Source organism: Bacillus sp. EKM420B, from assembly GCF_011065565.1.
Classification (GTDB): Bacteria; Bacillota; Bacilli; order Bacillales; family Bacillaceae; genus Bacillus; species Bacillus velezensis.
In genome coordinates this window covers 56780-511538 of sequence record NZ_JAAMNX010000001.1, presented here as the reverse complement: position 1 = coordinate 511538, position 454759 = coordinate 56780, and the positions used below count along the sequence as shown (strand labels likewise).

485 protein-coding genes, 1 tRNA gene, 7 pseudogenes, 10 riboswitches and 2 other annotated features (2 of these 505 cut by a window edge) are annotated in these 454759 nt (G+C 46.7%); of the genes and pseudogenes, 180 read left to right on the top strand and 313 right to left on the bottom strand.

Annotated features, from left to right (window positions below; genetic code table 11):
- The 10 genes from G9F48_RS02795 to G9F48_RS02750 form a co-directional block, all read right to left on the bottom strand.
- A protein-coding gene (locus G9F48_RS02795) for an ABC transporter permease (protein WP_071391893.1) crosses the window boundary here: on the bottom strand, nt 1-702 show its 5' portion. 492 nt of this gene lie to the left of the window's left edge; the window shows 702 of its 1194 coding nt (coding positions 1-702); its start codon is at nt 700-702; its stop codon lies off the left edge, out of view.
- Complete coding sequence (locus G9F48_RS02790; protein ID WP_077722148.1) at nt 699-1391, bottom strand: ABC transporter ATP-binding protein; 693 nt, start codon at nt 1389-1391, stop codon at nt 699-701. The genes G9F48_RS02795 and G9F48_RS02790 overlap by 4 nt, the downstream gene beginning before the upstream one ends.
- Nucleotides 1392-2528, bottom strand: a complete 1137-nt coding sequence (locus tag G9F48_RS02785) for an efflux RND transporter periplasmic adaptor subunit (RefSeq protein WP_043867055.1) — start codon at nt 2526-2528, stop codon at nt 1392-1394.
- A gap of 1 nt (nt 2529) precedes the next feature.
- Nucleotides 2530-3228 (bottom strand): Yip1 family protein, encoded by a 699-nt coding sequence (locus G9F48_RS02780; protein ID WP_015388300.1) that lies wholly within the window; start codon nt 3226-3228, stop codon nt 2530-2532.
- Nucleotides 3229-3553: 325 nt separating this feature from the next.
- Entirely contained in the window at nt 3554-3787 is a 234-nt protein-coding gene (gene moaD, locus G9F48_RS02775) for a molybdopterin converting factor subunit 1 (protein WP_007409633.1), read from the bottom strand.
- The gene (locus G9F48_RS02770) at nt 3784-4254 is read right to left on the bottom strand and encodes a molybdenum cofactor biosynthesis protein MoaE (RefSeq protein ID WP_003154579.1); all 471 of its coding nucleotides are present in this window, start codon (nt 4252-4254) and stop codon (nt 3784-3786) included. The genes moaD and G9F48_RS02770 overlap by 4 nt, the downstream gene beginning before the upstream one ends.
- The gene (gene mobB / locus G9F48_RS02765) at nt 4255-4776 is read right to left on the bottom strand and encodes a molybdopterin-guanine dinucleotide biosynthesis protein B (RefSeq protein ID WP_063174790.1); all 522 of its coding nucleotides are present in this window, start codon (nt 4774-4776) and stop codon (nt 4255-4257) included. It lies immediately after the preceding gene.
- Nucleotides 4737-6029, bottom strand: coding sequence for a molybdopterin molybdotransferase MoeA (locus G9F48_RS02760; protein WP_165408993.1), 1293 nt, complete (start codon nt 6027-6029; stop codon nt 4737-4739). The genes mobB and G9F48_RS02760 overlap by 40 nt, the downstream gene beginning before the upstream one ends.
- A 17-nt stretch (nt 6030-6046) precedes the next feature.
- The gene (locus G9F48_RS02755; protein ID WP_146276675.1) at nt 6047-7066 is read right to left on the bottom strand and encodes a molybdopterin-synthase adenylyltransferase MoeB; all 1020 of its coding nucleotides are present in this window, start codon (nt 7064-7066) and stop codon (nt 6047-6049) included.
- 30 nt (nt 7067-7096) lie between these two features.
- Nucleotides 7097-7720, bottom strand: coding sequence for a molybdenum cofactor guanylyltransferase (locus tag G9F48_RS02750; protein ID WP_165408992.1), 624 nt, complete (start codon nt 7718-7720; stop codon nt 7097-7099).
- 145 nt (nt 7721-7865) lie between these two features.
- Between G9F48_RS02750 and G9F48_RS02745 the strand changes: the two genes are divergently transcribed.
- Nucleotides 7866-8858 carry a sporulation protein gene (locus G9F48_RS02745; RefSeq protein WP_165408991.1) on the top strand — a complete coding sequence of 331 codons (993 nt, stop codon included), beginning with the start codon at nt 7866-7868 and terminating at the stop codon, nt 8856-8858.
- 19 nt (nt 8859-8877) lie between these two features.
- On the opposite strand, the gene rok is transcribed toward G9F48_RS02745, so the two are convergent.
- Both rok and G9F48_RS02735 read right to left on the bottom strand, forming a co-directional pair.
- A complete protein-coding gene (rok, locus tag G9F48_RS02740) occupies nt 8878-9474 on the bottom strand; it encodes a transcriptional regulator Rok (RefSeq protein ID WP_069473385.1) in 597 nt (198 codons plus the stop codon).
- Nucleotides 9475-9925: 451 nt separating this feature from the next.
- Nucleotides 9926-10384, bottom strand: a complete 459-nt coding sequence (locus G9F48_RS02735; RefSeq protein WP_165408990.1) for a redoxin domain-containing protein — start codon at nt 10382-10384, stop codon at nt 9926-9928.
- Nucleotides 10385-10671: 287 nt separating this feature from the next.
- Here G9F48_RS02735 and G9F48_RS02730 point away from each other — a divergent pair, with 287 nt between their 5' ends.
- On the top strand, nt 10672-11478 hold the full coding sequence (locus G9F48_RS02730) for a mechanosensitive ion channel family protein (RefSeq protein ID WP_060386912.1): 807 nt from the start codon (nt 10672-10674) through the stop codon (nt 11476-11478).
- A 33-nt stretch (nt 11479-11511) separates the two neighbouring features.
- On the opposite strand, the gene G9F48_RS02725 is transcribed toward G9F48_RS02730, so the two are convergent.
- The 14 genes from G9F48_RS02725 to fadH all read right to left on the bottom strand — a co-directional run bounded on the left by G9F48_RS02725 (nt 11512) and on the right by fadH (nt 21807).
- Entirely contained in the window at nt 11512-11757 is a 246-nt protein-coding gene (locus tag G9F48_RS02725; protein ID WP_003154596.1) for a YkuS family protein, read from the bottom strand.
- A gap of 60 nt (nt 11758-11817) precedes the next feature.
- Nucleotides 11818-12942 carry an N-acetyldiaminopimelate deacetylase gene (locus G9F48_RS02720; protein WP_165408989.1) on the bottom strand — a complete coding sequence of 375 codons (1125 nt, stop codon included), beginning with the start codon at nt 12940-12942 and terminating at the stop codon, nt 11818-11820.
- 70 nt (nt 12943-13012) lie between these two features.
- On the bottom strand, nt 13013-13723 hold the full coding sequence (dapD, locus tag G9F48_RS02715) for a 2,3,4,5-tetrahydropyridine-2,6-dicarboxylate N-acetyltransferase (RefSeq protein WP_007409623.1): 711 nt from the start codon (nt 13721-13723) through the stop codon (nt 13013-13015).
- Nucleotides 13724-13804: 81 nt separating this feature from the next.
- Nucleotides 13805-14260, bottom strand: a complete 456-nt coding sequence (locus G9F48_RS02710; protein ID WP_077722141.1) for a flavodoxin — start codon at nt 14258-14260, stop codon at nt 13805-13807.
- A 26-nt stretch (nt 14261-14286) separates the two neighbouring features.
- Nucleotides 14287-15180, bottom strand: coding sequence for a WD40/YVTN/BNR-like repeat-containing protein (locus G9F48_RS02705; protein ID WP_165408988.1), 894 nt, complete (start codon nt 15178-15180; stop codon nt 14287-14289).
- A complete protein-coding gene (locus G9F48_RS02700) occupies nt 15170-15643 on the bottom strand; it encodes a flavodoxin (protein ID WP_071391905.1) in 474 nt (157 codons plus the stop codon). Before G9F48_RS02700 ends, G9F48_RS02705 begins: the two co-directional genes overlap by 11 nt.
- Before the next feature lie 111 nt (nt 15644-15754).
- Entirely contained in the window at nt 15755-16636 is an 882-nt protein-coding gene (gene ccpC / locus G9F48_RS02695; RefSeq protein ID WP_007611101.1) for a transcriptional regulator CcpC, read from the bottom strand.
- A gap of 140 nt (nt 16637-16776) precedes the next feature.
- Nucleotides 16777-17220: a cyclic-di-AMP-binding protein CbpB gene (cbpB, locus tag G9F48_RS02690; protein WP_003154608.1), complete on the bottom strand. Its 444-nt coding sequence runs from the start codon at nt 17218-17220 to the stop codon at nt 16777-16779.
- Between the two features lie 143 nt (nt 17221-17363).
- Entirely contained in the window at nt 17364-17555 is a 192-nt protein-coding gene (gene abbA, locus G9F48_RS02685; protein WP_003154609.1) for an antirepressor AbbA, read from the bottom strand.
- A 140-nt stretch (nt 17556-17695) separates the two neighbouring features.
- The gene (locus G9F48_RS02680; protein ID WP_020955744.1) at nt 17696-18214 is read right to left on the bottom strand and encodes a ribonuclease H-like YkuK family protein; all 519 of its coding nucleotides are present in this window, start codon (nt 18212-18214) and stop codon (nt 17696-17698) included.
- Nucleotides 18215-18336: 122 nt separating this feature from the next.
- Nucleotides 18337-18576, bottom strand: a complete 240-nt coding sequence (locus tag G9F48_RS02675) for a YkuJ family protein (RefSeq protein ID WP_003154613.1) — start codon at nt 18574-18576, stop codon at nt 18337-18339.
- A 444-nt stretch (nt 18577-19020) separates the two neighbouring features.
- Complete coding sequence (locus G9F48_RS02670; protein WP_165408987.1) at nt 19021-20241, bottom strand: EAL domain-containing protein; 1221 nt, start codon at nt 20239-20241, stop codon at nt 19021-19023.
- Nucleotides 20242-20383: 142 nt separating this feature from the next.
- Nucleotides 20384-20932, bottom strand: a complete 549-nt coding sequence (locus G9F48_RS02665; protein WP_165408986.1) for a hypothetical protein — start codon at nt 20930-20932, stop codon at nt 20384-20386.
- Nucleotides 20933-21042: 110 nt separating this feature from the next.
- The gene (gene fadH, locus G9F48_RS02660; RefSeq protein WP_003154618.1) at nt 21043-21807 is read right to left on the bottom strand and encodes a 2,4-dienoyl-CoA reductase; all 765 of its coding nucleotides are present in this window, start codon (nt 21805-21807) and stop codon (nt 21043-21045) included.
- Between the two features lie 143 nt (nt 21808-21950).
- Between fadH and G9F48_RS02655 the strand changes: the two genes are divergently transcribed.
- The 4 genes from G9F48_RS02655 (at nt 21951) to G9F48_RS02640 (ending at nt 25338) form a co-directional block, all read left to right on the top strand.
- Entirely contained in the window at nt 21951-22814 is an 864-nt protein-coding gene (locus G9F48_RS02655) for a metallophosphoesterase (RefSeq protein WP_165408985.1), read from the top strand.
- Nucleotides 22815-22888: 74 nt separating this feature from the next.
- Nucleotides 22889-23383: a L,D-transpeptidase family protein gene (locus tag G9F48_RS02650; RefSeq protein ID WP_088037173.1), complete on the top strand. Its 495-nt coding sequence runs from the start codon at nt 22889-22891 to the stop codon at nt 23381-23383.
- Between the two features lie 75 nt (nt 23384-23458).
- Nucleotides 23459-24751 (top strand): MFS transporter, encoded by a 1293-nt coding sequence (locus G9F48_RS02645; protein WP_156735109.1) that lies wholly within the window; start codon nt 23459-23461, stop codon nt 24749-24751.
- Between the two features lie 122 nt (nt 24752-24873).
- Entirely contained in the window at nt 24874-25338 is a 465-nt protein-coding gene (locus G9F48_RS02640; protein ID WP_003154622.1) for a YkyB family protein, read from the top strand.
- A 42-nt stretch (nt 25339-25380) separates the two neighbouring features.
- Here G9F48_RS02640 and cheV read toward each other — a convergent pair whose 3' ends face one another.
- Nucleotides 25381-26292 carry a chemotaxis protein CheV gene (cheV, locus tag G9F48_RS02635; RefSeq protein ID WP_003154623.1) on the bottom strand — a complete coding sequence of 304 codons (912 nt, stop codon included), beginning with the start codon at nt 26290-26292 and terminating at the stop codon, nt 25381-25383.
- Nucleotides 26293-26480: 188 nt separating this feature from the next.
- Here cheV and G9F48_RS02630 point away from each other — a divergent pair, with 188 nt between their 5' ends.
- Complete coding sequence (locus G9F48_RS02630) at nt 26481-26642, top strand: hypothetical protein (RefSeq protein WP_165408984.1); 162 nt, start codon at nt 26481-26483, stop codon at nt 26640-26642.
- 200 nt (nt 26643-26842) lie between these two features.
- Nucleotides 26843-28056, top strand: a pseudogene (locus tag G9F48_RS02625) (aminotransferase A).
- Here the strand turns inward: G9F48_RS02625 and G9F48_RS02620 are convergent.
- Nucleotides 28037-29857 (bottom strand): PAS domain-containing protein, encoded by a 1821-nt coding sequence (locus tag G9F48_RS02620; protein WP_025284656.1) that lies wholly within the window; start codon nt 29855-29857, stop codon nt 28037-28039. The pseudogene G9F48_RS02625 and the gene G9F48_RS02620 overlap by 20 nt on opposite strands.
- 177 nt (nt 29858-30034) lie before the next feature.
- Nucleotides 30035-32167 carry a peptidoglycan D,D-transpeptidase FtsI family protein gene (locus tag G9F48_RS02615; protein WP_060561759.1) on the bottom strand — a complete coding sequence of 711 codons (2133 nt, stop codon included), beginning with the start codon at nt 32165-32167 and terminating at the stop codon, nt 30035-30037.
- Between the two features lie 336 nt (nt 32168-32503).
- Between G9F48_RS02615 and G9F48_RS02610 the strand changes: the two genes are divergently transcribed.
- Nucleotides 32504-33280 (top strand): CAP domain-containing protein, encoded by a 777-nt coding sequence (locus G9F48_RS02610; RefSeq protein WP_017417671.1) that lies wholly within the window; start codon nt 32504-32506, stop codon nt 33278-33280.
- 37 nt (nt 33281-33317) lie between these two features.
- On the opposite strand, the gene G9F48_RS02605 is transcribed toward G9F48_RS02610, so the two are convergent.
- The 9 genes from G9F48_RS02605 to G9F48_RS02565 all read right to left on the bottom strand — a co-directional run bounded on the left by G9F48_RS02605 (nt 33318) and on the right by G9F48_RS02565 (nt 44089).
- Nucleotides 33318-34184 carry an NAD(P)-dependent oxidoreductase gene (locus G9F48_RS02605; RefSeq protein WP_165408983.1) on the bottom strand — a complete coding sequence of 289 codons (867 nt, stop codon included), beginning with the start codon at nt 34182-34184 and terminating at the stop codon, nt 33318-33320.
- Nucleotides 34185-34264: 80 nt separating this feature from the next.
- A complete protein-coding gene (locus tag G9F48_RS02600) occupies nt 34265-36232 on the bottom strand; it encodes a methyl-accepting chemotaxis protein (protein ID WP_044053153.1) in 1968 nt (655 codons plus the stop codon).
- Between the two features lie 127 nt (nt 36233-36359).
- On the bottom strand, nt 36360-37388 hold the full coding sequence (gene splB / locus G9F48_RS02595; RefSeq protein WP_003154644.1) for a spore photoproduct lyase: 1029 nt from the start codon (nt 37386-37388) through the stop codon (nt 36360-36362).
- 86 nt (nt 37389-37474) lie between these two features.
- Nucleotides 37475-37714, bottom strand: coding sequence for a transcriptional regulator SplA domain-containing protein (locus G9F48_RS02590; RefSeq protein ID WP_003154646.1), 240 nt, complete (start codon nt 37712-37714; stop codon nt 37475-37477).
- A gap of 87 nt (nt 37715-37801) precedes the next feature.
- Complete coding sequence (gene ptsP, locus G9F48_RS02585) at nt 37802-39517, bottom strand: phosphoenolpyruvate--protein phosphotransferase (RefSeq protein WP_007409600.1); 1716 nt, start codon at nt 39515-39517, stop codon at nt 37802-37804.
- Nucleotides 39517-39783, bottom strand: coding sequence for a phosphocarrier protein HPr (locus G9F48_RS02580; RefSeq protein ID WP_003154654.1), 267 nt, complete (start codon nt 39781-39783; stop codon nt 39517-39519). The genes ptsP and G9F48_RS02580 overlap by 1 nt, the downstream gene beginning before the upstream one ends.
- A gap of 96 nt (nt 39784-39879) precedes the next feature.
- The gene (gene ptsG, locus G9F48_RS02575; RefSeq protein WP_165408982.1) at nt 39880-41976 is read right to left on the bottom strand and encodes a glucose-specific PTS transporter subunit IIBC; all 2097 of its coding nucleotides are present in this window, start codon (nt 41974-41976) and stop codon (nt 39880-39882) included.
- A gap of 230 nt (nt 41977-42206) precedes the next feature.
- Nucleotides 42207-43073, bottom strand: a complete 867-nt coding sequence (gene glcT / locus G9F48_RS02570) for a glucose PTS transporter transcription antiterminator GlcT (protein WP_012117426.1) — start codon at nt 43071-43073, stop codon at nt 42207-42209.
- Nucleotides 43074-43123: 50 nt separating this feature from the next.
- Nucleotides 43124-44089 (bottom strand): LacI family DNA-binding transcriptional regulator, encoded by a 966-nt coding sequence (locus tag G9F48_RS02565; protein WP_165408981.1) that lies wholly within the window; start codon nt 44087-44089, stop codon nt 43124-43126.
- 99 nt (nt 44090-44188) lie between these two features.
- Here G9F48_RS02565 and G9F48_RS19900 point away from each other — a divergent pair, with 99 nt between their 5' ends.
- Nucleotides 44189-44314, top strand: a complete 126-nt coding sequence (locus tag G9F48_RS19900) for a hypothetical protein (RefSeq protein WP_003154659.1) — start codon at nt 44189-44191, stop codon at nt 44312-44314.
- 57 nt (nt 44315-44371) lie between these two features.
- On the opposite strand, the gene G9F48_RS02560 is transcribed toward G9F48_RS19900, so the two are convergent.
- The 6 genes from G9F48_RS02560 to G9F48_RS02535 form a co-directional block, all read right to left on the bottom strand.
- Complete coding sequence (locus G9F48_RS02560; RefSeq protein ID WP_007611047.1) at nt 44372-45466, bottom strand: M24 family metallopeptidase; 1095 nt, start codon at nt 45464-45466, stop codon at nt 44372-44374.
- A 112-nt stretch (nt 45467-45578) separates the two neighbouring features.
- Entirely contained in the window at nt 45579-47492 is a 1914-nt protein-coding gene (locus tag G9F48_RS02555; RefSeq protein WP_102421853.1) for a heavy metal translocating P-type ATPase, read from the bottom strand.
- A 243-nt stretch (nt 47493-47735) separates the two neighbouring features.
- Complete coding sequence (gene stoA / locus G9F48_RS02550) at nt 47736-48230, bottom strand: endospore biogenesis thiol-disulfide oxidoreductase StoA (RefSeq protein ID WP_165408980.1); 495 nt, start codon at nt 48228-48230, stop codon at nt 47736-47738.
- A gap of 62 nt (nt 48231-48292) precedes the next feature.
- Nucleotides 48293-49633: a polysaccharide biosynthesis protein gene (locus G9F48_RS02545; protein WP_039251635.1), complete on the bottom strand. Its 1341-nt coding sequence runs from the start codon at nt 49631-49633 to the stop codon at nt 48293-48295.
- A 115-nt stretch (nt 49634-49748) separates the two neighbouring features.
- Nucleotides 49749-50372, bottom strand: a complete 624-nt coding sequence (locus tag G9F48_RS02540; RefSeq protein WP_070081729.1) for a cell wall hydrolase — start codon at nt 50370-50372, stop codon at nt 49749-49751.
- A 273-nt stretch (nt 50373-50645) separates the two neighbouring features.
- Nucleotides 50646-50840, bottom strand: coding sequence for a hypothetical protein (locus G9F48_RS02535; protein ID WP_012117423.1), 195 nt, complete (start codon nt 50838-50840; stop codon nt 50646-50648).
- A 163-nt stretch (nt 50841-51003) separates the two neighbouring features.
- Between G9F48_RS02535 and G9F48_RS02530 the strand changes: the two genes are divergently transcribed.
- Nucleotides 51004-51189 (top strand): YkvS family protein, encoded by a 186-nt coding sequence (locus tag G9F48_RS02530; RefSeq protein WP_003154669.1) that lies wholly within the window; start codon nt 51004-51006, stop codon nt 51187-51189.
- Nucleotides 51190-51261: 72 nt separating this feature from the next.
- On the opposite strand, the gene G9F48_RS02525 is transcribed toward G9F48_RS02530, so the two are convergent.
- The 3 genes from G9F48_RS02525 to G9F48_RS02515 form a co-directional block, all read right to left on the bottom strand.
- Nucleotides 51262-51537: a DUF3219 family protein gene (locus tag G9F48_RS02525; protein WP_014304904.1), complete on the bottom strand. Its 276-nt coding sequence runs from the start codon at nt 51535-51537 to the stop codon at nt 51262-51264.
- Nucleotides 51538-52240: 703 nt separating this feature from the next.
- A complete protein-coding gene (locus G9F48_RS02520; RefSeq protein WP_016936335.1) occupies nt 52241-52546 on the bottom strand; it encodes a hypothetical protein in 306 nt (101 codons plus the stop codon).
- Between the two features lie 13 nt (nt 52547-52559).
- Nucleotides 52560-53975 carry a hypothetical protein gene (locus tag G9F48_RS02515; protein WP_043867627.1) on the bottom strand — a complete coding sequence of 472 codons (1416 nt, stop codon included), beginning with the start codon at nt 53973-53975 and terminating at the stop codon, nt 52560-52562.
- A 49-nt stretch (nt 53976-54024) separates the two neighbouring features.
- On the opposite strand from G9F48_RS02515, the gene G9F48_RS02510 reads away from it, so the two are divergent.
- Nucleotides 54025-54390 (top strand): DUF1433 domain-containing protein, encoded by a 366-nt coding sequence (locus tag G9F48_RS02510; protein ID WP_043867042.1) that lies wholly within the window; start codon nt 54025-54027, stop codon nt 54388-54390.
- A gap of 187 nt (nt 54391-54577) precedes the next feature.
- Complete coding sequence (locus G9F48_RS02505) at nt 54578-55591, top strand: DUF4917 family protein (protein ID WP_165409129.1); 1014 nt, start codon at nt 54578-54580, stop codon at nt 55589-55591.
- Between the two features lie 48 nt (nt 55592-55639).
- Here the strand turns inward: G9F48_RS02505 and G9F48_RS02500 are convergent, their stop codons facing one another.
- Nucleotides 55640-56326 (bottom strand): hypothetical protein, encoded by a 687-nt coding sequence (locus tag G9F48_RS02500; protein WP_231931995.1) that lies wholly within the window; start codon nt 56324-56326, stop codon nt 55640-55642.
- 162 nt (nt 56327-56488) lie between these two features.
- On the opposite strand from G9F48_RS02500, the pseudogene G9F48_RS02495 reads away from it, so the two are divergent.
- Nucleotides 56489-57108, top strand: a pseudogene (locus G9F48_RS02495) (IS3 family transposase).
- A 157-nt stretch (nt 57109-57265) separates the two neighbouring features.
- Here the strand turns inward: G9F48_RS02495 and queF are convergent.
- From queF to G9F48_RS02465, 6 genes are all read right to left on the bottom strand, one after another.
- Nucleotides 57266-57760 (bottom strand): preQ(1) synthase, encoded by a 495-nt coding sequence (gene queF / locus G9F48_RS02490; RefSeq protein ID WP_003154673.1) that lies wholly within the window; start codon nt 57758-57760, stop codon nt 57266-57268.
- A gap of 17 nt (nt 57761-57777) precedes the next feature.
- Nucleotides 57778-58509, bottom strand: coding sequence for a 7-carboxy-7-deazaguanine synthase QueE (gene queE / locus G9F48_RS02485; RefSeq protein WP_003154676.1), 732 nt, complete (start codon nt 58507-58509; stop codon nt 57778-57780).
- Nucleotides 58502-58942, bottom strand: a complete 441-nt coding sequence (gene queD, locus G9F48_RS02480) for a 6-carboxytetrahydropterin synthase QueD (protein ID WP_003154678.1) — start codon at nt 58940-58942, stop codon at nt 58502-58504. The genes queE and queD overlap by 8 nt, the downstream gene beginning before the upstream one ends.
- Nucleotides 58943-59602 (bottom strand): 7-cyano-7-deazaguanine synthase QueC, encoded by a 660-nt coding sequence (gene queC, locus G9F48_RS02475; RefSeq protein ID WP_003154679.1) that lies wholly within the window; start codon nt 59600-59602, stop codon nt 58943-58945. It lies immediately after the preceding gene.
- A 96-nt stretch (nt 59603-59698) separates the two neighbouring features.
- Nucleotides 59699-59743: riboswitch (PreQ1 riboswitch) on the bottom strand.
- 108 nt (nt 59744-59851) lie between these two features.
- A complete protein-coding gene (locus G9F48_RS02470) occupies nt 59852-60973 on the bottom strand; it encodes a hypothetical protein (protein WP_165408979.1) in 1122 nt (373 codons plus the stop codon).
- Between the two features lie 97 nt (nt 60974-61070).
- A complete protein-coding gene (locus tag G9F48_RS02465; protein WP_165408978.1) occupies nt 61071-62108 on the bottom strand; it encodes a YkvI family membrane protein in 1038 nt (345 codons plus the stop codon).
- A gap of 401 nt (nt 62109-62509) precedes the next feature.
- Here G9F48_RS02465 and clpE point away from each other — a divergent pair, with 401 nt between their 5' ends.
- The 3 genes from clpE (at nt 62510) to motB (ending at nt 66347) form a co-directional block, all read left to right on the top strand.
- Complete coding sequence (gene clpE / locus G9F48_RS02460) at nt 62510-64606, top strand: ATP-dependent protease ATP-binding subunit ClpE (protein ID WP_165408977.1); 2097 nt, start codon at nt 62510-62512, stop codon at nt 64604-64606.
- Nucleotides 64607-64774: 168 nt separating this feature from the next.
- Nucleotides 64775-65590, top strand: coding sequence for a flagellar motor stator protein MotA (gene motA / locus G9F48_RS02455; protein ID WP_003154684.1), 816 nt, complete (start codon nt 64775-64777; stop codon nt 65588-65590).
- A complete protein-coding gene (gene motB, locus G9F48_RS02450) occupies nt 65562-66347 on the top strand; it encodes a flagellar motor protein MotB (protein WP_077722131.1) in 786 nt (261 codons plus the stop codon). Before motA ends, motB begins: the two co-directional genes overlap by 29 nt.
- A 35-nt stretch (nt 66348-66382) precedes the next feature.
- On the opposite strand, the gene G9F48_RS02445 is transcribed toward motB, so the two are convergent.
- Nucleotides 66383-66829, bottom strand: coding sequence for a MarR family winged helix-turn-helix transcriptional regulator (locus G9F48_RS02445; RefSeq protein ID WP_003154686.1), 447 nt, complete (start codon nt 66827-66829; stop codon nt 66383-66385).
- 198 nt (nt 66830-67027) lie between these two features.
- Between G9F48_RS02445 and G9F48_RS02440 the strand changes: the two genes are divergently transcribed.
- Entirely contained in the window at nt 67028-68545 is a 1518-nt protein-coding gene (locus tag G9F48_RS02440) for an ATP-binding protein (RefSeq protein ID WP_046559543.1), read from the top strand.
- A gap of 210 nt (nt 68546-68755) precedes the next feature.
- On the opposite strand, the gene G9F48_RS02435 is transcribed toward G9F48_RS02440, so the two are convergent.
- From G9F48_RS02435 to G9F48_RS02410, 6 genes are all read right to left on the bottom strand, one after another.
- On the bottom strand, nt 68756-69016 hold the full coding sequence (locus G9F48_RS02435) for an aspartyl-phosphate phosphatase Spo0E family protein (RefSeq protein ID WP_003154690.1): 261 nt from the start codon (nt 69014-69016) through the stop codon (nt 68756-68758).
- A 280-nt stretch (nt 69017-69296) separates the two neighbouring features.
- Nucleotides 69297-69833: a 1,2-dihydroxy-3-keto-5-methylthiopentene dioxygenase gene (locus G9F48_RS02430; RefSeq protein WP_069473373.1), complete on the bottom strand. Its 537-nt coding sequence runs from the start codon at nt 69831-69833 to the stop codon at nt 69297-69299.
- Between the two features lie 15 nt (nt 69834-69848).
- Complete coding sequence (locus tag G9F48_RS02425; protein ID WP_156735119.1) at nt 69849-70478, bottom strand: methylthioribulose 1-phosphate dehydratase; 630 nt, start codon at nt 70476-70478, stop codon at nt 69849-69851.
- Nucleotides 70436-71140 (bottom strand): 2-hydroxy-3-keto-5-methylthiopentenyl-1-phosphate phosphatase, encoded by a 705-nt coding sequence (mtnX, locus tag G9F48_RS02420; RefSeq protein WP_070081721.1) that lies wholly within the window; start codon nt 71138-71140, stop codon nt 70436-70438. Before mtnX ends, G9F48_RS02425 begins: the two co-directional genes overlap by 43 nt.
- Nucleotides 71137-72351 carry a 2,3-diketo-5-methylthiopentyl-1-phosphate enolase gene (gene mtnW, locus G9F48_RS02415; RefSeq protein WP_165408976.1) on the bottom strand — a complete coding sequence of 405 codons (1215 nt, stop codon included), beginning with the start codon at nt 72349-72351 and terminating at the stop codon, nt 71137-71139. The genes mtnX and mtnW overlap by 4 nt, the downstream gene beginning before the upstream one ends.
- Nucleotides 72352-72432: 81 nt before the next feature.
- Nucleotides 72433-72532, bottom strand: a riboswitch (SAM riboswitch).
- A gap of 60 nt (nt 72533-72592) precedes the next feature.
- Nucleotides 72593-73765 (bottom strand): pyridoxal phosphate-dependent aminotransferase, encoded by a 1173-nt coding sequence (locus G9F48_RS02410; RefSeq protein ID WP_165408975.1) that lies wholly within the window; start codon nt 73763-73765, stop codon nt 72593-72595.
- A 92-nt stretch (nt 73766-73857) separates the two neighbouring features.
- Here G9F48_RS02410 and G9F48_RS02405 point away from each other — a divergent pair, with 92 nt between their 5' ends.
- The 3 genes from G9F48_RS02405 to mtnA all read left to right on the top strand — a co-directional run bounded on the left by G9F48_RS02405 (nt 73858) and on the right by mtnA (nt 77247).
- Nucleotides 73858-74637 carry a carbon-nitrogen family hydrolase gene (locus tag G9F48_RS02405; protein WP_165408974.1) on the top strand — a complete coding sequence of 260 codons (780 nt, stop codon included), beginning with the start codon at nt 73858-73860 and terminating at the stop codon, nt 74635-74637.
- 91 nt (nt 74638-74728) lie between these two features.
- Nucleotides 74729-74884, top strand: a riboswitch (SAM riboswitch).
- Between the two features lie 110 nt (nt 74885-74994).
- Nucleotides 74995-76179 carry an S-methyl-5-thioribose kinase gene (gene mtnK / locus G9F48_RS02400; RefSeq protein ID WP_165408973.1) on the top strand — a complete coding sequence of 395 codons (1185 nt, stop codon included), beginning with the start codon at nt 74995-74997 and terminating at the stop codon, nt 76177-76179.
- 6 nt (nt 76180-76185) lie between these two features.
- Entirely contained in the window at nt 76186-77247 is a 1062-nt protein-coding gene (mtnA, locus tag G9F48_RS02395) for an S-methyl-5-thioribose-1-phosphate isomerase (RefSeq protein ID WP_003154704.1), read from the top strand.
- A 241-nt stretch (nt 77248-77488) separates the two neighbouring features.
- Here mtnA and G9F48_RS02390 read toward each other — a convergent pair whose 3' ends face one another.
- Nucleotides 77489-77986, bottom strand: a complete 498-nt coding sequence (locus G9F48_RS02390) for a methylated-DNA--[protein]-cysteine S-methyltransferase (RefSeq protein ID WP_146276632.1) — start codon at nt 77984-77986, stop codon at nt 77489-77491.
- A complete protein-coding gene (locus tag G9F48_RS02385) occupies nt 77983-80202 on the bottom strand; it encodes a PAS domain-containing sensor histidine kinase (protein ID WP_165408972.1) in 2220 nt (739 codons plus the stop codon). The genes G9F48_RS02390 and G9F48_RS02385 overlap by 4 nt, the downstream gene beginning before the upstream one ends.
- Before the next feature lie 255 nt (nt 80203-80457).
- Between G9F48_RS02385 and G9F48_RS02380 the strand changes: the two genes are divergently transcribed.
- The gene (locus G9F48_RS02380) at nt 80458-81480 is read left to right on the top strand and encodes an acyltransferase family protein (RefSeq protein ID WP_077722125.1); all 1023 of its coding nucleotides are present in this window, start codon (nt 80458-80460) and stop codon (nt 81478-81480) included.
- 41 nt (nt 81481-81521) lie between these two features.
- On the opposite strand, the gene G9F48_RS02375 is transcribed toward G9F48_RS02380, so the two are convergent.
- The 4 genes from G9F48_RS02375 to htpX all read right to left on the bottom strand — a co-directional run bounded on the left by G9F48_RS02375 (nt 81522) and on the right by htpX (nt 84868).
- Nucleotides 81522-81692 carry a hypothetical protein gene (locus tag G9F48_RS02375; RefSeq protein ID WP_003154711.1) on the bottom strand — a complete coding sequence of 57 codons (171 nt, stop codon included), beginning with the start codon at nt 81690-81692 and terminating at the stop codon, nt 81522-81524.
- A 1-nt stretch (nt 81693) separates the two neighbouring features.
- On the bottom strand, nt 81694-82368 hold the full coding sequence (locus G9F48_RS02370; RefSeq protein WP_165408971.1) for a DUF421 domain-containing protein: 675 nt from the start codon (nt 82366-82368) through the stop codon (nt 81694-81696).
- A 95-nt stretch (nt 82369-82463) separates the two neighbouring features.
- Complete coding sequence (locus tag G9F48_RS02365; protein ID WP_014304894.1) at nt 82464-83816, bottom strand: TrkH family potassium uptake protein; 1353 nt, start codon at nt 83814-83816, stop codon at nt 82464-82466.
- Between the two features lie 158 nt (nt 83817-83974).
- Nucleotides 83975-84868, bottom strand: a complete 894-nt coding sequence (gene htpX, locus G9F48_RS02360) for a protease HtpX (RefSeq protein ID WP_003154715.1) — start codon at nt 84866-84868, stop codon at nt 83975-83977.
- 148 nt (nt 84869-85016) lie between these two features.
- Here htpX and G9F48_RS02355 point away from each other — a divergent pair, with 148 nt between their 5' ends.
- Both G9F48_RS02355 and G9F48_RS02350 read left to right on the top strand, forming a co-directional pair.
- On the top strand, nt 85017-85718 hold the full coding sequence (locus G9F48_RS02355) for a DUF1836 domain-containing protein (RefSeq protein ID WP_025851714.1): 702 nt from the start codon (nt 85017-85019) through the stop codon (nt 85716-85718).
- 135 nt (nt 85719-85853) lie between these two features.
- Nucleotides 85854-86048: an alpha/beta-type small acid-soluble spore protein gene (locus G9F48_RS02350; RefSeq protein WP_003154717.1), complete on the top strand. Its 195-nt coding sequence runs from the start codon at nt 85854-85856 to the stop codon at nt 86046-86048.
- A gap of 6 nt (nt 86049-86054) precedes the next feature.
- On the opposite strand, the gene G9F48_RS02345 is transcribed toward G9F48_RS02350, so the two are convergent.
- The 4 genes from G9F48_RS02345 to G9F48_RS02330 all read right to left on the bottom strand — a co-directional run bounded on the left by G9F48_RS02345 (nt 86055) and on the right by G9F48_RS02330 (nt 89859).
- A complete protein-coding gene (locus tag G9F48_RS02345; RefSeq protein ID WP_165408970.1) occupies nt 86055-87233 on the bottom strand; it encodes an anti-sigma-I factor RsgI family protein in 1179 nt (392 codons plus the stop codon).
- On the bottom strand, nt 87230-87985 hold the full coding sequence (sigI, locus tag G9F48_RS02340; RefSeq protein ID WP_003154719.1) for an RNA polymerase sigma factor SigI: 756 nt from the start codon (nt 87983-87985) through the stop codon (nt 87230-87232). Before sigI ends, G9F48_RS02345 begins: the two co-directional genes overlap by 4 nt.
- Before the next feature lie 276 nt (nt 87986-88261).
- Nucleotides 88262-89044, bottom strand: a complete 783-nt coding sequence (locus G9F48_RS02335) for a TerC family protein (RefSeq protein ID WP_025851720.1) — start codon at nt 89042-89044, stop codon at nt 88262-88264.
- Between the two features lie 245 nt (nt 89045-89289).
- Nucleotides 89290-89859 (bottom strand): DedA family protein, encoded by a 570-nt coding sequence (locus tag G9F48_RS02330; protein WP_165408969.1) that lies wholly within the window; start codon nt 89857-89859, stop codon nt 89290-89292.
- 609 nt (nt 89860-90468) lie between these two features.
- Between G9F48_RS02330 and ku the strand changes: the two genes are divergently transcribed.
- Complete coding sequence (gene ku, locus G9F48_RS02325; protein ID WP_160216828.1) at nt 90469-91350, top strand: non-homologous end joining protein Ku; 882 nt, start codon at nt 90469-90471, stop codon at nt 91348-91350.
- A 2-nt stretch (nt 91351-91352) separates the two neighbouring features.
- Entirely contained in the window at nt 91353-93188 is a 1836-nt protein-coding gene (locus tag G9F48_RS02320) for a DNA ligase D (RefSeq protein ID WP_165408968.1), read from the top strand.
- A gap of 9 nt (nt 93189-93197) precedes the next feature.
- Here the strand turns inward: G9F48_RS02320 and G9F48_RS02315 are convergent, their stop codons facing one another.
- The 4 genes from G9F48_RS02315 to G9F48_RS02300 all read right to left on the bottom strand — a co-directional run bounded on the left by G9F48_RS02315 (nt 93198) and on the right by G9F48_RS02300 (nt 94964).
- On the bottom strand, nt 93198-93752 hold the full coding sequence (locus G9F48_RS02315; RefSeq protein ID WP_077722120.1) for a YkoP family protein: 555 nt from the start codon (nt 93750-93752) through the stop codon (nt 93198-93200).
- Nucleotides 93753-93930: 178 nt separating this feature from the next.
- On the bottom strand, nt 93931-94395 hold the full coding sequence (locus G9F48_RS02310) for a MarR family winged helix-turn-helix transcriptional regulator (RefSeq protein WP_007610911.1): 465 nt from the start codon (nt 94393-94395) through the stop codon (nt 93931-93933).
- 142 nt (nt 94396-94537) lie between these two features.
- Nucleotides 94538-94720, bottom strand: a complete 183-nt coding sequence (locus G9F48_RS02305) for a Fur-regulated basic protein FbpA (protein ID WP_003154731.1) — start codon at nt 94718-94720, stop codon at nt 94538-94540.
- Nucleotides 94721-94808: 88 nt separating this feature from the next.
- Complete coding sequence (locus G9F48_RS02300) at nt 94809-94964, bottom strand: hypothetical protein (RefSeq protein ID WP_003154733.1); 156 nt, start codon at nt 94962-94964, stop codon at nt 94809-94811.
- A 194-nt stretch (nt 94965-95158) separates the two neighbouring features.
- On the opposite strand from G9F48_RS02300, the gene tnrA reads away from it, so the two are divergent.
- Nucleotides 95159-95491, top strand: a complete 333-nt coding sequence (gene tnrA / locus G9F48_RS02295) for a MerR family transcriptional regulator TnrA (RefSeq protein ID WP_003154734.1) — start codon at nt 95159-95161, stop codon at nt 95489-95491.
- A gap of 35 nt (nt 95492-95526) precedes the next feature.
- Here the strand turns inward: tnrA and mgtE are convergent, their stop codons facing one another.
- The 3 genes from mgtE to G9F48_RS02275 form a co-directional block, all read right to left on the bottom strand.
- Nucleotides 95527-96882: a magnesium transporter gene (gene mgtE / locus G9F48_RS02290; RefSeq protein WP_014304888.1), complete on the bottom strand. Its 1356-nt coding sequence runs from the start codon at nt 96880-96882 to the stop codon at nt 95527-95529.
- A gap of 234 nt (nt 96883-97116) precedes the next feature.
- A riboswitch (M-box (ykoK) riboswitch) is annotated at nt 97117-97282 on the bottom strand.
- Between the two features lie 106 nt (nt 97283-97388).
- Nucleotides 97389-97526: a transcriptional regulator SplA domain-containing protein gene (locus tag G9F48_RS02280; protein ID WP_165408967.1), complete on the bottom strand. Its 138-nt coding sequence runs from the start codon at nt 97524-97526 to the stop codon at nt 97389-97391.
- 90 nt (nt 97527-97616) lie between these two features.
- A complete protein-coding gene (locus tag G9F48_RS02275; RefSeq protein WP_165408966.1) occupies nt 97617-98879 on the bottom strand; it encodes a glycosyl hydrolase family 18 protein in 1263 nt (420 codons plus the stop codon).
- Between the two features lie 148 nt (nt 98880-99027).
- Nucleotides 99028-99141: riboswitch (TPP riboswitch) on the top strand.
- 182 nt (nt 99142-99323) lie between these two features.
- Here G9F48_RS02275 and G9F48_RS02270 point away from each other — a divergent pair.
- From G9F48_RS02270 to G9F48_RS02260, 3 genes are read left to right on the top strand one after another with little or no spacing between them, the layout of a single operon-like run.
- Nucleotides 99324-99923, top strand: coding sequence for an ECF transporter S component (locus tag G9F48_RS02270; protein WP_003154744.1), 600 nt, complete (start codon nt 99324-99326; stop codon nt 99921-99923).
- Nucleotides 99910-101547 carry an ABC transporter ATP-binding protein gene (locus G9F48_RS02265; RefSeq protein WP_165408965.1) on the top strand — a complete coding sequence of 546 codons (1638 nt, stop codon included), beginning with the start codon at nt 99910-99912 and terminating at the stop codon, nt 101545-101547. The genes G9F48_RS02270 and G9F48_RS02265 overlap by 14 nt, the downstream gene beginning before the upstream one ends.
- Complete coding sequence (locus tag G9F48_RS02260) at nt 101522-102283, top strand: energy-coupling factor transporter transmembrane component T family protein (protein WP_165408964.1); 762 nt, start codon at nt 101522-101524, stop codon at nt 102281-102283. Before G9F48_RS02265 ends, G9F48_RS02260 begins: the two co-directional genes overlap by 26 nt.
- A 45-nt stretch (nt 102284-102328) precedes the next feature.
- Here the strand turns inward: G9F48_RS02260 and G9F48_RS02255 are convergent, their stop codons facing one another.
- Nucleotides 102329-103162 carry an STAS domain-containing protein gene (locus tag G9F48_RS02255; RefSeq protein ID WP_156735129.1) on the bottom strand — a complete coding sequence of 278 codons (834 nt, stop codon included), beginning with the start codon at nt 103160-103162 and terminating at the stop codon, nt 102329-102331.
- A gap of 219 nt (nt 103163-103381) precedes the next feature.
- On the opposite strand from G9F48_RS02255, the gene G9F48_RS02250 reads away from it, so the two are divergent.
- Both G9F48_RS02250 and metE read left to right on the top strand, forming a co-directional pair.
- Nucleotides 103382-104341, top strand: a complete 960-nt coding sequence (locus G9F48_RS02250) for a S8 family peptidase (RefSeq protein WP_165408963.1) — start codon at nt 103382-103384, stop codon at nt 104339-104341.
- 139 nt (nt 104342-104480) lie between these two features.
- Nucleotides 104481-104635: riboswitch (SAM riboswitch) on the top strand.
- A gap of 83 nt (nt 104636-104718) precedes the next feature.
- Nucleotides 104719-107007 (top strand): 5-methyltetrahydropteroyltriglutamate--homocysteine S-methyltransferase, encoded by a 2289-nt coding sequence (gene metE, locus G9F48_RS02245; protein WP_165408962.1) that lies wholly within the window; start codon nt 104719-104721, stop codon nt 107005-107007.
- Nucleotides 107008-107055: 48 nt separating this feature from the next.
- On the opposite strand, the gene yeiL is transcribed toward metE, so the two are convergent.
- Nucleotides 107056-107727: a transcriptional regulator YeiL gene (yeiL, locus tag G9F48_RS02240; protein ID WP_165408961.1), complete on the bottom strand. Its 672-nt coding sequence runs from the start codon at nt 107725-107727 to the stop codon at nt 107056-107058.
- Nucleotides 107728-107808: 81 nt separating this feature from the next.
- Between yeiL and G9F48_RS02235 the strand changes: the two genes are divergently transcribed.
- Together G9F48_RS02235 and G9F48_RS02230 are read left to right on the top strand one after the other, a co-directional pair.
- Nucleotides 107809-108993: an MFS transporter gene (locus tag G9F48_RS02235; protein WP_165408960.1), complete on the top strand. Its 1185-nt coding sequence runs from the start codon at nt 107809-107811 to the stop codon at nt 108991-108993.
- A 297-nt stretch (nt 108994-109290) separates the two neighbouring features.
- Complete coding sequence (locus G9F48_RS02230) at nt 109291-110388, top strand: BclA C-terminal domain-containing protein (protein ID WP_165408959.1); 1098 nt, start codon at nt 109291-109293, stop codon at nt 110386-110388.
- 20 nt (nt 110389-110408) lie between these two features.
- Here G9F48_RS02230 and G9F48_RS02225 read toward each other — a convergent pair whose 3' ends face one another.
- From G9F48_RS02225 to G9F48_RS02210, 4 genes are all read right to left on the bottom strand, one after another.
- Nucleotides 110409-111536 carry a glycosyltransferase gene (locus tag G9F48_RS02225; protein WP_024085212.1) on the bottom strand — a complete coding sequence of 376 codons (1128 nt, stop codon included), beginning with the start codon at nt 111534-111536 and terminating at the stop codon, nt 110409-110411.
- Nucleotides 111537-111540: 4 nt separating this feature from the next.
- Nucleotides 111541-112005, bottom strand: coding sequence for a hypothetical protein (locus G9F48_RS02220; RefSeq protein ID WP_015388336.1), 465 nt, complete (start codon nt 112003-112005; stop codon nt 111541-111543).
- 21 nt (nt 112006-112026) lie between these two features.
- Complete coding sequence (locus G9F48_RS19670; RefSeq protein ID WP_003154757.1) at nt 112027-112611, bottom strand: hypothetical protein; 585 nt, start codon at nt 112609-112611, stop codon at nt 112027-112029.
- 140 nt (nt 112612-112751) lie between these two features.
- Entirely contained in the window at nt 112752-113162 is a 411-nt protein-coding gene (locus tag G9F48_RS02210) for an organic hydroperoxide resistance protein (protein WP_003154758.1), read from the bottom strand.
- Nucleotides 113163-113299: 137 nt separating this feature from the next.
- Here G9F48_RS02210 and G9F48_RS02205 point away from each other — a divergent pair, with 137 nt between their 5' ends.
- The gene (locus G9F48_RS02205; RefSeq protein ID WP_146283596.1) at nt 113300-113746 is read left to right on the top strand and encodes a MarR family winged helix-turn-helix transcriptional regulator; all 447 of its coding nucleotides are present in this window, start codon (nt 113300-113302) and stop codon (nt 113744-113746) included.
- Nucleotides 113747-113773: 27 nt separating this feature from the next.
- On the opposite strand, the gene G9F48_RS02200 is transcribed toward G9F48_RS02205, so the two are convergent.
- The 8 genes from G9F48_RS02200 to G9F48_RS02165 form a co-directional block, all read right to left on the bottom strand.
- Nucleotides 113774-114199 carry an organic hydroperoxide resistance protein gene (locus tag G9F48_RS02200; RefSeq protein WP_156735137.1) on the bottom strand — a complete coding sequence of 142 codons (426 nt, stop codon included), beginning with the start codon at nt 114197-114199 and terminating at the stop codon, nt 113774-113776.
- 113 nt (nt 114200-114312) lie between these two features.
- Nucleotides 114313-115560 (bottom strand): glutamate-5-semialdehyde dehydrogenase, encoded by a 1248-nt coding sequence (proA, locus tag G9F48_RS02195; protein ID WP_165408958.1) that lies wholly within the window; start codon nt 115558-115560, stop codon nt 114313-114315.
- Nucleotides 115557-116669, bottom strand: coding sequence for a glutamate 5-kinase (gene proB / locus G9F48_RS02190; RefSeq protein WP_165408957.1), 1113 nt, complete (start codon nt 116667-116669; stop codon nt 115557-115559). The genes proA and proB overlap by 4 nt, the downstream gene beginning before the upstream one ends.
- A 69-nt stretch (nt 116670-116738) precedes the next feature.
- Nucleotides 116739-116951 (bottom strand) — a binding site (T-box leader).
- 86 nt (nt 116952-117037) lie between these two features.
- Nucleotides 117038-117940 (bottom strand): formyltetrahydrofolate deformylase, encoded by a 903-nt coding sequence (purU, locus tag G9F48_RS02185; RefSeq protein ID WP_017417625.1) that lies wholly within the window; start codon nt 117938-117940, stop codon nt 117038-117040.
- Between the two features lie 73 nt (nt 117941-118013).
- Complete coding sequence (locus tag G9F48_RS02180; protein ID WP_003154765.1) at nt 118014-118328, bottom strand: DMT family transporter; 315 nt, start codon at nt 118326-118328, stop codon at nt 118014-118016.
- Nucleotides 118328-118666: a DMT family transporter gene (locus G9F48_RS02175; protein WP_071391946.1), complete on the bottom strand. Its 339-nt coding sequence runs from the start codon at nt 118664-118666 to the stop codon at nt 118328-118330. Before G9F48_RS02175 ends, G9F48_RS02180 begins: the two co-directional genes overlap by 1 nt.
- Nucleotides 118667-118732: 66 nt before the next feature.
- Nucleotides 118733-118841: riboswitch (guanidine-I (ykkC/yxkD leader) on the bottom strand.
- Between the two features lie 12 nt (nt 118842-118853).
- Nucleotides 118854-119399 (bottom strand): GNAT family N-acetyltransferase, encoded by a 546-nt coding sequence (locus tag G9F48_RS02170; RefSeq protein WP_165408956.1) that lies wholly within the window; start codon nt 119397-119399, stop codon nt 118854-118856.
- A 99-nt stretch (nt 119400-119498) separates the two neighbouring features.
- The gene (locus G9F48_RS02165; protein WP_017417623.1) at nt 119499-120017 is read right to left on the bottom strand and encodes an acyl-CoA thioesterase; all 519 of its coding nucleotides are present in this window, start codon (nt 120015-120017) and stop codon (nt 119499-119501) included.
- A 188-nt stretch (nt 120018-120205) separates the two neighbouring features.
- On the opposite strand from G9F48_RS02165, the gene G9F48_RS02160 reads away from it, so the two are divergent.
- Together G9F48_RS02160 and G9F48_RS02155 are read left to right on the top strand one after the other, a co-directional pair.
- Entirely contained in the window at nt 120206-121066 is an 861-nt protein-coding gene (locus tag G9F48_RS02160; protein WP_156735140.1) for a dimethylarginine dimethylaminohydrolase family protein, read from the top strand.
- 70 nt (nt 121067-121136) lie between these two features.
- Nucleotides 121137-122186, top strand: a complete 1050-nt coding sequence (locus tag G9F48_RS02155) for a lactonase family protein (protein ID WP_024085204.1) — start codon at nt 121137-121139, stop codon at nt 122184-122186.
- 25 nt (nt 122187-122211) lie between these two features.
- Here the strand turns inward: G9F48_RS02155 and G9F48_RS02150 are convergent, their stop codons facing one another.
- The 10 genes from G9F48_RS02150 to G9F48_RS02105 all read right to left on the bottom strand — a co-directional run bounded on the left by G9F48_RS02150 (nt 122212) and on the right by G9F48_RS02105 (nt 133294).
- Nucleotides 122212-123183: an ABC transporter ATP-binding protein gene (locus G9F48_RS02150; protein WP_071391950.1), complete on the bottom strand. Its 972-nt coding sequence runs from the start codon at nt 123181-123183 to the stop codon at nt 122212-122214.
- Nucleotides 123161-124087 carry a C40 family peptidase gene (locus G9F48_RS02145; protein WP_165408955.1) on the bottom strand — a complete coding sequence of 309 codons (927 nt, stop codon included), beginning with the start codon at nt 124085-124087 and terminating at the stop codon, nt 123161-123163. Before G9F48_RS02145 ends, G9F48_RS02150 begins: the two co-directional genes overlap by 23 nt.
- Entirely contained in the window at nt 124084-125181 is a 1098-nt protein-coding gene (locus tag G9F48_RS02140) for a mandelate racemase/muconate lactonizing enzyme family protein (RefSeq protein WP_165408954.1), read from the bottom strand. Before G9F48_RS02140 ends, G9F48_RS02145 begins: the two co-directional genes overlap by 4 nt.
- A gap of 6 nt (nt 125182-125187) precedes the next feature.
- Nucleotides 125188-126123 carry a S66 peptidase family protein gene (locus G9F48_RS02135; RefSeq protein ID WP_446697965.1) on the bottom strand — a complete coding sequence of 312 codons (936 nt, stop codon included), beginning with the start codon at nt 126121-126123 and terminating at the stop codon, nt 125188-125190.
- Between the two features lie 87 nt (nt 126124-126210).
- Nucleotides 126211-127830 (bottom strand): peptide ABC transporter substrate-binding protein, encoded by a 1620-nt coding sequence (locus G9F48_RS02130; RefSeq protein WP_165408953.1) that lies wholly within the window; start codon nt 127828-127830, stop codon nt 126211-126213.
- Nucleotides 127827-128855, bottom strand: a complete 1029-nt coding sequence (locus G9F48_RS02125) for an ABC transporter ATP-binding protein (protein WP_165408952.1) — start codon at nt 128853-128855, stop codon at nt 127827-127829. Before G9F48_RS02125 ends, G9F48_RS02130 begins: the two co-directional genes overlap by 4 nt.
- Before the next feature lie 5 nt (nt 128856-128860).
- On the bottom strand, nt 128861-129808 hold the full coding sequence (locus G9F48_RS02120) for an ABC transporter permease (RefSeq protein ID WP_077722106.1): 948 nt from the start codon (nt 129806-129808) through the stop codon (nt 128861-128863).
- Between the two features lie 5 nt (nt 129809-129813).
- Nucleotides 129814-130740 carry an ABC transporter permease gene (locus G9F48_RS02115; RefSeq protein ID WP_044053133.1) on the bottom strand — a complete coding sequence of 309 codons (927 nt, stop codon included), beginning with the start codon at nt 130738-130740 and terminating at the stop codon, nt 129814-129816.
- A gap of 14 nt (nt 130741-130754) precedes the next feature.
- Nucleotides 130755-131579, bottom strand: coding sequence for a M55 family metallopeptidase (locus tag G9F48_RS02110; RefSeq protein ID WP_007407248.1), 825 nt, complete (start codon nt 131577-131579; stop codon nt 130755-130757).
- 155 nt (nt 131580-131734) lie between these two features.
- Nucleotides 131735-133294, bottom strand: coding sequence for an MFS transporter (locus G9F48_RS02105; protein ID WP_165408951.1), 1560 nt, complete (start codon nt 133292-133294; stop codon nt 131735-131737).
- Nucleotides 133295-133582: 288 nt separating this feature from the next.
- Between G9F48_RS02105 and htrA the strand changes: the two genes are divergently transcribed.
- Together htrA and G9F48_RS02095 are read left to right on the top strand one after the other, a co-directional pair.
- Nucleotides 133583-134932, top strand: a complete 1350-nt coding sequence (htrA, locus tag G9F48_RS02100) for a serine protease HtrA (RefSeq protein ID WP_165408950.1) — start codon at nt 133583-133585, stop codon at nt 134930-134932.
- 100 nt (nt 134933-135032) lie between these two features.
- Complete coding sequence (locus tag G9F48_RS02095; RefSeq protein WP_165408949.1) at nt 135033-135209, top strand: hypothetical protein; 177 nt, start codon at nt 135033-135035, stop codon at nt 135207-135209.
- 90 nt (nt 135210-135299) lie between these two features.
- On the opposite strand, the gene G9F48_RS02090 is transcribed toward G9F48_RS02095, so the two are convergent.
- The 3 genes from G9F48_RS02090 to G9F48_RS02080 all read right to left on the bottom strand — a co-directional run bounded on the left by G9F48_RS02090 (nt 135300) and on the right by G9F48_RS02080 (nt 139558).
- Nucleotides 135300-136271: a glycosyltransferase family 2 protein gene (locus tag G9F48_RS02090; protein ID WP_003154790.1), complete on the bottom strand. Its 972-nt coding sequence runs from the start codon at nt 136269-136271 to the stop codon at nt 135300-135302.
- 23 nt (nt 136272-136294) lie between these two features.
- The gene (locus G9F48_RS02085; protein ID WP_165408948.1) at nt 136295-138424 is read right to left on the bottom strand and encodes a glycosyltransferase family 39 protein; all 2130 of its coding nucleotides are present in this window, start codon (nt 138422-138424) and stop codon (nt 136295-136297) included.
- Nucleotides 138425-138607: 183 nt separating this feature from the next.
- Complete coding sequence (locus tag G9F48_RS02080; RefSeq protein WP_077722102.1) at nt 138608-139558, bottom strand: ring-cleaving dioxygenase; 951 nt, start codon at nt 139556-139558, stop codon at nt 138608-138610.
- Between the two features lie 321 nt (nt 139559-139879).
- Here G9F48_RS02080 and G9F48_RS02075 point away from each other — a divergent pair, with 321 nt between their 5' ends.
- From G9F48_RS02075 to G9F48_RS19665, 6 genes are all read left to right on the top strand, one after another.
- Nucleotides 139880-141196 (top strand): APC family permease, encoded by a 1317-nt coding sequence (locus G9F48_RS02075; RefSeq protein WP_165408947.1) that lies wholly within the window; start codon nt 139880-139882, stop codon nt 141194-141196.
- A gap of 285 nt (nt 141197-141481) precedes the next feature.
- Nucleotides 141482-142099, top strand: a complete 618-nt coding sequence (locus tag G9F48_RS02070; protein WP_003154804.1) for a DUF47 domain-containing protein — start codon at nt 141482-141484, stop codon at nt 142097-142099.
- A 12-nt stretch (nt 142100-142111) separates the two neighbouring features.
- On the top strand, nt 142112-143110 hold the full coding sequence (locus G9F48_RS02065) for an inorganic phosphate transporter (RefSeq protein ID WP_003154805.1): 999 nt from the start codon (nt 142112-142114) through the stop codon (nt 143108-143110).
- A 104-nt stretch (nt 143111-143214) separates the two neighbouring features.
- Entirely contained in the window at nt 143215-143961 is a 747-nt protein-coding gene (locus tag G9F48_RS02060) for a type II toxin-antitoxin system SpoIISA family toxin (RefSeq protein WP_003154806.1), read from the top strand.
- Nucleotides 143962-144132 (top strand): type II toxin-antitoxin system SpoIISB family antitoxin, encoded by a 171-nt coding sequence (locus G9F48_RS02055; protein ID WP_003154807.1) that lies wholly within the window; start codon nt 143962-143964, stop codon nt 144130-144132. It abuts the gene before it with no gap.
- A gap of 96 nt (nt 144133-144228) precedes the next feature.
- Nucleotides 144229-144354, top strand: a complete 126-nt coding sequence (locus G9F48_RS19665; protein ID WP_003154809.1) for a hypothetical protein — start codon at nt 144229-144231, stop codon at nt 144352-144354.
- A gap of 34 nt (nt 144355-144388) precedes the next feature.
- Here G9F48_RS19665 and G9F48_RS02050 read toward each other — a convergent pair whose 3' ends face one another.
- The 36 genes from G9F48_RS02050 to G9F48_RS01875 all read right to left on the bottom strand — a co-directional run bounded on the left by G9F48_RS02050 (nt 144389) and on the right by G9F48_RS01875 (nt 171293).
- Entirely contained in the window at nt 144389-145267 is an 879-nt protein-coding gene (locus G9F48_RS02050) for an N-acetylmuramoyl-L-alanine amidase (RefSeq protein WP_156735147.1), read from the bottom strand.
- Nucleotides 145268-145280: 13 nt separating this feature from the next.
- The gene (locus G9F48_RS02045) at nt 145281-145544 is read right to left on the bottom strand and encodes a phage holin (RefSeq protein ID WP_156735148.1); all 264 of its coding nucleotides are present in this window, start codon (nt 145542-145544) and stop codon (nt 145281-145283) included.
- A gap of 13 nt (nt 145545-145557) precedes the next feature.
- A complete protein-coding gene (locus tag G9F48_RS02040; RefSeq protein WP_003154815.1) occupies nt 145558-145821 on the bottom strand; it encodes a hemolysin XhlA family protein in 264 nt (87 codons plus the stop codon).
- A gap of 51 nt (nt 145822-145872) precedes the next feature.
- Complete coding sequence (locus G9F48_RS02035; RefSeq protein WP_109566883.1) at nt 145873-146634, bottom strand: phage portal protein; 762 nt, start codon at nt 146632-146634, stop codon at nt 145873-145875.
- A 56-nt stretch (nt 146635-146690) separates the two neighbouring features.
- Nucleotides 146691-146888: an XkdX family protein gene (locus tag G9F48_RS02030; RefSeq protein WP_003154819.1), complete on the bottom strand. Its 198-nt coding sequence runs from the start codon at nt 146886-146888 to the stop codon at nt 146691-146693.
- A 4-nt stretch (nt 146889-146892) separates the two neighbouring features.
- Entirely contained in the window at nt 146893-147264 is a 372-nt protein-coding gene (locus G9F48_RS02025; RefSeq protein WP_165408946.1) for an XkdW family protein, read from the bottom strand.
- Nucleotides 147265-147276: 12 nt separating this feature from the next.
- Nucleotides 147277-148899 (bottom strand): pyocin knob domain-containing protein, encoded by a 1623-nt coding sequence (locus G9F48_RS02020; protein ID WP_165408945.1) that lies wholly within the window; start codon nt 148897-148899, stop codon nt 147277-147279.
- Nucleotides 148900-148901: 2 nt separating this feature from the next.
- Nucleotides 148902-149174 (bottom strand): hypothetical protein, encoded by a 273-nt coding sequence (locus G9F48_RS02015; RefSeq protein ID WP_003154822.1) that lies wholly within the window; start codon nt 149172-149174, stop codon nt 148902-148904.
- Nucleotides 149171-149749 (bottom strand): YmfQ family protein, encoded by a 579-nt coding sequence (locus G9F48_RS02010; RefSeq protein WP_165408944.1) that lies wholly within the window; start codon nt 149747-149749, stop codon nt 149171-149173. The genes G9F48_RS02015 and G9F48_RS02010 overlap by 4 nt, the downstream gene beginning before the upstream one ends.
- On the bottom strand, nt 149733-150779 hold the full coding sequence (locus tag G9F48_RS02005) for a baseplate J/gp47 family protein (protein ID WP_165409127.1): 1047 nt from the start codon (nt 150777-150779) through the stop codon (nt 149733-149735). Before G9F48_RS02005 ends, G9F48_RS02010 begins: the two co-directional genes overlap by 17 nt.
- Entirely contained in the window at nt 150772-151197 is a 426-nt protein-coding gene (locus G9F48_RS02000) for a DUF2634 domain-containing protein (RefSeq protein WP_165408943.1), read from the bottom strand. Before G9F48_RS02000 ends, G9F48_RS02005 begins: the two co-directional genes overlap by 8 nt.
- Before the next feature lie 103 nt (nt 151198-151300).
- Nucleotides 151301-151567 carry a DUF2577 family protein gene (locus tag G9F48_RS01995; RefSeq protein WP_003154827.1) on the bottom strand — a complete coding sequence of 89 codons (267 nt, stop codon included), beginning with the start codon at nt 151565-151567 and terminating at the stop codon, nt 151301-151303.
- Nucleotides 151567-152544, bottom strand: coding sequence for an XkdQ/YqbQ family protein (locus G9F48_RS01990; RefSeq protein ID WP_165408942.1), 978 nt, complete (start codon nt 152542-152544; stop codon nt 151567-151569). Before G9F48_RS01990 ends, G9F48_RS01995 begins: the two co-directional genes overlap by 1 nt.
- Before the next feature lie 13 nt (nt 152545-152557).
- Nucleotides 152558-153217, bottom strand: a complete 660-nt coding sequence (locus G9F48_RS01985; RefSeq protein WP_146283603.1) for a LysM peptidoglycan-binding domain-containing protein — start codon at nt 153215-153217, stop codon at nt 152558-152560.
- Complete coding sequence (locus G9F48_RS01980) at nt 153210-158252, bottom strand: transglycosylase SLT domain-containing protein (protein WP_165408941.1); 5043 nt, start codon at nt 158250-158252, stop codon at nt 153210-153212. The genes G9F48_RS01985 and G9F48_RS01980 overlap by 8 nt, the downstream gene beginning before the upstream one ends.
- Nucleotides 158240-158392 carry a hypothetical protein gene (locus G9F48_RS01975; protein ID WP_015239684.1) on the bottom strand — a complete coding sequence of 51 codons (153 nt, stop codon included), beginning with the start codon at nt 158390-158392 and terminating at the stop codon, nt 158240-158242. Before G9F48_RS01975 ends, G9F48_RS01980 begins: the two co-directional genes overlap by 13 nt.
- 41 nt (nt 158393-158433) lie before the next feature.
- The gene (locus tag G9F48_RS01970) at nt 158434-158880 is read right to left on the bottom strand and encodes a phage tail assembly chaperone (RefSeq protein WP_003154836.1); all 447 of its coding nucleotides are present in this window, start codon (nt 158878-158880) and stop codon (nt 158434-158436) included.
- 75 nt (nt 158881-158955) lie between these two features.
- Nucleotides 158956-159399 (bottom strand): phage tail tube protein, encoded by a 444-nt coding sequence (locus G9F48_RS01965; RefSeq protein ID WP_003154837.1) that lies wholly within the window; start codon nt 159397-159399, stop codon nt 158956-158958.
- 1 nt (nt 159400) lies between these two features.
- Nucleotides 159401-160798: a phage tail sheath family protein gene (locus G9F48_RS01960; protein WP_165408940.1), complete on the bottom strand. Its 1398-nt coding sequence runs from the start codon at nt 160796-160798 to the stop codon at nt 159401-159403.
- Nucleotides 160798-161007 (bottom strand): hypothetical protein, encoded by a 210-nt coding sequence (locus tag G9F48_RS01955; RefSeq protein ID WP_003154839.1) that lies wholly within the window; start codon nt 161005-161007, stop codon nt 160798-160800. Before G9F48_RS01955 ends, G9F48_RS01960 begins: the two co-directional genes overlap by 1 nt.
- A complete protein-coding gene (locus tag G9F48_RS01950) occupies nt 161004-161450 on the bottom strand; it encodes a hypothetical protein (RefSeq protein ID WP_039251775.1) in 447 nt (148 codons plus the stop codon). The genes G9F48_RS01955 and G9F48_RS01950 overlap by 4 nt, the downstream gene beginning before the upstream one ends.
- Entirely contained in the window at nt 161447-161950 is a 504-nt protein-coding gene (locus G9F48_RS01945; protein ID WP_156735156.1) for an HK97 gp10 family phage protein, read from the bottom strand. The genes G9F48_RS01950 and G9F48_RS01945 overlap by 4 nt, the downstream gene beginning before the upstream one ends.
- A complete protein-coding gene (locus G9F48_RS01940) occupies nt 161947-162303 on the bottom strand; it encodes a DUF3599 family protein (protein ID WP_007610806.1) in 357 nt (118 codons plus the stop codon). Before G9F48_RS01940 ends, G9F48_RS01945 begins: the two co-directional genes overlap by 4 nt.
- Nucleotides 162300-162683 (bottom strand): protein YqbG, encoded by a 384-nt coding sequence (gene yqbG / locus G9F48_RS01935; RefSeq protein ID WP_003154846.1) that lies wholly within the window; start codon nt 162681-162683, stop codon nt 162300-162302. Before yqbG ends, G9F48_RS01940 begins: the two co-directional genes overlap by 4 nt.
- Before the next feature lie 16 nt (nt 162684-162699).
- Complete coding sequence (locus G9F48_RS01930; protein ID WP_007407274.1) at nt 162700-163635, bottom strand: phage major capsid protein; 936 nt, start codon at nt 163633-163635, stop codon at nt 162700-162702.
- A gap of 26 nt (nt 163636-163661) precedes the next feature.
- Complete coding sequence (locus tag G9F48_RS01925) at nt 163662-164507, bottom strand: XkdF-like putative serine protease domain-containing protein (protein ID WP_015417286.1); 846 nt, start codon at nt 164505-164507, stop codon at nt 163662-163664.
- 19 nt (nt 164508-164526) lie between these two features.
- Complete coding sequence (locus tag G9F48_RS01920; RefSeq protein ID WP_088005490.1) at nt 164527-165918, bottom strand: phage portal protein; 1392 nt, start codon at nt 165916-165918, stop codon at nt 164527-164529.
- A gap of 48 nt (nt 165919-165966) precedes the next feature.
- Complete coding sequence (locus G9F48_RS01915; protein WP_052585744.1) at nt 165967-167265, bottom strand: PBSX family phage terminase large subunit; 1299 nt, start codon at nt 167263-167265, stop codon at nt 165967-165969.
- The gene (locus G9F48_RS01910; RefSeq protein WP_165408939.1) at nt 167262-168059 is read right to left on the bottom strand and encodes a terminase small subunit; all 798 of its coding nucleotides are present in this window, start codon (nt 168057-168059) and stop codon (nt 167262-167264) included. The genes G9F48_RS01915 and G9F48_RS01910 overlap by 4 nt, the downstream gene beginning before the upstream one ends.
- A 112-nt stretch (nt 168060-168171) precedes the next feature.
- Nucleotides 168172-168684, bottom strand: a complete 513-nt coding sequence (locus G9F48_RS01905; RefSeq protein ID WP_025851821.1) for a sigma-70 family RNA polymerase sigma factor — start codon at nt 168682-168684, stop codon at nt 168172-168174.
- Nucleotides 168685-168797: 113 nt separating this feature from the next.
- On the bottom strand, nt 168798-169001 hold the full coding sequence (locus G9F48_RS01900) for an XtrA/YqaO family protein (RefSeq protein WP_003154859.1): 204 nt from the start codon (nt 168999-169001) through the stop codon (nt 168798-168800).
- Nucleotides 168991-169332: a hypothetical protein gene (locus G9F48_RS01895; RefSeq protein WP_015239676.1), complete on the bottom strand. Its 342-nt coding sequence runs from the start codon at nt 169330-169332 to the stop codon at nt 168991-168993. The genes G9F48_RS01900 and G9F48_RS01895 overlap by 11 nt, the downstream gene beginning before the upstream one ends.
- 97 nt (nt 169333-169429) lie before the next feature.
- Nucleotides 169430-169597 (bottom strand): hypothetical protein, encoded by a 168-nt coding sequence (locus G9F48_RS01890; RefSeq protein ID WP_003154863.1) that lies wholly within the window; start codon nt 169595-169597, stop codon nt 169430-169432.
- Nucleotides 169597-170397, bottom strand: a complete 801-nt coding sequence (locus G9F48_RS01885; protein ID WP_032861409.1) for an ATP-binding protein — start codon at nt 170395-170397, stop codon at nt 169597-169599. The genes G9F48_RS01890 and G9F48_RS01885 overlap by 1 nt, the downstream gene beginning before the upstream one ends.
- Nucleotides 170297-171124, bottom strand: a complete 828-nt coding sequence (locus G9F48_RS01880; protein ID WP_165408938.1) for a phage portal protein — start codon at nt 171122-171124, stop codon at nt 170297-170299. The genes G9F48_RS01885 and G9F48_RS01880 overlap by 101 nt, the downstream gene beginning before the upstream one ends.
- Nucleotides 171114-171293, bottom strand: coding sequence for a hypothetical protein (locus G9F48_RS01875; protein WP_033574556.1), 180 nt, complete (start codon nt 171291-171293; stop codon nt 171114-171116). Before G9F48_RS01875 ends, G9F48_RS01880 begins: the two co-directional genes overlap by 11 nt.
- A 191-nt stretch (nt 171294-171484) precedes the next feature.
- On the opposite strand from G9F48_RS01875, the gene xre reads away from it, so the two are divergent.
- A complete protein-coding gene (xre, locus tag G9F48_RS01870) occupies nt 171485-171823 on the top strand; it encodes an HTH-type transcriptional regulator Xre (RefSeq protein WP_003154871.1) in 339 nt (112 codons plus the stop codon).
- 148 nt (nt 171824-171971) lie between these two features.
- On the top strand, nt 171972-172562 hold the full coding sequence (locus tag G9F48_RS01865; protein ID WP_003154873.1) for an ImmA/IrrE family metallo-endopeptidase: 591 nt from the start codon (nt 171972-171974) through the stop codon (nt 172560-172562).
- 153 nt (nt 172563-172715) lie between these two features.
- On the opposite strand, the gene G9F48_RS01860 is transcribed toward G9F48_RS01865, so the two are convergent.
- A complete protein-coding gene (locus G9F48_RS01860) occupies nt 172716-173321 on the bottom strand; it encodes a poly-gamma-glutamate hydrolase family protein (protein WP_032858666.1) in 606 nt (201 codons plus the stop codon).
- 108 nt (nt 173322-173429) lie between these two features.
- Here G9F48_RS01860 and G9F48_RS01855 point away from each other — a divergent pair, with 108 nt between their 5' ends.
- Nucleotides 173430-173807, top strand: a complete 378-nt coding sequence (locus G9F48_RS01855) for a PH domain-containing protein (RefSeq protein WP_003154878.1) — start codon at nt 173430-173432, stop codon at nt 173805-173807.
- A 38-nt stretch (nt 173808-173845) separates the two neighbouring features.
- On the opposite strand, the gene G9F48_RS01850 is transcribed toward G9F48_RS01855, so the two are convergent.
- The 3 genes from G9F48_RS01850 to G9F48_RS01840 all read right to left on the bottom strand — a co-directional run bounded on the left by G9F48_RS01850 (nt 173846) and on the right by G9F48_RS01840 (nt 176201).
- Nucleotides 173846-174799 (bottom strand): N-acetylmuramoyl-L-alanine amidase, encoded by a 954-nt coding sequence (locus G9F48_RS01850; RefSeq protein WP_165408937.1) that lies wholly within the window; start codon nt 174797-174799, stop codon nt 173846-173848.
- Nucleotides 174800-174940: 141 nt separating this feature from the next.
- On the bottom strand, nt 174941-175075 hold the full coding sequence (locus tag G9F48_RS01845) for a PhrA family phosphatase inhibitor (protein WP_003154881.1): 135 nt from the start codon (nt 175073-175075) through the stop codon (nt 174941-174943).
- Entirely contained in the window at nt 175065-176201 is a 1137-nt protein-coding gene (locus G9F48_RS01840; protein ID WP_087920760.1) for a Rap family tetratricopeptide repeat protein, read from the bottom strand. The genes G9F48_RS01845 and G9F48_RS01840 overlap by 11 nt, the downstream gene beginning before the upstream one ends.
- Nucleotides 176202-176405: 204 nt before the next feature.
- On the opposite strand from G9F48_RS01840, the gene G9F48_RS01835 reads away from it, so the two are divergent.
- Together G9F48_RS01835 and G9F48_RS01830 are read left to right on the top strand one after the other, a co-directional pair.
- On the top strand, nt 176406-176873 hold the full coding sequence (locus G9F48_RS01835; protein ID WP_017417598.1) for a DinB family protein: 468 nt from the start codon (nt 176406-176408) through the stop codon (nt 176871-176873).
- Nucleotides 176874-177021: 148 nt separating this feature from the next.
- Nucleotides 177022-177786: a sulfite exporter TauE/SafE family protein gene (locus G9F48_RS01830; RefSeq protein WP_003154887.1), complete on the top strand. Its 765-nt coding sequence runs from the start codon at nt 177022-177024 to the stop codon at nt 177784-177786.
- A gap of 33 nt (nt 177787-177819) precedes the next feature.
- Here G9F48_RS01830 and G9F48_RS01825 read toward each other — a convergent pair whose 3' ends face one another.
- The 8 genes and pseudogenes from G9F48_RS01825 to G9F48_RS01790 all read right to left on the bottom strand — a co-directional run bounded on the left by G9F48_RS01825 (nt 177820) and on the right by G9F48_RS01790 (nt 187422).
- Nucleotides 177820-179313 carry a UxaA family hydrolase gene (locus tag G9F48_RS01825; RefSeq protein WP_165408936.1) on the bottom strand — a complete coding sequence of 498 codons (1494 nt, stop codon included), beginning with the start codon at nt 179311-179313 and terminating at the stop codon, nt 177820-177822.
- A gap of 12 nt (nt 179314-179325) precedes the next feature.
- Nucleotides 179326-180759, bottom strand: coding sequence for a tagaturonate reductase (locus tag G9F48_RS01820; protein ID WP_165408935.1), 1434 nt, complete (start codon nt 180757-180759; stop codon nt 179326-179328).
- A gap of 75 nt (nt 180760-180834) precedes the next feature.
- Nucleotides 180835-181833 (bottom strand): LacI family DNA-binding transcriptional regulator, encoded by a 999-nt coding sequence (locus tag G9F48_RS01815; RefSeq protein ID WP_003154904.1) that lies wholly within the window; start codon nt 181831-181833, stop codon nt 180835-180837.
- 70 nt (nt 181834-181903) lie between these two features.
- On the bottom strand, nt 181904-183295 hold the full coding sequence (locus G9F48_RS01810; protein WP_049589350.1) for an MFS transporter: 1392 nt from the start codon (nt 183293-183295) through the stop codon (nt 181904-181906).
- Nucleotides 183296-183319: 24 nt separating this feature from the next.
- A complete protein-coding gene (gene uxaC / locus G9F48_RS01805) occupies nt 183320-184717 on the bottom strand; it encodes a glucuronate isomerase (RefSeq protein ID WP_165408934.1) in 1398 nt (465 codons plus the stop codon).
- A gap of 187 nt (nt 184718-184904) precedes the next feature.
- Nucleotides 184905-186083, bottom strand: a complete 1179-nt coding sequence (locus tag G9F48_RS01800; RefSeq protein WP_003154907.1) for an NAD(P)/FAD-dependent oxidoreductase — start codon at nt 186081-186083, stop codon at nt 184905-184907.
- Between the two features lie 39 nt (nt 186084-186122).
- Complete coding sequence (locus G9F48_RS01795; RefSeq protein ID WP_003154908.1) at nt 186123-186539, bottom strand: DUF1641 domain-containing protein; 417 nt, start codon at nt 186537-186539, stop codon at nt 186123-186125.
- A 386-nt stretch (nt 186540-186925) separates the two neighbouring features.
- Nucleotides 186926-187422 (bottom strand): annotated as a pseudogene (locus tag G9F48_RS01790) (cupin domain-containing protein).
- Nucleotides 187423-187551: 129 nt separating this feature from the next.
- Between G9F48_RS01790 and G9F48_RS01785 the strand changes: the two are divergent.
- From G9F48_RS01785 to G9F48_RS01775, 3 genes are read left to right on the top strand one after another with little or no spacing between them, the layout of a single operon-like run.
- A complete protein-coding gene (locus G9F48_RS01785; RefSeq protein ID WP_165408933.1) occupies nt 187552-188535 on the top strand; it encodes a DMT family transporter in 984 nt (327 codons plus the stop codon).
- A 25-nt stretch (nt 188536-188560) separates the two neighbouring features.
- A complete protein-coding gene (locus G9F48_RS01780) occupies nt 188561-189298 on the top strand; it encodes an ABC transporter ATP-binding protein (protein ID WP_003154913.1) in 738 nt (245 codons plus the stop codon).
- Between the two features lies 1 nt (nt 189299).
- Nucleotides 189300-190061 carry an ABC transporter permease gene (locus G9F48_RS01775; RefSeq protein ID WP_094247033.1) on the top strand — a complete coding sequence of 254 codons (762 nt, stop codon included), beginning with the start codon at nt 189300-189302 and terminating at the stop codon, nt 190059-190061.
- Nucleotides 190062-190086: 25 nt separating this feature from the next.
- Here G9F48_RS01775 and G9F48_RS01770 read toward each other — a convergent pair whose 3' ends face one another.
- Nucleotides 190087-190905, bottom strand: coding sequence for a uroporphyrinogen-III synthase (locus tag G9F48_RS01770; RefSeq protein ID WP_094247034.1), 819 nt, complete (start codon nt 190903-190905; stop codon nt 190087-190089).
- A gap of 175 nt (nt 190906-191080) precedes the next feature.
- Between G9F48_RS01770 and G9F48_RS01765 the strand changes: the two genes are divergently transcribed.
- Nucleotides 191081-191266 (top strand): hypothetical protein, encoded by a 186-nt coding sequence (locus tag G9F48_RS01765; RefSeq protein ID WP_003154919.1) that lies wholly within the window; start codon nt 191081-191083, stop codon nt 191264-191266.
- Between the two features lie 42 nt (nt 191267-191308).
- Here the strand turns inward: G9F48_RS01765 and G9F48_RS01760 are convergent, their stop codons facing one another.
- From G9F48_RS01760 to fdhF, 4 genes are all read right to left on the bottom strand, one after another.
- Nucleotides 191309-192493 carry a macrolide family glycosyltransferase gene (locus G9F48_RS01760; RefSeq protein ID WP_165408932.1) on the bottom strand — a complete coding sequence of 395 codons (1185 nt, stop codon included), beginning with the start codon at nt 192491-192493 and terminating at the stop codon, nt 191309-191311.
- Entirely contained in the window at nt 192490-193710 is a 1221-nt protein-coding gene (locus G9F48_RS01755) for a cytochrome P450 (protein WP_165408931.1), read from the bottom strand. Before G9F48_RS01755 ends, G9F48_RS01760 begins: the two co-directional genes overlap by 4 nt.
- 207 nt (nt 193711-193917) lie before the next feature.
- On the bottom strand, nt 193918-194460 hold the full coding sequence (locus tag G9F48_RS01750) for a DUF1641 domain-containing protein (protein ID WP_165408930.1): 543 nt from the start codon (nt 194458-194460) through the stop codon (nt 193918-193920).
- The gene (gene fdhF, locus G9F48_RS01745) at nt 194453-197410 is read right to left on the bottom strand and encodes a formate dehydrogenase subunit alpha (protein WP_165408929.1); all 2958 of its coding nucleotides are present in this window, start codon (nt 197408-197410) and stop codon (nt 194453-194455) included. Before fdhF ends, G9F48_RS01750 begins: the two co-directional genes overlap by 8 nt.
- Nucleotides 197411-197532: 122 nt before the next feature.
- Between fdhF and G9F48_RS01740 the strand changes: the two genes are divergently transcribed.
- The 4 genes from G9F48_RS01740 (at nt 197533) to G9F48_RS20025 (ending at nt 199116) form a co-directional block, all read left to right on the top strand.
- The gene (locus G9F48_RS01740) at nt 197533-198102 is read left to right on the top strand and encodes a YjgB family protein (RefSeq protein ID WP_071391972.1); all 570 of its coding nucleotides are present in this window, start codon (nt 197533-197535) and stop codon (nt 198100-198102) included.
- 99 nt (nt 198103-198201) lie between these two features.
- On the top strand, nt 198202-198603 hold the full coding sequence (locus tag G9F48_RS01735) for a ribosomal maturation YjgA family protein (protein WP_165408928.1): 402 nt from the start codon (nt 198202-198204) through the stop codon (nt 198601-198603).
- Between the two features lie 43 nt (nt 198604-198646).
- Nucleotides 198647-198820 carry a YjfB family protein gene (locus G9F48_RS01730; protein WP_012117340.1) on the top strand — a complete coding sequence of 58 codons (174 nt, stop codon included), beginning with the start codon at nt 198647-198649 and terminating at the stop codon, nt 198818-198820.
- A 113-nt stretch (nt 198821-198933) separates the two neighbouring features.
- Entirely contained in the window at nt 198934-199116 is a 183-nt protein-coding gene (locus G9F48_RS20025; protein WP_071543315.1) for a hypothetical protein, read from the top strand.
- A gap of 283 nt (nt 199117-199399) precedes the next feature.
- Here the strand turns inward: G9F48_RS20025 and G9F48_RS20020 are convergent.
- Nucleotides 199400-199796 (bottom strand): annotated as a pseudogene (locus tag G9F48_RS20020) (MgtC/SapB family protein); the annotation flags it as partial.
- Between the two features lie 360 nt (nt 199797-200156).
- On the opposite strand from G9F48_RS20020, the gene G9F48_RS01715 reads away from it, so the two are divergent.
- Entirely contained in the window at nt 200157-200582 is a 426-nt protein-coding gene (locus tag G9F48_RS01715) for a MarR family winged helix-turn-helix transcriptional regulator (protein ID WP_060386880.1), read from the top strand.
- A complete protein-coding gene (locus tag G9F48_RS01710; RefSeq protein WP_015388376.1) occupies nt 200566-200913 on the top strand; it encodes a DUF3147 family protein in 348 nt (115 codons plus the stop codon). Before G9F48_RS01715 ends, G9F48_RS01710 begins: the two co-directional genes overlap by 17 nt.
- Nucleotides 200914-201102: 189 nt before the next feature.
- Here the strand turns inward: G9F48_RS01710 and G9F48_RS01705 are convergent, their stop codons facing one another.
- Nucleotides 201103-201786 carry an HAD family hydrolase gene (locus G9F48_RS01705; protein ID WP_156735175.1) on the bottom strand — a complete coding sequence of 228 codons (684 nt, stop codon included), beginning with the start codon at nt 201784-201786 and terminating at the stop codon, nt 201103-201105.
- Between the two features lie 17 nt (nt 201787-201803).
- The gene (locus tag G9F48_RS01700) at nt 201804-202565 is read right to left on the bottom strand and encodes a DeoR/GlpR family DNA-binding transcription regulator (protein ID WP_003154937.1); all 762 of its coding nucleotides are present in this window, start codon (nt 202563-202565) and stop codon (nt 201804-201806) included.
- A 252-nt stretch (nt 202566-202817) separates the two neighbouring features.
- On the opposite strand from G9F48_RS01700, the gene lacG reads away from it, so the two are divergent.
- The 9 genes from lacG to G9F48_RS01655 all read left to right on the top strand — a co-directional run bounded on the left by lacG (nt 202818) and on the right by G9F48_RS01655 (nt 213461).
- Nucleotides 202818-204218 (top strand): 6-phospho-beta-galactosidase, encoded by a 1401-nt coding sequence (lacG, locus tag G9F48_RS01695; protein WP_165408927.1) that lies wholly within the window; start codon nt 202818-202820, stop codon nt 204216-204218.
- A 62-nt stretch (nt 204219-204280) separates the two neighbouring features.
- Nucleotides 204281-204595: a PTS lactose/cellobiose transporter subunit IIA gene (locus G9F48_RS01690; RefSeq protein WP_063636834.1), complete on the top strand. Its 315-nt coding sequence runs from the start codon at nt 204281-204283 to the stop codon at nt 204593-204595.
- A gap of 11 nt (nt 204596-204606) precedes the next feature.
- The gene (locus G9F48_RS01685) at nt 204607-206313 is read left to right on the top strand and encodes a PTS lactose transporter subunit IIBC (protein ID WP_165408926.1); all 1707 of its coding nucleotides are present in this window, start codon (nt 204607-204609) and stop codon (nt 206311-206313) included.
- A 15-nt stretch (nt 206314-206328) separates the two neighbouring features.
- Entirely contained in the window at nt 206329-207498 is a 1170-nt protein-coding gene (locus tag G9F48_RS01680) for a galactokinase (RefSeq protein WP_165408925.1), read from the top strand.
- A gap of 3 nt (nt 207499-207501) precedes the next feature.
- Nucleotides 207502-208494 carry a UDP-glucose 4-epimerase GalE gene (gene galE, locus G9F48_RS01675; RefSeq protein WP_165408924.1) on the top strand — a complete coding sequence of 331 codons (993 nt, stop codon included), beginning with the start codon at nt 207502-207504 and terminating at the stop codon, nt 208492-208494.
- A 1-nt stretch (nt 208495) separates the two neighbouring features.
- Nucleotides 208496-209995: a UDP-glucose--hexose-1-phosphate uridylyltransferase gene (gene galT / locus G9F48_RS01670; RefSeq protein WP_165408923.1), complete on the top strand. Its 1500-nt coding sequence runs from the start codon at nt 208496-208498 to the stop codon at nt 209993-209995.
- Between the two features lie 51 nt (nt 209996-210046).
- Nucleotides 210047-211159: a glycoside hydrolase family 53 protein gene (locus tag G9F48_RS01665; protein ID WP_165408922.1), complete on the top strand. Its 1113-nt coding sequence runs from the start codon at nt 210047-210049 to the stop codon at nt 211157-211159.
- A gap of 273 nt (nt 211160-211432) precedes the next feature.
- Complete coding sequence (locus G9F48_RS01660) at nt 211433-211906, top strand: MarR family transcriptional regulator (RefSeq protein ID WP_070081651.1); 474 nt, start codon at nt 211433-211435, stop codon at nt 211904-211906.
- 142 nt (nt 211907-212048) lie between these two features.
- Nucleotides 212049-213461, top strand: a complete 1413-nt coding sequence (locus tag G9F48_RS01655) for an MDR family MFS transporter (RefSeq protein ID WP_165408921.1) — start codon at nt 212049-212051, stop codon at nt 213459-213461.
- A 99-nt stretch (nt 213462-213560) separates the two neighbouring features.
- On the opposite strand, the gene G9F48_RS01650 is transcribed toward G9F48_RS01655, so the two are convergent.
- From G9F48_RS01650 to G9F48_RS01640, 3 genes are all read right to left on the bottom strand, one after another.
- On the bottom strand, nt 213561-213842 hold the full coding sequence (locus tag G9F48_RS01650) for a putative quinol monooxygenase (protein WP_077722075.1): 282 nt from the start codon (nt 213840-213842) through the stop codon (nt 213561-213563).
- A gap of 110 nt (nt 213843-213952) precedes the next feature.
- Nucleotides 213953-214873: a class A beta-lactamase gene (gene bla, locus G9F48_RS01645; protein WP_101562909.1), complete on the bottom strand. Its 921-nt coding sequence runs from the start codon at nt 214871-214873 to the stop codon at nt 213953-213955.
- 344 nt (nt 214874-215217) lie between these two features.
- Nucleotides 215218-215580, bottom strand: coding sequence for a hypothetical protein (locus G9F48_RS01640; RefSeq protein ID WP_165408920.1), 363 nt, complete (start codon nt 215578-215580; stop codon nt 215218-215220).
- A 945-nt stretch (nt 215581-216525) separates the two neighbouring features.
- Here G9F48_RS01640 and G9F48_RS01635 point away from each other — a divergent pair.
- Complete coding sequence (locus tag G9F48_RS01635) at nt 216526-216744, top strand: hypothetical protein (protein ID WP_160183194.1); 219 nt, start codon at nt 216526-216528, stop codon at nt 216742-216744.
- A 13-nt stretch (nt 216745-216757) separates the two neighbouring features.
- On the opposite strand, the pseudogene G9F48_RS01630 reads toward G9F48_RS01635, so the two are convergent.
- The 7 genes and pseudogenes from G9F48_RS01630 to G9F48_RS01595 all read right to left on the bottom strand — a co-directional run bounded on the left by G9F48_RS01630 (nt 216758) and on the right by G9F48_RS01595 (nt 221750).
- Nucleotides 216758-217125 (bottom strand): annotated as a pseudogene (locus G9F48_RS01630) (UPF0715 family protein).
- Nucleotides 217126-217183: 58 nt separating this feature from the next.
- Complete coding sequence (locus tag G9F48_RS01625) at nt 217184-217405, bottom strand: hypothetical protein (RefSeq protein WP_165408919.1); 222 nt, start codon at nt 217403-217405, stop codon at nt 217184-217186.
- Between the two features lie 41 nt (nt 217406-217446).
- Nucleotides 217447-218688: a hypothetical protein gene (locus tag G9F48_RS01620; protein ID WP_165408918.1), complete on the bottom strand. Its 1242-nt coding sequence runs from the start codon at nt 218686-218688 to the stop codon at nt 217447-217449.
- Between the two features lie 135 nt (nt 218689-218823).
- Complete coding sequence (locus G9F48_RS01615; protein WP_095272808.1) at nt 218824-219027, bottom strand: helix-turn-helix domain-containing protein; 204 nt, start codon at nt 219025-219027, stop codon at nt 218824-218826.
- A 94-nt stretch (nt 219028-219121) separates the two neighbouring features.
- Nucleotides 219122-219265, bottom strand: coding sequence for a hypothetical protein (locus G9F48_RS01610; RefSeq protein WP_160182578.1), 144 nt, complete (start codon nt 219263-219265; stop codon nt 219122-219124).
- 1021 nt (nt 219266-220286) lie between these two features.
- Nucleotides 220287-221114, bottom strand: a complete 828-nt coding sequence (locus G9F48_RS01600; protein WP_160182577.1) for a DUF3895 domain-containing protein — start codon at nt 221112-221114, stop codon at nt 220287-220289.
- 429 nt (nt 221115-221543) lie between these two features.
- Nucleotides 221544-221750 carry a hypothetical protein gene (locus G9F48_RS01595; protein WP_160182575.1) on the bottom strand — a complete coding sequence of 69 codons (207 nt, stop codon included), beginning with the start codon at nt 221748-221750 and terminating at the stop codon, nt 221544-221546.
- 148 nt (nt 221751-221898) lie between these two features.
- On the opposite strand from G9F48_RS01595, the gene G9F48_RS01590 reads away from it, so the two are divergent.
- The 4 genes from G9F48_RS01590 (at nt 221899) to G9F48_RS01575 (ending at nt 223715) form a co-directional block, all read left to right on the top strand.
- The gene (locus G9F48_RS01590; RefSeq protein ID WP_160182574.1) at nt 221899-222066 is read left to right on the top strand and encodes a phage holin; all 168 of its coding nucleotides are present in this window, start codon (nt 221899-221901) and stop codon (nt 222064-222066) included.
- Nucleotides 222067-222394: 328 nt separating this feature from the next.
- A complete protein-coding gene (locus G9F48_RS01585) occupies nt 222395-222595 on the top strand; it encodes a hypothetical protein (RefSeq protein ID WP_238785795.1) in 201 nt (66 codons plus the stop codon).
- 225 nt (nt 222596-222820) lie between these two features.
- Entirely contained in the window at nt 222821-223408 is a 588-nt protein-coding gene (locus G9F48_RS01580; protein ID WP_160182573.1) for a hypothetical protein, read from the top strand.
- A gap of 40 nt (nt 223409-223448) precedes the next feature.
- Nucleotides 223449-223715, top strand: a complete 267-nt coding sequence (locus G9F48_RS01575) for a YgiT-type zinc finger protein (RefSeq protein ID WP_160182572.1) — start codon at nt 223449-223451, stop codon at nt 223713-223715.
- 76 nt (nt 223716-223791) lie between these two features.
- Here the strand turns inward: G9F48_RS01575 and G9F48_RS01570 are convergent.
- Nucleotides 223792-224076: pseudogene (locus G9F48_RS01570) on the bottom strand (DinB/UmuC family translesion DNA polymerase); the annotation flags it as partial.
- Here G9F48_RS01570 and G9F48_RS01565 point away from each other — a divergent pair.
- Nucleotides 224069-224314, top strand: a complete 246-nt coding sequence (locus G9F48_RS01565) for a tyrosine-type recombinase/integrase (protein ID WP_238785794.1) — start codon at nt 224069-224071, stop codon at nt 224312-224314. The pseudogene G9F48_RS01570 and the gene G9F48_RS01565 sit on opposite strands and share 8 nt — an antisense overlap.
- A gap of 61 nt (nt 224315-224375) precedes the next feature.
- On the opposite strand, the gene G9F48_RS01560 is transcribed toward G9F48_RS01565, so the two are convergent.
- The 3 genes from G9F48_RS01560 to G9F48_RS01550 all read right to left on the bottom strand — a co-directional run bounded on the left by G9F48_RS01560 (nt 224376) and on the right by G9F48_RS01550 (nt 226877).
- Nucleotides 224376-224448, bottom strand: a tRNA-Val gene (locus G9F48_RS01560).
- A gap of 139 nt (nt 224449-224587) precedes the next feature.
- Nucleotides 224588-225763 carry a cystathionine beta-lyase gene (gene metC, locus G9F48_RS01555; protein WP_165408917.1) on the bottom strand — a complete coding sequence of 392 codons (1176 nt, stop codon included), beginning with the start codon at nt 225761-225763 and terminating at the stop codon, nt 224588-224590.
- The gene (locus G9F48_RS01550) at nt 225756-226877 is read right to left on the bottom strand and encodes a methionine biosynthesis PLP-dependent protein (protein ID WP_052585709.1); all 1122 of its coding nucleotides are present in this window, start codon (nt 226875-226877) and stop codon (nt 225756-225758) included. The genes metC and G9F48_RS01550 overlap by 8 nt, the downstream gene beginning before the upstream one ends.
- A gap of 69 nt (nt 226878-226946) precedes the next feature.
- Nucleotides 226947-227072: riboswitch (SAM riboswitch) on the bottom strand.
- 174 nt (nt 227073-227246) lie between these two features.
- Here G9F48_RS01550 and G9F48_RS01545 point away from each other — a divergent pair.
- The 6 genes from G9F48_RS01545 to G9F48_RS01520 all read left to right on the top strand — a co-directional run bounded on the left by G9F48_RS01545 (nt 227247) and on the right by G9F48_RS01520 (nt 230793).
- Complete coding sequence (locus tag G9F48_RS01545; protein WP_003154967.1) at nt 227247-227969, top strand: esterase family protein; 723 nt, start codon at nt 227247-227249, stop codon at nt 227967-227969.
- 25 nt (nt 227970-227994) lie between these two features.
- Nucleotides 227995-228510 (top strand): YjcG family protein, encoded by a 516-nt coding sequence (locus G9F48_RS01540; protein WP_003154969.1) that lies wholly within the window; start codon nt 227995-227997, stop codon nt 228508-228510.
- A gap of 4 nt (nt 228511-228514) precedes the next feature.
- Nucleotides 228515-228937 carry a GNAT family N-acetyltransferase gene (locus G9F48_RS01535; protein WP_165408916.1) on the top strand — a complete coding sequence of 141 codons (423 nt, stop codon included), beginning with the start codon at nt 228515-228517 and terminating at the stop codon, nt 228935-228937.
- A gap of 169 nt (nt 228938-229106) precedes the next feature.
- Nucleotides 229107-229340, top strand: a complete 234-nt coding sequence (locus G9F48_RS01530) for an AbrB/MazE/SpoVT family DNA-binding domain-containing protein (protein ID WP_003154973.1) — start codon at nt 229107-229109, stop codon at nt 229338-229340.
- The gene (locus G9F48_RS01525; RefSeq protein ID WP_165408915.1) at nt 229341-230078 is read left to right on the top strand and encodes an ABC transporter ATP-binding protein; all 738 of its coding nucleotides are present in this window, start codon (nt 229341-229343) and stop codon (nt 230076-230078) included.
- Complete coding sequence (locus G9F48_RS01520; RefSeq protein WP_165408914.1) at nt 230071-230793, top strand: ABC transporter permease; 723 nt, start codon at nt 230071-230073, stop codon at nt 230791-230793. Before G9F48_RS01525 ends, G9F48_RS01520 begins: the two co-directional genes overlap by 8 nt.
- 41 nt (nt 230794-230834) lie before the next feature.
- Here the strand turns inward: G9F48_RS01520 and bla (G9F48_RS01515) are convergent, their stop codons facing one another.
- Both bla (G9F48_RS01515) and G9F48_RS01510 read right to left on the bottom strand, forming a co-directional pair.
- Nucleotides 230835-231584 (bottom strand): subclass B1 metallo-beta-lactamase, encoded by a 750-nt coding sequence (gene bla, locus G9F48_RS01515; protein WP_165408913.1) that lies wholly within the window; start codon nt 231582-231584, stop codon nt 230835-230837.
- A 68-nt stretch (nt 231585-231652) separates the two neighbouring features.
- The gene (locus G9F48_RS01510) at nt 231653-231907 is read right to left on the bottom strand and encodes a hypothetical protein (protein ID WP_070081642.1); all 255 of its coding nucleotides are present in this window, start codon (nt 231905-231907) and stop codon (nt 231653-231655) included.
- A gap of 120 nt (nt 231908-232027) precedes the next feature.
- Here G9F48_RS01510 and G9F48_RS01505 point away from each other — a divergent pair, with 120 nt between their 5' ends.
- Nucleotides 232028-234313: an ATP-dependent helicase gene (locus G9F48_RS01505; RefSeq protein ID WP_165408912.1), complete on the top strand. Its 2286-nt coding sequence runs from the start codon at nt 232028-232030 to the stop codon at nt 234311-234313.
- A gap of 68 nt (nt 234314-234381) precedes the next feature.
- Here the strand turns inward: G9F48_RS01505 and G9F48_RS01500 are convergent, their stop codons facing one another.
- The 4 genes from G9F48_RS01500 to G9F48_RS01485 form a co-directional block, all read right to left on the bottom strand.
- The gene (locus G9F48_RS01500; RefSeq protein WP_003154986.1) at nt 234382-234636 is read right to left on the bottom strand and encodes a stage VI sporulation protein F; all 255 of its coding nucleotides are present in this window, start codon (nt 234634-234636) and stop codon (nt 234382-234384) included.
- Nucleotides 234637-234802: 166 nt separating this feature from the next.
- On the bottom strand, nt 234803-234964 hold the full coding sequence (locus G9F48_RS01495; protein WP_007610678.1) for a YjcZ family sporulation protein: 162 nt from the start codon (nt 234962-234964) through the stop codon (nt 234803-234805).
- Between the two features lie 91 nt (nt 234965-235055).
- A complete protein-coding gene (locus G9F48_RS01490) occupies nt 235056-235253 on the bottom strand; it encodes a hypothetical protein (RefSeq protein ID WP_012117306.1) in 198 nt (65 codons plus the stop codon).
- Nucleotides 235254-235539: 286 nt separating this feature from the next.
- Nucleotides 235540-235896, bottom strand: coding sequence for a DUF1360 domain-containing protein (locus G9F48_RS01485; RefSeq protein ID WP_165408911.1), 357 nt, complete (start codon nt 235894-235896; stop codon nt 235540-235542).
- Nucleotides 235897-236066: 170 nt separating this feature from the next.
- Between G9F48_RS01485 and G9F48_RS01480 the strand changes: the two genes are divergently transcribed.
- The 5 genes from G9F48_RS01480 (at nt 236067) to cotZ (ending at nt 238620) form a co-directional block, all read left to right on the top strand.
- Nucleotides 236067-236453, top strand: coding sequence for a spore coat protein (locus G9F48_RS01480; RefSeq protein ID WP_022553545.1), 387 nt, complete (start codon nt 236067-236069; stop codon nt 236451-236453).
- A gap of 37 nt (nt 236454-236490) precedes the next feature.
- Nucleotides 236491-236805, top strand: coding sequence for a spore coat protein (locus tag G9F48_RS01475; RefSeq protein WP_156735191.1), 315 nt, complete (start codon nt 236491-236493; stop codon nt 236803-236805).
- A 92-nt stretch (nt 236806-236897) separates the two neighbouring features.
- Entirely contained in the window at nt 236898-237398 is a 501-nt protein-coding gene (cotX, locus tag G9F48_RS01470; RefSeq protein WP_014417434.1) for a spore coat protein CotX, read from the top strand.
- 150 nt (nt 237399-237548) lie between these two features.
- Complete coding sequence (locus tag G9F48_RS01465) at nt 237549-238031, top strand: CotY/CotZ family spore coat protein (RefSeq protein ID WP_003154995.1); 483 nt, start codon at nt 237549-237551, stop codon at nt 238029-238031.
- A 145-nt stretch (nt 238032-238176) separates the two neighbouring features.
- A complete protein-coding gene (cotZ, locus tag G9F48_RS01460; protein ID WP_003154997.1) occupies nt 238177-238620 on the top strand; it encodes a spore coat protein CotZ in 444 nt (147 codons plus the stop codon).
- A 58-nt stretch (nt 238621-238678) separates the two neighbouring features.
- Here cotZ and G9F48_RS01455 read toward each other — a convergent pair whose 3' ends face one another.
- From G9F48_RS01455 to G9F48_RS01410, 10 genes are all read right to left on the bottom strand, one after another.
- The gene (locus G9F48_RS01455; protein ID WP_070081637.1) at nt 238679-239287 is read right to left on the bottom strand and encodes a CotO family spore coat protein; all 609 of its coding nucleotides are present in this window, start codon (nt 239285-239287) and stop codon (nt 238679-238681) included.
- Nucleotides 239288-239384: 97 nt separating this feature from the next.
- Complete coding sequence (gene fabI, locus G9F48_RS01450; RefSeq protein WP_003155001.1) at nt 239385-240161, bottom strand: enoyl-ACP reductase FabI; 777 nt, start codon at nt 240159-240161, stop codon at nt 239385-239387.
- Between the two features lie 130 nt (nt 240162-240291).
- Nucleotides 240292-241104, bottom strand: coding sequence for a bifunctional hydroxymethylpyrimidine kinase/phosphomethylpyrimidine kinase (gene thiD / locus G9F48_RS01445; protein WP_070081636.1), 813 nt, complete (start codon nt 241102-241104; stop codon nt 240292-240294).
- 22 nt (nt 241105-241126) lie between these two features.
- Complete coding sequence (gene thiF / locus G9F48_RS01440) at nt 241127-242137, bottom strand: thiazole biosynthesis adenylyltransferase ThiF (RefSeq protein WP_165408910.1); 1011 nt, start codon at nt 242135-242137, stop codon at nt 241127-241129.
- Nucleotides 242134-242904 carry a thiazole synthase gene (gene thiG, locus G9F48_RS01435; RefSeq protein ID WP_165408909.1) on the bottom strand — a complete coding sequence of 257 codons (771 nt, stop codon included), beginning with the start codon at nt 242902-242904 and terminating at the stop codon, nt 242134-242136. Before thiG ends, thiF begins: the two co-directional genes overlap by 4 nt.
- Nucleotides 242901-243104 carry a sulfur carrier protein ThiS gene (thiS, locus tag G9F48_RS01430; RefSeq protein ID WP_003155008.1) on the bottom strand — a complete coding sequence of 68 codons (204 nt, stop codon included), beginning with the start codon at nt 243102-243104 and terminating at the stop codon, nt 242901-242903. The genes thiG and thiS overlap by 4 nt, the downstream gene beginning before the upstream one ends.
- Nucleotides 243101-244210 carry a glycine oxidase ThiO gene (gene thiO, locus G9F48_RS01425; protein WP_165408908.1) on the bottom strand — a complete coding sequence of 370 codons (1110 nt, stop codon included), beginning with the start codon at nt 244208-244210 and terminating at the stop codon, nt 243101-243103. Before thiO ends, thiS begins: the two co-directional genes overlap by 4 nt.
- The gene (gene tenI / locus G9F48_RS01420) at nt 244194-244811 is read right to left on the bottom strand and encodes a thiazole tautomerase TenI (protein ID WP_061890947.1); all 618 of its coding nucleotides are present in this window, start codon (nt 244809-244811) and stop codon (nt 244194-244196) included. Before tenI ends, thiO begins: the two co-directional genes overlap by 17 nt.
- The gene (gene tenA / locus G9F48_RS01415) at nt 244789-245496 is read right to left on the bottom strand and encodes a thiaminase II (RefSeq protein WP_003155011.1); all 708 of its coding nucleotides are present in this window, start codon (nt 245494-245496) and stop codon (nt 244789-244791) included. The genes tenI and tenA overlap by 23 nt, the downstream gene beginning before the upstream one ends.
- A gap of 88 nt (nt 245497-245584) precedes the next feature.
- Nucleotides 245585-245693: riboswitch (TPP riboswitch) on the bottom strand.
- Between the two features lie 53 nt (nt 245694-245746).
- On the bottom strand, nt 245747-247591 hold the full coding sequence (locus G9F48_RS01410) for a monovalent cation:proton antiporter family protein (protein WP_102421730.1): 1845 nt from the start codon (nt 247589-247591) through the stop codon (nt 245747-245749).
- Nucleotides 247592-247818: 227 nt separating this feature from the next.
- On the opposite strand from G9F48_RS01410, the gene prpE reads away from it, so the two are divergent.
- Entirely contained in the window at nt 247819-248568 is a 750-nt protein-coding gene (gene prpE, locus G9F48_RS01405) for a bis(5'-nucleosyl)-tetraphosphatase PrpE (protein WP_146276515.1), read from the top strand.
- Nucleotides 248569-248600: 32 nt separating this feature from the next.
- On the opposite strand, the gene G9F48_RS01400 is transcribed toward prpE, so the two are convergent.
- From G9F48_RS01400 to G9F48_RS01385, 4 genes are read right to left on the bottom strand one after another with little or no spacing between them, the layout of a single operon-like run.
- Nucleotides 248601-249494, bottom strand: a complete 894-nt coding sequence (locus G9F48_RS01400; protein WP_165408907.1) for an RluA family pseudouridine synthase — start codon at nt 249492-249494, stop codon at nt 248601-248603.
- 14 nt (nt 249495-249508) lie between these two features.
- On the bottom strand, nt 249509-250309 hold the full coding sequence (locus G9F48_RS01395) for an NAD kinase (protein ID WP_003155018.1): 801 nt from the start codon (nt 250307-250309) through the stop codon (nt 249509-249511).
- 17 nt (nt 250310-250326) lie between these two features.
- Nucleotides 250327-250962, bottom strand: a complete 636-nt coding sequence (gene yjbM / locus G9F48_RS01390) for a GTP diphosphokinase (RefSeq protein ID WP_003155019.1) — start codon at nt 250960-250962, stop codon at nt 250327-250329.
- 27 nt (nt 250963-250989) lie between these two features.
- Nucleotides 250990-251355, bottom strand: a complete 366-nt coding sequence (locus G9F48_RS01385; RefSeq protein WP_070081630.1) for a UPF0738 family protein — start codon at nt 251353-251355, stop codon at nt 250990-250992.
- Between the two features lie 124 nt (nt 251356-251479).
- Between G9F48_RS01385 and G9F48_RS01380 the strand changes: the two genes are divergently transcribed.
- The 5 genes from G9F48_RS01380 to G9F48_RS01360 all read left to right on the top strand — a co-directional run bounded on the left by G9F48_RS01380 (nt 251480) and on the right by G9F48_RS01360 (nt 254725).
- The gene (locus G9F48_RS01380; protein WP_165408906.1) at nt 251480-252055 is read left to right on the top strand and encodes a CYTH domain-containing protein; all 576 of its coding nucleotides are present in this window, start codon (nt 251480-251482) and stop codon (nt 252053-252055) included.
- A gap of 4 nt (nt 252056-252059) precedes the next feature.
- Complete coding sequence (locus G9F48_RS01375; RefSeq protein ID WP_070081628.1) at nt 252060-252746, top strand: lytic transglycosylase domain-containing protein; 687 nt, start codon at nt 252060-252062, stop codon at nt 252744-252746.
- A gap of 228 nt (nt 252747-252974) precedes the next feature.
- Nucleotides 252975-253373 carry a globin domain-containing protein gene (locus G9F48_RS01370; protein ID WP_003155023.1) on the top strand — a complete coding sequence of 133 codons (399 nt, stop codon included), beginning with the start codon at nt 252975-252977 and terminating at the stop codon, nt 253371-253373.
- The gene (spxH, locus tag G9F48_RS01365; RefSeq protein WP_003155024.1) at nt 253370-254272 is read left to right on the top strand and encodes a protease adaptor protein SpxH; all 903 of its coding nucleotides are present in this window, start codon (nt 253370-253372) and stop codon (nt 254270-254272) included. The genes G9F48_RS01370 and spxH overlap by 4 nt, the downstream gene beginning before the upstream one ends.
- A 285-nt stretch (nt 254273-254557) precedes the next feature.
- On the top strand, nt 254558-254725 hold the full coding sequence (locus G9F48_RS01360) for a hypothetical protein (RefSeq protein WP_165408905.1): 168 nt from the start codon (nt 254558-254560) through the stop codon (nt 254723-254725).
- A gap of 37 nt (nt 254726-254762) precedes the next feature.
- Here G9F48_RS01360 and pepF read toward each other — a convergent pair whose 3' ends face one another.
- The 3 genes from pepF to mecA all read right to left on the bottom strand — a co-directional run bounded on the left by pepF (nt 254763) and on the right by mecA (nt 258787).
- On the bottom strand, nt 254763-256592 hold the full coding sequence (gene pepF / locus G9F48_RS01355) for an oligoendopeptidase F (RefSeq protein WP_003155028.1): 1830 nt from the start codon (nt 256590-256592) through the stop codon (nt 254763-254765).
- A 227-nt stretch (nt 256593-256819) separates the two neighbouring features.
- A complete protein-coding gene (locus G9F48_RS01350; protein WP_165408904.1) occupies nt 256820-257980 on the bottom strand; it encodes a competence protein CoiA family protein in 1161 nt (386 codons plus the stop codon).
- A 150-nt stretch (nt 257981-258130) separates the two neighbouring features.
- Nucleotides 258131-258787 (bottom strand): adaptor protein MecA, encoded by a 657-nt coding sequence (gene mecA, locus G9F48_RS01345; protein ID WP_003155032.1) that lies wholly within the window; start codon nt 258785-258787, stop codon nt 258131-258133.
- A gap of 275 nt (nt 258788-259062) precedes the next feature.
- Between mecA and G9F48_RS01340 the strand changes: the two genes are divergently transcribed.
- Nucleotides 259063-259719, top strand: a complete 657-nt coding sequence (locus G9F48_RS01340) for a TerC family protein (RefSeq protein WP_003155033.1) — start codon at nt 259063-259065, stop codon at nt 259717-259719.
- A gap of 57 nt (nt 259720-259776) precedes the next feature.
- On the opposite strand, the gene spx is transcribed toward G9F48_RS01340, so the two are convergent.
- The 8 genes from spx to G9F48_RS01300 all read right to left on the bottom strand — a co-directional run bounded on the left by spx (nt 259777) and on the right by G9F48_RS01300 (nt 267937).
- Nucleotides 259777-260172 (bottom strand): transcriptional regulator Spx, encoded by a 396-nt coding sequence (gene spx / locus G9F48_RS01335; protein ID WP_003155034.1) that lies wholly within the window; start codon nt 260170-260172, stop codon nt 259777-259779.
- 178 nt (nt 260173-260350) lie between these two features.
- Nucleotides 260351-260929 (bottom strand): GNAT family N-acetyltransferase, encoded by a 579-nt coding sequence (locus tag G9F48_RS01330; protein WP_003155035.1) that lies wholly within the window; start codon nt 260927-260929, stop codon nt 260351-260353.
- 117 nt (nt 260930-261046) lie between these two features.
- A complete protein-coding gene (locus G9F48_RS01325; RefSeq protein WP_165408903.1) occupies nt 261047-262234 on the bottom strand; it encodes a putative glycoside hydrolase in 1188 nt (395 codons plus the stop codon).
- A gap of 106 nt (nt 262235-262340) precedes the next feature.
- Nucleotides 262341-263258, bottom strand: a complete 918-nt coding sequence (oppF, locus tag G9F48_RS01320; RefSeq protein ID WP_003155037.1) for an oligopeptide ABC transporter ATP-binding protein OppF — start codon at nt 263256-263258, stop codon at nt 262341-262343.
- A complete protein-coding gene (locus G9F48_RS01315) occupies nt 263251-264327 on the bottom strand; it encodes an ABC transporter ATP-binding protein (RefSeq protein ID WP_061890535.1) in 1077 nt (358 codons plus the stop codon). Before G9F48_RS01315 ends, oppF begins: the two co-directional genes overlap by 8 nt.
- A 12-nt stretch (nt 264328-264339) precedes the next feature.
- The gene (gene oppC, locus G9F48_RS01310; protein WP_003155041.1) at nt 264340-265257 is read right to left on the bottom strand and encodes an oligopeptide ABC transporter permease OppC; all 918 of its coding nucleotides are present in this window, start codon (nt 265255-265257) and stop codon (nt 264340-264342) included.
- A 3-nt stretch (nt 265258-265260) separates the two neighbouring features.
- Nucleotides 265261-266196, bottom strand: coding sequence for an ABC transporter permease (locus G9F48_RS01305; RefSeq protein ID WP_003155043.1), 936 nt, complete (start codon nt 266194-266196; stop codon nt 265261-265263).
- A 106-nt stretch (nt 266197-266302) separates the two neighbouring features.
- Entirely contained in the window at nt 266303-267937 is a 1635-nt protein-coding gene (locus G9F48_RS01300) for a peptide ABC transporter substrate-binding protein (RefSeq protein ID WP_069013066.1), read from the bottom strand.
- A 476-nt stretch (nt 267938-268413) separates the two neighbouring features.
- Nucleotides 268414-268625: a binding site (T-box leader), on the top strand.
- Nucleotides 268626-268680: 55 nt separating this feature from the next.
- On the opposite strand from G9F48_RS01300, the gene trpS reads away from it, so the two are divergent.
- Complete coding sequence (gene trpS / locus G9F48_RS01295) at nt 268681-269673, top strand: tryptophan--tRNA ligase (protein ID WP_014304785.1); 993 nt, start codon at nt 268681-268683, stop codon at nt 269671-269673.
- A 33-nt stretch (nt 269674-269706) separates the two neighbouring features.
- Here the strand turns inward: trpS and G9F48_RS01290 are convergent, their stop codons facing one another.
- The 9 genes from G9F48_RS01290 to G9F48_RS01250 form a co-directional block, all read right to left on the bottom strand.
- Entirely contained in the window at nt 269707-270459 is a 753-nt protein-coding gene (locus tag G9F48_RS01290) for a YjbA family protein (RefSeq protein WP_014304784.1), read from the bottom strand.
- Nucleotides 270460-270606: 147 nt separating this feature from the next.
- Complete coding sequence (opp4C, locus tag G9F48_RS01285; protein ID WP_070081623.1) at nt 270607-271521, bottom strand: oligopeptide ABC transporter permease; 915 nt, start codon at nt 271519-271521, stop codon at nt 270607-270609.
- A gap of 21 nt (nt 271522-271542) precedes the next feature.
- Nucleotides 271543-272493 carry an ABC transporter permease gene (locus G9F48_RS01280; protein ID WP_003155051.1) on the bottom strand — a complete coding sequence of 317 codons (951 nt, stop codon included), beginning with the start codon at nt 272491-272493 and terminating at the stop codon, nt 271543-271545.
- A gap of 66 nt (nt 272494-272559) precedes the next feature.
- Entirely contained in the window at nt 272560-274188 is a 1629-nt protein-coding gene (locus G9F48_RS01275; protein ID WP_003155052.1) for a peptide-binding protein, read from the bottom strand.
- A 77-nt stretch (nt 274189-274265) separates the two neighbouring features.
- Nucleotides 274266-275255, bottom strand: a complete 990-nt coding sequence (locus G9F48_RS01270) for an ABC transporter ATP-binding protein (protein ID WP_165408902.1) — start codon at nt 275253-275255, stop codon at nt 274266-274268.
- Nucleotides 275252-276238, bottom strand: a complete 987-nt coding sequence (locus G9F48_RS01265; RefSeq protein WP_029325950.1) for an ABC transporter ATP-binding protein — start codon at nt 276236-276238, stop codon at nt 275252-275254. The genes G9F48_RS01270 and G9F48_RS01265 overlap by 4 nt, the downstream gene beginning before the upstream one ends.
- A gap of 173 nt (nt 276239-276411) precedes the next feature.
- Nucleotides 276412-277197 (bottom strand): DUF2268 domain-containing protein, encoded by a 786-nt coding sequence (locus tag G9F48_RS01260; RefSeq protein WP_121984160.1) that lies wholly within the window; start codon nt 277195-277197, stop codon nt 276412-276414.
- Between the two features lie 83 nt (nt 277198-277280).
- Nucleotides 277281-278519: a beta-ketoacyl-ACP synthase II gene (gene fabF / locus G9F48_RS01255; RefSeq protein WP_003155056.1), complete on the bottom strand. Its 1239-nt coding sequence runs from the start codon at nt 278517-278519 to the stop codon at nt 277281-277283.
- 22 nt (nt 278520-278541) lie between these two features.
- Complete coding sequence (locus G9F48_RS01250; RefSeq protein WP_007409122.1) at nt 278542-279480, bottom strand: beta-ketoacyl-ACP synthase III; 939 nt, start codon at nt 279478-279480, stop codon at nt 278542-278544.
- A gap of 166 nt (nt 279481-279646) precedes the next feature.
- Here G9F48_RS01250 and G9F48_RS01245 point away from each other — a divergent pair, with 166 nt between their 5' ends.
- On the top strand, nt 279647-279865 hold the full coding sequence (locus tag G9F48_RS01245) for a hypothetical protein (protein ID WP_003155059.1): 219 nt from the start codon (nt 279647-279649) through the stop codon (nt 279863-279865).
- A gap of 29 nt (nt 279866-279894) precedes the next feature.
- On the opposite strand, the gene G9F48_RS01240 is transcribed toward G9F48_RS01245, so the two are convergent.
- From G9F48_RS01240 to G9F48_RS01225, 4 genes are all read right to left on the bottom strand, one after another.
- Nucleotides 279895-280086, bottom strand: coding sequence for a ComZ family protein (locus G9F48_RS01240; protein ID WP_003155061.1), 192 nt, complete (start codon nt 280084-280086; stop codon nt 279895-279897).
- Between the two features lie 12 nt (nt 280087-280098).
- A complete protein-coding gene (locus G9F48_RS01235) occupies nt 280099-281052 on the bottom strand; it encodes a BMP family ABC transporter substrate-binding protein (protein WP_070081621.1) in 954 nt (317 codons plus the stop codon).
- A gap of 89 nt (nt 281053-281141) precedes the next feature.
- The gene (locus G9F48_RS01230) at nt 281142-281708 is read right to left on the bottom strand and encodes a hypothetical protein (protein ID WP_070081620.1); all 567 of its coding nucleotides are present in this window, start codon (nt 281706-281708) and stop codon (nt 281142-281144) included.
- Between the two features lie 82 nt (nt 281709-281790).
- On the bottom strand, nt 281791-282525 hold the full coding sequence (locus tag G9F48_RS01225) for a hypothetical protein (protein WP_070081619.1): 735 nt from the start codon (nt 282523-282525) through the stop codon (nt 281791-281793).
- 260 nt (nt 282526-282785) lie between these two features.
- Here G9F48_RS01225 and G9F48_RS01220 point away from each other — a divergent pair, with 260 nt between their 5' ends.
- The gene (locus tag G9F48_RS01220) at nt 282786-282971 is read left to right on the top strand and encodes a YjzD family protein (protein ID WP_032874447.1); all 186 of its coding nucleotides are present in this window, start codon (nt 282786-282788) and stop codon (nt 282969-282971) included.
- Nucleotides 282972-283007: 36 nt separating this feature from the next.
- On the opposite strand, the gene G9F48_RS01215 is transcribed toward G9F48_RS01220, so the two are convergent.
- The 10 genes from G9F48_RS01215 to G9F48_RS01170 all read right to left on the bottom strand — a co-directional run bounded on the left by G9F48_RS01215 (nt 283008) and on the right by G9F48_RS01170 (nt 294801).
- Complete coding sequence (locus G9F48_RS01215) at nt 283008-283187, bottom strand: YjzC family protein (protein WP_003155070.1); 180 nt, start codon at nt 283185-283187, stop codon at nt 283008-283010.
- 75 nt (nt 283188-283262) lie between these two features.
- Complete coding sequence (gene argF / locus G9F48_RS01210) at nt 283263-284234, bottom strand: ornithine carbamoyltransferase (RefSeq protein ID WP_165408901.1); 972 nt, start codon at nt 284232-284234, stop codon at nt 283263-283265.
- Nucleotides 284222-287317, bottom strand: a complete 3096-nt coding sequence (locus tag G9F48_RS01205) for a carbamoyl phosphate synthase large subunit (RefSeq protein WP_165408900.1) — start codon at nt 287315-287317, stop codon at nt 284222-284224. The genes argF and G9F48_RS01205 overlap by 13 nt, the downstream gene beginning before the upstream one ends.
- On the bottom strand, nt 287310-288368 hold the full coding sequence (locus G9F48_RS01200; RefSeq protein ID WP_165408899.1) for a carbamoyl phosphate synthase small subunit: 1059 nt from the start codon (nt 288366-288368) through the stop codon (nt 287310-287312). Before G9F48_RS01200 ends, G9F48_RS01205 begins: the two co-directional genes overlap by 8 nt.
- A gap of 68 nt (nt 288369-288436) precedes the next feature.
- On the bottom strand, nt 288437-289594 hold the full coding sequence (locus G9F48_RS01195) for an acetylornithine transaminase (RefSeq protein WP_029973152.1): 1158 nt from the start codon (nt 289592-289594) through the stop codon (nt 288437-288439).
- Nucleotides 289591-290367: an acetylglutamate kinase gene (argB, locus tag G9F48_RS01190; protein ID WP_015388454.1), complete on the bottom strand. Its 777-nt coding sequence runs from the start codon at nt 290365-290367 to the stop codon at nt 289591-289593. Before argB ends, G9F48_RS01195 begins: the two co-directional genes overlap by 4 nt.
- Nucleotides 290368-290381: 14 nt before the next feature.
- Entirely contained in the window at nt 290382-291599 is a 1218-nt protein-coding gene (gene argJ, locus G9F48_RS01185) for a bifunctional ornithine acetyltransferase/N-acetylglutamate synthase (RefSeq protein ID WP_165408898.1), read from the bottom strand.
- A gap of 22 nt (nt 291600-291621) precedes the next feature.
- Nucleotides 291622-292659, bottom strand: coding sequence for an N-acetyl-gamma-glutamyl-phosphate reductase (argC, locus tag G9F48_RS01180; protein ID WP_165408897.1), 1038 nt, complete (start codon nt 292657-292659; stop codon nt 291622-291624).
- Nucleotides 292660-292825: 166 nt separating this feature from the next.
- Nucleotides 292826-293368, bottom strand: a complete 543-nt coding sequence (locus G9F48_RS01175) for an MFS transporter (protein WP_003155082.1) — start codon at nt 293366-293368, stop codon at nt 292826-292828.
- The gene (locus G9F48_RS01170) at nt 293365-294801 is read right to left on the bottom strand and encodes an FAD-binding oxidoreductase (RefSeq protein ID WP_165408896.1); all 1437 of its coding nucleotides are present in this window, start codon (nt 294799-294801) and stop codon (nt 293365-293367) included. Before G9F48_RS01170 ends, G9F48_RS01175 begins: the two co-directional genes overlap by 4 nt.
- Before the next feature lie 342 nt (nt 294802-295143).
- On the opposite strand from G9F48_RS01170, the gene fosM reads away from it, so the two are divergent.
- Nucleotides 295144-295566, top strand: a complete 423-nt coding sequence (gene fosM, locus G9F48_RS01165; protein WP_156735296.1) for a FosM family fosfomycin resistance protein — start codon at nt 295144-295146, stop codon at nt 295564-295566.
- A gap of 108 nt (nt 295567-295674) precedes the next feature.
- Here fosM and G9F48_RS01160 read toward each other — a convergent pair whose 3' ends face one another.
- Nucleotides 295675-295983 carry a metal-sulfur cluster assembly factor gene (locus tag G9F48_RS01160; protein ID WP_094247082.1) on the bottom strand — a complete coding sequence of 103 codons (309 nt, stop codon included), beginning with the start codon at nt 295981-295983 and terminating at the stop codon, nt 295675-295677.
- A gap of 62 nt (nt 295984-296045) precedes the next feature.
- Entirely contained in the window at nt 296046-296813 is a 768-nt protein-coding gene (locus G9F48_RS01155; RefSeq protein ID WP_094247083.1) for a prolyl oligopeptidase family serine peptidase, read from the bottom strand.
- 120 nt (nt 296814-296933) lie between these two features.
- Between G9F48_RS01155 and G9F48_RS01150 the strand changes: the two genes are divergently transcribed.
- From G9F48_RS01150 to G9F48_RS01140, 3 genes are all read left to right on the top strand, one after another.
- Entirely contained in the window at nt 296934-297746 is an 813-nt protein-coding gene (locus G9F48_RS01150; RefSeq protein WP_165408895.1) for a Cof-type HAD-IIB family hydrolase, read from the top strand.
- An 85-nt stretch (nt 297747-297831) separates the two neighbouring features.
- Nucleotides 297832-297981, top strand: a complete 150-nt coding sequence (locus tag G9F48_RS01145) for a hypothetical protein (protein WP_003155094.1) — start codon at nt 297832-297834, stop codon at nt 297979-297981.
- Entirely contained in the window at nt 297981-298178 is a 198-nt protein-coding gene (locus tag G9F48_RS01140) for a DUF3813 domain-containing protein (protein ID WP_003155097.1), read from the top strand. The genes G9F48_RS01145 and G9F48_RS01140 overlap by 1 nt, the downstream gene beginning before the upstream one ends.
- Nucleotides 298179-298215: 37 nt before the next feature.
- On the opposite strand, the gene G9F48_RS01135 is transcribed toward G9F48_RS01140, so the two are convergent.
- Together G9F48_RS01135 and G9F48_RS01130 are read right to left on the bottom strand one after the other, a co-directional pair.
- Nucleotides 298216-298677, bottom strand: coding sequence for a BsuPI-related putative proteinase inhibitor (locus tag G9F48_RS01135; protein ID WP_165408894.1), 462 nt, complete (start codon nt 298675-298677; stop codon nt 298216-298218).
- A gap of 14 nt (nt 298678-298691) precedes the next feature.
- Nucleotides 298692-299534: a YitT family protein gene (locus G9F48_RS01130; RefSeq protein ID WP_003155101.1), complete on the bottom strand. Its 843-nt coding sequence runs from the start codon at nt 299532-299534 to the stop codon at nt 298692-298694.
- A 124-nt stretch (nt 299535-299658) separates the two neighbouring features.
- Between G9F48_RS01130 and G9F48_RS01125 the strand changes: the two genes are divergently transcribed.
- Nucleotides 299659-300510, top strand: coding sequence for a DegV family protein (locus G9F48_RS01125; RefSeq protein WP_014304769.1), 852 nt, complete (start codon nt 299659-299661; stop codon nt 300508-300510).
- Nucleotides 300511-300558: 48 nt separating this feature from the next.
- Entirely contained in the window at nt 300559-300681 is a 123-nt protein-coding gene (locus G9F48_RS01120) for a hypothetical protein (protein WP_003155105.1), read from the top strand.
- A 60-nt stretch (nt 300682-300741) separates the two neighbouring features.
- On the opposite strand, the gene G9F48_RS20015 is transcribed toward G9F48_RS01120, so the two are convergent.
- The 4 genes from G9F48_RS20015 to G9F48_RS01105 form a co-directional block, all read right to left on the bottom strand.
- Nucleotides 300742-301794 carry a methyl-accepting chemotaxis protein gene (locus tag G9F48_RS20015; protein ID WP_437340527.1) on the bottom strand — a complete coding sequence of 351 codons (1053 nt, stop codon included), beginning with the start codon at nt 301792-301794 and terminating at the stop codon, nt 300742-300744.
- A 289-nt stretch (nt 301795-302083) separates the two neighbouring features.
- The gene (locus tag G9F48_RS20010) at nt 302084-302392 is read right to left on the bottom strand and encodes a hypothetical protein (protein ID WP_446697964.1); all 309 of its coding nucleotides are present in this window, start codon (nt 302390-302392) and stop codon (nt 302084-302086) included.
- Nucleotides 302389-303366: a BMP family lipoprotein gene (locus G9F48_RS01110; protein ID WP_165408893.1), complete on the bottom strand. Its 978-nt coding sequence runs from the start codon at nt 303364-303366 to the stop codon at nt 302389-302391. The genes G9F48_RS20010 and G9F48_RS01110 overlap by 4 nt, the downstream gene beginning before the upstream one ends.
- A gap of 171 nt (nt 303367-303537) precedes the next feature.
- A complete protein-coding gene (locus G9F48_RS01105) occupies nt 303538-304434 on the bottom strand; it encodes a CvfB family protein (RefSeq protein WP_169539338.1) in 897 nt (298 codons plus the stop codon).
- A gap of 99 nt (nt 304435-304533) precedes the next feature.
- Here G9F48_RS01105 and G9F48_RS01100 point away from each other — a divergent pair, with 99 nt between their 5' ends.
- The 5 genes from G9F48_RS01100 to G9F48_RS01080 all read left to right on the top strand — a co-directional run bounded on the left by G9F48_RS01100 (nt 304534) and on the right by G9F48_RS01080 (nt 309193).
- Entirely contained in the window at nt 304534-305025 is a 492-nt protein-coding gene (locus G9F48_RS01100; protein WP_012117263.1) for a YajQ family cyclic di-GMP-binding protein, read from the top strand.
- A gap of 100 nt (nt 305026-305125) precedes the next feature.
- Nucleotides 305126-305248: riboswitch (SAM riboswitch) on the top strand.
- A gap of 89 nt (nt 305249-305337) precedes the next feature.
- A complete protein-coding gene (locus G9F48_RS01095; RefSeq protein ID WP_165408892.1) occupies nt 305338-307179 on the top strand; it encodes a bifunctional homocysteine S-methyltransferase/methylenetetrahydrofolate reductase in 1842 nt (613 codons plus the stop codon).
- Nucleotides 307180-307260: 81 nt separating this feature from the next.
- The gene (locus G9F48_RS01090) at nt 307261-307701 is read left to right on the top strand and encodes a GNAT family N-acetyltransferase (RefSeq protein ID WP_007409151.1); all 441 of its coding nucleotides are present in this window, start codon (nt 307261-307263) and stop codon (nt 307699-307701) included.
- 198 nt (nt 307702-307899) lie between these two features.
- A complete protein-coding gene (locus tag G9F48_RS01085; RefSeq protein WP_128974051.1) occupies nt 307900-308526 on the top strand; it encodes a pentapeptide repeat-containing protein in 627 nt (208 codons plus the stop codon).
- Nucleotides 308527-308698: 172 nt separating this feature from the next.
- A complete protein-coding gene (locus G9F48_RS01080; RefSeq protein WP_165408891.1) occupies nt 308699-309193 on the top strand; it encodes a DinB family protein in 495 nt (164 codons plus the stop codon).
- A gap of 45 nt (nt 309194-309238) precedes the next feature.
- On the opposite strand, the gene iolG is transcribed toward G9F48_RS01080, so the two are convergent.
- The 3 genes from iolG to G9F48_RS01065 all read right to left on the bottom strand — a co-directional run bounded on the left by iolG (nt 309239) and on the right by G9F48_RS01065 (nt 312420).
- Nucleotides 309239-310270 (bottom strand): inositol 2-dehydrogenase, encoded by a 1032-nt coding sequence (gene iolG, locus G9F48_RS01075; RefSeq protein ID WP_156735216.1) that lies wholly within the window; start codon nt 310268-310270, stop codon nt 309239-309241.
- A 225-nt stretch (nt 310271-310495) separates the two neighbouring features.
- Entirely contained in the window at nt 310496-311521 is a 1026-nt protein-coding gene (locus G9F48_RS01070; RefSeq protein ID WP_165408890.1) for a LacI family DNA-binding transcriptional regulator, read from the bottom strand.
- Between the two features lie 35 nt (nt 311522-311556).
- Nucleotides 311557-312420: an AraC family transcriptional regulator gene (locus G9F48_RS01065; RefSeq protein ID WP_165408889.1), complete on the bottom strand. Its 864-nt coding sequence runs from the start codon at nt 312418-312420 to the stop codon at nt 311557-311559.
- A 122-nt stretch (nt 312421-312542) separates the two neighbouring features.
- Between G9F48_RS01065 and G9F48_RS01060 the strand changes: the two genes are divergently transcribed.
- Nucleotides 312543-313910: an MATE family efflux transporter gene (locus tag G9F48_RS01060; protein WP_165408888.1), complete on the top strand. Its 1368-nt coding sequence runs from the start codon at nt 312543-312545 to the stop codon at nt 313908-313910.
- 35 nt (nt 313911-313945) lie between these two features.
- On the opposite strand, the gene G9F48_RS01055 is transcribed toward G9F48_RS01060, so the two are convergent.
- Together G9F48_RS01055 and asnB are read right to left on the bottom strand one after the other, a co-directional pair.
- Nucleotides 313946-314686, bottom strand: a complete 741-nt coding sequence (locus G9F48_RS01055) for a squalene/phytoene synthase family protein (protein WP_165408887.1) — start codon at nt 314684-314686, stop codon at nt 313946-313948.
- Nucleotides 314687-314771: 85 nt separating this feature from the next.
- Nucleotides 314772-316613: an asparagine synthase (glutamine-hydrolyzing) gene (gene asnB / locus G9F48_RS01050; RefSeq protein ID WP_165408886.1), complete on the bottom strand. Its 1842-nt coding sequence runs from the start codon at nt 316611-316613 to the stop codon at nt 314772-314774.
- A gap of 175 nt (nt 316614-316788) precedes the next feature.
- On the opposite strand from asnB, the gene G9F48_RS01045 reads away from it, so the two are divergent.
- Nucleotides 316789-317331, top strand: a complete 543-nt coding sequence (locus G9F48_RS01045) for a DUF2777 family protein (RefSeq protein WP_165408885.1) — start codon at nt 316789-316791, stop codon at nt 317329-317331.
- A gap of 242 nt (nt 317332-317573) precedes the next feature.
- On the opposite strand, the gene G9F48_RS01040 is transcribed toward G9F48_RS01045, so the two are convergent.
- Together G9F48_RS01040 and G9F48_RS01035 are read right to left on the bottom strand one after the other, a co-directional pair.
- The gene (locus tag G9F48_RS01040; protein ID WP_003155128.1) at nt 317574-317930 is read right to left on the bottom strand and encodes a YisL family protein; all 357 of its coding nucleotides are present in this window, start codon (nt 317928-317930) and stop codon (nt 317574-317576) included.
- 93 nt (nt 317931-318023) lie between these two features.
- Nucleotides 318024-318929, bottom strand: a complete 906-nt coding sequence (locus G9F48_RS01035; RefSeq protein WP_014417375.1) for a fumarylacetoacetate hydrolase family protein — start codon at nt 318927-318929, stop codon at nt 318024-318026.
- Nucleotides 318930-319144: 215 nt separating this feature from the next.
- Here G9F48_RS01035 and G9F48_RS01030 point away from each other — a divergent pair, with 215 nt between their 5' ends.
- From G9F48_RS01030 to G9F48_RS01000, 7 genes are all read left to right on the top strand, one after another.
- Nucleotides 319145-319354, top strand: coding sequence for an aspartyl-phosphate phosphatase Spo0E family protein (locus G9F48_RS01030; protein WP_165408884.1), 210 nt, complete (start codon nt 319145-319147; stop codon nt 319352-319354).
- Between the two features lie 190 nt (nt 319355-319544).
- The gene (locus G9F48_RS01025) at nt 319545-319766 is read left to right on the top strand and encodes a spore germination protein (protein WP_003155135.1); all 222 of its coding nucleotides are present in this window, start codon (nt 319545-319547) and stop codon (nt 319764-319766) included.
- Between the two features lie 12 nt (nt 319767-319778).
- Nucleotides 319779-320015: a spore germination protein GerPB gene (locus G9F48_RS01020; protein ID WP_003155138.1), complete on the top strand. Its 237-nt coding sequence runs from the start codon at nt 319779-319781 to the stop codon at nt 320013-320015.
- A gap of 35 nt (nt 320016-320050) precedes the next feature.
- Nucleotides 320051-320668, top strand: coding sequence for a spore germination protein GerPC (gene gerPC / locus G9F48_RS01015; protein ID WP_003155139.1), 618 nt, complete (start codon nt 320051-320053; stop codon nt 320666-320668).
- Entirely contained in the window at nt 320665-320841 is a 177-nt protein-coding gene (locus G9F48_RS01010) for a hypothetical protein (RefSeq protein WP_003155141.1), read from the top strand. Before gerPC ends, G9F48_RS01010 begins: the two co-directional genes overlap by 4 nt.
- On the top strand, nt 320841-321236 hold the full coding sequence (locus G9F48_RS01005) for a spore germination protein GerPE (RefSeq protein WP_003155142.1): 396 nt from the start codon (nt 320841-320843) through the stop codon (nt 321234-321236). The genes G9F48_RS01010 and G9F48_RS01005 overlap by 1 nt, the downstream gene beginning before the upstream one ends.
- 39 nt (nt 321237-321275) lie before the next feature.
- A complete protein-coding gene (locus tag G9F48_RS01000) occupies nt 321276-321494 on the top strand; it encodes a spore germination protein (RefSeq protein WP_003155143.1) in 219 nt (72 codons plus the stop codon).
- Between the two features lie 43 nt (nt 321495-321537).
- Here the strand turns inward: G9F48_RS01000 and G9F48_RS00995 are convergent, their stop codons facing one another.
- The 5 genes from G9F48_RS00995 to addB all read right to left on the bottom strand — a co-directional run bounded on the left by G9F48_RS00995 (nt 321538) and on the right by addB (nt 333664).
- On the bottom strand, nt 321538-321831 hold the full coding sequence (locus G9F48_RS00995; protein WP_003155144.1) for a hypothetical protein: 294 nt from the start codon (nt 321829-321831) through the stop codon (nt 321538-321540).
- 15 nt (nt 321832-321846) lie between these two features.
- Nucleotides 321847-325239 (bottom strand): exonuclease subunit SbcC, encoded by a 3393-nt coding sequence (gene sbcC / locus G9F48_RS00990; RefSeq protein ID WP_165408883.1) that lies wholly within the window; start codon nt 325237-325239, stop codon nt 321847-321849.
- The gene (sbcD, locus tag G9F48_RS00985; protein WP_003155146.1) at nt 325236-326408 is read right to left on the bottom strand and encodes an exonuclease subunit SbcD; all 1173 of its coding nucleotides are present in this window, start codon (nt 326406-326408) and stop codon (nt 325236-325238) included. The genes sbcC and sbcD overlap by 4 nt, the downstream gene beginning before the upstream one ends.
- Nucleotides 326409-326472: 64 nt before the next feature.
- A complete protein-coding gene (addA, locus tag G9F48_RS00980; protein ID WP_165409126.1) occupies nt 326473-330177 on the bottom strand; it encodes a helicase-exonuclease AddAB subunit AddA in 3705 nt (1234 codons plus the stop codon).
- On the bottom strand, nt 330164-333664 hold the full coding sequence (gene addB, locus G9F48_RS00975; protein WP_165408882.1) for a helicase-exonuclease AddAB subunit AddB: 3501 nt from the start codon (nt 333662-333664) through the stop codon (nt 330164-330166). The genes addA and addB overlap by 14 nt, the downstream gene beginning before the upstream one ends.
- A 141-nt stretch (nt 333665-333805) precedes the next feature.
- Here addB and G9F48_RS00970 point away from each other — a divergent pair, with 141 nt between their 5' ends.
- The 5 genes from G9F48_RS00970 (at nt 333806) to G9F48_RS00950 (ending at nt 338515) form a co-directional block, all read left to right on the top strand.
- Entirely contained in the window at nt 333806-334519 is a 714-nt protein-coding gene (locus G9F48_RS00970) for a DUF421 domain-containing protein (RefSeq protein ID WP_146283655.1), read from the top strand.
- 68 nt (nt 334520-334587) lie between these two features.
- Nucleotides 334588-335106 (top strand): ferritin-like domain-containing protein, encoded by a 519-nt coding sequence (locus tag G9F48_RS00965; protein WP_070081598.1) that lies wholly within the window; start codon nt 334588-334590, stop codon nt 335104-335106.
- A 251-nt stretch (nt 335107-335357) separates the two neighbouring features.
- The gene (locus G9F48_RS00960) at nt 335358-335978 is read left to right on the top strand and encodes a TetR/AcrR family transcriptional regulator (protein WP_014304751.1); all 621 of its coding nucleotides are present in this window, start codon (nt 335358-335360) and stop codon (nt 335976-335978) included.
- 15 nt (nt 335979-335993) lie between these two features.
- On the top strand, nt 335994-337190 hold the full coding sequence (locus tag G9F48_RS00955; RefSeq protein WP_165408881.1) for an MFS transporter: 1197 nt from the start codon (nt 335994-335996) through the stop codon (nt 337188-337190).
- 167 nt (nt 337191-337357) lie between these two features.
- Entirely contained in the window at nt 337358-338515 is a 1158-nt protein-coding gene (locus tag G9F48_RS00950; protein WP_014304750.1) for an AbrB family transcriptional regulator, read from the top strand.
- A gap of 36 nt (nt 338516-338551) precedes the next feature.
- On the opposite strand, the gene G9F48_RS00945 is transcribed toward G9F48_RS00950, so the two are convergent.
- From G9F48_RS00945 to G9F48_RS00930, 4 genes are all read right to left on the bottom strand, one after another.
- Complete coding sequence (locus tag G9F48_RS00945) at nt 338552-339073, bottom strand: MarR family transcriptional regulator (RefSeq protein ID WP_003155156.1); 522 nt, start codon at nt 339071-339073, stop codon at nt 338552-338554.
- Between the two features lie 89 nt (nt 339074-339162).
- Nucleotides 339163-340731 carry a monooxygenase gene (locus G9F48_RS00940; RefSeq protein ID WP_342212266.1) on the bottom strand — a complete coding sequence of 523 codons (1569 nt, stop codon included), beginning with the start codon at nt 340729-340731 and terminating at the stop codon, nt 339163-339165.
- A 58-nt stretch (nt 340732-340789) separates the two neighbouring features.
- Complete coding sequence (gene lepB, locus G9F48_RS00935; RefSeq protein ID WP_003155158.1) at nt 340790-341305, bottom strand: signal peptidase I; 516 nt, start codon at nt 341303-341305, stop codon at nt 340790-340792.
- The gene (locus G9F48_RS00930; RefSeq protein ID WP_165408879.1) at nt 341302-341928 is read right to left on the bottom strand and encodes a TVP38/TMEM64 family protein; all 627 of its coding nucleotides are present in this window, start codon (nt 341926-341928) and stop codon (nt 341302-341304) included. Before G9F48_RS00930 ends, lepB begins: the two co-directional genes overlap by 4 nt.
- Nucleotides 341929-342081: 153 nt before the next feature.
- Here G9F48_RS00930 and G9F48_RS00925 point away from each other — a divergent pair, with 153 nt between their 5' ends.
- The 4 genes from G9F48_RS00925 (at nt 342082) to G9F48_RS00910 (ending at nt 344586) form a co-directional block, all read left to right on the top strand.
- Nucleotides 342082-342441, top strand: a complete 360-nt coding sequence (locus G9F48_RS00925) for a hypothetical protein (protein ID WP_012117241.1) — start codon at nt 342082-342084, stop codon at nt 342439-342441.
- A 120-nt stretch (nt 342442-342561) separates the two neighbouring features.
- On the top strand, nt 342562-342762 hold the full coding sequence (locus tag G9F48_RS00920; RefSeq protein WP_007409181.1) for a DUF3311 domain-containing protein: 201 nt from the start codon (nt 342562-342564) through the stop codon (nt 342760-342762).
- Nucleotides 342759-344228: a sodium:solute symporter family protein gene (locus G9F48_RS00915; protein ID WP_015388467.1), complete on the top strand. Its 1470-nt coding sequence runs from the start codon at nt 342759-342761 to the stop codon at nt 344226-344228. Before G9F48_RS00920 ends, G9F48_RS00915 begins: the two co-directional genes overlap by 4 nt.
- Nucleotides 344229-344268: 40 nt before the next feature.
- On the top strand, nt 344269-344586 hold the full coding sequence (locus G9F48_RS00910) for a YbjQ family protein (RefSeq protein ID WP_003155166.1): 318 nt from the start codon (nt 344269-344271) through the stop codon (nt 344584-344586).
- Between the two features lie 32 nt (nt 344587-344618).
- On the opposite strand, the gene G9F48_RS00905 is transcribed toward G9F48_RS00910, so the two are convergent.
- Nucleotides 344619-344888, bottom strand: a complete 270-nt coding sequence (locus G9F48_RS00905) for an excalibur calcium-binding domain-containing protein (protein ID WP_003155168.1) — start codon at nt 344886-344888, stop codon at nt 344619-344621.
- A 195-nt stretch (nt 344889-345083) separates the two neighbouring features.
- On the opposite strand from G9F48_RS00905, the gene G9F48_RS00900 reads away from it, so the two are divergent.
- A complete protein-coding gene (locus G9F48_RS00900) occupies nt 345084-345794 on the top strand; it encodes a YrpD family protein (RefSeq protein WP_003155170.1) in 711 nt (236 codons plus the stop codon).
- Between the two features lie 133 nt (nt 345795-345927).
- Here G9F48_RS00900 and G9F48_RS00895 read toward each other — a convergent pair whose 3' ends face one another.
- The 3 genes from G9F48_RS00895 to G9F48_RS00885 all read right to left on the bottom strand — a co-directional run bounded on the left by G9F48_RS00895 (nt 345928) and on the right by G9F48_RS00885 (nt 347418).
- Entirely contained in the window at nt 345928-346299 is a 372-nt protein-coding gene (locus G9F48_RS00895) for an iron chaperone (RefSeq protein ID WP_032874386.1), read from the bottom strand.
- Between the two features lie 26 nt (nt 346300-346325).
- Complete coding sequence (locus G9F48_RS00890; RefSeq protein ID WP_032874384.1) at nt 346326-346694, bottom strand: iron chaperone; 369 nt, start codon at nt 346692-346694, stop codon at nt 346326-346328.
- Between the two features lie 145 nt (nt 346695-346839).
- On the bottom strand, nt 346840-347418 hold the full coding sequence (locus G9F48_RS00885; protein ID WP_003155179.1) for a competence protein ComK: 579 nt from the start codon (nt 347416-347418) through the stop codon (nt 346840-346842).
- 315 nt (nt 347419-347733) lie between these two features.
- Here G9F48_RS00885 and G9F48_RS00880 point away from each other — a divergent pair, with 315 nt between their 5' ends.
- The gene (locus tag G9F48_RS00880) at nt 347734-347967 is read left to right on the top strand and encodes an IDEAL domain-containing protein (protein WP_102421699.1); all 234 of its coding nucleotides are present in this window, start codon (nt 347734-347736) and stop codon (nt 347965-347967) included.
- A 30-nt stretch (nt 347968-347997) separates the two neighbouring features.
- Here the strand turns inward: G9F48_RS00880 and G9F48_RS00875 are convergent, their stop codons facing one another.
- A complete protein-coding gene (locus G9F48_RS00875) occupies nt 347998-348855 on the bottom strand; it encodes an SDR family oxidoreductase (protein WP_007610477.1) in 858 nt (285 codons plus the stop codon).
- A gap of 124 nt (nt 348856-348979) precedes the next feature.
- Here G9F48_RS00875 and G9F48_RS00870 point away from each other — a divergent pair, with 124 nt between their 5' ends.
- The 7 genes and pseudogenes from G9F48_RS00870 (at nt 348980) to G9F48_RS00845 (ending at nt 355759) form a co-directional block, all read left to right on the top strand.
- Nucleotides 348980-350503: an FAD-dependent oxidoreductase gene (locus G9F48_RS00870; RefSeq protein ID WP_165408878.1), complete on the top strand. Its 1524-nt coding sequence runs from the start codon at nt 348980-348982 to the stop codon at nt 350501-350503.
- Nucleotides 350419-351159 (top strand): annotated as a pseudogene (locus G9F48_RS20005) (protoglobin domain-containing protein); the annotation flags it as partial. The gene G9F48_RS00870 and the pseudogene G9F48_RS20005, both read left to right, overlap by 85 nt.
- A 243-nt stretch (nt 351160-351402) precedes the next feature.
- Nucleotides 351403-351918, top strand: coding sequence for a methyl-accepting chemotaxis protein (locus G9F48_RS20000; protein ID WP_369719112.1), 516 nt, complete (start codon nt 351403-351405; stop codon nt 351916-351918).
- A gap of 130 nt (nt 351919-352048) precedes the next feature.
- Nucleotides 352049-352606, top strand: coding sequence for a biotin transporter BioY (locus tag G9F48_RS00860; RefSeq protein WP_102421696.1), 558 nt, complete (start codon nt 352049-352051; stop codon nt 352604-352606).
- Nucleotides 352607-352617: 11 nt separating this feature from the next.
- Nucleotides 352618-354054: an acyl-CoA synthetase gene (locus G9F48_RS00855; RefSeq protein ID WP_165408876.1), complete on the top strand. Its 1437-nt coding sequence runs from the start codon at nt 352618-352620 to the stop codon at nt 354052-354054.
- Nucleotides 354042-355133: an acetyl-CoA C-acyltransferase gene (locus tag G9F48_RS00850; RefSeq protein ID WP_165408875.1), complete on the top strand. Its 1092-nt coding sequence runs from the start codon at nt 354042-354044 to the stop codon at nt 355131-355133. Before G9F48_RS00855 ends, G9F48_RS00850 begins: the two co-directional genes overlap by 13 nt.
- A 50-nt stretch (nt 355134-355183) precedes the next feature.
- The gene (locus tag G9F48_RS00845; RefSeq protein ID WP_007610462.1) at nt 355184-355759 is read left to right on the top strand and encodes a histidine phosphatase family protein; all 576 of its coding nucleotides are present in this window, start codon (nt 355184-355186) and stop codon (nt 355757-355759) included.
- A gap of 15 nt (nt 355760-355774) precedes the next feature.
- Here the strand turns inward: G9F48_RS00845 and G9F48_RS00840 are convergent, their stop codons facing one another.
- Nucleotides 355775-356653, bottom strand: a complete 879-nt coding sequence (locus G9F48_RS00840) for an ABC transporter substrate-binding protein (RefSeq protein ID WP_165408874.1) — start codon at nt 356651-356653, stop codon at nt 355775-355777.
- Nucleotides 356654-357140: 487 nt separating this feature from the next.
- Between G9F48_RS00840 and G9F48_RS00830 the strand changes: the two genes are divergently transcribed.
- Nucleotides 357141-358289, top strand: a complete 1149-nt coding sequence (locus G9F48_RS00830) for a S8 family peptidase (protein ID WP_077722018.1) — start codon at nt 357141-357143, stop codon at nt 358287-358289.
- A gap of 43 nt (nt 358290-358332) precedes the next feature.
- Here the strand turns inward: G9F48_RS00830 and G9F48_RS00825 are convergent, their stop codons facing one another.
- On the bottom strand, nt 358333-359583 hold the full coding sequence (locus tag G9F48_RS00825) for a M48 family metallopeptidase (RefSeq protein WP_003155197.1): 1251 nt from the start codon (nt 359581-359583) through the stop codon (nt 358333-358335).
- 154 nt (nt 359584-359737) lie between these two features.
- Here G9F48_RS00825 and G9F48_RS00820 point away from each other — a divergent pair, with 154 nt between their 5' ends.
- Nucleotides 359738-360133: a hypothetical protein gene (locus G9F48_RS00820; RefSeq protein ID WP_063174170.1), complete on the top strand. Its 396-nt coding sequence runs from the start codon at nt 359738-359740 to the stop codon at nt 360131-360133.
- Between the two features lie 47 nt (nt 360134-360180).
- On the opposite strand, the gene G9F48_RS00815 is transcribed toward G9F48_RS00820, so the two are convergent.
- The 4 genes from G9F48_RS00815 to G9F48_RS00800 form a co-directional block, all read right to left on the bottom strand.
- Nucleotides 360181-361722, bottom strand: coding sequence for a fatty acid--CoA ligase family protein (locus tag G9F48_RS00815; RefSeq protein WP_007409202.1), 1542 nt, complete (start codon nt 361720-361722; stop codon nt 360181-360183).
- A gap of 131 nt (nt 361723-361853) precedes the next feature.
- The gene (locus G9F48_RS00810) at nt 361854-362498 is read right to left on the bottom strand and encodes an SDR family oxidoreductase (RefSeq protein WP_165408873.1); all 645 of its coding nucleotides are present in this window, start codon (nt 362496-362498) and stop codon (nt 361854-361856) included.
- Between the two features lie 80 nt (nt 362499-362578).
- Nucleotides 362579-363574, bottom strand: a complete 996-nt coding sequence (lplJ, locus tag G9F48_RS00805; protein WP_003155205.1) for a lipoate--protein ligase LplJ — start codon at nt 363572-363574, stop codon at nt 362579-362581.
- Nucleotides 363575-363586: 12 nt separating this feature from the next.
- Nucleotides 363587-364321, bottom strand: coding sequence for an MBL fold metallo-hydrolase (locus tag G9F48_RS00800; protein ID WP_060562107.1), 735 nt, complete (start codon nt 364319-364321; stop codon nt 363587-363589).
- A 151-nt stretch (nt 364322-364472) separates the two neighbouring features.
- Between G9F48_RS00800 and yhfH the strand changes: the two genes are divergently transcribed.
- Both yhfH and G9F48_RS00790 read left to right on the top strand, forming a co-directional pair.
- Nucleotides 364473-364613, top strand: a complete 141-nt coding sequence (gene yhfH, locus G9F48_RS00795; protein ID WP_012117221.1) for a protein YhfH — start codon at nt 364473-364475, stop codon at nt 364611-364613.
- A 234-nt stretch (nt 364614-364847) separates the two neighbouring features.
- Nucleotides 364848-366137: a cation:dicarboxylate symporter family transporter gene (locus G9F48_RS00790; RefSeq protein WP_003155211.1), complete on the top strand. Its 1290-nt coding sequence runs from the start codon at nt 364848-364850 to the stop codon at nt 366135-366137.
- Nucleotides 366138-366178: 41 nt separating this feature from the next.
- On the opposite strand, the gene G9F48_RS00785 is transcribed toward G9F48_RS00790, so the two are convergent.
- The gene (locus G9F48_RS00785; RefSeq protein WP_241264882.1) at nt 366179-367210 is read right to left on the bottom strand and encodes a M42 family metallopeptidase; all 1032 of its coding nucleotides are present in this window, start codon (nt 367208-367210) and stop codon (nt 366179-366181) included.
- Nucleotides 367211-367341: 131 nt separating this feature from the next.
- On the opposite strand from G9F48_RS00785, the gene G9F48_RS00780 reads away from it, so the two are divergent.
- Together G9F48_RS00780 and fabHB are read left to right on the top strand one after the other, a co-directional pair.
- Nucleotides 367342-367560, top strand: coding sequence for a hypothetical protein (locus G9F48_RS00780; protein ID WP_017417388.1), 219 nt, complete (start codon nt 367342-367344; stop codon nt 367558-367560).
- A gap of 137 nt (nt 367561-367697) precedes the next feature.
- A complete protein-coding gene (gene fabHB, locus G9F48_RS00775; protein ID WP_014417343.1) occupies nt 367698-368675 on the top strand; it encodes a beta-ketoacyl-ACP synthase III FabHB in 978 nt (325 codons plus the stop codon).
- Between the two features lie 49 nt (nt 368676-368724).
- On the opposite strand, the gene G9F48_RS00770 is transcribed toward fabHB, so the two are convergent.
- The 6 genes from G9F48_RS00770 to G9F48_RS00745 form a co-directional block, all read right to left on the bottom strand.
- Nucleotides 368725-371058 carry a YhgE/Pip domain-containing protein gene (locus tag G9F48_RS00770; protein ID WP_014304734.1) on the bottom strand — a complete coding sequence of 778 codons (2334 nt, stop codon included), beginning with the start codon at nt 371056-371058 and terminating at the stop codon, nt 368725-368727.
- A 74-nt stretch (nt 371059-371132) separates the two neighbouring features.
- Complete coding sequence (locus G9F48_RS00765) at nt 371133-371705, bottom strand: TetR/AcrR family transcriptional regulator (RefSeq protein WP_032874350.1); 573 nt, start codon at nt 371703-371705, stop codon at nt 371133-371135.
- A 148-nt stretch (nt 371706-371853) separates the two neighbouring features.
- A complete protein-coding gene (hemY, locus tag G9F48_RS00760; protein WP_003155220.1) occupies nt 371854-373287 on the bottom strand; it encodes a protoporphyrinogen oxidase in 1434 nt (477 codons plus the stop codon).
- Nucleotides 373288-373314: 27 nt separating this feature from the next.
- A complete protein-coding gene (gene hemH, locus G9F48_RS00755; protein WP_165408872.1) occupies nt 373315-374250 on the bottom strand; it encodes a ferrochelatase in 936 nt (311 codons plus the stop codon).
- A gap of 75 nt (nt 374251-374325) precedes the next feature.
- Nucleotides 374326-375387, bottom strand: a complete 1062-nt coding sequence (gene hemE, locus G9F48_RS00750) for a uroporphyrinogen decarboxylase (protein WP_032875175.1) — start codon at nt 375385-375387, stop codon at nt 374326-374328.
- A 123-nt stretch (nt 375388-375510) separates the two neighbouring features.
- On the bottom strand, nt 375511-377652 hold the full coding sequence (locus G9F48_RS00745) for a transglycosylase domain-containing protein (RefSeq protein WP_165408871.1): 2142 nt from the start codon (nt 377650-377652) through the stop codon (nt 375511-375513).
- 122 nt (nt 377653-377774) lie between these two features.
- Here G9F48_RS00745 and hmoB point away from each other — a divergent pair, with 122 nt between their 5' ends.
- The 3 genes from hmoB (at nt 377775) to G9F48_RS00730 (ending at nt 381035) form a co-directional block, all read left to right on the top strand.
- The gene (hmoB, locus tag G9F48_RS00740) at nt 377775-378275 is read left to right on the top strand and encodes a heme-degrading oxygenase HmoB (protein ID WP_003155224.1); all 501 of its coding nucleotides are present in this window, start codon (nt 377775-377777) and stop codon (nt 378273-378275) included.
- A 118-nt stretch (nt 378276-378393) separates the two neighbouring features.
- Nucleotides 378394-379779, top strand: coding sequence for a hypothetical protein (locus tag G9F48_RS00735; RefSeq protein WP_165408870.1), 1386 nt, complete (start codon nt 378394-378396; stop codon nt 379777-379779).
- A gap of 68 nt (nt 379780-379847) precedes the next feature.
- A complete protein-coding gene (locus G9F48_RS00730) occupies nt 379848-381035 on the top strand; it encodes a M20 family metallopeptidase (protein ID WP_165408869.1) in 1188 nt (395 codons plus the stop codon).
- Between the two features lie 20 nt (nt 381036-381055).
- Here the strand turns inward: G9F48_RS00730 and G9F48_RS00725 are convergent, their stop codons facing one another.
- From G9F48_RS00725 to ecsA, 3 genes are read right to left on the bottom strand one after another with little or no spacing between them, the layout of a single operon-like run.
- Nucleotides 381056-381760, bottom strand: coding sequence for an EcsC family protein (locus tag G9F48_RS00725; protein ID WP_077722013.1), 705 nt, complete (start codon nt 381758-381760; stop codon nt 381056-381058).
- Between the two features lie 42 nt (nt 381761-381802).
- A complete protein-coding gene (locus G9F48_RS00720) occupies nt 381803-383029 on the bottom strand; it encodes an ABC transporter permease (protein WP_156735236.1) in 1227 nt (408 codons plus the stop codon).
- On the bottom strand, nt 383022-383765 hold the full coding sequence (ecsA, locus tag G9F48_RS00715) for an ABC transporter ATP-binding protein EcsA (protein ID WP_003155231.1): 744 nt from the start codon (nt 383763-383765) through the stop codon (nt 383022-383024). Before ecsA ends, G9F48_RS00720 begins: the two co-directional genes overlap by 8 nt.
- Nucleotides 383766-384255: 490 nt before the next feature.
- On the opposite strand from ecsA, the gene G9F48_RS00710 reads away from it, so the two are divergent.
- The 3 genes from G9F48_RS00710 (at nt 384256) to G9F48_RS00700 (ending at nt 386548) form a co-directional block, all read left to right on the top strand.
- Nucleotides 384256-384693 carry an HIT family protein gene (locus tag G9F48_RS00710; RefSeq protein WP_057080120.1) on the top strand — a complete coding sequence of 146 codons (438 nt, stop codon included), beginning with the start codon at nt 384256-384258 and terminating at the stop codon, nt 384691-384693.
- Nucleotides 384694-384829: 136 nt separating this feature from the next.
- Entirely contained in the window at nt 384830-385909 is a 1080-nt protein-coding gene (serC, locus tag G9F48_RS00705) for a 3-phosphoserine/phosphohydroxythreonine transaminase (protein WP_060386843.1), read from the top strand.
- 120 nt (nt 385910-386029) lie between these two features.
- Nucleotides 386030-386548: a tryptophan transporter gene (locus G9F48_RS00700; protein ID WP_003155234.1), complete on the top strand. Its 519-nt coding sequence runs from the start codon at nt 386030-386032 to the stop codon at nt 386546-386548.
- 57 nt (nt 386549-386605) lie between these two features.
- On the opposite strand, the gene G9F48_RS00695 is transcribed toward G9F48_RS00700, so the two are convergent.
- Nucleotides 386606-386797 carry a hypothetical protein gene (locus tag G9F48_RS00695; RefSeq protein WP_007409223.1) on the bottom strand — a complete coding sequence of 64 codons (192 nt, stop codon included), beginning with the start codon at nt 386795-386797 and terminating at the stop codon, nt 386606-386608.
- Between the two features lie 117 nt (nt 386798-386914).
- On the opposite strand from G9F48_RS00695, the gene G9F48_RS00690 reads away from it, so the two are divergent.
- Together G9F48_RS00690 and G9F48_RS00685 are read left to right on the top strand one after the other, a co-directional pair.
- Nucleotides 386915-387271: a YtxH domain-containing protein gene (locus G9F48_RS00690; RefSeq protein WP_007409224.1), complete on the top strand. Its 357-nt coding sequence runs from the start codon at nt 386915-386917 to the stop codon at nt 387269-387271.
- Between the two features lie 179 nt (nt 387272-387450).
- Nucleotides 387451-388062 (top strand): HTH-type transcriptional regulator Hpr, encoded by a 612-nt coding sequence (locus G9F48_RS00685; RefSeq protein WP_003155240.1) that lies wholly within the window; start codon nt 387451-387453, stop codon nt 388060-388062.
- Here the strand turns inward: G9F48_RS00685 and G9F48_RS00680 are convergent.
- Nucleotides 388059-388400 carry a YhaI family protein gene (locus G9F48_RS00680; protein WP_015388481.1) on the bottom strand — a complete coding sequence of 114 codons (342 nt, stop codon included), beginning with the start codon at nt 388398-388400 and terminating at the stop codon, nt 388059-388061. The genes G9F48_RS00685 and G9F48_RS00680 overlap by 4 nt on opposite strands.
- Nucleotides 388401-388611: 211 nt before the next feature.
- Here G9F48_RS00680 and G9F48_RS00675 point away from each other — a divergent pair, with 211 nt between their 5' ends.
- Complete coding sequence (locus G9F48_RS00675) at nt 388612-389142, top strand: DUF3267 domain-containing protein (protein WP_007409225.1); 531 nt, start codon at nt 388612-388614, stop codon at nt 389140-389142.
- A 60-nt stretch (nt 389143-389202) separates the two neighbouring features.
- Nucleotides 389203-389421 (top strand): hypothetical protein, encoded by a 219-nt coding sequence (locus G9F48_RS00670; RefSeq protein WP_003155245.1) that lies wholly within the window; start codon nt 389203-389205, stop codon nt 389419-389421.
- 56 nt (nt 389422-389477) lie between these two features.
- Here the strand turns inward: G9F48_RS00670 and yhzE2 are convergent, their stop codons facing one another.
- Together yhzE2 and yhzE1 are read right to left on the bottom strand one after the other, a co-directional pair.
- Nucleotides 389478-389564: a sporulation protein YhzE2 gene (yhzE2, locus tag G9F48_RS00665; protein ID WP_003155248.1), complete on the bottom strand. Its 87-nt coding sequence runs from the start codon at nt 389562-389564 to the stop codon at nt 389478-389480.
- Between the two features lie 124 nt (nt 389565-389688).
- A complete protein-coding gene (gene yhzE1, locus G9F48_RS00660; protein WP_017417375.1) occupies nt 389689-389775 on the bottom strand; it encodes a sporulation protein YhzE1 in 87 nt (28 codons plus the stop codon).
- Nucleotides 389776-389933: 158 nt separating this feature from the next.
- Between yhzE1 and G9F48_RS00655 the strand changes: the two genes are divergently transcribed.
- Complete coding sequence (locus G9F48_RS00655) at nt 389934-390785, top strand: peptidylprolyl isomerase (RefSeq protein ID WP_165408868.1); 852 nt, start codon at nt 389934-389936, stop codon at nt 390783-390785.
- A gap of 38 nt (nt 390786-390823) precedes the next feature.
- On the opposite strand, the gene G9F48_RS00650 is transcribed toward G9F48_RS00655, so the two are convergent.
- The 6 genes from G9F48_RS00650 to G9F48_RS00625 form a co-directional block, all read right to left on the bottom strand.
- Nucleotides 390824-391051, bottom strand: a complete 228-nt coding sequence (locus tag G9F48_RS00650) for a sporulation YhaL family protein (protein ID WP_007409227.1) — start codon at nt 391049-391051, stop codon at nt 390824-390826.
- A 114-nt stretch (nt 391052-391165) separates the two neighbouring features.
- Nucleotides 391166-392110, bottom strand: coding sequence for a 3'-5' exoribonuclease YhaM (gene yhaM / locus G9F48_RS00645; RefSeq protein ID WP_003155251.1), 945 nt, complete (start codon nt 392108-392110; stop codon nt 391166-391168).
- 73 nt (nt 392111-392183) lie between these two features.
- Entirely contained in the window at nt 392184-395066 is a 2883-nt protein-coding gene (locus G9F48_RS00640) for an ATP-binding protein (protein ID WP_165408867.1), read from the bottom strand.
- The gene (locus G9F48_RS00635) at nt 395063-396286 is read right to left on the bottom strand and encodes a metallophosphoesterase family protein (RefSeq protein WP_165408866.1); all 1224 of its coding nucleotides are present in this window, start codon (nt 396284-396286) and stop codon (nt 395063-395065) included. Before G9F48_RS00635 ends, G9F48_RS00640 begins: the two co-directional genes overlap by 4 nt.
- Before the next feature lie 110 nt (nt 396287-396396).
- On the bottom strand, nt 396397-397656 hold the full coding sequence (locus tag G9F48_RS00630) for an ABC transporter permease (RefSeq protein WP_165408865.1): 1260 nt from the start codon (nt 397654-397656) through the stop codon (nt 396397-396399).
- Nucleotides 397649-398545 carry an ABC transporter ATP-binding protein gene (locus G9F48_RS00625; RefSeq protein ID WP_007409231.1) on the bottom strand — a complete coding sequence of 299 codons (897 nt, stop codon included), beginning with the start codon at nt 398543-398545 and terminating at the stop codon, nt 397649-397651. The genes G9F48_RS00630 and G9F48_RS00625 overlap by 8 nt, the downstream gene beginning before the upstream one ends.
- 105 nt (nt 398546-398650) lie before the next feature.
- Between G9F48_RS00625 and G9F48_RS00620 the strand changes: the two genes are divergently transcribed.
- Complete coding sequence (locus G9F48_RS00620; protein ID WP_071392043.1) at nt 398651-398836, top strand: YhzD family protein; 186 nt, start codon at nt 398651-398653, stop codon at nt 398834-398836.
- A gap of 24 nt (nt 398837-398860) precedes the next feature.
- Here the strand turns inward: G9F48_RS00620 and G9F48_RS00615 are convergent, their stop codons facing one another.
- On the bottom strand, nt 398861-399628 hold the full coding sequence (locus G9F48_RS00615; protein WP_165408864.1) for an enoyl-CoA hydratase: 768 nt from the start codon (nt 399626-399628) through the stop codon (nt 398861-398863).
- A gap of 184 nt (nt 399629-399812) precedes the next feature.
- On the opposite strand from G9F48_RS00615, the gene G9F48_RS00610 reads away from it, so the two are divergent.
- From G9F48_RS00610 to G9F48_RS00600, 3 genes are read left to right on the top strand one after another with little or no spacing between them, the layout of a single operon-like run.
- Nucleotides 399813-400166: a hypothetical protein gene (locus tag G9F48_RS00610; RefSeq protein ID WP_007610381.1), complete on the top strand. Its 354-nt coding sequence runs from the start codon at nt 399813-399815 to the stop codon at nt 400164-400166.
- 27 nt (nt 400167-400193) lie between these two features.
- Complete coding sequence (locus tag G9F48_RS00605; RefSeq protein WP_003155265.1) at nt 400194-400691, top strand: cation:proton antiporter regulatory subunit; 498 nt, start codon at nt 400194-400196, stop codon at nt 400689-400691.
- Nucleotides 400692-400698: 7 nt separating this feature from the next.
- On the top strand, nt 400699-401913 hold the full coding sequence (locus tag G9F48_RS00600; RefSeq protein ID WP_003155266.1) for a cation:proton antiporter: 1215 nt from the start codon (nt 400699-400701) through the stop codon (nt 401911-401913).
- Between the two features lie 26 nt (nt 401914-401939).
- Here G9F48_RS00600 and G9F48_RS00595 read toward each other — a convergent pair whose 3' ends face one another.
- The 3 genes from G9F48_RS00595 to G9F48_RS00585 form a co-directional block, all read right to left on the bottom strand.
- Nucleotides 401940-403229 carry a lysine N(6)-hydroxylase/L-ornithine N(5)-oxygenase family protein gene (locus G9F48_RS00595; RefSeq protein WP_165408863.1) on the bottom strand — a complete coding sequence of 430 codons (1290 nt, stop codon included), beginning with the start codon at nt 403227-403229 and terminating at the stop codon, nt 401940-401942.
- Nucleotides 403230-403331: 102 nt separating this feature from the next.
- Nucleotides 403332-404834, bottom strand: a complete 1503-nt coding sequence (locus tag G9F48_RS00590) for a coproporphyrinogen III oxidase (protein WP_165408862.1) — start codon at nt 404832-404834, stop codon at nt 403332-403334.
- A 112-nt stretch (nt 404835-404946) separates the two neighbouring features.
- Nucleotides 404947-405813 carry a Cof-type HAD-IIB family hydrolase gene (locus tag G9F48_RS00585; RefSeq protein ID WP_031378450.1) on the bottom strand — a complete coding sequence of 289 codons (867 nt, stop codon included), beginning with the start codon at nt 405811-405813 and terminating at the stop codon, nt 404947-404949.
- A gap of 383 nt (nt 405814-406196) precedes the next feature.
- On the opposite strand from G9F48_RS00585, the gene G9F48_RS00580 reads away from it, so the two are divergent.
- Nucleotides 406197-407336, top strand: coding sequence for a DNA alkylation repair protein (locus G9F48_RS00580; RefSeq protein ID WP_165408861.1), 1140 nt, complete (start codon nt 406197-406199; stop codon nt 407334-407336).
- 38 nt (nt 407337-407374) lie between these two features.
- Here the strand turns inward: G9F48_RS00580 and G9F48_RS00575 are convergent, their stop codons facing one another.
- Both G9F48_RS00575 and G9F48_RS00570 read right to left on the bottom strand, forming a co-directional pair.
- Nucleotides 407375-407725: a YlbF family regulator gene (locus tag G9F48_RS00575; RefSeq protein ID WP_007409239.1), complete on the bottom strand. Its 351-nt coding sequence runs from the start codon at nt 407723-407725 to the stop codon at nt 407375-407377.
- 85 nt (nt 407726-407810) lie between these two features.
- Complete coding sequence (locus G9F48_RS00570; protein ID WP_070081575.1) at nt 407811-408944, bottom strand: DUF445 domain-containing protein; 1134 nt, start codon at nt 408942-408944, stop codon at nt 407811-407813.
- A gap of 237 nt (nt 408945-409181) precedes the next feature.
- Here G9F48_RS00570 and G9F48_RS00565 point away from each other — a divergent pair, with 237 nt between their 5' ends.
- From G9F48_RS00565 to G9F48_RS00545, 6 genes are all read left to right on the top strand, one after another.
- Nucleotides 409182-410273: a YheC/YheD family endospore coat-associated protein gene (locus G9F48_RS00565; protein WP_070081574.1), complete on the top strand. Its 1092-nt coding sequence runs from the start codon at nt 409182-409184 to the stop codon at nt 410271-410273.
- On the top strand, nt 410263-411621 hold the full coding sequence (locus tag G9F48_RS00560) for a YheC/YheD family endospore coat-associated protein (RefSeq protein WP_053573527.1): 1359 nt from the start codon (nt 410263-410265) through the stop codon (nt 411619-411621). Before G9F48_RS00565 ends, G9F48_RS00560 begins: the two co-directional genes overlap by 11 nt.
- An 82-nt stretch (nt 411622-411703) precedes the next feature.
- The gene (locus G9F48_RS00555; RefSeq protein WP_012117190.1) at nt 411704-411919 is read left to right on the top strand and encodes a YheE family protein; all 216 of its coding nucleotides are present in this window, start codon (nt 411704-411706) and stop codon (nt 411917-411919) included.
- A gap of 224 nt (nt 411920-412143) precedes the next feature.
- A complete protein-coding gene (locus G9F48_RS00550; protein WP_003155280.1) occupies nt 412144-412350 on the top strand; it encodes an alpha/beta-type small acid-soluble spore protein in 207 nt (68 codons plus the stop codon).
- A 101-nt stretch (nt 412351-412451) separates the two neighbouring features.
- Nucleotides 412452-412577 carry a hypothetical protein gene (locus G9F48_RS19655; protein ID WP_003155283.1) on the top strand — a complete coding sequence of 42 codons (126 nt, stop codon included), beginning with the start codon at nt 412452-412454 and terminating at the stop codon, nt 412575-412577.
- Between the two features lie 28 nt (nt 412578-412605).
- Nucleotides 412606-413226: an NAD(P)-dependent oxidoreductase gene (locus G9F48_RS00545; protein ID WP_003155285.1), complete on the top strand. Its 621-nt coding sequence runs from the start codon at nt 412606-412608 to the stop codon at nt 413224-413226.
- Between the two features lie 39 nt (nt 413227-413265).
- Here G9F48_RS00545 and G9F48_RS00540 read toward each other — a convergent pair whose 3' ends face one another.
- Together G9F48_RS00540 and G9F48_RS00535 are read right to left on the bottom strand one after the other, a co-directional pair.
- A complete protein-coding gene (locus G9F48_RS00540) occupies nt 413266-415287 on the bottom strand; it encodes an ABC transporter ATP-binding protein (protein ID WP_165408860.1) in 2022 nt (673 codons plus the stop codon).
- Nucleotides 415284-417041 (bottom strand): ABC transporter ATP-binding protein, encoded by a 1758-nt coding sequence (locus tag G9F48_RS00535; RefSeq protein WP_017417363.1) that lies wholly within the window; start codon nt 417039-417041, stop codon nt 415284-415286. Before G9F48_RS00535 ends, G9F48_RS00540 begins: the two co-directional genes overlap by 4 nt.
- 421 nt (nt 417042-417462) lie before the next feature.
- On the opposite strand from G9F48_RS00535, the gene G9F48_RS00530 reads away from it, so the two are divergent.
- The gene (locus G9F48_RS00530) at nt 417463-417963 is read left to right on the top strand and encodes a universal stress protein (RefSeq protein WP_003155289.1); all 501 of its coding nucleotides are present in this window, start codon (nt 417463-417465) and stop codon (nt 417961-417963) included.
- A gap of 38 nt (nt 417964-418001) precedes the next feature.
- Here the strand turns inward: G9F48_RS00530 and G9F48_RS00525 are convergent, their stop codons facing one another.
- Nucleotides 418002-418553 (bottom strand): hypothetical protein, encoded by a 552-nt coding sequence (locus G9F48_RS00525; RefSeq protein ID WP_060657740.1) that lies wholly within the window; start codon nt 418551-418553, stop codon nt 418002-418004.
- A gap of 108 nt (nt 418554-418661) precedes the next feature.
- On the opposite strand from G9F48_RS00525, the gene G9F48_RS00520 reads away from it, so the two are divergent.
- Nucleotides 418662-419246, top strand: coding sequence for a TetR/AcrR family transcriptional regulator (locus tag G9F48_RS00520; RefSeq protein WP_015388489.1), 585 nt, complete (start codon nt 418662-418664; stop codon nt 419244-419246).
- A 42-nt stretch (nt 419247-419288) separates the two neighbouring features.
- Here the strand turns inward: G9F48_RS00520 and dat are convergent, their stop codons facing one another.
- Complete coding sequence (dat, locus tag G9F48_RS00515; protein WP_102422413.1) at nt 419289-420140, bottom strand: D-amino-acid transaminase; 852 nt, start codon at nt 420138-420140, stop codon at nt 419289-419291.
- A 256-nt stretch (nt 420141-420396) separates the two neighbouring features.
- Here dat and G9F48_RS00510 point away from each other — a divergent pair, with 256 nt between their 5' ends.
- Nucleotides 420397-421245 carry a polysaccharide deacetylase family protein gene (locus G9F48_RS00510; protein WP_031378441.1) on the top strand — a complete coding sequence of 283 codons (849 nt, stop codon included), beginning with the start codon at nt 420397-420399 and terminating at the stop codon, nt 421243-421245.
- A 32-nt stretch (nt 421246-421277) separates the two neighbouring features.
- On the opposite strand, the gene G9F48_RS00505 is transcribed toward G9F48_RS00510, so the two are convergent.
- The 3 genes from G9F48_RS00505 to G9F48_RS00495 form a co-directional block, all read right to left on the bottom strand.
- Nucleotides 421278-422048 carry an NAD-dependent protein deacylase gene (locus tag G9F48_RS00505; protein ID WP_411859589.1) on the bottom strand — a complete coding sequence of 257 codons (771 nt, stop codon included), beginning with the start codon at nt 422046-422048 and terminating at the stop codon, nt 421278-421280.
- A gap of 24 nt (nt 422049-422072) precedes the next feature.
- Nucleotides 422073-423188: a mechanosensitive ion channel family protein gene (locus tag G9F48_RS00500; protein ID WP_003155296.1), complete on the bottom strand. Its 1116-nt coding sequence runs from the start codon at nt 423186-423188 to the stop codon at nt 422073-422075.
- Between the two features lie 163 nt (nt 423189-423351).
- Entirely contained in the window at nt 423352-423456 is a 105-nt protein-coding gene (locus G9F48_RS00495; RefSeq protein WP_003155299.1) for a YhdX family protein, read from the bottom strand.
- Nucleotides 423457-423625: 169 nt separating this feature from the next.
- On the opposite strand from G9F48_RS00495, the gene G9F48_RS00490 reads away from it, so the two are divergent.
- Genes G9F48_RS00490 through crcB form a run of 3 tightly spaced genes read left to right on the top strand, consistent with a single transcriptional unit; the run spans nt 423626 to nt 425095 of the window.
- Nucleotides 423626-424342, top strand: coding sequence for a glycerophosphodiester phosphodiesterase (locus tag G9F48_RS00490; RefSeq protein ID WP_109566821.1), 717 nt, complete (start codon nt 423626-423628; stop codon nt 424340-424342).
- A gap of 1 nt (nt 424343) precedes the next feature.
- Nucleotides 424344-424739, top strand: coding sequence for a fluoride efflux transporter FluC (locus tag G9F48_RS00485; protein ID WP_070081569.1), 396 nt, complete (start codon nt 424344-424346; stop codon nt 424737-424739).
- Nucleotides 424736-425095: a fluoride efflux transporter CrcB gene (crcB, locus tag G9F48_RS00480; protein ID WP_077721998.1), complete on the top strand. Its 360-nt coding sequence runs from the start codon at nt 424736-424738 to the stop codon at nt 425093-425095. Before G9F48_RS00485 ends, crcB begins: the two co-directional genes overlap by 4 nt.
- Nucleotides 425096-425108: 13 nt before the next feature.
- On the opposite strand, the gene G9F48_RS00475 is transcribed toward crcB, so the two are convergent.
- From G9F48_RS00475 to G9F48_RS00465, 3 genes are all read right to left on the bottom strand, one after another.
- A complete protein-coding gene (locus G9F48_RS00475; RefSeq protein ID WP_165408858.1) occupies nt 425109-426497 on the bottom strand; it encodes a hemolysin family protein in 1389 nt (462 codons plus the stop codon).
- A gap of 229 nt (nt 426498-426726) precedes the next feature.
- Entirely contained in the window at nt 426727-427971 is a 1245-nt protein-coding gene (locus G9F48_RS00470; protein ID WP_165408857.1) for a beta-ketoacyl synthase N-terminal-like domain-containing protein, read from the bottom strand.
- A gap of 32 nt (nt 427972-428003) precedes the next feature.
- Nucleotides 428004-429188: a pyridoxal phosphate-dependent aminotransferase gene (locus tag G9F48_RS00465; RefSeq protein ID WP_146276424.1), complete on the bottom strand. Its 1185-nt coding sequence runs from the start codon at nt 429186-429188 to the stop codon at nt 428004-428006.
- Between the two features lie 179 nt (nt 429189-429367).
- Here G9F48_RS00465 and G9F48_RS00460 point away from each other — a divergent pair, with 179 nt between their 5' ends.
- Entirely contained in the window at nt 429368-429793 is a 426-nt protein-coding gene (locus tag G9F48_RS00460) for a MerR family transcriptional regulator (RefSeq protein ID WP_014304704.1), read from the top strand.
- 61 nt (nt 429794-429854) lie between these two features.
- Nucleotides 429855-431189: a hemolysin family protein gene (locus tag G9F48_RS00455; RefSeq protein ID WP_003155308.1), complete on the top strand. Its 1335-nt coding sequence runs from the start codon at nt 429855-429857 to the stop codon at nt 431187-431189.
- Nucleotides 431190-431234: 45 nt separating this feature from the next.
- Here the strand turns inward: G9F48_RS00455 and G9F48_RS00450 are convergent, their stop codons facing one another.
- Complete coding sequence (locus G9F48_RS00450; protein WP_003155309.1) at nt 431235-431834, bottom strand: lysophospholipid acyltransferase family protein; 600 nt, start codon at nt 431832-431834, stop codon at nt 431235-431237.
- Nucleotides 431835-432072: 238 nt separating this feature from the next.
- On the opposite strand from G9F48_RS00450, the gene sigM reads away from it, so the two are divergent.
- The 3 genes from sigM to G9F48_RS00435 are packed head-to-tail and all read left to right on the top strand — an operon-like array spanning nt 432073 to nt 433908.
- Entirely contained in the window at nt 432073-432564 is a 492-nt protein-coding gene (gene sigM, locus G9F48_RS00445) for an RNA polymerase sigma factor SigM (RefSeq protein ID WP_003155312.1), read from the top strand.
- Nucleotides 432554-433630, top strand: coding sequence for an anti-sigma factor (locus tag G9F48_RS00440; RefSeq protein ID WP_109955173.1), 1077 nt, complete (start codon nt 432554-432556; stop codon nt 433628-433630). The genes sigM and G9F48_RS00440 overlap by 11 nt, the downstream gene beginning before the upstream one ends.
- Nucleotides 433618-433908, top strand: a complete 291-nt coding sequence (locus G9F48_RS00435) for an anti-sigma-M factor (RefSeq protein ID WP_003155315.1) — start codon at nt 433618-433620, stop codon at nt 433906-433908. Before G9F48_RS00440 ends, G9F48_RS00435 begins: the two co-directional genes overlap by 13 nt.
- A 36-nt stretch (nt 433909-433944) precedes the next feature.
- On the opposite strand, the gene G9F48_RS00430 is transcribed toward G9F48_RS00435, so the two are convergent.
- From G9F48_RS00430 to G9F48_RS00415, 4 genes are all read right to left on the bottom strand, one after another.
- Nucleotides 433945-435300 (bottom strand): sodium-dependent transporter, encoded by a 1356-nt coding sequence (locus G9F48_RS00430; protein ID WP_032874290.1) that lies wholly within the window; start codon nt 435298-435300, stop codon nt 433945-433947.
- Nucleotides 435301-435414: 114 nt separating this feature from the next.
- Nucleotides 435415-436818, bottom strand: a complete 1404-nt coding sequence (locus tag G9F48_RS00425; protein WP_014304702.1) for an amino acid permease — start codon at nt 436816-436818, stop codon at nt 435415-435417.
- Nucleotides 436819-437148: 330 nt separating this feature from the next.
- The gene (locus G9F48_RS00420; RefSeq protein WP_165408856.1) at nt 437149-438018 is read right to left on the bottom strand and encodes an SDR family oxidoreductase; all 870 of its coding nucleotides are present in this window, start codon (nt 438016-438018) and stop codon (nt 437149-437151) included.
- Between the two features lie 79 nt (nt 438019-438097).
- A complete protein-coding gene (locus G9F48_RS00415) occupies nt 438098-439201 on the bottom strand; it encodes a citrate synthase/methylcitrate synthase (RefSeq protein ID WP_165408855.1) in 1104 nt (367 codons plus the stop codon).
- A gap of 109 nt (nt 439202-439310) precedes the next feature.
- Here G9F48_RS00415 and G9F48_RS00410 point away from each other — a divergent pair, with 109 nt between their 5' ends.
- Entirely contained in the window at nt 439311-440186 is an 876-nt protein-coding gene (locus tag G9F48_RS00410; protein ID WP_015239479.1) for a LysR family transcriptional regulator, read from the top strand.
- 68 nt (nt 440187-440254) lie between these two features.
- Here G9F48_RS00410 and G9F48_RS00405 read toward each other — a convergent pair whose 3' ends face one another.
- Complete coding sequence (locus tag G9F48_RS00405; protein ID WP_024085067.1) at nt 440255-441079, bottom strand: C40 family peptidase; 825 nt, start codon at nt 441077-441079, stop codon at nt 440255-440257.
- 458 nt (nt 441080-441537) lie between these two features.
- On the opposite strand from G9F48_RS00405, the gene G9F48_RS00400 reads away from it, so the two are divergent.
- Nucleotides 441538-442917: an alkaline phosphatase gene (locus G9F48_RS00400; RefSeq protein ID WP_165408854.1), complete on the top strand. Its 1380-nt coding sequence runs from the start codon at nt 441538-441540 to the stop codon at nt 442915-442917.
- 37 nt (nt 442918-442954) lie between these two features.
- Here G9F48_RS00400 and G9F48_RS00395 read toward each other — a convergent pair whose 3' ends face one another.
- Complete coding sequence (locus G9F48_RS00395; protein ID WP_165408853.1) at nt 442955-444361, bottom strand: SpoVR family protein; 1407 nt, start codon at nt 444359-444361, stop codon at nt 442955-442957.
- A gap of 169 nt (nt 444362-444530) precedes the next feature.
- Between G9F48_RS00395 and G9F48_RS00390 the strand changes: the two genes are divergently transcribed.
- The 3 genes from G9F48_RS00390 to G9F48_RS00380 all read left to right on the top strand — a co-directional run bounded on the left by G9F48_RS00390 (nt 444531) and on the right by G9F48_RS00380 (nt 448246).
- Nucleotides 444531-446045: a mechanosensitive ion channel gene (locus tag G9F48_RS00390; protein WP_031378438.1), complete on the top strand. Its 1515-nt coding sequence runs from the start codon at nt 444531-444533 to the stop codon at nt 446043-446045.
- A 133-nt stretch (nt 446046-446178) separates the two neighbouring features.
- The gene (gene nsrR / locus G9F48_RS00385; RefSeq protein WP_007610306.1) at nt 446179-446613 is read left to right on the top strand and encodes a nitric oxide-sensing transcriptional repressor NsrR; all 435 of its coding nucleotides are present in this window, start codon (nt 446179-446181) and stop codon (nt 446611-446613) included.
- A 178-nt stretch (nt 446614-446791) separates the two neighbouring features.
- Entirely contained in the window at nt 446792-448246 is a 1455-nt protein-coding gene (locus G9F48_RS00380) for a C40 family peptidase (protein ID WP_165408852.1), read from the top strand.
- A 42-nt stretch (nt 448247-448288) separates the two neighbouring features.
- Here G9F48_RS00380 and G9F48_RS00375 read toward each other — a convergent pair whose 3' ends face one another.
- Complete coding sequence (locus G9F48_RS00375; protein ID WP_003155332.1) at nt 448289-448612, bottom strand: DUF3889 domain-containing protein; 324 nt, start codon at nt 448610-448612, stop codon at nt 448289-448291.
- A gap of 191 nt (nt 448613-448803) precedes the next feature.
- Between G9F48_RS00375 and G9F48_RS00370 the strand changes: the two genes are divergently transcribed.
- Nucleotides 448804-449046, top strand: coding sequence for a YhdB family protein (locus G9F48_RS00370; RefSeq protein ID WP_003155335.1), 243 nt, complete (start codon nt 448804-448806; stop codon nt 449044-449046).
- A gap of 13 nt (nt 449047-449059) precedes the next feature.
- Here G9F48_RS00370 and G9F48_RS00365 read toward each other — a convergent pair whose 3' ends face one another.
- The 5 genes from G9F48_RS00365 to glpD all read right to left on the bottom strand — a co-directional run.
- Nucleotides 449060-449584, bottom strand: coding sequence for an NADPH-dependent FMN reductase (locus tag G9F48_RS00365; protein WP_165408851.1), 525 nt, complete (start codon nt 449582-449584; stop codon nt 449060-449062).
- Nucleotides 449572-450228, bottom strand: a complete 657-nt coding sequence (locus tag G9F48_RS00360) for a response regulator (RefSeq protein ID WP_165408850.1) — start codon at nt 450226-450228, stop codon at nt 449572-449574. The genes G9F48_RS00365 and G9F48_RS00360 overlap by 13 nt, the downstream gene beginning before the upstream one ends.
- A complete protein-coding gene (locus G9F48_RS00355; RefSeq protein ID WP_077721991.1) occupies nt 450228-451364 on the bottom strand; it encodes a GAF domain-containing sensor histidine kinase in 1137 nt (378 codons plus the stop codon). Before G9F48_RS00355 ends, G9F48_RS00360 begins: the two co-directional genes overlap by 1 nt.
- Before the next feature lie 145 nt (nt 451365-451509).
- Nucleotides 451510-453252: a phospho-sugar mutase gene (locus G9F48_RS00350; protein WP_165408849.1), complete on the bottom strand. Its 1743-nt coding sequence runs from the start codon at nt 453250-453252 to the stop codon at nt 451510-451512.
- Nucleotides 453253-453391: 139 nt separating this feature from the next.
- Nucleotides 453392-454759 carry the 3' portion of a glycerol-3-phosphate dehydrogenase gene (gene glpD / locus G9F48_RS00345; protein WP_165408848.1) on the bottom strand. It continues 300 nt past the right edge of the window, so only the last 1368 of its 1668 coding nucleotides appear in the window; its start codon lies beyond the right edge, outside the window; it ends in the stop codon at nt 453392-453394.

Sequence of the window (454759 nt, the reverse complement as noted above, 5' to 3'; positions counted from 1 at the left end):
TGTTGTTTTGATTTGATCAGCGGACTCCGTCTGAACGGAAACGTTGCTGTAGTCGTTAGTACCGAAAGACGTTTTCAGCATATTGAACGGCACATACATTTCACTGAGTCCTAACGATAAAAAGCCGCTCTCTTCTTTCAGTACGCCGATTACTTCTACGGGCTGTCCGCCGGCCCAGACGATTTTTCCGAGCGGAGACGTTTTCCCGAACAGCTTTTCAGCCATTTTTTTCGAGATGATTCCCGCTCTTTTCCCGGAAAGAAAATCATTGTCCGTAAATGTCCGTCCATCTTGAACGTCCAGCTTTTTTACGTCCAAGTAGCCGCTGTTAATGCCGTTCAGCGTAATATCCGTGTCTTCTTCATGGTAACGGGCCGTCATGGATTTTACCGCGGAAGCGACAACCTGCTTTACGCCGTCCACTCCTTTTAATCCATTAATATCTTCTTCTGTAAAACTCGCTTGCTGTAAGGCGTTCGGATTGGCTGTTAATTCTTCATCACTCGGCAGGTAAAACAATTCAATCGTATTGCCCGGCCCGCTGATGGATTGCTTCAGCATTTGCTCTCCGCCCTGGCCGACAGCCACAACAACGATTACTGAACCGACGCCGATAATGATTCCGAGCATTGTCAGAATCGATCTCAGCTTGTGAGCTCTTACGGAACTGAGGGCCATCCGGAGATTTTCTGACAGGCTCATTCCCCCACTCTCCTCTGCTCAGAATCGCGGGAAACGATCATGCCGTCACGGACGAAAATCACTCTGTTTGTACAGTCCGCCACTTCAGGCTCATGAGTGACAAGCACCACGGTCACGCCCTCTGCATTAAGCTCTGTGAACTGCTCCATAATGGAAATGCTTGTTTTCGTATCCAGCGCGCCGGTCGGTTCATCAGCTAAAATGAGCTTCGGTTCGTTCACGATGGCTCTTGCAATCGCGACACGCTGCTTCTGGCCGCCGGACAGCTCATTCGGCATGTGACGCATCCGATCCGCCAAACCGACTTTTTCCAGCGCGTGCTCAGCCCGTTCCTCACGCTCTTTTTTGCCGATACCGGCATAGATCATGGGGAGTTCGACATTTTTTCTTGCATTCAATCGCGGCAGCAGCTGAAACTGCTGAAAGACAAATCCGATTGATTTGTTCCGGACCGCCGCAAGCTCTTTTTCGGTGCATGAAGAAACATCTTCGCCCGCAAGCCTGTAACTGCCGGACGTCGGTCTGTCCAGACAGCCGATGATATTCATAATCGTAGATTTTCCCGATCCCGACGGTCCCATAATTGACGCATATTCTCCTTCTTCAATCGTCAGGTCGATTGAACGGAGAACATCAAACGTCTCCTTGCCGATCTGATAGCTTTTTTTCACCTTTGAAAGCTGAATCATCTATGCTTTCACATCCGTTCCGTCAGTCAAACCGTCAGCCGGATTCAGAATGACTTTATCATCCTTTGAAAGCCCCTCTTTTATCTCCGTAAGCTGATTTGCGGTATCGCCGACTTTAACTTTCACGCGTTTGGCCTTCCCGTCTTTTACCGTAAAGACCCAGTGCTCATCTCCGTCTTTTTTGACTGCGGAGGACGGCAGCGTGTCAGCTTTCCGTTTGTCGGTTTCAATGTTCATAATTAATTTAAATCCCGGCTTGCCTTCCGGAAGGTTTCCGATCAGCTTAACCTGAAACGGATACTGGACGGCTTGTTCCGTGCTTTCCCCCGAAGCAGCGCTTGACTTTTGATCCGGAACGAGGCCGACAGCCGCCACTCTCCCTTTCCACGTTTTGCCGGGGATGGCGTCTGAGGTGATTGTAACGCTTTGGCCCTTTTTCACTTTCAGCGTGTCGTATTCGGACAAATTGCCGGCAACGACCAGGTGTTCCGGGTCTCCTATATGTATAACCGGTTCTTGAATATCCGATTTTTTAGAAGCCGCTTCTTGATTTACCGAGATAACCGTCCCGTCCATCTCACTCTTAACATTGAGATTCGACACTTGATTTTCAAGAGACTGCTTTTGCAAATCAGATTGCTTTAATTCGATTTCCGCCGTTTTTTGCTGAAGCTGCAGATCAGTCCGTTCGGATTCAATTTGTTTTTTGGCTTCCGCTTCTCCCACTTGTTTTGCCAGATCTTGTTCCTTGCTGTTTAATGCTCTGAGTTTTTCTTCAACTTGTTCGATTTGCATCCGTTTTGATTGTTCTGTCAACTCATTTTGTTCTTTATCAAGGTTGAGCTGCTCATTTGTATACGTGACTAACGACGACCCTTTTTTTACTTTGTCGCCTTCTTTTACTTTCACTTTATCAAGAGTTCCTTTATCCGCTTCATAAAACACATACTGTTCTTTAGAGAATTTAAGTGTTCCCGGAACCATAACCGTAGATGAGATTTCTCTGTTTTCCATGGTTCCGGTTTCGATTTTTTTTCCGGCGCTGCCGCCCGCGGGAGCGGCAGACTTATAAATATTGATACCGATGAATACTGCAACAATTACGGCGATGCCGATTCCGATCCAAATTTTTTTCATGTTATACACCTGCTGTCACTGAACTTAACAGTCCTCCGACTGCCGAAACCAAAAGCATAATAACAAACAGGACAATCGCGGAAGTCCAGGCCGCTTTTTTGGAAATACCGCCTGTATAGCGAAGTCCCAAAGCGAGCAGAATATAGCTCCAGATGCTGAAAATGTCGAACGCGCTTAAAAAGACCGCGACGCCGTCTCCGGCCGGTATGACACTCGCCAAAGATGTAACGGCGTACAATGAGCCCGCACCGGTAAAATAAGTGACAAGACCGTTAATAACTAAGCCGATATTGGTAATGAATGCCGTAAACAGGCTGAGTGAGAGCATTTTTTTGTAAGTTGTCACGCCGCCTGAAATTTTGACGCACAGCCAGTAAATGAGCGGAACGATAAACAGAGCGATAATGCCCCCGAAGATTCCTCCGAACATCGTACCGAATTTAGCGAAGGTTTTGGTCATTTCAATCTGATCATCCGTCAAACCGTCAAGAGATGAGCTGTTCAGCACTTCTTCATAATTCATCCCCAGTCCGCGCAAAATACTGCCGGCCGCGATGAGAATGATGACAATCAGGAGAGGAATGCCGATGACCGGCTTTTCTTTTAATCTTTTAAACTGCACAACAGGACTTGTAATGACGCCGAAAATTGACGGCTTTTCCGTTACTGCCGCATTGCTTTTTTCCAGGTTTGGTTCCATATTGCTGATGCCTCCTATGTATTATTCTGTTTATACGTACGCTTTAGGCTGAGAGAAGTTTCAATTTTTTTGCCGTTTGCGTATTTATGCTAAATTGTAACACAAATTCTCAGCTTTACGTTCCATAATTATGTAAAAAAAAAGCATCTTCAGATCGGTATGACGGGTGGCTCAAAACCTCGTAAAGGCACTGTTATCAGCCTATTCATGCAGTGAAAACCGCCTCAATTAAAAAAACCTTTTAATCCCATTTAGATATTCTCTGAAATTCAGCGCCTATATACAAAAAAAGCCGGATGGCAATGATGCACACCCGGCTCTTTTTTCACCCTCCGCTTACAGGAGGGATAAAGGCAATGGTATCACCTTCTGTTACGATACTGTTGTCTTTTACATATGTTTCATTGATTGCGATCATGGCATTGTCAATCGTCTGAAGGCCGTACCGTTCCTTTAACAGCGTTTTTACAGCAGACGCCGCCGTCTCTTTTTCGTCAAGTTCAATGACCGGTGTTCCCGCCTGCTCCGCAAGCCCGGCAAATAATAATACTTTAATCATCGCGATTCCCCTTTATCCAAATCCGGTTTTCCGTTCGGATAGGGCGTCGTTTCCAGCTGATCGCCTATCCATTCTTCCCCGTCTTCCCAGATTTCTTTTTTCCATATCGGCACAATCTGTTTTATCCGTTCAATTGCATATTCATTCGCCTCATATGCCGCCTTTCTGTGCGGAGAAGACACAGCGATTACGACCGCTGCTTCACCGATATCAAGGACGCCGACACGGTGAGTGATTGCAGCTTCGGCTCCTTCCCATTTCGCGCTGATTTCACTGCCGATTTGAGAAAGCATTTGAACAGCCATCGGTTCATACGCTTCATATTCGAGACGCACCGTCCGCCGTCCTGCAGTCCACTCTCTGACCGTGCCGATAAACGTTGTGATGGCGCCGGCTTCACGCTTTTCAACTTTTTTTACGATATTTTCCGCAATGATAGGTTCCCTTGTAATTTGAAAACGTTCCATTTAAGCAGTTTCCCCTTTCAGCTGCGAAAGCACAAACATAATGGCAGCCGGATCGTCCGCATGGAATACGGGCTTGCCTGCATCTGCCGGCATATGCTCCGTATTTCTGCTGACAACCGCGATCACGCGCTCCAAATGCTTCAGCTTTTGCCAATCTTCGCTGTTTTTGATCATAATGATTTTCGGATGCGGCGCATGTTTAAATCCCTCTATGAGAAGACCGTCAATTCCCAGACATTCATACAGACTGATCAAACCCGCCAGATCCCATTTTTTTCGCGCCGTAAGCTGCAGGACGCCGTCCCCTTCTACTGCCGTAACCGCGGCTCCGGCTTTTGAAAAACGCTCCGAGTCTTTTCCGTCAGAAAAAGGTTCCGGTTCTCCGCCATGTCCGTGATGTTTTAAACATCCAATATCGCACTCTTTCGGCGCAGCTTTCAGCACACGTTCAATAAACGTTGTTTTACCGCTGTTTTGAAAACCTACGATCTGGACGATCGGGAAAGAATTGACCACGGCCATTCACTTCCATTCTCATCACGGATAAGGAGCGTGTGAACCGTCCGGCCCGCTTCATACCCCCTCGTTCCTCCCGGCAGAAGGATAAACGCGTTTGCTTCGGCAAGAGATGTGACTGAGCTTGATTTGTCGAGACCGACCGGTGAAGCCATCATTTTTCCGTCCTTATGATAAACAAATGCCCTCACAAATCTCGTAAACGGATTCGGCTTCGGAAAGTCGTTTGTTAACACGGCTTCCGCCCATCCGGAATGAGGTTTTTCATTCAGAAGCCACGTCTTAATCATCGGTTTGACAAACAGGGTGAATCCGACATAACATGCGGACGGATTGCCTGAAAGGCCGAACAGCAGCATGTCATCGGCCCGGGCGACAGTTGTCACGCTCCCCGGGCGCATTGCCACTTTGTTAAAAAGAACTTCCGCTCCGAGCTTATTATAAATGTCCGGAAGAAAATCAAAATCGCCGACTGACACGCCGCCGGTCGTGATCAGAAAATCAACTTTTTTCATAGCTTCCTTCACCGCAGAATAGCTGTCATCAAAATCATCGGAAATTTTCCCTAAGTTCAGCGGTACCGCACCCGCTTCAATGACCTGGGCATACACCATGGCAGCGTTGCTGTTGCGGATTTTCCCCGGCTCAAGCGGATCGCTGACATGAAGAAGCTCGGTTCCCGTTGCGATAATGCCGACAACCGGCTTTCTGACCACGGGAACGGAAGCATAGCCGAAGGTTGCTAAAAGAGCGGTTACGCCCGGCGTGATTTTCGTCCCTTTTTTTAATAGCGAGCTGCCTTTTTTCGCATCTTCTCCTTGATATGAAATATTATCGCCCGCATCAAAAGGGCGTTTCACTGACATGTAATTCGTGCCGTTTTCAGAAAACGTTTTTGTCAGCTCAAGCATCACTACGGCATCCGCGCCTTTGGGAATCTGCGCCCCCGTCATAATGCGGACCGCTTCATAAGGCCCGAGTTCTTTTTCTGACACGGCGCCGGCTCCGATATGGTCAATGACTTCAAAGGTGATGGCATTGTCACGGGAAGCCGTTTTTGAATCGCTCGCCCTGATGGCAAACCCGTCATACGGGGAACGGTTAAAGGCCGGCACATCATGATCCGCCTTAACATCCTCCGCCAAATAGCGGTGGAGACTGTCCTCAAGCGCCACCCATTCGGTATCCCCCTGTTTTTTATACCGGCTCACCCGGCGGACTGCTTCGTCCACCTGAATCGGCGTTCTTTTTTCAAGCATAGCAATACATCCCCTTCCTACAGTCCGATCACTCTGGCCAGAACTGAATTTGCTTCTTTTATATCGTTTGTACCGTGAATCAGAGCCCGTCCGTCCTGAAAAATAACGATTCTGAAGCGCTCGTACGCCATGTGCAGCAAAAATTCATTTGCTTCCACTTTACCGATCTGCTTCAGACGTTTGACAAGCTCTTCTTTATCCAGCCTCTTTAAGGCTTCCGATCTGATTTGAACGGTGTCTCTTCCGCACAGCACGCTTGCTTTCGGCCTGTTTTCAGGCTGCAGATACGGATATACGGGCTCCGCGCCGCAGGAAGGGCAATGATCCCGTTTGATCTGATCCACATTTATGCTCATATTGGTGTTATTCCACACGTCAAACGTGAAAAAGCGCCGATTTACCGCCGCATGATTTCCTGTCAGCAATTTCAGCGCCTCCGCTTGCTGATAAGCGGAGACGATATGAACCGCCGGAGGTATGATGCCTGCTGTATCACATGTCGCTCCGCCCACGGGCATTTGCTCAAACAGGCAGGATAAACACGGCGTAACCCCCGGAATAATCGTCATGCACATTCCCTGACTGCTGACACAGGCACCGTAAATCCAAGGTGTTTTCGTTTTCTGCGCCAGATCATTGATGACCATTCTCGTTTCAAAATTATCTGTCGCATCCACGATGCAATCCGCTTGTTCGATCAGCGGTTCGAGCGTTTCCGCCGTACCTTCCGCCGCGTAAGCATCGATATGTATATCACTGTTTACCGCTAAAAGACGCGCCTTGGCCGCCATTGCTTTCGGCAGGCGCTGTCTCGCGTCTTCTTCTGTATACAGCTGCTGTCTTTGTAAATTGCTCCATTCCACATAATCTCGGTCAATAATCGCCATACGGCCCGCTCCGGCTCTTGCCAGGCCCTCTGCCGCGGCTGTTCCGAGGGCTCCGGCTCCGACAATCAGGACACTGCTGTCAGCCAGCGCCTGCTGCCCTTTTTCCCCTATCGGCTTAAATCTTGTCTGCCGCGAATAGCGCTCTTCCATCTGTGTTGTCCCCTTGCATTTTTATTTCCATCATACCATGTTTCTTCCCGACCAGTCCTGATTTGAAGACTCGACATGCGCCAAAAGTCTGGTGTAATCATCCCGTGTGTTGACATTAGCGAACTCCTCCGGCCCGGCGCCGATGTCTTCAGCCTGCACATAACAGACAGACAGCCGTTTCAGCGTGTCTGTCATTTTCAGTTTGTTTTGTGTCAGCTGATCAAAAAGCACATCCTGCACCCGTTTATGGTAAACCGCCAAGAGGGGCTGCTCTCTGTTTTCACAAACCGGTATGACAGCATCCAGGTTTCCGGTCAGCTTCTTTTCAAGCGCAGCCATCGTCTTTCTTGTCACGAGCGGCGTGTCACAGGATATGACCGTATATGTTTCGCCTTCCGTTTGTTCCATTGCCGTATATATGCCGGCAAGCGGGCCCATTCCCCGAAACCGCGGCTCATCGGCAAAAACATGCCGCTCCCTGTTTGATAAGAACTTTTTTATATGCTCAGGGCGGCTGATAATTACCGTTTCTCCGCCGCCGAAGGCTTTTTTCACCTGTTCATAAAACATGCCGCCCTTCCACTTTGCAAAAGCTTTCGGTTCTCCGAATCTTCGGGAAGCTCCCCCCGCTAATATTACATTCACCCGTTTCATGTCATCTCTCTCCCATTCTATATAAAAGCATAGCAAACGCCTCAGCCGAAATACAATATTACGGTGCTTGTCTGTTTAATTAAGAGGAATAGCCGTTGTTCCTTTCCCATATTGTAGTGTTAACATCATGAGGGAGATGGTTCTTATGAAAATATCAGGTCCGTTTTTCCACGACACTTCTCAAGAGAACCTTTACTTGAAATCCGAACTTTCCAGATGCAGAAAAATAATTTCAGAATTTGAAGCAAGCTACTTCCATCAAAAAAATAATAAGCTTCAGGAGGAAAACGCCAATATTAAAGAGCGGCTTCACAAGCTTTCTGACGAATTGGAAGCCATGGCTCAAAAACACAAACAGACAAGTGACACGGAGCGTTCTTTGCATGAAATCAGAGCCGGGCTGCTCGATAAAATCGTCATTCTGCAAGAACTGCTTCAGCAGGAAACGTTTCGTCGGAAAAATGAGATGGAAGAAAAGCATCGTCTGCATCTTACAAATATAAAATTTGAAGAAGAAAATAAAAACTTACATACCCGCATCCGCTCACTTGAGACCGCCATTCAAACCGAACGGACTTCTCACGAAGATATGAAACAGCGTTATCATGCCGCTGCAGACGAAAATACCCGGCTCCAAACACAAATGATAGAAAAAGAATACCAGCTCAAACATATTAAAATAGAAATTAATCATATGAGAGATCGAATACTAGAAACAAAAGAACGGCTTGTAGAAATAGAAAAAACGAAAGAAAAGTTATTTCAAGAAACCATTCTTTCGTATAAACGGCAGCTGGACGAAAGTGATGCTTGGATTGCCGGCCATTTTGCTGATATTGACAGCCGCACGGCGGAACCGGCGGAACAAACTCTGGAAATTCCTTCCGTTTCCAAAGAGACTGTTCAGGCAGAAGACTTGCTTACAGCCGTTACCGAACAAGTCATCTCCCTGCAAAAACAATTTGTACAATCAGAGTCCCGCGATCAGTCGTTTGATGAAAAACTGGATGCGTTGAAAGAACGCGCTGACGGCGAAAAGCCTTTCCAAAAATATGTTGTCAAGCTTGAAAAAAAGCCTGAAAAAGATGCGTCACTTCCGCAGAATAAGCGGGAAAGCGCAAAAAAACTGCTTGAGTAACGCAAGCAGTTTTACTGTTTTATTCAGCAGCCGTATCATTTGCCGTTTCTGCTGTTTCCTGAGAAATTTCTCCCTCAAGAATATATTGGCCGCGGTATGGTTTTTTCACTTCCGGATACATTTTAATTAAGCTTTGCATAAATGTTGTCATATTAGGAATTTCAAGGCCGCTTTCCTTTTCAATTTCCTTTTGCAGTTCGGAACTTTTGATCGCTGCATTGTGGCGTTTCAATGTTTTAATCGCTGCTTCGCGCAGTTTTGCCGCTTTCGATCCCGGTCTCGCCGTCCCTCTTCTTCTTCTTGTAGAACCGTCTGGAATGCCTGCGGGAAGAGACGTAATAGACTGCATCTGCTGCTGGGAGGATTGAGGCTGTGTCTGCGGCTTTTGATAGCTTCTCATTTCCTGTGCTGCAAGCTCTGCAAGTACCGGGAGGGAGTCACTTTTTTTCTCCGGACGAAACTCTTTTTTTGTATCGGACAGGCTGCCCGTATTGTCTAATTCTCTCAGTTTTGCATATATTTTATCACGTTCTATTTGATATTCACGAATGACTTTTACCTCTGCTTCGTTCAATTGTTCTAAACGTAAGCGCAGCGCTTCTCTTTCATTAAACATGTGTAAAACCCCCTGTCAAAAATTTAAACGCTTTTATTAAGATATTAGATTACAAAAGTAATTTTATCAACTATTATTTTATCATTTTACTATTTTATTTACTCTATGAAAAATTGCTTATTTTCTGAAAATGGTACTTTATATACAAAAATCCCTTATCATATAGGGGATTCTGGACAAAGTTCCAATTTATTCAACCATTTCAAAATATAACTTGAAATTACTTGTTTAATGAAAATTAGCGTGATATCTACAATTTTCGACTATAATATGTAAAAGATAATGATATGGATAAAACAAGTGGTACAGCGTGTTTACGGCTGTTTCTCTTATTTTTTAAGCCACACATGTCACATTGGAATTTTTTATCCAATAGACACAAAAAAACCCTGTTACCTAACGGCAAAGGGTTTGCAGAACCGAGACAATAGTCCGACGGAGATTGTCCCGATTACTCAGAAGCCTGCTCCGTTTCTAAAAGTACCCGGCTGATGCGTTTTTCAAGCATTTTCATCCCGCTCTCTCCCGCTTGAAAATGGCGGAGCTGTCCGTTTTTATCAAAAACGTAATAAGCCGGCACATATTCATTTTCAAATACGTCAGTCAGCGTATGATCGCTGTCGACGCAAATCGGCTGAGAGATATCGTGCTCAGCCGCTGTTTTCTTGATTTTCTCAAGATCAAGATCGTCTTCGGAACGGGGCGTGTGGACGGCCAACACATTCAGCTGATCTTTATATTTATCACGAAACCCGTTCACCTCAGGCATCGCTTCTTTACACATGCGGCAGCTGGCGGACCAGAAGTGAACCAGTGCCGGCTTTCCGCCGACCAGCTGTTCCTTCGTGACTTCTCTGTTAATCCATGCTTTAGCGCCGGGCAATTCAGGCATTTGCTGATGTAATTTCATCTCATTTCCCTCCTTATGAAAAAGTTTTTTGCCGGGGCTTTCAGTCCGCCGGGCAACGTCCTCCTGTTTTCTCTCCAAAGGATATGATTTGGCTGAATCACCATGTTAAAATGAGTGTGGAGATTCTTTAGTACATATCTTCACAAAAATGAAGATATTGAAACCGGGGCAATATGAACAAATCATAAATGTAATAACTGGTTTCTATGAAAAGGTTTATCTTATTTAAAAAACGGGTATATCACTTTTAGCTTTTTCTGCAATAGACTTGAAAGGAAGACATCACTATGATTGATTTAAAACACTTTGATTGGGCCGGACTTCTCACATCTGCCGGGATTTTCATCATAAAGCTGGCTCTCATTATTTTAGCGTACTTTATTTTCCGGACGGCAGGAAAAAAGCTGATCAAGCATCTGTTTCAGAAATTCGAGCAACAAAACAACCTCTCCACGGGCCGCGCTTATACTTTGCGAAGCCTCGCGCTCAATGTGTATGGATACATCCTGATATTCGTTTTTATCGTAATGATTTTGGATTTATTTCACTACAATCCGAGCGCTCTCATTGCCGGCGCCGGCGTGGTCGGTCTCGCAGTCGGCTTCGGGGCTCAGGGGCTTGTCAGTGACATCGTCACCGGATTTTTTATCCTTTTGGAAAAACAGATCGACGTCGGTGATTATATTACGGTTGCCGGCTACAGCGGCATTGTCGAGCAGGTCGGTCTCCGTACGACGCAAATCCGGAGCTTTGACGGCACGCTTCACTATCTTCCCAACCGGGGCATCACGAATGTGAGCAACCATTCCCGCGGAACGATGCAGGCGCTTGTCGATATTAAAGTGCCGCTTGAAAAAAATCTTGATGAAACCATTCAAATCCTGCAAACCGCGTGTGACAAAGCAGCCGCTGAGCTCCCGCAGATTAAGGAAGGGCCGGACGTCATCGGGGTTCAAGATTTAAGCACGTCAGAAATGGTGATCAGAATCATTGCCAAAACAGAAAATATGGAGCAATGGCGGGTTGAACGCGTACTGCGGAGAGAAATAAAAATCGCGCTCGACCGTTTTAAAAACGCCGCTTCCGCCGAATAGAAAAACCGAAGCGTAAGCTTCGGTTTTTTCTTTTTAATGAAATTTTTTTTCTACTTCGCTGCAGATTTCGTCGGCGGTCATTCCGGAAGCCGTAATGACGGGAGCCTGAGTTGACGTATCGGCAATTCCTTGAACATTGCTGTCAAGTCCGGTTACGACACAGCAGTCACAATTCTTCGCATCCTCAGGAGTCTTCATCATCACTACGTCATATCCTTTTTGTTTTAACGCCTGTTCTACATCCGATAAAGATTGTTCAATTCCAATTTTTTTCGTCATATTGAACACCTCCGTTATGTAGAATGCTCAATTTTTGTTAGATTATTCTTCTTTTCGGATTTAATTGGCATACTTCGAAAAATATCCGACCATGACATTTACCGCGATTTCCATCGCATCTTCATCCGGGTTCAGCTTGGCGTGATGAAGCCCGTGGGATGAATCGGCCCCCAGCCAGAACATAAAGCCGGGATATTTTTTCAGCATATATCCGAAATCTTCTCCGGTCATCGCTTCTTTCGCCGTTTTCACGTCAGCAAGCTGATGATCGCTGACAAATTGCATAAATTCTTCGGTCAGGCCGCTTGTATTATAAACTTGATGATAAACGGACGGATACGTGACTTTTCCTTTGCATCGGAAGCCGATTTCAATTCCTTTGACAAGCTCTTCAATCCGCTTTTTCACCATACGCATTGATTCCTCGGAAAGCGTCCGGATGGTTCCCTCCAAATGAGCATGCTCTGCGATGATATTTTGCGCCGTGCCCCCGGTAATCGTTCCGACAGTAATTACAGCGCTGTCAAGCGGATCCGTATTTCTGGATATGACTGTTTGGAGCTGCGTGACAAGCGTGCTCGCGGCAACGACCATGTCGTCTGCTGTATGCGGATATGCCGCATGTCCGCCTTTCCCCTCAAGATCGATGACAAGCTCGCTCGTATTGGCAAACAGCAATCCGCTTTTGGTGGAAATGGTGCCGACCGGCAGCTCAGGTGCTATATGGAGGGCGGTGATCAAATCCGGCGTCCATTTTTTCAGCACATCGCTTTCAAGCATCGGTGCCGCTCCGCCCGGTCCTTCTTCAGCCGGCTGGAATAAAAAGAGCAGATCATGTTTGACGGGATGATGGACAAAATGATCAATAATGCCGAGCGCGATGGTCATGTGCATATCGTGGCCGCATGCGTGCATAAAACCGGGGTGCTCAGATGCAAACGGAAGCCCCGTCTGCTCTTCAATCGACAGAGCGTCTATATCCGCTCTGTAGGCGAGCATTTTTTCCGGAGCCGTGCCGTTGACTTTGACAAAGATGCCGGTTCTCCAAGTTTCGATTTCAATTCTTTCTTCCGGATATTGGTTTAATAGATTCAGCAGGTACTGCTGGGTTTTATATTCCTGAAAGCCGATCTCCGGAATGCGGTGCAGATCTCTTCGGATGGCAATGAGCCGCTCTTTTTCCATATGTATTCCTCCTTGAGATAAGAATAAGGCGTGGATTTTATCATCCACGCCCATTCTATCAAACCATTCCTTACAGCTGGCGTAATTCCTGTTTGATTTCTGTTTTTCCTTTTGTTTTTTCATCGATATCTTTGATTTTTTTCGCTGGTGTTCCCGCTACAACGGTATACGGCTCGACGTCATTTACAACGATGGCTCCGGCGGCGACAACCGCGCCTTTACCGATTGTTACGCCTTCAAGCACAACCGCATTTGCGCCGATCACAACGTCGTCTTCTACGACAACAGGCTTAGCGCTAGGCGGCTCAATAACGCCCGCTAATACAGAACCCGCTCCGATGTGGCAGTTTTTTCCGACAGTCGCGCGTCCTCCGAGAACAACGTTCATATCAATCATCGTACCTTCGCCGATGACTGAACCGATATTAATAGATGCACCCATCATGATAACGGCATTGTCGCCGATTTCGACTTGGTCGCGGATAATAGCGCCTGGCTCGATTCTCGCTTTAACATCTTTTAAATCAAGCATCGGGATCGCAGAGTTGCGGCGGTCATTCTCAATGACGTAATCCTCAATTTTGTCTTTGTTTTCTTCGATTGCGCTTTTAATTTCAGCCCACTCGCCAAAAACGACGCCGGATTGGCCGTTCAGGAATGTTTTAGCGGAATCGCCAAAGCTGATTCCTTCGAGATCGCCTTTTACATACACTTTTACAGGCGTTGATTTTGTACTATTTTGAATAAATGAAATAATTTCATTTGCATCCATCATTTTCATATGTATTGTCCTCCTCTGATTTTCTACCTCATTACTGTAACAAAGGAAGGATACAAAGACAAGAAAAAAAGGAACAAGCCTTTATTCTGCCGGCTGGCTGCACAGCGCGGCAAACTGTCTTCCGAATTCCCGGAGCTCTTCTTCCTCACTGCCCTCAGGATTGTTTTCAATTTTGACCGACGGCAGCACCACCCGCCCGCCGCGCGCCGTGATTACTTTTTCCAATTCGTCAACCGCTCCGCAAAAAAACTCATAGGACGTATCTCCGGAACCGAACAAAGCAAATGTTTTTCCCGTAAACTCCAGGTTTTCCATATCTTCTACAATATCGAGCATTTCATCAGGAAGATCCCCGTCTCCCCACGTATATGTGCCTAATAAAATATACTCGTAATCATTAAAAAGTTCGGCATGAATATCCATCGCTTCATATCTGTCTACGGATGCTTGTGCTTCGATCAGCCCTTTTTCAATTAAATCCGCCATCGCCTCGGTGTTTCCTGACATTGTAGCGTAAACAAGCAATACATTCCCCATCTTCGTCTCTCCTTTATGCATAAAAACTAATGTGCGAGCCGAACCGCCTCATACGGTCTGACAAACTTACTTTCGTAAAGGCCCGCGCAAAAAAAGTTTTCTTCCCGGTTGGCCACCCGCCATCCGTGACCGCGGATCGTATCAAACCACTTTAATTCACCGGCGGCAAGATCAGCTTGATAAATACGCGAAAATCCGCTTTCACCCTGTGACGATGTGACATAAATAGTCCCGTTATCCTCAGAAACGTCGAGAAATGACTTTTCCCTTACAGCGTCCCCGGCTGTAATGGCAAACTCCTCTTGCGTCCGCACGTTTCGAACGGCAACCTCCCCCCGTTCTCCCTTTGCCGCGCCCTTTGCTGCAATGAGCCAGTCATTCTGATACATCATCATTGAAGCCGTCATGCGCTGCCTTTCGCGGCTTATACGCCGGATGCGGCCTTCCGTCAGATCATACGCCCAAATGCCGCCATGATTCATATGAATCCGGGTGCCGATATAAATCGTCTGACCGTGTAAACAAAGCGAACGGATGACAGGCGGCTCCTTTAATTGTGAAAAGGGCTTAGCCACATGCCAAGTGACGCCGAAATCATCAGATAAGTAGAGGCAGTATGTGCCGTGCGCACAGACAAATCCGTCATTCCGTCCGGCAACGTCCCATACGGAGGCGCTGGTCGGAAATCGGGAGGCCGTCCAAGTCTTTCCTTGATCGGCCGATCTGAGGACGGCGCCTTTTTCTCCAGCTGCGAATATGTAGGGCCCTATATAAGTCAGCACATGAATCCTGCTTTTCACTCGGAATAGTCTTTTCCAGCCTTCTTCCGCCGAAAAATGAAAAATACCTTCGTCTTTCACAGCGACAAAAAATCCCGAAGATACTGATGCCATGACAGCCGTCGCGCCTTTATGAAACATGGCACCGGTCTCCGTGGTGAGCGGCCCATGCAAGAAAACCGCGGACAAATTCTTTGCAGCATTCTTGATCTTCAGCCGTCTCGGGCGCCAGCTCAATTTTCAGCGTTTCCGGATATAAATTGGCTCCGGCCTGTTCAAACGCATCGCAAAACAGCGTGACCGCTTCACAAAACTTCGGGTAGGCGTGATCGCCTGAACCGAAACAGGCCGTTTTCAGTCCGTTGAGCTGGCTGTGCAGAATATCTTCGTAAAAATCTTCCGCTTCGTAAGGAAGATCACCATCCCCCCATGTGTATGTGCCGACAAAAACATAATCATATGCTTTGAGTGAATCCGCATCTGCTTCGTCCATGTCAAGACTGTCAACCGCTATCTGATGCCCGCTCAGTGTTTCTTTAATAATGCCGGCAATATCCTCTGTATTCCCCGACATGCTTGCGTATATCATTAATGCTTTCTGCATATGATCACCTCGTAATTGATAATGATTTTCATTAACATATATAACACTTTAAATGATAATGATTTTCATTGTCAATAAAAAATAAAAAAAGACAGCATGATTGCTGTCTTTCTAAAATGGGCGTTCCTGTTTCAGCATATCTTTAATGACAGAAACAAAAGCCTGCACCTGTTTTAATTCAAATGCCGGCTCATAACCGAGCAGCCATGTGTCACGGCCGATCGGATGATCCTTTGTATCAAGCAGGGGCATTTTATTTACTTTGTCTTCCTCTTCTAAGGTGACTGACGGCAGAATGGCATAACCGATCCCGTGCAGCGCCATCTGCTTGCACGTTTCAATCTGATCGACAAGGATGGTCTGTTTCGGCGAAGTTTTGAATTTTTGATGCCACCAATGCTGAATTTCCTGAAAATATGTACTGTCACTTTTGAATTGAATAAACGGCCGATCGGTATGGGCAATATCATCAATACAGGAAATTTCCGTATCGACCAAATATAAATGATCGGTCATTAAATAATCTTTCCGGCCTTTCCATTCCGGATTTCCCCGGATAATGCCGATATGTACCTGATCTTCATACAGACTTTTCAGCATTTCGCTGCTCCACCCTGTAATGAGAGAGACCTTTGCATTCGGATATCGTTCCACATATGTTTTTAACACTTTCGGAAGCCAGTGCTGCCCGATAATCGAGGCGACGGCAAGCTTTAATGTGCCGTGAATCTCACCCTCAAGTTCATCAATGTTTTCTCTGATTCTTTCTTGCCGATCCGTGACGTCATTTGCAAATTGTATGATTTTTTCTCCTGCCGGCGTTACCGTAAGTCCTTTTTGAGACCTAAGAAAGATCTTTGTTCCCCAGGCTTTTTCAATGGTCTGCAATCGCTGGGACAGAGCCGGCTGTGACACGAATAACCGTTCGGCAGCCTTCCTCATGTTTAATTCCTCAGCTAAAACTACGAGCATATGAAGCTCTTGAAGCTGCATGTCGTCCTCCTTTTCAATGCCTTGTCATATTTCTTATCTACCATTCTAATCAAATAAAGGCTGCCGAGGCAAGCGCCACTCATATGTATGCGTTTTCTTTTTCTGGCATGCGAAAGAACAAATAGGCTGATCGTGCGAGCCTACTTATTCAATGATCTGATATGACTGCTCAACTGCTTTAATACGACTCTTCTCGTGAAAATGCCTTCAAAGACGCCTTCATCATTTTCAACGCAGACAAAGCCGTTGTTAATGACCATGCTGAACCCTTTGATAATCGGATCATTGATGTGGAGACGGGGAATGTCTTTCAGCATGACTTCCTCAACCGTAATTTGATCCAGCTTCTCAAACTCGATCCGTTCAAGTCCGAAAATGCTGTTCATAATCATATTTGTCCCGATCAAACCGTGCAGACGGTACGAAGCGTCAAGGACGGGAATGGCGGTATAGCCGGTTTTCGTCAGCACTAATAGAGCATGCTCAAGGTTGTTTCCGACTTGAACGTGCGCCACTTTATCCGCCTCGATCATAAATTGTCCGACTGTTGCATCAAGAAGCTGATCTGATTGTAAGCTAATCATGTCACTTCGACCCCTTTACATTTTTCATCAAAGCATGTATTCCCTATATTGCAATAATATAAACATTATCATTTTTTGTCGAAAAGTTTCCGTCAATAAAAAAGATACTCTTTGCAATCGAGTATCAATTTATAGGCCGCTGATTAATTTTCGTTCCGAAAACGGTCATAGAGCGTTACGAGTTTTTTATAAGTGGTTCCATCAACGCTTTTTGACCCTGCTTCTATATCGTTGATTTCGCTGGTCAAAAGCTCAATGGCATATTCTTGATTGATCAGGATATTCAGCAGAAGTTTCTGTTCTTCTTCCGTAAATCGTTCACTGATAAGACTCATACGTAATCAGGCCCCCTATTTTTAACTGAATACCTCTGAAAGCAATGTGAAATTTGCTTTCAGCTCTACCGCTAGAATAAGTAAACAGAAAAAAATCGTCAACCGCATAATTCGACATTTTGCGGATTCTGTATGAAATATTATTTTGTGTAACGATTGGCATAACTGAATGCTGTGCAGGAATCAGGCTTGATTTTCGCTTCAATGCCCATTGAGGTAATGCGGCCGGTCATTTCTTGTATCAATTCTTTTGTCAGCCCTTTTTGACCGATATCCAGATGCACTTCAAATGAAAGATCCGCCCCTTCATCCGCAAAAGGCAAGAGCAAATCTGTCAGTTCCATAAGACGGCCGTCGAGGATATGCGCAGCCATCTCCTGGCTGAACGCGGTTTCCAGCGAGATTTTTTCGCGAAGGCTATGTATCGGTCTTGCAAGGTCGTGATTTTTCAAACAGCCCCAAGCTCCCTTGCCTGTACGGTGCAAGTGTATAGCCGTAATAAACTTTGTGAAGTCGCGGTAAACTTGTGAATCAGTCCCTACAGACAGCACGTATGCTGAACGGGGGTCTTTATTGACAAAGCGTTTCAGCCGCTCCGTCACGTCTTGAAAGGTCATCTGTGCCTCAGAAAGATTATAAAACAGAAAAGAATCAGCCATGTACGGACACTCCTCTTTCCAGAGTCTACAACCAAACGAACAAGCACGTTCCTTTGCATGATTTAATAAAGCTCCGCTTGCGGAAGACCGGAAGCTTGGTCAGCCTGAAAAATCAAATCACATTACTGAAGGAGCTCAAAAATTTCAATAGAAATCATGTCAATGTTATCAAACGGATATGTGTTAGGTTTTTCACCTTTTTGGAAAACCGTCAGTTCAAACGTTTGATTTTTTTCGAAATATTTAACACTGCAAATTTTTTCGCCGTTAACTTCAAAATAACGCTGCATCGGCTCGTTAGCCGCTTCCGCTGTTTCTTGCAGACTTTGCAGCCGCGTGATGATACCCATTAATTGTGACATTCTAAAAAAAGACTCCTTTCAAAAAACAACTTCAAATCAACAAGTATTTATTATAATACAAGTCCTACAGAGCATCATACCATAAAGTAGACCGGGATGGCATTTTCCCGCTGGATTTTCAATAAGAAAATAAACGGGAAAACCGTGTTTTCGAATAGTTTGAAGCTTTTTTCGGAATGTCATACACCTTTCAAAAATAATTTTTCGCTTTTTGAGCCGCCATTGTCAGATGTATGTGAGGAGAAGCCTTTTTATGAGGAGACAGCATAAAAAAACTTGGCGGGGGTAGCGCCAAGCTTTTTCGGATCTTGATCTGATAGAGGGGTTGGGGAACAGAGAGTAACTTCTCTCTATAACTAAATGATAATGATTATCACTATCATTGTCAATCGTTTTTTAAAACTTTTTCACATTTATAAAAAAAAGCGGCATACAGCAGCCGCTTTAAAGTAACCCGTCCTGTTCATATAAATAAGAGTAAGGCAGATCGATAAATAAATACATATTGTTATCCATCGGGTATGAAAAGGTTCTGATCATCTCACCCGTCTCAATATCACTGTACAGGTCACTGAAAAAGCCTTTTCTTGAATTCCGCATCTTCATAATGTTTTCTAAAAAGTACGGACGCCAGCTCCAGTTTTTCTCCACGTATTCAGGCTGATAAAGCCATTCGCCGGACTGCTTGAACACATTTCCCGTCAGCTGATAGCCTTCTTCATCACACATATAAATTCTGAAACAGCAGTCGGTCAGGTTTTCCGCCAGTTTTTTAATAAACTCATCGTCCGCCTGATGGGTTTTCTTCAGCTCGGAAACTGCCTGATTGACCCGCTTATAAAAATTCTCAGAGTGTTCGTATACTGTCTCCAGCTTCTTTTTTTCTCTCGTGATAAATTGCTGAAACTCCGTTTTCAAGCGTGCTTTTAACAGGCTCCGATCTATAAAATCGCCGCTCGGCGCCTGCAGATAATAGCCTTGAAAAAATCGGCCTCCGTTTCTCCATGCGTACTGGAGCTGAAAATCAGCTTCTATATCTTCATACAGCAGCGCGGCGCCGATTTTTCTCGCCAGCAATGAAATGCTGTACAGCACATGCTCATATGATGGTGACGGCTGAGATACCTTCAGCGCCTGCAAATCTATTTTCAGAAGGTCCGGTGAAAGGAGCGCGATTCTGTCCAGGTTGCTGCTCTCCTTACCTATATTGTCCACCGCGATTTTAATGCCGTATGTACGATAGTAGGCAAGCATATGGTACAGCTGTTCAATGTCGCCTTCGAAATTGTGCTCGGTGATCTCAAGCACAATACGATTCAATTCAATGCCCTGCTCTTCGTATTCTTTCAAAAGCTCAAGAAAGCTTTCTCCGTGGTCAAGCATCAATACATTCGCATCCTGATTGATAAAAATCAACAGATCGCGATCAGCTTCTTTAAACCTCTCCAGCGCCTGCCTGATGACTCTGTCATCGACCTCAAGCTTATATTCTTCCGGAATGCCGGAATCTAAGAAAAACGGCCCGAGGCTCTCAATCTCCGCATCTGCCAAAATCCGCCCAAGCACTTCGTAGCCTACGACTCTTTGTTCCTCAGCGTTAAAAATCGCTTGGTAATACGGAATGACATCATCAATATTCGTCAGTATATCAAGTGGGTCCAACATGTTATCACCTGCTTCTCTATCTTTGTCTGATTATACACAATTATATCAGCACCACAAATGTTTAGATTAGGGGAAAAAGGAGGCAGTATGGCAGCAGTTCAAAATAAAAGGGGGACATTTTTAAGATCACTCTTCAGACCGGTTAATTAAGGACGTTATTCATTTGTTTCACAATCACAAATAAAAGGATAAATATAAGAGCATTATAACCGGCGGCTGTCCAAAAATAATGGCTCCAATCAGTACTGTTAAATATCCAATCATCATCATGTTTCAACTGAAAGAAAGTTCCTTTTTTATCTAAAGTGCCAAATGTAAGAGTTGTTAACCCGCCAGCACTCTTGGAAACGTCAACTCCATACATTGAACCGGCATGATCAGTATGATTTATTGGCATATACGTATAATCAGATAAAATTGTTTCCGCCAGCTTGGTTGGCAGAGACACATATAATACAGCCGATGTATCGCCTCCGAGCCCACTCAAATACTCCCTGGCTTTAATAAATTTCGTTTCATCAGGAAAATCTATATGATATAGCTTTTCAAATCTGATTATTTCATCAGATGTAAGATTGGTATTTTGATAATACTCCGGAGTAAAAGCGCAAATGATAAAGTACCAAATATTAAAGATGATAACGCAACTGCTTAAAAATAGTACAACGAACCATTTTAATAATTTCTTCACTTATTCACCTCTTAATCTTTAAAAATTATATCATAATTTTGAATAGAAAAATAAAACAAGCGAACGTTCACCTTTAACGTTCGCTTGCTTCGCAAAATATGTCATGTAAATTAAAACGGGTAAGGATTCAGCCATTGCCCCCCGTCCATTGTGATACAATCCCCGTTTATATAGGATGCTTCATCGGATAGCAAAAACGCTGCCAAAGCGGCGATTTCCTCCGGTGTCCCCAGACGGCCGAGCGGCACACTGTTCATAGTGCGGGACACCGCTTTTTCCGATTCAAACAGCTTCTCCGCACCGCCTGTCCGTTCAATCGGGCCGGGGGCTATCGCGTTTGTGCGGATGCCGTATTTGCTCCCCCATTCAACGGCCAGCGTTCTTGTCAGTGACAATACCCCCGCTTTGGCTGCAGCGGAATGAACGACACCCGCTCCCGCTCCCCATGCGTATGTAGCGGCCATATTTAAGATGACGCCCTTCTGCTCCTGCTCGATCCAATGCCTTGCCGCGGCTTGGCTGCAGAAAAATGTGCCGTTTAAAACAATCTCAATAACAGCTTTCCATCCATTGGGCGTCAGCTTCTCTGCCGGGCAAATAAAATTGCCGGCCGCATTGTTAATCAGCGCATCGAGCCGGCCAAAGACTTTTTTCGCTTCTGTAATCATGTCTGAAGCGGCGGAATCAGAACGGACATCCATTTGAAAACAGGCGACCTGCCCCTCAAAGGTCTCAATTTCTTTTTTTGTTTCCTCAAGTGCTTCATGGTTCCTCCCTGTCACCATGACATGCCATCCTAATTCAGCCTGTTTTTTCGCCATTGCTTTTCCCATGCCGCTTGAACCGCCTGTAATGATTACCGCTTTCTTATCCATAACAAACCCACCCCTTTTATTGAATGAATAATCATTCATAATCTTATCATAGATGTCTTTCCGCGTCATTACATGCTGAGAAGGGATTTTTCAGCCAGGCTGATGATATAATAGAACAACTCTGACAAAGGTTGGTTTTACATATGGAGAAAATGACGAGAAGAACATTTTTAAAAAGAGGATTCGGCATTTTGGGTGCAACTCTCGCAACGGCTTGCGGAGGTTACGGCTATGCCCGGTATATTGAACCGCGCATGATTGAGATCACCCGTCATACAATCACCAACCGCCTGATCCCCAGCGGCTTTGACAATTTTAAAATCGTTCAATTCAGCGATACGCATCTCAGTGATGTGTTTACACCCGGTGACTTGAATAAAGCAGCGGAAAAGATCAATCAGCTGAAACCCGATCTGCTCATCTTTACGGGAGATTTAATTGATAAGCCGCATTTATTTAATGATCATCAGCATGCACTCGCCGTGCTGCAAAATCTGGAAGCTCCCTTCGGCAAACTTTGTGTTTACGGAAACCATGACCACGGAGGCTACGGTACGAACACGTACAAGGCTCTGATGGAAGCGGCTGATTTTCAAGTGCTTCGAAATGGCTGCCGTCAGGTGCAGCTGACAGACGGAAGCCGGATTGAACTCGCGTTTTTGGATGATGTAATGCTCGGAAAACCCGATTATGAAGGCACCCTGTCCCGCCTTTCCGAAGATGCGTTTTCCATTTTAATCGTCCACGAGCCTGATGCCGCTCTCAAGATCGGCGGATATCCCGTAAACCTCCAGCTGTCGGGACACACTCACGGCGGCCAGGTCCAGCTCCCGTTTTTCGGCCCTCTCATTACGCCTCCATACGGAAAAACGTATACCGACGGCATGTATACGCTGCATGACACAACCGTTTACGTTAATCGCGGGCTCGGTACGACAAGACTGCCGTATCGATTTTTAGCCAGACCGGAAATCACGCTGTTCACATTGAAAACCGTACAAAAATAAGACTTTTATCCCGATGCACAGACACCCCCTCCGTAATATGTATATGGAAAAGAGCAAAAAGGAGGGTGATGAAACTGCTGACATATCAAGTGAAACAAGGAGAAACCATCTCAAGCATTGCGCAAGACTTCAGAATAAGCACTGCTGCTCTCCTTCAGGCAAATCCCTCAATCCAATCGGTCATATACGCGGGACAGCATATTATCATACCGAATCTTCCCGACCCATCCACCATCCCTTATTCCATTGTCGTGTATATCGGAGCGAAGAAACTGGAGTTATACCGCCTTGGCAGGCTCATCCGTACGTACCCCATCGCAGTCGGAAAAATATTGACGACCACGCCGACCGGAGAATTTTACATTGTGAACCGCCAGCCTAAGCCCGGCGGCCCGTTCGGCGCTTATTGGCTCAGCCTCTCTAAAATTCATTACGGCATTCACGGAACAAATAATCCTTCCTCCATCGGCAAAGCGGTATCAAAAGGATGCATCCGGATGTATAATCAGGACGTCACTGAACTTGCCGCTACCGTGCCTAATGGAACAAGGGTGACGATTATAAGATAGAAAGATCTTATTTGTTAATGGAACGAGCTGATGATAATATATTACAGTGGGACCTTTAGGGTAAGGAGCGTGTTTATGGATATATTTAAAAATCGCAATTTTGTCCGTCTCTTTTTCGCAGCACTCGCTTCTCAAATGGGAACGACTGTAGGTAATATGGCTTTCGCTTTTTACTTGCTGGACCATTTTTCAAACCAGCCGGCATATACAACTTTGGCTGAGCTGATGTATTCACTGCCGACAGTTTTCGTATTTCTGATTGTCGGTGTCGCAGCTGACCGGCTTGACAGGAAAAAGGTCGCAGAGAATTGTGACTGGATCAGAGCCGGACTGACGATCGTATTATTTGCCGCATTATACACCGGGAGCATCCCTCTCGTGTTCTGTATTTTGTTCATCAGAAGCGCCGTGACCAAGTTCTTTTTCCCGGCGGAAGCCAGCCTTGTACAAGCTATTCTGCCTAAGGAGCATTATGCGAAAGCGGCGGGACTTAACCAGATCCTGTTCAGCATCTTTATGGTATTCGGCGTCGGTATGGGCGCGTTTATGTATAAAACGATCGGTATGCACGGAGCCATTATCCTTGATTTTGTCAGCTTTATTGTATCAGGCTTTCTGATCCGCGCCTGCCGCATTCCGAAAGAAGCCCGTCAGCCGAACGGCCCTTTTAAATGGGGAGATTCGTTTCTGAAAGACTCGGTCGCTGATTTTAAGGAAGGGATCGTATATATTGTTAAAAACAAATTGCTTGCTTCCCTTATTTTCGGCTTTTTTATCTTTGGTTTTGTCAACGGCGGCTTTGCCGTACTGCCGATGTTTACGATGAAATACGGACTTGCGCCTGATCATTACGAATCACATACTTCCATCTTCACCGTCGCACTCGGCTTCGGCCTGCTTGCAGGAAGTGTGATCGGAACGATGATCGCAAAAAAAGTCAAACCGCATCATTTGATGTCGATTCCTATTTTGGCAGCCGGACTGCTCATTTTTGTCCTCGGCTATACGGATAAGCTGTGGATTTATTATGCGGCGGCTTTCATCCTCGGCATGTGCATCGGCCCCGTCAATATCGCCATCGGGGGCTGGATGCCGAAAATCGTTCATCCGAAAATAATGGGCCGGGTCAGCGGCTGGCAGGATCCTTTTATGATGTTTGCCCAATCGATTACACTCGGACTGGTTGCCCTGTTATTTCCGAAATTCGTTGCCAATATTGATTACCTTTATTACGGCATGGGAATTGTGATTTTAGCGGTATTTGTGTTCTATTTTATCGCTCTTCCGAAATACAGCGCCGAGGCAGCAGAGGTCGATGTACAGCAATCATTAAAGGCTGATTCCGAAAAACATGCGAAACCTGTCTAATAAAGGAAAAAAATGCGCCCTTTTCATCAGAAAAAGGCGTATTTTTATAATCAATATTTGCATTTCAACGCTAAAAAAGTATAATCTATATATGAACTTGATCAATGCAAAGGAGAGAAATAATGGACGACCACGCTTATTCGAAAGAGCTGCAGCCAACCATCGAGAATCTTTCAAAAGCTGTTTATACTGTGAACCGCCATGCAAAAACCGCCCCCAACCCTAAATACCTTTATCTGCTGAAAAAACGGGCATTACAAAAGCTTGTGAAAGAAGGCAAAGGGAAAAAAATAGGGCTTCACTTTTCAAATAATCCCAGGTTTAGCCAACAGCAGTCAGACGTACTTATCTCTATCGGAGACTACTATTTTCACATGCCTCCAACAAAAGAAGACTTCCAGCATCTTCCGCATTTAGGTACGTTAAATCAATCGTACCGCAATCCTAAAGCACAAATGTCTTTGACAAAAGCGAAAAACGTATTGCAAAAATATGTGGGCTTAAAGGAAAAACCGCTTGCCGCCAACAGGCAGCAGCCCGCTTATCATAAACCCGTATTTAAAAAACTTGGTGAGAGTTATTTTTAATTCCGCCGCAAAAAAGCCGATGCGTCATGCATCGGCTTTTTTCTATTCAATCACGTACGTATCCACTTTTTTAATGAGCTCGCTGATTTCAGGCTTGCTGATCTGTTCATCCGCTCCGACTACTTCGCCCCGGTGGCGCAGGTCGTCCGTAATGAGGGACGAGAAAATCATAATCGGCACATCAGAGCTTTGCGGGTTATCCTTAAGGAGCTTGGTCAAACGATGCCCGTCCATTTTCGGCATCTCAATGTCACTGATAATCATGTCAATATGATCTGACAGGTTTGCTCCGTTATCCGTCAGTTCCACGACGTAATCATACGCTTCTTTTCCGTTTTCAAACGCAACGATTTCACTGTACCCCGCCTCAGTCAGCTCATCCGTCAAAAGACGCATCAGAAGCGGCGAGTCTTCAACGATAATCAGTTTTTTACCCGCCCGTCTTTCATCAAATCCTTCCTGATGGACATGATAAGTCTCAACACCGGATGCTGATTCAATATCGTAAATGATCTTTTCATAATCAGGCAGAAAGATCATCGTGTCTTCCAGTTTGATGATTCCCGTTAAGTGCCGCTCCATGCCCTGGTTCAGGGAAGTCGGCTTTTCAATCGCCTCCCAGGACACCCTGTGGATTTGTGAAACGGAACCGACGTGAAAGACGATTTTCCGCTTGTTGAATTCCGTTACGATATATTTATCGTCTTTTGCTCCTTCGGCATCAACGCCGAAAAAGGTATACAGACTGATGACGGGAAGAATTTCGCCTCTCAGCTTAATCATCCCTTCTACGTCTTTATGAGACTGAGGCACAGATGTGACATCTACCGGCTGAATGATTTCCCGGACTTTCATCACATTTATGCCAAATGTATTGACGCCTACTTCAAATTTGACGATTTCTAATTCGTTTGTGCCTGAATCCAATAAAATATCGTATTGTTGTAAAGACAATTCAATCCCTCGCTATCCGCATTCAGTATTGTACTGTATATATCGGCTGTAAACGGAAAAAGTGAATGTATTCGGGCCAACTGGCCATGAACTCTTTATAAAAAGATGCTTTTTTCTGATATCCCATTGACTTTTTGACATCGAGTGGTAAAATAGTCAAGGATTTTTCAGGAAGAAGGGTGTAATAAATGGGTACAGTAGTCATATTCGACCAATATCAAATGACGGTGTTAGAAGATATCAGCAAAACGACTTACCTGCAAATGAAAAAAGAGGCGAAAGATCGTCCCGACAAGCCTGCTCCATACATCTTATGGCGGGAAGACGTCAGCTTTGAATACGGGTATTAATGACATTCGCCACATATCACAATAGATAGATCATGATACAATGAAGACAATCATTTCAGCTGGTTGTCTTATTTTTTTCTGAAAGAAGGTATGTTTTCACATATCGGACATATACTCGGGATAGTTCAATAAAAAGATGACAAATGCTCAGCTAGTGGTAAAATAGGATAAACTCAATATATAGTATAAGGTGATGAATTATGGAACATTTGCTTAATCCGAATGTAAAAGAAATTGAAATTTCAGGAATTCGCAAATTCTCAAATCTTGTAGCTCAGCACGATAATGTCATTTCGCTTACGATCGGCCAGCCGGATTTCTTCACGCCGCACCATGTCAAAGCGGCTGCCAAAAAGGCAATCGACGAGAACGCAACGGCGTATACTCCGAATGCGGGCGGCCATGAGCTGAGACAGGCCGTACAGCTTTATATGAAGAAAAAAGCTGATTTGAATTATGAAGCTGAAACTGAAATCATTGTCACAACCGGGGCCAGCCAAGCGATTGACGCGTCTTTGCGGACGATTTTATCTCCAGGCGATGAAGTAATTCTCCCCGGACCGATATATCCGGGCTACGAACCGATCATCCGCATGTCGGGCGCCGTTCCGGTCCATGTGGATACGACGACACACGGATTTAAGCTGACGGCGCGGCTCATTGAAGAATCGCTGACACCAAAAACAAAATGCGTCATTCTTCCTTATCCGTCAAATCCGACCGGAGTGACATTGTCTGAGGAAGAGCTGCAAAACATCGCAGCCGTCCTGAAGGGCAGAAATGTTTTTGTCCTGTCTGATGAGATTTACAGCGAATTAACCTATGACAGACCGCATTATTCGATCGCGTCTTATTTGAGAGACCAGACGATCGTCATCAACGGCCTGTCAAAATCACACAGCATGACGGGCTGGAGAATCGGTTTCATTTTCGCACCGAAAGAAATTGCCAAGCACATCTTAAAAGTTCACCAATACAGTGTGACATGCGCGTCTTCAATCTCTCAGAAAGCGGCTCTTGAAGCGGTGACAAACGGTGTTGATGATGCGCTTATTATGAGAGAACAGTATAAAAAGCGGCTTGACTATGTATATGACCGTCTTGTTTCAATGGGGCTTGACGTCGTAAAGCCGTCAGGCGCATTTTATATCTTCCCTTCCATTAAGTCATTCGGAATGTCATCGTTTGATTTTAGTATGGCTCTTTTAGAGGATGCAGGTGTGGCTCTTGTGCCCGGCAGCTCGTTTTCAAAGTTGGGTGAAGGGTATGTGAGGCTGTCATTCGCATATTCACTGGATACATTGAGAGAAGGCTTGGACCGGCTGGAAGCATTTATTTTAAAAACGAGAGAATCCATGCAGACTATTTAAACAACGGCATAACGCCGTTGTTTTTTATTGTTTCGGGAATGTAATATGAAAGGCCGTGCCTCTGTCCGGTTTGCTGTCTACTTGGATGGCTCCCTGATGGTTTTTAATAAGATTGAATGTGACCATCAGCCCCAGGCCGGTTCCTTTTTCTTTCGTTGTCAAAAACGGTTCGCCTATTCGTTTCAGCACGTTTTCCGGTATCCCGTCACCCTCGTCTTTCACCGTCACATTAACGGAATACTCATCTTCTGTCATAAGAATGTGAACCGTTCCCCCATCCGGCATCGACTCAACGGCATTTTTAATCAGATTGATAAACACCTGTTTCAGCTGATTTTGATCACCGTTAATATACATGCTGTCATGTTCGTAATCCGTTTTGATAAAAATCCCTTTAAGATTCGCCTGCGTCTCTAAAAGAGCGGTCACTTCACTTATAATTTTCTTTAAGTTTACACGCTCTTTCACGGCGTTTTGCTGAGGTTTGGCAAGCATTAAAAGCTCACTTAAAATTAATTCGATTCTGCTCAGTTCAGAAAACACAATTTCAAAGTAATGTTCGTTTTCCTCCATCGTCGGCTTCATGAGCTGTAAAAATCCTTTGATCGCCGTCAGCGGATTGCGGATTTCATGAGCGATCCCCGCCGCCAGCTGCCCTGCGATAGACAGCTTCTCCGACTTCAGCATTAATTCCTCCGTCTGCTTCCGCTCAGAAATGTCACGCAGAATGACCTGCACGGCCGTTTCTCCGAAAAACGTCGTCGGAATGCAGACCATTTCCGTGTAGATCAGCCGGTTTTTAAAGGTAAACCACGACTGCTTAATGATTTCTGACTCGGTCTTTCGGTCGATAATATTTTGGATCCGCTGTTTCACGCCGTCATGATCGCAGGGATGAAGCTGATCATAGACGTTTTTCCCGATTAAATCTTCATATGTTTCAGCCTCAAACAGCGAAATGCCCGATTCATTCATGAATACCCATTTATCATTGTGAATCACGGCGATCGTGTCAATTGAATTCTGAATGAGGAGCTGATAACGTTCTCTGCTTTTTTGCAGAATCGTTTGGAATTTTTTCCGTGAAGAAATATCAATCAGAAGCAGCAATTCCGCCCGCTGATTTTTATATGTCGTCGGTGCCGCCTTCACTTCTAAATGAACGGGCGTGCCGTCGAGCCTTCTCCACGTCTGTTCGATCATTCCGACTTCCATTCCTTTTTGCATCCGCACAATTCGGTTTTTCACAATGTCGTGATACTCTTCTTCAATAAACTCATAAGAGCGCCTGCCGATTACCTCGTCTTTGCTTTCGGCTCCCAGCATGGCAAGCATCGCGTTGTTGGCGTAGGCGATTGTGCCGTTGATGCTGACATATAAAGGATTCGGCAGCATTTCGACAAGACGCTCGAATTCGCCGTTTCCAGCCGCATCTTCAGACTGTTGTTCTGCCTTTTGCTTCTTTTGTTCATACATATAAGGCCGGCGGGGCGTCTTCTCCTCAAGCACCTTGATTTTGAGGATGATTTCCCGATCCGTCCCCTCCATTTGCGGTGTGACAATTTCCACACCCGCTTCAAGCCATACGATGGTATGATCTTTTTTAATAAGACGAAAGGTGCAAGGCATCAAATGATGCTCATTATAGAAGTAACTTTCAACCAAAAATTGATCTTCTTCATGCAGGAACGTTTTGAGAAATGACCCGATCATCTCTTCCTGAGAATAACTGAAATACGATTTGCAGTTTGCAGAAATATACATAATACGCCCGTTAGACGTCAAAACGGCATGAAGATCGGTTTTCGATTGAAACTGTTTGACATGCTGAGTATCCTGTTCCACAGAATCCCTCCTTTGCATTATACTCGCACTGCAGGCTGGACACGGACTGATATAAAAAGAAATTCCACTAGATTGATTCGCTAAAAAATGAGCATTCTCCTTCTATTCTTATTGTGAACGTCAATTTTCCTGAATGAAAGAAAGGGCGCACGATATGTTCGGCCGCCCTTTCATTTGTTATTTTTTATTGTATTTCTTTTCAAGTTCTTTGTAAGCGTCAACTGCTCCTTTGGCAATGTTTTTACTGATATGATCTTTATCATCTCGAACAGACGGAACGACGACGCTGAATGCCACTCGTGGATGTTCTGACGGATAATAGCCGACAAAGGTCAGGTTATACGTCTCTTGCCCCCACCAGTTTTTGTTCGTGCCGTAATAGTGCGTCTGCGCGGTTCCCGTTTTTCCGGAAACATCGGCGCCGGAACCTTGGAATGTTGAATAAGCCGTTCCTTGAGGTGAGCTTGTGACCAACTTCATTCCTTTATGAACTTGGTCAAAATCGCTCGGGCTGTTATTTACTTTGTTCAAAATTTTAATATCGCGCTGTTCAATCGCTTTTCCAATCTTGTTTTTGCTGTCCGGTTCATGAATGCTTGTGACGATCCGCGGCTGGACGCGATACCCGCCGTTTGCGATGGCTGAAATATATTGAGCCATTTGAAGCGGCGTATACGTATCAAACTGTCCGATCGCAAAGTCAAGCAGCAATCCCCCGACCATTTGCGGATTTGACTGCATGCCCGCTGATTCCTGCGGAAGATCAATCCCGGTCTTCACACCCAAACCGAATTGAGCGTAGTAGTTGCGCATTTTTTTAATATCGTCTAATCCGGCCGGCAGCGTGCCGTGCGGAACGTAAGTAATGCCCGCTATATGCATGGCCACATGAAACATATATATGTTTGAACTTCTTTGCAGCGCGGTCAGCTCAGTAATGGTCCCCATTTGTGTCCACGAGCGCTTTTCCGTGCCGTCTTTAAACTTAAGCGGTGCATCGACAAACGTTTTATAATGCGGGAGGCCGCTTTGGTAACCCGCAAGAACAGTCGCTCCTTTGACAGCAGAGCCCATCTCATATTGGGTCGTAAATGCTCCGATCGCAAAATCCTGTGTTTTATTCGTTTCGAGATCGATGCGTTTCCCCGCCATTGAGAGAATATCCCCGTTGTTCGGGTCCATCATGACGGCAAATCCTCTGTCAACCATATAGTTGCCTGCAGCGCGGCTTCTTCTCAGCTCTTTTTCAATGACTTTTTCGACTTTCGACTGTAATTCCATATCGAGCGAGAGCTGCAGATCGTAGCCTCTGCTGCCTTCATCGACGGGCTTTTGGCTGACGACTTCACCTTTGCTGTTTTCCACATACTCTACTTTTTCTTTATGTGCGTTTAAATAGTCTTCATACTGATATTCAATGTAGCTTTTACCCACCCGGTCATTCAGTGAGTAGCCTCTTGTGACATAGTAATCTTTCCGTTCGCCCAACAATCCCTGTTCCGGTGTCGTCACACCGCCGAACAGAGAGTACAGTGTTTTGTCGTACGGATATTTCCGCGTCCAGTCATTGATTACGTCAATGCCGGGGAGCTCTTTCAGGTGCTCGGATACGACAGAAACTTCTTCATATGTCAGGTCGCTTTTCGGTTTCTGTTTGTTGTTTTCATGTTCGTCAAGCAGTGACCCGCTGTTTCCGTTTCCGTTCAGCTTATTCGGGTCCATTGATTTGACGACTTGCGGCTGATAGGCGTTGCCGCTTGAAAAACGCGTATAAATCGCCGCGATTTCCAGCTCTTTTTTATTTTGTTTGATCGCATCAATCTCCTGCTTTGGGACGCGTTCAATCTGGCGTTTGTACACTTCTTGCGGCTTCAGGCTGTTTTCTGAATCCTTCATAAGCTTTTCCGCCTTCTTCGGATGTGCGGCAAGCCAGTAATCAATGATATTTCGATCCTTCATAAATTCAGTATCAATATGAATCAGTGCGGCGAGATTTTTTGCCGTTTTCAATTTGTCCTTTGCCGAGGTTTTTGAGGTGGATACATATACAATTTCAGGCACAGCCTGGTTATCAACCGCCACCCTGTTCCGCTTGTCATACATCTTTCCCCGCGGTGTCGGATAATAGGCGGTTTTTGCATTTGCCTTCTCCGCATCCTGGCGGTGTTTATCCCCTTCGACAATCTGGACGATGCCGAGTTTAAAAATCAGTGCCGTAAAGAGAAGAAAAACAATCAAAAAATAGAGATTCATTCTCAGCGCTCTGTAACGTTTCGTTTTTTTCTTTGGTTCGCGCGCAACTTCAGCCACTTTCTGTTACACCTCTCAAATCATTGAATATATTTACATAAACAGATTTTAATTGTAACATTTTTGTAAAAGTTGTTACAGCGAAAACGGGTAAAAAAAACTGTCAAGATCAAATTATCTTAAAATATATCTAACACTTCAAATAATTTGAAGAGATGTAACGGATTTTAAAAAATAAATACAGATCGTTTTTCCCGGTATAGAGCCATTTTTCTGCGCTCAATTACAATTATGACAAGAGTTTGTTGTCAAAGGAAATGGCTGGCTGCATTATGACAAAAAAGCTGTGATAAGATTTTTCATGTAGAAAAAAACTTCTCTGGGAGGCTATTAACTATGAAAAAAGCATTTCTCTTATCTGCCGCCGCGGCAGTCAGTTTGATTACATTCGGAGGCATTCAGCAGGCATCTGCCAAAGAGCTGTCATGCCAGCACGTCGTTACCGTGAAAAAAGGAAACACTGTACAGCATCTGACTCTTCAAGAGGCTGTTGAAAAACTACATATGAAAACGAGCGTGAAAAAGCTGAACGTTAAAAATGAGAAAGAACTGACTCAGCTGCTGCAAAAACACGCAAAGCATTCTGATATGACAGTTAAAGACGTTCAAAAAGAAACACCGGCAAAAACGGCCCCGACAGCTGCCGAAAAACCGAAAGCCGATCAAAACCAGACGGCTGACAATGCAAAGCAGACAGATAACACAAACAACAGCAGCGAGAAAACTCCTTCATCAGTCAGTGCGTATGAAAAGAAAGTCGTTGAATTGACAAATGCAGAGAGACAAAAGCAAGGCTTAAAACCTCTGCAGATTGATGAAAAATTAAGCAAATCAGCTCACGCAAAATCACAAGATATGAAAGACAAAAACTATTTCGATCACCAAAGTCCTACTTACGGCTCACCTTTCGATATGATGAAGTCTTTCGGAATCACTTATAAAACCGCCGGTGAAAATATCGCCAAAGGACAGCCGACTCCTGAAGCTGTCGTTAAAGCTTGGATGAACAGTGAAGGACACAGAAAGAACATCATGAATCCTGAGTTCACTCAAATCGGTGTCGGTTACGTAGAATCAGGAAACATCTGGACACAGCAATTCATCGGAAAATAAATAATAAAAAAGATTGCCCCTGCGGGCAATCTTTTTTTTATTTCACCCAAAGCTTATAAATACTTTGAGTTCCGCTGTTTTCTTCACCTTGCGCGGAAAGCTTGTCGTACAATGATTTGGCCAGCGCCAATCCGGGCATTTCTTCTCCCATCAGCTCCGCTTCTTCAAGGGCAATGCCCATGTCTTTAATAAAGTGTTTCACGTAAAATCCGGGCGCAAAATCGCCTTTCAGCATACGGGGAGCGAGGTTTGACAATGACCAGCTGCCAGCCGCTCCGGTTGTAATGCTTTTCAGCACTTGTTCCGGGTTCAGACCGGATTTTTCCGCGTAAGCCATCGCTTCAGCCACTCCGACCATCCCCGCTGCAATCGCGATCTGATTGCACATTTTCGTATGCTGGCCGCTGCCGGCCGATCCTTGATACTGAATGTTTTCCCCCATAACGGAGAAAAGCGGCAGGCATGCTTCAAACGCTTCTTTTTCTCCTCCGGCCATAATGGCAAGCGTTCCGTTCCTCGCGCCGATGTCTCCGCCGGAAACGGGTGCATCCAGGGCGTGAATGGATTTTTCTTTGGCTTTCTCCGCTATTTTCTTCGCCAGAGACGGTTTTGATGTCGTCATGTCAATGACAAACGCCCCTTCTTTTGCATGACGGAGAATGCCGCTTTCACCGAGATAGATTTCCTCGACATCACTCGGATAGCCGACCATGGTAATAATGATGTCTGCTTTTTCCGAAAGGTCTTTGACCGTCTCCTGCCAGACCGCTCCCTTATTCAGAATCTCTTCCGCTTTTTGTTTCGTCCGTGTGTAGACTAAAACAGGATAGCCCGCTTCTAAAATGTGCGATGCCATACTGTTTCCCATGACGCCTAAACCGATAAATCCGACCGTTTTGTTCACTGCGCTTTCCTCCCCTGATGCGATTCATATATCACTCTTTCATGTCTATATTACCATATTATAGGCTGATAGAGTCCGCGTTACAAGGTGAATTTAGAAATGGCGCTGATCAGATCTTCGCTTGCGCTCTTTAACATATCAGTCGATTGCTTCACTTTTTCAAGCGTAACGAGCTGTTCATCAGTAGAAGCATTCACTTCTTCCGCGGCTGCCGCTGATTCTTGAGAAATGGCGGAGATGCTTTGAATCGCTTCTTGAATCGCGGCTTGTTCTTCACTCATTTTTTGAATGTCATTGTAAATATGATCTATACCTTGAACGAGAGACTGCATTTCCGTCGTGATCAGATTGAGAACCTCACCCGTTTCATGAATGGCGCTGTTTTGTTCATCATTCATTCTGCTTGCCTCAATCATCGCATGTGACGCTTCTTTTGTCTCAGATTGAATCAGACGGACCGTCTCACTGATATGGCCGGAAGAAAGAGCTGATTGTTCAGCAAGCTTGCGGACTTCTTCAGCGACGACGGCAAAGCCCCGTCCGCTTTCTCCCGCTCTTGCGGCTTCTATGCTCGCATTCAGCGCCAAGAGATTCGTCTGGTCTGAAATAGCGGATATTGCCGTCACGACTTCTTCTATGTTTTTCGTTTGTTCTTCCAGGTCATTCAGCATTGCCTCTACTTTTTTCGTTTCTGAATTGGCTTCGTTTGACTTCATCAGCAGCTGCCCGAGCGCGTCCAGTCCTTTGTAGCTGGCATCCTCTGAAGACTTTGAGAGTTGTTTTATGCTGCCTGCGCGATCTGCGATTCCTTTTATTTTGACTGAGAGATTTTCCGATTTTTCGTTGATCGTCTCAACCTCTGACGCTTGCTCTGTCGCTCCGGCGGCGACTTCCTCTATCGCTTTTGCGATTTGTCCGCTCGTTTCATTTGTCTCCTGTGAGATGACGGTTAGTTGGTCAGATGTATCAGACACATTTTCTGAGGAGGCCTTGACCTGTTCGACCATCTCTTTCATATTTTCAACCATTTGGTTAAAGTCTTTTGTTAACTCGCCTACTTCATCTTTTGATTTCGTCTGAGCGCGGACGGTTAAATCTCCCGCTGAGACTGAATTTGTTTTTGCGATCAGCTGCTGAATCGGCCCGGTTATCGTTTTTGCTAGGAAATAGCTGAGTCCGATCGTAATCACAAGGGCGATCAGTGACATAAAAATGCTCACCGTGTTCATTTTGTCGGCTACTCCCATCAGCTGATCTTTTTCAAACTGCGTTCCGACTTTCCACCCTGTTTCTTTTACCGTTTGGTAGACGACCATGTTCCCCTGCAGCTCTTTGATGCCTTCTTTGTCCGCAGTGATGTCTTTTAACGTCTGATCTTCCGAAATATTTTTTCCCTGTTTTGCCGGATGGGCCAGAAGAGAGCCGTTTTCATCCGCTAAAAAGGCAAATCCTTTATACGGAACCTTTTGCTCGTTGACCATGCTCTGAATAGAGGACAGCTTCAAATCTAAGCTCGCCACTCCGACGACGGTTCCGCTGTTTTGAATGGCTTTTGACGCCGTCACGATCATGTCTCCCGTCACTGCATCTTTATAAGGGTCAGTCCAGACAACCTTATCGGGTTTTTCAGCCGCCATCTTATACCACGTTCGATTTGTCGGATCATAGTCTTTGGCAAAATCGGCCTTTGGATATGTAAACATTTGTTTGTTTGCGGTTCCGACGTACGCAAGCGCGACATATTTGTCATTCTGTCCGATCTGTTTTAACTCATCGTTAAAAAGCCGCGCGGTTTCTTTCTTCCCATCTGATAGAAAAGACCGGGACAATTCACCGTCTGCTAATCTCATTAATACGGTCTCATCATTTTTCAGCTGAAGCTCAATGTTCTGACCGAGTGAATTGGTGACATTCTCTGTCGTACGTTTTGCTTCCTCCGTCATCATCGGCTTTAATGTCAAATATGAAGAAACCGTTAAAAAAACAACCGTTACAATAAGCATTGCCGAGACAAACACAGCAATTTTGATATGCATTTTTTTAAACATAACCATCCCCTCCTGAGAGTTATATCGGTCTTTCGGCCAAGAAAATGAATAAATCTTGAAATAAATATCAAACATTTCCGTCATTTGGCGCAGCAAAAAAAAGAGCCGTCATGCCGACAGCTCCGCCTTACGTAAAATATTCGATTTTCGCTTTCGGAAAATAGGTTTCGATATAAGATTCGAGTGTTTCCCTTAAGGCATGTTCTTCGTCTTTTTGGTATATATATTTGCCGATTCCGTAGCGTCCCCATTTGTACCTGCGCTTTTCTTCATCAAGCTCAAGCTTTGTTTTCGGATAGTTCTTCTCAATCACCCGTTTGGCCGGTTTTGTAAAACGATGCTGGATCAGTTCAAATGTGATGTCATGCCGAACGTCTTCATCAAGGGCCGCATCCAGTTTCTCAAACAGCTCCTTATAGCCTTCCTCCCAGCCATCGTGAATATAAATAGGCGCCACGATGAAACCGAGCGGATAGCCCGCTTTAGCGACTTTGACGGCGGCTTCGATCCGTTTGTCGAGCGGAGAAGTTCCCGGTTCAAAGTTTTTAATGACATAATCCGCATTGATGCTGAATCTGAACCTAGTCTTTCCGTTATGTTTTGCATCGAGCAAATGATCGACGTGGTGAAATTTAGTCACGAATCTGAGCTGTCCCAATTCGCTTTGTCCGAAATGTTCAATGGCTCTTTTTAATGTATGTGTCAGATGATCGATTCCTACGATATCAGACGTACAAGAGGCTTCAAATCTTGTAAATTCCGGCGCCCGTTCTTTCATATACTCATCAGCCTGATCCAGAATCTCTTCCACATTGACATATGTCCGGATGTAAGGCTTTGACCCCATCGTCGTCTGCAGGTAGCAATAGTGGCAATGCCCCATACAGCCCGTCGCAAATGGAATGGCATATTCGGCGGACGGCTTTGAAGAATCGAATTTCAGTGTTTTCCGGACGCCGATTACCAATGTTGATTTCGCGTTCCGGTATTGCTGCAAGTGATTTTTCCCCGGAATATTCCGGACTTGATTATGCGATGTTGTTTCTCTGATCTCAAGCCCCATGTTTTCAAACTTATTCTTCAGCTCTTGTCCTAACGGGTATTCGAGCGCTCTCGGTTCTATATAAACTAGCTGGGGCACAAACGGCTTCAGCATGAACTGACACTCCCTTTTTACATTTTCTCATGTTGTTACTTTCCGTTTAAAAGAGAGTGAATATGCGTTGTAAACATTTCCTTTGATCAATGATACCGGTCTTCTTCAAAAAGCTCGCTGTAAAGCGCTTCCGCTTCCTCATATGTCGAAAAGACCGCGTCATCTTCGGCCAGCGGATGATAGGTTTCGTATAAAAACAGAGACAGTTCTCCCTCATGATACGGGTGATGGACGATCTCCGCCTCTTTAATATGGGCAACATTGGCGGCATGCGGATTGCGGTAAATCACATAGACCGTATCCCCCGCTGCAAATGATTTTGTCATGATAATCCCTCCTGTTGATCGTTATTGTTCCCCCCTTTTTTCGGAATATGAAAAAAACCAGACGGCTTACACCGTCTGGCTGTTGTATTACTTATTGAATGTTTCTTTAACGAATGCGACAACCTCTTCTGTCGTACTCATAGACAAGATTGTTTCTTTGAATGATTCAGCTTCTTTTTTAGAAAGCTTGCTGATCTGCGTTCTTGCCGGAAGGATGGATGTAGCGCTCATTGAGAACTCATCTAAGCCTAAGCCGAGAAGAATCGGAATCGCAATTTCGTCTCCCGCCATTTCTCCGCACATGCCGACCCATTTGCCCTCTTTGTGAGCGGCTTCAATAACAAGGGTGATCAGACGGAGAATCGCCGGATTGTATGGCTGATACAGATAAGCTACGCGCTCGTTCATGCGGTCAGCAGCCATCGTGTATTGGATCAAGTCATTTGTTCCGATACTGAAGAAGTCAACTTCTGTAGCAAACTGATCTGCGATAACGGCTGTAGACGGAATCTCTACCATCATACCGACTTCAATATCGTCAGAAACCGCTACGCCGGCTTCGACGAGTTTTTCTTTTTCTTCGAGAAGAATCGCTTTCGCCTGTTTAAACTCGTTTACTGTCGCAATCATCGGGAACATGATTTTTAAGTTTCCGTATGTACTTGCACGAAGCAGCGCTCGAAGCTGAGTTCTGAAGATTTCTTGCTCTTCAAGGCAAAGGCGGATGGCTCTGTAGCCTAAGAACGGGTTCATTTCTTTAGGGAGCTGCAGGTAAGGAAGCTCTTTGTCGCCGCCGATATCCAATGTCCGCACGACAACTGATTTTCCTTCCATACGCTCAAGAACCGTTTTATAAGCGTCAAACTGCTCGTCTTCTGTCGGAAGCTGGTCGCGTCCCATGTAAAGGAATTCCGTACGGTAAAGCCCTACAGCTTCTCCTCCGTTTTCAAGAACGCCTTTTACATCGTCAGGTGTGCCGATGTTTGCGGCAAGCTCTACATGATGGCCGTCTTTTGAAACAGTCGGTTCATTGACGAGCTTCGCCCACTCAGCTTTTTGCGCCAGGTAAGCACTGTGCTTTTCTTCATATTTCTTTAACGTTTCACTGGAAGGATCGATGATCACATCACCATCGATGCCGTCTACGATTACCGTAACACCGTTTTCAATTGTCCCTGTAGCCGCTTTTGTGCCGACAACAGCCGGAATTTCAAGCGAACGGGCCATGATCGCGGAGTGTGAAGTGCGTCCGCCGATATCAGTTGTAAAACCTTTTACAAACTGGCGGTTTAATTGCGCCGTATCAGACGGTGTCAAATCTTCAGCCACGATAACAACCTCTTCTGAGATCATGCTCGGGTTCGGAATTTCCACGCCCAGCAGGTGCCCCGTCACACGTTTTGTTACGTCACGGATATCCGCAGCACGCTCTTTCATGTATTCGTTATCCATTGATTCAAACATAGTAACGAACATGGAAGCTGTTTCTTTCAAAGCGAATTCAGCATTGACTGAATCTGTGCTGATTTTCTCCTTTACCGGGTTCAACAGCTCAGGATCACTCAGAACTAAAAGGTGCGCGGAGAAAATGTCAGCTTTGTCTTGTCCCAGTTCTTTTAAAGCATGCTCTTTAATTTTTTCAAGCTCTTCTTTAGAACGTACAATCGCTTCATCAAAACGGCTTACTTCAGCCGCAGCATCAGCAATGTTTTTCTTTTCAACCGTTAAGTCCGGCTCTTCAAGCCGGTATGCTTTCGCAATCGCAATTCCGGCTGAAGCGCCTATTCCTTTTAATTCTTGCATTACTCGCCGAGTCCTTCGCTTTTCATTGTTTCTTCTAAAGCGTTAAGAGCATCGTTTTCGTCAGCGCCTGAAGCGGAAATTGTGATTTCAGCGCCTTTAGCGATACCTAGAGACATAACGCCCATGATTGACTTAAGGTTTACTGTTTTGCCGTTATATTCTAAGTTTACGTCAGCATCGTATTTGCTTGCAGTCTGTACAAGAACTGTCGCAGGACGAGCGTGGATTCCGGAATCTGCTGTTACTTTAAATGTTTTTTGTGCCATGATTATCATTCTCCTTTAAATTAAAGCTATTTTACTACACAATATTATATCATACAGCCGTACTTGTCATCTGACAAGCACGGCGTATTTATATGATTATTTTCCGATTTTCACAATATCTTTTTGTTCCCGTTTTACGGTACCTTCGGCCGAAAGGGAAATCGCTTCACCCTCGGCAAGATTTGTAAAGACAATCGGTGTCATTAATGAAGGAACATGAGGTTTAACCGCTTCAAGATCAACTTCAAGCAGCTTTTGCCCCGGTTCAACCCGGTCACCCTCAGAAACAAAAGAAGTGAATCCTTCGCCTTTCAGACTGACTGTGTCGATTCCGAAATGAATCAGGATCTCTCTTCCGCCGTCAGACTGAAGACCGATCGCATGTTTTGTCGGGAAAACATTCAGCACTTTTCCGCGGACAGGCGATACGACGATTCCTTCTTCAGGAAGAATCGCAAAACCGTCACCCATCATTTTTCCTGAGAACACCTGGTCAGGCACATCGGTAATCGGATGGATTTCGCCGGTGATCGGAGAAGCGAACACTTCTTCACCCTGCTCGTTTCGGAGCGGATCTGCGATAACCTCTTCAACCTGATGGCTGACTTCTTCTTGTGCGGATACTTTCGGTTCAGGGCGCGGCGTGCGTCCAGCGATAATATCCTGCATCTGTGTTTTTAAACCGTCAGAACGCGGGCCGAAAATGGCCTGAATATTGTTTCCGACTTCAAGAACGCCTGAGGCGCCAAGCTGTTTCAAACGAGTCTTATCCACTTTCTTCTGGTCGTTGACCGTAACGCGGAGTCTCGTGATACAAGCGTCAAGGTGCTTAATGTTTTCCTGGTCACCCATTGCCTGCAGGATTTCATAAGGAAGGTCGCCGGCTTCGCCTGAGGCGCCCGCACCTTCATCCGCAGCCTCTTCTTCACGGCCCGGCGTTTTCAGATTGAACTTTCTGATCGCAAACCGGAAACCGAAGTAGTAAATGAGTGCTAGTCCTAAGCCGACCGGAATGACAAGCCACCAAGCCGTCCGGTTAGGCAGAATTCCGAACAGGAAGTAGTCAATCAGACCGCCTGAGAACGTCATACCGATTTTTACATGCAGCAGCTGCATAACCATAAAGGAAAGTCCCGCGAATACGCAGTGAATCGCAAACAGGATAGGAGCCACAAATAAGAATGAGAATTCAAGCGGCTCGGTAATTCCCGTTAAGAAACTTGTCAGAGCGGCAGAACCCATGATTCCGGCTACAAGTTTTTTCTTTTCAGGCTTCGCTTCATGATAGATTGCAAGCGCCGCCGCCGGAAGACCGAACATCATAAACGGATATTTCCCCGTCATAAATGTTCCCGCCGTCAGCTGTACGCCGTCTTTGATCTGAGCCATGAAAATCCGCTGATCTCCGCGGATGATGTCTCCTGCGGCATCTTTATAGCTGAAAAATTCATACCAGAACGGCGAGTAGAAAATGTGATGAAGACCGAACGGAATCAATGACCGCTCAATCATCCCGAAAATAAAGGCCGCCAAGGTTGGATTCGCTTCCACAAGACCCGTGGAGAAGGAATTCAGACCGTGCTGGATCGGAGGCCAGATCACTAACATAATAAGTCCGAGAATTAATGCGGAAATTGATGTGATAATCGGGACGAACCGCTTACCCGCAAAGAATCCGAGGTACTGCGGAAGTTCAATTTTATAAAACTTGTTGAACAATAACGCGGCCAGGACCCCGACGATAATACCGCCGAACACGCCAGTCGCCAAAGTGGGTATCCCCAGCATGTTAATATAGGCCGGATGATTTTCCGCAAAAAACTTTGCCCGTTCAATTTTGTCAGACGGAATACTGCCGTTCGCCATAAGCACGGCGCTCATGGATACGTTCATGACCAGGTATCCGATAATGGCCGCGATTCCGGCAACACCGTCTCCGTTGGCAAGACCGATCGCAACCCCTACTGCAAAAAGAAGCGGCAGGTTGTCAAATACGATTTGGCCGGCGCTTTCCATGACGTTCGCCACAAGCTGAACGTTATCATTGCTTAAGAAATGCATGACTTGAATCATATCTTTGTTCTGCATGGCATTCCCTAACGCAAGCAAGATCCCCGCAGCCGGTAAAATCGCAACCGGAAGCATAAGAGCACGGCCGATTTTCTGGAGAACGCCGAATAATGCTTTAAACATAAAAGATGTACCTCCTCTGTTAGCTAGTGTGACCTTACAGCGAAAATTCATGACAACGAATTCACTGGCGCAAGTCTTCAGTTTAACCGTTTACATTTGCCCTTTTACACAACAAAAAAGGCATGAGTAAAAAGGGTGTGCAAAATAACGGGATCGTTCTTCCCGTTTTTTACCCTCAATCACTCATGCCTGATCGAATCAGTGACACGTTTTTAAGGTTTCAACTGAAATTATGAAATTTTATTGGTTAATCGGTACAAATGAAGCGTGAGATAAACCGCTTCCGCCTCATGAACTGGTTTTTTCAGTATTTGCTGCAAGATTTTTATCAGTTTCCAAGCAGTATTGTAGCATAGCGGGTATTCATTTTTCAATAATAACATTAACTTTTCTGGTTCTTTTGTCTGCTCTTCCCGATTAATCCTGTCTATGGTAAATCTGATATGCCGGATCAGCCGCAAATAGTGGACGCTTTCTTTATTCACTTTCATCTGGAAAGATTCCTCAATCACCTGAACGAGGCGGGACATCAGCTGTGAATGCTGATTGACCTCTGAAAGGGGCCGATTCGTCAGGGCGGAATGGATATGCAGAGCGATAAAGCCGATCTCTCCTTCCGGAAGGCAGATTCCCGTCTTTTCATTAATCATGCCGACGACTTCACGGGCAATTTGGAATTCTTCCGGATAAAGCGTTTCGGTTTCCATGAGAAACGGGTTTTTAATGTCAAAACCCTGCTGCAGCCGCTTTACCGCAAAGGCGATATGGTCAGTCAGCGCAATATGGATATGCTCATTTAACGGTTGGCTTGTCCGCTTCTTGATATGATAAATGACGTCATTGGAGATGTCGACAAGTGTCTCGTCCACATAACCGAGGAGCTTTTTAAATTGTTTTTGTTCTTTTTCATCCTTTAAGATGAACATCTTGTCATACCCTTTATCTTCAATGACATCCGCTTGTTTTTTTCCAAAGCCGATCCCTTTTCCGATTAAGACGACCTCACTGTATCTATCATGTGTTGCGATGAGCACATTGTTATTTAATACCTTTTCAACTGTAAAGGACCCCTTCATGATCCTCAGCTCCTTTGTCATTCAATACCTCATATCGTACAAAACGAACGGAAAGCGCGTCAATTCTTTTTTTAGACGGTTGATCGTTCAATAAGGCGGTAATCAAGAACTTTCCTTCCCGGAGGCCCGCCGCTGATCCGGTTCTCAAGCATGTGAAAAGCCTGCTTTCCCATTTCTTTCGTTTGTATATCTATTGTGGAAATACCTAACATCTTGCTGATATCATGATTGTCGATGCTCAAAATCGCAAGCTCTTCCGGGATGCGCGTCCCGTTTGCCTTGGCTTCAAGGTAAAGACCTGCGGATACTTGATCATTCGCCGCAAACAGCGCAGTCGGTTTGTCATCCCAGCTCTTCCATCTATGAAAAAGGGCTTTCCCGTCAAGCAGCGTCAGCACCTTTTCCACAACCAGCTCGTCCCTGTAAGGCTGCCCGATCTTCTTCAGCGCCTCTTTGTATGCGGCGATGCGGACTTGACTGTTTTTTCCCTTTTTTCTGGCCAGGCAGATCGCTATTTTCCGGTGTCCCTTTTCTATCAGATAATCCAGACCGTGCCGAAATGCTTCCCGATGCGGATTACTGATGGAGGAAAGCCCTGCCGCATCAGTGTACTGGCAGAGGATGAGCGGTTCTTTCACGGCAAGCAGATGCTCATCAGGAATTGCTTTGGAGCAGATAATCAGGCCGTCCACTTGGCGCTCCTGTAATTGTGATAAGGCAAAACGTTCTTTTTGCTGCTCATAATCTGTCTGGTATAAACAAAGATGCACGCCTGACGCTTCGGCAGCCTCGGCAATACCTGCAACAAGGCCTGCAAAATACGGAAGGTTCACCGACGGAAGCACAACGCCGATCATATCGGAAAAACCTTTGGATAAATGAACAGCATGAATGTTGCGCGTGTATCCGAGCGATTGCATCGCTTTTTTCACTCTTTCTCTTTTGTCCTTACTTACATAAGGATGATCGTTTAAAACTCTTGATACCGTTGTAACAGAAACCCCGGCAGCGCCGGCAATGTCTCTGATCGTAGCCATGGCGTCCCCCCTTTCTTTTTTTCCCTTGATCTGGAATGCGTTTCATACAGTAAGCTAGAAACAGATACATCCTATTCGTTTGAAAGGAGAAGAACAGCGATGGGGATTCTTTGCTTAATCGGTTTGTGTCTGGCCATACTCGGCGGCAGTTACCTTGCCCTGCGGCCCCTGAATGAAAAGCATGACATCAAACCATTTCAGCATTTTGATGATTTTTTCATTTAAAAGGTGATAAAAAAGGACGCTGCGTTCCAGAACCGTCCTTTTTTATCACAAAGCTTTCTATTTCAGAATCGTTAATTCTTTCGGATACTGCGTTAATGCTTCGGCGCCGTCTTTTGTGACAAACACATCGTCTTCTATGCGCACGCCGCCGACATCCGGCACGTAAATCCCCGGTTCTATCGTGTACACCATGCCTTCTTTGAGGAGTGTGTCGTTCGCGCTGCTCATTGATGGATATTCGTGAACCGAAATCCCGAGTCCGTGGCCGAGGCGGTGCGGGAAATAGTCTCCGTATCCGGCTTTTTCAATAATGCCGCGGGCTTTTAAATCAAGATCGCCGATTCTGACGCCGGGTTTGCTTAATTGAAGCGCCGCCTGTTCAGCTTTAAGCACCGTTTCGTAAATCTCTTCCTGTTTCGGGCTGATTGATTGGTATGCGAATGTTCTCGTAATGTCTGAACAGTAGCCGTCAAGAATAACGCCCAGATCAAACAGAACAAAATCGCCTTTTTTCAACCGGTCTGCACCCGGATTCCCATGGGGCTGGCCTGATTTTTCCCCGAACAGCACCATCGTTGAAAATGACATGCCCTGCACACCTTTTTTCTTCAGCTCAAACTCAATCTGTGCGAGTACTTCGGTTTCACTCACACCCTCTTTAAGCGCCGCGACACCGACTTCAACTCCGTAATCCGCGAGTTTTGCCGCTTCCCTGAGAATGCTGATTTCCTTCTCATCTTTCACGAGACGGAATTGGTTGAGCGTTTCTTCTGCCGAAACAAATGCCGCGCCCCCTGAAGCTTGTTTGAGCTGTTCTGAACGGGAAAGAGAGATCGAATCCTTTTCAACCGCGATGGAATCAAGCCGCACATTTCGTTTTGTGAGCTCGGCTTTGATCAGCTCCCACGGATCTTCGTGATCGCCGTAGCCGATAATACCATGCTCCCACCCGGCGCTGCGGGCTTGTCCGGCTTCCATTCCCGGACAAACGAAAAACGGCTCCTGTTCCTGAAACAGGAACAATCCCATTAACCGCTCATGCGGATCCGTGTAAAAATCAGTTAAATAAAATACGTTTTCCTTTGTATGTATAAATGCCGCATCATGTCCTTCTTTTTTCAGCCAAGATGAAACACGTTCTAATCTGTTCATTTTTTGCTTTTCCTCCTTACCAAAGTGACTCTTTATTCATTCTATCAGTTTTCCGGCGTTTATGCTGTGAACGAACATTAAAAAAACAGCCGCCCGTGTGCGGCTGTCATGTTTATTTTAATAATCTCAGTCCGTTCAGTATGACCAGAATCGTGCTCCCCTCATGCCCGATTACGCCAAACGGCAGTTCCATCACCTGCAGAAAGTTAGCGCAGATCAAAAGGCAGATGACCGAGAGCGAGAAAACAATATTCTGCTTAATAATCCGGTTCATTTTCCTTGAGAGTCTGCACATTTTCACAAGCTTGTGAAGATCATTTTTCATAAGGACTAAGTCAGCCGTTTCAAGAGCCACGTCCGTTCCCCCGCCCATCGCAATACCGACGTCAGCCGTTTTCAGAGCGGGCGCGTCATTAATGCCGTCTCCGACCATGGCGATTGTGCCGTACGTTTCTTTCAGCTTCTTCACTTCTTTTGCCTTTTGGTCCGGCAGACAATCGGCAACAACCGTCGTCATGCCCGCCTCTTTCGCGATGGCAGCCGCAGTTTCAGACTGATCGCCGGTGAGCATGGCTGTTTGAATGCCCAGTGATTCAAGCTCAGCCATCACGGCTTTGGCTTCAGGGCGGATTTGATCCTTTAAGGCGAAGCAGCCTGCAATCCGGTCATCTTTTTTAACAAAGACCAGTGTAAAGCCTTTATCCTTTAATTCTTTTCCCGATGTCTGCAAAAAAGCATCTGCCGCATGTTCACCTGCAAATCCCGCTTTTCCGACCATCCATTTGACGCCTTCTATTTCAGCCTGAACGCCGAATCCCGACGTCTCGTCAATCGATAGATGGCCTGCGGGCGCGGCGCCCCGGCTTTCGGCAAATTCAGCTATCGCTTTTGCAAGCGGGTGGCTTGATTGCTTTTCTATCGCATACACCGCCTGCATGATCTCATCTTCACTCACATGTTCCGCTGCTTGAAATGCCGCGACTGCCGGCTGTCCCTTTGTGACCGTGCCGGTTTTGTCAAATGCGATCATCCGTACGCTTCCCAGCTGTTCTAAAAACACACTTCCTTTAACCAATAATCCGTTGCGGGCCCCATTTGAGATAAGGGAAAGCGCAGCGGGCATAATAGAAGCGACAAGCGCGCACGGGGAGGCGACCACCATAAACACCATCGCCCGGTAAAAGGTTTCACTCCAGCTCCAGCCTAAAGCGAAATGAGGAACGAATAAAAGCACAGCCACGGCTAACAGCACGCCTTTGACATAGACACTTTCGAATCGCTCAATAAATGCCTGAGCCGGTGACACGCTGTTTTGGGCTGATTCCACCAGCCGGATGATTTTTCTGAATAAAGACTGTTCATTTGTTTTCGTCACACGGACCGTTAAGGAGCCGTTTCCGTTTACCGTTCCTGTAAACACAGAATCTCCTGCTGTTTTTTCCGCCGGCATCGCCTCACCCGTCAGCGCCGATTCATCGAGGCTCGTCACGCCAGACTCAATAATCCCGTCTGCCGCTACGCGTTCGCCCGGCTTAATGACGATCATGTCACCGATCTTAAGTTCAGCAGCCGGCACCCGCTTTTCCCGTCCGTCCGCAAGCAGGGTCGCTTCCTCCGGTTCCAGTTTCATCAAGGATGTTAAATCACGGCTGCTTTTATTCATCGTATATGTTTCGAGCGCGCCGCTTAACGAAAAAATAAAGATAAGAACAGCGCCTTCCGCCCAATAACCGATCAGGGCGGAGCCGACAGCCGCAAAAATCATCAGCAGTTCCACATTTAACGCCTTCGTCTCAATGGTATCCTCAATTCCCTCTTTCGCTTTTGCAAATCCCCCGATCAGGAAGGCAAGGATATACAAAGTGACGGACAGGCCTTTTGTTTCGGTAAAAAACCAGGCCGCAAGAATAAGGACGCCGGATACGAGCGCCGCAATGAGTTCTGCATGCTGGAGCCACTTTTTTCCGGCCCGCTCTTCTTGTATCTGCTGTTGTGAATGGGTTTGTGTCATCACTTGTTCATTCATTATGAATTCTCCTCTCTAATTGAGAACGCAAATCATCTTCAATTCCCCGATAAAAGTAAAACAGCCGCCTGACAGGCAGCATTTTCACAGTGTTATCGCAGTGTTTTCTTTATTATAGCATGCCGGCGGAAGATTTCAATTATAATTGTTTTAATTTCTTTTTGATAATAATTATCATTAGCGTTTCTTCAGCTGTTCATTATATGCAAAAAAAGGTGCGGGAGGAATTCCTCCCGCACCTTTTTAATTCTCTGACCATTCTTTTAATTGTGAGGCGGTCATCGGACCGACGATCTTTTTTTCGATTTCTCCTTTTTCATTCAGCAGAAATGACGTGGGAATCGTCATGACATCGTATTCCTTCATAAGCTCGCCTTCCGTGTCAAGAACAATCGGGAATGTGAGATGGTGCTGAGTGACAAAGTTTCGAACGGTATTTTTATTTCGCTCGGCATTCATCAAATTTACCGTTACAAGGCTTACATCATCGGACTGATGCTGTTCAAAATACGTTTGGAATTGCGGAAGTTCTTTTTTGCACGGCGGACACCACGATGTCCAAAAATGTAAAATCGTTTTCTGCCCTTTATTCGGAATCGATATTTCGTCTCCTTCAATCGTCTTCATCAGAAACACGGCGGGAACTGCCTGTTTTTCTGATGAGGCTTTTGCTTCAGGCATCCAGACGGCGGCAGCTATCAAAAGGACTGCACATACAATTAGGCGGGTTTTATGCATATGATCTTCCTTTCACGCGTTTCGGATAGCTTGCCCTTCCTTATTGAAATGTATCAGCCTTTTCAGCTTTCGATCCGGGGCGCTGTTCTTCCGCCGCCCGTCAAAAACACGGAGACACCGAGGTCTTTGCAGATCGTCGCGTAATGTAAACTTGTCAGAAGAATCATGCCGGTATTCATACCGAGTATAATGCCGAGCATTTGCAATTCCGGCATAGAACCGAGCACATACATCATCGAAAGCCCTACAATGCTGCTCCATACGTTATGATAAAACGCCGTTTTCACGTGGCCGATGCCGATCAGACAGGCTTGAAGCGGCATCACAAACAGATGAAAAAGAAAAAACGGCCACAAAAGCTGCAAATAATACTGCGCTTCCGGAGACTGAAAAAACAAATGGGTCAGCGGGCCCGCGAACTGAAACATGACCCAGACTGCCGGAATGCCGTAGCCGAATGTAATAAAAATCGCTTGTCTCAGCCGTTTCAGCACAATATCATATTGGGACAGCGCATACGCTTCTGAAATGCTGGGAATCATGACGACCATCAGCGAATGGGCGATAAATGCGGGAAACGAACCGATTGTCATCGCTACACCGGCAAGCATGCCGTATTGATCAATCGCGGCTGTCCCGGCTGCCCCGGACGCCAGCAGCGCTCCTTTAACCAAGAAGGGTTCAACTGCGTTTGTCACCGCATGAAATATACGAAGTCCCGTTGTCGGGATGGATACGGCCAGGAGGCGTTTCCGCACGTCTTTCCCGCGAAGATGAATGTGCTGATGGCCGGAAAGCGCCCTCCGCGCCAAAATAAACTGCGTATACAAGTAAACGAACACCACAACATCGCTTGCGACCAGCACAAATAACGAAATGAGCACGGCCATATCAATTTCAAAAGAGTACCATTGAAAAAAGATAAACAGACAAAGCACTTGAATGATTTTTTTCAAGACATTCGCAACCGCGATTTTTCCCATTTGCTGCACACCCATAAAATAACCTCTGGCGATGGATGTAAAAGCGACGACTGGAATCAGCCCGATGACAATCCCTTTAATAAAGGGGTGATACGTATCGAATACAGGAATGAACGGCAGCGCGACGCTTGCGGCCGCGGTTGAAAACGCGGTAAAAACGGCGGTCATTCTGAAGGCATGCCGGAGCATGCTTTCATGCAGCTTCTGATTGGATTCCGCGATGAATTTTGAAATAGAGATCGGAAGCTCCAGACTGGCGATCACGATAATTAAAAAGATGGTGGGCAGAATGCTCATGTAAAGCCCCATCCCATGCTCGCCAAGCTCCCGCGCCAGTATCATATTCACGACAAATTCCAGACATTCCGCGAAAAAGGCGGCGATGGATAAAAGAATGATCCCTTTCACAAATCGATTCATGGTGTCTCTCCTTGTCTCACGTTCTTCCATCATCATATGAGACAAGTTCTGAAAATATTTTCGATTTCTCAAAATTGAAAAAAGCATAGCGGGGATATTTTTGATCCCGCTATGCTTACATCGCAAATACGTGTCTGCCGATCCGTTCGATAATTTTTCGGGAACGGATCCAGTGATCAGATGCCGTTTTCGGATTGTAGAAAAACAACGCGTTCGTTTCTCTGCCCGGATGGTCAAGCGCCTCATTTGCGGCGGCGATGGAATCCTTATCCGGCTTTTGATTAATGCTTCCGTTTGCTACCGGTTCAAATGCATTCCTTTGATAGATCACGCCCCGAATGGTATCCGGGAAACCGTTTTTTTCAGTGCGGTTCAGCACTACGCTGGCTACCGCAACCTTCCCTTTATAAGATTCACCTTTCGCTTCTGCGTGAACGAGACGTGACAGGAGTTGTCTGTCAGCGCGGGAATACGTTTTTTTCGGCGGCTGATAAGCCGTCTCTTCCGGTTTTGCTTTCATCTCTTGGTGAGATGAAAGCTTTATCGGTTGGATAGAATGCTTATGATCCGTTTTTGAAAGCTTCGGAACCGGGCTTTTTTTATTTAAATCAGCAACCAAGGTGCTGGGTTCTTGCTTTGGCTTCTTCGCAAAAGTAAACAGAGCTTCTGTATGTTCAATTTTTGATGCAGGCATAAAACATAGAAAAAAGACAGCCAAGGCAGCAAATTTTGTCGTCATACGATTTCCTCCTTAAATACTTCACTACCTTAACAAGAGCTGTGCGCAAATTCACGTTTAAAGATTTCCCAGTGCTCCCAATCAGCTTTTATAATGGAAGAAGTTTGTTAACAGCCTTGTTATTGGCAGGAAAACAGCCGTCATTTTCACAACATTAACCAAATAGCAGTAAAAGTATCCATCGGAGGGATTTTACATTTTGTTTACATCTGTTACAGCCAGATGAAATGAGAAACTGAAACCAAAAAAAGACTCCTCAAGGGCGAGGAGCCGTCAGCTTCTTGGTTGTTCCAAATACTGGAATACAACATCTCCGCCCTGCTGGGCAATACCGCGGAAATGCTTAAAATCTTCCTGCTTCGATAAAACTGCTCGAAATGCAAGAAAATGTTCTTTCTGCACCCTGAATTCTTTGATTTCACCGGTGCGCATTTGGTTGATACGTTCTGAAATTTCCTCAGGCAGCAACGAATACAGCCTCCTTTTCTCGGCTTTTTCCCGAAAAACAATATACCATCTTTCCCCCGCCGGGACAATGATTGAGCGGGCTGATACCCATATCGCTTTACTTCTTAAAGAAAATACTGCAAAATATTTTCAAACAGGATTTATGATAAAGGAGAGGAAGCTCGTGAAAATTGCTAAGGTTGGAAACGTCATTGAATTTAAAAACGGATTAACCGGTATTGTTGAAAAAGTAAATGAAAACTCCGTCATCGTTGATGTAACCATCATGGATAATTATCGTGACCTTGAATTAGATTCCCTCACTGTCGTCAACCATAAGAATTATAAAATCATCAGAGACTCCTATTAAACCCCCCGAACAATCCGAACCATTTACATATCCCGCACAAAAGCTGCCGCCCGGCAGCTTTTTCAAATGAATTCAGATCTCGGTCATTTCTACAAAAAAATCACCGGTCTCATCTTTATTGTAAAGATTTGTGACGGATGTATAGTAGTTGGTTATTTTACCGCGGAATTCAAGCCCACGCTCGGGCGCCTTGATGTCAAATGTTTTTTCATACAAAAGGACGGCAATATCATGATACGTTTCAGAGGTCACCTTCAATACGAATGAAATCATACGGCCGTTTTTGCCCGCACTTTCTTTACAATCATACATTTTCAGCCTTACACCGTTTAACTCTAACGGCTCCATAACGAACACTCCTTCTTTTTACAGGACATGCTACCATGCTGGCCATTCCTTTACAATTGATCCGCTCCGAATAAGAAAAAACAGCTCAGGCCTTTACAAACATACGTTCCCTATTTTATAATGAAACAGACGAGCTGCCATCCAGCACCCGTCACGTATTGAAGCGGCGAGTACACTCCCCCCGGGTTTACTCGTCTTTTTCTTTTCTCCAAATGATCTCTCTTTTCCTTATAGAAGTTCTGTGCGAATATCATGCACCTTTTTGGCTGCGTGGCAGAGACGAAAAATACCCCCGCTTAAAAGGCGGGGTTTAGGTTGTAGAGTTTGTAGAAGAGAATTCGACAAACCGTTAAACAAAACCATTGAAATAGCTTTTATACTGTAAGGAGAGGTGAACGGGATGGAGAAACAAATATTCAAAGGATATTGCTGAAGTTAAACAGGATGTAAAGGAAATCAAGGATACAGTTTCCCATATAGAGGAAAATGAACCTGCAGAAGTTATGTCGATGCTCAAATTGATCAACAAGAACATCGAACTTGATCATAGTTATAACGATAAAAAATTCTCTAGTTTAGAAAGACGTATTCATGAATTAGAAGAGAGATTGAATAACTGAGCATTTTCGCAGACGTCTGCGAATTTTGCTACATCATAAGTTAAAAAGACCCCCTCACATCTAAAGTGAAGAGGTTGTTTTAATTATTTAGTCCTTATACTCCTCAGAAAAGCACTTCTGTTCTCTGTAGCATTTGTCAGCATAGTCGCATTTTCATTAAGCCTTTGGACTAATGCTTCTTTAGCTTTACCTTCAAATGAAGAGAGTAAAGCAACATACACTTCAGCTATAACCTGTTGTGCTGAAGAAAAGTCTGATGCGTTTTTTGTGTCTTCTTTTAGATTCTGGCAATGAGTTTTTAAACTTGAGCCCACAATTTTTTTTAATTCCTCATTCTGTTGTAACCGTCTGTAAAACTCATCTGCATCCATATTAACTCCATATGGCAATTTAAATCCCCCCTTACAACCGTAACCAGCTTGCTAATTCATTATCCTTATCTTTTAAATCCTCAGCCATTTTAACAATAAACTCACTAATATCCTCTAAATCTCTAATCAAATAATGAAGAGAAGCCTCAGTTTGATACTGTTCTTCTGAGTCATAAAATGCTGCCCCATCTTTCACATAAGGTGCGTGAAACAATACAGCTTTATCAACATCGCTTGGATCTAGATCCTTGAATTCTCCTAACCTCTTCCCGCAAATAGATTTTACGTCATAAACCATTTTGCTGTGATCATGAGGGAATCGTTCAATTGCTTGTTTCTTTGTTTTTAAGTCTTCGATAGCTGCCTGTAATCGTTTAGCTAATTCTTTTGCATACTTTGCATCCACTTTAATTGTCTGACCATTCATGCCTGAGAAAGATGAGAATGATTCGATATTCTGGTTATAAACACCTTTGCTGCCATCAACACTCTGGATATTACCATTCTTATCAAATGTAAAGTTCGAATCGTTTAAACTATGAGTATCAGGATTTTTTGCAAATGCTTGGCCATAGAAAGAAGTAATAAGACTCCCTAAAACACCAGGAATACCTAGAGACGGATTAAGCCGGTTTGCACGATCTTGACGTGCGATGCTTGGATCTTTCGTATATATGGTTGTTCCGTTGTGTCTGTCGTATTCTAAAAACCAACCTGAGCCCACCATATCATCAGGATTAATAATTGCTTTATGATACAAATCAAATTCGCCATTTCTGATTTTCTTCTGTGTTTCTTCATTGTGCAGCTTAACAATGGAAGGGTTATTAAAAGCTACACTGTAAACGTTATTGTTTACACCAGCGTATTCTGCATCTGCCCCTCCAAGTGAATGACCTGTTGTCGAAATCACTGTGTTAGTGCCAGCATACTTTTTCACTTCATTGGCAACGAGCTTATCACCTTGATCGAATTGAGATGTCTTAGTGACAATTTTGTATTCTCCGCTCTTAATCATCATTGCTTGTTCCATACTGCCGTTATACTTGGCAACAGCTTTAGAGTTTTCAGATGCATCTTTTTTCATTATGTATTGGACTTTCTTTTTCGGGTCTTTACCCATGACTACGTTGCCGCCATCTGCACTTATAACATCAGCTTTGATTTGTTCCTGGTTTGTTCCTTGAAAACCTATAACGACATTTTCTGGTTCTTTTGGTTTTACCCATTTGCCTTCTTTTTTCTTCGCTTGAACAAATACATAAACATCTAGGCCTGTGTCTGGGTCTTTTTTGATTTTATCTATGAAATATTGTTTACCTGAATTAATCTTCACGGGTATGTTTTTCGAGAAATGTTTTTTTAAATATTCATCTCGATAAGTTAGTTGACTAATACTATAGTAATCTTGGTCAGTTATATTAGGAACCTTAGCCTTCTTGCTCATGTACAATGACACGCTCCTCATGTAAAATAAGCACTGAAAGGATGGTTTTATGAAAAAATACATTATTATCCTGTTATCAGCAATCATCATTATAACACTTGGGGGAATATACATGAAACACCAGTATAATGAAAAGCAAGAAAAAGTTAAGACTGCAGAACTAGAGTTATTTGATAAAGCTAAAAAACGAATGACTGATTACATAAATGCCAACTATGAAGGTATAGATAAAATTGATTTCTCGGACAAATATGAAATAGATCCAATGGGAGGGATTAATGCAGAGGGTTATTTGAACGGCAACAAAGAAAAAGAGTTTTGGGGGATTTATGACAAGTCAAATGACACTATAACTTCATCGTATGTTGATGCTAAAGAAAAGACAGAGTGCGAAGATAAACCATGTGAATATTAAACAAAAATCCCCTTACTTATTGTGAGGGGATGATTTTGTTATTGGATCAGTGTATTTCCTTCAAAATAACACATTAAATTTCCTAAATGCGGTAAAATAAAATCAAAAACCTATTTTTTAACTAAGGAAGAGAAAAAATGACTGAATTGTATGATTTTAAGACACTTGCAATGGAGTACCCCTCTATATTAGACAACTACTTATAGGCAATGGATTTTCAATTGAATTTTTTGATAGCTTTAAGTATGGCGGACTATATGATTATCTAGTAAAAAAGCAATTATTAGCCGGACAAGAACTAGACTTATTCCAAGCGTTTGATACGACTAATTTTGAGTTAGTTTTAAACTCACTTCTCACCGCACAAAAAGTTAATCAAACATTGATGAAAGTCACCGACTATTTAGATGAAAGATATAACACAATTAAAGATCTACTCATTAAAGCAGTTAAAGATATACATCCTTTATACTCGCAATTACACATTAGTAAGTTAGCCTGGAGCCTCAATGTATTCAAAAAGAATATTTTCACCACTAACTATGACTTATTATCATATTGGGCTTTATTAAGATTAAAACGTAAGCCCTTTGAAAGGAATATACAAGACGGCTTTTCCTACAGAAATTCAAGCGATGAGACATTGAGTTTTCAACCTACTACCTTTAAAAATAACCATATAAAACTACTTCATCTGCATGGCGCACTTCATTTTTATGAAGACCAAGGAGAAATCATAAAGATTAACTCTAAAAGTGAAGATTTATTAACAGAGATCAAACAAATGTATGAAGAGAAATTCTTTCCTATTTATGTCTCAGAAGGCGCTTCAGAAAAAAAGCATTCTCAAATCAAAAATAATTATTATCTAAGGTATTGTTTTAACAGTCTTTTCAAAGCTGACGGCGGCATAACAATTTTAGGACAAGGGTTAAATCCAATGTACGATAAGCACTTGATAGATACAATAAAACGTTCAAAAGTGAATTATATAGCTTATGGAGTTCATTCTATTGAAACTGATTCTAGTCGATTTATTATAGAGAGTATTAAAAATCACTTCGGCAAGTTAGAAGGTAAAGAGCTCATTTTTTATGATTCAAGGACTTTTTATGAGTTTACAAGGAGAAAATCTTGGGAGCAGTCCCCCTTCCCAGCACCAAATACAAATGAGTACTTCCCAATATTTAATGAACAATAGTAGCTCTATCCATTTAAGGATAGAGCTTTATTTAATCCTGTATAGTTGTTAGTTCCCCGTCATCGAAATATAACTATCTGTTGCCGCTATATATCCATTGTTCATTAGTTCCATAAGCTGTTGTTGTTTTTTTACATCTAAAGGTTTCCCCCAGTCATCCAATAACACATCTGATTTAGACATTCCAATATAAATTATTTTTTCATTATGGTCAGTCTCACCTTGGCTTAGTTTCACTTCTGTTGTATTAATAAGGGTTGAATCTCTATCATCATTTTGATACCTATAAACATGTAATACATTATCTTCAGGTTTTGCAACTGGATCATATTTTATTGTATAACTGTGTGCCTTATCATTTTTGTTTGGCAACACAAATACTTCATTTATTGAGCATGATTTATTCCTTCCACATTCAATTGAATTTAACCTTGAATTCTCTTGGATTGTATCAGTAGCATTCCCCAACAATATTAACTTTTCCTCATCAGATAAGTCTTTGAAATTGGATTTTGCTGATAACGATATATCATATACATGACCTGGCATTTTTTCCACTTCATTCATCCATACATCATCAAAATACTCACTTACTTTTTTATTATCTTTAGTTTTTTGTGCAATTTCATCTAGCTTTGTGGTGTCTAATTTGTTTATGTGCATAGGGATGACTACGGCTAACCCTAATATAACTATAAGGAGAGACACAAGCCCAATAACCTTCTTTTTTTTCATGCAGACGCCCTCCTATAAAAGACTCCTATTGGAATCCTTAAAATAAAAATCACTTATTTGTATAAGGGGACTGCCCCCATAAGATGAGACAAATAAAAAAACACCTTCAAGTTTGGAAACGGATGGTTGTTAGCCGAAATTAGACTTGGAGGTGTTTTTTCTATGGGGACAAGAGTGAGTTATCCGGTTGAAGTGAAACAGAAGGCTGTAGAAATGAGATTGGCAGGCGTGCCTATGAAAGAGATAATGCAGGAATTGAATATTAAGAATAAGACACAGGTTCAGACATGGGTTAGATGGCATAAGACTGGGGATACACATCGATTCGAACAGCCTTTCGGAAAGCAATATACTTATGGAAAAGGCCCGGAGTAATCTTCCGAATTAGAGAAACTGCAGGCAGAAAATCGTTATCTGAGACAACAGAATGAAGTGTTAAAAAAGTACAACGAATTGGAAAGGAAGTTGATAGGGAAACGACAATCAAACTGGTAGAAGAATTGCGTTCTGTTTATACATCTTATGAGTATGAGAAAGCTGTTAAAACAAAAGGCATTACCATGAGCATATCCCGCAAAGGGGCGCCAGCTGATAATGCCTCCATCGAATCGTTTCATTCCTCACTAAAGTCTGAAACGTTCTATCTTAACAGCATTGATCGAACTACGACGGCCATCGTAGAACGTACTGCCATAGAATACATTCATTATTATAACAATATTCGTATTCAAACGAAACTGAACAGCCAATCACCGATACAATATCGGCAATTGGCTGTATGAAGGTGTTTTGATCCCTGTCTCAAAAACGGGGGTCAGTCCCTATTGGGTCACACTTTTTGACGCAGTTCCCACGAGTAGAGCCATTTTCATGTGTGACTTTTCCCGCTTTTAATGTGACCCCACTTCGTCTCGCACTCCGTATCACACAATGGAATGATTAACGGTTGTCAATCGTCTCCGGATACATATCATGATTCATCATCCGATGTTCGGCCATTTTTTCATATTTTGTTCCCGGTCTGCCGTAGTTTGTATACGGGTCAATGGAGATTCCGCCTCTTGGCGTGAATTTGCCCCATACTTCAATGTAGCGGGGGTCCATTAATTCGATCAAATCATTCATGATGATGTTCATGCAGTCCTCGTGGAAATCTCCGTGGTTGCGGAAGCTGAAAAGATACAGCTTCAGCGATTTGCTTTCCACCATTTTTTCGTCCGGAATATAGCTGATGTAGATGGTTGCAAAATCCGGCTGTCCCGTTTTCGGGCAAAGCGACGTAAATTCCGGGCAGTTGAATTTAACGAAATAATCACGGTTCACGTGTTTATTCGGAAATGATTCCAAAACCTCCGGCGCATATTCAAATAAATAGTTTGTCCCTTGATTCCCCAGGAGCGTAACTCCTTCTAATTCTGATTCTTTTCTTGTCATATAAATCTCCCTTTCTATTAAACTCCCCGTTTATTGCCCCAAAGCAATGTATGCAGCTGAGGCAGGACTCTGACAAGATTCAGATCCGAATCGGCAGAAACCTTATCAACGAGTGTTTCGTATTTTCCGAGCAGATGTGCGATCAATGCCCGGTCGTCCGTCGTATGGACGTTATCGTTTCCGACCTGAAGGTAAAACGGAATATTCGGATACCGCTTGTGCACGGTTTTCGCAAATTGCAGATCTTCATCATTAAAAATGACGACCTTTAAGCTGACCGCGTTAAGCCTTTCTGCCGCATCAAGCGAAGACACAATGTGATCGAGCTTTGCAAAATCGGTTGTCATCCCCGAACTTGGCGGCTTCGGTGAAATCGTCAGGTCGTTAATCATTGTGAACCAATCCTGATAGACCGTTCCCTGCGTTTCTAAAGCGGCGCGCACCCCGTGCTCTTTCAGCAGCAGAATCAGCGCGTCAAGCTGCTTTAACAGCGCCGGGTTTCCTCCTGAGATGGTGACATGGGAAAAGGCGTCTCCGCCGATTTCTCTCAGCTCGCGGTAAATGTCTTCCGCCGTCATCCAGCGGATATCTTTTTTGGCTGAGCCGTCCCATGTAAAAGCGGAGTCGCACCAGCTGCAGGAGTAGTCGCAGCCCGCCGTGCGGACGAACATGGTTTTCTGGCCGATAACCATGCCCTCCCCTTGTATCGTCGGTCCGAAAATTTCTAATACCGGAATTCCTTTAGCCATTCCTATCACCTTTTTTCGGGCGGTATACGCAATAGCTTGTCGGGGTTTCCCTGACAAAAACCTGCACGCAGACCGGCTGATTCTCCAGTGTTTCGAGGTAGGACTGCACCTTATCATAAATCGTTTTGGCCACGACCTCGGTCGTCGGCAGTGAATATCTGTCATCATCAGAAAATTCCTCATGGTCATTCAGCAATGTATGGTCATAAGCGCCGTGCACCAATTTCTTCAGCACGCTGAAATTCACGAGAAAGCCTGAATCGTCCAGTTCATCCCCCGCAACGGTAATATTTACTGTATACGTGTGCCCGTGGACTCTGCTGCACGCTCCGGCGCTTTCGCGGGGAATAAAGTGCGCGGCTGAAATGTGCATGTCCTTATTTAACTCAAACGAATAAGGATGCTGAACCTGCGGGTAAATTTGAGAAAGCAATTAGTTCCGCTCTCCTTTCATTTTCATATATTCATCATATCCTTTATTGCGGAGCAGGCATGCCGGGCATTCGCCGCATCCGTCCGCAATGATGCCGTTATAGCAAGTCAGTGTATTATTCTTTACAAAATCAAGCGCGCCGAGCTCATCCGCAAGTTTCCACGTTTCTGCTTTGTTCAGCCACATAAGCGGCGTATGAATGACGAACGGCTTTTCCATCGCCAAATTGACGGTGACATTGCAGGATTTGACAAACTCGTCACGGCAGTCCGGGTAGCCGCTGAAATCAGTCTCGCAAACACCGGTAATAATGTGGCGCGCACCGATTTGATATGCAAGAATCGATGCAAAGGATAAAAATACAAGGTTGCGTCCCGGTACAAAGGTTGTCGGCAATTCCCCGTCCTTCGCTTCAATTTCGATATCATCTCTTGTCAGCGCATTCGGCGCAAGCTGATTTAAAAGAGACATATCAAGCAAGTGGTTTTTGACACCGAGCTTTTCGGCAATCGATTTTGCCACATCGATTTCTTCTTGGTGACGCTGATTATAATGGAATGTAACAGTTTCCACTTCTTCAAAGTTTTGCAAAGCCCATAATAAACAAGTCGTGCTGTCTTGGCCTCCGCTGAACACCACAACCGCTTTTTCTTTTTTCATGTCTTTCTCTCCCTTATCTATCATTCCATAAAAAAAGCGCCTTTTTCGGAGAAGGCGCCCTAAAAAACATAAAAAAACCGTATCCAAGGATACAGCTCGTCCTTAGTTTTTTATAGAGGGTGTAGCTAGAACCTCTCCCGCATTAATACGGATTTTCTTCTTTTTTCACTTTTGCTATCATACCATAATGTTGTTTCCCGTGACAATAAAAAAACAGCCTGAACCCTGTGTCAGGCTGCAAAAGCGGGTTTAAACCCCGCGTTTCTTCCCCGGAAATACCATCAGCGCAATCCCGATCAGAACAAATAAAGCAGGCCAGAAAACAGAAACCGGAATGATCGGCTGATACGTCATCATAAAGCAAAGTGCTGTCAAGGTCAGCACCGCAACCGGAATGAGCAGCGCCTTCTGTTTCCCGCCGAACAGCCACAGCTCAAATAAACCGAATGCCGTTGCCAACAGGTAAACAGGCCATGTCACATCGGAGTAGGACCAATTGGTTGCCGTTTCAAAGACAAACAAGATCCCCGTCATCAATAAGATGCCGCCCGGTACGAGAAGCCCCGCGTTTTTGACAGGTTTCGGGCCGAAAATCGGAATGTGAAAAGCGGCGCCCAGCAACAGAATGAGAGCGGGCCAGCCGCGTTCGCTGATGACTTCATTTGCATTGGTGAATATGCCGAAAATGCCCGCGGCGCACAGAACCGCCGCAGCAGTCAAAAGCCCTCTTTGCCTTCTGCCGAACAGCCAGGCTTCAAACAGCCCGAATGCAACGGCAAAGAGGTAGACAGGCGATGTCACATTTGCGTATGTCCAATCCGTCAGCGTTTCAAACCATAACAAGCCGCCCGTCACAAGCAAAATGCCGCCCGGAATAAGAAGGCCCGATCTTTTTTTCGGCTGCATAAAGGCAGCGGCGTGAAACAAAAGCCCGGCTGCGATGATCAAAAGCGGCCACAGCCCCGTCATCAGCATTCCGGCAAAGCATAGTGCTCCCGCGGCTGTCAGGATGAAAGCAGGAATCAATACGCCGATCTTTCTCCCGCCGAAATACCACAGCTCAAACAGACCGAGAGCAGGCGCCCATATATAAACAGGCCACGTCACGCCTGAATACGTCCATCCCGTTGCGGTCTCAAAACAAAACAGGCAGCCCAGCACAAGAAACATACCGCCGGGAACGAGCAGTCCCGCCTGTTCAGTCGTTTTTTTCGCAAAAATAAATCCGGCGTGAAATCCTGCGGACATTATAATGAAAAGAAACGGCCACGCCGAACCTGCGGATATATGTATAACTCCCGCCTTCTGTAAAAAAAATACAATTCCGATACAAATAAAAATAAATCCCAATAATACACGTCGATCCTTCATCTCTTACTCCTCCCCATCATTTCCCAATTCATTATACAGAAATGGCAGGAAAAAAGAAGGGGAATTCCCAAAAAATACAGACATTTTCCTTATATCCTTATTTTTCTTTCGGGATTTTTTTGCAAATCAATGCGCCGATGAAAGCGAGGCTCACATACCCAAACACCGGATAAACGGTGGAAATCAGCTGCCCGTAACCGATTTGGCTGATAATGAAAGCAAACGCCAAAATGCCGCCGTAAATATATGTACTTTTTATACGAAGAAAACTGTTTAATTGTTTTTCCAATCCGTATAAATTGCCGATAACCGACGTAAACACTTCCCCGAAAATAATAAACAAATAAATGATATGAAGCGAACGCGAATACGAATAGACGACTTGAGCCATCGGAATGTCAAACTCCAGCACATCCGGCAGCACCGATAATGATAAGAAGCTCGCGGCAAGCACCAGTGTCAACAGAACGCCGCCTAAATAAGCTCCCCTTCTGATCACCTTCTCTGAAGACATTTCGTTCGCAAGCGGCACAAGGACGGCTTGGGCGAGCGATAAATTTAACGCGCCGTAAGAGACGGCGGACAAAAGCCAGTTCCACTTGTCAGGCCATACCCATTCGTCCGCGTTTCTCGTGCTTGTAAATACAAATGAATCAGCTGTCACGATAAAAGAGAAAGAAATTAAAAGCGGCACAACCAATATATTGACGCCGAACACACCTTTAACACCGCTTGTCATGACGGCAAAACTCAGTACGATCGTCAGTAGGATCCCCGCTTGTGCGGGCCAGCCAAGCTGTTCATGAAACAGCGCTCCAGCTCCGGACAGCATGACAGAGGTCACTCCCAGCAATATAAACATCATAAACATGTTCACGGCGCGGCCGATGGACTGGCCGAATAAATATGTGTTCAATTCCTGATAAGATGCTGCATGAATCCGTTTGGAAATAATCATGATTTTGGCGCCTAAATATGTAAACATCAGACCGCTTACCACGATACCGAACAGACCGATCCAGCCGAACTTCAGAAAAAACTCAACGATTTCCCGTCCCGTGGCAAAACCGGCTCCTACAACCGTGCCTACGTATACAAATGCAAGCTGACTTGCAGAACCTTTTGTTTGTCCCATTTCACCCTCCGGCTAAGCGCATATTTGTCCAGGCCTTTATATATGCTTATGAGACAAGTCTCCAGAAAAGACGAACAAATCGTCCTTCCCCGGAGAAAACAGATTCAGCTCTCTCCTCTAAGCAAAAATATTGAAAGAAAAAAAGGGCCGGCGTATACTCTTCATCAAGAAAGGTCAAAGCATTTCATTTCCTTTCTGACTATATTGGTCAAAAATAATCAAACCTCACGAATATCACTTATCATGCTGTAAACATTTATTTTTCGGGGTTTGAAACAAAGTATTTGAAAGTCAAAGAAGGTCAGAGTATACTAATAATCAAAGAAGGTCAAAGTTTCGGCCTTATTTTCTAATCCATTTGGTCAAAGATGATCAAACATTTTTCGAGGAGGTTTTGGCAAATGCGTTGTCAACATTGTCAGAAAAACGAGGCGACGATTCGCCTGAACATGCAAGTCAATTCCATTCAAAAACAATTCGTTTTATGTGAAACATGTTATACAGAATTAACCCGAAAACCGTCTATGAGCATGGGGCCGCAATCATTCGGATTCCCGTTTGAGCAAGGTTTCGCTCCCAATCAAAATAAACAGCAGTCCGGCCCTGAAAAAGGCCTGCTCGACGAGCTCGCTCAAAACGTCACAAACGGCGCAAAAGCAGGTCTGATTGACCCTGTGATCGGCCGCGATAATGAAGTGGCGCGCGTAATTGAAATTTTGAACCGCCGGAATAAAAACAATCCGGTGCTGATCGGTGAACCGGGCGTCGGTAAAACGGCTATTGCAGAAGGCCTCGCGCTTAAAATCGCTGAAGGCGATGTGCCGAACAAATTGAAAAACAAAGAGCTTTACCTGCTTGACGTCGCTTCTCTCGTCGCCAATACAGGGATCAGAGGCCAGTTTGAAGAAAGAATGAAACAATTAATGAACGAATTAAAAGAACGGAAAAACGTCATCTTGTTCATTGATGAGATTCACCTTCTCGTAGGCGCCGGCTCTGCCGAGGGATCAATGGATGCCGGGAACATCCTGAAACCGGCGCTTGCCAGAGGCGAGCTGCAGGTCATCGGGGCGACAACGCTGAAAGAGTACCGCCAGATTGAAAAAGATGCGGCGCTTGAAAGACGCTTCCAGCCTGTCATGGTTCACGAGCCTACAATAGAACAAGCCATCAGCATTCTGGAAGGCATTAAAGATAAATACGAGAAATACCACGGCGTCACATTCAGCAATGAAGCGATAAACGCCTGTGTTACGCTTTCATCCCGTTACATTCAGGACCGCCACCTGCCGGATAAAGCGATCGACTTATTAGATGAAGCCGGCTCTAAGGCGAACCTGGAGCTTGATACCGTAAATGAAGAAGATGCGGCTGAGAGACTCAAAGCAATTGACGCGGAGAAAACAAAAGCGCTTCATGAAGAAAATTATGAGCTTGCCGCGAAACTGCGTGATGAAGAAGCGGCTTTGGAAAAGCAGCTGGCGCATGAAACACCGGCCTCTTCACCTGAAATCGGTGCGGAGCATATTCAAGCCATCATTGAACAGAAAACAGGCATTCCGGTCGGAAAACTCCAGGCTGATGAACAAGTCAAAATGAAGGAACTTGAAGAGCATCTTCATCAGCGTGTCATCGGTCAGGAAAAAGCCGTGAAAAAAGTGGCAAAAGCGGTCAGACGAAGCCGCGCCGGCTTAAAATCCAAAAACAGACCTGTCGGCTCCTTCCTCTTTGTCGGACCGACCGGAGTCGGAAAAACCGAGTTATCAAAGACACTCGCAGATGAACTGTTCGGTACAAAAGATTCCATTATCCGTCTCGATATGAGTGAATACATGGAAAAACACGCCGTATCAAAAATTATCGGTTCACCGCCGGGATATGTCGGACACGATGAAGCCGGTCAATTAACGGAAAAAGTGCGCCGCAATCCGTACAGCATCGTGCTGCTCGACGAGATTGAAAAAGCCCATCCTGATGTCCAGCATATGTTTCTGCAGATTATGGAGGACGGCCGTCTGACAGACAGCCAGGGCAGAACGGTCAGCTTCAAAGATACCGTTTTGATTATGACTAGCAACGCTGGAACCGGCGAAAAACAGGTGAAAGTCGGATTCCAATCTGAAGAGAGCGTCATGGAAGAACAAACGCTGATTGATTCACTGAGCGCGTTCTTCAAACCGGAGTTTTTAAACCGGTTTGACAGCATTATTGAATTCCAATCCCTAAAAAAAGAACATCTCGTGAAAATCGTCAGCCTGCTTCTCACAGAGCTTGAAGACACATTAAAAGAGCGCGGCATCAGCCTGAGCGTCACCGATGATGCGAAAGAAAAAATCGCTGAAATCGGCTACCACCCCGCTTTCGGAGCACGCCCGCTCAGAAGAACCATCCAAGAATTGATCGAGGACGAAATGACAGATCTTCTATTGGATGACAACGAAATCAAAGCCTTCCATGTCGTAATGGAAGAGGACGGCATCAAAGTCCGGGCACAATAACAAAAAAGCGGTTCCCTCCTCGCGGGGAGCCGCTTTTTTGTTATTTCTCCATGCCGGAAGGGAGAAACTGTGAAGAATTCGGGAACAATTTCTCAATCACCCTAAAGTTCCATGCACTGCCACCGATATTAACCATAGAAAGCTAGTATAAAGGATTTGGTGAAAACTATGGATAAAACATCGATTATCGGTATCATCCTCGCCGTGATTGCTTTAAGCGTGGGCATGGTGCTGAAAGGGGTCAGCTTAAGCGCACTCGCTAACCCGGCAGCTATTCTGATTATTTTGTTCGGTACGATTTCTGCGGTGATCATCGCATTCCCCGGAAAAGAAATCAAAAAAGTGCCTGCCCTTTTTAAAGTGCTGTTTAAAGAAAACAAACAGCTGACAATTGCGCAATTAATTCCTATGTTCTCTCAATGGGCGCAAATCGCCAGACGTGAAGGTCTGCTCGCATTAGAAGCAAGCATTGAAGACGTGGATGACGCATTTTTGAAAAACGGCCTGAGCATGGCGGTTGACGGACAAAGCGCAGAATTTATCAGAGATATTATGACTGAGGAAGTTGAAGCGATGGAAGACAGACACCAGGCCGGCGCAGCCATCTTTACACAAGCCGGCACATATGCGCCGACACTCGGCGTTTTGGGTGCGGTCATCGGCCTTATCGCCGCTCTTTCCAACATGAACAATACCGAGGCGCTCGGACATGCCATCAGTGCGGCGTTTGTCGCCACCCTTCTCGGGATTTTCACAGGGTATGTACTTTGGCATCCCTTCGCCAACAAACTGAAACGCAAATCAAAGCAGGAAGTCAAACTGCGTGAAATCATGATCGAAGGCGTTCTGTCAGTGCTTGAAGGACAGGCCCCGAAAGTGATCGAACAAAAACTTCTCATGTATCTTCCTGCGAATGAACGCGCAAAAGTCGCTGAACAAGAAGGAGAGGCAAACAATGGCGAGAAAAAAGAAGAAGAAGCATGATGACGAGCATGTGGATGAGTCTTGGCTGATCCCGTATGCGGATTTGCTCACCCTTCTTTTGGCTCTGTTCATTGTATTGTTCGCCATGAGCTCGGTCGATGCGGCGAAATTCCAAATGCTGTCTAAATCATTTAACGCCGTGTTTACCGGAGGCACGGGTGTTCTTGAATATTCAAGCGTCACCCCTCCTGAAAACGAAAAAGACGGCATTGATCAGTTAAAAAAAGACAAGGAAAAAGATAAAGAACAGAAAAAGAAAGAAAGAGAAGCAGCCGACCGCGAAGAACTTGAAGGCGTGCAAAAGCAAGTCAATCAATTTATAAAAAACAAAAAGCTTGAAACTCAGCTGGAAACAAAGCTGACTAAAGAAGGACTCTTAATTACCATTAAAGACAGTATCTTTTTTGATTCCGGACGGGCGGATATCCGTCAGGAAGATATTCCGCTTGCCAAGGAAATCTCGAATCTCCTTGTGCTGAATCCGCCGAGGAACATTATCATCAGCGGACATACGGACAATGTGCCGATTAAAAACTCACAATATCAATCTAACTGGCATTTAAGCGTCATGCGGGCCGTCAACTTCATGGCTATTCTCACGGAAAACCCGAAACTTGACGCAAAAGTATTCAGCGCCAAAGGTTTCGGAGAGTATAAACCGGCCGTGTCGAATAAAACCGCTGAAGGGCGCAGCAAAAACAGGCGCGTCGAGGTATTGATACAGCCTAGAAACGCCGCGACTGACCAAAATCAGTAATATAAAAAAGGAAGCCTTTCAAACGGCTTCCTTTTTTATTTCTGATGAAAATGTTTAGCGTTTAACCCCACTCTTTTCAGCATTTCCGTACACATTTCTATCTCTTCATCACTCAGCACACTGATCATTTCTTTAATTTCTTCAGCATGATCAGGGAAAATATCGTCCAAAAGACGGATTCCCTTTTCGGAAATTTGTGCGAAAGTCACTCTTCTGTCAGTCGGCGAGGCTTTTCTGATGAGAAGTTCTTTTTTCTCTAATTTGTCAACAACGTATGTAATACTTCCGCTCGCTAATAAAATTTTGTCGCCGATCTGCTGAAGCGGCTGGTTGCCTTTGTGGTACAGCAGCTCAAGCACCGCAAATTCCGTCGGGTTCAGACCGTGCTTATGAATATGTTTATTCATATGGTCGTTAATAGATCGGTACGCACGTGACAGTACAATAAATAATTTCAATGAGTTTTCTGTTTTATCCGTCATACATTCAATCATCCTTTTACAAAAGAAACCGTTACAGAGAAACATTAATAAACAAAATGAAAAATGTCAACAAAAATGTTTCCAAAATTTCTCTTCTTTTTGTCTGGCCTTAATAAAATAATTTGTTTTTCTATCATTTTGGTTATTTTTTCTTATTAAAGAAGTATAAAAATGATATAATACCTCTATTCAAGTGTAATGTTGGAGCGATGCAGAGTGAATACATTTAAAGGTGCCCGGGGAAAGATCAAACTTTATCTCATATTGGTGATCATCCCGGCACTTATTATCAGCTTTTTCATTTATGAAAAAGAAAAGCAGAAAATAGCCGATAAACACATACAGGAAGCCAGTATGATGCTCAACCTTCACCGCAATAAGCTCAATTATTTAATCGGTGAAACAAAAGCCCGGATGACAACACTTGCGATCGCTGTCGATAAGCCTGTCAATGAAGAAAAGATCATTGATATTCTCGATCAGGCTTTTGAGGATGAACCCAGATTCAGCGGTCTGTATATGCTGAATTCCAAAGGTGATGTCATCGCAAGCACGACTGATCTGAAATCAAAGGTGAATTTGGCCGACCGACCGTATTTTACGAAGGCGAAAAAGACGAAAAAAACGGTTATCACAAATGACTACTCCAGCAGAATTACAGGCCAGCGCATCTTCACGATCTGCGTGCCGGTATTAGACGCAAAACGGGAAGTCACGGATTATTTAGTAGCCGCCATCCAAGTCGATTATTTGAGAAATATGATCAATATGCTGAGCCCTGACGTTTATGTCAAGGCAACCAATCAGAATAAAGTGATATTTGCCAGCGGACGGGCTGATCAATCAGAAGGGGTGAAACCGGTCAGCGGCTATCTGGATGATATTAATTGGAATATCAATGTTTATCCGAAACCGGTTGAGCTGAACGAGCTGACCAAAAGCGTGCTGCTGCCGATGTCCAGTATTGCCGTGCTGCTGAATATTCTGTTCATCCTCGTTCAATATTATCTGCTTAAGCGCAAGACCCAGCTGGAGCGCGCTCAAAATGAAGCGCAGAAATTGGAGCTGATCGGAACGCTTGCCGCCAGCACCGCCCATGAAATCCGCAACCCGCTTACAGGGATCAGCGGCTTCATTCAGCTTTTGCAGAAAAAATACAAATCGGAGGAAGATCAGCTGTATTTCTCAATTATTGAGCAGGAGATTAAACGGATCAATCAGATTGTCAGTGAGTTTTTAGTGCTCGGTAAACCCACTGCTGAACGGTTGGAAGTGAACTCGCTGCAGGATATTCTTGATGAGATTATGCCGATTATTTATTCTGAAGGGAATCTGTATAATGTGGAAGTGAATGTGGAGATTCTCGTCAATCGGCCGCTCAAGGTCAACTGCACGAAAGACCATATTAAACAGGTGATTTTAAATGTCGCAAAAAACGCGCTGGAATCCATGCAGGAAGGCGGCCGGCTGTCCATCTATTTAGAAGCCCGCGACCATAAAGCAGTCATTAAGGTGGCCGACAACGGAATGGGCATTTCTGAAGATATGCTTGAACACATTTTTCTTCCGTTTGTCACGTCAAAGGAAAAAGGCACCGGCCTCGGCCTTGTCGTATGTAAACGAATCATGCTGATGTACGGCGGTTCGATTGACATTCAAAGCGAAGTCGATAAGGGGACAGAGGTCACCATTACCCTCCCTGCCGCTTCACGATGAAAAAAACACCCTGGATCGGGGTGTTTTTTATTTAAAGAAGAATATGTGTAAGAGGATATACCAGAGGAACGGCATCATAGCCGGCAGATAGTACGAGGCGCTTCGTGAGCCGTGCCAGCGGAAAAATCTGCTGACTGTACGCGGTCATCTTTCGGATGCGGCGCTTGATCAGGAAGCGCATTCAGTCTTCGTTATCTGTTTTATCATCAATCATTTGTTTGCTTCATATGCAGGCATGACGTCACCGCGGGAGAACAAGCCTATTTTCTTCACAAGGCCCTGTATTCCCTGGTGATGTGTGCGATCACGGTTTACCAGCTGCTGATACGCGTTCATCAGACAGTCCAGTTCCTGGCTGTGCCTGATCGTGTCATATCCTGTAAACCCTTGCCTGTTAGCCGCATCTATCATCATTTTTCTTTTTTTATCAATAGATACAAGCAATTTTTCTTGTTCAGAATAACTGCCCATTCACTTCACCCCTCACCGCTAAAAGAATAGGAAACAAGTTTGATTGGGTTATTGAGCATTATTACAGATTATACTTTATTTGTAAACATTTTTTTACTAAATAACTTATTTTTTCATTTCATATTGGAATCTTTAGCATGAATACGAGAATAATACCCATTCAGGTAATGATATAAACAGAATGCGGCATATTCAAGATTTAAAAAACAGCCACAGCTGACTTTATATTACAATAAAAAACCTCTCATGCCGGCGGGGGCATGAGAGGTTCGGGCGTCTATCAGTTTTGCACACTTTCATTTTCGTAAATCGGCACCCAGCCCTCAGTCGTCACGAAAATTCGGATTGCGACGACCCGGCGGTCTTCCTGAAGCGTAAAGTAGTGGCGGATGTTCTCCGGAACTGAAATCAAATCTCCCGGATTTAAACGGACATCGAAAAATGTGCCGTCTTTGCCTTGAATGACGAAGATGCCGTGTCCGCTGACGATAAAGCGGACTTCATCATCTGTGTGGTGATGTTCTCTTTGGAAATTTTTTAATAATTCATCAAGATTCGGCGTGGTATCTGATAAAGAAATGACATCCTGAGACTGATATCCGCGCCGGGCTGAAATATCCTGAATCTCCTTGTCAAACACTGCGAGAATCCTTTCTTTTTCATCTTCTGTCAGATTGTATTTCTCCGAAAGCTCAGACGGAAGTTTTTCAATGTTCCACTGCTCATAGATCACCTCTTGTTCGTCTAAGAAGCGCGCTACTTCTTCCTGTTTTTCAATGAGCGTATTCTTTTCGTCATGAATTCTGATGGTCGCCATTTTCTATTCCTCCTTTTATTTTACTAGCTGCGGCCGAAGTGACAGAAGCTTGAGGTGACAGCTGAATAAAAATTCATAGGCTTCCAGCACCCTTTTCGCTTCAAATGCGGTCCGCCCCCATGCCGTAATACCGTGATTGCGGATTAACACCGCGCCTGAGCCGGCGTCCGCATGGTGCGCGAAGTTTTCGGCCAATGCCGGGATGTGCGCCGGATTGTCAATAATCGGAACGGTCACGGACGCGTTTTCCTCCCATAATCCGAGCGCCTTAATCATCTCCTGCCCCTGAAACGTGATTTGTTTTTCATCCCCGTAAAGCTCTGAGATGACATTATTATTGACGGTATGGACATGCAGACAGCAGCCGGCGTCTGTCTTTTGGTATAAGTAAGTATGGAGAAGCGTTTCCGCTGAAGGTTTTAAAGTATGGCCGGTCTCAGCGGGCTTCCCGTTCTCATCGATTAAGAGAAAATCTTCGTCTGTTTCTTTTCGTTTGTCTTTTCCGCTCGCCGTAACGAGGAAAGTCAGCGGCGCGTCGGATACTTTGATGGAAAGATTCCCGCTCGTTGCCGGGAACCAGTCTCTTTCGGCCAGCTCGCGCTTTACCTCGGCAAGTTCGCGCCAGCGTTCTTCTTTTGCAGCCATGCCTGCACCTCCCCGATGTTTTCAATGCCTGTTTTCACCTCATGAAAATCTTGAAAAGGCAGATGCCGGAGGCCGAGTTCTTTGCATTCAGTCAAAAGATAATCTCTCGCAAAACACATATCGGATAACTTTGCAGCCTCGACATCCGTGACCGAATCACCGATCATAATGAGAAATTTCTGCTGATCGGACAGCTTCCGGATGACTGACGGTTTGCAGCAGCCGCATTGATTGGTGCAGCCTCCGTCACAGGCGTGCGGCCAGTCTATATGAATATATTCATTGTCAAAGGATGCATGATTGCAGAAAATCCGCTCCTTTTCTACGATCCCTTCCAAAAGCGGATGCACAAAAAAGTCCATTCCTCCGCTTACGATATAAAACGGGAGGCCGTTTGACCGGACAAACGAGACAAAATCCAAAAAGCCGTCCCGTATTTTCGCATCCTTCAGAATAAAGCCGGTCAGTTCTTCTTTTAAGCTGCTCGGCAGCAGTCCGAACATCCGGCCGACCCCTTCTTGGATTGATATGCTTTTAGACAGAACACCGTCTTTTAATTCAAGCCACTCAGGAGGCGCGAATTCTTTCATCATGCTGACAATGTTGTCGTTCATGGTGACCGTGCCGTCGAAATCACAAATAATCAGCGGTGTGCGGGTCATACGGCTTCCACCCTTCCCCATTTGTCTAATGCGAGCTGAAGATCTTTGCACGACGCGGCTTTTTCTTCAATCGGCTGCGCTTCAAGCACCGCATCAATGATGGCGCGGAACGCTTTTCCGCCGCCCTCGGCTCCTTTCGGATGGCCGTGAATGCCACCGCCGGCATTGATGATGTGATCGATGCCGAAATCGCGCATCAACAATGGCACCATACCGGGGTGAATGCCTGCTGACGGGACGGCAAACGACGGATGAAAGACATCGTCTTTTACACATTCATCATGGATTGCAAGCGCGGACTCCTTCGGAAGAGCAACGGATCCGTAAGGTGACGGAAATAAGCTGAAATCAGCGCCGCAATAGCGGTTCAGCTTGCCGAGCAAAAGCGCATGCGACAAGCCGTAAACGGGAGATGATGTGAACGCGCCGCTGACTGCCGGATGCGCCATGATCGGAAGCGGGATTTCCCTGTCTTCGGCAAGGCTCTGCATCACATCTAAACCGTAAGCGAACACATTCAATAAAAGCGCGTCCGCCCCGAGTTCTGCCGCGCGCCTCGCTTTATCCCGCAGTTCAGCGGTCCTTCCCGTAAGGTTTACGGCATACAGCGTTTTATGTCCCGTCTCCTCCCGGGCTTCCTTCAGGACTTGTTTTCCTGCGATAATGCGGGTTTCAAACGGAGTCAGTTCATTTTCAAAGAAAATTTCGTCATCTTTAATCAGATCCACGCCGCCGAGCGCCTGCTGTCTGAGCTGTTCTTTAATGTCGGCGAGATCCCGTCCGATCACGCCTTTAAATATGCTCATCAGAAGCGGTCTTTCAAATTCGCCCAGCAGTTTGCGGATGCCGTATATACCGAATTTCGGCCCGGGAAGGGAGCGTTTAAACCCTTCGGAAAATTCAAGATCAGTCAATTTTATTTTTCCGTCCAGTGACAGCTTTCCGAATACCGTCGTCAGGACGGCCGGAATATCTCTTGAAAAGTTCGCCTCAGGATAGGCGATAGTGATGACAGATTGTGTTTCGTTTTCTGAGGTTCCTTCTTTCTCCTCAACTTTTACGACCCGGCCTTTATGTTTTCTGAGCTGTTCCTGCTTCACCAGGGGCAGGTCAGTCCAGGAGCCTACCGTCAGCCCCGCCGCAATCTGTTCCGCCCGCTTTTCACTGTCCGTTATGTCTGTCAGAAGATATGTTGCCAATACTTCGCTCATGCGTGAACGCCTCTCTTTCTTTCACAAAACATAAAAAAACCTCTTCCGTATGAGCAGAAAGAGGCTTCGTGTTATGTCCGAATCTTATCTCTCAGCTCCTGCTGCAAGAATTAGCACCGTGCTTTATCAGTCGGTTGCCGGGCTTCATCGGGCTCGTCCCTCTGCCTGCTCTTGATAAGAATAATGATTTTATAAAGTATTTTGAATTATCGCATTGTTATCCTGATATGTCAATGCTTTTTCAGGTGAAAAGATTCAGTTTCCCGATCCGTTCCGCAGCTTCTTTAAGTCTTTCTTCACTTGTCAGAAGACCGACTCTTATATAGCCTTCTCCGAATTTTCCGAACCCGTTTCCGGCTGCGACCGCGACATCCGCTTTTTCCAAAAGCAGATCTGAAAACGACTGCGACGTATAACCGTCGGGCACAGGGAGCCATGCAAAAAAGGAGCCCGACGGAGCCGTCACATCCCAGCCGATACCGCGGCAGGCTTCAATCCATGCATTGCGTCTCGATTCATATCTGTCATTTTGCGCTGCGACGCATGCCTGATCCGCTAAAAGAGCGGCTGCGGCCGCCTGCTGCGCCGCGGGAAACAGGCTGACAAACATATGATCCTGATAAAGATTGATCGCTTCGATGACAGAAGCGTTTCCGACGGCAAATCCGACCCGCCAGCCCGCCATATTATACGTTTTGGACAAGGTATAGATTTCGATTCCCGTCTCTTTTGCGCCTTCCGTCTGCAAAAAGCTCAGCGGTTTATGCCCGTCAAAACCGACGGCTCCGTACGCGAAATCATGAACGACACAAATGCCGTTTTGTTCCGCAAAACCGACCGTCTCCTCAAAAAACGCCTCTGTCGCCACAGCACCGGTCGGATTATTCGGATAATTGAGATACAGCATCTTCGCCTCGCTCCGCACCTTTTCAGGAATTACGCTATAATCAGGGAGAAACCCTCTTTCTTCCGTCAGCGGCATCATTTCCATTTTCGCTTTCGCAAGGGCGACGCCCGACCAGTAATCAGGATATCCGGGATCAGGCACCAGAATGGTATCTCCCGGGTTTAAAAGACATTGCGGAAGCTCAACAAGTCCCGCCTTGCCTCCGAACAGCACGGCGACTTCCGTTTCCGGATCAAGCGTGACCCCGTACTCTCTTTCATAAAATGCAGCGGCTGCTTTTTTGAAGCTGTAAGCACCCCGGAATGAGGAGTATTTATGATTTTCCGGCCTTTCGACGGCACGCTTCATTTCTTCAACGATATGCTGAGGCGTCGGCTGATCAGGGTTTCCCTGCCCTAAATTGATGACGTCTCTGCTTTCTTTCAGCTTTTGATTCACTTTTTGCACCAATGATGCGAAAAATTGTTCCGGCAGCTGTTTGAGTACATCTGAGATTTCAAAGTTCATATTTTTCACCTTCTAAAAATGTCTTGAAATGATAGTCCATCATCATATATGGTTAAATAAAAAAAGTAAAGAGAAACTTGAGGTGTTAAAAAATGAAATGGATCGTTTCCTGTTTGCAATTTGATATTTCATACGGAAATCCTTCAGAAAATTTTAAAAAAGCAGAATCTTTGATTGAGCAAGAAAGCCGCCATGCGGATGTAATCGTGCTTCCTGAGTTGTGGACGACCGGCTATGATCTCACACGGCTAGACCAGCTGGCGGATGAAAACGGCAAAGTTTCGGAACAGTGGCTTAAAGAAACGGCAAAAACATACAACGTACACCTCGTTGCCGGATCTTTTGCGGTCAAAGAAGGCGAAGATGTCTATAACACCATGTACATCGCCGATAACAGCGGACAGATCGTGAAGCGGTATCAGAAAGCCCATCTGTTTCAGCTGATGGATGAACACCTTTACTTGTCAGCAGGAAACAGCGACGGTTCCTTTGAGCTTGACGGTGTCAAGTGCGCCGGGCTGATCTGCTATGATATCCGTTTCCCCGAATGGATCAGAAAGCATACGTCCCAGGGCGCGAATGTCCTGTTTATCTCTGCGGAATGGCCTCTGCCCCGCCTTGATCATTGGCGAAGCCTGCTTATCGCCAGAGCAATTGAAAACCAATGTTTTGTCGCAGCCTCTAACTGCACGGGGTCCAATCCCGATAATGAATTTGCCGGCCACAGCCTGATTATTGACCCGTGGGGCCGGATTTTAGCCGAAGGAGACCGGACGGAAAGCTCAGTCCGGGCGGAAATTGATGTGTCAGAAAGCGCGGCCGTCCGCGGAACCATTCCGGTTTTCCAAGACTTGCGGCGTGATTTATATTAATTTTCAAAAAAACGTTGACAAGAATATCCGGCACCTGCTAATATTTTCATCAACTGATTAATCCGAATTGTGATACAAATCAATATATTTTCTCTTATCGAGAGTTGGGCGAGGGAATTGGCCTTTTGACCCCAACAGCAACCGACCGTAATTCCATTGTGAAATGGGGCGCGTACATTTTGCGCCGAGACGATTGTCTCATAAGGCACGGTGCTAATTCCATCAGATGTTATCTGAGAGATAAGAGGCGGACTGCACTGTTTCAGCCTCCTTCTCTTTCAGAGAAGGAGGCTTTTTTTTCGGGCGTATTCTCCGTCACGATCTCTTACTACCACTACATAATTGGAGGGTAAATCCATGTCAGCAACTAAAACAAGTCTTTATGAACAATTAACAGAAAGCTCCGCCGCCGCGTTAGCCGTCAAGCTCGGCTTATTCCAAAGCAAAAGCACTCTGACATGCCGTGAAATCGGCGACGGCAATTTAAATTACGTCTTTCATGTTTACGATAAAGAAAACCAAAAAGGACTGATTATCAAACAGGCGATTCCTTACGCGAAAGTCGTCGGTGAAAGCTGGCCGCTTACAATTGACCGGGCGAGAATCGAAAGCAGCGCCCTCATCCGCCAGGGCGAACACGTGCCGCGCCTCGTTCCGGCCGTTTACTATTCCGATACTGAAATGGCCGTCACGGTAATGGAAGACCTCTCACATTTGCAGATTTCAAGAAAAGGGCTGCTGGAAGGGCAGCATTATCCGAACTTAGCGGTTCATATCGGTGAATTTTTAGGGAAAACGCTTTTTTACTCATCCGATTATGCGCTCGATGCAAAAGTAAAGCAGCAGCTCGCAAAGCAGTTTACAAATCCTGAGCTTTGCAATATTACAGAAAGGCTTGTGTTTACAGAACCGTTTCTCGACCATGAGACAAACGATTTTGAAGAGGAGCTGCGCCCATACGCAGAAAAAGTTTGGAACAATTCCCGGCTGAAAGAAGGCGCTGACGAATTGAAAGCCATCTTTCTGAATTCCGCGGAAACATTGGTTCACGGCGATCTGCACACGGGAAGCATCTTCGCCGATGAACATGAAACAAAGGTGATTGATCCCGAGTTTGCTTTCTTCGGACCGATCGGGTTTGACATCGGCCAATTTATCGCCAATCTGCTGTTAAACGCCCTCAGCCGCGACGGTGACGACAGACAGCCGTTATATGACCATACTGCCGCCGTATGGGATACATTTGTGAAAACATTCAGTGAAGCATGGGAGAAAGACTGCCTGCCTTCCCGCAGACACCTGCTGGAAGACACACTGAAAAACGCGTTTGAAGAAGCGGTCGGTTTTGCGGGATGCGAATTGATCCGGCGCACGATCGGACTCGCCCATGTGGCTGACTTAGATGAAATCACTCCGTTTGACAAACGAATCGAACGGAAGAAGCTGGCGCTTGAGATCGGCGCCTATTATATCGAAAACAGAAAAGAACTGAAGCATATCACCGAGGTTCTGGACCAATTTAAGCTCCGTGTAAAGGAATGATGCAGCATGACCAATGAATTTGCCATCCCCCGTTCTGTGGAATGGAAAGAAACCTACATCCGCATTTTAAATCAGCAAAAGCTTCCCGACGTCACTGAGTATGTGGAACTTGAAACAAAGGAAGATGTATTCGACGCGATTGTCACGCTGAAAGTAAGGGGCGCCCCGGCCATCGGTATAACTGCGGCGTTCGGACTCGCGCTCTCCGCCAAGTCATTTGAAGCCCGCGACCTTTCAGATTTCCGACGTCAGTTCGCGGATGTCAAAGCGTATTTAAACAGTTCGAGGCCCACTGCCGTCAACCTCGCGTGGGCGCTTGACAGACTGACGGATTCCATCAGGGATGCGATTTCAATCAATGAAGCGAAGACAACACTCGTTCATGAAGCCATTCAAATTCAGATTGAGGATGAAGAAACTTGCCGAATGATCGGCCAAAATGCGCTGCACCTTTTTAAAAAAGGCGATCAGATCATGACCATCTGCAATGCGGGCTCGATTGCTACAAGCCGGTACGGTACGGCGCTTGCTCCCTTTTACTTAGCGAAACAAAAAGACCTCGGCCTTCATATCTACGCATGTGAAACAAGACCCGTTCTCCAAGGATCCCGGCTGACGGCGTGGGAGCTGATGCAGGGCGGAATTGATGTCACACTCATTACGGACAGCATGGCCGCCCATACAATGAAGGAAAAACATATTTCAGCAGTCATTGTCGGCGCTGACAGAATTGCTAAAAACGGAGATACGGCCAATAAAATCGGAACGTACGGCCTCGCTATTTTGGCAAACGCCTTTCAGATTCCGTTTTTTGTGGCCGCACCGCTTTCGACCTTTGACTTGCAGATTGAAAACGGCGATCAGATTCCGATTGAAGAAAGAGATCCGGATGAAGTCAGACAGATCTCAGGCATACGCACCGCTCCCGAAGATGTGCCGGTCTTCAATCCGGCCTTTGACATCACACCGGGCAGCCTGATTTCAGGCATTATCACCGAGAAAGGAATTGTGACCGGTTCTTACACGGAAGAAATTGAACAATTATTCGCCGACTGTCAGCTGAGCTGAAAAACCGCTGATGATGTTGCCTCAGGCAATGTCAGCGGTTTTTTTGTCTGCACAATGTAATCACTTCATCTTTTTGGGCGGCTGTAATGAGATGCATTTTAAAAAACAACTCTGCATAACCGGCTATCTTTTGCGGACGGCTCATTTTCATCAGGCTTCGTCCTCCTTTTTCACCAGACCAACTTTTTTCACTTAATAAAATGATATGTCGGACGCGAAAAAACGGAACGTGCCATATGTTTTATTTTTCTTTATAGGATATTTGTTCGATGTTCAGCAGCACCGCTTTTACATCCGTCTTCGTGCCCGCGTATCCCGTTAAGGCGCTGTTTTTGCCGATTACCCGATGGCACGGGACAAAAATCGGCAGCCGGTTTCGTTTATTGGCTTGTCCGATGGCGCGCACCGCTTTCGGTTTTCCGATCGCTTCAGCCATATCGCCGTAGCTTCGGGATTCCCCGTAAGGAATCATCGTCAGCGCGTTCCACACCCTTTCCTGAAAGGGTGTGCCTTTTTGTCTCAGAGGCAGAGAGAATTGCTTTCTTTCTCCTGAAAAATATGATGCCAGCTGCTGTTTCGCCTCCGACAGCAAAGCGGTTTCGCACGGCTTTACGCCGGGCGCGTCTTTTTGCCATTCCTCAAAATCTTCCCCGGTGAGAAACAGGCCGGTAATAAATCCCTCTTCCTCTGTTACGATAACGGTTCCAAATGGCGCTTTTACACTTGTAAAACAGATCATTCCCCGCTCCTTCTTTCTTCCGTATTCTGCCGGATCGGAAGTGTCAAATGAAAAACCGTGCCCTTCCCTTCTTCACTTTCCACATGAATGCGTCCCTGATGCTCTTCGATGATTTTATAGCTGACCATGAGACCGAGGCCCGTTCCCCTGTCTTTTGTCGTGTAAAATGGCTCGCCCAGACGTTTTAATTTGTCTTCGGAAATGCCTGTTCCTTCATCTTGAAAAGAAATCAAAATGTGGTCTTGATCAGAAGGCTGGATGGTCACATAGATATTGCCGCCGCCCGGCATGACTTCAATGGCGTTTTTTAAAATATTGATAAACACCTGTTTTAATTGATTCGGTTCACAGTAAATCGGCGGGATGTTTCCGGTCAGATTCAGATGAATCTGCACATTGACAAGATTGGCCTGGGCATTCAAAAGATCAGCCGTGTCTTTCATAATCTGCGTCACATCTTTTTCTTCATATAATATCGCCTGAGGTTTCGCTAAAATTAAAAATTCAGTGATGATAGACTCGATGCGTTTTAATTCTGAGGTAATGACGTTAAAGTACAGAGAATATTCGCCTTCAATGCTTCCTTGAAGAAGCTGAATGAACCCTTTCAGCGCCGTCATCGGGTTTCTGATTTCGTGTGCGATGCCCGCCGCCAGCTCCCCTACAACATGAAGAGTGTCGGATTTCCGCAGCCTCTCTTCAAGCTCTTTGGCCTCTGTGACATCTTTAAAGATGGCCAGATTCATATTTTGAATGATATTTCTTTTGAAGGAGAATTCCAGTTTGCGGCTGTCACTGCTGCTTAACAGGAAGGGGATTTCATTATCCATTCCTTCTAAATCAATCTTTCTGGCGGGAACACCCGCGTTTTCAATATCAAATAAAGAAAGAATATCCGGAACGGTGTACGCTCTCAGCTCCTCATCCGGCATGCCGAGTATACGGCTTGCGAGAGGATTCGCGTCAATAATACGGAATTGGTTGTCAAATAAGACCTTGCCGTCCATTGAGCCGTTGAATACTTTTCTGAATTTCAGCTCGCTTTCCCGCAATTCTTTTTCCATCCGCTTACGATCGCTGACATTTCTTAAAATGGTTAAATGCTGACCTTCAAGTATGGTTCGTTTTGATGTGAACTCAAGCTCTTTAAATTGGCCGTTTGCCATCTGAAACAGCATCTCTTCACGGATTTCCCCGTATTTTTCATATTTCTTCTTAATCTGCTTGTATTTTTTCTGCGGATCAACGATAAACGTACATAAATTCGTCTCCACCAGCTTATCCATCGGCAGTTCGAAAATGCGGCACGCCGATTCGTTTGCTTTGGCAATCTTTCCGTCATCAGACCAAATGACAATCGCGTCCATGGCGTTTTCAAAAATTTCGCGGAATCGCTCTTCGCTTTTAAAGAGTTTCAATTCCATCAACCGTTTCTCTGTTATGTCTCTCATAATGGACATGTAGAACCCGCTGATTAAGTTGGACGTAATCGTAAATTCAAACAGCTTCTCTTCGCCGGACCGAAGCTTGACGGGCAGTTCTCCTTTGGCGTTTCCTTTTCTGCGGAGGGTTTCCCAGATTTCTTTCAGATGCTTTTTGTTTTCTCCGTCGGTAAAATGGCGGAGCGACAGATGGGACAATTCATTCTGGCCGATCTCAAAGCTTTTGCAAAAAGAGAGGTTCGCATCAATAAACCCGCCGTCCTTATCAAACAGCACGATGCCGTCGACAGCCCTGTCAAACAAATCTTTAAACAGCTGCTCGTTCATGGAAAATTCGCGCTCTAATATTTTTTTAGAGGAGATGTCCCTCATCACCACAAAAAAATAATCCTCCCCAATTCCGTCTCTGGCGAGGAATTCAATGTATTTCGTCGCGCCACTGTCAAGCTTAATCGGCACCTCTTTCCACAGATGGCCTTTTTTTAAAAACCTTTTCACGGCCTTATTCAGTTCTTCCTGAGGCACGGAATATAAAAAGTCCAGGACGGAGCGGTTAATAAGGCTCTCTGCCTCAATCTGCATCATCCGGGCCGCAGCCTCGTTCGCCTGGACGATTTTCATTTCCTTACGGCATATAAAAATGGCATCAAGCGTGTTATTCATAATCACATGATACCGGTTCAATTCACTCTTCAGGCGGTCATTTTCCTCTTTCATCCGCTTCAGCTGCTCTTTCAGCGACTCGTTTGTTTGCAAATCCAGAGTTTCAGCCATTCAGTACACTCCTTCTTCAAAAACCTATCCTTCAATATTTCTACAAAATACCTCATCTTCCTTCATTCGCCCTATACATTTCAGAAAATTTCAATGATATGACAAGTTAAAGTCTTTTTCTACGATCCTTACCTCCCCGTTACATCATCCTAACAATCCCTTTTGTCCTCCTTCAATTTTTTGTTTTTTATTTTAAAATGAACACCAACAGGAAATAATCATGCAGTGGATGATTTTTGAAGAGAAGGTGATGCTATGACAAAATCGCGAGACAGTTACTTTGACAACGCCAAGTTTATCTTGATTTTTCTGGTGGTGTTCGGCCATATCCTCCGGTCATTTATTAACGGAAATGAGTTTATGCTCCATCTCTACAAATTCATTTATACTTTTCATATGCCGGCCTTTATCCTGGTTTCCGGCTATTTCGCAAAAAACTTTAAGCGGAAAGGTTATGTGAAGAAGCTGGCTGTGAAGCTGATTATTCCGTACCTGATTTTTCAGGGCATTTACTCGGTTTTTTACTATTTGATTCAGGATGAAAGCATGGCAAGCGTCAATCCGATTGATCCGCAGTGGTCTCTCTGGTTTTTAGTCAGCTTATTCTTTTGGAATCTGCTGCTTTATCCCTTTACGAAGCTGCCGAAAATGTGGGCGCTTGGGGCAAGCTGCGGGCTTGCCGTCATGATCGGGTATCTCGATTTCATCAGCAGCACGCTGAGTCTTTCACGGACGTTTGTCTTTCTTCCGATGTTCCTCGTCGGGTTTTATTTAAAGAAACGGCACTTTGATTTGCTTCGGGCTAAAAGGGGCAGGCAGATTGCCGCGGGCGTACTGGGGATTGTTTTCCTCTTATGCTGGTGTATTGATTTTGATTACTCGTGGCTGTTCGGATCGGAGCCTTATTCTACATTCGGCACAGTGTCGCTGTTGAGCGGTCTGTCACGGATCGGCTGGTATGTTTTGGCCTTTGCCGCCACTTTCAGCTTTTTGGCGCTCGTTCCGCAAAAGCGTTATTTCTTTACGAAATGGGGTACGAGAACGTTTTACGTGTATCTGCTGCATGGATTCATTATAAAAACGCTGCGGCAGATCGGGCTTGAAGATCACTTGTCTGATTATCAGAATTTAGTCATACTCTTAATGTTAACGGCCGCTCTTACGTCCATTCTCTCCAGCAATGCGGTGAAAACGGCCGCACAGCCGTTTATTGAGCTGCGGATAACAGGCTTGCTTGAAGCGGTGAAAGGAACAAGAAACGGTGCTTATTCGAAATAATGCAAAATACCTCTTAAGCGTTGCCGCCTAAGAGGTATTTTTTATTTTTTGCCGTCTTCTTTTTTCTTCGGCTTCGTCTGTTCAAGCGTTTCAATCCATTTTCCGGCGTTATAATCACCGAGCTCGCTTGAAAACTCTTCTTCAAGCAATTTAGGGTCCATCGGCTTTTTATGGTTTTGCATGTCTTTGCTGTGGCGGTTTTTTTTCGTCATATTACTCGCCTCCTTGTTTGCCGTGTTTTGATTTGCGGTTTGCGCCTCTCAGTCCGGGATCACCGTCGTATTGTGTTTTGTATGCATCTTTGTCCATGCTCTCAGTCGGTGTATTGTTGTTGGTCAAAGCTTCATTCTTTGCTGCTTTGCGTTTCATTTGATTTCCTCCTTCTGTCAGCAAATCTGTTTTGAATTCATTAAGCATTTTTTTTAAGTCGCGCACTGTCACGTTTTTGGCCTCATCAATGAGTTCATAGCCGATCTGTCCGTTCGGCTCAAGCAGCACATATTTAAAATCTTGAATGTCTCCGAGGCCTTCCTGCCTGATCCTCATTGACAGCTGGTCTTCGGTAAAACGCATTTTTTTTAAGTTTTCCGGGATGATTTTTCCGTTTCTGACAACGGCGACGGTTTTTCCTGAAAATAAAAACTCAAAAAAGCTTGATTTGATTTCTAAATATTCCATCAGGATTAACACCACAATAAAAATCGCCGCCGCGAAAATGGTTTCCCATAAATTATGTTCAATAAACGGCTGAATAATAATCGAGCCGATCGAAATCATGATGACTGTTTGGGTCACCGACAGCTGGCTGATTGATTTCCGTCCGGCAATCCGCAATAAAAAGGTACCGACCGCTATCATAACTACCGACTTCCAAAATACGGCAAACAATGACGTCACCTCTTTACAAGTAGAATCTCCAAAGAAACTGTTTCCACTCATCCATTTTACGGCAATAAAAAAACACCGCTTTCTGAAAAGCGGTGTCAGCCGATAATCATCCTTTCCTTCGGATAATGATAATTTGCTTCGATTTCTTTTCGGCCGATCAAATAAAGGAACGTCAAAATGCCGATCCGGCCGATAAACATCACAATCATGATCACACATTTTCCGATATCGCTTAAATGCGGAGTAATCCCGAGCGACAGGCCGGTCGTTCCGAAAGCGGAACACACTTCAAAAAGCAGCCCGAGCAGCGTCTGATTTGTCTCCGTCACGGAAAGAATCAGCGTCGACCCGAACACGAGCAGAATCGCCATCATCGTAACGACCAGCGACTTCATGACATCAGCCTGATGAAGCTCGCGTTTAAAGACCTTGACCGCTTTATTCCCTCTGGCAAAATGAAACAGAGCAAGAAGGTTAAGCGCAAACGTCGTCGTACGGATTCCGCCGCCGACCGAGCTCGGTGATGCGCCGATAAACATGAGGGCACAGATGAAAAATAATGTCGGCGCCGACAGCTGGCTGATATCAATTGTCGCAAGCCCGCCGCTTCGTGTAGCGGTTGATTGAAAGAGACATAAAAATAAAACATCATGCCAGCTTTTCCCCTTCATAACATGGCTTGCTTCAAGCGCGTAAATGCCCACGGCTCCGAACAAAACGAGCATTCCGAACGTAACGGTCGTAATTTTCGTAAACAGCGTGAATGAGTATCTGCGCTGTTTTGAAAACAAAAAGTCCTTTACTTCTACGAGCACCGGAAAACCGATCGCACCGAAAATAATCAGAAGCATCGTAATAAACTGCACGAAATAGTCATGTCTGAACGGGACGAGTGAATTTCCCGTAATATCAAAACCGCCGTTTGTCGTGGCGCTGACGCTCGCAAAGAATCCGTGCAAGTACGCCTGTTCAAACGAATCATAATACGTTAAAAAATATGTTCCTAAGATGATGCCGCCTAAAAACTCGATTAATAAAATCAAAAACAGCACTTGCTTCATCAGGTTGACGATACCTGAAAACTGCGATTGGTTCTGATCCACCATGATGAGCTTCCGTTCCCGCAGACCGATCCGTTTGCCCATAATGAGCCAGACGAATGTTCCGAGCGTCATAATGCCGATTCCGCCGAATTGAAGCACGAAAGCCAAAATGACAATTCCGGCCGTGCTGAATGTATCAGCCGTGTTGACGACCGTTAAACCGGTGACACTGACTGAGCTGACAGCCGTAAACAGCGCGTCTATAAACGACCAGCTGGCCCCTTGTTTGTGGGCGGCCGGCAGACTTAGCAAAATAAATGCCACCGTCACAGCAAGAAAATAATATAATGCAATCAGCTGTGCAGGCGACAAGATCTGTATGAATTTCTTCAGTTTTAATTTCATAAGATAGTTCCTTCTGCCTCTCAAATGTAGTACGTAATTATTCTAATGATATTGGGAGAATTTTTAAAGGTCTTTTTAGAAAGATTTTTCATTACCTTATGTAATTTGACGATCTTTAAACAAAAAACCTCTGAAACGATTGTCAGAGGTTTTGTTTATTATTTTGCTTCCAGCCTGCGGATGCGCTCATCGAGATCAGGGTGTGTGGAGAACAGTGACGAATGCTTTTTGCCGTTAATTTTTAACGTCTGCACCGCCGTCTGGTCTTCTTCATTCACATGTCCTGTATAAGACTTCAGCGTACGCAGGGCGTGAATCATTTTATCCTTGCCGGCAAGGTCTGCACCGCCGCGGTCAGCGTGAAACTCTCTGTGGCGCGAGTAGGCGAAGACGACAAGACTGCCGAGAATGGAAAAGATAATCTGAAACACGATCATCGCGATAAAATGCACGACCGGTGCGAGGTCTTCTTTGACAAAGCGGCTTGCAACCCATGCCGCGATTCGGGAAAGGAATACGACGAACGTATTGACGATTCCCTGCAGCAGCGTCATCGTGACCATATCACCGTTTGTGATGTGTGCGACTTCATGGGCAAGAACCCCTTCCACCGCAGCATCATCCATCTGCTGCAATAAACCTGAAGAAACCGCGACAAGCGAACGGCGCTTAGAAGGTCCGGTCGCAAAAGCATTGACCTCCGGGGACTGATAAATGCCGACTTCAGGCATTTTCGTCATCCCTGCGGCACGGGACAATCTGTGCACACGGTCAACCAATTGCTGTTCTTCATAGCTGAGTGACTGTTTCTTCGGATTTAACACCCGGACGCCCATCATCGTTTTGGCCATCCATCTGGACATTCCGAGAGAAATAAAAGAACCGACAAAACCGACGACAAGACTGAACACGAGCAATGCCATCAGATCAATGCGGCCATTTTGTATATACGAGCCGACACCGGTAACGCTTGTAATAATCGTAAGCACAATTCCGATTGTCGTAATGACCAAAAGGTTCGTTAAAATAAACAGAAATATTCTTTTCGCCATAATTACCTCCGTCTTTTTTAAGATCAAAAGAACTTATTTAATTAAATTATAAATGATCTGTTTGAAAATGCAACAATTTCGACGTATGATGTTAATGTAATTCTCAGTGATATTAGAAAGTGAACACGTAATCAATCAGAGGTGAACCATGAACACGTTTAAACTGACCCGAACTGATATGGTCCGGCTTCTTTACGCGTTAAAAGGCCAAGGAGACGCAACTCCTCTCCAAATCTTATTGCAATCAGCGGATATGACATTGGATGAAGCGGAAAGCCGTCTGCATATCCCTGAATTTCTGACGAGATTCGAACGAAAAAAAGAGAAAAAGGAATACGGGCTTTCAACTAACGAGATTGTCGAGCTGGGAAACCTGTGCGAGCTGACGTCTTTAAAATCAACCGCCGTCCAAAACTGGGTGAAGCGCGATATTAAAGATTTAATCGGCCACCCCTTACTCGGCAAAAAATATACAATTGAACAAGCTGTCATCCTTCTCATTGTACGTGATTTAAAATCAATTTATGACTTCGAACATATACGCGGCATATTAAAAATCGCTTTTAACACGATCACAGACAGATCAGACGACGTCATCAGCCCGATCAGCTACTATGAAAGCTGCGCTCAAGTGATTGATTATCTTCATCATAAGGCAAACCCGCCGATGAAGGAAACGAGCCTGCAGGAGCTCGTTGAAGAGCAGACGGACAAGCTCAAAGGCTGCTTTAAAGAACTCGGAAGCGGACAATGGAACGATATCAGATCCATCATCGCGGTCACGGTGCTCTCCGTTTTGACTTTCCATATTCAAGCCTCAGCCTACAAAATGACCAGCCATTTATTATAATTCATAACGCTTCTTCGCCCCGGTGTCTGCGCCGGGGTTTTTTTGCTGTACAACAATTGCCAGCATAATCAATACCGTTCCGTTTGAAACTAAAATGCGTAAACACATCTTGCCAGAGAAAAGGAGATGAAAAAGATGGCGAGCAGAAATAAACTCTTAGTTCCAGGGGCTGAGCAGGCACTTGACCAATTTAAATACGAAGTGGCTCAAGAATTCGGCGTGAACCTTAGCTCTGATACAGCAGCACGCGCAAACGGCTCTGTAGGCGGGGAAATGACAAAACGTCTTGTACAGCAGGCTCAATCACAATTAAACGGGAAAAATCAATAATGCAGCTTATTCGCCGGGACTTCTCGGCGAATTTTGATATTTATCGGCATTCTCCTTTCCGTGCCGGTAGCCGTTCGGATTCCTGCGGTCTGATGAATCTTCATGATGCCGATAGGAGTCCCAATGTTCATTGCGATCATGATTCCGCTGATTCCAGTAATGATTGTAATACTTTTGCTTAGGCTCTTTGTCATTTCCGTTTTCCTGAGGATTTTGTGTTGGGGGCTGCTCTGTTTCCCCATCTTGTTCCTTCTGTGTGTTTTCTTCTGATCCGGAAGCTGCATTTTTGTCGGTTTGCTGACTGCCGTCCTGACTGTCCGGCTTCGCTTCTTCCGTGCCGGGCGCTGTTTCATTGTTTTCCGGCTTCTCTGCTGCCTTTTCTTCATCAGGAGCTGTCTTTTCATCAGCCGCCGGCTTTTCTGTGTCCGGCTGCTTGCTTTGATCAGCGTCTGTTTCGGTATCTTTTTGATCTGTTTCATTGCCGTCGGTTTGCTTTTCAGACTGTTTTTCTTCTGTTTTCTTTTCGTTTCTTCTTATGTAGCTGCCTGTTGACATCCCTTCCTGTTTTGCTTTTTCTCTTGTTTCCATATCAGATTCAAGCGATTGGACCTGGTAGGTGCCCTTATATTTTTCAGTCATGTCAGCCAGCTGTTTTTTAACGCCTTTTTTATATGTATTGTCATCTGTATTTTCATAAACCGTGGAAATTAAAATCTCTTTTGATTCCTTTACATATCCATGCTTGCTGCAATCGGTAATAATATTACTGATGACTTCCTTAAAATCGCTGCTTTTCCAATCTCCGATGTCACTGATGACCTGTTTGGCGTCATGGTTCAGCGGTGTCAGTTCAATGACTTCATATTTGCTGTTTAAAGCCATTTCAATGCTGGGATTAATGTCAAGCGTCATATACGCGTAAGCTTTGTTATCAGAAAAAACCGGGAGCAAAATTAAAATAAACAAAATAATAGCAGTCATCGTAAACACTCCCAATTTAAAAGGGCGCAGTTTCAGAAAATCAAAAAAGCTGGCCCTTCTTCCCATACGCGTTTCGCCTTCGAACATAATTTCCTCTCCGATTTCACAAGTGCGGTGATCATTTTTTGTTTTTAAAAATTGTCCGTCAGGGGTTAGCAACGTGACGAATTTTTTATTTTTCTCTACTATGATCCCTCTTCTCATGAGTGCAACACCCCTTTAAGATAATCTTTTAAATAAATATAATCACCTGTAATAATAATACTCATGGCGATGATATATTTTCGGTTCCGTTCGATCGTTTTTCTGCTGACCGACACGAGCTGCTCCAGCTGTTTGACAGGAAGCTGTTTTTTCTGGTGCAAAATGGACGCCAGCTCTTCATTTTCAACAAGCGTATAGGCTACCTTAATCGCATTCTGCCTCGCATCTGTATGCTTCGGCGATTGTTCCAGCAGCTCTTTAAAAGACAGGCCGTATTCTTTCAGCTGCTTCTGAAAAAAAAGAATTTCTTCCCGGCGCTGTTCCTGTTCTATCTGTTTGCGGTATTCATCAATGGAAAGCTCCGCTTCGATAAGGCTCTGCGAAGATTCCTGGTCGTCGCCTTCCTGCACATCCATATTGATATGCTGAGCCGTTCTTGCTTCTTTTCTGATATAGTCTATCACTTTTCTTTTTATAATCAGCTCTGCAAATGCAAGCAGCGAATTACCTTTTTCAGCCGAATACTTTTCAATGGCTTCGTTAAACGCGATCAGCCCGATGCTGAATTCGTCGTCTTTTTCATCTATATATCGTTTACAAACGGATGAAACCGTCTTCGCGATAAAAGGCTTATATTGCTGTATTAAATCGTTCTGCAGATCTTTGTCGCCTTTTTGTATTTTTTCAACAGATGTTTCAAGCGTTTGCTTCTTTTTTCCCAATTTAAACAAAAGGCTAAGCACTGGTTTCACCTCAGTTCCTCCCTATAACTACTCATAATCATAGCTAATTTAGTAGGGATTCGCAAAGGAAGAAAAAGAGAAATCGATTTCATTTGTCTCAATTATGACAAGCCAATAAGACGTACTATACATGATTTCGTGCCCCCATGCAGAATTAAGGGGGTTTTCTCTGTGTTTTTTGTAACAATGCTGTTATAAAATTGTTATCATATGTCTTAAATGTAAGCGTTTCAAACAAAAAAGGGAACCTGCTTTTTAAAAAGCCAGACTCCCTTTTTGATCATTTTACGCGTGTTCTCTTTTTTCCGATGCCGCGCCGGACTCTGTTTGTTTTGCTCCTGACATAAACCATCCGCAAACCGCAATGGCAGCCAGAACCGCCCAGAAAATGATTTTCCAGGCCGCCGAATGGATGACATCTGCCGGAATTATACCGAGTTCCTCATGGGCCAACGTATAAAGAGCGAGCTTCACGCCTACCCATCCGACAATCACAAATGCCGCCGTTTCAAGGCCCGGCCTGGTTTTCAGTAAGGATACGAACATTGATGCCGCAAAACGCATAATGATTAAACCGATTACGCCGCCGGCTAAAATAACGAGAAACTGACCGCCGTCCAAGCCGCCGATGGCGGGAAGCCGTGTCCCCGGAAGCGTTACGGCAAGCGCGACCGCCGCTAAAATGGAGTCAACGGCAAAAGCGATGTCTGCGAGCTCCACTTTCAAGACAGTCTGCCAAAACCCGCTTTCTTTCTGCTTTTTCTGACCGGCGTTATCTTTGAATACATACCGCTTCAGCAAATGGCTGACCGCAATGTAAAACAGATATAAAGCGCCGACGGCCTGGACCTGCCAAACATTCACCAGAAAAGAAATAGCGAACAGCGACCCGAAACGCAAAATAAATGCGCCCGCCAATCCGTAAAATAAAGCCTTCTTCCTTTGTTTTTCTGGAAGATGCTTCACCATCACAGCCATCACCAGCGCGTTATCCGCCGCCAAAATCCCTTCCAGCCCGATTAAAACAAGAAGAACCCATCCATACTCCAATAATAATGCAAAGTCCAATCCATTCCCTCCGTTTCTTTTTTCTATCATCCGAGCTTATACCGGCGGTTTTTTACGCAAAAAAGACCTTTGCCGATATAAGGCAAAGGTCTTGCTAGACATGAATGATTGGCATGCCAACAAAGCCGATGGATATGATCCATGAATTGACGACTTTGTTTCCGGAATATCCGGACGCTACTCCCCTTTGGGATTTCAAGAAATATTTGTTTATACGCTCATAATAAAGCCTGTTTCATCATTTGTCAACGCTTAACTTTTTTAACAAATTGAGAAATTTTTTCTGTTTTGATCCGCTGTTTTCTTCTCTTCAAAAACATCCAAAGAACGAGAAGCAACACAATGAATATACCTAGCGGCAGCATATATTGATCGAGAATGGAACCGACGCTTTTCCAATTTTCCCCGAGTTTCATTCCGAGGTATACGTAAGCAAATGTAATCGGCAGCATCGCTGCATATGTATAGAGAGAGAACACCCAGATATTCATCTTTGCAATGCCGCACGGCAAAGAAATCAGCGTCCTGACCCCCGGTATAAAACGGCCGATGAACGCTACCAAACCTCCGTGCTTCTGAAAGAATTCATCTGATTTCTGCAGGGATTCGGGTTTTATCCATATGTACTTTCCATATTTCAGCAAAAACGGCCGACCGCCCAGCCTGCCGATCCCATATAAGACAAGCGGACCTGAAACACCGCCGAGTGAACCGGCAAACACGGCTCCGGCAAGCGTCATATCCCCTTTTGAGACCCAATAGCCCGCAAGCGGAAGAACAATTTCCGCCGGGATGAATTCTATACTGAGCGCCAAAAAAATTCCGGCGTAAGATAAGCTTTTAAACGCTTCAATTATTGATATGATGAAATCTTCGATGATCTATCACTCCCGGCTTACGTCTATATTCTGAAACTTAAGAATGATTTTAACATAAAACCTTGAGGCTGAAATATCTTTTAGACATGCCCGTTATAAATGTGAGTCGTTTCAGATCGGCCCGCCTGTCTCTTGATTGCTCGTCTGGCGGCGATTACATCACTTAAGATCTCCGGAAAGTTACCCTTCGCGGTAAGCGGCGGCTGACCGGGATTCAGTACAGATGGGCAGTGCGTTTTGCCGGGATCTTTGCCATCACCGGATCTGTTTTATGGGAGCGGGAAATTCTCTCAGTCACTACATGGAAACGCGTGGGCATTTCCCGGGGAATGATTCTGTATAATCTTTTTGATCAACCATTGATGATTTTCGGGGACTTCAGCGATTTAAAGAACTTACCGATTCACATGCGATTTCCTTTTCAGCCGGCCATTACCGCATGAGGAAATGGAACAGCCGCTCCATGAAGCGCCGCATCACCCATAAGTTGCTACACATGGAACGGGCCCGTTTATCCACAATAAAGACAAAAAGGAGTTTTTATTCATGCACACGATGTGGAAGGGTTCGATCAGTTTCGGCCTCGTCAATATCCCGGTCAAGCTCTTTGCGGCCACTGAAGATAAAGATATAAAATTCCGCAGTCTTCATAAAGAAGACCATGCGCCGATTAAATACGAAAAAATCTGCACCGGATGTGAAAAGAGTCTGGAGCCTGATGAAATCGTGAAAGGCTATGAGTATGTAAAAGGGAAATACGTCATTATGACAGACGAAGACTTGAAAGACGTAAAACAGGAACATGAAGAAAAAGCGGTTGAGATTGTTGACTTTGTCCAGCTGCAGGAAATCGATCCGATTTATTTTAACCGGTCATATTATGTCGGGCCGGGAGACAACGGTACAAAAGCCTATACACTTCTGCGGGAAGCGCTGAAGACGACGGGTAAAATCGGGATTGCCTCCATTACGATCCGCTCTAAACAGCAGCTTGCGATTCTTCGCGTGTATGACAACTGCATCGTGATGGAATCGATTCATTATCCGGATGAAGTCAGAAATGCCGGACATGTGCCGGGCGTTCCCGAGCAGACAGCCGTTAATGAAAAAGAGCTGCAGACGGCGATTACGTTAATTAATGAGCTGACAACCGAGTTTGACCCAGAACAATATGAAGACACATACCGGAAAGCCCTTCTCGCCAAAATTAACGATAAGCTCGAACATGAAGAAGCGGGCGTGACACCTGCTCCTGCCGGTCCGCGAGAAGACGTCATTGATCTTGTCAGCGCGCTTCAGGCAAGCATTGACCGGACGAAGCGGCCGAATCGCGAACAGGCTGCACCGGCACGGACAAAAGACACAGCGTCAGCAGGCGGCGGAGGCAAAAAGCAGAAGACGACCAGACAAAAAGCCGGAACGTCTTAATCATGGTGCTGACGATGCAGCCGATTTTGACCTCTGTACCGCCTGAAGGCAGCGAGTGGCGCTATGAGGTAAAGTATGACGGATTCCGCTGTCTTCTCCGCATAGACGAAAGCGGTGTTACATTAACCAGCAGAAACGGACAGACGCTGACGAATCAATTTCCGGAAATCACGGCTTTTGCGGCCCGGTGTTTTCAGCACATGAAAGACAGGTTCCCCATTACGCTTGACGGAGAGCTTGTCTATTTAATCAATCCGTACAGAGCGGACTTTGAGCATCTTCAAATCCGCGGACGTTTAAAACGGACGGAAGCAATTGAAAGCACCGCTGATAGACGGCCGTGCCGCTTTCTGGCATTTGATCTCCTCGTTCTGGAAGGCGCCGGCACCGTCTCATTACCGTATGTGAAACGGAAGCGCGCCCTTTCCAAGCTGCTTAAAGTAGCAAATCTTCCCGCCTGCCCTCATCACTTAGCGGAAGAAGCGATTCAATACATTCCGGAGCACACTGACTTTAATGCGCTTTGGGACAAGGTCGTCCGCCATGATGGAGAAGGTATCGTAGCCAAAAGGGCTTCCAGCGGCTGGTCGGAAAATAAACGGTCTCCCGACTGGCAGAAGTATAAACATATGAAAACGGCTCACGTGCTATTAACCGGATTCAATCCGAAGAACGGGTATGTGACGGCCTCTGTTTTAAAAGGCGGCACCGTCGTCCCGATCGCTTCCGTTTCCCACGGAATGCAGGCGGAAGAAAAAAACGCCGTCAGAACCATTATGGAGACCTACGGAAAAAAACAAAAAAGCGGCGAGTATACACTTGAGCCTTCTATCTGCATGACCGTGCAGTATTTAACCATATTGCAGGACACGCTGCGTGAAGTATCTTTTGTTTCTTTTCAGTTTGAAATGGATTGGAAGGAATGCACGTATCAGCAGCTTATCCTTCGCTCTAAAACGCTGCCGCCGAAGCTGCAGTTCACAAGCCTGGATAAGATCGTTTTTAAAAAACGTGAAAAAACGAAAGCAGATTTCCTTAGTTATATGGTGAAAATGAGCGATTTTCTTATGCCCTTTCTTAAAGATCGGGCCGTCACGGTGATCCGTTATCCGCACGGCGCGCCTGGCGAATCTTTTTTTCAAAAAAACAAACCGGACTACACGCCGGACTTTGTCTCAAGCGTGTTTGACGGGAGCCACGAGCACATCGTATGCAGCAGCATACCGTCACTTCTATGGCTGGCTAATCAGCTGGCGCTTGAATTTCACGTTCCGTTTCAGAAAGTGCATTCTGAAAGGCCCGCAGAAATCGTCATTGATCTTGATCCTCCGTCAAGGAATGATTTTCCTATGGCAGTGGAGGCTGCGCATGTGCTGAAACAGCTGTTTGACTCATTCAGCATGACGTCATTCCCGAAGCTCTCCGGAAATAAAGGCATTCAGCTCTACATCCCGCTTTCACCGGAAGCATTCACCTATGAAGAAACCCGTGCCTTCACAATGCTCATCGCCGATTATTGCGTCAGGACGCGCCCGGATCTTTTTACGACAGAGCGGTTTATCAAAAACCGAAACGGCAGGCTCTACCTAGATTATTTGCAGCATGCCGAAGGGAAAACCATTATCGCCCCCTATTCGACCCGGGGCAACGAATTGGGAACGGTTGCGGCTCCCCTTTATTGGAGCGAAGTCAACTCCTCTTTAACACCTGATGATTATACGATCGATACAGTAGTGAACCGCGTCAGGACAGAGGGAGATCCGTTTTATGATTTTTACCGGAATCCGCAGGACGGCCCGCTTTCAATCGTGCTTAAGCAAATCAAGAGAAAGAGCTGACGCTTTTTGTCAGCTCTTTTCAGTCTGATACGTGCACATCAATTTTTCTTTGGAAATAAATAAATAACAGGAGTAAGGAATGTTTTTGAGGGTGAGCTGTTTTGCAGTAAAGTATAAAATCGGAAGATGGGCCGCTTTCTTAAACAGCCTGTAGCAGCCGCTGGACGGTTTTATCACATCAAAACCGAGTCTCGCCGCTCCTTTATGAAGCATTGTAATGCCGACGACTCCCTTAATCTCGTCTTTCCGTTTATGCCGGTTAATATAATCCGCTAAATGAGGCATGGATTGATATACCTTCTGATATAGCATAATCCCCCTTCTGACCGCGCTTTCAATAGGCTGCAGCTCTTTCAGGAGTTTGACATTATGAAGATGAATCTTAACTAACACGTCGTTTTTTTTAATTCTGGTTCCGTCGCTCAGGATGACTTCTTTTCCTTTATATCTAGTCAAACGGACGCGGAATACATTCGATTGCCGTTTATCAATCAGCGTCAGCCGGGTAAAGAAGAAATAAAGCGGATCAAGTAAGTACCATATAGACAGCAGACAGCTTCTCACATGTTCACCTTCTTTATATTCAAAGCACCCTCATATTTTGGCATGAGGCATGACACATTATGATTGGTAAATAATGATGCAGCCCTGTATCAGCTTATGCAAAAACCGCTTCAGGCTCTACTGTCCGAAACAGAAAAAAACACTCTTCATGAAGAAGAGTGTCTGTATCCGCTTTCTTTTAACGGAAAAGCAAATGCTGGCTGTGAATTCCCGCTTTTTTCAGTAAGGCTATCAGCTGTTCCTGTTCCTCAGGCATAAGTCCTGAAAACGCTCTCGCAATTCTCAATGAATGAATCGGATAAATTTTATCCAAGTACTCGTTTCCTTTATCAGTTAAATGGGCGTAAACAGACCGTTTGTCCTTCGGGTCTTGTTCTCTGACCAAAAACCCGTTTCTTTCAAGCTTGTCGATGACATAGGTGACATTCCCGCTGACAAGCAAAAGACGCGACCCGATTTGCTGAAGCTTTTGCGGTCCTCTCGTATAGAGCAGCTCCAAAACGGCAAATTCAGTCGGATTAAAACCGTGTTCTTTACTGTCGCGGATACTGTGTTCAGACACACTCTTGAAAGCCCTTGCAAAAACTTTGTACAAATTCATCGAACGCATCACTTCTTCTTCGTTAAATGATAATCTCATCATATCTACCCCGTATTTAAGATTTTTATAAAAAAATAATGTAAACCCTTACAATTCATAAGAGTCGTTCTTTGTTTTATATTCTATTCGTGCCGTTTTTCAGAATTCCTTCTTTTTTATATAAAAAAATACCCTTATACATCATTTAATTTGTATAAGGGTTCCGTTCTTTATAGGGAATGTTCCGAAAAAAATACGCGTATTCCTTTCTCAGCTCCGTAATTGTCATGGAATTGAGTATTTCTTTCGTATAGACTCCGATCTGCAGAAGCTTTTTGGAATAATGGTTTCTCTCTTTATCCAATGCATTTTGAAGCAAACGACTCATGACGGCCTCCTTTGTTTTCCGTTATTCTATGATCAGAATAACGCTTTTATATCAAAGACGTATAAAGCCATTGTAAAACTTCTGTAGATTATGATGTTTTTCGGTAAAGTCCGTTCTGGACGGCTCTGAGCAGCGGAAAAGCGTGTTCCCCGGCAAGCTGCATGAACGCCTCCAGCATTTCATCGCGTTTCATATCTAATTCAATGATTTCTTTTGCCAGCGAAACCGCTTTTTCTTTCTCCATTCCTATCCTTCCTCCTCATTGTATCTGTACAATAAGCATAAAACGGGGGCACAGAACCATGCATTAACCTTGTCAATTTTTCTGCCGCTTTTTTTCTAAAATTTTCTATTCCGCGTCAGAAAACCTGACAAGCGTCAGGTTTTTTCTCTTTTTTTCTTATATAATATGAGTAAAAGACATCCAGGGGTGGAAAAATGACGACAGACGAACAATCTTACAAAGATAAAAAAGTAATCTCGATCGGCATTGTAAGCGAATTAACCGGATTGTCAGTCAGACAGATCAGATACTATGAAGAACGGAAATTAATCTACCCGCAGCGATCATCACGGGGAACGAGAAAGTATTCCTTCGCGGACGTTGAGCGGCTGATGGATATTGCCAACAAGCGGGAAGACGGCGTGCAGACGGCTGAGATTTTAAAAGACATGCGAAAAAAAGAACAGGCTCTCAAAAACGACCCGCAGCTCCGCAAAAAAATGCTGGAAGGACAGCTTAATGCTCATTTTAAGTATAAAAACCGCTGATCAAAAAAGTCCGCCTCCTGTGAGACGGACTTTTTTTATAAAGCATGAAGAAATGCAGTTGCAATGCCGAAATAAATTAATAAGGACAAAATATCGTTCAGCGTCGTAATCAGCGGTCCTGACGCAATCGCCGGGTCAATGTTCAGCTTATGAAGAATAATAGGGACGATCGTTCCGGCCATCGTACCGATAATCAACGTTGCAAGCAGCGATGAACCGACGACAAAACCGAGCGTTAAGTCTTTCTGCCAGACGGTTGCGACGATCGTAATCGCGATCGCACAGACGATGCCGATGTAGATACCGGTTCTTAATTCACGGAAAATCAGTTTAAAAATGGTTTTTTTATTCATTTCTTCTTTAGCCAGTCCTCTGATGACGACGGCGAGTGACTGTGTGCCTGTATTACCCGTCGTTCCCGCGATCATCGGCATGAAAAACGCGAGGGCGACTACTTTTTGCAATGTATCTTCAAAATAATTCAGAATGCTTCCGGAAATCAATCCGATAAACAAAAGCAGAATGAGCCACGGCAAACGTCGGTACGCCGCCACGTATGCTTTCGTATCAAATGTAATCGCCTTACCGGAGGCTGCGAATTTTTCGTAATCTTCATCGGCTTCTTTAATCACGACGTCAATAATATCATCGACAGTGACAATACCGACAAGCACATTATTTTCTTCCACGATGGGAATGGCTAAAAAGTCATACCGCTGGATCAGCCGGGCGACTTCTTCCTGGTCTTGGAGCACCCCGGCCGAGATGACACGCGTAAACATGAGATCCTGCACTTTATCGTCAGGCTCGCCGAGAATTAAATCTCTGTAAGAGAGCACTCCGACAAGCTGCTTGCTGTCATTAATCACGTACAAATAATTTATTGATTCTGCGATTTCTGCAAAGCTTTTCAGCTTCACGACCGCATCTTTTACTGTATAATGCTGCGGAATCCAGACGAAGCGGTTCGTCATCATCCGGCCCGCCGATTCTTGCGGATAGTTCATCAAAAGCTGTACGGCCTTTGATTCCTCGGCCTCCATGCTGGATAAAAGCTGTTCTTTCAGTTCTTCATCCATCTCTTCCAGCAATGCGGCGAGATCGTCGTTATCCATTTTATTCATTGCGAGAGTGGCTTTCGTTTTACCGACCTTATGCAAAACGGCAAGCTGAAATTCCCGCTCCAGCTCTCCGATCATGTCGGTGATGTCATCAACCGTCATATATGACAGATAGCGGGCCCGGTGCTTTTCCGGCATTTCTTTAAATAAAAATGCCATGTCATAGGGCTGAAGCTCATCTATCATGTTTCGGAATTCTTTTATTTTTCCGTCCCGCAATAAAATGATAATGCGTAATATGAGTTCGTCATAGGTCATGTTTTGGACCATCGGGACTCGTACCTCCTTTACGGAGACGCGCCGTCCGTCAAGGGAAGTGCGGCGGTTTGTCTCCTCATCATGTCGTCACTGGTTATCTGGCTGTATATGGGTACTTCTTCTGACATACTCGAATGGGGAGAATCCATACTCCGCACCTCCTTATCATGCTCAGTCGTGTACGTTTTGAGGCATAAAAAAAACCTTCCGATATGAAGGCGAAAACAAGCACGGCAAATAAACGTGCGGGGCCTCCAATCGTAGAGCTTTAGCACTGTATGGCATAGGACAGCCATCCAGCTGCGTTAAGAATCACCTTATGTCGATGATTCCTGTTGACCCATTGGCGTCTTTGGACATTTTTGGGCAGCAGCGTATCTCCATACAGGAGCCTCACCTAACGAAGTTCTTATTTGAATTGACACACTGAGATTACAGAAAAAAAAGGAATGTGTCAACCTTAAATTTGTGATTTCAGCACATGCCTATAAAATAAACGGAATAAAGGCATAAAACCCTTATTCCGGCAAATCGCTTTCATCCTCTTCTGAAAGGAAATGATAGGATTCATGCAGCAGGAGCGCGTATTCCCCTTCTTTCGTCGGGTGCGGTACATACTCAGCCTCGTTGATATACTGCTCTTCCCTTTTCTTCATATGACAGACCTCCTTTTCAATTTTAGATTGTCCAAAAGAAGCTCCGTTATCATAGGAAAGAAAAAATCACTTGCGGGGCGGGACATGCAGCTATATTTTTCGGATCGTGAAAAAGTTCCTAAGCAGCCACGGGCCCGGTTTGAAACCGAGCGTTAATTGCCACGCGCCGATCGCCTGCAGTCCGAACTCCCGAACGAGAACCATTTTTTCACTCATGCTCCGTACATCCTCAAACCACACTTCATGCGTTCTTCCATTTTCATCAGTATACCGGAAGTAAGGGGAACGCTCCTGCTGGGAATAACGGATCATTGATTGATGCTTCATCGCCGTTTCCATGGCGCGCTGATTGGAGATGGCGGATCCGATCGTTCCCGGACGGTACGGAATCACCCAATCATACCCGTACAGCGGAACACCGAGAATCACTTTTCTTCTCGGCACCCTGCTGATGGCAAAATTGATCGTTTGCCTGACCTCTGTCAAAGGCGCCACGGGTCCCGGCTCACTGCCGGCGTGGTGCCAGTCGTACGCCATAATGAACATATAATCGACGACGGCTCCGATTCCGCCGTAATCATATCCCCTCAGCCACGGCACTGCATCACTTGTTTTCGCCGGAACCGATATCGTTAACGCGAGCTGATGCTCTGAAAGCCGGGTTTTTAACTGCCGGAGAAATCCTGTGAAGAGATCCCTGTCTGCTTCTCTGACCCGTTCAAAATCGATATTTACACCGCCGTATCCCTTTCTTACGGTTAAGGAGACGATATTGTTGACGAGATTCGTTCTTGCCGGCGGATTTTGCAGCACTTGATGGGCTAATTCCGGACTGAATCCCCCTTCTGTCAGATTCGTAATGACGGCAAGCGGGCGAACTCTGTTCTGCCATGTGGTTTCTATTGCGGTTCTGTCGTTTAAATCATTCATGATATCTCCGTTCGGGCCGAAATGATATTCAAACAAAGAAATCGCCGATGAATAGGGCGCAAAATCATTAATGAGCTCTCTATCCGCTTCAGGCGTCCGAATGACATAAAATTGCAGGGTTCCCGCAAGATAGTTAGAGATATCAGGGACCTTCACTTTCATACCCGTCCGCAGCCGGTTCGGCGGAATATCCGGGTTTGCCTGCATCAGCTGCATCTGCGGCACATAAGCCTTACCTGCGATAACGGCATACGTATCATTCGGCTGAACCGTATATTCATTAAGGGGGATTAAAAGCGCCTGTCCCGGCACGATATTCGTTTCCTCAAGCCCGTTGACGCTTCTGATGCTGTCAACAGGATATCCGTACTTTCTGCTGATGGAAAATAACGAGTCGCCAGACTGCACTGTATGAACAAACATAGATGTCCTCCGTTTCCTTTTGATCAAAAGGGCTCTTCTTATCTTTATGAATGATCCTCCGGTCCGATTCCAAACTCTGTTCGGAGAAAGGCTGTTTACAAATCAGACATGATCAACTATGATGATGTCATCATAAAAAACTGTATAGGAAACGCACTAGGGGTGCTGTTATCGGCTGAGATAAAACATGCGGCAAGCGTGTTTTGATCCCTTATAACCCGATCTGGATAATACCAGCGTGGGGAAGTGCAGATTGACCGGAGCGCAGGGTTTTTCCCCATGCGTTTTCGTTCTGCTGCTGCATATTCCCTCGGATATGCAGTTTTTTATTTTTCATTAAAAAACGGGGGAGGACACCGCAATATGAAACTTACGATCAATCGTCTTTCGTAAAATCAACTCTTTCATACAAACAACTATCCGATAAGAAAGCAGGAGATCACAATGAAAAATTGGAAAATGAGAGAAATTGTCGTCATGTCCGTCATCAGTGTTGTATTTGCTGTCATTTATTTAGTATCAACTCATGCAAGCAATATAGCGGCAGGATTTTTCGGCCGGATGAGCTATGAACCGATTTACGGTATCTGGTTTATCGTCTCGGTGATTGCCGCGTACATTATTCAAAAACCGGGAGCGGCTCTCGTTTCTGAAATCATCGCCGCGTTTGTGGAGTGCTTACTCGGAAATCCGTCAGGACCGATGGTGATTCTGATCGGGATCGCACAGGGAATCGGTGCGGAAGCGGTCTTTTTAGCGACACGCTGGCGGGTGTATACCCTGCCCGTGCTTCTTTTATCCGGTATGGGGTCTTCTGTGACAAGCTTCATTTATGACTTGTTCGTTTCCGGATACTCTGTTTTGAATCCGGGTTTATTAGCCGTCATGCTTCTCATCCGGCTGGTCTCAGGTGCGCTTCTTGCCGGCCTTCTCGGCAAAGCAATCAGTGATGCGCTGGCTTACACAGGAGTGCTGAACGGCATGGCGCTCGGAAAACAATTCAAGAAGAAAAAGAAACAGGTGAACCAAGATGCAGGCATCTGAACCCCTTCTATCCGCCGGCTGTCTTACCTTTTCTTATGATCAGGATGAAAAGCCGATTTTTCAAAACGTGTCCTTTCAGCTCCGCAAAGGAGAGCGGGCTTTATTGCTCGGGCCGAGCGGATGCGGCAAAAGCTCGCTCGCTCTCTGTTTAAACGGTCTGTACCCGGAAGCATGCGATGGGGTTCAATCGGGAACCGTTTCTTTATACGGAACACCTCTTTCACATCTGACAGAACCCGCCGCCAGATCCATCGGCGTCGTGTTTCAAGATCCGGACCAGCAGTTTTGCATGCTGACGGTTGAAGATGAAATCGCCTTCGGCCTGGAAAATTTGCAATATACAAAAGAAGATATGGACGCAATCATCGATGACGTTTTAGAAAAATTAGAGATCACTCATCTGAAAACGCGAACGATCGCTTCGCTGTCAGGCGGTTCAAAACAAAAAGTGGCGCTTGCCTGTATCATTGCAATGGAACCGGAACTCATTATTTTGGACGAACCGACGGCACAGCTTGATCCATATTCCGCACGTGAATTAGTGCGGCTGATCAAAGATCTTCAAGCAAAAAAAGGCTTCGGCCTTCTCGTTATCGAACATCAGCTTGATCACTGGGCGCCGTGGATGGACAGGACGATTGTGCTTGACGAAACGGGTCAGAAGGTGATGGACGGAGAGACGGACGTTATCTTTGAAACCAAGATTGAAGAGCTGATGCAGCTCGGCATTCCGATTCCGCGTGTGATCTCATTGCAGGAGCACGTCAGCATTCCTTTTACATTGCGTAAAGAAAATCTGTTTCACGAACCTGTACCATCTCTGCCCGAACCCCGGCCCGCCGCGCTTTCGGCAGAAGACGCGCTGAGCGTTCACGGGCTGTCATTCTCAAGAGGAGCAGACGTCATTTTTCAGGATGTGAGCTTTTCCGTAAAAAAAGGTTCAATCACCGCGATTGCCGGCCCTAACGGAACAGGAAAATCCACGCTCCTTTCTGCCGCGGCCAAGCTCATCCGTCCGCTGGGCGGAGACATCAAAATAGACGGCAGACCGATTGATTCCTATTCTGAAAAAGAGCTGCGGCGACAGATGGGATATGTTTTCCAAAATCCTGAACACCAGTTTGTCACGGATTCCGTCATTCAAGAGCTGATGTTCGGTTTTGAAAGCAACAGAGCCGCAAAGGAGAAAGCTCTTCAGCTGTTAACCCGATTCGGCCTGAGACGCCATGCCTCACAGCATCCGTTTTCTTTAAGCCAAGGACAAAAACGCCGGCTCAGCGTCGCGACGATGCTTATGCACAATGTGAACGTTTTGATGCTTGATGAACCGACTTTCGGACAGGATGCCAAAACGGCGCGGGAGTGTATGCAAATGCTCCGTGAGATTCAAAAGGAAGGAACGGCTGTTTTGATGGTGACACACGATATGGAACTCGTCTCGGATTATGCCGACACGATCCTTGTGCTCTGCGGCACGAAACTGGTATTCCGGGGAACTCCCGACGCTTTGTTTTCTGATAACACCGGGATCGCCGAGCAGGCGCATTTGGCTTTGCCGCTGCGGTATGAATGGATGAAACACGACAGGAGGCGGAGAAATGAACTTGCGGCTGGAGGCTGTTAACCCGTCAATAAAGGCGGCGGCTGTATTGTTATGCGTCATTATGCTGTCGTTTATTTATAATCCGTACACCCCTGCTTTGTTTTATATCATCATTGCGGGAGGCGTCCTCTGGGCGGGGCGTGTGCCGCTGAAAAAATGGCTGCTGTTCACGATTCCGTTTGTCATTCTGGCCTTCGGTTCTTTATGGACAGCCGCCGTATTCGGAAACGTCCCGACAACCGGAAGCAATCTGCTGTTTAAGCTCGGGCCGATTGCCGTCAACAGTGATAATGCGGCGCTCGGGATTTCTATCGCGTTTCGTATTCTATGTTTTTCCGCTTTGTCGATGATGTTTCTTTTTACAACCGATCCGATTCTGTTCATGCTCAGTCTGATTCAGCAGTGTAAGCTGCCGCCCAAGCTTGCATACGGCGTTATCGCGGGATTCCGGTTTCTCCCTCTTCTGAAAGATGAAATCCTGATCATCCGGCAGGCGCACAGAATCAGGGGTGCGGCGTCTGATTCCGGGCTGAAAGGAAAGCTCTCCGCCTTCAGGCGCTTCACCATTCCGCTATTGGCAGGCGCAATCAGAAAGGCGGAACGCACGGCGATCGCGATGGAATCTAAAGGCTTTACGGGGAGCCGAAACCGCACGTTTTACAGAACTGTTACTGTGCGCCGCGCCGACTGGTGCTTTTTCCTGCTCGTGCTTCTGTTATTCGGGGCAAGCTGGCTCATTTCATTGTTGTTTGTATAAAAACAGGCCGCCGGAGTGATTCGGCAGCCTGTTTTGTTATGTATGTTATTGATGATAATTGAGAGCCTGAGCGAGATTGGACTTGACCGTAATCTCTGAGAAATTAATGCCGAGCTGTACGGCGGTTTGAGCGATTTCCGGCCTGATTCCGGATAAAGTGGACGTGACGCCGATCAATTTCAGCGCCTCAATTAATTTAAAAATCTGATGCGCCACCATCGTATCGACAACCACTACACCCGACAGGTCAATTAACAGATGTTCAATCAGCCGTTTTGCACATGTGCTCAGCGTATTTTCAAGAATGAATTTGGCGCGCTCCGTGTCAATATCGCCGACAAGCGGCAGCAGCGCCGTCCGTTTGCTCAGCGTGATAACCGGCGAGCTTAACTCCAAAATCATTTCTCTTTGCGCATTCAGCTGCATTTTTGAGTTATGCTCAGCATGATCGACAAACGTGTAAATCGTAAAATCAAATACTTGCGTAATTAAATTCTCCCATTTCTTCCTTTCTCCCTGAGCAAACGAAGATTCATGTTTATCGGCAAACGCATCATAATAACTGATGTATAGTCTCCGGTTTCTCATGAATTCACGGACCACATACTGGACGGGAGTATCCAGATGCTTCTGGTCTTTCGCAAGCTCAATCACCCACCGCTCGAACTCTTCTAAAAATTCTTTTTCCGGCATGATATACATTTTATTAATATGCCGGTAAAATTCTTTATCCTGCTCCGTCAGTTCTTCTGTGATGACGGGATTTGTCAAAGAATAAATCGAATTCGGATCCGAATCTTCCATCGTTTCGATCCACTCTTTCGCAATTTGATCCACTTGTTCTGAAAAATAGCTGTATAATGCTTCACTTATCTTCATATCTCTTCTCCTTTCCCATTTCCAATTATAGCGTCAGCGGGTCATGAATGAAAATGAAAGCTGTTAAACTATCCATTTATTTGAAATTTTTTAGTACGATAGATTACGCCTTTTTTATGAAAATGCTTCAAATGACTCTTTCCGGCCGGCATGCTCTGCCATAAAATAGTAGCAACACCCTTGTATCCACTCGCAAGCATAAAAAAGGAGGGCTTTTTTATGAATGGTGAAATGCATTTGATTCCTTATGTCACGGATGAACAGATCATGGATGTGAACGAGCTTCCTGAGGGGATTAAAGTGATTAAGGCGCCAGAGTTGTGGGCAAAAGGGTTTAAAGGCAAGGATATTAAAATCGCGGTGCTTGACACAGGCTGCGACATCAATCATCCTGATTTGAAAGACCGGATTGTCGGCGGGAAAAACTTCACCGATGATGACGGAGGCAAAGAAGACGCGATTTCCGATTACAACGGCCACGGGACACATGTTTCCGGAACGATTGCCGCCAATGATTCAAACGGCGGAATTTCGGGTGTCGCGCCGGAAGCAAGCCTTTTAATCGTTAAAGTTCTCGGCGGTCAAAACGGCAGCGGCAAATACGAATGGATCATTAACGGCATCAACTACGCCGTTGAACAAAAGGCGGACATTATTTCCATGTCACTCGGCGGGCCGAACGATGTGCCTGAATTGAAAGAAGCCGTCACAAATGCGGTAAACAGCGGTGTTCTGGTCGTTTGCGCGGCAGGAAACGAAGGCGACGGAGACGAGCGTACAGAGGAACTGTCGTATCCGGCCGCTTACAACGAAGTAATCGCAGTCGGATCAGTCTCAATCGCCCGTAAATCGTCTGAATTTTCAAACGCTAATAAAGAGATTGACCTGGTGGCTCCGGGAGAAAATATTCTCTCCACCCTTCCCAACCATAAATACGGGAAGCTGACGGGCACTTCAATGGCTGCCCCGCATGTGAGCGGAGCGCTTGCCTTAATAAAAGGGCTTGAACAGGACGCGTTTCAGCGGACGCTTTCTGAGGCTGAAGTCTACGCCCAGCTCGTGCGGCGGACCCTTCCTTTGGACATCGCCAAAACATTGGCCGGGAACGGATTTCTGTATTTAGACGCGCCTGAAGTGCTGATGGAAAGAGCCGAACAGGCACAGCTGCTGTCTTTCTGATATTTTTCTCGTATAATGATTGATCAGTTTGTCACATCACCAATTTTTAAATTGTGAGATTTTCTATTGACAGTGATCTGAATAAGCTGATAAGATAACCAACAAATGATGTAACTTTTCAAAAAAATTGAAATACTTTCTCTTATCGAGAGTTGGGCGAGGGATTGGCCTTTTGACCCCAACAGCAACCGACCGTAATTCCATTGTGAAATGGGGCGCGTGATTTTTGCGCCGAGACAATTGTCTCGTAAGGCACGGTGCTAATTCCATCAGACGTGATCTGAGAGATAAGAGAGGCTTGCATTTTGAAGTTAAAGCCTCTTTCTCTCATGAGAAAGAGGCTTTTTTGTTACATCTCACTTAAAGGAGGAGACTTAATGACAACAATCAAAACTTCGAACCTCGGTTTTCCGAGAATCGGCTTGAACAGAGAATGGAAAAAAGCGCTTGAGGCTTATTGGAAAGGAAACACTGATAAAGAAACATTTCTTAAAGAGCTTGACGGCTTATTCTTATCAGCTGTCAAAACCCAGCTTGACCAACATATCGATATCGTGCCGGTCTCTGATTTCACCCATTATGACCATGTGCTTGATACCGCCGTCAGCTTTAACTGGATTCCGGAGAGATTCCGCAGCATCACGGATCCCGTTGATACATACTTTGCGATTGCCCGCGGTGTAAAAGACGCCGTTTCCAGTGAAATGACGAAATGGTTCAATACCAACTACCATTACATCGTTCCTGAATATGACGAAAGCATTGAATTCCGTCTGACGAGAAACAAACAGCTTGACGACTACCGCCGGATCAAAGAAGAATTCGGAGCGGAAACGAAACCTGTCATCGTCGGTCCGTATACATTCGTCACGCTTGCGAAAGGATACGAAGAATCAGAAGCGAAAGCGATTCAAAAACGCCTTGTTCCTCTTTATGTGCAGCTGCTGAAAGAGCTTGAAGCAGAAGGCGTCAAATGGGTTCAGATTGATGAGCCGGCCCTTGTGACAGCTTCTTCTGAAGACGTCCGCGCCGCCAAAGACCTCTATGAAGTGATCACAAAAGAGCTTTCAGGACTGAATGTCCTCCTGCAGACATACTTCGATTCGGTTGATGCATATGAAGAACTTGTTTCTTATCCTGTACAGGGAATCGGACTTGATTTCGTGCATGATAAAGGCAGAAACCTTGAGCAATTGAAAAAGCACGGCTTCCCGAAAGATAAAGTGCTGGCAGCCGGTGTGGTCGACGGCCGGAACATTTGGAAAATCGATGTTGAAGAACGCCTTGATGCAGCTTTGGATATCCTCAGCCACGCTGATGTTGAGGAGTTATGGATTCAGCCTTCAAGCAGTCTTCTGCACGTGCCGGTGGCGAAACACCCTGACGAGCATCTTGAAAAGGATTTGCTGAACGGCCTGTCATACGCTAAAGAAAAACTGGCGGAACTCGGCGTCTTAAAAGAAGGGCTTCTGTCCGGAAAAGCGGCCGTCAGTGAGCAGATCGAAGAATCAAAAGCGGCACTTAAAGCTTTAAAAGCATTCGCAACAGGAGCGAACTCAGCTCAAAAAGAAGAGCTGAATCAGCTGACGGAAAAAGATTTCTCCCGTCCGGCAAGCTTTGAAGAACGATTGGCGCTGCAAAATGAATCACTCGGTCTTCCTCTTCTGCCGACGACGACAATCGGAAGCTTCCCTCAATCTGCCGAGGTGCGGAGCGCACGGCAAAAATGGCGCAAAAAAGATTGGACGGATGAACAGTACCAAGCCTTTATTAATGCGGAAACGAAGCGCTGGGTTGACATTCAGGAAGAAATCGGCTTAGACGTGCTCGTTCACGGAGAATTTGAGCGGACGGACATGGTCGAATACTTTGGTGAAAAACTGGCCGGATTCGCCTTTACGAAATATGCATGGGTGCAGTCTTACGGTTCACGCTGCGTACGTCCGCCTGTCATTTTCGGAGATGTCGAATTTATCGAACCGATGACGGTAAAAGATACGGTCTACGCCCAATCGCTGACGGAAAAACACATGAAAGGCATGCTGACGGGACCTGTCACCATCTTAAACTGGTCATTCCCGCGTGTGGATATTTCAAGAAAAGAAATCGCCTTCCAGATCGGGCTTGCCCTCAGAAAAGAAGTAAAAGCGCTTGAAGATGCCGGTATTCAGATTATCCAAGTGGATGAACCCGCGCTCCGCGAAGGACTGCCGTTAAAAACGCAGGATTGGGATGAATATTTAACTTGGGCCGCAGAAGCATTCCGATTAACGACGTCTTCTGTGCAAAATGAGACGCAGATTCATACGCATATGTGTTACAGCAACTTTGAAGATATCGTAGATACGATCAATGATCTTGATGCGGATGTCATTACAATCGAACACAGCAGAAGCCACGGAGGATTTTTAGAATACTTGAAAGAACATCCTTACGTGAAAGGCCTCGGACTCGGTGTATACGACATTCACAGCCCGCGTGTGCCGGCAACTGAAGAAATCTATCAAATTATTGATGACGCGCTTGAAGTGTGTCCGACTGACCGCTTCTGGGTAAACCCGGACTGCGGACTGAAAACAAGACAGCAGGAAGAAACCGTTGCGGCATTAAAAAATATGGTCGACGCCGCAAAACAGGCACGAAAAAAACAAGCTCAGCTTGTATAATGAAAACAGCCATCCGCAAATCGCGGGTGGCTGTTTTTTTTGGGCGTGCTACTTATTCTTCAGCGCTTCTGCAAGTTCACTTAGTGAATCATACTGCTTAATTTGATAGCCCCGCCCTTCTTTTTGCAAATACCCTTTTTGGCAGAATTGCGTCAGCACATGCAAGAGATGACGGTAAGATACACCCAAATAATCACAGACCGTTACGTGCTTCTCTTTATAAACCCCTTTATAAGCCGTCTGCAAAATAAAATCAGCAAGCCGGTTTTCAAGCGGGAACGCCAGACTTTGTGAATATTTCGAAGCCATAAGCGTTGCCTTAGCACTTAAAAACTTAGCCAGCTCACGCAGGAATTTCGCATCCTGCAGCAATTGCGCGCGGCAGCGGTAAATAGGCAGAGCAAAACAAACAGTTTTCGCTGAGGCTTGAATTCCTTTTGTGTAATACACTTCATGTAATAGTTCCATCTCTCCGATGTAATCATTTTTGTTGATAAAATTAATTAAAGAAACTTTCCCGTTTTGATGGGTTACATATATTTTCGCTTTTCCTTCAATCACGTAAAACAGGAAGTCAGGCCTCCTGCCCTCTTGAATAATCCATTCGTCCCGCTCATATTCGCGCACTTCCATAAACTTTTCAGCGGGGAAAGAGAATAAATGCGCGATTGAGTGTTTTTCTAACTGATACCGCTTTTTCTCGCCTTTATAAATTTCCATCGTCCACCCCAAAAATATGAGATATCTCATATTGTCTTTATGTCTTTACATGATAACATGCCAATGAAAGGAGGAACGGGAATGAAAGCATATCGCTGGATGAGTCTGCATTTTTTTAGTTTTTTTATGACATGGGGTGTTTTTCTGCCCTATTGGACGGGATGGATGGTGCATATAAAAGGGGTTTCCGTATCCGAAGCCAGTTTCATTATGAGTCTGGGCCTGGCGGCAAGAGGGATTTCCACATTATTTTTCTTCCCTTATTTATCAGGAAAATTCAGCAGCAAAGCCTTATTAAACGGCGCCAGAATCGGGACGCTTCTCGCACTTTTATGTTATATTCCGGCTGATTCTTTTCAAAGCCTGCTTCTTGTCACATTAGTGCTGCATGTGTTTTACCCGGCTTTAATGCCTGCTTTAGACAGCGCTTGCGGCGTCCTTGTACAGCATAACGAATTAAAGGCTTATGGGACTAGCCGACAGTGGGGATCCGCGGGTTTTGTTTCAGCCGGCGTCATCCTGTCCGTCTTTACAGGTATATTCGGAGATCAAGCGATTTTATGGGCACTGCTTTTGGGCACCCTGATATTCGCATCCCTAAGCTTTATGCATGCGCCAGCTGTTCTTTCAAAACGGCCGGAAACAGACCGTGCAAGAAAAGAGGGCATGTTTGCCTTATTCCGCATTAAATATTTCGGTCTGGTGCTCGCAATCGTTATCTTACTGCAGGCGGCACATGCATCTTACTACAATTACGGTTATCTCTTTTTGCAGGAAATCGATGCGCCCGCATATGCCATCGGAATCATCATCAACATCGCCGTTATCGCGGAGATTATCTTCTTTGCAATCGCTGACCGATACTTTCATCAATTTACGGCAGGCTCTTTGCTCGCCCTGGCGGCGCTTGGTGCTACCGTACGCTGGTTACTCGTATTTGCCTTTCCGCATGTCATCATTTTCTGTATTGCGCAGACGTTGCATGCCTGTTCATTCGCGATGGGACACTATGCATTTATGAAATACTTAATTAAAAATATTTCACCCGCGCAAATCCCGAAAGCCCAAGGCATATATTCAGCGCTTGCTCTCAGCTGGAGCACTGCGGTATTTACTATTTTCGGAGGTTTTTTATATGAAATTGAACCCCGGTATGCCTTTATCGGAATGATTGTTTGTACGATACCGTCCATGCTTCTCGCCCTTTTATACAGAAAACTTGAAATGAAAAAGAGAGTTTTTGCAGGAAACGCACAAGATATATAGCCATCGCTTTATAGACGATCACATGCCCCGCTGTCATTTTGACCGATTTGCGAATGCTGTGCGATGTATTTTCTCTATATTTAAAGTATTTCCTTCATATATGATGAAATCAAAAACAGTGGTATAACCTGCTCAATTGCAGGTTTATTTTTGTATGCTTAATTGGTTTATTAAGGGAATCCATTCAGAAACTTGGACAGAATCAGTGAATATAATGATACAGTACTGCTTACGCTCATTTGGGGGAACTTTGTTCGTAATAAAATGATTTTCAGCCAACTCATAAGGAGGGACATTGTGTCACAGCCTAATTTGCCCAATATCACCCCTGTCGTTACACTTTCCAGAGACGATACCATTAACCTTCTTCTTTCGTCAATTGCCATGGAAGAGCTGGGAATGGCACATATTCTGAATGCGGAAGGGGAAAAAATCCAATACGCGCTCGGGACGATTCCCGGATTAACAGGACCCCCGTCAAGTCTTGCGGATATTCTTAATCTGAATGAGAGCGTCCGGGATACGCTTGACAGCTTAATGAAACAGGAGCTTCTTCTCGGTTCAAAATTGGACAGTATCTCAAATATCCCTACACTGGCGGGGCCGACGGGAGCAATCGGCCCGGCCGGAGCGACGGGGCCAACCGGACCGATCGGGCCGACAGGGGTCACCGGTGCGGGTCTTCAAGGGATTGTTGCTTTTAATCCGCTGACCGCCCCTACTTACACGACCGGACAGGTTGTCTTGTATAACGGCAGCTCTTATGTCGCAAACGTAAACAGCCCGTCGGGAGCCCCTGAAACCTCAGCTGACTATACACTTTTAGCTGCGGCGGGAAGCACCGGCGCTACTGGCTCCACAGGACCTACCGGAGTTACCGGGGTTACTGGCGGTACTGGATCAACTGGAATTACTGGCGTTACAGGACCGACCGGTGTTACAGGGGCTACCGGCATTACAGGGCCTCCGGGAAGCACCGGAACAAGTCTGACAGCCACTTCCGGCTATGCGAGCAATACGGGCGGCGGTGTTGTCGCGGTTATTAACGGCGGCACGGCCATTTCCTTACCGAATGAACAAAACCTCTCAGCGGATATTACCGCTAATGCCGCAAATACTGTATTCACCGTTGCTCCGGCAGGACGGTACTATATTTCCTACCATATTAATTTAACGGCCGGCCTGCTAGTAAGTTCGCGCATCTTAATCAACGGCACTCCGGCTGCAAGTTCGATTATTGTCCCGGTCGCGTCTTTGGCAAACTTCAATAACTCCTTTATTGTGACTTTGACAGCAGGCAGCACCATTCAGCTCCAGCTGTTCGGATTATTGGGTGCGGCCACATTGCTTGGAGGAAGTGCCGGCGCAGCTTTAAACATTATTCGATTATCTTAATGGAACATGCAAAAAAAGGATCAGGCGTTTGTCCGCTGATCCTTTTTTAATTGAGACAGAAGTTCTTGCGCGGGTTTAAATTGCGGATTGAATTTCACGGATTTTTTGGCGTAAGCGATGGCCGTCATATCATGGTTTAATGCAGCATGGCATTTCGCCATATAATAAAAAGCTCTGAAATCGGCGGCACCTTTTAAAATGAAGTGATCAGCGTTTTCTCCTTCAACCTGCGTTCCGGCTTCAAATGCTTTGATTGCCGCTCTGTACTTTTCCAAATGATATAATACAAGGCCTTTATAATAATGAAGATTGCTGTAATCAGGATAAAGCTTGAGCACTTTTTCAATCCCTTGTTCGGCTTCTTCATATCGCTTGAGCTCAAGCAATATTGTATATTTTAGAAAATACAGAAGAGACGGAGGCATTCGTTTCTCACTTAAAAATTGAAATATCGAGCCGTTGACAAGATGTAATGCTTTTTCATAGTCTTTTATTCTGTAACATTCACTTGCCAAATGATAGACTAGCCACGGATCAGGATTTTCCTCTGAAAGTTCTTCATTTAATATGCTGATATTCCGTTTATGTTTTTGCTTGATTTTTTCTTCCTGCTCCAAGTAGCCGTAGTGATGAATCACACATGGGAGCGTGAAAAAAGCATTGTTTTCTTCCTCATTGGGAGCCGAGATATTCTCGTGAATTCTGCCTTGATACAGAAGGCCTTTATGATTGCGGAACAGTCTCGGCTGCATGCTTTCAAACGCTTCGTTTTCATCGAGCTGCTTCCCCGTATAATTGATGATTTTCAAAAGTCCCCGGCTCGGTAATCCGTCATGAAGCAGCGAAGTTAAAAAACGGCCCGTCTCCTGATCGAGCTCTTCATCCGCGTCAAGCACTAAAATCCAATCCCCTTCGGCATGCTGCAGGGCGTAATTTCTGGCCTTTGCGAAATCATTCTCCCATTCGAAATCAAACACTCTTGCCTGAAAGCTTTTGCATATATCTTTTGTATTATCTTGTGATCCGGTGTCTGCGATGACGATCTCATCAGCGATGTCTTGTACACTTGATAAACAACGGGAGATGTATCTCTCCTCGTTTTTCACAATCATGCAAAGAGTCAGTTTACATTCAGCATTTCCGCTCATTTTCTCACCTTTCCCGATTTTGGAGTTGTTGATTGAACCAAGGCCGTCCAGGAGTGCCGTTCATCGTTATGATGACAGGCCGCACCCATCTGACGGCAGGTTCGGCAGTTGATTCTGCATCCCATTCCTGAAGCTGCCTGACAGCCCGCTTCGTAATGGGATGCGCCCGGAATTCGCGCGGGCTTTCACAAATGAATTTTTTCGTTCGTTCCGTCACTGTCTTCATTTCATGAAAGTGCCGCTCATACATCTGCTTCTGCTCTTCTTCCAAGCTGATCATTAAAAACAGCCGGCCGCCTGTTTCCATCTGCCAGCGGCACAATGCGGAGAACAGCCTGATTTCTTCTTTGTAATTTGAACCCCTTCTTTTATCCACGGTCACAGATAATATATTTAACAGCGCCATCGTGAGACAATGCAAGGCTTCAAAAGATGTCTGTTTCGCTTTTGAGATGCTTGGATACGGCATATGCTTCACCCGTCTCTTTTTTTATGAACGCTCCCCGCCTTTTTTCTTCCAATCGCAGTCCTCACAATCCCCGCACTCACAGCAGCCAATGCGGCCGTAAAACAGGTCGTCACACGGATCTTCCGGATCACTGGGATCGTCCGGATTCCACGGGTCATCAGGATCGCCCGGATCACTCGGATTACTTGGGTCGTCCGGATTCCACGGGTCATCAGGATCACCCGGATCACTCGGATTACTTGGGTCGTCCGGATTCCACGGGTCATCAGGATCGCCTGGATCACTCGGATTACTTGGATCGTCCGGGTCTATACAGGCTTCAGCATCCTGTAAGTAGATAATGTCTTCAAGCTTCGTCTGCAAAAGGAGTTGTGATTTCATGACGGTGCGCAGGAGCCGTTCAGTGCTTCTATTGATTGATGATAATTCCCCTAAGGAGGGATCGCCGGAAGCGCTGAGAAACATTTGAATCCTTTCCGCTTCCGCCTGCAGAATATGGGATAGTCCGATTTCTTCCATAGCCACGGATGAAAGAAGGAGGTTCAGGGTCTCACATCTGGAGAGTGTAATGTCGGGGGTGATGTTCGGTATGTTTGGAAGAGACATCGATTTCTCCCTCTTTTCTCTTGGTGTCATTATGCAAAAGTGCTATATCGTATTCTTATTCCGGGAGAGAAGAGATCATTACTGATGTTTTCGTTAATAAAATATCCCGGATATGAAATCCGGGATATTCGTTCGTTTCTTTATTTCAATTCAAGTTTGACGTCTACATTTCCTCTTGTTGCTTTTGAATACGGACAGAACTCGTGAGCGGCGTGCACCAGCTTCTCAGCCGTTTCTTTATCAAGATCTTTTGTATCAATGACGAGCGTTACACCGATTTTGTAACCTCCGTCACTCTCATCTTTTAAAAGGCTGACCTGTCCTTCAATTTCAGAGGTCATGTCGATTTTTTGTTTTTGGGCGGCGAGCTCAAGCGCTCCCCCGAAGCAGGCGGCATATCCTGCCGCAAAGAGCTGTTCAGGGTTTGTGCCGGTTTCTCCGTCTTTTTTTGCATTCGGCATGATGATGTCAAAATCCAGCACCCCGTCTTCGGATTTAATATGTCCTGCTCGTCCGCCGACTGCGGTCGCTTTTGAAGTAAATAATGCCATTATTATCAGCCTCCTCATTGTACTTACTGTATATATTGCCCCTGCTCATATTTTTAAACATGATTGCAATAGGAAATGGGCCGTTTTTCGGCTACAATAGGGGTAACGTTAACAAAAAAGAGTTGGTGAAAGAAGTAATGGCAGAAAAAGATTTTGAACATATGAAACTGGAGAATCAGCTTTGTTTTTTGCTGTACGCAAGCTCAAGGGAAATGACGAAACGGTACAAACCGCTGCTTGATAAGCTCAACGTAACTTATCCCCAGTATTTGGCGCTGCTTTTATTATGGGAGCACGAAGAACTGAATGTGAAACGGATGGGTGAGCTTTTGCACCTGGATTCCGGAACGCTGACACCGATGCTGAAACGGATGGAGCAGCACGGAATCATCATGAGAAAGCGGTCGGCTGAAGACGAGCGATCCGTGACGATCAGGCTCACAGATGAGGGACGGGCCTTGCAGAATACAGCGGCGGATATCCCCATTGCCATGCTGGAACAGACGGGACTGTCAAAAGAGGAATTAAAGCAGGTAAAGCAGTCGCTTTATGAGGTTTTGAAAACGCTGCACGGCGTAAAATAAGGATGCCCCGAATGGGCATCCTTATTTTTATTCTGCTGCCAGAAGCTTTACTTCTATATTTCCCGCCGTCGCTTTTGAATACGGGCAGACACCGTGCGCTTTTTGGATAAGGGCTTCGAGCTCCGGTTTCTCAATGCCGGATGCTTTAACCTCAAGCGTAACGCCGAGTTTATATCCTTGGTCTCTTTCATCTTTCAGCAGACTGACATGCGCAGTGACCTCTGTTTCAATACTCAGACGCTCTTTTCTTGCTACGAGTTGAAGAGCGCTGTCAAAGCAGGCTGAATATCCTGCGGCAAACAGCTGTTCAGGGTTTGTGGCATGTTCTAGCTTTTTTGCTCTTGGCGTTCCCGGCATGGCAACATCAAGATTCAGCACCCCGTCAGAAGACGTGACTTTCCCTTCACGTCCGCCTGCGGCTGAAACGGTTGCAGTAAATAATGGTTTTGTCATGTAAATTCGCCTCTATTATATTGTGCGCAATTTAATTTTACAAAATATAATAGAAACCGTCAATCTTTCCGCATAAAAAAAGCTTACCCTTTTTGAAGGATAAGCTTAAAAGATTATACCCGGATTTGTCCGTTTCCTTTGATGATGATTTTTGTAGATGTTAACGCCGGAAGTCCCATCGGCCCTCTCGCGTGAAGCTTTTGCGTGCTGATGCCGATCTCGGCTCCGTATCCGAATTCAAAACCGTCCGTAAACCGGGTTGAAGCATTATGATACACGGCGGCGGCGTCAACGGCGGTCTGGAAGTAAGCCGCATGCTCGGCGTTCTCCGTCAGAATGGCTTCTGAATGGTTTGTGCCGTACTGCTGAATGTGGCGGACAGCCTCCTGTACGTCCTGCACCGTTTTCACACTGAGAATCGGCGCCAGGTACTCCGCTCCCCAATCGGCTTCTTCTGCTTGTTTCGCTTGAGGCTCCAGTCCGCAAATCACCTGGTCTCCTCGGAGCTCCACCCCTTTTTCTGTCAGCTGATTCAGCAGCTTTCGCCCGTGTTCTTCGGCCCATTTTTCATGAATCAAAAGAGATTCAATCGCATTGCAGACCGAAGGACGCTGTGTTTTGGCATTGATGACGACCTCGCTTGCCATAAGGGGATCTGCTGACTCATCTATGTACACGTGGCAATTGCCCGCTCCAGTTTCTAAAACGGGTACGGTTGATTCCCTGACCACAAGATCAATTAAATTTTTACCGCCGCGCGGGATCAATACATCCAGCCCATCATTTAATGTAAAGAGCTGTTTGGCGGTTTCTTTGCTTGTATCTTCGATGAGCTGAACGGCATCAATCGGAACCTTTGACAGCCCAAGTGCGCGTTTCATCACACTGACAAGCGCTATGTTGCTGTGGATGGCGGAAGAACTTCCTCTGAGCACAACCGCGTTTCCGGTTTTCAGGCAGAGTGTGGCCGCGTCTACGGTAACATTCGGTCTGGCTTCATAGATCATGCCTACTACTCCGAGAGGCACGCGGATTTTTTCAATGAATAATCCATTCTCTTTTTGAATGGTCTCCAATGATTCACCGACGGGATCTTCAAGACCGATTAACAGTTCCACGGCGTCCGCGATATCGAGCAGGCGTTTTTCATCAAGCGTCAGCCTGTCAATAATGTCAGGTGTCAATCCTCTGTTCCGTCCCGCTTCAATATCTTTCTGATTCTCTGTTAAAATCAGCTGCCGTTCATTTCTGAGTCCGTCTGCAATACATTGGAGCGCTTCGTTTTTTTCAGCCGTCGTTTTCATGACCATTTCGGCAGCCGCTTCTTTTGCCAAAGCTGCTTTTTGCAATACTTCACTCATTTGTTTTCCCCCTCGTCAAATAAATTCACCCAATCATCTCTGTGAATCACTTCCACCTGCTTCGTTCCTGAAAGCTGGTCGCTCCGCTTCCCTTTGGCTTCTAAAATTTCATCGGATGAGTACTGCGTCTGCCCTTTGCCGATAATGCCGCCGGGCCCTCTGACTTCCACTACGGCTCCTTTCGGAAAACTGCCGCAGACATCGGCGACGCCGGCCGGGAGCAGACTTGACCCGTTATGGATCATCGCCTGCTCCGCTCCCCCATCAATGATGATTTCCCCTGATATCGGAGAATGAAACATGATCCATTGCCGTGTATTATTCACTGAGGACAGGTCTTTATCGCCGATATAAGTGCCGTCGCCTTTTCCGTCTAAAATCACCATCAGTTTTTCACGTCCGGAGCCGGTTCCGATAAACACCTTCACCCCGAGCGACAATGCGGTCTGGGCGGCGAGAAGTTTTGACTTCATGCCTCCGGTGCCGACCTTTGAGCCTGCTGACCCGGCATATCCGAGCAATTCAGGTGTGATGTCATTCAGATAGTCAAACCGCTTTGCGTCCGGGTTTTCAATCGGGTTGGCATCGTACAGCCCGTTAATGTCTGTGAGAATCATTAATTGGTCTGCATGAATCAAACCGCTTACAAGCGCCGACAGCATGTCGTTATCACCGAACGTCAGCTCTTCGACTGATGTGGAATCATTCTCATTAATAATCGGCACGACGCCGCGCTCCAACAGTTCCATTACAGTGGCATAGGCATTTCTGTACCGCTCTCTTTTTGAGAAATCATTTCTTGTTAATAAAATTTGTGCCGGCGTCAGACCGTATCTTTTTAAATGGTCCATATATTGCTGCATTAAAAGCGTCTGGCCGACTGCGGCAGCTGCCTGTTTTCCTTTTATCGTAACGGGTCGCGACGGATAGCCGAGAGCGGAAAAACCCGCTGCCACCGCGCCTGAGGTAATGAGGATCACTTCATGCCCGTTTTCTTTTAATAAAGAAATGGCTTCCGTATGTTCCTTGATTTTTGCTTCATCAATACTTCCGTTACTGTTGGTGAGCGAGCTGCTCCCGATTTTCACAACAATTCTTTGTTTTTTCATCGTTTCTCCTCCGTGGCAATCAATCCAAACCGGCTCTCGTCAATAAAAAAAGCCCATTCCGTCCTGAAAAATAAGGACGAAATGGGCTTTCCGTGGTACCACCTTGTTTGAACGCGTTTTTCACGCGTCCCGCTTTCCTGTAACGCCAGGTATCGCGCCTGAGTTTTCCCCTCAGGACTCCAAGGCAGGTTCGGCAGGTTTCATGCGGCAAAATGTTTCAGCGGGCCATTTTGCTCTCTGTCACAGAAAGTTCTGCGTACTGATCCTCTTCAACGCTCAATGATTTTTTTATATTATGCAAAGAAAACAGGTTCTTGTCAAGACATTTTCATCCATAAAAAACAGCCCGCCTCCCCGGCGGACCGTCATTAATTAAATACGATCGTTTTGTTTCCGTGAACGATGACGCGGTCTTCCAGATGCCATTTTACGGCTCTTGCCAACACGCTCCGCTCAATCGTTCTGCCGATATTCTTCAGATCCTCTGCGTGATCTCTGTGATCGACGCGTTCAATATCCTGTTCAATAATCGGCCCTTCGTCAAGATCGTCCGTCACATAGTGAGAGGTCGCGCCGATTAATTTCACTCCGCGCTCATAAGCCCGTTTATACGGATTAGCGCCGATAAAGGCCGGCAGGAATGAATGGTGGATGTTAATAATCCGATTCGGATGGGCAGATACAAAATCAGACGTCAAAATCTGCATGTAGCGGGCCAGAACGATCACATCAATCTTATACCGCTCCAGCAGCTCAAGCTGGCGCCGCTCCACTTCGGCGCGGATGTCTTTGTTAGCTTTCATGTAATGGAACGGAATATTCAGCGGCTCGACCACTTCTTTCGCCTCTTCGTGGTTGCTGATGACGACCGCAATTTCGGCCATCATATTGCCGCTTTGCCATTCCCAAATAAGTTCATGAAGGCAGTGCAGCTCTTTGGATACAAAGATCGCCACTCGCTTCAGCTCACTTGCAAGAGAGAGGCTCCATGTCATGCCGAATGTCTGGGCGATTGAGGCGAACGCCTGCTTTAAATCCTCTTTTTTCTCACGAATGCCCTTGCAGTCGAATTCGATCCTGAGAAAAAAACGTCCGCCTTCAGGGTCAGTCGTATATTGATTTGATTCAATAATATTCGCGCCGTGTTCAAACAAAAACGCGGACACAGCCGATACAATTCCCGGCTGATCGGGGCAGCTGACAAGCAGGCGCCCTTTTTCCTCATTCCCGCGGCGGTATTCTTTCAGCCGCTGTGTCATATATGAATTCATCTGTTTTAATCCCTCGTATCTTCATAATTCGTAACTTATTATAGATTATACTGAAAATTTGATAAAAATCAATTTACGAAAGAATTTTCAGCCCTACGGCTGCGCACAAAATAAGCGCAATGAAAAAGATGCGCTTCGCATCCTTCTGCTCGCCGTAGAAAAGAATGCCGGCTAAAGCGCCGCCCGCCGTGCCGATACCGGTCCAGATCGCATAGGCCGTGCCCATCGCGATCGTCTCCATCGCATAAGAAAGCAGGGAAAAAGAAGCCGCAAATCCGACGATAATGAAAAGAATCCACTTGACTTTCTTTTCTTTTTGAAATTGATTCATTAAAATGACCCCGAGCATTTCACAAAGACCCGCGGCTATCAGGCTGATCCAATGCATTACGCCTTCTCCTCCTTCGTCTCAGGCTTATCCTGTGTGACCAGCTTTAATCCGATGACGCCGATCAGCAAAACGCCGATCAGCACGATTTTCACCGGATCGGCCTGTTCTTTGAAAAGCAGGATTTCACTGAGCACGGTGCCCGCTGTTCCGAGTCCGGTAAAGACCGCATATACCGTTCCTACGGGCAGGCTGTCCGTCGCCTTGATTAATAGATAAAAACTGATGATGATTCCCGTAATCGTACCGCTCCACGTCAGTGCTGAATCAGCATGTTTCAGGCCGGTGACCCATACCACTTCAAATACGGCCGCTATAACCACTAAACCCCATTTCATGTTCTTCATCCTTTCTGTTTCCGGACAATACAAAAAGCCCGGAATAGTCGTCTCACATGAGATTGACTCTCCCGGGCTTTTTTCCCTCCGTGTGCATATGCGGGATATGTCCGCATATGTGTTTTCTCTCGGACCAGGCCATGTATGAACATGCGGAACCCTAGAAAACATGTCTGTTCGTATCATACTACATTTCGTCGAAACGTTCAACGTCAGATGTGATGTCAAATACCGTCAGCCGCCTCCCCCATTTGGTAACGGTCTCACCGGGCACCATGCCGATTTTTTCAGCGACGCGGACGGAGGCAGCGTTTTCCGGATCAATCAGCGCCGCTATGCGTCCGTATTGCTGCGTATGAAAACCGTAGTCCAGACAGGCGTTCGCCGCCTCTGTCGCATAGCCGCAGCCCCAGCGGCGGCGGGCAAACATATAGCCGATTTCCATCAAAGTGTTTCCGCTTATCGTCTGCGGAACGATTCCGCATTGACCGAGAAATGCGCCCGTCTCTTTATCCTCTGCGATCCAAAGACTGACGCCGTATCCTGCGGCCAATCGTTTGTTCCAGGCAATCCATTCCTTCGTTTCCCGTCTGCTTTTAAGAGAAGGATAATATTTCATGACCTCTCTGTCGGTAAACAGCCCGTACAAATTGTCTTCATCGTCATCCCGCATAGTCCGCAGACGGATACGCCCGGTTGTCAGGATGGTGCCGGAAGACTTATGTTTCATCATGCACGCCACGTCTCCTTTCCCTGTAATAGATTATGGATCCGGCAGGAAAAGTCCTTTTTCAGCATAAAAAAACCGCTTTTTAAAAAAGCGGTTTGACGATTACCAAGGCTTATCTGTTCCGAGCGCCTCGGCCAGGGCCTTGCTGTGTTTTAAGCGGTTTTTTCGTTCTCCGGCGCGCTGTACGGCCGTATTGTGAAGCATGATTTCTTCCTCGGTTTCCGGCACGATTCGCGGAACGCGCACCGATTTCCCATTTGAATCGAGCGCGACGAATGTCAGAAACGACGTTGCCGCAAGCTCGCGTTCACCCGTCATCAGGTGTTCTTTAATGACTTTGACAAACACCTCCATAGAGGATGTGCCGACCCATGTGACGTAGGATTCAAGACATACGGAATCCTGTTGGCCGATCGGGCGCAAAAAATCCACAGAATCCATTGAGGCCGTGACTGTTTCACACCGGCAGTGGCGGGCCGCGGAAATTGAAGCGATATCATCAATATAGCTCATCAGCTTTCCGCCAAACAGCGTATTGTGATTATTCGTATCAAGCGGAAAAACCCTGCTTGTCTTGACAACCCTTGTTTCTTTGCAAAATCTTGATTCTGGCAACTTCATATGATTTAAACTCCCCTTTGGTGTCTGGTCGTTTTGACATTTCATCTGTACCCTATTAAACAATACTTTGATCGTTTTGTCTAAAATTTTAAATATTAAGTTGGTTAGATATTCTATCAGGTATGTTTCATTATTCAGCACATCCGGGAATAATAAACGCACATTGAATACCGATAGGAGGATATCACATGGACGTATCCATTCCCAAATCCACGCGGAAACCGGCTTGCCGCAGTGAGTTTGATGCTTTACAGACAGTCATCTTATGCCGGCCGGAACACATGACCATCAAGGATATTATTAACGGAACGCAGAAACATTTCAAACAAGAAAATATTAACATACCCGTTGCCCTCAAACAGCATAGTGAGTTTATTGACATTTTAAGATCTCATCAGATTGAAGTCGTCCTGCTGCCTGCCGATCCCGCTTTGCCTGAGCAGGTATTCACCCGGGATATCGGATTTGTCTTAGGCGAGACGGCGTTTATTTCAAACATGGCGGCTTCAGTCCGGCAGGGAGAAGAAAAAGTGTTTCAAGACCTGCTTGACGATAAGAAAATCCCTTATACGCAACTGAAAAAAGCGAACATTGAAGGCGGCGACATCTTGATCGCAGACGGCACCGTTTACGCCGGGCTGAGCAAGCGCACAGATAAAGCGGCTGTCCGGGAGCTGCGGGAGGCGCTGCCGGAGATGAATGTTGTGCCGATCCCTCTCAAGGAGGATTTCTTACATTTGGACTGTGTATTTAATATGATCTCGGAAACGGAAGCGCTATACTGCAAAAATGGCTTGCGGCAGAAAGAAATTGATCTTCTCGCCGAACGTTTTGAGATGATAGAAGTGCCTGAAGAAGAGCAATTCACGCTCGGCCCGAATATCCTGTCAATCGGCAATCAGACAATTATCAGCCTGCCGCAGCACCGTCATACGAACCGCGAGCTCAGAAAAAGGGGTTATACAGTCATTGAAACCGAGTTTTCCGAAATTATTAAGTCAGGCGGTTCCTTCCGCTGCTGCACCTTGCCGCTTGTCAGAACATCTTAAACATTTACAAGGCAGTTTCCTTCAAGATACGTTAATATAGAGAAGACAAGACTCTAAAGGGGGAAACCGAATGGCTAAGTACATAGGATACGCGGGAACATATACAAAAGGCGGAAGCGAAGGCATTTATTGTTTTGAACTTGATACAGAAGCGAAAAGGCTCAGCCGGCCGAAGCTGGCAGCAAAGCTCGGCAACCCGACATACGTCACTCCGAATTCTGATAACAGCATGCTGTATTCCATTGAAAAAGCAGACGGAAAAGGCGGCGTCGCAGCCTATCAGATTCATCAGAACAGCGGGGAATTAACGTTTGTAAACCACCAGCTGATTGAAGGCCCGTCTCCATGCCACGTCAGCATTGATGATAAACATGAATATGTGTTAACCGCTAATTACCACAGCGGAAAAGTGCACGCCTTTCCCGTCAATGAGGACGGAAGTCTGCAGGAGCCGGCTGCCGAAGCCGCTCATACGGGAACAGGTCCTCATGAAAGACAAGAGAAACCGCATACCCATTTCGCTGGCTATACACCAGAGCATAACTACATTGCAGCCGTCGATTTAGGGACGGATACGCTGTATACGTACCAAATGAAAAACGGTTCGCTCACAGAGGTGAAAACTCATTCTTTCGCACCGGGTTCAGGGCCGCGCCACATCGTTTTCCATCCGGCGGAAAAATACGCCTATGTCATGACGGAAATCAGCAATGAAGTCATCGCGCTTGAATACAACCCGACCTTAGGTGAATTCAGAGAGCTGCAGGTCATTTCCGCTTTGCCTGAAGGCTTTACGGACAAATCGCAAGGCAGCGCGATCCGCATATCTAAAGACGGCAGATTTCTTTATGCCGCCAACCGCGGACATGACAGCATCGCCATCTTTAAGATCAACCAATATTCCGGTGAATTGTCTCTTATTGAATGGGTGCCGACAGAAGGCAACTGGCCGCGTGATTTCGCGTTTGACCCTTCCGAGACATTCCTTGTCGCGTCAAACGAAGAAACGGGAAATCTGGTTTTGTTTGAACGCGATCCGGAAACAGGCAAATTGACTCTGCTTCAATCTGACATTCCGGTTCCGTATCCGGTCTGCGTGTCATTTCTGCATCAGGTTTAACAAAAAGAAAGCTGACTTTATATTGTCAGCTTTCTTTTTTGTATAAATGGCAGGCGACAAAACGCCCCGCTTTCACTTCTTCAAGCTCAGGCGTTATCTTACCGCAGAGCTCCATCGCTTCAGGACACCGCGTCCTGAATACACAGCCGCTCGGCGGGTTAAGGGGGCTCGGCAGCTCCCCTTTCAGAATAATCCGTTCACGCTTGTCCTCAAGAAGCGGATCAGGAATCGGGATTGAGGATAAAAGCGCCTTCGTATAAGGGTGAAGCGGTTCCCGGTAAAGCGCAGCGCTTTCTGTAATTTCCATCATGCGGCCCAAATACATCACGCCGATCCGGTCGCTGATATGCTTGACCATTGATAAATCGTGGGCGATAAATAAAAATGTCAGCCCTTTCTCTTTCTGAAGCCTTTTTAAAAGGTTGACGACCTGAGCCTGTACCGACACATCCAGCGCGGAAATCGGCTCATCCGCCACGATAAATTCGGGATGCAGAGAGAGCGCTCTGGCAATTCCGATTCTCTGCCTCTGTCCGCCGCTGAATTCGTGGGGATACCGGCTGCCGAAATCCGGGTGGAGCCCGACAGCTTCAAGCAGTTCATCCGCCATCATCAGACGGGCTTTTCTTGTATTGTAAAGATTGTGGATTTCCATCGGCTCTAAAATAATTTCCCTTACGGTCAGGCGCGGATTTAACGAGGCGTAAGGGTCTTGGAAAATCATCTGCAGCTTGCGGAAGAAGACCGACCGCTGTTCTGCCGCGGCACGGTGTATATCCGTCCCTTCATATGATACCGAACCGGCCGTCGGGTCATACAGACGGAGAATAACTCTTCCGAGCGTCGATTTACCGCATCCCGATTCTCCGACAAGTCCGAATGTTTCCCCTCTTTTAATGTGAAAACTGACACCGTCGACTGCTTTTACGGCTTTCTTTCTTCCTGCGTCAAAATGCATTTTCAGCCCGCTGACTTCAAGGAGCGGAGATGCCGTCATTTTCTATTCCCCCTTTTCGCTTAATACAGCGGCGTACGGTGCATAATTCTTTTTCATAGATCGTTCCTTTCAAAGACAGCACTTCGATTGTTTTTCCCGTTTTCGGGGAGTGCAGCATTCGGCCGTCTCCCAGCGCCAAACCGACATGGTGAATCGCGCCTTTTCCTTCTTCATAGGCGAAAAACAAAAGGTCAGCCGGCCGGATATCGTTTACCGCCGCGCCGCACCCGGCTTTTGCTTGGTCCTTTGCATCACGGGGAAGGGTATAGCCGTTTGCTTTAAATATCGAATACATAAACCCGGAACAGTCAAACCCGAAACCGCTCAGTCCTCCCCATAAATACGGAAGCCCGAGAAACATCATGCCCGTTTCGATGACATCGGCTGCCCGTCCTTCCGTATGCCGGCACTCGTCTGCGTCAGCTTCATTTACGAACCGTTCTCCGAGAGGCGTCACAACCCGGAAAAAGCCTTTCTCACATCCTGATGCCGGAAGACGCGTTAAGAAACTTACTTCCAAGTCCGGTTCGCCGTTTGTGTGATATAAAATAGCTGTCGGTTTGGTAATCCATACGGCGGGCGAAGATGAATAAAAGCCGTCTTTTGAAAGCTGGCTTTTATTCATCCAGCCCGGATATCCGCGCGCATCCTTGTTTGAAGGCTGGCCGGGAACGGCAACAAAAGCCCATTCCCCTTCCTCTTTGAGAATGATCACCTCTTCCCCGAAAAGCGCTTGCGTTTGGACAAGGTTGTCTGTGCATAATTGCAGCCGCTCTTCATATCCCATAGACGCTAACCATTTTCTGATCTGCGGCGGGTTTTCAAGCATCGGCGCATCATACGAACGGGGAGATGACGGCAGCGTCCATACGTTGGCTGCCGCCGCTGTAACGGCTGCTCTCATCTTTTCGCCTCCTCTTGTATCGACACACCGATAATGCCGAGACCCGGTTCATCGGGAATCGTAATCTGACTGCCGCTGTATGTGATGCCGCCTTTAATCAAATCATCTTTCAGCATAAGCGGCGCATCAAAATCAAACCTTGTCACATTCCGTTTGCCTGCGGCAAAATGAGCCGCGGCGGTGATGCCGAGCTTGGTCTCAATCATGCTGCCGACCATGCATTCCACGCCGCACGTTTCGGCCATCGCATTGATTGTTTCCGCCTGCTTTATGCCGCCCGCTTTCATCAGCTTAATATTGATTAAATCGGCGCTTCTCGTCTGCAGCACGCAAAAGGCCTGACGGGGAGTAAAGACGCTCTCATCCGCCATAATCGGCGTGTCTACGGCATCGGTGACCTGCTTCAGCCCGGCGATATCGTCTTTATGAACAGGCTGCTCGACCAGTTCAATGCCGAGGCCGGCGTCTTCCATCTTTCGGATCGCAGTCAGGGCTTCTTTCGGTGTCCAGCCTTGGTTGGCGTCCAATCTCAGTTTGACGTTTCCGCCGACACGTGATCTGATCGCCTGAATCCGGGCAACATCGTCCGATATGTCACCTATGCCGACTTTTATCTTTAAAATATGAAATCCTTTGTTCACATAACGGTCTGCATCCCCCGCCATCTCCTCAGGAGAATTGACGCTGACGGTAAAATCTGTTTCCAGTGTATTCCGATAGCCGCCGAGAAGCCGGTAAAGCGGCTGTCCGTGCATTTGCGCCCATCCGTCATATACAGCCATATCCACCGCGGCTTTTGCGCTTTGATTTCTTTCCAACAGCCGGCTGATATCATACAAAACAGCTTCCATGCCGGAAAGGCTCCGCCCCAAGAGAGCAGGCTTCAGCACATCGCGGACGGCGCTTTCAATACCGTCCGTGCTGTCGCCTGTAATAACAACCGTCGGCGGCGCCTCGCCCCAGCCGGTCAGACCGTTGTCAAAAGTGAGCTTCACAATGACCGATTCAGCATTGTAAACCGTGCGCAAAGCGGTCTTAAACGGCTTTTTCAGCGGCACGGATATCCGCCCCGTTTGAATATCTGTTATTCTCACGCCTGATCACTCCCTTCCGGAAACCCCCGATTCAATCGTTACCGCTTTGGCCGCCGTATCCATAACTGCGCGGGCTCCGATCGGAACGGCGAAGCTCGGTGAACAATGGCCGATTTTAAAGCCTTTGAGCGCAGGCTTCCCTGATTTGACAATGTAATCGTTCAGCACTTGCTCTAAAGTAAGAGACTTTTCTTTATTCTTCGGTTCGCATTGGTGAAAATCACAGACCAGAATTCCGGCTGCGTCCGACAGTTTTCCGGCCATTTTTAATTGATTCAGCATTTTGTCGATTTGATACGGCTCCTCATCAATATCCTCGATAAACAGCAATTTGTTTTTTGTATCAATTTCAAACGGCGTGCCGAGTGTGGACGTAATGAGCGACAGATTGCCGCCCGCAAGCTCTCCCTCGGCCCTTCCGCCTGTCAGCACCTCCAGCGGAGAAATGTCCTCCGTATAGGTGAATTCCGTTTCTGTAAAAAGCTGATGATACGACGCTTTTGTCAGGGGATCAGCATCTTCAAGCCCGACATCCGTGCTCAGCATCGGGCCGTGAAATGTGACGAGCCCCGTATTTTGATGAATGGCGGTATGTAAAAACGTAATATCGCTGTATCCCCAGAAAATTTTCGGATTGCGGCGGATTAAGCCGAAATCGATGTCGGCGGCAATGCGGCCCGTGCCGAATCCTCCGCACGCGCATATCACCGCTTTGACATTCTGATCACTAAACATGTCATGGAGATCATCGAGGCGCGCCCGGTCTTCTCCCGCCAAATAGCCGTGACGGGTCTTCAGCGCCCGGCCGAGTTTCACTTGAAGGCCAAGCTCATTCTCTAAAAACAGCAGCGCGGTTTGCAGCGTCCCGCTCTCAGGCGGGCTTGCGGGCGCAATCACACCGACAGTGTCGCCTTTTTGCAGTGCTTTCGGTTTATGGTTCATGACTTTTTCAATCTCCTTTCCGGATTGAAAAGTGAAACACGCCGCTCCTTTAACGGCAAAAGAGCGGCATATGTTTCCGCTGTAAGATCAGGACTTTTCCGCCCATTTCAGATCAATGTAACCGACGGGGTGCCGGACAATGCCCTTCACGCCGCTGTTCTGCAGATGCACCTGATTGTAAAAGTAAATCGGAATGATCGGAGCCTCGTTCATGAGCAGCTTTTCCGCTTTATGCATGAGCGCAAAACGTTTTTTGGCATCGGCTTCCTGTTTTGCCTGCTTGATGCAGCCGTCGTATGCCGCGCTTCCCCAGCCGGTGCGGTTCATGGAATTATCCGTTTGGAAAGCCTCAAGAAAACTGATCGGATCTGCGTAATCCGGTAAAAATGAGCTTTGAGAGAACTGGAACTTCAGTCCTTTCTGCTCTTCTAAAAAGACGTTCCATTCCATATTGGCGAGCTTAACGTCTATACCGAGCACACTTTTGAGCTTCTGCTGAATCGCTTCCGCTATTTTCTTATGCTCCGGTTTTGTGCTGTATGTCAATGTAACGGCGGGCAGCTTGTCATAATGCTCTTCTGCCATGCCTTTTTCCAGCAGTTTTTTGGCTTCTGATTCATCCGGAGTTAGTAAACTGCCGCCCGCTTCGCGGAAATCTTTCCCGTCAGGCTGAGTAAATCCCGGGGATACAAAGGCATGTGCCGGCTTTTCACTGTTTTTGGTCACATAATCCGTGATTTCTTTCTGATTAATCGCTGCAGCGAACGCTTTTCTGATCTTTTCATTTTGAAACGGCTCCATTTTAACGTTAAAACGATAGAAATAGAGTCCGGCCTGATCCCACGTGCGGATATTTTTTCCTCCCATCAGCTGCTCGCTCAGCTCTGCCGGCACAAAGGCGGTATCCAAATCCCCCGACTGGAACATCTGATAGTCGGTATTCCGGTCACTGACCATCGCCCATGTGACTTTATCCAGTTTCACCGTCTTTTTATCCCAATACGTCTCGTTTTTGACCATCATCATGTTGTCGTCATGCTTCCATTCCGTCAGTTTGAACGGCCCGTTGCCGACAAAAGTTTTTGCTTCAGTGAACCATTTCGGATCAGCCTTGGCGACCTTCTCATTAATCGGGAAATACGCCGGATTGGACACGACGCTCAAAAAATAATCCTGCGGGGCCGCCAATGTGACGACAAGCGTTTTTTTATCCTTTGCCGTGACTTTCACGTCTTCTCGTTTGCCTTTTCCGCTGTTAAATTCTTCTCCGCCTTTGATCATGTAGCCGAGAAAAGCGGAAGATGCGCCCGTTTTCGGATCGAGCATCCGCTTCCAGGCGTACACGAAGTCTTCCGCCGTGACGGGATCGCCATTTGTCCATTCGGCGTTATCACGGATATTGAAGGTATATGTCAGCTTATCAGCGGACACCTCCCAGCTTTCCGCCATGGCCGGTTCAGGCTTATTATCTTTTCCGAGCCTCGTCAATCCTTCCATGATGTTATTCAGCGGCTGCCAGGAAACATTATTAAATCCGATCGGCGGATCAAGTGAGGTCGGCTCATTTTCGTTATTGAGCCGCAGCACCGTCTCACCCTCCTGTTCTTTTGCTTTGCCGGGTTCTGTCCCCGCCTGTTCATTGGCTGTACAGCCCATCAGAGCAAACGAAACAACAGCAATCACACCGATCGCCCATCTCTTTTTCATTTCAATCCCCCTTTTTCCTCTGCTGCCGTCAGCTGCTGCTTCAGCCGCTCTGCACGGTGATCCTGAAGCCAGCAGTTGACGATATGGCTTTTGGATTTCACGGTTGTTGCCGGGTATACCTTTTCACAGACGATCATCCTGTCCGGGCAGCGGGCGGCAAACGGGCAGCCCGCCGGCGGATCGAATAAATCAGGCGGCGTCCCGTCAATCGGCGAAAGCTCACTATCCTCCATATCCAGCCGCGGCACTGAACGAAGCAGCCCCTTTGTGTATGGATGAACCGGACGGTAAAAAATATCATGCCTCGTGCCGATTTCGGCGATTTTCCCCGCATACATGACGGCGACTCTGTCGGCGGTCTGAGCGACGACGCCGAGATCATGGGTGATCAGAATAATAGACACGCCTGTTTTTCTTTGAATCTTCTTAAATAATTCAAGGATTTGTGCTTGAATCGTCACATCAAGAGCCGTTGTCGGTTCATCGGCGATCATAATTTCCGGCTCGCAGATCAGAGCCATCGCGATCACGATCCGCTGCCGCATGCCCCCGCTTAATTGGTGGGGGTACTGCTTCAGGCGGGATTTCGAGTCCGGGATACCGACCAGATCCAACATGGCGAGAACCTCGGATTCAGCTTGTTTTCTTGTCATGGCGCGGTGTTCCAACAGCGCTTCTGAAAGCTGATTCCCTATGGTCAAAGTCGGATTGAGCGCCGTCATCGGGTCCTGAAAGATCATAGAAATTTCGCGCCCCCGGATTCCCCGCATTTCCCGATCCGACATTTGGCAAAGGTCTTTCTGTTTAAATTGTATGCTTCCGGATTCAATCTTTGCCGAATGTTTCGGAAGTAGACCCATCACGGCTTGTGACGTCACGCTTTTTCCGCATCCCGATTCACCGACGATCGCAAACGTTTCACCTTTATATAAATCGAAGCTGACGCCTCTCACGGCTTTTACAGTGCCTCCGTATGTTGAAAAAGTAACATGCAGATTTTGAACGGAAAGAACTTGCTGCGCCATTTTTCCTACCTCCTCAGTTTCGGGTCTAACGCGTCCTGCAAGCCGTCTCCAAGCACGTTAAACGCGTACATCGTTAAGGAAATGAAAAAAGCGGGAAAAAACAGCCGCCACCAATGGCCTGATAAAATCGCCGGCAGCCCGTCATTTGCCATGACTCCCCAGCTTGCAAACGGCGCCTGAATGCCAAGTCCGAGAAAACTTAAAAATGATTCCGCAAAAATCGCCGCCGGCACCGTCAGCGTCATTTGGACAATAATGGCTCCCATCGTATTCGGCAGCAGATTTTTCTTAATGATCCGAAATGTTTTCGCTCCAAACGTTTTCGATGCCAATACGTGTTCATCATGCTTCATCCTCAGCACCTGCCCTCTCACAATCCGCGCCATGCCGACCCATCCCGTCACGGTCAGAGCGACGATAATGGAACTGAGCCCAGGCCCCATCAGCACCATTAACAAAATGACAACGAGCAGATACGGCAATCCGTAGAGAACCTCGATGATTCTCATCATGACGCTGTCTGTCCGGCCCCCTTTGTAGCCCGCGACGCCTCCGTAGATAACGCCGATCAAAAAGTCGATCAGTGCCGCCATCACACCGACAAATAAAGAGATTCTCGCTCCGTACCACGTTCTTGTAAACACGTCCCGGCCAAGTTCATCGGTTCCGAACCAGTGTGAAAAAGACGGCGGAAGATTCTGCTCGGCGAGCGTCTGCCTTGTCACGCTGTGCGGTGATATCAGCGGGCCGAACACAGCCGATAGAAACAGGCAGCATAATATCACAAGTCCGGCCATCGCCAATTTGTTCTTTTTAAGCCGCCGCCACGCATCCTGACTGTAAGACAGGCTCGGACGCTTGACCGACTCGGTTTCACCCTTTCTTTCCGCGCCCGGCTGAAACCAGTCATCAGGCACTTCTGTGTGTTTTACCGTTTCTTGCGGGAGATTCATCAGGATCACCCTTTCTTATGAAGTTTTATGCGCGGATCTAACAGGCCGTATGCCAAATCAACCAGAAACAGCAGGACGATCAGAATCACACTGTAAAATACGGTCGTTCCCATGATGACCGGGTAATCACGCTGATTGATGCTTTCTACGAAATATTTGCCCATTCCCGGTATGGCAAAAATTTTCTCGATGACGAAACTGCCCGTTAAAATACTTGCGGCAAGCGTCCCGAGCACTGTCACAACAGGCATAAGAGCATTTTTCAATGCGTGTTTGATCACAATTTTGACGGGAGAAAGCCCCTTTGCTTTTGCCGTGCGGATGTAATCCTGAGTCAGCACTTCGGCCATGCTTGATCTTGTCAGCCGCGCGATAATGGCCATGGGACCGACGGCAAGCGCAACAGTCGGCAGAACCATGTGAACGGGACTCGTCCAGGTAGCTGCCGGAAACCATTTCAGATGAACCGCAAATTGCTGAATCAGCAGCGTAGCCATTATAAAATTCGGAATGGAAATCCCGAGCACCGCAAGGCTCATGGCCGCATAATCGAGAAAGCCGCCGCGCCTGAGAGCGGCCGTTATGCCGAGCGCGAGTCCGGAAATCACAGCGATGATGATCGCCGTTATCCCAAGCTCGAAGGAAACCGGAAATCCGCGTTCAAGCATGGCGTTTACACTGTCTGACGGTTTTTTGATTGAAGGACCGAAATCAAAGGTAAGAATGGATTTTAGATAGATGGCGTATTGAGTGATAAGAGGTTCGTTCAGATGGTAGTAGGATTCAAGATTTCGCTGGACCGCTTCGTTTGTGCCCCGCTCTTCGTTAAAAGGCGAGCCGGGTATCACTTTCATCATGACAAATGTCAGAGTGGTGATGACGAGGACGGTCATAATCATGGCGATAAAACGTTTGATAAAATACCGCAGCAATGCCGTTCACCCCTTTAACAGAATGTTGTTCTCATGGCGAGTTCTGTCATGACGAGCATGGCCTGATAGGCTTCCGGCATGTCTTTTGCCTGAAATTGAACGATTGTCGTTCCCGGGATGATTTCTGTGCCCGGCATTAAATGGGCCCATTCAGCCTGTCCGTAATTGGCAAATTCAATGCCTAATACAGGTCTTTCAGGCGGAGTCAGCGGTTTGACCTTATCTTTATTTTTGAGCGCATAGGCTGTTTTTTCCGTCAGGAGCCGTCCGGCTTTTTGAGGGGACAGGCATTTGACCGCAGTTCTTGAAATGGTTTGTTTGACGGCGGCAGTCGTCACATTCGGGATCAGCTCCTCCGCCTCTTTTGCGGCGCAATCATCTCCGGCAGCCATGATGACCGGGACATCGTAAAATCCGGCGAGATAGGCATTTAACCCCAGTTCACCGACCGGCTTATCATTTATGTAAAAGTGGCGGACGCCGAATATCATGCTGTGCGACATGACGCCCGGCATCGACGCTCTCGCATGATAGCCGATAAACATCACACCTGAATACGATTCATCAAGCCCCTGCATCATGGAAAACGGCTTGACATCCCCCGTAATCAGCTCTGCCTCAGGGTGAAGTTTTTCCGCGAGCAGATTATTCATCTTTGAGTGGCTGTCATTCACGGTCACTTCCGTGCATCCGTTATTAAACGCTTCTGCGATGCACCAGTTTGCTTCTTCGGTCATCAGAACCCTGCCGCGCTCATAATTGTGCATGCGGGAATTGACAAATGTTTCATCAGGCAGTCCGGAAATCCCTTCCATATCCACAGATAGATACAGTTTCATGTAATGCCTCCTTTTTTACTTAAAATTTCGATATTAAATTATGAATATTCTAACAAATTATATTAAAAAAGGATGAAACATGCAATATACCATTCTGCCATTATGGGAAAAAACAAACCCTTTTCACCGGGAAAAGGGTTTGCTGATAAAAAAAGTTACATACCGTTTTTGTTTATAGGGTGACCCCGAAACTGTCTGACCGCACTTCTGTATTCGCGATCGGGAATGACCTGATGCCTGATCGGTCCAGGAGCCTGCGGCGAAGGCTCTTCATCCGCCTGCTTACGGACGGCATGCGGTTTATGCGCCAGCTTATGTCCCATGCCGGTCGCATTCATGACAAATGATAAACACACTAAAAGCAAGCTTAAGATGAAAGCAATAAGAAACAAATCGCTGTATGTCCCCATCAGCAGGTCATGCGGCGATTGTGTGCCGCGCGCGCCCCGAAGCGTGCCGGAAGCATCTCTTTTCGTAAAATACCCTATTAAAACAGGTGCGCCCATATAAATGAACAGCCTCAAAAACTGAACTGCCGTCATGCGTTTCACCAGTTCCGGAAGCGGTCCGCCCAACGCGGCTCCCATCAGTCCGGCTGCCACGATAAGCCCTGTCCCGGCCGCCAGCATCACGAAAAGCCCCGCAAATAGAATAAGGGGTATATGATGATCCGCCGTCATCCATTGGAAATTCACGAACACCAGTATAACAGAGCCTGTTATGCCGAGCATGCCCGGACCGACTTTATCATATGCTAATGCACTGATAACAGCGGCGATGGCCACGCCTCCCAAAAGGCTCGCATATAGAAATATCTGTTGAGTTTGTGACATGTGGTATGCGGTCTGAAGCTCCCCGTGAAATGCAGAAAGACTGACCGCTATGGAAATACTGCCCGCAGCGATCATGAAAACACCCAGAATCGGCTTTGGAATCAGCATAAGTTTAATCGAAATCAGCGCATGTTCGTTTCTGTACTGCATGATCAGCAAGATCAGAAGAATGACGATGCTTCCTCCAAATCCCGCCAATGTCTGCCATGATGAAAAGCCCCATTTCGGCAGATGAATAAATGTATAGGCGGTCAGCACGGCTGATACACCCGCTAACAGAAAACCGATGCCGTCAAATGGAGATTTTTCAGTATTTTTATGAGCGTCATCCCGCAGCCACATATAACTGAAAATGAGGCCGAAAAAAGACAGCAGGCCAAAAATGCCGAACAGCCAATGCCAATGGCCGGCGCTTGCCGCCGCCGTGCCTAAAACGGTCCCCAAAATGACGGACCCGTAAAATCCGCCGATTAACACAAATAATGCGTAATTCCGGCGTTCAATCGGAAACGAAAGCACCAGCATCGGAATCATAATCATCAGCATAGTGCCCGCCGCAGCCCCCTGTAAAAAACGGCCCGCGGCGAGCGGATAAATATCATTTGTCACAGCAGCAAGCAGCGCTCCGATGACACCCGCGGCCATCGAAATCATATAGACAGGCCGGGAGCCGAATCTTTTTCTTAAATACGGCCCCGCCGGCACGAATAAGGCAAATGCCATATTACCGATAATAATCGGATGAAAAGAGTCAAAGTTTTCCCCGCCGACCGTCTGCCGGACAAGGCTTTGGACAGCCGAAAGAGCCGTATTCGACATCAGCCCCGGCCCGACCGCCAGCACAGCAAGCAGAGAAATGATCCAATGATGTTTTTCTTTCATTTGACAGCTCCTTTCTTACTATTTGACAAAGTGAAAAAGCTAACAGATTTCCCCCATTAGCTTGACAGAATTTTTTTCATATCTTTTCATGTGAAGGATTGAACATAATATCTCATTATTATTTCAAATCCGATGGAAATTGTCAATATAAAGCGCCGCCGTCCGATTTCATCTTTTTCACAATTTCCCACAATCTTTTCATTATTATCCCACACTTTTTGTTTAAGATGGAGTCAGTAATAATAGGCAAATCATGCTATGATGAAATAGAGAAACGGAGTGAACATGATGGATAACTATCGTGATGAAAATCGGACAGACCAAAAAGAACAGGAAGTCCTTTTAGTAAAAGAAAACCCGCAGCCGGCCGGATATTCCGCGCCGGACGAGGACAAGAAAAAACGAAGCTTCGGCTGGTTCAGACCGCTTCTCGGCGGAGTGATCGGCGGAGGGCTCGCCCTCGGTATCTATACATTTACGCCGCTTGGAGACCATCAGACTCAAGATACTTCCAATCCGGCTCCCGCTCAGGAAACGTCATCGGTAGCCGCTAAGCAGACATCTTCTGAATCCGGCAGCGGCAAATCGGCAAACAGCTCATCGGCAAATTCAAGCAGCATTTCGAATATGGTGGAAGACATTTCACCGGCGATCGTCGGAATCACCAATCTGCAAAAGCAGCAAAGCAGTTCCGATTTATTCGGATTCGGATCAAGCTCAGATTCAAACTCTAATTCATCGGGTGATGATGCGGAAACGGGATCGGGTTCAGGCGTTATTTTTAAGAAAGCAAACGGCAAAGCGTATATCATTACGAATAACCACGTGGTCGAAGGCGCCTCTTCCCTTAAAGTGTCATTATATGACGGCACCGATGTAACAGCTAAACTCGTCGGCAGCGACTCTCTGACAGACTTGGCCGTTTTAGAAATCAGAGATAAACACGTAACAAAAACGGCAAGCTTCGGCAGCTCATCCGCTCTCAGAACGGGTGAATCCGTCATCGCCATAGGTGATCCGCTCGGAAAAGACCTTTCCCGCACCGTCACACAGGGCATCGTGAGCGGCTTAAACAGAACCGTCTCGATCTCCACGTCAGCCGGTGAGTCAAGCATCAACGTCATCCAAACCGATGCCGCCATCAATCCCGGAAACAGCGGCGGACCGCTCTTGAATACAGACGGCAAAATCATCGGCATCAACAGCATGAAAATCAGCGAAAATGATGTAGAAGGCATCGGCTTTGCCATTCCGAGCAACGATGTAAAACCGATCGCCGAAGAGCTTCTCACGAAAGGACAGGTGGAGCGCCCTTATATCGGCGTGAGCATGATCGACTTGGAACAAGTGCCGCAAAACTATCAGGAAGGCACACTCGGCCTCTTCGGCAAACAGCTGAATAAAGGGGTTTACATTCGCGAAGTGGCGCAGGGATCCCCTGCTGCCAAAGCCGGATTAAAAGCAGAAGACATCATTATCAGCTTAAAAGGGAAAGAAACTGACACAGGCAGCGAACTTCGCAATATTCTCTACAAGAATACGAAAGTCGGCAGCACCGTTGACGTGAAGATTATCAGAAACGGCAAGGAAATGACGAAAAAAATGAAACTGACTCAAAAAGAAGAAACATCTTCTTAACAAAAATCCAAGGCAGCCGCCTTGGATTTTTTTATATACAGCTGAAACTTTAGGCCTGGATCAGCCGTATGACTCAGTGTACAAAGGAGGATACATACACATGAAACAAACCGGACTTTTGCTGGTCGTTACCGGCCTGATCTTGCTGCAGCTGAGCATTCAGCTTCCTCAGCAAAACACTGCTTGGGGAATGACGCTTGGTGCAAGCATTTTACTGAACCTTTCGGGAACCGGACTGATCATGCGCTCTCTGCATACGCAGACCGGCCGCAGATGAATGAAAAAAGCCGCGGAACATTCTGTCATCCCGCGGCTTTTATTTCTGACATAAAAGCACCCTGCCCGCTGGCCGGACAGGGTGTTTCGGTTAAGACATATGCTGGTCCCGATAAATCTTTTCGTTTTTCATGCCGTACGCTTTTTGCACGATATAGAGCGGACGGTCTTTTGCTTCGTCATAAATCCTTCCGATATATTCGCCGATCATTCCGAGCATTAATAGAACGATGCCGCTGAATAACAGCTGTATCACAATCAGAGAGGACCAGCCCGTAATGGTGCTGTCTGTAAAAAGCTTCATGTATAAAACGATAAACATATAGAGAAAACCCGCTCCGGACATGAGCATTCCCGCATAGCTTGCCGCCTTGAGCGGTTTATGAGAGAACGTTGTGATCCCGTCCATGGAAAGCTTCAGCATTTTTTTAAGCGGGTATTTCGTTTCCCCCGCAAGCCGCTCATCTCGTTCATATTCTACAGCAGTCTGCTTAAAGCCGACCCAGCTGACGAGTCCTCTGACAAAAGGATTTTTTTCTTTTAATCTTTTCATCTCATCACAGACTTTTCTGTCCAGCAGGCGGAAATCTCCGGTGTCGAGCGGAATATCAATATCAGTCACGCTCCGCAGCAGCCGGTAAAACAGAGAGGCCGTCTGTTTCTTGAAAAAGGTTTCTCCCTTTCGTTTCGTTCTGACGGCGTACACCACATCGTAGCCTTCTTTCCACTGTTCAATCATATCAAGGATTAATTCAGGAGGGTCCTGCAAATCGGCGTCAATGACGGCGATTGCATTCCCCTCTGCATAATCCATGCCCGCTGTGATCGCGATCTGATGTCCGAAGTTTCTGGAAAAATCAATAATTTTCACTCTCGGATCAATCAGACTTTGCTCTCTTAAAATCTCAATACTGCGGTCTTTGCTCCCATCATTGACAAAGATCAATTCATAATGCTCTTTTGTTTGATCCATGACTTCTTTCAGGCGCTGATAGGTTGTCTGAATGACGAGTTCTTCGTTATAAACCGGGACGACTATTGAATATTGAATATGTCTGCTCATGTTTTATCCTCCTATTCATCAGATTACAGTTCGTATAGTGAAGCTGACTGATTCATTCCGCCCGGCCCGCCGCTCATCCGGCTGTTTTTACCCGCGGCCTTGCTGCTTTTTGTATCAGCTGCATCATGATTTTTCGTTTTCTGATCTGTGCTTGATTGCCATTTGTCTGAAGATACTTTCTTTCCGTTTTTCTCAACCCATTCAACAATATCGTTTTTTCCGCCTTTGCCCATTCCGGATGTTAAGAAGTATTTTACTTTCCCTTGTTTTACGAGCTTTTTAAATTGAGTCAGCGTAATGGCCGGGTCAGACCCGCTGAATCCGCCGATCGCCATGACCGCTTTTTTCGTTTTTATAATGTAAGGCGCCGCTGTGTTGGAATCGGTTGTAGCAAATAGATAGTCTGCTCCGGCGTTATGTTTCTCTAAATAGTTGATCAGTTTTGTATTGACAGATGCGTTATCCATTCCCATGCCTTTTCCGCTTGCTGACGCAAGCTGAGGGCCTGTTTCAGGCAATGAGCTGTTGCCTCCGTACAGAAGCGGTGTGCTTGCCCAATAAATCGGCATCACCATCAAGACGAGAAGGGCGGCAAGTGAAACATAGTAACTGAGCGGTTTTTGGCGCTGTTTGAATACGAACAGGGCGATTGCTGCCACTGCGCCGAGAACGCCTGCTCCGATGCTCCAGCCTGCGCCGATTTGATCATTGTAGTTTCTGAGAATAAACAGCTCAAATCCGGTTGTCACAAGAATAGCGGCCGGCAATAGCCAAGTTTTCCATCCCGCCTGCTTGCGGTACAGATGAACGAGGGCGACCCATCCCGCACCGGTAAGAGCAGCAATCGGAGGCGCCAGCATAATGAGATAATAATGGTGGAAAAATTCCGCCACACTGAAGAATCCGGCAATCGGCACAAGCCACGCTGCCCAAAAGATCGTTTCCTTCTGTTCTGCTGATAATCTTCTTCTTTCTCTCGCCCCGGCGATCAATAAACCGGCCAATCCAAAAATCGCAAACGGCAGGAGCCAGCTGATCTGATCTGATAATTCTTGTTGGAAGAGTCTCAGCGGACCGGGTGTTCCCGTACCGAACATTCCTGACCCTGACTGCATTTTCGAGCCGGTGCCTGTACCGCTTTTTCCTCCGCCGCCGGGACCGCCTCCGCCGCCGTCTCCGCCGCTTGGAGGGCCTCCTTGACCGCCGCTTGGCATTTGTCCGTTAGATGGAGGTGCCGTCATACTGCCGGTTTGTGATTTGTCTCCGCTTGCTGACTGGCCGGGCGGTTTTTGCATTTGTGAAGAACCGCCGGAAGAAGACATCTCTTTCGATGCGTTTCCGTCGGGCCCGCCCTGGCCGCCGGAACTTTGCCCCGTCAGCCGCTGAATCCCGTTATATCCGAAAGCCAATTCCAATACGGAGTTTGTCTGGCTGCTTCCGACATATGGCCTTTTTCCGGCAGGAATATTGTCAACAATGAGCGGCCATGACAATGAAACGGCTGCTAATACGGCCAGCGCGCTTACCAGTGAAATGATTTTTTTCTTAATCGTGGTATTTGCCGCCATCATATAGAACAGCAAAAAGGCCGGTAAGATCATATAAGCCTGAAGCATTTTTGTGTTAAAGCCTACTCCGACGACAAAAAATGCCGCCAAAAGCCAGATCAGTTTTCCTTTTCGAATCGCTTTAAAGAGAAGCCATGTGGCGAACAAGAGGAAAAAGACCAGTAAAGCATCGACATTGTTTGTGCGCGCTACGGCTACAGCAATCGGTGTACACGCCATGACAAACGAAGCGATGCGCGCCGCCGTTTTTCCGAACGTCGGCTTTATTAATAAGTACATGAATAGAACTGAACCTACCCCCGCCAATGCCTGAGGCAGGATGACACTCCACCCGTGCATACCGAATATCAGCGCGCTGATCGTTTGAATCTGGTATGTAACAGGCGGTTTATCTACCGTGATAAATCCGGCTGCGTCAAATGAAGCGTAAAAGAAATTATGAAAGCTTTGAAGCATACTCGTTACCGCTGCGGTGTAATAAGGGTTCACCGTATCGTCATTCCAGATGTTGTACATATTCAAGAATGCGGAAGCGAGTAAAATGAGGATGAAGACCGCGTCTATCTCGCGTTTTTTCATTTTCACCTGTGTTTTCACTCCTTTTGTTTAACTTTGAACAAGTGTAACAACCAAATGTGAAAAATTTATTAATAAACAAAGACAATTATTTTGCCGTTTACAAATAGGTAAAAAGAATGACAAAACGGGTAAAAAAGCAAAAAAAAGATGCCCCCGTCAAGCCGGAAGGCATCTTTCATTATTTCTGATTTACTGAATCGGTTTCAGCCGCGCTTCTATTTCAGAACGGCGGTGTTCGAGATAAGGCGGGAGCGCAACCGTTTTGCCTAGCTCTTCAGGTTTTTCATCAACCATAAATCCCGGACCGTCCGTTGACAATTCAAACAGAATTCCGTTCGGTTCCCGGAAGTACAGCGCTTTGAAATAATAACGCTCTACAATGCCTGAGTTGCTGAAACCTTCTTTCGTAATGATGCGGTGCCATAAAGCAAGCTCCTCCTCATTCTGAACACGGAAGGCCACATGGTGCACGCTGCCTTTTCCAGGACGCTCGCGCGGAAGATCGTTTCTTTCAATGAGATGGACTTCTGTACGCGCGCCACCGTTTCCGGATTCGAGCACCGTAACCGTGCCCCGGTCTTCATGTGTTTCTTTCCCGATTTCAGTGAAGCCCAGCACATCGGTTAACACACGCAGCGTCGGTTCTGCGTACGGGACGGTCAATTCAACGGGACCAAGACCGCGGAAAGAATATTCTTCCGGTATGCCGCTTTGCTTCACCGCTTCACCGATGTCTTTTCCTTTTTCGTCAGCTGTCAGCACAAGCCGCTGTCCTTCATGATCCTGAAAAGCGAGTGTGTCCCTGCCCGCTATTTTCACGATCTCACTGTGAGAGACCTGATGCTCTTCAAATCGTTTTTTCCAATATTGAAGCGCTTGTGCATCCGGAACACGCAGGCCGATTGAAGAAATACTGTTTGTCCCCGCATGGAACGGCGCGATCCGCGGAATCTCGAAAAACGTCAATTCCGATCCCGGATTGGCTGATTCATCACCGTAAAATAAGTGATACATCGTCGGTTCATCCTGGTTTACCGATTTTTTCACAAGCTTCAGTCCCAGGATATTTCGATAAAAATCTAAATTTTTCTGCGCATCAGCCGTCAATGCTGATACATGGTGTATTCCATTAACTTTCATTATGTTATCCTCCAGTCAATTATCTCGATTTCGAGATATTTATATATACAATTTATGTTATCCGGATCGTAAAGTCAACCCATCTGCTTCACAGACGGTCTGCAGACTGCCGATCTCAAAATAACGAACTTTTGAAATTAAAAAACCATTAATGTTCGCTTTTAAAACCGAATTTTTTCCTTCTCAAAAGCAGAAACCTCTCTCTTTTAGGCAAAACACCAAAATCAGAAAATTTATTTTATTCGTGTTTCAGCAATTAGGGTTTACAATATGAAAAATAGTTTTTTCAGCATGACGATTTTACATCTGGAGGGAAAGGATATGCAGATTGAAGAGAACGGACTTAAAAAAGAGATCGGCCTTACCATCGCCCTCTCACTTGTTATCGGCACCATCATCGGTTCCGGCGTATTTATGAAACCAGGCGCCGTGCTTGCCTACTCCGGTGATGCGAAAACCGCGCTTATCGCGTGGCTGTTAGGAGGCATTTTGACGCTTGCCGGCGGCTTGACCGTTGCGGAAATCGGCACTCAGATTCCGAAAACGGGCGGACTTTATACATATCTCGAAGAAGTGTACGGCGAATTTTGGGGCTTTTTGTGCGGATGGGTTCAAATTATCATTTACGGCCCCGCCATTATCGGAGCAATCGGCTTGTATTTCGGCTCCTTGATGGCCCATCTGTTCAGCTGGGATTCCGGCTGGTCTAAATTAATCGGGATTTCAGCCGTTTTGTTTTTAAGCATCATTAACATTATCGGAACGAAATATGGCGGCATCGTACAGGGAATTACGACTGTCGGCAAATTGATTCCGATTATCTGCATGATCGTGTTCGGCCTTTGGAAAGGCGATCAGCATATTTTCACAGCCGTCACAAGCAGCATGTCGGAAATGAATTTCGGCGCTGCCATACTGGCCACCTTGTTTGCTTATGACGGATGGATTCTGCTTGCGGCACTCGGCGGCGAAATGAAAAATCCGGAAAAGCTGCTCCCGAGAGCGATGACCGGCGGACTCTTGGTCGTCACCGCCATTTATCTTTTCATTAACTTTGCGCTGCTGCACATTCTTCCTGCGACCGACATCGTCAAACTCGGTGAAAATGCGACCGGCACCGCTGCCGGAATGCTGTTTGGCGACATCGGGGGAAAATTGATCAGCGTCGGAATCATCGTCAGCATCTTCGGCTGTTTAAACGGAAAGATTCTCGCTTTTCCGCGTGTCTCGTTTGCGATGGCGGAACGGAAACAGCTGCCGTTTGCCGGACAGATTTCGCGGGTGCATCCGACGTTCCGCACCCCGTGGATTGCCGTGTCATTTCAGATCGCGCTGGCCATTATTTTCATGATCGCCAGCAATCCCGATAAGCTGTCTGAAATCTCTATTTTCATGATTTATATTTTTTACGTCATGGCTTTTTTCGCCGTGTTTATTCTCAGAAAAAAAAGCGGCGGAAAACCGCGCGCCTACAGCGTGCCTTTGTATCCGATCATTCCTGTTTTGGCCATCGCGGGTTCACTGTTTGTGCTGATCAGCACGATCATTACAGATACACTGAGCTGCGCGCTGTCCCTCTTGATCGGCCTCGCCGGGCTGCCGCTTTATTTTTGGCTGAAAAACGGCAGAAAAAACTGACAAAAACGGTTCCTTTTACGGGAGCCGTTTTTTTTCTGGCAAAATCACGTGCAAAAGTTGACAGCAAATTCACATCTTTTGTTATACTTTTTAAGCAAGATGTCTGAATTCGAAGTATGTTACGTTTTTTTGGCGAAGTGGGTAACATAAGAAAAACAGGATGAGACACGTTTTTACGAAAAAATCAAGAGGCGTTTTTTTCGACTTTATCTGTTTTTTTTCGACAAAAGGCTATATAATAATTTGATGTGTGCATTGTCTCATTCAAACAATGGAGGGTTTTTAATGATAAAAAGAAAAAAAGATAAGTTCTCACTCCTTTTAACAGAAATCGCAAAAAACATAGACGAAACCGCAGAATACTTTGTCAACTTTAAAGTGACGAACCAGACGACTTTAAAGGAATTTGCCGATACGTTAAAAGAGTTTGAAACAAAAGGAGATAATCATGTTCATGTCATGATTAAAGAGCTGAACAAAGCTTTTATCACTCCCATTGAACGTGAAGACATCCTTGAGCTGACAAACAGCCTCGATGACGTGCTTGACGGAATCGAACATTTTTCAGCAATGATGGAGATTTTCTCGATCACTTCTTCAGATGAGCATATCGATAAGTTCAGCGGATACATCAGAGAGTGCGCGAAGGAAATTTTAATCACGATTGAGCTGCTTGCAGAAAACCGATTGAAGGACATTCACCCTCACGCCATTAAAATTAAGGAATACGAGCACAGCTGTGATAACCTGCACCGTAAATCATTAAAAAATCTGTTCGGCACAGAAACCGATCCGATTAAAGTGATTCAGTACCGTGAGATTTACGAAACGCTTGAGGAAATTGCCGACTCTTGCCAAAGCGTTGCCAATAACCTTGAAACCATTATTATGAAAAACGCGTAACGAGGGGTTATAATGGATACTCTATTACTTTTAACGATATTAATTGTCATATGCGCTTTGGTATTTGACTTCATTAACGGATTTCACGATACCGCAAACGCAATCGCCACCTCAGTTTCGACAAAAGCGCTGAAGCCGCGGCACGCAATCGTCATGGCCGCCATCATGAACTTTCTCGGAGCGATGACATTTACCGGTGTGGCGAAAACCATTACGAAGGACATTGTGAATCCTTATACATTAGACAACGGGTCAGTCGTCATTCTGGCGGCTCTACTCGCCGCAATCGCCTGGAACTTGATCACATGGTATTTCGGCATTCCGAGCAGCTCTTCACATGCGATTATCGGAGCGATCGCCGGAGCGGCCATTGCAGCGTCAGGTTTTGCGACGCTTAATTATAAAGGGTTCATTAAGATTATCGAAGCACTTATTTTATCGCCGATTATCGCCTTTGTTCTCGGCTTTATCGTATATTCGATCGTGAAGCTGATTTTTAAAGACAGCAATCTGGCGAAAACAAATAAACGCTTCCGCAGAGTGCAGATTTTGACGGCTGCCATTCAATCCTATACACACGGAACAAACGACGCGCAAAAAGCGATGGGTATCATTACCATGGCGCTTATGACGGCCAATTTACATAAAAGTGATGCCATTCCTTTTTGGGTGCAGCTCTCTTGCGCCCTGGCAATGGGTCTCGGCACATCCATCGGCGGCTGGAAAATCATTAAAACCGTCGGCGGAAAAATTATGAAAATCCGTCCGGTAAACGGCGTATCTGCCGACTTAACCGGCGCAGCCATTATTTTCGGGGCCACGTTTATTCATCTCCCTGTCAGCACGACGCACGTCATTTCGTCTTCCATTCTCGGTGTGGGCGCTTCCCACCGCGTAAAAGGCGTAAACTGGGGAACGGCTAAACGGATGCTTATTACATGGGTCATCACCCTGCCGATTGCAGGTACACTCGGCGCCATCGCCTTTTTCATCTTAGATCTCTTTTTCTGATGACATCCGCTTCTTTACAGAAGCGGTTTTTTTTGTGACAGGAAAATGATGTCAAGACATAGAATGAACATAGCAGACCATTTTTCGAATTGTGAGGGATGCTCATGCTTTTGTTTTTTCAGATCATGGTGTGGACGATGGCGGCCGCACTCATTTTATACGTGTACGCATCCTGGCGGTATGAGGCAAAAGTAAAAGAAAAAATGTTTGCCATCCGTAAAACGTGGTATTTACTATTTGTAGTAGGCGCCATGGTCTATTGGACATATGATCCCGAATCGCTCTTTGCCGCATGGAGACAATATTTGATTGTTGCCGTCTGCTTTGCCCTTATTGATGCGTTTATCTTTTTGAGCGCGTATATCAAAAAGCTCGCCGGCAATGAATTAGAGACGGATACGCGGGAAATTTTAGAAGAAAATAACGAAATGCTTCACTCCTATCTTGAAAAACTGAAAACCTATCAATATCTGTTGAAAAATGAACCGATCCATGTATATTATGGAAGTACAGAAGCTTATGCGGAAGGCATCAGCAGACTGCTGGCCGCTTATGGAGAAAAAATGAATGTCACGGCTTCCTTGTGCGACTATTCCGCACAATCAGATAAGGACCGCTTGACGGAGCATATGCCTGATGCGGCGGACGTTCAGTCCCGTCTTAACCGTAAAGACGTCTACTATGATCAAAAAGGCAGGCTTGTGCTTATTCCGTTTACAGTCCAGGACCGCCATTACGTGATCAAACTCACGTCGGAAAACCTGTTGACGGAATTCGATTATTTGCTTTTCACATCGCTAACGAGCATTTATGATTTAATGCTGCCAATAGAAGAGGAAGGTGACGGTTAAATGGAGCAGGCATTTCAAAACGGGCAGCCGGAACAAAGAGCGAAACCGTTCAAAATGTTTAAAAAACGTTCAATGACAAGTATCGCCAGTTACCAGGTCAGCCCTCATACCGCCAGAATTTTCAAAGAAAACGAGCGGCTGATTGACAAGTATAAACAAAAAAAAGCTTGATTACACTAAGGACAGGAGACACGGCTCTTGTCCTTATTCCTTTTTTCCTTATCTTTCATATAATAAAACCAACAAAGAGATGCGACAGGTGATGATGTGAAGAAAATTGTCAGGCGTGTAAAGTTTGTGGATTACGGACGCTTCGGGCTTTCCGCTTATTCGCTGAGGATGCGGGCGAGGAATCTCGGGCTATTGAACCGGTTAAAAAAGAAAAAAGGCTGAATCCCGCAATGTGAACGGGACTCAGCCTTTTTTGTTAAAGCTGCATCAGAATTTTCGCTTTTACAGCGGGACCGTAGACGCCGTCAGACGTCAGTCCGTTTACAGATTGGAAGCGGGCCACGGCATCTGCCGTTTTCGGACCGTAGATACCGTCAATGCCGTTATTGACAGCTCCTTTTTCAGGATAGAAATAAAGCGCGGCGAGCGCGTTTTGCACCTGGTATACCTTTTCACCGGACGTGTACGGCTCTGTCAGCTGAATCACCTCGTCCGGAAGAGAATACAGTGCTTCAACCGGCGGGCTGACGATCAGCACTTGTCCGACTTTAATCAGGTTCGGGTCAGCGATGTTATTCCATTTCTGCAGATCGGCCACGCTGACGCCGAATTTCCGCGCGATCGCCGACAGCGTATCTCCTTTTTGGACGGTATACGTCTGTCTTTCCTCAGAACCGATTCCCGCTTTAAACTCATCCCATGTATCCAGCAGTCTTCTCGGACAAAGCTTTCCTGACCAATGCTTGTGCGCAACGACATTCGCAAGCGGGATGCCGTGCGACGTCATTAATGTGCGGATGAGCCATTGGGCGTTTGCCACGGCCTGTGAAAAGTTGCCGTCTGCGTTTTCACAAATTTCAATACCGATGGATTTACGGTTGCCGTCCCCGTTTCCGTCACCGGCATGCCAGCCGTTTTCGTTCAGCGGAAGATGCTGATAAATTTCCGTATCATCAACTGTGAAATGCCAGCTTGTCGGTGTATCGGGATTTTTCACATAGCTTGCGTGACTTTTGGCGTTAGCTCCGGCTGCCGTATTGGCTGTATTGTGCACCGTAATGTAAATCGGTGTCATTGCATAGCCTGGGCGGTTATTGTTTCCTGCCGGGATAAAATCCTGTGTGATTTTTACCATATTCTCATCTCTCCTATTTCGATAAATTGTTTATTTTTAATAAAGCCTGCTGTTTTTTCCCTTTTGCTGTAACATAATTGTTCCTAAACCAGGCGGCGGCAGTCGTTATGATTGTAAAAACGGCCGACCCGGCGGCATACAGCGTATCTGCAAGCTGGCTGACCTGGTCCTCCTGAATATTCAGCGGCGATTTGCCGAACATCAGCAAAGTTTGGTTCAATAAAGCAAGCAAAAGAAGCACCGTCCTGACGACCGTGCCTTTGTCCGCAAATTTCATATCAATTTCCCCCTTACTTTTGCAGCAGATTGTACATGATGGCGATGGCTCCGCCAATGACGCCCGTGCAGATTGCTGTCACGATCGCTCCTGTAATGGTCCGCTTAATCCATGTTGTGTTTTCGTCAATTTTGTTCAGTTTTTCATTCAGCGTCATGATTTGCTGATCCTGCCGGTCTGATACCCGCTCTAATGCGGCTACCCGCTGTTCAAGCACCTTTTGTTCACCTTTGATGCCTGCGAATTCTTTTTGCACCGCTTGTTCATCCAGAAGCACTTCCGCTCCCCCCTCTTACATTGTTCTCACCTCCCTTCGGAAGCTTCATTCTTAAGAAAATGCCGTGCCTTTGACAGAAAGGCTCCCGCCGGAAATGCTTTTGATTTCCATGAGGATTTCCTTAAAGCCGGCAATATCAAATGACCACACTTCTTCTGTGCCTGACGTACCGGCGGCTGATGTCCCGTCATCAGACCTGATTCCTCTGATCGGCACATTTTTTCCCGAGATGGATCTCCCCCAAAACGCGACATGGCCCGACTCAGCCGTGCCGGTGATTTCGACGAGAAGTTTTTTCCAAGCGCCCGCTGAGAAGATGCTTCCCACGCCCGCCTCTGCTGCATTTTCATGAAAAATCACGTCTGTATATGAAAACGCCATATCACCGCCCGAACCGACAGATTGGTATAAAACAAATTCGGACTGTTTTTGATTTCCATTTTCAAAACGGAACCGGTAATATCTTTTTGTCAGGCTGACCCACCCCGAAGCGGTCAGCACTCCGCCTTTTACTGCGACAGAATGTGAAGCTGTCCACGAATTGTTATCCTCGCTCTCTTCGATAAAAAGAGTTCCGCTGCAGTCCGAATAAGCCCACCCCTGTGCTCTGTTTATTAAGACGGCTCCTAAACGGTCTTGTCCGAATTGGCTGTAGACTTCAATCGCTTCTAGCGGCGTATTGGTAAGAAGCTCTGCCATTCCGGACAAATCAGCAACCGGTGTGACATAATCGTTTTTGTTACCGCGATAAGCTTTTACAGCGCCGGGCCTGCCAAGTTGATCGGCGGGAAATTCAAATGGATGCTTTTTCATCGGCCGTCCTCCTTTTCTCATTTATTAAAAATGACAAATAAAAAAAGCCGTTTGGCTTATGACACAGCATTTTTATAGTTTTCGTATGTTTCACCCGTTATTTCTTGAAATTCCTCAGGTGTGATATACTTCGCGGCCACACCTTCAGCCAGATCTTCGGCAGAGCAGTCATCATAGCCCATAGCCTGTTTTACCATTTCTGTTGAGGCCCACTCATAAAACAAGGCGTAAACCCAAAAGTTAAGCTTTTTCATTTTTTCATTCTCCTTTTACGTGTAAGAGTTCCAGTTTTAAAGACGCTAATTGCCTGCCGAGTGACTGCTGCGCTTGTTCGGCTGCTTTTCTGGCCAATTTCTCATTCGCCATCTGTCCGCCGAGGCCTGCAAGCTGGTTTGAATCGGTAGCCGTATCTTTTTTTAAGCTCTCTTTATATGCTTCGTCAGCGGTTTCCACCCATTCTTGTTTCTCTTCATCAAAAAATGGGCGCCACATGCCTTCGCCGTTTATTTCCGGCGGAAAGTCCGCAGCGTTAGGCGGCATCATATAATCTCCTGTCTCAGAATCCGGATAAAGCTCAACCGGAGTGCCTGTATAAATGTTGTCATTGTCATACGGAAATATTAATTTCATATTCTCGCTCCTTTACGTGAGTGCCAAAACAAGGTCAATATAATAGCCGTTCACGTTATTTTCTATATTGGCCATAATTCCCGTCAGCTTCATATCTCCATTAGAATAGATAATAAATTTGCTGTAACCGGTGGTGCCGCTGGCTGCAACCATAGTCACAACGCCTTTGGCCGGCGCACAAGAGGACGGCACACTCCCGAACACCACTTCTCTGTCCGTAAGAACGTGTCCGTTCAGGTGAAGGGTGTTTCCCACTTTGCGGTATTGAAGCGGCCTGTCTCCTGATTTAGCCCCATTTTTATAAGGAACATTTATCCAAGGTACATTCTCAGTATCAAGTTCGGTAACGAGGCGACGCCAGCCCTGCCAGCCCAAGTTCAAATCCAAATAGTTCGTGAACATATTATTTTTATAATCGACGGCAATGACATACCCAAACGTTCCTTTCCCCTCACTGTCAAGAGAGGTAAAATGAAACATGCCGCGGGTTGAAGCGTTGCTCGGACTGTTTGCCGCTTTGCCGGTTGAATAAAAGGTGCCGAACGCCCTGCCGTTTTTAACGATTTTTTCAAGAAAGTTATCATCATCACCAATTGTCAGAAGATAGCCGCCGTTATCGTTTGTTATTTTCGAAAGCTGTGCGCCGTTCCACATATCTTTATCCGCCTGTGTGACATGAATATCTTTTTTATTGGCGTGAGCGTCTACTTTTGCTTGAGAGCCTGAATCTGTTTCTTGTTGGCTCCATTCCGACCATACGCCTTTAGTGCTGAAACTTCGGACGTAGATGGGATTTCCGGCGGTCACTGTGTCTATAAACATTTGGACAAAAGTCGGTGATGCTCCGCGGGTTCTTTGCATGACAATTAATTGTCCGTATTCCGCAGGTTTATTTTCCGTATGCTGAACTGATATATAGTAGATGCCGGACGTTTTTATATTGTCTAAGTTTGTTTCCGTTACCGTTTTAGCATTCCCGTCATTGTCAGTCAGATTGAATAACTGCCCTGCATTCCATTTGTCTTTGTCAGATTTGGTTACATGAAGATCTGTTTTGTCGGCATGCTCATTTACTTTTGCTTGTGCTCCGGCAGCTGTTTCAAATGGCATCCATTCCGTCCAGATGCCGTTTTTCAGCGTTTTTCTCCAAAATCCCCCGTCATTTGAGAAAGCGGCCGCCTCTCCGTTATTCTTTGAAGAATAAAGGTATATACCCTCTGACGGTTTAGGCAGGGTATTTATTCCAGTTGCAGCTGCTGAGAAAGTAAAGGTCTTATTCTGGCTGGCAGCGGTCTGATGAAAATCCTGTCCGTCAGAGATATCAATAAAAGCGGAGCCATTATCTTTTGTGATTTTAGACAATTGCCCGTTATTCCACTTCTGGCGCTCTTCTTTCGTCACATGCCGGTCCAGATCTTGATTGTGCCGGTCAAAATCTTTCTTTGCTGCCTGCTGGACGTTGTCCACGTTTCCGAGGCCGATTTGCGCCTTTGTCGTTTTGTGCGGGTTGTTCATGTCGTTTTTATGGGCCGCCAGATCCGTGTGGGCGTCTTTTATGCCTTTTTCCCAGCGGTTGACGTCATCTTCATTAATCGGATCGTCCGGAAGCCAGTCTGTTTTTTCTTCGTAAGCCATCGTTACACCACCTCAAAGGTAAATCTTAAATCAAGCGTTCTGTTATTGCTGAGATCTAAATTTGTTTTTCGTTCTGTAATGACGCTTCCTGTTTCGTCAAGCATCTGCACGGTTTCAATGTGTTTGACGTCTTCTTCCCTGCGTGTGAGAACGGTGACTGCGGCATCTTTTACGGAAATGTCCGCAATCGGAGTTTCTTTGCCGTTTAACAGCACTTTCGTGATCCTGTTTTTCAGATCGGCTGCGGCACGCTGTCTGTAAGCGGCTGATATCATGGTAAGACCACCTCGTTATTGTTGAGTGTGACGGAATAACCGACCTTCAGTTCACTGACTTTTCGGTATCTCCGATTGTTGAGAATGACCCGGTCTTTGATTTCCAGTGTTTCGTTTAATGCGGCTCTCAGTGTATACGCCAAATGAGCGGGTTTGATTTTTTCAAGCGTTTCAATCAGCTCGTTCATGTGCTGCAGGTCATCAAGCCCGATATCGGTATAAAAACGATACTGCCCCGGGAACATCCGAACATAAGCTGACGGATGTTTTAAAAAACGGTTTAGCGCCTGCTCGATCGCTTGATGGGTGATGGGCGGAATATTCGACATCTTCGAAATCAGCCTGAGCCGTCTCATATCCTCCGTGTCACCTGATTCCCGCGGTATTTTTAATATTTTTTCCCAGCGGTCAAGCCCCCATGTCGCCGTCGTGATAAAGAGCTGATCGGTCAAATCGAAAATATCGTTATTCTGCCGCTCAAACTCAGGAGCTTCCGCCTCAAGCAGTTGTGCCATCTCTTTTAATCGGGTTAAAAACGGCGGGAGGTACGCCGTCATCTCATCGAGTCTGCTCAAGGATTGTCACCCCTTTGAGTTTAGGAATTTCCACATCACTGAGCACGAGATTTTCCGCCGCACCGTTCATTTTGATATCTGCGTAGTCACTGACGGATGCCGCGTTATAAACGATGTTGTTAATTTGTGATAAACGGACGGTGTTTTCTTCGAAGGCCATTTTCTTAAATAAATTCAGGACGCCTTTTTCAATCTCCGCTTTTACGTCATCGATCGAGCTGTTCAGCTCAGGCAGCACGGAAGCGGAGATTTCGATTTCTTTCCATACGGCGCTTTCCACCGTTACTGCCGCTCCGATCGGCGCCTGTCCTTCTCCCTGCCCTTCGTCCGGATCAATATAATCCTTTACTTTTTTGATCAGAATATCTGATGCCGGTTCCAAATTCGCATTTGTGATGACAACTTTCACCGTTCCGTCTCCGTTCCAAAGCGGGAAGATTTTTGCCCTGCCGACGCCGTCAACCTCTTCGGCCCATTGTTTATAATGCTGTTTATTTGCGCTGACTGCCTCCCGGCGGACACGGGTAAAATAGCGCGCCCTTAAGCTGTTGTCATCTTCTTCCTCACGGCCGGGAATTAATATATCGCGCATGACTGCTTTCTCAAGCCCGGGTATCGTATCAAGCGGCAGCAGGTTCTGCCCCGAAATGCCGGCATTGCCCGCTTCACCGGCTGTTTCACATTCAAGCGTTCCATCCCCCGTATATTGAAAATACAGGTTATCAACGAAGAAACGGGAGCCTGGCGGAATGGTGATGCCCGCTGTGAATTCTCCGGCTCTGACCGCTTTTGTGGCAGGTGTTCGTTCAATTCCCGCTTCAGCAGCACGCCTGTCCAGAAATTCTCCCTGAGCCGTATCGGAAAACACGAGCTCCAGCACGGTATCCAGCCAAATATAAGACTTTGCGAGCTCAGCGGCCGCAGGCGCGAGCGCATTGTAAATGACGCTGCCTTCTCTCGTATCAATGTCCGCCGTAACGCGCGCCAGCATTCTGTCCATAATGTCGTCAAACGTCTGAGCTTCAAACATCCTCACCCAGCACCTCCTCTATCTCAAGCATGCCCTCATCAGTTTCAACGGTAAAAGAGACGACGAAGGCATCATCTTTTTTCTCAATCTCAAAATTGGTAACGGCCAAAATCCGGTCATCATACAGCAAGGCTTCTTCTATCAGTCTTGGAATCTCCATTTTTTTATAAGCATCCGTCGTGTTCTGATCTGAAAGCACTTCCTGAAGTTCGTTTCCGATATCATGGCTGAAAACCGAATATGAATACCGTTCTGTGTGAAGAGCGATATAGACGAATTGTCTGATTGCGTCCAGTCCGTTTATCAGTTCATTGGTAATCCGGTTGTTTTCAAAATCAATTCGGTAGGTTTGTGAAGTCTCAACGGCCTCACTCGCATCCTCCAAATCTTCAAATTCGATTTCCGGTGTCAGGGCCATTGCACCCGCTCCTTTTAGATTTGTTCATGTAAAAAAGCCCTCTTCGGCAGATGAAGCGGCTTTAATAGGCTGATATTCCCGTATATCTCCGTCCGGATGCCGGTTAAATTTTGTCCAGTACAAAGAAAGACTGTCCTCCTGTTAAAGCGGCGGTCATCACCCGATCTCCCGCCTGGAGCTGATCCTCTCCCCCGGATCTCAGCCGCTTCGGCACAATGAGTGCATCAGACGGAATCAAAAGTTTGTCGTGATCTTTCAGTTTCAGCTCGAGCGGCGAAACGGAGGTCACTTCGGCCGGCATCAGCTCCACCGGCGCTTCGGCGTCAACCGCTCCGACGGCTAAATGTTTAATGGCATCACTTAATCTCATCAGGATGTCCCCTCCGGAAGTGAATTTTTCTCCGTGACATCAATCGTCATGGTATGTTTTGTTCCTTGGAATTCATGGCGGTCCGTATCTACATAATAGGTTTTCTTCAGCCCGATTTCCGGAATTGAAATATAGACGGGCAATCCGCTTTCCAACCCAGGAATACCGATCGCCTGTATATTTTTCAGCTCTTTTTTAATGCCTTTTTTCTCAGCCTGCTTCACTTTTGCGCGCTGTTTCAGCTGGGCTTCGTTAATGTCGTCAGAAACCGTTTCGGTATACTGCAAAACGCCGAATGTTTTCATGCCGGCGCTGTCTGAGGCGGAAGCCTTTATCGTTTTATTGTCTTTTTGCAGCCGCATGACGACACGGGTTGCGGTGTCATCAATTGAGGTGCTGTATTGATACCCTGTAATATTAACTCCTGTTTCCAGCACCCATATGTCAGACGGCTCCGGCCATTCACGCAAGCCGAGACTGCCTTTTTCTGAATAGAGCTGATAATTGCGCCCCGTCTGGCTTTTTGTCTGCTTTAACGCTTTTATCATCATATCGTAAAGGCTTGTATCATTTTTAAAAACGAGTGATTTAATGGTATGGCCTGTGTTGGCAATGGATGTGACGGGAATTTGAAAATCGCTGGCGATCCTTTTTAATATTTGATCAGCGCGCTTGTTGGAAAACACGTAAACGTCCTGGTTTTTCACAAGGTATTGGAGCATATCGTATGCGGTGAAGGCGACGGTATGCTCATCGGGCGTTCTTGCAAAAACAATGCCGCGGAACAGCTCTTTTCCGTTCCATTTGAACAAAACCGTATCCCCTTCTGATACGCCGTAATACGTCTGGCTGCCCTGCTTTACGACAATCGTCGCTTCGATGGAGCGGGGCGCCTGATATCTGTGTCCTTCCAGCGTTACGCTTTCTGTGACAAGCTCGAGCCACTCCGTTTCTTTTATGACAAATAGTTCAATCATCTTTTCACCCGTTTCATTGCGGTATCTTCAGCTTCTGCCCCGGGAAGATCCAATGCCCCGGCTGCCGGATATTCCGTTTGCTGCGCTTAATCATGGCGGTTTTATTCGCGTTCCAGATTTTCCGCCACTCTGTGTGTTTTCCGTAAAACCTGCCGGCGATGTCCCAAAGCGTATCCCCTTTTTTGACGGTATATGTTTTGGGTGAAGCTTTGGACGGGCGCTTCGCTTTCGTTTTTTTCTTTTGTTTGATTTTTCTTGGCGAAGCGGTTTTATATTCTTTCAGTACGATATCAAAATTCCGGTCGCCGATTTCATTGTCACCTTCGCTGTAATTAAAGCTTTCAATACTGCATGTGACATTGATTTTTGTCCCTGTAATCAAAAACTGAACGGGTTTTTTCGCTTTCATCCATGTTTCAATGGCTGAAATGGCTTTTTCCGGCGAAGGAATGCTTTGATATTCGGCAATCGGGCTGTACCGTTTCGGAAAAAAAGAAGAGAACGAAATTTCTTTCGCTCCCGGTTCTTCGATAAACGTCACCTCTCCAAGTCCGGTGACTTTCACGGAATCATTCTGCACGCTGTTTGCGATATCAATCGCTTCAGGGAGAACGGGAAGCCGGAGCTTGTCCTTCCCCTGAGACAGCCAAAATTCGTAAACAGATTTAGTCAAAAGCAACGGCCCCCTTTGCTCCGGTATAAATGTCTTTTTGCAGTTCATCAATCAGCGCCTGTTTGATTTTGGCGGCGAGGCTGTCGGCGTCCTGTCCGTTATGGAAATGCTGATCGCCGCTGAATTCGATTTTAATTTCTTTTGTTCCCGTTTTTTGAACGGTTTGTCCGCCGCCTTTAACGGCTGCGGATACCGTGCCGGCTGAAAGCGCCGCCGGTTCCGTCTGGGACGGATCGGACACTTCCATTCCGAGCGCCTGAGCCGCTTTTTGCAGCAGATAACGGCCGCGGATGCCCCGCTCTTCAGGGATGATCCACTCCCGTTTGTTCCCTTCGCCGACACGGGCGATCTGCTCCTTGGTAATCAGACCCCCATTGGCATAACCGACGTAAGGGCCGCCATGAGCCATACTTTTAATCCCGGGGACATTGCTGATCGAGCCGTATCGGCTTTTAATATAGCCGATAGCGGCAGCGGCGTTGTGGATTGGATTTCTGATATCATTCATGCCCGGCGCTTTGTGATCTTCAAAGGTGCTCGGGATCGTCTGCATAAGCCCCTGTGACGGGTGTCCGGCTTTGGCGTTGCTGTCCCATAGATTAATGGAATTAGGGTTGCCGCCTGACTCATGCTGTGCGATCGTCATTAATCCCGGAAGCCAGCTGATCGGCGTATTGGTTGCTTTCATTGCGGCCAAAAGCCATTCTTTGACGCTTCCTCCCGCTGCACCCATGCCGGAAAAGGCTGCTGCAAGCGAGCCTGCCTGTTTTTCGGCGTATTTTTTCACGTCAACTGAGCTGAGACCTTTGACGACGCCGACTGAAGCAAAGCGTCCGAGACTCATCATGACACGGGAAGGAGAGTGTATATCAAGCTCTTCCCTGAATGCGTCCTCGACTTTTTTGGCCATATCTTTGGCCGCCTGTTTGACTTCGCTTCCTTTTGCAGTCATTCCTGATACGAAGTGTCCGATCAGGCCTGACCCCCAGCCGTTCGCGGAATCTCTTGATTGCACAAACGGTTTATTGATATGTGTGCTTACGTATTGCGACGTTCCCGTATCTTTTGCATTCTGTCCGGCCGAATAACCTTTCACTGTGGCGGCGCCCCATGATGACGATTGATTAACCGCCGATTGATAAGGTGTTTTCACCTTTGTTTTTAAAAACGAATCAGTGCCCGTCTGTGACGTATTCTGACCTTTGGCATAGCCCGCAGCGACTTGCTTTCCGTAATCGGGCGAAGACGAAATAAGGGCGTTAAACGGCGTACCGATGTTTTTCTCTTTCCAGCCGTCCATATCCACCGCTTTATTGCTGATTCCGCTGTCAAAGCCTTCAGTAAACTGTTTGCCGAGTGATGAAGCCGTCCCCGCAAATCCGGAAGCATCCACAGACGCAGCGGCCGATACAGACGCCGAAGAAGAAACACCGCCCGCTCCCGCCGGCACAGCGGAAGACTGAGCCGAAGCCGCGCCCATATCATCGACAACACGCATGCCGAGCTTAGACGCAGCTTGTGAAAGCAGCATCTTCCCGCGGCCGCGATTGTTGTCGACGGGGATGACAAATTCTTTACCGGCTTCACCGATCCAGGAAATGGTCGGCTTTGTAATGTAGCCGCCCGTGGCGTTTTTGTCCGGTTTTTTCTTTTTATCTCCGCCGCCTGTGACGAAGTCCATTACGCCTGAAATCAATTTGCCGCCGGTTTTATCCCAAATCTTTTTCACCCAGTCGAATGCTGCAGAAAAAGCATCTGATATGGCTGTTCCCACTTTTACAAGAGGTTCTTTTATATGTTTCTCAAACCAGCCGCTTAACCCTTTCCATATATCCTTTACCGTATCTAAAGCAGTCGTGAAAGCGTCTGATATTCCTTTTCCGACTTTTTCCACCATGTTTTTCACCGGGTTCCAGACGATATCCATGAACCAGCCGGATACCGTACTGAAGACAGATTTAATTTTATCCCAAGCTCCTGTGATTTTACTCCAAATGGACGTCGCTACTCCGACGACAGCCGATTTTACGGGCTCCCAGACAGTGCTCATAAACCAGCCGGATACTGTGCTGAAGACACCTTGAATCGTCGTCCACGCATTCACGATATTTGACCAGATGCTTGTTGCCACTCCGACGACAGCCGTTGAAACCGGCGTCCATACATTCTCCATGAACCAGGATGACACCGTGCTGAAAATCCCTTGAATCGTTGTCCACGCATTCACGATATTTGACCAAATGCTTGTCGCCACTCCGACGACAGCTGATGAAACCGGCGTCCAAACATTTTCCATGAACCAGGATGAAACGCTTCCCCAAGTATCTTGTATTGTTGTCCAAGCACTTTGCGCCGCTTTGGAAATATCATTCCATGTGTCTTTCAAAGCCCCTGAATCAAAGGCCTCTCCCAAACTGGAACCGCCTAAACTGCCGGCGATGCCGCCTACCGCGCCGCCGATTAATGTGCCCACTCCAGGAACAACGCTGCCGATTGCCGCTCCGGCCGCGGCTCCTGCAAGACCGCCGCCTGCTGAGCCGACCTTCTCTCCTGCATTATCTTTATTGATGCCGGCTAAATCAGTAAGTGACAACAATTCACCTATGCCGGGAATTCCTTTAGCGGCACCTTTTAACCCTTTCATACCGCCTTTCAGCGCCTTTGAATCTCCTAAGCCTTTCAAAAGCCCGCCGATGCCTTTACCTGCCCCTTTTGTTTTCGGCGTGTTTACGGATGCCTGTTTACTTTCCTTTACAGAGGAGCCTTTTTTCGAAGATTTATTTCGCCCTTCGACTTTACTGCTTTTGCCCATTGTCACTCCGGTACAGCAGCAGCACCCCCCAAAAGCCCCGCCGGTTTTTTTGGCTGACCTTCCTGAAGATTTCGGTGATGGTCCCGTGCGCTGCGGACCCTTTGTCAGATCAGGACGCTTCGGGCTGTTGGTGCCGCCGGCAGAAAGGCCCCCCTTACTCTTTTCTTTTTTCGTGCCGCCTCCTAATAATCCGCCGATATTGAGTTTGCCTAATTTTTCAGCGATTCCTGAAAATATTTTTTCTATTAATTCCCCGGCTTTTTCGATGATTTTGTCCGGGCTGAATTTCTCAAATTTCTTGGCAATCTTGCTGACAATTTTATCAACAAATGCCTCGGCTTTTTCGATGATCGCATCAGGGCTGAACTTGCCGAACTTTTTATCAATGCCTCCGAACAGTGATGATGTAAACTGCTCCACTTTTTCCAGAATCTTATCCGGATTGAGAAAATCGAATTTCTCAGAAATTCGGTCAATCGTGTCATTTACAAATTGTTCGGCGCGGTCAATTAGCTTATCAGGACTGAATTTACCGACAACGTCGTCGACTTTCTTCATAAACGAATCAGTAAAATGATCCAGCTCTTTCAATATGGTCTCCGGACTGAATTTGCTGACAACGTCATCAACCTTTTTCATAAATGAATCAGTGAATTTATCCAGTTCTTTCAATATGGCTTCCGGACTGAATTTACTCACGACCCCGTCTACCTTTTTCATAAACGAATCAGCGAATTTATCCAGCTCTGCTAATATCGTTGCCGGACTGAATTTGCTCGCGATCTCATCTACTTTCCCCATGAATGAGGTCGTGAACTTGTCCAGTTCGGCTAATATCGTTGCCGGGCTGAATTTGCTCGCGATCTCATCTACTTTCCCCATGAATGAGGTCGTGAACTTGTCCAGCTCCGCTAAAATCGTTTCCGGGCTGAATTTGCTTGCGATCTCGTCCACTTTTCCCATGAATGACGTCGTAAACTTGTCCAGTTCGCTTAAAATCGTCTCCGGGCTGAATTTGCTTGCGATTTCATCTACTTTTCCCATGAATGACGTCGTGAACTTGTCCAGTTCGCTTAAAATCGTCTCCGGGCTGAATTTGCTTGCGATTTCGTCCGCTTTTCCCATGAATGATGTCGTGAACTTATCCAGCTCCGCTAAAATCGTTTCCGGGCTGAATTTACTTGCGACTTCATCCACTTTTCCCATGAATGACGTCGTGAACTTGTCCAGCTCTGTTAAAATCGTTTCCGGACTGAATTTGCTCGCGATTTCGTCCACTTTTCCCATGAATGACGTCGTGAACTTGTCCAGTTCTGCTAATATCGTTGCCGGGCTGAATTTGCTTGCGATTTCGTCCACTTTTCCCATGAATGACGTCGTGAACTTGTCCAGCTCTGTTAAAATCGTTTCCGGACTGAATTTGCTTGCGATTTCGTCTGCCTTTTTCATAAAGTTTGCGGCGAATTTGTCCAGTTCCGCGATAATCGTTTCCGGATAGAACTTGGATGCGATGTCATTGACTTTTTTCATGAAGGTGTCTGCAACGGAATCAAGCATTGAAAAATCGGTTTTCGGCGAAGCAGGAGCAGCAGATGCAGAAGCTTTTCCGAATTCCGGCATATTCTTTTGCATTGCAGCCAGCTGTGCTGTCACCGTTTCGTTTAACGATAATTGAATGACATTGTTTTTTCCCGTCAGCGAATCAATGCCCGCTGAAATTCGGCCGACTGTTTTCATGACATGATCTATAACGCGTATAGTGACGGAATACCCGTTTTTTAACGCAGATTGCATGTAGCGTTTGATGCGTTCCATGGCAGGGGTCACTTCGTCTGACGCATACAGTGAAACGGTAAATCCTTTGAAACCCGCAGCCAGATTCCGCAATCTCTCAAATGCCGCTGTCGCGCTGTCTTTTGCTCCTATTTTAACGGTTAAAGACGCAGGCAGACCCGCTAATTGGGCTTGCACCTTTTGAATGACGGCACTGGCTCCGTCTTCAGCTGAAATAGAGATCGTTTGTGCGCCCAGCTTTCTTTTCATAGAGCGCTGAATGCGGTCAATTGTTCTTAAAACAGATTTACTCTCTTTGCGTATATCAATTTCACTTTGGCGTTTTGTCATTTTCCTGTATTTCTCAAGCGCTCTGAAGCCATTTTGGATTTTCCTTATTTTCTTTGAAACCCGATCTTCCAATTCAAAACGGGCGGTCAGCTTTGCCATGATGTCGCTCCCCCTTTCTTCGCTTGTTTTTCAAGAATGTCCAGCTTGTAACCGATTAAACCGTACAGCAGCGCCTTAAAATGCCTCGGTGCTTCATATAACTCTTTCAGTTCTGATGGAGAATAATGAAGCTCATGCATCGCGTAATAAAGATACACGGCTTCCTTATTCCCATCTTTTATCAGTTTTTTGCTTCTTGCTCCAGGTCTTCTAATTCATCTTCAAAACCATTGATCTCAATCGCTTTATTCAGCCAGTTTGCATATTCGCCGCCGACTGAAAGAACGCGTTTCGCGACTTCGACCGGATCTGCCGTTTTGTAGGCATCACGGAGCTCCTTAGACCGGAAATCAGGGTAAATCGTAGATTCAACTGCGATCCGCGCATAAAAGCGCTGGCTGTCTAAGTCTTTTACGCGGCCTCTGCCTTTTACATTTTTATAAGTCGTGCTTTCCTTTTCCAGTTCATCAATGCGTTCCGTCGTAATGGCTTTAAAAATAAAAGGCACGATGTTTCCTTTTTTATCGACAAAACGCTTTGAAAGCGGAACGCGGATCTCCTCAGCCTCGACTGTTTTACCCGGCATAAAGAATGACAGATCATATACTTGTTCGTTTTTTTCGCTCATGATGAAAACTCCCTTACTCTTTTTTTTATAAAAAACAGGCCTGTACAAGGCCTGTTTCATTCATACTGATTTTGATTAAAACGTTTCAGAAAGCTTTTCCGGCACATCGAAATCTTCAAAGGTAAACGGCACTTCTTCTTCAAGCGCCTCTGAGTCTACGTCCAGTCCGGCGATTTTTGCAGAATCAAAGTTGACGTCATACAGGGTGACGCGTTCTGTTCCGCGGCCTGATGATTTGTCGTCAAGAACGGCTTGCAGCGTAAAATACGGGTCGCTGCCTTTTTTCACGTAATCCATCATAAGCACGGCGAATTTGGATGTGACTTTATAGAACGTCGCTGTGCCCGTTCCGTTGGCGCCAGTCGTTTTATGCCCCGTCATGCGGCGTCCCATGATATTTACTTCTGATTTATTTTTTTCTACGTTTGCTTCAAACGTTTTAATATGCGCCATCTCTTCTCCATCGAGAAATAAACGGCCTTCTTTTCCTGAAATTGTATTTTGCGCTTTTAATGCCATCTTAGTTTACCTCCACATTAAAGTAGAATTTTTCTGCTGCATCCACAGGCTGCACGGCGAGATCAATTAAAAAGCCGTCGCGGTCTTCATTAAGGCCGATTGTAATGTCTTTGTCTGAATCAAAGTTAGCGATGCCGCCCGCATCCTGAAGCGTTGTTAAATATTGAATAATCATCGTTTTGACGAATTGAAGGCCGTCGTTTGTCGCTGGAAGATCGCTTCCGGTGCCTTTTTTCGATTTAATTAAAGCTTTCAGTTCACGTGTCAAATCGTTATTCACCGCATCAAGCACACGGACGATTTTATTTTTCGCGAACTTTTTGTTTTTCTCTGCCGTAAATGTCACCAATGAGTTGATATCTTTTTCAACGCTGACTGACTTATCACGGGCGTCATAAGAGAAAAGGAATTCACCTTTGGAAAGGCGTTCGATCACTTCATCATGAGTCAGGCGATGCAGCACATCGACCGCGCCTTCGTATTCAACGAAAGTTAAGGATTGGTTAAATGCAGCGGCGGCACTTGCACCTGCCACCCACGCGGTCGCATCTTCAGCTTTAATTTCGGTTCCGTCTTCAAGCAGCACACCTTCAGTCACATTGATAATGCCTTCATAATCCCCGCTGTAATGGGCGGTCACCCCTTGCACTTTCTGTCCCTGCCCATCGCGAAGGCGTTTAATGAATGCGGCAAATGTCGCTTTCAGCTGATCATTTTCCGCGACAGGAAGAGCGATGACATCGAAATTCTCCGTTTCAGCCGCAGCTAAAAAATCCGTATAGTCTGAGTTGACCGGTGCTTTATCAGTTCCTCCCGCGAGACGGATGCCTGCCTGCGGGTTTAACGTTTCCCCGGATTCTTCCTCAGTGCCTGTCAGCGGGATGGAAGCCGACAGTTCGCCCGTTCCCGTAAATGTGACATAGCCGTTTGCTTTTAATTCTTCGGCTTTTTTCACCGTTTGTTTGTCAACTTCCGCTTCATCCATGTAAGTGGTCACATCGAAAGCGGTCTGATCAAGGACATTTTCACTGATGCGGATGATGATGTCATTTCCTTTTGAACCCCCGTACAAAGCGGTTGCTTTAACACCTTGCGAAAGATCTGCGCTCGCTCTGATTCCCTCTGTCAGACGGTACATCAAAACGGTTTTTGCTTTCTTTTTCGCCTCACGAAGCAGAATCAGTGACGGATCTTCAATACTGAGCCCCACTTTTTTATTCAAATCTTCAACGCTTGAAATGGAAACGAATGTTTTCGCTTCCCCCCAGCCGGATGCGACGGGAAGGGCGACAATCCCGCGTTCACCGATCGATACCCGCTCCTGGGCGGTTGTTTTAAAGTTAAAATAGATTCCGGCACGTTCTTTTTCTTTTCCTTGCGTAAATGTTCCGCCGTTCATTATTGCATGACCTCCTTGGTTAAAAATGCTTCAATGTAAGACTTGGCTTGCGCTTTTGTCATTTGTTTTTGCTTCACGCCGAATAAAGCCCCCTGGAGAATCTCGGGTTTTACGCCGAAAAGCTCCTTCGCGTGCTTTGTTAAATCCGCCGTGTCATAAAGAACCGCTCGTTCCGCAGTTGCGGCGTTTTTCTTTTTATATTGTTTCACTTTTGTTTCACCCCGCTGTTAATGTCCACATCCCGCAGTGCGGGAGATGTTTGTTTCTGATAGTAGTAGCGGCTCGTCCAGCGGATGGTGATCACTGCCTCGCCTTTGTCTCCGACTCTTGTTTCGATACGGCTGATGCGGACGAAATCACCGGTATCCTCCCCTGATTCCGTAAGCAGCGGAATCAGCTGTCTTGATTCTCTCACCGCATCGGCGATCCGGTCGGCTGCATAGAGCGCCTGCACCGAGTCGGCATGGAACAGCTTCACATTCAGACTGTATGTCTTCTTAAAGGTGGAGACTGTGTCATTCTCGTCAAAAGCGTACGGGGGCGGGATGTAAAGTGACGGCACCTGAAATTGTTCAGGCAGTTCATTTTCATATACGGGCACGCCGCATTGCTGATACAAAAAAGCGGCGATTGAACCGGTTTCGCGATTCATCCGATATCTCCCCCCAACGTGTTAAGCCACTGATTGAAACGCTTGTCCAGCGATTCGGCGAAGAGTGTTTCATACAAAAGAAGGGCTTTGTCCCAAAACCCATTTCCGCTGATCCACTGTTTTTTGAGCGCCATTCCCGTTGAAGCTGACGGATCATAGATGAACCGGGAGCCTTGAAAATACCCGGGCACCCATCTGACATTTTCATCTGAGACGGTCCAATGTCCGTCATTTATGAATGAGGCATACTCTACATTGGTGCCGATTTCAAGGGTCAGTCCCCCGTTTTCAATGATCCATACATGATCCTGCGCTCCTTTTCGGAAAGAAGACAGCAGGTTTTCTGTATCAATCCCTCCCGAATGAATAAGCTCCTCCCGTACCAAGTCGAGAAAATCCTCTCCTGACTGTTCCAGCCATTCGCCTGCCTGACGGGCAAATTCTCCGGATGATGCCTTTTGCAGCGACCGATTCCATTGTTCAAGGTTTTTTATGTTCATAGTCTGTCATCTCTCACAGCGATAACCTCCCAATGGTGCTGTCTTGCTTTCTTCGGCATTTCCAGAATATACGCCTGGCCTTCCCAAATGATTTTGTCATTGACACGCACAACGGCCTCTTTCGGAAAATGAACGAGAAACCGCTGATATACCTTATGATCAGGCTCAAGCTGAATAAGCTGCTGCTGTTTTTCAACAAACAGACACGGCACGTCTTCAGCATCGGGCACTTCCGGATAAGAAAAGACAGGCTGGAGCTTTTCGGCGGGAATCCCGAAGCGTCCGGCCTTCGGAACTGACACCGTCTCATGATAAATATCGCATCTGTCAGTGAGCAGCCGTTCGTAGCTCATAAAGGTCTCACCTTTGCGTGTGCAGAAACCGGGGAATAACCCGGCGCGATATATTCACAGAGCAGATGGTGCACCGCCGGTTTTCTGATTCCGCCTTCACCTGCCACCGTATACGAGTAGTCGCCTATCTTTTCAGATTGATAGGCGGAAGCGGCTGCTTCATTCTGGTTGATCAGCGCAAAATATTGAGAAAGCTTTAATAACGCAAGCTTAATCTTTTCGGGAAGCGGTGAGTAAACAGGGTCAGTGAACGAATGCCCCGCCATTCTGGCCGCTTCCGCCTCCGCCTCCAGAATGTCCTGTATAAGAAGCGGCTCCGGCCTGTTTTTGACTTGATCATAAACTGAATATGAAACAACGTCAGACGGCTGAATTAACATAACTGCCACCCCCGTCTTATTCTTTAACGTTTACGATTTTGGCGCTTGCATCTTCTTCTTCAAATTTGCTGTCAAGTTTAGCCGTCAGTACGATAATAAATTTGCGGCTGCGAATATCTTTATCTACTTCGATTCGGATATTCCGTGAAAAACCGAGAATGATATTTTTCGGGTGAGTCAGAATGATGTCAGACGCATCGTACTGGGAATCACCTTCTCCGACTGAGTACGGCTGCAGATTGGACACTCCTTTGACCGGAACGCCGAATGCTGAAGACAAACCGCCCTGCACCGCAAGATCTCCCAGATTGGTCTGACGGTCAGCCACACGGTCTTTCCATTCAATCTCCATGCCTTGAGATGTGTAAAATCTGAATTCCTGAGGCAGGCGCAAATATTTTGCCGGAATGGCTTTTAAGCCTTTTTTAAATGTGGCTCTCGACAGCTCTTCCCCGTTTCCGTCAATGACGTGAGATACAGTCTGCTTACGGATTCCGTCAAGCTGTGCCAAGTACGGATCAGAAGAAGATGTATCGCCGTTTACGACAAGCTCCTCAATATCGACTGCCGCCCGCTCCGCCAAAATCTGCATGATCGTCTGCTGCAGGCCGTCTTTTTCAATATTGTTTTCAAGCGTGTCATAGGTGATATTAATTTCCGCAATGACTTCTTTCGTATTCAGCTGCACCGTACTTGTTGCCGGGACGGTCAGCTGATCGTCAGTTAAGGCTTTTCCTTCCTCAGCGGCACGCAGAATACGCTGGCCGAAACCGATTTTTTCAAATTTCTGCGAGTCATTTTCCATTTGAATCACACGTGATTCGCTGAAAATGGTCGGCGTGTTCTGCACCATGCGGATAAATGCTGAAGCTTGTGCGGGGTTCATTAAACCGCCGCTTTTTAAAGCGGAAAGTGACATTTCCGCCTTTCTGATGATATCTTGATTTCTCACTCTACAGTTCCTCCTTCTGACTGGGCTTAAAGCAGTCCGCTCCAAATGGATTTTTTAACAGGCTCTTGCCCGCCCGTCTCTTCTTCCGGCTGCTTTGATGCGCCTCTTACTTTTTCAAGCGCTTCAATGCGTTTAATAATCGGCGCCAGCATGTCCTCAACAAGCGTTTTCAGCTTTTCTTCATCAGACGGCGCAGCCGCCCCGTCTTTGTCTTCCGTGTTCTGGTCCAAACTGTCAAGCCGCTTTAAAAGCGGGTGCAGCGCGTGTTCAATCGATTCTCTTACGTCTTCTTTTCTCATCTTGTTCAAGTCCTCTCCCTTGCGGTTTCTTGATTTGCGGTCACGGTCGAGAAATTGCTTGACCGCGCCGAATAAGCCGGCTTGCTTTTCTGCCGGCTCTTCGTAAACGTCAGCGGTTCCCGCCATGCTGTAGCCCGTAATGATACCGGCTTTAATCTGATCCCATACTTCATCGGAAGCTTTGGTGACAAGCACCCAAGATCCTTTCCGGATCACAGCATTCCCGATTTCAAAGTCATCCGGGGCGACGTACGACTCCACCACCTCGCCGGTCCCGCCTTCAAAGTTATGATTTGTATCGATGTTGCGGGCGTCCGCCAAAAAACCGTGAGCGGCCTTTTCAATCTCTTCAGCCGTCATATAATCGCCATGTGCATCCGGGACATCCGGCTCGTAAACGATGCCGTAAACAAGCTTCTGCTCATCCGATTCGTTTTTTGTAAACACCTGCACCTTTTTTTCAAATGACGGAAGGCCTCCGGCTGATTTTGTAAAAAAGAATTCCGTTTGGTTCGCCGCCTTATCGACATAGCTCACAAAACTGATGACAGCATTTCTCAACTCTCTCGGCACGAGATGTTTTCACCCCCTTTCAGGATTGCTCCTTTTTCCCTTTCAGCACCGGCCGGCTGTAGTACTCTTCAGGCCATTCCTCAAGCGTCTTGCCGAGCACTCTTCCCGCCAGATCACGGAGGTCATTAGGAGAGACCGCGCCGGCGGAAATAAATGGCGTAAGCACCTTCGCAATTTCAAGCGGATCGCGAAAATCAGGCCCTTTTAATGTGAGCTGTACATCGTGGAGACCCAGTTCAGGCAAAAATAACGTGTTGAGCTTATTAATCAGCGTTTTCCGCTCCGGCTGAAACACCTGCTCCTCCGTGATTTTCCGTGCCGTATCGGCTGTGGCTTTGTTGTATTCCTGCGCCTCGCCCGTATAAAGCGGCGGGAGACGGAAAGCGGAACGGAGTTTATTTCTGCTTTTGTCGTCATATTCAAGAAACAGCGCATCATCCTGCAGAATTTCCGCAAGTGATTTAATTTCCACAGACACGGGCGTAATGTCTTCGCCTCCGTGAAGGTCTTTTTCCTTCGCAATCCCTTCCGCCTCAATCAGCAGAAATTTGTGGGCGTTTTCCACCCCTTCCAGGTCATTCATATAATCCTGAAGCTCTTTGTACGAGGTTTCTGACAGCATGCCGTTTTCAACCGTAATGGCGGCCGGCACGTGACGGCCCTGCTTGAAATACATAAAATTCAGTTCTTCCGCTTTCCGGGCGCCGTACAGATTGACGATATTGCCGACCCAGCGCGGAATGCCGTAAGTGCCGCTGCCGATTTTTAAGTGAATGGCTTCATTTGCCCGGTATTCTTCAGACAGGGTCTTTACGTATTCACCGGTTCTCATGTCCATCATGCGGGGATCGCCGTATTCCTTAAAAAACACTTTCCGTCCGTTCAGCATCTGAACATATTTACGGAACCGTTTTTGCCTTTTAATCGTTTTGGATGCGCCGTTTTCTTCATATGAAAATGTAACTTCAACGGGATCAGTCACACCGCAGACGCGCATATGTTTCACATCCAGATATTCAATCCCCGCCGGTTTTCCCGCGCCGTCCCGAAGCACTTCGAGAAAACCGTTGCCCGTTTTTTCGCGGTCTTCTATCGCATATCCGAGGACCGTCTCGGCCGATTCATCAAAATGAAGACATTTGTAAAAGCTCTCCAGCTTCATCCAGTTTTTTTCGGCCCGGGCCTTTTTAGACGGTGAGCAATCTGGGCTATTTACATCAAAGGTATATTCCACGTCGAACCCAAAACCCGTAATATTGACCCGATACGCGTCAATGCACTGCTGAAGAATCGTCGAGTATTCGGCGATTGTTTTCAGTTCAATGAGATTATAGGGCGGTGAAATGATGTCTTCGCCGTACAGATCGGCAAATTGATCTTCGTTCATCTGCCTTGCCTGCGGCGCGGCCATTTTTGATTTAAAGACGGTGGCTCTAACGTTTTGATAGTTCGGCAACGCCTATCTCCTCCTTTCCCGATTCGGACGTCTCCGTTTTTGTGATGCATCTTTCAGATCCGCCGCGTCATAGTCATCCAGCGCATACCAAATGGCTGAAAGTGTGTGGGGATCAATTGAAAACTCATCTTCCGACAGAGCGCCATTTTTGTTTTTTGCGTACGTTAAGTTCTGCAATTCGCGGATCGTATTTTCACAGCTGTCTGAGCAATAGATATGTTTGAACCGTTTCAGCTTTTTTGTATACTGAAGTCTTGAGCCCGGAAACTTTTTGGCCGCGACCATGCAAAATCCCTGCCTGCGGAAATATTGGATGCTTTTCGGCTCAGCCGAATCCGCTTTGATCAGCTCTTTTTGATCCGCCAATTCTTGAAGCTCCTCAGCTGTCTGATCATCGGTCATTTTGTTTTTGTAATACTCCCAGAAAATATAAAGATCTTTATGATCCGGATCGACGGCTAGCCGGATGACCGCATTGTATGACTCTTCAAAACCGAAATCCATGCCGGTCCGAAACAGGGGGCGCCTGATGGAAGCAATCCGCTCCGTTACTTCGTTGTGCTCCATGACCTGAAACTGCGGAAACACGCGGATGCCGTTGACGCCGAACCGTCCTTTGCGGGCGATCCGGTACAAGTCAGGATCGTAATGCCGTAAGCTGTCCAGCTGCTTAATATAGCTTTTCGGCAAAAACAGATTATCGCACGCTGTGGAATGGTGATAATACGTATCTCCCTTAACGACGGTGCCTTTTTCATACAGCGTCTGATCATCCAATACGAACCGTTTGTTTTGCTCATCACGAAAAAAATGCCGATACGTCCAATTGGAGGTGCCGACGGGATTTGTGGTGCATATCATATGAAGCGAAAGCTCGGGATGACGCAGACGGCCGATCAGCTCCTTAAAGCCTTCATACTTCACTTCAGAGCATTCTTCAATCCAAATCAGTGAAATATGATGAATGGATTTCAATTTGGCCGGGTTGTCCATCCCTTTAAACATAATCCGGCTTCCGTTTGAAAATCTCAGCTGCATCGGCGAAGAAACGGCCTTTACGGCATGTCCCAGCTCAAGCTCTTCGATAATGTCCTCAAACAAGGCAAAAGTAGAATCTCTGTGCGTATCGAAAACTTCCCGCACGACAAGGGCCGTCCGCTTTTCACGAAGCAGCTTGAGGATGATTTTCAGCGCGGTATGATAGCTTTTTGACGAGCCGTAGCCTCCGACGAGAAATTGGTACGTTTCATTCCAATTGAACAAATAATCTTCAAAGCGCGGGTTGACCGCTTTTTCAATCATGTCCGTTCCTCTTTCCGCGTAATGACAATGTCAATCGGCTTTTGGCTGTCTTCTGTTTTTTCCATCTTCTGCTGAGCCAGCTTTAATTTTTCATTTTCGATTTTTTGTTTAAATTGATCGGGGAAAAGATCAAAGTACAAAGACAGCTTTTCAAGAGCCTTCATCTTGTCGGCAAGCTTTATTGCAATGCCTTCTTTCCCGAGTTTTGCTTCCGTGACGATGGTTCCGTCCAGAAGGTGCGAATCTTTAACGTCAACGTAGCTGATCTCCTGCATAATCGGATTATCATTTTCGTCAAAGAGCGGCCCTGATTTTCCGAAGGCCTGAACCTCTTTTTTTCCGAAGGTTACATAATCGGTAATGTCGGCGAAAGCGATTTTCACATAGACTTGAAGAACGTCCATCGCTTCGACAAACACTTTATTGACCATTTCCTTTTTCATGCGGCTGATTTCTTTAGCGACTTTTTCGTTTTTTAACAGCCTGCTTCCCGTCACATGCGCGCTTTCCGGTGAATACCCGGCTTTTATCGCAGATTGGGTGGCGTTAAAGCTTTTCACATAATAAAGACAAAACAGCCGCTGGCGTTCGTTTAACTCATCACCTTCGCCCGGGGTGTTTTTTCCGCCGCTTTCCGCATTCTTATTGAGCGCCTCGTCCCAGCGCCCTTCTTTTTTCCATCTGCCGATCGTTCTTGCGGATACACCTGATTTGCCGGCAAGGGCGCGATTTGTGATGCGGCCTTTATGAGACTGATAGATTGTAAATGCCTGTTCTCTTTTTGCGTTTTTCATGCTACGGCATCACCGCCACCTCCGACATGATTGTCTATAATAAAAAGCGGCTTCTAATCGGGCCGCTTTTTGTGATCGTCTGTTCACTTCTAGGTGGCAAACGTATGACAACTTATGAAGCAGGCGATTGATTTCTTTGTTCCTGCTGTTTTTGAATTTTCAGAAGCGCCCGTTTGACCGTCGTTTGTACGGTTGATTTCTTTACATTCAGCAAGGCGGCGATCCGTTCATACGAAAAGCATTCCGCTTTGTGGAGCAGCAGCATTTCTTTTTCTCTATCCGTTAAAACGGCTAATGCGTCCCGCAGTCTGATTCTGTCTTCTTCAGTCACATTTGCGGACGGTTCAAACATCAGCGCCTGCGAATAGGTTTCTATGATTCTCGGATCTTTAATGAGCATTCTCTGATAAGCGTCTCTGCGGTCTATCGCTCTTCTTATGCCGGGCTGCCGGCCTTTTTCAAGCCATTCGATGACATACTCCAAATCTGTAATAATCGTTCTGATGATTTTTTTATCTTTCAGTTCTTCTGAAGTAAGCACCGTTTCATCGGCTGCCTCCAGCTGCTTGTACCACTTTTTCGTCTCTTTCAGCGTGCGTTTATAGTCAAATAGTAAGTCTTCCATGTAGATCCTCCTCTTTTTCGGAACAAAAAAAGGACACCAACCAATGCGCAGCATGTGCGCGATTGATCAGTGTCCGCAGGCTTTCCGTCTTGGACGTATTCTGTTTTTTTCGATTAATTCAATTTAAAGCCGATTTCATATTCGACCCGGGCCAGATCCCCTTTTCGCGTTTCGACAAGCGTTTTGCCGTGCTCCGGCGCTTCGGCGAGCCATGCTTCCTTCTTCAGTCCGTCTACTATAATCACCCGAACCTTGCCTTCTTCCAGCTGGCTTTTTAATGTTGTATGTTCAATGTCAGTCAGTTTTTTAGGATTCATGTTTTACGTCCTCCGTCTTTTTCAAAATGTTCACTTCATGTATGAGGCTTCCGAGCTCATTTATGAACGCTTCTTTTTCTTCAGAACTTTCTCCTCGGAGCAGGCGGAGAGCCGTTTCAGCCGCCTCAAAGAGTTCCGGGGCTTTCGCCATCAATGCCGCGTTGATCTGCTGTGAGTATGAACTTAAGTTGAAAACGGCCGCGATGAGCCTTCCGTTTGAATAAGGGAACTTCTCTTTATCCGCTTCGCTGTAAGCGGAATAAATGTAAATGGGTTTTTCTTCTCCGCTGTGTACGGCCCGCCATGGAGCGGGGCTGTGTTTTTCTTGCAATGGTGATCCTCACTTTCCATCAGCCTCATGCCATGCTTCAATTTGCTTTTCTATCCGTTTCGCCCTGAACAGCAGGCAAAAAAGCCATTTGATATATTTACACACGTGCATCAAGCCTCGCTTTTGCGTCTTGAACCATTCGTTCAAGCCGTTTAATGACCGGCGTTAAATCAGTGCCTGTTTTGCAGTTCGGGCAAGGGTGAAAGACAGCGCCGAAACCCGTTTCCGTCACAATGACCTTCTTCGGCCCGCACAGCTTACACATTATCTCGCCCCCTCTAATCTGTGGTTTACGTCAAATGAATTGCCATTAATGATGACTAAATAATCGCTGCACATCTCATAAATTCTTGTGCCCAAGGCTTCATCAACCTGCACCAATCCGTCACAAGCCAGCTCGCTCGAGATAAGAACCGGCTTATGATTTAAATAGCGGTAATTCACGACGGCATACATTTGTTCAATCTGCCAATCGGTCGCCCGGGGTTTTCCGTTCAGCGGTTTGAACAGATCGTCAATAAAAAGCACATCCGCCTGTTTCATACGGCCAAGCTTTGCATCAAGCAGATCAAAATCATTTTTTAAATCCGTAAAGCCCTCCACAAAAGGAAAATACAGCACCGGTGTCTGCTTCTGTCTCATGACATAATTGCTGAGAGCGGTCAAAAGATGGGTTTTTCCCGACCCCGGACGCCCTAAAAGGGCAATGCTGTTTTTCCGGCAGTTTTTCATCTTGTCGAAGTTCTCAACATATTCAAGGGCGCACTCATATGCGTCGACGACTGCCTGAGGCTTGCCCCGCGTGATAAATCCTTTGAAATCCAGCTTCCGAAAGGCATCTGTAATCTCACTTGCGCCGAGAATGCGTTCCACTTTTCGTTCGGCGGCGCAGCGGCACTTGACCCACACATCCATTCCCAGCTGGTTTTTGAGATAACCGCCCTGATCTTTACAGAGCGGGCAGTCAAAGCGGCTTTTGTCTGATTCTTCCGGTCTGTCCGCCAGTAATGGACGTTTTCCGTTTTTCAGGTCTGCAAGAATCTGCTCGATCGTTCGTTTTGTCATGTATCGTATTCCTCTCTTTTTTTGTTGTGATTGTCCTTCCCGCAATTCGTGCATTCAAGCGGTCTTCCATAAACTTGGCGCAATAGCTGAAAGCCTTGATCGTTTCAGCTGAAGAGGTGCGCCGCTGTTCAAAAGCGGTAAAGCATTCGCCGAGCCATTTGATTGCTTCTTGTGCTGATGCACCGAGGGAAACAATACGGGCGATGGCCTGATAATCCCGGGGCGACGGGTATACGCTCCGCCCCTCCTGTGCAGACCTTAATCTGATAAAATGGGCGGCAATGTCGTTAATCGCTTCTTCAGCAGTATGATTTTTTGTTATATCTATTTCTCTCCGGACATTTTTGTCCCGGTGATCCGCCGATATTGTCCGGTCTGTAACTTCCGGGCGGGTCAATGTCTTTTTCGGCGTGAATCTTTTCGAGTGCTTTACGGAGACGATGAGTCCGTAAGGGGCGCGGACGGTTTTGATATACTCATGCTGTTCCAAGCTCTCGAGCCACCGCCTGACGGTTTTTTCGCTGACCGCGAATACATCGGCCATTTCTCTTGCTTTTACGGGCTTATGTCCGAGGACGATCCCCCACTTTACGCCGTCTTTTACATGTTCCTTTGTCGTTGAGCTGATGAACCATAAAAACAGCCAAATGGCGGACCCTATTTTGTCATAATGTTCTGAATTCAATAATCCGGAATAGATGAAAAACGGGTAGCTTTTACGATTCATAAGGGACATCTCCATTTTTCTTCAGACCTATATAGCGTTCATACTGCAATCGGTTATCAAATCGGAATACCGGTAGTCCGCAAGCGGTAAAAGATATCGAACCGCCTGCTTTTCCTAAACATCTCTGGTCAGCCGGATTGCTGCTGAAACGGATGATTATCGGCTGCATCTCTCACCCTCCTGATCAATTTCTTATCGTATTTTGATACATTTTGTATCCCTATGATGTTGATTATATACGATACATTTCGTATCATCAAGACCTTTTTGATACTTTTTTTATCATCTCTTTCTTTTGATACATTTTGTATCTATAATCATAAGTAACTTAGGGTGTTGAAAAAAGAGAGGTCATTTCGGATGATAGGCGGAAGATTAAAGAGTCTCAGAGGTAAGAAAACGCAGGAAGAAGTCGCAAATCATATCGGTGTCTCGCGCGCCAGATATTCTCATTATGAAAACGGCCGATCTGAACCCGATTACGACACGCTGCAAAAGCTTGCGGATTATTTCAAAGTGTCGACTGATTATTTGTTAACCGGAAAAGAACCTTCAGATGAAGACATGTTTGCCGATCCCGACCTGCAGATCGCATATCGGGACATGCAGGACTTTTCCCCGGAAAGCAAGCAGCAGGCCATTGAATTCATTAATTATTTAAAAGAAAAAGAGAAAAACCGCAGGCCGAAACATAAATAATCCGCTCTTTTCCTTTAAACTGCTTAACGTTCAGCCGATATAAAAGCTGAATGTTTATTTTTAAAAGAAAAGGGAATTGATTCAAAGTCCGATCAGGGCTTTTCTTTCTCGCTTAAAAAAGAACATATGTTCGAAAGGGTGTATTCAATTGGGCGATTTTTTAACACATCTTGAGGAATACGTCAAAAACTTATATTGCCGCATGGGAATGACCGCCCCTCTCCATATTGATATGCAGATGATTGCCAAGGAGCTTGACATTTGGATTCATTTTGAAGATACGCACAGTATGATGCTGAAGCGGGACGGCATGTACAGCATCGTCCTGAATCAAAAAAAGTCACCCGAAGAGCAATGGCAGGATTTTGCGCACGAACTGTGCCATGTGCTGAAGCATACCGGGAACCATTTTCATATGAACAAGCTGTTCAGGGAACTGCAGGAATTTCAGGCCAACCATTTTATGTACCACTTCTGTGTGCCGACCTTTATGCTGTTAAACATGGAGCTGCCCCAGCGGAGGAGCCACGCCGTTATTTTAATCGCAGCCGCTTTCCGGGTGACGGCATCATTTGCGGAAAAAAGGCTCGAGCTGTTTGAACGGCGTAAAGCAGGTATTCAATTTCAGAAGCGGCTCGCTTGTCTGTTATCCGACAAGCGGCCGAATGTGTATTATGGAAGCGGACAGACACACTTGCATGCCGCTGAAGAAAAAACGCCGTATTTTATTGAAAATTAGCGATTCTCCGCCGGCTTAGAACGCAGCCGGCAGAATGTCATCATTTTGACATCGGAGGAAAGGTTTTTGCATCATGACGCTGTAATCACCGTGCTGCCCGCCAAGCACTTCTTGCGCCGCCTAGCTCCAGTGAATGTAAGAACGGGCCCCTGTTCATTTATCATAAAAACCGGCCTTCACGGTTTCTACATACCGAAAAAACAGATCGGTTGGCGTATATTTTTCTCCCCGGCAGCCAAAATTGCTGAACAGCGCGTGTCTCTGCGCCGTGCTCACTTCCAATTGCAGCCCCATTTTCCTTTTTGTCCGATTGACAATGTTGCCGGGATTTACACCTGCCAGCCGATCATTCTTCTCTGTCAGCTCGGCATCAAACCCCGCTTCACGCAGCAGATCACAAATCAGTCTTGCTTTTTCCAGATCCGCGCCCCCGACGAGTGTATTTGCCTTTTTCAGATCATGATACCCGTGAAAAGCCAATGCGTAATGATGGGCGGTCACTTTTTCTAAAGCCAGAGGCTCGTCAAAGCGTGTGCTTGTCAAGTGGAGAGAACGGTTATCGCACCGCTTCGTCCCTTCAAATAAATAAATTGAGCTTTGGTCAGAAAATGCCTGCACCAGCTCACTGACACCCGGCTCAATCCTGCCGCCGTGGGGTGCGAGGACGATACATTTACTTCCCTCTTTTTCTTCATAAATAATTCTGTATTCCGATTCAGCAGCAGAAAGGGCTGCGAAATTGTCATATCTATCTTTCATGTGTAACATGCTCTCCTTTTCCAGTCAGCACCAGTTTACTCTAATCATCTGGGAATGGAAACCTTTTTATAGTATGATTTGATAGAATACGTATCAGGGGGAGATATTATGGGGTTCATCAACGGATTGCTGGGCAATGCGTCGACAATATCGACGGCTGAAGCAAAATCAGAACTGGCCCGTATTTTGCTGGAAGGCGAGAATGTCAATGCCGCATTTAAGCTTGTCCGAGATATCATTGTCTTTACGGATAAGCGTCTTATTCTTGTTGATAAACAGGGACTCACGGGGAAGAAAACGGAGATTCAATCCATTCCGTACAAGAGCATTTCCAGATTCAGCGTAGAAACCGCCGGCCGCTTTGACCTTGATTCAGAGCTGAAAATTTGGATTTCAGGCGCGGAACTTCCCGCTGTCTCAAAGCAGTTTAAAAAAGATGAAAGCATTTATGATATTCAAAAGGCCCTTGCCGCAGTTTGTATGTAAGAAGAAAACGGAAGCCCGGGGAGCTTCCGTTTTCTTGATTACAGTTTTTCTTCAATTTTCGCCTTCGTTTTCGGGCCGTAAATTCCGTCTGCCGTTAATCCGCTGACGGATTGAAAACGTTTTACGGCATTTGCCGTTTTCGGGCCGTAAACGCCGTCCGCCCCATGATTTTTTGCTCCTTTATCGGGATAAAAATAAAGAGCGGATAAAGCGTTTTGCACTTGTTTTACGTTTGTCCCTTTCGTCAGCGGTTTCGTCACTTTGATCACACCGGATGGAAGCGGATAGGAAGACACAGCCTGACTTTTTGAAGAAGAACCCGTCTGAGCGAGCTTGATCACTTGTCCGACTGTAATGTGATTCGGATCGGTGATATGGTTGATGCTTTGCAGCGATTTTACGCTGACACCGTGCGATGCGGCGATTTCCGATAAGGTGTCGCCTTTTTTCACATGGTACTCAGACGCGGAAGAAGAAATAGAGGCTTTTTTCGCCGTCATACTTCCGCTTAATTTCTTTTCAATCTTCGCCTTCACTTCATCCCAGCGGCCTTCAGACAAAATGCGGTGCGGGCAGTACTTTCCGTTCCAGTCCTGATGCTTTCTGATCCTGTCAATCCCCCAGCCCCGTTCTTTCAAAAGCTGCGCCGCAAATGCAATCGCCAGTTCTTCTGCGGCTCTGTACCGTTCGCCGCCTGACTTGCTGTAACAGATTTCTATAGCAATCGACTTTCGGTTTCCGGTACCGTTCGTGCCGTCTCCCGAATGCCAGGCATTCCGGTCCAACGGAATTCCCTGGATCACTTCTTTGTCATCAACCGCAAAATGATAGCTCGTTGATTCGCTGTTTCCCGTCATATAGCTGATTTCATTAGCGGCGGATGCGTCGTTTGCCGTGTTATGAATGGTAATATACTCCGGCGTCATCGGATTCGGACATTTTAACGCATATTTATCAGCCGATACGAGCCGTTTTTTCACTTCAATCCCCACTCTTCATCTCTCCTTATGCCTTTTTCATCAATAGGTGGCATTCGTAGGACAGATAACTGAGTATATAGACCCTGCATTCGGATAAAAATGGAATGGATACGCATGCAAAAAATAAGACCCTTCCAAAGAAGGGTCTTTATGTTATGTTTGGTTGCGCGCGGCAATATGGAATGTGCCGTCCGCTTGGTTTTCCAAATGGCTTTCATGGCCGATCACCTGTGTAAAGCTGAACCCGACAGCAACAAGCAGCAATCCTGACAACAGTTTAGATTTCATATAGACAATCTCCTCTCTGGATTTGTTTTTGGGCGTGCACCATTTTTTCATAAAACGTGAGCGCTTTTTCAGGCTGTCCGTGTTTCATGTAAAATTTGGCAGCGTCATGCGCCAATTCTTCCACATACGGATACAGCATGTGTTCTTCCAGAAAATCAAACGTGTGCCTGACGGATGCGTTATCCATTTCCTTGCCGTATAACGCATGCAAAAATTGGAACAGATTGACAAACAATTCATCATTGTATTCGCGGGCGATACTGAGCCCGAGGCGATATTGCTTCTCTGCTTCGGCTGTAGTGTTCTGTTTATAAAGAACCTGTGTTAATGAGTAAATAGAATGCGGAAGATTATCGAACTTTTCTGACCTGCAAATGGAAACGGATGTCTCAAAATATTCGGCTGCTTTAGAGAGGTCTCCCATTTTTTCGTAACAGTTTCCGAGATTATATAAGGCTGAACTGATAAGACGGGGATTGCCTTCTTGTTTTGCAAGATCTAAAGCAAGTTCTAAGTGGGGCAATGCTCTTTCTGGATACTGCATGTCATCATAATTCCCTGCAATAACGAATTCACATTGGATTCTGCGGACGTTGTACGTCTCATACGATTGGTACGTTTCAAGGGCTTGAACGGCATAACTCATGGAGACGTAGGTTTGTTTCAGGTTGTAAAAAATCTCGGCCATTTTAAAAGCAAACTCAGCTTTCTCGATGTCATCAGAAACGAGTGCAAGGTTTTTTTCAGCCCGTTTGTAATACATCATGGCGTTTAGGAACATTTTCTGTTTAAATTCGTACATTCCTCGAAAAAAATTAAAGTAGTAATCAAGCAGTCCTGTCAGTTTATACTGGTTGCCTTCAATGTCTTCCAATAATTCTGAAAACTCAGGCTGAGAAGGGTCCTCCTTTAAGGGCTTGATGTAATCCAGCATGACGCGGTGTCTGAATTCCATTAATGAATAATACAGCAGCAGATCCTGATCTTCTTCCATATCCTCAATCTCTCTCTCTACTTCACGTTTGACGCGCTCCGCCTCAAGGACGTGAAACTGCCGGATATGGGTATACCATTCATTAATTTTGAGCCCGACAAAAGAGGACGGAATAGTCTGCTTCATCCTCAATAAATCCCCCCTTTTGGAATGACCGAGATATGTCATATTTTATCATAATTGCTAGAAAAAGAAGAACGCAAAAAGACCGCAATTGTCGAATTTCGGATATCCGCAACGATTTATCTTCATCACAAGCTTATTGCTTGTTTCTTCCGTGCCGTTGATATAGCATATCCTTGCAGCTTTTATTCTGTATTAAATGGGGGTTTTCACATGACAGCACAAAATCAATTGGTCAGCCACTTTCTGTCACATCGAAACGTGACGATTGAGCTGGCGGAAAAAATCAGCCGCGAGCATTACGACTACAAGCCGGCAGAGACATCAATGTCCGCTCAGGAACTTGTAAAACACATCGTTTATTCTTTTCTTATGTTTGCAAACGTCATTAACGACGGAAACGGATCAGCTATCCAGAACAAACCGAAAGAAGAAGCGGAAACAGACCTCGTCAAACTGGCTGAAGCATGTACTGAAAAAACGACAAACATCCTGTCACAGCTGACTGAAGAGCAGCTGAACCGCGAAATTGACCTGACTGCCTCTTTCGGCAGAAAAATAACCGGCGCGGCTCTCCTTCAGCTTGCCATGGAGCATGAAATTCATCATAAAGGCAATCTTTTCGTGTATGTCAGAGAAATGGGCCACACGGAACTTCCGTTTTATCAGCAAAAATCATAATCCGGCCATCATCCGCCGATCTGCGAAATAACAGCAGGCAGGCGGATTTTTTTGTTCTGTATAAAATTTTCCGAAAATTTAATTGATTACCGCCTCTTAATCATATATAATCTGATAAAAATAGTAGGATTATTCGGGAGGCACACAGATGACTGTAAGCATTGTGTTTATGGGTTTCTTTGTCGGAACGCTGGTCGGATTGACGGGTGTGGGAGGAGCGGCGCTTTTGACTCCTTTACTGATCGTTTTGGGGATCAACCCCTCAATCGCCGTCGGCACTGACCTTTTATATAATTCCATCACCAAACTGTTCGGTGTCGTTTCTCATTGGAAGCAGCGCACCGTTCAATTTAAACTTGTCGGCTACTTGGCGCTCGGGAGCATTCCCAGCGCAACAGCCGCCATCGGTGTTCTTCACTTGTTTCCCGCTTTTCACCAGCATCAGGAGCAGATTATCAAACAGGCTCTCGGCTACGTGCTGACCCTTGTCGCTATTTCCATTATCGCCCGCCTTTTTTTCGATAAAAAACTGCGGCCGAACCGCTGGCAGCAAAAAACACTTGAAGAAAAGCGGACACTCATGATACTGATCGGCGTCATTTTCGGCTTCATCGTCGGCCTGACATCTATTGGGTCCGGCTCATTATTTGCGATCGCCATGTTATACCTGTTCAGAATGAAAACGGCAGAAGTGGTGGGAACGGATATCGCACATGCCTTTCTGCTCGTAACTGTTGCCGGTCTGTTAAACGCAAGCTTCGGAAGCGTCGATTACCTGCTTGTATTGAATCTGTTGATCGGCTCTGTGCCGGGTGTGCTTCTCGGCAGCTTCTTTTCGCCGAAATTCTCACCGCGCCCGCTGCAGTTTGTGATGGCGGCGATTATTTTAATCAGCGGGATAAAATTAATCTAAAAAAGGCGGTCTGTTGTCAGATCGCCTTTTCTCTTATAACGTCACACCGGACTTAAAGATTGCAAGCTCCCGAAAATCGTTTTTTTCGTTATTGACGAATTGTCCGCTTGCAACGTTAATAATGTATTGAATAAAATCTCTTACAATGTGATCTTCTGTTGTTTCGTCTTCCGCCAATCTCCCCGCGTTGTAATCAATCCAATGAGGTTTTGATTGAAATAAATCGGTATTTGTTGATATTTTCACAGTCGGGACAAATGTGCCGAACGGCGTGCCTCTTCCGGTTGTAAACAACACGAGGTGACAGCCCGCCGCAGCGAGCGCCGAAGAAGCGATTAAATCATTGCCGGGCGCACTGAGCAGTGTCAATCCCTTTGTTTTCAGTGTTTCACCGTATGTCAGCACATCAGAAACCGGTGCAAGACCGGCTTTTTGGGTGCAGCCGAGCGACTTGTCTTCGAGCGTTGAAATGCCGCCTTCCTTATTCCCTGGTGACGGGTTTTCATAAATCGGCTGCTCGTGCTTCATAAAATATTGCTTGAAATCATTGATCAATCGGACTGTTTTATGAAACACTTCTTCACTCGCCGCACGCTGCATGAGAATCGTCTCAGCGCCGAACATCTCAGGCACCTCCGTTAAGACCGTGCTCCCTCCCTGTGCAATCAAGTAATCTGAAAATCTCCCTAATAAAGGGTTTGCGGTGATGCCGGAAAAACCGTCCGATCCGCCGCATTTCAATCCGATGCTCAATTCTGACAGCGGAATCTCCTCACGTTTATCTCCCTTTGCCGCAAGGTGTATCTCTTTAAGAAGCGCTGTTCCCGCTTCAATTTCATCTGTGACAGCCTGTGATTCGAGAAATTTCACCCGATCTCCGTTCACTTCAGAAAGCGTTTCCTTAATCGCCGCCAGCTCATTATTTTCACAGCCGAGCCCTAAAACCAACACACCGCCCGCATTTGGATGACGGATGGCGTTTATCAGCATTTGTTTCGTATTCTCATGATCATCGCCAAGCTGGGAGCAGCCGTATTGGTGCTTTAAAACCAGCACATTGTCAAAGGGCGCAATGTCTTTCGCCTCTTTTACGAAGCGCTGCAGGATTTTCTCAGCGACGCCGTTTACGCAGCCGACTGTAGGCACGATCCACAGTTCATTCCGAACGCCGGATGTACCATTTTCTCTTTTGTAGCCTTGAAATGTCCGGTTCTCATTTGTAAAAGGATTGTCCTCGAAGCGCGGTGAATACGTGTATTCTTGCACATCGGATAAATTCGTTTGCAGATTATGGGTATGAATATGCTCGCCGGCCGAAATCCGCCTTGTCGCACGCCCGATCGAAAAACCGTATTTAATGATGCTGCCGTTTTCTTCAATGGTTTGCAGCGCGATTTTATGCCCCCGCTTTACAGGGTCCTTCACTTCAATCGTCAGTCCGTCTGTATGCAGCCGCTCCCCTTTGTTAAAATGGCGCATAGCGAGAAGCACGTTATCGTTTTTATGGATTTTTATGACCTCTTTCATTTCACTTCCCCCTTATTTATTGCCGCAGCATTCATGTAACGCATGCTTCATCCCCCGCTTATGAATGACAGAGAGAAAAAAAGCCGTTCGTTCAGTCAGTCCCGGAAGATGGTTCAGATTCTTTCCCCACAGTCGCTCTTCTCCTAATATAGTAAATGCCGCTTGAAACATATCATCTTTGCAACGGGACCGCGCCATTTGAAAACGGTTCAGAACCTCCTTGCCGTCTGCCGGTTTGTTCGGCCCGTTCCAGTATGAATAGATCATGGCGCTGAATGAAAACACCAGCCTCTCAGGAAGCCGTCCCTCCTGTTCGATATAAGCCTTCAGCGTCGGCAGGTTTCTTGTTTTGAATTTCGCGGCGGCGTTAAGGGTGATGCTTTGCAGATAATGTTGGATATAAGGGTTTTTAAACCGGTGTAACACATCTGCCGCATACTGGGTGACACCCTCCATTTGCAGCACGGGAAGGATTTCTTCATTGATCAGCTCTTCGATGAATCTGCCCGTCACCCCGTGCTCAGCCGCTTCCCGGACGGTTTGCAGTCCGTATAATAAAGCCACTGGCGCCAATGCCGTGTGAGCGCCGTTTAAGATTCTCACCTTTTTTGTCCTGTAAGGCGTAAGGTCAGACGTGATCAGTGCGTTCAGCCCGGCATCAGCAAAAGGAAGCTCATTCTGAAGCTGTTCCGGCCCTTCTATCACCCACAAATAATAATGCTCACCGACCACAAGCAGACGGTCTTCGTATCCGAGAAAATCGGTAAGTTCTTCCGCGGTATCAACGGGAAATCCGGGAACAATCCGATCCACGAGAGTATTGCAGAAGATGTTCGCGTCATGAATCCATTGAGTAAACTCAGGCTCCAGCTCCCACAGCCCGGCATATTGAAGCACGGCCGCCTTCAGTTTCCGTCCGTTTTCTTCGACCAGTTCACATGGAAGCACAATGCACCCTTTCTCGGCGTCACCCGCAAATGCCTTATAGCGGAAATAAAGGAACGCCGCTAATTTCCCGGGGAATGTTTTTTGAGGTCTATCCTCAAGCCGGTCGCCTTTCTCAAACGTAATTCCCGCTTCTGTCGTATTGGAGATGATAAAACGAAGATCCTCTTGTGCTGCCAGCCGTTTAAAGGAATCATAGTCAGAAAAAAGATCAATGCCGCGGCTGATGGATTTGACGATCGTGTGTTCTTCAGCCGGTTGTCCGTCCTTTATCCCCTGCAAAAAAAGCGTAAATAAACCGTCCTGCTCGTTTAAACGTTTGATTTTCTCAGAGCCTCTCGGCTGTACGGCGACAACGCTTCCGTTAAAATCCGTCAATCGATTCAATTGATCGATCTGCCAGTCAGCGAAGGCCCGCAAAAAGTTGCCTTCGCCGAACTGAAGGACTTTTTCAGGATATTGAATGTATTCACCGCACATCTTTTTATTCAGCTGCCGCAAGCTGTCCGCCTCCTTCTGCATTTATGCACACGTTAACATTCCCCCGTACGAAAACCCGGATATTCAGACGGGCTGTTATGTGAGTTTTTTAATTGAGTCTCTTATCATCACCTCGGTGTTTTCGTATATTTTTTCCGCCGCCGTATCCGGGTCGGTGATAAGCGCCAAAATCTTCTCTGCGCCGAGTATGCTGATTTTTTCAACCGGGCGTTTTACTGTCGAAAGCCTCGGTGTCATGTATTGAGAAATGCCGATGTCATCAAACCCGATAACGGATATATCTTCCGGAACGTTCAGGCCTTTGGCGAAAATGGTATTCATCGCCCCGATCGCCATATCATCGTTTGAACAAAAAACAGCCGTAGGCGGTGATTGAAGCGCCAAGAGTTTTTCCATCGCCTGACTGCCGCTTTCCATATCATAGCGGCCTTTTACACTGTATTCATGCTTAATCGGGATAGAATGATCAATTAAAGATGTCAAATAGCCTTCTTTCCGCTGAGAAGCTGACCTGAATCCTTCCTTTCCCTCAATGATCGCGATATCTCTGTGTCCGTTTGCGATCAGGCAGTCGACCGCCTGTCTGGAGCCTTCTTTATCGTTTGACAGGATATTCGTGATGCTCCGGTCATCAATGTCCCGGTTCAGCACGACGAGCGGGATGTTTTTCTCACGGATATGATAAATAAATGAATTATCACTGTCGCTTTGGCTCATTAAAATGATTCCGTCATATCTCATGGGCGTAATGGTTTCAAAGCTTTTCAGATCGTCAATCGCGCGGACGAACAAATTGTATTCCTCACTGATTGTGCGGTTTACACCTTTGATGGTATCGGAAAAAAAGCTGTGTGAGGTTCCGTTGGTGATGCTTGTAAAAAACAGTCCGATCGTATGGGACTTTTGCATGGCAAGGCTTTTTGCATTTACATTCGGTGTGTAATTCAGCTGTGAAGCGAGCTCTAATATTTTCTGTTTTGTATGCTCTTTAATGTAGGGGCTGCCGTTAAGTGCCCGGGATACGGTTGTGTGGGATACGTTGGCGAGTTTTGCGATATCTTTTATGGTTACCATCGTTTTTCCTTTCTTTCTGTATGCTGTCATTTATTTCTATTGTACCATTAACGGACAGTCCATAAAATCACTAAAGTTGAGGTTTTGCATGATGTAAGTCCTGAACGAGCTCGGCATGCTGCCGGTCCGTCAGTTTATACATTAAACCGATAATCAGCATGGCGCACGCTAAAGCGAAAGCCGGGTACAGCAGCAGAAGCCCTTTAATCCCGATTAACGTGCCTTTTGTCTGAGAAGCATTCGGGATATAGCCGATAACGCTCAGCCCGATGCCTGAAAGAAAACCTGATAAAGATTGGGCGAGTTTTCTGGAGAAGTTAAAAAGCGAATATGTCGTCGCCTCCTTCCGTTCACCCGTCTTCCACTCTCCGTAATCAATAATGTCCGACACAAGCGCCCACGTAATGCCGTTTGGTATGCTGATCCCGATAAAAGCAATGCTCGCTAACGCCGTGAAGATATATACATTTGACGGGAGACAGAAATTCAGCGCATCAGCCGCGGCGCTGACGGCAAAACCGATCATCACCGTTTGCTTTTTTCCGAAGCGTTTGACGAGTTTCGGCATAAACAACACACCTAAAAATGAAGAGCCGATGATGATAAAACTCATGTAGGACATCAGCTCCGCATTGTTGAGATTGTACTGGGCGAAGTAAACAAGCATAGCGGATTTAATGTTATATGCCGATATTGAGAAAATCGTCATGAAAACGACGGTCAGAAGCGGTTTGTTGCCGATAAAGCATTTGAAAACCGACATGACGGACAGCTTTTCTTTCGGCGCTTCACGGACGATAATTCTTTCTTTGCAGTTTCGGTAGCAGATCATAAATCCCGCGATTCCGATTACGGCCATCATTCCCATGACTGCCGGGTAGCCGATGTGAACGTTATCAAAATGAACGAGAATCGGGATGACGATGACACTTGTAATGAGCAGCGCGCCGAGAGAGCCGATCTGGCGGAATGCGGAAAGCGCCGTTCTGTCCTCCGCATCCTGTGTAATGGCTGCACCGAGGGAGCCGTACGGAATATTGACGAAAGAATAAGCGACCCCCCACAGCATGTAAGAAGCATAGGCGTACACAAGCTTCCAGGTGACGCTCACGTCCGGTGACACAAAAATCAATACGGTCATGACCGCAAGAATAATACTTCCGAATAATAAGTACGGCCTGAATTTCCCCCGGGGTCCGATCTTTTTTCTGTAGTCAATGGCCGAGCCGACAATCGGATCAGTCAAAGCCGCAAACAGCTTGCTGACCAAAAAAATACTGCCGGCGAACGCTGCCGGAATGCCTGCGACATCTGTGAAAAACTTCAGCAAATAGATCTGCCCGAGATCAAACATAAATCCGTTCCCAAAATCTCCGAAACCATAGGATACTTTTTCTTTCAGACTCAGCTTATGCTCCTTCACTTTTGCGGCAGGTGCTGTCACGACAGGCACATTACTCATAGGCCACCTCTTTCATTCCATTTTTTAAAAGCGGAAATATTCCTCAGCATTCCGGTAACAAATTCCCTCGACAATCCTCCCTAAAAGCTCCATATCGCAGGGCGCTTCGCCTTGTTCCGCCCAGCCGCCGATCAGCGTGCAGACAAGCCGCCTGAAGTATTCATGGCGGGAATAGGACAGGAAACTTCTTGAATCCGTCAGCATCCCGATAAAACGGCTGAACAGGCCCATATTTGATAACGCTTTCATTTGCTGGAGCATTCCATCTTTCGTGTCATTGAACCACCAGGCTGTGCCGAATTGAATTTTCCCCGGTGTTTTCCCATCCTGAAAGCTGTTGATCATGCTGGCGATAATATAGTTGTCATTCGGATTCAAAGAATACAAAATCGTTTTAGGCAATTGCCGCTTTTTTTCGGCGGAATCTAACAGCCGGGCAAGCGGCTTTGCGATACGTTCATCATTAATTGAGTCATATCCCGTATCAGGACCGAGGCTGCTGAACTTATTTGTATTGGTATTTCTTAACGCGTTAATATGGAACTGCATCGCCCAGTCCAGTTCGGCATAAAGACCGCAAAGATATTGCAGCGTCCGTGTTTTGAATTTCTTTTCATCTTCAAAAGACACATGCTCTCCGCTTAATCCCGCGGCAAAAATCCGGGCCGCTTCCTCTTCGGTCGTCTCGGCATAAACCATTTGATCTAATGCATGATCCGACACTCTTCCTCCGGCATTGTGAAAAAAGCGGACGCGGGACTCTAACGCATCTAAATACGATTGGTAGGTGGTGACAGCCATTCCGGAAGCGCTCTCCAGCGAACGGACCCAATCGGCAAAACCCGGGCTGCTGATGTCCAGTCCTTTGTCAGGCCGAAATCCGGGCAGCACTTGAACCGGAAAATCACTTTCTTTCAACAGTTCGTGGTATGTCAGCGCATCGGCAGGATCGTCGGTTGTGCAAATGACTTTGACATTTGATTTCAGAATGAGATCCCTTGCGCCAAACCCGTCTCCCTGCAGGAGCTCATTCGTTTTTTTCCAAATTGCCGCGGCCGTTTTTTCATTCAATACGTCATAAATGCCGAACCAGCGCTGCAGCTCTAAATGCGTCCAGCTGTACAGCGGATTGCCTATCGCCATCGGCACCGTTTTTGCCCAGGCGAAAAACTTCTCTTCATCTGAAGCGTTTCCGGTAATGCAGCGCTCTTCAATGCCGTTGGCCCTCATAATCCGCCACTTGTAGTGATCACCGTAAAGCCATGCCTCCGTAATGGTTGCGAAGGTTTTATTTTCATAGATTTCCTTTGGGCTTAAGTGACAGTGATAATCAATGATCGGCATGTTTTCAGCGTATTCCCGGTACAGCTTTACGGCCGTTTTACTATCCAGTAAAAAGTCATCACCCATAAAAGCTTTCACACTCTCATCCTCCCTCTTAAAAAATGTTAACGTTAACAAAATCGTTCTTTTTTATTTTAGCTTCCTCTTTCTCACATATCAATCATTTTTATTTTATTTTTCAGAAAATTGCATCCGTTAACATTTTCATGCAAAAAAAGACATTGCCGAGAAAAGTCCGGCAATGTCTTCTGTGTGATCTTAAGGATTAGTAAGCGAGGCTGAATAATCCTTTGATATGTGTTAAATAACGTACGTTACTTGCTTCTTTCATTAAAGATGCCGGAAGGCCTTTCAGCGGAGTAGAGTTCGCTCCGATGATGGCAACCGCGTCTTTACGTCCGAGGCTTGCAAGCGTACCAGAGTTTACAGGCTTGAATGTTTCAAGCGTTTTTCCTTCTAAGTAAGCGAACAGGTTGTAACCGACAAGTTCACCCATCTGCCAAGCGATTTGCGCTGTCGGCGGGTACGGACGGCCGTCCGGCGCAAAGTATACAGCGCTGTCTCCGACAACGAATACATCTTCGTGAGAAGTAGATTGTAAGAAATCGTTAACCGTCGCACGGCCGCGGTTCACTTCAAGGCCGGATTCGCCGACTAACGGGTTGCCTTGTACGCCGCCTGTCCATACAAATGTGTTGGCAACGACTTTTGAACCGTCTTTCAGATCAATAACGTTTCCTTCAACATTTGTAACAGGAAGACCTGTTAAGAACTCAACGCCGCGTTTTTCAAGGCTTTTTGTCGCGCGTTCGATAAGGTCATCAGGAAGAACAGGAAGAATTTTCGGACCTGCTTCTACTAATTTCAGTTTGATTTCTTTCGGATCTACGCCGTATTTTTTCGTAAGGTTCGGCATGATGTCAGCAAGTTCACCGACAAGCTCGACGCCTGTTAAGCCGCCGCCGCCGATAAGGATTGTTGCATCAGCTTCGTTTTTCGTTTTAGAGTATTCACGCACCCGGTCTTCCACGTGTTTGTATACTTTGTTGGCATCAGCAGCAGATTTCAGCACCATGCTGTTTTCTTCAAGTCCAGGAATGCCGAAATAAGCCGTAACAGAACCAAGTCCGACAACAAGCGCGTCATAAGTCAGCTTAGAACCGTCAGAAAGGGCAACTTCTTTCTTATCAACTGAGAAAGAATTGACTTCTGCGATTTTAATGTCGACGTCTTTTCCTTTCAGAAGTTTTTCAAGCGGCATAGCAACAGCCTGTTCAGACACGTTGCCGGCTGCAAGGCGGTGCAGTTCCGTAATGATTTGGTGAGTCGGGTATTTGTTCACAACGGTTACGCGTGCTTCATCTTTACTGTAATGTTTGCGAACGGTTAAAGCAGAAAGAACTCCGCCGTAACCAGCGCCTAAAATGACAATATGTTTTGACATCGTATATCCTCCGTCCTTTATATCAATTTGAATCTGAGATTATTTTTGTTTTTCGTTCATGATTTCAAGATAGCTGTTAGCAAAACGGAACAGCTTTTGAGCTTGAGGATCTTTCAGCATGCGCAGCAGGCCGAAAAGTCCGATCGTTTCATTGCTTGCATCCGCGCGGTCTTTTGCTTCGATCGCAGTAGCCGCAACTTCTTTCGCTGTTTCTTTCACCGGCTCAAGAATTTCTGTAAGCGCACCCACTGTATCGCTCTTCAATACTTCGTCTGTCGCTACAGACTGTGCAAAATCATAAGACTTCGTTAAAATATTTACTAACTCAGTCAGTTTTGGAAGCTGATCCACTAAAACAGTCAGTGATTCTTGAACTTCAGGTTTTAGCAGCTGATCAATAAGATCGCGTTGGCCTTGGCTGACAGATGCATTTGTTTGATCGATTGTTTCTGGCATATCCGATTCTCCTTTACTATAAGCAGTATGCTGATTTTTTTGGAAAGGGTAGCCTTTCCCCCTTCATGCAGAAAAGCATGAAAAAGCAAGATTGTGAATTCATGCACAATCATTTACAAAAATAAATGTTTACTACCCAGTTTTTCACTTTGCCATATCCAGTATTATTTTTATATCAACAAAAACAATTGAATAAGTCAAAATTTCTTTTTCCTCTCTGAAAATAGCAAACATAAAAAACCCCAATTTGATTTACTCTTATATAATAACACTTTTTGAACAAAATTTGAACGTGAATTGTTTCGTTTATGAAATTATTTATATGGCGGGGGTGTAATAACGTTTCTTTTAGGCTATTTTTTTACAGACCGTCCGCTTTTCCCCTGTCATTTTTCCCACAGTTTTAAAAGCGGGCCCGTTTTTCCCGTAAAGGGGTCACATTCCGGGAGCGGGACACGGCTATTTCTTCTGAAGTTCTATCATTTTTCTCCGTTTTTGTATCGTACTGCCGGCCGCCCGGATAAGCTCCGATCACGGTAAAATCAGAACTGCCCGACAGTTTTTTATGTCCGGTGCCGGCCGGAATGACTGCTGCGTCTCCCGTTTGAAGAACGGCGTCCGCCCCTTGTTCCCCGCCGAACCTCAAAACCGCGGTTCCTTTTACCGCGACAAGAACTTCGTGCGTGGTGCTGTGAAAATGATGATACGGAAATACTCCGCCCGTCCAGCTGTTCGACCAATCGTGCCGGCTGAGGACGGACTCTGCTTTCTGTACCGTTTCTTCATTAAATACCGCTTTATAAATAACAAGCGGAAGATTCGGGTTATTCGGAATGCGGCCGTCATCTTCGAAATAAAGCACTTGAATATCCTCTTTCTGCATTGTGTTCACCTCCGTATATGTCTGTTTCCCATTCATCATTTATTAAAACGCTATTTTCTCATATTCCATTGCGAAGCCTGCCGGTGAATAGTATAGTATAAAAAAATATGTGTCAAAATGAGGGATTTAATGAAAGCCATCGTGATCGGAATATTGGCATCTCTGTTTTTTGCAGTCACATTTATTTTAAACAGGGCGATGGAGCTTTCCGGCGGAAGCTGGATGTGGAGCTCTTCCCTGCGTTTTCTTTTTATGATTCCGTTTTTATTTTTGATCGTTTATGCGAAAGGAAAATGGGCGCCGCTCTGGCATGAAATCCGGAAAAAACCTTTTTTTTGGCTGAAGTGGAGCTTTACCGGGTTCGTGCTTTTTTATGCCCCGATTACGTTTGCGGCGGCATATGGGCCTGGCTGGCTGATCGCCGGCACGTGGCAGATTACAATTGTCGCGGGTGTGCTTCTGTCGCCGTTTTTCTATGAAACAAAAAATTCACCGGCGGGCCCGGTTTCCGTCAGACAAAAGATCCCGCTGATTTCGCTGGTTACTTCCGTCATCATCCTGATCGGAGCCGGGCTGATTCAGCTTCAGCATGCGGGTTCTCTGTCCGGCCGCACGATACTATTCAGCGTGGCGCCGGTCGTCATCGCGGCGTTTGCCTATCCGCTCGGCAACCGCAAAATGCTGGAACAATACGGCGGAAAACTCGATACGTTTCAGCGGGTGCTCGGCATGACGCTCGCAAGCCTTCCGTTTTGGCTTTTGATCGCCGCTTTCGGCTGGCATAGAGACGGGCTTCCCTCAATGGGACAGACATTCCAATCCTTTATCGTCGCACTCAGCTCGGGCGTTATCGCAACAGTATTATTTTTCCGCGCCACCGATATGGTGAGGAATGAGCCGCAGAAGCTCGCTGCTGTTGAAGCGACGCAGTCCGGAGAGGTTCTTTTTGCACTGATCGGCGAAATCGTCTTTTTATCCGCAGCGTTTCCGTCACTTCTTTCATTTGCCGGACTGTTCATTATTATTGCGGGAATGGTCATGCATACATTCGCTTCCCGGCAGACAGACCAGAAAACGGCGGAGCAAACGTCAGCCAATCTCACCGGTTCCTGATTTTTTACGAAAGGTGTCATCCTATATGAAAGAAGAAATTCCGGCAATATCTTTTCTGTCAGCCGGCAAACGCTTTGAACAAAACAATACGTCCTTTGATGTCCTGAGCCGTGTAACCGGACATATTCAAAAAGGTTCTATCACGGCGTTGATAGGGCCTTCCGGCGCGGGAAAAAGCACATTGCTGTCACTTTGCAATCTGATGAATACACCTGATGAAGGGGAAGTGCTTGTATTCGGAAAAGAAATAAGGCGCTGGGATATCAGGGAGCTCAGAAAAACCGCGGGCCTTGCATTTCAATCAGCTCCCGTCACGGAGGGCACGGTGCGGGACAACCTTCTGCTCGCAGAAAAACTCCACGGGGCGCAGCACTATACCCCTGAAGAGCTCGCAGATTTTACAGACCTTCCGCGCGGGCTTCTGGATCGGAATGCGAAAGAATTATCCGGAGGTCAGCGGCAGAAACTCTCATTAGCGCGAACTCTCGCCGGACTGCCGTCCATCCTGCTGCTGGATGAAATCACCTCGGCGCTCGACCCCTCATCCGTTCTCACCATTGAGAAACTGATTACGAAACTCCATCGGCAAAAACAGCTGACAATCCTGTGGATCACCCATAACCTTGAACAAGCGGAACGATTATCCGATACGGTATGGTTTATGGCTGAGGGACGGCTTTTAGAGACCGCGGAAACGAAAACGTTCTTTAAGGAACCGAAACACGAAAAAGCCCGGGCGCTTTTACAAGGGAGCGGGTGCTGATATGAATGATCTTTCACTGTTACTAACAAGTATATTTGTCATTATCGCTTTATTCCTGTCTAAATCTTTTAAAGCCGGCGTCGAAAAGGATATGATCGTCGCAACCGTCAGGGCCGTCATTCAGCTTCTCATCATCGGCTATGTGCTGTCGCTGATTTTTCGCGGTGATCACCCGATATTTATCATATTAATGGTGCTTCTCATGCTCACGGCCGCTTCGCACAATGTCGCCAAACGGAAAAAAATGCGGATCGGCTCATTTTGGCGCGTTTTTCTGACACTGGCAATCGCGGAAACCGTGACGCAGGGACTTTTACTGACCCTTCACATCATTCCGTTCACTTCAAGATATGTCATTCCGATAAGCGGCATGGTCATCGGAAACTCCATGGTGCTCTCAAGTCTGTTTTTAAGCCGGCTCAGTTCGGAAGCAGACCTGCGGAAAGAAGAAATCCAGCTGATTCTCTCTCTCGGAGGAACGCCTAAGCAGGCCGTCCGGCAGATATTGACGTCCAGTATGAAGCTCAGTATGATCCCGACGCTTGAAAGCCAGAAAACATTGGGTCTCGTTCAGCTTCCCGGCATGATGACGGGGCAGATTTTAGCGGGGGCTGATCCGATACAGGCGGTGCGCTTTCAGCTGCTGATCGTTTTTACAACGATGGCCTCCGCTCTTCTTACATGTATCATACTCAGCGCCTTGACATATCCTTCCCTTTTCACGGAACACCGGCAATTAAAAAAATTCAGCAGGGAAGCGTAAGCTTTTTTCCCTGCTGAATGATGGTTTATGACAAGGTCAGAGATTCATAGTAACGGGATAATTCAATAATCATCGCTCCCATCCGCTCAATGTCCGGAGCAAGGACCCTCTTTACCCCTTCATCCCGGATCGCTTCAGCCGTCACTTTGCCGACTGCGGCGGCAAGCACGTGTTTTTCGAATGCCTGCTGCAATTCTTTTGCGGATCCTTTTTCTTTTGCATAATCAAAGAGAGAGCGCACTTGAATGGCTGTCGTAAAACATACGGCATCGACCTCTCCGTTTAACAGCTCTCCCAGCAGTTTATCGACCGTCTCTCTTTCAGGCGGAATATGCTGATACGGCAGAACAGGGAATACCTCCGCTCCGTTTTTCTCAAGGAACTCCGTTAAAACCGGCGCTTTCTCGCCATGAAGCTGTATCATGACTTTTTTATCTTTAAAGTCAAATCGTTCCAAGGAGCGGATCAGCCCTCTTGTTGTACCGTCTTCATCTGAGGCATGCGGCGTGATGCCGAGCTTTTTTAAGGCCGCATATGTTTTATAGCCTCTGCAGCCGATTTTCGCTTCATGAACGGCCGCTAAAAATTCTTCTTTCAGACCGATTTTTTCCGATATCGACAATAACGTTTCCGTACCGATGCCTGTGGTGAATATCACCCAGTCGGCTTTTTGCTCGGCAAATGTTCTTACGTCGGGTTCCATTTGATCCTCCGCCAGGTATACGGTTCCTTGGAGGGAACGGATGACCGCCGTTCCGCCCTGCTTTTCTATTAATTTTGTGATCTCTTCTGTTTTCCGCGAACCGCCGATGGCAATCCGTTTCCCGTTCAATCCTTTTCCCATCGCTGTTTTCTTCTTCCCTTCAGATGCCGGGCGCCCTATGGCAGGCCGTCATTTATTTCTATTATTGTTACGCAATCAGCCGGGAAAATCAAGCTATGCTCCCGTTGAATCCCCCGTGCAGTTGCTGTATCATTAACCGGGCAGAACGATTTGATTCGCGGAGGGACTTTCAATCATGGAAACAAAAAAAGAGTTCGAGACAAAAGGATACGATACTTCGGTCATTTATGAGTTCAATGAATATCCTGATGTTCACAGCGGCCGATGTGACAATTGCGATTACACGCTGTTTAAAAGTTCAGTGAAGGGCGGAAAATTTTTGAGGGAATGCCGGAGATGCGGCATGAAGAAAAATATATAACAAAACAGGCAGCGGTCTTCCGGTGCGCTGCCTGTTTCTCCATCAATTTTCGACGGCCGCCTTTTTCAAAAATTCTTCAATGGCGCAAACAGCCTGTTTAGGGCCGCCGGTTTCTTTTATTTTCTGCTGCATGCTTTTCACGCGGCTGAGGATGTTTTTATCGCTGTATACGTTCTGAACGTCTTTTTGCAGACGGGCCACAGTGACTTCTTTCGGCGGCAGATGCACGCCAAGCCCCAATTCATCCACACGCTTTGCGGTGACCTCTTGTTCGTGCATTTGCGGAACGACAACGAGCGGAACACCCGCATTCATCGCCTCCATTGTACTGTTCATCCCGCCGTGAGATACGAACAGCTTTGCTTTCTCCAGCACATCAAGCTGCGGAACGTGCTGGCGGATGATAAAGTGATCGGGCACATCCGAAAAACTTTCCGGATCAATTGTTGTGCCGACTGACATAATAACCCGCCAGTCCGAGTCCCGAAACGCGTCAATACACATCCGGTAAAATTCAGGCCAGGCGTTAAACGCCGTTCCCAGTGAGATGAGCATAAGCGGACGGTCATCGGCTGCATCAATTTCCAGACTTCCCGTATTTGTGCGTTCTCCAAGAGACGGACCCGCAAAACAGAATCGTTCATCAAAGGTTTCCTGTTTCGGCTGAAAGGCCCTTGGCATAAAGACGATATTCAATTTTTCAGGCATGAAAAATTCTTCCATTGTCATCCGTTTCACTTGTTCATTTTCAATTTTCTCCTGATATTCTTCTATCGCCTGTTTGGCCGCTTCCATCGTTTCTTCGTCTCTTCCTAATTGAAAATACTCATTCATTGCATAGCTCGGGCAGAACTTTACGGCCGGGATGCCGCCATTATCCGCAAACAATTTTCCGGCAAGCGCTAAAAAATCAAACAGGACGATGTCAGGAAGGTCGTCTTTGTACAGCTCTTCCAGCTGCGGAAGCACTTCAACCGCTTCTTCCAGAAACATCACAAACGCGTCACTTTTGTTTACCCGTTCTTTTATCGTCTTCGGGTCCGCCTTTATGCTTGTGCGGTATAAAACGGGAATGGCACCCGTTTTGGCAACGGAAGCTTCAAATTCCTCAGTCGTAGCGAATGTCACTTTATACCCGCGATTGACAAGTTCCTCGGCTACAGGCAGCGTGGGATTGACATGACCGTGAGCGGCCACATTAATAATGGCGATGTGTGTTTTTCTCATCTTTTTTCCTCTCCCTCATTTTCGTTTATCTCCGCTTCTAAAGACTCCAGCCCGTACATGACACTGTTTCGGATCGGCTCAATCCGGACGGGCTCAAGGTGTGAAAAGGTTTTTACAATTCCTTTCAGTGCGGCTTCCGCTTCAAGTCTGGCAAGCGGAGCGCCTAAGCAGAAGTGTACGCCGAATCCGAAGGAAAGGTGCGGATTCGATTGGCGATGAATATCAAATACGCCCGCCTTCTCAAATTTGTTTTCATCACGGTTGGCAGATGCAACGTAGCAGAGAACGATCTCCCCGCTTTTCAAGCGGCGTCCGCGCAGTTCAGTGTCGTGCCGGACCGTCCTTCTGACAAACGGAGCGGGAGCGCGAAAACGCAGCGTTTCTTCCACCGTTTGCGCGATGAGGGAAGGGTCCTGTCTCAGCTCTTCATAAAGGCCGGGCGTCTCTAATATGCTGTAAACCGCATTTGAAATGAGATTAGTCGTTGTTTCATTTCCCGCCACTAAAAGCAGGTTGCAAAACGGGATCAGATCTTCTGCCGTGAGCTTCTCCCCCTCTTCTTCCTCTTTTATCAAAATAGAAATAATGTCTTGGCCGGGCTGTTTTCGTTTGCTTTCTATTATTCCCGCAAAAAACGCCGCCAGCTCCGCCTCACATTGGTCACGTTCCTGCTGATTTTTCTCCGCCGCTTCAGGACTCGCATCTTTCGGCATGCTGACGAGAATATCCGACCATTTTTTAAACTGATCCATACGTTCGGACGGAACGCCTAATAATTCTGAAATCACCATGACCGGCAAAGGGTAAGAGAGATCTTTAACGATATCAATCCGCCCTTTGTTCTTTGCCTGTTTCAGGAGATGATCGGTAATGTCTTTAATTCTCGGCTCCCATTCCTTCAAGACGCGGGGAGTGAAAGCGCGATTGACGGCAGATCTGATTTGGGTATGTTTCGGCGGGTCCATATTCAGCATGGACTTTGCAATCGAGCTTTTCACATCAGTCATGCGGCTTGAGAACGTCTCTTTATCACTGATGACTTTTTTGACATCATCGTATAAAAACACACTCCAAACCTTCGTTTCTTCATCAAAGTATATAGGGCTTTCCCGTCTCATTTTTTCATACCAAGGAAAAGGGTTGTATACGTCCAGGCCGTTTTTTCCTTTCATCAGGGTTCTTTGGATGGCTTGTCTCGTGCTCCTCAGCTTACTCATGTTACATCACTCCTGATTGTTTCATATTTGAATAGTTGACGCACCTTGAATTTTATCCTAGCACATATTTTCAATTTTTTTCTATTCATAACCTTAACTATTAACATAACACAACAAAAGTCATGAATCCGGAGGTGAAATTTCTCCCAAGAAAACAGCAGAAGCGCACAAAAAACCCGAGCCTTCGGCCAGGCTCGGGAGAAATGTTCACTCATTCGTCTGCGGTTTCTGGTGTTGCTTTTGGTCTTCAGGAGGCTGCGTATTTCTTTCCATATCGTCCGTATCAGCGCCCATGCCTTTCAGGAAAGAAAACAGCAGAGTGACGGCCTTATTGATTTCCGGGTCTTTTAAAGCGCGGACGATATCAAAATACCCCGTCTTCCTGCCGCTGTCTTTTTCTTCGACGGCCTTTGTGACGCCCGCATTGATTTTAACGATAAACGGCTCAAGCTGTTTTACATCGAGCATACCGAGGACGCCGCTTAACAGCAGGAGATTTTTCAGCATATTGGCCGTTTCCGGCGTATTCGCCCTCTTCACCAGGATATCCATCACTTTGTCTCCTTGGCCGAAGAGCCCGCGCAGAAGCGCCAAAACGCCGCGCTCGTTCATGTGCTGAAGAATGTGCAGAGATTCCAAAATCGCGTCTTTATTTCGTAAAAGAGCCGTCTCGATCTCTTCTAAGTCCTTTTTTCGTTTGTCTTCTTCTGTGACGGTCTGTTTTCGGATGCCGCTGATTGCTTTAGCCATTTTGCTGTTTCCCCCTTTTTACGGCGTCTCCCGGAAATACATAATCTTGACGCGCCCATTTCCGATCAACCCGGACACCGATCTGCGGCTGCGGGTTTCCGTAACGGAAATTGATTTTCGGAAGCGGATTAACGCCTTCTTTTTTCAAAATCTCCATCTTCGCTGATGTTTCTTTATAAGCCGGTGTATCCGTATCCTTATCCGCATAGCTGCTTGTCAAAAGGTTAATGGCGGCGTCTTTTGAATCGTTCATCGGGAGATAGACTTGTTTGCCTTTTACCCTGTCTGTGATGACGCATTTGACTTTCACATTTCCGTACGGTGATGTCAGACGGACAAGCGTTCCGTCTTCCAGCCCTCTTTCTTCGGCGAGTTCGGGAGAGACCTCAAGGAACACACTCGGTGTTTTTTCGGATATTCCTTTTGATCGGTAAGTCAGATTCCCTTCGTGAAAATGCTCGAGCAGCCGCCCGTTATTCACATGGATATCATATTCTTCACCAAATTCTTTCGGCTCGGTCCACTGAACGGGATATAGAATCGCTTTGCCGTCTGAAAACGGGAACTTGTCCGTAAATAAAAGCGGTGAATCGGTTCCGTCCGCTGCAACCGGCCATTGCAGTGAATTATAGCCTTCGAGACGTTCGTAAGTGACGCCTGCGTAGAGCGGCGAAAGCATTGCCGCTTCTTCCATAATGTCTGCCGGATGTTCATAGCGCCAATCAGCGCCCAGCCGGTTGGCGATGTCCGTAATGATCTGCCAATCAGGCTTTGAATCGCCCAGCGGTTCAAACACTTCGTAAAGGCGCTGCACCCTCCGTTCCGTATTCGTAAACGTTCCTTCTTTTTCAAGGCTCGGGCTTGCCGGGAGCACCACATCGGCGAACTCGGCCGTCCGCGAGAGAAAAATATCCTGCACAACGAAGAAATCAAGCTTTTCAAAGGCGGCATGAACATGGTTGATATTGGAGTCGACAAGCCCCATTTCTTCCCCTTTTACATACATACACTTCAGTTTTCCCGAGTGGATGCCCTCGATCATTTCATGATTTGTCATTCCGATTTCTTTCGGCAGGTCTGTTCCCCAGCCCTGTTCATACTTTTTGCGGGCTTTTTCATCCGTTACTTTTTCATAGCCGGGGAAGCTGTCAGGCATACTGCCGAAATCACTGGCTCCCTGCACGTTATTATGGCCCCGAAGCGGATATGAGCCTGCGCCGGGCTTCCCGTAATTTCCGGTCACAAGAAGCATGTTGGAAATGGCCGTGCTCGTATCACTTCCTCCGATATGCTGGGTGACCCCCATCGCCCACAGTGCGCACACGCTGCCGGCTTCATGAATCATCCGGGCCACTTTAATTAAGGTATCCTTGTCCACACCGGTATGTTTTTCCGCATATTCCATCGTATAAGGTTCAAGGCTTTTCACGAATTCATCTAATCCGTTCACTTTCTCCTTCAGAAATGCAGTATCCGCCAAATCGTGATCAAGCAGATATTTCGATACGGCATTCAGCCAGACAATATCTGATCCGGCACGCGGCTGGAAAAACACGTCGGAGCGCTCGGCCATTTCATGTTTTCGCAAGTCAGCGACGACGAGCTTCTGTCCGTGCAGCTTATGAGAACGTTTAATGCGTGTGGACAAGACGGGGTGAGACTCAGATGTATTTGAACCGATAATCAGCACGAGCTCAGCTTTTTCTATATCTGTAATCGACCCTGAATCACCGCCGTATCCGACCGTTCTGAACAATCCGGCCGTGGCGGGAGACTGGCAGTAGCGTGAGCAGTTGTCAACATTATTTGTTCCGATAACGGCTCTTGCAAGCTTCTGCATCACGTATGATTCTTCATTCGTGCATTTGGAAGATGTGATAAAAGCAAGCGCGTCCGGGCCGAAATGTTCTTTTATATCGGTAAATTTATCAGCGATCAGCTGCAGCGCTTCATCCCATTCCGCCTCCCGAAACGAGTCTCCTTCCCGGATAAGCGGTTTGGTAAGGCGCTTTTCACTATTGACGAAATCCCAGCCGAATTTCCCTTTCACACACGTCGAAATTCCATTTGCGGGCGCCTCAGCCTGAGGCTCGACCTTTAAAATGTCTCTTCCTTTCGTCCATATATCAAAACTGCAGCCGACACCGCAGTATGTGCATACGGTTTTCGTTTTTTTGATTCTTTCATCCCGCATGGCCGATTCCATATCCGATATGGCTAAAATTGATCCGTATCCGGTTTCGACGCCTTTTGTGATGTCAATCATCGGCCGAAGCGTCTCTTGGCTGATACCTGTTAAATAGCCCGCTTCGCCTTCCATGCCTTTTTCCATCATGGCGTTGCACGGACATACCGTCGAACAATGTCCGCAGGAAACACATGATGATTCATTGATCGGCACATCCTGATCCCAAATGACCCGCGGGCGTTTCCGCTCCCAATCAATGCTTAACGTTTCGGTTACCTGTACGTCCTGACAGGCTTCGACACACCGTCCGCACAAAATGCACTGATCGGGATCATATCGGTAAAACGGATTTGATTCATCTTTAGGATACGGTTTTTGATCGAACGGAATGCTTTGATGATTGATTTTCATTTCCTTTACGGTATTATGTACTTCGCAGCTCCCATTGTTGTAATCACAGACCGTACAGTACAATTCATGGTTGTGCAAAATGTTGTCCATGCCGATAATCTGCGCTTTTTTTACATCGGACGAAAGCGTATCGATGACATCTCCGTCCTTTATTTGCGCGGAACACGAACGCACCAGTTCCCCGTTAACATTGACGATACAGGTATCGCACGTTTCAATCGGCCCGAGACTCGGGTGATAACACACGTGCGGCACGTCAATTGAACTATTGTTCAAAAGCTGCAAAACGGTTTGGCCGTCCGGCGCTTCCATTTCAACCCCATTGATTGTAACTTTCTTTGTATCAGCCATTTTCTTTTCCCCTTTCTGTACCCCTCTATACATCCTCTATGATTCCCAACCGGCCTTTCACTAAAACATCTCGTTTATCTCAGGAAACATACGGGTATGAGCGGTAAAAAGGAGGCGTTCACATGTTGAAGAAAAAAACACTCGTCACGGGATTATCGGCAGTGATGCTCACGGGATGCGCTTTCGGAGCAGAAGCATTTTCGGATACACAGCCCGTCCATGCCGCAGCCGCTTCAAAAACGGAAAACCAGCGTGCACAAGAACTGGTGAACAGCCTTTACCAATCGGCATTTAAAGGGGAAATGCCGCAAAATGTGAAAGGCCTGAAAATCAACCAAAGCACAAGACAGGACGTTTACGATAAAATCGGCGAGCCGGAACAAAAAGCAGACAGCCGCAATCCATTTGATTTATACAGCTGGAACATGGGAAACCCCGGCTACGGATTTTCCTATCATAAAAACGGAAAAATCTCGGAAATACGCTATTTCGGAACGGGGGTCGAGCGGCGCTTAAACCTCGGCAGCGTCACGCCTGACGTCTTAAGCAAACAAATCGGCAGCGCTGACAAAATCCTGACAGTGCCAAAAACGGGCGAAACAGATTACGTCTACCATACGGGGCAGTATGAGCTCCGCTTCGTCATCGGCAGTGATCAAAAAGCAGATCATGTCAATCTAAAAGCCAGATAACGCAAAAAAAAGCGGACTTCCGGGCCGTTTTTTTCATAGACAGCTTCTCCGTCGTTCCTTACAATACATGGGAGTACAAAAAAAGGGGAACAGTGTGAAGTGAATAGACATCCATTGACATACGGAATATGTACCGTTTTTATCATCGCCCTCGGTTTGCTGTCCAGAACCGCATACATCACCGCCCTATTGCCCGGCATCATAAACGCTTATTTAGGAGATGCCCTGTGGGCGGCCATGATTTTTACAGGATTCGGGCTTTTGTTTCGGCACATCCGGACGGAAACAGCCGTAATTTTGAGCCTCTCGTTTTGCTTTCTGATTGAATGCAGCCAGCTGTATCACGCGCCGTGGATTGACGCGATCAGAAGCAGCACGCTCGGCGGGCTGATCCTCGGCTGGCAATTTGTCTGGAGTGACATTTTCGCCTATACCCTCGGGGTTTGTGCTGCCGCACTTTTAGAATGGGCCGTAGAAAGAAACCGCCAGCCCTCTTCATAATCGGAGCACGCCGCCGATATGAAGGGATAAGGAGGTGGAAGCTATGGATATCCCTGCGTTATCAATCGCAATGCATCAGGCATCTCTGGCGCAGAATGTAAATATCGCTTTAACAAAAACGGTCATGCAGCATGCACAGGCTGCGGCGGAAGAAACAGTGAAAATGCTGCCGTCCCAGCACCCGACTGCCGGCCATTCAATTGATGTGAAAGTGTAAAAAAAGATGCCGGATGATAACCGGCGTCTTTTTTTTGCCCATTGTACATACACCATACCGGGCATACAGGAATAAGGTAAACGGAACCAACATTTGAAAAGGAGGTTTTCCTCTTGTACGATCCTTTCGATCATGAATACACAGCCGAGAGCCACGAACGGGTGCCATATCATTATCCGCGGCCGCCTTATTATTACCCCAGACCATATCCATACTACCCGCGGCCGCCTTATTATTACCCCAGACCATATCCATACTATCCGCGGCCGTATATCCCATTCTATCCTTGGTATTAATGTTTGAAAAGAAATGACTGCAGACAGGAGACTTCCCCTGTCTGCTATTCAACTTTGACCGACAGGATATACGGGAGGGCTTGAACTTTCTCCATTACCGCTGCTTTCCCGCTTTTGCTTTTCACCCTTCCCTTCACTTCAAGCACCGCCTTATTCAATTCATAGGACGTAATCAGAATTCCTTTTTCCTCAAGAGAAGTTAAAATATCATGCATGACGGCTTTCTCTTCAATCCTGAAACTGACAGACAAAGAATGCGCCGCCGGTTTAAACAGAAAATTTAAAAGTTCAAGCCCGATTAACGCCAAAATTGTGCCGCTGATACCGATGACATACATACCTGCCCCGATCGTCAGCCCGATCCCCGACGTAGCCCAAATCCCCGCTGCCGTCGTAAGCCCCCGCACGACATGCCGCTGCAAAATAATCGTGCCGGCTCCTAAAAATCCGACGCCGCTGACGACCTGCGCCGCCACCCGGCTCGGATCAAAGGACGTATGGCTGTTGGATAACAAATCAAAAAAGCCGTATTTGGAAACGATCATCATCAAGGCGCTGCCGACGGCCACTAAAAAATGCGTCCTCAAACCGGCTTCCTTCGCCCTGAATTCTCTCTCCAATCCAATAAGAGCCCCAAGCAGACCCGCAACCGCCAGACGAATCACAAAATCAAGTTCCATCCGTCTCTCTCCTTTCCTTATCTTCTTACCCGCTTTTTACCCCCCGTATCTTTTTCAATCAGCACAGGACTGCCTGCTGAAAAAAACTGCATTTGAATATATACTTTGGTTCTTTATCATATTGTCAGTGCTCTTATTTATATGCGGAAGGTATTAAGCTGCCGTTTCTTAAAATAAGGAAAATGACTTATTGAGAGTATATTAAATAAGTTTATTCGTTGAAGCTGCGGCCGCTTGTCTCTTCTAATCTTCTAAAAACAGAACGAATGCCGCTCCCTCAGCTCAAAAATTGCTTTCAATCCGCGAAAATATATCGTAATATAAGATATAATCTTAATAAACGATAGGAGGTGGATGATGATGTCTAACGAAATAATACGATTAAATGACCTCTGGACAGATATTTACTATCGGCTCCGTTATCAGCACCATGAAAAAATCACTCACCAAGGTGTACGGATTCTGCAAGTCATTCAAAAAGAGAAGGCAGTCGGAATAAAAGACATTGCCGAAGCGATTCAAGTATCGCATAATACCGCTTCGGAACATATAAAGCGGTTACTGAAGAAAAAGTATGTTTATAAAACCAGAAGTGTTGAAGATGAGAGGAAAGTCATTTTAAAACTTACCAGTTTGGGGGCGGATGTCCTTTACCGGCATTCCGGTCTTGATGAAGAAAAGCTTAAACAGCTTCTTTTTGACAACATGAATAATGAAGAACGAACACTTGTCTTAAAAGCATTCAGTTTGATGAAGGAGCGTGCTGAAGATGTTTACGATCGTTAAAATCATTGTCTCCGCTGCTATTATTGGGGTTATCACTGAAATATCAAGAAGGAGCCCGAGTTATGGAGGTATTATAGCGGCTTTACCAATTGTCAGTATGCTGAGCATGATTTGGCTGTACATCCAAGGCGAAACGAAGGAGACATTAAGTCATTTTGCATTCAGCGTGGCTTCCGGCATCCCCTCTACAGTCATTATGCTGGTCATTATCGGCATCGCCCTTCGCCATTCACTGTCTTTCATTGCCGCATCAGGGCTTGGACTTACAGGATGGCTGGTTTTCTTGTATGCTCAGGATTTTATCGTGAAACATATAAACAGTCAGCAATAGGCACCTTAGCGCTTCTTTGGAAGAAATACGAGGAATTAAAAAGACAGGGATATCCCTGTCTTAAAAGTGACTCCGAATAAAAAGCGAAACTCCTTTCTTCACGAGAAGCGCCAAACACAAAAACATCCCGTGTTGCGAACGGAGTCTGCAGCCTGTACAGCCATACCCGTGTGAAAACCGGCTGATCTCTCAAACAGAATGTCCGGCAATCACCTCAAAAAACGAGGTGAAATCTGTCAGTATCCCGTCACCCGCCAGCTGTTTTTCTTCAAATAGCGCGCGGTTTTTTCCGAGCGGGTCAATGGCCATAATCTTGCCCGCACCTGCTTTTTTTGCCGCTGTGAGCCCTGAAAAGGCATCTTCAATGACTAAGCATTCTTCAGGTTTGAGGCCTAATTTTTCCGATGCGATGAGAAAAATATCCGGCGCCGGTTTTCCGGGGAAGCTCCCGTCATCAAACGTGACTTTGTCAAAATCAAACCACCGATCCAAATGAAAGACGTCAAAGTAAAACTCGACATTTTCCTTTACCGTAGCCGTGGCGATGGTCATCGGCGTTTCCGATTTTTTCAGATGGTTCAATACGCCGGTCAGTCCCTTCGTCAGCTTTAACTCGTCTTTGTTTTCAAGGCATAATTCTCTGTAGTAGGCTTCTTTTTCAAAAGACAGCTTCTTGATTTCTTCATTTGTTAAATCGCCGGAAATAAAATACGTCAGGATTTCACTATTTGTTCTCCCGTGAATATTAACGAAAATGTCTTCATCAGAAATGGTTTTCGGCGCGTATTTTTTCACCATGAAAAACCATGCTTTTTCGTGCAGATGCGAATCTTGAAACATCGTGCCGTTGAAATCAAAAATAACCCCTTTCATCGAACCGCCCGCCTTTTTTATTTTTTTGCGATTTTGACATCTACATATTGCTCGTAATGAATTTGAACATCTTTCATGACTTTATCATCCGTAATCAGATAGTCCATATCGTGCAAGTTATAGAACACGTAAAAATCTTCCCGGTTGAATTTTTTATTATCCGCCAGCAAAAATTTCGTCCGCGAATTATTCAGCGCGATTTGGTGAGCTTCCCCTTCTTCAATGCTGTAAGAAGAAATCTCATCATTATGTATGCCGTTGGCGCTGATGAAAGCTTTCGTAAAATTGAATTTCTGCAGATTGCCGTTCACGATGGGGCCGACGAAGGCACCGGTATTTTTTCGGAAGTCGCCGCCAATCAGGATGGTATCCGCAGTGTCTCCATGCTTTAAAATATCAAATACGGGATAGTTGTTTGTGATAATCCGGATCCTCTTATGCAGCAGGTGTTTCGCTAAAAGTTCAATCGTCGTGCCGGGCCCTAAAAAAACGGTATCGCCGTCATTTACATAGGAAGCTGCGAGTTCCGCGATCTTCCCCTTCTCCTCCATTTGAACACCCAGTTTTTCATTATGCGATAATTCGTGATCAATGGAATAAGATATGCTCTGTGCGCCTCCGTGAATACGTACGATTTTTCCGGCCTTATCCAGCTCGTCCAGATCTCTTCTCACTGTCATATCAGAAACTTCCAGTTCATCGATAATATCACTCACCGTAATAAACCCCCGCGAGTTTACGATATCGATGATTTTTAAAAGCCGCTCTTTTTTTAACATGTTCAATCATCCCCTCAACTTTACACACAATCTAACATACTGCGGCAATCCGGTCAACAAAAACAAACACTAACAAACAACATAATTAACATGTAAAACAACGACAAACTTACATAACCCCTATAAACACAGATGTTATTTCTTTATGAAGCTATTGACAACAAAAATGTATGCGTTTACTATTAAACAAAAGATAACAATTACAAACATTAACAAACTACAATTCACACATTGGCGAAGGAGGATTCAGTAATGCTTAAATTACCTCATGACTTTATTTTCGGCGGAGCGACTGCGGCATATCAAGCGGAAGGCGCCACAAAAGAAGGCGGCAAAGGGCCTGTGGCCTGGGATGAATTTCTTGAAAAACAGGGAAGATTCAGCCCTGATCCGGCAAGTGATTTTTACCGCCAGTTTCCGGAAGATATTAAACTATGTGAAAAATTCGGAATAAACGGCATCCGCCTTTCTATAGCCTGGACGAGAATTTTTCCTGACGGCACGGGCAAAATCAATCAGGAAGGTGTGGATTACTATCATCGTATTTTCTCAGAGTGCCATAAACGCAACGTCACCCCTTTTGTCACGCTGCATCATTTCGATACACCGAAAGGATTATTTGATCAGGGAGATTTCCTCAACCGCGCTGCAATAGAAGCGTTCGTCAGCTATGCGGAGTTTTGCTTTAACGAATTCAGCGAAATCAGATATTGGAGCACGTTTAACGAAATTTATCCCACAGCCACCAACCAGTATTTACTCGGGGTTTTCCCGCCATCTATTAAAAGTGATATCACAAAAGTCATTCAATGCCTCCATCACATGATGGTAGCGCATGCGATGACCGTCAATCTTTTTAAAGACGGCGGTTATCCGGGTGAAATCGGGGTCGTCCACTCATTGGAAACAAAATATCCCGCCAGCGGCACAGAAGAAGACCGCCACGCCTGTTTTCTGGATGACGCGTTATCAGTGAGATTCCTCCTCGATGCCACCTACCTCGGCTATTATTCTGAGGAAACCATGCGTGCTCTGGATGAAATCTGTGAGGCAAACGGCGCTTCATACGAGTTTTCAGACAGTGACTTTGACGTGATGAAAAAAGCCTCGACGCGCAATGATTATCTCGGCATCAATCATTATCAATGCCATTTCGTCAAAGCGTACGACGGAGAAACCGTTATTCACCATAACGGAACGGGCGATAAGGGCACTTCGGTCTATAAAGTAAAAGGAATCGGCGAAAGAATTTACAAAGAAGGCCTGAAGCGGACCGATTGGGACTGGCTCATTTACCCTGAAGGCATGTATGACATGCTGATGCGCATCAAACGGGACTATCCGCAATATAACAAAATTTACATTACCGAAAACGGCATGGGCTATAAAGATGAGTTTGAAGACGGCATCATTATGGATAAGGCAAGGATCGACTACTTAAAAGTATATTTAGAAGCCGTCAGTAAAGCGATTACCGACGGAGTCAATGTAAAGGGGTACTTCTTATGGTCCTTAATGGATTTATTTTCATGGACCAACGGCTACAACAAACGTTACGGTCTTTTTTACGTCGACTTCGACACCCAAAAACGGTATCCGAAAGAATCGGCCTACTGGTACAAACTTGTAAGTGAAACAAAAACAATCATTTAACGATCATACATGGTGAAAAGAGTATCTTTTCATCATGTGTGCCATCTTTAGGAGGTTTTTTCATGACAAAGGAAGAATTGCAGATGCTCGGTTTTGAAATCGTTGCCTATGCCGGCGACGCCAGAAGCACTTTATTGAAAGTCCTGAAAGAAGTCCGTGGCGGAAACTTCGAAAACACGGAAGCAGCATTGAAAAGCGCCGATGAAAATTTAACCCTCGCCCACAATGCGCAAACGAAAATGTTAGCTGAAGAAGCTGACGGCAAGGACATGGAATTAGGGTTTATTTTCGTTCACGGTCAGGACCACTTGATGACAACCCTTTTGCTCCGTGATCTTATTCAGGATTTTATAGAACTCTACCGAAGCCGCCGATAAGGAGTGGAAAAATGAACGGTATCATCAAGCAAATCGAAAAGGGAAAACCGTTTTTTGAAAAAATCTCAAGAAACATTTATTTAGGTGCGATCCGCGACGGCTTCTTAACTGCCATGCCTGTTATTTTATTCGCCAGCATTTTCATCCTCACCGCCGCTGTGCCGGAAGTGTTGGGTTTCACTTGGCCTAAAAGTGTTTCTGAATGGCTTTGGAAAGTTTATAACTATTCAATGGGCGCCCTCGGCCTGATCGTTGCGGCAACAAGTGCGAAGTGCCTGAGTGAATCAATGAACCGAAAAATGCCGAAAAACAAAGGGATCAACCCCGTTTCAGCGATGCTTGCTTCAGTCGTCGGGTTTCTCATTTTAAGCGTCACTCAAATCGACGGCGGATTCTCCACGGAATATCTCGGCACAAAAGGTCTTTTAGCCGCTTTTGTATCCGCTTTCATAACGGTGAACGTTTACAGATTCTGCGTGCTGAAAAATATTACGATTAAAATGCCTAAAGAAGTGCCGGGTACCATTTCACAAACATTTAAAGATGTTTTTCCGTTCGCTTTTTCCGTTTTGGCCATGGTGATCGTTGATTTATTGATCAGGAATACGCTGAACGTATCTTTTGCAGAGGCTCTCTCCTCTCTCTTATCGCCGTTTTTTACCGCCGCAGACGGTTATCTCGGGATTTGTGTCATTTGGGGAATGATGGCGCTGTTCTGGTTTGTCGGCGTTCACGGACCATCTATTGTGGAGCCGGCCATCGCAGCTATTATTTACGCAAATGTGGAGGCGAACCTGCAGCTTCATAATGCCGGTGAGCAGGCGTCCAACGTGCTGACCGTCGGACTCGGGAACTTCGTCGGCACAATGGGAGGAACCGGCGCAACCCTTGTTGTTCCGTTTATCTTTCTGCTTTTCGCAAAATCCAAGCAATTGAAAGCAGTCGGAAAAGCATCCGCAGTTCCGGTGTCTTTCGCAGTAAACGAACCTCTTCTCTTTGCTGCGCCGATCATTTTAAATCCTTATTTTTTCATTCCGTTTGTTGTAACGCCGATGGTGAATGTCTGTCTGTTTAAATTTTTCGTGGATGTCATCGGAATGAACAGTTTTATGTATGTTCTTCCGTGGGCCACCCCGGCGCCCGCCGGCTTGATTCTCGGAACCGGCATGGGGCTCTCGGCTTTTGTTCTGACGGCTGTATTAATCATTGTCGATTTCCTGATATACCTGCCATTCTGTAAAGCTTATGACAAAGTATTAGCGGCGGAAGAAGCCCAACACACCGAGCCTGAAACCGCGCCGCAAAAATCCCGGGAGATACAGCCCGTAATAGCCGGCGCCTCAGAAGACGCGGCTTCCGTCATCAGCACAAATCTTCAGGAATCCTCAACCGCCTTGGAACACGGCACCAATGTGTTAGTGCTGTGCGCCGGAGCGGGAACGAGCGCCATGCTTGCGAACGCACTGACAGAAGGAGCCGAAGAATACAACGTGCCGATCACCGCCTCAGCAGGCGCCTACGGATCCCATTACGACATCATGAAAGACTTCGATATGATCATTTTGGCTCCGCAAGTCGGCTCTTATTATGATGACATTAAAGAAGATGCGGACCGCCTGCATGTGAAACTCATCGCAACGAAAGGAGCGGAATATATCAGCCTCACCAGAAATTCACAAAAAGCCATTCAGTTCATACTGGAGCATACCTCAAAATAGAATCGGAGGTTTATCATGGATACCAAACTTTTGAAATCAAGATTCGAAGACATTTTCAAGAGAAGTAACGGAGAACTGTTTTTCGCACCCGGCCGGATCAACCTGATCGGGGAACATACGGATTATATAGGCGGCCACGTTCTTCCATGCGCGATTACGATCGGAACATATGCCGTATGCGCAAAACGCGAAGATCACCAGATCCGGTTATACTCAGAAAACTTTCCTGACAGCGGCATTGTCTGCCTTGACCTTTCCGCCACAGCATACAAAAAAGAAGACGGCTGGGCCAATTATCCGAAGGGGATGATCCATTATCTTCTTGAAGCCGGCGGCCAAATAGACAGCGGAATGGATATTCTTTTTCACGGTACGATTCCAAACGGAGCCGGTTTAAGCTCCTCTGCTTCCATTGAAATGTTAACCGGTTCCATTTTAAGAAAGTTATTCAGCCTGGATGTTTTCGATACTGAACTGGCGCTTATCGGAAAAAGAGTCGAAAATGAATTTATCGGCGTGAATTCAGGGATTATGGATCAATTCGCAGTGCAAAAAGGCAAAAAGAACATGGCCATTCTATTAAACTGCGATAAGCTTGAGCACGAAATGATTCCGGCTGCTTTTAACGGATATAAAATCGTCATTATGAATACGAACAAGCGCCGGGAGCTGGCGGCTTCAAAGTATAATGAACGCCGCAGCGAATGCGACGCGGCTCTCACGGAACTGCGGCAATATCAAAATATCGCATCACTTGCGGAATTGACGGGAGAAGAATTCAACAAACTCGAACCCCTTCTCTCCTGTGAAACTTTGCGTAAAAGAGCCCGGCACGCGGTCAATGAAAACGAGCGGACCCTCTCAGCCGCGGAAGCTCTCAAATCGAATGATTTGAAAACGTTCGGGGAGCTGATGAATGCGTCCCACCGTTCGTTACGCGATGATTATGAAGTGACCGGTGACGAATTAGACGCACTCGCTGAAGCAGCCTGGAAAGAAGGAGCACTCGGAGCGCGGATGACGGGCGCGGGGTTCGGCGGCTGCGCCATAGCCATTGTGGAAAGTGAAGAAACTGCCGGCTTTATCCGGGCCGTTTCATCTCACTACCGCAGCATGACAGGTCTTGAAGCTTCTTTCTACATCGCGGATATAAGCGATGGCGCGGCTGAATGGAGGGAAAAATAAATCATGGCGATTCTCGTTCTCGGCGGAGCCGGCTATATCGGTTCTCATGCGGTTGATCAATTAGTAAACAAAGGATTTGAAACGATAGCTGTGGATAATCTCCAGACAGGCCACCGGAAAGCCGTTCATGAAAAAGCCGTTTTTTACCATGGAGATACCCGTGACAAACCGTTTCTTCGCTCTGTGTTTGCGAAGGAGAACGTAACAGGCGTTCTTCATTTTGCCGCTCAATCCCTTGTCGGCGAATCAATGAAAGACCCTCTTTCATATTTCAATAATAATGTGTACGGTACGCAAATTACGCTGGAGGTCATGCAGGAATTCGGGGTGAAACACATTGTGTTTTCTTCATCCGCCGCTGTTTACGGCGAACCTGAAAAAGCGCCCATCACAGAAGACATGCCGGAAAAGCCGGAAAGCGCATACGGCGAATCAAAACTCATGGCAGAAAAAATGCTGAAGTGGTGTGAAACCGCCTGCGGCATAAAATATGTCTCGCTTCGGTATTTTAACGTTGCCGGCGCGAAAACGGACGGTTCCATCGGAGAAGATCATCATCCGGAAACCCACCTTATCCCTATCCTTTTACAAACCGCGCTCGGTCAGCGCGAGGAGGTTTTGATATTCGGCACTGACTATGATACAAAAGACGGCACGTGCATTCGCGATTATGTTCATGTTTCCGATTTAATCGATGCCCATATTCTCGCTCTGGAATATTTGCAAAACGGCGGAGACAGCGGCATTTTCAATTTAGGATCAAGCAGCGGGTTTTCCGTATCAGAAATGGCGGAAGCGGTCCGGCAAGTGACCGAAAGAGACATAAAAGTAAGAGCGGCCGCAAGAAGACCCGGTGATCCAAGCGCCCTCATCGCTTCCAGCGATAAAGCGCGGAACATTCTCGGCTGGAATCCGAAACAAACGGACATATCGGAAATCATTGCGTCAGCATGGAATTGGCATCGGCATCATCCTAACGGATACAAGGACAAATGAAATGGAGGCGGCGGTCATTGACGTTTTTGAATCAGTGGCAGGGTTTCTGAAAGAAAGCACTGTCTTAGGCGACATAAATGAAACAGATGTGATTTACACAAGAAACAGACTTCTCGATCTGCTCGGACTGACGGATTATGCAGAACCGAAACATATCAAGAAACAAAACAGGCTTCACTATGTGGACGAAATGGTGAAAGACGCGGTAAAACGGTCAATCATAAACGATACGCCGGCTGAAAGAGACATGCTGGGAAGCAGGATCATGGACGTGATCACACCGGCCCCTTCTCTGATCAATGCCGCCTTCAGCGAATTGTTATCAGATTGCCCGAAAAAAGCAACAGATTATTTTTACCGACTGAGCCAAAAAAACGACTATATTAAGACGCGGGCCATTCGAAAAAATATCGTGTACCGCTCAATAACACCTTTTGGGGAATTGGACATCACCATTAATCTATCAAAACCGGAAAAAGACCCTAAAGACATCGCCGCGGTAAAAAACAGTCCGGAAAACCGGTATCCGAAATGCCTGCTCTGTATGGAAAACGAGGGGTATGCCGGAAAACCGCACCACCCCGCCCGTTCAAACCACCGCATCATCAGGCTTGACTTAGCGGGAGAACAGTGGGGTTTTCAATACTCTCCTTATGCGTATTACAGCGAGCATGCCATCTTTCTTTCAAGCGTGCACAAGCCGATGAACATCAGCCGCGACAGCTTCAGAAGGCTTCTGGCCATTACGGAAATCTTCCCGCATTATTTCGCGGGATCAAACGCAGACTTGCCGATCGTAGGAGGTTCCATTCTTTCTCACGATCATTATCAAGGCGGCGCCCATGAGTTTCCGATGGCAAAAGCGGGTTCCCTCTACCCTTTTCATCTGCGTCATTTTCCAGACGTTCAGGCCGAAACCGTAAAGTGGCCGGTATCAGTGATCCGCCTTCGCGCAAAAGATCCGGATTTGCTGACAGATGCCGCTGCGTATGTTTTTGAAAAGTGGCGGGAATATTCAGACGAAACCGTCAGCATCATCGCGAAGACAAATGAACCCCATAATACCGTCACCCCGATTGCCAGACGCAGGGGAACGGATTTTGAAATCGATCTCGCTCTCAGAAACAACCGCACCTCCGAAGATTATCCGGATGGCATTTTTCACCCGCATCAGGATGTCCATCACATCAAAAAAGAAAATATCGGTCTGATTGAAGTGATGGGGCTCGCCGTTTTACCTCCCCGCCTGAAAGATGAGCTGGCAGAAGTGAAAAAGTATTTACTGAATGAACCTCATGACATCAAAGACATTCATCTTCCGTGGGCTGAAAACATCAAAGCGGATAAAGACGTGACACCGGAAAATGCAGCCGCTGTTTTACAAAAAGAAACCGCGAATGTATTTTTACGCGCGCTGACCGATGCAGGCGTTTTTAAAATGACACCCGAAGGAATTCAGGCGTTTCAGCGTTTCACGACGTTATTGGAGAATGACAGCTGAAACATTCAGAGTGAAATCAATCAACAATCTTTTTTATCAGGAGGTATTGTGATGTTCAAAAACCGATTGAAACGTGTATTTGTAAACGCAATCTGTCTTTCTCTCATTTTCACCGCTTTTACATTTCTTGAGAAGTCTCCTAAAGCAAAAGCGGATGCCCCGTTTGCCTATGGCGCTGATATAGGATGGCTGAAACAAATGGAGGATGAAGGTGTGCGCTGGCTGGATGACGGCGGGAAACAGAAAGATGCCTTGCAGATTCTTAAAGATCACGGAATAAATGCCGTGAGACTGAGAGTGTTTGTGAATCCGCCAAGCAGCTATTATTGGCTGAAAGACGGCACAACATGGACCATGCTCGGCTATAGTGACAAAGCGGGCGTACTTGCGGCAGCCAAAAGGGCAAAAGCGTTAGGAATGAAAGTAATGGTTGACTTCCATTACAGTGATGTGTTCGCTGATCCCGGCCACCAGATCAAGCCGAACCAATGGACCAACTATTCAAACAGCCAGCTGCAGGCAGCCGTGTATAACCATACGTACGATGTCATGAAAGAACTTAAAAATCACGGCATCTCCCCTGATTGGGTGCAAGTAGGAAATGAAATGAATTCAGGAATTTTACTGCCCGACGGCAGCACGAGCGATTTCAGCAAATTGACCGGCTTACTGAACAAAGGCTATGACGCCGTGAAATCCGTCAGCCCGGCCACCAAGGTCATCAGCCATTTGGCACACGGCACGGACAACAGCCTATTCAGATGGTGGTTTGATCAATTCTTTAAAAACGGAGGAAAAACCGACATCATCGGCGTTTCGTTCTATCCCTATTGGGAAGGTAAGCCGTACTGGGAGCTCACCGGCCATTTATCATCTAATTTGAATGACATCGCCTCACGCTATAACAAGGAAGTCATGGTGGTTGAACTGGGCGGAGATGAAAATAATCCGAAAGATTCCTACTGGACCATAAAAGACACCATAAAACTGGTGAAAGCCGTTCCGAACGGCAAAGGAACCGGCGTATTTTACTGGGAACCCGAAGCTCACTCCAGCGTTCTGTCAGACGCGTATCCTTTAGGCGCAACCGCCAAAGTGTCTAAAAACGTCTTGAAATACACAACCGCAATTGACGCTTTTCATGACGCCGCAACAGAAAAATGATTTGATGCAATTCTAAAGCAGGCTCTTTTCGCAGCCTGCTTTTTTGTAAGGCTGCAGAGTTGGCCTGTTATGAAAAAGAGCAAGTAACGAATACGGAAAGAAACATACCCGAAAAACCACATTTCGGTTAAAAATAGGATACTTCTTCTGTTCCCCCTCCTTCTTATTTCTGCGCACTATCTCTCAGTTCCTAAATAATAACTTTACGATTGTTGAAAAAGAAACAAACATTTTATAATATTGTGTAAGCACCACCGAGCAGGAGGACGGGTCATGGACAAAAAAGAACAGCTCCTCACGGATTTCAGGGACTTTTTTAACAAGATGGTGTGGCTGAATAGGCTGAAGATGGAAGAAAGCCTTAAGGGGCATAAACCTTCTGAAGTGCATTGCATCGAATTCATCGAAAAAATTGAAGATGCCAATGTGACAAAACTTGCGGAGTCCCTTTATATGACAAGAGGCGCTATAAGTAAATTAACGAAGAAGCTTATCAATAAAGGCCTTATCGAAAGCTATCAGAAGCCGCTTAACAAGAAAGAAATCTATTTCAGGCTTACCGAGCAAGGAAAAGTCATTTATAAAATTCACGAGGAATTGCACAAAGAGTTTCAAGAACGGGACAAAATCGTGTTCGAACAAGTAACCGATGAACAATTTGACACAATGCTGAGCTTCGTGGAAACATACAGCAGGCATTTGGATTCAGAAATAAAGAAACTTGGTGCAGACATCAAATCGGAATAAATATGAATAAAACCATAGGCAGCCCCGCTCCATGAAAACGGGCTGCCTTTTTATATCCCTCTTATTGTTGACAAAGAAACAAAATCACTCTATTATTTTGTTGACAAGGAAACAAATACAGCAATTTTGAGAGGAGAATAATATGTCAACACATAAAAGAAAGGAACTTCGGCTGCCAAAAGAAGTTCTCACAGCCGCCTGGGCTATTGCACTGGGAGCAATTGCTCCAATGCTTGACTCTACGATGGTAAACATCGCCATCGCCAAACTGACCAAAGACTTCAACACGACATTGGATACCATTCAGTGGTCCGTTACAGGCTATATGTTAGCACTTGCGATTGCAGTACCCGTATCCGGCTGGCTTATGAATAAATATAACGGTAAGAAAATCTTCATCGGCTCAGTCATCGCCTTTGGTGTCATTTCTGTTTTTGCGGGAATGAGCCGTGACGTTTCCAGCTTCATCTTCTTCCGTTTGCTTCAAGGATTCAGCGCCGGCATTATCACTCCGCTTATGTCAACACTCTTGGTTAAAACGGCAGGTCCGGAAAACCTGGGAAAAGTGATGGCAATTGTCAGCACCCCTATGATCTTCGGCCCGATCTTAGGACCTGTCATCGGAGGCTTCATCGTCCAAGGCGCTTCATGGCATTGGATTTTTTACATCAACGTGTTCATCGTTTTGGTTGCCGCACCGCTTATGATGAAAACCATTCCAGACTTCGAACCATTCAACAAAGATCGTAAACTCGATATTTTCGGGATTATCAATTTGTCATTAATGAGCGCGGCATTGATGTACGGTATTACAAAAGCGGCGGATCATGCATCATTTAACAATAGCGACACCATTTTATGGGCGGGCATCGGTCTTGTTTCAGCAGCCATTTATCTTGTATATAATCTGATCAAGAAAAACCAAACCGTTCTGCCTATGAATTTGTTTGCAAACAAGAGCTTCTTAGCTTCTTCAATTGGGTTGTTCTTAGCGAATATTGCCATTATGGGGCCGATGTTAATACTTCCGCTGTTTTTTCAAAACATTCGTCAGTTCACGGCAGTCGGAGCAGCACTCGCTTTAATCCCTCAAGGAGTCGGAATGCTCGTGACTCGTCCGCTGATCGGAAAAATGATTGATAAGATCGGTGCGAAATACGTGGTTACGGTCAGTCTTGTTCTTTCGCTGATCGGATCTATCCCGCTTATTTTTATCACCGATAACACAAGTATGATTTGGATTTCCGTCGTATTATTTATCCGCGGCACCAGTTTTGGAGGAATTATGCTCCCATTAATGAGTGACGCTTATACAGGTCTTGACAGCAAACAGCTTCCGGAAGCAGGTGTCGGTATTCATATGATTGAAAACCTCGGTTCCAGCTTTGGGTCAGCTGTGATCGCAACCGTTACCGCAACTGTCATACAAGGATTGCAGCCAACGATTCCGAACAGTTTAAAAGGCTACCATGCCGGATTCTTAGTATCCGTCATCATCCTTGCGGCCATCTTCATTCCAAGTCTGTTCCTTACCCATAAAAAGACTGCGATATAAAGAACTTTTCAAAGTAAAAAACCCTTGCGCAGCAAGGGTTTTAATGAATGAAACTGATGATTGTTACCGGCAGAGTCAGCCAACAACAGACAAAGCCTTTTACTCACTCACATTGCTTTTCATTAACCATTCTACTTCCGTTAATTCTTGTTTTTGAACGTCTTTTGTGTGTTTTTTCGTAAAATGGACTTTAACAGCTTCTTCGTTTTCCCAAATCTCCCAAAGCATAATTTTGCGTTCTGATGGTTCAAGCGGATGAGCATGGAACTGAATACAGCCTTCTTCTTTGTTCGTTTCTTCCTCAAGTTTTTTGAATTCCTTCATTATTTCATTAAGGTCTTTATCACTGATGATTTTTAAGCATGCCGTTATGTAATGCATCGAAACTCCCCCTCTTCCCATCATTTTATGGCTTTACATTATAACATCGAAACCGGCATACCGCATTCTCAACATATAAAAAACCGTCCATAAAAAATGAACGGCAATGTTTATTTAAGATCATTAAGAGCGACTTTTGCAGCCTCAGCGATAAGAGCATTATGATAATCGGCATCTTCCGTAAATCGGTTTGACAGGATTGCCAAAACGATTGGAGCTCTGTCAGGCGGCCACACGATCGCAATGTCGTTTCGCGTCCCGTAACTTCCGGCTCCGGATTTATCGCCGACTTCCCATCCTGCAGGAGCGCCTGCCCGAATCAGTTCGTCGCCGGTAGCGTTGCCCCGCATCCAATCCGTTAAGATCGTGCGCTTGTCAGTCGTGAGAGTGTTACCTAAAGTGAACGCTTTAAGATCAGTTGCCAGTGCCTTTGCTGTGCTTGTGTCACGACGATCCCCGGGAATCGCAGAGTTTAGATCCGTCTCGAATCGATCCGCTTTCGTTACATGATCCCCGATCTGTTTCAGTGATTTTTCGAAACCTTTAGGGCCGCCAAGCTGCTGCAGCAATAGGTTCCCGGCGGTATTATCGCTGTAACGGACAGCGGCTTCTGAGATTTCTTTCAGGCTCATGCCTGTATCCAGGTGTTTTTCTGTGATTGGAGAATATGTAACTAAATCGTCTTTGCTGTAGCGGATGATGGCATTAAGTTTTTCATTTGAGCTTTTCTTCAGAACAGCAGCTGCGGCCAGAACTTTATAAGTTGATGCGTAAGCAAACCGTTCATTCGGCCGATAGGCGATTGTCTTGTTTGACCCCGTATCAATCGCATAAACCCCAAGCCTGGCATCAAATTTTTTCTCAAGCTGAACAAATTTTTGATTCGTTATACAGCTTGTCATTTTTGTGTTTTCTATAGACTTCGCTTCAGCATGCGCTGAGCCGAATAAAGGATTGAAACCGGTAAAGCTTAAACATAAAAGTCCAATGCATAGTCCAACTTGTATTCTCGTTTTATTTTTCACATCCAGACCTCCTCATTATAATGTTTTTGTATACATCTTCTAATTAACATTACAAACAGGATGAAAGTCAATATATTTCCTGTGAGATGTTGTCCATGACAGTTAGGAAATCAGCTGAAAATTTAATTAAAAACACCCCTGAATCTCTTCAATGGATACTGTTTCTTCCAGCAGATATTTCGAGAAGAACCCGTGTGATACAGCGTTTGATTTCTTGCCGGAGCCGCCCCGCAGCTCCACCCGAATTCATTTTGCCAGCTGGACCATGCGGCGGGCAGACGGCGCAACGGCCGCCGCTCCCGGAAGTAATACTGCTGATAGAATGATTGATTTGAATTGTTTTTTCATTTTTAATGCTCCTCCTGCTTTTTATATTCTGCGATTTCCTTAGGGGTAGCCTTTCGGACTCCGTCTGTGTCTGTCCTGTTTGCCACTTGAACGCCTTCCATGTTTTTTATCTCGCTGACGACTCCCAAATGCTCTAAATACACATGATCACCAATCTTGAAACGATTCAGTTTGGCCCGCTCCTCGGTCATGCTCCTGTATTCAGTCGCGGCTTTCATTTTTAATTCAGCCAGACACATTTGACAAAGGGTTACTGTTACAGAATTGCCGTTAAAATCAGTAAACGAAACCGATCTGACAGATTCCTTTTCCGGGTGCATCGTACATGTTTTCTTCATAGGTGAAGGCCGTGTAAATTTAATCATTCCGCTTCCTCCTCAAAAAGTCGCTTTTCCCTCTGACATAGCTCCGGATGAATGGGAAGTTCCATACCCCCGCATTCGAACTTTCACGACACATAGAGATTGCCTTTCCTTCGCCATCTGACGGATTTTCATACATCCTTCATATCTGTAAGCCTATATTCCTTTATATTCCCAATGCCCGCCGCATTTCCCTGTTATGATGAAGTTTTTAAAGCTGTTGACCAGTTGCCCAGGTTGATTCCATGCGAAAAGCGGTTTGACCGTCGTATCCTAATTCATTCGGGTGAATTTCAGCCCTCTAATATGTGTGTATGCTTTTCAAAGGAGGTGCGTCACATGATGTTCTAACAACCGATTCAACATGAACAAAGTGATTTAGTCGACAAAAAGATCGCCGATAGCAAAAAGAACGGTGAATCTAAAAACAATTGATCTTTCTGAATATGAATTGCTGGTCAACGCATGTTTCAAATTAATAAGATAAATAAAAATAGACCCCTTCACAGTTAATGGTGAGGGGGTTATTTAGTAAGTAGCCGATATTTTTATTGAACTCCAAATGTCTGCATCTCAATAGTGTCTGCAGATATACTTTTTCTAGTTTGAAATATTTAAGCACGGATAAGGTAACAACTGAATTAGAGATGCAAAGATGGATTGAAGAGGTGATGATTTTGCCGCCATGTTAATATACAAATATTTAATTAAAAAGGAAAAGAATAAAACTAAGGGTTAGATGTTTCAAATTAACGTACTTCAGAGCTATGGAGAAGAATCATAAAGTACTTGCTTAATTCAGATTCTTCGATTTTGTAAGTACCCTGCAAGAACCATTTTCTTTTGTTCTCCGCACCTTTTTATTCACACCCAGCAACTCGAGCAAGGTCGTCTTCTTCCTAAGTTATTAAAAAAGAGATGTGTTTTTTGGAATAACTACAAAACGCACTGGCCAAAAAGGCCTTGTATGATGACACGCCAATACGCGCATATTCACTGTTTAATCAAAATGAATTATTGTTGATTGTTGCGCGATTATTTGTTGCAGCCCTTTTATCATTAGTCGGAGTTAAAGCGATATTAAGCAAACAAAAACTGTCTGGATATTTACTGTTTGGAACAGCAGCTTTCTTACTCGTTGTAAACGGGGTGAAAATCATGATTTAATTTAATGTTTTAATTATAGGAATATTGAATCCCAGAACCAAAAAATTAACGCGGCTACAATACTCATAATGTAGTACTCAAGGCTTCTGAATACGGTAAGAACGTTTGGGGGATAATCAAAAAATCAGAACAAAAACACAGCTAAAAAGGCTACTGCAATATAAATTAAAAAATTGTTCAAATTGAATTTTCTAGGCCTTCTTCTTAGCCACACCAAAGAGACAGCAAACACCAAGTAAGTGATTAAAGCATAAAATCCTATGATGCCAATAGTGACTAATGCGATTGCCATAAAGCCAGAGTAAACAACATATACAGACCAAAGATTAGGCCATATGACAAACTAGAGATTATCAGAGTATAAACATAACTGTTTACCATTTTATTAGATAGCAAGTTTATCCTCCCGTCTTAGAAAAACCTATAACTTTGAAGAACTTTACTTAAGCCAAATAGCTTTAGCAGCATCTATTACTCTAGATTTTTCATCAAGATATACATATTTTCTATCCCACTCGCTCTTTCTCCAAGCCTCTTGGTTTGCAAATGATGGTTTAATTGGTTGTGGGTACTCGTCCTTTGACCAGCCGTCTTCAATATGATTCAACTTAGGGTCATTATCATCGTAATATTTATACCAACCAGTAATCATTTTTAACATTATTGTCCCACCTACTGCCCTTTAAGATCGTAGTTTGTCATTCATCTTTTTTTAAAAAGGCTGAGAATTTTTTTAAATATGTTGTCTTGTTTCCCTTTCAATTCACTTTTGGATTCTTTGCTTAACGGTTGTTCCTTTTGCTCTTTTTCATAGCTTTCAAATAAAATGCCTTCTTGATCCTTCCATCCCCCTGTTTTCTTTGGTTGCAAATCGACAGGAGTATTTGAGATTTCATATGTTTCATTTTTCATATTATCTTTATTATCATTTTCTTTATTTTCAACCACAAACGTTGCCTTACTCTTTTTATTGTCAAATGTCTTATTATCATTTCTTACAATTATTTTTGATGGATCATTTTTTATGTTACTTGTTTTCGGTTCATATTCGTAAATTCTATATTTAATGTCTATATCTTTCACTAATACTCTAATAATGTTACTGTCTTTATAATTACCTAAGAAAGAACCCTTTACAATAGCCATTTTTCGACTTTCTTTATTTCTATCCTTAATCCAATTTAAAAGAAACTTTAATGTCCTCTCGAAGCCAGATTTCCCATTACCTCGTTGAACTAGCATTATACGCTTAGTATCTTTTTGTTTATTTGCAGTTGGATACAAATAAACATATCCCTTATTTTCTAGGGTACCAATATCTCGAATATCAAGGAACCCTTCAACTAAAAAAGTATTCCCAGAAGCCATATCAGTCCAAGCTTTGTTATAGTCATCAATAGAGTAATATTGATTATTTGCTTTCAATTGACTCTTTACATAATTGATTACTTCACGGTTACTGCAGTTTAAAAATTCAACGAAATCAGTCACAAACCTTATGTACTCTACATTTATTCCTACAGTAGGTTTCCTAAGAGTATTTTTCAGACCACTTCGGTAATTGTGATTCTTTTTCTCATCTCTACCGAAATTCGATACTCCTTGTTTTATAGGTGAAAAGATATCGCTGTTATCAATTTTTATGACAGTTTTCTCTTCTCTAGATTTCCCTTTTATTCTTTCTCTTAAGGGTATATATGGTGTGCTATATCCGCAATCCAAAGCATGTTCTTCTCCTGGTAATAGAGAGAAAAATCCCTCTTTACGATTGACTACCTTTAGCTTTGCATGGCATTTAGATTTGAAATAGTTTTTGCAATAAAGTGTATAACCTATCTCTTTCTTAATATCTCTTTTGATTAATGCTTCCTTTGGATCTATCGGCTTTGCTTTTCCATTTTTCATATAAATTGCATCATACATAGAGTCACTACTTTGCCCCATATCCACCCTCCGTTTCCCTAAACAACATGGATTCTATATAAAAGAATGATTTTATGTACACCTAGAAAATTTGTAGTAATTTACTTTTGTTGTAAATTTAGCATATAACGATCACTTTAAGTGTTCGATATCTTTTTAATCTTTTTTGTAAATCAACAGCTCATGCAGCTCAATGTCTAAATATGTACAGACTTTATCAAGCAGATCCCTTGGATACCGCTCCATTTCATCATGATAAAGCTTCCTAACTGTGTTAAAACCATGGTCAATATCATTGGACAGCTTTCGAATACTGATATTCCTTTCGTCTATTATCGGCTTTAAATTTGATTTAATCAATTTAACTACCCCACATTCATTATGTATGATCACTTTAAATTATCATCATATACATAAAAAAGGTCAAGGATATACCTTGACTATGTTTTAAAGCTTACCAATCTTCATCCGGCTCATCATGTTCGAATCCATAAAAGCCTTTAATCCGGACGTCACCGTAGCCGGCTCCTTTAGTGATACTTAAGTAATGGTTTCTGTTTGCGTCTCCATCCACCTTATCTGTTGAGCTCAGGTTCAATTGATTACCCGTGAAATTCTTTTCACTCTGCCAGTGTTATTCTCTGCAGTTTAAAATTCAATGTGCACCCTTCAGCATTGTAGATGGTGAACCTGTATCCCAATTTAGTTGGCCAATATTCGAGATAGGTGTCATCAGCCATAAAAAAAGCCCGTTTCATTCTCTGTCATTTTAAAGTTGACCCTATGTTCATCTTTGGTAATTTTGGCCGAAACAGCTCCGCCTGCTCAAACACCAGGTTAAAAAGACTGTTGCAATACTCAAACCCAACTTTTTCTTATTCATTCCCCCTTCTTCCAAATTATACAACATTAAAAATGAAGAGGAGAGAAATAGTTAATATGAAATGGTGTTTTTATTATAAAGCCCGTCTTATTTGTTGTCTGCGTCAGTCATTATAAAAGTCTCTCATACTCTATATCAAAAGCATCTACAAACGCTTTTTTAGCTATGGCACTTGTGATAACTAAATCGTCTTCACTCGTTTTGTCTACTCTTCTAAAAACATTCTTTTGGCTAACTCCCCTATTCCATTTTCACTAACATCAATCATAAAATCCCTAAGTTCTTTTGTGTTCACTTTATAACCTCCTCAGCTTTCAATTTCTTTATGTAACCAAACAATCTATCCCCAACCTCTGTATCATGCCAACCCCAATCTTCAGCAAGAGATTTAATTTCTTCAGACAAAATCTTAGCAAATAGTTTGTATTTCAGAATTACTTGGCACTCTTCTATAAGCATCTACAAAACAGTCGTTTATTTGATCTTCCATGGCATTCAATTGATTAAACCTCCCTAAAATAATGTTTTATTTAATCTCAGCTTCAATTTGTACAAACTCTCCCAGTGGCTCACACATGCTACTTCGTACATACAGTCGTCATATGTATTGAGTAGCACAGTTGTATCCTCCTTTATTCCACCTTTCTCCAACATGGTTTGCAATGAATCAATTAATTGCTTTACGCTCATAGACATAAAATCATCCTCCATTTTTTAAATTTGAGTGTTTTCTTGATTAGTTGCCTTCGATAGTTTCAAGAAACATACAAACACATGGGAATATTTTCAGCTTCCCTGTAGAATACCGATACGCTGGGGCCACCTTGTTTTTAATTAAAAAATCACAGATAGTCTCTGGATTTTTAACACCACTATTATATAACTTTCGTATCATTTCTTTTTGAAAATCATTTAGAGAGGAAACTGTTGAAGTTATTTTTGACTGCTCATTATTTAACAAGATATTGTTTGATACTTCACGTGTATTTAAATTAACTGTCTTGTTTGCCGAGATGATCTTTTGATTAACTTCTTTTCTTAAAAAATTAACCTGTCTAGCCGATAAGGCTAGACCCATATCTAATTGTTTCTTAATATTGTCTGTTGTATTGAATTCAAAATCATTAGGAATATTAATCTCATATTCAATTGACCACTTCATTTTTGTTCTTTCTAATATTTCTGTTATTTCTTTTTCTATTAGATCAAATTCATCTTTTATTTGTTTGAAAACATGTTTCTTTAAAGAGATATGTTCTTCAAAATGACTTATTCCCAACCTTTTGATTTCTCCACCATTTTTGTTTTTTACGATGTATTGATATCTTAGGGGTCTTCCACACTCACATGGTGTGTTTTTGTTTACATAACCGTTGTCGATGTAGTCAATTAAGACCCATTCCTCTTTCAATTGCATATTCTCACTTGAAGCATTTTCAAGTCCTGCGGATACATAAGTTTTTTCCTTCTGAACCCTATTAAATGCTTCAACCTTTTTTGTTTTAACAAAGTCCACTAAATACTGTTTCTGCTCATCATTAAGAAATGAAGTTTCTTTAAACAAGTTCTCTCATCCCTCCATATAATTTTCGATTGATATGTACAAAAGTTGCTGAAAGCAGTATGTCCTAATCTGTTATAGTCATTTATCGTCTGTTCCCTTTATTATACAGTTTGATCATGTTAGATTAAACTGCGTTTTATTTTATGTCAGAACACTTGTATATATCCATCGATGCACCTGAATACACCCCACACCAATAATAAATTTCCTATTACATTCCTAGATTCTTCTTCATTGACTCCGATTACATATAAAAAGTTTTGCTTTATTTCCAACATCTTATAGTGAGTAGCACTATTATCAAAATCACAGTGTCCAGCAGTCTTGTTAATTGACTTTACTTTGTCATCAACTTTAAAATTCATTGAGCTCTCTCCCCTCTTCGCTTTAGTATCGGCTAACAAGTCCCTGTGAAATTGTTGGTTTTATCTAATTTAAAGGTATTAAGTTGTGAAGATCAACGCCCCAACGAGTTTCCCCTTCAAAACTTTTACCATCACTTCTTGAGATTATAGGTCGGTCTCCAAAAAAATTAGCACAGGCAACCACATAATATTCAGCAGTGATATCTATTATAGGAAGACCGCCACTTAAGATGAGATACCCATTTAATCTATTAACTTTGTATTCATCCATTGGCGATTCTCTCCATTCTGTTTAAAATTTTTAACCTTTAGCTTTCCAAACTTGCCAACCATTCGACTCAGAAAAGGAAGATTTTACTTTCTCCCAATCCCATTCAATATCTGCATAATTCTTTGCAGGTTTCTGACCTATTTTATGATTGAGACACCAGAGCTTTGGATACGATATTTCTGTGTTTAGTGATGATCTCACTGAGAAATTTAATGCACTGTTGGCATTTCTAACTGCCATGGGAATTGTAGTGGATTCAACCACTACAGGTATCTCAGATAGTGATCAAGCAATGGAATACACAGAACCAAAATAGCTTGGGGAGTTTATCTCCCCTTTTTTCATTTTTAATTAATGATTATTGATCATGCAAATAGGATCTGGATATATCGGGAGCCCAATGCTTGAGAAGTCAGAATCTAACCATGAAGTAATCCCTTCTCCACATGAGACATGGACGATTAAATATTCTTTCTATAAGTTCAGCTTTACAAATGATCAGGAATGCCACGTATCAATCAATGGTGGCGATCCTATCTATTTAAGAGCTGGACAAAGCTTTCAAATGGACGCTGATGATTCACCTATCACAAGCTTCAAGATTTCTGAGTCAGGAATAACATATAACTTTTTGGGGCGCATAAATGAGCTTCTTCAATCCAATGGATAATGTCTCAATTGTCACTGGGAAGTCTGCTTATGATATTGCTGTGGACAATGGTTTTTCAGGAACTGTAGAGGAGTGGTTAGCTTCACTAAAAGGTAAAAAAGGTAATACTGGTGCAAACGGAGCTAAAGGTGCTACCGCTCTACTGGTAAAGATGGAAAATCAGCATATGAATTAGCTGTTCAACAAGGTTTTCGGGAACATTAGATGAGTGGCTTGCCCACTAAAAGCAACGCCTAATTGATCACGTACCCTTCTCCCACGAGGAGGGTATTTTATATTGTCATACGTTTGCCATCTATTTGTGCGAATTCAAAATGACTACAAAACTTGTTTTTATTGTAATTTAATAAGGAATAATGTAGAATTATAGGCAATTAATGTCCTGTAGGGGGGGAGTTTCTTGCCAACTGAAAAAACAGATGAGTTTGATTTTGCATACATTGAAGACGTGTTCGTGCCCCAAATAGTTCAAACTAAAGATGGGGTTAGCTATGTTATTGAAACAGAAGACATAATCAATCTTACTGAAGAACAATTCAAGCAAGTGGAGAGTGAAGTGTTAAAAAGAACATCTTCCTCTGTTGAAGAAAAAGGCGTGGATATTAAAACATTAACTCATGAACAAATAGAGGCTATCTTAGGCGAGATTTTGAATATAGTAGGAGAGTCTGAAAACCCTTTTGCTGAAGGTTTAATAGATCTTAGTGCTCATGTAGAATTTGATCACATGAACAACCCAAGGTTATTAAAACATAGAGGTTGGTACCATGAGGACAATGATGAAATTAGAAAAGAAATAGAAAGTGCTGTGAAAGAAGCATTTGATGTAGAGAAAGCTAAATTAAAATTTAATCCAAAAACTAAAAAGACCAAGCCAACGTTTACTTTTACAATTCTAGGGTATAAACGAAATAAGGATAAAGGTAAATTATCGGTTGTTGTAATCAAGGATTCTGAGGACTCTGTTCTTGTAGTAACCATTTTATGATGGTATCATTGTGTAAAGACCCGAATGGGGAGGGGAAAATATGGCGACACTGACTGTATCAGCAAGTAAAGTTGGTGGTAGTATTAGACCTGCTGAAAAATTATGTGAATGTGGTGAAAGAGCACCTCTTGGTTACTTTAATAAAGTTGGGCGTTTTGGTGAGACCTTCGTGACGGTGAAGAATGTGCCAGTCTATAAGTGCTCAGAATGTGATGAAGAAATCGTCAGAGGCGCAGATTCATTAAAGTTTTTTGAAAAAACTAAAGAAGCAGTAAAAAAAGGATTAACTGAGATTGAATTTGAATAAATTTTCCCTACATAATTGCGTAATTTTTGAGCGCTACTCCCTATAGGAGTAGCTTTTTCATTTAATAACTACCTTTTTATGACTTATGTCCTCCTGTCAAACCTGCTCTGTATAACGCCGTACCCCCAGGTGTATATGAAACAGCTCGTAAGATCGTTTTAGATCCGTATTTATTTTTTATCCTGTCCATAACAAATCCAAGCTTTCTTCTCTTCTCATTATCCTTTTCAAACAGACTTAATTGTTGATTCACATCGTCTTCAATATTGGATAAAGTCACTGAAACACTTCGTACCTTTTTGCCTATATAGAATTTCTTAAAAAGCATCAAGCAATATCGATAAATATCCATTTTGATATTTTTAAAGCAGCTTGATTTACCTGATATCCCACTCCACAACCTTAGACACTCTCACGCATCCCTACTGTTAACAAAGTTTCATCCTAAAGTCGTTCAAGAAAGGTTAGGGCATAAGGATATCCAAGTTACACTTAACACCTACTCGCATTTAATGCCAAACATGCAAAAGGACGCTTCCACATTTATCAGTGGCATCTTACAAGGCAAACAAAAAAAGAGGAATCACATTAAATTGTGACTCCTCTTTTTTGTGACTCCAGTGTGACACGAGTAAGTGTCCAACACGTTGAAACCCTTGATGATTCCGACTGGGCTCGAACCAGCGACCTCTACCCTGTCAAGGTAGCGCTCTCCCAGCTGAGCTACGGAATCATGATATGTATGTGTTGCTGGGTATGTTGTTGTCTCTCTGACATTTATAATTATATATCCTGATTTCTCATTCGTCAACACTTTTTTTATCTAAAATAAAAAAAAGGGCGCGTCGCAAAATTGACGGCGCCCTTTTCGTTTATGATCTCACTTGGGCGGGGGTTATTTTTTTCAATGCCTGTTCGAAGTCCCGTTCTAAATCTTCGGCGTTTTCGACTCCGACGCTCAGGCGCAGAAGGCCGTCTGTGATGCCGCGTTTCTCCCTCTCTGCTTTCGGCATGGCGGCATGCGACATGGCTGCAGGGTATGAGAGAATGGACTCGACGGCGCCGAGGCTGACGGCAAATACCGGAAGCGATACGTTTTCGACCAGCTTTTTGACGGCTTCTTTGCTTTCCAATTCAAAGGACAGGACGGCGCCCGCTCCGCTCGCTTGCCGTTTATGGGTATCGGCTCCCGGGTGTCCGGCAAGGCCGGGATAGTAAACGTTTTTGACGGCGGGGTGCCCGTCAAAAAAGGCAGCCAGCCGTTCAGCCGTCCGGCTCGCTTTTTCCAGTCTGACCTGCAATGTTTTTAAGCCTCTCAATACGAGCCAGCAGTCCTGAACGCCGAGCACCGCTCCAAACGAGTTTTGCAGCTTATACAGCTGATTGCCGAGCTCTTCATCTTTTACGGCAGCAAGACCTGACAGCACGTCACTGTGGCCGCTTAAAAATTTCGTCGCGCTGTGAAGCACGATATCTACACCGAGATCAAGCGGACGCTGCAGAGCAGGCGTCATGAATGTATTGTCAAGGTATGTCAGACAGCCGTGTTCCTTTGCCAGTTTGACGACGCCCTTAATATCCGTGATGCCGAGCGTCGGGTTTGACGGTGTTTCCATATAAATGGCTTTCGTGTTCGGCCGGATGGCGCGGGCGACCGCTTCTGTGTCCGTCATATCGACAAAGGTATGTTCGATTCCGAAACGGGACAGAACCTCAGTCACCATGCGGAATGTTCCGCCGTACACATCCTCCGTGACGAGAACATGGTCGCCTTGGGATAAGAGCAGAAATGCCGTCGAAATCGCCGCCATACCGGAGCTGAAAGCAAAACCTCTCGTTCCGCCTTCAAGACCTGCGATCGTTTCTTCAAGCGCTGTTCTTGTCGGTGTGCCGGAGCGGCTGTAATCATATGTCCCGAATTCTTCAAATGAAGACTGATGGAATGTGGAAGCATGCTGGATCGGCACGCTGACGGCTCCGGTGGCTCCGTCTGTTTTAAATGGATTGTGCACGAGCTGGGTTTCCAGCGTCCAATTGTGATTACTCATATGACACGGCCCCCTCTTTTACTTGCTGTAATGCCTGCTTTACATCCCGCTTCAAATCTTCTGCATGTTCAATGCCCACTGAAAAACGCAGCAGGCGGTTGCAGACGCCGTTTGCGATACGGATGTCTTCCGGAATGTCCATGTGCGTCTGCGTCGCGGGGTATGTAATAAAACTTTCCACCCCGCCGAGACTTTCTGCGAAACAGATCGTTTTCAGCGCCTTTAAAAACGGATTGACCCATTCCTCTTTTTGCAGCCGGAAAGACAGCATCCCGCCTTTTCCGGGATATAACACGTCGGCGATTTCTTCTTCCTGTTCTAAAAATTCTGCAAGTTCACGGGCGTTTTCTTCATGACGGCGCATTCTGAGTCCGAGTGTTTTCATCCCTCTCATTAAAAGCCACGAATCAAACGGCGGGAGAACGGCGCCGATCGCATTTTGGTGATTAAACATGATGTCGCCGAGCTCTTCATCCTTAACGACAGCCAGACCGGCAAGGAGATCATTGTGCCCGGCTAAATATTTTGTGGCGCTGTGAATGACGATGTCCGCTCCCAGTTCAAGCGGGCGCTGGAGCACCGGAGTATAAAACGTATTATCCACAATTAAAAGCAGGCCAGCTTCTTTCGTAATCCGGGCGATTTTTTCAATGTCCGCCTCCTGCATTAACGGGTTTGTCGGCGTTTCAACAAATACCGCTTTCGTGTTTTCCGTTATTTTGGAGCGTAAACAGTCTTCATCGCTGAAATCATCGTAAATAAAGCTCAAGCCGTATTTTCTCCATTCGTTTTCAAACAAACGGTACGTGCCTCCGTATAAATCGGAGGATACAATCAATTCATCCCCGCTTTTAAATAAAGCCATAATGGTTTGAATGGCTGCCATTCCCGAGCTGAAAGCAAATCCTCTCGCACCGTTTTCCAACACGGCGATGGCGTCTTCGACGAGCTGGCGTGTCGGGTTTTTCGTGCGCACGTAATCAAAACCTGTAGATTCTCCTATTCCTCTATGGCGGTAAGCGGTGGACAGATAAATCGGCGGACTGACCGTTCCCGTTGCTTCTTCGCTTCTATTTCCGATTTGGGCTAATTTTGTTTCAACATGCTGCGTCATCAGTAAGCACCATCCTTTTTCAAAAATAAAAAAGCCCCCTCTTCATAAGAAGAAGGAGCTTTTCTCTTCCTCTTATCTTCCAAGCATGTGAATCGCTTGCTGGATTTAGCACCTTGGCACTTTGCCTTCCCGCGGCAAAGCAAACCGGTTGCTGAGGTTTCAAAGGGCCAGTCCCTCCACCTCTCGTGATAAGAATATTGTTTTGTATTTTCTGATTGTTCTATATTAACGCACTATAAAATGGATTTCAACAACTTTTTATTTATCTGAACTCTCGCAAGAAGTGCATCTGAAGAAAGAAATTTCTAATAATTCATGGTACAATAGGAAAAAACCATCAAGACAAGAAGCGGCCTGGAGGAATGCGAAGTGGCATCAAAAAACGGAATCATTCATGAGAAAACACTTTTCTCCCATGAGCTTGAAGAGGAAATGACCGTTTTGGTCTATCTGCCCGCCACCTTCTCCCCCCTGTATAAATATCATACGGTCATCGCTCAGGACGGCCATGATTATTTCAGATTAGGGAGAATCGGGCGTCAGGCGGAAGAGCTTATGTCAAAAGGGGAAATTGACCGCTGCATCATTATCGGCGTCCCTTATAAAAATGTGCGGGAGCGAAGAAACACATACCATCCAGAAGGCTCTAAGTTCGCCTCATATAAGCGGTTTATCGCCAATGAGCTCGTTCCTTTTATCGACAAAGAATACCCGACTTATCAAGTCGGATACGGCCGCACCATGATCGGGGATTCCCTCGGCGGAACCGTTTCGCTCATGACGGCGATTGACTATCCGAACATGTTTGGAAACGTCATCATGCAGTCTCCGTATGTTGACGGGCACGTGCTGGATGCCGTCCGGCAGTCGGAGGATCTCAAACAGATTTCCGTTTATCATCAAATCGGAGAAAAAGAAACCGGCGTCCACACGACGGACGGCCAGGTTCTTGATTTCACCGCGCCGAACGAAGAGCTCAAACAGCTGCTGGAAAGCAAACAGTCTGAATACACGTATGAAACCTTTGACGGGGATCATAAATGGACATACTGGCAGCCGCTCATCACGCCGGCGCTGAAAAAAATGCTGTAACCATTCATTTAAGGAGGGAACTTTCATGAAATACGGTATTGTTTTATTTCCATCAAAAAAATTACAGGATCTCGCCAATTCGTACCGGAAACGCTACGACCCGAGCTACGCGCTCATTCCGCCGCATCTGACGGTAAGAGATCCGTTTGAAGCGACAGAACAGGAAATCGAGCAGGTCGTATCACAGCTGAGACAGACGGCGAAAGAGTCGCATCCGCTCGTTCTGAAAATCACAAAATACAGCTCGTTTTCTCCTGTGAATAATGTGATATATATGAAAGCAGAGCCGACGGAGGAATTAAAATCTCTGAGTGAGAAATGCTACTCAGGAGCATTATCCGGCGAGCCGGAATACAGCTTCGTTCCGCATGTCACGGTCGGCCAGAAGCTGTCGTCAGATGAACATTCCGACGTACTCGGACAGCTGAAAATGCAGGACATTTCCCACGAAGAAGTCATCGACCGTTTTCACCTGCTCTATCAGCTGGATAACGGCTCATGGACTGTGTACGAAACATTTTTATTAGGCGGAGGAGAATAACTGCTTGGAATCCATCATCGCAAAAACTGAAAAACAGCTGAATGACGCTTTTTTCGTCAGAAAAGAGGTCTTTGTTAAAGAACAGCACGTTCCGGAAGAAGAAGAGATTGATCAATTCGAAGACACGTCAGAGCATATAGTCATATATGACGGCGGCCAGCCGGTCGGAGCCGGCAGATGGCGCTTGAAAGACGGGCATGGAAAATTAGAGCGCATCTGCGTAATGAAAAGCCATCGTTCTTTAGGTGTCGGAGCCATCATGATGCAGGCGCTTGAAAAAGCGGCAACAGCCAAGGGCGCCGACAGCTTTATCTTACATGCGCAGACGCAGGCGGTTCCGTTTTACGAAAAACAAGGATACCGCGTCACTTCCGGCGAAGAATTTCTCGATGCGGGCATCCCCCATCTGGAAATGATAAAGGAATAAAAACAATAAAATCAAAAGCACTCCTGTTGATATGGCAGGAGTGCTTTTTTTATGAAAATCATACTATTTCATGAAATTTATTGCATTTTATGGAAGTTTAATGTATGTTTAGTATACTAAGTATTACAATTCATACAAAAAATACAATTCACACAACGGAGGGATACACATGACAGCACCTAAAGGAAAACACATATTCGGGACTGTTAAAGTGGGCACAAAAGGACAGATTGTCATTCCTAAAGAAGCAAGAGATGTTTTCGATATAAATCCGGGGGATTCACTGCTTATGCTTGGGGATGACCAGCAAGGTATCGCACTTGTTAAACAAGAACTCTTTTTCGAGTTTGCAAAAGATATTTTAAACGCTAAGCAAATCGACGCAGATAGCGAGGATGAGTAAATGCACGCGATTGAGCTGAAGCAATTAACGAAACATTATAAAGAAACCGCCGCCGTTGACCGTCTTGAGTTCTCAGTTGAGAAAGGGGAATTTTTCGCTTTACTCGGTGAGAACGGAGCCGGAAAAACGACATTAATCAATATGCTTTGCGGACTCCTTTCTCCGGATGAAGGTGATGCATCAGTGCTTGGCTTCAGCATTTTGACTGATTTGGATAAAATTAAACCGAAAATGAACATGTCCCCGCAGGAAACAGCCATTGCCCCTCATTTAACCGTGCGGGAAAACTTAGAGTTTATAGCCGGAGTCTACGGAATTCCGAAAAAAGAAGCAAAAAAAAGAACAGATGAGATGCTTGAATTGTTTCAATTAAAAGAGAAAGAAAGAGCAAAAACCAAAACCTTATCAGGAGGAATGCAGCGCCGCCTCAGCATCGCAATGGGAATGATTACGAAACCGGATATTTATTTCTTAGATGAGCCGACATTAGGGCTGGACGTCCGTTCACGCCGCGAGTTGTGGAAAAATCTTGAGACATTAAAGGGAGACATGACGATTATTTTAACGACACACTATTTAGAAGAGGCTGAAGCCCTGGCAGACCGTATTTGCATTTTAGAAAATGGGACTCTAAAAGCACTGGGCACAGCGGAGGATCTGAAAAAACAAACACATTCAGCCACATTTGAAGATGCCTTTTTAGCGATTTGTGACGGAGAGGCGGGTCTTTATGCTTGATTTCGCCATTCGCAACCGCAAAGAGATTTTTCGTGACCCCCTGTCTATTATCCTTGGAATCGCACTGCCTGTTATTCTATTGTTTCTGTTTACGGCGATCGAGAAAAATGCGCCGCTTGATACCTTTAAAATTCAGCACTTAGCACCCGGACTCATTGTTTTCGGTTTCGCTTTCCTTACGATGTTCTCTGCATTGCTGATCGCAAAAGACAAACAGACCGCCCTTTTGACCCGTTTGTTTGCTTCCCCTTTAAAAACAGCCGATTATGTTATCGGTTACGCACTGCCGATGCTGCCGTTAGCCATTTTACAAATCATCATTTGTTTTATCGCAGCAGCTGCTGCCGGTTTATCCGCCGAGTGGATGAATCTTCTCGCAGGTATCGCTGTCTTGCTGCCGATTGCGATGATGTCCGTTTTCTTCGGTTTATGTTTGGGGGCTGTGTTTACGGACAAACAAATTTCAGGTATCGGAACGATTTATATTACACTCGTGCAATTTCTGGGCGGGGCTTGGATGGATGTGAGCCTGCTCGGTGAGACGTTCAAACATATCGCTTATGCCCTACCGTTTGTTCACTCGATCGAGCTGGCCCAGGAAGTCATATCCGGAGATTATTCTTCCTTTCATCAGCATATTTGGCCGATAGCGGGATATACCGTTTTGGCGCTTGCACTTGCTTTCCTCAGTTTTAAGAAAATCAGGAAGAGATAAAAAAAGCCGGCACTCCGTAATGGGCGCGCCGGTCTTCTTTTTTACCTTTCTTTCAGAAGGCTTATCGTATGCGGCAGCAGACGGTCATCCCCCGGACTGCCATGGCCCGGAACGACAATGCTGATGTCCTGATATCTTTTCATGACTTTGCGGACGGCGCGCGGCCACTGATCCGGATAAAAGCCCGGAGTCGGTATGATTTCCTTTGTTTCTAAAGCCTCGATTAAGCAACCGCCGAATAAGAGCTTATCCTCAGGCAGCCAGACGATAATATTGTCTTCCGTATGCCCTTTTCCCGGATAAAACGTTTCAATTTTCATATCGCCAAACTGCAGCTTTGTCACGTTTTTCAAATCTCCGAGCGGCCGGTCATATCCCTGCTGCCGGGCGAAGTCGGCGGTCAGCTTCGTGCTGTGCACCTTTACACCGTATTTGTACAGTGTGTTCAGCCCGCCGATGCGATCGACATGGGCGTGTGTCACAATGGCATCGGTCATCCTTTTGCCGGGAAACCGCTGTTTTAGTTGTGTCATTAATTGCTCTGTGAGACTGTCATTCCACGGAGTATCAATCAGTGCGATTCCTTTGGAAGTTTCAAGAAGCAATCCGTTCGCAGGGACGGGACTTCCGTCTGCCGTACCGGTGCTTGTATGCATCCAGACATGCGGCGCCAGCTGTGTAAGAGTGACATCTTTTGCTGCGGAGCTCTCCGCCGCGTGTGCCGGTTTCATTCCGGCAGTAAAGAGGCCGAATAGAAATAACCCCGCAATTAATAATGAAAGCTTTCTCAAATTGAATCATTCCTTTCCGCATCTTTCATATATACGGCTCAAAAAAACCCGGACATTTCCGGGCTTTTTCACACGTATTGATTTATCAACCGGCCTTTTCCCATGATTTGCGGCAGACGGGAAAGAGAGCGCTTACGTTTTTCTTCATGCACTTTCTTTGCTGCGGCTGCGGTGTTTTCCTGGCGGCGCTCCACCTCTCTGTACACCCTGTCATTGGCGAGGGCGGCCGCTTTTGTAATGCCGGCGTAATCAGGCTTATAACCTGCTGCCCGGTTTGCGTATTGAGAATACTGCTGGTTTTGAATCCGTCCTGCATAAATCATATGTACCCCTCCCCTTCGCTTTTTATTTCCCTTAATCTTACTTTTTGAAACGCGGTTCTTTTGTTATGATATTCTTTGTCTATCAAATGGATGAACACCTTTTAATGGGAGGACCCCTTTTTGAAATGCGCCCGACTGAATAACCGAACGATACATTTAAATACATATTCTAGAGAACATTACCAATTCCTTTTTGAAGAAGCTCAGAAGGGAAATATTTTTTGCGCACATTGTGACCAGCCCGTCTTGATGCGGCTTTCGATTTTAGAGCAGCCGGCATTTTATCATCGGCAAAAGGGAGACTTCACCGCCTGTGAAAAAGCATGTGCGGCCGAGGAACCACAAGCGGAGAAAGAAAAAGAAGAGTATAAGGAGGCAGGCATGTTCCGCCTGCCGAAAGGAAAAGCGATTTCAGAGAATCCGAAACCGATCGTCTCAGAATGGAAAAGCCCGAAAAAAGTGCCTGCGGCCGAACCGTTTTCACCAACATCCGAGGCAGTTGATACATCTTTATTCCCCGGCATCGGCCTGAACCGCGAACAGATGCGGGCAGTCACGGAAACGGACGGCCCCCTGCTGGTGCTCGCCGGAGCGGGAAGCGGAAAAACAAGGGTGCTGACAGCCCGCGCCGCCCATATGATTGAACACCTCGGCATTTCACCTGAGAATATGCTGCTTGTGACCTTTACGACAAAAGCCGTCGCCGAAATGAAAGAGCGGATGGCGAATGAGTACGGGCTGGCAGCCGGAAAAGTCTCCCGTCTCGTGACCGGAACATTCCACAGTTTTTTCTATAAAATACTCTATCATTATGATTCTTCAAAATGGAACGGCAGCCAGCTTTTAAAAATGGAGTGGCAAAAAGAGCAATATGTGAAAAAGGCGCTTTATGAAGAAAATTTGGATGAAAAAGAGTTTCCCGTCGACCAGGCGCTACAGCTTATCGGCTGCTGGAAAAACACGTATCTCCCCCATGAGACCATTCCGCTTGCGGACGACTGGGAGAAAAAAGTGTACCGGCTCTACGAACGTTACGAACGGCAGAAGCGGGAAAAACGGCAATTTGATTTTGATGACATGGCCCAAGGCTGTTATGAACTGTTTCAAAGCCGGCCTGATATTCTCGCGCAGTACCAAAACAGATTTTCTCATATTTTGATTGATGAGTTTCAAGATATTAATCCTGTCCAGTACAACATTATGCAAATGATCGCAAGCCCGGAGAATAACCTGTGCTGCGTGGGTGATGACGACCAATCCATTTATGCGTTCCGCGGCAGCAGCCCGTCTTTCATTCTTGATTTTCAAAAGGATTATCCGGCAGCAAAGACCATTTACTTAACGGCAAATTACCGCTCGCCGCATCCGATCGTCTCAAGCGCTCATGCCGTCGTAAAGAAAAATAAAAAACGGTATGAAAAAATACTTTCTGCCGTCAAAGACGGCGTTCACAATCCCGTGATATTTTATCCTTACGATGAAGAAGAAGAAGCGACCATGATCGTTTCGGATATGAAAGAGAAGATTCAAAACGGGGCGAGCCCTGACGATTTCGCCGTGCTTTACCGGACAAACAGCGCCGGACGGGCCATTTATGAAAGACTGCACCAATCATCGATTCCTTATCATGCCGACAGGGGTGTGCAGACGTTCTACAGCCGCAGAATCGTACGCCAGATCCTCGCCTACTTATATGCGAGTCAGAATGAAGATGATACGGATGCGGTGAAAGACCTGCTGCCCGCCTTATTTTTAAAGCAATCCGCCCTGCAAACGTTAAAGGCGCTGTCAATCACGGAAGATTGCACGATGATTAAGGCACTGACGAAACTGCCTGACCTGAAGCCTTTTCAAATAGGGAAGATCAAGCAGATCGTTCCGTTTTTCGCAAGCATCCGGACAATGAAGCCGGTTGAAGCCATCACCTTTGCAGAAAGCAAAATGGGTTTTTCCGAGTATTTAAAAAAACGGGGCAATGAGGGAAACAAACTGGAAAAAGGCTCTGATGATCTCAGGGATGTCAAAGTGGCCGCCAAAAAATTCAAAACCATTCCCGATTTTCTTGCGCATGTCGATCATATGCGCGCCGCTGAGAATCAGAAAACCGATGAAAACGGCGTCGAACTGCTGACCATTCACCGCTCTAAAGGTCTTGAATTCAATACGGTCTATATTTTAGGCGCGGCTGACGGCTCGATCCCCCATGACTTCGCGCTTGAGACGGCGAGACAGGGCGATCCCGCTCCGCTCGAAGAAGAAAGACGGCTCCTGTATGTCGCAATGACAAGGGCCATGCAGCATTTATATGTATCTTGTCCCGCGTACAGGCGGGGAAAAACAGCGCGCAGCTCAAGATTTCTCGAGCCCCTTCTTCGGACGGACAGACGGAGCGCACTCAGGATATAAAGAACCCGGCAGATCACTGCCGGGTTCTTCTCACATAAAAAGGCCTTTTTAGCAAGGCCGTCTGACGCCTATTTATTGTTCAACATTTTAGAAATGGTGCCAAAATCAAGTTTCTCTTTACCGCTTGTAATCGATTGAACGATTTTGTCTTCCAATTCTTTCGGAACACGCTTGTTAGCCAGCTGGGACACCTTCTGAATGACGCCTCTCACCGTGTTTTCATCTTTGAAATTGGCATTTTGCAATGATCCTGCAAGGTTCATGACATCCTTCATGCTGACGCCTGTTTTCTTCTCAATATTTTTGAAAAATTGATTATCCATGGTGTGCCTCCTTTTGTGGAGTAATACGATATTGTATGAATAAAGAGCGGAACATGTGCCCGTAAGACAAGGAAAAAATTCAGAGTGCCCCGTCTCTATACTCCTTCATACATCAGGGAAGCACGGGACTGAACGGTCCCGCGCTTATCCAAGGTCTCGCTAAGGTTTAGCCAAAAAAGGATGCACCGACAATGATCAGAAGGATGAACAATACGACAACAAGAACAAATGTTGAGCCGTATCCGCCTCCGACATAGCCGCCTCCGTATCCGCCGCAGCCGCCATAACCGCCGTAGCCGCCGCCGAATCCGCCATATCCGAATCCCATATCTAAGCACCTCCTTTACTCTCTATACTCTATGTGAGCCGACTTGTTTGGCTTGGATAAATGCATAGGGCCGGTGCGGATTTCATTCATTTTAGTGAGAATGCTCATTTTTCTTCAGTTTTGCTTCTGTTTCGGCGGCAAACACATCTATCCATTCCTCAAAGCGCGATCCCGCTTCATCAAACTCAGACAGCTGTTTTTCAATAGATAAGATATATTTGTCATGCTCCCGCTGGTTTTGATTGTGCCGGCGGTATTTACCATTTATGAATGATTCAAATATATTCATAACATCCCCTCCTTCTATGATCTATGCCGGACAGAGGCCGGCGTTCGGCAAAAAACAAAAAAACCGGAAGTTCCGGTTTTTTAGAAAACGGCTATTTCGGTTTTTTCTTTTGGCCGCAGCCGCAGCCTTTTTTCTTAATTTTTTTTTCGTAAGGCTGATGCACAGTTGATTTGTATGGAGAGTGTTGGGAAGGTTTGCTTGATTGATTCATGGTGATCCTTCCTTTCCTTATGTCATATATGCCAGTTTATGCCGAAAGTGACGGTAAGTTGCTGGTGGAACCGCCTTATTCCTGCAGAAGACGAGAAACCGTAGCTTCAATGATCCCGGCCGCGCCGGCTATGGCTAACAGCAAAATCAGCCATTGCGCGGCCTCGGGGATCACAATCTGCGCCGCAATTAAAAAGGCGGCGCACCATACGCCCGTACACCAATAGCAGCTGAGAAGTTCACCGATAAATGCCCTGATGCCTTTTCCTTTTATGACAATGTAGGTTTCTGTCGTGCCGTCTGGTGCGGTTTCTGTTTTTTCCTCGTGAAAAAGGCTCCGAAGCGGCGCCATAATGGTGTCAAATACGAAAAGCCTGGCCAGCCGGAAAACGGCAAACGATAACAGAATAAATGAAAGCCAATTGATAACCACCTGTTCACTCCTTTTCAAAACTTGACCTCTTTATACATATGCGAAAACCCTGATCTTCATGAATCGCACCTTGTCCGGTAAAAAAATAGGTGCGATTTAGTTGTTTTTCTTATTCCGCTCGGCGTTTCATTTGCATTATATAGAGTATGAATGAGAAAGGAGTGAAGGTTATGTCGTTTGAAGAAAAAGTCGAAACACTGCAACCGCAAATATTCGAACAATTATCCAACGAATTCGAGCAGAAGATCGAAGTGATTGATTGCGAAAATGTCACAATAGATACAACACTTATAACGGCCGCTCTTTCTATACAAGCCTCAGTTACTGCGGCGATTATCCTTGCGACACAGCTCGCGATCGCAGATGAAGACACAGCCGACCAAATGGCAACCGAATTGCTGATCCTCGATGATTGCCAAATAAAAAAGCGAACCCTCATTCAAGTCATTAACAGCCGCAATGTCAAAATCACACTGACAGCAGACGATATCATGGCCTTTGTACAAACTTTGTTTCAATTATTAAATATACTTTTTGCTGAACTAGACATCCTTTAACCTTTCTTTTCAAATATTTAAATAGAGGTGAGAACAAATGGCAGATAACGAAAAATTAAAAAAAGAACTCGAAAGTCTACCAGAAGTGGATCCGCTTTTAAAAGTGCTTGTCAGCAATGTCTTCAAAAAACACGGCGTGACAAAGGATAAAATGCGGGATATCCCTGATGAAGAAAAAGAAATGCTGATCGCATTAGTCAAAGACATGCAGGCGAAATCAGAAGCTTTTCTTGAAAGCCAGAAACAGAAAAAAGAGAAGGAAAAAGCGCAAGAACAGCAGACAAATCCAAAAACCCGCAGAGAACAATTAATCGAACAGCTCCGGCAAAGACGCCAAAATCCCGATCAATAACTAAAAAATAGTGATTTTTATCAGGATAGATGCCTGAGTCAAAGTAAGGGGCCGGCTCATTTAATATTAGTAAAAGAAAAGGAGGAATAGATATGGAAAGCAGACCATACTCTTGGGTTGCACTTGATCCTGAATGCGAACATCCGCGAGAAGAAAAAGAAGAAAAAGAAGGCAGAAGATGCAGTGTTTGCTGTAACGGAAACGGATTCGGCGAAGATAATGCCTTCATCGACCAGGACCTGGCTCAAGCGAATCTCAACAAACAAGTTTCTGAAGAAGCGATTATTATCAGAGACTCTTGTGATATTAACGTAACGTCAACAGACGTTCAGGCAGTCGCTTCAGTCATGACAGCTCTTAATGCAGCAGTCGTAACGGCCACTCTCACTTCAATCGCTGACGGAGTCATCGCTGAATTGGTCGCACAAGACTTATTGCAGCTAACAGCTAACAAACAAATCAACCGTCAAAAACTGCTCATCGAAAACTCCCGCGGCGTAAACGTGACAACAGTAGATGCCGATATCGCAGTGTTGATCTCAACAGCGACAAATACACTGGTTGCCATCTTAGTCATCACCCTGATCCTCTAAAAAGAAAAAGCAGAGCTAAAAATGCTCTGCTTTTTCTTATTTTCTCCGCATATGATGAATATATAGACGTTCACCCACACCAAGTGAGGCTCGCGTACATATGTTGTTAAAGACAAAAGTCAAATACCCTAAAAGAAGGAGCTGAAATCCATGAGCTGCGGAAAACACCATGGCCGAGATGAAAGTTGTGTATGCGATGCAGTCGAGAAGATTTTAGCAGAACAAGAGGCTGTTGAAGAACAATGCCCGACTGGATGCTATACCAATCTGTTAAGCCCGACGGTTACCGGTAAAGATACCATCCCGTTTCTCTTGTTTGATAAAAAAGGCGGTTTGTTCTCCACATTCGGGAACGTCGGAGGATTTGCGGATGACAGCCAGTGCTTCGAGTCTATTTTCTTCCGGGCAGAAAGAGTTTGTGATTGCTGCGCAACGCTTTCAGTATTGCGCCCCGTAGATGTGCACGGCGACACCCTCAGCGTCTGCCATCCTTGTGACCCGGATTTCTTCGGTTTAGAAAAAACAGATTTTTGCATTGAAGTTGATCTGAGCTGCTTCAGCGCCATTCAATGCCTTTCACCGGAGCTTGTTGACCGGCCTGAGCCGCACAAAGAGAAAAAGCATCACGGATAGTCATTGATTCGCATCTTTCCTAAAGAAGAATCCCCTTCCAACCTTCTATTACAGATGCAATCATCAGCCCGCCCGGACTTCCGGGCGGCTGACTCTCCGATATCGTTTAATCCGGTATATAAAACGTGAAGTCAGGAGGGATATTATGAGCAAGCATACAACATACTGTGTGCGTGAAGCGGTAGAAAATATTGAAGACCTGCAAAATGCGGTCGAGGAAGATTGCCCGGCCGGATGCTATTCCAACCTTTTATCGCCGGGTTTTTCATTAGGCGATACAGTGCCGTTTGTGCTTTTCACTTCTAAATCATCACCGTTTACCGCATTCGGAAATGTCGGCGAGCTGGATAACGGTCCGTGCTTTAACACCGTTTTTTTCAGAGTTGAAAGGGTCTGTGACGGCTGTGCCACATTAAGCCTGCTTATTGCTTTTGACGAGCATAAGCACATTCTTGATTTTACAGATAAAGACTCTCTCTGCGATGTATTCCGTTTAGAAAAAACGAACTATTGCGTTGAAGTCGATCTCCATAGCTTCTGCGCCATCAATTGCCTGAACCCGAGACTGATCAACCGCACACATTCTTAAATCAAAAAGCATAAAAATAAGCTGCCGGATTAAAGAATTCAGGCAGCTTTTTGTATGGTTAAAATCCAAGCGGATGCAGCGAAGTGATATCGTCTATTGCGAGTTCTGCCGGCGCTCCGTTGCTTGTCGTCCGCAGGAAGATCGCATTATTTTTTCTGCCGACGATTACGCCTCTGTAGGTTTTCCCGTTGGCTTCTATCAGACAAAGGGTCCGCGGCATATTATGCGGCAGCTTCGTTAAGAAATCAATTTTTTCAAGAATGGACATTCTGCTCATCGGCTTTTTCACGCGCTTTGGCGGAACCTTTTCCTCTGGGGCGGCATTGTGAACCGCTTCAGGCTCTTTTTCAGCGGCATCAGGCTCTTTTTTAGCCGCGTCAGGCTTGGCAGTGTCCTGCTCCGCTTGCGCCGGAACTTCTTGAACGGCTTCTTCTGAGCGGCTGTGCTGTTCAGGTACTTGCTTTTCTGGTTCGACAGCCACTGCTCCTTCAGGCTGAGTTTTACATTCTTCCTCCCGCTTTCCATGCATCGGCTCTTCTTCCGGCGGCTGCGGCGCTTTCCTTTTTTTGATTAATATGTCCTGCATTGATGATTGCGTGTCTGAATAATCCGCCTGAACAATATACATGAGCGGTTTTTTTTCCGCGTTTCTGTTTTGTTTTGACATCTTCATCCCTCCGATTCTGTCATGTTTTATTTATATGACGGAATGATTAAAATCAGAAGAAAGAAAAAAGCAATCCCTGAAAGGGACTGCTTGTTATTTAACGTGCGGTAATGTGGAATCCTGAATCCACGTGAAGATTTTCGCCCGTGATGCCTCTTGACAGGTCACTGAACAAGAATGCAGCCGTGTCGCCCACTTCTTCAGGTGTTGTCGTGCGGCGCAGCGGCGCTCGCTCTTCAATTTCTTTCAGGATAGAGTTGAAATCACTGATTCCTTTTGCAGACAGCGTACGGATCGGCCCTGCTGAAATGCTGTTGACGCGGATGTTTTCTTTTCCTAAGTCAGCGGCTAAATATCTCACGCTCGCATCAAGAGACGCTTTTGCCACACCCATTACGTTATAGTTTGAAACGACGCGCTCTCCGCCGAGGTAAGTGAGTGTAACGATGCTTCCGCCTTCAGTCATAATCGGACGCGCCGCTTTTGCGACCGCTGTCAGAGAGTAAGAACTGATGTTATGCGCAAGCAGGAATCCTTCGCGGTTCGTATTTAAATATTCGCCGACAAGCTCTTCTTTGTTTGCGAACGCGATGCAGTGCGCGATGCCGTGAATCACGCCGACCTGCTCTTTAATGCTTGCAAAGCAAGTTTCGATCTCAGCGTCATTTGTCACATCACACGGAAGGATGATGGAATCATTTCTTTCTAATGTAGCCGCAAGGTCATGAACTGATTTTTCCAAGCGCTCTCCCGCGTAAGTGAAAATGAGGCGCGCTCCGGCTTCATGCAGCGAACGGGCGATTCCCCATGCGATACTGCGTTTATTGGCAACGCCCATCACAACGATGTTGCGGCCTTCAAGTGAGAAATTCATATGTATAAAGCCTCCTGTAATCGTCTTAAAGACATAGTTTTAGTACCTGATCTTAATTTTTATCATATCATAACCTTGTCCAGATTGAAAGCATGGGAAAAAGACCGCGAATGTTGAAGCGGCCTCTTTTTTATCTCGTCTGCAGACTGTTCCTTTTAAAGGCAAAATGATTGGTCGGGCCGTGTCCCGCTCCGATGCCGAGCGTATGTTCCACGGCTTCCCGCACAAAATTGACGGCTGTCTCAAACGCGGTCTGAATGTTTTTCCCCTTTGCCGTTTCCGCCGTCAGCGCGGCTGCGAACGTGCAGCCTGTTCCATGGGTGTGTTTCGTGTCAATATAAGCGTGGCTGATTTGGGTAAAAGACGAACCGTCAAATAATAAATCAACGATTCTCCCCTGTTCAGGCTGATGTCCGCCTTTTATGATGACATGCTTTGCCCCAAGCTTGCAAAGGCGTTCGGCCGCTTTTTTCCGGTCCTCAAACGTGCGGATTTCCATCCCCGTCAATACCTCAGCTTCCGGAACATTCGGCGTCACCGCATAGCTGCGCGGAATTAACAGCTCTTTTAACGCGGCCTGAGATTCCTCACGCAGCAGGGAAGCGCCTCCTTTGGCAATCATGACGGGATCGGTGATGAGATGATCAAGCCCGTACTGATCCGTTTTTTCCGCAATTTCCGCAATCATTTCCGCGCTCCACAGCATTCCCGTTTTTACAGCGTCAGGCCGCAAATCTTCCGCCACCGCGTCAATCTGGCTGCCCAGCGCCTCCCGGGTGAGCGGATAAATGCCGTGAACGCCCAACGTGTTCTGGGCGGTTACCGCTGTAATGGCTGACATTCCGAAAACGCCGAGCTCCTGAAAGGTTTTGAGATCCGCCTGTATACCGGCGCCGCCTCCTGAATCTGATCCGGCAATCGTCAATGCTTTGCATATGCTCATGATGTTTTTCGCTCCTTTCGCATTATCCGATCCATTTATGATAAAAGGATTTCGCTCTGCTGATATCACTTGTGCCATGTATTAATGCTCTGCCGTCACGAAACAGTACCATCTTGAAATTGTCTGTGCAAAACGAAATTAAATACGGGTTGGCTGAAACATCAAGCCCTGCCCGTCTGAGCTGTCCCGCAAGGTTTTGCAGATCAAACTGTTCGGAAATCCCCGTTCTGATCTGCACCGTGTTCCGCCCGCACAGAACCGCCGCTTTTGTCTGATTTTCATAGGATAAAAACGGAAAATCGTTTGTGCCGCAGCTTGGGCAATCAGCCGACTTAAGACGGGCGACGTTTATTTCTGACCGTTCATTTTTCCATAAATCAAAGGAACGGAGAACATGCTCGATAGATCCGCCCGTTAACAGCTTCAGCGCATCTGCTGCCTGAAAAACGGCCGTCTGCAATACAGCCGGGCTGATGATTCCCGCCGTATCACATGTCATACCGCCTAAGGGCAATGTCTCAAGCAGACAGTGAAAGCACGGCGTGACACCGGGAATGACGGTAAAAGAGAGCCCGTAGCTGCCGACACAGGCGCCGTACAGAAAGGGAATCCCTTTCTGCACAGCAGCATCGTTCACAATCAGTCTCGTTTCAAAGTTGTCGGCGGCATCCACGATGAGGGAGGCGTCACGAATCAATCCGGGTGCGTTTTCCGCAGTAACATCCATGACAAATCCCTCGACCTCTACATCGCTATTTATAGATCGAAGCCGTTTTTCAGCCGCCGCGGCTTTCGGCATTTCCTGTCTGACATCGTCTTCGGTATAAAGCTGCTGGCGCTGGAGATTACTCCACTCCACATAATCTCTGTCAGCGATCGTTACCTTCCCGACCCCTGCTCTGACAAGCATCTCCGCACTTGCCGTCCCAAGCGCACCCGCGCCGATAATCACGGCATGAGACGCCCGGATCTTCTCTTGGCCGGAGGGACCGATCGGCTGAAACAGCTCCTGTCTGGAATATCTGTCCGTCATACCGGAAGACCGTCTCGCGGACTGCTTGCAGTTCCGTAATCTTTCACCGGAATTCTCCCGGCTTCATAAGAAAGACGGCCCGCTTCTACGGCAAGCTTCATCGCCCGGGCCATTTTGACCGGATCATCAGCGCCTGATACAGCGGTATTTAACAGCACGCCGTCAGCCCCGAGCTCCATCGCGTAGGCGGCGTCTTTTGAAGATCCGACGCCGGCATCGACAATGACCGGCACCTTCGCCTGTTCAATGATAAAAGAAAGATTCAGCGGATTTAAAATTCCCTGACCGGAACCGATCGGCGAAGCGCCCGGCATAATGGCATGCACTCCGAGCTCCTCAAGATGTCTTGCGAGCACGACATCGTCTGACGTATACGGAAGCACGATAAATCCCTCTTCGAGCAGCTGTTCTGATGCTTTCAGCGTTTCAACCGGATCAGGCAAAAGTGACCGGCTGCATCCGATGACTTCTACTTTTATCATGTCACAAAGCCCTGAAGCTTTGGCAAGCCTTGCGATTCGGACCGCCTCTTCAGCCGTTGCGGCGCCGGCCGTATTCGGCAGAAGCGTGTATTTAGACAAGTCAAGCTGTTCGAGAAAGTTAGGCTGAGACTCTTCAAAGATGTTCATCCGCCGCACCGCAAAGGTTAAAATATCTGATTCCGAGACGGCCACCGCCTCTTTCTGAATCTCAAAACTCGGATATTTTCCCGTTCCTAACAGCAATCTTGACCGAAACTGTTTACCGCCTATTGTTAACATCCTCATCCGCCTCCTACAAAATGGACAATTTCTATGACATCACGGTCACACAAACTTGTATTTTCATAATTCTTTTTTTCAATGATTTCTTTATTTCTCTCCACAACTACGATTCTTTGATCAAGCTGGTACGATTCAAGCAAATCCTGAACCGTCCCCTCTTTTCGATTCCAATCAATTTGTTTTCCGTTCAGCTGAAGGATCATATATGAACAGCCTCCTTGCGATCGATTCGAAACGCTTCTTCCCATTCCCGTTTGACTTGTTGCCCCAAGATCATATCCCGCACCATTACAGCCGTTGCCGGCGCCAACAGGATGCCGTTCCGAAAATGGCCGGCGGCGAAGATGATGCCGCTGTCTTCAGGATGCCGCCCGATAAACGGCTTGCCGTCTTTTGTTCCCGGCCTGAGCCCCGCCCAAAACCGGTCTATTTTCATATGTTCGATGGCGGGAAGCATGGTTTTCGCTTTTGCAATGACGGCCTCAATTCCTCCGATGTCAGGCGTATCGCTCCAGTCACCCTGTTTCATCGTGGCGCCGATGACAAGCCGGCCGCTTTTTCTCGGGACGACATAACAATGATCATGGTAAAGGGTTTTGGTCAGCGGGGTATCGTCATTCCACACGGAAAGGCATTCTCCTTTCACAGGAAAAAAAGGCTGTCCCAAGCCGAGCTGGCTGAAAAACCGGCCGCTCCATACACCGCTTGCAACTGCAACTTTGTCAGCATAAACATCCCCGCCGGACGTTGTGATGCAGTATTCTCCGTTCACCCGTTTTACGGAAGTGACTTGTGTATGCTCATATATGTCAGCGCCATAGCGCCGCGCCCCTTTTGCATACGCTTTGCAAACATAGTACGGTTCGACATGGACATCGTCTTTTATAAAACTGGCGCCGAGAATGTCTTTTGAAGCGTAAGGCTCTTTTTCAAGGGCATCTTCCGCTGAAAGCCAAGTGACGGAAGGCAGATCATCCATCTTCCGTAAACGGGCGATATCTTCTTCGGTATACGCCAGTTTAAGCATTCCGCCGTTATGGCGCCTGATGTCAATGCCGCAAACTTCCTCAAGCTCTTGCCCCGCCGCTTCATACAGCCTTTGACTGTGCATGGCAAAATCAAAAAACGCATCCCGTTTTTCACATTCCGCATGAGCGCCCAGCATTCCCGCGGCAGCGCTTGTCGTTTTTCGGCCGACTTCTCCGGCTTCAAACAAGACAACGTTCTGCTGCGTCTTCGCCAGCTCATAAGAAATGGCGCACCCGATAATTCCGCCGCCGATCACCGCCGTATCATAGTGTTTCTTCATAATCGGCCTCCCTTACCGCGCGTGCATACCGTTTTGCCGCCTCCTCAGGATTTTCAGCTGAGAAAATGCCTGACATGACGGCAATTCCGTCCGGCTTCGCCTGCTTTGTGTGTCCGATCGTCTGCAGTGTCATTCCGCCGATTGCGATAACGGGGATGGAAAGCGTGCGTTTGATCTCTGAAAGCAGGCTGATGCCTCTTGCTTCAAGTCCTTGTTTACATTCGGTTTCAAATATATGGCCGAACACCACATAGTCCGCATCTTCCTTTTCAGCTTGGATGGCTTCTTCCAGCGAATGGACCGAACGTCCGATATGAAGATGGGGAAATCTGCTTCGCACCTGCTTTACGGAAAAGCTGCGGGACGGAAGCTGAACACGGTGTATGTTGGCAAAAAGCGCGATATCCGCCCTGTCATTGATGATCAATTTGTCCTTATCCGCTCCGCCCTTTTTCAAAAGGGACAAAAGCTGCATAATCTCTCCCGCTGTTTTATCCCGCTCACGGATATGGATAAAGCTCACTTCGCGCTGAATCGATAGAATATCCTCGGCCAGCTCGGCAACGGGTTTGCGATTATCAGTTACCGCGTGCAGCTCCAAAGGATTCCACCTCTTTTCCGTCCTTCTCGGACCAGCCTTCTTTTTGATAAGCCATTCCCCAAAATTGATATTCATAATAGCTTGAAATCACAAAATTCTCTTTCATTTTCGCGCGGATTTCCTCTGTGCTGTTTTCAGCAATCTCGTCAAAACGGCTGATCTGTTCTTCGACCTGCTGTCTGAACCAGTCTCCGCCGTATGTACCGATCCATTTTTCATAAATCGGATGCTCCGGTTTGCACTCTTTTAAGTGTTCGCCGACTTCATAATAAAGCCAATAACAGGGCAGAAGCGCAGCTAATATTTCTCCAAAATTGCCGCTCATCACCGATCTGTACATATGAGACGTATAAGAATAGGCGGTCGGTGCCGGTTTAAATGCCGCACGCTCTTCTTCCGTAATTCCTAAAAGCTCCGTAAACTCGCGGTGCAGCGCCATTTCCGCTTCATATGTCCCTTGAGCGTGGCCCGCCATCCTGCCCGTCGTAAACAAGTCTTCGGCATATGCGGCGCCGAACGCCTGAACTTTTGCAAAATGCGTCAAATAGTAGGAATCTTGCAGCACGTAATAACTGAAACGGTCAATCGGCAGGCTTCCGTCACCGATTCCCGTTACAAACGGATGAACAAAACTTCCGTCCCACCATTCGGCAGCCGCCTGTCTGCATTCTTCAGAAAATGTCATCATGTCTTCCCCCCCTGATAAAATAAAAAAACCACTTTCCCGCATCGGAAAAGTGGTTTGGAATTTAAATGGATAAAAGGAACCCCAAAAAAATACCGCTCCACTTCCCTACGCAGGTCTGAACCTGTTCAAGTTATGAGGGTCTAAAAGTCTCACTTTTATCTCAGCCCTTATGAAGGACACCCCTAGTGGTCATACGATTAATGATTTATTTGTTATGCCTTCTATATTATCACGAATTGGAATTTGGTCAAGCTTCAAGGACTTTTCTCAGTTCCGACACGTAGTTGCGCGAACCCGTGACGATGAGACGGTCTCCTGTTTTCAGCCGCGTATCTCCGTGCGGAACGATGCTGTCCACACCTCTGAAAATCCGGACGAAAATCACATCGCCCATCAGCGGAAATTCCCGCAGAATGATGCCGTTATACGCCGGGTTTTCCAGATTGATCTGATATAACGAAGACTCCTCATTCGTCAGGAGGCTCATCACGCCCGGCGCCTCAATTAACGCGCGCAGCAGCGTTTTTGTAGACAGAAGGATAGAAAAAATACTGATGCCCTCTTCTTTCAGTTTTGTTTCATGCTCAACCGAGCCGACGCTTGCGATGATACGCTCAGTCCCTTTCTCTTTCGCTAGTAAGGCGATTTCAGCGTTCACATCTTCATTTCCCGTCGCCACGACAAGAATATCCGTTTTAAAAATACCGTGCGACTCAAGCGTGCCGGGCTCGTAATCAGAAATCGTGTCAACCGAAAAAACGGATTCCGCAAGCGTTTCCCCGGCATTTTCCTGATACACATGGACGACCCGTACTTCATATTCCTCCTCTGGCAATTCCAGCGTAACCGGGAGCGTCATTTGGTTGGCGCCGATAAATGTGATGCGCTTTTTTTCCTGCGGCGCGCTTTGCCGTTTGAATAATTTCTTAAAGCCGATCGGCGTGATGATGCTGGCAATAACCGCAACTAAAGTCAGCGCGCCGGACATATTGGCGCTGATAATGTGGAGCCTTTCTCCGATCGTAGCCGCTGCGATAACAAGCGACAGCGTGGACGTCAGCAAAAAGCCCGAAGCAAACACGGTTCTTTTGTCGTACCATTTCTTTAAATAAAACACCGGGAACATTTTGCTGATAAACAGCGCAAGCAGAAGAAGCGGAATCATCGTTAATGTTTTCGGATCTTGGAAAAGCGTCCAAATATCCAATTTCACCCCGACCATGACGAAAAAGATCGGAATTAAAAACCCGTAGCCGAAGGAATCCAGCTGTTCCACCATTTCTTTATTCGGAGACAGAAGCGATACCAGAACGCCTGCCAAAAACGCGCCGAGAATATTTTCCGCCCCGAGAGATTCCGATAAAGCGACAAGCACGATAATCAGTGTGAAAATGGCTCTCGTGCCGATCTGCACGGTGCCTTTAGACATCGACTGCACAAATGAACGGTGTTTAAAGATCCTGCCGAAGAAATACAGCACGACCCCTGCGGCAAAGAGAATCAACAGAAGCCACATATTTCCGCTGTCTTCTCCGTAAAGAGAAGAGAAGAAAGCGAGCAGAATCATTGTAGCCAAGTCCGCGATAACGGCGACAAGCAGGATGATCTGGCCGATATTGGAGTTCATGATCCGTTCTTCTTTTAAAGTCGGGACCACCACACCGAGTGATATCGTCGAAATAATAAGCGTCATTAAAAATGCGTTTTGTATAAAACCGGCTAATACAAAGGCATAGGACAGCAGCAATGATAAAATAAAGATGCCGAAAAAGATAATCAGTGCGGCAGAAAACGTGTTGGGCGCTTCCTTGCCGTTCGGAAGGAATTGTTTTTTCTTCCCTTTCTCAAATGAAGAAAAATCAATTTCCAAGCCGCTTAAAAACATTAAAAAGATAAAGCCGAGAACAGACAGCGTCTCCAGCCACGTGTCTCCCTGAACGACAAGATTCAGGCCGCTTTTTCCGATAATAAGCCCCATGATGATCTCCGCGACGACGACGGGGATGCTGAGCTTAAACCGATGTAAAAGGAGCGGCGTCAAAAAAGCGACGATCAAAACGACGACTAAAGATGCGACTGATGTGTGTTCCATTTGTAAATACCTCCTTAAAACAAGGGTTATAAAAGCCCGCTTTAAGCGGGCGAAACCTTACTTTTTTTTAAAAACATAACGCATATTCTAACAAGGCTGAACGCGAAAAAAAAGTGATAAGGCTTTATTTCTTTAATTCTTTTTTAATTTGTGCAAAAACAGCGTAATTAGGTATAGGAATTAGCCCCATAATAAATAAAAAACCGTTAATAAGGAGGCTGACACGAATGGCTTACGACATCATCAGCGATATACACGGATGTTATGACGAAATGATCGCCTTAATGCAAAAGCTCGGATATGAAGTGAAAGACGGAACGCCCGTCCATTCTGAAGGCAGAACGCTTGTCTTTGCGGGGGATTTAACGGACAGAGGCCCAAAATCCGTAGAAGTGATGCGTTTTGTGGCAAAAGCATATGAAAAAGGAGCCGTCCGTTATGTCCCGGGAAATCATTGCAACAAACTGTATCGTTACTTAAAAGGAAACCCCGTAAAAGTGATGCACGGACTGGAAACGACGGCAGCCGAACTGAAAGAGCTGTCTCCCGCCGACAGAACGGAAGTCTCCGGACAATTTATCCGATTATATGAGTCAGCGCCGCTTTATGACATTTTACATAATGGCGATCTCGTTGTCGCCCACGCCGGCATAAAAGCTGACGATATCGGTAAATACTCGCGTAAGGTAAAAGAATTTGTTCTGTACGGCGATATTACGGGTGAAACGCATCCCGACGGCAGACCCGTCAGAAGAGACTGGGCTGCCGACTATGAAGGCAAGGCGTGGGTTGTGTACGGCCATACCCCGGTAAAACGCCCCCGGATCGTCAACCATACGATCAACATTGATACAGGCTGCGTCTTCGGCAATCAGCTGACAGGCTTTCGTTTTCCGGAGCATGAAACCGTCTCTGTGGAAAGCTCAATGCCCTATGATGCTTCACGATTTCGCGAGGATCACGGCAGGCAGGCATGAAAAAAGCCCGAAACCGATAAACGGTTCGGGCTTTACATGTGTTCAATTAATGTTTTCATATCGTCAGGCACCGGGGCGTGAAAAACGAGCGTTTCTCCGGTCATGGGGTGTACGAATGAAAGCCGCTCACTGTGAAGAGCCTGCCGGGCAATTCCCTCATTTTTTCCGCCGTACAGTGTATCACCGACTAACGGATGGCCAAGGTAGCTCATGTGCACCCGGATTTGATGCGTCCGCCCCGTTTCCAGCCGCAGGGCTGCAAGCGTAAACGCATGTCCCGCTTTTTCCGTTTGAAAATGCGTCACCGCTCGTTGTCCATCCGGCGTTACCATCCGCTCAATAATACTGTCGTGTTTTCTTCCGATGGGCGCGTCCACCGTTCCTTCCTTCTGCGGCATGATCCCGTGTACGACAGCGAGATACCGCCTGCTGACAAGCCCCTTTTTCTGCGCTGCCGACAAAAGAGAATGGGAAAGCCGATGTTTGGCGATGAGCATCGCCCCCGATGTATCCCTGTCAAGGCGGGTGACAAGATGAACCGTTGATGGCACGCCGCTTTTTCGGTAGTGGCTGATCACTCCGTTAGCGATGCTTTCCGACGGGTGTTCTCTTGATGGAATTGAGGAGACATACGGCTGTTTATTGACCACAAGCACATGGTCATCTTCATAAAGAATATCAAGCGGAACCGGCTCAGGCAAAAGCGTTTCACTCACATGCTCCTTCGGAAATTCAATCTTAAGCACGTCTCCCTCCGCTAACACGGTGCGGACGGTTACATGCTCTCCGTTCACAAGCAGGTCTCCCCCGCCGAATTTAATGTCAGCGAGAAGCCGCTTTGAAATGCCGAGCTGCGCCGTATATTCTTTTACCGTCATGCCGGCTTCCCGGGCAGTCATGTTCTTTTGGATAAAAAAGTTGTCCAATCCGTTTCCTCTTTCTATTCGCCTTTTCCGATAAAGGAATCCTGCACCCTTTTCCAAAACGGAAAAGGGCGGAATCTTGCAAATCTGACTTTTTCATTTGCCACACGGCATAGAATGGACTTGACATCCTTATGCAGCAAGGTTAAATGATCAATTGTGACTTGAAAGTCTACGTCGTTTCTCGGTTTGATGACACAGTTATGATGATCGGGAAGCAAAAGCGGCGAACCGACAGTCCTGAACACTCTGTTGTTGATGGATGCCATTTCGGCAAGCTGAATCGCCCTGATGGAAGGGTGGATGATCGCGCCGCCTAACGCCTTATTATAAGCCGTGCTTCCGGAAGGCGTGGACAGACATAAACCGTCTCCCCTGAACGTTTCAAACAGCTGGCCTTTAATTTCCACGTCCGCCACGAGACTGCCTTCTATGCTTTTGATCGTACATTCGTTCAAAGCCAGATACCGCTCCTCACGCTCTTCATCATGATAAGTGACAATCACCTCAAGAAGGGGATACTCCACGGTATGATACGGCGTTTTGGCGATGGCCAGAACGAGCTTTTCTATCTCCTGCGGAACCCAATCGGCATAAAAACCCAAATGCCCCGTGTGAACTCCGACAAAAGCCGTTTTATCAAGACGGTCGCTGTACCTGTGAAATGCGTAAAGAAGCGTTCCGTCACCGCCGACGGAAATAACGATTTCCGGCTCTTTTTCATCCAAGGTCATATCAAAATCGAGTAAATACGCCTGTATTTTGCTTTTCAGTGTATCTGAAACCTCGTCTCCTTTTGAAGAAACGGCAAATTTCATGCCATTCCCCTCCTTTCCTACTGGCGGTCTCCCGCTTTTTTCTTTCGCGAGAACGCGGCTTGGGCTTCCTGGATTTCTCCGCGGATTTCTGACATTTCTTCATCGAGCCGGGATGCGGCTTCTGAGGCCCGCTGCAGCCTCAGCTTCACTTTTTCGGGAATGTTCCCGCTGTATTTGTAATTCAGTGAATGCTCAATGGTTGCCCAAAAGTTCATGGCAAGCGTCCGAATCTGTATTTCCACAAGAACGTGCTTTTCTCCGGACGTTGTTTGTAAAGGATATAAAACGACAAGGTGGTAAGACCGATATCCGCTTTCCTTATGCTCTGCTATGTAATCCCGCTTATCGACAACGGTAAAATCTTTTCTGGCAAACAGCATATTTTTGACGATCTGGATATCATCGACAAATTGGCACATAATACGCAGCCCCGCGATATCCTGCATCGTTTCAATCTGATGAAGCGGTATGCTTTTTCGTCTCGCTTTTTCAAGTATGCTCGCCACCGGCTTCACGCGGCCAGTCACAAACTCAATCGGTGAGTGGTCATCTTCATACTCATAAAGGGTTCTGACGCCTTTCAGCTTCACCTTTAATTCTTCAACAGCCTGGCGGTATGGCGCTAGAAATTGCTCCCATTGTTTGTCATCCATCGTACATCCCCCAATTCCGAACCTGTTCTAAAGAAATACGTTTTTCACTTTTTCTTCCATATCTCCGTAGTTTGCATTATCTTTAATATTTTCAAGAAGATAATCGAGTTCTTCATGCAGCCCTGAAAGTTCAACCGTTTTCCCGCCGGCCTCAAGGACCGCCGGTTTTCCTTGGTCTAAGGCTTCTTTCAGATCCGGCCAGACATGTTCTTTTATAATGACATATTCAAAAGAGTCAGCTGATTCAAGTATGTATACAAAAGCAAAGTGATCGGAATCAACAAGCATTTGACCTGAGGCTTTGCGTTCCGCTCCGCTTAAGTCTTCTCCGCACTTCAAGCGGAGCGCGTCTTCTGTTAATGATGCATTCTGGATTTCAATTCTCTTTTGCATAATGTTCTCCTTTTTTAACAAAGTACAGCATTTATTTTATCATATCAAGGTCGATATTGATAAACGTAACCTCTAAAGAGATAATGGGAATTATACAATTTTTCGTCCTGAAAGGAAGACTGTCATGACCCAAGAAATAGAAATTGAATTCAAAAACCTGCTGACAAAATCAGAATTTCTGAAGCTGAGTGAAGCACTCTGCATGAAAGAACATGATTTTAAACAGCAGGTCAATCATTATTTCGACACGAAAGATTTTTCCCTGAAACAAAAAAAATCAGCACTCCGCATCCGAGAAAAAGACGGCTCGTTCGTTCTGACTTTAAAAGAACCTGCCGCGGTCGGTCTGCTGGAAACGCACCAACAGCTTGCGGCGGCACCGGATCTTGACGTCTTCAAGATTCCGGATGGCCCCGTCAAACGGCAGCTGGACGGTCTAGGAATCCGTTCAGAACACATTTGCTGCTTCGGAACGCTGTCGACCGCACGCGCGGAAAAAGAATCAGAAAAAGGCTCAATCATTTTAGATCACAGCCGATATTTAGAGAAAGAAGACTTTGAATTGGAATTCGAGGCTGCTGACTGGGATGAAGGAAAACGGGCGTTTGAACAATTGCTCAAGCAATTCGGCATCCCAGAGCGGATCACGAAAAATAAAATCCAGCGTTTTTATGAACAGAAACAAAAAAAGGTGGAATGACACAGTGAATATAACGAATTGGGCGGCCCTTCTCCAGCTGCAGTCAATGGCGCTGCAATCAATCTCTCATACAAGCACGGCTTCAGGCGGACAATCTTCAGAAAGCCCGCTTGCCAATTTCAGCGCGCTGCTCAGCCAGTATACGGACACAGCCGTACGGCAGCAGCCGGAATCGGGAATTTTAAACGGTGTGCGGACCGCTCACGCTTCATATTCACCGAGAATTCCCGTTTCATCCGGTACCGCGGCTGCTTCACAGACCGCTTCCGCGGGCATAAAGTCTCCGGATGCGGCTTCTGATATCAGCACCGGAAACTTTTCAATAGACAGCGCCATTCAGAAAGCGGCCGAAAAATACGGAGTGGACGAAAAGCTGATCCGCGCGGTTATTAAACAGGAATCAGGCTTTAATCCGAAAGCTGTCAGCGGTGCGGGGGCAATGGGACTGATGCAGCTCATGCCTTCCACGGCAGAATCACTCGGGGTGTCAAACCCGCTTGATCCCGTCCAGAACGCTGAGGGCGGCACAAAGTACTTAAAGCAGATGCTCACGAAATACGACGGAAATGTATCTCTCGCGTTAGCCGCCTACAACGCAGGCCCCGGCAACGTAGATCGGTACGGAGGCATTCCGCCGTTTAAGGAAACACAGCAATATGTCAAAAACATAACCCGGCAGTATTACGCGTAAACCAGAGAGGCTTCCTTCGCCCTCTGGTTTTTTTGCGGAGTGAAATCTTACACATGAATGAAGGCGATGTGATATGATATGAAATACAAGCGCCTGACAGAAAGGCACTTTGTTTGTAGAAATAAAATGTTATTGCTAAAATATACAGTAACTGAAGATAGTAAAACTGAAAGATAAATTCGCAATGGGAATTATGATTCCTATTAGCCATATAAAGGAGTAGTCAACATGGGACAATCGTTTAACGCACCATATGAAGCGATTGGAGAGGAACTTCTATCGCAACTTGTTGATACTTTTTATGAGCGTGTCTCGTCTCATCCCTTGCTGAAGCCGATATTTCCAAGTGATTTGACTGAAACGGCCAGAAAACAAAAGCAATTTTTAACCCAGTATTTGGGCGGACCTCCTCTTTATACTGAAGAGCACGGACATCCCATGCTCAGGGCAAGGCATCTCCCCTTTCCGATTACGGACGAGAGGGCTGATGCGTGGCTAAGCTGTATGAGCAAAGCGATGGATCAGGTCGGGCTGGAGGGCGATATTCGTGAATTTCTGTACGGGCGTCTGGAACTGACGGCCAGGCATATGGTAAACCAGTCAGAAGCGGAGGATCGATCATATTGACGAATTATCAGCATGAGCAATACTTCGCCCATTGCCACGGACATCCAAAAAAACCGCTCGAAATTTACATGTTTGTCGACCCTTTATGTCCTGAATGCTGGTCGCTGGAGCCCGCCATAAAAAAATTAAAAATCAAATACGGACGTTTTTTTACCCTGCGGATCATTGTATCCGCGAGCATTACATCGCTGAATAAGCAAAAGCGGAAAAAACACCTTCTTGCCGAAGCTTGGGAAAAAATTGCGAACCGTTCCGGGATGCCCTGTGACGGAAGCCTTTGGCTTGAGCAGGATCAGCCTCTTTCATCGCCCTACCTTGCCGCACTCGCTTTAAAAGCGGCCGAACTGCAGGGAAGAAAAGCGGGTATTCTGTTTCTCCGCAGCATGCAGGAAAGCCTGTTTGTCTCCAAGCAGAATATTACGGATGAAGACGTTCTTTTAGAAATTGCCGAAAAGACGAAATTGGATGTTGAAGAATTCAAGCGCGACCTCCATTCGCAAAGCGCGGTAAAAGCGCTTCAGTGCGATATGAAAATCGCGGCGGAAATGGACGTCACCGTCAACCCGACATTGACGTTCTTTAACAGTCTGCATGATGATGAAGGGCTGAAGGTTCCCGGCAACTATTCTTATGACGTATACGAAGAGATCTTATTCGAAATGCTCGGGGATGAACCGAAGCCTTCTGAAACGCCGCCTTTGGAATGTTTCATTGAATATTTCCGGTTTGTCGCATCGAAAGAAATCGCACTCGTTTATGATTTGAGTCTAGAAGAAGTTGAAAAAGAAATGAAAAAACTGGCATTCGCCAAAAAGGTCGCCAGAGTGGAAGCAAAGCACGGTCTGTTTTGGAAATCTCTGGCCGGCACCCAGGAGGATGTCACCTGTTGTGACCATTAAAAAAAGCTGATTCCTTACGGAGCCGGCTTTTTTTGTGCAAATAAAGAAACCGCGCCGGGATAAGCGCGGTTTCATATGTCTTAACGACAACAAAGGGGATGGGAGAAATTTTTCACGGTCAAACAAAGGGGTAATGTTTGTTTGTGATCAATTTCACATCCTTATCATATCAAATCTTGTCGAGTTTTGACAAGCCATAAGATTAATGTTCATATTTTTGTCACAAAACATAACTGACTGCTTGTTTTCATAGAATATATCAATCATAAACAAGGAGGGAAATCAATGCTCCGCACCGTATTGATCATCGGAATGATTATGTTTTTCTTCTTTTTAAACCTGCTGGCTATGATGCACATGCTGCCGATTTACATTACATCTCCCCTGCTGTTTCTGTCCATATTGTTTGCCTTGTACCGGCTGAATCACCGAAAAACGTTTAAGGGGTTTTAGAAAAAGCCTGCGCATCTAATGCACAGGCTTTTTTGAATTACGAAGGGTTCACTTTCGAAAGAAGCTCTTCCATTTCGTTCAGTTTCTCTTCAAACATTTTGCAGGCCGCCTCGATCGGTTCAGGCGATGTCATATCGACTCCCGCTTTTTTCAGTATGTCGATCGGATATTCCGAGCTTCCCGCTTTTAAGAATTCGGTATAGCGCTCCACCGCAGGCTTGCCTTCTTTTAAGATCTGGCTGCTCAGCGCTTGGGCCGCACTGTAGCCTGTCGCATATTGATACACATAATAATTGTAATAGAAATGCGGAATTCTTGACCATTCCAGACTGATTTCTTTATCAATCACCATGTTGTCACCGAAATACTTTTTATTCAAATCATAATAAAGTTCGTTCAGCAGTTCAGGCGTTAGCGGCTCGCCTTCCTGCGCTTTCGTATGAATCAGATGCTCAAATTCAGCGAACATCGTCTGTCTGAACACTGTGCCTCTGAACCCTTCAAGCATGTGGTTGAGCAGGTACAGACGCTGTTTTTCATCCTTTAAGCTGTTCAGCATATATTCACCGAGCAGCGCTTCATTAGTCGTAGAAGCGACTTCAGCGACAAAAATGCTGTAGTTACCGTACGGATACGGCTGATATTTTCTCGTATAGTAGCTGTGCACGGAATGGCCGAACTCGTGAACGAGCGTAAACAGATTATTGACATTGTCATGCCAGTTCATCAAGATGTACGGATTCGTGCCGTATGTACCGGACGAATAAGCACCGCTGCGTTTTCCTTTGTTTTCGTATACATCGACCCAGCGGTTTTCAAGTCCTTCTTTTAAAATAGACGCGTATTCCTCGCCCAGCGGAGCAAGTCCTTTGAGCATATAATCTTTCGCTTCCTCATATGTGACCTTCATTCCCGAATCTTTTACAAGCGGTGTGTACAGGTCATAAATATGGACTTCATCAAGGCCGAGCACCTTTTTCCGCAGGTCAATGTAACGGTGTAATAACGGAAGATGTTTATTGATCGTTTTGATAAGGTTATCGTAAACCTCTTCAGGAATGCTGTTATTGGATAAAGCCGCTTCCCGTGCTGATTTATACTTTTTCACACGGGCGTAAAAATTATCTTTTTTCACAGTGCCGCTGAGTGTAGTCGCCATCGTGTTTTTATACTGTCCGTATGTTTTATATACGGCTTCAAATGCGTTTTTGCGGACTTCACGATTGCTGCTTTCCAGGAAATTAATAAAGTTGCCGTGTGTGATTTGAGTTTCCTTGCCGTTTTCATCCTTAATCGACGGAAACGTAATATCTGCGTTATTTAAAACGCTGAATGTATTGGAAGGTGACGACAGCGCTTCTGAGGCTTCCGCAAGCAGGGCCTCTTCTTGTTCGCTCAGCACGTGCGGACGCTGTTTTGTAATTTCTTCAATTGCATGGGAGTAAAGCTTAAGCTCCTCTTTTTCCAGAATAAACTGGTGCAGCTTGTCCTCCTGAATCGCCAGAATTTCCGGTTCAATGTAAGCAGTCGCGCTGGCAGCCTGAGAATACAGGCTTGCGGCTTTGTCGTTCAGCCCTTGGTAGAAAGAATTTCCCGTATCCTGGTCTGAGCGCATATGTGCGTATGCATAAAGTTTCCCAAGGCGGTTCGTCACTTCATCCTGTGCCGTAAGCGCCGCGTATAAATTATCAGCCGAATGAGCAAGCGTGCCTTTAAAAGAAGATAAATTCGGAATTAATTCTTTAACTGCTTGAAATTCTTTATTCCAGGCCTCATCACTAGGAAAAATATCCTCTAGTCTCCATGTATGCTCTGCCTTTACTTCACTTCTGTCAGGCAGCTGTGCTGCTTTATTTTCCTCAGTCATGGTGATCCCCCTCGTTTTCTTTACTTCAAGCCAATTGAAAAAACGATTGTTTCTCCAAAAACTTGTGTTGTGATTATCTTCCGGCTTTTCACTGCCTTTTGTCAAATCATATGCGGCATATAAGACCGAGCATACCAATAATACAGTGAAAAAACGAAAACAAAATGCTTGTACGCCCCTCACATTCGCCACCACCTTGACGTTAGGGTGAACGAAATGAAGCATTCTCATTCCCCAAAAAAGAGCAGGTCCCGCCGGCGCAGCTCTTCTGCCGTTTGAGGGCGCTTCTGCTGAGATGAGGGCATATATACTTCATTCTCAATTTCCCTTAAAAAATCCTGCAAGCATAAGAAATCAGCATATTGTTTTACCGCCATTCCGATAAGGCTGTCTTGTGAACCATACCGCATCCGGATTTCCTTATGCCTGATTTTTTGCCGTAAATCATGAACCATGCCGGATAATCGGATCGGAGCGCCTTTTTTAGAAAGTTCCGCAAGCCGCAAGTATAAATGGCCCTGCCACACAAAAACGGGACTTGCAAACACAAAGCCCGCTGAAACGGGAATAAACACTTCAGAGGGGAGAAATGGAAATGCAACCTGATGTCTTTCGTAAAAAAGACGCCGGATAAGACCGGCATCTTCTGATAAAAACCGCCCGCTTTTGCTGCGGAAGCCGGCAACGGCACGCCCCCACGAGGAAAGTCTGACGCTGTGCCGCTCTTCCGGATGACAAATGTCTTTCAGGTTTGCTTTGTGAAGAGGGATTGTGGTTAAGCCGGCATAAGAATAGCCGGTGTAAAACGGAGTGATGGAATGCAGCCTGTAAAAGGAGCGGGCGTCGGGGCAGTAAAACATTAAGGAGGAAAATGAATTGACTTCAAAGAACTGCCAGTGAAAAGCAGAAAGCCGGAAAAATTGAGCGGCCATCCGTTTTAACTGTTTTGCCCCGATGATCCAGACCGGCCGGTACCCGGCACTTTTCAGGCCTGCCGTCCGGCTCTTTAAAGAGTCCGCCGAAAGGTTCGCACATTGAAATTCAAAAGCCAGCCTTTCTTCTCCGCTTTCTGCCGTCAAGTCAGGCCGCTGTCCAGCGGAAGTCAGATACGGTTCCAGGCTGACACTGCACCCTTGTGTCTTCAGCCAGAGAAAAAGCTGTCTTTTTCCTTCCAGATGGTATTCGCTTTCAGGTTCGGATTCCCCGGGACACAGCCTGCTTTTTTTATGAGCGAAGTGCGGCAGTTTCTCCCGTCCCAGTTTGATATCAAGCTCACTTTTGCAGACGGGGCAGAACCAGCGTTTCTTTCTCAGCTCCGCCGCTTTTTCCTTTGAATAGCTTCCGGCCAGCTGAATGAGCCGTCCGTCGGCAGTCACAGCACTGAACATGTTGCATCTTCTCCTTTCCTGAATCTTGTTGTATTCAGCAGGAAGAAGGCATAATCCTGTTTGCGGATGAGAGCCGTTATACGGTTTTCAGCCGTTCATCCTGTCATTCAGAACAAAAAAAACCGATTTCTGCTGAGAGAAATCGGTTTGTTATGATGCAAAGTGTTTTTTTATTGTATATAACGCATGATCAGCGATCACCAATTTGCCGTATTCTTCAAGACGGTGAATGCTGACTGATGATTCGTGCGCGTACTCCAACAGGATGCTTAGCTGATTTTCAACCTCTTCATCAGTTTGCTCATAAAAATCTGCATATAAATAATATCGGTCTTCAAACGAATACAAGGTCGTTTTGATTCCGTTAAGATTCAATTTTGATAGCGAGATGAGATCCTCAAAATCATCGAACCGCAAAGTGAACTGAAGCTTTTGCTCCTTATCTTCCCGGCTCTCGGCCTGCTCTTCTTTCTGGAAATCATCAAGTAAAGCATCGAGATTTTCATCTGCCGGCTCTTGTTTTTTATCTTCCGGGATCGGCAGTTCGAGTTTTTGTCCGTCCTTGGAAAGCTGGGCTTTTGTTACGATTATTTCCAGTCCTTTGTCCAATGCCTGAACCTGAATCCAAAGAGGACCCTCGACAGCGAATTCCTCTTCATCATGCACTTCATCCATGACTTCCCAGAACAGTTCTTCACTGCGCTCGCGATTGTACCAGATTTCTTCTCTGTCAAAACCGCGATCTTCAATATCACCATAAGACATATAAAATTTTACAGTATGCTCATTAATTCTTTCTATTTCCATTTTGCCAACCTTCCCTTCTTTATAAGATGTTGAAGGGACATCTAAGCTCCCGATGAATAGTACTTTACTACACTTTACCCATTCCGTCCACATCTTAACCTTATAGAAGACAGCGCAAATTCTTTATATTTCTATTTTATGATAAAACAGTTATAAAAGAAATAAAAAAGCATTTTCACACTGAAAAACAGGCTTTCTCCCGGTTCCCATCATAAATAGCGCACTGCTTCATATATTAGCTGTACAAGCAATCGATCTATAAGCGAGGTGTTACCATGCCGCACGATTACCTGCTGTCCCTTCTGCTTATTATCGGGATTGACCTTATTCTCGGCGGTGACAATGCCGTCGTCATCGCGATGGCCAGCCGGAATCTGGCCCATAAACAAAGACAGCAAGCGATCATCTTCGGAACATTTATTGCAGTCGTCTTGAGAATCGTTCTGACGAGCGCTGCGGTCTATTTATTGAATGTTCCTTTTTTACAATGCGCAGGCGGGGTATTTTTATTGTATCTCGGCTATCAGCTTCTGATTGAGAAGAAAGATGCGCAGCATGTGAAAAGCAGTTCTTCTCTTTGGAAAGCCATCCGCACAATCGTTCTGGCTGATATCTTTATGTCGCTTGACAATGTCATCGCAGTAGCCGGCGCTTCTCACGGTGAGCTGACACTTGTAGTGATCGGTCTCTTCATCTCGGTGCCGATTATTATTTGGGGCAGTAAGCTCGTTCATGCCGCCATGGAAAAAATGCCTTTATTGATGTATGCCGGGAGCGGTCTTCTCGCATTTACCGGCGGTGAAATGATTGCCGGAGACAGCAAGCTGTCATTTTTCATGGCAGAACACGGCATGATACAGATGATGCTGCCGATTTTGACCGTCGTTTTTGTTATCCTCGCCAGTATGATTTACCAGCAGACTGAAAAATAACAAAAAGCCCAAACCGCGATGGTTTTGGGCTTTTTCCATGCTTATCGTAAGCTTATATCAGTTAGCAAGACGCTGTGCTTCTCTTAATTGGAAAGAACGCACTTTTCTTGGCAGGAATCGTCTGATTTCATCTTCGTTATAGCCGACTTGCAGACGTTTTTCATCAATGATGATCGGACGGCGGAGCAGTCCCGGATGCTCATTGATCAAAGTATATAAGTCTTGAAGCGGCATAGATTCAACATTTACGTTCAGTTTCTGGAATACTTTAGAACGGGTAGAGATAATTTCATCCGTACCGTCTTCAGTCATACGCAGAATCTGCTTGATCTCATCAATTGATAACGGCTCGGAGAAAATGTTTCTTTCTACAAACGGAATCTCGTGCTCTTCAAGCCAAGCTCTTGCTTTTCTGCATGACGTACAGCTAGGTGATGTGTATAATGTAACCATTAATCTTCACTCCTCTAATTAGTAGGATGAACATGTTTGTATTCTCAAATTGAAATGACTTTAAAAAAGGAATCTTTATAGGTATTATACTATAAAAAAGTAAGTGTGAACAGTCTCCTGAGAAAAAAATGTGTCAATCCGGCAAATTTACGGCTGGCGGATTTTTCCCCATTCTCAATTAGCTCAGCTGATCGAAAATGTTTTTTTGTTTTTTCTCATCAATGACTTTGAGAACTTCATCCGTTTTTTCGTATGATTCTCCGTACCATTTTTCATCTTTATAAGTGTGAATGTTTTCATATGTCTGTTTCATCGCTTCAAATATTTCTTCTTCTGATTCCGTCTTAGGTGACCAGTACAGAATCTCCATTTTGTTCACTTCATTCGTAGCCAATGACCGGCGCCGATACCCGATTGACTGCGCGTGCTTGAAATGCTCTCTTTGATAAAAACGCAAGCGTTTCTGTGTATCCGTGTCATCCTCGTCAACAGGCTCCACCTCAAGCAGAATCGGCTTGTTCTTCTTTTTCAGTCTGCCGATCAGCTTGCTTCCGAGGCCTTGTCCTCTGGATTTCTTTGACACAAACAGGTAATCAATAAAGATGAAAGAGTCAAATTCCGCATACATCAGCACGTGGTACTGCCCCTCTTCTTTATGATAAACATCGCTTTGCTCCTTTAACAGAGCTTCCATATGCGCTTTTGATTTCATTTCTTCAATCGGAAAATATTCACTCAGCTTTTCGTACCAGTTCATTCATTTGCTCCTTATGGGTTCGTTGTCTTCACACTTTTAGATATACCCCATTTCCGATTGTTTAAACAATCTTACATCTATTAAGACGTGTGATCCCTTAACATGGTTTCAATTTTTTTAAAATGGTGTGTAATCGGCGTTTTTGGTATAACGGTTTGCCGCGTCCCACAATAAAAATTCGTCAATTCCTTCATCATGCAGCGCTTTAACCTGGTCTTCCACCTGGCGTTTCCCGTACTTTTGATAATTTCCGCTGCCGAGATATGATGCCGTGAAATCCTGAAGCCACGGACGCGATACAGGCCGGTGTTTCAGCTTAGACAGCTTTTTATTTTCCACCTTCGCATATTCTTTGACGACATTGTAAGGCTCAAGATCCGGTTTATCAATGCCGAAATAGCTTGTCCAATGGCTCGGATAAATCATGGATGAAATGACATCGACCTGGTCTGAAATTTTGCTGAAATTCTGGCCGATACCAGGCGCTTCCGGCAGCGTGGCTGAATAGCCGAAAATATCAACCGACACATCCGCGCCGTACGGCTGGAGTTTTTTCTTCGCATAACCGACAAAATCGGTGACGGCGTGAACGCGTTTTTGCACATTGCTGTCTGCTGTTTTCCCGTAATCGCCGTGTCCGTATGTCAGTTCGTCATCACGTTTTTCAAATCCTTCAGGAAAACGGACATAATCAAACTGAATTTCTTGAAACCCCATCTTTACGGCTTGTTTTGCAATCTTTACATTGTAATCCCATACTTCTTTCATAAACGGATTGACGAACGATTCTCCGCGGCCGTTTTTCCAGACACTTCCGTTTTTTTCTTTAAAGGACCACTCGGGCTTTTTGTTCGCGAGTTCGCTGTCTTTAAATACGACAATACGCGCGATCGGATAGATCTTTTTTTCCTCCAGCTTTTTCATCATCTTTTTTGGGTCTTTGATGTACGGCTTGGCGATTTTGGCATACTCAGAATGGCTGTCCGGCTTAAAGGTGAGGTTTCCGTTGTCGTCCTTGACATCAATCACCATTGTATTGAGCTCCGTTTTGTCCACAAAGTCTGTCAGCTCCCCGAATTTGCTTCCTCCCGCTGAATGTCCTGTGACGTAAATGCCCCGCACCTTATCAGGATGTGAAAAATGCAGCCCTGACGGATAAGCGAACCGTGCATTTGATTTCGGCAGTTCTTTTTCAGCCAGCGCTATTTTTACAAGCGGCTGCTCCTCTTTCACAGCGGCATGGGCCGGATAAGCGGCTGCACTGATAAACAGTCCCGCACAAATGGCGCACAAAATGGTTTTCATACTGATCTCCCCCTTTTTTTCCATTATAGAAAAACGGGAGCAGGCTTAATAAACATGAATGTGCGCAAAAAAATCCTCCAAGACTGAGTCTTGGAGGATGATACGTTTATAGATAGGTTTTAAATTCAGCTTCTGTGCACATGACAAAATGTCCCGGTTTCACTTCTCTGAATTCCATTTTTTCTCCTTCTTGGAGCTGATGAACTGCCGGGTCGTATTTCTTTCGCGTGCGATTTCTTTCATAGTCCGGATCAGGGAGCGGAATAGCGGACAGCAATGATTTCGTATATGGGTGAAGCGGGTTTTCGTAAAGCTCATCCGCCGGCGCAAGCTCCACCAATTTTCCGAAATACATGACGCCGATGCGGTCGCTGATGTATTTGACCATTGATAAATCATGGGCGATAAACAGGTAAGTGAGCCCTTTTTCTTTCTGCAATTCTTTCATTAAATTGACGACTTGCGCCTGAATGGAGACATCAAGCGCCGAAATCGGTTCGTCCGCGATGATAAACTCCGGATCAACCGCCAGCGCTCTGGCGATTCCGATACGCTGCCGCTGTCCGCCTGAAAATTCATGCGGGTAGCGGTTGGCATGCTCTTTATTTAAACCGACCGTTTCCAGCAGTTCGTGAACCCGCTGCATCCGCTCTTTTTTCGTTTTTGCCAGACGGTGAATATCTATTCCCTCGGCAATAATGTCGGCGACTGTCATTCTCGGATTTAAAGATGCGTACGGATCCTGGAAAATCATCTGCATTTTCCGGTTAAACTCCAGCAGCTTCTTGCGGGATTTTTTCCCATGGACATTTTCCCCGTTAAAGAGAACTTCCCCGCCGGTTGCCTCATACAGCCGGATAATACTGCGGCCCGTCGTTGATTTACCGCAGCCCGATTCTCCGACAAGGCCGAGCGTTTCGCCTTTATAAATATCAAATGACAAATCATCTACGGCTTTTACCGTTCCTTTCTGCGTGAAAAAATGCTGTTTTAAGTGTTTGATTTCGAGAAGTTTCTCAGTCATTTTTTTCACCTTCCTTCATTAAAACAGGATGCTGATACGTATTCGGAAGCTGACGGATTTTAGCCTTCACCGCTTCAGGCGGCTCGACCTTAGGCGCATCAGGATGCAGAAGCCACGATTTCACAAAATGCGTATCAGACACTTTATACATCGGCGGTTCCTGTTCAAAGTCAATTTTCATCGCATATGAGCTGCGGAGCGCAAATGCATCCCCTTTCGGAGGATTCGTCAGATCAGGCGGCGTGCCCGGGATGGCCGTCAGTTTTTCCTGATCGGTGCTGTCCAGACTCGGCATTGAGGCAAGCAGCCCCCACGTATACGGATGGCGCGGATCATAAAAGATTTCATCCACCGTGCCCGATTCGACGACCTGACCCGCGTACATGACGGCGACCCGGTCGGCGACATTGGCGACAACGCCGAGATCATGCGTGATAAAAATGATAGACGTATCAATTTTCTTTTGCAGATCTTTCATCAGCTCAAGGATCTGTGCCTGAATCGTCACATCAAGCGCTGTGGTCGGTTCATCGGCAATTAACAGTTTCGGATTTGCCGCAAGCGCCATCGCGATGACGACACGCTGTCTCATACCGCCTGAAAATTCATGGGGGAATTGGCCGATCCGTTTTTCGGGCATCGGAATTCCGACGAGATCAAGCAGCTCTATGGCGCGCTTTTTCGCCGCTTCACTTGAGATTTTTTCATGTTTGAAAAGCACTTCCGTAATTTGTTTGCCGACTCTCATCGTCGGGTTCAGAGAGGTCATCGGATCTTGGAAAATCATTCCGATGTCCTTTCCTCTTATAGTCTGCATTTCTTTTTCGGACATCGGCACGATATCACGTCCGTCAAAAAGAATCTGTCCTCTTTTAAAGTAGCCCGGCGGCATCGGAATCAGCTTCATAATCGCTTGGGAGGTCACACTTTTTCCGGAACCCGACTCCCCCACGATCGCCAGCGTCTCTCCTTTATTCAAATGGAAATTGACGCCGCGGATTGCCTGTACCTCTCCGCCGTATGTTTTAAATGAAATGGCTAAGTCTTTTACTTCTAGCAAACGTGTCACTCATATCACTCCTTATTTGCGTAACTTAGGATCCAGCGCGTCTCTTAACCCGTCGCCGACAACGTTAAAGCCGAACATCGCCAGGCAGATAAAGCCGGCAGGGAAGAACAGACGCCAAGGGTAATAGGTTAATGCAGGCAATCCGTCTGAGGCCATCGTTCCCCAGCTCGCAAGCGGCGCAGGTACGCCGAGGCCCAAATAACTTAAAAACGCTTCTGTAAAAATCGCGGTCGGAACCGTCAGTGTCATCGTTACGAGGATAGAGCCCATCGCGTTCGGGACGATATGCTTAAACAAAAGCCGGCCGGTTTTGGCACCGAGTGTCTGTGAAGCAAGCACATACTCCTGATTCTTTAATTGCAGCACCTGTCCGCGGACGATCCTCGCCATATTGATCCAGCCCGTGATCGTCATGGCGACGATAATGGTGAGCAATCCTTTCGGCAGGACAACCATCAGCAAAATAACCATTAATAATGAAGGAACAGCCCACAGAATGTCGGCGATGCGCATCATCACTTCATCTGTGCGTCCGCCGCGGAATCCGGAAATGCTGCCCCAGATTACGCCGATCAATAAATCAAGCACGGCAGCTGCGACACCGATAAAGATGGAAATCCGCGCGCCCACCCATGTCCGGACGAATATATCCCTTCCAAGGTCATCCGTGCCGAACCAATGATCTTTCGACGGCGCTTTATCCGCATTTAATAGATTGGTAGTGGCATAATCATACCTTGAAAAGATAGGCGCAAAAATCGCCATCAGAATAATAAGAACGATCAGTACGAACCCGACCATCGCAAGCTTATTGCTGCGGAAGCGGAGCATGGCGTCTTTCCAGAGGGAAAGGCTTTTTTTATTTATTTTTTCGGCATCGCCGGCATTAGCTGAAGCTGGTTCAAACATATTTTTAGGAATGTTCTGCATGGTCTAGGCTCCTTTCTTTGCTTTGGAAAGCTTGATTCTCGGATCGATTAATCCGTACAGCACGTCTACAATTAATACGCATAGAAGCAGGAGCACGCTGAAGAACACGGTAACTCCCATAATGACCGTATAATCACGGTTTGTAATGCTGTTTACAAAATGCGCGCCTAAACCGGGAATTCCGAAAATGGATTCAATGATGAAACTTCCCGTTAAAATGGATGCCGCCATCGGCCCCATATATGTCACGACCGGCAAAAGCGCATTTCGCAGCGCATGGCGCACGGTGACTGACGGACGGGAAAGTCCTTTAGCTTTTGCAGTCCGTATGTAATCGCTGTTTAACACTTCAATCATGCTTGAACGGGAGAGTCTGGCAATGAACGCCATCGGCATGGAAGCGAGCGCAATGGAGGGCAGAAAGGTGTATGCCCAGGATTCCCACCCTGCGACCGGGAACAGTTCTAATTTAATTGAGAAAATATATTGCAAAATCGTCGCCAATATAAAGCTCGGAACTGAGATCCCAAAGATCGTTAAAATCGCAATGGTATAATCCTGCCATTTATTATGGTACAGGGCAGCAAGCACCCCGAAAAGCACACCGAACGCTAAAGCGAGGAGAATAGCTTCTGCACCGAGAGTGAATGAGACGGGGAAGCCTGAATTGATTAAATCATTAACACTTTGGCCTTTATATTTAAAAGAAGGCCCGAAGTCCCACATCGCCACAGATTTTAAGTAGCTGACATATTGAACGAAAAGAGGCTTGTCCAGACCATAGTGTTCGTTTAAGTTTGCCTCAATTTCAGGCGGCAGCTTTCTTTCGCCGGAAAATGGTCCGCCCGGCGCTGCCTGCATTAAGAAGAACGTGGCGGTCACAATCACAAACAATGTGATGATCATGTAAATGAATCGTTTACCGATATATTTCAGCAAGGTGAACACCTCCATGTTTTTTACAATTTTATACGTAATCAGTAAGAAAGGTATATGGGGACATCCTCCCCATATACCTTGGGTCTTTTGTTTTCAGAACCGGCTTTTATTCAAAAGAAGCGTTTCTGAAGTAAACTTCGCCTGTTCCTGTCAAGATCACATTTTTGAGGTTTTTATCCTGCACCCAAGGATCCGTATAGAAATAAACTGGCGCGACCGGCATTGCGTCAATAAAGATCTTTTCTGCTTTTTTCAGCTCTTCGATACGTTTATCCGGATCCGTTTCAAGCTGAGATTGGTTCAGCAGCTTTTTAAACTCAGGATCTTCCCACCCGGTATCATTGTTTCCGCCTTCTTTATCACGGAACAATTCAAGGAAGTTGATCGGATCGTTGAAATCGCCGAGCCAGCCCATACGCGCGATTTGGTAGTTCTGGCTGTGCAGCTTGTCGATGTAAACATTCCATTCGGAGTTATCAAGCTCAACTTTGACGCCCAAGTTCTTTTTCCACATTTCCTGTACGGCCTGCGCGATTTTCGCATGCGCGTCATCCGTATTGTAGGACAGTTTGATCGCCGGAAGGTCAGAGGCATTCTTGACGCCTAATTCCTTCAGTCCTTTATTTAAGAATTCTTTAGCTGATTTGACGTCATTGTCTTTGAAATAACCTTTTGTGTTATCCTTGAATCCCTTCATTGACGGCGGCACCGCAGCCATGGCCGGGATTTGTTCGCCCTGCGTTACATTTTTCACGATGGACGAGCGGTCGATCGCATAAGCAAGGGCTTTACGGATGTTGACATTGTTCAGCGGTTTCTCTTCTGTGTTGAATTTGTACCAATACACGCCTGCGATCGGTTCAACGTGAAGAGATCCGTCTTTTTTCAATGTCGGCAGAGATTCAGTCGGAAGCTGGCCGAGCGGCATTCCTGCCCAGTCAAGCTCACCGGCCTGGAATTTTTTCAGTTCGGTGTTGTTATTGTTAATCATCACCATATTGATTTTCTTCAATTTCACAGCGTCTTTATCCCAATATTGATCGTTCTTTTCGAGCGTGATGGAACCGCTGTGTTTCCAGGCCGTCATTTTGAACGGGCCGTTTGACACATAATTTTCGCCCGCGTTTGTATTCCAGTTTTTATGTTTTTCCGCGATTTTCTTGTTGATCGGCATATACGTATAGAATGAAGTTAATTGCGTGAAATAAGGTGTCGGGTTATTCAGTTCAACCTTTAATGTTTTGTCATTTACGGCTTTTACGCCTACATCATCAATCTTGCCTTTTCCTGTATTGGCAGCTTCAGCGCCTTTGATGTAGTAGAGCTGATAAGCGTATTGTGATTCGTTGTTCGGGTCAAGCGCCCATTTCCATGCATATTCAAAATCCTGCGCCGTCACCGGGTCGCCGTTAGACCATTTCGCACCGTCACGAATCGTAAATGTATAGGTCTTTCCGTCTTTGCTTGTTTCAATTTTAGATGCCATTCCTTCTTCAGGCTCACCTTTGGAGTTTACGCGTGTCAATCCTTCAAAAGTCTGTCGGATTACGCCTCCTGACACGGAATCATTCGCTAAACCCGGATGCAGTGAGAACGGCTCGGTTTTAATATTGATATTAAGTGAAGTCTGTCCTTTGGTGTCTTTTTTACCGCCGCCTGATCCGCCGCTGAATCCGCCGCACGCACTTAATACAAGCGAGAAGATAAGCATCAAACCTACAATAGACCAACGCTTTTTCATGCACTAACCCCCTAATCAAATTTTTCAGCCTTTACTACTAAATACTCAGAAATATCAGACAAAATAACTTAATATTTTTCTAAACTTTAATTGTGTTCCGTCTTTTCTGATTATTTTATGTAAAGAAGCTGTAACAATAGAGTGAACAAGTTCATTATAATGAAATGAATAATTTATTGCAATACTATTTTCTCAATTTAAAATATTTAAATTTGGTCAGTTTTTCTGTCAAAAAGGTGATACACTTCTATAGTTTAAAGCATGACCTAACTAAATTTTTTTAATGTAATTTCCAGTTCATATTGCTTTTTACATATAATATTCGTTATACGAAATGTTGATATACGTTATCATTTAAGCATTTTCAGTTCTTTTTGAGGATTTCCACCCCTAAAGCAAACTGGAAATAAGCTTGTATTCCTCTGATGACATTTGGCTATAATTGATTTATAATAGATCAATCAAATACATTTGTTGTGATTGCGATGACGAAGAGTAGTACACATTTTCATCCGTTTGAAGAGAGTCTGCGGTGCTGGGAGCAGGTAACGGGCGATGTGGAATGGACTTCTGAGCAGCTGACCGAACGTTAGTAGGCCCAGCCGGAGCAGCCTCCGTTACCAACGTCTCGAGCGATTCCATTGTAATGGAATAATCAGGGTGGCACCACGGTTCATTCGTCCCTTTTTTCTACGGGAAGAATGGGCTTTTTTTATTATGTTTTAAGAAATGAGGTAAGAACTATGAAAAAAACGATTTTTTCAGGCATTCAGCCGAGCGGTTCCGTTACCCTCGGCAACTACATCGGCGCAATGAAGCAATTTGTTGATTTGCAGCATGACTACAACGGCTACTTCTGTATTGTCGATCAGCATGCGATTACGGTTCCGCAGGATCGGCTTGAACTGCGGAAGAACATCCGCAATCTCGCGGCTCTTTACCTGGCCGTCGGACTTGATCCCGAGAAAGCGACCCTCTTTATCCAGTCGGAGGTTCCCGCTCATGCCCAGGCGGGGTGGATGCTCCAATGCGTCGCATATATCGGCGAGCTTGAGCGGATGACGCAATTTAAGGATAAGTCAAAGGGCAAAGAAGCCGTCGTGTCCGGACTGTTAACCTATCCGCCGCTGATGGCCGGCGATATTTTACTGTACGGAACGGATCTTGTTCCGGTCGGAGAAGACCAAAAACAGCATCTTGAACTGACCCGCAACCTGGCGGAACGCTTTAATAAAAAATACAATGACATCTTCACGATTCCTGAGGTGAAAATTCCTGAATCAGGCGCGCGCATCATGTCACTGGCTGATCCGCTCAAAAAAATGAGCAAATCAGATCCGAACCAAAAGGCATTCATCACGCTGCTTGATGAGCCGAAGCAGCTCGAGAAGAAAATCAAGAGCGCCGTGACTGATTCTGAAGGCATTGTAAAGTATGATAAAGAAAACAAACCGGGCGTTTCTAATCTTTTGACGATCTATTCTATTTTAGGAAACACATCAATTGAAGAATTAGAAGCTAAATATGAAGGCAAAGGGTACGGTGAATTCAAAAGCGATTTAGCCGAAGTCGTTATCGGCGCATTGACACCGATCCAAGAGCGCTACCGTGAATTAATTGAGAGCGACGAGCTTGACCGCATTCTCGACGAAGGGGCGGCGCGCGCAAACAAAACGGCCGGCAAAATGGTGAAGAAAATGGAAAACGCCATGGGTCTCGGACGGAAAAGAAGATAAAGAAAAGAGGCGGGAGAATCCCCGCCTCTTTTTTTAGTTCACTTTTGATTCCTGTTCCATTTCCCAAAGCTTTTCGAAAAACGGCTGCCCTTTAATCAAATTTTCACAGAACGCAAGATGTTTATCCGACCAGCCTTCAATTGTTTCATTGTAAAGCATGTCCCAGATCTCTTCAAAACTCATCCGTTTGATCTGCTCATACATATGCGGATTCCATTCCGTGTACCAATACACAATTTCCGCACGGTTTTTCAGCCCTTTCAGCTGGTCGAGCGCCATAAACATCAGCTGCTTGATCTGCCGCTCTTTTCTCGTCAGACCTCTGACATGCTCCGGCGCCAATGACAAAATGTGATATTCCTTTGAAGACTCCAATTGCGACGGCTCAAATTGAAACGATTCCGGTTCTACATCCTTTACCATTTCATAAACAAGCTGCTCCTGTCTCGGAATCAGGCGGCTCTTTCTGACCGGAATGGTATACCCGATCGTATCCACGGCAATGATGCCGATCCCGTCTGTCACGACAAAACAGTACTCCAGCTTTGTCCGCTCGTGATTTTTTCGCACGTATGACTTCTGGTGGACTTGGTCAAGCAGCTCTTTCGGAAGCTCTGATAAGTCGTTTTCTATGTAATGAAATAATACCGACGGCACTCTGAGCAGCGGCGTCTGATCCAAAAGCTCAACCGTGTCTTCCTTCCGCCATTCGTGAAAATGGCATACATTGTAGCCGTTTTCTTCCCCTTCAAACCAATTGACCCATACATCATGAAGAAATAACATATTCGACCCCTCACTTTATAAAAACTGTTGTCCACAGTATAGGCAAGGGATAGATAAATTATTCCATTTCAATATGAGATTTCCGTATTACGGAGCTGGATTTCCGACTGCATTGCAACAAAAAAATCTCCCGTTCCGTCCGGGAGATCATTTCACATTTTTCGGATCAAGCGCATCACGCAGCCCGTCTCCGACAAAGTTGAAGCACAATACGGTAAGAAGGATCAACAAACCCGGGAATAACGGGTACCACCAAGCCTGAATCATAAGCGTAAAGTTCTGTGCATCCTGAAGCATATTGCCCCAGCTTGCGATCGGGGGCTGAATCCCGAAACCGAGATAACTTAATGTAGATTCCGCCAAAATAACCGTTCCCACCTTTAATGTGGCTGAGACGATAATCGGTCCGAGCGCATTCGGCAATATATGAGAAAAGATGATGTGATGATTTTTTGTACCGATCGTCTTTGCAGCTAATACAAACTCTCTGGAACGAAGCGATAAAAACTCCCCTCGGACAAGGCGTGCCGTTGTTGTCCAGCCTGTAAGGGAGAAAATTAAAATTAATTTATCCATTCCGGGCTGAAAAATCGTAACAAGTGTAATAAGCAAAAATATATCAGGTATGGATAATACGATATCAACGGTTCTCATGAGAACGGCATCGACAAACCCTTTAAAATATCCGGCAACGGCTCCGACAACTGTCCCGATTGTAATCGCGCCGATCACAGAAGCGAATCCGACAAGCAAGGAAACGCGCGCCCCGTACAGAACCCTCGTAAAGATGTCTCTTCCGAATTTATCAGTTCCCATTAGATGTTTTAAGCTCGGCGGCTTCAAACGATTGATGAGAGATTGACTCTCCGGAGAGTAAGGAGCGATTACCGAAGCGAATAAAGCTGACAAGATAATGATGGTTAATATAACGGCTCCGATTACAGCTAGTTTATTTTGAAAGAACTTTTCGAAAAAAATCTTCGTCATTGTTTCCGGTTTGGATTGAATATTTTCCTTTAATTTCACATCGCTGGGGGGTGTGCCGGTATTTGGCTGTAACATTTGAACTCTCACCTCTCTTTGTTAATATTCAATGCGGGGATCAACCAGCGCATATAAGATGTCCGCAATTAAATTCCCCACTACAACCAAAACAGCTGAAATGACCGTCATGGCCATGATAACCGGATAATCCCGTGAAAAGGCTGAATCAATAAACAATTTGCCGAGACCCGGCCAAGTAAAAATCTGTTCTACCACTACCGCTCCCCCGATAAATGACGGTATCATCAAACCAAAAATAGTGATGACAGGAAGAAGTCCGTTTCTCAAACCGTGTTTAAAAATCACTTTATTATCTCGGAATCCTTTCGCACGCGCCGTTCGTATATAATCCTGTTTTAACACATCAAGCATACTGGATCTTGTGTATCTCGTTATCCCTGCCATGTCTGCCGTGGCGAGCACAAAAGCAGGCAAAATCAAGTGATGCAATCGGTCAAATATGTTAAAGTCAGCATTCAAAGTGCTTACTCCGCCAGTGGGAAACCACCCCAGATTTACAGATAAAACCATGATTAAAATCAAACCGAACCAAAAATTCGGAATGGCAAGCCCTAAAAATGAAGTAACAGTTATCCCGTAATCCAATTTTGAATAAGGACGTTTCGCTGACAGAACACCAAATGGAATAGAAATCAGAAGAGCGACAAGGGTTGAGAAAAGCATAAGCACAATCGTATTCGGTAAGCGGGATAAGATAAGTTCAGAAACCGGAGTGCCTTTCTTGACGATAGAAGTCCCAAAATCCCCTTGCAGCATATTCCCCAGCCATTTCACATATTGAACAGGTTCCGGATCATTCAACCCGTATTTTTCAATGAATTTCGCCCTGTCCGCTTGACTGATTGTAGGGTCCATCATAAGTGACATCGGGTCTCCCGGCGCTGCTTTCATGATGGCAAACGACAAAATTGTAATGCCTAAGAGAATCGGCAAGGACATTAATGTTCGCCGTAAAATATATGTAACCATATTCTTGTCCCCTTTTTAAATAGGATAAGAGAGGAAAGGAACCTCCTTCCCTCTCCAGGGCTTTTGCTATTTTTGATCCAGCCACCATTTTTCAATATTGTACAAGTCATTTTTAGGGTGGAATACATAGCCTTGTAAATTATTCGGCATCGCTCTGTGGTAATTGTAATAGAATAAGAAGCTGTACGGCTGATCTTCAGCAATCAATTTGTATATCTCTTCATATTTCTTTTGATATTCTTTTCTGTCTGTAATTGTCTTCGCTTCTTCAAGCAGCTTATCGACTTTCGGGTTTTTATACCAGATATTATTCAGCCCGTTTTTCGATTGGCTTGAATGGAAGATAGAGAATTGATCCGGGAACGTTGCAAGACTCCATCCGAGAAGAAGAGCGTCATAATCCCAATTAGGGGCACTTGTCTGTTCGATTAACGCGCTGAATTCAACAATTCGCGGTTTAGCCTCGATTCCCACTTCTTTTAATTGCTGCTGAACGACAACAGCTAAATCTTCACGAATTTTATTGCCTTGATTCGTTTTAATTTCAAATGAGAATTTTTTTCCGTCTTTATCAAGGTAGCCGTCACCGTCATGGTCTTCCCATCCGGCTTCTTTTAGCAGCTGCTTTGCTTTTTTCGGATTATAATCAAATGTCGGCACTTTAGACTTCGGATAATTCCATGACAGCGGACTCTCAGGAACATCCGCTACCTTACCGTCTCCGTTCAGCACTTGATCCACCATTGCCTGCCTGTCAAGAGCGTAAGTCAATGCCTGACGCACTTTTTTGTCCTTAAAAAGCTCTTTTTTCTCATTCCAGCCGATATAGCTGTAGTTTAAGCCAAGATCAGATTTGACCTTCACGTTTCCAAACGTTTTAACCGTATCAAAATCTGTGCCCGGCACAACGAAGAAATCAATATCTCCCGCTTTTAACTGGGCCACAGCCGCGTTAGAATCAGGAATTGTTTTGACTGTCACTGTATCAAGGTAAGGTCTGCCGCCAAAGTAATCATCATTTGCTTCCAGTTTGACATACTCGCCTTTTTTCCACTCAACAAACTTAAACGGACCGGAGCCGATTGGATTTTTACGGTTAAATTCATTCTCTCCCAGATCTGCAACCGGCACCTTACCCAATATATGTTTTGGCAAAATGCCGTAACTGTCGAGAACGACATTATAGAAATAGGCATCTTTTTTCTTCATTTTAAACTGAATTTCATATTTTCCTTTTTTCGTTACGGATTTAAGGGACTCAAAACCCGAGCCACGCTCACCGTTGTAATCCTTGTTAAGAGGGATGCTGTAGGTGAAAACAACATCATCGGCCGTCAGCTCTTTTCCATCATGGAATTTAACGCCTTTTTTCAGTTTTACATCATACGTTAATCCCCCGTCAGCTTCTGTTACTTTTTCAGCCAGCGACGGCTTGACGTTTAATTTCTCATCCGTTTCCAATAATGTGCTGTAAATCATGCCTTCAATATCAGAACTTGCAACATCGGTAGAATAAAGTGGATTAAAAAGTGTGGGTTCCCCGGTTGACCCGACAACCAAATCTCCGCCTTTTTGCGGTTTTCCTGCCGGTTTGGATTCGGTGCTTGTGGATTTTGAGCCGGAGCAGGCTGACAGGAAGATGGCGAGCGCCATAAAAACACTTAGCATCATCAGTGCGCTTTTACGTAATTTCATATCAATTCCCCCTTTGTGATATATATGCAGCAAACTGGTTATGTAATCCGGCAGACCCCCTCTCGATGCTTGTCATTTCAGGCATATAAATGGCAGGCGACATAATGGCCGGGAGCGGCTTCTTCAAATGCCGGGACTTGTTCTTTGCAGATCGGTTTGGCCATCGGGCACCGCGTATGGAACACGCAGCCTTTCGGCGGGTTTGCCGGGCTTGGCAGTTCTCCTTTCAGGATGATTCGTTCCCGCTTGACGGCGTCTTTTTTTCTCGTGACGGGCACTGAAGACAAAAGCGCTTGCGTATAAGGGTGAAGCGGATTGCCGTACAGCTCGTGTTTATCGGTCAGCTCCATCATTTTTCCCAGATACATGACGCCGACTCTGTCGCTGATATGGCGGACAACACTCAAATCATGAGAAATAAACAAATAGGTCAGGTTGAATTCATCCTGCAGTTCTTCCATCAGATTGATGACTTGGGCCTGAATGGAGACATCGAGTGCGGAAACGGGTTCATCCGCAATAATCAGCTCGGGATTCAACGTCAGAGCCCGCGCAATCCCGATCCGCTGGCGCTGTCCTCCGGAAAATTCGTGCGGATAGCGGTTTGCAAAGCTCGGGTGAAGGCCGACTTTCGCCAGCAGCTCCTCCACTCGCTCGTTCCGCTCGCTCATGCTGTACATATGGTGAGTCTGGAACGGCTCTTTAATAATGGAACGCAGCGTTTTCCTCGGGTTAAGGGATGCGAAGGGATCTTGGAAGACCATCTGGATGTTTTTGCGGATGCTTTTTCTCAGCTTTTCTTCAGATAAGCCGGAGATATCCTGACCCTTAAAAAGAATCCGGCCGTCTGTCGGCTTGTATAAACGGATCATCGTCCTTCCCGCCGTTGATTTGCCGCATCCTGATTCACCGACGATGCCGAGCGTCTCCCCGCGCTTCAGTGAAAAAGAAACGCCGTCAACAGCCTTTATATCACCGACTTTCCTTTGAAAAAAACCGGAGCGGATCGGGAAATATTTTTTTACGTCTTTCAGCTCTAAAATCGTTTCTTGGCCTGCAGCTGTCATTTTGATTGGGCACCCTCTTCCTCATATAAAAAACATCTTACAGAACGGCCGCTTTCATGCGTTATCAGCTCCGGCTGCCCTGTTTTGCATTTGTCCATCGCTTTTGAACACCTCGGGGCGAATCGGCAGCCTTCCGGAAGATTATCCGGTGTCGGGACACTGCCTTTGATCGCTTTTAATGTATCAATCTCTCCATCTATCACCGGTATGGAGTTTAACAGCCCTTCGGTATACGGATGAAGAGGGTTTAAAAATAAGTCCTCCACACTCGCACTCTCTACGACTTGTCCGCAATACATAACGATCACCCTGTCGGCGGCTTCGGAAACCACACCTAAATCGTGAGTGATCAGCAGAATGGAAGTATCGAATTTTTTGCAGAGGTCTTTCATCAGCTCCAATACTTGGGCTTGTATCGTCACATCAAGCGCCGTCGTCGGCTCATCAGCGATCAGAAGCTTCGGATTGCAGCTGAGCGCAATGGCGATCATCACCCTCTGTCTCATCCCTCCGGAAAGACGGTGCGGATATTCTTTCATTACTTGTTCCGCTCTGGAGAATCCGACGAGTTCTAGAAGCTCGACGGCTTTTTTAGCCGCTTCTCTTTTATTCATTTTTTTATGGTATTCGAGCACTTCGGTAATTTGTTCGCCGATGGTCAGCACCGGATTCAGGGAAGTCATGGGCTCCTGAAAGATCATAGAGACGTCATTTCCGCGGATTTTGCAATATTCGTTTTCGGTGAAGGAGGCCAGGTCCCTGCCTTCCAGCTTAATCGAGCCGTCCATAATTTTTCCGCCCGAGCCTTGGACAAGTCCCATAATAGAAAGCGAGGTGATGCTTTTGCCCGAGCCGGATTCTCCTACAAGAGCGACGGTTTCGCCTTTGTTAATGTGAAAATCAACCCCGTCGACTGCGGGGATCGGCTGTTTCTTTCTGAAAAAATAGGTCTTTAAATTATTCACTTCTAATAGTGTGCTCATGATACGCCCCTTTCTCATTCCGCTGAAGCAGAGGGAAACATACGTTTCGCTATCACAAAATATAGAATAGTCGAAAAATTTTATAGTTGTATATTATTACATCATTATTACAAAAGCAAGAATTTTTTAGGATAAATGTAATATCCTCAAATAATTTCCATTCTTTTAATCTATTAAAGCGTTGCCTCCAGAAAGGTTTTGGAAGGGATGGCCAATGCTTCTTTTACTGTTTTTTGATGATCGGTTAAATATTTTTTTACTATATTGAATCCGACGGCATAGCCGAGCATTGAGGGGAAGTATCCTTTTCCGTATAACAGCTGGGAAAACATTCTGCTGTCTCTCGTTAAGCGGAGGTTCGGCTTGACTCTTTTTTCAAACAGAAAATCAAGCTGCTCAGGCGTATAGTAGGACGTCCATTCCGCCGTAAGACTTGAGCCGAACCGCTCATATACAGCATATTCTGCCAGCCCCTCCATCATGATTGTATCAAGAAATGTCTCATCTTTTTCGTCCTTTGTCACATGTTCTAACCGGCAGACGTGATTATATTCATGTGTCATAAGGGCGGATACAGCTGAATTGGAACTATCCGACGATAGAAAGAGGAACATTTTGTCCCGAAAGGCCAGACCGGATTTTGATCCGAATTCCTGACGGATTTTCCGGTTTCGTTCATCGACGGGCAAAACTACGATCGGCACGTCCGGCCCGTTCCACTTCTCCTTTAAATAGACTTCCTCCTTTTGAATATGGCTGTAGCATCCTTTTTCTTTCAGCCGTTTACTGGTCCTAACACCGTCCTTCAGATGGCGGAACATGCCGTGGTTTTGCAGCATCCCGAGTATCGGCTTCCACTCTTTCTTATCGGCCCCTGAAAAAAGCGGCAAAAGATGCGGGGCCAGGTCATTTACGGATGCCGCCTTTTCCATCCATTGATATGTCTGCTTGACGCTCATACCGGTTCGCCTCCTCTTGTTGTTATCATATGCACGCACAAAAAAACCGGCCACCTTTTTCAGGCAGCCGGTCAAAAACTGTATTATTGATATTTTTTAAAGATCAAAGTGGCATTATGTCCGCCGAAGCCGAGCGAGTTGCTGAGGACGATGTTGACATCCTGCTCGCGCGCTTTGTCCGGTACATAATCTAAATCACACTCTTCATCAGGTGTTTCAATGTTAATCGTCGGCGGGATAATGCCGTCTTTAATTGCCATGACGGAGAAGATTGCTTCAATTCCTCCGGCAGCGCCTAACAAATGACCCGTCATTGATTTTGTCGAACTGACGGCAAGCTTGTACGCATGATCACCGAAAACGGTCTTAATGGCTTTTGTCTCGTATTTATCATTGTAGTACGTGCTTGTGCCGTGAGCGTTGATGTAATCAATTTCTTCAGGCTTGATGCCCGCATCTTTGATTGCTTCCTGCATCGCTCTCGCACCGCCTTCCCCGTCTTGGGCAGGCGCGGTAATGTGGTAGGCGTCACCCGTTGAGCCGTAGCCGACAATTTCCCCGTAGATTTTCGCACCGCGGGCAAGGGCATGCTCAAGCTCTTCAAGCACGACGATCCCCGCGCCTTCTCCCATGACAAAGCCGTCACGGTTTTTATCAAACGGGCGGCTTGCCGTTTTCGGATCAGGATTTGTAGAAAGGGCTTTGTTTGCGCTGAAGCCCGCAAATGACATTCTTGTCAGCGGCGCTTCCGTTCCGCCCGTAATCATCGCATCGGCATCGCCGCGCTGAATGACTTTAAACGCGTCACCGATAGAGTTCGTTCCCGTCGCACATGCCGTCACCGTACAGGAGTTGACTCCTTTTGCTCCGAGAGCGATTGAGATTTGGCCTGTCGCCATATCCGGGATCATCATCGGAACAAAGAACGGGCTGACCCTTCTCGGCCCTTTTGTCAGGAAGATTTCGAATTGGGATTCAAGCGTTTCAAGACCGCCGATTCCGGATCCGACCCAAACGCCGACTCTCGGCGCGATCTCGTCTGTGATGTTCAGACCGGCATCTTGAACGGCCATTTTCGCGGCTACGACTGCATATTGCGTGAAGCGGTCCATTTTTCGCGCTTCTTTTTTATCCATGTGATTTTCAATATTGAAATCTTTCAGTTCAGCAGCTACTTTCGCCGGATACTCGTCCGATTCCACACGTGTGATCGGTCCGATTCCGGATACGCCGCCGATTGCGTTTTTCCAGCTTGTTTCGGCGTCGTTTCCAAGCGGAGACAGGGCTCCAAGCCCTGTAACGACTACTCTTTTTTTACTCATCTTGTGTGCACCTCACCTTTTTTTATCGTCCCCAGCGTATTGCTATGGCGCCCCATGTCAATCCTCCGCCGAAACCGACCATGACGATGACGTCGCCGTCTTTAATTTTGCCTGCTTCCAGTTCCTCTACTAATGAAATCGGAATGGATGCTGCGGATGTGTTTCCATATTTATGGACTGTTTTAGACATCTTTTCAACCGGAAGCTCCAAACGTTCCCGTGCCGCTTCCATGATGCGGATGTTTGCCTGATGCGGAATCAAAAAGTCTACGTCCTCTTTGGAGAGGCCGGCTTTTTCAATAACATTTACACTCGATTCACCCATTTGCCGGACGGCGAATTTGAATACTTCTCTTCCATGCATGATTGTATGCCCTTTTTCATCTAAGTACAAGTGCTGACCGCCTGTACCGTCTGCTCCGAGCTCAAATGACAGTATGCCTCTGTCGTCGCTGACCGGTCCGATGACCGCCGCTCCGGCTCCGTCTCCGAACAGCACAGCCGTATTACGGTCGTCCCAGTCGGTAATGCTTGAGAGCTTTTCCACGCCGACCACGAGGACATGTTTGTATGTTTGCGATTCAATGAATTGTTTGGCGGTTACGATACCGTACATAAAACCCGCACATGCGGCGCTGATATCCATCGCGCACGCTTTTTTGGCCCCGAGCTTCTCTTGTATCATACAGGAAACGGTCGGGAAAGACTGGTCAGGAGTAACCGTCGCCACGAGGATCATATCAAGCTCCTCAGCGGAAATGCCGGCCTGATCAAGCGCTTTTTGAGCAGCCTCGGCGGCCATGCCGGATGAATACATATCTTCCGCGGCGATTCTTCTTTCTTCTATACCTGTTCTCGTACGAATCCACTCGTCCGATGTATCTACCATTTGTTCAAGATCATGATTTGTCAGCACTTTTTCCGGGATGTAACGGCCGACGCCAAGAATTCCAGCTTTCATTGGAAAGACTCCTTTTTTATAATGAATTTAAAACTAATTAGTTATGATCAATTATTAGTATCAGGTACTAATTCTACCCTATTTTTTTTCTGTTGGCAATATATTCGTCTAAACTATCGGACGCTGCTCCTCATAGAATAAAAGGAAGACGAAAGGAGGCTTCACTATGGATATTTTCTCCAAAATGATGTTCGGCGATTCCAGAGACCGGGATAAAGAACCGGAAGAAAACCCGGAGCAGCCTCAGGCTGAAAACGAAGAAGAGATCGATTACAACCACGTGTTGAATCAGCTGGGGTCCATCATGAACTCCCTGGATCAATTAAAGCCCGTATTTAAAGACTTTGCGCCGATGGTGTCCGCCATAAAGAAAAAAATCATGTGAAAAGCCACTTCATGAAAAAGTGGCTCTCTTTATTTATTCAGCTCCCCGGCATCAGATCTGCCAAGCTCATACGCTTCCGCCATGACCGATGTAAACAGGTCCATAAACGGCTGAATCATTTCCATAGACAGATCTATGCCGGATTTCTCAAGCTCCGCCTTTGCTTCCGGCAGGTATTTCATCGCGATCTGCATAAATTCAAGAGACTTTTCATGCTGCATGTGTATCCACCTCTATTCATTTGACGGCAGTTCATTTGTTTGGTTATACGTTTTTACAAGGTCTGAGATTTTGTCTTGAAACGCTTTGTCCACCAGCGGGCTGAACGTCCCCATTTCAACGACTCCTTCCCTGAAATCAAAGTCGTGATCTCCGCTCTTGAGCGTACCTTTATTATATTGCTCGGCAATTAATGTATAGGCTTTATCTACGTTTTGCACCGTGCTTGTCAGCACCGTGTTTTTGCCGAGATTCGATTGCTCGGCGACATAGCCGATGGCGTAAAGCCCGTCTTTTTTGATTTGCTGAATGACAGGAACATTATACCCGTCTCCGGCCGGATATACAACATCCGTGCCTTCCGCTTTTAACTTCTCGTAAAGATGCAGCGCTTCATTGCCGTTATCCCAGTGGTCCGTAAATTCAGTATTGACGGTGATATCAGGCTTTTCATATTTCGCCCCTTTGATAAAGCCGTCTACTTCAGGCTGCCACAGAAAGGAGGCGATGACACCTACCTCATTGGTTTTTGACATATGGGCGGCCGTCATTCCCCCGAAAAAGCCCATTGCTTCTCCCATAAGGTGAACGCTTGTGACATTATCGCTTTTCGCCGTTCCGTTTGCGACGACGAATTCCATGTCGGGATAATCCTTGCTGATCATATTGAAGATTTCCTCGTATTCATTTCCGTGCCCGTATAAAAGATTGACTCCTTTTTTATGAAAATCATCTATCGCTTTTAAAATATCTTCATCGGATCTGATATTTTCTTTATAATAAACGTCAACGTTAAATTCAGATTGTATCGCTAATAAACCTTTGTAACCTTTTGTGCCCCATACCAAGTCACTGATGGTATCGGGAAAAAGCATTCCGACCTTCTCAATTTTTCCTTTAAACGGAGTTTGTGCGCATCCGCTCAATAAAAGGAGGACAGAAAAGATCATGACAAGCCTGGTGATCAAGCCATGTTCAACCCCTTTTCAAACTCATAACATATATAATTGATATACGTTTATTGTAGCGGTAATGCACATAACATGGAAGGTATTTCTTAAAAAATGTCGAATATTGATGAAAATTGTCTTTTCCATTCTTTAATTTTTTCTTCCGCTTCTGTTTTTTGCGTTTTTTCTTTTATTTCCAGGGTAATAATCTGATTTTCGTCTTCTGTGCCGTCAGCCTCAAGCTTATTCATCAGCCCGCAGACCGCGTCTTCTAAAAAGATCCTGCTTTCGCCATCTTCTTTTTCTTCCGTCCACGGACCGTAAAGGGGAGGAAGGATAATCGCTTTTGCCGTATCCCGCTGACCGTTTTTTTCCCAGTCTCCTTGATCCTCACTGTAAACAATCCAATATAAAGGCTCAGCCCTTTCTTCGGGCAGACACCCGCTCCCGTATTGAACGCAGATACGATCGTATTCCTTTTCACCTATTTCATCTATTATTTGAAAAAGCCCGTTTCTCGCGAGCCACATTAAACGTTCTTCTAAATACAGCTGCCTCGTTTTATCCTCCGGTTCTGCCAAAATGACATCAACGTGCACACCCTCATCCATCAACCGTTCGCACAATGAAAGGCCGAGAAATTCATCTGCTCCAATGATCAGCGCTGTTTTCATCACATCTGCCGCCTTTCCGGTTTTTCATTCACACACAAGCCAAACAGCCCTCTGAAAAGAGATGGCTGTTGTATTCTATTCATTACAGGTCTTTTTCATGACTGCGGAAAAACCGGCAGATGGCTCTGTAAATACGTGCAGGGTTCTCAAGCAGGTGATACGTGATATCAGTCTTGCTTCCGGTCTTTTCCCGGGCTTCTTTATACGCGTTCGCATGCAGGGTGTACGGGTACGGCGCTCCGGTCGTTCTTTGCCATATATGTACCGGCACGCGGGTGCGGCAGCCGGTAATGGTCTGATAGCTCAGTGAGCTTGCCTCTTTTTCAGAAACACCGAAGCTTTGTGCCGTTTCCCTCAGAAACTGCTTATAAAAAAACTTATTTTCTTTCTCTGATTCAAAATGGGCTTGAAGATCAAGACAAGGATCTAACATTGCGGCTGAACGGATATGCTCCGGTGAAGACTGCAGCAATTGATCGGCGATGAGGGCGCCCATGCCTTCTGCGAGCAAATGTATTTTCGGATTGAGGGTTTCTTGTTTCAGCACATAATGAATCAGCTGCCTGGCGTAAAGGGCGGCTTTTTCCGAACCCCAATGCCGTCCGTATAAATTGCTGTTGAAAATGGTGTACCCTCTGTCAAGCAGCGTATTTAACAGCCGGTTTCTCCCTTCATGTTCGAGCCAAAAGCTTGAGTCCCGGCTGACAAAGTGGGTTCTGTCCCCCAGAATAAAGACACAGAAGCCGTTCGGCCGATACGGCAGATGGATGACGTTCAGCTCAGATCCGAATTGGAAAAATCTTTCCGTTATCCCCATGCCTGCCCGCCTCCTTTTACTCCTAATCTCTCTATTGGCTATCATATGTAAGAAGAATGAAAACGGATCGGATAAACTCCTATTTGCTGCTATGTTTTGGCTATTATCCCAAGCACGGGAACCGAATTTTCCGTCAGACGGCCGGACAGGCGGGCACATGTCAGTTTCAGGCGCGCTTTTTGATGAGAAAATGACCTTCCGCCCGCGCTTTATGTATGGTATGATACAACGTAGAATAAAATGAAGGACGAGGTGGAAACGTGCGGTTAGTTATCGGTTTTATTTGGACGTTCCTTTTAACACATATGGCCTGTTATTTGATCGCCTCCATGAACAGCGCGGCGTACAATTTCAAGCAATCATCCGTTATTGCCGTGGTTATTGCGGTGCTAGTCTTTGTTCTTGCGGAGATCATGCCTGTCAAACAGGATGCAAACCAGCATTAAATAAAAAAACCTGCTATTCAGCAGGTTTTTTTGTGTTCACGGTTTTCGTTGGTACGTCCACAATCTGTTGTGGTTTGAAGTTTCAGGGAACATTTCTCCCACCGTAAGCTTGATTTTTTGCGGGTTTTTGACCATGCTTCCCGTTTCGCCGATTTCAACGTACACACCGTTATTCGGCGCTTTTTGTCCCGGTCGGAATTGATGCTGCTGTCCCACGTCATTTCCTCCTTTTTCTTTTTTATGTAGTATGCGCTTGTATGCGGAGAAATATCAAAAACCGCTGAATGAGATTCAGCGGTTTTTTTGTTCATCCTGTTTGTAAAGAAGAGCTTTCAGGAGCGCTTTTTGCGCGTGAAGCCGGTTTTCCGCCTGCTGGAATACCGCAGAGTTCGGGCCGTCGATAATCTCGGACGTGACCTCTTCTTCCCGATGCGCCGGCAGGCAATGCAAAAATGTATAGTCGGGTTTGGCGAGACTGACGAGTGAGGCGTTGACTTGATACGGTGCAAACACATTCAGCCGCTGCTGCGTCTCTTCCTCCTGCCCCATGCTCGTGAAGACGTCGGAGTAAATCACGTCTGCATCCCGCACCGCTTCCTGCGGATTTTCGGTAAGGGTGATTTTCGCTCCGGAAACAGCCGCCGCTTCTCTCGCGGCATTCACTGCCTCTTCCTCTGCTTCATAGCCTTTCGGCGAAGCAACCGCAATGTCACAGCCCATTTTTGCGCAGCCGATCATAAGTGAATGCGCGACATTATTTCCGTCACCGATATAGGCGGCTTTTACTCCTTTTAATTTTCCTTTTATTTCTTGTATCGTTAACAGATCCGCGAGTGCCTGACACGGGTGATACCGGTCGGTCAGCCCGTTTATGACGGGAATGTCTGCATGCTCGGCAAGCTCTTCGACTTTTTCATGCTCAAAGGTGCGGATCATAATGGCATCAACGAAGCCGGACAGCACCTTCGCCGTATCCGCGACCGTCTCCCCCCGCCCAAGCTGCAGGTCGCTGCTTGAAAGAAATAGTCCCGTTCCTCCGAGCTGGGCCATTCCCGCTTCAAAAGACACACGTGTGCGGGTTGAAGATTTTTCAAAAATCATCGCCAATGTTTTCCCTTGGAAAATCGGCTGTATCGGATGTTGTTTTAATAATGAAGCTTCTGTCAAAAGCGCATTGATGTCTGACGGGCTGACATCTTTTAATGAAAGAAAATCTTTGCCGTACAAATGGGTTAATGTGTGTTCCGCTTTTATTGTGTGCATGATGCCACTTCCTTTTGATAAAGATCTTTGAGCGAAACAGGCTGAGGTTTGCCGGAGCCGCTTGCTAAAAATGCCTTTACGGTTTCCGGTTCAGTAAAGACCGTCACACCGTGCGTCATGGCTTCGATCCGTTGTTTACGCGCTTCTTCAGAGTGATTGAAATTAATATGGACCGCTTTATCCTTTCGCTCTGCCCATGCCGGGAACGCATCTTTGCATACGGTAAATCCCGCCTCTTGAGCCTGACGTTCCAATTCCGCATCACAGCCTTCCAGATAGATGCTGCCTTTTTTCTCCCAGACGTGCGCGTAGATTTTTTTCAGTGCGCTTTCTGCGTCAAACGCGACACACATGCCTTCTCCGGTCGACTTCATTTCCGGCCCGGGCTTTACGTCCACATCCTGAATGGCGTGAGAAGAAAAAACCGGGAATTTCACTGCAGTTCCGTGCTGATTTTGAACCTCGGGCTTGATATCTTTAAGGGAAGCGCCGGCCAGCAATCTGGCGGCAAGCGGGATCATCGGCACCCCCATCACCTTAGACACGACAGGAACCGTGCGGCTTGCCCGCGGATTCACTTCAAGAACGAGAATATCCCCTTTGTCATCAATGACAAACTGAATGTTCATAATGCCTTTAAAAGCCAGTTTTACCGCGATTTTTTCGGCGGCCTCTTTTATATTCCGCTGCATATCAGGTGTGACAGACGGCCCCGGAAGAATCGCAAAACTGTCGCCCGAATGGACGCCGGCCCGTTCAATGTGCTCTGTGTAAGTCGGCACGAATACTTCATGTCCGTCGGAAATCAGATCGATCTCCAATTCTTTTCCTGTAATGTACTGATCGATCAAAATCGGGTACGGCATGCCCGCTTCTTTTCCCAGCAGTTCTGACATTTGCGCTTCTGAATGAACGATGATCATGCCCATCCCCCCGATGACATAAGACGGACGGATCAGCACGGGGTAGCCGATCCTGCTTGCTTTTTCCGTTGCTTCTTCTTTTGAATAAGCCGTTTCGCCTTTGGCATGTTTGAGGCCAAGATCATCAAGCAGCTGATAAAACAGATCCCGATCCTCCAGCGCATCAAGGGTTTCAAAGGATGTTCCGAGCAGCGGAATGCCCGCTTTTTCCAGCGGTTCAGCGGCATTGATCGCGGTCTGTCCCCCAAACTGGACGATGGCAAAATCAATGTTTTCATGTTCCGCCACATTTAAAATATATTCTGTCGTCAGCGGTTCAAAGTAAAGCCGGTCGGCGATTTCATAATCCGTGCTTACTGTTTCCGGATTGTTATTGATCATAATCGTTTCATACCCCAGCTTTTGCAGGGTCAGGACGCCGTGGACGGCGCTGTAATCAAATTCCACTCCCTGACCGATGCGGATCGGGCCTGAGCCGATGATGAGGGCGCGTTTTTTCTCTTTTCGGCTGACATCTCCGTCGCTTTCCCCAAGGTAGGTGGAGTAGAAATAATTCGTCTTGGCATCAAATTCAGCGGCGCATGTATCTACGATTTTAAACGACGGGACGATGCCTGATTTCTTTCTGAGAGCACGGATGTCTTCTTCCGTTTTTCCCGTGAGAGATGCGATCATGACATCCGTGAAGCCTTTTACCTTCGCCTGCTTTAAAAGCGGGACAGACAGATGATCCCCTTCTTCCATCAGCTTGTTTTCCAATGTGATGATATTTCGGAATACATGGAGAAAAAACGGGTCAATTTTCGTTTTGGCATGGATATCTTCTATCGTTTCACCGCGGCTTAACAGTTCCATGACGACGAAAAATCTCCGGTCATCCGGCGTTACCGCTAATTCCCACAGCTGATTGATCGTACAGCCGCCGAGTTCAGGCAGGCGGGTGCCGATCGTTTTCAGTTCAAGGGAGGCCGCCGCTTTTTGAATGGCCGCTTCCATATTTCTTTCGATCGCCATGACCTCTCCCGTCGCTTTCATCTTCGTTCCGAGCGTGCGGTCGGCATGTTTAAATTTATCAAACGGCCAGCGCGGGAATTTGACGATGACATAATCAAGCGCCGGTTCAAAGCTTGCATAAGTAGAGCCCGTCAGCGGATTTTTCAGTTCGTCGAGCGTATAGCCGACGGCAAGTTTCGCCGCCATTTTGGCAATCGGGTAGCCGGTTGCTTTTGACGCGAGGGCCGATGAACGGCTGACACGCGGGTTCACTTCAATGACATAGTACTGTTTGCTGAACGGATCCAGCGCAAATTGAATGTTGCAGCCGCCGACCACATCCAGCGCCGAAATAATCGCCAGGCTTGCGGAACGCAGCATCTGATATTCTTCATCCGTTAACGTCTGGGACGGTGCGACGACGATAGAGTCTCCTGTATGCACGCCGACGGGATCGATGTTTTCCATATTGCAGACGGTGATGCATGTATGATTGCTGTCGCGCATGACCTCATATTCGATTTCTTTAAATCCGGCAATGCTTTTTTCGACGAGGCATTGGCTGATCGGGCTTGCTAACAGCGCCTGTTTAATAAGCGTCTGAAACGCTTCTTTCGTTTTCGTGATTCCGCCTCCTTTTCCGCCTAACGTGTACGCCGGTCTCAGAATAACCGGAAATCCGATAGACTCAGCGAAGCGGAGGGCGTCTTCTTCGTTGTCGACGATTTCGCTTTCCGGAACGGGCTGGTCGAGCTCTTTCATCAGGGCGCGGAACTGCTCCCGGTCTTCGCCTTTTTGAATGGTTTCCACCGATGTTCCTAAGAGCTTGACTTGATGCTTCTTCAGCACGCCTGCTTCTTCAAGTTTAACGGCTAAATTCAATGCCGTCTGGCCGCCCAAATTGGCAAGCAGACCGTCGGGTTTTTCTTTTTCAATAATGGCCTCGATGCTGTCGGTTGTGAGCGGTTCAAAATATATTTCATCGGCAAACGCCTCATCCGTCATAATCGTTGCCGGGTTGTTATTGACTAGAATAACGCGGTATCCTTCTTCTTTCAGAGCCATGCAGCCCTGCGTTCCTGAATAATCAAATTCTGCCGCCTGGCCGATGATGATGGGGCCGGAGCCGATGACTAATATGCTGGAAATGGTTGTATCTTTAGGCATGAGCGATTTCTCTCCTTGCTGGTATCACTTTCTCTAGAAATTCATCAAATATCCACTCGCTCTCAGCCGGACCGGGATGAGCTTCAGGGTGGAACTGGACGCTTAATACGGGAAGGCGCTTATGAATGAGCCCTTCCACTGATGTATCATTGACATGGTGAAATCTGATGGACAGCTCGTTTTCGTCAATTGACGCTTCATCGACGACATAGCTGTGGTTCTGGCTTGTCATAAACACCCGTTTCGTTTTCCGGTCAATGACGGGATGGTTGGCACCCCTGTGGCCGAACGGCAGCTTATACGTATTTCCTCCGAAAGCCAGGGCAATCAGCTGATGCCCGAGGCAAATGCCGAGTGCGGGGAAATCACTGAGTAAAGATGTAATCCGGTTCATGTACGGCGCAATCGCTTTCGGGTCGCCCGGGCCGTTTGAGAGCACAATTCCGTCAGGCTGAATGTCATAAACGGCATCCATCTGCTGATATGGAATGACCGTTACTTTACAGCCGCGCTTTACAAGTGACGAGGCGATTGATTTTTTATAACCGAAATCAATCAGCCCAATATGCCGGTCTCCGTTCCCCATTGAAGTGATGTCTTCAGACTGCGCCAGCTCCGCCGGGTTTTGTGTTCCGGATGCTGCGGGAATTTCTCCTGTTGTTGACACGGCAGCGTTCATCGTGCCGCCGGAGCGGATGGTTTTGACGACGGCCCGTGTATCCACTTCGGTTAAGAGCGGGACGTTCCATTTATTTAAATACTCTCTCAAGCTTGAGACTGCTTCATGGTGAGAAAAATGTTCACACGCTTCATAGACGGCAACAGCCTTGACTTGAGGAATTTTACTTTCAAGGTCTTTTTCATTAATTCCGTAGTTTCCGATCAGCGGATACGTAAAGACGATAATCTGCCCCTTATATGACGGGTCTGTAAGCACTTCCTGATAGCCCGTCATTCCGGTGAAAAAAACAGCTTCGCCAACACAGCGGGCCTCTTTTTCAAGTTCACCGCCGAATGATGTTCCGTCTTCCAATACTAAATAGCCTTTCATCTAAAGCCCACCTCTTGATGAATAATTAATTAAAAATATGAATTTTTATACTTTTATATCGAAAAAAATTACCGTTTCACTGCCGAATGCGCTTCGATCGCTGCTTTCAGCATACTGACGGCCGACAGCATTTCTTCTTCAGAAACCGTAAGCGGCGGGAGCAGCCTGATGACATTCGGTCCGGCCGGAAGCACGAGAAGCCCGCGTTCCTGCAGATCTCCGATGATGCCGGACACGGGACCTGCGCATTCAATGCCGATTAATAACCCTTTTCCGCGGATTTCTTTTACAAAAGGCCCTGTCAGTTCACGGTTCAGCTGCGCTTTTAAAAAAGAGCCTTTGTCTGCCGCCGCCTGGAGAAAGTCCGGCTGAAACACAATGTCCAAAGTTGCTTTCACAGCTGCCATGGCGAGCTTATTGCCGCCGAAAGTCGTACCATGCGTACCCGGCGTAAAGGCGTCGCCAAGCTTCTTTTTGCCGATCACGGCTCCGACGGGAAAACCGTTTCCAAGCCCTTTCGCAGCAGTGATGATGTCCGGAGAGATGCCGAAGTGCTCATAGCCGAATGCCTTGCCCGTCCGGCCGATTCCGGTTTGAATCTCGTCTGCGATAAGCAGCGCCTGTTTGTCTTTGCAAAATGTCTGTAAGGCTTCGATGAATTCCGGATCGGCGGGATTGACTCCCCCTTCTCCCTGCACCGTCTCAAGCATGACGGCGGCGATATCATCCTCTTTTGAAAGCGTGCTGAATGCCGACGGGTCATTAAACGGAAGATAGTGAAAGCCTTGGAGCATCGGTCCGAAACCGGTCTTGATTTTGTCTTGTCCGGTGGCGGCCATCCCCGCATAGGTCCGTCCGTGAAAGGATTGATGGAATGTTACGATTTTTGTCTTTCCCGTTGCTTTACGGGCAAGTTTAATGGCGCCTTCATTCGCTTCGGCTCCGCTGTTGCAGAAGAAAACGAGATCCCCCTCGCTATGTCCGGCAAGCTTTGCCGCGGCTTTTTCCTGAAGATCATTTTCAAACAGATTGGAAACGTGCCATACGCTGTCAAGCTGTTCTTTCACCGCTTCTGTCACCGCATCATGACAATGGCCGAGATTGGAAACGGCGATGCCCTGAATAAAATCGAGATACGTTTTTCCGTTTTCATCCTCTGCGATTGTCCCTTTCGCTTTTTTAATATCGATAGGCCAGCGGCTGTAGGTTTGAAATAGGCTGCTCATGACACGCTCTCCTTTTCTTTGACGATTTTTGTTCCTCGGAAGACTTGATTGGTGAAAAACGCTCCTTTTCCGTTTACGATCATCACTTCCGCGACATCTTCACTCAGTGCCGATAATGCCGAGTTTACCTTCGGAATCATCCCTCCTGAAATCACGCCGTCATCGATGAGGGCCTGAATCTCTTGCGGCGTCAAAGTATCCAGCCTGTTCTCTCCGTCCATAATTCCTTCGACATCCGTGACAAATAAAAGTTTATCGGCGTGTAAGGCTGAAGCGACGGCCGATGCCGCGGCGTCTGCATTGACGTTCAGCGTTTCGAAATCACTTGTCATGGAAAGCGGAGCGATAACGGGAATGATGCCTTCTTTCATTAATGCGTGAATGATTGACGGATCGGTTTTTTGTATTTCGCCGACTTCTCCGTATTTGTCTTGATTAAGGTAAGATGCTTGAAGGAGACCGCCGTCCTTTCCTGATATTCCCGCGGCTTTCAGCCCGTTTTTCGCGAGTTCGGTCACGAAAAATTTATTGATTGTCCCTGACAAGACCATTTCCGCTGTTTCCAGCACCGGTTTGGTCGTTTTCCGCTGTCCATCGACAAATTCCGTTTCAATCTGCAATGTTTTCAGCATTCTTGAAATGTCCGGGCCGCCTCCATGCACGACGGCAAGGTTCCAGCCCGATTGCATAAGCTCTTTTACATTTTGAAAAAAATCGGCGGATAACTCGCGGATTACGCTTCCGCCGCACTTAAAAACGATGGTTTTCTTCATGCCGCTCCCCTTTGTTATGTGCGATAGCTCGCATTGATTTTGATATAATCATAAGTTAAGTCACAGCCCCATGCCCGGCCGCTGCCGGAGCCTTCCTGCAGGCGGACTGCAATCGTAATCTCATCACCTGATAAGTACTCCTTGGCATCAGTTTCCGAAAACGGCTGAGGTTCGTTGTTTTTAAACAGACACTGACCGCCGAGGAAAACTTCCACTTGTTCGGCCGTTACGCTTGCCGCACTGTGCCCGATGGCGCCGATGATGCGCCCCCAGTTGGCGTCAGTGCCGTAAACGGCGGTCTTCACAAGGCTTGAGCCGACGATTTTTTTAGCAATAATATTCGCCTCAAGGTTATTTTTCGCGCCTTCGACTCTGGCTTCAATTAATTTCGTCGCTCCTTCACCGTCTCTGGCAATATCTTTGGCAAGGTCTTCGCATACAAGCTTTAACCCCTTTTTAAATGCCGGCCAGTCAGGGTGCTGCTCCGTCAGGCAATCATTCCCCGCGCAGCCGTTCGCCATCACAAGCACCATGTCATTCGTCGATGTTTCTCCGTCAACGGTGATTTGGTTAAATGAAACATCCGTAATCTCTCTGAGCGCGTTTTTGAGCGACTGTTCTTCCACGGCCGCGTCCGTTGTGACAAAGCCGAGCATTGTCGCCATGTTGGGGTGGATCATGCCGGAGCCTTTCGCCGCTCCGCCGATCGTGATGATGTCTCCGCCGATCACCAGTTCATAACACGTCTGTTTCGTCACTGTATCCGTCGTCAAAATGGCTTCTTCAAATGCTCCGGACACGGACGGCGCTTGACCGAGCTGTTCGATGCCCGCTTGAATTTTTTTCATATCTAAAAGCTCGCCGATCACCCCGGTTGACGAAACCGCAACAAGCTCCGGCTCAATGCCGAGCTGGCTCGCGAAGCCGTCCCGCATTTCATAGGCGTCCTTTAATCCTTGATCTCCCGTACAGGCATTGGCAATCGCGCTGTTGACGATAACCGCCTGAAGCACGGCCTCTTTTTTTAAGCTCTCTTGCGTCACTTTCAAGGGCGCTGCCTGAAAATGGCTCTGCGTATATACCGCCGCACTGACTGCAGGCGCTTCGCTGATAATCGCTCCGAGATCTTTTTTTGAATAGCGCAGACCGCAGTGCACGCCCTTTGCCTCAAACCCTTTCGGCGAGGATACGCCGCCTTTTATTTTCGTGATTTCCTCACTCAGCTGAATCATATTTTCGAATCCCTCTTTCGTTCTATGGATAGACTGGCGTCATCGTAAGTCCCGTTTCTTCCTGCCAGCCATTCATGATATTTAAATTTTGAACCGCCTGCCCTGCGGCGCCTTTCATCAGATTATCTATGACAGAAACGATGGTGGCACGGTTTGTTCTTTTATCCACGGTGACACTGATATCACAAAAATTGCTGCCGTATACCTCTTTCGTCGCCGGAAATTCACCTTCCGGCCTGATTCTGACAAAAAATGAATCTTTGTAGAATTCGGAATACAATTCTCTTACCTGTGCAGCAGACATTCCCGGAGGAGCCTCCGTGTACATCGTCGCCATAATGCCCCTTGTCATCGGCGCCAAATGTGCGGAAAACGTGATCGGACCTGTGCCGGGCTGCCATGCCGCCAATTGCTGTTCAATTTCCGGAGTATGCTGATGCTCATTAACCTTATAAATTTTGAAATTATCATTCAGCTCAGAATAATGAGTGCCCATGGATGCTTTTCGGCCGGCACCGGATACGCCTGTTTTCGCATCAACAATCAGAAATGAATCTTGTAAAAGCTTATTTTTCGCCAGCGGGGCGAGCCCGAGCAGCACAGCCGTCGGAAAACATCCCGGATTGGCAATCAGCTTAGCAGTCTGAATCTCTTCTTTTTGCAGTTCGGCTAAACCGTAAACCGCGCTTTGAATCGTTCCTTTCGGCGCGGCCTTCCGCTTATACCACTTTTCATACACGGCCGGGTTTTGAATCCGCAGATCACCGGATAGATCAATGACCGGGATGCCCGCCTCCGCCAGCCTGGGCGACCACTCTCCGGAAACGCCGGGCGGCGCGGCTGTAAACATGACATCAATTTCGTTTCGAATCGTTTCTATATGAAGCGGCTGAAGTGATTGTGACGCTATATTCCTCAAATGCGGATATGAAGCGGCATATTCTTTCCCTTCGTCGCTCGATGAATATAATATACAATCTTCTGTATAAGGGTGATGGTTAAGAATCCTGACAAGTTCGGCGCCTCCATAACCAGTAGCGCCTATAATACCTATTTTCAACGGGTTCACCTTCTTGGTTTTTGTGAAATTATTTAACATTATAACATGAATAAAAATTAATTCAATTGTATATTTAATATTTTTTCATTCATTTTCCATCTGTTTTCGCTGACAAAAAACCCCCTCTCGATTGAGGGGGGTTCATAAGAAAAACAGGCTGATCGGATCAGCCTGTTTTTTTCAGCATCATCAGCCCGCTTATAAAAAACAGCACGGAGCTGGCGTAAAAAATAATATAAACCGTAAAGAAATCAGCGAGAAACCCGCCGAGAATAATGGCGGCAGCTGAAAATACGGCCGTCCAGAAATGATAGCTGCCGACTTTTTTCCCCCGCTCCCCGCCGTCGGTGTAATCTGCGATCATGATTTTCTCGCCGTGTTTTTGCATGGCGCCGAAGAGGCCCAAAAGCACCTGCACAACATAAACCTGGTGCACGCCGGTAATATGCGGGAGCGTCAGAAGAAGCACCGCCATCCCCCACGAATTCGCCATCAGGAACCAGCGGGGATCCAGTCTTGCCGACAGCCGGCCGAGCAGCGGATGAATCAATGCGCCGCTCAGGCCGAACAAGCCGTATGAGAGACCGAATTGCGTGTAGCTGGAACCGATGTTTTTAATAAATAAAATATAAAACGGAAAGATCAGGCTGCCTGCAAAAAAGACACTGCTCTGAGACAGGATCAGCCATTTTAAATGGTTGTGTTTCATGATTTGTACCTCTGATAAAAATAATTCATAAACAAGTCATCGGGATCATATTTGTGTTTTTTCCGAAAGAACGTATCGCTTTTCGGATATGCCTCGCGCATCTGCTCTTTCGTTTGATACAGCATATACGGCAGATAATAACTGCCGCGGTGGCGCAATGCCGTATCCGTCATTTTTCTGACAATCCGCGCTGCACTCGTCTGGCTGTCTTTTGAAAACCCTTCATTGATTAAAAGAACGAGTGAAAACATGTCTTCCTTTGCGTATGACAGATCGGCTTTTTCATTTTTTTGCACGTAGCGGATCGTAATATTTACGAGATTGAGATCTTCATGTGACAGCGTCTTGCGTAAATCATGGATGTACGGCGCAAATTCGCCGACGGGCACGAAGTATTCTTGAAGCACGTCGGTGTTGTCCGTGTTTTCATATTCCAAAAACTTCGATTCTGACCGCATGACATTGTTCCTGGAGACTTTCACGCCGTTTTGGCTGAGAAAATAAGACTGCTGGGTGGACCAGAACCAATTTCTTCCCCAGTCATACCGGCGGGAGAGGCCGAGCGCGAATTTCGTCAGCGCCGGATGCTCATCTTCTTTCAGTTCATTGTGCCGCTTTAATTCTTTCTGGTTGTCTGAGAGTGTGTAATCAGTCACATACATATCGTGCAAAAAGCCTTTATCCCCTGTTGCGATCCGCGCGAGATGCATGCGCACGGCGGGGTTGCGCTGAACATGCTGCGTAAAATATTGACTGTATGTATCAGCGTTCATGCGTTTCGTTTTCATTTCATAAAGCTCATCATCCGTCAGCTCAATATCCGCGTCAAGGATGACGCCGAACAGGCCGTAGCCGCCGATGACGGCTGAAAACAGGTCATCTTTCGGAGTAACGGTGATGACTTTGCCGTCCGCCTTTAAAAGATGAAACGATTTGACCGTATCAATCAGCGAACCGTACCGGATATCCCGGCCGTGGGCGTTGGCGCTCAGTGAGCCCCCGATCGTAAAAATGTTTTGCGATTGCATGACTTTTACCGCGAGCCCGTACGGATTGACATAGCGCTGAATATCATTCCACGTCGCTCCCGCCTGCACTCTGATGATTTTTTTCTTTCGGTCGAGACCGAGTATTTTGTTGTAGCCCGTCATGTCGAGAACGATACCGTCTTCATAATACGTCTGGCCGCCCATTGAGTGCTGGGCGCCTGCGATTGAGATCTTCAGATGCTTTCTCTTTGCTTCCTTAATCGTTTCGACCAATGTTTCTTTCTCTTTTCCTTTGACCGTCTGCTTAATTTTCACGGGCATGAGACGGCTGACATCCGTCATTGTCCCTGCCTGCCGCTCCGGCTCTTTGTGAAAGGCGGAAACAGCGAACAGCGCCATATAAACAAGAATGCTAAGGATAATGAGAAGTAATTTTTTCTTCATGGGTTCCTCCCTCGCATGCAGCCGGTCTATTATATCATGCCTCCGTCCGTTTTTTTCCTTTTTAACCCGATACCGCAAAAACCCCCGAATGGCGGGAAACTCGGGTTTTTTAGTGACTTGCCCTTCTTTCCGCACGCCGGTCTGCAGCGACAAAGCAGACAAAACGGGCCCCGGCAGAATCATGTTTAGTACAGTTCAAAACGGTCATCCGGAAAACACCGGGCATAAAAAATACACAGAAATCCCTAAAAATGATTTTTTAGTCAGTATATAATCGATATATATGCAGATGTATTACCAAAGGGATTGTTTAAAACAAAGATGTTAAATGAGGTGGGGAAAATGAACATAAAAGGGATCAATCACCTTCTTTTTTCTGTTTCAGATTTGGAAAAATCTATAGAATTTTATGAGAAAGTATTTCATGCACAACTTCTGGTTAAAGGGCAAAAAACAGCATATTTTGATCTGAACGGGCTTTGGCTTGCACTTAACTTAGAGGCGGATATACCAAGAAATGAAATACATAAATCCTATACGCATACGGCCTTTACAATTGACCCAAAAGATTTTGATGCACTACTTCAAAGGTTAAAAAATCTAAATGTAAATATATTAAATGGGCGTCCTAGAGATAAGCAAGATCAAAAGTCAATTTATTTTACTGATCCCGATGGACATAAATTTGAATTCCACACAGGTACACTCCAGGACAGACTGTCCTATTACAAAAAAGATAAACCTCATATGAAATTTTATATATAAGGGTTCGTTTGCGATCCAAAACAAGCCCTCACTGTCACTTATATGCAGACAAAAGAAAAGCACCTACAAACTTTAGGATGTACCTAAAATCCGGGGTGCATTTTCTTATTACTGAATCCCTAATGCGATTTTTGCGTAGCGTGACATTTTGTCTCTTGTCCACGGCGGATTCCAGACGATGTGGACTTCCGTCTCTTTTACATCCGGAATGTCGGCGAGCGCTTTTTTCACCTCGTCGACGATGATCGGAGCGAGCGGGCACCCCATTGATGTCAGTGTCATCGTAACGTGCGTCAGGCCGTTGTCATCCATATCAACGTCGTATACAAGACCGAGATTGACGATATCGACGCCGAGCTCAGGGTCAACAACCTGCTCCAAGGCGCCCATGATGTTTTCTTTTAATGCTTCTTCCACGTTCCATCACTCCTTTTTCCTCAGTATAACGTAAAAGCGGGTATTGTTAACACCTTTGTGCTTTATAAATGCTTATCGAACCAGGCGACGGTTTCTAAAACGGCGTATCTCGGGACTTTATGATCAGCCCGTTCGTCTTTCAGAAACTGAAGATGGTCAGGCCGGCTGCTGTAATGAGGTTTAATCGTTTCATAAAAGCCGCGGGTCGGTGCATACGGAACGACTTTGTCTTGAACGCCGTGCCAGAACAGCAGCGGGCGGCTGCGGAGTTTTTCCGGTTCCAGACTGAGATCGAACGGTTTGAGCCGCGCAAACAGTTCGTCGACCTGTTCTTTTGTGACGTCAATGTCGATGTCCTGCTTTTGAATGTGGTCAATCTGCTGCTGAAAAAATGCCGTATAGTTCGGGCTTCCCATCAGACTGACGCCGGCTTTGACCCAATCATACGCGGCCATCGCGCCGAATGTCGTAATTCCGCCCATTGAGGTGCCCGCAAGACCGATCCGCCCGTCTTCAATCAGACCGCGCGCTTCAAAATCCTTTTTCAGCACGTCAAGCTCCTCGATTTCATTTAAGACAATGTCCCAAAAATGGACGGCGAGCTCTTCTGCTGACAGCTGTTCAGCGCGTTCACCGTGGTAAAGAGCTTCCGGCAGCACGGCTCTGAAACCCTTTTCAGCAAGCAGGTAAGCGAAATGAAGATTATGCTCCTTCGCGCTTGTAAAACCGTGAATAAAGAAAACAAGGGGAGCGGGATGGTCCCGATTTTCTTCTTTTACAATATGTAAAAACGGAATGCCTGATACAGTTTGATGATCAATAAGAATCACGTTGACTCCCTCCTTAGGATAACCATAATCATAAGTGTAACATGTAGACAATAAAGATGGTAAAAAGCTACACTGTACATAAGAGAAAAACAGCAAATTATATGACAAAAGGAGTTATTTATGGAGACAAAACCTTACCTCATCGCCTTAGATCTGGATGGAACCTTATTAAAAGATGATAAAACCATTTCCCCTGAAACGGCACGGACGATTCAGACGCTGAAAGAAGCGGGCCATCATGTCTGCATCTCAACCGGCCGCCCTTTCCGTTCCAGTTCGATGTATTATGACGAGCTTGGGCTGACAACGCCGATTGTCAATTTTAACGGAGCGTTTGTCCACCACCCGAAAGACGAGTCATGGGGGCGCTACCACACATCTCTATCTGTCAATGTGGTCAGACAGCTTGCCGAACTTACAGAGACCTATCAAATACATAATGTGCTCGCTGAGATCATTGATGATGTGTACTTCCATTATCATGATGAGCATTTAATTGAGGCGTTTCATATGAATACGGCGAATGTCACATTCGGCGATCTGCGCGAAACGGTCAAAGAGGATGTGACGTCCGTATTGATTCACGCGAAGGAAGAGGACGTCGCGGACATACGCGCGCATTTATCCGATGTGCACGCCGAGGTCATTGACCACAGAAGATGGGCGGCTCCTTGGCATGTGATTGAAATTATTAAACACGGGATGAATAAAGCGGTCGGCCTGAAGAAAATCAGCGACTATTACCAAGTGCCGAGAGAACGGATCATCGCGTTCGGCGACGAAGACAACGATCTTGAAATGCTCCGATTTGCCGGGTGCGGCGTAGCGATGGGAAACGGCACGGATGAAGTCAAACAGGCCGCCGATCGCGTCACGGGTTCAAATGAAGCGGACGGAATCGCCGAATTTTTAAAATCCTATTTCTCCCTGTGAGGTTTTCCCGCTCATAACACAAAGCCTTCCGCCCATACTAAAACAGACGACTCATCTCGTCTAAATATGGAAGGGGGACATTGCAATGGGTAAACGAAACAAATCAAAACGGTTTATTCAGCAAGGCAAGGACTCTGTCAGTCTTCATGACGCAAGATTTCCATATCGGTCTACATTAGAGGAAGCACAGCATGATGCAGCAAAAGATTCGGCTGAAAGGCAGGTTGACTTTTAATGAGAAACGAACTGTTTTCTCAAGCCAAGTCATTTGTCCAGCAGGCCGTCATGATTGCTAACGGTTTCGAGGACGGCGACCAGGAAAAAGCTGTCTCACGCGCCAAAAATGCCGTGTCTTCCGCGTACGCCAATTCGACGGATGCAGAACGTCAGCAGCTGCACCAATTTCAGGATCAGCTGGAGAAATTGCAATAAAAAAAGGCGCCCCGTTTGAGATGAGGGCGCCGCTTTTTTATTTTACTTTAAATGTTTTTACCGTTTTCAGTCTTTTTCCGATCTGATCGGACTTCCCTAAAAACGTCACCGTCACCGTGTATGTTCCCGGACCGGGCACGTTCTTCCACACATCTGAAAAGTCATACGTTTCATTCGGCATTAAGGTCACGGTCTGAAACGCCTGAGTAAACATTTTGTCTTTTGAATAGCGGTACAGTTCTTTGTGATGTTGGTCATGTACGGTCAGTTCGAATTTCTGCCCTGAGCTGAATGTGAAATCGATCGGGCTTTCGCTTTTGTTTTTTAAAGACATTTGAAATTCGATCTGCTGATCTGTCTGCACAGGATTTACGGCTAATTCCGCTTGCTGTTCATTCATCTCTCCGGATACCTCCTCAGCGGGCTCCTTCTGCCCGGATTGACTGCTGCATCCGATCAATAAAATGACCGGTAATAACAGGCCAAACAGCCACTTCATTCTATCCGCTCCTATCAGTCTTTTCTGAAGAAACCAAAGATCCCCGTCGTTTGCACGATGTTAGTGAAGGCTTTCGGGTCGACTTCTTTTACGATTTTCTCAAGGTCATACAATTCGTACCGCGTGATGACGATGATCATCATTTCTTTCTGTTCGTTTGTGTAAGCGCCTTTTGCCGGCACCGTCGTAATGCCTCGGACCATTTTCCCGTAAATCGCTTCTTTGATTTCATCAGCTTTTTTTGTAACGATCATGGCGGTCAGTTTCATGTGGCGCGTGTGAATGGCGTCAATCACCCTTGTTGTGACATACAGAGCGACAAGGGTATATAATGCTTTCTCCCATCCTTGCAATAATCCTGCCGTCAAAATGATAATCCCATTCAAAATGAAGAAATATGTGCCGACCGGTTTATCCTTCCATTTGGCCAGCACCATCGACACGATATCAAGACCGCCTGTCGAAGCGCCGAATTTCAGCGTTAAACCGATGCCGATAGCTGAGATGACTCCTCCGAATACGGTATTCAGAAGAATATCGTGTGACAGTCTCATTTCCGGGAGAATCCCCATAAAGACGGACGTCAGCGCTACGCTTAATATGCTGTATACGGTGAATGATCTGCCGACTTTCAGCCACCCTAACACACCGATGGGAATGTTTAAGAGGAACATGAGAACTCCTGTCGAAATATAAAAGGGGGCGTATTGATCAACGACGCTTGACAGCAGCTGGGCGACACCGGTAAAACCGCTGGCATATACATTCGCCGGTATCAGGAATAAATTCAGTCCCGCCGCATACAGAAACGCGCCGATGACGACGATTGCTAATTTTTTTACTTGTTCTAGTACCATGGCTTGCTCCTCCGCTCATTTTCATTATTAGCTTTTCCCTTAAAATAAAGTTTTGAACACTATTTTGCCAAATTTATATGATATAGTTGGCATACTCTCACCAACCGGAAAGAAGGGAATTATGATGACAGTTCACCTTATTGCTGACAGCGCCTCTGACCTGCCGAAATCTTATATTGAAGAAAACCGGATCGGGTTCATTCCGCTGCACGTAACACTTGACGGAAACGAATATGAGGACGCGGTCACCATTCAGGCGGATCATATCTTTCAAGCGATGCGGGACGGGAAAGTTCCGAAAACATCCCAGGCATCACCGGATACGATAAAAAAAGTATTTTTACAATACGCGGAACTGGGAGAACCGGCGATATACATCGCCTTTTCCTCAGGTCTTTCCGGCACCTATCAGACGGCCGTAATGATCGCCAATGAAGTAAAAGAGGAATTTCCCGATTTTGATTTACGGATTGTAGATTCCAAATGCGCTTCACTGGGATGCGGCCTCGCGGTGATGCACGCGCAAACACTCTGTGTTAACGGGAATACAATACAAGAAATCGAAACGTCTGTAAAGAACTTTTGCGCACGGATGAAACATATATTTACGGTCGATGACGTCGCTTATCTCGCGCGGGGCGGCAGAATTTCAAAAACGTCCGCTTTTGTCGGGGGGCTTTTGAACATCAAACCGATTCTGCATGTGGATGACGGCAGGCTCGTGCCGCTCGAAAAATTGCGCGGACAAAAGAAACTGTTTAAACGGATTATAGAAATGATGAAGGAAGAAGGCGGCGATTGGGCGGATCAAACCGTGGGAATCAGCTATGCAGATAATGAAGAGACGGCGATTGGGATGAAGGAAATGATTGAAGAAGCGTTCCATCCGAAAGAGATCATTCTTCATTCAATCGGCTCTGCGATCGGCGCCCACTCCGGGCCGGGCACGCTCGCGATTTTTTTCCTGAAGCCATAATTTCAATGCGGGCGGGCATCCTAACGGACAGAAGGGAGGCTTTGCCGCATGAAAGATGATGACAAAAAACCGTTGGACAATAACGCCGTAAATCAGAAAAAGAACCGGCTTGCCGAAAAAAACCGGCAGGCGGGAAAAAACCAGAATTCCAAAAAACCGGACCATCTGTAAAAGCAAAACAGCCCTCTTGTCTTAGAAGAAAGAGGGCTGTTTTTTGCGCACGGATGTCCGTTACAAAGTAAACCGGCGGACCTGATCGTTTAACCGCTCTGTCAGGCTCACCAGATTATTGACGCTTTCCGCCATTTTATGAAAAGAAGACAGCTGCTCAAGCGCGGAGGCAGAAATCTCTTCGCTTCCTGCAGCCGTTTCCTGAACGACGGCGCTGATGCTTTCGGCATGATGCAGCACTTGCTCACCAAGCTGTTTCGATTCGATGATCCGTCCGTCCAATTGAGTAAGCTCCGCCTTAATATGGGCGGCTTTTTGTTCAATATGGGCGAATGATTCTGACGTTTTCTCCATCAGCTCCTGCTGTCTGTCCGCTAAAGCGACGCCGGTCGTGACAGCTCCGGTAATGGATGTGATGCCGTCTTCAATTTGCTTTACCATATCGAAAATCTGCGCGGTCGCTTTGGCTGATCCGTCTGCGAGCTTCCGTATCTCCTCGGCAACGACGGCAAATCCTTTTCCGGCCTCGCCTGCTCTGGCCGCCTCGATTGCGGCGTTTAAGGACAGCAGATTGGTCTGGCCCGCAATGTCGGAAACGGTCTGCGCCATCATACTGATGCCTGCCGCATGCTCTATGAAGAGATCGGCGGCTTCGGAAATCTCTTTTGATGTCTCATTGCTTTTATCAATGGCTTGCTTGGTCTCGGCTAAAGCACCTCGCCCCGCAGCCACCGCCGCAATCGTCTCTTCGCTGCTTCTCGTCGTTTGTTTTGAACGTTCGGCGTTCGCCTTTGAATGTTCATCCATTTGTTCAATGAATTGCACCGCATGCTGCAGATCTTCTGAAATGGTTTGGGAGCCTTGCGCCATTTCTTCCGTCGACACGGACACCTGCTCGGTCATGTCCTTCAGCGTCTGGTTTTCCTTCGTCAAACCTTCCGCAAAAGTCTCGACTTCACGGCCGACCTCTCCGATCGCCTGAATTAAGGTGCGGAGCTGTTCAGCCATCATTCCGAATGAGTCATTCAGCTCTTTCAGTTCGTCCTTCCCTTTATAATCAAGCATTTCAACAGCAAGGTTCCCTCCTGCAATACGGCGGGCATTTTCAGCCATGCGGCGGATCGGCCCTGCAATTCTCTTCGTCAGCCTGATGGAAGATATGACGGTGACGGCAAGTATCACGATGGTCAGCACGGCTGCGCTGTAAACGATAAACTGAATCTGGTCAGCCGTCTGCTTCTGCATGTCTTCATAGTGATCCCGGCTTTTCAGATTCAGCATATAAATATCATTCAGAAGACCGTTGATGCGGGCCGCCGTCCTTGTCGCTTCAGCCGGGCTTTTCGAATCAAGAGCAGCGTCCGCCTCCGCCTGCCACGATTCGTATTTTTTGGCGAGTTTGTCATAAGCAGCTTTGTCCGCATCGTCCGTCATCGTTTTTTTGAGCGCCGCCAGTTTGTCTGAGCTGCTTTTCATATAGCTTCGTACCTCTTCTTTCTGGGCGTCTGCGAGCGTATAGGAATAGCCGGTGATGCTTCTCTTTTAACGTATTAAGGTCAGCTTTTGCTTCCTGGACGTGTAACAGCGCGTCCACTTCATCTTCATTTGAAGCCTGAATCTTCATCATGTTTACGATGGTAAAGCCGATGACGGCGGCGAAGCAAATCATCGTAACGGCTGCGTTAACGAGCAGCCTTGTCCGTAATGTCACTTCAGATCGCCTCCTTTTTCAATCAGACTGTTTTTCATATCCGTGATCTTTTTCGTCAGCCCGCCTGCGTTTTTGACAACTCTGATCTTGGCTAAGTCCATGCCGTTTTCCTTCAGTCCGTAAACGATCTCACCGCTTTTGATCTCCTTGTTGTCTTTTAAATCTTTCGCCAATTCATAGATGACATGGTCGACGTTTTTCACTAAAGAAGAGATAACGGCGTGCTCAGCGGTGTAATATTGATCGCTGTCAACACCGATGGCGTATACTTTTCGCGCCTCCGCTTCTTTCAGTGCGCCGACACCCGTGAAGCCGGCCGCCGTAAACAGGACATCGGCTTTTTTTCGGATCATGTTTTGGGCGATGCGCTTCCCGAGCTTATCATCATCAAACGTACCGCTGATTTCCGACAGCACGCGGATTTTCGGTTTGACTGATTCCGCGCCTTTCAGATAGCCTTTCTTAAACCGTTTAATGACGTCGGCATCTGAACCGCCGATAAATCCGATCGTGCCGGTTTTGCTCGTCATAGCCGCCAGCGCTCCGGCTAAGAAGCTTCCTTCATCCTCTTTAAACGTGACGGAGGTGACATTATCCAGGTCTGATACGGAATCAATCAGCACAAACCGCTGCTTCGGATATTTTTTGGCGACCTTTTCTAAATCCGCCTGCATGCTGTAACCGAGCCCCACAACAAGATCATTGCCTTCCCGGACAAGCTGGGTCAGTCCTTTTTCGTACGTACCGGTGTCTTTTATTTCTCTGTAATCAAATGTGATGCCGAGCTCGTCTCTTGCTTTCGTCAAACCTTGAAAGCCTGAATCATTAAATGATTGGTCGCCGAGGCCGTTGTCTGTCAGCATGATGCCGATTGTTTTCGTTTTTTCGGCCGCCGTCTCCTCGGATTTGCCGGCACATCCCGCCGTGCTGAGCGCAAGCAGCAGTACAGCCGCAAATATCGCCATTTTTCTCATTGAAACTCTCCTTTTGTTTTTTTCTATAGTTATATATCGGTTCGGATATCAGAATATTTTATTTCAATAAAATATGTATGTTCGGCAGGATGTTAAACAAATGAGGGATATAGGAGCTTTTGAGAAAATAAAAAACACCGGTTTTGGTTCACCGATGTTTTTGCAGAAAATTTATTGTTTTTCGTATGTCCAGCCGTCTTTCTGATACACTTTGCCGTTTTTCATCAGGTGCCCGAGCGCCCGCTTAAAGGCGGCTTTGCTTAAATGAAACCGTTCGCGGATATCGTCAGGATCGCTTTTGTCTCCGTAAGGCATCGCGCCGTTTCTTGATCTCAGATAGGTCAGAATCTCCTCCGCGTCAACCGAAAGCGCATCCTGCTTTCTCGGCAGCAGGGACATGTTGACGGAGCCGTCTTCCTTCACCTCGATGACACGCCCCGTCACGCGGCTGCCGAGTCTAGGCTCTTCTTTTCTTTCTGAAGGGTGAATAAACGCGCGGATGCCTTCATCGGTTATCAGAAAAGAGCCTGATGCGATCAGTCTGTACACCGTGCCTGTCAGGTCTTTATTCATGACGTCTTCCTCTGCATCCGTAAATAATTCACTGATGATATCCTCAGGCGCCGGCTTGGCAAACATGCGTCCGCGGCTTGTCACCTTCAGCATGCAATACAGTCTGTCGCCTTTTTGCGGCCAGACGGATTTGTACGGAGGCAGGTGCTCCGTTGCGACGAGCGCGTCTTTTGACAGACCGACGTCGACGAATACGCCCATATCCTCCACAGCGTCCGTCACTTCCACCCATCCGTAGTCATAAAAGCTGATGAGCGGCTTTTTCATCGTCGCCGCGAGTCTTTCCTGATGATCGACGTAAATAAATACGTCCACTTCATCTCTGTCTTCAATATCCTCTGTAATTTCACTGTTATGTAAAAGAACCGTATCCTCGCCGTCGGTTAAAAAATAACCGAAATCGGTTTGGTGATCTATACTAAGCGTGAGCTGCTGCCCTGGTCTCATGTTATCGTCCTTCCTGATTCGCCCGTATGGGGCTGATGTTTTTCTCATTTTTTCCAATATGCATAAATTCATGCTTTATGCAGTTGGACATTTCTCTTTATTCTACTATAATCAACTCATAAGTGAAATGTTATAGGAGGTTTTCTCATGGCAAAAGAAAGTTCTTTTGATATTGTATCCAAAGTTGAATTTCCCGAAGTGCAGAATGCGATTCAGATGACGCTGAAAGAAATCGGCACGCGCTATGACTTTAAAGGATCGAAAAGCGATGTAACTTTAGAAAAGGAAGAACTTGTCCTGATTTCTGATGACGAGTTTAAACTGAATCAGCTCAAAGATGTGCTGAGCGGCAAGCTGATCAAACGGGACGTGCCGACGAAAAACATTGAATACGGCAAAATCGAAAATGCCTCAGGGGGCACGGTGCGCCAGCGCGCGAAGCTTGTACAGGGCATTGATAAAGACAACGCCAAAAAAATCAACGCTGTGATTAAAAACTCCGGCTTGAAGGTCAAGTCTCAGATTCAGGACGACCAAGTGCGCGTCACCGGAAAAAATAAAGATGATCTGCAGCAGATTATTGCAGCCGTCCGCGGGGCAGACCTGCCGATTGACGTTCAATTTATTAATTTTAGATAAATTATGTGATTCCTATTGATTATTGTCTCTATTTTCGGTAAATTTGGAGAAAGGGATTTTCACAGTTAAGTTTTGGAAACCCATGACAATTATATGAACGTTCTTATCAAGAGAAGCCGAGGGACTGGCCCGACGACGCTTCAGCAACCGGTGTAATGGTTTAACCCAAACCATGACCAAGGTGCTAAATCCAGCAAGCTAAAAACAGCTTGGAAGATAAGAAGAGAGACAAATGATTACAAAGTCTTCTTCTTAAGAAGACTTTTTTTATTTCTCTTTTTTCCTTGCTGAATGTGACGAAGGAGGCAAACAATGGGACTATTACAAGACTTAAAAGAACGGATTTTAATCGGAGACGGCGCGATGGGCACTCTCCTCTATTCCTACGGCATTGACAGATGTTTTGAGGAACTGAACGTATCAAAGCCCGAGGAAATCAAGCGGATACATAAGGCTTACGTCGAAGCCGGGGCAGACATCATCCAGACAAATACGTACGGCGCGAATTTTATTAAGCTCTCAAGATACGGACTTGAGGATGAAACGAAAAAAATCAATCAGGAGGCGGTCAGAATCGCGCGCGCTTCCTCAGACGGCGCTTATGTATTTGGAACAATGGGCGGCATCCGCACCTTTAACAAAAACGCCTACAGCCTGGAGGAGATTAAACGCAGCTTTCGGGAGCAGCTTTATTTATTGCTTCACGAAGAGCCGGACGGTCTGCTCCTGGAAACATACTATGATTTAGAAGAGGCGCGCGAAGTGCTGAAGATAGCGAGAAAAGAAACGGAACTTCCGATTATGCTGAACGTATCCATGCACGAACAGGGCGTGCTGCAGGACGGAACACCGCTTCGGGAAGCCCTCAGGTCAATTGCCGATCTTGGCGCTGACATAACGGGAATCAATTGCCGGCTCGGCCCGTACCACATGATTGAAGCGCTCACCGAAGTGCCGATTTTCCGTGACGCTTATTTATCGGTCTATCCGAACAGCAGCCTTCCGTCTTTAGAAGAAGGCCGGCTTGTTTATGATACGGACGATGCCTATTTCCGGGAGAGCGCCGTACAGTTCCGCACTCAGGGCGCGCGCATTATCGGCGGCTGCTGCGGTACGACGCCAAACCATATCAGAGCCATGGCTGAAGCGGTCCGCGGACTTTCTCCCGTCACTGATAAAGAAGTGAAAATCAGACGGGAAGAAGAAGTCATCTCCGTCCGGAATGAACGGACCGAGCCTGGTTTAAACGAAATCGCCGCTCAAAAACGGTCAATTATCGTAGAGCTTGATCCGCCAAAAAAATTGAATTTTGACAAATTTCTGCAAGCGGCGGCTGAATTAAAAGAAACCGGCATAGAAGCGCTGACGCTCGCCGACAATTCATTGGCGACACCGCGGATCAGCAATGCCGCCTGCGGTTCATTGCTGAAAGAACGCCTTGATATCCGTTCTCTCGTTCACATTACATGCAGAGACCGCAACATCATCGGCCTTCAGTCACATTTAATGGGGCTGGATACGCTCGGGCTCACCGACATTTTAGCCATCACGGGTGATCCTTCAAAAATCGGCGACTTTCCGGGGGCTACCTCCGTCTATGATTTAACGTCCTTTGACTTGATCAGGCTGATTAAACAATTCAACGAGGGCATTTCTTTATCAGGGAAACCGCTCGGCAAGAAAACGAACTTTTCCGTAGCCGGAGCATTTAATCCGAATGTCCGCCATCTTGATAAAGCAGTAAAACGGCTGGAGAAAAAAATCGAGTGCGGAGCTGACTACTTCGTGTCCCAGCCTGTCTACTCGGAGCAGCAGCTCATTGACATTCATCATGAAACGAAACACCTCAAAACACCTGTGTATATCGGAATTATGCCGTTAACGAGCAGCCGCAATGCAGAGTTCATTCATCATGAGATCCCGGGCATTAAGCTGTCAGACAGCATCCGGGAAAAAATGGCGCTCGCCGGCGAAGACAAGCAAAAGCAGAAAGCCGAAGGCCTCGCCATCGCCAAGTCGCTTCTCGACACGGCGTGCGAACTGTTTAACGGAATTTATTTAATCACCCCGTTTCTCCGTTCTGATTTGACATCAGAACTTGCAGCTTATATTAAGCAAAAGGATGAAAAGCGGGCTGATGTATATTTGCATTGACGCGGAAGAGGCCGCCTGATATGACAGGCGGCTTTTTCATGGTACGATACAGAAAAAGAATCAAGCAAAGGAGGATTTTTTATGGTTGAAGTAAAACCCATCACCGCAGAAGACACATACGCGATCAGACACAGCGTGCTGCGCCCCCATCAGACGATTGAGGATTGTAAATATGATCAGGACAGCGTCAAAGGAGCATTTCATCTCGGAGGTTTTTACGACGGGACATTGATCAGCATCGCTTCTTTCTACCCGCAGAACCAGCAGGCTTTACAGGCGGCGCCCGCCTACCAGCTGCGCGGCATGGCGACGCTTGAAGAATACCGGACGCAAAAAGCGGGAAGCACGTTAATCGCCTATGCGGAACGGAAACTGGCAGATATGGGGGCGGCGCTTGTCTGGTGCAACGCCAGATGTCACGTGAAGGGATATTACGAGAAGCTCGGCTGGAAAAGCACTGGCAGCCCCTTTGACATACCCGGCATCGGCCCGCATGTGATCATGTATAAAGAACTCGCCTGAAACAGACAAAAGCCCTTGGGGACATGTCTCTAAGGGTATTACCTTGAATGTCACGTCTGCTTTTATATGCGACACTATTGACGCCCTCCCGCTTTTTTAATACCCTTTGTGCATTACGCAACAGCAAGGATGGCAGGCAGAAAGCGATATCTGCCAATTGCCGATTTCAGCTATTATGTTTAGAAAAGGGAGTATGAGATGAATACGATCCAAAAACCGAAAATCCCGAAAGAATTGCCGGTGCTTTCTTTCACTGAAGCGCTTCAGGATGAGGAGCTCAAAGAAGTCATCATTGAAAACGGCATCGTAAACGGCAAACTGGACGGCCTGCGTGCCGAAAAAGTCATTTTCAGAAACATCGTTTTTACGGATGTCTCTTTCAGACATATGGAATGTACGGATGTCCTGTTTGACAAATGCGATGTCTCAAACGCTGATTTCAGCGGAAGCATCATCCATAGAACGGCGTTTCAGCATTCAAAACTTCTCGGCTTGAATCTGGCGGATTCCGCCATGCGTCATGTACGGTTTGAAGACTGCCTCGCAAATTACAGCTCCTTCAGCTATTCCAATATGAAGCATGTCCGTTTTGACTCGTGCGGCCTTTCAGAAAGTGAGTGGAATGATTCCGTTCTTGAATACACAGATCTTGACGTCTGTGATTTGAACGGCGCAAACTTCATCGGCACGTCTCTTTTTAATATGGATATCAGCACGTGCACATTTGATCATCTGCATGTCTCGCTTGATAAGCTGAAAGGATGCCGCATCTCTCCGGCGCATGCCGTTACATTCGCAGAAGCGCTCGGAGCCATTGTGACGTGATCTTTTATTAAACGAAACGGCGGATACAGGCGGCCGGCTCCTCGGCATCCTGAATCAATGCTCGGCATTGGTGATGTGGGGTGCTGCTTTTTATTTTGCGGCGCTTTTGTTTCGATAAAAGGAATTCGGCCAGGCCATGTTGAATGTACCGGAAGGAAGAGGGGGAATTGGAATGTCAGACATTTTAAAGCTGTATCACTACCACAGATGGGCAAATGAGCAAGTTATTCAGCATCTGAAGACCCTGCCCGCGGCAAGCTTACAGCAGGAACTGGATAGTGTTTTTCCGACTTTGAACGCCGTGCTTGTGCATATATGCCGGGCTGATTACATTTGGCTTCACGTGCTTTACGGAGAAACTTACGAACAAATCGTCTCGCAATTTGATCAATTTGAAAAGCTTGACGGAGATTTTGAGGCGGTTGAACATAGAATGACTGAACTGGACAAAGAATACAGCGAATTTTTAAGAGACTTGGAGAACACGGAAGGCCCGATCTCCATTTCTCATCCGCGCATGGGAACGCTCCGGACGACATATGCCGATGTGATCCGGCATATAGTGAATCACGGCACATACCATCGCGGCAATATAAGCGCGATGCTTCACCAAATGGGCTATAAAGGCGTGCCGACAGACTACATTTTTTTCTCATACGAATCATAAAAAAGCAAAGGCCTCCCGTGCCTTTGCTTTTTCACTTCGAATCTATCATAATCCGGCATAGTTGGGGGCGCCCGGGGTAAGCTTTACAGGCCTTCCGGTTTTAAAAGATTCCGTCGCGGCGATCCCGATTTCTAAGTTAATCGCGGCATCGATGTCTGTCACAATCGGCGTTTCCCCTTTTTTCACACATTCGGCAAAGTGCTCAAGCTCCAGACGGTAAGCGTCTTTAAAGCGGGCTTGAAAATCCGGAATAATTTCGTAGCTGCTGCCTGACTCCGTTAAAATGGTGACATGGCTGTTCCGCAGCGTGCCGACTAAAATGCTTCCCGCCGTCCCGATAATTTCCGCGCGGATGTCATGGCCGTACGGAGAATTTCGGCTTGCCTCCACATCGCCGGCCGCGCCTGAATCAAACTCAAGATACGTTAATGCCTGATCGACATCGCCGCACTCCTCCATGAACGGGTGCTTTAAAACCCTCCCGTGCCCGCTCACGGACGTAACCTCGGCATTCATAAGATATCTTGCGATGTCGTAATCATGAATCGAGCAGTCAATGAAAAGCCCTCCGCTATGTTTGATAAATTCCGCGGGCGGTGCGCCTTGATCTCTTGTAAATCCTTTATAATAAATGGGTCTGCCGATTTCCCCGGCGTCGATTCTTCTTTTCGCGTCGGCGTATGCCGGGTCAAACCGCCTCATAAAACCGACCTGGCAGATGACGTCCGTTTCTTCGATTTTTTTCATGACTTTAATCGATTCCTCAAGACTCAGGGTGAGCGGCTTTTCAACAAAGATATGCTTGCCGTTTTCAGCAGCCTTCATGATCATTTCCGCATGTGTGCTTGTCGGCGTGACAATGATGACGGCGTCAATCGTGTGATCTTCCAGCAGTTCATACGGGCTCTCCGTCCATTTGGCGATTCCTAATTCTTTCGCACACGCTTCCGCCTTCCCCTTCATCGGGTCACAGACGGCCGCAAGTTCGGCTCCCCGCACTTCGCCGGCTAAATGCTTCGCATGAAAATACCCTAATCGTCCTAATCCCAGCACCGCACATCTGACTTGATCTGTCATCTATCACTGCTCCTTTTTTCTTGAGGCCGCATGCCGCAATGGCGCAAGCGGTTTCCCTTATTAAACAGAAATTATTATTTTGAAAGCGCTTTATTTATAACTCAAGCTGTTGGCTTTCTTTGCTTGCAATCCGCAGTCTTTGCGCAAGCGCTTTCTCAAAAGCTGTTTTAATTTTACAATGCTTTTCGCTCGTTTGACAATGTTTTTCACAGAAAAAAACGCGCCTTATTGCTGAGGGCGCGTTTTTACCGGTGCCGTAGAATGCCTGATGACGAGTTCCGGAGATAAAATGATTTTGCTTTTTGTTTTTTTCTTCCCTTGAATCTCATCAATGAGAAGTTCAACGACGCGCCTCCCCATTTCGCGGATGGGCTGAGAAATCGTCGTGAGCGGCGGTGCCGTCATTTCAGCGAGAATGGTATTGTCAAAGCCGATGACGGACAAGTCTTCCGGCACCCGAATGCCCCGGGAGCGCGCCGCCTGTATCGCCGCACATGACAAGACATCATTAAAGGCGAAAACGGCGGTCGGAAGGTCTCTGTCAAACAGCTCGCCCGCTGCCTGTTTTCCGCTTTCCAGCGAATATTCCGTCGGTATGATCAGCGATTCATCTAGTGTCATCCCCGCTTCCCGCAGCGCTTTTTGAAAACCTTTGATTCTGTCTCTTTCACCCGTGGTCGAGCCGTTTCCGACGATACAGGCGATTCTTTCATGGCCTAAAGATATGAGATGCTCAGCCGCCTTATAGCCGCCGAGAAAGTCATCGATAATGACGACGTCCATCGGCGCGAGCGGTTTATCCTGCGTAATCATCGCAAGCGGGATGCCCGATTTCACAATATCATCAAGCGCCGTGGCGCTGTCATCATGATCAAGTCCCGTCGCGAATATAATGCCGTCCGCCTGCTTCTGCCGCAGCATCGAAAAATACTTCGTTTCTTTTTCAGGCTGATAATCGGTGCTGCAGATAATGATATGAAACCCAAGTACACCGGCGCTGTCTTCAATGCTTTTCGCCAGTTCCCCGAAAAACGGGTTTGAAATGTCCGGGGTGATCAGGCCGATCATATTCGTCTTTTTGCCCGTCAAAGCGGATGCGTGAACATTCGGATGATAGTCCATCTCCTCCATGACACGGAGCACCATCCGGCGGGTTTTGTCACTGATCCTCCCCGTATTGTTGATGACCCGCGAGACGGTCGAGATGGAGACGCCCGCTTTTTCGGCCACGTCGTAAATTGTCATTTTCATGCTTACCGATCCCTCTTCTGTTCTCTGGTATTAGGTCAGTCCGTTTTCCGGCTTACAAATTTGCGGTATTCAAGCGGCGAAATGCCTTCAATCTGTTTAAACAGTTTGGAAAAATAGGTTGGGTCCTCCATGCCGATGGCGTCTGCGATCGCCCCCATTTTGTCATTGGTTGCGGACAAAAGACGTTTCGCCTCCGTCATTCTGACTTTGTTCGTATACTGGCCGGGCGTGACGCCGAGCACCTGCTGCATGCAGCGGGTCACGTAGTCTTGGTTGTAATGAAGAGCCGAAGAGAGCGCTTTGATGGTTGTTTTCTCCTGATAGTGCTCCTGCAGGTACCGGGCGGCCTCCCATGCGACTCTTTCCTTTGCGGACGGGATTTGGAACGCTTCTTTCTGAAGATGGAGCAGCAGCTCTTCAAACAGAATCTGCTTTCTTAGCGGCAGGTCGGAGTTCTCGGCGCTGTCATCTGTCAGCACACTGAATTGCCCGGCCATAAACTGCGGGCGTCTCACCTTCCCTTTTTGCGGCAGGGACAGCCGGTAGCGGGACGGCTCTTCAAAGCTCCCTTTTTTTCGCCTCAGCTCCGACCAGTTGTTCCCGGTTGTTTCCGTCATCTCATAATCCGCTCCTTCAAAATGAAGCCACGAATAAGATGTCGTTTCTTCACTGCCTTTTGTTCCGTAATGTTCAAGCCCGGGAGAAAGCAGAATATATTCTCCCGCTTCAACGGAAAAGGCGTTTTCGTCTTCTGTAATGTAGAGGACGCCTTCTTTCACATACAGCAGATCAAACACCGGGAAGACCCGTCTCACATGGGTTTCGCCTTTTTTGAACACTCCTTCTCCCGCAGCGATAAAGGCCGGGAACGGAGGGACTGTGAACTCGAGAAAGGACATATTTCCGGCCCTCCTTTTTAAGTCGGATTTTTGCAAGAAGTTTCGTTTCTCTCCCTTTTTATTATAAGAAAATGGAGGTACACTTTTAAACGTTGATTTTTTCAGGAAAGGGGTTAAAAGAAATGAAACAAGCGATTTTAAAACGGGCTGCATTCAAACAATCCTCTGATCACAAACTCTCATTATACGCGCTGACTTGGCCGATATTTATTGAGGTTTCATTATATATGTTTATGGGAAACGCCGACACTCTTATGCTTAGCCAATACTCTGACAACAGTGTGGCGGCCGTGGGTGTCAGCAATCAGATTTTAAATTTAATTATCGTGATGTTCAGCTTTATCGCAACGGGTACGACAATTGTGATTTCACAGTTTTTAGGATCTAAACAGAAAAAAGAGGCGCAGGAAGTGGCTTATGTATCAATAGGAGCGAACTTTGTCATCAGTCTCGCCATCAGCGCCGCCATATTTTTTGCGGCCGTTCCGCTGCTTCATGTGATGGGTCTTTCCAATGGATTGATGCCGGATGCCAAAGTCTTTTTGCAGGTGGTCGGCGGGCTGTCCTTCATTCAGGCTTTGATTATGACGTTCAGCGCCATTTTAAAAAGCTACGGTCATACGAAGGATACGATGTTCGTTACAATCGGGATGAATATTTTAAATATTGCCGGAAACTTTCTTGTCATTTTCGGGCCGCTCGGCCTTCCGGTGTTAGGCGTCGCCGGTGTTGCGATGTCAACGTCCTTTGCGCGGATCATCGGGCTGATCGCGATGATTGTGATCGTCAAAAAACGCATCGGACTCGGTCTGACATGGCAAAAGATTTTTCACGTCCATAAAGAGCACTTGCGGAAACTCCTGAAAATCGGGATTCCGTCTGCCGGCGAACAGCTGTCTTACAACATTTCACAAATGGTTGTCACTTATTTTATCGCCATTATGGGCGCTCAGGCGCTTACAACAAAGGTTTATACACAAAACATCACCATGTTTATCCTGCTGTTCGGAACGGCGATCAGCCAGGGCACACAGATTTTGATCGGCAGATATATCGGCGCCAAACGGTTTGACGACGCTTATGACCGCTGCATGAAAAGTCTGTACTGGGCGCTTGGCATTGCCGCTTTGACATCCGTGATCATGACCTTGTTTTCAAAGCAGCTGATCGGAATCTTCACAAGCAGCCCTGACATTATTGCGACGGCGAGCATGCTGATCGCCATGACGATCATTCTTGAGCCCGGCCGTTCATTTAATGTCATTATCATCAACTCGCTGCGGGCTGCCGGAGATGCAAAATTCCCCGTCTACATGGCGATGATTTCCATGTGGGGTATCGGACTGCCTCTCGCTTATCTGTTCGGCATCCATTTCGGATTGGGGCTTATGGGCATCTGGATTTCATTTATCGCGGATGAATGGGTCAGAGGCATTCTTATGTACAGAAGATGGCGGTCGCGGATTTGGATTCAAAAAGGGATTGCATAAACGCCCGGAGCTTCGTTAAGAAGCCGGGCGTTTTTTTATGCTTGCGAAAGCCGTTTTCTCATGTCTCCGAGCTCTGACCGGTAATGTGCCAGCAAACCGGTAACGGCGGGCCTTGAGTATAACGGAAACAGCTCCAGCTCTTCAGACGCCTCCTCGAAATACGCCTCAGCCTCGAATGCGATGTACTCCCATACATTCATAAAAGCTTTGTTGACAGTACGGCTCTCCAGCTCTTCTTCCGTATAGCCGAATTGCATCATCACCTGGCGCGGGAGACGCTTTTTCGACCGCTCATCCGTATGGACCCCCAGAAGCACCCGGGTCAGCTGAATGGCTGCTCCTAATGAAACGGCTGCATGGCGGAGTTTCTCTTGGTTCCGGCGCGCGCAAACCGGAAGCAGAAGCAGGCCGAGGGCTCCGCCTGTTTGGCCCGCGTACATCAGCAGGTCATCAAACTCTTGATACGTTACTTTTTCTCTGTCAGAGATGTGGCCGGCGATAAACTCACGCAACGGCTCTTCTTCAAGCGCAAATTGCTGCCGCACATCGGTGAGCGCCTCCCACAAAAAGCCGTCGGCGCGTGCCCCGTTCAGAAAGTCTTGTGCCGCCTGTTCAAATCCCCCAAGTTCCTGCACATCAAGCCGATCAGCTTCGTGAAACAAAGCAAGCACCGCCCATGCGGCCCGCCTGTTTTTTGGCGGCAGGGATGAGAAAGTCCGTTTATATAAAGGAAAGTGCGCCTCGGCAAGCTGGGCGCATGTTTCGTATTCGGTCATGGTATCACTCCTCTGTTTTTTAGTGTACCATATGTTTCACAATAAAAAGACCGATATCCTTCAGCGGAAACCGGTCGCGGCACTGTTATTCTTCTATATCGATACGGTACGCCTCAAACCATGTATGGATCTGGGCAAGATGGGCGATCAGCTGCGGGCCTTTCATCAGCTGGCCGAACCACGGCACCTGAAAAGATGAACCTTCTGTCTCCAGCAGCATTTCCAGCTTCTTTCTGTCAAGCAGGGTGTGAAGCACGGAATCTTTCTGTTGCAAAATCGTTTTCAGCCATTCTGTGACCCCCTGCGTGTATTTCGGGTGATGCGTTTTCGGATAAGGGCTTTTTTTGCGGTACAAAATATCTTCAGGAAGCAGTCCTTCAAGCGCTTTCCGCAAAATGCCTTTTTCCCGGCTGCCATGCATTTTCATTTCCCAAGGAATATTCCAAACGTATTCCACAAGTCTGTGGTCGGCGAACGGCACCCGTACTTCAAGACTTGCGCCCATGCTCATGCGGTCTTTGCGGTCGAGCAGATTTGTCATAAACCAAAGCATATTTAAGTAGAACAGCTGCCGTCTCGCTTTATCTGTTCCCGTCTCACCGTCTAACAGCGGCGTTTCCGCAATGGTTTCTTCATATCTCGCATTCACGTATTCTCTAAGATTCAGCCGTTTTTGCCACTTTTCATCCAAGAGCGTGACCCTCTCCTCAGTCGACCTCATCCAAGGAAATCCGTCTTCTTCTGCCGCGGTGTGAAACCACGGATATCCGCCGAAAATTTCGTCCGCGCATTCTCCGGAAAGACTCACGACAAAATCTTTTTTAATTTCCCGGCAGAACCATAATAGCGATGAATCAACATCAGCCATGCCCGGCAGGTCTCTGACGAGAACAGATTCCTCCAGATGTTCAACCAGCTGATCCTGCGTAATCACGCACTTATGATGCTGTGTGCCGAATGCATTTGTCATTTTATCGATCCACGGGCCGTCATCATTCGGCTGAAAGGCGCTCGCTTTAAAAAATTTGCTGTTCTCCTCATAATCAATTGAATAAGTATGAAGGGGATCTCTTCCTTGTTTCTCAAAATGAGCGGCGGCTATCGCGGTTATCGCGCTCGAATCAAGCCCCCCTGATAAAAACGTGCAAACCGGCACGTCAGATACGAGCTGGCGTGTCACTGCATCCTGAAATAAGTACCGAATGTGAGCGGCGGTTTCATCGAAGCTGTCTGTATGCTTTTCGCTCTTTACATTCCAATAACGCCATATGGACAAACCGTCCTTTGAGAAAGTGAACGCATGAGCGGGACGCACCTCGTAAATTCCTTTAAACACCCCGCAGCCCGGAGTTCTGGACGGCCCGAGTCCGAATACTTCCGCAAGTCCGCCGCTGTCTGTGCGGGCTTTCACATCAGGATGAGCAAGGATGGCTTTCAATTCCGACCCAAACAGAAAGGAAGAGCCGTGTTCTTTATAAAAAAACGGTTTGACGCCGAGCCGGTCTCTTGCCCCGAACAGCCGCTTGCGCTTTTCATCCCAGATGGCAAAAGCGAAAATACCGTTCAAGCGGTCCACGCACTCCTCCCGCCACTCAATATAGCTGTGCAGCAGCACTTCTGTATCAGAGGTCCTCTCAAAACGGTGGCCCCTCGCCTGAAGCTCCTTCCGCAATTCCTCCGTGTTATACAGCTCGCCATTATAAATGATGGTGTACGTTTCCTCTTGATGCGTGCAGGCCATCGGCTGGCGGCCGCCTTCAATGTCAACGACCGAAAGTCTTTTATGTCCGAATAAAACATGGGGCTCTCCCCAGACGTTTGAATCATCAGGCCCTCGTTTTGAAAGAGTGTCTATCATATTGTTCATAATATGTTTCTCTTGGACGAGCTGCTTTTGAAAATCGACCCAACCCGCAATTCCACACATGTGATATCAGCTCCAATCCCGTTTCTGTCGGTATCAAATTCGTTTCTATCAGCACTTTACCCAGTTTATGCAAAGAAACGCAGATAGTTGATTTGTCCCACTAAGAGTTGTATGAGACAAGCCCGATTTGGAAAGAACGGAAGAGAAGAAACAAACAAAGGAGACCGGCACGGTTATGAAACGAAAACAGCTTTTCTCAGAAAAAAACAAATGGGGGCGCGGCACACTGATGATAGAGGACGGCATCTGCCTCGTCGAAAACGATGAAGGCGATATCCTGCTTGCAGACAGTCTAGGAAACGCAGCCGTATTGTTGAAACGCGACGGCCGATGGCAGCCGGCACGGATTTGCGGCGGTTCGGCCGAAATCGGCGCAGACATCATCCCCCTGCTCGGCGGGGAAGAAATCCGTTATGAAAAAGCGGTCAAACGGCCGCTGTTAACCTTGCTCGATTCGCTGGACGATGAAACGTTTCTGCTGTTTCTCAGCCATCTGCACGGGTTCGGCCTGTCTGTATATGATTGTGTATTTTCCTACAATCAGGCGCTGTTTTCCGGTGAAGGCGTTTCGTTTTATCACTTCTCGGCGGATGACGCACAATGCGCCCTGCAGCATCACCGCGGCAGCTCGGGTAAACACGACAGATTTGAATGGACGGCATCTGACGGGCGGCGCTCCATTATGTATTCTGCGGCAAAACAAGACGGCACCGCGTAACAAACAGGCGGCACCTTTTAAATAGGTGCCGCCTGATGTATTCAGCTTTGTTTTTCACGCTGATTGACGGCCGGCGTTTGCTTTTACCCATCACAGCCGCAGCTTTTGCGGCAACAAGAGTGATTGACGCTTTTGGCATCCTGCACATCTCCTTCGCCTCATCAACACGGTATTTCTCATTCAGCGGCACAGTTGCGCAACTAAAAAAAACCCGGATGCATCCGGGTTTTTCAAGCGATTGATTAAAATACGTGAAAACCGATCGGCAAGTGAAGGCCGAGCAGCACCGTCAGGACGAGCACGATAATAAAACCGATCCACAGTCCGCCGGTTGATTTGCCTTTTTTCTTACGGATGACGAGCATTTCCATCAGTCCGATGGTAATGATGCCGAGCAGCATTTTTCCGGCGTACTCTCCGTTCCAATTCGCAAAACGGACAAAAAGCTCAGCTCCGGTCAGAATAATAATAATGTAGAATAAGCGCAGAATCATATGCGTAATTTTTGCGCCCTTCGCTTTTCCGGCACCGTACAGCCCGTAGCTGACAAACACCAGGATAAGCGCAACGACCCATGAAGTAATATGCCAATGTGTCATTATGTTCAATTCCCCCTATCAGATCAATCTGCCTCACTTATGGTACCACAACAAGCCTCTCGGAGCATTATCAATCGTGCGAAAGACACACAATTATCCGATTTGGTTCGACAGCGTGCCGATCGGTTCAATTGTAATGTCAATACGGTCCCCCGGCTTTAAAAATTTCGGCGGCTTAAATCCTTTTCCGACACCGGACGGCGTCCCCGTCGCTATAATGTCACCGGCTTCAAGCGTCATTCCTTTTGACAGCGTCTCGATTAATTCAGCTATCGGAAATATCATGTCACCCGTTGATCCTGATTGGCGCAGTTCTCCGTTCACCCGCGTTTCAACTTTCAGGCTTTGCGGATCGCTGACGGCCGACTTATGTACAATGACCGGGCCCATCGGGCATGTTGTATCGAGGCTTTTGCCGATAAAAAACTGTTTATGTTTTTTCTGCAGATCGCGCGCTGTGATATCATTTACAATTGTATAGCCGAATATATGATCAAGCGCATGTTCTTTGGAGATGTGCGATCCGCTTTTTGATATGATTACCGCAAGCTCCCCTTCATAATCAAGCTGCTCCGTTACATCCAAGTGGCTGTTCACTGTTTCTCCGTGTCCTGTAACGGCAGCCGGGGCTTTCGTAAAAACCATGGGATGCTCCGGTATATCCGCCTCACTCCCCATTTCAACGGCATGATCACGATAATTTTTCCCGATGCAGATCACGTTCTTTGAAGGTCTCGGAATAGGCGCGCAAAGCTTTACGTCAGACAGCGCATACATAAATGAACCCGATTCGTCATTCGGTTTTTTCGCCCATTCCGCAAGCTGTCCGGCATGCGCGACAAACTTATCTCCTTTTTGAATGCACTCGATCAGCGAACCCGGAATCGTCTCAAGTTCAAACAATTTTTTTTCAGCCTTTTGCAGATCTAAGATTTTGTCATCATCAATAATCAGACCGACAAATTTTCGGCTGTTCAGTTCCCCTGTCGCAAATTTCATGTTAATCCCCCATCATTTTTAAATGGCATTCCTTTATGTATTCTTCCTCCGGGCGGGAAATCCCTCTTTTAAACAGGCTGAAAATAAGTGTAAAAGAGTATCAAAAATTGTCACTTTTTTAGTCATATTGACGAAATAAAACCTTCTTGGCCAAAATGGGTTATACTATTATCATCCTATGTTTTCCAAAATAATCGAGAATTGGAGATCACACGATGAACAAAATTGAAGAAAAAAGATTAACTTTATTCGAGACAGCGCAAAAATTCGGAATCAATGCGACGGAGACCATCAGGTGCAGCCAGGAGCTGGACAGCCTTTTAAACGGGTGCCGGGGCGGGCTCATCCAACAAACGAAAGACAGCGGGACGAACCCGGCCGCACAGATTCAGCACGGCCGCGAAAGAAAAGAGGCTTTCTCATAAACGTGATATGTATATAAATCTGTATCATTTATGTATAAGACCCGGCATGCGTAAAGCGCCGGTGTTTTTTACGTCTAAAGTTTTTTCCGCTCACAAAAATGTGCATTTGTCATAAGCTATTTTAGGCAGGCAGCCCAGATAAGCTCCTGGAGTGCAGTCATGAAAATCTTCACGAAAAGGATGTGCTCGTATGCCCGCAATTGTCGGAGCGTTTAAAATTAATGCCGTCGGTACGAGCGGAGTCGTTCATATAGGCGACTGCATCACCATTTCTCCAAAAGCAGAGGTTAAGACATTTGCCGGAGCGGGCAGCTTCAATACCGGAGACAATCTCACACTGACGAATTACAGGAATTCAACGAATGTGTACGATAATGATGTAATCGATCAGCCGATGGCAGGAAACGCATAAAGGAGGCGCCGTATGAATTTTTACGTCAATCAGTCGATCCATATCAATTACATGCGTGTAGAATCTGTCAGCAATTCCTCCATACTGCAAATCGGAAGCGCCGGTTCAATTAAATCTCTTTCCAATCTGTACAACACAGGGAGTTATGTTGAGCCGGCGCCGCCTGTCACCGCGGGGCAGCAGGCTGTAACAACAGGGGGAGGTCCCGGCACCTCATCATTTGTACCGCTCCAGCCGCCAAGCCGGTAGTTTTAATGAAGGAAACGAGACGCGAGGTGAATGTCATGTATGATCAATCCGTTTCATCCTACCTGCAGAATTTAAATTCTTTCGTCCAGCAGCAGGCGCAGCAGATTCAGGAGCTCGAACGGCAGCTGAAAGAATTCCAAAATGAAATTTCAACGCTGAAGCAGCAGCCTTCTACAAGAATCGATCGGCTCGAGTATAAATTTGATCAGCTGAAAATTGAACGGCTGGAAGGAACACTGAATATCGGATTGAATCCGACAGATCCGAATGCCGTGCAAAACTTCGAAGTCGGCCAGACATCTCCGCAGGTCGGAATGATGCAGCAGGAACAGGCGGGCCAGCAAATGCAGCAAATCCGTCAAAACGTCGATATGTACCTGAATGAAGAAATCCCCGCGCTTTTAGAGCAGCTCGAAACTCAGTATGAGAGCAGGCTGGACGAAACGAACAAATATCATATTATTGAAGATATCAGAAAGCAGATGGACAGCCGGATTCAGTATTATCTGTCCCATGTCCCGAAAGAAGAAAATACGGCGCCCGCGCAATATGCCGAGCAGATTGCCGAACATGTAAAACGTGATATTGTCAGGGCCGTCGAGCACTTTATTAAACACATACCTGGTGAAATGAAAGGTGATGATCCGTCATGATTTTTACAGTGATTAACCGGAATATTGAAGTCGGCGACATCCGGTCTACCGGTGTATCCAGTTCTTCCTTATTATTAATCGGCGACACCGATTCCGTCTATCTGTCTTCCATCTTTGATACGCCTCCGGAATCTCTTATTATCGGGCCTTATGTGCCGCTGGCGCCGGAATAATGTTAAAGCGCATTTCACGCCTCCGGAACGCCAAAATCAATTCAGTCGGGATTGCGAGTGTCTTTCAAGCAGGCGATACGAATGAAATCAATATGCGGATCAAAGTATTGGCCGATCAGCGCAGTCTTGCTGTATACAGAGATGATGAAGGCTCATTTAACAAAAAAGAATACCAGATCTTTCGGCAGCCGGCCGTCATGCCGTTACCGGAAACAGGAGTCCAAAGCGCATTCTGCCATGAAAACCCTTCAATTCGGGTAAGAAATGTGAAAGTTCAAGGGGTATCGTCAGCGTCCGTGGTTCAAATCGGATCGACGTCGGTCGTTCTGGGAGATTCGCGGCTGAAACATATTAGGCAGATCTTCACGCCAAGCTCACAATCACAGCAGCCCTGACATATAATGACGGTGAGACTTCTATAAAGGGTGTCGTTTATGCCAGCAATTACCGGACCTATAGCTATCAATTCCATATCGGGCGGAGTCGTAAACTTTGGTGATTCCTTTTACCTTTCTCCAAAAAGCTCTTCTAAATCTGCGCTCGGTTCGGGAGCAGGCAATACCGGAGATTTCCTGTTATTAAACAACGTTGTCAATGCGACAAACTATATAGACCCCGATGTCAGCGATCAAAATGTGGTCGGAAACGCCTAAAAAGCAGCCGCTCTTTCAGAAGAGGGCTGCTTTTGGTTCAGCGTTATTTTCGTTCATTTGCTTTTTTTGTTTTTACAAGCTTTTCCGGCGGCTGTTTTCTGATCCATTTCACAAACCGCGCGAGTTTCGGGTCACGCCGCAGCTCTTCTATTCCCGCGAGTCTTGCCGCAAGCTCCTGATTCGTATAGAGCGCGTGAACCTGTTTATGACAAGGGATGCAGAGCATTGCGGTCGGAAGGAATGTCCCGCCTTCTTCCTTAGGCGTTAAGTGGTGCTCCGTCAGCCGCACATGATGGCGGCCGCATAATTCACATGTGCCCTCGGCAGAATCGGCCATAATTCCTTCTCCTTTCTACATGATCTCCAATGTGACCCGGGTGCCTTTCCCGCCCGGTTCGGACGGATGAACGATTAATTTTTTCGGCAGACGCGCTCTCAGCTCCTGCACATGGCTGATCACTCCGACGGATAAGTTGTCCGATTGCAGCTTTTCGAGCGCTGTGACAACGGTGTCTAAGAGCCCTTGGTCAAGAGTCCCGAATCCTTCATCTAAGAAAAAGAATTGCAGCGGGTATTGCCCCCGCAGCTGAATTTGGGCGGACAAGGCAAGCGCAAGCGACAGCGATGTCAGAAACGTCTCCCCGCCGGAAAGGCTTGATACGGGCCGTTTGACGCCTCCGTTCGCGTCATCACGCATGACGAAACCGCCTTCTGAATCGACTAATATGGCATACCGCTGCCTTGTCAGCGCTCCGAGACGGGCAGAGGCGTCTCGAGCCACGCTTTCCAGCTGTTCTTCCGCTAAAAATTCGACGAATGTATTGCCTTTACATACAGACTGGAGCTTATCAAGCCTGTCAATCTGTGTCTGCCAGCTTTTCAGTTCGGCTTCAATCTCTTTAAAGCGCTTATGCTGTTTTTGCATAACCGCGTAGGCTTTTGCCTGTGCTCCTTTTTCCTCCATGGCGGCGCCTGACTCAGCCTCTGCCTGCTTCAGCAGAGAAACGGATGCTGTCCATTCTTCCTCCGATATCCGGCGCTCGGCTAATTTATCAGTAACACGGCTGATATTTGCCGATAGCTGTTTGGAGGTGTCCAGAAACTCATCAATTTCTTTTTTCATTTCCTCTGCACGCCCTTGCGGAAGCAGACTTTTTTTGACTTGGTCCGGCTCGGTAAACCTGGTGCCTTTTGACCTCACGCGCCAGTCGTTTTGCGCTTTCTCAAGAGAGGCCTCAGCATCCCTGAGTGACATGAGACTCCCTGATTCCCGGCCTTTTGCGTCATTCAGTGATTGCTGCGCCTGCTTCAGCGCATCGAATAGGGACTGTTCTTTTGATTTTAACAGCTGTAATTCCTGCCGCACCGCTTCAAGCTTTGCGGAAATTGATGTTTCTTCAGCTGCTGTTCCGAGCTCTTGTTCATATCCGTCAATCACCTGCTGCAGGCGCTCAGACGCATAGTGAAGCTCGAGCCGTTCCCGTTCAAGCCGATGCTTCATCTCCTGCAGGCGTTCTTTCTCCTCTTCATGTTCCTTGAGGAATGCGATGCTTGTTTCAATGCGCTTCTCACATTCTTCTGCCTGCCTGTCCTTCTCATCTATCGAAGCCTGCCAGGCGTCAATCCGGTTTGGCGGAATATCACCGCAGACTTCGCTGTACTGATTCAATCGGCTTTCTGACAGCGATTCAAGCTCTTCTAATGAATGTCTGAGACGGCCGGCTTCTTTTTCCTCGTAGCGGATTCGTTCGGCAAGCTGCTCAGCTTGTTTTACCGTCTGCTGATGCGCGCTGATCAGTCTTGTGACCTTCTCTTTTACCGACAGCATATCCTGTTTCATTTGTTTCCATTCCAAGCGGACGGCGCTGAACGCTTCATCAAGCGGGCGTCCGCTGATGGAAGAAGCGGCTTCCAGCTCCGGAACCCGGGCGCTTTGCAGAAACGGACATTCTTCGGTAAAACGTCCCGACTGTTCTTCTAATGCAACCTTGGCTGTCAGCACTTCCTGAGAAAGAGCCGCCGCCTCAGAAAGCAGCGCTTCCACCTGCTGCAAATGTTCCTGCACAGCCGTATCAGGCGAGAATGTTTCATGAGCGGAACGCGGGCGGTCATGCTGCGTCGAGCCGCATACAGGACAAGGCTTTCCTTCGATCAGTTTTTCCGATAATTCTTTTGTTAATGCAGCCGTTCTCGCTTCCTCTGAGCGCCTGCGGAGATCAGCTTGCGTTTTTTCAGCCCGTTCGGCTGCGGCTTTCAGTGAACGTTCCGTTTCACAGACCATATGGTAAACGGTTTGCAGCGTTTGATAAGCGCGCGTAATGTCTTCCTCTTCCGTTTTCGCTTTCGCTGTGAGCGACTCGCTTTCTCCGTTGAGCTTCTCCACGTTTTTCAGCTGCGTTATCAGATTGGCCCGCTCTTTCGTGATTTGTTCCTGTGTCTGCTGAAAGCCTGCCGCCAGCTGTGCTGCGGTCTGGCATTTTTTCCGTTCATCGGCGGTCACTTGAACTGCTTTCAGCTCTTCTTTCAGCTCATTCTGCCTGTTTTGGCCGCGGGTCAGGCGGTCTTTCACTGCGGCCAGCTGTTTCGAGGCGGCTTCGTATTCTTCCTCTTTTTTGCTGTGCTCCGCATTTGTTTTTTCCGCTTCTTTTTTCGCTTCAAGCAGTTTTTGTTCAATGGCTGAAAGTCTTTGATACAGCTCTTCTTCCTTGACAAGCTTCGGCTCCTGTTCGGCCTTATGGGCCCGCCATGCTTCATAGGCTTCATTTTGCCGGGTAAATGAAACGGTTTCCGCCTCTGATTTCCGTTTGGCCAGTTCGTGTTCCTGTTCGGCGCGCTGCTTCCGGCGGACGGCTTCGGTGCAGCGGTCTGCGTACGGCTCAAGGGCGAGAGCTGTTTCCGCCTCTTTAAGACGCTCAGTCAAATCCGTGATGTACGGGCGTCTTTCCTCAAGCTTTTTCTCCCGGCGCTCATATTCATCTCTCTCTGTCTGCAAGTTCCAAATTTCCTGGTGATTTTCAAAACGCTCTTTTGCCCGGACCCGTTTCTTCTCAGCTGCTTCAAGCCGTTCGTTCGCTTCGTGAAACTGCTGTTCAGCCTGCTTCAGCGCATCTTCTCCTGCGTCTCCGAGGCCGGATTGTTCGGCCAGCATTTCATTTTTTTTCGCTGCCGCTTCCTGCGCCCGCCGCCGCAATTTTTTGACAAGCCTGTCCCCGTACTGTTCCAGATTAAACAGGCGCTGGAGCATATGTCTTCTTTCCGCGCCTTTAAGCGACAGAAACTCGGCAAACTTTCCTTGCGGCAGCACGACGGCTCTTGTAAAGTCGTCAATGGTCAGGCCAAGAAGCTCCTCTACCTTTTTGTTCACTTCATTCGCTTTATCGGCCAGCACCGTTTGTTCATCTTTGATTTCAATCAGCCGGCAGAGGGCGGTTTTTACTTTCGTTTCATCCGTTCTCTTAAAAACGCGCTCGACCTTGTAGGAAACCCGGTGGCCGGATTGAAGCGCGAATGTAAATGAGACGGCGAGCTGATCTTCGGCATGATTCAGAATGCCGTGCGTATTATTTGCGGCGCGCTCCACTTTTCCGTATAAAGCGAGTGTCATGGCATCAAGGATCGACGATTTTCCGCTTCCGGTCGGCCCGAAAATCCCGAACACCCCGGCTCCTGACAGTCCGGCAAAATCAATGGTCTGTTCCTCCCTGAAGCTGTGGAGCCCTTTTATCGTTAACAGAATCGGCTTCATGTCGCATCCTCCTCATCATCTGCTGACGCAAGCTCTAAAAACAGCTTGACCATCTCCTCATCCGGCACGCCGCCGCCCGTTTGTTTTTCATAAAACTTCTTAAATCGGTCCTCAATTGATGTGTGTTTCACTTCAATCCGGTCATTTTCGGTCTCTTTTTCTTCAAAAACCGGCCTGATATGGATAAAGCCGGGATGCGCCTTTCTCAGCCGATGAATTTCCTCGAGAGAAAGCTGATCCGTCAAATGGATATCAAGATCGATCCAGGCATTCCGGTCACGCCCTTCATCAAGCCAGCCGTGAACCTCGCTCAGCCCCTGCGCTTTCCATTTGACGAGCGGTTTACCGGAAGACAGGAAAATCTCTTCCCACTTCGCTTCTCCGCCGGGCTTCGCTTCTACCACCGTCACCGATTTGGCATAACCGGCTTCCGAAAAGCTGTATGCGAGCGGAGAGCCTGAATAACGGGCAGCCGTCTTGGCGCGCTTGATCGTTTGCGGACGGTGGAGATGGCCGAGAGCCACGTAAGCCGCATCAGCCGGCAGGCTGTCAGCGGCGACCGTGTAAGCGCCTCCGACTTCAATCGGACGCTCTGAATCGGTCTGATTCCCCCCCGCGACATAAATGTGGCTCGCCGCGATTTTCACGGCATCGTTCCGGCACAGTCCGCACATGTGAGCAAACGCCTCTCTGATTTTCACATCGTAATGATCGCGAAGAAGCTTTTCCTCAAACGTATCAGAAAGCACTTCGTTTAATCTCGCCTCTGACGGATATGCCAGCGCGGCTACGGCTAACAGCTCGTCCGCCGACGGCACCTCAATATGGACGGGCTCTGTCCGCGGATAGCCGATTAAATGAATGCCGCGCTCATTTGTTAACGGAGAAGCCGCCGCCAGCCTGTCGGGATTGTCATGGTTTCCGGCAATGACGACAACCGGGCGTTTTCCGCCGTCAGAAAGCGCGGAAAGACTTTCGTAATACAATTGTTCAGCGAGCGCAGGCGGGTTGACCGTATCGAATACATCCCCTGCCATAATGACCGCATCAATGTTTTCTTCCTTGACAATGGTATTCAGCTCTTCCAGTACTTCGGCCTGCTCGCTCAGCCGGCTTCTGCCTTCCAGCGTTTTGCCGAGGTGCCAGTCAGCTGTATGTAAAATGCGCATACCGCATTCACCTCACTTTTTGATAGAAAAAAAGATCCGCTCCAAAAAGGAGCTTCGGATCTTGTTACAGTGTAAGAACGTGACCTCCATCGAAGAAATAGAGCGCACGCCCTTTCACTTTCGTTTTTGTAATTTGTTCAACCGCTTTTGTATACAATTCGATTTGTGTTTCATACCTTTTTTGCAGAATCGGAGCCGCGCCTTCAAATCCGTTCCGGAATTTCCCCTCTATCCGATCTGTTTTATAGTCCAGCAAATAGAGACCGTCCGCAGTTTCGTAGAGGCAGTCAATAATCCCCTGCACGAGCAGCGGTTCACCGGCCGTTTCGGCATCCTTGTACACCTCGCCGGCCGGAAGCGCCATACTGAACGGCACTTCCCGGTCAATCCGCAGCGCCCCGAGAAGATCTTTCCCGATTTCAGTTCCGAAAAACTGAACAATTTCTTCTATATCAATAGCTTCCTGCTGCTCTTCTGTCAGCAGCTCTTTTTCGTAAAGCATCCGGACCGTCCGCTCCGCTTCTTCGGCAGTCGGCACGTGCGTCAGCGGTATGTGCTGCATCACCGTATGCATCGCCGTTCCTTTTTCGGCGGCTGTCAGCCCTTTTTTCATCATAAAACCGGGACGCCTGTATAAAAGCGTGTCTCCTGACGGTTTGATGAGAGAGCGGCCGCTGTATTCATCCTCGTATTCTTGCTTTCTCTTCAGCTCAGAAACTGACTGCTTCGTTCTGATAGCCGTCAGCTCTCGGTACGGATATTCCCATTCAAGCAGACGGCGCGCCTGATCATCAAATGAAAACGAACCAGGAATCGGCTCGCCCTGCTGAATCGCTTTGAGACGTTTGCTCTTTTCTTCAGCACGTTCTTTTGGATTCTCTTCCAGCAATTCACTTTGCTGCAGCATCCGGATGTGAAAACGCGACGGGTCGCGCGCGATATCCTCAGTCGAAGAAAGTCCCGGCGTCCTGTGCGCCTCCATGTCACGGTGGCGGATGAGCGCCGGCCCGATAAAGTCCAAATAAGATGACGCCTGATAGCGGTCGAATTCAGAAAGAAGCCAATCGGCCCGGTCTGCTTGCGCCTGCCATTTGGCCAGCTGTTTTTCCCGGTTTTTGCAGGAACCGACGAGAAACAGCTTTTCCTTCGCTCTGGTCAGCGCCACATACAATACGCGCAATTCTTCGGATAAGAGCTCTCTGCGCATCTTTTTCTTCATCGCCACAAGCGGAAGAGTCGGATAGCTGATTCTGAGTTCCGGATGAATATACTTCGTGCCGAAACCGAGCTCTTTATCAAGCAGGTATGATTTGTTGAGATCCATCATATTAAAACTTCTGCCGAGTCCGGCGGTGAAAACGACGGGAAATTCAAGTCCTTTGCTGCTGTGGATCGTCATCAGCCGAACGACATCCTCCTGCTCGCTGAGCGCCCGGGCCGTTCCCAGATCATCGCCGCGCTCCTGCATCCGTTCAATAAACCGCAAAAAGCGGAATAACCCGCGGAACGCCGTCGCTTCGTACGAGCGCGCCCGGTCATACAAGACGCGCAGATTGGCCTGGCGCTGCTTTCCGCCGGGCATGCCGCCTGCATAGTCAAAATATCCGGTATCGCGGTATACTTCCCAAATCAGCTCAGACACCGAATGATTCGTCGAAAATGACCGCCACTTTTGCAGACTGTCATAAAAGGTTCTCAGTTTTTGATACAGTTCATCATGTCTGTCACCGTTCGCTATATATGCTTTCAGCGCTTCATAAAACGGCGCTTTTTTCTTTTCAAGGCGTATCAGCGCAAGTTCATTTTCGTCACAGCCGACGATGGGCGAGCGCAGCACGGAAGCAAGCGGAATATCCTGATACGGATTATCAATCACCTTCAAGACTGAAAGCGCCGCAGCCACCTCCACGGCTTCAAAGTAACCCGACGTCAAATTGGCGTACACCGGAATGCCCTGGTTTTTCAGCTCTTCCATTAATTGCGGCGCCCACGGCATGGAGCGCAGCAAAATCACGATATCCCGGTACTGGATATTCCGGTGTGTTTTTGTTTTGCCGTCATAGACCTTAAACGGAGACGAGACAAGCTTTCGGATCTCCCCGGCTATCGCTTTCGCTTCCCAATGCACGGTTTCAAAGTCTTCGGCATCCTCGGAGCTGCTTGCGTCATCAGCGCTGTCAATCAGCAGCAGTTCCGTTTTTGCCGCGTCATTCGGCGGATACGATGCGCCGAGCTTCAATGCCGCCTGTTCATCGTAGTCCACTTCGCCGATTTTTCCGCCCATCAGCTGCTTAAACAAGAAATTCGTACTGTCCAAAATATCGGAACGGCTGCGGAAATTTTGGTTCAGGTCAATTTTCTGCCCCGCGCCTTCCCCGCTTTCTGTAAACCTTTTATATTTCCCGAGAAACAGCAGCGGCTCAGCAAGTCTGAAACGGTAGATCGATTGTTTGACGTCGCCTACCATAAACAAATTTCCCGCCTCTTCATCCCCGCTTTTAACAAGCTGCAGGATAGACTCCTGCACAAGATTGGTATCTTGATATTCATCAACCAGAACTTCATGAAACTGGTCTTGATAATAAACGGCCGCTTCGCTCGGCACCCGCCGGCCTTCTTCATCAACCGCAGTTAAAATCGCCAGGCAGTAATGTTCCAAATCTGAGAAATCAATAATTGATTTTTCTTGTTTCGCCGCTTCAAATCGTTTTCCATACGATATCACGAGCTGAACGAGCGTTTCGATGACAGGCTTCATATCTGTTAAACTCTTCAAGTGATCTTGCGGACTTCTTGTAAAGTAATCGGTCTTTAACTTTTCGATCAGTTTCTTCGCGCCGTTTCGCAAATCGGTCGCTTCGTCCAAAAGCGCTTTGTCAAATTCATCACCCTTTACCGCCTTCGCCCGCTTAAATGAGACTGCGGGAACCCGTTCATACAGCGCATCGAAGTCATGCCGGCAGCTGATCAGCTCTTCTATCTGCTGAAGGTCATCCAGAAAATGATCAGCGCGCGGGGCCGGCCCGCCGGGCGCTTTTGTCAGTTCAAGCGCCTTCTCAAGCTTTTGTTTCGCCCCGTAGAGCGCCATTTCAGCATCTTCTCTCACATATTGGTAAAACGGAAGCTCTTCCATTTTGCTTTCTTCCGTCACGTCATACAGGCGGACAAAGCTTTGCAGCCACGCTTCCGGGTCAGGATGCGACCGGGAATACTCGTACACCCGTTTGACAAGGTCTTGAAGATCCAGATCATGCCTGTCTGTCGTATATCTGTCCGCAAGCTCAAAAAACGCCTGATTCCCTTTTGCGTATTCATCTTCAAACAGCTCATCAAGCACTTCGTCTCCGAGCAATTCGCCTTCCGTCTGGTCAGCCATGCGAAAACCGGGGTCAAGATCAATCATATAATAATATTTTTTAAGCACTTGCAGGCAGAAAGAGTGAAGCGTCGAAATGCTCGCCCGATTTAATAGAGAGAGCTGCCGTCTGATATGCAGAGATCCCGGATTTTTGGCGAGCTCTTTTTCTAATGCTTCCGCGATCCGATGCTTCATCTCCGCTGCTGAGGCGTTTGTAAAGGTCACCACAAGGAGCCTGTCAACATCAACCGGATCTTCCTCCGCGGTTATCTTTCTGATCATCCGTTCCACGAGCACGGCCGTTTTACCTGATCCGGCTGCGGCAGCGACAAGAATATCGCGGCCGGAAGAAACGATTGCGCTCCATTGGTCATCCGTCCATATGCTGTCTTTCGGTTTAGGAATTTGCATCATCATCCGCCTCCTTTTTCAGCCAATCCAGTATGGTGCCGTCTTTTTCCGCTTTCAGGCTGCGGTATTCATTTTCCTTAAGCGACTCATCAAACTGGCACACCGATTTAAACGCACAGTACGTACAAGGCGTCTTATCTTTCAGCTTATACGGGGTAATGGACACAAGCCCGTCCGTTATCGCTTCGCCCGCCTGTTCAAATGTCCGCCGCACATGGTCTGTCAGCAGATGAAAGTCCTGTTCGCTGACCGCGGCTGAGTCGGATCTTAAAGACCCGTCCTTTTTCAAACCGGCATTGACGATATTTGAACGCCCTTCCTCCAAAGTCGTGTCCATCAGGCTGATCGCCTCCCGGTCACCGAGGAGAAGACCTTTCATTTTAAATTTCTTAAAAATTTCCTGCTCGATTTCATCAAGCCCCATCGGCAGACTGGCCTGAATCATCGGATCATGGATATGGAAATACAAAACGCCTGCCGGGGTCGCTTTCATGCCGAGCCAATCCGCGGAATGTGTAATCGATAAGTCAAGATATGTGAGCATTTGCAGAGCGAGCCCGTAATACACCTCAGCCAGATCAAGCCCCCTGTCGCTTGATTTATAATCAACGATTCTCAGCAGCAGGCCTTTTGAACTTTCCGCTTTATCCACGCGGTCGATCCGTCCGACGAGTTCCATCGTACAGCCGTTTTTCAGCGTGAAAGTGAGCGGGGGCAGCGGTCCGCTTCCGCCGAAACCGAGTTCAAGACCGACCGGGACGAAACCGCTCGCCTTCGCATGCTCGCTTAATATGCCAGAAACACGCGTGACGATCTTCTGCAGTTTTTCCTTCACATAAAAGTGTCTGTTTGAGCTGAGCAGAATCTCTTTTTGCAGCTTTGGCGCAAGCCGTTCCACCGCTTCATAGGAGAAATTCCGGCACTGATCTTTCGTCAGATCGCGCCATTCCAGCTTCTGCTCACGAAGCCGGTCTGAAATCAGCTTCAGACTGGAGTGAAACAGCTGGCCGATATCCGGCGCTTCCAGCTTGAAAAACTGCCGCTCTTTTAATTGCAGCCCGTGAGATGCAAAATGGGAAAACTGGCAGGCATTAAACGCCTCCATCCGGGAGACGCTTCCTTTAATATGCTCGCCGTAAAGCTGGCGCGAAACAGGCCGTTCAAGACGCTTCGCCTCATTGCGGAAAAACAGGCTTGAAAACAGCTTTTTCGCACGCCGGTGATCAGACTCTTTCATCAGCACATTGTATGCGCTCCACCATACGTCACTGATCTCGTACTCTCTTGTCCACAGCCTGAGCTGACTTGCCGTATACGTCTGAGCCACCTGTTTATTGACGAGATACTGAAGCTGCTCTTCTTCGCTTACCTGCTCAGGATCAGCCGCTGACAGCTTTTCCTGATGATCGGGAAACAGCTCGCCAAGCCTGTTTACAACGATTGACGGCAGGAGCGTTTTTCCTTCCGCATCGGCAATCGGGTATGACACATAAAGACGGTCAGACGGACTCGACAGCGCCATATAGATGAGAAAATGCTCATCAAGCAGCCGCTCACGCCCCGCGGAAGACAGCTCCACTCCGACCGCTTTCAGCCACTCCCGGTCATCATCAGACAGCACGCCGTTTTCATCCGGGCGCGCCGGAAGAACGCCGTCATTGGCCCCGATGACGAATGTGCAGGACGTGCCGTACATTCTTGAGAGATCCATATTCCCTACAAATACTTGGTCAAGCGCAGGAGGAATTAAAGAAAAATGAAGCGATTCCGTTCCCGTTTCAAGCATTTGCTGGAACAGCGCCAAAGATATTTCATCTTCACCCATCATGCCGGCAAACTCCTCGAGAAGCTGGATAACGGCATCCCACGCCTGGCCGTGCTGCTGCGCTTCGATCATGTTTCCGGCCTCTTCGGCCCGCTGCCTTTTACGGTCCAGCTTCAGGGGAACATCGGTATCTTCCAAAAAGAGATAAAGAGCCTCCGCCATGCTTTGAACCGTTTTCGCTTTTTTCATCCGGTTCTGCAGCCGGATAAGGGGTGCAGCTATCCACTCTCTCGTCTCATTCAGCATGTGTTCCATCTCGATTTCCTGATCCGTCTGCGCGAAATCCTCATCGAGCGATACGAAGCGCCTGTATACAAACCGCTCGCCGTTCGTCCAGCGCTCCCCTTTAATGCCGTAGGCGATACAGTAATTTTCAAGCTGATCAACCTGCTCTCTTATGTTCTGCTCCGGCTGATCAAGCGGGAATAACAGTTCGGTTTTCGCACAGCGGAACACCGCTTCATATCTCCAGTTCCCCTTCACGACATCCAGGCTTGAACGGATGAATTCAATAAGCGGGTGATGCTGCATAGAAGCTTTTCCGTCAATAAAATAAGGAAGCCCGTAATCGGCGAACACTTCCTTCAGCAAATCTTTATAATCTTCCGGCTGACGGATGAGAATCGCCATATCTTTGTACCGGTATCCTCCGTCCCGGACAAGCGATTGAATTTCCCGGGCAATACCTTCGAGCTCAGCTCTTCTGTTTTGCGCCTGCATGACGGTAAAAGCTTCCTGTCCGCCGGTATATGCCGCGGCGGGACGCACATCGTACTGCGACTCTATACAGGCAAGCTCCGGCACATGCCGATGCCGCTTCGTGCCATGCAGTTCCTTGCAGGAAATATCGGCATTCAATTCCTTTGCCGTCTGATAAAGCTTATAGTATGTGCTTCCCGTCATTCTGAACAGATCGAGCTCATCCGGTTCCTGTTCCGCCGAAGGGCTGTCCGCCGTCAGCGAGAATGTGACATGTTCAGCATGCATGATCAGCTGCTCCAGCACCCTTAATTCCTGCGGCGTAAATTGATAGAATCCGTCGACGTAAACACGGGCGCCTTTTACAACGTCCGCCAAAGGAATCTGCTGAGCGAGCAACGTTAAATAGTCCTCCGAATGCAAATAGTGTCCGGCGAGGCTTCTTTCCATCTGCTGATATAAAATCCCTAAATCATGAAGTTTTTCAGACAGCATCCGCTCTCCGCGATATTCTGACGCCGTTCCGCTTTCCGCCATACGGCGGACGTCTTCAGGCTCAATACAGTACCGCTTAAACTCTGTCAGCATCCGTTCCACCTGCTCAGTGAATCCGGCCTTGTCACTCGCTTTTTGATACACTTTAAAATCGTGCTTATGTTCTTCAATCAGTTTCCTTAAAAGCATCTGCACACCCGTCGTCGTCACAAACGGGCGGTTCATGCCACCGGTATGCTGAAGCACGCGCCACGCCAAACGCGAAAAACTGAAAACTTGAGCGCGTATCATGCCGCCGATATCCGGCGTTTTAGCAAGCTCATATTCCATTAAAAACGTCATTTGATCCGGGACTAGAAAAATGATCGGTTTCCCGAACGGCTCCCGGCGCAGTTCATCTTGAATGCTGTCGATAATCAGCCTCGTTTTCCCACTCCCCGATCTGCCTACTAAAAACTCAACACCCAAATTAGAAGACCCCTCTCTTTTTATCTTTCTACATTTTATCGAAAGTTGACGAAAATGACCAATCTCATCTGCTGGTAAAAACGGGATGACTGTTTTAAAAAATATCGTTTTTGACCAAATTAAAGAAAAAAAGGATTAAATATGATGTCAGAATATCCCGAAGTGATTGTGCGAACGATTCTGTCGTTCAGCATTTTGTTTATCGGCGCCCGGATACTCGGAAAACAAACCATTTCACAGATGACGCTTTTTGATTTCATTGCGGCCATCTCGCTCGGCGCCATCACAGCCAATCTGTCGTTTAATACAAAACTGCCGATTCATTTTACTGTCAGTGCTTACACGATTTTCGTAGTCATTATTTATCTCGTCGCATATCTTTCTATGAAAAACAGAACCGCCAGGGGTTTCTTTGCGGGCAAACCGACCATTATCATTCAAAACGGAAAAATACTTGAGCATAATATGAAAACGATGCGCTATACCCTCGACTACTTGAACCAGCAGCTTCGTGAAAATGATGTATTTGACATTTCTCAGGTTCAGACTGCCATCATTGAAACAAACGGCAGCATGTCAGTGGAGGTCAAACCGGAATTTGCGCCCGTTACAAGACAGGATCTCGGCATCTTTGCCGGACATGAAAAGAACTTTGCCGTTGAGCTGATTATGGACGGCCGGCTGGTGATGAAAAATCTGGAAGAAAACCACGTATCGGAAAAATGGCTGAGAGAAGAATTGGACAAGAGAAACCTCAAACCGGAAGACGTTGTATACGCTGTGCGCGGAAGCAACGGCCGGCTTTTTGTCGACACATACGACGACCATATTACATCGCCGCTGGATCAAGAATAAAAATGACATCCGCACATGTCACGGGCTGCCGCCGTATAATACCCTATAAACATCCGGGGGTGAGTCCAATGCACGAGAATTTTTTTCATTATACAGCCATCTGCAGTGACGATTCTGTGCTTATAAAGGATCTGGTAAAATCCATAAACGGTGAATACAGCGCTGTGATTTGCTACTCAATATTAGCCGAAAAAGCGCCGACCGCAGAAATCAGAAGACGAATCGAACATATCAGAGAGGAAGAAGTGCGCCACATGCACGCTTTCTCTTCACTGTATACGTCAATTACCGGAAAACAGTTGACGCCGAAACAGACGGAGCATTGTCCGCACACATACAGAGAAGGACTGAGGGCGGCGTTTTATGATGAGCAGAAAACGAATGATTTTTATTTGCAGGCATCCGATAGAGCGGTGCATCCGGAAGCGAAACGGTTATTTGCCCGCACGGCATTTGACGAGCAGCGTCATGCCGTCTGGTTTTTATACGATATGGCCCACTCTGCCCACTCTCCTTTCCACCATACAGGGGGAACGGTATCAAACGCGCCGAACACAAGCTACACCGAGGTAAATACCGGAAAATAACGATTCAGGCAGATCACGCTCCCCCGCCGGGAGTCTTCAGACGGCTGACAAACCCCGTTCTTTCAACAGGAGAGAATGGGGTTTATTTTTCGAGCCGTTTTTATACTTCCACTAAACAATGGATAACTTCTTCATTGTATAGTCAGCAAAAACCCTTTATAATAAAATAAACCAACTGGTCGGTTTTAAACGAACCGAGCCCCGCTTTGCCGGGACAACGATATGAACGAGGCGGAAAGGATCTGTGTGAAGTGACAAATACAAAAGGCGGTGCCGGAAAGAGCGAAAAGACGAAGAACAGGCTCGTATCCGCTTCGCGTGACTTATTTGCAAAAAAAGGATATTCAGAAACATCGATTCGGGATATTTTAGAGGCGGCCGAGATCAGCAAAGGCAATCTTTATCACCATTTTAAAGGAAAAGAGTTTCTGTTTCTTCATATCATGGAAGAGGATCACCGCGTGATGATCGAGACGTGGAGGGAAATGGAAGCCGATCTGAAAGATGCTGCCGAAAAGCTGACGGGCTTTGCGGAGCTGCTCAGCCGGATGAGCATCAATTACCCGCTTATGAGAGCAAGTGAAGAGTTTTATGCGAGTGCGTTTACGTCAGAAGAGGTCGTAAAGCGGCTCAACAAAATTGATATTGAATATGACGATGTGATGAGAGAGATCTTAGAAGAAGGAAATCAAGACGGAAGCTGGTCCATTCATCATGTCGAATCAAAAGTAAAAATCCTGCTATCCGTCTTCTACGGTTTAGATGTGTTATATAAAAACGATACCATTCAGCAAAGAATCGAATTGCAAAAAGAAGCCATCTCCGTGTTTATTCACGGGTCGATCAACGCTGATAAACTGAATGACAGCTGACAAAGGAGAAACAACATGCAAAAACCGATCAGAGAACAAAAGGCTGTACTCATCATCTTATTAAGCAACATATTTATTGCGTTTTTAGGCATCGGATTGATCATTCCCGTTATGCCGCTGTTTATGAATGTGATGCACTTGACGGGCAGCACAATGGGATACCTTGTCGCTGCCTTCGCCGTCGCGCAATTAATTGCATCTCCCATTGCGGGGAGATGGGTTGACCGTTTCGGGAGAAAAATCATGATTCTCGCCGGACTGTTTTTGTTCGCATTATCCGAGCTGACCTTCGGATTGGGCACACATGTCTCCATTTTATATTTCGCAAGGGTGCTGGGGGGCATCAGTGCCGCTTTTATCATGCCCGCCGTTACAGCGTATGTCGCAGATATTACGACGGTGCAGGAAAGATCGAAGGCGATGGGCTATGTATCTGCCGCCATCAGCACAGGGTTTATCATCGGGCCCGGCATAGGAGGATTTATTGCCGATCACGGCGTTCGTATGCCGTTTTTCTTTGCGGCGGGAATTGCATTTATCGCAGTGATTTCCTCTGTCTTTATGCTGAAAGAGCCGTTAACTAAAGAAGAACGCGCAAAGCAGATGGAAAGCGCCAAAGAATCAACCTTCTTAAAAGATTTGAAAAAGTCGATTCATCCAAGCTACTTGATCGCCTTTATCATCGTTTTTGTTTTGGCATTCGGGCTGTCGGCGTACGAAACGGTATTCAGCTTATTTACAAACCATAAATTCGGCTTCACGCCAAAGGATATCGCCATTATTATTACGTTCAGCTCCATTGTGGCGGTCCTCATTCAAGTGCTCGCGTTCGGCAGACTTGTCAACTCCCTCGGGGAGAAAAAAGTCATTCAGCTTTGTCTGATCATCGGCGCTGTGCTGGCTTTCGTTTCTACGGTGATGTCAGGGTTTTTGCCCGTGCTCGCTGTCACCTGCATCATTTTCCTTGCGTTTGATTTACTGCGCCCGGCACTGACTACTTATCTATCGAAAATCGCAGGAAATCAGCAGGGGTTTGTTGCCGGTATGAACTCAACATACACGAGTTTGGGCACCATTTTCGGCCCGGCTCTGGGCGGTATTTTATTTGATATGAATATTCACTTCCCGTTTCTGTTCGCAGGTGTGGTTTTATTTCTCGGTCTGGGATTGACGCTTGTGTGGAAAGGAAAAGCGGGCGAGGTTTCGGAGTAGGGTGCACTCACCCATCTCCGGAGCTTTTTTTGTGTTTTCGATAAGAAAAATGAATGGATTATGAGAAATAATTCATTATTTATTTATCTCAAAATCTATACTATAGTAATAGTAAGGTTAACGAGCTTAACAATTTAATATGAATGTTTCAGGAAGAAGGGTTTTCATTGAAGAAAGACAAACATCTCCTTACAGATATCTGGTTTATTCTCATCAGTGCGGCAGGGGGGTTTCTTCTTTCGCTTACAGGGATGTCGATCGCCTGGATGCTCGGAACGCTGGCCGCCGGCTGCATCCTATCCATGACGAGGCCCCGCTGGCTGTTCATGGCGCCTGACAGAAGAGGGATTCACCGCAGATGGCTTGCAGCGGGACAAATGATCCTCGGCATCGAACTCGGCCAGAAACTGAACCTGTCCGTTCTGTCGGTTTTACGGGAGCATTGGCTTCCGGTAGGCTTCATGCTGATTTTCTCTATCGTGATGGCGCTTGTTTCCGGATATGTGCTCTTTCGGTTCAGCCGGACGGACATGATGACAAGCTTTGTAGGCACGGCGCCGGGCGGTTTATCCGCCATGCCGGGTATCGCCCAGGAAGTCGGCGCAAACACCGCGATTGTAAGCCTTATTCAGCTGACGCGCGTCCTTTTGGTCGTCATGACAATACCGTTTCTCGTCATTTTCTTATTTACCAAACAAAACGGTGCGGCTCAGACATCAGCCGGAGCCGTTTCAGCAGGAGCTTCACATCCGGGCCTTATTCCCGTCTTGTTAACGGCCGGATTTATTTTGGCTGCCTGGCTTGCAAGCAAAGGCGCAAAACGGCTGAAATTCCCCGCCCCTTGGCTGCTCGGCAGCATGATCGGCGTTGCTGCTGCGGAAATCGGCGTGTCCGCCTTGGCGGGCAAAGACATGCTGGCCTGGTGGCCGCCGGAAGCGAACCAGCTGTCACAAATTTTTCTCGGCGCCACAATCGGATCAAAAATGTACAAAAGCATGTTCACCGGCGTGACGAGAGTGCTGACCGTCGGGTTTATTTCTTCCGTCGGATTAATCGCCGCCATGATTCTGAGCGCGGTTGCGGTTTCTAAATTAACGGGCATCTCCATGATTACATCTGTTCTCGCCTTTTCTCCCGGCGGGATCGCCGAGATGGCGGCGACTTCGATCACCCTGCACGAAGACTCGACTTTCGTCGTCGCGGTTCAGGTCATCCGGATCGTTCTCGTCATCGCCATGCTTCCGCCCTTCTATCGGCTGCTGCACCACCTTTCTCAGCTGAAACGGGCACACGGCGAAAGAGGCCGGGCAGAAAGAGGAACATGATCCGAATAAAAAAACACGCATCCATATGCGTGTTTTTTATTTGAACAGCTCACCGCCGCCATTTACAGACCGCCAGTTTGCTGAAAGATCACGGAACAGCCGTTCAGCAAATAACAGTTCTTCATCTGTATAGCGGTCTAAAAACGCCAAGAGCCGCTGTTTTATCAATTCATGATATTCATGATGAAGGGAATGCAGCTCTTTCCCGGCAGGAGTCAGCCGGAAATAGACTTCTTTTTTATTGTCGCTCAGCCGGGTTCTGCGCAGAAAGCCGGCTTCCAAAAACTTCGCGCAGCTTCTCGACACGGTCGGCTTTGTCGTCTTCATTTTTTCCGCTATTGACGTGACATTGATCGGTTCATGATCTCCGATACACGACAAAATGTGAATTTCCGTCAAGGTCAATTGTAATTTTTTCCCGTTTCCTTCACGGAGTTCATCCATCCGTCCGGCCAACGACGCCCTGATATCCTCCTGGCACCTCTCCTGCTCGTGAAAAATATCTGTCAGCCCTTCAAGAATCATGTGTTTTGCATGGTCTGGCTGTCTTCTGTCCAACTGCTGAGTCACCCCTCCGAATTGATTGTTTCTTTTACTATAACGTTTTGTTACACAAGAAACAATCACACAGGTGCATAAAAAGGTTATCAGATGAATAATCCCCATCTCTCCAAACCGGCCAGAACGGCTTCTTCCGCTTTACGTCCCGAGCCGCCGGCTGCCCATGCCGCATGGCCGTCCGGCCGGATTAAAACGGTGTGGACGTCGTTCCAATCGGCACGTGTTTCAGCAAGCTCCGCCCTGACTGCTGCCACGCTGTCCGTATCAATACCGGCGGGAATGCTCCCTCTTAATGACAGAAGCACAAAGCCGCCCTTGCGGAGAAAATCATACAGCCGGGCCGGCCGCCCGTCATGAAGGGTCAGTTCGATATCCGGCAGGCGTTTTCCGTTCAGCGTATGCGGCGGCAGCTCCGCATCCGGTTCATAATGCAGATCAAGCGCGGATACTTTTCCCGCCAATAAACAGTTGGACTCCTGAAAATCCAGCAAAGCGGTCATCGTTTCTCTTAATGCCATCCCCGACTCGGTAAAATCCATGAGCTTGATCTGCGTTTTGATATTGTGCAGCACTTCTTTTCCTGTGCTGTGCCTTTCCTGATGATAGCTGTCCAGAAGATGAGGCGCCGCTTTTCCTTTCATTTGCGCCGCCAGCTTCCAGCCGAGATTGACGGCATCCTGAAGCCCCGTATTCAGGCCTTGGCCGCCTGCGGGAAAATGAATGTGCGCCGCATCCCCGGCCACAAAAACCCGGCCGGAGCGGTACTGCTCAGCCTGACGCTCGGCATTGCCGAACCGCGACATCCATACCGGATCACTCAATCCGAAATCAGTGCCGCATATCCGCCGCAGGTCTTCTTTCAGCTCATTTTCGGTGACCGGCTCTTCCTTCCGCTTTTGCAGGACGTGCGGAGAAACGATGAGGACGCGGAAAAGTCCGTCCGTAAGAGGGATAATCACAACCGATCCCTCCAGGCGGCACGTTGAAAAAAAGGAAGATTCGGGCGGATGTTTCAAAGCGGCATCACAAAGGGTTCCTGTTAAGTCGGCATCTGTGCCCGAAAAAGCGATGCCCGCCTGTTTCCGGACAATGCTCCCCGCTCCGTCTGTACCCGCGGCATATAAGCTGTGAAGAGTGCGGATTCCGCTTTCGTCCCGGAACACCGTCTCCACTCCGTCATCCGTCTGGGTGACAGCCACCGCTTCCGCCCCGCGGATGATATTTGCGCCGAGACTTGATGCATACTCCTCCAACATCCGCTCCGTTTCTGCCTGAGGAAGCATTAACGAATAATTCTGCTTCGTATCCAGCCGAGAAAAATCCAGCCGTGTATCCAGCATGGAAAAATGGCCGGAAGACACCTTCGTCCCTTGATCCGCAAAGCGTTCCAATATGCCTCTCATGGCAAAAAGCTCAAGTGTGCGCGGATGCATGATAAGCGCTTTGGAATATGGCACCGTCTTCTTCAATCGTTCAATGACAGTCGTTTTCACTCCGGCCAGCGCCAGTTCTGATGCAAGCATAAGCCCGACCGGACCTCCCCCGATAATGGCAACCTGTGTTTTCATCTCATCAGCCCTCTTTCCTTTTTTTGTTACACACGTAACAAAACCACTAAAAAATAAACGCCCCCTTTTTTGTTTCGTGCGTAACAATTTTCATTATAGTCTTTCCTCCGCTTTTTGACAATCATTTCCGAAAAAAAGACGCCGTTCACTTGGCGTCTGATTCACTGATGACTCCGACAATGTCTTTATCCTTAATCGGACCGAAATGACGGCTGTCGAGGCTGTATATGCGGTTGTCGCCAATAACAAAGTATTGTCCCTTCGGTATGCTTTTGCGCCCGGTCGTTTCCTTCAGCGTATAATCACCGGTCACATGGCTACCGGCGGACAATGATGACTTTAACGGTTTTAAAAATGGTTCCGCCACCCGTTTTCCATTCACATACAGCTGATCCTCCCTGTATGCGATTGACTCGCCGGGGAGCCCGATGACACGTTTGATCAGCACTTTGCGGTGCGGGCCTTTAAACAGAACAATATCGAAACGGCGGATCGTTTTGTAACGATGGGAAAACTTGTTGACCATCAGCTCATTTCCTTGTTTAAAGGTCGGATTCATACTGATTCCTTCGACTTTATAATCAATAAAAATGGCATTCTTTAATTGTATGGCCAAAACAACGATAAGCACGCCGGCTATAAACCAAAATCGTTTTTTCAAGATTCCTGTCTCCCTCCGTCTTTCTCATGCTGACTGATTCTCGTCTGTAAACGCCGTTCGATATGCTTTCCGGCATACCACAGCACCGCGATCACCATTATGGCGCCCGCCATCCTGAAAGGCTGTGTCATGAGTGCGTGAAGATCATACCCGATAAAACTGATCATAAAGATCATAACCATTTTCCCCATCGCGGCTGCTGATATAAACTGCAGCGCCCCCACCCGTGACAGACCGGCAACGATATGAACCGCAGCGGACGGCGTAAAGGGGAAGCAAAGTAAAATAAACAGCGGACCGAAACCGTGCCGCTCAACCCAGAGCATCATCCGCCTTATGGTCTGATGCCTGCGGATGAAACCGAAAGCTCTCTTCTGTCCGAAACGGCGGACGGCATAAAACATCAGCATCGATCCTGACGCAGACCCGAGCCATGACAGAAAAAAACCTTCCCACAAACCAAATGCATTCGTATTCGCCACCACAAATACAACGAGCGGCAAAAACGGAAGAAACGCTTCAATAAAAGGCAATACAGCCGCAGCCGCCGGGCCGAAAGCTCTATAGCTTTGGAACCATTCCGTCAGCTGTTCCTCAGTCAAATATGATAAAAATTGCTCCAACGTTTATACTCCTTAACGAGTTTGTCTATCCTTATTCTACACATTATCTCCAAAAAACGAAAATGTTTACGAGATTTTCCGTCTTGAAATATCGTGTAAGCGAGTATAAAATAAGAACAAACGTTCTCTTTTTTTAAGAAAGAAGGAGTATTTATGCCTGACATTCGGAGCGGCACCCGCGATCTCATCGAAAAAGGGCTGTTTCTGCCCATGGCGGCCGCCATCCTGAACCGGGACCTCGAAGCGCTTGATTCGTGCCCGTTCAAATTAAAACAACCCTATAAACAGCTTATCAGCTGCTCTTTAAAATTAGCACAAAAGGATTTGAGTGATGTTCGAAAAGAGTTAAGAAAGCGTAAAATTAAAATATACGAAGCGGAAAGAGACGAAGCATTTACGCTTTATATATGCACCATTAACGGCTATGAAGAAAAACACCGTTATTTCAACCCGAGAATACGGGAACAGGTAACCGCCTTATTGGAATATTACCTGTCTCTTGCGACCATTTAAAAAGCAGCCGGGACTGCTTTTCCTTTTTAAAAAATAAAATTCAGACTATTCACACTATACATTTGACATGATTTTTTTTATAATCGGAACACGCTGTTTTCAATGAAAAGGAGGAATGTTATGAAACTGATTCATGTTCTCGCCGCCCTGCCCTTTTTCGGAATTCTCGCCGGCATTCCATTTGCCAACCGGGTGACGCCTTATGTATTCGGAATGCCTTTCATTCTCGCGTATGTCGTCATCTGGGCGGTGCTGACTTCCGTTCTGATGGCCGCCGTTTACAAATTGGACAAAGAAAACAAGGCGGGTGAGGCGGAATGAATGCAGCATTTCCCGTAATGGCCGCCGTGCTCCTGTTTTGTGTATATCTCGGAATCCGGGCCCGAAAAGGAAAACATATGGACCTTGAACAATGGACGGTGGGCGGACGCGGCTTCGGCACGATGTTTGTCTTTTTATTAATGGCGGGAGAAATATACACGACCTTCACATTCCTCGGCGGAAGCGGATGGGCTTACGGAAAAGGAGGCCCGGCCTTTTATATTATCGCGTACGGCTGCCTTGCCTACATTTTGTCATATTGGCTTCTGCCAGCCGTGTGGACTTACGCCAAACAACACAAACTGATGTCGCAATCAGATTTTTTTATTTCAAAATACAACAGCCCGCTCCTCGGCATTCTCGTATCGCTCGTCGGCATCGCATCCCTCATCCCCTATCTCGTCCTGCAGCTGAAAGGGCTCGGATTAATTGTTTCAGCAACGTCATACGGACAGATTCCGCCCTCCGCCGCTGTCTGGATCGGCGCTGTCTCCATCACAATTTATGTGATGATTTCAGGAATCCATGGTTCAGCGTGGATATCCGTCGTCAAAGATATCATGATTTTAGGCATCGTCCTGTATTTAGGTATTTATCTGCCCATTCATTATTACGGCGGGTTTACGGAGATGTTCAAACAAATTGACGCCGCAAAACCCGGTTTTCTCACGCTGCCGGAAACCGGACAGAGCGTTTCCTGGTTCAGCTCAACGGTTTTGCTGACCGCCCTCGGCTTTTATATGTGGCCTCATACCTTTGCCGCTTCCTATTCGGCGGAGCATCCGCGGGTGTTTCGGAAAAATGCGATTATCATGCCTCTTTATCAGCTCGTCCTGCTGTTTGTCATCTTTACCGGATTTGCGGCGATTCTGCAGGTGCCCGGTTTAAAAGGGGCGGACACGGATCTCGCGTTATTAAAGCTGTCTGTGAAAACCTTTGATCCCTGGTTTGTCGGGCTGATCGGATCGGCGGGCATTCTGACGGCGCTTGTACCCGGTTCAATGATATTAATGGCCTCAAGCACGCTGTTCGCCAAAAATGTGTACAAAGCCATTCTGCCCGGCACGACTGACGAAAAAGTCTCGCGGCTCGCAAAATACGCCGTACCCGTTATCGCGCTGATTTCCGTATATTTTACGCTGAAAGGCGGAAATACCATCGTCACCTTGCTTTTAATGGGCTACAGCCTTGTCACCCAGCTTTTCCCCGCCCTCTTATTCAGCCTGCCGAAGCGGCGTTTCATCACAAGCCACGGCGCTTTTGCCGGCATAACGGCCGGGGTCGGAACGGTGGCCTTCATTACGCTGACCGAATCAACCGTCGGAACCCTCTTTCCGTTTCTTCCGCAGATCGTTAAGGATATGAATACAGGCATCATCGCGTTGGTTCTGAACATTGCCGTCATGTTTGCAGTCAGCGCCGCAGTCAGAAAAAAACAAATCAGCGCAGCCGAAAAGGCGGCTTAATGATAAAATAGCGGTAAGACACATGAAGGGGGAAAGCCGCATGATCATGACAACGACCGAAACCGTCGCCGGAAAACAGATTACGGAAGTAAAAGGCTTAGTGACAAGCAGTATCGTCCAGTCCCGTCACATCGGAAAAGACTTGCTTGCAGGCTTAAAATCTGTCGTCGGCGGCGAATTAAAAAGCTATACCGAAATGCTGGAAGACTCCAAAAAAGCGGTGAAAGAGCGGCTGATCAGAGAGGCGGAGCAGCTCGGAGCGAACGCCATCGTCGGCCTGCGGTTCGAACTGACCGCAGGACAGAACACATCCGAATTAATCGGATACGGAACCGCCGTCACCGCCGAATCCATTTAAAAAAACAAGCCTCTTTAAAGAGGCTTGTTTTTTTATTTCTCACATGCGATATAGTCTTTATCCCGGTCAAGTCTTTTATTTGCATTATAAAGCGCTTTTGATACATACGGCTTGTACTTTGTTCTGCCGCCCTTGTTTTTCACTTTCGACGATTTGGCCACGCCGCCCTTATACACCTTATTCAGCGCCTTGCAGTTTTGATACGTTTTTACCTTTGTTTTCGCTTCTGCCGTCTGCCCCGCTCCGTATGAACAACCGAACACCAGGCCGAAAGACAAAAGCACAGCTGCCGTCTTTTTCATTTCTATCCTATCCCCTTTCCTGAATCATGCTGTATTGCTGAACATATCATAGTTCAAATAATCTCCATTTACAAGATAAATAGGAAAATAGTTTTAATTTATGTCCGCCCGTATATCTTTTATGGAATTTTTCCCAAAACCTTTTATAATATGAATTGATAGCGCTATCTGACTATGATGATAGGAGGAGAAATGATGATGAAAAAAGGGCTTGTTGCGGGTGTTCTCACTACAGCCGTTCTATTCGGCGCATGTACGGCGGATATTCCGGGGGTGATCAGTCCCAATACGGCGGAAGCGGCGTCCCAGCTCAGTAAAGGAATCGGCGGAAGGGCCTATCTGAACAGCACGGGCTCAGTTCTCGTCACGAAAATTCAGCTTCCAAGCTCGATTCAGGTGTCAAATGGGACAGCCTATATTTACTCAGGATTTACCGGAGGCACAGAGGCTGATATCGGGCTTCAGTACAGTGACACCTATCATGTATGGAAACCGATCATGAAAGTCGGTTCAAAGGGACAAGGCCAGGTCCGGTATCTGGAAGGAGAAAGCCAATTCACTTATACGAAAGGCTTCCGGCCCGGCAGCACCGTACAGCTGACCATTTACAAAAATCTGAACGGCAACACCCGCGCCACATATTGGGGCACGAATAATGACGGATACACCGGCCGCATCATCTCAGAACTCGCCCAAACAAATGTAGGCTCTGTCTCAAAATGGAAAGCGCTCGCCACCGTCGCGGTCACATCAGAGGATCAGCGCCCTTACATCAAATCAAACTTCTCAACAGCCTTTACGAACATCACGATCGACAATAAAGCAGTCACCCCTGTGATTGATACACAGGATTTTGCCAAATTGACAGTGTCAGGCAGCAGCGTCAGCATGTCTGTCGTCAAATAAAGAATGTTGAACGCACGATTTCAGCCATCGTGCGTTTCGTGAGGGTCTGCCGGATACGCAAATCCCTTATTTTTCGGAATACGTTTAATAAAAAACAGCCCTCCTCAGGGTTGTTTTTTTAACATTTCTTTCGTTATTTCCGCCAAAACGCTGAGCAGTCCGCCTTATCCTGAACATTGAATTGAATCATGCTTTCAAGCAGCTCATAATGCACCGGTTCAGTCCATTGAATTCTGAACAAACGGGAAGTAGCGCTGTAGCCGGCACGGGCAATGTCGTCGGCAAAATGCGCAATTCCAGCTTCTTCGGGAGAAACACTTACATGATGCTTTGCTGCCGCAAAGCCGATAATAAACGTGCCGTGATCGGTAAACATCGGCGTGTTCCACTTGATCTGCGGTGTTAAACCCGGGAATTGCTCAGCCGTCCACGACAGGATTTCCTCCATTCGCAGACGATGATCAGGGCTGTCGATACTTGATAAATAGTCTTTGAAAACGTCCATGTCTTCCTCCTTCAACATCACGTCCGCTAGCGCCAAAACCCCGGATTTTCAGCTTTTTCCTTGATGTTAAATTCGATGATCTTCTTAAGCAGATCATAGTGCACCGGATCAGTCCACCGAATTCTGAACAGGCGTGAAGAAGCGCTGTACCCGGCTTGGGCGATGTCATCGGCAAAATGCTCCATCGTCTCTTTTTCAGGTAAAATGCTCAAATGATTTTTTGCCGCGGCAAACATAATGATATAGGTGCCGTGATCGGTAAATGTCGGTTTGTTCCACTTGATCTGTGCTTCTAAGTTCGGAAATTGGTCAGCCGTCCACGACAAAATTTCCTCTGCTTTGAGACGGTGATCCGGGTTATCGATTCCTGATATATATTTTGCAAACACATCCATGCCCATCTCTCCTAAAATGAAATATCATTACTCTTTACATCATCATAGCCAACAGACGGACACGATACAACTCTATCCGGGCATGTAAATCGAAAAAAGCCCTTCCTAAAAGGAAAGGGCCCGTCCCTTCACATCACAGCTTTCTCTAATATCTCTCCCCCAGCTCCCGCAAAATAAAGTCGTAGATCATTCTTGTCCGCTCTTCTTTCGGATACAGCATGAATTCCTGCCGCTTCGGGATATGACTGCCCATCCTGTCCTGAAAAGTGGTTCTGAGATAGGCGGTTCTGTAAACCTGATTTTCAAAAGAATGATAGGATACTTCCAGTTCCATCGTTTTGCCGTTTGAGAACGTGACCGCTGTGTCATCAAATGCCGTCGGTTGAAAATCTTTAACGTGCACATGAGATATCCAGCCGCATTGAGGCCTTGCAGAAGAAAGTGTAGGGAATAAAAAGATGTGATTTGAAGGGTCCACCATAATCGGCGGCTTGTGAGAAATTTTAATCGCTTCATATGTTCCCGCTTTTCTCCCGGCATAGCTGGAGCCAAAGTAGCGGCAGCTTCTGTCGATGATGTGAATCGGCTTCATGCTGACATACAGAATGCAGTCTTTTTCAATGACCTTCGACCCCATTTTACCGTCTATTTCCTCAGGCAAAACAGCGATGGTTGAACGATTTACTTCGTAGCTTTCTAAGGGTGCGTGTGTTTTCTGGCACATGATGTGCAGCCTCCAATCCTTTTCTTGAAAATTTATACTAATAATCTATCATCTGTCATTGGAAAACGACAGGTTTTTTTTGAATATAGCTAAAAATCACCTTTTAAAGCTGTAATTTAGTCTTAAATTACTATTTAAATATTATTTTTCTTTTTCATTTCACCTCATTTATACAACGATCATTTTCGTTTTTTCGTCAATTTGCAGGATATGTCGATATATTTCCAAGTATTAGTTGTCTAAAGATTATAAAAATTAATTGATTTTTCCGGCCGTTATCCATATACTATAAAAAAGGCATTGGGGGGATTCTTTATGAAAGAGAAAAAGTCGTACACTGAGCTCATGAAGTCCCGCAACACGGAAAAAGCAAACGAATTCGATGTGACAATGGCCGATATTTACATTCAAATGGTGCTTGATGAATCCTTGTATAAACGCCGGCTCGCCATGCTGACAATGCAGATTAATAAGGCGCTTGATGATAAAAATAAAGAAGCGTTCCTCACGCTTTCAAAAGAATATGCCGCTCTCAAACAGAGTGAATAAGCCAATCCATATGGATTGGCTTTTTTTACATTATCCGTTTACGATGGTGCCGCCGTTCACATGAATCGTCTGTCCCGTGACATAGGAAGAATCATCGCTTGCTAAGTACAAATAGCTCGGCGCCACTTCAACTGGCTCTCCCGGGCGCTGCATCGGCACGTCTGAGCCGAAGACTTCCACTTCCTTCGCCGAGAAGCTCGCCGGGATCAGCGGCGTCCAGATCGGCCCCGGCGCCACTGCGTTTACCCTGATGCCCTGAGTGACAAGAGATTGGGAAAGAGATCTTGTAAACGTGACGATCGCCCCTTTTGTCGCTGAATAGTCAATCAATGTTTTGTGGCCTTTATAGGCGGTAATGGAGGCCGTATTAATGATTGAACTTCCTTTTTTCAGGTGAGGGAGCGCGGCTTTCGTTAAGTAAAACATTGAAAAAATATTCGTCTGAAACGTTCTGATGAGCTGGTGGCTCGTGATTTTCTCAATCCCCGGCTGCACGTGCTGCTCACCCGCGTTGTTAACCAGGATGTCAATGGAAGGAAAGGCTTGGCCCGCCTGGCGGATGACATCGTTGCAAAAGGCTTCGTCGCCGACATCCCCTGCGATCAGCAGACACTTCGCCCCCTCTTTTTCTACATATTGCTTCGTCTCTTCGGCATCCTGATGCTCATCAAAGTAAACGATGACCACATTAGCGCCTTCCTTCGCGAATAAAACGGATACGGCGCGGCCGATCCCGCTGTCTCCGCCCGTGATGATCGCTGTTTTTCCTTCAAGTTTTTTCGCTGCTTTCGGTTTGTCAAAAACGGGGCGCGGGTCCATTACATATTCAAAGCCCGGCTGCCGGTTTTGATGCTGCGGCGGCAAGGTTTTCTTCTTCTGATTCGCCATTTTGATCACTCCTTTACATTAATTACTATATTATGAGTAATTTGAGCATCTTATACGAATTTCATGTATGAACAGAGCCTTATTGGAAAAATTAAGAATATACAACAGAGGAGGTAAATCTGAATTGACTACTTTTTCAAACGAGGAACCGGCTTCCTATTGGAAAGCAACAGCTGACATTCCTTCCTTTCCCGCCCTCACTGAAGATACGGAATGCGACATTGCGGTTATCGGCGGAGGAATTACGGGTCTGACAACGGCATACGAACTGACGAAAAGAGGTTTCCGTGTCGCTGTCATCGAAGCAGACCGGATTTTAAACGGGACGACCGCGGGAACGACCGCAAAAATCACCGCCCAGCATGATTTCATCTATGCCGATCTTATTCAGCAGATCGGCCTGACCAGCGCAAGGCTGTATTTCGAAGCCCATCTCCGCGCCATGGAAGACATGAAGCAGATCATCAAGGACCTTTCGATTGACTGCAGACTGATTGAACAAGACGCATATCTTTACACGAATACAGAATCAGGCGTCAAAAAAATCCACAGTGAGCAGGAAGCTTATACCAAGCTCGGTATTGAACATGAGCTTGTGAAAGAACTTCCCGTCCCCGTTGATTGCAGGCTCGGCCTCGCGATGAAGAATCAGGCGCAATTCCATCCGCTTTTATATGGTGCGGCGCTCGTCAAAGAGATCGTTAAAAACGGGGCGCGGATTTTTGAACAGACGGCTGCGATCGACATAAAAAAAGAACCGCAGCCGGAAGTGGTCACGAAAAACAGACACGGCATCAAGTGCAGCTACATTGTCTGCTCTTCCCACTTTCCTTTTTATGACGGAGGCGGGCTTTATGCCGCCAGAATGTATGCCAGCAGATCCTACGTACTCGCGGTAAAACCGAAACAAGCGTATCCGGATGGGATGTATCTCAGCATAGACAAGCCGTCCAGATCGCTGCGATACACCGATTTGAACGGTGAAAAACTGGTGCTTGTCGGCGGTGAAAGCCACAAAACAGGCCAAGGAAAAGAAATGTCCGGGCATTACGAAGCGCTGAAACAATTTGCGGAAGACACAATCGGAGTTGAAAGCATCCCATATCATTGGTCTGCACAAGACCTTGTCACCATTGACAAAATTCCGTTCATCGGTTCCATCTCGGGCGATGAAGAACATATTTTGGCGGCGACCGGTTTTAAAAAATGGGGCATGACAAGCTCAGCGCTCGCCGCGAAGCTTTTGGCTGATCATATCCAAAACAAAAAGAACCCGTTTTCCGGCCTGTTTATTCCGTCACGCTTCCACGCAGATCCCGGACTGAAAAAACTGATTTCCTATAATGCCGACGTGGCCAAACACCTTATCTCGGGCAAACTTGAGAGGCCGGACGCTTCGCCTGAGAGTCTTGGGCCCGGGGAGGGAAAAATCGTAACGGTAAACGGCAAACGGGCCGGCGCCTATAAAGATGAAAAAGGCTGTCTGCATCTTGTCGATACGACATGCACCCATTTAGGCTGTGAGGTTGAATGGAATGACGGCGAACGGACGTGGGACTGTCCATGTCACGGGTCCCGGTTCACACCCGACGGCGGGGTTGCCGAAGGTCCCGCCATCAAGCCGCTGAAACGTCTCACCCAAGATTGACTAAACCATTCTGTACGAATGGTTTTATTTTTTTCCGCATTAAAATATTTTTATCAGATTCCTTCATTCAAGTTCCTTCCAAACCGATAAAAAGAAAAAGAGAATATCTGGGGGAACTTATATTGTTATTTAAAAAAGACCGCAAAAAAGAAACAGCTTATTTTTCAGAAGCCGATGGAAAAAAACGCATCGCGCTTTCAAATCAATATGCAGATGTCCAAAAACAGCTGAAAATGGTCAGGCTCGGAAACGAAGAACTTCATGTGCTTGAAGAGCTGCAGCCGTTAATTAAAGAACATATCTCAACAATCGTCGATTCCTTTTACCGAAACCTGGATCACGAAAAATCATTAATGACGATCATTAACGACCACAGCACGGTCGAGCGCCTGAAAAAAACATTACGGCGTCATATCCATGAGATGTTCGCCGGCACAATTGATGATGAATTCATTGAAAAAAGACAGCGCATCGCTTCCATCCACTTGCGGATCGGCCTTGAACCGAAATGGTATATGGGAGCGTTTCAGGATCTGCTTCTGTCGATGATGAACATATATGAAGCAACCATTCCGGATTTGCATGAGCTTTTAAAAGCGATCAAAGCGACGACGAAAATATTGAATCTTGAACAGCAGCTCGTCCTTGAAGCATTCCAGACTGAATATAACTGCCAGCGTGACGAACAAGAGGAAAAGAAAGCCCTTCTTCATCAGAAAATCCAGGAAACATCCGGATCACTCGCTGATTTGTTTTCAGAAACGAGCAGAGCCGTGCAGGAGCTGGTCGATAAATCCGAGGGCATTTCCGAGGCGTCAAAAGCCGGCACCGTCACTTCCGTACATGTCGAAGAAAAATCAATCGGCGGGAAAAAAGAGCTTGAAAGCCAGCAGCAGCAGATGAATAAAATCGACGCCAGCCTTCTGCAGATTGAAGAAGAAATGGACAAGCTGAATGACATCGCCCAGCAGATCGAAAAAATCTTCGGCATCGTGACGGGGATCGCCGAGCAAACGAATCTCCTGTCACTCAACGCTTCAATAGAATCCGCAAGAGCCGGGGAGCACGGCAAAGGGTTCGCCGTTGTCGCGACGGAGGTTAGGAAGCTTTCAGAGGATACGAAAAAAACCGTTTCCACCGTATCAGAGCTTGTGAACAATACCAATACACAAATCAACATCGTGTCCAAACATATTAAAGATGTAAACGGACTTGTAAGCGAAACGAAAGAAAAAATGACGCAGATCAACCGTCTGTTTGATGACATCGTCCAAAGCATGAAAACGAGCAAAGACCAGACAGGCAAAATCGACGTTGATTTGCAGGCCTTTCTCGGCGGCCTTCAAGAAGTCAGCCGCGCCGTTTCCCACGTTGCATCATCCGTTGATTCACTTGTTATCCTTACAGAAGAATAAAGATAAACCGACCGGCCTTTTTCATAAAGGGCCGGTCTTTTTATTGTTAACTCAAAATATAATAGAGTTGACATATATAAAGACTCGCTTTATTGTATAAACATATTTTGATAAGCTGGAGGAATACATAATGAAATTGACAGAAATGATGCATATTGCCGTGTTTACCGCCATTATGGGACTTTTGGGGCTGCTTCCGCCGCTTTTCTTATCCTTTACGCCGGTTCCGATTACGCTCCAGACGATCGGTGTGCTCTTATCGGGAAGCATCCTGAAACCGAAAGCGGCATTTTTAAGCCAATTGCTTTTTTTGCTGATTGTGGCATGCGGAGCGCCTCTCCTTTCAGGCGGAAGAGGCGGCTTCGGGGTTTTTTTCGGGCCGAGCGCCGGATATCTCATCGCATATCCGCTGGCGGCATTCCTGCTGAGCCTCAGCATCCAAGGCCTTCGCTCAGCTGCTGTCCCCCATTTGTTTATCAGACAGTTCTTGTTCGGCGTGCTGTTTTTGTATGTCATCGGCATTCCCGTTCAGGCTTTTATAATGCACATTGATATCTTGACTGCCGTAAAGCTCAGCCTCATCTATGTGCCCGGAGATCTGCTTAAAGCGGCCGCAGCCTCATTCGCAGCCGTAAGAATCAGAAAAACTCTTCAAGCTAGCCGGCTTTTGCCGACGAAAGGAAGCTGATTTTAGTCATCATGATTACATCATCATATTCAGATACAGCCGGACAAGCGCCGGAACAGATCGCGATTCAGACAGACACAGAACAGATCACCTATCAAACTTGGAACAGGCTGGTAAACCAAACCGCAAACTGGCTTGGCAGCCTTTCAGGAAAGCCGGAAAACATTGCAATATTACTGCCGAACGGCATCCCTTTTTTACAACTTTTCGCAGGGGCGGCGCATGCCGGCTGCACGGCGGTTCCGTTAGATCCCCGCTCGGCAGCGGCGGAACTCGCGGATCAGCTGAACATCAGCAAAACCGACCTCGTCATCTGTGACCGCCGGCTGAGCGGCAGACTGGACGGCGTCAAAACGCCTGTCATCCTGTGGGATGAATGCAGGCCTTTGATCGAGGCCGAAAAAACGGAAGGCGCTTTGATCAAAAACGCCGGCCTGCCCTTTTATACCGGGTTCACTTCGGGATCGACCGGTAAGCCGAAAGCCTTCACCCGCTCTCACCGTTCGTGGCTGGAGAGCTTTTCTTGTACGAAACGTGAATTCGGCATTTCCCCTGATGACAAAGTGCTGGTGCCGGGCACGCTTCGCTCGTCACACTTTTTATACGGCGCCGTCAGCACTTTGTTTATCGGCGGAACCGTCATCCTTCAAAGAAAATTCAATCCGGCCGGAATGAAAGACCGGCTCAGACAAGCTGACGTTCTATATACCGTTCCGACAATGACGGACGCCCTGCTCTCACTAGAGGCGTTTCCCGATACACCGCTCAAGGTGATTTCTTCCGGTGCAGACTGGCCCGCTTCATCAAAACAAGCGCTGTCAGAGCGCTATCCCCATTTGCGGCTGTACGATTTTTACGGAACGTCTGAGCTGAGTTTCGTGGCGTTCTTATCGCCTGAAGACAGCGCCCGGAAGCCTGACGCGGCGGGCCGTCAGTTTGAAAATGTTACAATCGAAATCCGCCGCCCCGGAGGAGAACGCTGCATGCCGGGCGAAACGGGGAAGATTTTCGTGAACAGCCCGATGAAATTTTCCGGATACATCAACGGCGCAAAACCTGATGATTCCGGCTGGATGACGGTTGATGACATGGGATATATCGATCGTGAAGGCTATCTTTATATCGAAGGACGTGAAAACGGGATGATCGTATCAGGCGGCTTGAATGTATTCCCGGAAGAGATAGAACGTGTGCTCAACCGCTGTCCGGGCGTCAGAAAAGCGGCCGTCATCGGCATTCCTGATGATTATTGGGGCAGCATCGCCGTTGCGGTGATCGACGGACATGCAAATGTAAAGGAACTGAAGAAACAGTGCCGCGATCAGCTGGCGGCATATAAAATCCCGAAAAAATGGCTGTTTTCAGAAATACCGGAAACAGCCGGAGGAAAGATCGCCCGGGCCGCCGTACAAAAGCAGGCAAAGGACATGATGGAATGGAAGCTGTAATTACGGATGCGAAGCGGACGATTTTCGCCCGGGAAAACGGCCTGTTAAAAGACTGTCTCCCCGAAGATTTGGCAGCTCCGCTGATCCGACATTTGAGCCGGAACATGCCCGAAGACATTGATGAAGTCCTGATCGGAAACGCGACGGGCCGCGGCGGGAACCTCGCCCGGCTGTCAGCCTTGGCCGCCGGGCTTCCTTTGAGCGTGTCCGGTACGGCCATCGACAGGCAGTGCGGTTCCGGATTGGACGCCGTGAGAATCGCGTGCCACTTTGTTAAAGCCGGCGCGGGGAGCACATACATCGCGGGAGGAGCGGAGAGCAGCAGCCGTTCCCCTTTCTCATCCCGGGCGCGCTTTTCTCCTGAACACATCGGCGATCCTGATATGGGCATAGCGGCCGAGTATACGGCACAGGCTTACGGCGTAACGAGAAAGATGCAGGACGAATATGCCCTTCTCAGCTTTGAACGGAGCGTCAAAGCGCACGAAGACGGCTTGTACCGCCGGGAAATTCTCCCCTGCCACGGATTCGCCGCTGACGAAAACATGCTGAAAAAGCGGAACATGGCGCCTCTCATCGCCCGCGCCAAACCCATCTTTCAGTCCGGAGGCTCTGTCACCGCCGCCAACAGCTGCGGAATTTCTGACGGGGCGGCGGCAGTTTGTGTGATGGAAGAACAAAAAGCGCGGTCTCTCGGTTTAAAGCCGGGATTGCGTTTTATCGGAAGCGCGGTAAGCGGGGTCCATCCGCATTATCCGTCAGCAGCTCCGGTTTATGCCGTCAAAAAGCTTTTGAAGGAACGGGACCTGTCACCGGATGATATTGATATATACGAAATCAACGAGGCGTTTGCCGTCAAAATATGCGTTTTTTCACAGCAGCTTCAAGTGCCGTATTCTAAAATAAATGTCCGGGGCGGCGCTCTGGCCGTCGGGCATCCGTACGGGGCTTCCGGGGCGGCGCTTGTCACCCGGCTTTTTTATGAAGCAAAAAGACGCCCTGATGCCCGCTATGCAGCAGCAGCGATCGGCAGCGGAGGCGGAGTCGGACTGGCGCTTCTCTTTGAAGTGTTAACGTAACGGCAGTATAATAGATGATATCGATAAAAAATGATCGGAGTGGAGACTTTATGACTGCCGTTTGTTTAGTAAGACATGGAGAGACTGATTGGAATGCCCAAAAGAAGCTTCAAGGCAAATCGGATATTCCGTTAAATGCGACGGGAGAGCGTCAGGCGAAAGAAACAGGAGAGTACTTAAAGGGGTCTGAATGGGATGTCATCGTCTCAAGCCCGATGAAACGGGCCAGAAAAACGGCTGACATTATTAACGGGTTTTTGAATCTTCCCATTGTCGTCATGGAAGATTTCAGAGAACGGAGCTACGGTGATGCGGAAGGAATGTCTTTACCGGAACGGTCGAAGCGCTACCCGGATAAAAACTACCCGAACATGGAGACCGCAGAAGAGCTGACAGACAGAATGCTTGCCGGTTTAGTGAAAGTTCAGGAGCGGTTTCCTGAGCAAAAAGTACTGATCGTCGCTCACGGCGCAGCCATTCACGCCCTCTTGTCCGCCATTTCTGACGGTGATACCGACATACAAAACGCAAAGCTTGTCAATGCGTGCCTGAGCAATATCGAACGAATTGAAAATAAGTGGCGCGTCAAAGATTACAATGTAAGCAGCCACCTATCAGAATCATAACAAAAAGGCCCGAATTCAGTTTTGGGCCTTTTTGGCGAGCATTTTTTTCTGCAGATCATGTAATATGGCGTCCGCACCGTCAATGCTCCGGCGCTCCGTCCATACCGCCCTGTCCGCGCGGTAAACGTGGCCGTTTTTTACGGCAGTCAGCTGTTTCCAGAGGTGATTTTTTTCGAGTTCTTTCTCACCGTCCAATAGTACGATGTAATCAGGATCGATATGCAAAAGCTGCCCGGGCGTCATTTTGATAGAGTCTGATTTCCCGCCGGAATCCGTCTGGACCGCATATGTAAACCCTGCGAGCGCCAAAAGCCGGGACGTAAAAAACTGATCATCCTTTACGGAAATGCTGCCATTTGCAGCGTCAATTAATAAAATCGTGCCGCCTTCTGCATCCAGCTTTCTTTTGATGTCATTCAGCTTTTCTTCCTGAGCCGACAATTGTTTCTCTATGATGCCCTCTTTACCGACCGCCTTTTCAATGGTAAGGGCAGCATCAACCGCATCCTGATAATCCGCAGCTTCATTTTTCAAAACGATTGTCGGAGCGATCTTTGTCAGCTCATGGTATATCCCCCTGTGCAGGCTTGAGTCTGCAATGATGAGATCGGGTTTTAACGAAGTGATCTTTTTCAAATCGGGATGTGACGGGGGCCCGACGGACGGCCTGCCGTCGTTTCGCTCTTTCCGGTTATCCGCCGCGGCCGCCGGCTTTATGCCGAGATCATGGAGGGTGTCAATAAAGCCCTCATTCAATACGGCGATGCGCTGCGGGTGCGCAGCCACATGCGCCGTCCCCAGATCGTGCCTGACGGCGGTTTCATGTTCCTGTTCTGAGCATGCCGTTATGAAGAGAACGGATAAGATCATCAGCATACTGAAAATTGGTTTCATCTGTTCCCCCTCTTTCGTTTTTCCGCAATTATATCATTGACAATATAAGTATCAATGATATTCAATATCATTATTTTCATAAAATGGTTTCACAGCTTTCTCCGTCAAGAAAGCCAAAGACTGATTCATGCCGGCCGCTTTATTTCATTCCGCTTTCGTTTCCATCAGACTTCTGCATTCAACAAAAGGTGACATTTATCCTGTTTTTGCCGCAGCTTCCAAAAATGGAATCAAACCGTTCGACCCAGTAAACAAGAGAGCGATTGCGGCTGTGTACAAATACTCATGTCCTTCCATCGGTTTTTTCCATTAAAATTTAAATATTTCGGGTTCCTATTAAACGAAAGAGAGATGATATACCTAAATAGAAATAAAACAAACTGAAAAAAATTGGGTCTACTAAAATATTATTCCATACTATACAATTAATCCACAGAATAATCTGTCTATTGGTTATTCTGCAAATGAAAAAAGGAGTGGATAAAGAGTGAGAGGCAAAAAGGTATGGATCAGTTTGCTGTTTGCTTTAGCGTTAATCTTTACGATGGCGTTCGGCAGCACGACTTCTGCCCAGGCTGCAGGGAAATCAAACGGGGAAAAGAAATATATTGTCGGATTTAAGCAGACAATGAGCACGATGAGCGCCGCCAAGAAAAAAGATGTCATTTCTGAAAAAGGCGGGAAAGTGCAAAAGCAATTCAAATATGTAGACGCAGCTTCAGCTACATTAAATGAAAAAGCTGTAAAAGAGCTGAAAAAAGACCCTAGCGTCGCTTACGTTGAAGAAGATCACGTTGCACAGGCGTACGCGCAGTCCGTGCCTTACGGCGTATCACAGATTAAAGCCCCTGCTCTGCACTCTCAAGGCTTCACCGGATCAAATGTTAAAGTAGCGGTTATCGACAGCGGTATCGATTCTTCTCATCCTGATTTAAAGGTAGCAGGCGGAGCCAGCATGGTTCCTTCTGAAACAAATCCTTTCCAAGACAACAACTCTCACGGAACTCACGTTGCCGGTACAGTTGCGGCTCTTAATAACTCAGTCGGTGTATTAGGCGTTGCGCCAAGCGCATCTCTTTACGCGGTAAAAGTTCTCGGCGCTGACGGTTCCGGCCAGTACAGCTGGATCATTAACGGAATTGAGTGGGCGATCGCAAACAATATGGACGTTATTAACATGAGCCTCGGCGGACCTTCTGGTTCTGCAGCGTTAAAAGCGGCAGTTGACAAAGCCGTTGCTTCCGGCGTCGTAGTGGTTGCGGCAGCCGGTAACGAAGGCACTTCCGGCGGCTCAAGCACAGTGGGCTACCCTGGTAAATACCCTTCTGTCATTGCGGTAGGCGCTGTTAACAGCAGCAACCAAAGAGCATCTTTCTCAAGCGTAGGTTCTGAGCTTGATGTCATGGCACCAGGCGTCTCTATCCAAAGCACGCTTCCTGGAAACAAATACGGCGCGTACAATGGTACGTCAATGGCATCTCCGCACGTTGCCGGAGCGGCTGCTTTGATTCTTTCTAAGCACCCGAACTGGACAAACACTCAAGTCCGCAGCAGTTTAGAAAACACCACTACAAAACTTGGTGATGCTTTCTACTACGGAAAAGGGCTGATCAACGTACAGGCGGCAGCTCAGTAAAACATAAAAAACCGGCGTCGGGCATGGCCCCGCCGGTTTTTTATTATTTTTCTTCCTCCGCATGTTCAATCCGCTCCATGATCGACGGGTGGCTCCCTCTGAAAATTTTGACGAGAAACGGCGGGTTGACCCGGCTCAGTCCCGTATCGGCCAAGTCCTGAAACGTCTCAATCGCCGCTTCCCGGTTTCCGGTCAGCTCGATGCCGTAACGGTCGGCAGCGTTTTCCTGATACCGGGAGACGGCATTCGTAATCGGATCAGAAGCAAAACTGAGAACGGATATGAGCAGCAATAACAGCGGGAGGGCGGCCAGATCTTCAGGCCCCTTTATATGAAGCATTCGGCCGAAGAATTTGGACAGCCGCTTATAAAGCTTGTCAATGATATAGAACCCGGCTAATGACAGCAGCAGATACCCGGCCAGTCCGATGTACACGTGCTTCATCACATAGTGCCCCATCTCATGCCCCATAATGAACAAAATTTCCCGATCCTTCAGTTTGTTAAGCGTCGTATCCCACAAAACGATCCGCTTATTCGAACCGATGCCCGTCACATACGCATTCAGCGCATTCGTTTTCTCCGACATATTCACTTCATACACATGGCTGGCCGGAATGTCGGCCTTGTCGGCAAGCGACAAAATTTTGCTTTCCAGCTCCTTGTCTTTCAGCGGATAGAAATCATTGTATAAAGGATCAATCACGACCGGCTGCAGGAAAAACAAAAACAGGGTAAACGGCACAGTAAGACACCAAGCGTAAAACCACCATTTTTTTGTATGCTTTGTGATCAGCCAGTAAAACACAAGCACACACACGGCAAACAGCGGAAAACTGATCCAGAAATCAATGACATGGTCTCTTATCCAGCTTGCTGCTGTCTGCGTCGAAATATGATACGCAAGCGAAACCCGATATCCGATCCACTCAAGCGGAAGTGAAGCCGCCGTAACGATGAGTGAAATCACAAATACGAAGCTTACGATTTGCAGCACCCGAAAGCGCACCGCTGCTTCCAGCCAATGCTTTATTTTTTTGGCAAGCCCCGTAATGAGCAGCAGAAAAAATAAAAACCAATCTAACGGCGCTCCGATGAAAAATAAAAAATCCTTTACATTTGAAAAGTTTTCAGCGGCTGCCAGGCGGCCCGGGTCCATAAACGAGGACGGATCGGCTTTTGTTCCCTTTACGGCCTCCGGGACGGCGGAGTCTCCTGTCATAAAGAAATACCAATAGAAAAAAAGGCCGTACAGCACATAGGCAAGTCCCGCTGCCGCTATCCATTTGCGCATGGAAGTCTCCCTCCTTAGCCTTATGACTTACTCCTATTGTAAGCATAAATGCAAATAAATAGAACCAAGCCTCCGAAACGGATGTTAATCTTTTCACAACAGAAAAGAATGGAACAACAGGAAGCGGGAAAGACTAAAAGACGGAGTGATGAATATGAAAAAAATAATCGCGTTTATTGTAGTAATCGCCCTTTTGGTTATTGCTTTCTTCTATGTATACAGCCGGACCGGCGATGTGTTTCCATCAAGCAACGCAGATCTGATTATTCTGTCAGAGCACGGAAAAAAAGAAATCAAAATTAAAGACAGGCAGAATGTAAAAGATATGCTCGATATCTTGAACCAAGGAAAACAAGTCAAACTGACCAAAAGCGTGTCTCCCGATTACGACGGAACGGTCAAATACCATGAAGACCGTTTTGATTCATTCAGCATGTGGCTCGAAAGCGGCAATTATATAATGTACAAGCATAAAAACACGTATTACAAACTGACCCGGCATGATACGAAGCTTGTGCAAAGCATCATTAAGGAAGAATCGCAGAGCTGACCGGATCAGCATGTAAAAGCGAAGCCCCCGGCTTCGCTTTTCGTCCGTCATTTCGGAAGCATGTCCCGGACCGCCCGTCTCAGCAGCTTCCCGGTCGCGTTCTTCGGAATCTCATCAAGAAAAACCACTTCCGCCGGCCGCTTATATTTTGCCAAATGTGTTTCACAGTAATCAAAAACCGCCTGCTCTGTCAGCTCACCGTCCCCAGGCACTATATAAGCATGCACCGCTTCCCCCGTTTTGGCGTCAGGAACGCCGATGACCACGGCTTCTTTAATGCCCTCATGGCTGTAGAGCACTTCTTCTACTTCGCGCGGATAGACGTTGTATCCGCCGACGAGAATCATATCTTTTTTTCTGTCGACGATATAAAAATAACCGTCTTCGTCGCGCTTCGCCAAATCACCCGTGTACAGCCAGCCGTCTTTCAGCGCGTGCTCCGTCTCCTCGGGCATCTTGTAATAGCCTTTCATCACATTCGGCCCTTTCACGATCAATTCTCCCACTTGATGGTCGGGCAATTCGCGTCCGAGCGTATCGACGACTTTATTTTCGACATGTAAAATATTCGTCCCGATCGAGCCGGGCTTTCTCCCCCGGTCAAACGGATTAAAACAAGTAACCGGAGACGCTTCAGAAAGTCCGTACCCCTCCAGAATGGTGACGTCAAAGGTTTGTTCAAACGTCTGCAACAGAGCGACCGGCATGGAGGCCCCGCCTGAAATGCACAGTCTGACGGACGCAAAATCCTCCGCCTTGCCGTGCTCGTATTGATACAGATAGTTATACATCGTCGGAACGCCGGCAAAAATGGTTGCCTGTCGGCTTTTAATCAGTTTAAACACAGAAGCCGGGCTGAATTGCGGCTCGATTAAGACACACGCTCCGCTCATCAGAGGCGCATTCATACAAACGGTTAAACAAAAAACGTGAAACATCGGCAATGCCGCTACAATTTTGTCTTTCTCATTCATTCCTAAGTATCCGGCGACATCATTTGCATTGGAGAAAAGATTCTGATGGGTGAGCATGGCGCCTTTCGGTTTTCCGGTCGTCCCTGAGGTGTATAAAATGACGGCAGTATCGTCTTTGGACAATGTCGGATAAGTTCTGCTGCGCTCCGCCGGGCGGAGCATTTTTGTAAACGTTGTCATTTTTAAGCGCAATTGAGGGTCTTCTGTCGATGGAGCGTTCTCTGCTGTCTGGCTGATAATGATATGCTCCAGCAGCGGCAGCGAGCCGTGCAGGCTTTCAAATACGGGAATTAATAGGTCGATGCCGGCGATCGCTTTGACATCGCCGTTTTTCAGCATGTATGCGATTTCTGAAGGTGTGTATGCCGGATTAACAGGTATGACGACAATTCCCGCTTTTAACGCGCCGAAAAACGCAATAACAAAATCAGGCGTATTTCCGAGCAGCAGTGCGAGATGATCCCCTTTTTTCAGTCCCCTGTCCTCCAAGCCGTTTGCAAATGCTTTGATTTTACCTGCCAGCTCCTCATACGTCATGTACTGATCTTGAAACAGACAAGCTGGTTTTTCCGGTTTCTGCGATGCCGTTTCTTCCAATTTGGAAACCAGATTCATTTTCCCACCCCTTTAAAAATGTAATGAATGAATAGTCATTCATTTCTCCGGAATAAACGTTCACTTTTATTATAGAAAAATATAGAAAAACACTCAAGGGCAAAAAGCCCCGAGTGCCGTAAAACCGGAAACTATAATTGTCTCAGCGCTTCACTGACCGGCGTGCCGCCTGCTGTCAGATCGAACGCTTTTTCATACGTATTCGGTTCATCAAGGGATGCGATAACGGTCTTGGCGACATCGTCTCTTGAAATGGAGCCTCTTTCTAAATCGGCTGCGGCTTTGATATTTCCCGTGCCGGGATCATTTAATAACCCGCCCGGCCGGATAATCGTATACGTCAGACCGCTCGCTTCAAGAATTTTATCCGCATAATGCTTTGCGGCATAATACGGCTTCAGCGCTTCATTCCAATTGTCACGGTTATGAGCCTGAAGGGCGCTTACCATAATGAACCGCTTGATGCCTGCTTTCTTTGCCGCTTCTATCGCTTTCGCCGCTCCGTCAAGATCAATCAAAAGCGTCTTATCGTACCCGGTGCTTCCTCCTGATCCGGCGGTAAACACAATCGCGTCACAGCCTTCAGCGGCTTTCGCGATGTCTTCCGGGCTCCCTTCCAAATCTGCAAGAACGGCTTCTGTTCCCGCGGCTTGAAGCGCTTCTTTCTGCTCTTCTTTCCGGACCATCGCCCGCAGCGTATGCGTGCCGTCTTTTTGAAACAGCCCGGTCAGACGCTGTCCGATCTGTCCGTTTGCTCCGATGAGAAATACTTTCATCATGATCCCTCCCCATTCATTATGGTTCTATCATTTCACAAAAACGGGCGCTGATTCAAATCATGCGTTCGGCAAATGTTCTAATAAATCAGCTCGAGGAAATCTTCCAGCTCTATTTTGCCGAAATACTGTTTCAGATCGATTCCGGCCAGCGCCTCCCTGATAGCGGTTCTGTCATACTGTTTTCCGGTCAGCGCCTGTTCGACTTCACTCACATCTTTCGCACCGAAGAAATCACCGAAAATTTTGCAGTCCTGAATGATTCCTTTTTTCACTTCAAGACGCAGATCAATCGATCCGACCGGATAACGTTTCGAATGCTGAAGGTTGAATGCGGGCGACCTGCCGAAATTCCAGTCCCAGTTTTGATAGCGCTCTTCGGAAATCTTCCGGATCGCTTTCCAGTCTTCATCGGTCAGTTTATATTCCGGCACTTCGGAGAGATCATTTGTATTAAAAATATGGTGAAGCAGATGCTTTTTGAATTCGTCCGCCGTCATTTTGTCATCAAGAAACTCGCTGATATTGGCGACACGGCTTCTGATTGACTTAATGCCTTTTGATTCGATTTTGTCTTTTTTCACTTTCAAGGCTGACACGACATGATCAATGGCGGAATCCAGCATTAATGTTCCGTGGCTGAAAATACGCCCTTTCGTCGAAAATTGAGCGTTGCCGGAAATTTTTCTGCCGTCCGCGACGATGTCGTTTCGGCCGCTTAATTCAGCTTCCACACCGAGCTGGCGCAGCGCCTGAATAACGGGTTCGGTGAATTTTTTAAAATTGTGAAAGCTGTCGCCGTCATCCTTGGTGATAAAACTGAAATTCAGATTCCCGAGGTCATGGTAAACCGCACCGCCTCCTGACAGCCTGCGGACGACGATGATTCCGTTATCTTCTACGTATTTCGTATTGATTTCTTCTATTGTGTTTTGGTTCTTCCCGATGATAATCGACGGCTGATTGACATAAAACAGCAGGTATGTCTGTTCAGGGTCGAGATGCTTCACGCAATATTCCTCGATCGCGAGGTTGATCCTCGGGTCGGTTATGTTTTGGTTGTCGATAAATAACATGGTGCTCCTCCTTTATTTCTCCCACTTCAATCCGGAAGCGGCGATTGTCACTTCGCCCCCGAACACGGATTCCGCTTCTTCTTTCAGCTTCCGGTGCTCGCCGAAATGAGGCAGATGTGTGAGAATCAGCTCCCCCGCTCCGGCCTCCTCCGCGATACGTCCGGCTTCCAAACTGTTCATATGGCCGGCTGACGTGCCGTCCTGGTCCGCGTAAAAATTGCACTCGCAGATCAGCAGATCGGCATTTTCCGCAAACGGGATAAACGCGTCCTGGTAGCTTGAATCAGCCGTATACACAACAGAAGCTGCACCGTCAGTAATCCGCATCGCATAACAAGTGACCGGATGCACCGTTTTCAGGAAGGTAATGGTGAACGGCCCGGCAGAAAGCGGGCGGTCCGGCTGATAGGCCACTCCTTTTGTATGCGTTTTATATGTAAGACGCTCAAACTGTTCTATATCAGCATCATGCCCGTAAATCGGCAGTGCATGCGTCCCTTTTCCGAGAAAGGAGCCGACCTGTTTGGCAAATTGAAGCGGCCCGATATCAGCGATATGATCATGGTGATAATGGGACAAAATGACGGCATCAAGCTCTTCTGCCGGAACATAGGCAAACAGCTTTGATAATACGGCGCTTCCGCAATCAACGAGCAGAGAATAGCCGCCGGACTGAAACAGATAGCCTGAAGTTGCTTCGTTTGCGGCCGGAAACCCGCCGCAGCATCCAATAACTGTAACTTTCATATGACCCTCCGATTGTTTATGATAAAAAGATCCTTTCCTCCAATATACCTATTTTTCGTACAAATTGCATGTTTTAAACATTGTGCCAAAACAGCCGTTGATTTTCCGAAACTGTTATAATACAATGTAGAGACAAAACAATGAAAGAGGGATGGGTATGTTGGAAAAGATGTCGGATTTTTTCAGAAATTTACCCGGTAAGAAATGCGAAGAATGCGGAAATGAGATTGTTGAGCAGTATGAGTGTCACATTAATTTGTGCAATGACTGCTTGAAAATTAAGGATATGTGACAATAGGGCGCCGCACAATTCTAAGTTGTGCGGCGCCCGTTTTTTTCGGCCGTCATCATACTTTCTGAATGGGGAGTTATTCACCATTATTAGCAATTATCTGTACGTTTTAAAAGATTCAGTATTTTCAATCTATATTTTTCTATAGACGGATTGTTTTCTTTTCTATTATAATTTGTTCTAATAGCTATCTTTTTAGATACTTATTGCACTTTTTTCTTCGGGAGGTAATCTATGAAAAAATTACGCTTTGGACTAGCGACGCAAATTTTCGTCGGACTCATACTAGGGGTTGTAGTCGGTGTCATCTGGTACGGCAATCCTGCCATTCCAACATATTTACAGCCTATCGGCGATTTGTTTTTACGCTTAATCAAAATGATAGTGATTCCAATTGTCGTCTCCAGCTTAATCATCGGCGTTGCCGGCGCGGGAAGCGGAAAACAAGTCGGAAAATTAGGCTTCAAAACGATTTTGTATTTTGAGATCATTACCACTTTTGCCATTATTCTCGGGCTGGCTTTGGCGAATCTGTTTCATCCGGGAACAGGCGTTAATATACATGAAGCTCAAAAAACAGATATCAGTCAATATGTTGAAACAGAAAAAGAACAAAATAACAAATCTATCGCAGACACATTCCTGCATATCGTACCGACAAACTTCTTCCAATCATTGGCCGAAGGAGATCTGCTTGCCATCATCTGCTTTACCGTGCTGTTTGCACTCGGCATCTCGGCAATCGGTGAAAAAGGAAAGCCTGTCTTGGCCTTCTTTGAAGGTGTTTCTCATGCGATGTTCCATGTTGTGAACCTCGTCATGAAAGTTGCGCCGTTTGGTGTTTTTGCGTTGATTGGTGTTACCGTTTCCAAATTTGGGCTCAGTTCCCTGCTTTCACTCGGTAAACTGGTCGGTTTAGTATACGTAGCTTTGGCTTTCTTTCTCATTGTTGTATTCGGAATCGTCGGAAAGCTTGCCGGAGTAAACATTTTCAAATTCCTCGCCTATATGAAGGATGAAATTTTATTAGCGTTCAGTACGTCAAGCTCCGAAACCGTACTCCCCCGCGTTATGGAAAAAATGGAGAAAATCGGCTGTCCGAAAGGTATTGTTTCCTTTGTTGTGCCGATCGGATATACCTTTAACTTAGACGGATCTGTGCTGTACCAATCTATCGCCGCTTTATTCCTCGCTCAGGTATACCACATTGACTTGTCCATTTGGCAGCAGATTACCCTTGTGCTTGTCTTGATGGTCACTTCCAAAGGAATGGCTGCCGTGCCCGGGACTTCTTTCGTCGTCCTGCTTGCGACATTAGGCGCATTCAACATTCCTGCAGAAGGCCTTGCATTCATCGCCGGTGTTGACCGGATTATGGACATGGCCCGTACGGTCGTCAATCTGACCGGAAACGCGCTGGCATCCGTTGTGATGTCAAAATGGGAAGGCCAGTATGATCCCGTTAAAGGCGCGAAGGTCATGAGCCTCGCCAAAACAGAACAAAACACAACCATCTCAGGTTAAAATGAAAACCCTGCACGGAATGATTTCCGCGCAGGGTTTTTTTATGCCATCGGCGATAGAACGTACCTGTGCAAAAGCTTCGCCGTATTAAGAAGCGATAATTCATGCGTGCGTTCAAAAGCGTGTGAAGCGTCAATTCCCGGTCCGATCAGCCCGTGGACGATGTCATGGCCCGAACGGATGGCTGCTGAGGCATCAGAACCGTAATACGGATAAATATCAAGCTGATAATCAATGCCATAGCGCTCCGCAAGCCCGGCCAGATGCTTTCTGAGCTGATAATGGTACGGGCCGCTCGCATCTTTCACGCAAATGGAGACGGTATATTCATCCGTAGACTGGCCGTCGCCGATCGCTCCCATATCAACAGCCAAGTATTCGACGGTCTCAGGAGGAATGTTGGAATTGCCTCCGTAGCCGATTTCTTCATTATTAGAAATCAGAAAATGCGTCGTATACGGAAGTTCGATTTTCTCTTCCGTGATGCGGCGGATTAAATTCAAGAGCAGAGCCACGCTCGCTTTGTCATCAAGATGCCGGGACTTAATAAAGCCGCTAGGCGTAATCTGCACACGCGGGTCAAATGAGATGAAATCGCCGACCCTGATGCCGAGATCGGACGTCTCTTCCTTCGTCCGGACAGGCTCATCAAGGCGGACTTCCATATTCTCCTGATTCCGCTCTGCCTTGCCGGCGTCCTTGTAGACGTGCACTGAAGTCTGATGCATTAAGATGGTGCCTGTATAGGTTTTGCCGGAAGAAGTTTGGATCTCGCAATATTCCCCTTCAATCGAGTGATATCGGAAGCCGCCGATCAAATCAATCTTCAGCCGGCCGTCCGCCTTTATCTCCTTTACCATCGCGCCGAGCGTATCGACATGCGCCGTCAGCAATCTGTGTTTCTTGTCATCACGGCCGGGAATTGTGACAAAAAGACCGCCTTTGCGGTTTCTGTAAGAGGAGACGCCCCATTCTTTTAAAAGACTTTCTGTATAGGCGATAACCTCGTATGTATTGCCCGTCGGACTCGGAATCGACACCAATTCTTTAATCAGTTCCATCGTATATTTCATATTTGCCACAGGTCATTCCTCCTATCAATTTTATTCTTCTTAAAATATACTCTTTTGATCCATAACCCGTCCAATCTTTTCCTGCTCTTTTTTCATAGAATGAAGGGAGCATGAGCATAGGAGGGAAATGTATGATCAGCCGTAAACCGCACAAGCGGAAAAGATTTCATAATGATTGGTTTGAGGATTGGTTTGAGGATAATTGGTCTGGTGCAGCCTTCTGGGGCTGTAAAAAAGAAAAAGATCACTGTAAAAAGAAAAAAGAAGACCCTTGTAAAAAGAAGAAAGATAAAAAGAAGAAAGATAAAAAGAAGCATCATCATTCATGCTGCCGCTGCCGTCATTGGTAATCGTTCACACAAGCCCGTTTTACAAATAGATTCTCATGCTCCCCAAACAGCGGATGCTGCTTGGGTTTTTTTTATTAAAATTAGTACCAAGTAATAATATCAGGTGTTATAATCTGATATAAAGGAGTGATTTTTTCATGTCAAAATCTAAAATTACAGCAATCGGTACATATGCTCCGGCACGCCGATTAACAAACGCGGATTTGGAGCGCATCGTCGATACATCTGATGAATGGATCGTCCAGCGCACCGGTATGAAGGAAAGACGCATTGCCGGCGAACATGAATTCACATCGGATTTGTGTGTGGAAGCGGTGAAAAACCTTGCAGAACGATACAGCGGAACTCTTGATGATGTCGATATGATCCTTGTCGCCACAACGACGGCGGACTATGCGTTTCCAAGCACCGCGGCACGCGTGCAGGCTTACTTCGGCTGGCCGCAAACGGGGGCGCTTGATATTAACGCCACATGCGCCGGACTCACTTACGGCCTTCAGCTCGCAGACGCATTAATTACCGCCGGTTCCCATCAAAAAGTGATTGTCATTGCCGGTGAAACATTATCAAAGGTAACGGATTATACTGACCGGACGACCTGTGTTCTTTTTGGAGACGCTGCTGGCGCCCTATTGGTGGAACGCGATGAATCAGCGCCGGGCTTTTTGGCAGCCGTGCAAGGAACAGCGGGAGGCAGCGCGGACGTGCTGTATCGCACGGGACTGAGCGCAGAATTAAACGGCGAGCCGCTTAAAGGCGGAGGAAATATGGTGCAAAACGGGCGCGAAGTATATAAATGGGCGGCCAGAACCGTGCCTGAGGAATGCAATGCCCTTTTAGAAAAAGCCGGCTTTTCAAAAGACGATCTGGATTGGTTCGTTCCTCACAGCGCCAACATGCGGATGATCGAATCCATCTGTGAAAAACTGCCTTTCCCGCTTGAACGGACATTGACAAGCGTTGAATATTACGGCAACACTTCATCGGTTTCTATTATTCTCGCTTTGGATGAAGCTGTGAAAGCAAAAAAACTGTCGGAAGGCCAGACGCTGGTATTGTTCGGGTTCGGCGGCGGATTGACGTATACCGGACTGTTGGTGAGATGGGGATTTTAATCGAAATCAAAAAAAGAGGCCCTGAGCATCTGCTCAGCGCCTCTTTTTCTTATGCTGTTATTTCTTCTTCCGTTTTGTGTTCTTTTTTGCTTTGCACCGTAAAATACACGATGGTCAGCGCGATCATGACAACGGCGATGCCCAACAGAATGGATGCCTGCTGCCACATATAGCCGTAATCGCCATTTGAAATGACGGCACGGAACCCGTTGATGCTGTAAGTCATCGGCAGTGCCCCGTGAATCACTTGATAGAATCCCGGCAGGAGTTCAAGCGGGAAGGTTCCTCCGCTTGCCCCGAGCTGGAGCACCAGAATGATGACAGCGATAAAGCGTCCCGGATTTCCCATCGTTGTCGCCAATAATTGAATCATCGACAGGAACGCGATGCTGGTAATCATCGTAAAGAGATAGAATCTCCAAGTGCTTTCCACATCAAGCCCGATTCCTTTTAACAGAACCGTGGCGACTATAACGGATTGAATCAGTCCGACGAGCAGAATGACGCTGAATTTGCTGAGGAACCATTCAAAACCGTTTCTCGGACGCCCTGAAGCTTCACTCAGAGGGAATACGACCGTCAGCATCAATCCGCCGACATACAAGCCCATAGAGAGAATATAAGGCGTCAGTCCGGTACCGTAGTTAGGCACGGAATGAATCGCGTTATCGTCCGTTTTTACCGGATCGGCAAACATGCTGTACGTTTTGTCATCTGTCTTAATATCCCCGGTTTGATCAGCCGCATCTTTCAGCTGGCTGGACAATTGTCCGGTGCCGTCTAAAAGCTTGCTTAAACCGGTGCCGAGAGACGCTTGACCCTGCTCAATTTTGGACGAGCCGTCATGGATTTTGTTTTGCGCGTCCAGCAGTTTCGTTAAGCCGCCAGACACCTGGCCGCTCCCTGACACTAACGCTTCTGATCCTGATTTGAGCTGTCCGAACTTGCTGTTGTATTCGCCGATACCGGCCGTCAATTTGTTTTGGCTTTCAAAGACGGTCTGCGCTCCGCTGTACAATTTATCAGTTCCAGCCGTCAGCTGGTTAATCGCGTCTTGTACCGCCGCCGCGCCGTTATACAGTTTCGATGTGGACTGAGGCAGTGCTTTCAGCTGATCAGCCTTCGCTTTTACATCTGCCAGCGCGCTTTTTATGACTGACATATCCGGAAGCTGGATATCTCCGCCGGACGGAAGCTGGCTGACGATATTGTCTAAATCCGGAAGGTCGGCCTTCGGAAGCTTCTCATTCAGAAGCTGAACAAGTTTCGCTTTTTGCTCATCCGTTAAGAAATCACTGTCCTTAATCACCTTTTTGACCGCGTCATCCCGGGCATCCAGGCTGTTTTTCAGATCAGAAAGCTTTTTCTTAAACTGCTGCAATTCCTTTTCAGTCTGCTCAAGCTCGCCAACCGCTTTTTCAATATCTGAGAGGTTGACTGAATTGATCGCATCTTCAAATGCCGCCGCTTTTTGCGACACTTCCTGCGCCTTGCTGTTTAACGCGCTTAATCCATTCGTTAAATCCGGAAGCTTTTGCTGGAGCTGCTTTTGTGCGTCAAGGCTCGTTTTCAGCCCGCTGGCCACTTGGCCTCCTCCTGAAGCAATCTGTCCTGATTTATCTTGAATTTCGGCGCTTGCGCTCTGAAGTTTTGCGATAGAGCTGTCAAGCGTTTGAATTCCGCTTGTCACTTTCGCCGCTCCGTCTGCAAGCTGCTGCGTTTTATCGCCGATGGTGGCGGTGCTTTCAGTAAGCTTCGCTAAATTTTCCTTCAGCTTGGCGCTGCCGTCTTTCGCGTTTTTCGTGCCGTCGTCTATTTTCTTGGCGCCGCTGCTGGCTTTGCCGAGTCCTTTGGCAATATCTTTAAAATTGTCAAAAATGACTTTTGCGTATTGCTCCGTCACTTCTTTCGACACGGAGGCTTTCAGCTTGTCGATCGCCTTTTCGCCGATTGTCGCGCCGACATAGTTTGATCCGGCATTCGTATGATATTTCAGATCCAGCTTCTTCGGATTTTTATCCATTACCGTGCTGGCGTTTTTAGAAAAATCTTCAGGAATCTCGACCAATAAATAATATTTAGCATTTAATAAGTCCTTTAACGATTGATCAAGATCGTTTGAAAAATGCCAATCAAAATTATCATTTTTCTTTAACTCTTTCACAAGATCGTCACCGATCTGAAGATGTTTCCCTTCGTAGTCCGCCCCTTTATCCTGGTTGACAACGACAACCGGCAGCTGATCCACCGTGCCGTACGGGTCCCAGTACGCCTTCAAAAACACTCCGCTGTAGATCAGCGGAACGAATAATATGGCAATGATGGGGATTAACAGTTTCTTGTTCGTTACAATGTCTTTCCACTGGCTTTTTATTGTATTCAACCCTGTTGCCTCCTTCCGCAAACTGACTCATTTGACAAAACGGTCACGGCACCTAAAAAGTGAAGGATCATCTATTATTTAGATAATCCTTGACCAACATACATTTCCAGCAATTCGGCGATCGTCTCTTTTTCAAGAGGCGGATGGTTTTTTTCCCAGTCAAATATCAGCGCGATGTAGAGCTTGAGCATCACAAAAGCGGTCAGTTCCGGATCACACGGTTTAATGCTTCCGTTTTCAATGGCTGTTTCTATCTTTTCTTTAATGTATGACAGAATGGCCCGCTCCATTTTCGCAATGACATCCTGAACGGCTATTGTACCAATCTCAGCGTTCTCCTGAAAAATTTTAATAGTCAGCTGGTGTGTTTTTCTGAATTCCAAAATCGCGATAAGCGCCCGGTGAACATTTTCGTGAAATGAAAGCTCCGGTTTCATCGCTTCGTCTGCGTGTTCCTTCATTTCTCTTAAAATAGTGGTGAAAATATCATCAAACAGTTCTTCTTTGTTTTTGAAAAACGTGTAGATGGTTCCCTTCCCCACATTTGCAAGCTTTGCCACCAGATCCATTGTCGTTGCTTTGTAGCCGAATTGTGTAAAAGACTTCGTTGCCGCTTCCAGAATGAGCTTTTTCCGATCGACGGACATGTTTCCCACCTCGTTAAATTGACCGTTTGAACGTTTTAGTCATTTTGTACATAAGATAACTTATCACAGTCGCAGAGAAGATTCAAATGTTTTTTCTCTTTATTGGTGTTCCCTTTACAGAACGGGAACATGCAAAAAAACCTCCGTTTTACGATAACGGAGGCTGGTACGTTTCAAATAAATAAGCCAGTGAATCATATACGGCGGCTTTTCCCTGGTCAATACAGTCGGGGATGCCCACCCCTTCGAAAGACGCGCCCGTCGCGTATACGCCCGGATAGGAAGCTTTCAGCGCATCTCTGAACTCTTTGATGCGCTCCTTATGGCCGACATGGTATTGCGGCATGCTTTCGTTCCAGCGGGTCACACAGGTCATTTCCGGTTCGCCATTTATTTTCATTACTTTTTTCAAATCTTCCATTACGATTTTAATGATCTCGTTATCTGAAAGATCTACGATGGATTCATCTCCGGCCTTTCCGACGTACGCCCTGAGAAGCGTTTTGCCCTCCGGCGCCGCGTGCGGCCATTTTTTATTCGTCCATGTGCAGGCCGTGATGGAGAAATCGCTGTTTCTTGAGATAACGAATCCCGTACCTTCATGCTCCATCTTGACGGCTCCCTCAGGAAAACCTAAGGCGACGTTGGCAACGGACGTAGAATGCATGTCTTTGAGACATGAAACCGCCGGCAGATCAGAAAGCATTTTCGCCGCGGCTTTATGCGGGGCTGTCACTATGCATCCTTCCGCATAGAGCACTTTGCCGTTATCAAGCGTCACGGAATATCCTTTCTCCTCGCGGCCGATATGGGTGACTTTCGTTCCTTTCATCACCTTTGTCAGCGTAAGCTGCTTTTCCAGCTCCTCCACCAACGTTTGAAGTCCTGTCGTCAGCGTTAAAAACTGGCCCTGCTTTTTGGCCGTCAGCTGCTGTCCCGAAGGCTGCGGACGTGATTTTTTCATACCGAGAATCAGGCTTCTGTGCTTTTGCTCAGTCTGATAGAATTGCGGAAACGTGGACATGAGGCTCAGCTTATCAATATCTCCGGCATAAATCCCTGATAATAGCGGTTCTATTAAATTCTCAACGACTTCGTCACCGACGCGTCTGCGGAAAAATTCACCGAGAGACTGATCTTCCTTCGGTTTGCTCGCAGGCAGGACAAAGTCAAGCGCCGCCCGCGCTTTTCCGGGAACAGAAAATAAACCGGTGGAGATGAACGGAGCGATTTTGGTCGGAATGCCCATCACCGCGCCCTTCGGCATCGGATGAAGCGTCTCATTGACGAGCACGTAAGACTGGCCGGTCGCATTGTTGACGAGCAGATGCTCAAGCCCCAAATCCTTAACGAGCTGCGGCGCGCTTTTTTTCCTTTCCAAAAAAGAATCCGGCCCCCGCTCAATGATGTAGCCGTCTTTATGCGCCGTCTGAATTTTGCCGCCCGCTCTCGGTCCCGCTTCGATCAGGGTGACCTCAAGCGGCAGCTGTTTTTCCTTGATTTCTTTTTCCATGTAGAAGGCGGCGGCTAATCCCGTTATGCCGCCGCCGATGATGACCAGATGTTTTTTATCGCCACTCATTTTTATCGCCTTCTTTACCGTTTAATTCTACTTGTCCAGCTCTTTCAGCACGACCGCTGCAAGCGCGTCGATAAATTCAGGCTGTGCGTTCGGCATGGCCGGACGATAGTAGCTTGCGCCGACTTCTTCGGTCACAGCTTTGCATTCATAATCATTATCGTAAAGCACCTCTAAATGATCGGCAACGAAGCCTGCGGGCACGTATACAAATGCTTTATAAGGATGCTTTTGATACAGCTCGCGCGTGAGATCCTGCACATCCGGCCCGAGCCACGGATCAGGGGTGTTCCCTTCGCTTTGCCAGCCGACTGCGTAATCAGTAATTCCGGCGCCTTCGGCAATCAGTTTTGCGGATTCCTCCAGCTGGTCAGGATACGGATCGCCGTATTCTTTAATTTTTTCAGGAAGGCTGTGCGCTGAGACGATCAGCATCGCGTCACCCCGTTCTTCTTTCGGCATTGACTCATACGTTTTCTTCACCTGGCCGACCCAATAATCAACGAATTTCGGTTCATCATACCAGCTTTCAACAGACTTGATGGTCAAGCCGCCGAGCTTCTCCGCTTCTTCTTTCGCGCGTTTGTTGTATGACTGGACGCTGAATGTTGAAAAATGAGGGGCGAGCACAAGGCTGACAGCTTCTGTAATGCCGTCTTTATGCATGTCCGCCACCGCGTCTTCAATAAACGGTTCAATATGTTTTAATCCGATGTACACTTTGAATGTTACGTCGTCCTGGATTTCATTTAAACGCTGTGCGAGCTTCTCCGCCTGCTCCTGCGTGATTTTTGCCAGCGGCGAAATGCCTCCGATCGCTTCATATCTGTCTTTTAAGTCTTGAAGCATGTGCGGCTCAGGCTTTCTTCCGCGTCTGATATGTGTATAATAACGTTCTATGTCTTCTTCTTTGTAAGGCGTTCCGTAAGCCATGACGAGAAGTCCCATTTTCTTTTTGCTGCTCATTTAGTTAAACACCTCTTTTGATGGTCTGTCTACCTTGATTTTGACAGGAAAATCTTCTTATAACCAACGATCTGCTCAGGAAGATTGTTCCGTTTTTTGGGCCGCGGAGTATTCATGTACAAACGCCGTCAGCTTTTTCAGCGTTGCCGGATTGACATCAGGAAATACGCCGTGCCCTAAATTGAAAATAAACCCGTCCGTCTTCATGCCTTGATCAAGTATCGCTTTCGCTTTTTTCTCGATGACTTCCCAAGGCGCAAGAAGAAGCGACGGATCAAGATTGCCCTGAACCGTTTTTGTAATGCCTTGTTTTCTGGCGTCATCTATGCCGAGTCTCCAATCAAGACCGACGACATCAAGAGGAAGGTCATGCCAATCCCCGGCCAGGTGGCTTGCGCCTACGCCGAACATGATCAGCGGAACTTGCTCTGCTGAAAGCTCCCGGAATATTCTGTCCATCACCGGTTTTATAAACTGCCGGTAATCTTCGCGGTTCAGCGCGCCGACCCATGAATCAAAAATCTGAATGGCTTTTGCGCCGGCATTAATCTGCGCTTTTACATAAACGATAATCATGTCCGCCAGCTTGTCCATCAGCATTTGCCACGCTTGCGGCATACTGTGCATAAACGCTTTTGTTTTGTTGTAATTTTTAGAAGGTCCGCCTTCAATCATATAACTGGCCAGCGTAAAAGGCGCTCCCGAAAAACCGATGAGCGGAACATTCAGCTGTTCGTTTACGAGTAATCGGATCGTTTCCAGCACATAAGGAACATCCTGTTCGGGATTCAGTTCGCCGAGCTTTTCAATATCCGCAGCAGAGCGCACCGGCTGATCGATCACCGGGCCGATTCCGTTTTTTATTTCAACATCCACTCCGATATAAGGAAGAGGCGTCATAATATCTTTATATAAAATGGCAGCGTCCACTCCGTACTGCTCGACCGGGAGCCTCGTCACATACGCGCACAGCTCGGGCTGATGCGTAATTTCGACTAAGCCGTACTTTTCTTTCAGCTTGCGGTATTCCGGCTGAGACCTCCCCGCCTGTCTCATGTACCAGACAGGGACGTGATTTGTTTTTTCTCCCCGTGCCGCTTTTAAAAACGTATCATTAAACGCTTCTCGTTTACTCATCTGAATTTCCACCTTTCCTCCTGCAACCATACGTTCGTGTTCTTCGCCCATTACACTATACCTTGTTTTTTCTGAATGGTATAGAATTGAGGCTTAATGTTCAAAAAATCGCCGAATTCATGATTAAGAAGAAAAAAGCTTCGGCTGAACGTATTCCGTTCCCTCTCCTTCTTGATTCGTCTGTGAATTATATGGAACGACTTTGTATGAAGCCCCTGAAAACAGATTGGCGTACGGTATGTCAAAGCTGCCTTTTCCTTTCACCGAATCCAGAAGCTTGTCTTTTCCGTCTTTCTTCTCATATATTCGGTAAACAACCCGATCATCCTTTTGAATATCCCATTTTAATTGAACCGTAATCAGTCCCATCGCCTTAAATGTATAACGGGCCGACAGGGATTTTACCGCCTCCAGCTCAATCGGGCTGCCCAGTTCCTTCACATTTTCAGGCTTTTTGAATGCCCGGCCGTTTTCCCCCGCTTTTGTGACGATATCTTTAAAGAGTCTGACCGGGTACTGGCTTCCGCCTTTCAGGTAATGGGTTTTATCCGTTTTGTCATAGCCCATCCAGACGGCTCCCGTCAGTCCGGGAGTGTATCCCGCAAACCAGGCGTCCTTTGTCGCGCCGGGGATGCCGGTAAATGTGGTCGTGCCGGTTTTCCCCGCCAGGTCACCTTGATAGCTGCCTTGTGAAGCGGTTCCTTCTTTTACGACCTGCTGTAGCATTCTCGTCATATTCCATGCCGTCTGTCCGCTGAAGACGCGCGTTTTGCCGTTTTTAGGCCCGGATAACGTTTCTCCGTCTTCGTCCGTGATGTTCTCTATAAAAAATGGCTTCGTATACATTCCGTTTGCGGCAAAGGTATGATAAGCTCCGGCAAGCTGAAGCGGAGTGACGCCTTCAGACAGACCGCCCAGCGCAATCGCGAGTCCGTTGTCAGAAATGTTCATGCCGTTTTTCTCAAGATACGATTTTCCCGTATCCACGCCGATCTGCTTCAATGTCCAGACAGCGGGCGCATTTATGCTGTAAGTGATCGCGTCCTGCATCGTCACTTCCCCCTTGTACTGTCCGTCATAATTTTTCGGTTCATACCCGTCGTAGGACGTCAGTTTGTCTTGGAGAAGCGAATACGGTTTGAACTTGTCTTCCTGCATGGCGGGCCCGTATACGGCAATCGGCTTAAACGTTGAGCCCGGCTGCCGCTTCGCCGTAACCCTGTTGTATCCTTTTGCCACATAGTCGCGTCCGCCGACCGCCGCGCGCACGCCTCCGGTTTTATTATCAATAAAGACGGCGCTTCCCTCTGCCGCCTGACCCGTCCCCGGAAAATAGCCGCTTTCCTTCATGAGGGTATATGCCGTTTTCTGCAGCTTGGAATCAAGTGACGTCCGGATCGTATAGCCGCCTTGAAGCAGCTGTTCTCCTGACATCGAATAACGGTCTTCCGCCTCCTTGATGACAAGATCGATATAACTGTCAAACCAAGGCGTTTCTGATGTTTTCTTGATATTAAGCCCCAATGTCCGGCCCTGGGCTCTGACGGCTTCCTTGGCGCTGATATAGCCTTGATCGTTCATCATTGCAAGAATCGTATCGCGGCGTTCTTTATTTTTATCCGGATGCTGAATCGGCGAATAAAGAGATGGCGCCTTCGGAATCGCTGCCAGAACGGCTCCTTCTGCAACGGTTAAATCTTTTACTTCTTTATTAAAGTAGTAGTGGGACGCGGCTTGAATGCCGTAAACGCCATGGCCGAAATAAAGCTGGTTCAGGTACATTTCAAGCAGCTTGTCCTTGCTGTAATCACGCTCAAGATTGATGGCGATAATGACTTCCTTCGTCTTGCGCAAAAATGTTTTATCATGAGTCAGAAAAATGTTTTTCGCCAGCTGCTGGGTGATCGTGCTTCCGCCCTCCACCTTGCCGCCTGCTAAAACATCCCGGAACACCGCCCGGCCGACAGACTTCACATCAATGCCGTGATGTTCGTAAAACCGTTTATCTTCAACGGCGATAAAGGCATCTCTCACATCTTCCGGAACCTGCTGAATGGATACCGGCTCGCGATTTTCCGTATAGAGGCTCGCGATTTCATCACCGTTTTGATCGACGATTTTTGAAGATGCGTGCAGTATTAATTTCTTTTCATCGATGACATAATGGCCGAGAAATATAATGATAATGTATCCGATTAACGCGAGAAAAGCGGTTGCCGCCGCAATTACAGCCGGAATAAAGAATCTTTTTTTCTTTTTCAGCATAAGTCACCTCGCCTTTCTTAACTTGTAGTATGGGAAATATTGTTTCGAATTATGTCAGAATGAGTCGCCAATAGAAACTTATACCACTCTTTTGATATACTAGCAAGCAGGAGGTGGCTGATATGAAGGTTTATATTACATATGGGACAGCCGATTTTTTAAAGACGATTGCCAAGAAACACCCGAGTGAGAATATGGTGCTGATGCAAGGGGAGGATAATGCGGTTTTAATTCATGAAACAAATGGAGAAACCGTTTTTCAGGCGCCCCATTCCTATGAAAGCATCGACAGCGTCGGGGAAATCAAAAATCCGGGCTACGCCGTCCTCAACAACATCGCCGTTACCCAGGAAGGCCGTCCGCTGTTTGAAAACCGGTTTAAAAACCGCGCCGGCAAAGTGGAAAATGAACCCGGTTTTAAAGCCATCCGCGTATTAAGACCGCTCGAAGGCGATACGTATGTCATTTTGACCCTGTGGGAAGAGGAAAAAGCCTTTCAGGATTGGCAGCAGTCAAACTCTTATCAGGAAGCTCATAAAAAACGCGGAACATCTGCCGGCATCGACACGACGTCTATTTTTTCCCGTCCGTCTTATGTAACCGCTTATTACGCAATAGACTAAAAAACCGCCGGAGATTCTCCGGCTTTTTTGATGTCCCGATTTTACGCATCCTTCTTTGCACCTTCCGCCCGCCTATGAATACCCTGTAGCAATCCTATTTATAAACGGAGTGGTTCAATTGGGGATCGGCGTCTACTCGGTACATCTGCTTTATGTTGCTTTTATCGCGGCCATTATCGTTTTTATGCTTCTCAGAAAAGATACAACCTTTATTTCACTCGCCGGCATTTTTGTGATTGCGCTATGGACGACGCATTCATTCTCCGCTTCGGTCAGCAGCCTGTTTCACAGCTTTACGTATGCCGCCGGAGAATTGCTGCCGACGATTTTTATTATTTGTTTTATCGTGGCGATGAGCGGCCTTTTGACCGAAACCGGTATTAATGAAGCGATGATTTCTCCGTTTGCAAAGCTGATGAAAGGGCCGGCTGTCGCGTATTGGGTTATTGGCTGTCTGATGTTTGCCATCTCTCTTTTTTTCTGGCCGTCACCCGGGGTGGCGCTGATCGGCACTGTGCTGCTTCCCGCAGCGATCCGGGCGGGCCTTTCTCCGATTGCCGCGGCTATGGCGATGAACCTGTTCGGCCACGGATTCGCTTTATCGGGCGATTACGTCATTCAGGCGGCCCCGAAATTAACGGCCGACGCCGCGGGCATTCCCGTGAGCGATGTCATGCAGGCAAGTATTCCGCTCGTTTTGATCATGGGGTTAACGACGACAATCACCGCTTTCTTCCTCATCATGCGGGATCGAAAAAAAACGAAGGCCCCCCTCTCCTTGGACAGCTCCGGTTCTTTGGACACAAGTATGTATCTGCCGAAAAAACTCAGGGTGATCCTGGCGGTTTTCATTCCGCTTGTTTTTCTCGCCGATATTATCTGCATGATCGTATACCGCCTCCAAGGAAACGATGCGACGGCACTCGTCGGAGGAACCGCGATCGGCATTCTCCTGATCATTCATTTCATTGTATATAAAGAGCGGCATTTAGAAAAGATCACCGAGTATTTTATCGGCGGTTTTCAATTCGGCTTTAAAGTATTCGGCCCCGTCATTCCGATCGCGGCCTTCTTTTATCTCGGTGACGCGGGGTTTAAAAATATTTTGAACACCCCGCTGCCGAAAGGGTCTGCGGGGATCGTCAATGACCTCGGACTGGCCCTGTCCCATTCTTTTCCGATGTCCGGAGAATTCGCCGGCATCGCCCTGGCCGCAGTCGGTGCGATTACCGGGCTCGACGGGTCTGGGTTTTCCGGTATATCTCTTGCAGGCTCGATGGCAAAGCTGTTTTCCGCCGCGCTTCATACGGACCCGTCCGTTTTAACGGCGCTGGGCCAGATTTCAGCGATCTGGGTCGGGGGCGGAACATTGGTCCCTTGGGCACTGATTCCCGCTGCGGCTATTTGTAAAGTTGACCCGTTTGAGCTTGCCAGGAAAAACTTTATCCCGGTTGCGGCCGGACTTATCGTCACGACGATCGCCGCCATCATCATTCTCCCGTAGCAAAAAGATTGAAATCTTCTGACATTTTCTATACAATCATGGGAAAAGCAGACGAGGGGGCATCGCTTTTGACGTTAACGACACTTCAAAAAAGCTTAAACGCTCAGCTTGACGGGCTGTATGAGGAAATGGTTGAAATCAGGCGTCACCTTCACATGAATCCCGAGCCATCCTTTAAGGAGAAAAAAACACCGGCGTTCATCGCCTCATTTTATGAAAAGCTTGGCGTTCCCATCCGGACGAATGTCGGGGGAAACGGTGTCACAGCCTGTATTGAAGGCGGTGAACCGGGACCGGTCGTGGCACTCAGAGCTGATTTTGACGCTTTGCCGATACAGGATGAAAAAGATGTGCCCTATGCTTCACAAATTCCCGGCGTCATGCACGCCTGCGCGCATGACGGCCATACGGCGGCTCTGCTCGCGGCCGGAAAAGTGCTGTACCGCAACCGGGAAAAACTGAAAGGGTCATTTGTGATGATCCACCAGCACGCTGAGGAATTATCTCCCGGCGGAGCAAAAGCAATGATTGAGGACGGCTGCCTCGAACATGTCGATGCCATTTTCGGCACACACCTATGGGCGACTGAACCCGTCGGAACGGTCTTATGCCGCCCGGGCCCAGTAATGGCCGCCGCTGACGGCTTTACGATTAAAGTCATCGGCAAAGGCGGCCACGGCGCGATCCCTCACGATACGAAAGACGCCGTTTTAATCGGCTCACAAATCGTCACGGCTCTTCAGCATATCGTCAGCCGGCGGGTAAATCCGGTGCAGCCGGCCGTCATCTCAGCCGGCTCGTTCACCGCTGAAAATCCGTTTAATGCGATTGCCGATCAGGCAGTCATATCAGGCACCGTCCGCTCATTTGACGAAAGTGTGCGCAGCCTGCTCGAAGCAGAAATAGAAGCCGTCGTAAAAGGAATCTGTTCCATGCACTCCGCTTCCTATGAATATCGTTTCAAACGCGGCTATCCCGCCGTCGTCAATCATCCTGAGGAAGCGGCGCACGCTGCGGCAGCCGCAGCGGAAACAGACGGTGTTACGAAAGTCGTTGAAGGAGAGCCGCAGATGGCGGGAGAGGATTTTTCCTATTATCTGCAGCATACAAAAGGCGCTTTTTTCTTTACGGGCGCCGCTTTAGAAAACGCGGAAACCATTTATCCTCATCACCACCCGAAATTTGATTTTAATGAAAAAGCGATGCTGACGGCCGCCAAGGTGCTTATCGGCGCCGCGGTAAGCTACCCCTGCTGACATAAAAAACAGCCGGTACATTACGTACCGGCTGTTGTGATTCTTAAATGAAAAACGTGCCTTGCCGTCTCACCGAGCTGTGACAGCAGTTTATAATTGGCCGCTCCGCCCACGGCGGCTCCGACGACCGGCAAAAGCTGAAACAATTTCACCACGTCCAGATAATCGCGGTATTCCTGCTGAAAAACTCTCCAATCGACATCATGCTTTTTCGAATCCCACTGTTCAATCATTGAGTATATGCGTTTCCGCTGTTCACCGCTTGAGAAAGCCAGCTGAAAAATAAACAGCAAAAACAATCGCTCATCCCTGTCTTTCACATCATAGCCGTAAATGGAGGCAAGATCGAACAGACATTTCATTTTAATGGATAGCAGCAAAGGAAAATCAGCCATTCCTAAAAAAATTCCGCCGGCCCCCGTACCGATACCTTCGGCTGCCGCGACCTTTTGGTACGATGCGATGGTTTGTCTGGCGAGGGCATCTTTTTCAGCAAGCGTCATACCGTTTGTATCCCGCTTGCTTTTCACCAGATTTGAACCCGTCATTGTTGCTTCGGTCATTTTTTTAATGCTTTCTGTGATGACGGCATGAATTTTATCGGGAATCCGCTCATTTATTTTCGCCTGCATTCCTTTAGAAAAGCGTTCAAGCATGGAATCTTTGCGCAAAAAACGCGCTTTCCATTGCAGTGCTTCCTGTACCAGCTGCTGATCGTCGGTCATCTGTGTCTCCTTCTTTCATTGAGGTTTCAAAAACCCGATTGATTACAGCTTGCCGTACTTTTTCAATCTTCCGCCCATATACGAAGGCATGATCACAAAAATCAGAACGGCTGAAGCAACGGCCGCATACAGCGCCCCGCTGACTCCCGCGGCATAGGCTGACGCTGCACAGAGCAGCAGCGCCTGCACGGTTAATGCCGATTTCATCAGCGAAAAGAAACTTTGCAGCTTCGCTTTCTGATTGACCGGGTAAAGCTCCTGCAGAGAAAGATGATGAAAATGCCCGAACAGCGGAAGAAGCTGTATTCCCGTAATAAAGACGGTAAATACGGTTAACGCCGCCGTGATCCACGGATTGGCGGAAACGAGCATAATAATCAGGATAAAAATAATCGTGAGCCTGACCTGAATGCCGAGATAATCATTTGAACGCAGAAAGGCCCGCGCATACATATAGGAGAACGTTTTCCGCTGCTCAAACGGAATCATTCTGAGCAAAAAGTCGAGATACGCCCGGCGTTTTGCCTGTTTTTTCAGGTGAGGCACATCGGTAAACAGATTGGCGATTCTGTAAAACCGCTGCTTCCTTCTTAATTCATATTCAATATGAGCTTCCCATTTCAATGATTTATGTTTTGCGGCCGATGTAAAATACACATAAAGGCCGGCCATCACAATGTAGACGGCGGCAGCGTACACATAAAACGACTGTAAGACGAAGTATAAAAGCAGCATATTGCAGATAAAGCGTATGACCGCATCCATCATTTTCATGCTTCTGTCATTCATAAACGTCATCCGCCACTCCATGGCCTGATTCCACGCTTTTACCGCCAGCATCTGAATAAATACGGCGGCATACGACGCAAGCGACGCCCCCGGACTTACAGCGAAAAACAGAGGCATGCATACAAGCGACAGAGCAATAAGCGGAAACAGCTGTGACAGATAGCTGTACTTAAATGAATGCTTAAAGTATGTCCCCATTTTCGGTTCAAGCGGCAGCAGAAACACGAGGTCCGCTTCCTTTAACAGCGTCCGGACGTATGAACCGGTCAGCACAAATGAAAAGAGCACCGCCATCACCCAAAATGAGGGAAAATGAACGGGAATGTCTTTGACCCACTTGCTGTACCAGCTCGCCGCGCCGGCAATAAAAAAGATCAGCACAATGACGAGATGATCATTGAGCATATATTTCATATACATTCTGGTTTCCTTTATATGCTCTTCAAGCCGGGACTGCCAAATAGTAGACATATTATTCATGGCCGGCGTCTTCCTTCGTCAGTTCAATATACAAGTCATCAAGAGCTGCGTCTTTCATGCCGAACTGCTCTCTCAGTTCTTCCAGTGTGCCGCTTGCCCGCACTTCGCCGTTATGTAAAATAATGAAAGCGTCACAGTAGCGCTCTGCCGTAGCCAGGATATGCGTTGACATCAGCACGCTTGATCCGGCTTTTTTCGCGGCGTCCATCCGCTCCAGCAATGCATTGATCGCCAGCGGGTCAAGGCCGAGAAACGGCTCGTCAATGATATAAAGCGAAGGCTCCGCGAGAAACGCGCACATGATCATGACCTTCTGCTTCATCCCTTTGGAAAAGTGAGCGGGAAACCATTTCAGCCTTTTTTCCATTCTGAATTCTTTCAGAAGCGGAGGAAGCCTTTTTTCAAGCGTTTCTTTGGAAAGGCCGTACGCCATGGCCGTCAGCTCCAGATGCTCTTTGAGCGTCAGTTCTTCATACAGCACCGGCGTTTCGGGGATGTACGTAAATTGCGAGCGGTAGCTTTCCTTATCCTCCGAAAACGTCTTGCCGTTCAGCTCGATCGAGCCTTTATGCGGGTCCATTAATCCGATAATATGCCGGATCGTCGTGCTTTTGCCCGCGCCGTTTAATCCGATGAGTCCGACAATCTGGTTCGGCTCAAGGGTGAATGAAACATTTTTTAAGACCGGGTTTCTCGTATAACCGCCGGTTAAGTCTTTTACCGATAGCAGAGACATAATTTCTCCCCTTCTGATTCGTTTTTCTTCATAGTACCAAAAATAAAGTCTGATTTGAAACGATTCCCTTTTTTTCTCACGTGAAAAGCGTGCATAGTTATCGTTTTGGCGGACATCATAATGTATGTAGAAGGAAACAGCTTTAATCAACTGAAAATGAGGTGTTTATAAAAGACGTCTTAGAACAGTTGGATGAAAATCAACATGTCCTGTGCTTACAATTTCTTCACACACTGCTTTGATGATGTTCTTCATTCATGATGAAATAATCAAATGAGGTGTTTGTCCCAGGAATGATTAAGCAGACCCATAAGTCTTCATTTTAAAAACAAATGAGGTGCTTACAAAAGGCATATTTAATTTTCTGTGATAAAGCTCGTACTTCTGCATCAGGGTGAACGCGCAGCCGTTCATCCTGTTTTTTGTTTTGGCCGTTTTTGTGGTACGATGAGAATATACATATATTTCTTTTCAGGGAGGAAACCCATCTATGCACAAAGCGGACGATTGTATTTTCTGCAAAATCATTGCCGGTGACATTCCGTCTTCAAAAGTATACGAAAATGAACATGTTGTGGCGTTTCTTGATATCAGCCAGGTCACAAAAGGCCATACGCTCGTGATCCCGAAAACACATATCGAAAACGTGTACGAGTTTACGCCTGAGCTTTCTAAAGAATATTTTGAAGCGGTGCCGAAAATCGCACGCGCCATCCGCGATGAATTCGAGCCGATCGGGCTGAATATTCTCAATAACAACGGTGAAAAAGCGGGCCAATCGGTGTTCCATTTTCACATGCATATCATTCCGCGTTACGGAAAAGGCGACGGTTTCGGGGCTGTCTGGAAGACCCACGCCGAAGACTATGCGCCTGACGATCTTCAGGAGATCGCTTCAACCGTCAGAAAACGGCTTGCCTCATCTTAAAGATGAGGTTTTTTTGCGTCCGGTAACACAAAAAACATAAAATTATATTTTTTCATATCAAAAAAATCAAAAAATTGTGATAGGATAATTGTATTATTTCTTACACTAAAGCGGAAAACAGGGAGAGATCGTAAACATGGAACGTACAACGAATTTCAATGCAGGACCCGCAGCCCTTCCACTGGATGTGCTGCAAAAAGCACAGAAAGAATTTGTCAACTTCAATGACACCGGCATGTCCGTCATGGAGCTGTCCCACCGGAGCAAAGAATATGATGCGGTGCATCAAAAAGCAAAAAGCCTTCTGAAAGAACTGATGGATATTCCCGACGATTATGATATTTTATTTCTTCAAGGCGGCGCAAGCCTTCAATTCTCCATGCTGCCGATGAACTTTTTAACGCCGCAGCAAACGGCGCACTTCATCGTAACGGGCGCATGGTCTGAAAAAGCGCTCGCCGAGGCGAAACTGTTCGGAAACACATCTGTCACGGCAACAAGCGCAGATTCAAACCATAACCACATACCGGAAGCGGACCTCACAGGAATCAAAGACGGCGCCTACCTGCATCTTACGTCCAACAACACGATTTTCGGAACGCAGTGGAAAGAGTTCCCGAATTCACCGATCCCGCTCGTAGCCGACATGTCAAGCGACATCCTGAGCAGAAAAATTGATGTCAAAACGTTTGATGTCATCTATGGCGGAGCCCAGAAAAACCTCGGTCCGTCCGGCGTCACGGTCGTCATCATGAAAAAATCATGGCTTGAAAACGAAAACGCCAACGTCCCTAAAATTTTGAAATACTCCACACATACAAAAGCCGATTCACTGTATAATACGCCGCCTACATTTGCGATTTATATGCTGAGCCTCGTCCTTGAATGGCTGGCTGAAAACGGAGGTGTCGAAGCGGCTGAACGGCGCAATCAGGAAAAGGCCGACGTCCTGTACGGCACAATCGACGCAAGCGGCGGGTTTTACGCGGGGCATGCTGCAAAAGACAGCCGTTCTCACATGAACGTCACATTCACCCTCCGCGACAGCAGTCTCACGAAAAAATTCGTTGAAGAAGCGAAAGCGGCTAAAATGACCGGACTCGGAGGCCACCGCTCAGTCGGAGGATGCAGGGCGTCTATCTACAACGCCGTCAGCCTGGCTGATTGTGAAAAACTGGCTCAGTTTATGAAAAAGTTCCAGCAGGAAAACGAATAAATTTCTTCTAACATAACGGTTCCTTTGATATACTGTTTGCATATCAATTTTTCCGGCCATCGCAATAAATGACGAGCATATTATTGGATGGCGAAAAAGCTTAGCAGAGGAGAGCTTAGTATGAAAACAAAAGAATTAGTCATTATGGCCCTGTTTGCGGCAATCGGAGCGGTGCTTCATTCCATTATGCCGCCGGTATTATTCGGAATGAAACCCGATATGATGCTTGTGATGATGTTTATGGGTATTCTGTTATTCCCCCGTGTGCAGAACGTGCTGATGATCGGGATTGTAACGGGAATCATTTCCGCACTCACGACATCTTTTCCGGGCGGACAGCTTCCGAATATCATTGAAAAACCGGTAACGGCGTTTCTGTTTCTCGCGCTGGCGCTTTTGGTGAAAAAGAGCGTAAAGACAGCGGCGGCCGCCGTCATTACGATAGCCGGCACCTTCATCTCCGGTTTGCTCTTTTTGGCGCTGGCCCTTCTGATTGTCGGCCTGCCGGGCGGATTCACCGCCTTGGTGCTCGCGGTCGTCCTTCCGGCGGCTGCGCTGAATGCGATCGCCATTATCATTATGCATCCGATTGTGCAGACGATCTTAAAACGGTCCAATATGATTGAAACGGTGAAATAACCGCATACCGAAACCTCTTCCGGCCGGAAGAGGTTTTTTAATGTGTTTCAGCATGTTTTATACGAGAAGTTTTGTGAAAAAGATAAGGAACAATGCGAGGGCGGTTCCTGCTGAGCAGACGATGGCCTTTTGGCGGACGACCCGCTTCGGCGGATAAGAAGCGGCCTGACCGAGCAGTTTCAGGTAATAAACGGCGCCCGCCGCAAAGACAAGAGCCATACAAGATAAAACAATCATAAAGACAGACAACCTTCTCCCTCCTTTTCCCTTAAAAAATATGCTAAAATAAAGCAAGCTATGTATAGAAGTTTATTCTTCTGAACAAAAATGATAAAAGTTATGAGAAAAAAAACGGGGTGATTTCAAATGGCTGACGGACGTTCCCTTTTAACAGGCCTTTTCGTAGGCGGATTGATCGGAGGCGCAGCGGTGTTACTTTCGGCTCCTTCATCCGGAAAAGAGCTGCGGGGCAAAATCAAAGCGAATTGCAATTCAATTGAGGACACAATCAAACGGTTAAAAAAAGACGGAATGGCGCTTAAGGACCAGCTTGTCCAAACGGCGAAAGAAAGCGCAGAAGTCATTAAAGACGTAGGCGGAGAGCTTCAGACCAGCATTAAAAGGTGGCAGGAGGAAATCAAGCCGCACCAGCAGGATCTCCAAAAGGAAATCGCTGATATTGAAGAGAAAATCAGACAGCTGGAGAAAACCTTACAAAACTAATATCCTATACAACCAAAAAAAGTGCGGACATATTGCGTTCCGCACTTTTTTTTGCGGTTTAAAGCCTTTCCCAGCAACGGATGAAGAATTTATTATAAAATTCTTAAATTTTCATCTTTATTAATCTTTATTTTATTGGCATAATAGAGGAAAAGAAAATGTGAAGCAGGTGATCTGTATTGAATCGTGTTGAACCGCCTTACGATCTAAAAGAAGCTTTAATCTATACCCAAAAAATGGCGCAGCTGTCCAAAGCGCTCTGGAAATCTATCGAGAAAGACTGGCAGAATTGGCTGAAGCCGTACGACCTTAATATTAATGAGCATCATATATTATGGATTGCCTATCAGCTTAAAGGAGCTTCTATTTCAGAAATCGCCAAATTCGGCGTTATGCACGTATCAACTGCATTTAACTTTTCAAAAAAGCTTGAAGAACGGGGATATCTGAAATTTTCCAAGCGGCTGAATGATAAACGGAACACGTACATTCAGTTAACAGAAGAAGGGGAAAATGTATTCGAAAGCCTGCTTGAGGAGTTTGACCCGTCGAGAAACGCGGTGTTTAAAGGCTCACAGCCGATCTACCACTTATTCGGGAAGTTTCCGGAAGTTGAAGAATTAACCTGTGTCATCCGCCACATTTACGGCGAAGATTTTATGGAGATATTCGAGAAATCATTGACAAACATAAACAATGATTTTGATAGTGAAGACGGAAGGCTGAAGAAAAAAACGGACGAATCGGCTGTCCATGAAACGGCTGAAGAGCTGGAACCGATCAACAGTTAATCAAAGTGCTTCATAATCTCAATAAATTCTTCCATCAGCGCTGTATAAAGCCCCTGCTCATACAGAGCAAAAATCGTTTCATGAACATCTAATTTTTCGTTAAGCTGTCCCGCAAAAAGCGCAAGGAGCTTGTCAAACGTCACAAAGCCTTGCGCTTTTTGCGACTTCAGCTCGTCCTCCAATTCGCGGCAGATCCGCCCGACCTCTTCTCCTTCTTCTTCGGTCAGCCCTTTTTCAATCATCATCGCATAAAAAGGGTACTTATCCATATCCACCGTTTTCACCAGCAATTGTATGTAATATTCTAAACGCCCGATACGCTGATCCATTGAATCCATCCGTTTCACTTCTTTCTATCTTTAATCTTATTTTAGCTGATAATGAATAGAGAAGAAAGGTTAAACCGTACATTTCCATGTTTCACCGAGCTCTTCTGTTCTTCCCTTTCCGGGGTTATTTTTTTTCTTTAAAAAAGGATTGATTTTTTCTCCTGAAGAGAGTAAATTATTTTGAGATTGTATTCCATCTTTGTACGGAAGGATGACTCTGATGAATTGCTGGAAAACCATTAATCTGATCAAAGATTATGGTGCGGTTCGTTTATTATTGACTGCTGTAGGTTTTATGATCCTGTTTTTTATATGCAACTTCTTGGCATTCGGGCTGCTGCGTCCGAATATCAGTTTAAGTGACGGGCACGTGTTTGCTTTTTGTGTTCTGCTCGTTGTTACTTTATTTGTACATAAAGTCATACATGTCCTGCCGATGATCTGTAAAAAAAGAAAAAAGGAAATGAAAATGTACTTCTTGCGGATGCCGACATGGAAAGGCATACCGAAAACGACGATGCTGATTTCTACGATCAGCCCGTTTTTATTCATTACGCCGTTATTGTTTTATGCCGGACTGGCATTTCCGAGACACGCTCATTACTTTTATATGATTTCGAGCATTCATGCGGGTTATTGCCTGCCTGATCTTCTGTTTGCGCTGCACCTGGTCAAAGCGCCCAAATCATGTCTGATTGACCAGGAATCCGACGGTTTTGATATTTTAGTAAAAAAAGTGCCGGAGTCTTGATATCCCGCTGATTTTTCAGGTTACATTCTATCTTTTTTAATAAATATTTGGTAATGTAATATGGGAGCAGTTCAGAGAGAGGGGGAATCTCCCATCATTTTATTCTATTTTATCGTGGCTGCCCTGTTTATTCTTTATTTCATAAACAGGCTCACAAATACATTATGCCTTGTCAGAGAGATTCCTGAAGACCGGCAGGATAAGGTATTCCGTTTTATTAATGTATCTATTTTAATTTTACTGATCTCTTCATTCGTCGAGATCTCCTTTACTGTGTAAACAGGCAAAAAAATATGGCTGACGGAGGTCTGACCCCCGACAGCCATATTTTTTTCTTAATAAAGCCAAGAAGCGCCGATGATGATCAATAAGATGAACAGAACAACCAATAATGCAAAACCGCCTGCAAATACTTCACCCATCTCCAAAAGCACCTCCTACAAAACGTTTTATTTTTCCAATTACATCATATGCAATTTACTTCTGAAACGATTAGGCGCCCGGGTAAGAAAACGGACCGCTTTTAGAAAAAGCGATCCGTTTCGCTTAACAAATGTAAGCTGCACCTACGATGATAAGCAATATGAACAGTACTACGAGCAGTGCGAAACCGTTTGAATATCCTCCGCCCATGGTTCATTACCTCCTTTTCATGATCAATATATTTGTATGTATCAGGAAAAAGTTTGACTAGACGAATGCCCTTTATTTAAAATCTTTTTACAGAAAGCCACAATATGTTATGATACGCATATGCAATTTAATTTGGATGATTAGGAGTGTTTAAAGGAATGAAGAAAATCGCGATAGCAGCTATTACGGCAACGAGCGTCCTGGCTCTCAGCGCTTGCAGCAGCGGCGACAACGACGTGATTGCCAAGACGGATGCCGGAAATGTAACAAAAGGCGAGCTCTACACGAATATGAAAAAAACCGCGGGCGCAAGTGTGCTGACACAGCTCGTACAAGAAAAAGTATTAGCAAAAAAATACAAAGTATCGGATAAAGAAATCGATAACAAGCTGAAAGAGTACAAAACGCAGCTCGGCGATCAGTACAGCGCCCTTAAACAGCAGTACGGCGAAGATTACCTGAAAGATCAGGTGAAGTACGAACTGCTTGCACAAAAAGCGGCGAAAGACAACATCAAAGTGACTGACTCTGATACGAAAGAATATTACGACGGCTTAAAAGGTAAAATCCGTGCGAGCCACATCCTTGTCGCTGACAAAAAGACAGCTGACGAAGTGGAGAAAAAGCTGAAAAAAGGCGAGAAGTTTGAAACGCTTGCGAAAGAATATTCAACTGACAACTCAAAAGACAGCGGCGGCGACCTTGGCTGGTTCGATAAAAAGTCAATGGATGAAACATTCAGCAAAGCTGCATTCGGTCTGAAAGTCGGACAAGTCAGCGATCCGGTCAAAACAAAATTCGGTTATCATATCATCAAAAAGACAGAAGAACGCGGCAAATATGATGACATGAAAAAAGAACTGAAAGAAGAAGTTCTTAAACAGAAATTAAACGACAACTCAGCTGTACAGGCGGCAATTCAAAAAGTCATGAAAAAAGCTGACGTAAAAGTGGAAGACAAAGACTTAAAAGACACGTTTAACACTTCAACTTCTTCTGAATCTAAATAAAAAAACTGTGCGGGCTCTCGGCGAGCCGCACAGTTTTTTTATGCGATGGAATGATTGGAGTTTTCTTCCGCATCCGCGTTTTCACTTGCGGGCGCCGCCATACGGCGCTCGCGTTCCTGTTCCATCCGTTCAATATACACCCTTCCTTCTTTTTCAATAAACGACTGGTCAAGCTTTTCCTCTTCTTTAGCTGTTGTGAAAAGCTTATAGGCGCTGAAAATAATTCCGATAATGCAAAGGTATACCCACCAAGGAAAAAATAGCACGTCGGTTTCCTCCCTTTTTCACCAAGAGTCTTTATTCTAAGCTATGCTTGATAAAGACAAGTTATGAGAGCTGAACGTAAAAAAGACCGATCATAGAGAATCGGCCTTTTTATCTTATTGATGGAACGTCGGTTTGTAGAAAGAACGGTTTTCAAGCGCAAATACACGCTCTGTGTATTCGCCCGGCTTCACCCGTTCCAGCGCTCTGTCCATCATGATCATTTTGGCATCCAGATTGTCAATGTAGTGCAGAATTTCCGCTTCTTTCACCATCGGCGGTTTCGGGCTTCCCCATTCCGCTTTTCCGTGATGGCTTAAAATCAAATGCTTCAGAATCAGCACTTCTTCAGCGTCAATCTGAAGCTCTTCGGCTGCTTTTGAAAGCTCTGTCACCATGATCGAAATGTGCCCGAGCAGATTCCCTTCCACGGTGTACGTCGTGGAGACGGGGCCTGAAAGCTCTTTTACTTTGCCGAGATCATGCAGAATGACTCCGGCATACAGTAAATCCCGGTCAAGAGACGGATACAGATCGGCAATCGCTTTTGCCAGGTTCAGCATGGACACTACATGATACGCGAGCCCGGAGACGAACTCATGGTGGTTTTTAGCCGCCGCCGGGTAATCCATAAACTCAGCCGCATATTTTTTGACCAGATGTCTTGTGATCCGCTGGATGTTTGGATTTTTCATTTCAAAAATGTATTGAGTGACGGTTTCCATCATTTCATTTTTCGGAATCGGCGCCGTTTCCAGAAAATCATCAATACTGACATTTTCGTTCTCGCCGGCCGGCCGGATGTTTCTCAGCTTAAGCTGGTTTCGTCCGCGATAGTGATGGACATCTCCGATCACCTTCACGATCGTCTGCGCCGCGTACGTTACTTCATCAGTCGGTTTGGCATCCCACAGCTTCGCTTCGATATCTCCCGATTGGTCCTGCAGCATTAACGTCAGGAATGGTTTTCCGTTGCTTGCGATTCCCTTAGTCGAAGATTTAATCAGAAAGTATTGATCGACCTGCTCGCCGACCTCGTGCAGCATAATACCTTTTGCCATTCTATTAAAAGCTCCCTCCATATCTTACATAATACCAGTATAGCACATACCTCTTTTTTGAAAATAAACTCTTTTATGACAGGAGCCGCATGACTTGTCCGCTGTGAAAAGACCGGCTGACATGCTCATGGCAGGTGAAATAAAGTATCTGCCGCCCGCCTTCTGAGAGCTGATTCAGCACATCAAACAGCCGCTGCAGCCGCTGCCTGTCAAAATGGACAAAACTGTCATCAAGTAAAAACGGCAGTGATACCGCAGATTCCCTCTCTGACGCAAGGGCAAAACGGATCGCCGCATAAAGCTGCTCGCATGCCGCCTGTGAGAGTTCGCCTGCAGAAAACACCGTTCCGTCTTTCCGCATGACCATAATGGAATCATCAGCCTCGGAAAAATACAATTTGTGATAGCGTCCGTCCGTAAGCGGTCCGTATAATGCACCGGCGGTTTCTAACAGACGGGGAAGCGTCACTTTTTTATGCCGCTCCATTTTTTCCCTGATGATGTGTCTGACCGTCTGTAATGCGGCCCACTCTTTAGCGGTTTTTTTCACGCGCTCCTTCTGCATTTCTGTCTGCTGTTTTAAATCGGATACAAGCCCCGAGGACTCCAGCTGCTCTTGTTTCACCGTTAATAAAGCGGTTTGCTCACGGAGCTTCGCGCTTTTTTCCTCAAGCGTTTTTTTCTCTGTTTCCTTCTGAACGACTGTAAGTTCAAGTTCGGACACTGTGCGGCTCATGTACGGCTCAAGCTGTTTTCCGCCTATGCCGGACAAGTGCGTTTTGATTTCGCGCAGCTGCCGCTCTGTTTCCCGGCGGCTTTCATTCAGCCTGGCGAGTTCACAAAAGTGTTCGCGGTTTTTTGCGCCTGCCGCCATGAAAAGCTGTTTGACCTGCTGTTCGTAGTAATGAACTTCTTCGTTTAATTCACGCATTTGCTCTTGTGCATGCAGCAGATCCGTTTCGAGCGCCTGCTTTCGTTTTGCTTCCTCACGGGCCCGTTCCGCCTGCGCCAGCAAAACGCGCAGTCTTTCTTTTACGGACAGCTCCCTTCCGTCTGAAGGACTCAGCTTTTTGACCCGGTCCTCAAATGCTCTTTGCATCTTTTGCAGCCGGCCCGCTTCAATGGTCAGCTCATGCTTGTTAAGGATTTCTTTTTTGACATCTTTCATCACATGATATGCGTCAAGAAGATGGGAAGGACTTCCTGAAAACCCCAGTTCCTTCATGAAAAGTTCCGCCTGTTTTTCAGACGGCGCCATTTCCGCCTCCCATTCTTCATATTGGCGGATGACTCTTTCATATGCCGCTTCTTTCTGTTCAAGCACGGCTTGATCCGCAATCAGCTGCTGCCGGTGCCGGCCGTCACGCCAAAGCTCTTCCTGCAGAAGATCAGCTGCTTCTTTGGAGATCGTCGGTTTCTTTTTCTTGTGACCTGCCCCTCCTCTTTCTGACGGCAGCGGTTTTTGCATGCCGGACAGCATATACAGCAGCAGAGCGCCGGTAAAAAGGGCGGCGGGCAGCCATTCCTTTAACATAGCGAAAATCGCAATGAACAGAATGCCCGCACCGAGAAAGAGCTTTTTTTGCTTGACGCGCTGTTTTTCCAGCTGCTGTACATGTGCCTGCCATTCGTTTCCTTCTGTATCAGCTGTTTGCTTATATGATTGTAAAGCGGCTTCTTTTTCTTTCCTGACAGCGGGGTCCAAAATGTTTTCCGCCGTCAAGGCATGTTTTCGTTCGGCTTCTTCCAGCTCCAGCCGCGCTTGTTCGAAAATCGCATCAAGCTGTGTCTTTCTTTCTCTTGCCTGTCCGGCGCTCTGCACGGCTTCCTGCAGCCGCCATTCATATTCATAATCGGTGTTCAGCGAAAGAATGCCGTCTTCCTCATGTCTTCCGAGCTGCTGCAATCCTGACGAAACGCGGGCAGATGTCTGCCGGATCTGTGATTGGATGGCGGCAAGCTGTTCGCCGCGCGATTCGTACATATGCTGCTCGCCGGAAAGCTCCTGCAGCTGCCGCTCTGTTTGCAGCAAGTCCTCATTTGGAGCGAGCAGCTCAGCCTGCCGCCTGAGTTCAGCCGCTTTTGCCCGAAGTCCCTCAAGACGGGCCGCTTTCGGATGGAGATGCGATTCGTATTTTTCAAGCTGATGCATCCCGTCCTTCGGGAATTGCTTCAATGCTTCCGGATAAGAAGAAAGTTCGCTTTCCAAGGCTGTTTTTTTGTCTGCGAGCGGCTTTGCTTCTATCGCCGATTTTACTGTTTTGATTTCTTCAGTTATGTCTTTCAATCGTGCTTCAGCATCCTGCAAACGGCCGCCGGCGCTTTTTTTCTCTTCCAGAAGGCTGTGATAGCCCGCTTCCGCAGCTTCCGCCTGTTTCAGCTGGGCGCTGAGCCGCTTTAATGTATCCAACTCCTGATTTAAGCGGGGGTTCCGCCCGTTCGGCTTATACATCCTGTCAAGTTCTTTTGCCAGCCGCCCGTCAAGCTTTGCCGCCGCTTCCGACCCGAATAAGCTCGAATACAGGAGAAACTCGCCGATTTTGTCCCGGTTAAAAGCTTGAATCTCCTGCAGTCCGAATACATCGAACGAATAGATCGCTTCGTACAGCGCCCGGTCTGTATCGGAGAGAAGCTGTTTGAGCCATTCTCCGTCCTTGATTTCGCCTGAAGCCGTATACACTCTGACTTTTTCGGCAGCGCCTTTTGTCCGTTCGATTTTGACGGCACCGTGATCGACATGCTTCAATTCCACAGTGCCGCCGTAAACCCCGCCGTTTTTCGGTTCGTATTTTTTTGATTTCGGAAAACCGAACAGCACGCTTTTGATAAAGGACATCAATGTCGTTTTCCCCGCTTCATTTAATCCGTAGATCACTTGCACGGGAGAATCTGACAGCTGAAAACTTCGGTCGGAAAATTTTCCGTATTGGTAAATATGCATCGCCGTTATTTTCATCGCTGAATCTCCTTCATCTGGCGTCTTAAAACGGCTTGAGCCTGCCGCTTAATATCCAGTATCTCTTCATCTGTAAATGAAGTGATCTGACGCCGATATACGGGATGACGCTCAAGGGCTTCAAATACACCGCTCATGTCTGCGCATCGTTCTATGTCCTGAAGCAGCCCTTTAAAAAACGGATCTGGCGGCACGCTGTCTGTTTCATCCGTCAGATCCTCAAGCGCGAGCGGCCAGACGAAACATTCCTCTTCGGCCTCTTCCTCCTGTAAAGCGGAAAGAAACTCCTCTGCGATGCCTGCGGGCGCCTCCGTCCAAAAGCGGGGCGCCGCGCCGCGAAGCACCAGCCTGACACATGCCGGGCGGCCCGCCGCGCGCAAGCCGGAGAATGTATCCGATGCGGCTTTCAGAAGTGAAGTCATATGTTCAGCTCCGGAGATATCAAGATCAATTTCCTCCCATAACACATCATGCGCTTCTTTGAATTCCCAAGACATCTCACCGTTTGCCGCCCGGACGAGGTAATATCCCTTAGGCCCGGTTTCTTTTAAATGCCGGGCTTGAATATTCCCGGGGTAAATAGCGGCGGGATGCTGGGCGGACAGAACCTGCCGTTTATGAATGTGTCCGAGCGCCCAGTAATCCATGCCGCTTTTTTCAAGGTCTTCTTTCGTAAACGGGCAGTACGGGTCATGCCCTTCCGCTCCTGATAACATGCCGTGGAGCATGCCGATATGATAAGGCGCTCCGGTCATTTTCCGGTAACGGGCCGCCTGATTGACCGTTACGCTTCTTTCCTGATAGCTGCATCCGTATATGCTTGCCGCAAGCTCTCCGTTTTTAAAGAAAGACTTTTCCTCCGGTGTACCCGAGGTGAATATATGTACATTTTCCGGCCATTCAATCGGCGTCCACTTACCGCCCAAATGATCATGGTTGCCGAATATGACGAACACTTGGATATCCGCTTCCTGTAATCTCGTAAACTGTTTTCTCAAAAACAGCTGGGCTTTTAAACTTCTGTTGGCTTCGTCAAACAGATCCCCCGAAAGCAGCACGAAATCTGCCTGCTCCCGCAGTGCCCCGTCCGTCAGACGGCGGACGCTGTGAAATGTGCTTTCTTTAATACGCGCATATACCGGTTCAGGCAGATTCGAAATGCCGTAAAACGGGCTGTCCAGATGCAGGTCAGCGGCATGAATAAACGTCAGATCAGCCATCTCGCCCTCCCCTTTCTGCAAATTGAATTACCCTTATTTTAGCACCGTTTTTATACGAATGCACGTTCTGCAAAATAAAAAAACAGCCCGGCTGTTCCGGGCTGTTTCACTTATTTTTTGGAGATGCGCAGCGCTTGTTTGATCGCTTTGAATCCGCTGGCGTTTCCGTAAATCAATACGCCGCCTTTGTAAATTTTCGCGCCGACCGCCGCAAAGATCACGATAGTGACCAGTGTCAGGGCGATCCCGGCCGCAGCCTGCCAAAACGGGATATCGAGCATCCCGACGCGTAAAAACATAATCATCGGCGTGAAAAACGGAATGTAAGATGTAACGGTAATAAAACCGGCGTCAGGATTACCGATGCCGAACATGGCGATCATAAAACCTGCCACGACTAAAAAAACCATCGGCTGAATCGTCTGCTGTACGTCCTCTATCCGGCTGACAACACTGCCGAGAAACGCGGCAAGCGTCGCGTAAAGAAAATAGCCGAGCAAATAGAAAATGACGGCATAGACTATCGTCGAGACGGGAACATCCGTAAAATTGAGAAATGCACTGATCGGCGACGACGCATCATTATGAGGGTTCAGCTTCAGTGAGAGATAACCCGCTGCAATCAGCACCGCAAACTGTGTGATCCCCACGAGCGCGATACCGAACAGTTTGGCAAACATCTGCTGAATCGGCGGCATGCTTGAAATTAAAATTTCCATGACGCGGGACGATTTTTCCGTCGCCACTTCCATCGCAATCATGCTTGCGTACATGATAACTGAGAAGTAGATGACAAACAGCATGATGTAGACAAGCCCCATTACCTGACCGAGCTCTTCCTCAGATTTCGCCCCTTTTTCCAGCGCGTTTTTGCTGACTTCCGGCGGAGTGTAGAGGCTGCTGACTTTTTCTGCCGAAATGCCGAGCTTGGCGGTTTCGACAGCGGTTTTTGTCTGGGTTAAAGCCTGTTTGAGAAGTTTATACGCTGATTCATCAGAAATGGTCAGCGCTTTGTAGGCTCCTGTTATCGTTCCTTTTTGATCTTGTCTGATGATAAACAGTCCGTCCCATTCACCGTCTTTGACACGCTTTACGGCATCTTTTTCGGACTCCTTCGTCTCCATTGCCTGCAGATCATTGTCTGTATCCGCCGCTTTAAGCTGTTTTGCAAACGCCGGGTACAGCCCGCCCGTTTCATCAATCACCGCGATTTGCTGCTTGCCGTCATCCGATTGAAACACGGAAATAATCGATTGCAGGTTGGTCACCGCTAATACTAATAAAACGGTAATGGCGGTCGAAATAATGAATGACTTTGTCGCGATTTTGTTTTTATATGTATGAAACAGCATAATCCAAAATTTATTCATATACGGCCCCCACCTTTTCTATAAAAATATCATGCAGTGACGGCTCTTCCAATTCGAACTTCCGTATAAAACCTTTCCCTTGCAGCGCCCGGAAAATATCCTGAGAAACCGGTTCATTCGCGACCTGCAGTCTGATTCCGTCATTTGTTTCCTTCCATTTCACGACACCTTCATGCGTTTTTAAAAAGCTGAGGTCATCATCTGAATGAACGGTGACATTTTTTTTGCCGAAAGACCGCTTAATGTCTTTCAGATTGCCTTGAACGACGGGTTTTCCCTTCTGGAGAATGCACAAATTCTCGCAAAGTTCTTCCACATGCTCCATTCGGTGGCTTGAAAAAACGATGGAAACGCCGCTGTTTTTCAAAGAAATAACCGCTTCTTTCAGCAGCTCGACATTCACCGGATCAAGACCGCTGAAAGGTTCATCGAGAATCAGCAGTTCAGGCTTATGCAGGACGGCCGAAATGAACTGGATTTTCTGCTGGTTTCCTTTCGACAGCTCTTCGACTTTCTTATTCTTGTAATCTGTAATGCCGAACCGCTCGAGCCATGTCATGAGCTCTTTTTCCGCCTCTTTTTTGCCCATTCCTTTTAATCTCGCCAGATAGACTAGCTGGTCACTCACCTTCACTTTCGGATACAGCCCCCGCTCTTCCGGGAGATAGCCGATTTTTTCACTGATGGAATAATTGACCGGCTGCCCTTTCCAGGTGATATGCCCGTCAGTCAGGCTTAAAAGACCTAAAATCATCCGAAAGGTCGTCGTTTTTCCCGCGCCGTTTGCGCCGAGCAGCCCGAACATTTCCCTTTCAGGTATTTGCAGGTTCAAATTGTCAACAGCGGTAAAGCTGCCGAATGTTTTCGTTACATTTTCAATTGTAAGCACGAATCCAACTCCTTCCTTGACCCATTATATACTAATAATGGGTAAAAATTAATGGAGGATTTTAAATTCTTTATCAGAATATCATTCTATAAAGGGGGTGACATGATGGGACAATATGTATTGACCGCATTCCATGCGTCGGGAGAAACGATGCTGGATGAACGGATCGAAGCAGATAATGAGGCGGAGGCGAAGGCCGCCGGAGAGGCTTTGTTAAAGGAAAAAAAGCTTGAGAACAGTACTCACCGCTTGGTAAATGAAGCCGGAAAGCTGATTTTATTCCACAGATAACAGAAGCTTTCCGGCTTCTGTATTTTACCGGTTAAATTGCGGCGTCCGTTTTTCTAAAAAGGCGCGGATGCCCTCTTTATGATCATCCGTTTTTCTCATATTTTCCTGGGCCTTTCGTTCAAGAGACAAAACGTCTTTTAACCGGCTGATATGAAGGCTCTGATAAATAGCCTTCGTTTCAATCATCGCTGACAGCGGCGCATGCAGCAATCGGTCGATATACGGTTGTGCCCCCTCCGCAGGGCTGCCGCTGAACAGCCCGTCGGCAAGCTTGAGCCGCACCGCTTTTTCAGCCGGCAATTTTTCACCGCTCCAAATCAGTTTTTTCGCTTCGATCTCACCGACCCGTCTCATTAATAAATAATGGCCTCCTCCGTCGGGAACCAATCCGATGCCGATGAAATTCATCGCGAGTCGGGCGTTTTCTTCGGCGAGCACCACATCGGCGCACAGCGCGAAACTCAGCCCGAGCCCCGCCGCGGCTCCGTGGATGGCGGCTATCACAATTTTTTTCATATCATAGAGCGTCAGCGTAATGGATTCAATCATTTTCATGAGCCGTTCATATTCTCCTGAATCATGATCCGACGTCATCATCTGGATATCACCGCCCGCGGAAAATCCCCTGCCTTCCCCCCGCAAGAGGACGATAAGCGCTTCGCTGTCGGCTGCCATAACGCATGCATTTTCCAATTCCCGGAGCATTTGTTCATTCAGCGCGTTGTAACTGTCAGGCCGGTTCAGCACAATCTCTGCGATCTTTCCCTTTTCTTCATAACGAATATACTGCATGTTTACTCCCTCCTTGAATCCGCTTACATATTTTGTTCAAATGATATATTCCTTCCCCCGAAGCCAAACTCCTTTATTTTTCAAGGTCAACAGATACCGAAAAATGCATATCATTTGAAACTGAACATACATTTTTATATAGTGAAATTGATATACAAAACAAAAGGGGGGAAAAACACCGATAATGAAATATGTGATACTCAGCTTGTTACTGAGCTTTTTTATGGTGCTGTTCCCCCCTTCGGATGTCGCTCTTCCTTCCCAATTGGTGACAGAAACAGACAGCCATGTACAAATTTCGGTTTACCCGCAGGAAACGGAATCGGCAAAGACGCCGGTTCAAACCAAAACCGCTCCGCAAGGCCTGTCAAAAGGATACGGTGCGTTATCCCGGATGATCTCCCTGTTATCTGTCAAACCTCTTGATCAATTCATTGATTCCACAATGGAAAGGACATGCGCCATTCCGATACAATACCAGTCAAATTACCTCCGGCATCAGACCATTTCTCATTGCCAATCTGTATTTACGGTGTAAAAACAGTATATTCCGGAGGGATTTTTTATGAATATTAAAGAAAACGATCTGCCCGGCATCGGGAAAAAATTCGAAATCGAAACGAGAAATCATGAAAAAATGACGATCATCATTCATGATGACGGCAGGCGGGAAATTTACAGATTTGATGACCGCGACCCTGATGAGCTTCTGGCAAGCATTTCACTTGATGATGCGGAAGCAAGACAGATTGCCGCGATTATCGGCGGGATGGTGTACAAACCGCAGGCGCTTGAATCGATTGAAATGGCGTTCAGCGATCTGATTATCGAATGGTTTAAAGTTGAAAAAGGGGCAAAAGCGGCAGGGCGGACGCTCGGCGAACTGGATGTGCGCCAAAACTATGACGTGACGGTTATCGCCATCATTAAGCATGACCAGAAAAAGTTTTTAAACCCGGGGGCTGATTCGCTCCTTGAAGCAAACGATACACTCGTCCTCTCAGGTGAAAGAAAGCATCTGAAAAAACTGATCCAAGACTTCCTCTCCAGAGACGGAGTGTGATCTGTTTATGGACCATCTCGTATTTGAAGTCGGTACGGCGTTAGTTCTTGTGGCCATTGCGAGTGTCATCGCCAATAAAATTAAATTCTCGATCATCCCCTTCCTGATCATTTTAGGAATGCTTGTCGGGCCGCACGCGCCCCAGGCGGGCATCATTGATCTGACGTTTATCGAAAGCCGGGAAGTGATTGAGTTTTTCGGACGGATGGGCGTCCTGTTCCTCCTCTTTTACCTCGGGCTTGAATTCTCGGTCGGAAAATTAGTCAAATCCGGACGTTCAATCGCCGCCGGCGGGACGATTTATATTCTGATTAATTTCAGTTTAGGGCTGATCTACGGCTTTATCACGGGCTTTTCCTTTTTGGAAGTGCTTGTATTGGCGGGCGTCATCACGATATCATCAAGCGCCATTGTCGCAAAGGTGCTTGTCGACTTAAAGCGCACGGCCAATCCGGAAACGGAGCTGATTCTCGGCATCATTATGTTTGAGGATATCTTTCTGGCGGTTTACTTGTCCGTCGTTTCCGGGCTTGTTCTGGGAGACGCGACGTCTGTCGGGGGCGCGCTGATGTCAATCGTGATCGCTTTCGGATATATGCTGCTGTTTTTCATTGCCGCTCGGAAATTGCCGCCTCTGCTGAACAAGCTGCTTGATATCCGTTCAAACGAGGTATTTGTCATCGTCATTTTCGCCGCGCTCTTTTTCATTGCCGGCTTTTCCGAAACGATTCATGTCGCTGAAGCGATCGGCGCGCTCTTGCTCGGACTCGTATTTTCGGAGACGGCCCATTCTGACAGGATTGAGCATCTTGTCGTGCCGTTCCGTGACTTTTTTGGCGCCATGTTTTTCTTCAGCTTCGGCCTCAGCATTGATCCGTTTTCACTCGGAGATGCGGTATGGCTCGCCCTCGGCGCCGTTCTGCTGACGATTGCCGGAAACTTTATCGCCGGCATGATCGCCGGGCGCCGGGCGGGGCTTTCTCATAAAGCATCGTCCAATATCGGGCTGACCATTGTGTCCCGCGGCGAATTCTCCATTATCGTCGCAAATCTCGGCATCGCCGGCGGCCTGTCCGCTTCACTTAAACCTTTCGCCGCCTTATATGTTTTGATACTGGCCATCTTCGGCCCTTTGCTCACGAAAGAATCGAAGCGGATATATCTCCTGCTGAACAGCGTATTCAAATGGAAGACGCCTGAAAAGAAGCCGCAGAAATCATAAAAAAAAGCTGACCTCTTCATAAGAGGTCAGTTTTTTTGAGCGGGAAGAAATTGCTGAAAAGCCGTTTTTTTATTAATGGAGAAATGCTCTTTTCCCAGAATGGTATTGATGATTTTTTGGTTTCTGTAAACAGACAGCTTCAAATTCGTAGCGCCCGTTCCGTGAGCATGATCAAGATTCGTTAATGTGAAAAAGTGATGCCGCCTGTCGTCCTTAAAGACAAGACGGGAATCGGCCGTCACTTTAAACCGTTTCTCATCCTCCCATTCGATATCGGGGGCAATTGCCGTAAACCATTCCGGAATATGAGGTTTAAAGCCGGTCGCCAATATCACTTTTTCTGAATCGGCCGTAAAAGTTTCATCCATCTGCCATTGATGAAAGCTCAGTACGCAGCGCCCGTTTTGCTTTTCAATTTTTTCAAGCTCCGCCATCGGCTGAATATACACGTCAGGCGAACCTCCGCTGATCGATCTGTGATACAGGGCATCGTAAATGGCGGCAAGTGTGTCAGAATCAATGCCGTGGCGCAGTCCGTCCAGCTCAGGGAGTGTGTTCAGCCGTGCTTTAAAAGGCAGGCGGTTAAAATATTCCACATAATCAGGTGTAAACATTTCCTGCCCGAGCTTAGCGGTTTCCAATTCTCGAAATCCGGCGGAGCGTGTCACCCATTGCAGCCGGCTGCGGCGGTATTGTTCATCATGCAATAAGTCAGAAAAGATCTCCGCGGCGCTCTGTCCGGAGCCGACCACTGTAATTGATTCGGCGCCGGCGAGCTCGTCTTTCCGGAACAAATATTCCGTGCTGACCATCGTGTCCTGACGCGCTCCGTCATCAATCTCTGCGGGAATAAGCGGTTCAGACCCCGTCCCCATGACGAAATGCTTCGTCTGATAGACACTGATGCTTCCGTCCTCAATGTTCTTGACGCTGACTTCATAATGTCCGCCGGCATTTTTCACGCCGATTACCTCTGAGCCGAAACGGCATGATTTGATTTCTGAAGCCGCCCAGCTTAAATAGTCGTTAAATTCCCGTCTCGGAATATCAAATTCATTAAACGTATAAAACCGGTACAGCCGGTCATGTTCATGGAGAAAGTTTAAAAACGTGTAGCGGCTTTTCGGATCGGCGAGCGTGACCAGGTCTGCCAGAAACGCCACCTGTAAATCCGTTCCTTTAATTAATAGACCGGGATGCCACGCAAATTCTTTCTTTTTATCGAAAAAAAGAGCGTCTGTTCCGGGTATATCCTCTAACAATGCGGCAAGCCCTAAATTAAACGGCCCGATTCCCGCTCCTATGACATCATACATATTATGCACCTCTTGCGAATAACAGTCTGATGAACTTTTCCCTTTTTTACAGACGGTTAAACATAAAAAAAACGGCACGCTGATTCCGTGCCGTTTTTGATATTATAATGCAGATTTGACGAACATCTCATCTAAGTATTTGATTTTCTCTTCTGTATAATGCTCGAATCGGTCATTATATGATTTCGGGTCTTTCGGATTGGCGAAGTGCGTGATTTTTCCGGTTTCCGGATGAATGAATTTGCTTGCCGCGCCGCAGCCGATACCGATAATCGTCTGCGCTTCTTCCATAATCATAATGTTGTAGATGCTTTCCTGACCCGGGAAGGAGTAGCCGACATTTTCAAGGTTTCCGAGAATATTTTTCTGCCGGTACAAGTAGTAAGGCGTATAGCCGTGCTCTTTTGTCCAGCGGACGGCGTCATCCATCATGCGGGACACTTCCTGTCTGTCGGCAACTTTATACTTATGCTTGTTTCTCGTCATTTCTGACGCCCGTTTAAAAGAAAGCGTATGAACGGTCAAAGATTCAGGCATCAGCTTTTCCGTTTCTTCAAGACTGTGCCTGAACTCAGCCGTCCCTTCTCCCGGCAGACCGATGATCAGGTCCATGTTGATATTATTCATGCCGTGCTTGCGGGAAAGATGGTATTTTTCGATGGTTTCTTCAACTGTATGGTGTCTGCCGATGGCCTTAAGCGTTTCGTTTTCATAAGATTGCGGGTTGATGCTGATTCTGTCAATCTTATACTTATTTAAAACGGCAAGCTTGTCCTCCGTAATCGTGTCTGGACGGCCCGCTTCAACGGTAATCTCCCTGATATTTGCGACATCCGGGAAAGAGCGGACCATTTCTTCATATAAAAGATCCATTTCTTCAGCGGTAATGCTTGTCGGCGTGCCGCCGCCGAAATAAATGGTCGTCACTTTGATATCATGCCGCTTCAGCCATTCTCCGATTTTCTGCATTTCATAGTGAAGCCCCCATAAAAAGGAGCCGACTCTTCCCGCCTGTCCTTGAATGGCATAAGCCGGAAACGTGCAGTAGGCGCACTTCGTCGGGCAGAACGGGATGCCGATATATATGCTGACTTCATCTTTGACCCGGTACAGATCGGGAACCGCAGCGAGCTGGCGGTCGACAATCTCCTGCATCAGATTGATTTTTTCATCATGGATCAGATAATCTTTTCTCAGATCGGCATGCGCCTCTTCTTTTGTCAGGCCGCTCTGCAGCTTTTTATGAAGAAGTTTAGTAGGCCTGATGCCGGTTAAGATTCCCCATTTTTGTGTCATGCCCGTATGCGATTGAAGAAGATTTAAGTAGACATATGACAGCGTGTTTTTCACCTGTTTAAATACTTCTTTTTCGCTCCATCCGGCAAGAAGCGGTTTCGTGTGATGTTCCTTTTCGCCGGTTCCTTTGATTTCTCCGGATACCGACACGCTGTCTGCATCTTGAGAAATGGCAAGTGAGATGACGAGATCAGAGGGTTCCTCTGTTTCGCCGTACGCAAGAACACACTCTTCAAAAAATAAATTCGCGATGTTTTGCAGCGGACGATGCAGCCTGTCATCCGATATGCCGTCTATTTTTATTTGCAATGTGATCACCTTATTTTTCAGATTCAAAACTTTCTTTAGTGTACAGAAAGAACAGGCTAAAATCAATCCGCGAAAAAGCCGCAGACCGGCCTTTCGCGTCTGCGGCTCTTGATTACGGCCGTTTCATATGGAACTTATCGAGAAAGCCTTTGCGGTGCTGCATGCGGAAATATTCCTTAATCATATAGGCGACTCCCTGTTCATCATTTGACCTTGTCACCCAGTCCGCTTTTCTTTTTAATTCATTTGAGGCATTCCCCATCGCGACGCCGAGACCGGCCAGCTCGATCATCGGCAGATCATCTTCCTGATGGCCGATAGCTACAACCTCTTCCATTGAAAGCCCGAGATCAGCGGCGACCATCGAAAGTCCGCTTTCTTTTGAAACCCCTTTAGGCACGATGTTCAGTTTTTCTCCGTTGACGCGGATCACATCGACGGCCGGGAATGCTTTCATTATCGTATCCGTTATATCAGCCTGCAGGCCATCTTCAGCATGCACTTCAATGACGGGCGCTGAAACCGGCTCATCAAGGAGCAGGTCACTTAATGATTCGACAAACTGCACCGGATAAAAGATCGGGTCGGACGGATGAATCATCGTTTTCCCGACCAGATTGGAGTTCACTTTCTTCTTGTTACCGATCGAATATTTTTCGTGAAGAAGCCGGATATTGCATTGATAGCTTTCGAGCACCTGAACGATATTAAACGTGTGATCTTCTGATATTTTCTTTTCAAAAAACGGCTCATCTATTTTTTCAGAAATGTATGCGCCGCTGTGGGTAATCAATTTTGCATCAAGCTTTAATATTTTCGCCACTTTTTGAGCGGAGCGAAAATGGCGGTTTGTGACCAGTGTGACGTAAATCCCTTTTTTCTTGACGTATTCGATGGCATCCTTTGTCGTCTGATGAAGTTTGCCGTTGGAGCGAAGAAGCGCTCCGTCTATATTTAACGCCAGCATTTGTTTTGACACAGAGAAGTCCCCCTCCTTGATGACTGTACTTGTCATTAGGATATGACCCTGTCTCTTTGTTTAGAACAACCTTTTCTCCGCAGCAAAAAAGCCTGCCTCAAGCAGACTTTGAACTGTCGTTTTGTTGGGATACGATCGATTTGCTGCCTTCTCCCCAATGTGCATTTCTATTAACGAAATATATCAGGAACCCCTTATTTGACCGTTGATGCGCTCGTTTCACTTACTCTCTGTTGCTACCCCTTAACATACCAGGCAGTATAGGCGACCGTATCCTTAGATCATCTGTAAGTGTAGGCGCTTTCAGAGTTATTATCTCAATAATATTGTTAAAAAACAAGGGTTTTTTTAACTAAAAAAATCAGGGGAAATATCTGTGCTGAATGTATGATAAAGTTGAAAGGGAACGTATATTCGCATATAATAAAAGAAAAAAAGCGGTGACTGTCATGTCTCTATTAAAAGATATTTATAACGAAGAATTTGCAGAAGCACTTCTGCACAGAGTCAAATCGGCGTATCCGGCTTTTGAGCGGGACAAGTGCCGGGCGCTGATATTTCAGGAAGATTGGCCCGGACTGACGTTAAAACAGCGGATGCGCCGGATCACAGACTCTTTATATGAAACACTGCCGAAGGATTACATACGGGCGCTTGACGTCTTATATGAGACAGCTCCCCATTTCACAGGGCTCGCCGGGATTATTTTTCCCGATTATGTCCAACAGTACGGAACGGATCACTGGGAAGCATCAATGAAGGCGCTTCAGTTTTTCACTCGTTTTTCCACTTCCGAATTTGCGGTCCGCCCGTATATCAGGCTTGACCGGGAGAGGATGTTCAAAGAGTTCCTTTCCTGGACGGAGCATTCGGACGAACATGTCAGAAGGCTTGCCAGCGAAGGCTCAAGACCGCGCCTGCCGTGGGGAATCTCCATTCCGGCTCTTCTTGACGACCCTTCTCCGATTCTCCCTGTTCTGGACCGCTTGATGCAGGATGACTCGTTATATGTCAGAAAAAGCGTGGCGAATAACCTGAATGACATCTCCAAAACACATCCGGATGTTCTGGCACAGATCGCAGCCGAGCGGTTCGGAAGCTGTCCGCACACGGATTGGATTTTGAAGCACGCCTGCAGGACACTGTTAAAAAGAGGAGACAAACAGGCGCTTGCGATTTTCGGGTTTGAAGACGCCTCCCGGATTTCATTGGAACGTTTTACACTGAATCCGGAAACGGCCGCCATCGGAACAAGCATACATTTTTCTTTTCAGGTCCGCTCAGCCGCCCGGCAAAAAGTCAGGGTTGAATACGCGATTGATTTTGTAAAGAAAAGGGGGCACCGCAGCCGCAAGGTGTTTAAGATGTCGGAGTCCGCCATGGATAACGGAGACGTAAAAGCCTTCAGCAAACACCATTCCCTTAAAGATTTAACCACCCGCAAGCATTATCGGGGAATTCACACTCTGTCTGTCATCATTAACGGAACGGTAAAAGGTTCGCTTGATTTTTCTGTTGAATAAAAAAACCCCTCCATTTCATAGATGGAGGGGTGTGGAGCTTATTGCGGGCTGCCGTAAAGCTCTTCAAGAGGTTTCATAATGATTTTGTTTAACTCGCCGATCAGCATGCTCATGCGCTGTTCCGCTTCCATCAGCTGAGAAATCAATTCATGCTGCTGTACGAGAGCAACGGTTTTTTGTGCCTGCTCTACCTCTTCCTGAGTGATTTCTTCACCTGACATCTGCTTCTGCTGCAGCTGCAGCTGTACATTGCGGAAGTTATCAAACATGCGTTTTGCGGATTCATCTGCGTTTACTTGATCATAAAGCCCTCTCAGACGGCTGTATTCATCACTGTTTCGCAAAGCTTTTTCAAGATCATATGCTGCATCATAAAAATGAACTGCCATAGTAACCGCTCCTTTCTTCCTTTCGGACATACCACTCCACTATAACAGACTGCGGAGCGACTTTCATCATCGGCGTATGTTTTCCTTAGAAAAGAATGACAAACAAAGCCTGGATTGCTCCGATTATCCCGCCGAGCAGACCGCCTAAATACGTTATCATCTTAAATTCTCTCTTGGAAATCGACAGCACCATTTCTTCCAGCCGTTCAACGGGAAACTGATCAACCTGCTCTTTGACCACTTCCTCAAGACGCAGCCGTTTCAGCACATCCTCCAAATGAGCGGCAATACTGCCGAGTGCCGCATCAAGCAGCTTCGGCGCGTACGTCCCCGTAATCTCCCCTTCATAACGGGAGATGATGTCACCGATCCGGCATTCGAAAAAGGGCGCGGTTTGAAGTGCGGCCAAAGCCCGCTTTTTCATGCTGAACAGCAGATCTTTCGCATTCCACTTTTCATCGGCCTCATAAAGTGTATAAGATTTGAGCTTGCCCCATTCTTGAGAAAGCAGATCAGCCAGAAGCTTTTTCGTTTCCTCATTGCGCAAAAACTTTAACAGCTCAGGCAGCACACGGTCTGCCAAGCTTGAATTGCCGAGGAACATCTGCACCATGCCGCCGAGCATCCCCCGGGAATTCAAAAAGTCGTCAATCATATTTCCGAGCCTGTCTTTCCCTTCTTCGCTCTCAAAATAATCAATGCTCCGCTTCAGGATATAATCTGCGGCCAGCGGGATTTTTTCATCCAGCTTTTCCTGCAGCTCATCAGGAAGCCAGTCTTTTATGGCGCGGTGCTCATATTTCCGGTACAGGTCCGAAAGTTTTTCATCGGTAAAACGGTCAATCCAGGCATCCGTCTTTTCCTGCGGATTCCGGATGCCCGCGGCGATCAAAGCTTCGTGCACCGTCATCTCGGAAGCGGCCATTTTTTGCGTGAATTGTTCGGCGAAAAGAAGCGCCTGGTTTTTAACGGTATCTGATAAAAGCCGCTTTTTTATTCCTTCCGGGGTTAAAAGGTGGTTCGTCACCATGAGCCCCATTTGTTTTGCCAATTCATCCCGTCTTTTCGGGATCAGCCCCGGCGTAAACGGAACCCGTTTCCCGAACAGGTAATACGGCCGGTACGGACGAAATAACATCTGAATGGCAAGATGATTCGTCACCGCGCCGATCGCGGCTCCGATCACAATCATAAATAGAAACGTTCCTGCTATGCCCATTCCTTTTCTTCTGCCTCCATCTTATGTTCTATTTTCTTGATGATATATCTATTCGTATTATAGAGGCTGGCGGGCATGCGGGCAAATGAAGAACCTGAATTGTTGTTTGTGAGGAATAAGGCAAGATGCTGTTTCGTACTCTTTACAGTAGATCATCTTTTATGATGGGCTTAGCATATTTATTGGATGGAAGGGCCGTTCCATCAGCGGCTTTTTGAATAAAGGGGGAGTAATAATATGACAACACTCGGTTTTATGTCTGTATCCCGCCGGCACGAAGAAGATTACGCCGGGGAATTGGCTGAAAGAGCGCCTCAATATAATGTGCGCTTAGCCCGCTTTACACCGTTTGATATATTTCCGGATTCTTTGCGCGTGAAAGCGCTCGTCTATCACCCGCAAAGCGGAAAGTGGAACGAAACGGAAATCGATATTCCCGAATATATTTACGACCGCTGTTTTTACGGAAAATCCGCTGAAGCGCAAAAAGCCAAACCGATCGTCGAATGGCTGAAAAAATATCCGAAAACGGAATTTATCGGGCGGGGGCTTCCTGATAAATGGACGGTCACGGATGCGCTCCAAAAGCATCATCTGATCAGCCCCTATATTCCTGAAACGGCCGAAGTCAGCCGCTATGAACAGGTGCAATCATACTTAGCCAAGGAAAAAGCATGTATACTTAAGCCCGCTTTCGGCGCGGGAGGCAGAGGCATCATCCTGCTTGAAACAGGCAAAAAATCAATTACGGCCACTTACTATATCGGAAAAAACAAACAAACAAAATCATTTTCCAATCACGTGTCTTTTAAGTCTTGGTGCAAAAAAGTGCTGCAGCACCGCTATTTGCTTCAATCCTACTTAAATATCCAGGATAAAGAACGGCATCCGTGCGACATCCGCATTTTCATGCGCAAAACGGAGTCAGGCGTTTGGGAAACGGTAGGAAAAGCGGTCAGAAGGGGCTATCAGAACGGTCTTTTATCTCATTTGCCCGGAGGATCAGAACCGATTAAGTTTGACACATGGTTTGAGGAAATTCCGAGAAAGCAGCAGGCCGTTTTATTGGATGATGTCTTTTCGATCACCCAATCCGTCCCTTATTTCCTTGATGAACGGTTCGGACCGCTCTTTGAGCTGGGGCTCGATATTTGTTATGCCAAAGACGGACGCATCTGGCTTTTGGATGTCAATTCAAAGCCGGGACGGAAAGCTATTTTAAGCGTGGCTCCGGAGGCGAAAGAGGATTTGTATACGGGTCCGCTGAGACGCTTCCGCGAACTTCAGTCACAGGAAAGCAGGAAAGGAGTATTACCGCGTGAATCATAAAGGGATGATTGTCGGCATCGATAAAAAAAGCAAAAATACGCTGTTTCTCCCCTCCTCCATGAAACGGGAAGGGCTTTTATCCGCTGCCTTCGGGACCAAGGTTGTTAAATGCCGTGTAGCCTTTTCTCAATCACTTGAAAAAAGCGCGCTCCTTTCTGAAGATTTGTTTGAGGAGCTGTTGATACCGTATAAAAGCCGGGCTGACTTTCTCATACACGGCCAAACGGTGCACATCGGACCGCTGATCGGCGTTTTCACAGCCGGGTTCACATCATCGCCGTCCCGCCCGTTAAGAGACCGTACAGCCTTCTTTTCCAAGATGCTCTCACTTCATGAACAGGCGAACGGATATTGTTTCGTTTTCGGGGCTCATCAGATCAACTGGGAAGAAGGCACCGTCCAAGCGCTGATTTATAAAGAAAACAGCTGGAAACGGACGGCCGTCCCGCTTCCGAATGTCGTATATGACAGGCTTCCGAGCCGAAAAACGGAAGGAGTTCCGCTTTTACAGCAGACAAAACAGAGGCTGATGAATGACTATCAGATTCCGTGGTTTAATCCTCAATTCTTTAATAAATGGGACATTCATAAGCTTCTGGAAAAAAACAGCCTCACCGCTTCACTTCTGCCAAAATCTGTCCTGCACCCGAATGCAGAAGCGTTAGAGACGTTATGCAACACATTTGACACCGTCTATATCAAACCTGCAGACGGCGCACTCGGAACGGGGATTTACAGGGTGGAAAAAACAGATGCCGGCTTATCTGTCAAACACACGAATGAGGAAAAAACGGTGGTGACGGCAGAGTATTCAGATGCGGCATCCTTCATGAAATCATTTAAAGAAAACAATGACCCGTCCGCATTTTTAATTCAGCAAGGCATTGACCTGATCCGGCTGGATGGACGCCCCGTCGATTTCAGGGTGCACACGAATAAAAACGCCGAGGGAAAATGGACAGTGACGGCCATCGCGGCAAAAATTTCCGGTGAAAACAGCATCACGACGCATCTGGCAACCGGCGGAGAAGTCAGGACGTTAGCTGAATTATACGGCGATCCGCGAGAGAGAGTCGGCATGATGCGGAAACTTTCAAAAGCCGCCTTGGCGGTCAGCCGCGTGTTAAATGAGCACATTGAAGGTTTTATCGGCGAAATCGGTTTTGACCTCGGCGTCGATCATTCAGGGAAAGTTTGGATGTTTGAAGCCAATTCCCGCCCCGGGCGCAGCATTTTTTCCCATCCGAAGCTGAGATCGGTCGATTACCTGACAAAACGGAGAAATTTTGAATACGCGTCCTATTTATCAGAACGGTCCATCACCGCCCCGGAAAAACTTTGGCGGTGAGGCTGTCTTTTTTTGGTTTTACCCGGGACAGGCACAGAATGATGAGCTACAATGAACAAGATCAACATTTCCTACAAGGAGCGTGAACGTCATGATTTCGCACTTCAGCTGGAAACCGTTATTCAAAAAAGAGAAACTGCCCGGATGGCGGATTTCATTTTACTGGCAGGGTACGCATTACGAAGGGATTTACCATAAGTCCGGTGACATTGAATGGGGACACACACATCCGGGAAAAGAAGAGCCGGCTCTCGTAAAAGAGCTGCACGAATTAATGCTTTATCACATATATGACTGAAAGCTAAAAGCTCAGCCGCATCAGGCTGGGCTTTTCTTTTTCCTTCCGCTATTTTCCACCCGGTTTTCCGAATGAGATGCCGTTTGATTCACCATAATACGTAGTACAAAGCGGCAAACAGCATTGGGTGAAGCCGAGCTGGCAATGGTTTTCATTCCGAAAATCATCGGCTGGTGCAATTCCAGCAAACCCAACCATACTACTTAATAAAGGAGATCATACAAATGGCAAACAACAACTCTTCAAACCAACTATTAGTACCCGGCGCTGCTCAAGCAATCGACCAAATGAAATACGAAATTGCTTCTGAGTTCGGCGTAAACCTTGGCGGAGAAACAACTTCTCGTGCAAACGGTTCTGTCGGAGGAGAAATCACGAAACGTTTAGTATCTTTCGCACAGCAGAACATGGGCGGCCAAGGCGTACAATAACTCAATAAATGGCTTACAGAAGGCGCGGGATACCGCGTCTTCTTTTATGCCGTCACCCTTTTTTCCTATTTCACATACCCTAGGAAAAAAGGAGGGAAAACATGTCATTCATTGCCTCAGTCAATTGGGAGCTGTTTCAGTTCGTAAGTGTTTCTTTGGTCAATGAATATGTTGCCCACCATTTCCCGTTTATTCACAGGCATTCTTTTCCCCGCTGCTTTGAATGATATAATGAGCGGCGAGGAGGTTTTTTACATGAACATCGCTTTACTCGGAGCAACGGGAAGAGTCGGACAGGCTTTTATAAAAGAAGCGCAGAAACATGGACACATGGAAATATTCGCTCTTGTCAGATCAGCCGGAACAGTCCTTCCCATTCCTGAAAAACAGATCATAACAGGGAATGCGAGGCGGCGGGAAGATGTAAGCCGATTGATTTCCAAAGCGGACACAGTCGTGAGCTGTCTCGGCACGGACGGTGACGATACCCTTTCAGCCGCTATGACCCATATAATAGACGGCATGAAACGGCATCATGTTCAGCGTCTGATTACGATCGGCACCGCGGGTATCCTTCAATCACGGCTTATGCCTGATCAATACCGTTTTGAATCGGCAGAATCAAAACGAAAATCAACAAGAGCCGCAAAGGAACACGCCCGCGTATACGAGATGCTGCTGGCAGAGGATCTTGACTGGACGATCATCTGCCCTACCTACCTTCCTGACGGAGACGCTGCCGGAGTTTACCGGTTCGAACAGGATCGCCTTCCTGAAGACGGCGCCGAAATCACAGTCGGAGACACGGCGCATTTTCTGTACCGCGAGCTGATCAGCCCGCAGTTTGTCAGAAAACGGGTAGGACTGGCTTACTGAATGAAAAAAGGGCGAATCTTTTTGATTCACCCTTTCCGATTACACCGCGGACTTCGCCGATCCTTTCTGCAATTCATACATTTGATGGTACTGCCCCTTTTGCGCCATTAATTCGTCATGGCTTCCCTTTTCAATGATGCGGCCCTTTTCCAGCACGAGAATCTGGTCTGCGTGTCTGATCGTGGAAAGCCGATGGGCGATAATAAATGTCGTGCGCCCTTCTTGAACGACTTGCAGCGCTTTTTGAATGACTGCTTCTGTTTCGGTGTCAATGTGCGCCGTCGCCTCATCCAAAATTAAAATGGCCGGATCGAACACAAGCGCTCTTGCAAAAGAAATCAGCTGACGCTGGCCTGAGGATAGTGTGCCGCCTTTTTCAGTGACGGGCTCTCTGATGCCCTTCGGCAAAGATTGCAGAAGACTTGCGGCGCCGACTTGGCGAAGCGCTTCTTCCGCCTGCTCCAAAGAAATACGCTGATCATCGAGGGTCACATTGGAGCCGATCGTTCCAGAGAAAAGATACGGATCTTGAAGCACAATGCCCATATGCGATCTCAGCTCCTGTCTTGACATGCCGTATATGCTTTTTCCGTCCAGCAGGATATCGCCTTTTTCGGCATCATAAAAACGGAACAGAAGATTCAGGATGGAGCTTTTGCCGGAACCCGTATGGCCGACGAGGGCGACCGTCTCGCCTTTTTCAGCTGTAAAGCTGATTTGTTTCAGCACCTCTTCTCCCTTACGATACCCGAAAGAAACATCGCGGAATTCCACAGTCCCTTCCGCCTTTCTGTCTGCGGGAGCGCCTTCTTCTTCCGTTTCCTCCTCCTGTAAAAGCTCGAATACTCTGGCGGCAGAGACACGGGCCAATTCAAGCTTCGAAAATTGGTTGACAATCCCCGTAACCGGCTGGAACAAACGGTTTAAATAATCAACAAACGCATATAAAACGCCGATCGAAACAATTCCGGCCGCACTCAGACTCGCGCCTCCGAAATACCAGATCAGCCCGACAAACGCCAGATTGCGCAACACATTGACAAGACTGTGGGACATTAGGGAATTTAAAGACAGCATTTTGTTCTTATAGCGGAAATGAGCTTCATTCAATTCTTCAAATTCCTTCATCGTTTCCTTCTCACGGCGGAACGCCTGAATAATCGGCATCCCTTGAATGGACTCATTCATTTTCGCATTGATGTCACTGTTAATGGAACGGATTTTTTGGTTGAAGACGGATGCGTATTTGCGGTACACAACCGACCAGATCATTAAAATCGGAATAATCAGAAGGCAAACGGCGGCCAGCCTGACGTCAAGCATAAACAGCGCCGTAAAAATGCCGAGCATATAAACGCCGCTTGTGATAAATGTCGACAGCACCGTTACATATAAATCCCTGACCGCTTCTGTGTCATTCGTAATGCGGGCCACGACTTTTCCGGCAGGCAGATTATCAAAGTAGCGGATCGGCATTTTCTGAATGTGTGAAAATTCATCCTGCCTCATGCGCTGTATGATCCGGTTCGCTCCCATCTGCAGCAGATAATGCTGACCGTAATGAAAACATACGGAAAACATGAGCAGTCCGGCGTAAATGGCGGTCAACGTCAGCAATCCTTTTATTTCCGGACGGTAAAATTCAAAAATCTCCTGTCTTGATAACGTAATGGCGGGATATGACCTGCTTTCTTTACCGTTTGATATTGTCAGCCGGCCGTCAGCCACCGAACGGTTTCCGTCAAAACTGACGGGACGGTCAACAAAATAGTAGCCCGCACCGACTTGATAAATGTGCGCCTCTCCGGTTTTATCCGCCCCCGGTTTGAGCCGGTCCTCCCTGACATAATCATGCCCCCGGAACCTGACGGCGCCCGGATCGTCCGCAGAGGCTTTAACCCATGTTTTTTCAATGCCGAGAATGTGGTCGTCAATCATTTTTTTTCCGATAAACGGGCCGGTCAGCTCAGTGCCGACCGCAATAATGAGCAGGACGACCGCCCATATCAGCAGCTTCTTATATTGAAGCGCGTAATTCCATAATCTTCTCCCGGTCTTCATGCGCCCGTCCCCCCTTCTTCAAGAGAGGACAGCTGCTGCCTCTCATATTGTTTTCGATACCAGCCGTTCTGCTCCAATAGCTCCCGGTGCGTGCCTCTTTCAGACACCCGGCCTTCATCCATGACGAGAATGAGATCTGCGTGTTCAACTGCCGAGAGCCGGTGGGTGGTGATAATCGTTGTTTTATGCCGCCGTTTTTTACGGATGCTGTCAATGATGGCGGCTTCCGTTTTCGCGTCTACGGCAGAAAGCGAATCATCTAATATGAGAATGTCAGGATCGGTCAAAAGCGCTCTCGCAATTGAAATGCGCTGCTTTTGTCCGCCCGAGAGCGCTACGCCCTTCTCGCCGACAAGCGTCTCAAGCCCGTCGGAAAGCATGCCGATATCGTTTTCAAAATGCGCATCTTTCAGCGCGCCGCCGATTTCCTCTTCGTTTGCATCCTGCCGTCCGTAAAGCAGATTCTCCTTTACAGTCTTAGAAAATAAAATATGATCCTGCGGCACATAGCCGATCCACCCGCGGAGCTCCTCAAGCGGGATCTCCTGAATCGGAACGCCTGTAAACGTGATTGCTCCCGCCCCGGGCGGATATTCACGCAGCAGCTGCTTAATGATCGTCGTCTTTCCGCTTCCCGTCTTCCCGACAATGCCGAGTGTCTGCCCTTTTTCTACGGAAAAAGATACATCGGAAACCGCCGGTCCGGCTCCGCTCGGATACGTGAAAGTCACTTGTTCAAAAACAAGACGCCCGGGCTCCTTGATGCCGGCGGGGCGCTTGGGCCCGATCACGTCAGGCTCATAGGAAAGCGTCTCATTGACACGATCCAAGGAGGCATTGCCGCGCTGCATGATATTGATTAATTCTCCGATCGCAAACATCGGCCAGATCATCATTCCAAGGTACACGTTAAACGATACCAGCTCTCCCAGCGTCAGCCGGTTTTGAAAAACGAGATAAGCGCCGTAGCCGAGACCGATGAGATAGCTGAGGCCGACGAGAAGTTTCACAGTCGGTTCAAAAAGTGAATCGATAAACGCCACCTTCATATTTTTCTCATATACATCCGCCGTCATATCACCGAACCGGCTGACATCATTTTTTTCCTGTACGAAAGCCCGGATGACCCGGACGCCGGATACCGACTCCAGCACCTTGTCATTTAATGATCCGAAAGCATCCTGCGCTTCCGTAAACCGCTCATGGATCTTTTTTCCGTACAGGCTGACCGCAGCCGCCATTATCGGCAGCGGAATAATCGCGGCAAATGTCAGCTTCCAGCTGATGAGAAGCCCCATTGTCAAAAATATCGTCAGCATATACATCGTCGAATCAACGAGCGTTAAGACCCCGAAGCCCGTCGTCATACTGACGGCCTGCAGGTCATTTGTCCCCCGCGCCATTAAATCGCCCGTTCTGTATTTCTCGTAAAACGGCGGTGACATTTGAAGAAGCCTCCCCATCAGTTTTGACCGGAGAATTTTCTCCATGACATTCGCCCCGCCGAAAAGCTGATACATCCAAAAATAAGACAGTAAATAGACGGCTGCCGTTAATGCGAGAAAAACACATATGTAAAACAGCATCCCGCTTTTCGTAAACACGCCCGCCTTCATATCGTCTATTGCGTTACCGAGAAGTTTAGGCGGAAACATCTCAATGACATTCACAATCAATAACAGAACAATCGCTGTCGTATAGCGCAGCCAATAGGCTTTAAAAAACCACGCGAGCTTTTTTAATACAGTAAACAAATACCGTCATCCCCTTTCATCAATCAGCCGCCCTCAAGCTTTTCCGGATTGTTTTTCATTGTTTTCGCTAATGCCGCCACATGCATCACACCTGTCTTTCTTTCATTTTTTTGTATAAAAAAAGACATGAAGCCTCAGCTCCATGCCTCTTATTATTATAAATAAGGTACAGACCCGCCGTTTATGCGCGACTGCCCCGTTTTTAAGCAAATGTTCAGAAAACGGAAGCTGTATGGGAGTCACGCCGGTATTCAGCTGAAGATGAGTTGACAAGCTTTAGTTTTGACATGATCCATACCTCCTTTTTCCCTATATTGTTCCTTCATCATATAAACAAATCCTTTTTTTGTCAATGCGGGTTTTACATTTCTGCCGCACGGGTATTGTAAAACAAACCTTTTTTACTGAAAGGATGAGGCTGATGTTTCACGCAGACCGGTTGATAGCAGCTTTTGACGGAAGTGATGATAGTAAAAAAGCGCTCCAAAAAGCCATAGACCTTTCAAAAACGTTTCACGCGGATTTAACGGTCGTACATTCCCACAATGCAAAAGATACCCAGACGATTGTTGATCCCCCGAGGCCGGGAGCCGGGGCAACGTATATCGGCGGCGGGATTGCAAGCGTTCCTGACCCGCTCCAGGCGGAAAGAATCTCCCCTGATCCGATGATTTATGAAGACCGTACGGAAGAAATCGTTGCGGAAGCGAGAATGCTGATGAACGACAGCCAGATTGACGGGGATATCGACATTTTAGAAGGTGATCCCGCTGATGCCATTATCGAGCATGCCGACCGTATATCGGCGGATTTGATCGTCATGGGGAGCCGGGACCAGAACAGGCTGAAAAAACTTTTATTCGGAAGCGTCAGTGAAAAACTGTCATCGAAATCCGATATTCCCGTGCTGATCGTGAAATAATTCTTTCTGTAAAGCAGCTTAATCAAAAGCTGCTTTTTTTACAGCTCCCGGCTGTTTTTTCTTTTTTTCGGCATCACAAAAAAACTCGCCATGATCAAAAAATCGATGCACAATACGACAGACCAGCCCTTTAACAGTCCGCTGAGCGCTTCGGTGCGGGAAGCGTCCTGAATGAGAAATACCGTTCCGGCTAAAAGAACGCCGCCGATGACAAATGCTAATACATGTCTTCCCCATCCTTTTGCATAATGTTTGGCATAATCCAGTCCGTACCGCTTGACCGGTTTTGCCCCTTCCTTTACCACATAATAGCGGAACCGCTCATCCGCCCATTGAATCATGCTTTTTCCGAAGGCGACAGACACTCCGATATAAACGGCCGCCACTGCATGCGCCATAGTCGCCGCCGCCCCTCTGTATAAATCAGCTGCGGCCGCCAGAAACAGTACGGCATCCAATATAGGAATGAGAGCGAAAAAAAACATTCCGAGCTTTTGCCGCCTGAATATATAGCGCGCCGCCAATCCGAAGATGACAGCCGCCCAAAAAGCAGCCTCACAAATGACAATCAACCAAGCAATCGCGTTCAATCCGGTTCCCCCTTATCGTTTTCTAAAATGCATTGTATCACTGCTTTTTATTTAATACAACTGTATTATAAAATTGCAAGAAAAAATATTTCCTGTTACACTGGAACCATGCCTAAAATAATCGATCATGAAAAAAGAAGAAAACAAATAGCCGAAGCCACTTGGCGGACGATTTTGGAGCGGGGAATGGAAGGAGCGACAGTGAGAAACATCGCCCAAGAAGCGGGTCTTTCTTTAGGCGCGCTGAGGCACTATTTCACCACCCAGGATGAGCTTTTAGGGTATGCGATGACACTCGTAAAAGAAAAAGCGGCCGCCAGAATTAACGAAGTTGCCATGAAAGATCTGCCGCCGAAAGAAAAAGCGGTGCGTCTGATGCTTGAAATTATCCCGACAGACGAAGAAACGATGGCTGAAATGGAGGTATGGTTCGCTTTCACAGCTTATGCCAGACATAAGGGAGAAGAGTTTCAGCCCCAGCAGGACGGGATCTTGGCATATATCCGCGGCCTGATTGACTGGCTGGATGAAAATAAGCTTCTGAAACCGAATCTTGATAAAGAAACCGAAGCGGAGAAAATGTACGCTATCGCCGACGGGTTGGCGCTGCATGCCATGCTTGAACCTGATCGTCTTTCAAAAGAGAAGATCTCCCGTGTGCTCGTTCAGCATATCGAATCTCTTTTTATCTGACTGAAGCAAAAAGGCCGGATGTGTTCCGGCCTTTTTTTCAGCTTATGACTGAACGCCGAGCTCCTGCTGAATGTGCGACTGAAATGCCTCCTGAATCGTTTTGGCTACAGGTCCCGGCGATCCGCTTCCGACCGGTTTTCCGTCAAGGGTTACGATCGGGATTAATTCAGACGTCGTTGACGAGATGAAAATTTCATCCGCATCTCTGAGTTCGTCTTCGGTAAGAGCCTTCTCCCGCACCTCAATCCCGTTTTCTTTCATCAGCTCTAACAGTTTCATCCGCGTAATGCCGTTTAAAATCAGCTCATTTGCAGGATGCGTCCGGACGGTGCCGTTTATGACGGCGTATACATTGGATGAGGTTCCTTCCGTGACCGCTCCGTCCCTTATCAGCACCGCTTCATAAGCGCCTGCTTCATAGGCTTTTTGTTTTACCATCACATTATACAGTAAATTCAGACTCTTAATGTCACACCTCAGCCAGCGTTTGTCTTCCGCCGTGATGGCCTGCGCTCCGGCTTGTTGTTCATTTTCCGGTTTTTTCACTGAAAAGGTGTATGCCGTCGTCTGCGGCTCCAATCCTTCGTCATACTGGTGCTTCCGCGGCGCCTTCCCTCTCGTCGTCTGTATATAGACCCCGCCGTCAATGAGTTTGTTTTCCTGTACGAGCTTTTGCAGATCCCATTCTATGTCCTCTGCGGAGAACGGCAGGGTGATGCCGATTTCTGCGGCGCTTCTGAAAAGACGGACGATATGCTCACGCAGACCGAATAAGGCGCCGTTATACACTCTGATGACCTCATACACACCGTCACCGAATTGATATCCGCGGTCCTCAATATCAACTGCCGCTTCTTCACGATCAATCAACTGGCCGTTTACTAATGTCTTCATGTAAACCCTCCTAATCGTTATCTGCCGTGATGTGCATTCTCAGCTGTTATTGTCAACTATTCTATCATACTGAACGAGCCGGCTGCGGAGTTTATTTTTTTCTTAAAATCTTATTATTCGACATCTTTTCTATGTCTTTTCCAGTTTTGTTCCTGTATACTTGATTCGACATACATATGCTGTTAACTTATGGCACTTCGCAAGCCTCCGCTGTTATCGGCATTATGCAGAAACTTATGCTACTGGAGAGATTGTTATGCGCAACACAAAAGAAGGTGCTTCCCCTTCTCTGTTTTCATTAGCTTTTAAACTTACGAGTTTAGCAGTTTTGTGCGGACTGCTTCTGGTAATCGTCATAATGGGATATTCCGCTTCCGCCGCAAAAAACAAACAGGTCACCGTGACCGCAAACGGGCAGCTTCGGGATGAAGCAGAAAGCCTGCGGCTGAAAAATGATTCTCCCGACGTCTTAATGAAACATTTGCAGAAAGAGCGTGACCCAGGGAAAAAAACGGTATATTTAACCTTCGACGACGGGCCGTCTCCATATACTGAACAGCTGTTGAATGTATTGAAGGCAAATGGCGCAAAGGCCACTTTTTTTATGCTTGAACCGCGGATGAAAGCCTATAAGCATTCCGTGCAAAGAGCGAAGCAGGAAGGAATCGCGCTCGGCCTGCACGGCGTGACGCACGATAATCACCTGTTTTATCAAACACCGACATCGCCGCTGAACGAAATGCAGCAGGGACGCGATACGCTCGAGACAATCACTGGAGTAAAAACGGATCTTGTCCGCACGCCTTACGGCAGTAAACCGTCATTGACGGATGCCCAGATTAAGAATCTCGAAAAAGGCGGATTCGTGTACTGGGACTGGACGATAGACAGTGAAGACTGGAAGTACAAAAACGCACGGTACGTGCCGGAAGTATTGAATCAGCTCGCATATTTGGAAAGCGTTCATACGAGCAGGCCGCATGTCATTTTAATGCACGATCTGCCTGCGACGGTGCACGCTTTACCGAGCCTGATTCAAAAACTGAAAGCCCAGGGCTACTCCTTTGATGTTCTGACGGATCAAATGATTCCCGTCCATGAATAAAAAAAGCCGGATCTGTATATGATCCGGCTTTTTTATGTCGAAGCGCTGATCCGTTTTGCAAATTCACCGATCTTCTCATGGATGACAAGATCAAATAAATGGTCGCAATATGTCGGCTCAAGGTTAATGATCACCTGCTTCAAACCGGGAATCCGGCCCGCATCCTCAGGGACAAACCTTGCCGGCGCCACTTCAAGCGAAGTGCCGATCACAAGAAGAAGATCGGCTTTATCAAGCTTTTCATAAAGGGTTTCAAAATGCTGAACGAGATCGCCGAACAGCACGACATCCGTTTTTAATACGGTGCCGCATACCGCATGATCACCGACTTCGGCCGTACATTCCGGCACTTCGTCCTTCAGCAGATGAGAAAGCCCGTAGCGCGCTCCGCAGCGGGGGCATGCGGCGGTCTGAATTGAACCGTGAAGCTCATAGACACTGCTGCTTCCCGCTTTCTTATGCAGCCCGTCAATGTTCTGCGTGAAAATGTCTACCTGCTTTCCCCGCTTTTCAAGATCCGCCAAATACGTATGGCCGGCATTCGGCTCATAGCTTCCGCTCATTTTCATCTGAAAGAGCTGTTTGAATTTAGGCCAGAATTCACGCGGACGGCGTTCAAAGTATTCCCTGCTCATCGCTTCCATTCTGGAGGTGTCTTCGGTCCATATACCGCCCGCCGAACGAAAATCGGGAATGCCGGATTCCGTGCTCATTCCCGCTCCCGTCAGCACCAGGATACGTTCAGCCTGATTGATCAATGTTATAAACGCTTCCACTCTTCCACCGCCTTTTCTTTTTATCATATCATGAAAAAAGAACGGCGCCTGTTATGCCCGTTCTTTTTCTCCGGAATGATCCTTCACATGAACCGGATCATCGTGGCTCTTCTGTTTTACGAATACATTCTGGCCCGGATAGGCGAACTCCACGCCTTCCTCAGCAAAAATATCAATAATCCGGCGGTTGATATCCTGCCGCACGTCCAGGCTTTCCGCCCAGACGATGGTCTTTGTGTAAAAGTTGAAAAACAGATTGTAATAGCTGTCCGCAAACACGTCAAAGTTAACCATAATCGTATCATCATGCACGCCTTCATGTTCACGAAGCATTTCTCTGAGCCTTGTGATGCACCGCTCTAAACGATCAATCGGCGTCGCATAAGAAACACGAACGGAAAACGTGACCTGGCGCTTCGTCATCCTCGTCCAGTTTGTGATGGCTTCCATGGACAGCGTTGAATTGGGTACGGTAACAAGCGCCCCCTGCGCCGTCCGGAACCTTGTGCTTCGGAATGTGATATCTTCAACGCCCCCCGTCACAGATGACGTCTCGACCCAGTCGCCGATCGTAAACGGCTTTTCCGTAATGATGATAATGCCGCCGAAAAAATTGCTGATCGTATCTTTAGCCGCAAGCGCGAAGGCCAAGCCGCCAAGTCCGAGTCCGGCCACGAACCCGTTTACATCATAATTGAATTCCTGCGCGATCACACTGACGCTGAGCGCGAGAATAACAAAGCGCAGCACCTTGGATAAAAACGGCGCCAAAATGTCATCCATATCCAGCTCAAAGCGCTGATTGACTTTATGAAATAAAAACGAAGACGCCGATGTCAGGTTGCAAAGCCCCCAGGCGATCAGCGCTATGATCAAAGAGCGGTACATTTTTTTGACAATGTCCATCTGCCCGTCTAAAAACGGCGAATACTCAATCGCCAAAAACAGACCCAGCGCCACGAAAAACCATCTGGCCGGCTTGTCAAACGCTACGGCAATCTGTTTGAATATGTCGGTTTTCGGCTTGTTCGCCAATTTGTAAATGAGCTGAAAAAAGTATTTGACAAACAGTTTTCTCAAAACGAGAAAAGCCGCTAAAATTCCGATGCTGATACTGATCTGCAAAATATGGTCAAGAGTAAAAAAGCTCTGAAATTGTGTCATCATGGCATATGCTCCTTTGTCTTGTCGAAAATCTATTATACTAAAACATTCGGACATCAGCCTGTTTTATTGTCTTTAGGCAGCCTGAAAAACCCCGGCATCAGAACACAGCCGGGGTTTTTCACACATTCGTTCATCTTTCAGCCAGATACAACAGGGTCAGGCACTATTTCTTCTTTGATTGTGTCTGTTTCAGGAGAGTCGCTTTTTGGATTTCAGCATCGGTTTCGGCCTTAATTCTTTCTTCCACTTTCAATCTCCCTTTTCCCATGATCTCGCCTCCTTTTTGCCATTATAAAACATCACTGCGGATTGTAAACCGAAAAAAGCACTATCTTTATTCCAAAAAAATACTGTTTTGCACATTCACCAGTTTGAATCGCTGTGCATATACGAATCTGATATAATAACAGAAATGCCCATGAGGGGAGCTGACAAGCTTGTATACCATCGCTCATCGCGGCGCATCCGGTTACGCGCCCGAAAATACATTTGCGGCATTTGATATCGCTGCCGAAATGAACGCTGATTTCATTGAGCTTGACGTCCAGCTCACAAAAGACGGCCAGATTGTCGTCATCCATGATGACAAAGTCGACCGGACGACGGACGGCTCCGGTTTTGTAAAAGATTTTACGCTGAAGAAGCTGCAGTCTCTGGACGCCGGCAGCTGGTATGGGGCTGAGTTTAAAGGGGAGCGGATTCCCCTGCTCGAAGAGGTTCTGGAGCGTTATCATTCTGAAATCGGTTTTTTAATTGAACTGAAAGGGCACATTTCTCAAGTCGGTCTTGAAAAAGCAGTCGGCCAGCTGTTAAGCAGGTTTACCTTTTCCATCTATCCTATCGTTCAATCATTCAGTCTCAAGTCGATTCAGACCTTTCACGACATGTATCCGTCCGTTCCGACTGCAATTATCGCAAGACCCAGCTTCGGGATGTTTTCCAAAAGCCAGCTGGCCGCTTACAAATCAGCCGCAAATTATGTCAATATTAAATATACCCGCCTGAATCGGTTCTTGATTTCCACCGCTCACAAACACGGCCTGAAAGTATTTGCCTGGACGGTCAGAAATCACAAGACGGCCGAAAAGCTGCAAATGATGGCAGTTGACGGCATTGTAACTGATTTTCCGGATATTATTTCTAAGGACGGCTGATATGAAACAATACATCGCAATTTTTATCGGAGGCGCGCTTGGCGCATTGCTCCGCTTTGAAATGAGCGCGCACATTCACAGCGGATCTTTCCCTGGTGCCACTTTCCTCGAAAACGCGGCGGGGAGCCTTTTACTCGGTCTTATTACGGGTTATTTCATCATTCGGGCTAAACGCCCTCTTTTGACCGCCTTTTTAGGAACCGGTTTTTGCGGAGGTTTCACGACGATGTCAACCTTCGCAAAAGAAACCATTTTTCTGCTGCAATCGTCTCCCGCAGCGGCTTTTTGTTATGCTGCCGCGACTTTATTCGCTGGTCTTGCCCTTGCATACGCCGGCATTTTTTGGGGACGGCGGATTGCCCTTCACGCAGCGGGAAGGGGGCATGATACGCCATGACGATTGTCCTGATGCTTATCGCAGCGGGTATCGGAGCGGTATTACGGTCTCTGCTGGGTAAAACAATTTCAGAAAGAACAAAAGGTTTTCCGATTCCGCTTGGAATGGCTGCGGTCAACCTGCTCGGCTCCTTCGGCCTCGGCATATTCACCGGATTGGGTCTGGATAATCCTTCTGCCGGCATCATCATTGCGACGGGCTTTTTCGGTGCGTTTACGACCTTTTCCACATTCAGTATTGAAGCCGTGCAGCTGATGATGAACAACCGCATAAAGGAAAGCCTGCTCTACATCGCTGTTTCAGCAGCCGGAAGCCTTTTGGCGTTCTGGTGCGGCTTTGTTATGATAACCATTTAAAAAAACCTTGAGCTTATTTTTCGCTCAAGGTTGCGTTATGAAGCATGACCGTTTCAGGCACGGGCAGCGGGCGGTTTATTGTCCCCTGATCGCCCGGGCGGCCCTGTTCTTCTTTGAGTTCAAGCTGTTTAATAAACCGGCCGTCCATTTCTAATATGAGGGCAGTGTATCCCCCGATTTGTATCGACTCACCCGCACAAATGTCAATATTCCGTTTCAGCACAAGACCGCCGATCGTATCGACTTCCTCTTCAATCTCTGCGCCGAGAAGATGATTCACCTGATCGATCCGAACCTTTCCGTCCAGCACATAATGGCGTTCGGACAGCTTTTGAATCTGCGGCTGTTCGTCCTCATCAAATTCGTCTCTGATATCGCCGACGATTTCTTCAAGTATGTCTTCGGTCGTCACAAGACCGGACGTTCCGCCGTATTCATCAGACAATATCGCCAAATGAATCCGTTCTCTCTGCATTTTTATCAGCAGGTCGTGTATCGGGATCGTCTCGATGACTTCAATCACCGGGCGGACGTAAGACGTGATGGATACTTCCGCTTTTTCATCTTCTGTCATAAACAGCAGATCTGAAAAGAGATGCTTCGTATTGATCATGCCGATGACACTGTCTTTGTCCCCGTCCGTTACGGGCCAGCGCGTATATTTGTCTTTCAGCATCATATCAAGCATTTCCGGCACGTCCATATCAGTGGAAACAGCCGCGATTTCTTTTCTCGGGATCATGATTTCCTTGGCGATCCGATTATCAAAATCAAAAATTTTATTCACAAATGTATATTCAGACGGATTGATTTCTCCGTTTTTTAAACTTTCTGACAGCAGGATCCGCAGCTCTTCTTCAGAGTGGGAGCCTTCATGCTCAGATGCCGGCTTTAATCCGGCCAAACCGGTCAGAATTCTCGCGGAGCCGTTCAGCACCCAAATAAACGGGAACATGAACACGTAAAATAACCGAAGCGGTCCGGCAATCCATAACGTCAGCTTTTCCGCTTTTTGAATCGCAACCGTTTTAGGCGCAAGCTCACCGACGACGACATGTAAAAACGTAATCAGCCCGTACGCCGCAGCAAAAGCAATCACATGCTCGGCTGAATCCGGAAGCCCCATGCCCTGAAACACAGGATGAAGCATCCGCTCAAATGCAGGCTCTCCCAGTACGCCGAGCCCGATGGATGTGAGTGTAATGCCAAGCTGCGAGGCGGATAAATACTCATCAAGATCCGTAATGATACGCTTTGCGAGCACCGCCCGTCTGTTCCCTTCTGAGATGAGCTGATCGATTCTGGATCTCCTCACTCTGACGATCGCAAATTCACTCGCCACGAAAAATGCCGTTAACGCAATGAGCACACCGATTAAAATCAAACTGTCAATATCGTCCATTTCACCTTATCCCGAATTGAAGGATAAGGACGTCACCTCCTGATTTCATCGTTTTTTCTTAAGCGAGAGGAACGAAATGGGTGATTGACTACACAGAGGGCCCCATCCTGCCACCTCCTAAGTCAAAGCATGATTGTCATTTGTATAGTTTATTGTATCACAACTCCATTCTTTCATCATTTTCAGATTTTTCACCATATAAAAACAGCCTTCAAAAAGAAGGCTGCCGTTATCTGCTTCGGAAATGATTTTCTAAACAAAGCGCCGTATTAATCCCCCCGAATCCCATGCTTAAGCTTAACGCATGGTGTACGGTATGGGCGCTCGGCCCGTCGGTCACCCACTGAAATGAATCGTCAATCGGCTCCGTTAAGTTTCGGATCGGATGAAGCTTGTTTTCCCGCATTTGCAAGAGAACAGCAATGATTTCCACCGTTCCGGCCGCACTCAGACCGTGTCCGGTAATCGATTTTGTCGCATTAATCCGCGCGTGCGACAGGCCGCTTTCAGAAAGCGCCCGGCATTCAGTCTTATCTCCGATCGGCGAACCAGTGCCGTGCGGGTTGATGTAATCGATCTCTTTCGCTGAAAGACCGGCCCGCTCCAGCGCCTGGCGGATCACCGTCATTTCGCCCTCTGCTGAAGGATTCGGGTTGCGGTTCGCATCGGAAGCCATCCCCCAGCCCTTTAAGCCGGCCCACGATCGTGCGCCCCTCTCTTCGGCAGATTCAGCGCGTTCCAGCACAATCGCCCCGCACGCCTCTCCGAATATAAACCCGTCCGTATGCCGGTCAAACGGGCGGCAGGCGGCTTCAGGCCGTTCAGAGTATGTATCAGTGCCCATCGCTCCCAAAGAACGGAGAGCGTGACACTCCATGTACGACAGATCGGCCAGCGCCCCGATCACGATGCACCGGTCAAACAGGCCTCCTATGATTCCTTGAGCAGCCTGGATAACCGCCGCCTGGCCGCTTGCCGACGCGCCGCCGACCGTAAAGGCCGGCCCTTTTATCCCAAATTGCTCCGTGCAAAGCCCCGACAAATCACTATCCATAAAAGAAAGCCCGTATGTCGGATTTACAAATTGCGGCGTTTCACCGTTTTTCTCAAAGGCCTGCAGCAATTCGCGCTGCGTCATATTCGACCCGCCGATGATCAGACCGGTGCGGCTGTGATCAGCGCCGTCTAATTGAGCGTCATGCCACGCTTCATATAAAGCGATAAGCGCCGTCTTTCCTGATAATGCGGCCCTTCGGTACAAGCGCTTCGACAGCGCGTCCGGCGGCGTTAATTCGCTAAGCTCCGCGCCGATAAACGAACTGCCTTTCTGCCGGCCGGGGCGTTTCATCACATCAAAGGCGTGCCGCCCCTCCATGAGCGCAGCGAGAAACGCCTCCTTGCCTTGTCCGACCGCGGTTAAGACTCCGATTCCTGTAATGCTGATGTCTGACGTGCCATTATTTCTCCTCGACATGTGTCCGTTCTCCCATCTTTATGTATTGGAAGCTATGAAGAAAAATCTTGATACAGTGCTTTGAAAATATCGCGCGAATGTCTGATCTGTTCCGAAGGCACGCTGAAAGATAATCGGAAATAGCCGCTTTTTCCAAATCCGCTGCCGGGTACGATCAATAGTTTGTATTTCTGTGCGGCATGCATGCAGAACGCCACCTCGTCTTCAATCGGTGATTTCGGAAAGACGAAAAAGCCTCCTTTCGGCATTTCAAATTCGAAGCCGGCTTCTGTGAGGATGTCCACCATAAGGTCTCTCCGCTTTCTGTAAGGTTCAGCGTCAATCGAAAGATCATCCATTTTCGCCACGGCGCGCTGCATCATGACCGGAGCGTTCACAAAGCCGAGCGTCCGGTTGCAGAAAACGAACGCATCCGTCAGAAGATCGCCCTCAGGCATTTGGGCGTCCGCCGCGATATACCCGAGCCTTTCCCCCGCAATGCCGAGATCTTTACTGAACGAACTGACTAAAATCACGCGGTGATACGCCTGAAACGGATTCGCCTGCTCTTCTCCGTAAATCAGCTGGCTGTACGGTTCATCAAATAAAATAAATATGCTTTGGCCGTTCCGCTCTTCGGCTTCTTTTAATAAGGCGCCCAATTCGTTAAGGTTTTTCTGGCTGAGCACAGTCCCCGTCGGATTATGCGGCGTATTGACGATCAGTCCTTTCGTACGGGGTGTGATCGCACCTTTAACCGCTTCAATATCAATCTCAAATGAGTCAGTCAGCGGGCAGATGACGGGTCTGCCGCGGTAATTTTCAACATACGCTTTATATTCCGCAAAATAAGGCGAAAGAAGGATGACTTCTTCCTCCGGGTTTAAAATGCTCTTCAGCGCGACATTCAGCGCCCCGCCGGCTCCGACCGTCATAACTGTATGCCTGGCGGAAATTTCTGTCTGAAACCGCTCTGACAAAAAGCGGGCAACCTTTTCTCTCGCCTCCGGAAGCCCTTGGTTTTGTATGTATCCGTGCCGTCCTGTTTCAGCCGCTTCGCATAGCGCCTTTTTAAATGTTTCAGGCGGCTCCGCAACCGGATTTCCTATCGAAAAGTCAAACACCTTATCGGCGCCGAACTCTTTTTTCAGCCGAGCGCCTTCATCAAATAGTTTGCGTATCCATGAACCTTTCTCCAGATTCTGTGTCACTTCCCTTGATAAACCGGCCACTGTCATCTGTCCCTTCTGTCTTTTTCTGCCGTTTCTATTTACAATGATTATGAAAGATTTACATGGCGCAGTCAACGCTTTTTCAGACAGCCTGCCGCCCCGTTTCAGGAGAAAGACGGAAAACAATAAACTTGTGCAAACTCCCCTTCATATATTAAACTATTCTCATAACTATAACGTGATGGTTGGGGAGGGATTTAGATGGGGCTGAGACTTATCGCATCAGTGAATTAGCAGAGCTTGCCGGTGTAACGAAACGCACGGTGGATTACTACACAAACCTCGGGCTTTTAAAGCCTGACAGGTCTTGTTCGAACTATCGTTACTACGATACACTTGCACTTAATCGGTTAAAGTTTATAGTCGCTTGTAAAAAGCAGCGATTGGCCCTGTCTGATATAAAAGATCGACTGGAGAACCAGTTTCCCTCTTCAGCCCTGCCTGACGATGTTGGAAACCTGGCATCGGAAATTGATCACATGAATCAAAACATCTCCGGGATCTTGAATCGGTTTGAAAAGCTTGAACCAGAGGAGCGCGCCCAGCTGAAAAAAAGGCTGGCTCCTGAAAAGCTTGCAGTGCTTCAATCATTTATGCTGCTGTTAAGTTAAACCATTATCTTACTAACAGGAGGTGTTACCTTCATCTTCCCAAAAGGAGTGAAGGTTCTAATTGGACATTGTGAATTTGATTTTAGTCGCGGTTTTAATCGCGCTGACGGCATTTTTCGTAGCATCTGAGTTTGCGATAATCAGAATCAGAGGCTCACGGGTTGACCAGCTTATAGCAGAAGGAAATAAAGCCGCAATCGGTGTCAAAAAAGTGACCACGCATTTAGATGAGTATTTATCGGCGTGCCAGCTCGGCATAACATTGACTTCCATCGGTCTTGGTGTCTTAGGCGAATCAACGATTGAACGCTTGCTTCACCCGCTTTTCACAAAGATAAACGTACCAAGCTCATTATCGCATATTATTTCATTTATTCTCGCCTATGCGATCATTACATTCTTACACGTGGTCGTGGGAGAATTAGCGCCGAAAACAGTCGCCATCCAGAAAGCGGAAGCCGTTTCAATGCTGTTTTCGAAACCGCTCATTTGGTTTTACCGCATCATGTTCCCGTTTATCTGGCTTCTGAACAACTCCGCCCGTCTTTTAACGAAGACGTTCGGTCTGGAGACGGTGTCTGAAAATGAGCTTGCCCACTCTGAAGAAGAGCTGCGCATCATTTTATCGGAAAGCTATAAAAGCGGTGAAATCAACCAGTCTGAATTTAAATATGTGAACAAAATCTTTGAATTTGACGACAGACTTGCAAAAGAAATCATGATTCCGCGTACGGAAATCGTCAGTCTGCCGCATGATATCAAAATTTCTGAAATGATGGATATCATTCAGATTGAAAAATATACCCGGTACCCTGTCGAAGAGGGTGACAAAGATAATATTATCGGCGTTATTAACATTAAAGAAGTGCTGACCGCCTGCATCAGCGGCGAAGTATCAGTCGACTCGCCGATTACGGATTTTGTCAATCCGATCATCCATGTGATTGAGTCGGCACCGATTCACGATCTGCTTGTAAAAATGCAGAAGGAACGGGTCCATATGGCGATTCTGTCGGATGAATACGGCGGAACCGCGGGGCTTGTCACCGTTGAAGACATTATTGAAGAAATCGTCGGGGAAATCCGTGATGAATTTGATATCGATGAAATCAATGAAATCCGCAAACTCGGCGACGGCCATTACATGCTTGACGGCAAGGTCCTGATTGATCAAGTGAACGAACTCCTCGGCATCCATTTGGAAAATGACGAGGTCGACACCATCGGCGGCTGGTTCCTTACCCAGAAATACGACGTCGAACAATACGACTCGATTATCGAAGAAGGCTGCGAATTTATCATTAATGAAATTGACGGCCACCACGTCGCATATATCGAAGTGAAAAAACTGGCGTTTGATGAACTGCTGGAAACCGCCGAACAAAAAGAAGCATAACAAAAAAGCTTGCGCGTCTGATACAGACGGCAAGCTTTTTTTCATTTACAGTTGTTCAAGTTTTTTCTCAAGCTCTTTAATTCTGGCATTCAGCTCTTCTGTCATGGCCGCAAGCCTCTCCTTCGGCGCAAGATCGGAAAAGTCCTCCAAAAAAATCGGCTCGCCGATGATAAGCCGCATTTTTCCCTTTTTAAACAGCGCTTTTCCCGTAGACGGCCCTTTATATGCGGCCGGAACGAGCGGCGCTTTCCCCATTTGGGCGATGGTCACGGCCCCTCTTTTCAGCGGGACGTCTTCAGAAGTTCTCGTGCCGCTCGGAAAAATCCCGACAATCTTCCCTTCCTTCAGAAGCTTAATCGGCGTTTTAATGCTGCTCGGACCCGGATTTTCACGATCAACCGGAAACGCGTGAATCTTCTTTAAAAAACTTCCGATCCACTTTTTCTGAAACAGCTCTTTTTTCGCCATATAATGAATCTGATGGGGCAATATCCCGACACCGAGCGTGAGGACGTCCACCCAGCCCGCATGCGTGCACGCGATAACGAATCCTTTATCAGACGGAAGATTCTCTTTATTGTATACTTTGACTCCTCCGCGCAGAGAAAGAATGAATTTGATGGCATTTGCACAAAACTTATACATAACGCACTTCCTTTGTTGTAATGATCAAAAGTGTTCTCTCTCTATTATAACAATATTTTTTATTACCTGGTACTAATAAATATATTTTTCCTCCGCCGATCTCTATCTTTTATGACGGATTTTGGGTACTATAGAGAAATGGTGTTTGATGAGGTGAAAATGAATTTAAGCCGTTTGCATGGAACGTGCAACTTTAAACCTTTCTTATGCGTGTATAACATAGAGGGGAGAAAAGGCAGTGACGATCGATGAAATTTACCAAATGTATATGAATGATGTTTACCGGTTCCTGCTCTCCATGACAAAAGACAAGCATCTCGCTGAAGATTTGCTGCAGGAAACCTTTATGAGGGCATACATACACATTCACTCCTACGACCACAGCAAAGTAAAGCCATGGCTTTTTCAAGTGGCGAGAAATGCGTTTATAGATTATGTCAGAAAACATAAAAAGGAAGTGACCATTTCCGATGACTTAATTGGGAGCCTTTTTCAGACGGCTGTTCAAAGCCCGGCTCATCAGATTGAAATCAAGGAAGTGCTGACAGGGTATATGTCCGAACTTCCCGACAATTATCGGGAGGCCTTAACACTGTATTATTTAAAAGAACTGAATTACAAAGAAGCATCCCATATTATGAATATTTCAGAGGCTAATTTTAAAAGTGTTTTATTTCGTGCCAGACAGCGGCTGAAAGCACTTTATAATAGAGGTGTTAATGATGAATGAAGAATTTAAAAAGCGTTTTTACCAATACAAAAATGGAGAAATGAGCGACCGGGAAATGGCCGCCTTTGAAGAAGAGCTGGAAAAGCTGGAAGTCTATCAGGAGTTGATTGAAAGCGAAATGCAGGACGACCGGGAATGGGACGTCGGCATCAGCCCGGAAAAACAGAAGGCCATTTTGTCATACGGAAAACGCAAATCGTATTTGCGGATTTCAGTTCTCGCCGTCATCTCCACTTTGATGATTTTGCCGCTTTGCACTTTGGGAAGCTACCTCTATTACGGTCTGGGAGGAAAGGAAAGCACCGGCAATCAATTAATGGAAACCGCGGCCGTGACGGTGGCGACCACCATGCCGAACGTCCTCGTCGATACCTCGGGACTGAAAAGCCAGGTGAAGCTGTTTGGAATGAATACAGAGTTTCCGTTGCAAAAGCAGATCGGCACAAAAACGAAATCCGTCGGCGGGGAACGGATTGAAATGTTTTTAGATAAGGTCAAATCGCCTGCCGTTAACTACTATGATCTAGACGCGGCACAGTCAAAACATTATTTCGCCCATCCTTCCGGCTTAAAGGAACGCACGATTGACAAAGCCGGACAGACATTAAAAAAATTGCCTGAAGGAAGCGTGGCGGAGGTCTATCTTTCTTATGACCGGGCCTACCCTTCTTCCCAAGTATATTCAACTTTTAAAAAATACGATGTGAAGTTTTTATGGAACGCGGTCGAAACGGAGAAAAATCTGAAAGACAGTCCCTATGCCGAGCCGTTAGGATTTCCCGGGAAAGATTCCAAGATGGTGTCCTCTTTCGAAACGCAAGGACAGACAGACCGTGAACAATTTATCAATGCCCTTGAATTTATGTCCCGCCATAAAAAATGGGCTCATGCAATATCGAAACGCAAAGACATGAATCTTGGCAGCCGAATCGACTATGTTGAACATCACGGAATGAACGTATACGGCTCTGTCGTGACGGGGCCGACAAAAGAAATCGAACGTCTGCTGAAAAACAAAACAGTAAAAGCAGCAAACATCGGTGAGGTGGAATTATGGAATTGGTAAGAATTTTTAAAGAGCATAATGTTTTCGGCTGGATATCAGTCGGTACCGCGATTTTGTCGCTGCTGCTTTTGAATGTGGCAATCATCAGCAATGTGACTTTCTATTCTTATCAGATGCTGCCGTTTGCGATGGCCGCCGTGCCGTTCGGCATCATTGAGCTGTTTATTAAAAAAGGACGGACGGGCCCGGGACTGCTCGGTGTCATCCTCAACCTTTTCGTCATTGTCTGTGTATATACGATCGTTGCCGTTGATACGAATCTGCAATTCGGTTTTTAAACATAAAAACAGGCCCTTTTACGGGGGCCTGTTTTTTTAAAATGGAAGAACGCCGATTAAATGCAGCAATACGACGATGATAGCCAGCGGCACGAGATATTTCAGAAGGAAATACCACACCTGAAAGAAACGATAGCCGATAGCGGAACCGCTTTTCATCTCGGCGAACAGCTCCCGCTTCGGTATTTTCAGCGGGATGAAGATTGATATTAATAAAGCGCCGAGCGGAATCAGCACATTGCTCACTGTGAAATCCGCTAGATCAAAAAACGTTTTTCCGAACAAATGAACATCACCGAGAACACCGTATGATAAACAGGACGGAATTCCGACTAAGAAAATGAGCAGACCGCTTGTCCACGACAGCTTCTTCCTTTTCGTTTCATCACCTTTCCCGACAGTCGCTACGATAATTTCCACCATCGAAAAGGCCGAAGTCAGCGCGGCGAAGAAAAAGACCGCCAGAAAGCTGATAAAAAACAGCGAGCCGAACGGCAGCCGGTCAAACACAGCCGGCAGTACGGTAAACAGCAGTGTAGGCCCTTCATCTGGTTTAAAGCCGAACGAAAAAACCGCCGGAAAAATGGCCAGTCCCGCAAACAGCGTGACGAGCACATTCATCACAACAATGGAACCCGCCGATCCCGGAAGGTTTTGGGTTTTCGGCAGATACGAACTGTATGTCACCATGACCGAAACGCCGAGCGTTAATGTAAAGAACGCCTGTCCTAAAGCATATAGGATGGATTCCGGCGTCAAATCTTCAAAGTGCGGAACCAATAAAAATCTAATCCCCTCAACGGCATGATCGAGCGTGACTGATCGCAGCACAAGCAATAGAAACAGCACGAATAAAACCGGCATCAGCACCGCACTGACACGTTCAATCCCTTTCTGCACGCCTTTTGCGACGACCGCCACGGTCATGATCATAAATACAAGCTGCGCGGCGAGAGTCTGGATCGGATTTTCAATGACCGTCCCGAACACCGTTCCGTACTGCTCCTGAGTGAGCCCGGATAAAGAACCCGTAACAGCTTTTAACACATAAAGCAAAATCCACCCGCCGACAACACTGTAAAAAGACAAAACTAAAAAACAGGCCGCCACACCCACATAACCCGTGAGGTGCCATACCGACTTCGGCGCGGCTTGTTTGTAGGCATCAATCGCATTTGTCTGGCTCCGTCTTCCGAAAATAAATTCACCGAGCAAAAGCGGATAGCCTAAAAGCACGGTAAAGAGGACGAATACAAGAAAAAAAGCGCCTCCTCCGTTCGTACCCGCTACGTAAGGGAACTTCCAAATGGCTCCCAGGCCGATCGCCGAACCGGCAGCGGCCATAATAAATCCTATTTTTGAGGCCCATTGAACCCTTTTTTGGTCAGACACGACTTTCCACTTCCCTTCCGCCCTATATTATCCCTTATTCGCTGCGATAACTTAAGCCCATTTCAATATGTTTCATTATTCCGAAAAATAAAAAGGAGCGGCGGGTGCCGCTCCTTACAAATCCCCGTTTAATTTCGAATGCTTTCTCGAATATAAGAAATAAATCACCAGACCGATGATCAGCCAGATAAAGAAACGGAATATGGTGGTGGCGCCAAGGTTAATAATCAAAAATACGCAGAACAGAATGGATAATATCGGAATAAAGGGAACCCCCGGACATTTAAAAGCTCTCGGCAGATCAGGCTGTTTCTTTCTCAATACGATAACCGCTACTGAAATCAGGACAAATGCGGCAAGCGTGCCGATGTTCACCAGCTTCGCCAGCTCATCAAGCGGGACGAGCGAGCCGAGTAATGCCGACAGGATGCCGAACACCCATGTCACCACGTGCGGCGTTTTATGCTTCGGATGGACTTTTGAAAGCGCCCCCGGCACCAAACCGTCACGGGACATGGCAAACATCACCCTCGTCTGGCCGTACAGCATGACGAGCATCACCGTTGTCATTCCCAACACTGCGCCGATATCAATAATCCCGGCCACCCAATTCTGTCCGGCCATCTGCAGGACGAGAGACACGGGATGGTCAACGCCTTCAAAGCGGGCAAACGGAACGACGCCCGTCATAATCGCCGATACGGTCACATACAGCACGGTGCAGACGATTAATGAAAAGATAATTCCTTTCGGCAGATCCTTCGCCGGATTTTTCGTTTCTTCAGCGGCGGAAGAGACGGCGTCAAAACCGATAAAAGAGAAGAAAACGAGCGCCGCGGCACTGAAAACACCGCCGAACCCCATCGGTATAAACGGCTGCCAGTTATGAGGTTTGACATATACGGCCGCAACGGCGATAAACAATAGAACAACCAGAACCTTCAAAATGACCATAATATTATTGACCCGCTTCGATTCCTTAATGCCTAAGTAGAGGAGGAATGTAATCGCAAGCACGATAACAAATGCGGGGAGATTAAAGAATGTGACCGTGCCTTTAATGGATCCCGGCGCGGCCGTTAATGCAGTCGGAAGATGAATGCCGAAGCCCGCCAAGAATGATTGAAAATAGCCGGACCAGCCGACCGAAACCGCGCTGACGGCGAGCATATATTCCAAGATTAAATCCCATCCGATGATAAATGCGAGAAGTTCACCCAGTGTCGCATAAGTAAACGTGTAGACGGAACCGGAAACCGGGACGCTTGAAGCAAATTCGGCATATGATAAAGCCGCAAATAAACACGCAAGAGCGGCGATGACAAATGAAACGGTCAGCCCCGGCCCCGCCGTGACAGCGCCTGTTCCGGTTAATACAAAAATTCCCGTTCCGATGATGGCCCCTATCCCCAGAAGGGTCAGATCAAAGGCCCCTAACTCTCTTTTCAGCGACTTTTCCCCGCCCGTTGCGGCAAGCAGGTCCTGAATGCTTTTCTTTCTGAATATGCTCCCCTTCATCTGCTTCACTCCTTGTAAATCAATATATGTTAGAATATTCAGACAACAATAGCAATAATGACTAAATTCTTATTTTTCGCATGAAATGTTTCAGCACATCATTCCTTTCTCCTACATCATATTATAGCGAAAAATATAAAAATGAAAATAACTTTTTTGAAAATTCTATATATTATTTCAGTTTTCATAAAACAGAACTCAGCGGATTCTCTGCTGTGAAATATTAACATTAGTGATTCGGCTGGAGACTTCCATTTTTTAAAAATCGTATTCATATGTAATCAAATAAAAATCCCGCACTTTTTAAAAGTGCGGGATAAGACTTGCGTATTATGTTGAAATAAACCTGCCGCCATTTACGTGAATGGTCTGCCCCGTCATATAGGAAGATTCGTCTGAAGCCAGAAGCACGTAAGCTCCGGCGTGTTCCGCAGGCTGTCCCGGTCTTCCCATCGGAGTGTCCAGACCGTGCTTTTCCACCTTTTCTTCAGTAAACGTTGCCGGAATCAGGGCGGTCCAGATCGGCCCGGGGGCCACCGCATTTACTCTGATCCCCTGATCGGCCAATGACATCGCCATTGAACGCGTAAAGGAAACGATGCCGCCTTTCGTGCACGAATAGTCGATCAATGATGTGTCTCCCTGATAAGCGGTAATCGACGTTGTATTAATGATGGCGCTCCCTCTTTTGAGATGAGGCAGCACAGCTTTAGTCATATGAAACATAGAAAACATGTTTGTACGGAATGTCTTCTCCAGCTGTTCAGCCGTAATATCAAGAATCCCGTTTTGCGGATGCTGCTCAGCCGCATTATTAACGAGAATATCTATTTTTCCGTAGTGATCTAAGACTTGCCGGACCGCCTTCTGACAATGCGTCTCATCACCGACGTCTCCCGGAATTAACAGGCATTCGGCCTGGTATTCTTCCGCACGCTTTTTCGTTCTCTCGGCATCGGCATGTTCGTCTAGGTACAGGATGGCAAGATCCGCCCCTTCCTTCGCGTAAGCGATCGCAGCCGCTGCGCCGATGCCGCTGTCTCCGCCCGTGATGACGGCGACTTTTCCTTTTAATCTGCCCGATCCTTTTACATCCGGGTCCTCCAAGAGCGGTTTTGGCTCCATGTCTGACTCAATGCCGGGCTGGCGGTTTTGCACCTGCGGCTTTTGTCCTTCCGTCTGTCTGTCCATCGGATTCATATTCTCACACTCCTGCAATTGGTATTACTGAGACGATACCACGCAGTGCGGGGAGTTAAACGGACAAATATGCCGGTAATTAAAGCTGCTGAGCCGTTTCGGGAAAAGCGCCGGTGTATTTCGCAGACGGCCTGTAAATCATGTTGTCAGCGGACTGTTCAAGCACATGTGCGCACCAGCCTGCCATTCTGCTTGCTGAAAAGGTCGGCGTAAATAAATCATTGTCGACATCAATGGCCTGCATCACAGCCGCTGCGTAAAACTCCACATTCGTATACAGCTTCCGTCCGGGCTTATATTGCTCTAACAAGCGGATGGCTTCCTTCTCCACATAAAGCGCCAAGTCAAGCGACGGATCATTTCCCGCCACTTCTTCAGCCTTTATGCGCAGCGCTTCCGCCCGCGGGTCTTTTGTTTTGTACACCCTGTGCCCGAAGCCCATCAGGCGTTCTCCCCTCATAAGCTTCGCTGTCAAATACGCTTCTGCATTTTCTTTTTCCCCGATGTCTTCAAGCATTTTCGTGACACCTGAAGGAGCGCCTCCGTGCAGCGGCCCTTTCATCGTACCCAGTGCGGCAGTGACGGCAGACACTAAGTCCGATTCAGTCGAAACGGTGACTCTCGCCGAAAAAGTCGATGCATTCATCCCGTGCTCCATCGCCAGAATCATATACGTCTCAAGCGCTTTCTTTTGGGCTGCGGACGGCTGCCTGCCTGTCAGCATATACAAATAGTTTTCAACGTGTCCGTATCGCGCCTCGGGTGACAGCGCTTCCTGCCCTTGTTTACGGCGGTATCTGTACGCAATAATCGTCGGTGTGACGGCAATCAGTTTAATCGCTTCTTCCCGCTTGGGCGGATATGTAAATGAATCTGTGCCCAAACCCGAAACAGCCGTTCTCAGCACCGCCATGTCGTCCATTTCATCCGGAAGCGTTTCCAGTAAGCCGATCAAATGTTTCGGAAGCCCGCGCTCGGCTGCAAGTTCTTCCTGAAACGCAAGCAATTGCCGCTCATCAGGAAGCGCCCCGTTCAAAATGAGATACGCCGCTTCTTCAAAACTGAATTGCAATGCGATATCCTTCGCGTCATAGCCGCGATATATTAAATGCCCCTTTTCTCCGTCAATGTGGCTGATCGCCGTTTCTGCACAAGTAATCCCTTTCAATCCACGATAAATCAATTTCATTCCCCCTTATCCTCTTTCTGTTATTATAGTAAATATAATATTTAAAAAATAATGAATATTTTTAAGGGAATTAATTAAAACTTTTAATCAGAGGAGTGCATCTATGGATTTTAAATGGCTTCACACCTTCGTCACCGCGGCAAAATATGAGAATTTCAGAAAAACGGCGGAAACGCTTTTTTTATCTCAGCCGACCGTCACCGTTCATATAAAATTATTAGAGAAAGAAATCAGCTGCAAGCTGTTTCAGCGGAGCGGCCGGAAAATACAATTGACGGAAGAAGGAAAAGCATACGTGCCGTTTGCCATGAGACTTTTGGAAGACTATGAAAACAGCATGGCGGAGCTGCACAGGGTGCGCCAGGGCTACTCGCACACGCTGACACTCGCTGTTTCGCCGCTTATCGCCGACACCGTTCTCCCGTCTGTCATGAAGCGTTATACAGAGGACAATAAAGAAACCGAAATGACGGTCACCATTTTCGAATCGGAAGAAATCGCCTCTCAAATCAGAAACGGCTCAGCCGATATCGGACTGAGCTGCTTAAAGGTGCAATCATCTTCCCTCACTTGCCGTCCCCTGTACAATGACCCCGTTGTCCTCGTCGCGCCACCCGGCCGAAAACCCGGGACAGGGAAGGCGGATGAAGTGAAAGACCTGTTCGGACAATATCTGCTTTTGACCCATAACCATCCTGACTATTGGGATGATTTGCTCCGCCAGGTCAGAATACAGTTCCCTTTCGTCAGAACAATGAAGGTGACACAGACGCATATTACGAAACGATTTATTAAAGAGGGGCTGGGCGTCTCATTTCTGCCGCTGTCAGCGGTACGGTCCGAACTCGCCGCAGGCAGCATGATTGAAATTCCGTGCGAATTCGCCCAGATGCCGAGCGCGGGCGCGTACGCCATCGCCCTCTATGAAAATGAAAAAAAGAAAACCTTTTTAGATTTTTTATCACATTTTCATTTTTAGGTGAAACAAATGGAGCTCTGCCCCGTCTAAATAAAAAACCCGTTCGGATGAACGGGTTTCTCTCACTGCTAGAATCTTTTCGCGCCCAGGTAGCGCGGCTTCCAGTAGCTGTTATTCAGATCACTTGTTGTGACGCCGTCAGAACCGGCATGGATGAACTTGTTGTTTCCGATGTACACACCCATGTGTGAAGGGCCGGCCTGATATGTTGTAAAGAAGACGAAGTCTCCTCTTGACGGGCTGGACACGCTCTTCATTGAGCTCCAGTATCCCGCAGTGCTTGTTCTGCCGACACTCGTCTGTTTGTTTAACAGGTACCAGATAAATCCGCTGCAGTCAAAGCCGGAAGTCGTTGTTCCGCCCCATACATACGGCGTGCCGATTAAAGATTGCGCATCAGAAATCAGCTTGTTTACATTCAGGCTCGTCTGTGCAATATTATGGCTGGATGAAGGCTTCTTTGATGACGAAGATCCTGAAGACGCTGAACCGGAAGTTGATCCTTTTACTTTAAGCACTTGCCCGATGCGGATCAGGTCCGTTTTTAAACCGTTTAAACTTTTTAATTGGTTTACCGTCATTTTATATTTATTCGCAATTTTCCAAAGGCTGTCGCCTTTTACGACTTTATATGTAGACGATGATGACTTGCTGCCCGAATTTGAACCTGAAGATGATTTACCGTTGATCGAAAGCGTCTGACCGATGTAAATGATATCCGATTTTAATTTGTTCTCAGATTTAATGGAATTAATTGACGTTCCATACCGATTTGAAAGTCCCCATAATGTATCGCCTTTTTTTACCTTAATCGTTTGCGCAGACGCCGCGCCCGCAAACAAAGTCGTCCCCAAAACCACTGCCGTTGTTGCTGTAACAAGTTGCTTTTTCATATTTTCCTCCCCGAATGATTCTATCTATTTTATGTGTCTCTTTTTTAAAGTTTTTATCTGTTTCCTATTATAAGGTTCAATTTCCACTAGAAATAGACTTGACTTCCCGTGACAAATTTCTTACTAATTCGTTTTTGAAAAAAGTTTTTAAGGGTATTAAATATTTCAATTTGATTTCAAACGTGACGAAAAACGAGTCAATTTGTCATGTTTTTTTCCTGTGATCCTCGTATTTTGGAAAAACAAAGCAGTTTACTTTCCAAATAACTCCTTGTTAAAAAAATCCTCGTCTTTTTCAAAAAAGTGAATGATTTTCACCCTTTCTTGAAAACATAAGTTACACCGGAATTTACATTTCTAACAATGTTTCACCTGAAATTTACAGGAGGAACAGGCGCTCTTTACAAACACCCCCTACCATTAGACATGCAGACACGATTAAAGGAGGACGAGTGAGAATGAGTCTATTTAAACAGGTTCGATCAAAACTTCTGCCGGCGGCAGCCGTATCCGTGCTGACAGCCGGTCTGATTGCGGGCGCGGGGTTTCAGCACTCTGAACAGGCTGCGGCAAAAAAACAGCCTGACAAAAACGAGATCAGAAACGTCATCTTCATGGTCGGCGACGGAATGGGCGCTCCCTATATGAACGCCTACCGTTCGGTCATTAACAAAGGAAAGCCTTCGGATGGTATGAAACTGACGGCATTCGACCCCAATCTCGCCGGTATGATGATGACTTATCCTGAGGATCCTGATTCCAATATTACCGATTCCGCGGCGGCTGGCACGGCAATGGCCACGGGCGTGAAAACGTATAACGCGGCGATCGGAGTCGATAAAAAAGGAAAGCGGGTCAAATCCGTCCTCGAAGAAGCGAAACAAAGAGGGAAATCCACCGGACTTGTCGCAACTTCGGAGATTGCCCACGCCACCCCTGCGGCATTCGGAGCCCATAACAAATCCCGAAAGAACATGGATGAGATCGCAAGCAGCTACTTTGATGACCGCATCAACGGAAAACAAAAAGTCGATGTGCTCCTCGGAGGCGGCAAATCAAACTTTATCCGTAAAGACCGCAATGTAACAAAGGATTTCAAAAAAGCGGGATACAGCTACGTGACATCAAAACAGGAGCTCAAAAAGGACCGTAACAAGAAGATTCTCGGCCTGTTTGCCGATGGCGGACTCGACAAAGCAATCGACCGTTCAAACGCCGTCCCTTCATTAGAAGACATGACAACGGCGGCGATCGACAGGCTGAACAAGAATAAAAAAGGGTTCTTCTTAATGGTCGAAGGCAGCCAAATAGACTGGGCGGGACATGACAATGATATAGTCGGCGCAATGAGTGAAATGAAGGATTTTGAAAAAGCGTATAAAGCAGCGATCGCATTTGCCAAAAAGGACAAACATACGCTTGTCGTTGCCACGGCTGATCATACCACCGGCGGATTGACGATCGGCGCGAATGACGATAAAAACTGGCATGTTGAACCGATTCTTGCCGCCAAGAAAACCCCGGCATTTATGGCTGACCAAATCAAAGCGGGCAAATCCGTATCTTCCGTGCTTGCGCGTTATACAGACCTGAAATGGTCAAAAGCGGAAATCAAACAGATCGAAACGGCCGCAAAACAGGATACTGACAAGAGCGTCTACAAAGCGATCATTAAGCTTTTTAATGCGAAAACCAACAGCGGCTGGACAACCGGCGATCATACGGGCGAAGAAGTTCCCGTTTACGCATACGGTCCGGGAAGAGAGTCATTTACGGGGCTTTTAAACAACACGGACCAGGCCAAAAAGATTTTTCACATCCTGAAACACGGAAAATAAAAAAGGATGCGGGGGTTTCCCCGCATCCTTTCTTCTTTTACAGATATCTCCGGTGCACTCCTTTGCCGTCATACGAGAACATCACTTCTCTGTCTTCAAGAACAGATTCGATGTGCACGCTCCTGCCCCACAGCTGGTACAGATACGGCAGCACTTTCTCCAAGTATTTCAGATCAAGCTCAATTCCCTCATACCAATGTTTAATATAAAGCTCATTATTCTTCAGGTAATCCCCGTCATTGACGGTCAGATAAGGAAATCCCCCGTTGACCCGCATGTTCACGAGCTGGTCGCGCACGGCCTTCCATTCTTTGTCGATCACTTTATAGTCCCTGCCCTGCTTTTGGAATAAATACAAATCCTCACGCATGACGAGATCTTTCGTCAAATAATTGCGGATAAACGATATATCCGATTCAATTTCCCTGACCTCAAACATTTTCTCGCGGCCGGACCCGGGCTTTACCCCTGTTTTTTTCATTTCATCTGTCGGGTTGTCATAATGCTCTTCGATGTCTTCAAAAATTTTCAGTCCTAAATAATACGGATTGATTCCCGTTTTTGACGGCTGAACGACGCCTGCGTTCAGCTTCGCAAATTCGATGGCTTCATCTGAAGTCAGGTCAAGCTCGCGGATGATCCGCTGATGCCAATAGGATGCCCAGCCTTCGTTCATGATTTTCGTTTCCAGCTGAGGCCAGAAATACAGCATTTCTTCTCTCATCATGGTTAAAATGTCACGCTGCCACGGTTCAAGCTCTCGCGAATGTTCCTCGATAAACAGCAGAATATCTTTTTCCGGCCGGGGCGGAAACGGTTTTTTCCCTTTTTTCTTTTTCACCTGCTTCGGCTTATCCATTCCCCATAAATCATCGTAAGGCGATGCCGCGGTTTCTTCTTCGTCCTCCTCTTCGTCATCGACGCTCCACAGCAGCTTCGGCCTGACAAGCGACGGATCGATATGCTCCTGAATCGCCAGAATGGCATCTAAAAAGGACTCCACCTCTTTTATCCCGTGAATTCTTTCATAATGCTTAATCCGCTCCGCCGCAGCCGCCATACTCTCAACCATGTCCCGGTTCGTATTTTGAAAGCGGCAGTTATTTTTGAAAAAATCACAATGGGCAAGAACATGGGCTACAATTAATTTATTTTGGATCAGCGAATTGCTGTCCAGCAAAAAAGCGTAGCAAGGGTTGGAATTAATGACAAGTTCATAAATTTTGCTCAAACCGAGATCATAATGGAGTTTCATCTTATGAAATTGTTTGCCGAAACTCCAGTGGCTGAATCTCGTCGGCATGCCGTACGCGCCGAATGTATAAATAATTTCAGCCGGGCAAATTTCATATCTCATCGGGTAGAAATCAAGGCCGAAACCCTTCGCAATGTCGGTTATTTCCTCAATTGCCCGCTGTAAACCTTTTGTCTCCTCCGCGTTCAAGCGAATCCCCCCTACTTGGACTTATTTATAATGTATGACCCCTCCTCTCAAAAGATGAAATAACAGGCCGGTTTCCGACTGAAAACTTTCGGCACATCCGCCCCGTTTGCTTTATATGTAAGTGGGTAAAACACACACCATACCCCAAAAAGAAAAGGAGCGATTCTACTTGAATACAGCAGACATGCTTACGACGTATCTCAGCAAACTCCCGAATCTGATCATTGCACTGCTCGTCCTGCTTATCGGCTGGGGCATTGCCAAAATCATTGAAAAAGCCGTATACAAAGGCCTGCAAAAAACAAAAATCGACGACAGGCTGTTTGCCGAAAAAAAGCCGGCTCGCTATTCCTCAGAAAAAGTCATCAGTAAAGTCATTTATTTTATCGCATTAATCATCGTTTTTATTCTATTCTTTAACATTCTGCATCTGACAACCGTGGCTTCGCCTTTTGTCAGCATGCTGTCGGCGATAACGGCGGCTGTGCCGAGCGTTTTAAAAGCCGGCTTGATTCTGCTCGTGGGCTGGGCGGCCGCTTCGCTTTTCAGCTATCTCGTCAAAAAAGCGGGCATGAAACTCGCTGAAAACGGCCGGCTCAGAAAATGGACAATGGTGTCTGAAGAAGCGGAGATGAGCAGATCCGTTACGGCTGCTTCACGAATCGTTTTTTACTTCGTCTTGCTCTTGTTCCTGCCCGGCGTCTTGTCCGCTCTCCAGATCAGCGGAGTGTCAGGGCCGTTTACAAATATGATTCAAAGCGTTTTGTCCTTTATACCGAAATTATTCGCCGCGGCGCTGATTGTTTTAATCGGCTGGCTTGTTGCCCGTCTCGTCCGTGATATCGTCACAAACTTTCTGGCGAGTATCGGAACGGAAAGGCTCGCCGCACGTATGGGGCTTTCTATTTATCTGAAGGATACGAGCCTGTCGGCAATCATCGGAACGATTGTCTACGTGCTGATTTTCATTCCGGTGATCATCTCTGCGCTTGACCGGCTTGATGTGGCGGGTATTTCTGAACCGGCGTCAGCCATGCTGCACACGGTCTTCACAATGCTCCCTAATATCATCATCGGTATTGTGCTGATCATCGCCGGCATCTGGGTCGGAAAATGGGTCAACAGCATTGTATCCGGGCTCCTGCACCGGGCCGGTTTCGACTCTCTTCTCGGTAAAATGGGCTTTGAACAGGCGGGCACCCCGAAGCTGACGCTTTCTCAGACGGTCGGCATGATTGTTCAGATCATCATCGTCCTGCTCTTTACGGCAGAGGCGCTGCAGCTTGTTCATCTCGAATTTCTCGTCGTTATCGCAACCGGTATTATCGCTTACCTGCCTAATGTTCTGGCCGCTGTATTTATTCTCGGAATCGGGCTTTTGGCCGGACAGCTCGTCAGCAGGCTGCTTGCCGGCATGCTGAGCGGAAAGGAATTCAGATTCCTGGCGCCGCTTGCCAAATATACCATTATCACTCTCTCAATCTTTATGGCGCTGGATCAGCTCGGTGTCGCCGACACGATCGTAAATGCCGCGTTTATTCTGATTCTGGGCGGTTTCGCGCTTGCCTTCGGACTTTCATTCGGGCTTGGCGGAAAAGAATTTGCCTCCCGTTATCTCGCAAAATTGGATCGCAAAATTGAAAAACATCAATCGGCTGACGATCGTAAGCCGCCGATGTCTTAACGAAAAAAACGTGTGCTCAGAAGGAGCGCACGTTTTTTTTAAAAGTTAAGGGAGCAAATTCCTTTTTTTTCATTTTAGATTCATATATGATAGACTGTAACAGAAGCAAAATCTCTTTTTTCGAGGTCATTCTATGAAATTAACGAACTATACCGATTACTCTTTACGCGTTTTGATTTTTTTGGCTTCCAGACATTCCGACGAACTTTCCAACATAAAAGAAATCGCAGATACTTATTCCATCTCTAAAAACCACCTCATGAAAGTCATTTACCGTCTCGGCCAGCTCGGGTATGTCGAAACGATCCGGGGCCGGGGAGGCGGAATTCGATTAGGAATGACACCGGAAGACATAAACATTGGAGAAGTCGTTCGAAATACAGAAGACGACTTTAACATCGTAGAATGCTTTGACTCCAAAAAAAATCTCTGTATCATATCTCCCGCCTGCAACTTAAAGAACCTTCTGAATGAAGCCCTGCAAGCTTACCTGGCCGTTTTAGACAAATATACGTTAAGGGATCTGGTCAAAAACAAAGAGGAGATTATGAGACTGCTCAGAAGCTGAAGGAATGTCCGCATTCCTTCTTTTTTTATGCCGGCATAAGAAAAAAGGACTATTTCTATTAATATGATAAACGATTGCAGACAAGTGCCGATATAAAGATTATCATTACTGATATCCTCACCTTGCGGCTGCAACGAATGGGGATAGAAAAATTATCGCAGGAAAAGGGAGATTCACTATGAAAAAAAAGGTAGCGGTCGGTTTGACTGCATCTGCGATCGTCGGGTCTGCGTTAGCTGTAACACCGGCAGAAGCACAAACGATTAAGGTTAAAAGCGGAGATTCATTATGGAAGCTTGCCCAAAACTACAATACAAGCGTGGATGCCATTACATCAGCGAATCATCTAAAATCCACCGTTATTTCTATCGGGCAGACGCTCAACATTCCTAACGGCAAATCAGATTCCGGCAGCAAAAAGCCATCTTCAAAGAACAGCGGCACGACTAAAAGCGTTTATACAGTGAAAAACGGCGATTCGCTGTGGCTGATCGCATCTGATTTTAAAATGTCCGTACAGGAACTGAAAAAATTGAACGGTCTGACAAGCGACTTAATCCGCGCCGGACAGAAGCTGCAAGTGACGGGGAAAGTTTCCTCAAGCACCGATCAGAAAAAAACCGCTCCTGGCAGCAGCTCAAACAGCAGCAAAAAGCAGTCATCATCTTCCGGGACCTATAAAGTAAAACTCGGCGATTCCCTATGGAAGATCGCAAACAGCGTCAATATGACCATTGCGGAACTCAAAGTATTAAACAACTTAAAAACGGATACGATCTACGTAAACCAAGTCCTGAAAACAAAAGGAACGTCTTCTTCGGGAAACACGCCGTCAAAAGACAACTCAAACCAAAATCAAAACCAGACGCAAACGTCCTCCTATACAGTAAAAAGCGGAGACTCACTCTGGAAAATCGCAAACGCATACAATATGACGGTTCAGCAAATCAGAAGCATCAACAAACTGACGTCAGACATGCTGCGGGTCGGACAAGTGCTGAAGCTGACCAAAACGTCTTCTTCCGGCTCTTCGTCTTCACCGTCAGCTCCGAACCAGTCCGGAAATACAGGGAAAACCACTACATATACCGTGAAAAGCGGGGATTCTTTATGGGTGATCGCCCAAAAGTTCAATGTAACCGCCCAGCAGATCCGCGAGAAAAACAATCTGAAAACAGACGTTCTTCAAATCGGACAGAAACTGACGATTACCGGGCAGCAGACAAACACGACACCGAATCAGTCCGGCAGCACAGGCGGCACAGGTTCAACAAGCGCGAAGATTAATGTAATGATCGATGCCGCAAAAGCTCAGCTGGGCGTACCGTATGTATGGGGCGGGACGACGCCGAGAGGCTTTGACTGCAGCGGTTTCATTTATTACGTTCTCAATAAGGTCACTTCTGTATCCAGACTTTCAGCCGCAGGCTACTGGAATACGATGACATCAGTCAGCCAGCCGGCGGTCGGTGACTTTGTCTTTTTCTCAACTTATAAAGCCGGACCTTCCCACGTCGGTATTTATCTCGGGAACGGCCAGTTTATTAATGCCAACGATTCGGGTGTCGTTATTTCCAGCATGAACAATTCCTATTGGAAACAGCGCTACCTCGGCGCAAAACGTTTCTTCTGATATCTGATAAGCTGTACGGCCGCATAAGGCTGTGCAGCTTTTTTACAGTCTGAAAATATTGATGCTGATCACGTGTTTTGTTACGGGATGGAAATACACTTCAGCACGGGACGAAAACGTTTCTTTTGCGGTTTGCACCGTTACGCGAAACACGTCTTTCGTCTGTTCCCTGTTCACTTTTGTACGGCCCATGTACGAATAATCGGTAAGCTCGGCCCCCTTGTATTCACGTTCAAGCTGGTTCCATGCGAGCTGTTCCCATTTTTCAACTGACGGATCGAGGTGTTCTGTATGCCCTTTTTCAGCGATAGAGGCAATGAGAATGCCGCAAAACAAGAGGGCAAGCGCAAATGGAAGGGATTTCATCTTTATGTTCTCCTGAGTCGTTTTTTGTCAATCTTAGCGTGTCCAAAGAAGAGACGGATATGCGGTTTTATTTTATGTCTCCCTCATATTGCTATGCCGCAATGATAAGGACACCAAGTTTTCCCCCGTTGCATCCGGGCTTCGGCGGCATAAACTAACGGAGAACTTCTCATTGAAAGGAGAAGCGTAAGATGGATCATGCCGATTATGATAAAGCCTTGTATTACACACACCGGTCTCAATGGGACAATTTGCTGATTTTGATGGTTCGTACAAAAGATGATTTATTATCAAAGCGTATTGAGCACTTTCTGCACGCGTATCATTTCGAATACGATCATGCGGTGCTTGAAAAAGAGCTGTATTCCCTACTCGGGTATATTGATCATGCGACAGAACTCGCTTATGAAGATCAATTAGCCATGCTGACATAAAACAATCCCGGCGTCAGACGCCGGGATTTCTTGTGTTTGTGAACATATTCAGCTCTTCGATCATGTCTTTCAGGCTGACCGCCATATCCTCAGATACGGTCCGGCGCTCCATGTCGATGTGAATCGGGTCTAAGACCAGCTGTTTCGGGATGACATTTGCATAGACGCCCCGCATGACCGTCCGCATATTCGCCAGCGCGTTCATGCCTCCTTTTCCTCCGCCCGCCGCGGCAATGATGGCCACCGGTTTGTATGCCCAGTGATCGCTGCTTAAAAAATCGATGGCGTTTTTTAAAGCGCCGCTCATGCCGCTGTGATACTCGGGAGATAATAAGACGACGGCCGCCGACTTTTTCACCTGCCGCCTTAACTTTTGCACTGAAGGCAGCCCGTTCTGTTCTTCTTCACCGTTATAAAGCGGCAGTTCACTTTCGCTCAAATCAATAAAATCGGTATGAAACCGATCTCTGATATAAGAAGCGGCAATTCTAGTCCGCCCGTTTTTTCTCGGTGTGCCGCTGATCACTAATATGCCCATGATTTTACCGCCTTTCCAAAAACATTATATTTTACCGCATACAATGCCGCCTGCGTCCGATCGGAAAGATTCAGCTTTGACAGCAGGTTGGACACGTGGGTCTTCACTGTTTTTTCTGAAATAAACAGTGCCGCCGCAATTTCCTTATTGCTTTTTCCTTTGGCTATTTCTTGAAGAACATCTTTTTCACGGGGGGTCAGCTGATAATATTTTTCCTTATCCTGATTATCCTGAACCATATGGGTCAGCACGTGAGGCACAATATCCGCCGACAGCCGGTAACGTCCGGAATACACTTCCCGGAGCGTTTTCACTAAATCATCGGGCTGAGCGTCTTTCAGCTGATACGCTTTTGCGCCGGCTTTAAGGGTGGGAATGACGTGCTCCTGATCAGAATAGCTCGTCAAAACGACGATACTGATGTCCGGAAATCGTTCAGCCGCAATTTTTGCCGCTTCAATGCCGTCCATATCAGGCATTGATAAATCCATCAGAATGATGTCCGGCTCCGTCTTTTCAGCTTGCTGAAGCGCTTCAGCACCGGTGGACGCCTCACCGACAACTTCAATGTCTTCCTGAGTGGCGAAGAAATAGCGCAGTCCTTTGCGGACAACATGATGATCATCAGCAATCACAATTTTCATCAATCAGACCTCCTGTCCCGAAACGGAAGCCGAACGGAGACAATCGTTCCGGCGCCAAGCTCGGATTGCAATGTAAAGCGGCCTCCGATCGCTTCAGCCCGCGCTTTCATGCCGGCCACGCCGAGCGATGGGAGCACAGCATGCGCATCAGCGCTGAAGCCCGCTCCACGGTCGCTAATGTGAAGCTCAGCGCAACCCGGCTTTTTAACGGCGGAAATGATAACCCGGTCCGTTCCCGCATGCTTTTTACAGTTATTCAAGGCTTCCTGGGCGATCCGCCAAAGCGCGTGTTCCTGTTCATCCGTAAGCTCCAGCTCATCCTCCGTTTCACAAACGGCTTCCAGGCCGATAAGAGCGGCATAGCTTTTGATAGACGCATACAGCCCTTTCGTTAAACTTTCCGGCTTCAGCTGCCAAATGAGCGCCCTCATTTCTGTTAGCGCATCCTGAGACAGCTCTTGAATAAACGTAATCATCTGCCGGAGCCGATCATCATCTGTAAAGCTCTTTGCGGCTTTTGCCGTTAAGCTGACAGAAAACAGCATCTGATTGACGGAATCATGCAGCTCTTGCGCAAGTCTGCTTCTTTCCATCAACAGGGCGTTCTGCTGCTCAAATTCGGCCAATTTCATCCGCTGAATCGCCGTTCCGATTTGAAATGCAACCGCTTCAAGCAGATGCAGTTCTTCTTCGTTGAAAAATGTCTTTTCACTTGCGGCGACGTTTAATAAACCGAACTTCCGGCCGCCGTCCTCAAGCGGTACGGTCGCATGATGGGTAATGCCCTCCGTATCGCGGCAGTTCGTCGTCTGTTCCGCAAATTCAATCCGTTTACAATTCATTATGTTTACGGCCTTTGTCAATCCGCCATTGCTGAATTTGGTCAGACAATAGCATTCCCCGCTGCACATGAGTGCATTTTCCCGCTGACCGAGAGCCGGCGGTAAATAAGCGGATGCGGCGAGCGTATAAGACCCGTCCGGCTCAATCAGAAAAATCCACCCTGTCTGCAGTCCGGTCAGGCTGAGCAGTTCGCGGAGCACTTTATCAAGCGCTTCCTTTAAATCGTGGTTTTGGTTTAAGGTTTCCGCAATCGCTTTTAACGTTTTTAACGTTTCTACCGTCGTTTTCGTCAATTTCCCTCACTCCGGCCAATCAGAATTATCCATATTATATCAATTCTTTTCTGTATATTCCTTTGTTTTCAGCATGAATTTTCCTCATACTTTCGGATGAGGCGTATAAAAAAACCGCCGGATGTCGCTTCCGGCGGTTTGTTGTTTATTTCGTTTTTTCCACTATGTCATCCACCGTTTTCATGACGGCTTCAGATAATGCGGCAAGACGCTGTTCGCTGTCTTGTAAAGAAGTTCCCTTCACGGCGAAATAGAACTTCACTTTCGGCTCCGTTCCTGATGGACGAAGGCAGAACCAAGAGCCGTCTTCAAGGAAATATTTCAGGACATTTGACTTCGGCAGATCAATACCTTCTTCATGATGATCGGCAAATACAGTCCGTTTTCCCGTTGAATAGTCTTCAGCCTGTGTGATTTGTTTTCCGGCCATCTGCTTCGGCGGATCATTTCGGAATGAAGTCAGGATAGCGGAAATCTGCTCTGCTCCCTGTTTTCCTTTTAACGTCAATGACTTCAAGCCTTCACGGTAATATCCGTATTCTTTAAAAATGGACAGCAGCGCGTCATAAAGCGACATGCCCTGCTTTTTATAAAAGGCGCATACCTCGACGGCTAACAGCGCAGCCTGGATCGCGTCTTTGTCACGCGCGAAATCGCCGATTAAGTAGCCGTAGCTTTCTTCATACCCGAACTGGAACGTGTATTGGCCTGATTTTTCATATTCTTTGATCTTTTCACCGATAAATTTGAAGCCTGTCAGCGTGTCAACCGTATCTAATCCGAACGATGAAGCGACGGCGCGGCCCAATTCGCTCGTGACAATCGTTTTCATGACGACACCGTTTTCAGGAAGGGTGCCCTGTTTTTTCTTCTCGGAAAGCAGGTAATGCAATAAAAGCGCGCCTGTCTGGTTTCCCGTCAGCACTGTGTACTTGCCTTCGCTGTTTTTTACGGCAATGCCGAGACGGTCGGCATCCGGGTCCGTAGCGACGAGAATATCGGCATTTTGTTCTTCTCCGAGCTTAATGGCATATTCGAATGCCGCGTGCTCTTCCGGATTCGGCGATTTGACGGTTGAAAAATCCGGGTCCGGCAGCTCTTGCTCCTTTACGACGGTGACGTTTTTGTAACCGAGTGCTTCGAGTCCGCGGCGCACCGGTTTATTTGCCGTGCCGTGCAGCGGAGTGAACACGACGCTGACATCCACTTCATCCGAAAGCTCGGGATGTACGGAGATGGAAGTCAGTTTTTCAGTATACGGTTTATCAATTTCTTCACCGATTATTTTAATCAAACCTTTTTCTTTCAGCGACTGTTCATCTTCAACTTGAATCGTTAATTCATTTTCTATGGCATTCACTTCAGCAATGACGATGTCCGCTTCTTTCGGCGGCAGCTGTGCGCCGTCATCGCCATACACTTTATATCCGTTATATTCAGGCGGGTTATGGCTGGCCGTCACGACGATGCCGGCATAAGCGTTCAGCTTTCTCACCGCAAAAGACAGCTCAGGCGTCGGGCGGAGCTCATCAAAGACGTATGTTTGAATGCCTTGGGAAGCAAGGGTTTTTGCAGCTTCCATCGCAAACTCAGGAGATTTATGACGGGAGTCGTATGCGATCGCAACCCCTCTTTTTTTCGCGTCTTCCCCCTGTTTCGCGATATACGCCGCAAGTCCGGCGGATGCTTTGCGGACCGTGTAAATGTTCATTCTGTTCGTACCCGGCCCGATTTCTCCTCTCATGCCTCCTGTTCCGAACTCAAGATTTTTGTAGAAAAAATCTTCCAGCAGCTGCTCGTTTCCTTCTGCGTCCGCCAATAATTTTTTCAATTCTGAATCTAATTGTTCGGCCTGATTCCAGCGTTCGTAACTCTTACTCCAACTCATGTTCGTCCTCCTATAATTTCAGCTTATGACCATATTTTAATATGAAGCGGCTGCCCGTGTCACTTGATAACTTAACCAAATGCTTTATGTAAAAAGATAAAAGAAGGGCTCATGCCTTTTCGGCACAGCCCTCCGGTTATTATTGTTCGAGCGGAACAACCGCGTCGTGCAGCAGCGTATTTAACCACTCAGTGTGTTTTTCTTTCGTTTCGTCATTCCATTGGAATCGGTCGCTCATGTAATCAATCACGGCCGTTTTATACGTTTGCACCCATTTGATGTCGAAGAACAGTCTTCCCGTTCTGCGGACGAAGAAATCGGCAGGTGTCGCAGCCATTTCTTCTTCGATGCTGTAAGCCGCTTCCGCCAGAATGTGAACCGGAATCTGGCGTTTTTCCGCTTCATCTTTCAGGCCTTCAATCCGGCTGAATACATTTTCAACGTTAGAGCCGTATCTGATGGCTAACTGCTTAGCGGTTTCCTGTGATAAACCGATTTTCAAGCCGTCTTTTGTCTTTTCTTCCACAAATGACTCGAAGTTTTTAGAGCCGCCGACATGTCCGCCGGAAATCGGCATCGTCTTCGTCTTGCAGCCGCCGAAGTCCTGGCCGCCCTCTTCTTTCAAGCGGTCGCGGACAAGATCGACAATGTGCTCAGCCATTTTACGGTAGCCCGTCAGTTTTCCTCCGGCGATCGTAATCAGGCCTGATTGAGATGTCCAGATTTCATCTTTACGGGAGATCTCAGACGGGTCTTTCCCTTCTTCGTGAATAAGCGGTCTGAGGCCGGCCCAGCTAGATTCAATATCGTCCGCCGTAATGTTCAGTTCCGGGAACATATAATTGATGGAGCTGACGACATAATCGCGATCCTGCACCGTCATGCGCGGGTGCTCAAGTTTTTGTTTGTAAACCGTATCGGTCGTACCCACATATGTTTTTCCTTCACGCGGAATGGCGAACACCATCCGGCCGTCCGGCGTATCAAAGTACACCGCCTGTTTAAGCGGGAATACGGATTGGTCGAATACGAGATGGACCCCTTTTGTGTGCTGGAGATGTTTTCCGCTTTTGCTGTGGTCTTTTTCTCTCAGCTCGTCGACCCACGGACCTGTCGCATTGACGATTTTTTTGGCGTACACTTTGTATTCCTTGCCTGACAGCAGATCTTCAATTAAAACGCCGACAACTTTTCCTTTTTCATAAAGCAGTTCTTTCACTTTAGAATAGTTGACAGGCTCAGCACCGAATTTAACGGCTTCTTTCATGACTTCAATCGTCAGTCTCGCATCGTCCGTCCGGTACTCTACATAATAGCCTCCGCCTTTTAAGCCGTCTTTTTTGACGAGCGGCTCTTTTTGCAGTGTTTCTTTAGCAGACAGCATGCTTCTGCGCTCTGATTTTTTTACTCCCGCTAAATAGTCATACACACGCAGGCCGATTGAAGTAGAGAATGAACCGAACGTGCCGCCTTTATGAAACGGCAGCAGCATCCATTCCGGCGTCGT

What these genes read in the sequence shown, in the direction of transcription:
- G9F48_RS02790 (WP_077722148.1), bottom strand. Translation starts at nt 1,391, where the DNA reads ATGATTCAGCTTTCAAAGGTGAAAAAAAGCTATCAGATCGGCAAGGAG.
- G9F48_RS02785 (WP_043867055.1), bottom strand. Translation starts at nt 2,528, where the DNA reads ATGAAAAAAATTTGGATCGGAATCGGCATCGCCGTAATTGTTGCAGTA.
- G9F48_RS02780 (WP_015388300.1), bottom strand. Translation starts at nt 3,228, where the DNA reads ATGGAACCAAACCTGGAAAAAAGCAATGCGGCAGTAACGGAAAAGCCG.
- moaD (WP_007409633.1), bottom strand. Translation starts at nt 3,787, where the DNA reads ATGATTAAAGTATTATTATTTGCCGGGCTTGCGGAGCAGGCGGGAACA.
- G9F48_RS02770 (WP_003154579.1), bottom strand. Translation starts at nt 4,254, where the DNA reads ATGGAACGTTTTCAAATTACAAGGGAACCTATCATTGCGGAAAATATC.
- mobB (WP_063174790.1), bottom strand. Translation starts at nt 4,776, where the DNA reads ATGGCCGTGGTCAATTCTTTCCCGATCGTCCAGATCGTAGGTTTTCAA.
- G9F48_RS02760 (WP_165408993.1), bottom strand. Translation starts at nt 6,029, where the DNA reads ATGCTTGAAAAAAGAACGCCGATTCAGGTGGACGAAGCAGTCCGCCGG.
- G9F48_RS02755 (WP_146276675.1), bottom strand. Translation starts at nt 7,066, where the DNA reads ATGGAAGAGCGCTATTCGCGGCAGACAAGATTTAAGCCGATAGGGGAA.
- G9F48_RS02750 (WP_165408992.1), bottom strand. Translation starts at nt 7,720, where the DNA reads ATGAAACGGGTGAATGTAATATTAGCGGGGGGAGCTTCCCGAAGATTC.
- G9F48_RS02745 (WP_165408991.1), top strand. Translation starts at nt 7,866, where the DNA reads ATGAAAATATCAGGTCCGTTTTTCCACGACACTTCTCAAGAGAACCTT.
- rok (WP_069473385.1), bottom strand. Translation starts at nt 9,474, where the DNA reads ATGTTTAATGAAAGAGAAGCGCTGCGCTTACGTTTAGAACAATTGAAC.
- G9F48_RS02735 (WP_165408990.1), bottom strand. Translation starts at nt 10,384, where the DNA reads ATGAAATTACATCAGCAAATGCCTGAATTGCCCGGCGCTAAAGCATGG.
- G9F48_RS02730 (WP_060386912.1), top strand. Translation starts at nt 10,672, where the DNA reads ATGATTGATTTAAAACACTTTGATTGGGCCGGACTTCTCACATCTGCC.
- G9F48_RS02725 (WP_003154596.1), bottom strand. Translation starts at nt 11,757, where the DNA reads ATGACGAAAAAAATTGGAATTGAACAATCTTTATCGGATGTAGAACAG.
- G9F48_RS02720 (WP_165408989.1), bottom strand. Translation starts at nt 12,942, where the DNA reads ATGGAAAAAGAGCGGCTCATTGCCATCCGAAGAGATCTGCACCGCATT.
- dapD (WP_007409623.1), bottom strand. Translation starts at nt 13,723, where the DNA reads ATGAAAATGATGGATGCAAATGAAATTATTTCATTTATTCAAAATAGT.
- G9F48_RS02710 (WP_077722141.1), bottom strand. Translation starts at nt 14,260, where the DNA reads ATGGGGAATGTATTGCTTGTTTACGCTACAATGTCAGGAAACACCGAG.
- G9F48_RS02705 (WP_165408988.1), bottom strand. Translation starts at nt 15,180, where the DNA reads ATGTTTCATAAAGGCGCGACGGCTGTCATGGCATCAGTATCTTCGGGA.
- G9F48_RS02700 (WP_071391905.1), bottom strand. Translation starts at nt 15,643, where the DNA reads ATGCAGAAAGCATTAATGATATACGCAAGCATGTCGGGGAATACAGAG.
- ccpC (WP_007611101.1), bottom strand. Translation starts at nt 16,636, where the DNA reads ATGCAGCTTCAAGAGCTTCATATGCTCGTAGTTTTAGCTGAGGAATTA.
- cbpB (WP_003154608.1), bottom strand. Translation starts at nt 17,220, where the DNA reads ATGATTAGCTTACAATCAGATCAGCTTCTTGATGCAACAGTCGGACAA.
- abbA (WP_003154609.1), bottom strand. Translation starts at nt 17,555, where the DNA reads ATGAGTCTTATCAGTGAACGATTTACGGAAGAAGAACAGAAACTTCTG.
- G9F48_RS02680 (WP_020955744.1), bottom strand. Translation starts at nt 18,214, where the DNA reads ATGGCTGATTCTTTTCTGTTTTATAATCTTTCTGAGGCACAGATGACC.
- G9F48_RS02675 (WP_003154613.1), bottom strand. Translation starts at nt 18,576, where the DNA reads ATGTCACAATTAATGGGTATCATCACGCGGCTGCAAAGTCTGCAAGAA.
- G9F48_RS02670 (WP_165408987.1), bottom strand. Translation starts at nt 20,241, where the DNA reads ATGTTGGACCCACTTGATATACTGACGAATATTGATGATGTCATTCCG.
- fadH (WP_003154618.1), bottom strand. Translation starts at nt 21,807, where the DNA reads ATGGATAAGAAAGCGGTAATCATTACAGGCGGTTCAAGCGGCATGGGA.
- G9F48_RS02655 (WP_165408985.1), top strand. Translation starts at nt 21,951, where the DNA reads ATGGAGAAAATGACGAGAAGAACATTTTTAAAAAGAGGATTCGGCATT.
- G9F48_RS02645 (WP_156735109.1), top strand. Translation starts at nt 23,459, where the DNA reads ATGGATATATTTAAAAATCGCAATTTTGTCCGTCTCTTTTTCGCAGCA.
- G9F48_RS02640 (WP_003154622.1), top strand. Translation starts at nt 24,874, where the DNA reads ATGGACGACCACGCTTATTCGAAAGAGCTGCAGCCAACCATCGAGAAT.
- G9F48_RS02630 (WP_165408984.1), top strand. Translation starts at nt 26,481, where the DNA reads ATGGGTACAGTAGTCATATTCGACCAATATCAAATGACGGTGTTAGAA.
- G9F48_RS02610 (WP_017417671.1), top strand. Translation starts at nt 32,504, where the DNA reads ATGAAAAAAGCATTTCTCTTATCTGCCGCCGCGGCAGTCAGTTTGATT.
- G9F48_RS02600 (WP_044053153.1), bottom strand. Translation starts at nt 36,232, where the DNA reads ATGTTTAAAAAAATGCATATCAAAATTGCTGTGTTTGTCTCGGCAATG.
- splB (WP_003154644.1), bottom strand. Translation starts at nt 37,388, where the DNA reads ATGCTGAAGCCGTTTGTGCCCCAGCTAGTTTATATAGAACCGAGAGCG.
- G9F48_RS02590 (WP_003154646.1), bottom strand. Translation starts at nt 37,714, where the DNA reads ATGACAAAATCATTTGCAGCGGGGGATACGGTCTATGTGATTTACCGC.
- ptsP (WP_007409600.1), bottom strand. Translation starts at nt 39,517, where the DNA reads ATGCAAGAATTAAAAGGAATAGGCGCTTCAGCCGGAATTGCGATTGCG.
- G9F48_RS02580 (WP_003154654.1), bottom strand. Translation starts at nt 39,783, where the DNA reads ATGGCACAAAAAACATTTAAAGTAACAGCAGATTCCGGAATCCACGCT.
- ptsG (WP_165408982.1), bottom strand. Translation starts at nt 41,976, where the DNA reads ATGTTTAAAGCATTATTCGGCGTTCTCCAGAAAATCGGCCGTGCTCTT.
- glcT (WP_012117426.1), bottom strand. Translation starts at nt 43,073, where the DNA reads ATGACAAAGGAGCTGAGGATCATGAAGGGGTCCTTTACAGTTGAAAAG.
- G9F48_RS02565 (WP_165408981.1), bottom strand. Translation starts at nt 44,089, where the DNA reads ATGGCTACGATCAGAGACATTGCCGGCGCTGCCGGGGTTTCTGTTACA.
- G9F48_RS19900 (WP_003154659.1), top strand. Translation starts at nt 44,189, where the DNA reads ATGGGGATTCTTTGCTTAATCGGTTTGTGTCTGGCCATACTCGGCGGC.
- G9F48_RS02560 (WP_007611047.1), bottom strand. Translation starts at nt 45,466, where the DNA reads ATGAACAGATTAGAACGTGTTTCATCTTGGCTGAAAAAAGAAGGACAT.
- G9F48_RS02555 (WP_102421853.1), bottom strand. Translation starts at nt 47,492, where the DNA reads ATGAATGAACAAGTGATGACACAAACCCATTCACAACAGCAGATACAA.
- stoA (WP_165408980.1), bottom strand. Translation starts at nt 48,230, where the DNA reads ATGCATAAAACCCGCCTAATTGTATGTGCAGTCCTTTTGATAGCTGCC.
- G9F48_RS02545 (WP_039251635.1), bottom strand. Translation starts at nt 49,633, where the DNA reads ATGAATCGATTTGTGAAAGGGATCATTCTTTTATCCATCGCCGCCTTT.
- G9F48_RS02540 (WP_070081729.1), bottom strand. Translation starts at nt 50,372, where the DNA reads ATGACGACAAAATTTGCTGCCTTGGCTGTCTTTTTTCTATGTTTTATG.
- G9F48_RS02525 (WP_014304904.1), bottom strand. Translation starts at nt 51,537, where the DNA reads ATGGAGCCGTTAGAGTTAAACGGTGTAAGGCTGAAAATGTATGATTGT.
- G9F48_RS02515 (WP_043867627.1), bottom strand. Translation starts at nt 53,975, where the DNA reads ATGAGCAAGAAGGCTAAGGTTCCTAATATAACTGACCAAGATTACTAT.
- G9F48_RS02510 (WP_043867042.1), top strand. Translation starts at nt 54,025, where the DNA reads ATGAAAAAATACATTATTATCCTGTTATCAGCAATCATCATTATAACA.
- G9F48_RS02500 (WP_231931995.1), bottom strand. Translation starts at nt 56,326, where the DNA reads ATGAAAAAAAAGAAGGTTATTGGGCTTGTGTCTCTCCTTATAGTTATA.
- queF (WP_003154673.1), bottom strand. Translation starts at nt 57,760, where the DNA reads ATGACAAGAAAAGAATCAGAATTAGAAGGAGTTACGCTCCTGGGGAAT.
- queE (WP_003154676.1), bottom strand. Translation starts at nt 58,509, where the DNA reads ATGGCTAAAGGAATTCCGGTATTAGAAATTTTCGGACCGACGATACAA.
- queC (WP_003154679.1), bottom strand. Translation starts at nt 59,602, where the DNA reads ATGAAAAAAGAAAAAGCGGTTGTGGTGTTCAGCGGAGGCCAAGACAGC.
- G9F48_RS02470 (WP_165408979.1), bottom strand. Translation starts at nt 60,973, where the DNA reads ATGAAGGATCGACGTGTATTATTGGGATTTATTTTTATTTGTATCGGA.
- G9F48_RS02465 (WP_165408978.1), bottom strand. Translation starts at nt 62,108, where the DNA reads ATGGGACAAACAAAAGGTTCTGCAAGTCAGCTTGCATTTGTATACGTA.
- clpE (WP_165408977.1), top strand. Translation starts at nt 62,510, where the DNA reads ATGCGTTGTCAACATTGTCAGAAAAACGAGGCGACGATTCGCCTGAAC.
- motA (WP_003154684.1), top strand. Translation starts at nt 64,775, where the DNA reads ATGGATAAAACATCGATTATCGGTATCATCCTCGCCGTGATTGCTTTA.
- motB (WP_077722131.1), top strand. Translation starts at nt 65,562, where the DNA reads ATGGCGAGAAAAAAGAAGAAGAAGCATGATGACGAGCATGTGGATGAG.
- G9F48_RS02445 (WP_003154686.1), bottom strand. Translation starts at nt 66,829, where the DNA reads ATGACGGATAAAACAGAAAACTCATTGAAATTATTTATTGTACTGTCA.
- G9F48_RS02440 (WP_046559543.1), top strand. Translation starts at nt 67,028, where the DNA reads ATGTTGGAGCGATGCAGAGTGAATACATTTAAAGGTGCCCGGGGAAAG.
- G9F48_RS02435 (WP_003154690.1), bottom strand. Translation starts at nt 69,016, where the DNA reads ATGGGCAGTTATTCTGAACAAGAAAAATTGCTTGTATCTATTGATAAA.
- G9F48_RS02430 (WP_069473373.1), bottom strand. Translation starts at nt 69,833, where the DNA reads ATGGCGACCATCAGAATTCATGACGAAAAGAATACGCTCATTGAAAAA.
- G9F48_RS02425 (WP_156735119.1), bottom strand. Translation starts at nt 70,478, where the DNA reads ATGGCTGCAAAAGAAGAACGCTGGCGCGAACTTGCCGAGGTAAAGCGC.
- mtnX (WP_070081721.1), bottom strand. Translation starts at nt 71,140, where the DNA reads ATGACCCGCACACCGCTGATTATTTGTGATTTCGACGGCACGGTCACC.
- mtnW (WP_165408976.1), bottom strand. Translation starts at nt 72,351, where the DNA reads ATGAGCGAAGTATTGGCAACATATCTTCTGACAGACATAACGGACAGT.
- G9F48_RS02410 (WP_165408975.1), bottom strand. Translation starts at nt 73,765, where the DNA reads ATGAACTTTGAAATCTCAGATGTACTCAAACAGCTGCCGGAACAATTT.
- G9F48_RS02405 (WP_165408974.1), top strand. Translation starts at nt 73,858, where the DNA reads ATGAAATGGATCGTTTCCTGTTTGCAATTTGATATTTCATACGGAAAT.
- mtnK (WP_165408973.1), top strand. Translation starts at nt 74,995, where the DNA reads ATGTCAGCAACTAAAACAAGTCTTTATGAACAATTAACAGAAAGCTCC.
- mtnA (WP_003154704.1), top strand. Translation starts at nt 76,186, where the DNA reads ATGACCAATGAATTTGCCATCCCCCGTTCTGTGGAATGGAAAGAAACC.
- G9F48_RS02390 (WP_146276632.1), bottom strand. Translation starts at nt 77,986, where the DNA reads ATGATCTGTTTTACAAGTGTAAAAGCGCCATTTGGAACCGTTATCGTA.
- G9F48_RS02385 (WP_165408972.1), bottom strand. Translation starts at nt 80,202, where the DNA reads ATGGCTGAAACTCTGGATTTGCAAACAAACGAGTCGCTGAAAGAGCAG.
- G9F48_RS02380 (WP_077722125.1), top strand. Translation starts at nt 80,458, where the DNA reads ATGACAAAATCGCGAGACAGTTACTTTGACAACGCCAAGTTTATCTTG.
- G9F48_RS02375 (WP_003154711.1), bottom strand. Translation starts at nt 81,692, where the DNA reads ATGACGAAAAAAAACCGCCACAGCAAAGACATGCAAAACCATAAAAAG.
- G9F48_RS02365 (WP_014304894.1), bottom strand. Translation starts at nt 83,816, where the DNA reads ATGAAATTAAAACTGAAGAAATTCATACAGATCTTGTCGCCTGCACAG.
- htpX (WP_003154715.1), bottom strand. Translation starts at nt 84,868, where the DNA reads ATGGCGAAAAGAATATTTCTGTTTATTTTAACGAACCTTTTGGTCATT.
- G9F48_RS02355 (WP_025851714.1), top strand. Translation starts at nt 85,017, where the DNA reads ATGAACACGTTTAAACTGACCCGAACTGATATGGTCCGGCTTCTTTAC.
- G9F48_RS02350 (WP_003154717.1), top strand. Translation starts at nt 85,854, where the DNA reads ATGGCGAGCAGAAATAAACTCTTAGTTCCAGGGGCTGAGCAGGCACTT.
- G9F48_RS02345 (WP_165408970.1), bottom strand. Translation starts at nt 87,233, where the DNA reads ATGAGAAGAGGGATCATAGTAGAGAAAAATAAAAAATTCGTCACGTTG.
- ku (WP_160216828.1), top strand. Translation starts at nt 90,469, where the DNA reads ATGCACACGATGTGGAAGGGTTCGATCAGTTTCGGCCTCGTCAATATC.
- G9F48_RS02320 (WP_165408968.1), top strand. Translation starts at nt 91,353, where the DNA reads ATGGTGCTGACGATGCAGCCGATTTTGACCTCTGTACCGCCTGAAGGC.
- G9F48_RS02310 (WP_007610911.1), bottom strand. Translation starts at nt 94,395, where the DNA reads ATGATGAGATTATCATTTAACGAAGAAGAAGTGATGCGTTCGATGAAT.
- G9F48_RS02305 (WP_003154731.1), bottom strand. Translation starts at nt 94,720, where the DNA reads ATGAGTCGTTTGCTTCAAAATGCATTGGATAAAGAGAGAAACCATTAT.
- G9F48_RS02300 (WP_003154733.1), bottom strand. Translation starts at nt 94,964, where the DNA reads ATGGAGAAAGAAAAAGCGGTTTCGCTGGCAAAAGAAATCATTGAATTA.
- tnrA (WP_003154734.1), top strand. Translation starts at nt 95,159, where the DNA reads ATGACGACAGACGAACAATCTTACAAAGATAAAAAAGTAATCTCGATC.
- mgtE (WP_014304888.1), bottom strand. Translation starts at nt 96,882, where the DNA reads ATGGTCCAAAACATGACCTATGACGAACTCATATTACGCATTATCATT.
- G9F48_RS02280 (WP_165408967.1), bottom strand. Translation starts at nt 97,526, where the DNA reads ATGAAGAAAAGGGAAGAGCAGTATATCAACGAGGCTGAGTATGTACCG.
- G9F48_RS02275 (WP_165408966.1), bottom strand. Translation starts at nt 98,879, where the DNA reads ATGTTTGTTCATACAGTGCAGTCTGGCGACTCGTTATTTTCCATCAGC.
- G9F48_RS02270 (WP_003154744.1), top strand. Translation starts at nt 99,324, where the DNA reads ATGAAAAATTGGAAAATGAGAGAAATTGTCGTCATGTCCGTCATCAGT.
- G9F48_RS02265 (WP_165408965.1), top strand. Translation starts at nt 99,910, where the DNA reads ATGCAGGCATCTGAACCCCTTCTATCCGCCGGCTGTCTTACCTTTTCT.
- G9F48_RS02260 (WP_165408964.1), top strand. Translation starts at nt 101,522, where the DNA reads ATGAACTTGCGGCTGGAGGCTGTTAACCCGTCAATAAAGGCGGCGGCT.
- G9F48_RS02255 (WP_156735129.1), bottom strand. Translation starts at nt 103,162, where the DNA reads ATGAAGATAAGTGAAGCATTATACAGCTATTTTTCAGAACAAGTGGAT.
- G9F48_RS02250 (WP_165408963.1), top strand. Translation starts at nt 103,382, where the DNA reads ATGAATGGTGAAATGCATTTGATTCCTTATGTCACGGATGAACAGATC.
- metE (WP_165408962.1), top strand. Translation starts at nt 104,719, where the DNA reads ATGACAACAATCAAAACTTCGAACCTCGGTTTTCCGAGAATCGGCTTG.
- yeiL (WP_165408961.1), bottom strand. Translation starts at nt 107,727, where the DNA reads ATGGAAATTTATAAAGGCGAGAAAAAGCGGTATCAGTTAGAAAAACAC.
- G9F48_RS02235 (WP_165408960.1), top strand. Translation starts at nt 107,809, where the DNA reads ATGAAAGCATATCGCTGGATGAGTCTGCATTTTTTTAGTTTTTTTATG.
- G9F48_RS02225 (WP_024085212.1), bottom strand. Translation starts at nt 111,536, where the DNA reads ATGAGCGGAAATGCTGAATGTAAACTGACTCTTTGCATGATTGTGAAA.
- G9F48_RS02220 (WP_015388336.1), bottom strand. Translation starts at nt 112,005, where the DNA reads ATGCCGTATCCAAGCATCTCAAAAGCGAAACAGACATCTTTTGAAGCC.
- G9F48_RS19670 (WP_003154757.1), bottom strand. Translation starts at nt 112,611, where the DNA reads ATGTCTCTTCCAAACATACCGAACATCACCCCCGACATTACACTCTCC.
- G9F48_RS02210 (WP_003154758.1), bottom strand. Translation starts at nt 113,162, where the DNA reads ATGGCATTATTTACTTCAAAAGCGACCGCAGTCGGCGGACGAGCAGGA.
- G9F48_RS02205 (WP_146283596.1), top strand. Translation starts at nt 113,300, where the DNA reads ATGGCAGAAAAAGATTTTGAACATATGAAACTGGAGAATCAGCTTTGT.
- G9F48_RS02200 (WP_156735137.1), bottom strand. Translation starts at nt 114,199, where the DNA reads ATGACAAAACCATTATTTACTGCAACCGTTTCAGCCGCAGGCGGACGT.
- proA (WP_165408958.1), bottom strand. Translation starts at nt 115,560, where the DNA reads ATGAGTGAAGTATTGCAAAAAGCAGCTTTGGCAAAAGAAGCGGCTGCC.
- proB (WP_165408957.1), bottom strand. Translation starts at nt 116,669, where the DNA reads ATGAAAAAACAAAGAATTGTTGTGAAAATCGGGAGCAGCTCGCTCACC.
- purU (WP_017417625.1), bottom strand. Translation starts at nt 117,940, where the DNA reads ATGAATTCATATATGACACAGCGGCTGAAAGAATACCGCCGCGGGAAT.
- G9F48_RS02180 (WP_003154765.1), bottom strand. Translation starts at nt 118,328, where the DNA reads ATGCATTGGATCAGCCTGATAGCCGCGGGTCTTTGTGAAATGCTCGGG.
- G9F48_RS02175 (WP_071391946.1), bottom strand. Translation starts at nt 118,666, where the DNA reads ATGAAATGGGGTTTAGTGGTTATAGCGGCCGTATTTGAAGTGGTATGG.
- G9F48_RS02170 (WP_165408956.1), bottom strand. Translation starts at nt 119,399, where the DNA reads ATGATGAAACATAAGTCTTCCGGCACCATCCTGACAACCGGGCGTATC.
- G9F48_RS02165 (WP_017417623.1), bottom strand. Translation starts at nt 120,017, where the DNA reads ATGAAGTTGCCAGAATCAAGATTTTGCAAAGAAACAAGGGTTGTCAAG.
- G9F48_RS02160 (WP_156735140.1), top strand. Translation starts at nt 120,206, where the DNA reads ATGGACGTATCCATTCCCAAATCCACGCGGAAACCGGCTTGCCGCAGT.
- G9F48_RS02155 (WP_024085204.1), top strand. Translation starts at nt 121,137, where the DNA reads ATGGCTAAGTACATAGGATACGCGGGAACATATACAAAAGGCGGAAGC.
- G9F48_RS02150 (WP_071391950.1), bottom strand. Translation starts at nt 123,183, where the DNA reads ATGACGGCATCTCCGCTCCTTGAAGTCAGCGGGCTGAAAATGCATTTT.
- G9F48_RS02145 (WP_165408955.1), bottom strand. Translation starts at nt 124,087, where the DNA reads ATGAGAGCAGCCGTTACAGCGGCGGCAGCCAACGTATGGACGCTGCCG.
- G9F48_RS02135 (WP_446697965.1), bottom strand. Translation starts at nt 126,123, where the DNA reads ATGAACCATAAACCGAAAGCACTGCAAAAAGGCGACACTGTCGGTGTG.
- G9F48_RS02130 (WP_165408953.1), bottom strand. Translation starts at nt 127,830, where the DNA reads ATGAAAAAGAGATGGGCGATCGGTGTGATTGCTGTTGTTTCGTTTGCT.
- G9F48_RS02125 (WP_165408952.1), bottom strand. Translation starts at nt 128,855, where the DNA reads ATGGCGCAGCAAGTTCTTTCCGTTCAAAATCTGCATGTTACTTTTTCA.
- G9F48_RS02120 (WP_077722106.1), bottom strand. Translation starts at nt 129,808, where the DNA reads ATGAATCTCCCGCAAGAAACGGTAAAACACACAGAAGTGCCTGATGAC.
- G9F48_RS02110 (WP_007407248.1), bottom strand. Translation starts at nt 131,579, where the DNA reads ATGAAACTGTATCTATCTGTGGATATGGAAGGGATTTCCGGACTGCCT.
- G9F48_RS02105 (WP_165408951.1), bottom strand. Translation starts at nt 133,294, where the DNA reads ATGAAAGAAAAACATCATTGGATCATTTCTCTGCTTGCTGTGCTGGCG.
- htrA (WP_165408950.1), top strand. Translation starts at nt 133,583, where the DNA reads ATGGATAACTATCGTGATGAAAATCGGACAGACCAAAAAGAACAGGAA.
- G9F48_RS02095 (WP_165408949.1), top strand. Translation starts at nt 135,033, where the DNA reads ATGAAACAAACCGGACTTTTGCTGGTCGTTACCGGCCTGATCTTGCTG.
- G9F48_RS02090 (WP_003154790.1), bottom strand. Translation starts at nt 136,271, where the DNA reads ATGAGCAGACATATTCAATATTCAATAGTCGTCCCGGTTTATAACGAA.
- G9F48_RS02080 (WP_077722102.1), bottom strand. Translation starts at nt 139,558, where the DNA reads ATGAAAGTTAATGGAATACACCATGTATCAGCATTGACGGCTGATGCG.
- G9F48_RS02075 (WP_165408947.1), top strand. Translation starts at nt 139,880, where the DNA reads ATGCAGATTGAAGAGAACGGACTTAAAAAAGAGATCGGCCTTACCATC.
- G9F48_RS02070 (WP_003154804.1), top strand. Translation starts at nt 141,482, where the DNA reads ATGATAAAAAGAAAAAAAGATAAGTTCTCACTCCTTTTAACAGAAATC.
- G9F48_RS02065 (WP_003154805.1), top strand. Translation starts at nt 142,112, where the DNA reads ATGGATACTCTATTACTTTTAACGATATTAATTGTCATATGCGCTTTG.
- G9F48_RS02060 (WP_003154806.1), top strand. Translation starts at nt 143,215, where the DNA reads ATGCTTTTGTTTTTTCAGATCATGGTGTGGACGATGGCGGCCGCACTC.
- G9F48_RS02055 (WP_003154807.1), top strand. Translation starts at nt 143,962, where the DNA reads ATGGAGCAGGCATTTCAAAACGGGCAGCCGGAACAAAGAGCGAAACCG.
- G9F48_RS02050 (WP_156735147.1), bottom strand. Translation starts at nt 145,267, where the DNA reads ATGGTAAAAATCACACAGGATTTTATCCCGGCAGGAAACAATAACCGC.
- G9F48_RS02045 (WP_156735148.1), bottom strand. Translation starts at nt 145,544, where the DNA reads ATGAAATTTGCGGACAAAGGCACGGTCGTCAGGACGGTGCTTCTTTTG.
- G9F48_RS02035 (WP_109566883.1), bottom strand. Translation starts at nt 146,634, where the DNA reads ATGAAAAAGCATCCATTTGAATTTCCCGCCGATCAACTTGGCAGGCCC.
- G9F48_RS02030 (WP_003154819.1), bottom strand. Translation starts at nt 146,888, where the DNA reads ATGAAAAAGCTTAACTTTTGGGTTTACGCCTTGTTTTATGAGTGGGCC.
- G9F48_RS02025 (WP_165408946.1), bottom strand. Translation starts at nt 147,264, where the DNA reads ATGAAATTAATATTTCCGTATGACAATGACAACATTTATACAGGCACT.
- G9F48_RS02020 (WP_165408945.1), bottom strand. Translation starts at nt 148,899, where the DNA reads ATGGCTTACGAAGAAAAAACAGACTGGCTTCCGGACGATCCGATTAAT.
- G9F48_RS02015 (WP_003154822.1), bottom strand. Translation starts at nt 149,174, where the DNA reads ATGATATCAGCCGCTTACAGACAGCGTGCCGCAGCCGATCTGAAAAAC.
- G9F48_RS02005 (WP_165409127.1), bottom strand. Translation starts at nt 150,779, where the DNA reads ATGTTTGAAGCTCAGACGTTTGACGACATTATGGACAGAATGCTGGCG.
- G9F48_RS02000 (WP_165408943.1), bottom strand. Translation starts at nt 151,197, where the DNA reads ATGGCCCTGACACCGGAAATCGAATTTGAAGATTTGGAGGATGCGAGT.
- G9F48_RS01995 (WP_003154827.1), bottom strand. Translation starts at nt 151,567, where the DNA reads ATGAGATTAAGTGATGCCATTAAACATTTAGCCGTCGGAGCGGTTGAC.
- G9F48_RS01990 (WP_165408942.1), bottom strand. Translation starts at nt 152,544, where the DNA reads ATGATTGAACTATTTGTCATAAAAGAAACGGAGTGGCTCGAGCTTGTC.
- G9F48_RS01980 (WP_165408941.1), bottom strand. Translation starts at nt 158,252, where the DNA reads ATGGCAAAGCTGACCGCCCGTTTTGAATTGGAAGATCGGGTTTCAAAG.
- G9F48_RS01975 (WP_015239684.1), bottom strand. Translation starts at nt 158,392, where the DNA reads ATGCATGAGCTTCATTATTCTCCATCAGAACTGAAAGAGTTATATGAA.
- G9F48_RS01970 (WP_003154836.1), bottom strand. Translation starts at nt 158,880, where the DNA reads ATGAGCGAAAAAAACGAACAAGTATATGATCTGTCATTCTTTATGCCG.
- G9F48_RS01965 (WP_003154837.1), bottom strand. Translation starts at nt 159,399, where the DNA reads ATGGCATTAAAAGCGCAAAATACAATTTCAGGAAAAGAAGGCCGTTTA.
- G9F48_RS01960 (WP_165408940.1), bottom strand. Translation starts at nt 160,798, where the DNA reads ATGAACGGCGGAACATTTACGCAAGGAAAAGAAAAAGAACGTGCCGGA.
- G9F48_RS01950 (WP_039251775.1), bottom strand. Translation starts at nt 161,450, where the DNA reads ATGAATCGCGAAACCGGTTCAATCGCCGCTTTTTTGTATCAGCAATGC.
- G9F48_RS01945 (WP_156735156.1), bottom strand. Translation starts at nt 161,950, where the DNA reads ATGAACATAAAAAACCTTGAACAATGGAATCGGTCGCTGCAAAAGGCA.
- G9F48_RS01940 (WP_007610806.1), bottom strand. Translation starts at nt 162,303, where the DNA reads ATGAGCTACGAACGGCTGCTCACTGACAGATGCGATATTTATCATGAG.
- yqbG (WP_003154846.1), bottom strand. Translation starts at nt 162,683, where the DNA reads ATGTTAATTCAGCCGTCTGACGTTGTTTCATATTCAGTTTATGATCAA.
- G9F48_RS01920 (WP_088005490.1), bottom strand. Translation starts at nt 165,918, where the DNA reads ATGGCCGCGCCGCAGGCAAGGCAGATGAACGAAGATCAATTTGCCGAT.
- G9F48_RS01915 (WP_052585744.1), bottom strand. Translation starts at nt 167,265, where the DNA reads ATGATTGAAAAAGCGGTCAACCCGCGCTTTGAAGATTATTTGTTCAAT.
- G9F48_RS01910 (WP_165408939.1), bottom strand. Translation starts at nt 168,059, where the DNA reads ATGAAAAACGCAAAAAGAGAACAGGCATTTACAATCTATCAGTCTCAT.
- G9F48_RS01905 (WP_025851821.1), bottom strand. Translation starts at nt 168,684, where the DNA reads ATGGAAGACTTACTATTTGACTATAAACGCACGCTGAAAGAGACGAAA.
- G9F48_RS01900 (WP_003154859.1), bottom strand. Translation starts at nt 169,001, where the DNA reads ATGAATCCTAAAAAACTGACTGACATTGAACATACAACATTAAAAAGC.
- G9F48_RS01890 (WP_003154863.1), bottom strand. Translation starts at nt 169,597, where the DNA reads ATGTGTAAGCTGTGCGGGCCGAAGAAGGTCATTGTGACGGAAACGGGT.
- G9F48_RS01885 (WP_032861409.1), bottom strand. Translation starts at nt 170,397, where the DNA reads ATGACAAAACGAACGATCGAGCAGATTCTTGCAGACCTGAAAAACGGA.
- G9F48_RS01880 (WP_165408938.1), bottom strand. Translation starts at nt 171,124, where the DNA reads ATGAATCGTAAAAGCTACCCGTTTTTCATCTATTCCGGATTATTGAAT.
- G9F48_RS01875 (WP_033574556.1), bottom strand. Translation starts at nt 171,293, where the DNA reads ATGCAGCCGATAATCATCCGTTTCAGCAGCAATCCGGCTGACCAGAGA.
- xre (WP_003154871.1), top strand. Translation starts at nt 171,485, where the DNA reads ATGATAGGCGGAAGATTAAAGAGTCTCAGAGGTAAGAAAACGCAGGAA.
- G9F48_RS01860 (WP_032858666.1), bottom strand. Translation starts at nt 173,321, where the DNA reads ATGAAAGATAGATATGACAATTTCGCAGCCCTTTCTGCTGCTGAATCG.
- G9F48_RS01855 (WP_003154878.1), top strand. Translation starts at nt 173,430, where the DNA reads ATGGGGTTCATCAACGGATTGCTGGGCAATGCGTCGACAATATCGACG.
- G9F48_RS01845 (WP_003154881.1), bottom strand. Translation starts at nt 175,075, where the DNA reads ATGAAATCTAAACTGTTGTCAGGATTGCTGCTTGTTGCTGTCGGGTTC.
- G9F48_RS01835 (WP_017417598.1), top strand. Translation starts at nt 176,406, where the DNA reads ATGACAGCACAAAATCAATTGGTCAGCCACTTTCTGTCACATCGAAAC.
- G9F48_RS01830 (WP_003154887.1), top strand. Translation starts at nt 177,022, where the DNA reads ATGACTGTAAGCATTGTGTTTATGGGTTTCTTTGTCGGAACGCTGGTC.
- G9F48_RS01825 (WP_165408936.1), bottom strand. Translation starts at nt 179,313, where the DNA reads ATGAAAGAGGTCATAAAAATCCATAAAAACGATAACGTGCTTCTCGCT.
- G9F48_RS01815 (WP_003154904.1), bottom strand. Translation starts at nt 181,833, where the DNA reads ATGGTAACCATAAAAGATATCGCAAAACTCGCCAACGTATCCCACACA.
- G9F48_RS01810 (WP_049589350.1), bottom strand. Translation starts at nt 183,295, where the DNA reads ATGAGTAATGTGCCTGTCGTGACAGCACCTGCCGCAAAAGTGAAGGAG.
- G9F48_RS01800 (WP_003154907.1), bottom strand. Translation starts at nt 186,083, where the DNA reads ATGTCAAAACATATTGTCATTTTAGGCGCTGGTTACGGCGGAGTTCTT.
- G9F48_RS01795 (WP_003154908.1), bottom strand. Translation starts at nt 186,539, where the DNA reads ATGCCAGAAACAATCGATCAAACAAATGCATCTGTCAGCCAAGGCCAA.
- G9F48_RS01785 (WP_165408933.1), top strand. Translation starts at nt 187,552, where the DNA reads ATGAAAGCCATCGTGATCGGAATATTGGCATCTCTGTTTTTTGCAGTC.
- G9F48_RS01780 (WP_003154913.1), top strand. Translation starts at nt 188,561, where the DNA reads ATGAAAGAAGAAATTCCGGCAATATCTTTTCTGTCAGCCGGCAAACGC.
- G9F48_RS01775 (WP_094247033.1), top strand. Translation starts at nt 189,300, where the DNA reads ATGAATGATCTTTCACTGTTACTAACAAGTATATTTGTCATTATCGCT.
- G9F48_RS01770 (WP_094247034.1), bottom strand. Translation starts at nt 190,905, where the DNA reads ATGGGAAAAGGATTGAACGGGAAACGGATTGCCATCGGCGGTTCGCGG.
- G9F48_RS01765 (WP_003154919.1), top strand. Translation starts at nt 191,081, where the DNA reads ATGGAAACAAAAAAAGAGTTCGAGACAAAAGGATACGATACTTCGGTC.
- G9F48_RS01760 (WP_165408932.1), bottom strand. Translation starts at nt 192,493, where the DNA reads ATGAGAAAAACACACATCGCCATTATTAATGTGGCCGCTCACGGTCAT.
- G9F48_RS01755 (WP_165408931.1), bottom strand. Translation starts at nt 193,710, where the DNA reads ATGAGTAAGCTGAGGAGCACGAGACAAGCCATCCAAAGAACCCTGATG.
- G9F48_RS01750 (WP_165408930.1), bottom strand. Translation starts at nt 194,460, where the DNA reads ATGGCTAAAGCAATCAGCGGCATCCGAAAACAGACCGTCACAGAAGAA.
- fdhF (WP_165408929.1), bottom strand. Translation starts at nt 197,410, where the DNA reads ATGGCTGATACAAAGAAAGTTACAATCAATGGGGTTGAAATGGAAGCG.
- G9F48_RS01740 (WP_071391972.1), top strand. Translation starts at nt 197,533, where the DNA reads ATGTTGAAGAAAAAAACACTCGTCACGGGATTATCGGCAGTGATGCTC.
- G9F48_RS01730 (WP_012117340.1), top strand. Translation starts at nt 198,647, where the DNA reads ATGGATATCCCTGCGTTATCAATCGCAATGCATCAGGCATCTCTGGCG.
- G9F48_RS01715 (WP_060386880.1), top strand. Translation starts at nt 200,157, where the DNA reads ATGTCTAACGAAATAATACGATTAAATGACCTCTGGACAGATATTTAC.
- G9F48_RS01710 (WP_015388376.1), top strand. Translation starts at nt 200,566, where the DNA reads ATGTTTACGATCGTTAAAATCATTGTCTCCGCTGCTATTATTGGGGTT.
- G9F48_RS01705 (WP_156735175.1), bottom strand. Translation starts at nt 201,786, where the DNA reads ATGAAAGGGGTTATTTTTGATTTCAACGGCACGATGTTTCAAGATTCG.
- G9F48_RS01700 (WP_003154937.1), bottom strand. Translation starts at nt 202,565, where the DNA reads ATGTTAAAAAAAGAGCGGCTTTTAAAAATCATCGATATCGTAAACTCG.
- lacG (WP_165408927.1), top strand. Translation starts at nt 202,818, where the DNA reads ATGCTTAAATTACCTCATGACTTTATTTTCGGCGGAGCGACTGCGGCA.
- G9F48_RS01690 (WP_063636834.1), top strand. Translation starts at nt 204,281, where the DNA reads ATGACAAAGGAAGAATTGCAGATGCTCGGTTTTGAAATCGTTGCCTAT.
- G9F48_RS01685 (WP_165408926.1), top strand. Translation starts at nt 204,607, where the DNA reads ATGAACGGTATCATCAAGCAAATCGAAAAGGGAAAACCGTTTTTTGAA.
- G9F48_RS01680 (WP_165408925.1), top strand. Translation starts at nt 206,329, where the DNA reads ATGGATACCAAACTTTTGAAATCAAGATTCGAAGACATTTTCAAGAGA.
- galE (WP_165408924.1), top strand. Translation starts at nt 207,502, where the DNA reads ATGGCGATTCTCGTTCTCGGCGGAGCCGGCTATATCGGTTCTCATGCG.
- galT (WP_165408923.1), top strand. Translation starts at nt 208,496, where the DNA reads ATGGAGGCGGCGGTCATTGACGTTTTTGAATCAGTGGCAGGGTTTCTG.
- G9F48_RS01665 (WP_165408922.1), top strand. Translation starts at nt 210,047, where the DNA reads ATGTTCAAAAACCGATTGAAACGTGTATTTGTAAACGCAATCTGTCTT.
- G9F48_RS01660 (WP_070081651.1), top strand. Translation starts at nt 211,433, where the DNA reads ATGGACAAAAAAGAACAGCTCCTCACGGATTTCAGGGACTTTTTTAAC.
- G9F48_RS01655 (WP_165408921.1), top strand. Translation starts at nt 212,049, where the DNA reads ATGTCAACACATAAAAGAAAGGAACTTCGGCTGCCAAAAGAAGTTCTC.
- G9F48_RS01650 (WP_077722075.1), bottom strand. Translation starts at nt 213,842, where the DNA reads ATGCATTACATAACGGCATGCTTAAAAATCATCAGTGATAAAGACCTT.
- G9F48_RS01640 (WP_165408920.1), bottom strand. Translation starts at nt 215,580, where the DNA reads ATGATTAAATTTACACGGCCTTCACCTATGAAGAAAACATGTACGATG.
- G9F48_RS01625 (WP_165408919.1), bottom strand. Translation starts at nt 217,405, where the DNA reads ATGTTAAAAATGATTACTGGTTGGTATAAATATTACGATGATAATGAC.
- G9F48_RS01620 (WP_165408918.1), bottom strand. Translation starts at nt 218,688, where the DNA reads ATGGGGCAAAGTAGTGACTCTATGTATGATGCAATTTATATGAAAAAT.
- G9F48_RS01595 (WP_160182575.1), bottom strand. Translation starts at nt 221,750, where the DNA reads ATGGATGAATACAAAGTTAATAGATTAAATGGGTATCTCATCTTAAGT.
- G9F48_RS01585 (WP_238785795.1), top strand. Translation starts at nt 222,395, where the DNA reads ATGAGCTTCTTCAATCCAATGGATAATGTCTCAATTGTCACTGGGAAG.
- G9F48_RS01575 (WP_160182572.1), top strand. Translation starts at nt 223,449, where the DNA reads ATGGCGACACTGACTGTATCAGCAAGTAAAGTTGGTGGTAGTATTAGA.
- metC (WP_165408917.1), bottom strand. Translation starts at nt 225,763, where the DNA reads ATGAGTAATCACAATTGGACGCTGGAAACCCAGCTCGTGCACAATCCA.
- G9F48_RS01550 (WP_052585709.1), bottom strand. Translation starts at nt 226,877, where the DNA reads ATGACGCAGCATGTTGAAACAAAATTAGCCCAAATCGGAAATAGAAGC.
- G9F48_RS01540 (WP_003154969.1), top strand. Translation starts at nt 227,995, where the DNA reads ATGAAATACGGTATTGTTTTATTTCCATCAAAAAAATTACAGGATCTC.
- G9F48_RS01530 (WP_003154973.1), top strand. Translation starts at nt 229,107, where the DNA reads ATGACAGCACCTAAAGGAAAACACATATTCGGGACTGTTAAAGTGGGC.
- G9F48_RS01525 (WP_165408915.1), top strand. Translation starts at nt 229,341, where the DNA reads ATGCACGCGATTGAGCTGAAGCAATTAACGAAACATTATAAAGAAACC.
- G9F48_RS01520 (WP_165408914.1), top strand. Translation starts at nt 230,071, where the DNA reads ATGCTTGATTTCGCCATTCGCAACCGCAAAGAGATTTTTCGTGACCCC.
- G9F48_RS01510 (WP_070081642.1), bottom strand. Translation starts at nt 231,907, where the DNA reads ATGATTTATGCAGGACGGATTCAAAACCAGCAGTATTCTCAATACGCA.
- G9F48_RS01500 (WP_003154986.1), bottom strand. Translation starts at nt 234,636, where the DNA reads ATGGATAATCAATTTTTCAAAAATATTGAGAAGAAAACAGGCGTCAGC.
- G9F48_RS01495 (WP_007610678.1), bottom strand. Translation starts at nt 234,964, where the DNA reads ATGGGATTCGGATATGGCGGATTCGGCGGCGGCTACGGCGGTTATGGC.
- G9F48_RS01490 (WP_012117306.1), bottom strand. Translation starts at nt 235,253, where the DNA reads ATGAATATATTTGAATCATTCATAAATGGTAAATACCGCCGGCACAAT.
- G9F48_RS01480 (WP_022553545.1), top strand. Translation starts at nt 236,067, where the DNA reads ATGTCGTTTGAAGAAAAAGTCGAAACACTGCAACCGCAAATATTCGAA.
- G9F48_RS01475 (WP_156735191.1), top strand. Translation starts at nt 236,491, where the DNA reads ATGGCAGATAACGAAAAATTAAAAAAAGAACTCGAAAGTCTACCAGAA.
- cotX (WP_014417434.1), top strand. Translation starts at nt 236,898, where the DNA reads ATGGAAAGCAGACCATACTCTTGGGTTGCACTTGATCCTGAATGCGAA.
- G9F48_RS01465 (WP_003154995.1), top strand. Translation starts at nt 237,549, where the DNA reads ATGAGCTGCGGAAAACACCATGGCCGAGATGAAAGTTGTGTATGCGAT.
- cotZ (WP_003154997.1), top strand. Translation starts at nt 238,177, where the DNA reads ATGAGCAAGCATACAACATACTGTGTGCGTGAAGCGGTAGAAAATATT.
- G9F48_RS01455 (WP_070081637.1), bottom strand. Translation starts at nt 239,287, where the DNA reads ATGTCAAAACAAAACAGAAACGCGGAAAAAAAACCGCTCATGTATATT.
- fabI (WP_003155001.1), bottom strand. Translation starts at nt 240,161, where the DNA reads ATGAATTTCTCACTTGAAGGCCGCAACATCGTTGTGATGGGCGTTGCC.
- thiD (WP_070081636.1), bottom strand. Translation starts at nt 241,104, where the DNA reads ATGAGCATATGCAAAGCATTGACGATTGCCGGATCAGATTCAGGAGGC.
- thiF (WP_165408910.1), bottom strand. Translation starts at nt 242,137, where the DNA reads ATGACGGACAGATATTCCAGACAGGAGCTGTTTCAGCCGATCGGTCCC.
- thiG (WP_165408909.1), bottom strand. Translation starts at nt 242,904, where the DNA reads ATGAGGATGTTAACAATAGGCGGTAAACAGTTTCGGTCAAGATTGCTG.
- thiS (WP_003155008.1), bottom strand. Translation starts at nt 243,104, where the DNA reads ATGATCCTTCAGCTGAACGGAAAACAAATTGATTGGAATCGAAAAGAG.
- thiO (WP_165408908.1), bottom strand. Translation starts at nt 244,210, where the DNA reads ATGAAGAAACACTATGATACGGCGGTGATCGGCGGCGGAATTATCGGG.
- tenA (WP_003155011.1), bottom strand. Translation starts at nt 245,496, where the DNA reads ATGACATTTTCTGAAGAATGCAGACAGGCGGCTGCCGAATGGTGGGAC.
- G9F48_RS01410 (WP_102421730.1), bottom strand. Translation starts at nt 247,591, where the DNA reads ATGGAACACACATCAGTCGCATCTTTAGTCGTCGTTTTGATCGTCGCT.
- prpE (WP_146276515.1), top strand. Translation starts at nt 247,819, where the DNA reads ATGGCTTACGACATCATCAGCGATATACACGGATGTTATGACGAAATG.
- G9F48_RS01395 (WP_003155018.1), bottom strand. Translation starts at nt 250,309, where the DNA reads ATGAAATTTGCCGTTTCTTCAAAAGGAGACGAGGTTTCAGATACACTG.
- yjbM (WP_003155019.1), bottom strand. Translation starts at nt 250,962, where the DNA reads ATGGATGACAAACAATGGGAGCAATTTCTAGCGCCATACCGCCAGGCT.
- G9F48_RS01385 (WP_070081630.1), bottom strand. Translation starts at nt 251,355, where the DNA reads ATGCAAAAGAGAATTGAAATCCAGAATGCATCATTAACAGAAGACGCG.
- G9F48_RS01380 (WP_165408906.1), top strand. Translation starts at nt 251,480, where the DNA reads ATGACCCAAGAAATAGAAATTGAATTCAAAAACCTGCTGACAAAATCA.
- G9F48_RS01370 (WP_003155023.1), top strand. Translation starts at nt 252,975, where the DNA reads ATGGGACAATCGTTTAACGCACCATATGAAGCGATTGGAGAGGAACTT.
- G9F48_RS01360 (WP_165408905.1), top strand. Translation starts at nt 254,558, where the DNA reads ATGCTCCGCACCGTATTGATCATCGGAATGATTATGTTTTTCTTCTTT.
- pepF (WP_003155028.1), bottom strand. Translation starts at nt 256,592, where the DNA reads ATGACTGAGGAAAATAAAGCAGCACAGCTGCCTGACAGAAGTGAAGTA.
- G9F48_RS01350 (WP_165408904.1), bottom strand. Translation starts at nt 257,980, where the DNA reads ATGTTCAGTGCTGTGACTGCCGACGGACGGCTCATTCAGCTGGCCGGA.
- mecA (WP_003155032.1), bottom strand. Translation starts at nt 258,787, where the DNA reads ATGGAAATAGAAAGAATTAATGAGCATACTGTAAAATTTTATATGTCT.
- G9F48_RS01340 (WP_003155033.1), top strand. Translation starts at nt 259,063, where the DNA reads ATGCCGCACGATTACCTGCTGTCCCTTCTGCTTATTATCGGGATTGAC.
- spx (WP_003155034.1), bottom strand. Translation starts at nt 260,172, where the DNA reads ATGGTTACATTATACACATCACCTAGCTGTACGTCATGCAGAAAAGCA.
- G9F48_RS01330 (WP_003155035.1), bottom strand. Translation starts at nt 260,929, where the DNA reads ATGAACTGGTACGAAAAGCTGAGTGAATATTTTCCGATTGAAGAAATG.
- G9F48_RS01325 (WP_165408903.1), bottom strand. Translation starts at nt 262,234, where the DNA reads ATGAAAACCATTTTGTGCGCCATTTGTGCGGGACTGTTTATCAGTGCA.
- oppF (WP_003155037.1), bottom strand. Translation starts at nt 263,258, where the DNA reads ATGACTGAGAAACTTCTCGAAATCAAACACTTAAAACAGCATTTTTTC.
- oppC (WP_003155041.1), bottom strand. Translation starts at nt 265,257, where the DNA reads ATGCAGAACATTCCTAAAAATATGTTTGAACCAGCTTCAGCTAATGCC.
- G9F48_RS01300 (WP_069013066.1), bottom strand. Translation starts at nt 267,937, where the DNA reads ATGAAAAAGCGTTGGTCTATTGTAGGTTTGATGCTTATCTTCTCGCTT.
- trpS (WP_014304785.1), top strand. Translation starts at nt 268,681, where the DNA reads ATGAAAAAAACGATTTTTTCAGGCATTCAGCCGAGCGGTTCCGTTACC.
- G9F48_RS01290 (WP_014304784.1), bottom strand. Translation starts at nt 270,459, where the DNA reads ATGTTATTTCTTCATGATGTATGGGTCAATTGGTTTGAAGGGGAAGAA.
- opp4C (WP_070081623.1), bottom strand. Translation starts at nt 271,521, where the DNA reads ATGTTACAGCCAAATACCGGCACACCCCCCAGCGATGTGAAATTAAAG.
- G9F48_RS01280 (WP_003155051.1), bottom strand. Translation starts at nt 272,493, where the DNA reads ATGGTTACATATATTTTACGGCGAACATTAATGTCCTTGCCGATTCTC.
- G9F48_RS01275 (WP_003155052.1), bottom strand. Translation starts at nt 274,188, where the DNA reads ATGAAATTACGTAAAAGCGCACTGATGATGCTAAGTGTTTTTATGGCG.
- G9F48_RS01270 (WP_165408902.1), bottom strand. Translation starts at nt 275,255, where the DNA reads ATGACAGCTGCAGGCCAAGAAACGATTTTAGAGCTGAAAGACGTAAAA.
- G9F48_RS01265 (WP_029325950.1), bottom strand. Translation starts at nt 276,238, where the DNA reads ATGAGCACACTATTAGAAGTGAATAATTTAAAGACCTATTTTTTCAGA.
- G9F48_RS01260 (WP_121984160.1), bottom strand. Translation starts at nt 277,197, where the DNA reads ATGAGCGTCAAGCAGACATATCAATGGATGGAAAAGGCGGCATCCGTA.
- fabF (WP_003155056.1), bottom strand. Translation starts at nt 278,519, where the DNA reads ATGAGTAAAAAAAGAGTAGTCGTTACAGGGCTTGGAGCCCTGTCTCCG.
- G9F48_RS01250 (WP_007409122.1), bottom strand. Translation starts at nt 279,480, where the DNA reads ATGAAAGCTGGAATTCTTGGCGTCGGCCGTTACATCCCGGAAAAAGTG.
- G9F48_RS01245 (WP_003155059.1), top strand. Translation starts at nt 279,647, where the DNA reads ATGGATATTTTCTCCAAAATGATGTTCGGCGATTCCAGAGACCGGGAT.
- G9F48_RS01240 (WP_003155061.1), bottom strand. Translation starts at nt 280,086, where the DNA reads ATGCAGCATGAAAAGTCTCTTGAATTTATGCAGATCGCGATGAAATAC.
- G9F48_RS01230 (WP_070081620.1), bottom strand. Translation starts at nt 281,708, where the DNA reads ATGAAAACAGCGCTGATCATTGGAGCAGATGAATTTCTCGGCCTTTCA.
- G9F48_RS01225 (WP_070081619.1), bottom strand. Translation starts at nt 282,525, where the DNA reads ATGGGGATAACGGAAAGATTTTTCCAATTCGGATCTGAGCTGAACGTC.
- argF (WP_165408901.1), bottom strand. Translation starts at nt 284,234, where the DNA reads ATGCACACAATAAAAGCGGAACACACATTAACCCATTTGTACGGCAAA.
- G9F48_RS01205 (WP_165408900.1), bottom strand. Translation starts at nt 287,317, where the DNA reads ATGCCTAAAGATACAACCATTTCCAGCATATTAGTCATCGGCTCCGGC.
- G9F48_RS01200 (WP_165408899.1), bottom strand. Translation starts at nt 288,368, where the DNA reads ATGAAAGGCTATTTAGTATTGGAAGACGGAACATCATTCGGCGGTGAA.
- G9F48_RS01195 (WP_029973152.1), bottom strand. Translation starts at nt 289,594, where the DNA reads ATGAGCAGCCTATTTCAAACCTACAGCCGCTGGCCTATCGATATTAAA.
- argB (WP_015388454.1), bottom strand. Translation starts at nt 290,367, where the DNA reads ATGAAGAAAACCATCGTTTTTAAGTGCGGCGGAAGCGTAATCCGCGAG.
- argJ (WP_165408898.1), bottom strand. Translation starts at nt 291,599, where the DNA reads ATGATTCAGCTGAGTGAGGAAATCACGAAAATAAAAGGCGGCGTATCC.
- G9F48_RS01175 (WP_003155082.1), bottom strand. Translation starts at nt 293,368, where the DNA reads ATGAAACACAACCATTTAAAATGGCTGATCCTGTCTCAGAGCAGTGTC.
- G9F48_RS01170 (WP_165408896.1), bottom strand. Translation starts at nt 294,801, where the DNA reads ATGAAGAAAAAATTACTTCTCATTATCCTTAGCATTCTTGTTTATATG.
- fosM (WP_156735296.1), top strand. Translation starts at nt 295,144, where the DNA reads ATGAACATAAAAGGGATCAATCACCTTCTTTTTTCTGTTTCAGATTTG.
- G9F48_RS01150 (WP_165408895.1), top strand. Translation starts at nt 296,934, where the DNA reads ATGGAGACAAAACCTTACCTCATCGCCTTAGATCTGGATGGAACCTTA.
- G9F48_RS01145 (WP_003155094.1), top strand. Translation starts at nt 297,832, where the DNA reads ATGGGTAAACGAAACAAATCAAAACGGTTTATTCAGCAAGGCAAGGAC.
- G9F48_RS01140 (WP_003155097.1), top strand. Translation starts at nt 297,981, where the DNA reads ATGAGAAACGAACTGTTTTCTCAAGCCAAGTCATTTGTCCAGCAGGCC.
- G9F48_RS01135 (WP_165408894.1), bottom strand. Translation starts at nt 298,677, where the DNA reads ATGAAGTGGCTGTTTGGCCTGTTATTACCGGTCATTTTATTGATCGGA.
- G9F48_RS01130 (WP_003155101.1), bottom strand. Translation starts at nt 299,534, where the DNA reads ATGGTACTAGAACAAGTAAAAAAATTAGCAATCGTCGTCATCGGCGCG.
- G9F48_RS01125 (WP_014304769.1), top strand. Translation starts at nt 299,659, where the DNA reads ATGACAGTTCACCTTATTGCTGACAGCGCCTCTGACCTGCCGAAATCT.
- G9F48_RS01120 (WP_003155105.1), top strand. Translation starts at nt 300,559, where the DNA reads ATGAAAGATGATGACAAAAAACCGTTGGACAATAACGCCGTAAATCAG.
- G9F48_RS20015 (WP_437340527.1), bottom strand. Translation starts at nt 301,794, where the DNA reads ATGGCTGAAAATGCCCGCCGTATTGCAGGAGGGAACCTTGCTGTTGAA.
- G9F48_RS01110 (WP_165408893.1), bottom strand. Translation starts at nt 303,366, where the DNA reads ATGAGAAAAATGGCGATATTTGCGGCTGTACTGCTGCTTGCGCTCAGC.
- G9F48_RS01105 (WP_169539338.1), bottom strand. Translation starts at nt 304,434, where the DNA reads ATGAGAAAAACATCAGCCCCATACGGGCGAATCAGGAAGGACGATAAC.
- G9F48_RS01100 (WP_012117263.1), top strand. Translation starts at nt 304,534, where the DNA reads ATGGCAAAAGAAAGTTCTTTTGATATTGTATCCAAAGTTGAATTTCCC.
- G9F48_RS01095 (WP_165408892.1), top strand. Translation starts at nt 305,338, where the DNA reads ATGGGACTATTACAAGACTTAAAAGAACGGATTTTAATCGGAGACGGC.
- G9F48_RS01090 (WP_007409151.1), top strand. Translation starts at nt 307,261, where the DNA reads ATGGTTGAAGTAAAACCCATCACCGCAGAAGACACATACGCGATCAGA.
- G9F48_RS01085 (WP_128974051.1), top strand. Translation starts at nt 307,900, where the DNA reads ATGAATACGATCCAAAAACCGAAAATCCCGAAAGAATTGCCGGTGCTT.
- G9F48_RS01080 (WP_165408891.1), top strand. Translation starts at nt 308,699, where the DNA reads ATGTCAGACATTTTAAAGCTGTATCACTACCACAGATGGGCAAATGAG.
- iolG (WP_156735216.1), bottom strand. Translation starts at nt 310,270, where the DNA reads ATGACAGATCAAGTCAGATGTGCGGTGCTGGGATTAGGACGATTAGGG.
- G9F48_RS01070 (WP_165408890.1), bottom strand. Translation starts at nt 311,521, where the DNA reads ATGAAAATGACAATTTACGACGTGGCCGAAAAAGCGGGCGTCTCCATC.
- G9F48_RS01065 (WP_165408889.1), bottom strand. Translation starts at nt 312,420, where the DNA reads ATGTCCTTTCTCGAGTTCACAGTCCCTCCGTTCCCGGCCTTTATCGCT.
- G9F48_RS01060 (WP_165408888.1), top strand. Translation starts at nt 312,543, where the DNA reads ATGAAACAAGCGATTTTAAAACGGGCTGCATTCAAACAATCCTCTGAT.
- G9F48_RS01055 (WP_165408887.1), bottom strand. Translation starts at nt 314,686, where the DNA reads ATGACCGAATACGAAACATGCGCCCAGCTTGCCGAGGCGCACTTTCCT.
- asnB (WP_165408886.1), bottom strand. Translation starts at nt 316,613, where the DNA reads ATGTGTGGAATTGCGGGTTGGGTCGATTTTCAAAAGCAGCTCGTCCAA.
- G9F48_RS01045 (WP_165408885.1), top strand. Translation starts at nt 316,789, where the DNA reads ATGAAACGAAAACAGCTTTTCTCAGAAAAAAACAAATGGGGGCGCGGC.
- G9F48_RS01040 (WP_003155128.1), bottom strand. Translation starts at nt 317,930, where the DNA reads ATGACACATTGGCATATTACTTCATGGGTCGTTGCGCTTATCCTGGTG.
- G9F48_RS01035 (WP_014417375.1), bottom strand. Translation starts at nt 318,929, where the DNA reads ATGAAATTTGCGACAGGGGAACTGAACAGCCGAAAATTTGTCGGTCTG.
- G9F48_RS01030 (WP_165408884.1), top strand. Translation starts at nt 319,145, where the DNA reads ATGAACAAAATTGAAGAAAAAAGATTAACTTTATTCGAGACAGCGCAA.
- G9F48_RS01025 (WP_003155135.1), top strand. Translation starts at nt 319,545, where the DNA reads ATGCCCGCAATTGTCGGAGCGTTTAAAATTAATGCCGTCGGTACGAGC.
- G9F48_RS01020 (WP_003155138.1), top strand. Translation starts at nt 319,779, where the DNA reads ATGAATTTTTACGTCAATCAGTCGATCCATATCAATTACATGCGTGTA.
- gerPC (WP_003155139.1), top strand. Translation starts at nt 320,051, where the DNA reads ATGTATGATCAATCCGTTTCATCCTACCTGCAGAATTTAAATTCTTTC.
- G9F48_RS01010 (WP_003155141.1), top strand. Translation starts at nt 320,665, where the DNA reads ATGATTTTTACAGTGATTAACCGGAATATTGAAGTCGGCGACATCCGG.
- G9F48_RS01005 (WP_003155142.1), top strand. Translation starts at nt 320,841, where the DNA reads ATGTTAAAGCGCATTTCACGCCTCCGGAACGCCAAAATCAATTCAGTC.
- G9F48_RS01000 (WP_003155143.1), top strand. Translation starts at nt 321,276, where the DNA reads ATGCCAGCAATTACCGGACCTATAGCTATCAATTCCATATCGGGCGGA.
- G9F48_RS00995 (WP_003155144.1), bottom strand. Translation starts at nt 321,831, where the DNA reads ATGGCCGATTCTGCCGAGGGCACATGTGAATTATGCGGCCGCCATCAT.
- sbcC (WP_165408883.1), bottom strand. Translation starts at nt 325,239, where the DNA reads ATGAAGCCGATTCTGTTAACGATAAAAGGGCTCCACAGCTTCAGGGAG.
- sbcD (WP_003155146.1), bottom strand. Translation starts at nt 326,408, where the DNA reads ATGCGCATTTTACATACAGCTGACTGGCACCTCGGCAAAACGCTGGAA.
- addA (WP_165409126.1), bottom strand. Translation starts at nt 330,177, where the DNA reads ATGCAAATTCCTAAACCGAAAGACAGCATATGGACGGATGACCAATGG.
- G9F48_RS00970 (WP_146283655.1), top strand. Translation starts at nt 333,806, where the DNA reads ATGATGTCAGAATATCCCGAAGTGATTGTGCGAACGATTCTGTCGTTC.
- G9F48_RS00965 (WP_070081598.1), top strand. Translation starts at nt 334,588, where the DNA reads ATGCACGAGAATTTTTTTCATTATACAGCCATCTGCAGTGACGATTCT.
- G9F48_RS00955 (WP_165408881.1), top strand. Translation starts at nt 335,994, where the DNA reads ATGCAAAAACCGATCAGAGAACAAAAGGCTGTACTCATCATCTTATTA.
- G9F48_RS00925 (WP_012117241.1), top strand. Translation starts at nt 342,082, where the DNA reads ATGCCTGACATTCGGAGCGGCACCCGCGATCTCATCGAAAAAGGGCTG.
- G9F48_RS00920 (WP_007409181.1), top strand. Translation starts at nt 342,562, where the DNA reads ATGAAACTGATTCATGTTCTCGCCGCCCTGCCCTTTTTCGGAATTCTC.
- G9F48_RS00915 (WP_015388467.1), top strand. Translation starts at nt 342,759, where the DNA reads ATGAATGCAGCATTTCCCGTAATGGCCGCCGTGCTCCTGTTTTGTGTA.
- G9F48_RS00910 (WP_003155166.1), top strand. Translation starts at nt 344,269, where the DNA reads ATGATCATGACAACGACCGAAACCGTCGCCGGAAAACAGATTACGGAA.
- G9F48_RS00905 (WP_003155168.1), bottom strand. Translation starts at nt 344,888, where the DNA reads ATGAAAAAGACGGCAGCTGTGCTTTTGTCTTTCGGCCTGGTGTTCGGT.
- G9F48_RS00900 (WP_003155170.1), top strand. Translation starts at nt 345,084, where the DNA reads ATGATGAAAAAAGGGCTTGTTGCGGGTGTTCTCACTACAGCCGTTCTA.
- G9F48_RS00895 (WP_032874386.1), bottom strand. Translation starts at nt 346,299, where the DNA reads ATGGACGTTTTCAAAGACTATTTATCAAGTATCGACAGCCCTGATCAT.
- G9F48_RS00890 (WP_032874384.1), bottom strand. Translation starts at nt 346,694, where the DNA reads ATGGATGTGTTTGCAAAATATATATCAGGAATCGATAACCCGGATCAC.
- G9F48_RS00885 (WP_003155179.1), bottom strand. Translation starts at nt 347,418, where the DNA reads ATGTGCCAGAAAACACACGCACCCTTAGAAAGCTACGAAGTAAATCGT.
- G9F48_RS00880 (WP_102421699.1), top strand. Translation starts at nt 347,734, where the DNA reads ATGAAAGAGAAAAAGTCGTACACTGAGCTCATGAAGTCCCGCAACACG.
- G9F48_RS00875 (WP_007610477.1), bottom strand. Translation starts at nt 348,855, where the DNA reads ATGGCGAATCAGAAGAAGAAAACCTTGCCGCCGCAGCATCAAAACCGG.
- G9F48_RS20000 (WP_369719112.1), top strand. Translation starts at nt 351,403, where the DNA reads ATGAATAAAATCGACGCCAGCCTTCTGCAGATTGAAGAAGAAATGGAC.
- G9F48_RS00860 (WP_102421696.1), top strand. Translation starts at nt 352,049, where the DNA reads ATGAAATTGACAGAAATGATGCATATTGCCGTGTTTACCGCCATTATG.
- G9F48_RS00855 (WP_165408876.1), top strand. Translation starts at nt 352,618, where the DNA reads ATGATTACATCATCATATTCAGATACAGCCGGACAAGCGCCGGAACAG.
- G9F48_RS00850 (WP_165408875.1), top strand. Translation starts at nt 354,042, where the DNA reads ATGGAAGCTGTAATTACGGATGCGAAGCGGACGATTTTCGCCCGGGAA.
- G9F48_RS00845 (WP_007610462.1), top strand. Translation starts at nt 355,184, where the DNA reads ATGACTGCCGTTTGTTTAGTAAGACATGGAGAGACTGATTGGAATGCC.
- G9F48_RS00840 (WP_165408874.1), bottom strand. Translation starts at nt 356,653, where the DNA reads ATGAAACCAATTTTCAGTATGCTGATGATCTTATCCGTTCTCTTCATA.
- G9F48_RS00825 (WP_003155197.1), bottom strand. Translation starts at nt 359,583, where the DNA reads ATGCGCAAATGGATAGCGGCAGCGGGACTTGCCTATGTGCTGTACGGC.
- G9F48_RS00820 (WP_063174170.1), top strand. Translation starts at nt 359,738, where the DNA reads ATGAAAAAAATAATCGCGTTTATTGTAGTAATCGCCCTTTTGGTTATT.
- G9F48_RS00815 (WP_007409202.1), bottom strand. Translation starts at nt 361,722, where the DNA reads ATGAATCTGGTTTCCAAATTGGAAGAAACGGCATCGCAGAAACCGGAA.
- G9F48_RS00810 (WP_165408873.1), bottom strand. Translation starts at nt 362,498, where the DNA reads ATGAAAGTATTTCTCATCGGAGCAAACGGACAGATCGGACAGCGTCTG.
- lplJ (WP_003155205.1), bottom strand. Translation starts at nt 363,574, where the DNA reads ATGTTATTTATCGACAACCAAAACATAACCGACCCGAGGATCAACCTC.
- G9F48_RS00800 (WP_060562107.1), bottom strand. Translation starts at nt 364,321, where the DNA reads ATGAAAGTTACAGTTATTGGATGCTGCGGCGGGTTTCCGGCCGCAAAC.
- yhfH (WP_012117221.1), top strand. Translation starts at nt 364,473, where the DNA reads ATGGGTATGTTGGAAAAGATGTCGGATTTTTTCAGAAATTTACCCGGT.
- G9F48_RS00790 (WP_003155211.1), top strand. Translation starts at nt 364,848, where the DNA reads ATGAAAAAATTACGCTTTGGACTAGCGACGCAAATTTTCGTCGGACTC.
- G9F48_RS00785 (WP_241264882.1), bottom strand. Translation starts at nt 367,210, where the DNA reads ATGAAATATACGATGGAACTGATTAAAGAATTGGTGTCGATTCCGAGT.
- G9F48_RS00780 (WP_017417388.1), top strand. Translation starts at nt 367,342, where the DNA reads ATGATCAGCCGTAAACCGCACAAGCGGAAAAGATTTCATAATGATTGG.
- fabHB (WP_014417343.1), top strand. Translation starts at nt 367,698, where the DNA reads ATGTCAAAATCTAAAATTACAGCAATCGGTACATATGCTCCGGCACGC.
- G9F48_RS00765 (WP_032874350.1), bottom strand. Translation starts at nt 371,705, where the DNA reads ATGTCCGTCGATCGGAAAAAGCTCATTCTGGAAGCGGCAACGAAGTCT.
- hemY (WP_003155220.1), bottom strand. Translation starts at nt 373,287, where the DNA reads ATGAGTGGCGATAAAAAACATCTGGTCATCATCGGCGGCGGCATAACG.
- hemH (WP_165408872.1), bottom strand. Translation starts at nt 374,250, where the DNA reads ATGAGCAGCAAAAAGAAAATGGGACTTCTCGTCATGGCTTACGGAACG.
- hemE (WP_032875175.1), bottom strand. Translation starts at nt 375,387, where the DNA reads ATGAGTAAACGAGAAGCGTTTAATGATACGTTTTTAAAAGCGGCACGG.
- G9F48_RS00745 (WP_165408871.1), bottom strand. Translation starts at nt 377,652, where the DNA reads ATGCTGAAAAAGAAAAAAAGATTCTTTATTCCGGCTGTAATTGCGGCG.
- hmoB (WP_003155224.1), top strand. Translation starts at nt 377,775, where the DNA reads ATGAAGGTTTATATTACATATGGGACAGCCGATTTTTTAAAGACGATT.
- G9F48_RS00725 (WP_077722013.1), bottom strand. Translation starts at nt 381,760, where the DNA reads ATGACCGACGATCAGCAGCTGGTACAGGAAGCACTGCAATGGAAAGCG.
- G9F48_RS00720 (WP_156735236.1), bottom strand. Translation starts at nt 383,029, where the DNA reads ATGAATAATATGTCTACTATTTGGCAGTCCCGGCTTGAAGAGCATATA.
- ecsA (WP_003155231.1), bottom strand. Translation starts at nt 383,765, where the DNA reads ATGTCTCTGCTATCGGTAAAAGACTTAACCGGCGGTTATACGAGAAAC.
- G9F48_RS00710 (WP_057080120.1), top strand. Translation starts at nt 384,256, where the DNA reads ATGCACAAAGCGGACGATTGTATTTTCTGCAAAATCATTGCCGGTGAC.
- serC (WP_060386843.1), top strand. Translation starts at nt 384,830, where the DNA reads ATGGAACGTACAACGAATTTCAATGCAGGACCCGCAGCCCTTCCACTG.
- G9F48_RS00700 (WP_003155234.1), top strand. Translation starts at nt 386,030, where the DNA reads ATGAAAACAAAAGAATTAGTCATTATGGCCCTGTTTGCGGCAATCGGA.
- G9F48_RS00690 (WP_007409224.1), top strand. Translation starts at nt 386,915, where the DNA reads ATGGCTGACGGACGTTCCCTTTTAACAGGCCTTTTCGTAGGCGGATTG.
- G9F48_RS00680 (WP_015388481.1), bottom strand. Translation starts at nt 388,400, where the DNA reads ATGGATTCAATGGATCAGCGTATCGGGCGTTTAGAATATTACATACAA.
- G9F48_RS00675 (WP_007409225.1), top strand. Translation starts at nt 388,612, where the DNA reads ATGAATTGCTGGAAAACCATTAATCTGATCAAAGATTATGGTGCGGTT.
- G9F48_RS00670 (WP_003155245.1), top strand. Translation starts at nt 389,203, where the DNA reads ATGGGAGCAGTTCAGAGAGAGGGGGAATCTCCCATCATTTTATTCTAT.
- yhzE2 (WP_003155248.1), bottom strand. Translation starts at nt 389,564, where the DNA reads ATGGGTGAAGTATTTGCAGGCGGTTTTGCATTATTGGTTGTTCTGTTC.
- yhzE1 (WP_017417375.1), bottom strand. Translation starts at nt 389,775, where the DNA reads ATGGGCGGAGGATATTCAAACGGTTTCGCACTGCTCGTAGTACTGTTC.
- G9F48_RS00655 (WP_165408868.1), top strand. Translation starts at nt 389,934, where the DNA reads ATGAAGAAAATCGCGATAGCAGCTATTACGGCAACGAGCGTCCTGGCT.
- yhaM (WP_003155251.1), bottom strand. Translation starts at nt 392,110, where the DNA reads ATGGCAAAAGGTATTATGCTGCACGAGGTCGGCGAGCAGGTCGATCAA.
- G9F48_RS00640 (WP_165408867.1), bottom strand. Translation starts at nt 395,066, where the DNA reads ATGAAAATAACGGCGATGCATATTTACCAATACGGAAAATTTTCCGAC.
- G9F48_RS00635 (WP_165408866.1), bottom strand. Translation starts at nt 396,286, where the DNA reads ATGGCTGATCTGACGTTTATTCATGCCGCTGACCTGCATCTGGACAGC.
- G9F48_RS00630 (WP_165408865.1), bottom strand. Translation starts at nt 397,656, where the DNA reads ATGAATAAATTTTGGATTATGCTGTTTCATACATATAAAAACAAAATC.
- G9F48_RS00620 (WP_071392043.1), top strand. Translation starts at nt 398,651, where the DNA reads ATGGGACAATATGTATTGACCGCATTCCATGCGTCGGGAGAAACGATG.
- G9F48_RS00615 (WP_165408864.1), bottom strand. Translation starts at nt 399,628, where the DNA reads ATGCAGTATATTCGTTATGAAGAAAAGGGAAAGATCGCAGAGATTGTG.
- G9F48_RS00610 (WP_007610381.1), top strand. Translation starts at nt 399,813, where the DNA reads ATGAAATATGTGATACTCAGCTTGTTACTGAGCTTTTTTATGGTGCTG.
- G9F48_RS00605 (WP_003155265.1), top strand. Translation starts at nt 400,194, where the DNA reads ATGAATATTAAAGAAAACGATCTGCCCGGCATCGGGAAAAAATTCGAA.
- G9F48_RS00600 (WP_003155266.1), top strand. Translation starts at nt 400,699, where the DNA reads ATGGACCATCTCGTATTTGAAGTCGGTACGGCGTTAGTTCTTGTGGCC.
- G9F48_RS00595 (WP_165408863.1), bottom strand. Translation starts at nt 403,229, where the DNA reads ATGTATGATGTCATAGGAGCGGGAATCGGGCCGTTTAATTTAGGGCTT.
- G9F48_RS00580 (WP_165408861.1), top strand. Translation starts at nt 406,197, where the DNA reads ATGTATGATAAAGTTGAAAGGGAACGTATATTCGCATATAATAAAAGA.
- G9F48_RS00575 (WP_007409239.1), bottom strand. Translation starts at nt 407,725, where the DNA reads ATGGCAGTTCATTTTTATGATGCAGCATATGATCTTGAAAAAGCTTTG.
- G9F48_RS00570 (WP_070081575.1), bottom strand. Translation starts at nt 408,944, where the DNA reads ATGGGCATAGCAGGAACGTTTCTATTTATGATTGTGATCGGAGCCGCG.
- G9F48_RS00565 (WP_070081574.1), top strand. Translation starts at nt 409,182, where the DNA reads ATGACAACACTCGGTTTTATGTCTGTATCCCGCCGGCACGAAGAAGAT.
- G9F48_RS00550 (WP_003155280.1), top strand. Translation starts at nt 412,144, where the DNA reads ATGGCAAACAACAACTCTTCAAACCAACTATTAGTACCCGGCGCTGCT.
- G9F48_RS19655 (WP_003155283.1), top strand. Translation starts at nt 412,452, where the DNA reads ATGTCATTCATTGCCTCAGTCAATTGGGAGCTGTTTCAGTTCGTAAGT.
- G9F48_RS00545 (WP_003155285.1), top strand. Translation starts at nt 412,606, where the DNA reads ATGAACATCGCTTTACTCGGAGCAACGGGAAGAGTCGGACAGGCTTTT.
- G9F48_RS00540 (WP_165408860.1), bottom strand. Translation starts at nt 415,287, where the DNA reads ATGAAGACCGGGAGAAGATTATGGAATTACGCGCTTCAATATAAGAAG.
- G9F48_RS00530 (WP_003155289.1), top strand. Translation starts at nt 417,463, where the DNA reads ATGTTTCACGCAGACCGGTTGATAGCAGCTTTTGACGGAAGTGATGAT.
- G9F48_RS00520 (WP_015388489.1), top strand. Translation starts at nt 418,662, where the DNA reads ATGCCTAAAATAATCGATCATGAAAAAAGAAGAAAACAAATAGCCGAA.
- dat (WP_102422413.1), bottom strand. Translation starts at nt 420,140, where the DNA reads ATGAAGACATTAGTAAACGGCCAGTTGATTGATCGTGAAGAAGCGGCA.
- G9F48_RS00510 (WP_031378441.1), top strand. Translation starts at nt 420,397, where the DNA reads ATGCGCAACACAAAAGAAGGTGCTTCCCCTTCTCTGTTTTCATTAGCT.
- G9F48_RS00505 (WP_411859589.1), bottom strand. Translation starts at nt 422,048, where the DNA reads ATGATAAAAAGAAAAGGCGGTGGAAGAGTGGAAGCGTTTATAACATTG.
- G9F48_RS00500 (WP_003155296.1), bottom strand. Translation starts at nt 423,188, where the DNA reads ATGATGACACAATTTCAGAGCTTTTTTACTCTTGACCATATTTTGCAG.
- G9F48_RS00495 (WP_003155299.1), bottom strand. Translation starts at nt 423,456, where the DNA reads ATGGGAAAAGGGAGATTGAAAGTGGAAGAAAGAATTAAGGCCGAAACC.
- G9F48_RS00485 (WP_070081569.1), top strand. Translation starts at nt 424,344, where the DNA reads ATGAAACAATACATCGCAATTTTTATCGGAGGCGCGCTTGGCGCATTG.
- crcB (WP_077721998.1), top strand. Translation starts at nt 424,736, where the DNA reads ATGACGATTGTCCTGATGCTTATCGCAGCGGGTATCGGAGCGGTATTA.
- G9F48_RS00475 (WP_165408858.1), bottom strand. Translation starts at nt 426,497, where the DNA reads ATGGACGATATTGACAGTTTGATTTTAATCGGTGTGCTCATTGCGTTA.
- G9F48_RS00470 (WP_165408857.1), bottom strand. Translation starts at nt 427,971, where the DNA reads ATGTCGAGGAGAAATAATGGCACGTCAGACATCAGCATTACAGGAATC.
- G9F48_RS00465 (WP_146276424.1), bottom strand. Translation starts at nt 429,188, where the DNA reads ATGACAGTGGCCGGTTTATCAAGGGAAGTGACACAGAATCTGGAGAAA.
- G9F48_RS00450 (WP_003155309.1), bottom strand. Translation starts at nt 431,834, where the DNA reads ATGTATAAGTTTTGTGCAAATGCCATCAAATTCATTCTTTCTCTGCGC.
- G9F48_RS00440 (WP_109955173.1), top strand. Translation starts at nt 432,554, where the DNA reads ATGATGAATGAAGAATTTAAAAAGCGTTTTTACCAATACAAAAATGGA.
- G9F48_RS00435 (WP_003155315.1), top strand. Translation starts at nt 433,618, where the DNA reads ATGGAATTGGTAAGAATTTTTAAAGAGCATAATGTTTTCGGCTGGATA.
- G9F48_RS00425 (WP_014304702.1), bottom strand. Translation starts at nt 436,818, where the DNA reads ATGAAGGGGAGCATATTCAGAAAGAAAAGCATTCAGGACCTGCTTGCC.
- G9F48_RS00420 (WP_165408856.1), bottom strand. Translation starts at nt 438,018, where the DNA reads ATGAATCCGATGGACAGACAGACGGAAGGACAAAAGCCGCAGGTGCAA.
- G9F48_RS00410 (WP_015239479.1), top strand. Translation starts at nt 439,311, where the DNA reads ATGGATTTTAAATGGCTTCACACCTTCGTCACCGCGGCAAAATATGAG.
- G9F48_RS00405 (WP_024085067.1), bottom strand. Translation starts at nt 441,079, where the DNA reads ATGAAAAAGCAACTTGTTACAGCAACAACGGCAGTGGTTTTGGGGACG.
- G9F48_RS00400 (WP_165408854.1), top strand. Translation starts at nt 441,538, where the DNA reads ATGAGTCTATTTAAACAGGTTCGATCAAAACTTCTGCCGGCGGCAGCC.
- nsrR (WP_007610306.1), top strand. Translation starts at nt 446,179, where the DNA reads ATGAAATTAACGAACTATACCGATTACTCTTTACGCGTTTTGATTTTT.
- G9F48_RS00380 (WP_165408852.1), top strand. Translation starts at nt 446,792, where the DNA reads ATGAAAAAAAAGGTAGCGGTCGGTTTGACTGCATCTGCGATCGTCGGG.
- G9F48_RS00375 (WP_003155332.1), bottom strand. Translation starts at nt 448,612, where the DNA reads ATGAAATCCCTTCCATTTGCGCTTGCCCTCTTGTTTTGCGGCATTCTC.
- G9F48_RS00370 (WP_003155335.1), top strand. Translation starts at nt 448,804, where the DNA reads ATGGATCATGCCGATTATGATAAAGCCTTGTATTACACACACCGGTCT.
- G9F48_RS00365 (WP_165408851.1), bottom strand. Translation starts at nt 449,584, where the DNA reads ATGGGCATATTAGTGATCAGCGGCACACCGAGAAAAAACGGGCGGACT.
- G9F48_RS00360 (WP_165408850.1), bottom strand. Translation starts at nt 450,228, where the DNA reads ATGAAAATTGTGATTGCTGATGATCATCATGTTGTCCGCAAAGGACTG.
- G9F48_RS00350 (WP_165408849.1), bottom strand. Translation starts at nt 453,252, where the DNA reads ATGAGTTGGAGTAAGAGTTACGAACGCTGGAATCAGGCCGAACAATTA.